433 protein-coding genes and 1 tRNA gene (1 of these 434 only partly in view) are annotated in these 453,318 nt (G+C 72.9%); 233 read left to right on the top strand and 201 right to left on the bottom strand.

Annotated elements, in window-relative coordinates:
- Position 1, bottom strand: a 1-nt sliver of a protein-coding gene (locus QWY29_RS07270; protein ID WP_300960067.1) for a DUF6049 family protein. Its footprint begins 2,231 nt before the window's first position; a 1-nt sliver of its 2,232-nt coding sequence is all that appears in the window; the start codon is cut by the window's left edge — 1 of its three bases falls inside, at position 1; its stop codon lies beyond the left edge, outside the window.
- A gap of 44 nt (positions 2–45) precedes the next feature.
- Here QWY29_RS07270 and QWY29_RS07265 point away from each other — a divergent pair, with 44 nt between their 5' ends.
- The gene (locus tag QWY29_RS07265) at positions 46–1,491 is read left to right on the top strand and encodes a CCA tRNA nucleotidyltransferase (protein ID WP_300960066.1); all 1,446 of its coding nucleotides are present in this window, start codon (positions 46–48) and stop codon (positions 1,489–1,491) included.
- Positions 1,492–1,526: 35 nt separating this feature from the next.
- Positions 1,527–2,012, top strand: a complete 486-nt coding sequence (locus QWY29_RS07260) for an SRPBCC family protein (RefSeq protein WP_300960064.1) — start codon at positions 1,527–1,529, stop codon at positions 2,010–2,012.
- A gap of 233 nt (positions 2,013–2,245) precedes the next feature.
- On the opposite strand, the gene QWY29_RS07255 is transcribed toward QWY29_RS07260, so the two are convergent.
- Both QWY29_RS07255 and QWY29_RS07250 read right to left on the bottom strand, forming a co-directional pair.
- Complete coding sequence (locus QWY29_RS07255) at positions 2,246–3,331, bottom strand: inositol-3-phosphate synthase (RefSeq protein ID WP_300960063.1); 1,086 nt, start codon at positions 3,329–3,331, stop codon at positions 2,246–2,248.
- Between the two features lie 50 nt (positions 3,332–3,381).
- The gene (locus tag QWY29_RS07250) at positions 3,382–3,978 is read right to left on the bottom strand and encodes a PadR family transcriptional regulator (protein WP_300960061.1); all 597 of its coding nucleotides are present in this window, start codon (positions 3,976–3,978) and stop codon (positions 3,382–3,384) included.
- 184 nt (positions 3,979–4,162) lie between these two features.
- Here QWY29_RS07250 and QWY29_RS07245 point away from each other — a divergent pair, with 184 nt between their 5' ends.
- Positions 4,163–6,466: a transglycosylase domain-containing protein gene (locus tag QWY29_RS07245; protein WP_300960060.1), complete on the top strand. Its 2,304-nt coding sequence runs from the start codon at positions 4,163–4,165 to the stop codon at positions 6,464–6,466.
- 7 nt (positions 6,467–6,473) lie between these two features.
- The gene (locus QWY29_RS07240; protein WP_300960058.1) at positions 6,474–7,886 is read left to right on the top strand and encodes a glycosyltransferase family 87 protein; all 1,413 of its coding nucleotides are present in this window, start codon (positions 6,474–6,476) and stop codon (positions 7,884–7,886) included.
- 16 nt (positions 7,887–7,902) lie between these two features.
- Here QWY29_RS07240 and QWY29_RS07235 read toward each other — a convergent pair whose 3' ends face one another.
- From QWY29_RS07235 to QWY29_RS07225, 3 genes are read right to left on the bottom strand one after another with little or no spacing between them, the layout of a single operon-like run.
- Entirely contained in the window at positions 7,903–8,958 is a 1,056-nt protein-coding gene (locus tag QWY29_RS07235; protein ID WP_300960057.1) for an alanine racemase, read from the bottom strand.
- On the bottom strand, positions 8,958–10,088 hold the full coding sequence (locus QWY29_RS07230) for a lipid II:glycine glycyltransferase FemX (RefSeq protein ID WP_300960391.1): 1,131 nt from the start codon (positions 10,086–10,088) through the stop codon (positions 8,958–8,960). The genes QWY29_RS07235 and QWY29_RS07230 overlap by 1 nt, the downstream gene beginning before the upstream one ends.
- Positions 10,089–10,111: 23 nt before the next feature.
- Positions 10,112–10,924 (bottom strand): deoxyribonuclease IV, encoded by an 813-nt coding sequence (locus tag QWY29_RS07225; protein WP_300960056.1) that lies wholly within the window; start codon positions 10,922–10,924, stop codon positions 10,112–10,114.
- A 207-nt stretch (positions 10,925–11,131) separates the two neighbouring features.
- Between QWY29_RS07225 and rpsF the strand changes: the two genes are divergently transcribed.
- The 4 genes from rpsF (at position 11,132) to rplI (ending at position 12,999) form a co-directional block, all read left to right on the top strand.
- The gene (gene rpsF / locus QWY29_RS07220; RefSeq protein WP_166189603.1) at positions 11,132–11,422 is read left to right on the top strand and encodes a 30S ribosomal protein S6; all 291 of its coding nucleotides are present in this window, start codon (positions 11,132–11,134) and stop codon (positions 11,420–11,422) included.
- Positions 11,423–11,553: 131 nt separating this feature from the next.
- The gene (locus tag QWY29_RS07215; protein ID WP_300960053.1) at positions 11,554–12,168 is read left to right on the top strand and encodes a single-stranded DNA-binding protein; all 615 of its coding nucleotides are present in this window, start codon (positions 11,554–11,556) and stop codon (positions 12,166–12,168) included.
- 133 nt (positions 12,169–12,301) lie between these two features.
- Positions 12,302–12,538: a 30S ribosomal protein S18 gene (gene rpsR / locus QWY29_RS07210; protein ID WP_154612378.1), complete on the top strand. Its 237-nt coding sequence runs from the start codon at positions 12,302–12,304 to the stop codon at positions 12,536–12,538.
- A gap of 14 nt (positions 12,539–12,552) precedes the next feature.
- Positions 12,553–12,999, top strand: coding sequence for a 50S ribosomal protein L9 (rplI, locus tag QWY29_RS07205; protein ID WP_300960051.1), 447 nt, complete (start codon positions 12,553–12,555; stop codon positions 12,997–12,999).
- Between the two features lie 162 nt (positions 13,000–13,161).
- Here rplI and QWY29_RS07200 read toward each other — a convergent pair whose 3' ends face one another.
- Genes QWY29_RS07200 through QWY29_RS07190 form a run of 3 tightly spaced genes read right to left on the bottom strand, consistent with a single transcriptional unit; the run spans position 13,162 to position 16,370 of the window.
- Positions 13,162–14,394, bottom strand: a complete 1,233-nt coding sequence (locus QWY29_RS07200) for a hypothetical protein (protein WP_300960049.1) — start codon at positions 14,392–14,394, stop codon at positions 13,162–13,164.
- Positions 14,395–14,442: 48 nt separating this feature from the next.
- Positions 14,443–15,015, bottom strand: coding sequence for a hypothetical protein (locus QWY29_RS07195; RefSeq protein WP_300960047.1), 573 nt, complete (start codon positions 15,013–15,015; stop codon positions 14,443–14,445).
- The gene (locus QWY29_RS07190; protein WP_300960045.1) at positions 15,012–16,370 is read right to left on the bottom strand and encodes an MATE family efflux transporter; all 1,359 of its coding nucleotides are present in this window, start codon (positions 16,368–16,370) and stop codon (positions 15,012–15,014) included. The genes QWY29_RS07195 and QWY29_RS07190 overlap by 4 nt, the downstream gene beginning before the upstream one ends.
- Before the next feature lie 484 nt (positions 16,371–16,854).
- Between QWY29_RS07190 and dnaB the strand changes: the two genes are divergently transcribed.
- From dnaB to QWY29_RS07165, 5 genes are all read left to right on the top strand, one after another.
- A complete protein-coding gene (gene dnaB / locus QWY29_RS07185) occupies positions 16,855–18,273 on the top strand; it encodes a replicative DNA helicase (protein WP_300960043.1) in 1,419 nt (472 codons plus the stop codon).
- A gap of 430 nt (positions 18,274–18,703) precedes the next feature.
- The gene (locus QWY29_RS07180; RefSeq protein WP_300960042.1) at positions 18,704–18,952 is read left to right on the top strand and encodes a DUF2188 domain-containing protein; all 249 of its coding nucleotides are present in this window, start codon (positions 18,704–18,706) and stop codon (positions 18,950–18,952) included.
- A 7-nt stretch (positions 18,953–18,959) separates the two neighbouring features.
- The gene (locus tag QWY29_RS07175) at positions 18,960–19,418 is read left to right on the top strand and encodes a DUF1883 domain-containing protein (protein WP_300960040.1); all 459 of its coding nucleotides are present in this window, start codon (positions 18,960–18,962) and stop codon (positions 19,416–19,418) included.
- A complete protein-coding gene (locus QWY29_RS07170) occupies positions 19,419–19,733 on the top strand; it encodes a toll/interleukin-1 receptor domain-containing protein (RefSeq protein WP_300960039.1) in 315 nt (104 codons plus the stop codon).
- 623 nt (positions 19,734–20,356) lie between these two features.
- Positions 20,357–20,593, top strand: coding sequence for a hypothetical protein (locus QWY29_RS07165; RefSeq protein ID WP_300960037.1), 237 nt, complete (start codon positions 20,357–20,359; stop codon positions 20,591–20,593).
- Positions 20,594–20,741: 148 nt separating this feature from the next.
- Here QWY29_RS07165 and QWY29_RS07160 read toward each other — a convergent pair whose 3' ends face one another.
- On the bottom strand, positions 20,742–21,506 hold the full coding sequence (locus tag QWY29_RS07160) for a hypothetical protein (RefSeq protein ID WP_300960035.1): 765 nt from the start codon (positions 21,504–21,506) through the stop codon (positions 20,742–20,744).
- 250 nt (positions 21,507–21,756) lie between these two features.
- On the opposite strand from QWY29_RS07160, the gene QWY29_RS07155 reads away from it, so the two are divergent.
- The gene (locus tag QWY29_RS07155) at positions 21,757–22,344 is read left to right on the top strand and encodes a hypothetical protein (RefSeq protein WP_300960033.1); all 588 of its coding nucleotides are present in this window, start codon (positions 21,757–21,759) and stop codon (positions 22,342–22,344) included.
- Positions 22,345–22,413: 69 nt separating this feature from the next.
- Here QWY29_RS07155 and QWY29_RS07150 read toward each other — a convergent pair whose 3' ends face one another.
- The 7 genes from QWY29_RS07150 to QWY29_RS07120 form a co-directional block, all read right to left on the bottom strand.
- The gene (locus QWY29_RS07150; RefSeq protein WP_300960031.1) at positions 22,414–23,196 is read right to left on the bottom strand and encodes a helix-turn-helix domain-containing protein; all 783 of its coding nucleotides are present in this window, start codon (positions 23,194–23,196) and stop codon (positions 22,414–22,416) included.
- 179 nt (positions 23,197–23,375) lie between these two features.
- A complete protein-coding gene (locus tag QWY29_RS07145) occupies positions 23,376–24,593 on the bottom strand; it encodes a hypothetical protein (protein WP_300960029.1) in 1,218 nt (405 codons plus the stop codon).
- A 1-nt stretch (position 24,594) separates the two neighbouring features.
- A complete protein-coding gene (locus tag QWY29_RS07140; protein WP_300960027.1) occupies positions 24,595–25,476 on the bottom strand; it encodes an AAA family ATPase in 882 nt (293 codons plus the stop codon).
- 218 nt (positions 25,477–25,694) lie between these two features.
- Positions 25,695–27,530, bottom strand: a complete 1,836-nt coding sequence (locus QWY29_RS07135) for a hypothetical protein (protein WP_300960025.1) — start codon at positions 27,528–27,530, stop codon at positions 25,695–25,697.
- Positions 27,527–28,510, bottom strand: a complete 984-nt coding sequence (locus tag QWY29_RS07130; protein ID WP_300960024.1) for a hypothetical protein — start codon at positions 28,508–28,510, stop codon at positions 27,527–27,529. The genes QWY29_RS07135 and QWY29_RS07130 overlap by 4 nt, the downstream gene beginning before the upstream one ends.
- Positions 28,510–28,797, bottom strand: a complete 288-nt coding sequence (locus QWY29_RS07125; protein WP_300960022.1) for a hypothetical protein — start codon at positions 28,795–28,797, stop codon at positions 28,510–28,512. The genes QWY29_RS07130 and QWY29_RS07125 overlap by 1 nt, the downstream gene beginning before the upstream one ends.
- 389 nt (positions 28,798–29,186) lie before the next feature.
- Positions 29,187–29,903 (bottom strand): hypothetical protein, encoded by a 717-nt coding sequence (locus QWY29_RS07120; protein ID WP_300960020.1) that lies wholly within the window; start codon positions 29,901–29,903, stop codon positions 29,187–29,189.
- 613 nt (positions 29,904–30,516) lie between these two features.
- Here QWY29_RS07120 and QWY29_RS07115 point away from each other — a divergent pair.
- Entirely contained in the window at positions 30,517–31,287 is a 771-nt protein-coding gene (locus QWY29_RS07115) for a helix-turn-helix transcriptional regulator (RefSeq protein WP_300960018.1), read from the top strand.
- An 86-nt stretch (positions 31,288–31,373) separates the two neighbouring features.
- On the opposite strand, the gene QWY29_RS07110 is transcribed toward QWY29_RS07115, so the two are convergent.
- Together QWY29_RS07110 and QWY29_RS07105 are read right to left on the bottom strand one after the other, a co-directional pair.
- Positions 31,374–31,514 carry a hypothetical protein gene (locus QWY29_RS07110; protein ID WP_300960016.1) on the bottom strand — a complete coding sequence of 47 codons (141 nt, stop codon included), beginning with the start codon at positions 31,512–31,514 and terminating at the stop codon, positions 31,374–31,376.
- Positions 31,515–31,751: 237 nt separating this feature from the next.
- Positions 31,752–32,777: a glycosyltransferase family 2 protein gene (locus tag QWY29_RS07105; RefSeq protein ID WP_300960014.1), complete on the bottom strand. Its 1,026-nt coding sequence runs from the start codon at positions 32,775–32,777 to the stop codon at positions 31,752–31,754.
- 587 nt (positions 32,778–33,364) lie between these two features.
- On the opposite strand from QWY29_RS07105, the gene QWY29_RS07100 reads away from it, so the two are divergent.
- The 4 genes from QWY29_RS07100 to QWY29_RS07085 all read left to right on the top strand — a co-directional run bounded on the left by QWY29_RS07100 (position 33,365) and on the right by QWY29_RS07085 (position 35,712).
- On the top strand, positions 33,365–34,027 hold the full coding sequence (locus QWY29_RS07100; protein ID WP_300960012.1) for a DUF2975 domain-containing protein: 663 nt from the start codon (positions 33,365–33,367) through the stop codon (positions 34,025–34,027).
- Between the two features lie 35 nt (positions 34,028–34,062).
- Positions 34,063–34,254, top strand: coding sequence for a helix-turn-helix domain-containing protein (locus tag QWY29_RS07095; RefSeq protein WP_439117397.1), 192 nt, complete (start codon positions 34,063–34,065; stop codon positions 34,252–34,254).
- Between the two features lie 214 nt (positions 34,255–34,468).
- Entirely contained in the window at positions 34,469–34,906 is a 438-nt protein-coding gene (locus tag QWY29_RS07090; protein WP_300960008.1) for a hypothetical protein, read from the top strand.
- 239 nt (positions 34,907–35,145) lie between these two features.
- The gene (locus QWY29_RS07085) at positions 35,146–35,712 is read left to right on the top strand and encodes a TlpA disulfide reductase family protein (protein ID WP_300960006.1); all 567 of its coding nucleotides are present in this window, start codon (positions 35,146–35,148) and stop codon (positions 35,710–35,712) included.
- Between the two features lie 550 nt (positions 35,713–36,262).
- On the opposite strand, the gene QWY29_RS07080 is transcribed toward QWY29_RS07085, so the two are convergent.
- Positions 36,263–36,574, bottom strand: coding sequence for a hypothetical protein (locus QWY29_RS07080; protein WP_300960004.1), 312 nt, complete (start codon positions 36,572–36,574; stop codon positions 36,263–36,265).
- Positions 36,575–36,742: 168 nt separating this feature from the next.
- Here QWY29_RS07080 and QWY29_RS07075 point away from each other — a divergent pair, with 168 nt between their 5' ends.
- From QWY29_RS07075 to QWY29_RS07065, 3 genes are all read left to right on the top strand, one after another.
- The gene (locus QWY29_RS07075) at positions 36,743–37,240 is read left to right on the top strand and encodes a hypothetical protein (RefSeq protein WP_300960002.1); all 498 of its coding nucleotides are present in this window, start codon (positions 36,743–36,745) and stop codon (positions 37,238–37,240) included.
- Positions 37,241–37,392: 152 nt separating this feature from the next.
- Positions 37,393–37,923: a hypothetical protein gene (locus QWY29_RS07070; protein ID WP_300960000.1), complete on the top strand. Its 531-nt coding sequence runs from the start codon at positions 37,393–37,395 to the stop codon at positions 37,921–37,923.
- 322 nt (positions 37,924–38,245) lie between these two features.
- Positions 38,246–38,521 carry a hypothetical protein gene (locus QWY29_RS07065; RefSeq protein ID WP_300959998.1) on the top strand — a complete coding sequence of 92 codons (276 nt, stop codon included), beginning with the start codon at positions 38,246–38,248 and terminating at the stop codon, positions 38,519–38,521.
- Positions 38,522–38,859: 338 nt separating this feature from the next.
- Here QWY29_RS07065 and QWY29_RS07060 read toward each other — a convergent pair whose 3' ends face one another.
- Positions 38,860–39,411, bottom strand: coding sequence for a hypothetical protein (locus tag QWY29_RS07060; RefSeq protein WP_300959996.1), 552 nt, complete (start codon positions 39,409–39,411; stop codon positions 38,860–38,862).
- Positions 39,412–39,666: 255 nt separating this feature from the next.
- On the opposite strand from QWY29_RS07060, the gene QWY29_RS07055 reads away from it, so the two are divergent.
- Both QWY29_RS07055 and QWY29_RS07050 read left to right on the top strand, forming a co-directional pair.
- Positions 39,667–40,488, top strand: a complete 822-nt coding sequence (locus QWY29_RS07055; RefSeq protein ID WP_300959994.1) for a hypothetical protein — start codon at positions 39,667–39,669, stop codon at positions 40,486–40,488.
- A 1,035-nt stretch (positions 40,489–41,523) separates the two neighbouring features.
- The gene (locus tag QWY29_RS07050) at positions 41,524–42,015 is read left to right on the top strand and encodes a hypothetical protein (RefSeq protein ID WP_300959992.1); all 492 of its coding nucleotides are present in this window, start codon (positions 41,524–41,526) and stop codon (positions 42,013–42,015) included.
- A gap of 230 nt (positions 42,016–42,245) precedes the next feature.
- On the opposite strand, the gene QWY29_RS07045 is transcribed toward QWY29_RS07050, so the two are convergent.
- From QWY29_RS07045 to QWY29_RS07035, 3 genes are all read right to left on the bottom strand, one after another.
- A complete protein-coding gene (locus tag QWY29_RS07045; protein ID WP_300959991.1) occupies positions 42,246–43,433 on the bottom strand; it encodes a hypothetical protein in 1,188 nt (395 codons plus the stop codon).
- A gap of 1,986 nt (positions 43,434–45,419) precedes the next feature.
- Positions 45,420–46,139: a signal peptidase I gene (lepB, locus tag QWY29_RS07040; RefSeq protein WP_300959990.1), complete on the bottom strand. Its 720-nt coding sequence runs from the start codon at positions 46,137–46,139 to the stop codon at positions 45,420–45,422.
- 469 nt (positions 46,140–46,608) lie between these two features.
- Positions 46,609–47,178 (bottom strand): GNAT family N-acetyltransferase, encoded by a 570-nt coding sequence (locus QWY29_RS07035; protein WP_300959989.1) that lies wholly within the window; start codon positions 47,176–47,178, stop codon positions 46,609–46,611.
- Between the two features lie 751 nt (positions 47,179–47,929).
- Here QWY29_RS07035 and QWY29_RS07030 point away from each other — a divergent pair.
- Both QWY29_RS07030 and QWY29_RS07025 read left to right on the top strand, forming a co-directional pair.
- Positions 47,930–48,241: a hypothetical protein gene (locus QWY29_RS07030; protein ID WP_300959988.1), complete on the top strand. Its 312-nt coding sequence runs from the start codon at positions 47,930–47,932 to the stop codon at positions 48,239–48,241.
- Between the two features lie 245 nt (positions 48,242–48,486).
- Positions 48,487–48,999: a hypothetical protein gene (locus QWY29_RS07025; protein ID WP_300959987.1), complete on the top strand. Its 513-nt coding sequence runs from the start codon at positions 48,487–48,489 to the stop codon at positions 48,997–48,999.
- 232 nt (positions 49,000–49,231) lie between these two features.
- Here QWY29_RS07025 and QWY29_RS07020 read toward each other — a convergent pair whose 3' ends face one another.
- The 3 genes from QWY29_RS07020 to QWY29_RS07010 form a co-directional block, all read right to left on the bottom strand.
- Positions 49,232–49,834 carry a hypothetical protein gene (locus tag QWY29_RS07020; protein ID WP_300959986.1) on the bottom strand — a complete coding sequence of 201 codons (603 nt, stop codon included), beginning with the start codon at positions 49,832–49,834 and terminating at the stop codon, positions 49,232–49,234.
- Between the two features lie 274 nt (positions 49,835–50,108).
- On the bottom strand, positions 50,109–50,474 hold the full coding sequence (locus QWY29_RS07015; RefSeq protein WP_300959985.1) for a hypothetical protein: 366 nt from the start codon (positions 50,472–50,474) through the stop codon (positions 50,109–50,111).
- A gap of 781 nt (positions 50,475–51,255) precedes the next feature.
- Positions 51,256–51,642: a hypothetical protein gene (locus QWY29_RS07010; RefSeq protein WP_300959984.1), complete on the bottom strand. Its 387-nt coding sequence runs from the start codon at positions 51,640–51,642 to the stop codon at positions 51,256–51,258.
- A gap of 257 nt (positions 51,643–51,899) precedes the next feature.
- On the opposite strand from QWY29_RS07010, the gene QWY29_RS07005 reads away from it, so the two are divergent.
- Complete coding sequence (locus QWY29_RS07005; protein ID WP_300959983.1) at positions 51,900–52,217, top strand: DNA gyrase subunit A; 318 nt, start codon at positions 51,900–51,902, stop codon at positions 52,215–52,217.
- Between the two features lie 232 nt (positions 52,218–52,449).
- Here the strand turns inward: QWY29_RS07005 and QWY29_RS07000 are convergent, their stop codons facing one another.
- The 3 genes from QWY29_RS07000 to QWY29_RS06990 all read right to left on the bottom strand — a co-directional run bounded on the left by QWY29_RS07000 (position 52,450) and on the right by QWY29_RS06990 (position 54,624).
- Positions 52,450–52,722, bottom strand: coding sequence for a hypothetical protein (locus QWY29_RS07000; RefSeq protein WP_300959982.1), 273 nt, complete (start codon positions 52,720–52,722; stop codon positions 52,450–52,452).
- Between the two features lie 626 nt (positions 52,723–53,348).
- Positions 53,349–53,801: a hypothetical protein gene (locus tag QWY29_RS06995; RefSeq protein WP_300959981.1), complete on the bottom strand. Its 453-nt coding sequence runs from the start codon at positions 53,799–53,801 to the stop codon at positions 53,349–53,351.
- A 271-nt stretch (positions 53,802–54,072) separates the two neighbouring features.
- On the bottom strand, positions 54,073–54,624 hold the full coding sequence (locus tag QWY29_RS06990) for a hypothetical protein (protein WP_300959980.1): 552 nt from the start codon (positions 54,622–54,624) through the stop codon (positions 54,073–54,075).
- A gap of 437 nt (positions 54,625–55,061) precedes the next feature.
- Here QWY29_RS06990 and QWY29_RS06985 point away from each other — a divergent pair, with 437 nt between their 5' ends.
- Positions 55,062–55,403, top strand: a complete 342-nt coding sequence (locus QWY29_RS06985) for a hypothetical protein (protein ID WP_300959979.1) — start codon at positions 55,062–55,064, stop codon at positions 55,401–55,403.
- 77 nt (positions 55,404–55,480) lie between these two features.
- On the opposite strand, the gene QWY29_RS06980 is transcribed toward QWY29_RS06985, so the two are convergent.
- On the bottom strand, positions 55,481–55,822 hold the full coding sequence (locus QWY29_RS06980; RefSeq protein WP_300959978.1) for a hypothetical protein: 342 nt from the start codon (positions 55,820–55,822) through the stop codon (positions 55,481–55,483).
- Between the two features lie 157 nt (positions 55,823–55,979).
- Positions 55,980–56,363, bottom strand: a complete 384-nt coding sequence (locus QWY29_RS06975) for a DUF6578 domain-containing protein (protein WP_300959977.1) — start codon at positions 56,361–56,363, stop codon at positions 55,980–55,982.
- 131 nt (positions 56,364–56,494) lie between these two features.
- Between QWY29_RS06975 and QWY29_RS06970 the strand changes: the two genes are divergently transcribed.
- The 3 genes from QWY29_RS06970 (at position 56,495) to QWY29_RS06960 (ending at position 58,474) form a co-directional block, all read left to right on the top strand.
- The gene (locus QWY29_RS06970; protein ID WP_300959976.1) at positions 56,495–56,857 is read left to right on the top strand and encodes a hypothetical protein; all 363 of its coding nucleotides are present in this window, start codon (positions 56,495–56,497) and stop codon (positions 56,855–56,857) included.
- Positions 56,858–57,568: 711 nt separating this feature from the next.
- Positions 57,569–57,859, top strand: a complete 291-nt coding sequence (locus QWY29_RS06965; protein ID WP_300959975.1) for a hypothetical protein — start codon at positions 57,569–57,571, stop codon at positions 57,857–57,859.
- 273 nt (positions 57,860–58,132) lie between these two features.
- A complete protein-coding gene (locus tag QWY29_RS06960) occupies positions 58,133–58,474 on the top strand; it encodes a hypothetical protein (RefSeq protein WP_300959974.1) in 342 nt (113 codons plus the stop codon).
- Between the two features lie 369 nt (positions 58,475–58,843).
- Here the strand turns inward: QWY29_RS06960 and QWY29_RS06955 are convergent, their stop codons facing one another.
- The 4 genes from QWY29_RS06955 to QWY29_RS06940 all read right to left on the bottom strand — a co-directional run bounded on the left by QWY29_RS06955 (position 58,844) and on the right by QWY29_RS06940 (position 61,877).
- Positions 58,844–59,407 carry a hypothetical protein gene (locus QWY29_RS06955; protein WP_300959973.1) on the bottom strand — a complete coding sequence of 188 codons (564 nt, stop codon included), beginning with the start codon at positions 59,405–59,407 and terminating at the stop codon, positions 58,844–58,846.
- Between the two features lie 102 nt (positions 59,408–59,509).
- Positions 59,510–59,743 (bottom strand): hypothetical protein, encoded by a 234-nt coding sequence (locus QWY29_RS06950; protein WP_300959972.1) that lies wholly within the window; start codon positions 59,741–59,743, stop codon positions 59,510–59,512.
- 779 nt (positions 59,744–60,522) lie between these two features.
- Positions 60,523–60,879: a histone-like nucleoid-structuring protein Lsr2 gene (locus tag QWY29_RS06945; protein WP_300959971.1), complete on the bottom strand. Its 357-nt coding sequence runs from the start codon at positions 60,877–60,879 to the stop codon at positions 60,523–60,525.
- A gap of 155 nt (positions 60,880–61,034) precedes the next feature.
- Complete coding sequence (locus QWY29_RS06940; RefSeq protein WP_300959970.1) at positions 61,035–61,877, bottom strand: TolB-like translocation protein; 843 nt, start codon at positions 61,875–61,877, stop codon at positions 61,035–61,037.
- 543 nt (positions 61,878–62,420) lie between these two features.
- Between QWY29_RS06940 and QWY29_RS06935 the strand changes: the two genes are divergently transcribed.
- Complete coding sequence (locus QWY29_RS06935) at positions 62,421–63,098, top strand: DUF6226 family protein (RefSeq protein WP_300959969.1); 678 nt, start codon at positions 62,421–62,423, stop codon at positions 63,096–63,098.
- A gap of 97 nt (positions 63,099–63,195) precedes the next feature.
- Here QWY29_RS06935 and QWY29_RS06930 read toward each other — a convergent pair whose 3' ends face one another.
- Positions 63,196–63,588, bottom strand: coding sequence for a hypothetical protein (locus QWY29_RS06930; protein WP_300959968.1), 393 nt, complete (start codon positions 63,586–63,588; stop codon positions 63,196–63,198).
- Positions 63,589–63,712: 124 nt separating this feature from the next.
- Here QWY29_RS06930 and QWY29_RS06925 point away from each other — a divergent pair, with 124 nt between their 5' ends.
- From QWY29_RS06925 to QWY29_RS06860, 14 genes are all read left to right on the top strand, one after another.
- Positions 63,713–64,270, top strand: coding sequence for a hypothetical protein (locus tag QWY29_RS06925; RefSeq protein ID WP_300959967.1), 558 nt, complete (start codon positions 63,713–63,715; stop codon positions 64,268–64,270).
- Positions 64,271–64,564: 294 nt separating this feature from the next.
- On the top strand, positions 64,565–65,152 hold the full coding sequence (locus QWY29_RS06920) for a hypothetical protein (protein ID WP_300959966.1): 588 nt from the start codon (positions 64,565–64,567) through the stop codon (positions 65,150–65,152).
- Between the two features lie 334 nt (positions 65,153–65,486).
- Positions 65,487–65,909 carry a hypothetical protein gene (locus QWY29_RS06915; protein ID WP_300959965.1) on the top strand — a complete coding sequence of 141 codons (423 nt, stop codon included), beginning with the start codon at positions 65,487–65,489 and terminating at the stop codon, positions 65,907–65,909.
- Between the two features lie 132 nt (positions 65,910–66,041).
- Positions 66,042–66,359, top strand: a complete 318-nt coding sequence (locus QWY29_RS06910) for a hypothetical protein (protein ID WP_300959964.1) — start codon at positions 66,042–66,044, stop codon at positions 66,357–66,359.
- Between the two features lie 100 nt (positions 66,360–66,459).
- Positions 66,460–67,677: an AlbA family DNA-binding domain-containing protein gene (locus QWY29_RS06905; protein WP_300959963.1), complete on the top strand. Its 1,218-nt coding sequence runs from the start codon at positions 66,460–66,462 to the stop codon at positions 67,675–67,677.
- A gap of 107 nt (positions 67,678–67,784) precedes the next feature.
- The gene (locus tag QWY29_RS06900) at positions 67,785–68,075 is read left to right on the top strand and encodes an AbrB/MazE/SpoVT family DNA-binding domain-containing protein (protein ID WP_300959962.1); all 291 of its coding nucleotides are present in this window, start codon (positions 67,785–67,787) and stop codon (positions 68,073–68,075) included.
- 58 nt (positions 68,076–68,133) lie between these two features.
- Positions 68,134–68,760: a hypothetical protein gene (locus QWY29_RS06895; RefSeq protein ID WP_300959961.1), complete on the top strand. Its 627-nt coding sequence runs from the start codon at positions 68,134–68,136 to the stop codon at positions 68,758–68,760.
- A gap of 184 nt (positions 68,761–68,944) precedes the next feature.
- Entirely contained in the window at positions 68,945–70,705 is a 1,761-nt protein-coding gene (locus tag QWY29_RS06890; protein WP_300959960.1) for an SIR2 family protein, read from the top strand.
- A gap of 47 nt (positions 70,706–70,752) precedes the next feature.
- The gene (locus QWY29_RS06885) at positions 70,753–71,394 is read left to right on the top strand and encodes a DUF7255 family protein (RefSeq protein WP_300959959.1); all 642 of its coding nucleotides are present in this window, start codon (positions 70,753–70,755) and stop codon (positions 71,392–71,394) included.
- Positions 71,395–71,754: 360 nt separating this feature from the next.
- Positions 71,755–73,272 carry a DUF3375 family protein gene (locus tag QWY29_RS06880; RefSeq protein ID WP_300959958.1) on the top strand — a complete coding sequence of 506 codons (1,518 nt, stop codon included), beginning with the start codon at positions 71,755–71,757 and terminating at the stop codon, positions 73,270–73,272.
- Complete coding sequence (locus tag QWY29_RS06875) at positions 73,265–74,086, top strand: DUF4194 domain-containing protein (RefSeq protein ID WP_300959957.1); 822 nt, start codon at positions 73,265–73,267, stop codon at positions 74,084–74,086. The genes QWY29_RS06880 and QWY29_RS06875 overlap by 8 nt, the downstream gene beginning before the upstream one ends.
- A complete protein-coding gene (locus QWY29_RS06870) occupies positions 74,083–77,502 on the top strand; it encodes an ATP-binding protein (protein ID WP_300959956.1) in 3,420 nt (1,139 codons plus the stop codon). Before QWY29_RS06875 ends, QWY29_RS06870 begins: the two co-directional genes overlap by 4 nt.
- On the top strand, positions 77,499–78,677 hold the full coding sequence (locus tag QWY29_RS06865) for a DUF3322 and DUF2220 domain-containing protein (RefSeq protein WP_300959955.1): 1,179 nt from the start codon (positions 77,499–77,501) through the stop codon (positions 78,675–78,677). The genes QWY29_RS06870 and QWY29_RS06865 overlap by 4 nt, the downstream gene beginning before the upstream one ends.
- 778 nt (positions 78,678–79,455) lie before the next feature.
- The gene (locus QWY29_RS06860) at positions 79,456–79,995 is read left to right on the top strand and encodes a P-loop NTPase family protein (RefSeq protein WP_300959954.1); all 540 of its coding nucleotides are present in this window, start codon (positions 79,456–79,458) and stop codon (positions 79,993–79,995) included.
- 42 nt (positions 79,996–80,037) lie between these two features.
- Here QWY29_RS06860 and QWY29_RS06855 read toward each other — a convergent pair whose 3' ends face one another.
- Positions 80,038–80,496 carry a pyridoxamine 5'-phosphate oxidase family protein gene (locus tag QWY29_RS06855; RefSeq protein ID WP_300959953.1) on the bottom strand — a complete coding sequence of 153 codons (459 nt, stop codon included), beginning with the start codon at positions 80,494–80,496 and terminating at the stop codon, positions 80,038–80,040.
- 129 nt (positions 80,497–80,625) lie between these two features.
- Here QWY29_RS06855 and QWY29_RS06850 point away from each other — a divergent pair, with 129 nt between their 5' ends.
- Complete coding sequence (locus QWY29_RS06850) at positions 80,626–81,384, top strand: hypothetical protein (protein WP_300959952.1); 759 nt, start codon at positions 80,626–80,628, stop codon at positions 81,382–81,384.
- Positions 81,385–81,403: 19 nt separating this feature from the next.
- Here QWY29_RS06850 and QWY29_RS06845 read toward each other — a convergent pair whose 3' ends face one another.
- Positions 81,404–81,607, bottom strand: a complete 204-nt coding sequence (locus QWY29_RS06845; RefSeq protein WP_300959951.1) for a hypothetical protein — start codon at positions 81,605–81,607, stop codon at positions 81,404–81,406.
- 75 nt (positions 81,608–81,682) lie between these two features.
- Here QWY29_RS06845 and QWY29_RS06840 point away from each other — a divergent pair, with 75 nt between their 5' ends.
- The 3 genes from QWY29_RS06840 to QWY29_RS06830 all read left to right on the top strand — a co-directional run bounded on the left by QWY29_RS06840 (position 81,683) and on the right by QWY29_RS06830 (position 83,974).
- On the top strand, positions 81,683–82,264 hold the full coding sequence (locus tag QWY29_RS06840; protein ID WP_300959950.1) for a TetR/AcrR family transcriptional regulator: 582 nt from the start codon (positions 81,683–81,685) through the stop codon (positions 82,262–82,264).
- 40 nt (positions 82,265–82,304) lie between these two features.
- Positions 82,305–82,754 (top strand): hypothetical protein, encoded by a 450-nt coding sequence (locus QWY29_RS06835; RefSeq protein ID WP_300959949.1) that lies wholly within the window; start codon positions 82,305–82,307, stop codon positions 82,752–82,754.
- Between the two features lie 95 nt (positions 82,755–82,849).
- Positions 82,850–83,974 (top strand): alpha/beta hydrolase, encoded by a 1,125-nt coding sequence (locus tag QWY29_RS06830; RefSeq protein ID WP_300959948.1) that lies wholly within the window; start codon positions 82,850–82,852, stop codon positions 83,972–83,974.
- 53 nt (positions 83,975–84,027) lie between these two features.
- Here QWY29_RS06830 and QWY29_RS06825 read toward each other — a convergent pair whose 3' ends face one another.
- Both QWY29_RS06825 and QWY29_RS06820 read right to left on the bottom strand, forming a co-directional pair.
- The gene (locus QWY29_RS06825) at positions 84,028–84,426 is read right to left on the bottom strand and encodes a DoxX family protein (protein ID WP_300959947.1); all 399 of its coding nucleotides are present in this window, start codon (positions 84,424–84,426) and stop codon (positions 84,028–84,030) included.
- A 42-nt stretch (positions 84,427–84,468) separates the two neighbouring features.
- A complete protein-coding gene (locus QWY29_RS06820) occupies positions 84,469–86,760 on the bottom strand; it encodes a DUF6351 family protein (protein WP_300959946.1) in 2,292 nt (763 codons plus the stop codon).
- A 49-nt stretch (positions 86,761–86,809) separates the two neighbouring features.
- Between QWY29_RS06820 and QWY29_RS06815 the strand changes: the two genes are divergently transcribed.
- Positions 86,810–88,135: a lactate 2-monooxygenase gene (locus QWY29_RS06815; protein WP_300959945.1), complete on the top strand. Its 1,326-nt coding sequence runs from the start codon at positions 86,810–86,812 to the stop codon at positions 88,133–88,135.
- Positions 88,136–88,214: 79 nt separating this feature from the next.
- Here QWY29_RS06815 and QWY29_RS06810 read toward each other — a convergent pair whose 3' ends face one another.
- The 3 genes from QWY29_RS06810 to QWY29_RS06800 are packed head-to-tail and all read right to left on the bottom strand — an operon-like array spanning position 88,215 to position 91,430.
- Positions 88,215–89,180 carry an SDR family oxidoreductase gene (locus QWY29_RS06810; protein ID WP_300959944.1) on the bottom strand — a complete coding sequence of 322 codons (966 nt, stop codon included), beginning with the start codon at positions 89,178–89,180 and terminating at the stop codon, positions 88,215–88,217.
- On the bottom strand, positions 89,177–90,100 hold the full coding sequence (locus QWY29_RS06805; RefSeq protein WP_300959942.1) for a bile acid:sodium symporter family protein: 924 nt from the start codon (positions 90,098–90,100) through the stop codon (positions 89,177–89,179). Before QWY29_RS06805 ends, QWY29_RS06810 begins: the two co-directional genes overlap by 4 nt.
- Positions 90,093–91,430 carry a flavin-containing monooxygenase gene (locus QWY29_RS06800; protein ID WP_300960390.1) on the bottom strand — a complete coding sequence of 446 codons (1,338 nt, stop codon included), beginning with the start codon at positions 91,428–91,430 and terminating at the stop codon, positions 90,093–90,095. Before QWY29_RS06800 ends, QWY29_RS06805 begins: the two co-directional genes overlap by 8 nt.
- Before the next feature lie 73 nt (positions 91,431–91,503).
- On the opposite strand from QWY29_RS06800, the gene QWY29_RS06795 reads away from it, so the two are divergent.
- Positions 91,504–93,240, top strand: a complete 1,737-nt coding sequence (locus tag QWY29_RS06795; protein ID WP_300959941.1) for a DUF429 domain-containing protein — start codon at positions 91,504–91,506, stop codon at positions 93,238–93,240.
- A 137-nt stretch (positions 93,241–93,377) separates the two neighbouring features.
- Here the strand turns inward: QWY29_RS06795 and QWY29_RS06790 are convergent, their stop codons facing one another.
- Both QWY29_RS06790 and QWY29_RS06785 read right to left on the bottom strand, forming a co-directional pair.
- Entirely contained in the window at positions 93,378–94,364 is a 987-nt protein-coding gene (locus QWY29_RS06790; RefSeq protein ID WP_300959940.1) for a TIGR03557 family F420-dependent LLM class oxidoreductase, read from the bottom strand.
- Positions 94,365–94,403: 39 nt separating this feature from the next.
- On the bottom strand, positions 94,404–95,075 hold the full coding sequence (locus tag QWY29_RS06785; protein ID WP_300959939.1) for a hypothetical protein: 672 nt from the start codon (positions 95,073–95,075) through the stop codon (positions 94,404–94,406).
- Positions 95,076–95,116: 41 nt separating this feature from the next.
- Between QWY29_RS06785 and QWY29_RS06780 the strand changes: the two genes are divergently transcribed.
- Positions 95,117–95,620: a mycothiol transferase gene (locus tag QWY29_RS06780; RefSeq protein ID WP_300959938.1), complete on the top strand. Its 504-nt coding sequence runs from the start codon at positions 95,117–95,119 to the stop codon at positions 95,618–95,620.
- On the opposite strand, the gene QWY29_RS06775 is transcribed toward QWY29_RS06780, so the two are convergent.
- Positions 95,598–96,905 (bottom strand): MFS transporter, encoded by a 1,308-nt coding sequence (locus tag QWY29_RS06775; RefSeq protein ID WP_300959937.1) that lies wholly within the window; start codon positions 96,903–96,905, stop codon positions 95,598–95,600. The genes QWY29_RS06780 and QWY29_RS06775 overlap by 23 nt on opposite strands.
- Positions 96,906–96,971: 66 nt before the next feature.
- Here QWY29_RS06775 and QWY29_RS06770 point away from each other — a divergent pair, with 66 nt between their 5' ends.
- On the top strand, positions 96,972–97,478 hold the full coding sequence (locus QWY29_RS06770; protein WP_300959936.1) for a DUF427 domain-containing protein: 507 nt from the start codon (positions 96,972–96,974) through the stop codon (positions 97,476–97,478).
- A gap of 30 nt (positions 97,479–97,508) precedes the next feature.
- Here QWY29_RS06770 and QWY29_RS06765 read toward each other — a convergent pair whose 3' ends face one another.
- Positions 97,509–98,579: a glycoside hydrolase family 6 protein gene (locus QWY29_RS06765; RefSeq protein ID WP_300959935.1), complete on the bottom strand. Its 1,071-nt coding sequence runs from the start codon at positions 98,577–98,579 to the stop codon at positions 97,509–97,511.
- A 98-nt stretch (positions 98,580–98,677) separates the two neighbouring features.
- On the opposite strand from QWY29_RS06765, the gene QWY29_RS06760 reads away from it, so the two are divergent.
- Positions 98,678–100,621 carry a M3 family metallopeptidase gene (locus tag QWY29_RS06760; protein WP_300959934.1) on the top strand — a complete coding sequence of 648 codons (1,944 nt, stop codon included), beginning with the start codon at positions 98,678–98,680 and terminating at the stop codon, positions 100,619–100,621.
- 351 nt (positions 100,622–100,972) lie between these two features.
- On the opposite strand, the gene QWY29_RS06755 is transcribed toward QWY29_RS06760, so the two are convergent.
- Genes QWY29_RS06755 through QWY29_RS06740 form a run of 4 tightly spaced genes read right to left on the bottom strand, consistent with a single transcriptional unit; the run spans position 100,973 to position 104,525 of the window.
- Entirely contained in the window at positions 100,973–101,602 is a 630-nt protein-coding gene (locus QWY29_RS06755; RefSeq protein ID WP_300959933.1) for a response regulator transcription factor, read from the bottom strand.
- Entirely contained in the window at positions 101,599–102,735 is a 1,137-nt protein-coding gene (locus QWY29_RS06750; RefSeq protein ID WP_300959932.1) for a sensor histidine kinase, read from the bottom strand. Before QWY29_RS06750 ends, QWY29_RS06755 begins: the two co-directional genes overlap by 4 nt.
- Positions 102,736–102,774: 39 nt before the next feature.
- Positions 102,775–103,554, bottom strand: a complete 780-nt coding sequence (locus tag QWY29_RS06745; protein ID WP_300959931.1) for an ABC transporter permease — start codon at positions 103,552–103,554, stop codon at positions 102,775–102,777.
- The gene (locus tag QWY29_RS06740) at positions 103,551–104,525 is read right to left on the bottom strand and encodes an ABC transporter ATP-binding protein (protein ID WP_300959930.1); all 975 of its coding nucleotides are present in this window, start codon (positions 104,523–104,525) and stop codon (positions 103,551–103,553) included. Before QWY29_RS06740 ends, QWY29_RS06745 begins: the two co-directional genes overlap by 4 nt.
- 161 nt (positions 104,526–104,686) lie before the next feature.
- On the opposite strand from QWY29_RS06740, the gene QWY29_RS06735 reads away from it, so the two are divergent.
- Both QWY29_RS06735 and QWY29_RS06730 read left to right on the top strand, forming a co-directional pair.
- Positions 104,687–105,364, top strand: a complete 678-nt coding sequence (locus tag QWY29_RS06735; RefSeq protein WP_300959929.1) for a PadR family transcriptional regulator — start codon at positions 104,687–104,689, stop codon at positions 105,362–105,364.
- Positions 105,365–105,422: 58 nt separating this feature from the next.
- Positions 105,423–106,637, top strand: a complete 1,215-nt coding sequence (locus tag QWY29_RS06730) for an acyl-CoA dehydrogenase family protein (protein ID WP_300959928.1) — start codon at positions 105,423–105,425, stop codon at positions 106,635–106,637.
- Between the two features lie 7 nt (positions 106,638–106,644).
- On the opposite strand, the gene QWY29_RS06725 is transcribed toward QWY29_RS06730, so the two are convergent.
- The 3 genes from QWY29_RS06725 to QWY29_RS06715 form a co-directional block, all read right to left on the bottom strand.
- Positions 106,645–107,388 (bottom strand): hypothetical protein, encoded by a 744-nt coding sequence (locus QWY29_RS06725; protein ID WP_300959927.1) that lies wholly within the window; start codon positions 107,386–107,388, stop codon positions 106,645–106,647.
- Positions 107,385–108,200, bottom strand: coding sequence for a sensor domain-containing protein (locus QWY29_RS06720; RefSeq protein ID WP_300959926.1), 816 nt, complete (start codon positions 108,198–108,200; stop codon positions 107,385–107,387). The genes QWY29_RS06725 and QWY29_RS06720 overlap by 4 nt, the downstream gene beginning before the upstream one ends.
- 73 nt (positions 108,201–108,273) lie before the next feature.
- Positions 108,274–108,516, bottom strand: a complete 243-nt coding sequence (locus QWY29_RS06715; RefSeq protein ID WP_300959925.1) for a hypothetical protein — start codon at positions 108,514–108,516, stop codon at positions 108,274–108,276.
- A gap of 254 nt (positions 108,517–108,770) precedes the next feature.
- Between QWY29_RS06715 and QWY29_RS06710 the strand changes: the two genes are divergently transcribed.
- Positions 108,771–110,411 carry an ECF transporter S component gene (locus QWY29_RS06710; RefSeq protein ID WP_300959924.1) on the top strand — a complete coding sequence of 547 codons (1,641 nt, stop codon included), beginning with the start codon at positions 108,771–108,773 and terminating at the stop codon, positions 110,409–110,411.
- A gap of 137 nt (positions 110,412–110,548) precedes the next feature.
- Here the strand turns inward: QWY29_RS06710 and QWY29_RS06705 are convergent, their stop codons facing one another.
- The 3 genes from QWY29_RS06705 to QWY29_RS06695 all read right to left on the bottom strand — a co-directional run bounded on the left by QWY29_RS06705 (position 110,549) and on the right by QWY29_RS06695 (position 113,180).
- On the bottom strand, positions 110,549–111,505 hold the full coding sequence (locus tag QWY29_RS06705; RefSeq protein WP_300959923.1) for an LLM class flavin-dependent oxidoreductase: 957 nt from the start codon (positions 111,503–111,505) through the stop codon (positions 110,549–110,551).
- Positions 111,506–111,507: 2 nt separating this feature from the next.
- A complete protein-coding gene (locus QWY29_RS06700; protein ID WP_300959921.1) occupies positions 111,508–112,452 on the bottom strand; it encodes a GNAT family N-acetyltransferase in 945 nt (314 codons plus the stop codon).
- Between the two features lie 110 nt (positions 112,453–112,562).
- On the bottom strand, positions 112,563–113,180 hold the full coding sequence (locus QWY29_RS06695) for a YceI family protein (protein WP_300959920.1): 618 nt from the start codon (positions 113,178–113,180) through the stop codon (positions 112,563–112,565).
- A 220-nt stretch (positions 113,181–113,400) separates the two neighbouring features.
- Between QWY29_RS06695 and QWY29_RS06690 the strand changes: the two genes are divergently transcribed.
- Entirely contained in the window at positions 113,401–115,122 is a 1,722-nt protein-coding gene (locus QWY29_RS06690) for a DEAD/DEAH box helicase (protein WP_300959919.1), read from the top strand.
- A 145-nt stretch (positions 115,123–115,267) separates the two neighbouring features.
- Here QWY29_RS06690 and QWY29_RS06685 read toward each other — a convergent pair whose 3' ends face one another.
- On the bottom strand, positions 115,268–116,179 hold the full coding sequence (locus QWY29_RS06685) for an NAD(P)/FAD-dependent oxidoreductase (RefSeq protein ID WP_300959918.1): 912 nt from the start codon (positions 116,177–116,179) through the stop codon (positions 115,268–115,270).
- 28 nt (positions 116,180–116,207) lie between these two features.
- Between QWY29_RS06685 and QWY29_RS06680 the strand changes: the two genes are divergently transcribed.
- The 4 genes from QWY29_RS06680 (at position 116,208) to QWY29_RS06665 (ending at position 121,222) form a co-directional block, all read left to right on the top strand.
- Positions 116,208–116,660: a MerR family transcriptional regulator gene (locus QWY29_RS06680; RefSeq protein WP_300959917.1), complete on the top strand. Its 453-nt coding sequence runs from the start codon at positions 116,208–116,210 to the stop codon at positions 116,658–116,660.
- Positions 116,661–116,708: 48 nt separating this feature from the next.
- Positions 116,709–117,536 carry an SGNH/GDSL hydrolase family protein gene (locus QWY29_RS06675; protein WP_300959916.1) on the top strand — a complete coding sequence of 276 codons (828 nt, stop codon included), beginning with the start codon at positions 116,709–116,711 and terminating at the stop codon, positions 117,534–117,536.
- Between the two features lie 48 nt (positions 117,537–117,584).
- Positions 117,585–119,510 (top strand): penicillin-binding transpeptidase domain-containing protein, encoded by a 1,926-nt coding sequence (locus QWY29_RS06670; RefSeq protein ID WP_300959915.1) that lies wholly within the window; start codon positions 117,585–117,587, stop codon positions 119,508–119,510.
- 245 nt (positions 119,511–119,755) lie between these two features.
- Positions 119,756–121,222 (top strand): NAD-dependent succinate-semialdehyde dehydrogenase, encoded by a 1,467-nt coding sequence (locus QWY29_RS06665; RefSeq protein WP_300959914.1) that lies wholly within the window; start codon positions 119,756–119,758, stop codon positions 121,220–121,222.
- Between the two features lie 79 nt (positions 121,223–121,301).
- Here QWY29_RS06665 and QWY29_RS06660 read toward each other — a convergent pair whose 3' ends face one another.
- Positions 121,302–122,252: a hypothetical protein gene (locus QWY29_RS06660; protein WP_300959913.1), complete on the bottom strand. Its 951-nt coding sequence runs from the start codon at positions 122,250–122,252 to the stop codon at positions 121,302–121,304.
- A 100-nt stretch (positions 122,253–122,352) separates the two neighbouring features.
- Here QWY29_RS06660 and QWY29_RS06655 point away from each other — a divergent pair, with 100 nt between their 5' ends.
- From QWY29_RS06655 to QWY29_RS06640, 4 genes are all read left to right on the top strand, one after another.
- Positions 122,353–123,360 carry a DUF2332 domain-containing protein gene (locus tag QWY29_RS06655; protein ID WP_300959912.1) on the top strand — a complete coding sequence of 336 codons (1,008 nt, stop codon included), beginning with the start codon at positions 122,353–122,355 and terminating at the stop codon, positions 123,358–123,360.
- Between the two features lie 56 nt (positions 123,361–123,416).
- Positions 123,417–123,806, top strand: coding sequence for a hypothetical protein (locus QWY29_RS06650; RefSeq protein WP_300959911.1), 390 nt, complete (start codon positions 123,417–123,419; stop codon positions 123,804–123,806).
- 71 nt (positions 123,807–123,877) lie between these two features.
- Entirely contained in the window at positions 123,878–124,336 is a 459-nt protein-coding gene (locus tag QWY29_RS06645) for a DUF350 domain-containing protein (protein WP_300959910.1), read from the top strand.
- Positions 124,336–125,616: a glutathionylspermidine synthase family protein gene (locus QWY29_RS06640; protein ID WP_300959909.1), complete on the top strand. Its 1,281-nt coding sequence runs from the start codon at positions 124,336–124,338 to the stop codon at positions 125,614–125,616. Before QWY29_RS06645 ends, QWY29_RS06640 begins: the two co-directional genes overlap by 1 nt.
- On the opposite strand, the gene QWY29_RS06635 is transcribed toward QWY29_RS06640, so the two are convergent.
- Genes QWY29_RS06635 through QWY29_RS06615 form a run of 5 tightly spaced genes read right to left on the bottom strand, consistent with a single transcriptional unit; the run spans position 125,613 to position 130,580 of the window.
- Positions 125,613–126,698 (bottom strand): LuxR family transcriptional regulator, encoded by a 1,086-nt coding sequence (locus tag QWY29_RS06635; RefSeq protein WP_300959908.1) that lies wholly within the window; start codon positions 126,696–126,698, stop codon positions 125,613–125,615. The two genes, QWY29_RS06640 and QWY29_RS06635, sit on opposite strands and share 4 nt — an antisense overlap.
- A gap of 10 nt (positions 126,699–126,708) precedes the next feature.
- Complete coding sequence (locus tag QWY29_RS06630; protein ID WP_300959907.1) at positions 126,709–127,344, bottom strand: TIGR03086 family metal-binding protein; 636 nt, start codon at positions 127,342–127,344, stop codon at positions 126,709–126,711.
- Positions 127,341–128,363, bottom strand: coding sequence for a sigma-70 family RNA polymerase sigma factor (locus QWY29_RS06625; RefSeq protein ID WP_300959906.1), 1,023 nt, complete (start codon positions 128,361–128,363; stop codon positions 127,341–127,343). Before QWY29_RS06625 ends, QWY29_RS06630 begins: the two co-directional genes overlap by 4 nt.
- 34 nt (positions 128,364–128,397) lie before the next feature.
- Complete coding sequence (locus QWY29_RS06620; RefSeq protein ID WP_300959905.1) at positions 128,398–129,996, bottom strand: glycerol-3-phosphate dehydrogenase/oxidase; 1,599 nt, start codon at positions 129,994–129,996, stop codon at positions 128,398–128,400.
- Positions 129,993–130,580 carry a TetR/AcrR family transcriptional regulator gene (locus QWY29_RS06615; protein WP_300959904.1) on the bottom strand — a complete coding sequence of 196 codons (588 nt, stop codon included), beginning with the start codon at positions 130,578–130,580 and terminating at the stop codon, positions 129,993–129,995. The genes QWY29_RS06620 and QWY29_RS06615 overlap by 4 nt, the downstream gene beginning before the upstream one ends.
- A 17-nt stretch (positions 130,581–130,597) precedes the next feature.
- Between QWY29_RS06615 and QWY29_RS06610 the strand changes: the two genes are divergently transcribed.
- Positions 130,598–132,217 carry an FAD-binding oxidoreductase gene (locus QWY29_RS06610; RefSeq protein WP_300959903.1) on the top strand — a complete coding sequence of 540 codons (1,620 nt, stop codon included), beginning with the start codon at positions 130,598–130,600 and terminating at the stop codon, positions 132,215–132,217.
- The gene (locus tag QWY29_RS06605) at positions 132,214–133,137 is read left to right on the top strand and encodes a diacylglycerol/lipid kinase family protein (protein WP_300959902.1); all 924 of its coding nucleotides are present in this window, start codon (positions 132,214–132,216) and stop codon (positions 133,135–133,137) included. The genes QWY29_RS06610 and QWY29_RS06605 overlap by 4 nt, the downstream gene beginning before the upstream one ends.
- A 115-nt stretch (positions 133,138–133,252) precedes the next feature.
- Here the strand turns inward: QWY29_RS06605 and QWY29_RS06600 are convergent, their stop codons facing one another.
- Entirely contained in the window at positions 133,253–133,936 is a 684-nt protein-coding gene (locus QWY29_RS06600) for a pirin family protein (protein WP_300959901.1), read from the bottom strand.
- Positions 133,937–133,952: 16 nt separating this feature from the next.
- Here QWY29_RS06600 and QWY29_RS06595 point away from each other — a divergent pair, with 16 nt between their 5' ends.
- A complete protein-coding gene (locus QWY29_RS06595; protein ID WP_300959900.1) occupies positions 133,953–135,344 on the top strand; it encodes a GH1 family beta-glucosidase in 1,392 nt (463 codons plus the stop codon).
- Positions 135,345–135,372: 28 nt separating this feature from the next.
- On the opposite strand, the gene QWY29_RS06590 is transcribed toward QWY29_RS06595, so the two are convergent.
- From QWY29_RS06590 to QWY29_RS06580, 3 genes are read right to left on the bottom strand one after another with little or no spacing between them, the layout of a single operon-like run.
- Positions 135,373–136,098: a sulfotransferase gene (locus QWY29_RS06590; protein WP_300959899.1), complete on the bottom strand. Its 726-nt coding sequence runs from the start codon at positions 136,096–136,098 to the stop codon at positions 135,373–135,375.
- A complete protein-coding gene (locus QWY29_RS06585; protein WP_300959898.1) occupies positions 136,095–136,838 on the bottom strand; it encodes a class I SAM-dependent methyltransferase in 744 nt (247 codons plus the stop codon). Before QWY29_RS06585 ends, QWY29_RS06590 begins: the two co-directional genes overlap by 4 nt.
- Complete coding sequence (locus QWY29_RS06580) at positions 136,835–138,706, bottom strand: glycosyltransferase family protein (RefSeq protein ID WP_300959897.1); 1,872 nt, start codon at positions 138,704–138,706, stop codon at positions 136,835–136,837. Before QWY29_RS06580 ends, QWY29_RS06585 begins: the two co-directional genes overlap by 4 nt.
- Before the next feature lie 21 nt (positions 138,707–138,727).
- On the opposite strand from QWY29_RS06580, the gene QWY29_RS06575 reads away from it, so the two are divergent.
- The 5 genes from QWY29_RS06575 to QWY29_RS06555 all read left to right on the top strand — a co-directional run bounded on the left by QWY29_RS06575 (position 138,728) and on the right by QWY29_RS06555 (position 145,690).
- Positions 138,728–140,257, top strand: a complete 1,530-nt coding sequence (locus QWY29_RS06575; protein WP_300959896.1) for an amino acid adenylation domain-containing protein — start codon at positions 138,728–138,730, stop codon at positions 140,255–140,257.
- Positions 140,254–141,837, top strand: coding sequence for a glycosyltransferase family 2 protein (locus QWY29_RS06570; RefSeq protein ID WP_300959895.1), 1,584 nt, complete (start codon positions 140,254–140,256; stop codon positions 141,835–141,837). Before QWY29_RS06575 ends, QWY29_RS06570 begins: the two co-directional genes overlap by 4 nt.
- Before the next feature lie 415 nt (positions 141,838–142,252).
- Positions 142,253–143,341, top strand: a complete 1,089-nt coding sequence (locus QWY29_RS06565) for a sulfotransferase family protein (RefSeq protein WP_300959894.1) — start codon at positions 142,253–142,255, stop codon at positions 143,339–143,341.
- Positions 143,338–144,273, top strand: coding sequence for a glycosyltransferase family protein (locus QWY29_RS06560; RefSeq protein ID WP_300959893.1), 936 nt, complete (start codon positions 143,338–143,340; stop codon positions 144,271–144,273). The genes QWY29_RS06565 and QWY29_RS06560 overlap by 4 nt, the downstream gene beginning before the upstream one ends.
- The gene (locus QWY29_RS06555) at positions 144,266–145,690 is read left to right on the top strand and encodes a glycosyltransferase family 2 protein (RefSeq protein ID WP_300959892.1); all 1,425 of its coding nucleotides are present in this window, start codon (positions 144,266–144,268) and stop codon (positions 145,688–145,690) included. Before QWY29_RS06560 ends, QWY29_RS06555 begins: the two co-directional genes overlap by 8 nt.
- On the opposite strand, the gene QWY29_RS06550 is transcribed toward QWY29_RS06555, so the two are convergent.
- Positions 145,661–146,806, bottom strand: a complete 1,146-nt coding sequence (locus QWY29_RS06550; RefSeq protein ID WP_300959891.1) for an aminotransferase class I/II-fold pyridoxal phosphate-dependent enzyme — start codon at positions 146,804–146,806, stop codon at positions 145,661–145,663. The genes QWY29_RS06555 and QWY29_RS06550 overlap by 30 nt on opposite strands.
- A 45-nt stretch (positions 146,807–146,851) precedes the next feature.
- Here QWY29_RS06550 and QWY29_RS06545 point away from each other — a divergent pair, with 45 nt between their 5' ends.
- From QWY29_RS06545 to QWY29_RS06505, 9 genes are all read left to right on the top strand, one after another.
- A complete protein-coding gene (locus tag QWY29_RS06545) occupies positions 146,852–147,763 on the top strand; it encodes an ABC transporter substrate-binding protein (RefSeq protein ID WP_300959890.1) in 912 nt (303 codons plus the stop codon).
- A complete protein-coding gene (locus QWY29_RS06540) occupies positions 147,756–148,646 on the top strand; it encodes an amino acid ABC transporter permease (RefSeq protein WP_300959889.1) in 891 nt (296 codons plus the stop codon). The genes QWY29_RS06545 and QWY29_RS06540 overlap by 8 nt, the downstream gene beginning before the upstream one ends.
- Complete coding sequence (locus QWY29_RS06535) at positions 148,643–149,401, top strand: amino acid ABC transporter ATP-binding protein (protein WP_300959888.1); 759 nt, start codon at positions 148,643–148,645, stop codon at positions 149,399–149,401. The genes QWY29_RS06540 and QWY29_RS06535 overlap by 4 nt, the downstream gene beginning before the upstream one ends.
- Before the next feature lie 475 nt (positions 149,402–149,876).
- Positions 149,877–151,040, top strand: a complete 1,164-nt coding sequence (locus QWY29_RS06530) for a CaiB/BaiF CoA transferase family protein (RefSeq protein WP_300959887.1) — start codon at positions 149,877–149,879, stop codon at positions 151,038–151,040.
- On the top strand, positions 150,983–151,786 hold the full coding sequence (locus tag QWY29_RS06525) for a glutamine amidotransferase (RefSeq protein ID WP_300959886.1): 804 nt from the start codon (positions 150,983–150,985) through the stop codon (positions 151,784–151,786). The genes QWY29_RS06530 and QWY29_RS06525 overlap by 58 nt, the downstream gene beginning before the upstream one ends.
- Positions 151,787–151,876: 90 nt before the next feature.
- Positions 151,877–153,373, top strand: a complete 1,497-nt coding sequence (locus QWY29_RS06520) for a flavin-containing monooxygenase (protein ID WP_336621829.1) — start codon at positions 151,877–151,879, stop codon at positions 153,371–153,373.
- An 83-nt stretch (positions 153,374–153,456) separates the two neighbouring features.
- Entirely contained in the window at positions 153,457–153,651 is a 195-nt protein-coding gene (locus QWY29_RS06515) for a CsbD family protein (RefSeq protein ID WP_300959885.1), read from the top strand.
- Positions 153,652–153,871: 220 nt separating this feature from the next.
- Positions 153,872–155,407, top strand: a complete 1,536-nt coding sequence (locus QWY29_RS06510) for a DEAD/DEAH box helicase (RefSeq protein WP_300959884.1) — start codon at positions 153,872–153,874, stop codon at positions 155,405–155,407.
- A 53-nt stretch (positions 155,408–155,460) separates the two neighbouring features.
- The gene (locus QWY29_RS06505; protein ID WP_300959883.1) at positions 155,461–156,156 is read left to right on the top strand and encodes a CPBP family intramembrane glutamic endopeptidase; all 696 of its coding nucleotides are present in this window, start codon (positions 155,461–155,463) and stop codon (positions 156,154–156,156) included.
- 145 nt (positions 156,157–156,301) lie between these two features.
- Here QWY29_RS06505 and QWY29_RS06500 read toward each other — a convergent pair whose 3' ends face one another.
- Both QWY29_RS06500 and QWY29_RS06495 read right to left on the bottom strand, forming a co-directional pair.
- Positions 156,302–157,195: an NAD(P)H-binding protein gene (locus tag QWY29_RS06500; RefSeq protein ID WP_300959882.1), complete on the bottom strand. Its 894-nt coding sequence runs from the start codon at positions 157,193–157,195 to the stop codon at positions 156,302–156,304.
- 23 nt (positions 157,196–157,218) lie between these two features.
- Positions 157,219–157,962, bottom strand: a complete 744-nt coding sequence (locus QWY29_RS06495; RefSeq protein WP_300960388.1) for a MerR family transcriptional regulator — start codon at positions 157,960–157,962, stop codon at positions 157,219–157,221.
- A 121-nt stretch (positions 157,963–158,083) separates the two neighbouring features.
- On the opposite strand from QWY29_RS06495, the gene QWY29_RS06490 reads away from it, so the two are divergent.
- From QWY29_RS06490 to QWY29_RS06475, 4 genes are all read left to right on the top strand, one after another.
- Positions 158,084–159,295, top strand: coding sequence for an acetyl-CoA C-acetyltransferase (locus QWY29_RS06490; protein ID WP_300959880.1), 1,212 nt, complete (start codon positions 158,084–158,086; stop codon positions 159,293–159,295).
- A 52-nt stretch (positions 159,296–159,347) separates the two neighbouring features.
- Positions 159,348–161,549, top strand: coding sequence for a 3-hydroxyacyl-CoA dehydrogenase NAD-binding domain-containing protein (locus QWY29_RS06485; protein WP_300959879.1), 2,202 nt, complete (start codon positions 159,348–159,350; stop codon positions 161,547–161,549).
- A gap of 212 nt (positions 161,550–161,761) precedes the next feature.
- Positions 161,762–162,493: an ABC transporter ATP-binding protein gene (locus tag QWY29_RS06480; RefSeq protein ID WP_300959878.1), complete on the top strand. Its 732-nt coding sequence runs from the start codon at positions 161,762–161,764 to the stop codon at positions 162,491–162,493.
- Positions 162,468–164,012: a hypothetical protein gene (locus QWY29_RS06475; RefSeq protein WP_300959877.1), complete on the top strand. Its 1,545-nt coding sequence runs from the start codon at positions 162,468–162,470 to the stop codon at positions 164,010–164,012. The genes QWY29_RS06480 and QWY29_RS06475 overlap by 26 nt, the downstream gene beginning before the upstream one ends.
- Positions 164,013–164,016: 4 nt before the next feature.
- Here QWY29_RS06475 and QWY29_RS06470 read toward each other — a convergent pair whose 3' ends face one another.
- Positions 164,017–164,580, bottom strand: a complete 564-nt coding sequence (locus QWY29_RS06470) for a hypothetical protein (protein WP_300959876.1) — start codon at positions 164,578–164,580, stop codon at positions 164,017–164,019.
- 40 nt (positions 164,581–164,620) lie between these two features.
- On the opposite strand from QWY29_RS06470, the gene QWY29_RS06465 reads away from it, so the two are divergent.
- The 4 genes from QWY29_RS06465 to QWY29_RS06450 are packed head-to-tail and all read left to right on the top strand — an operon-like array spanning position 164,621 to position 168,415.
- On the top strand, positions 164,621–165,880 hold the full coding sequence (locus tag QWY29_RS06465; RefSeq protein ID WP_300959875.1) for an acyl-CoA dehydrogenase family protein: 1,260 nt from the start codon (positions 164,621–164,623) through the stop codon (positions 165,878–165,880).
- Complete coding sequence (locus tag QWY29_RS06460; protein WP_300959874.1) at positions 165,877–166,653, top strand: SDR family NAD(P)-dependent oxidoreductase; 777 nt, start codon at positions 165,877–165,879, stop codon at positions 166,651–166,653. The genes QWY29_RS06465 and QWY29_RS06460 overlap by 4 nt, the downstream gene beginning before the upstream one ends.
- Complete coding sequence (locus QWY29_RS06455; RefSeq protein WP_300959873.1) at positions 166,650–167,747, top strand: phosphotransferase family protein; 1,098 nt, start codon at positions 166,650–166,652, stop codon at positions 167,745–167,747. The genes QWY29_RS06460 and QWY29_RS06455 overlap by 4 nt, the downstream gene beginning before the upstream one ends.
- The gene (locus QWY29_RS06450) at positions 167,747–168,415 is read left to right on the top strand and encodes a histidine phosphatase family protein (protein WP_300959872.1); all 669 of its coding nucleotides are present in this window, start codon (positions 167,747–167,749) and stop codon (positions 168,413–168,415) included. Before QWY29_RS06455 ends, QWY29_RS06450 begins: the two co-directional genes overlap by 1 nt.
- A gap of 137 nt (positions 168,416–168,552) precedes the next feature.
- Here QWY29_RS06450 and QWY29_RS06445 read toward each other — a convergent pair whose 3' ends face one another.
- Positions 168,553–169,311, bottom strand: coding sequence for an SDR family oxidoreductase (locus QWY29_RS06445; protein ID WP_300959871.1), 759 nt, complete (start codon positions 169,309–169,311; stop codon positions 168,553–168,555).
- Between the two features lie 80 nt (positions 169,312–169,391).
- On the opposite strand from QWY29_RS06445, the gene QWY29_RS06440 reads away from it, so the two are divergent.
- The 11 genes from QWY29_RS06440 (at position 169,392) to QWY29_RS06390 (ending at position 181,992) form a co-directional block, all read left to right on the top strand.
- Positions 169,392–170,054 carry a TetR/AcrR family transcriptional regulator gene (locus QWY29_RS06440; protein ID WP_336621828.1) on the top strand — a complete coding sequence of 221 codons (663 nt, stop codon included), beginning with the start codon at positions 169,392–169,394 and terminating at the stop codon, positions 170,052–170,054.
- Positions 170,051–170,857, top strand: coding sequence for a TIGR03084 family metal-binding protein (locus QWY29_RS06435; protein WP_300959870.1), 807 nt, complete (start codon positions 170,051–170,053; stop codon positions 170,855–170,857). Before QWY29_RS06440 ends, QWY29_RS06435 begins: the two co-directional genes overlap by 4 nt.
- Entirely contained in the window at positions 170,850–172,619 is a 1,770-nt protein-coding gene (locus tag QWY29_RS06430) for an acyclic terpene utilization AtuA family protein (RefSeq protein WP_300959869.1), read from the top strand. Before QWY29_RS06435 ends, QWY29_RS06430 begins: the two co-directional genes overlap by 8 nt.
- Positions 172,616–173,782 carry an acyl-CoA dehydrogenase family protein gene (locus QWY29_RS06425; RefSeq protein ID WP_300959868.1) on the top strand — a complete coding sequence of 389 codons (1,167 nt, stop codon included), beginning with the start codon at positions 172,616–172,618 and terminating at the stop codon, positions 173,780–173,782. Before QWY29_RS06430 ends, QWY29_RS06425 begins: the two co-directional genes overlap by 4 nt.
- Positions 173,783–173,838: 56 nt before the next feature.
- The gene (locus tag QWY29_RS06420; protein WP_300960386.1) at positions 173,839–175,494 is read left to right on the top strand and encodes an acyl-CoA carboxylase subunit beta; all 1,656 of its coding nucleotides are present in this window, start codon (positions 173,839–173,841) and stop codon (positions 175,492–175,494) included.
- A gap of 88 nt (positions 175,495–175,582) precedes the next feature.
- Positions 175,583–177,526 carry an acetyl/propionyl/methylcrotonyl-CoA carboxylase subunit alpha gene (locus QWY29_RS06415; protein WP_300959867.1) on the top strand — a complete coding sequence of 648 codons (1,944 nt, stop codon included), beginning with the start codon at positions 175,583–175,585 and terminating at the stop codon, positions 177,524–177,526.
- The gene (locus QWY29_RS06410) at positions 177,523–178,698 is read left to right on the top strand and encodes an acyl-CoA dehydrogenase family protein (protein ID WP_439117395.1); all 1,176 of its coding nucleotides are present in this window, start codon (positions 177,523–177,525) and stop codon (positions 178,696–178,698) included. Before QWY29_RS06415 ends, QWY29_RS06410 begins: the two co-directional genes overlap by 4 nt.
- A 122-nt stretch (positions 178,699–178,820) precedes the next feature.
- Positions 178,821–179,411: a hypothetical protein gene (locus QWY29_RS06405; RefSeq protein ID WP_300959866.1), complete on the top strand. Its 591-nt coding sequence runs from the start codon at positions 178,821–178,823 to the stop codon at positions 179,409–179,411.
- The gene (locus QWY29_RS06400) at positions 179,408–179,716 is read left to right on the top strand and encodes a hypothetical protein (RefSeq protein ID WP_300959865.1); all 309 of its coding nucleotides are present in this window, start codon (positions 179,408–179,410) and stop codon (positions 179,714–179,716) included. The genes QWY29_RS06405 and QWY29_RS06400 overlap by 4 nt, the downstream gene beginning before the upstream one ends.
- Positions 179,713–181,485 carry an alpha/beta hydrolase gene (locus tag QWY29_RS06395; protein WP_300959864.1) on the top strand — a complete coding sequence of 591 codons (1,773 nt, stop codon included), beginning with the start codon at positions 179,713–179,715 and terminating at the stop codon, positions 181,483–181,485. The genes QWY29_RS06400 and QWY29_RS06395 overlap by 4 nt, the downstream gene beginning before the upstream one ends.
- A 3-nt stretch (positions 181,486–181,488) precedes the next feature.
- Entirely contained in the window at positions 181,489–181,992 is a 504-nt protein-coding gene (locus tag QWY29_RS06390; RefSeq protein WP_300959863.1) for a lipoprotein LppJ family protein, read from the top strand.
- A gap of 582 nt (positions 181,993–182,574) precedes the next feature.
- Here QWY29_RS06390 and QWY29_RS06385 read toward each other — a convergent pair.
- Positions 182,575–183,767, bottom strand: a protein-coding gene (locus tag QWY29_RS06385; RefSeq protein ID WP_300959862.1) for an IS3 family transposase whose coding sequence is annotated in 2 segments (ribosomal slippage) — positions 182,575–183,480 and positions 183,483–183,767 — 1,191 coding nt in all. Because the reading frame shifts where the segments join, the coding sequence is not laid out codon by codon here.
- Between the two features lie 479 nt (positions 183,768–184,246).
- Between QWY29_RS06385 and QWY29_RS06380 the strand changes: the two genes are divergently transcribed.
- Genes QWY29_RS06380 through QWY29_RS06360 form a run of 5 tightly spaced genes read left to right on the top strand, consistent with a single transcriptional unit; the run spans position 184,247 to position 187,649 of the window.
- Entirely contained in the window at positions 184,247–184,543 is a 297-nt protein-coding gene (locus QWY29_RS06380; protein WP_439117394.1) for an ArsR/SmtB family transcription factor, read from the top strand.
- A complete protein-coding gene (locus QWY29_RS06375) occupies positions 184,543–185,337 on the top strand; it encodes a cation diffusion facilitator family transporter (protein ID WP_300959861.1) in 795 nt (264 codons plus the stop codon). The genes QWY29_RS06380 and QWY29_RS06375 overlap by 1 nt, the downstream gene beginning before the upstream one ends.
- Positions 185,337–186,029: a cation diffusion facilitator family transporter gene (locus QWY29_RS06370; RefSeq protein ID WP_300959860.1), complete on the top strand. Its 693-nt coding sequence runs from the start codon at positions 185,337–185,339 to the stop codon at positions 186,027–186,029. The genes QWY29_RS06375 and QWY29_RS06370 overlap by 1 nt, the downstream gene beginning before the upstream one ends.
- Positions 186,022–186,738, top strand: a complete 717-nt coding sequence (locus QWY29_RS06365) for a methyltransferase family protein (protein ID WP_300959859.1) — start codon at positions 186,022–186,024, stop codon at positions 186,736–186,738. The genes QWY29_RS06370 and QWY29_RS06365 overlap by 8 nt, the downstream gene beginning before the upstream one ends.
- Positions 186,738–187,649 carry a cation diffusion facilitator family transporter gene (locus QWY29_RS06360; protein WP_300959858.1) on the top strand — a complete coding sequence of 304 codons (912 nt, stop codon included), beginning with the start codon at positions 186,738–186,740 and terminating at the stop codon, positions 187,647–187,649. The genes QWY29_RS06365 and QWY29_RS06360 overlap by 1 nt, the downstream gene beginning before the upstream one ends.
- 88 nt (positions 187,650–187,737) lie before the next feature.
- Here the strand turns inward: QWY29_RS06360 and QWY29_RS06355 are convergent, their stop codons facing one another.
- Positions 187,738–188,301, bottom strand: coding sequence for a DinB family protein (locus tag QWY29_RS06355; protein WP_300959857.1), 564 nt, complete (start codon positions 188,299–188,301; stop codon positions 187,738–187,740).
- A 60-nt stretch (positions 188,302–188,361) separates the two neighbouring features.
- Between QWY29_RS06355 and QWY29_RS06350 the strand changes: the two genes are divergently transcribed.
- Complete coding sequence (locus QWY29_RS06350) at positions 188,362–188,673, top strand: DsbA family protein (protein WP_300959856.1); 312 nt, start codon at positions 188,362–188,364, stop codon at positions 188,671–188,673.
- Between the two features lie 200 nt (positions 188,674–188,873).
- Here the strand turns inward: QWY29_RS06350 and QWY29_RS06345 are convergent, their stop codons facing one another.
- From QWY29_RS06345 to QWY29_RS06285, 13 genes are all read right to left on the bottom strand, one after another.
- On the bottom strand, positions 188,874–189,206 hold the full coding sequence (locus QWY29_RS06345; RefSeq protein ID WP_300959855.1) for a YnfA family protein: 333 nt from the start codon (positions 189,204–189,206) through the stop codon (positions 188,874–188,876).
- Positions 189,207–189,538: 332 nt separating this feature from the next.
- The gene (locus QWY29_RS06340) at positions 189,539–190,021 is read right to left on the bottom strand and encodes a MerR family transcriptional regulator (protein WP_300959854.1); all 483 of its coding nucleotides are present in this window, start codon (positions 190,019–190,021) and stop codon (positions 189,539–189,541) included.
- A gap of 216 nt (positions 190,022–190,237) precedes the next feature.
- A complete protein-coding gene (locus tag QWY29_RS06335) occupies positions 190,238–191,083 on the bottom strand; it encodes a F510_1955 family glycosylhydrolase (protein WP_300959853.1) in 846 nt (281 codons plus the stop codon).
- Between the two features lie 159 nt (positions 191,084–191,242).
- Positions 191,243–191,890, bottom strand: coding sequence for a DUF305 domain-containing protein (locus QWY29_RS06330; protein WP_300959852.1), 648 nt, complete (start codon positions 191,888–191,890; stop codon positions 191,243–191,245).
- A 134-nt stretch (positions 191,891–192,024) separates the two neighbouring features.
- The gene (locus QWY29_RS06325) at positions 192,025–192,537 is read right to left on the bottom strand and encodes a hypothetical protein (protein WP_300959851.1); all 513 of its coding nucleotides are present in this window, start codon (positions 192,535–192,537) and stop codon (positions 192,025–192,027) included.
- 26 nt (positions 192,538–192,563) lie between these two features.
- Positions 192,564–194,954 carry a heavy metal translocating P-type ATPase gene (locus QWY29_RS06320; protein WP_300959850.1) on the bottom strand — a complete coding sequence of 797 codons (2,391 nt, stop codon included), beginning with the start codon at positions 194,952–194,954 and terminating at the stop codon, positions 192,564–192,566.
- Positions 194,955–194,956: 2 nt separating this feature from the next.
- Entirely contained in the window at positions 194,957–195,925 is a 969-nt protein-coding gene (locus QWY29_RS06315; RefSeq protein ID WP_300959849.1) for an ATP-binding cassette domain-containing protein, read from the bottom strand.
- Complete coding sequence (locus QWY29_RS06310; RefSeq protein WP_300959848.1) at positions 195,922–197,064, bottom strand: ABC transporter permease; 1,143 nt, start codon at positions 197,062–197,064, stop codon at positions 195,922–195,924. Before QWY29_RS06310 ends, QWY29_RS06315 begins: the two co-directional genes overlap by 4 nt.
- Positions 197,061–198,188 (bottom strand): ABC transporter permease, encoded by a 1,128-nt coding sequence (locus QWY29_RS06305; protein ID WP_300959847.1) that lies wholly within the window; start codon positions 198,186–198,188, stop codon positions 197,061–197,063. Before QWY29_RS06305 ends, QWY29_RS06310 begins: the two co-directional genes overlap by 4 nt.
- 43 nt (positions 198,189–198,231) lie before the next feature.
- Positions 198,232–198,561, bottom strand: a complete 330-nt coding sequence (locus tag QWY29_RS06300) for a hypothetical protein (protein ID WP_300959846.1) — start codon at positions 198,559–198,561, stop codon at positions 198,232–198,234.
- Positions 198,558–198,803, bottom strand: coding sequence for a YgaP family membrane protein (locus QWY29_RS06295; protein ID WP_300959845.1), 246 nt, complete (start codon positions 198,801–198,803; stop codon positions 198,558–198,560). Before QWY29_RS06295 ends, QWY29_RS06300 begins: the two co-directional genes overlap by 4 nt.
- A gap of 154 nt (positions 198,804–198,957) precedes the next feature.
- Positions 198,958–199,386: a hypothetical protein gene (locus tag QWY29_RS06290; RefSeq protein WP_300959844.1), complete on the bottom strand. Its 429-nt coding sequence runs from the start codon at positions 199,384–199,386 to the stop codon at positions 198,958–198,960.
- A gap of 29 nt (positions 199,387–199,415) precedes the next feature.
- Positions 199,416–199,661 (bottom strand): SHOCT domain-containing protein, encoded by a 246-nt coding sequence (locus tag QWY29_RS06285; protein WP_300959843.1) that lies wholly within the window; start codon positions 199,659–199,661, stop codon positions 199,416–199,418.
- 150 nt (positions 199,662–199,811) lie between these two features.
- On the opposite strand from QWY29_RS06285, the gene QWY29_RS06280 reads away from it, so the two are divergent.
- The 3 genes from QWY29_RS06280 (at position 199,812) to QWY29_RS06270 (ending at position 202,216) form a co-directional block, all read left to right on the top strand.
- Complete coding sequence (locus tag QWY29_RS06280; RefSeq protein ID WP_439117393.1) at positions 199,812–200,603, top strand: response regulator; 792 nt, start codon at positions 199,812–199,814, stop codon at positions 200,601–200,603.
- A 116-nt stretch (positions 200,604–200,719) separates the two neighbouring features.
- Positions 200,720–201,730 (top strand): sensor histidine kinase, encoded by a 1,011-nt coding sequence (locus tag QWY29_RS06275; protein ID WP_300959842.1) that lies wholly within the window; start codon positions 200,720–200,722, stop codon positions 201,728–201,730.
- Positions 201,731–201,916: 186 nt separating this feature from the next.
- The gene (locus QWY29_RS06270; RefSeq protein WP_300959841.1) at positions 201,917–202,216 is read left to right on the top strand and encodes a metal-sensitive transcriptional regulator; all 300 of its coding nucleotides are present in this window, start codon (positions 201,917–201,919) and stop codon (positions 202,214–202,216) included.
- A gap of 81 nt (positions 202,217–202,297) precedes the next feature.
- On the opposite strand, the gene QWY29_RS06265 is transcribed toward QWY29_RS06270, so the two are convergent.
- From QWY29_RS06265 to QWY29_RS06245, 5 genes are all read right to left on the bottom strand, one after another.
- A complete protein-coding gene (locus QWY29_RS06265) occupies positions 202,298–202,987 on the bottom strand; it encodes a DUF305 domain-containing protein (RefSeq protein ID WP_300959840.1) in 690 nt (229 codons plus the stop codon).
- 106 nt (positions 202,988–203,093) lie between these two features.
- Positions 203,094–203,501, bottom strand: coding sequence for a four-helix bundle copper-binding protein (locus QWY29_RS06260; protein WP_300959839.1), 408 nt, complete (start codon positions 203,499–203,501; stop codon positions 203,094–203,096).
- Between the two features lie 95 nt (positions 203,502–203,596).
- Positions 203,597–204,067 (bottom strand): hypothetical protein, encoded by a 471-nt coding sequence (locus tag QWY29_RS06255; protein WP_300959838.1) that lies wholly within the window; start codon positions 204,065–204,067, stop codon positions 203,597–203,599.
- A gap of 230 nt (positions 204,068–204,297) precedes the next feature.
- Positions 204,298–205,470 (bottom strand): acyl-CoA dehydrogenase family protein, encoded by a 1,173-nt coding sequence (locus QWY29_RS06250; RefSeq protein WP_300959837.1) that lies wholly within the window; start codon positions 205,468–205,470, stop codon positions 204,298–204,300.
- A 66-nt stretch (positions 205,471–205,536) separates the two neighbouring features.
- Positions 205,537–206,391 carry a 3-hydroxybutyryl-CoA dehydrogenase gene (locus tag QWY29_RS06245; RefSeq protein ID WP_300959836.1) on the bottom strand — a complete coding sequence of 285 codons (855 nt, stop codon included), beginning with the start codon at positions 206,389–206,391 and terminating at the stop codon, positions 205,537–205,539.
- Between the two features lie 129 nt (positions 206,392–206,520).
- Between QWY29_RS06245 and QWY29_RS06240 the strand changes: the two genes are divergently transcribed.
- A complete protein-coding gene (locus QWY29_RS06240) occupies positions 206,521–207,198 on the top strand; it encodes a TetR/AcrR family transcriptional regulator (protein ID WP_300959835.1) in 678 nt (225 codons plus the stop codon).
- Positions 207,199–207,237: 39 nt separating this feature from the next.
- Here QWY29_RS06240 and QWY29_RS06235 read toward each other — a convergent pair whose 3' ends face one another.
- Positions 207,238–208,257 (bottom strand): LLM class flavin-dependent oxidoreductase, encoded by a 1,020-nt coding sequence (locus QWY29_RS06235; protein ID WP_300959834.1) that lies wholly within the window; start codon positions 208,255–208,257, stop codon positions 207,238–207,240.
- 14 nt (positions 208,258–208,271) lie between these two features.
- The gene (locus QWY29_RS06230; RefSeq protein WP_300959833.1) at positions 208,272–208,589 is read right to left on the bottom strand and encodes a hypothetical protein; all 318 of its coding nucleotides are present in this window, start codon (positions 208,587–208,589) and stop codon (positions 208,272–208,274) included.
- A 342-nt stretch (positions 208,590–208,931) separates the two neighbouring features.
- Here QWY29_RS06230 and QWY29_RS06225 point away from each other — a divergent pair, with 342 nt between their 5' ends.
- The 3 genes from QWY29_RS06225 to QWY29_RS06215 all read left to right on the top strand — a co-directional run bounded on the left by QWY29_RS06225 (position 208,932) and on the right by QWY29_RS06215 (position 211,547).
- Entirely contained in the window at positions 208,932–210,095 is a 1,164-nt protein-coding gene (locus tag QWY29_RS06225; protein WP_300959832.1) for an SGNH/GDSL hydrolase family protein, read from the top strand.
- 10 nt (positions 210,096–210,105) lie between these two features.
- Positions 210,106–210,903: an inositol monophosphatase family protein gene (locus tag QWY29_RS06220; protein ID WP_300959831.1), complete on the top strand. Its 798-nt coding sequence runs from the start codon at positions 210,106–210,108 to the stop codon at positions 210,901–210,903.
- Between the two features lie 83 nt (positions 210,904–210,986).
- Positions 210,987–211,547, top strand: coding sequence for a hypothetical protein (locus tag QWY29_RS06215; protein ID WP_300959830.1), 561 nt, complete (start codon positions 210,987–210,989; stop codon positions 211,545–211,547).
- Between the two features lie 5 nt (positions 211,548–211,552).
- Here QWY29_RS06215 and QWY29_RS06210 read toward each other — a convergent pair whose 3' ends face one another.
- From QWY29_RS06210 to QWY29_RS06190, 5 genes are all read right to left on the bottom strand, one after another.
- Entirely contained in the window at positions 211,553–213,016 is a 1,464-nt protein-coding gene (locus tag QWY29_RS06210) for an MDR family MFS transporter (protein ID WP_300959829.1), read from the bottom strand.
- A gap of 62 nt (positions 213,017–213,078) precedes the next feature.
- Positions 213,079–213,855, bottom strand: coding sequence for a tyrosine-protein phosphatase (locus QWY29_RS06205; RefSeq protein WP_300959828.1), 777 nt, complete (start codon positions 213,853–213,855; stop codon positions 213,079–213,081).
- Between the two features lie 25 nt (positions 213,856–213,880).
- The gene (locus tag QWY29_RS06200) at positions 213,881–214,717 is read right to left on the bottom strand and encodes an anti-sigma factor (protein ID WP_300959827.1); all 837 of its coding nucleotides are present in this window, start codon (positions 214,715–214,717) and stop codon (positions 213,881–213,883) included.
- A gap of 1 nt (position 214,718) precedes the next feature.
- Positions 214,719–215,318 (bottom strand): ECF RNA polymerase sigma factor SigK, encoded by a 600-nt coding sequence (gene sigK, locus QWY29_RS06195; RefSeq protein ID WP_300959826.1) that lies wholly within the window; start codon positions 215,316–215,318, stop codon positions 214,719–214,721.
- 43 nt (positions 215,319–215,361) lie between these two features.
- Positions 215,362–216,021 carry a fasciclin domain-containing protein gene (locus tag QWY29_RS06190; protein ID WP_300959825.1) on the bottom strand — a complete coding sequence of 220 codons (660 nt, stop codon included), beginning with the start codon at positions 216,019–216,021 and terminating at the stop codon, positions 215,362–215,364.
- A gap of 468 nt (positions 216,022–216,489) precedes the next feature.
- Between QWY29_RS06190 and QWY29_RS06185 the strand changes: the two genes are divergently transcribed.
- On the top strand, positions 216,490–218,034 hold the full coding sequence (locus QWY29_RS06185) for a molybdopterin-dependent oxidoreductase (RefSeq protein WP_300959824.1): 1,545 nt from the start codon (positions 216,490–216,492) through the stop codon (positions 218,032–218,034).
- A gap of 197 nt (positions 218,035–218,231) precedes the next feature.
- On the opposite strand, the gene QWY29_RS06180 is transcribed toward QWY29_RS06185, so the two are convergent.
- On the bottom strand, positions 218,232–219,395 hold the full coding sequence (locus QWY29_RS06180) for an HNH endonuclease signature motif containing protein (RefSeq protein ID WP_300959823.1): 1,164 nt from the start codon (positions 219,393–219,395) through the stop codon (positions 218,232–218,234).
- Between the two features lie 473 nt (positions 219,396–219,868).
- Here QWY29_RS06180 and QWY29_RS06175 point away from each other — a divergent pair, with 473 nt between their 5' ends.
- Entirely contained in the window at positions 219,869–220,618 is a 750-nt protein-coding gene (locus QWY29_RS06175; protein ID WP_300959822.1) for an enoyl-CoA hydratase family protein, read from the top strand.
- A gap of 228 nt (positions 220,619–220,846) precedes the next feature.
- On the opposite strand, the gene QWY29_RS06170 is transcribed toward QWY29_RS06175, so the two are convergent.
- Positions 220,847–221,842 carry a hypothetical protein gene (locus tag QWY29_RS06170; RefSeq protein ID WP_300959821.1) on the bottom strand — a complete coding sequence of 332 codons (996 nt, stop codon included), beginning with the start codon at positions 221,840–221,842 and terminating at the stop codon, positions 220,847–220,849.
- A 113-nt stretch (positions 221,843–221,955) separates the two neighbouring features.
- Here QWY29_RS06170 and QWY29_RS06165 point away from each other — a divergent pair, with 113 nt between their 5' ends.
- From QWY29_RS06165 to zwf, 5 genes are all read left to right on the top strand, one after another.
- Positions 221,956–224,181, top strand: a complete 2,226-nt coding sequence (locus tag QWY29_RS06165; RefSeq protein ID WP_300959820.1) for a HelD family protein — start codon at positions 221,956–221,958, stop codon at positions 224,179–224,181.
- 396 nt (positions 224,182–224,577) lie between these two features.
- Positions 224,578–226,509: an anthranilate synthase family protein gene (locus tag QWY29_RS06160; protein WP_300959819.1), complete on the top strand. Its 1,932-nt coding sequence runs from the start codon at positions 224,578–224,580 to the stop codon at positions 226,507–226,509.
- 10 nt (positions 226,510–226,519) lie between these two features.
- The gene (locus tag QWY29_RS06155) at positions 226,520–227,089 is read left to right on the top strand and encodes an anthranilate synthase component II (RefSeq protein ID WP_300959818.1); all 570 of its coding nucleotides are present in this window, start codon (positions 226,520–226,522) and stop codon (positions 227,087–227,089) included.
- On the top strand, positions 227,086–228,387 hold the full coding sequence (locus QWY29_RS06150; protein WP_300959817.1) for an anthranilate synthase component I family protein: 1,302 nt from the start codon (positions 227,086–227,088) through the stop codon (positions 228,385–228,387). The genes QWY29_RS06155 and QWY29_RS06150 overlap by 4 nt, the downstream gene beginning before the upstream one ends.
- Before the next feature lie 6 nt (positions 228,388–228,393).
- On the top strand, positions 228,394–229,863 hold the full coding sequence (gene zwf / locus QWY29_RS06145; RefSeq protein ID WP_300959816.1) for a glucose-6-phosphate dehydrogenase: 1,470 nt from the start codon (positions 228,394–228,396) through the stop codon (positions 229,861–229,863).
- 19 nt (positions 229,864–229,882) lie between these two features.
- On the opposite strand, the gene QWY29_RS06140 is transcribed toward zwf, so the two are convergent.
- The 4 genes from QWY29_RS06140 to QWY29_RS06125 are packed head-to-tail and all read right to left on the bottom strand — an operon-like array spanning position 229,883 to position 233,485.
- The gene (locus QWY29_RS06140; protein WP_300959815.1) at positions 229,883–230,731 is read right to left on the bottom strand and encodes an acyl-CoA thioesterase domain-containing protein; all 849 of its coding nucleotides are present in this window, start codon (positions 230,729–230,731) and stop codon (positions 229,883–229,885) included.
- A gap of 20 nt (positions 230,732–230,751) precedes the next feature.
- The gene (locus QWY29_RS06135; protein WP_300959814.1) at positions 230,752–231,309 is read right to left on the bottom strand and encodes a DUF3558 domain-containing protein; all 558 of its coding nucleotides are present in this window, start codon (positions 231,307–231,309) and stop codon (positions 230,752–230,754) included.
- The gene (locus QWY29_RS06130) at positions 231,306–232,790 is read right to left on the bottom strand and encodes a HAMP domain-containing sensor histidine kinase (protein WP_300959813.1); all 1,485 of its coding nucleotides are present in this window, start codon (positions 232,788–232,790) and stop codon (positions 231,306–231,308) included. Before QWY29_RS06130 ends, QWY29_RS06135 begins: the two co-directional genes overlap by 4 nt.
- Positions 232,787–233,485, bottom strand: a complete 699-nt coding sequence (locus tag QWY29_RS06125) for a response regulator transcription factor (RefSeq protein WP_300959812.1) — start codon at positions 233,483–233,485, stop codon at positions 232,787–232,789. Before QWY29_RS06125 ends, QWY29_RS06130 begins: the two co-directional genes overlap by 4 nt.
- A gap of 109 nt (positions 233,486–233,594) precedes the next feature.
- On the opposite strand from QWY29_RS06125, the gene QWY29_RS06120 reads away from it, so the two are divergent.
- Positions 233,595–235,970, top strand: a complete 2,376-nt coding sequence (locus QWY29_RS06120; protein ID WP_300959811.1) for a PQQ-dependent sugar dehydrogenase — start codon at positions 233,595–233,597, stop codon at positions 235,968–235,970.
- A 17-nt stretch (positions 235,971–235,987) separates the two neighbouring features.
- Here the strand turns inward: QWY29_RS06120 and QWY29_RS06115 are convergent, their stop codons facing one another.
- Genes QWY29_RS06115 through QWY29_RS06100 form a run of 4 tightly spaced genes read right to left on the bottom strand, consistent with a single transcriptional unit; the run spans position 235,988 to position 238,449 of the window.
- Positions 235,988–236,860, bottom strand: a complete 873-nt coding sequence (locus QWY29_RS06115) for a fructosamine kinase family protein (RefSeq protein ID WP_300959810.1) — start codon at positions 236,858–236,860, stop codon at positions 235,988–235,990.
- Between the two features lies 1 nt (position 236,861).
- Entirely contained in the window at positions 236,862–237,365 is a 504-nt protein-coding gene (locus tag QWY29_RS06110) for a low molecular weight protein-tyrosine-phosphatase (protein WP_300959809.1), read from the bottom strand.
- Entirely contained in the window at positions 237,362–237,754 is a 393-nt protein-coding gene (locus QWY29_RS06105) for a phage holin family protein (protein WP_300959808.1), read from the bottom strand. Before QWY29_RS06105 ends, QWY29_RS06110 begins: the two co-directional genes overlap by 4 nt.
- Before the next feature lie 5 nt (positions 237,755–237,759).
- Positions 237,760–238,449: a GntR family transcriptional regulator gene (locus tag QWY29_RS06100; RefSeq protein ID WP_300959807.1), complete on the bottom strand. Its 690-nt coding sequence runs from the start codon at positions 238,447–238,449 to the stop codon at positions 237,760–237,762.
- A 126-nt stretch (positions 238,450–238,575) separates the two neighbouring features.
- Between QWY29_RS06100 and QWY29_RS06095 the strand changes: the two genes are divergently transcribed.
- Complete coding sequence (locus tag QWY29_RS06095; RefSeq protein ID WP_300959806.1) at positions 238,576–239,472, top strand: dimethylarginine dimethylaminohydrolase family protein; 897 nt, start codon at positions 238,576–238,578, stop codon at positions 239,470–239,472.
- A gap of 615 nt (positions 239,473–240,087) precedes the next feature.
- Positions 240,088–241,251 carry an HNH endonuclease signature motif containing protein gene (locus tag QWY29_RS06090; protein ID WP_300959805.1) on the top strand — a complete coding sequence of 388 codons (1,164 nt, stop codon included), beginning with the start codon at positions 240,088–240,090 and terminating at the stop codon, positions 241,249–241,251.
- 214 nt (positions 241,252–241,465) lie between these two features.
- Here the strand turns inward: QWY29_RS06090 and QWY29_RS06085 are convergent, their stop codons facing one another.
- Positions 241,466–241,588, bottom strand: coding sequence for a hypothetical protein (locus QWY29_RS06085; RefSeq protein ID WP_300959804.1), 123 nt, complete (start codon positions 241,586–241,588; stop codon positions 241,466–241,468).
- A 94-nt stretch (positions 241,589–241,682) separates the two neighbouring features.
- Between QWY29_RS06085 and QWY29_RS06080 the strand changes: the two genes are divergently transcribed.
- The 3 genes from QWY29_RS06080 (at position 241,683) to QWY29_RS06070 (ending at position 245,127) form a co-directional block, all read left to right on the top strand.
- Positions 241,683–242,240 carry a VanZ family protein gene (locus tag QWY29_RS06080; RefSeq protein ID WP_300959803.1) on the top strand — a complete coding sequence of 186 codons (558 nt, stop codon included), beginning with the start codon at positions 241,683–241,685 and terminating at the stop codon, positions 242,238–242,240.
- Positions 242,241–242,250: 10 nt separating this feature from the next.
- On the top strand, positions 242,251–243,321 hold the full coding sequence (hisC, locus tag QWY29_RS06075) for a histidinol-phosphate transaminase (protein ID WP_300959802.1): 1,071 nt from the start codon (positions 242,251–242,253) through the stop codon (positions 243,319–243,321).
- Between the two features lie 120 nt (positions 243,322–243,441).
- Positions 243,442–245,127 (top strand): ribonuclease J, encoded by a 1,686-nt coding sequence (locus tag QWY29_RS06070; RefSeq protein ID WP_300959801.1) that lies wholly within the window; start codon positions 243,442–243,444, stop codon positions 245,125–245,127.
- Between the two features lie 2 nt (positions 245,128–245,129).
- On the opposite strand, the gene QWY29_RS06065 is transcribed toward QWY29_RS06070, so the two are convergent.
- A complete protein-coding gene (locus tag QWY29_RS06065) occupies positions 245,130–246,053 on the bottom strand; it encodes a M15 family metallopeptidase (protein ID WP_300959800.1) in 924 nt (307 codons plus the stop codon).
- 51 nt (positions 246,054–246,104) lie between these two features.
- On the opposite strand from QWY29_RS06065, the gene QWY29_RS06060 reads away from it, so the two are divergent.
- The 3 genes from QWY29_RS06060 to QWY29_RS06050 all read left to right on the top strand — a co-directional run bounded on the left by QWY29_RS06060 (position 246,105) and on the right by QWY29_RS06050 (position 248,662).
- A complete protein-coding gene (locus QWY29_RS06060; protein WP_300959799.1) occupies positions 246,105–247,109 on the top strand; it encodes a glutathione S-transferase family protein in 1,005 nt (334 codons plus the stop codon).
- A gap of 37 nt (positions 247,110–247,146) precedes the next feature.
- Entirely contained in the window at positions 247,147–248,073 is a 927-nt protein-coding gene (locus tag QWY29_RS06055; RefSeq protein WP_300959798.1) for a cation diffusion facilitator family transporter, read from the top strand.
- 73 nt (positions 248,074–248,146) lie between these two features.
- Positions 248,147–248,662: a DUF1360 domain-containing protein gene (locus QWY29_RS06050; RefSeq protein ID WP_300959797.1), complete on the top strand. Its 516-nt coding sequence runs from the start codon at positions 248,147–248,149 to the stop codon at positions 248,660–248,662.
- Positions 248,663–248,671: 9 nt separating this feature from the next.
- Here the strand turns inward: QWY29_RS06050 and QWY29_RS06045 are convergent, their stop codons facing one another.
- Positions 248,672–249,151 carry an SRPBCC family protein gene (locus tag QWY29_RS06045; protein ID WP_300959796.1) on the bottom strand — a complete coding sequence of 160 codons (480 nt, stop codon included), beginning with the start codon at positions 249,149–249,151 and terminating at the stop codon, positions 248,672–248,674.
- Positions 249,152–249,381: 230 nt separating this feature from the next.
- Between QWY29_RS06045 and pdhA the strand changes: the two genes are divergently transcribed.
- Genes pdhA through QWY29_RS06030 form a run of 3 tightly spaced genes read left to right on the top strand, consistent with a single transcriptional unit; the run spans position 249,382 to position 253,032 of the window.
- The gene (pdhA, locus tag QWY29_RS06040) at positions 249,382–250,509 is read left to right on the top strand and encodes a pyruvate dehydrogenase (acetyl-transferring) E1 component subunit alpha (RefSeq protein WP_439117410.1); all 1,128 of its coding nucleotides are present in this window, start codon (positions 249,382–249,384) and stop codon (positions 250,507–250,509) included.
- Between the two features lies 1 nt (position 250,510).
- Entirely contained in the window at positions 250,511–251,530 is a 1,020-nt protein-coding gene (locus QWY29_RS06035; protein ID WP_300959795.1) for an alpha-ketoacid dehydrogenase subunit beta, read from the top strand.
- 11 nt (positions 251,531–251,541) lie between these two features.
- The gene (locus QWY29_RS06030) at positions 251,542–253,032 is read left to right on the top strand and encodes a dihydrolipoamide acetyltransferase family protein (RefSeq protein ID WP_300959794.1); all 1,491 of its coding nucleotides are present in this window, start codon (positions 251,542–251,544) and stop codon (positions 253,030–253,032) included.
- 61 nt (positions 253,033–253,093) lie between these two features.
- Here QWY29_RS06030 and QWY29_RS06025 read toward each other — a convergent pair whose 3' ends face one another.
- Positions 253,094–254,377, bottom strand: a complete 1,284-nt coding sequence (locus tag QWY29_RS06025; RefSeq protein ID WP_300959793.1) for an ArgE/DapE family deacylase — start codon at positions 254,375–254,377, stop codon at positions 253,094–253,096.
- A 108-nt stretch (positions 254,378–254,485) separates the two neighbouring features.
- On the opposite strand from QWY29_RS06025, the gene QWY29_RS06020 reads away from it, so the two are divergent.
- Positions 254,486–255,814: a serine/threonine-protein kinase gene (locus QWY29_RS06020; RefSeq protein ID WP_300959792.1), complete on the top strand. Its 1,329-nt coding sequence runs from the start codon at positions 254,486–254,488 to the stop codon at positions 255,812–255,814.
- Between the two features lie 52 nt (positions 255,815–255,866).
- On the opposite strand, the gene QWY29_RS06015 is transcribed toward QWY29_RS06020, so the two are convergent.
- The 5 genes from QWY29_RS06015 to QWY29_RS05995 form a co-directional block, all read right to left on the bottom strand.
- Positions 255,867–257,360 (bottom strand): carboxyl transferase domain-containing protein, encoded by a 1,494-nt coding sequence (locus tag QWY29_RS06015; RefSeq protein ID WP_300959791.1) that lies wholly within the window; start codon positions 257,358–257,360, stop codon positions 255,867–255,869.
- Positions 257,361–257,553: 193 nt separating this feature from the next.
- Positions 257,554–258,813: an HNH endonuclease signature motif containing protein gene (locus QWY29_RS06010; protein ID WP_300959790.1), complete on the bottom strand. Its 1,260-nt coding sequence runs from the start codon at positions 258,811–258,813 to the stop codon at positions 257,554–257,556.
- Positions 258,814–259,124: 311 nt separating this feature from the next.
- Positions 259,125–260,129, bottom strand: coding sequence for an NAD-dependent epimerase/dehydratase family protein (locus QWY29_RS06005; RefSeq protein WP_300959789.1), 1,005 nt, complete (start codon positions 260,127–260,129; stop codon positions 259,125–259,127).
- A 129-nt stretch (positions 260,130–260,258) separates the two neighbouring features.
- Positions 260,259–261,746 carry a M1 family metallopeptidase gene (locus QWY29_RS06000; RefSeq protein WP_300959788.1) on the bottom strand — a complete coding sequence of 496 codons (1,488 nt, stop codon included), beginning with the start codon at positions 261,744–261,746 and terminating at the stop codon, positions 260,259–260,261.
- Complete coding sequence (locus QWY29_RS05995) at positions 261,743–262,333, bottom strand: RNA polymerase sigma factor (RefSeq protein ID WP_300959787.1); 591 nt, start codon at positions 262,331–262,333, stop codon at positions 261,743–261,745. Before QWY29_RS05995 ends, QWY29_RS06000 begins: the two co-directional genes overlap by 4 nt.
- Positions 262,334–262,373: 40 nt before the next feature.
- Between QWY29_RS05995 and QWY29_RS05990 the strand changes: the two genes are divergently transcribed.
- Positions 262,374–263,867, top strand: coding sequence for a serine/threonine-protein kinase (locus QWY29_RS05990; protein ID WP_300959786.1), 1,494 nt, complete (start codon positions 262,374–262,376; stop codon positions 263,865–263,867).
- A 6-nt stretch (positions 263,868–263,873) separates the two neighbouring features.
- Here the strand turns inward: QWY29_RS05990 and QWY29_RS05985 are convergent, their stop codons facing one another.
- On the bottom strand, positions 263,874–264,524 hold the full coding sequence (locus tag QWY29_RS05985) for a hypothetical protein (RefSeq protein WP_300959785.1): 651 nt from the start codon (positions 264,522–264,524) through the stop codon (positions 263,874–263,876).
- A gap of 47 nt (positions 264,525–264,571) precedes the next feature.
- On the opposite strand from QWY29_RS05985, the gene QWY29_RS05980 reads away from it, so the two are divergent.
- On the top strand, positions 264,572–266,098 hold the full coding sequence (locus QWY29_RS05980) for an amidohydrolase (protein ID WP_300959784.1): 1,527 nt from the start codon (positions 264,572–264,574) through the stop codon (positions 266,096–266,098).
- A gap of 402 nt (positions 266,099–266,500) precedes the next feature.
- Here QWY29_RS05980 and QWY29_RS05975 read toward each other — a convergent pair whose 3' ends face one another.
- The 4 genes from QWY29_RS05975 to QWY29_RS05960 form a co-directional block, all read right to left on the bottom strand.
- Positions 266,501–267,514 carry an SGNH/GDSL hydrolase family protein gene (locus QWY29_RS05975; RefSeq protein WP_300959783.1) on the bottom strand — a complete coding sequence of 338 codons (1,014 nt, stop codon included), beginning with the start codon at positions 267,512–267,514 and terminating at the stop codon, positions 266,501–266,503.
- On the bottom strand, positions 267,511–268,392 hold the full coding sequence (locus tag QWY29_RS05970; protein ID WP_300959782.1) for an SGNH/GDSL hydrolase family protein: 882 nt from the start codon (positions 268,390–268,392) through the stop codon (positions 267,511–267,513). The genes QWY29_RS05975 and QWY29_RS05970 overlap by 4 nt, the downstream gene beginning before the upstream one ends.
- Positions 268,393–268,460: 68 nt before the next feature.
- Complete coding sequence (locus tag QWY29_RS05965) at positions 268,461–269,099, bottom strand: fasciclin domain-containing protein (protein WP_300959781.1); 639 nt, start codon at positions 269,097–269,099, stop codon at positions 268,461–268,463.
- Positions 269,100–269,179: 80 nt separating this feature from the next.
- On the bottom strand, positions 269,180–270,376 hold the full coding sequence (locus QWY29_RS05960) for a PucR family transcriptional regulator (protein WP_300959780.1): 1,197 nt from the start codon (positions 270,374–270,376) through the stop codon (positions 269,180–269,182).
- 106 nt (positions 270,377–270,482) lie between these two features.
- Between QWY29_RS05960 and QWY29_RS05955 the strand changes: the two genes are divergently transcribed.
- Together QWY29_RS05955 and QWY29_RS05950 are read left to right on the top strand one after the other, a co-directional pair.
- On the top strand, positions 270,483–271,613 hold the full coding sequence (locus QWY29_RS05955; protein WP_300959779.1) for a ferredoxin reductase: 1,131 nt from the start codon (positions 270,483–270,485) through the stop codon (positions 271,611–271,613).
- A 62-nt stretch (positions 271,614–271,675) separates the two neighbouring features.
- Complete coding sequence (locus tag QWY29_RS05950) at positions 271,676–272,923, top strand: fatty acid desaturase family protein (protein ID WP_300959778.1); 1,248 nt, start codon at positions 271,676–271,678, stop codon at positions 272,921–272,923.
- Here QWY29_RS05950 and QWY29_RS05945 read toward each other — a convergent pair.
- Together QWY29_RS05945 and QWY29_RS05940 are read right to left on the bottom strand one after the other, a co-directional pair.
- Positions 272,893–274,155 (bottom strand): MFS transporter, encoded by a 1,263-nt coding sequence (locus QWY29_RS05945; RefSeq protein WP_300959777.1) that lies wholly within the window; start codon positions 274,153–274,155, stop codon positions 272,893–272,895. The genes QWY29_RS05950 and QWY29_RS05945 overlap by 31 nt on opposite strands.
- Before the next feature lie 236 nt (positions 274,156–274,391).
- Positions 274,392–275,681: an endo-1,4-beta-xylanase gene (locus QWY29_RS05940; protein ID WP_300959776.1), complete on the bottom strand. Its 1,290-nt coding sequence runs from the start codon at positions 275,679–275,681 to the stop codon at positions 274,392–274,394.
- 117 nt (positions 275,682–275,798) lie between these two features.
- Between QWY29_RS05940 and QWY29_RS05935 the strand changes: the two genes are divergently transcribed.
- The 9 genes from QWY29_RS05935 to QWY29_RS05895 all read left to right on the top strand — a co-directional run bounded on the left by QWY29_RS05935 (position 275,799) and on the right by QWY29_RS05895 (position 284,857).
- Entirely contained in the window at positions 275,799–277,100 is a 1,302-nt protein-coding gene (locus tag QWY29_RS05935; protein ID WP_300959775.1) for an ABC transporter substrate-binding protein, read from the top strand.
- A 7-nt stretch (positions 277,101–277,107) separates the two neighbouring features.
- Positions 277,108–278,106 (top strand): carbohydrate ABC transporter permease, encoded by a 999-nt coding sequence (locus QWY29_RS05930; RefSeq protein WP_300959774.1) that lies wholly within the window; start codon positions 277,108–277,110, stop codon positions 278,104–278,106.
- A gap of 22 nt (positions 278,107–278,128) precedes the next feature.
- Positions 278,129–279,034, top strand: coding sequence for a carbohydrate ABC transporter permease (locus tag QWY29_RS05925; RefSeq protein WP_300959773.1), 906 nt, complete (start codon positions 278,129–278,131; stop codon positions 279,032–279,034).
- An 11-nt stretch (positions 279,035–279,045) separates the two neighbouring features.
- The gene (locus QWY29_RS05920; protein WP_300959772.1) at positions 279,046–280,104 is read left to right on the top strand and encodes a LacI family DNA-binding transcriptional regulator; all 1,059 of its coding nucleotides are present in this window, start codon (positions 279,046–279,048) and stop codon (positions 280,102–280,104) included.
- 13 nt (positions 280,105–280,117) lie between these two features.
- Positions 280,118–282,415, top strand: coding sequence for a glycoside hydrolase family 3 N-terminal domain-containing protein (locus tag QWY29_RS05915; RefSeq protein ID WP_300959771.1), 2,298 nt, complete (start codon positions 280,118–280,120; stop codon positions 282,413–282,415).
- Between the two features lie 19 nt (positions 282,416–282,434).
- Positions 282,435–283,424, top strand: a complete 990-nt coding sequence (locus QWY29_RS05910; RefSeq protein ID WP_300959770.1) for an acetylxylan esterase — start codon at positions 282,435–282,437, stop codon at positions 283,422–283,424.
- A gap of 10 nt (positions 283,425–283,434) precedes the next feature.
- A complete protein-coding gene (locus QWY29_RS05905; RefSeq protein ID WP_300959769.1) occupies positions 283,435–283,836 on the top strand; it encodes a hypothetical protein in 402 nt (133 codons plus the stop codon).
- 68 nt (positions 283,837–283,904) lie between these two features.
- A complete protein-coding gene (locus QWY29_RS05900; protein WP_300959768.1) occupies positions 283,905–284,555 on the top strand; it encodes an AzlC family ABC transporter permease in 651 nt (216 codons plus the stop codon).
- Positions 284,552–284,857: an AzlD domain-containing protein gene (locus QWY29_RS05895; RefSeq protein WP_300959767.1), complete on the top strand. Its 306-nt coding sequence runs from the start codon at positions 284,552–284,554 to the stop codon at positions 284,855–284,857. Before QWY29_RS05900 ends, QWY29_RS05895 begins: the two co-directional genes overlap by 4 nt.
- A 5-nt stretch (positions 284,858–284,862) precedes the next feature.
- On the opposite strand, the gene QWY29_RS05890 is transcribed toward QWY29_RS05895, so the two are convergent.
- From QWY29_RS05890 to QWY29_RS05875, 4 genes are all read right to left on the bottom strand, one after another.
- The gene (locus QWY29_RS05890) at positions 284,863–285,294 is read right to left on the bottom strand and encodes a protein-tyrosine phosphatase family protein (protein WP_300959766.1); all 432 of its coding nucleotides are present in this window, start codon (positions 285,292–285,294) and stop codon (positions 284,863–284,865) included.
- 41 nt (positions 285,295–285,335) lie between these two features.
- On the bottom strand, positions 285,336–286,019 hold the full coding sequence (locus QWY29_RS05885; RefSeq protein ID WP_300959765.1) for an endonuclease/exonuclease/phosphatase family protein: 684 nt from the start codon (positions 286,017–286,019) through the stop codon (positions 285,336–285,338).
- 34 nt (positions 286,020–286,053) lie between these two features.
- Positions 286,054–287,403, bottom strand: coding sequence for an HNH endonuclease signature motif containing protein (locus tag QWY29_RS05880; RefSeq protein WP_300959764.1), 1,350 nt, complete (start codon positions 287,401–287,403; stop codon positions 286,054–286,056).
- A gap of 425 nt (positions 287,404–287,828) precedes the next feature.
- A complete protein-coding gene (locus QWY29_RS05875) occupies positions 287,829–288,173 on the bottom strand; it encodes an ArsR/SmtB family transcription factor (RefSeq protein ID WP_300959763.1) in 345 nt (114 codons plus the stop codon).
- 89 nt (positions 288,174–288,262) lie between these two features.
- Here QWY29_RS05875 and arsM point away from each other — a divergent pair, with 89 nt between their 5' ends.
- Genes arsM through QWY29_RS05860 form a run of 3 tightly spaced genes read left to right on the top strand, consistent with a single transcriptional unit; the run spans position 288,263 to position 290,669 of the window.
- A complete protein-coding gene (arsM, locus tag QWY29_RS05870) occupies positions 288,263–289,087 on the top strand; it encodes an arsenite methyltransferase (protein ID WP_300959762.1) in 825 nt (274 codons plus the stop codon).
- On the top strand, positions 289,084–290,196 hold the full coding sequence (arsB, locus tag QWY29_RS05865) for an ACR3 family arsenite efflux transporter (protein ID WP_300959761.1): 1,113 nt from the start codon (positions 289,084–289,086) through the stop codon (positions 290,194–290,196). The genes arsM and arsB overlap by 4 nt, the downstream gene beginning before the upstream one ends.
- On the top strand, positions 290,193–290,669 hold the full coding sequence (locus tag QWY29_RS05860; RefSeq protein WP_300959760.1) for an arsenate-mycothiol transferase ArsC: 477 nt from the start codon (positions 290,193–290,195) through the stop codon (positions 290,667–290,669). The genes arsB and QWY29_RS05860 overlap by 4 nt, the downstream gene beginning before the upstream one ends.
- A 27-nt stretch (positions 290,670–290,696) precedes the next feature.
- Here the strand turns inward: QWY29_RS05860 and QWY29_RS05855 are convergent, their stop codons facing one another.
- Both QWY29_RS05855 and pgm read right to left on the bottom strand, forming a co-directional pair.
- The gene (locus QWY29_RS05855) at positions 290,697–291,116 is read right to left on the bottom strand and encodes a VOC family protein (RefSeq protein WP_300959759.1); all 420 of its coding nucleotides are present in this window, start codon (positions 291,114–291,116) and stop codon (positions 290,697–290,699) included.
- Between the two features lie 59 nt (positions 291,117–291,175).
- Positions 291,176–292,816, bottom strand: coding sequence for a phosphoglucomutase (alpha-D-glucose-1,6-bisphosphate-dependent) (pgm, locus tag QWY29_RS05850; RefSeq protein WP_300959758.1), 1,641 nt, complete (start codon positions 292,814–292,816; stop codon positions 291,176–291,178).
- Positions 292,817–292,986: 170 nt separating this feature from the next.
- On the opposite strand from pgm, the gene QWY29_RS05845 reads away from it, so the two are divergent.
- Both QWY29_RS05845 and QWY29_RS05840 read left to right on the top strand, forming a co-directional pair.
- Positions 292,987–293,781: a crotonase/enoyl-CoA hydratase family protein gene (locus tag QWY29_RS05845; RefSeq protein ID WP_300959757.1), complete on the top strand. Its 795-nt coding sequence runs from the start codon at positions 292,987–292,989 to the stop codon at positions 293,779–293,781.
- Positions 293,782–293,812: 31 nt separating this feature from the next.
- The gene (locus QWY29_RS05840) at positions 293,813–295,453 is read left to right on the top strand and encodes a hypothetical protein (RefSeq protein WP_300959756.1); all 1,641 of its coding nucleotides are present in this window, start codon (positions 293,813–293,815) and stop codon (positions 295,451–295,453) included.
- On the opposite strand, the gene QWY29_RS05835 is transcribed toward QWY29_RS05840, so the two are convergent.
- The 4 genes from QWY29_RS05835 to QWY29_RS05820 form a co-directional block, all read right to left on the bottom strand.
- Positions 295,450–296,142 (bottom strand): hypothetical protein, encoded by a 693-nt coding sequence (locus QWY29_RS05835; protein WP_300959755.1) that lies wholly within the window; start codon positions 296,140–296,142, stop codon positions 295,450–295,452. The two genes, QWY29_RS05840 and QWY29_RS05835, sit on opposite strands and share 4 nt — an antisense overlap.
- A 68-nt stretch (positions 296,143–296,210) precedes the next feature.
- Positions 296,211–297,146 carry an oxidoreductase gene (locus tag QWY29_RS05830; protein WP_300959754.1) on the bottom strand — a complete coding sequence of 312 codons (936 nt, stop codon included), beginning with the start codon at positions 297,144–297,146 and terminating at the stop codon, positions 296,211–296,213.
- Entirely contained in the window at positions 297,143–297,967 is an 825-nt protein-coding gene (locus QWY29_RS05825; protein ID WP_300959753.1) for a maleylpyruvate isomerase family mycothiol-dependent enzyme, read from the bottom strand. The genes QWY29_RS05830 and QWY29_RS05825 overlap by 4 nt, the downstream gene beginning before the upstream one ends.
- Positions 297,968–298,017: 50 nt before the next feature.
- Complete coding sequence (locus QWY29_RS05820) at positions 298,018–299,805, bottom strand: GAF domain-containing SpoIIE family protein phosphatase (RefSeq protein ID WP_300959752.1); 1,788 nt, start codon at positions 299,803–299,805, stop codon at positions 298,018–298,020.
- A 63-nt stretch (positions 299,806–299,868) separates the two neighbouring features.
- Here QWY29_RS05820 and QWY29_RS05815 point away from each other — a divergent pair, with 63 nt between their 5' ends.
- Positions 299,869–301,626 (top strand): thioredoxin-like domain-containing protein, encoded by a 1,758-nt coding sequence (locus QWY29_RS05815; RefSeq protein WP_300959751.1) that lies wholly within the window; start codon positions 299,869–299,871, stop codon positions 301,624–301,626.
- A gap of 194 nt (positions 301,627–301,820) precedes the next feature.
- On the opposite strand, the gene QWY29_RS05810 is transcribed toward QWY29_RS05815, so the two are convergent.
- Entirely contained in the window at positions 301,821–302,423 is a 603-nt protein-coding gene (locus QWY29_RS05810) for a LysE/ArgO family amino acid transporter (protein ID WP_300959750.1), read from the bottom strand.
- 94 nt (positions 302,424–302,517) lie between these two features.
- Here QWY29_RS05810 and QWY29_RS05805 point away from each other — a divergent pair, with 94 nt between their 5' ends.
- Entirely contained in the window at positions 302,518–303,393 is an 876-nt protein-coding gene (locus QWY29_RS05805; RefSeq protein WP_300959749.1) for a LysR family transcriptional regulator ArgP, read from the top strand.
- Between the two features lie 103 nt (positions 303,394–303,496).
- Here QWY29_RS05805 and QWY29_RS05800 read toward each other — a convergent pair whose 3' ends face one another.
- Entirely contained in the window at positions 303,497–305,368 is a 1,872-nt protein-coding gene (locus tag QWY29_RS05800) for an acyl-CoA dehydrogenase (RefSeq protein ID WP_300959748.1), read from the bottom strand.
- 261 nt (positions 305,369–305,629) lie between these two features.
- Between QWY29_RS05800 and QWY29_RS05795 the strand changes: the two genes are divergently transcribed.
- The 3 genes from QWY29_RS05795 to QWY29_RS05785 all read left to right on the top strand — a co-directional run bounded on the left by QWY29_RS05795 (position 305,630) and on the right by QWY29_RS05785 (position 307,571).
- Positions 305,630–306,538 (top strand): sulfite exporter TauE/SafE family protein, encoded by a 909-nt coding sequence (locus tag QWY29_RS05795; protein WP_300959747.1) that lies wholly within the window; start codon positions 305,630–305,632, stop codon positions 306,536–306,538.
- 92 nt (positions 306,539–306,630) lie between these two features.
- Positions 306,631–307,089, top strand: coding sequence for an RrF2 family transcriptional regulator (locus tag QWY29_RS05790; protein ID WP_300959746.1), 459 nt, complete (start codon positions 306,631–306,633; stop codon positions 307,087–307,089).
- Between the two features lie 32 nt (positions 307,090–307,121).
- Entirely contained in the window at positions 307,122–307,571 is a 450-nt protein-coding gene (locus QWY29_RS05785; protein ID WP_300959745.1) for a nuclear transport factor 2 family protein, read from the top strand.
- Between the two features lie 19 nt (positions 307,572–307,590).
- Here QWY29_RS05785 and QWY29_RS05780 read toward each other — a convergent pair whose 3' ends face one another.
- From QWY29_RS05780 to QWY29_RS05770, 3 genes are all read right to left on the bottom strand, one after another.
- On the bottom strand, positions 307,591–308,253 hold the full coding sequence (locus tag QWY29_RS05780) for a DUF2461 domain-containing protein (protein ID WP_300959744.1): 663 nt from the start codon (positions 308,251–308,253) through the stop codon (positions 307,591–307,593).
- Positions 308,253–308,328: transfer RNA gene (locus QWY29_RS05775), tRNA-Gly, on the bottom strand. Before QWY29_RS05775 ends, QWY29_RS05780 begins: the two co-directional genes overlap by 1 nt.
- Positions 308,329–308,365: 37 nt before the next feature.
- Complete coding sequence (locus QWY29_RS05770) at positions 308,366–309,163, bottom strand: SGNH/GDSL hydrolase family protein (protein WP_300959743.1); 798 nt, start codon at positions 309,161–309,163, stop codon at positions 308,366–308,368.
- A gap of 68 nt (positions 309,164–309,231) precedes the next feature.
- Between QWY29_RS05770 and dcd the strand changes: the two genes are divergently transcribed.
- Positions 309,232–309,807 carry a dCTP deaminase gene (gene dcd / locus QWY29_RS05765; RefSeq protein WP_300959742.1) on the top strand — a complete coding sequence of 192 codons (576 nt, stop codon included), beginning with the start codon at positions 309,232–309,234 and terminating at the stop codon, positions 309,805–309,807.
- A 67-nt stretch (positions 309,808–309,874) separates the two neighbouring features.
- Positions 309,875–310,843, top strand: a complete 969-nt coding sequence (locus QWY29_RS05760) for a siderophore-interacting protein (RefSeq protein ID WP_300959741.1) — start codon at positions 309,875–309,877, stop codon at positions 310,841–310,843.
- A gap of 57 nt (positions 310,844–310,900) precedes the next feature.
- On the opposite strand, the gene QWY29_RS05755 is transcribed toward QWY29_RS05760, so the two are convergent.
- The 3 genes from QWY29_RS05755 to QWY29_RS05745 form a co-directional block, all read right to left on the bottom strand.
- Complete coding sequence (locus QWY29_RS05755) at positions 310,901–311,053, bottom strand: hypothetical protein (RefSeq protein ID WP_300959740.1); 153 nt, start codon at positions 311,051–311,053, stop codon at positions 310,901–310,903.
- 52 nt (positions 311,054–311,105) lie between these two features.
- Positions 311,106–311,945: a DUF4097 family beta strand repeat-containing protein gene (locus QWY29_RS05750; protein ID WP_300959739.1), complete on the bottom strand. Its 840-nt coding sequence runs from the start codon at positions 311,943–311,945 to the stop codon at positions 311,106–311,108.
- An 83-nt stretch (positions 311,946–312,028) separates the two neighbouring features.
- Complete coding sequence (locus tag QWY29_RS05745; RefSeq protein ID WP_300959738.1) at positions 312,029–312,577, bottom strand: toxin-antitoxin system HicB family antitoxin; 549 nt, start codon at positions 312,575–312,577, stop codon at positions 312,029–312,031.
- Positions 312,578–312,738: 161 nt separating this feature from the next.
- Here QWY29_RS05745 and QWY29_RS05740 point away from each other — a divergent pair, with 161 nt between their 5' ends.
- A complete protein-coding gene (locus QWY29_RS05740; protein WP_300959737.1) occupies positions 312,739–314,487 on the top strand; it encodes a sodium:solute symporter family protein in 1,749 nt (582 codons plus the stop codon).
- A 26-nt stretch (positions 314,488–314,513) separates the two neighbouring features.
- A complete protein-coding gene (locus QWY29_RS05735) occupies positions 314,514–314,795 on the top strand; it encodes a hypothetical protein (protein ID WP_300959736.1) in 282 nt (93 codons plus the stop codon).
- Between the two features lie 27 nt (positions 314,796–314,822).
- Here the strand turns inward: QWY29_RS05735 and QWY29_RS05730 are convergent, their stop codons facing one another.
- From QWY29_RS05730 to QWY29_RS05695, 8 genes are all read right to left on the bottom strand, one after another.
- Positions 314,823–316,340, bottom strand: coding sequence for an MFS transporter (locus tag QWY29_RS05730; RefSeq protein ID WP_300959735.1), 1,518 nt, complete (start codon positions 316,338–316,340; stop codon positions 314,823–314,825).
- Between the two features lie 212 nt (positions 316,341–316,552).
- Positions 316,553–320,299, bottom strand: coding sequence for a heterodisulfide reductase-related iron-sulfur binding cluster (locus QWY29_RS05725; protein ID WP_300959734.1), 3,747 nt, complete (start codon positions 320,297–320,299; stop codon positions 316,553–316,555).
- Between the two features lie 162 nt (positions 320,300–320,461).
- Positions 320,462–323,029, bottom strand: coding sequence for a hypothetical protein (locus QWY29_RS05720; protein ID WP_300959733.1), 2,568 nt, complete (start codon positions 323,027–323,029; stop codon positions 320,462–320,464).
- Positions 323,030–323,077: 48 nt separating this feature from the next.
- Positions 323,078–324,022 (bottom strand): DMT family transporter, encoded by a 945-nt coding sequence (locus QWY29_RS05715; protein ID WP_300959732.1) that lies wholly within the window; start codon positions 324,020–324,022, stop codon positions 323,078–323,080.
- 7 nt (positions 324,023–324,029) lie between these two features.
- The gene (locus QWY29_RS05710; protein WP_300959731.1) at positions 324,030–324,821 is read right to left on the bottom strand and encodes an IclR family transcriptional regulator; all 792 of its coding nucleotides are present in this window, start codon (positions 324,819–324,821) and stop codon (positions 324,030–324,032) included.
- Positions 324,822–324,871: 50 nt separating this feature from the next.
- Positions 324,872–325,339: a hypothetical protein gene (locus tag QWY29_RS05705; protein ID WP_300959730.1), complete on the bottom strand. Its 468-nt coding sequence runs from the start codon at positions 325,337–325,339 to the stop codon at positions 324,872–324,874.
- A 73-nt stretch (positions 325,340–325,412) separates the two neighbouring features.
- Entirely contained in the window at positions 325,413–326,624 is a 1,212-nt protein-coding gene (locus tag QWY29_RS05700; RefSeq protein WP_300959729.1) for an MFS transporter, read from the bottom strand.
- Positions 326,625–326,787: 163 nt separating this feature from the next.
- Positions 326,788–328,038: a choice-of-anchor P family protein gene (locus QWY29_RS05695; RefSeq protein ID WP_300959728.1), complete on the bottom strand. Its 1,251-nt coding sequence runs from the start codon at positions 328,036–328,038 to the stop codon at positions 326,788–326,790.
- A 290-nt stretch (positions 328,039–328,328) separates the two neighbouring features.
- Here QWY29_RS05695 and hutH point away from each other — a divergent pair, with 290 nt between their 5' ends.
- The gene (gene hutH / locus QWY29_RS05690; RefSeq protein ID WP_439117409.1) at positions 328,329–329,879 is read left to right on the top strand and encodes a histidine ammonia-lyase; all 1,551 of its coding nucleotides are present in this window, start codon (positions 328,329–328,331) and stop codon (positions 329,877–329,879) included.
- Positions 329,876–331,588 (top strand): urocanate hydratase, encoded by a 1,713-nt coding sequence (gene hutU, locus QWY29_RS05685; RefSeq protein ID WP_300959726.1) that lies wholly within the window; start codon positions 329,876–329,878, stop codon positions 331,586–331,588. Before hutH ends, hutU begins: the two co-directional genes overlap by 4 nt.
- A 21-nt stretch (positions 331,589–331,609) precedes the next feature.
- On the opposite strand, the gene QWY29_RS05680 is transcribed toward hutU, so the two are convergent.
- The 3 genes from QWY29_RS05680 to QWY29_RS05670 all read right to left on the bottom strand — a co-directional run bounded on the left by QWY29_RS05680 (position 331,610) and on the right by QWY29_RS05670 (position 334,384).
- Complete coding sequence (locus tag QWY29_RS05680; protein WP_300959725.1) at positions 331,610–332,875, bottom strand: vanadium-dependent haloperoxidase; 1,266 nt, start codon at positions 332,873–332,875, stop codon at positions 331,610–331,612.
- A 68-nt stretch (positions 332,876–332,943) separates the two neighbouring features.
- Positions 332,944–333,645, bottom strand: coding sequence for a helix-turn-helix transcriptional regulator (locus tag QWY29_RS05675; RefSeq protein ID WP_300959724.1), 702 nt, complete (start codon positions 333,643–333,645; stop codon positions 332,944–332,946).
- 64 nt (positions 333,646–333,709) lie between these two features.
- Positions 333,710–334,384, bottom strand: coding sequence for a winged helix-turn-helix transcriptional regulator (locus QWY29_RS05670; RefSeq protein WP_300959723.1), 675 nt, complete (start codon positions 334,382–334,384; stop codon positions 333,710–333,712).
- 71 nt (positions 334,385–334,455) lie between these two features.
- On the opposite strand from QWY29_RS05670, the gene QWY29_RS05665 reads away from it, so the two are divergent.
- The 3 genes from QWY29_RS05665 to QWY29_RS05655 are packed head-to-tail and all read left to right on the top strand — an operon-like array spanning position 334,456 to position 337,780.
- A complete protein-coding gene (locus tag QWY29_RS05665) occupies positions 334,456–335,631 on the top strand; it encodes an acyl-CoA dehydrogenase family protein (protein WP_300959722.1) in 1,176 nt (391 codons plus the stop codon).
- Between the two features lie 30 nt (positions 335,632–335,661).
- Positions 335,662–337,479: a 4-alpha-glucanotransferase gene (malQ, locus tag QWY29_RS05660; protein WP_300959721.1), complete on the top strand. Its 1,818-nt coding sequence runs from the start codon at positions 335,662–335,664 to the stop codon at positions 337,477–337,479.
- Positions 337,469–337,780: a peptide methionine sulfoxide reductase gene (locus tag QWY29_RS05655; RefSeq protein ID WP_300959720.1), complete on the top strand. Its 312-nt coding sequence runs from the start codon at positions 337,469–337,471 to the stop codon at positions 337,778–337,780. The genes malQ and QWY29_RS05655 overlap by 11 nt, the downstream gene beginning before the upstream one ends.
- A gap of 112 nt (positions 337,781–337,892) precedes the next feature.
- Here the strand turns inward: QWY29_RS05655 and QWY29_RS05650 are convergent, their stop codons facing one another.
- From QWY29_RS05650 to QWY29_RS05615, 8 genes are all read right to left on the bottom strand, one after another.
- The gene (locus QWY29_RS05650) at positions 337,893–338,762 is read right to left on the bottom strand and encodes an HpcH/HpaI aldolase/citrate lyase family protein (RefSeq protein WP_300959719.1); all 870 of its coding nucleotides are present in this window, start codon (positions 338,760–338,762) and stop codon (positions 337,893–337,895) included.
- Between the two features lie 2 nt (positions 338,763–338,764).
- Positions 338,765–339,868 carry an HpcH/HpaI aldolase/citrate lyase family protein gene (locus QWY29_RS05645; protein WP_300959718.1) on the bottom strand — a complete coding sequence of 368 codons (1,104 nt, stop codon included), beginning with the start codon at positions 339,866–339,868 and terminating at the stop codon, positions 338,765–338,767.
- Between the two features lie 58 nt (positions 339,869–339,926).
- Positions 339,927–341,162: an MFS transporter gene (locus QWY29_RS05640; protein ID WP_300959717.1), complete on the bottom strand. Its 1,236-nt coding sequence runs from the start codon at positions 341,160–341,162 to the stop codon at positions 339,927–339,929.
- Between the two features lie 19 nt (positions 341,163–341,181).
- Positions 341,182–341,763, bottom strand: coding sequence for a DnaJ family domain-containing protein (locus tag QWY29_RS05635; protein WP_300959716.1), 582 nt, complete (start codon positions 341,761–341,763; stop codon positions 341,182–341,184).
- Positions 341,764–341,815: 52 nt separating this feature from the next.
- A complete protein-coding gene (locus QWY29_RS05630; protein WP_300959715.1) occupies positions 341,816–342,124 on the bottom strand; it encodes a hypothetical protein in 309 nt (102 codons plus the stop codon).
- A gap of 80 nt (positions 342,125–342,204) precedes the next feature.
- Complete coding sequence (locus tag QWY29_RS05625; protein WP_300959714.1) at positions 342,205–343,689, bottom strand: MFS transporter; 1,485 nt, start codon at positions 343,687–343,689, stop codon at positions 342,205–342,207.
- A gap of 10 nt (positions 343,690–343,699) precedes the next feature.
- A complete protein-coding gene (locus QWY29_RS05620) occupies positions 343,700–345,052 on the bottom strand; it encodes a M20/M25/M40 family metallo-hydrolase (RefSeq protein WP_300959713.1) in 1,353 nt (450 codons plus the stop codon).
- Between the two features lie 103 nt (positions 345,053–345,155).
- Positions 345,156–345,782: a nitroreductase family protein gene (locus QWY29_RS05615; RefSeq protein ID WP_300959712.1), complete on the bottom strand. Its 627-nt coding sequence runs from the start codon at positions 345,780–345,782 to the stop codon at positions 345,156–345,158.
- Positions 345,783–345,804: 22 nt separating this feature from the next.
- Between QWY29_RS05615 and QWY29_RS05610 the strand changes: the two genes are divergently transcribed.
- From QWY29_RS05610 to QWY29_RS05570, 9 genes are all read left to right on the top strand, one after another.
- Positions 345,805–346,995: an allantoate amidohydrolase gene (locus QWY29_RS05610; protein ID WP_300959711.1), complete on the top strand. Its 1,191-nt coding sequence runs from the start codon at positions 345,805–345,807 to the stop codon at positions 346,993–346,995.
- The gene (locus tag QWY29_RS05605) at positions 346,992–348,314 is read left to right on the top strand and encodes a formimidoylglutamate deiminase (protein WP_300959710.1); all 1,323 of its coding nucleotides are present in this window, start codon (positions 346,992–346,994) and stop codon (positions 348,312–348,314) included. The genes QWY29_RS05610 and QWY29_RS05605 overlap by 4 nt, the downstream gene beginning before the upstream one ends.
- A 5-nt stretch (positions 348,315–348,319) precedes the next feature.
- Positions 348,320–349,516, top strand: a complete 1,197-nt coding sequence (gene hutI / locus QWY29_RS05600; RefSeq protein ID WP_300960381.1) for an imidazolonepropionase — start codon at positions 348,320–348,322, stop codon at positions 349,514–349,516.
- A gap of 236 nt (positions 349,517–349,752) precedes the next feature.
- Positions 349,753–350,025 carry a hypothetical protein gene (locus tag QWY29_RS05595; protein ID WP_300959709.1) on the top strand — a complete coding sequence of 91 codons (273 nt, stop codon included), beginning with the start codon at positions 349,753–349,755 and terminating at the stop codon, positions 350,023–350,025.
- Positions 350,026–350,027: 2 nt separating this feature from the next.
- Positions 350,028–351,197 carry a cupin domain-containing protein gene (locus QWY29_RS05590; RefSeq protein ID WP_300959708.1) on the top strand — a complete coding sequence of 390 codons (1,170 nt, stop codon included), beginning with the start codon at positions 350,028–350,030 and terminating at the stop codon, positions 351,195–351,197.
- Positions 351,194–352,147: a ferredoxin family protein gene (locus QWY29_RS05585; RefSeq protein WP_300959707.1), complete on the top strand. Its 954-nt coding sequence runs from the start codon at positions 351,194–351,196 to the stop codon at positions 352,145–352,147. Before QWY29_RS05590 ends, QWY29_RS05585 begins: the two co-directional genes overlap by 4 nt.
- Entirely contained in the window at positions 352,144–353,193 is a 1,050-nt protein-coding gene (locus QWY29_RS05580; RefSeq protein WP_300959706.1) for a glycosyltransferase family protein, read from the top strand. Before QWY29_RS05585 ends, QWY29_RS05580 begins: the two co-directional genes overlap by 4 nt.
- Complete coding sequence (locus tag QWY29_RS05575) at positions 353,190–354,506, top strand: glycosyltransferase (protein ID WP_300959705.1); 1,317 nt, start codon at positions 353,190–353,192, stop codon at positions 354,504–354,506. The genes QWY29_RS05580 and QWY29_RS05575 overlap by 4 nt, the downstream gene beginning before the upstream one ends.
- Before the next feature lie 50 nt (positions 354,507–354,556).
- The gene (locus QWY29_RS05570; RefSeq protein ID WP_300959704.1) at positions 354,557–356,113 is read left to right on the top strand and encodes a PucR family transcriptional regulator; all 1,557 of its coding nucleotides are present in this window, start codon (positions 354,557–354,559) and stop codon (positions 356,111–356,113) included.
- A 10-nt stretch (positions 356,114–356,123) separates the two neighbouring features.
- Here the strand turns inward: QWY29_RS05570 and QWY29_RS05565 are convergent, their stop codons facing one another.
- Positions 356,124–357,458 carry an NAD(P)/FAD-dependent oxidoreductase gene (locus QWY29_RS05565; protein WP_336621827.1) on the bottom strand — a complete coding sequence of 445 codons (1,335 nt, stop codon included), beginning with the start codon at positions 357,456–357,458 and terminating at the stop codon, positions 356,124–356,126.
- A gap of 85 nt (positions 357,459–357,543) precedes the next feature.
- On the opposite strand from QWY29_RS05565, the gene QWY29_RS05560 reads away from it, so the two are divergent.
- The 4 genes from QWY29_RS05560 to QWY29_RS05545 all read left to right on the top strand — a co-directional run bounded on the left by QWY29_RS05560 (position 357,544) and on the right by QWY29_RS05545 (position 361,891).
- On the top strand, positions 357,544–358,926 hold the full coding sequence (locus QWY29_RS05560; protein WP_300959702.1) for a flavin-containing monooxygenase: 1,383 nt from the start codon (positions 357,544–357,546) through the stop codon (positions 358,924–358,926).
- Complete coding sequence (locus tag QWY29_RS05555; protein WP_300959701.1) at positions 358,923–359,540, top strand: TetR/AcrR family transcriptional regulator; 618 nt, start codon at positions 358,923–358,925, stop codon at positions 359,538–359,540. Before QWY29_RS05560 ends, QWY29_RS05555 begins: the two co-directional genes overlap by 4 nt.
- Positions 359,537–360,475: an alpha/beta hydrolase gene (locus tag QWY29_RS05550; RefSeq protein ID WP_300959700.1), complete on the top strand. Its 939-nt coding sequence runs from the start codon at positions 359,537–359,539 to the stop codon at positions 360,473–360,475. Before QWY29_RS05555 ends, QWY29_RS05550 begins: the two co-directional genes overlap by 4 nt.
- A gap of 105 nt (positions 360,476–360,580) precedes the next feature.
- Complete coding sequence (locus QWY29_RS05545) at positions 360,581–361,891, top strand: MFS transporter (RefSeq protein ID WP_300959699.1); 1,311 nt, start codon at positions 360,581–360,583, stop codon at positions 361,889–361,891.
- A gap of 8 nt (positions 361,892–361,899) precedes the next feature.
- On the opposite strand, the gene QWY29_RS05540 is transcribed toward QWY29_RS05545, so the two are convergent.
- From QWY29_RS05540 to QWY29_RS05520, 5 genes are all read right to left on the bottom strand, one after another.
- Complete coding sequence (locus QWY29_RS05540) at positions 361,900–362,352, bottom strand: hypothetical protein (protein WP_300959698.1); 453 nt, start codon at positions 362,350–362,352, stop codon at positions 361,900–361,902.
- Positions 362,353–362,477: 125 nt separating this feature from the next.
- Positions 362,478–363,668: a sulfotransferase family protein gene (locus tag QWY29_RS05535; protein WP_300959697.1), complete on the bottom strand. Its 1,191-nt coding sequence runs from the start codon at positions 363,666–363,668 to the stop codon at positions 362,478–362,480.
- Positions 363,665–364,513: an SDR family oxidoreductase gene (locus QWY29_RS05530; protein ID WP_300959696.1), complete on the bottom strand. Its 849-nt coding sequence runs from the start codon at positions 364,511–364,513 to the stop codon at positions 363,665–363,667. The genes QWY29_RS05535 and QWY29_RS05530 overlap by 4 nt, the downstream gene beginning before the upstream one ends.
- Before the next feature lie 2 nt (positions 364,514–364,515).
- Positions 364,516–365,709, bottom strand: a complete 1,194-nt coding sequence (locus QWY29_RS05525; RefSeq protein ID WP_300959695.1) for a hypothetical protein — start codon at positions 365,707–365,709, stop codon at positions 364,516–364,518.
- Positions 365,706–366,605 carry a TIGR03619 family F420-dependent LLM class oxidoreductase gene (locus QWY29_RS05520; RefSeq protein WP_300959694.1) on the bottom strand — a complete coding sequence of 300 codons (900 nt, stop codon included), beginning with the start codon at positions 366,603–366,605 and terminating at the stop codon, positions 365,706–365,708. The genes QWY29_RS05525 and QWY29_RS05520 overlap by 4 nt, the downstream gene beginning before the upstream one ends.
- Positions 366,606–366,651: 46 nt before the next feature.
- On the opposite strand from QWY29_RS05520, the gene QWY29_RS05515 reads away from it, so the two are divergent.
- The 3 genes from QWY29_RS05515 to QWY29_RS05505 all read left to right on the top strand — a co-directional run bounded on the left by QWY29_RS05515 (position 366,652) and on the right by QWY29_RS05505 (position 368,424).
- A complete protein-coding gene (locus tag QWY29_RS05515) occupies positions 366,652–367,074 on the top strand; it encodes a nuclear transport factor 2 family protein (RefSeq protein ID WP_300959693.1) in 423 nt (140 codons plus the stop codon).
- 23 nt (positions 367,075–367,097) lie between these two features.
- Positions 367,098–367,583, top strand: a complete 486-nt coding sequence (locus tag QWY29_RS05510; protein ID WP_300959692.1) for a nitroreductase family deazaflavin-dependent oxidoreductase — start codon at positions 367,098–367,100, stop codon at positions 367,581–367,583.
- Positions 367,584–367,836: 253 nt separating this feature from the next.
- Positions 367,837–368,424 carry a hypothetical protein gene (locus tag QWY29_RS05505; RefSeq protein ID WP_300959691.1) on the top strand — a complete coding sequence of 196 codons (588 nt, stop codon included), beginning with the start codon at positions 367,837–367,839 and terminating at the stop codon, positions 368,422–368,424.
- On the opposite strand, the gene QWY29_RS05500 is transcribed toward QWY29_RS05505, so the two are convergent.
- The gene (locus tag QWY29_RS05500; protein WP_300959690.1) at positions 368,411–369,382 is read right to left on the bottom strand and encodes an EamA family transporter; all 972 of its coding nucleotides are present in this window, start codon (positions 369,380–369,382) and stop codon (positions 368,411–368,413) included. The genes QWY29_RS05505 and QWY29_RS05500 overlap by 14 nt on opposite strands.
- Positions 369,383–369,422: 40 nt before the next feature.
- Between QWY29_RS05500 and QWY29_RS05495 the strand changes: the two genes are divergently transcribed.
- Both QWY29_RS05495 and QWY29_RS05490 read left to right on the top strand, forming a co-directional pair.
- Positions 369,423–369,923 carry a MarR family winged helix-turn-helix transcriptional regulator gene (locus QWY29_RS05495; RefSeq protein WP_300959689.1) on the top strand — a complete coding sequence of 167 codons (501 nt, stop codon included), beginning with the start codon at positions 369,423–369,425 and terminating at the stop codon, positions 369,921–369,923.
- Positions 369,924–369,933: 10 nt separating this feature from the next.
- The gene (locus QWY29_RS05490) at positions 369,934–370,470 is read left to right on the top strand and encodes a universal stress protein (protein WP_300959688.1); all 537 of its coding nucleotides are present in this window, start codon (positions 369,934–369,936) and stop codon (positions 370,468–370,470) included.
- Positions 370,471–370,509: 39 nt separating this feature from the next.
- Here the strand turns inward: QWY29_RS05490 and QWY29_RS05485 are convergent, their stop codons facing one another.
- On the bottom strand, positions 370,510–371,355 hold the full coding sequence (locus tag QWY29_RS05485; protein WP_300959687.1) for an aldo/keto reductase: 846 nt from the start codon (positions 371,353–371,355) through the stop codon (positions 370,510–370,512).
- Between the two features lie 64 nt (positions 371,356–371,419).
- Between QWY29_RS05485 and QWY29_RS05480 the strand changes: the two genes are divergently transcribed.
- Positions 371,420–371,875, top strand: coding sequence for an NUDIX hydrolase (locus QWY29_RS05480; protein ID WP_300959686.1), 456 nt, complete (start codon positions 371,420–371,422; stop codon positions 371,873–371,875).
- Positions 371,876–371,973: 98 nt separating this feature from the next.
- Positions 371,974–373,344, top strand: coding sequence for a CapA family protein (locus tag QWY29_RS05475; protein ID WP_300959685.1), 1,371 nt, complete (start codon positions 371,974–371,976; stop codon positions 373,342–373,344).
- On the opposite strand, the gene QWY29_RS05470 is transcribed toward QWY29_RS05475, so the two are convergent.
- Positions 373,328–374,332, bottom strand: a complete 1,005-nt coding sequence (locus tag QWY29_RS05470; protein ID WP_300959684.1) for a M28 family metallopeptidase — start codon at positions 374,330–374,332, stop codon at positions 373,328–373,330. The two genes, QWY29_RS05475 and QWY29_RS05470, sit on opposite strands and share 17 nt — an antisense overlap.
- A 255-nt stretch (positions 374,333–374,587) precedes the next feature.
- On the opposite strand from QWY29_RS05470, the gene dnaK reads away from it, so the two are divergent.
- Genes dnaK through QWY29_RS05450 form a run of 4 tightly spaced genes read left to right on the top strand, consistent with a single transcriptional unit; the run spans position 374,588 to position 378,799 of the window.
- A complete protein-coding gene (gene dnaK, locus QWY29_RS05465) occupies positions 374,588–376,444 on the top strand; it encodes a molecular chaperone DnaK (protein WP_300959683.1) in 1,857 nt (618 codons plus the stop codon).
- A complete protein-coding gene (locus QWY29_RS05460) occupies positions 376,441–377,124 on the top strand; it encodes a nucleotide exchange factor GrpE (protein WP_300959682.1) in 684 nt (227 codons plus the stop codon). Before dnaK ends, QWY29_RS05460 begins: the two co-directional genes overlap by 4 nt.
- A gap of 50 nt (positions 377,125–377,174) precedes the next feature.
- Entirely contained in the window at positions 377,175–378,356 is a 1,182-nt protein-coding gene (gene dnaJ, locus QWY29_RS05455) for a molecular chaperone DnaJ (protein WP_300959681.1), read from the top strand.
- Between the two features lie 11 nt (positions 378,357–378,367).
- Positions 378,368–378,799 carry a heat shock protein transcriptional repressor HspR gene (locus tag QWY29_RS05450; RefSeq protein WP_300959680.1) on the top strand — a complete coding sequence of 144 codons (432 nt, stop codon included), beginning with the start codon at positions 378,368–378,370 and terminating at the stop codon, positions 378,797–378,799.
- Positions 378,800–378,893: 94 nt separating this feature from the next.
- Here the strand turns inward: QWY29_RS05450 and QWY29_RS05445 are convergent, their stop codons facing one another.
- Genes QWY29_RS05445 through QWY29_RS05435 form a run of 3 tightly spaced genes read right to left on the bottom strand, consistent with a single transcriptional unit; the run spans position 378,894 to position 381,786 of the window.
- Positions 378,894–380,408, bottom strand: coding sequence for an ATP-binding response regulator (locus QWY29_RS05445; RefSeq protein ID WP_300959679.1), 1,515 nt, complete (start codon positions 380,406–380,408; stop codon positions 378,894–378,896).
- Entirely contained in the window at positions 380,405–381,022 is a 618-nt protein-coding gene (locus QWY29_RS05440) for a hypothetical protein (RefSeq protein WP_300959678.1), read from the bottom strand. The genes QWY29_RS05445 and QWY29_RS05440 overlap by 4 nt, the downstream gene beginning before the upstream one ends.
- Complete coding sequence (locus QWY29_RS05435; protein WP_300959677.1) at positions 381,019–381,786, bottom strand: hypothetical protein; 768 nt, start codon at positions 381,784–381,786, stop codon at positions 381,019–381,021. Before QWY29_RS05435 ends, QWY29_RS05440 begins: the two co-directional genes overlap by 4 nt.
- 263 nt (positions 381,787–382,049) lie before the next feature.
- Between QWY29_RS05435 and clpB the strand changes: the two genes are divergently transcribed.
- From clpB to QWY29_RS05420, 3 genes are read left to right on the top strand one after another with little or no spacing between them, the layout of a single operon-like run.
- Complete coding sequence (gene clpB / locus QWY29_RS05430; protein WP_300959676.1) at positions 382,050–384,638, top strand: ATP-dependent chaperone ClpB; 2,589 nt, start codon at positions 382,050–382,052, stop codon at positions 384,636–384,638.
- An 18-nt stretch (positions 384,639–384,656) separates the two neighbouring features.
- Positions 384,657–385,781: a hypothetical protein gene (locus QWY29_RS05425; protein WP_300959675.1), complete on the top strand. Its 1,125-nt coding sequence runs from the start codon at positions 384,657–384,659 to the stop codon at positions 385,779–385,781.
- Between the two features lie 48 nt (positions 385,782–385,829).
- The gene (locus tag QWY29_RS05420; RefSeq protein ID WP_300959674.1) at positions 385,830–386,513 is read left to right on the top strand and encodes a hypothetical protein; all 684 of its coding nucleotides are present in this window, start codon (positions 385,830–385,832) and stop codon (positions 386,511–386,513) included.
- A gap of 68 nt (positions 386,514–386,581) precedes the next feature.
- On the opposite strand, the gene QWY29_RS05415 is transcribed toward QWY29_RS05420, so the two are convergent.
- The gene (locus QWY29_RS05415) at positions 386,582–387,760 is read right to left on the bottom strand and encodes a pyridoxal phosphate-dependent aminotransferase (RefSeq protein WP_300959673.1); all 1,179 of its coding nucleotides are present in this window, start codon (positions 387,758–387,760) and stop codon (positions 386,582–386,584) included.
- 66 nt (positions 387,761–387,826) lie between these two features.
- Here QWY29_RS05415 and pyrE point away from each other — a divergent pair, with 66 nt between their 5' ends.
- The gene (gene pyrE, locus QWY29_RS05410) at positions 387,827–388,372 is read left to right on the top strand and encodes an orotate phosphoribosyltransferase (protein ID WP_300959672.1); all 546 of its coding nucleotides are present in this window, start codon (positions 387,827–387,829) and stop codon (positions 388,370–388,372) included.
- Complete coding sequence (locus tag QWY29_RS05405) at positions 388,369–389,079, top strand: DedA family protein (protein WP_300959671.1); 711 nt, start codon at positions 388,369–388,371, stop codon at positions 389,077–389,079. Before pyrE ends, QWY29_RS05405 begins: the two co-directional genes overlap by 4 nt.
- 28 nt (positions 389,080–389,107) lie before the next feature.
- On the opposite strand, the gene QWY29_RS05400 is transcribed toward QWY29_RS05405, so the two are convergent.
- Complete coding sequence (locus QWY29_RS05400) at positions 389,108–389,869, bottom strand: DedA family protein (RefSeq protein ID WP_300959670.1); 762 nt, start codon at positions 389,867–389,869, stop codon at positions 389,108–389,110.
- A gap of 92 nt (positions 389,870–389,961) precedes the next feature.
- Between QWY29_RS05400 and QWY29_RS05395 the strand changes: the two genes are divergently transcribed.
- Positions 389,962–390,609, top strand: a complete 648-nt coding sequence (locus QWY29_RS05395) for a TrmH family RNA methyltransferase (protein ID WP_300960380.1) — start codon at positions 389,962–389,964, stop codon at positions 390,607–390,609.
- Positions 390,610–390,642: 33 nt separating this feature from the next.
- Entirely contained in the window at positions 390,643–391,224 is a 582-nt protein-coding gene (locus tag QWY29_RS05390) for a dienelactone hydrolase family protein (RefSeq protein ID WP_300959669.1), read from the top strand.
- Positions 391,225–391,228: 4 nt separating this feature from the next.
- Here the strand turns inward: QWY29_RS05390 and QWY29_RS05385 are convergent, their stop codons facing one another.
- Positions 391,229–393,031: a M14 family zinc carboxypeptidase gene (locus QWY29_RS05385; RefSeq protein WP_300959668.1), complete on the bottom strand. Its 1,803-nt coding sequence runs from the start codon at positions 393,029–393,031 to the stop codon at positions 391,229–391,231.
- Positions 393,032–393,130: 99 nt separating this feature from the next.
- On the bottom strand, positions 393,131–393,628 hold the full coding sequence (locus tag QWY29_RS05380; protein WP_300959667.1) for a DUF2867 domain-containing protein: 498 nt from the start codon (positions 393,626–393,628) through the stop codon (positions 393,131–393,133).
- 106 nt (positions 393,629–393,734) lie between these two features.
- Here QWY29_RS05380 and fbaA point away from each other — a divergent pair, with 106 nt between their 5' ends.
- Complete coding sequence (fbaA, locus tag QWY29_RS05375; RefSeq protein ID WP_300959666.1) at positions 393,735–394,766, top strand: class II fructose-bisphosphate aldolase; 1,032 nt, start codon at positions 393,735–393,737, stop codon at positions 394,764–394,766.
- 85 nt (positions 394,767–394,851) lie between these two features.
- Here the strand turns inward: fbaA and QWY29_RS05370 are convergent, their stop codons facing one another.
- Complete coding sequence (locus QWY29_RS05370; RefSeq protein ID WP_300959665.1) at positions 394,852–396,366, bottom strand: DHA2 family efflux MFS transporter permease subunit; 1,515 nt, start codon at positions 396,364–396,366, stop codon at positions 394,852–394,854.
- Positions 396,367–396,403: 37 nt separating this feature from the next.
- Between QWY29_RS05370 and QWY29_RS05365 the strand changes: the two genes are divergently transcribed.
- Positions 396,404–396,832: a DUF3151 domain-containing protein gene (locus QWY29_RS05365; protein ID WP_300959664.1), complete on the top strand. Its 429-nt coding sequence runs from the start codon at positions 396,404–396,406 to the stop codon at positions 396,830–396,832.
- Here QWY29_RS05365 and QWY29_RS05360 read toward each other — a convergent pair.
- Positions 396,805–397,728, bottom strand: a complete 924-nt coding sequence (locus tag QWY29_RS05360) for a LysR substrate-binding domain-containing protein (RefSeq protein WP_300959663.1) — start codon at positions 397,726–397,728, stop codon at positions 396,805–396,807. The genes QWY29_RS05365 and QWY29_RS05360 overlap by 28 nt on opposite strands.
- A 101-nt stretch (positions 397,729–397,829) precedes the next feature.
- On the opposite strand from QWY29_RS05360, the gene QWY29_RS05355 reads away from it, so the two are divergent.
- The gene (locus QWY29_RS05355) at positions 397,830–398,837 is read left to right on the top strand and encodes a YeiH family protein (protein ID WP_300959662.1); all 1,008 of its coding nucleotides are present in this window, start codon (positions 397,830–397,832) and stop codon (positions 398,835–398,837) included.
- Positions 398,838–399,027: 190 nt separating this feature from the next.
- Here QWY29_RS05355 and lysS read toward each other — a convergent pair whose 3' ends face one another.
- Positions 399,028–400,797, bottom strand: coding sequence for a lysine--tRNA ligase (gene lysS / locus QWY29_RS05350; RefSeq protein ID WP_300959661.1), 1,770 nt, complete (start codon positions 400,795–400,797; stop codon positions 399,028–399,030).
- 285 nt (positions 400,798–401,082) lie between these two features.
- On the opposite strand from lysS, the gene QWY29_RS05345 reads away from it, so the two are divergent.
- Positions 401,083–402,084 carry a helix-turn-helix transcriptional regulator gene (locus tag QWY29_RS05345; protein WP_300959660.1) on the top strand — a complete coding sequence of 334 codons (1,002 nt, stop codon included), beginning with the start codon at positions 401,083–401,085 and terminating at the stop codon, positions 402,082–402,084.
- Positions 402,085–402,142: 58 nt separating this feature from the next.
- Here the strand turns inward: QWY29_RS05345 and QWY29_RS05340 are convergent, their stop codons facing one another.
- Positions 402,143–403,054: a diacylglycerol/lipid kinase family protein gene (locus QWY29_RS05340; protein WP_300959659.1), complete on the bottom strand. Its 912-nt coding sequence runs from the start codon at positions 403,052–403,054 to the stop codon at positions 402,143–402,145.
- Positions 403,055–403,179: 125 nt separating this feature from the next.
- Here QWY29_RS05340 and QWY29_RS05335 point away from each other — a divergent pair, with 125 nt between their 5' ends.
- From QWY29_RS05335 to purB, 3 genes are all read left to right on the top strand, one after another.
- Positions 403,180–404,463 (top strand): adenylosuccinate synthase, encoded by a 1,284-nt coding sequence (locus QWY29_RS05335; RefSeq protein WP_300959658.1) that lies wholly within the window; start codon positions 403,180–403,182, stop codon positions 404,461–404,463.
- On the top strand, positions 404,460–405,755 hold the full coding sequence (purD, locus tag QWY29_RS05330; protein WP_300959657.1) for a phosphoribosylamine--glycine ligase: 1,296 nt from the start codon (positions 404,460–404,462) through the stop codon (positions 405,753–405,755). Before QWY29_RS05335 ends, purD begins: the two co-directional genes overlap by 4 nt.
- 151 nt (positions 405,756–405,906) lie before the next feature.
- Positions 405,907–407,337: an adenylosuccinate lyase gene (gene purB / locus QWY29_RS05325; protein WP_300959656.1), complete on the top strand. Its 1,431-nt coding sequence runs from the start codon at positions 405,907–405,909 to the stop codon at positions 407,335–407,337.
- A 102-nt stretch (positions 407,338–407,439) separates the two neighbouring features.
- On the opposite strand, the gene QWY29_RS05320 is transcribed toward purB, so the two are convergent.
- Positions 407,440–407,871 (bottom strand): Hsp20/alpha crystallin family protein, encoded by a 432-nt coding sequence (locus QWY29_RS05320; protein ID WP_300959655.1) that lies wholly within the window; start codon positions 407,869–407,871, stop codon positions 407,440–407,442.
- A gap of 112 nt (positions 407,872–407,983) precedes the next feature.
- Between QWY29_RS05320 and QWY29_RS05315 the strand changes: the two genes are divergently transcribed.
- Both QWY29_RS05315 and QWY29_RS05310 read left to right on the top strand, forming a co-directional pair.
- Positions 407,984–408,310 (top strand): MerR family transcriptional regulator, encoded by a 327-nt coding sequence (locus tag QWY29_RS05315; RefSeq protein ID WP_300959654.1) that lies wholly within the window; start codon positions 407,984–407,986, stop codon positions 408,308–408,310.
- A 7-nt stretch (positions 408,311–408,317) separates the two neighbouring features.
- Positions 408,318–408,779: a thioredoxin family protein gene (locus QWY29_RS05310; RefSeq protein WP_300959653.1), complete on the top strand. Its 462-nt coding sequence runs from the start codon at positions 408,318–408,320 to the stop codon at positions 408,777–408,779.
- Between the two features lie 18 nt (positions 408,780–408,797).
- On the opposite strand, the gene QWY29_RS05305 is transcribed toward QWY29_RS05310, so the two are convergent.
- A complete protein-coding gene (locus tag QWY29_RS05305) occupies positions 408,798–409,400 on the bottom strand; it encodes a carboxymuconolactone decarboxylase family protein (RefSeq protein ID WP_300959652.1) in 603 nt (200 codons plus the stop codon).
- Positions 409,401–409,413: 13 nt separating this feature from the next.
- Complete coding sequence (locus tag QWY29_RS05300; RefSeq protein ID WP_300959651.1) at positions 409,414–410,865, bottom strand: MFS transporter; 1,452 nt, start codon at positions 410,863–410,865, stop codon at positions 409,414–409,416.
- Between the two features lie 89 nt (positions 410,866–410,954).
- Between QWY29_RS05300 and QWY29_RS05295 the strand changes: the two genes are divergently transcribed.
- Positions 410,955–411,551 carry an antibiotic biosynthesis monooxygenase gene (locus tag QWY29_RS05295; protein ID WP_300959650.1) on the top strand — a complete coding sequence of 199 codons (597 nt, stop codon included), beginning with the start codon at positions 410,955–410,957 and terminating at the stop codon, positions 411,549–411,551.
- A gap of 68 nt (positions 411,552–411,619) precedes the next feature.
- On the opposite strand, the gene QWY29_RS05290 is transcribed toward QWY29_RS05295, so the two are convergent.
- Positions 411,620–412,234: a hypothetical protein gene (locus QWY29_RS05290; protein WP_300959649.1), complete on the bottom strand. Its 615-nt coding sequence runs from the start codon at positions 412,232–412,234 to the stop codon at positions 411,620–411,622.
- Positions 412,235–412,267: 33 nt separating this feature from the next.
- Between QWY29_RS05290 and QWY29_RS05285 the strand changes: the two genes are divergently transcribed.
- The 4 genes from QWY29_RS05285 (at position 412,268) to QWY29_RS05270 (ending at position 415,434) form a co-directional block, all read left to right on the top strand.
- Positions 412,268–413,167 carry a phosphoribosylaminoimidazolesuccinocarboxamide synthase gene (locus QWY29_RS05285; protein WP_300959648.1) on the top strand — a complete coding sequence of 300 codons (900 nt, stop codon included), beginning with the start codon at positions 412,268–412,270 and terminating at the stop codon, positions 413,165–413,167.
- Positions 413,168–413,174: 7 nt separating this feature from the next.
- On the top strand, positions 413,175–413,606 hold the full coding sequence (locus QWY29_RS05280) for an SRPBCC family protein (protein WP_300959647.1): 432 nt from the start codon (positions 413,175–413,177) through the stop codon (positions 413,604–413,606).
- A gap of 45 nt (positions 413,607–413,651) precedes the next feature.
- Entirely contained in the window at positions 413,652–415,217 is a 1,566-nt protein-coding gene (locus QWY29_RS05275) for a long-chain-fatty-acid--CoA ligase (protein ID WP_300959646.1), read from the top strand.
- Positions 415,218–415,284: 67 nt separating this feature from the next.
- On the top strand, positions 415,285–415,434 hold the full coding sequence (locus QWY29_RS05270; protein WP_300959645.1) for a hypothetical protein: 150 nt from the start codon (positions 415,285–415,287) through the stop codon (positions 415,432–415,434).
- A 141-nt stretch (positions 415,435–415,575) separates the two neighbouring features.
- Here the strand turns inward: QWY29_RS05270 and QWY29_RS05265 are convergent, their stop codons facing one another.
- Entirely contained in the window at positions 415,576–416,097 is a 522-nt protein-coding gene (locus QWY29_RS05265) for a YflT domain-containing protein (protein WP_300959644.1), read from the bottom strand.
- A gap of 36 nt (positions 416,098–416,133) precedes the next feature.
- Between QWY29_RS05265 and purS the strand changes: the two genes are divergently transcribed.
- The 3 genes from purS to QWY29_RS05250 are packed head-to-tail and all read left to right on the top strand — an operon-like array spanning position 416,134 to position 417,508.
- Positions 416,134–416,385 (top strand): phosphoribosylformylglycinamidine synthase subunit PurS, encoded by a 252-nt coding sequence (gene purS, locus QWY29_RS05260; RefSeq protein WP_300959643.1) that lies wholly within the window; start codon positions 416,134–416,136, stop codon positions 416,383–416,385.
- Positions 416,382–417,056, top strand: coding sequence for a phosphoribosylformylglycinamidine synthase subunit PurQ (gene purQ, locus QWY29_RS05255; RefSeq protein WP_300959642.1), 675 nt, complete (start codon positions 416,382–416,384; stop codon positions 417,054–417,056). The genes purS and purQ overlap by 4 nt, the downstream gene beginning before the upstream one ends.
- Positions 417,053–417,508, top strand: coding sequence for a DUF3817 domain-containing protein (locus QWY29_RS05250; RefSeq protein WP_300959641.1), 456 nt, complete (start codon positions 417,053–417,055; stop codon positions 417,506–417,508). Before purQ ends, QWY29_RS05250 begins: the two co-directional genes overlap by 4 nt.
- Positions 417,509–417,694: 186 nt before the next feature.
- On the opposite strand, the gene QWY29_RS05245 is transcribed toward QWY29_RS05250, so the two are convergent.
- A complete protein-coding gene (locus tag QWY29_RS05245) occupies positions 417,695–419,098 on the bottom strand; it encodes a glycoside hydrolase domain-containing protein (protein WP_300959640.1) in 1,404 nt (467 codons plus the stop codon).
- Positions 419,099–419,259: 161 nt separating this feature from the next.
- Between QWY29_RS05245 and purL the strand changes: the two genes are divergently transcribed.
- The 3 genes from purL to QWY29_RS05230 all read left to right on the top strand — a co-directional run bounded on the left by purL (position 419,260) and on the right by QWY29_RS05230 (position 422,853).
- Positions 419,260–421,548 (top strand): phosphoribosylformylglycinamidine synthase subunit PurL, encoded by a 2,289-nt coding sequence (gene purL / locus QWY29_RS05240; RefSeq protein ID WP_300959639.1) that lies wholly within the window; start codon positions 419,260–419,262, stop codon positions 421,546–421,548.
- On the top strand, positions 421,541–421,966 hold the full coding sequence (arfB, locus tag QWY29_RS05235; protein WP_300959638.1) for an alternative ribosome rescue aminoacyl-tRNA hydrolase ArfB: 426 nt from the start codon (positions 421,541–421,543) through the stop codon (positions 421,964–421,966). Before purL ends, arfB begins: the two co-directional genes overlap by 8 nt.
- A 122-nt stretch (positions 421,967–422,088) precedes the next feature.
- Positions 422,089–422,853, top strand: coding sequence for an alpha/beta hydrolase family protein (locus QWY29_RS05230; RefSeq protein ID WP_300959637.1), 765 nt, complete (start codon positions 422,089–422,091; stop codon positions 422,851–422,853).
- Positions 422,854–422,878: 25 nt separating this feature from the next.
- On the opposite strand, the gene QWY29_RS05225 is transcribed toward QWY29_RS05230, so the two are convergent.
- Together QWY29_RS05225 and QWY29_RS05220 are read right to left on the bottom strand one after the other, a co-directional pair.
- Complete coding sequence (locus QWY29_RS05225; RefSeq protein ID WP_300959636.1) at positions 422,879–424,504, bottom strand: M20/M25/M40 family metallo-hydrolase; 1,626 nt, start codon at positions 424,502–424,504, stop codon at positions 422,879–422,881.
- Positions 424,505–425,147: 643 nt separating this feature from the next.
- A complete protein-coding gene (locus tag QWY29_RS05220; RefSeq protein ID WP_300959635.1) occupies positions 425,148–426,302 on the bottom strand; it encodes a DUF222 domain-containing protein in 1,155 nt (384 codons plus the stop codon).
- Between the two features lie 448 nt (positions 426,303–426,750).
- On the opposite strand from QWY29_RS05220, the gene QWY29_RS05215 reads away from it, so the two are divergent.
- Positions 426,751–427,173: an SDR family NAD(P)-dependent oxidoreductase gene (locus QWY29_RS05215; RefSeq protein ID WP_300959634.1), complete on the top strand. Its 423-nt coding sequence runs from the start codon at positions 426,751–426,753 to the stop codon at positions 427,171–427,173.
- Here the strand turns inward: QWY29_RS05215 and QWY29_RS05210 are convergent, their stop codons facing one another.
- Entirely contained in the window at positions 427,174–428,010 is an 837-nt protein-coding gene (locus tag QWY29_RS05210; RefSeq protein WP_300959633.1) for a DNA-formamidopyrimidine glycosylase family protein, read from the bottom strand.
- Positions 428,011–428,059: 49 nt separating this feature from the next.
- On the bottom strand, positions 428,060–429,376 hold the full coding sequence (locus QWY29_RS05205; protein WP_300959632.1) for an MFS transporter: 1,317 nt from the start codon (positions 429,374–429,376) through the stop codon (positions 428,060–428,062).
- Positions 429,377–429,444: 68 nt separating this feature from the next.
- Here QWY29_RS05205 and QWY29_RS05200 point away from each other — a divergent pair, with 68 nt between their 5' ends.
- The 6 genes from QWY29_RS05200 (at position 429,445) to QWY29_RS05175 (ending at position 436,071) form a co-directional block, all read left to right on the top strand.
- On the top strand, positions 429,445–430,068 hold the full coding sequence (locus tag QWY29_RS05200; protein ID WP_300959631.1) for a winged helix-turn-helix domain-containing protein: 624 nt from the start codon (positions 429,445–429,447) through the stop codon (positions 430,066–430,068).
- Entirely contained in the window at positions 430,068–430,415 is a 348-nt protein-coding gene (locus QWY29_RS05195; protein WP_300959630.1) for a sterol carrier family protein, read from the top strand. The genes QWY29_RS05200 and QWY29_RS05195 overlap by 1 nt, the downstream gene beginning before the upstream one ends.
- A gap of 15 nt (positions 430,416–430,430) precedes the next feature.
- Entirely contained in the window at positions 430,431–431,792 is a 1,362-nt protein-coding gene (locus tag QWY29_RS05190) for a dipeptidase (RefSeq protein WP_300959629.1), read from the top strand.
- Positions 431,789–433,018, top strand: a complete 1,230-nt coding sequence (locus tag QWY29_RS05185) for a PucR family transcriptional regulator (protein ID WP_300959628.1) — start codon at positions 431,789–431,791, stop codon at positions 433,016–433,018. The genes QWY29_RS05190 and QWY29_RS05185 overlap by 4 nt, the downstream gene beginning before the upstream one ends.
- 208 nt (positions 433,019–433,226) lie before the next feature.
- Entirely contained in the window at positions 433,227–435,572 is a 2,346-nt protein-coding gene (locus QWY29_RS05180; RefSeq protein WP_300959627.1) for a molybdopterin cofactor-binding domain-containing protein, read from the top strand.
- A gap of 10 nt (positions 435,573–435,582) precedes the next feature.
- Complete coding sequence (locus tag QWY29_RS05175) at positions 435,583–436,071, top strand: (2Fe-2S)-binding protein (protein ID WP_300959626.1); 489 nt, start codon at positions 435,583–435,585, stop codon at positions 436,069–436,071.
- 12 nt (positions 436,072–436,083) lie between these two features.
- Here the strand turns inward: QWY29_RS05175 and QWY29_RS05170 are convergent, their stop codons facing one another.
- Both QWY29_RS05170 and QWY29_RS05165 read right to left on the bottom strand, forming a co-directional pair.
- On the bottom strand, positions 436,084–437,043 hold the full coding sequence (locus tag QWY29_RS05170; protein ID WP_300959625.1) for an alpha/beta hydrolase family protein: 960 nt from the start codon (positions 437,041–437,043) through the stop codon (positions 436,084–436,086).
- The gene (locus QWY29_RS05165) at positions 437,040–438,818 is read right to left on the bottom strand and encodes a sensor histidine kinase (protein WP_300959624.1); all 1,779 of its coding nucleotides are present in this window, start codon (positions 438,816–438,818) and stop codon (positions 437,040–437,042) included. Before QWY29_RS05165 ends, QWY29_RS05170 begins: the two co-directional genes overlap by 4 nt.
- Positions 438,819–439,000: 182 nt before the next feature.
- On the opposite strand from QWY29_RS05165, the gene purF reads away from it, so the two are divergent.
- The 3 genes from purF (at position 439,001) to QWY29_RS05150 (ending at position 442,439) form a co-directional block, all read left to right on the top strand.
- Positions 439,001–440,554 (top strand): amidophosphoribosyltransferase, encoded by a 1,554-nt coding sequence (gene purF / locus QWY29_RS05160; protein ID WP_300959623.1) that lies wholly within the window; start codon positions 439,001–439,003, stop codon positions 440,552–440,554.
- Positions 440,555–440,565: 11 nt separating this feature from the next.
- Positions 440,566–441,651 (top strand): phosphoribosylformylglycinamidine cyclo-ligase, encoded by a 1,086-nt coding sequence (gene purM / locus QWY29_RS05155; RefSeq protein WP_300959622.1) that lies wholly within the window; start codon positions 440,566–440,568, stop codon positions 441,649–441,651.
- Positions 441,652–442,250: 599 nt separating this feature from the next.
- Positions 442,251–442,439 (top strand): DUF3073 domain-containing protein, encoded by a 189-nt coding sequence (locus QWY29_RS05150; RefSeq protein ID WP_300959621.1) that lies wholly within the window; start codon positions 442,251–442,253, stop codon positions 442,437–442,439.
- 80 nt (positions 442,440–442,519) lie between these two features.
- Here the strand turns inward: QWY29_RS05150 and QWY29_RS05145 are convergent, their stop codons facing one another.
- Both QWY29_RS05145 and QWY29_RS05140 read right to left on the bottom strand, forming a co-directional pair.
- Positions 442,520–443,641 carry a Glu/Leu/Phe/Val dehydrogenase dimerization domain-containing protein gene (locus QWY29_RS05145; RefSeq protein WP_300959620.1) on the bottom strand — a complete coding sequence of 374 codons (1,122 nt, stop codon included), beginning with the start codon at positions 443,639–443,641 and terminating at the stop codon, positions 442,520–442,522.
- Between the two features lie 92 nt (positions 443,642–443,733).
- A complete protein-coding gene (locus QWY29_RS05140; protein ID WP_300959619.1) occupies positions 443,734–444,705 on the bottom strand; it encodes a serine/threonine-protein kinase in 972 nt (323 codons plus the stop codon).
- A 20-nt stretch (positions 444,706–444,725) separates the two neighbouring features.
- On the opposite strand from QWY29_RS05140, the gene QWY29_RS05135 reads away from it, so the two are divergent.
- The gene (locus tag QWY29_RS05135; protein WP_300959618.1) at positions 444,726–445,295 is read left to right on the top strand and encodes an RNA polymerase sigma factor; all 570 of its coding nucleotides are present in this window, start codon (positions 444,726–444,728) and stop codon (positions 445,293–445,295) included.
- A gap of 7 nt (positions 445,296–445,302) precedes the next feature.
- Here QWY29_RS05135 and QWY29_RS05130 read toward each other — a convergent pair whose 3' ends face one another.
- From QWY29_RS05130 to QWY29_RS05120, 3 genes are all read right to left on the bottom strand, one after another.
- A complete protein-coding gene (locus QWY29_RS05130; RefSeq protein WP_300959617.1) occupies positions 445,303–446,571 on the bottom strand; it encodes a hypothetical protein in 1,269 nt (422 codons plus the stop codon).
- Positions 446,571–449,765: a response regulator gene (locus QWY29_RS05125; protein ID WP_300959616.1), complete on the bottom strand. Its 3,195-nt coding sequence runs from the start codon at positions 449,763–449,765 to the stop codon at positions 446,571–446,573. The genes QWY29_RS05130 and QWY29_RS05125 overlap by 1 nt, the downstream gene beginning before the upstream one ends.
- A 130-nt stretch (positions 449,766–449,895) precedes the next feature.
- On the bottom strand, positions 449,896–450,108 hold the full coding sequence (locus QWY29_RS05120; protein WP_300959615.1) for a hypothetical protein: 213 nt from the start codon (positions 450,106–450,108) through the stop codon (positions 449,896–449,898).
- A gap of 142 nt (positions 450,109–450,250) precedes the next feature.
- Here QWY29_RS05120 and QWY29_RS05115 point away from each other — a divergent pair, with 142 nt between their 5' ends.
- The 3 genes from QWY29_RS05115 to QWY29_RS05105 all read left to right on the top strand — a co-directional run bounded on the left by QWY29_RS05115 (position 450,251) and on the right by QWY29_RS05105 (position 453,007).
- Positions 450,251–452,149: a PAS domain S-box protein gene (locus tag QWY29_RS05115; protein ID WP_300959614.1), complete on the top strand. Its 1,899-nt coding sequence runs from the start codon at positions 450,251–450,253 to the stop codon at positions 452,147–452,149.
- Positions 452,150–452,207: 58 nt separating this feature from the next.
- Positions 452,208–452,603: a hypothetical protein gene (locus tag QWY29_RS05110; RefSeq protein WP_300959613.1), complete on the top strand. Its 396-nt coding sequence runs from the start codon at positions 452,208–452,210 to the stop codon at positions 452,601–452,603.
- 77 nt (positions 452,604–452,680) lie between these two features.
- Entirely contained in the window at positions 452,681–453,007 is a 327-nt protein-coding gene (locus tag QWY29_RS05105; protein WP_300959612.1) for an STAS domain-containing protein, read from the top strand.
- Positions 453,008–453,318 lie beyond the last annotated feature (311 nt).

Below are 453,318 nucleotides of genomic sequence, written 5' to 3'. Positions count from 1 at the left end.
TGCGGACGACACTATCCGTCCTTTTCGCACCTAGAATCGTCCCCCGTGCCCGACGCTCCCCTTCCTCCCCTGCAGCTCACCGACGTCCAGCGCTCGGTGACCGAGGAGCTGGACCGGATCGCGCCGGTGATCGACGAGCTGGGTCGCCGCTTCGCCGACGCGGGCCACGAGCTGTCGCTGGTGGGCGGGCCCGTCCGCGACGCGATGCTCGGCCGCCACCACAACGACCTCGACTTCACCACCTCCGCCCGGCCCGAGCAGACCGAGCGGCTGCTCAAGGGCTGGGCCGACGCGATCTGGGACATGGGCCGCGCCTTCGGCACCATCGGCTGCCGCCGCGGCGAGTGGCAGGTCGAGATCACGACGTACCGCTCCGAGGCCTACGACCCCGACTCCCGCAAGCCCGACGTCGACTTCGGCGACTCCCTCGACGGCGACCTGGGCCGGCGCGACTTCACGGTCAACGCGATGGCGGTGCGGCTGCCGGGCCGCCAGGTCGAGGACCCGTACGGCGGCGTGGTCGACCTCGCCCACCGCGTGCTGCGCACCCCGGGCCGGCCCGAGGACTCCTTCTCCGACGACCCGCTGCGGATGATGCGGGCCGCCCGGTTCGCCGCCCAGCTCGGCTTCACCGTCGACGACGGTGTCCGCGAGGCGATGACCGCGATGGCCGAACGGATCTCGATCATCTCCGCCGAGCGGGTCCGCGATGAGCTGGTCAAGCTGGTGTGCGCGCCGTACCCCCGCCTCGGGCTGACGCTGCTGGTCGACACCGGCCTCGCCGCGCTGGTGCTGCCCGAGCTGCCGGCGCTGCAGCTCGAGCGCGACGAGCACCACCGCCACAAGGACGTCTACGAGCACACCCTCACCGTCCTCGAGCAGGCGATCGACCTCGAGCACCGGCTCGGTGGCGCGCCCGACTTCGTCTCGCGGTTCGCCGCGCTCATGCACGACGTGGGCAAGCCGCGCACGCGCCGGTTCGTCGACGACGGGACCGTCACCTTCCACCACCACGACGTGGTCGGCGCCAAGATCACCCGCAAGCGGATGCAGGCGCTGCGCTTCTCCAACGACGAGGTCGACGCCGTGACCAAGCTCGTCGAGCTGCACCTGCGCTTCCACGGCTACGGCTCGGGGGAGTGGACCGACTCCGCCGTGCGCCGCTACGTCCGCGACGCCGGCAGCCAGCTCGAGCGGCTGCACATCCTCACCCGCGCCGACTGCACCACCCGCAACCAGCGCAAGGCGACCCGGCTGGCGCGCACCTACGACGAGCTCGAGGAGCGGATCGCCCGGCTCTCGGAGCAGGAGGAGCTCGACTCCCTGCGCCCCGACCTCGACGGCAACCAGATCATGGAGATCCTCGGCATCGGGCCCGGGCGCGAGGTGGGCCAGGCCTACCGCCACCTGCTCGAGCTGCGGATGGACCACGGCCCGCTCGGCGAGGAGCGCGCCCGCGAGGAGCTGCTCGCCTGGTGGGCCGCGCGCTAGCACCTCCACCGGTCGGCGCCACTAGTCTGCGGCGCATGGCCAGCGCTGTGACCGCCCAGGACCTCGAGGCGACCGTCGAGGTCGCCGCCCCGCCCGCGACGGTGTGGTCCCTCGTCGCCGACCCGACCCGGGCGCGGGAGTGGAGCCCGCAGGTGCTGCGGACCTTCGTCCGCGGCCGCCCCGTCCAGCAGGGCACGACGTTCCTCAACCTCAACCACCGCGGCCCGCTCGTGTGGCCGACCACGGCGAAGGTGACGTCGTTCGACCCGCACGTGCGCTTCGCCTTCCGCGTCAACGAGAACCGCACCACCTGGTCCTTCACCCTCGCCCCCACCCCCGACGGCGGCACCCGGCTCACCAACCGCCGCGAGACCTCCGAGGGCATCTCCGGCGTCTCGCTGGTGATGACCCGCGTCGCCCTCGGCGGCGTCGACACCTTCACCGACGAGCTCCGCGCCGGCATGGCCGAGACCCTCGACAAGATCAAGGCCTCCGCCGAGGCCCTCGCCGCCGCCCGCTGACGCCTGTCGGTCGGCTCAGCCGGCCGGGCCCGAGCGCTCGGCCGGTCATGTAACGCGACGTTCGCTGCTCTGTAGGCACGCTGCAGCGTGCCTACAGAGTGGGTAGCTGCGCGTTACAGCTGACGCCGGCCGCCAGGACGGACGGCCCGAGGAACGCCGACGGCCCGCCCGGGTGGACCGGGCGGGCCGTGGGGTGGAGCGGTGGAGCGGAGCCGGGGCTCAGCGGGAGGAGGTCACTCCTCGCCGGCGATGAAGGCCTCGACGCGGCGGCGACCCTCGTCGTCGGGCAGCTGCACCGGCGGGGACTTCATGAGGTACGACGACGCCGAGATGATCGGGCCGCCGAGGCCGCGGTCCTTGGCGATCTTCGCGGCGCGGATCGCGTCGATGATGATGCCGGCGGAGTTGGGCGAGTCCCAGACCTCGAGCTTGTACTCCAGGTTGAGCGGCACGTCGCCGAAGGCACGACCCTCGAGGCGGACGTAGGCCCACTTGCGGTCGTCGAGCCACGCGACGTAGTCCGAGGGACCGATGTGCACGTTCTTGTCGTGGACCTTGCCCTTGAGCGAACCGGTGAGGTTCGAGGTCACGGCCTGGGTCTTGGAGACCTTCTTGGACTCCAGGCGCTCGCGCTCGAGCATGTTCTTGAAGTCCATGTTGCCGCCGACGTTGAGCTGGTAGGTGCGGTCCAGCGTCACGCCGCGGTCCTCGAACAGCTTCGCCATCACGCGGTGGGTGATGGTGGCGCCGACCTGCGACTTGATGTCGTCGCCGACGATCGGGACGCCGGCGTCCTCGAACTTCTTGGCCCACTCGGGGTCGGAGGCGATGAAGACGGGAAGGGCGTTGACGAAGGCCACGCCGGCGTCGATCGCGCACTGGGCGTAGAACTTGTCGGCCTCCTCGGAGCCCACCGGGAGGTAGGACACCATGACGTCGACCTGGCGGTCCTTGAGGGTCTGGACGACGTCGACCGGGTCGGCGGCGGACTCCTCGATGGTCTCGCGGTAGTACTTGCCGAGGCCGTCGAGGGTCGGGCCGCGCTGGACCTCGACACCGATGGTCGGCACGTCGCAGATCTTGATCGTGTTGTTCTCCGAGGCGTTGATGGCCTCGGACAGGTCCTTGCCGACCTTCTTGTCGTCGACGTCGAACGCCGCGACGAACTCGACGTCCTTGACGTGGTAGTCGCCGAAGGCGACGTGCATCAGGCCCGGCACGGAGCCCGTGGGGTCCGCGTCCTTGTAGTACTCGACACCCTGCACGAGGGAGGTGGCGCAGTTGCCCACCCCCACGATTGCCACTCGAACCGAACCCATCGGGTCTTCCTTCCTTGACGCTTGATCGAGGTCTGTGTGCGCTGCGCTTGCTAGGTCTGCTGTGGTGCGGTGCTGCTGTCGGAGGGCGGGGGCATCGGCTGCCCCGCGCTCAGCCCGCGCTCGGCGTTGATGAGGTCCGAGAGCCACCGGACCTCCCGCTCGACGGACTCCACCCCGTGGCGCTGGAGCTCGGCCGCGTAGCGGTCGACCTCCTTCTCGGTCATCGACAGCTCGCGCTGCACCCGGTCGAGCCGCTCCTGGAGGCGGATGCGGCGGCCCTCGAGCACGCGCAGCCGGATCTCCATGTCGGTGCGACCGAAGAACGCGAACCGGATGTCGAAGTTGTCGTCCTCCCACGCGGCCGGGCCGACCTCGGACATGAGGCGCTCGAACTCGTGGGTGCCGGCCTCGGTGACCTGGTAGACGATCCGGGGCCGACGGGTGGCGATGGCCGGGGTGCTGGTGGACTCCTCGATGAGGTTGCCCCGCAGCATCTTCTTCAGCGTCGGGTAGAGCGAGCCGTAGGAGAGCACGCGCCCCCACCCGAGCATGAGGTTCAGCCGCTTGCGCAGCTCGTAGCCGTGCATGGGTCCCTCGTGCAGCAGTCCGAGGACCGCGAGCTCGATGGTCTCCCCACGTCGTGACACGCGACCTATCGTAGCGATATATCCACCGGTTGCGAACATCCGACCTATCGGCGACGTACGACGGGCCCGGTTCCGGCCGGATGCGTACCCTGTCCTGCGGCGCGGGCCCCGTCCGGCACGGCCCGCCCGGTCCGGTGCGAGGTCAGCGTCGGGCCGTCGTGCAGCCGACAGGAGAAGCACCAGCGTGAGTGAAGGCAAGCGTCGGGCCGCCGGCCCGGCGGTCAAGAAGGCCCCCAAGCCGCCGCGCACCCGCAAGCAGAAGGTGTGGCGGGTCGCCCGGTGGTTCCTCGCGCTCGGCCTCGTCGGCGCGCTGCTGGCGGGCGCGGCGTTCCTGGTGCTCTACCAGACGATCGACATCCCGGACCCGAACGAGGACTTCGAGACCCAGACGACGTTCGTCTACTTCGACGACGGCAAGACCGAGCTGGGCCGCTTCGCGACGCAGAACCGGGTCTCCATCGACCTCGACCAGATGCCGCAGTCGCTCAAGGACGCGGTCGTCGCGGCGGAGAACGAGACGTTCTGGACCGACAGCGGCATCGACCCCAAGGGCATCGTGCGCGCGGCGTTCAACAACGCCCAGGGCGGCAACCGCCAGGGCGCGTCGACGATCACCCAGCAGTACGTCAAGATCCTGTACCTCTCCCAGGAGCGCAGCTACCAGCGCAAGATCAAGGAAGCGATCCTGTCGCTGAAGGTCCAGCGCCAGCAGAGCAAGTCGCGCATCCTCGAGGGCTACCTCAACACCATCTACTTCGGTCGCGGTGCGTACGGCGTCGAGGCGGCCTCCCGCGCGTTCTTCGACCGCCCGGCCAAGAACCTCGACCTGCGGCAGAGCGCCGTGCTCGCCAGCGTGCTGAACAACCCCACGCGGTTCGACCCGGCCAACGGCAAGGACGCCCGCGAGGCGCTGCTGGGCCGCTTCCAGTACACGCTGAACCAGATGGCCGACCTGGAGATGATCACCGCCGAGCAGGCCGAGAAGGCCAAGAAGCGGCTGCCGAAGTTCCCGAAGATCGAGGCCGGCAGCACCTACGGCGACCAGAAGGGCCACATGCTCACGATGGTCCGCAAGGAGCTGACCGAGCTCGGCTTCGACCAGGAGGAGATCGAGGGCGGTGGGCTGCGGGTCACCACGACCTTCACCCCGAAGGCGATGGCCGCGGCCAAGCAGGCCGTCGTCGAGGAGCGGCCCGAGGGCTTCAAGGACAAGGAGCTCCACGTCGGCGTCGCCAGCGTCGAGCCCGGCACCGGCGCGGTGCGCGGCTTCTACGGCGGACAGGACTACCTGCAGTCGCAGATCAACTGGGCGGTCTCCGGCGGCCAGGCCGGCTCGACGCTGAAGGCGTTCGCGCTGGCGGCGGCGATCAAGGAGGGCTTCTCGCTCAAGGACACCTTCGACGGCAACTCGCCCTTCGAGCTCCCCGGCGGCATCGAGGTCACCAACCAGGGCGACGCCAGCTACGGCTCGGCGATCAACATGATCACCGCGACCCAGAAGTCCGCGAACTCCGCGTTCGTCGACATGACGATGGCGATGGAGGACGGCCCGGAGAAGGTCGTGAAGATGATGGACGCCATGGGCGTCCCGTCCGGCGACGCCGACGAGGACGGCCCCGGCTTCCCGAGCGTCTCCCCGGGCCTCGAGCCGGTCGCCACCGTCGCGCTCGGCAGCGCGACGGTCAGCCCCATCAACATGGCCAGCGGCTACGCGACGATCGCCAACGAGGGCGTCTACGCCGAGCCGTTCATCATCGAGAAGGTCGTGGACCGCGGCGGCGAGACCCGCTACTCCCACGCCGACGAGGCTCCCGAGCCCCGGCGCGTGCTCGACGCCGACATCGCCGCGGACGTCTCCTACGCCCTGCAGCAGAACGTCACCGGCGGCTCCGGCAGCGCCGCGCTGGAGCTCGGCCGCCCGTCGGCGGGCAAGACCGGCACCGCCACCAACGGCCGCGACGAGGTCTCCTCGGCCTGGTACGCCGGCTTCACCCCGCAGATGGCGACCGCGGTGATGTACGTCCGCGGCAAGGGCAACGAGCAGCTGCTCGGCTGGCTGCCGGAGTACTTCGGCGGCTCCTACCCCGCCCGCACGTGGACCAACGCGATGCAGACGCTGATGGACGGCCTGCCGGTCGAGGAGTTCCCCGAGCCGGCGTACGTCGACGGCGACGCGCCCACCGACGGCCACGCGCCGTACGTCCCGCCGCCGTCGCCCACGCGCAAGCCGCCGCCGAGCCAGCAGCCGAGCAACGAGATCGAGTCCGAGACCCCGACGCCGACCCAGGAGCCGACGCCGACGCAGGAGCCGACGCCGACGCAGGAGCCGTCGCCGAGCTGCGACATCCTCGGCTGCGGCCCCACGGAGACGCCGCCCCCGAGCTCGCCGCCGCCGTCGCCGGACCCGACCGCCTCGGCGACGCCGGGTGCCGGGCCCTCCCGGGCCGCCGGGCCGTCGCGGTCGGCCGCGGGACGCGGCCGGGACTGACCGGCCCGTGGCGCACGTCCACCCGACCCACGAGGACCCCGTCGCCCGCGCCCTGAGCGAGGGCGTCGGCGGCCCGATGGGTCGACGCGGCGCCGGGCACCGCTGGTGGACGCCGCTGCGGGTGGTGCTGCTGGTGACGGCGGTCTGCTTCGCGCTCGGCATGGTGCAGAAGCAGAGCTGCTACGACGACACCTGGAGCGACGGGCAGCAGCGCTACTCCCACATGTGCTACTCCGACCTGCCCTACCTCTACACCGGGCGCGGCATGGTCGAGCGGGCCTGGCCCTACACCGACGACGATCAGGTCCGTGACCGCTACGAGGTCATGGAGTACCCCGTCGGCATCTCCTACTGGGCCTGGGGCACCGCCTGGGTCGCGCAGGCCGCCGACCACCTCGGGCTGCCCGACCTCGCCGAGCGCGCCGCGCAGCCGGCGGAGTCGCTCTTCGGCCGGCCCGAGGTGCAGTCGGAGATCCGGTGGTACGTCGTCGTCAACGCCGTCGGGCTCGGCGCCGTCGCCCTGCTGACCGTGTGGTTCCTGTCGCGCACGCACCGGCGCCGCCCCTGGGACGCGATGGCGTACGCCGCCTCGCCGGCGCTGGCGCTGACCGCGCTCGTCAACTGGGACCTGCTCGCGGTGGGGCTCGTCGCCGCCGCGACCTGGGCGTGGTCGCGGGACCGGCCGGTGCTGACCGGCGTGCTCATCGGGCTGGGCACCGCCACGAAGCTCTACCCGCTGTTCCTGCTCGGGGGAGTGCTCGTCATCTGCCTGCGCGACAAGCGGCTGCGCGACCTCGTGGCCGTCGCCGCGGCCGCGGCCGCTGCCTGGGTGGTGGCCGACCTGCCGGCGTACCTCTCGGGGCCGGAGCAGTGGCGGGTCTTCTGGTCGTTCAACTCCGAGCGCGGCGCCGACCTCGGGTCGCTCTGGCTGGTCGCGCAGCAGGCCGGCGACGCGGCGATCAGCGCGCACACGATCAACGTCGCCTCCTGGCTGTTCTTCGGCGCCTGGTGCCTGGCCGTGCTGGTGCTGGGGCTGCGCGCCCCGGAGACGCCACGACTGGCGCAGCTGGGGTTCCTCGTGGTGGCCGGCTTCCTGCTGGTCAACAAGGTCTACTCGCCGCAGTACGTCTTGTGGCTGCTGCCGCTCGCCGTGCTCGCCCGGCCCCGCTGGCGCGACCAGCTGGTCTGGCAGGCTGGCGAGGTCCTCTACTTCGCGGCCGTGTGGTGGTACCTCGGGGAGTACCTCGCGCCCGCCGGCGGCGGCGACGCGGGGTTCTACTGGCTCGCGATCGCCCTGCGGGTGGCCTGCGAGCTCTACCTGGTCGCCATCGTCGTCCGCGACGTCCTGAGCCCCCGGCACGACCCGGTCCGCGACGGCGCTTACGTCGCCCCGCCCCCGCGCCTGGCTCGCACGGGCTGACCCCGGGGAGGACTGACTACTCGACGAGCACGCGGTCGAACGCGGTGGCGGTGAACCGCACGCGCACGTCGACCTCGTCGCCGACGTCGGGCACGTCCGAGCCCGAGGGCAGGAAGAGCATCGAGGCCTGCATGTGCGGGGGCTCGGCGAAGAGCCGCTGCTTGCCGTCGATCGAGAACGGCGAGCGGACGAAGCCGACCGCGTCGAGGCCGCCGCGGGCCAGCGTGGCCGCGCGGGCCTTGAGGCCGGAGTCGCCGGTGGGGGCCTCGAGGCCGATCCCGTGGGCGGTGCCGCCGCTGACGACGAGCAGGTGTCCGGACTTCGGCGCGGTGCGCCCGCGGTAGCCGAAGGAGTCGCCGCGCTCGACGGCGTGCACGTCGAGGACGGTCGCGGTCACCCGCAGCGCGCCGCGGTCGCCGAGCCACAGGCCGGTCCCCGTGCGGGGGCGGATGTCGTAGTCGGCGTACGACGCCCCCAGCGTGGCGAGCTCGGCGTCGGTGAGGTGGCTGACCCAGATCGTGCGGGTGTCGAGCTCGGCGGCGACCACGTCGTTGAGCAGCCGCTCGACCTCGCCGAGGTGGGAGCCCTGGGCGAGCGGGAGGTGGAGGGCGACGCCCTCGAGCCGGGCGCGGGGGTGGTCGGCGACGCTGCGCGCGGCGGCCCACAGCTCGCGGGCGGTGTGGCCGTGGCGCTGCATGCTGGTCATCCGCTCCAGCACGAGCCGGGCGTCGGGCTGCCGGGCGAGCAGGTCGTCGACGTCCTGCGGGCGGCTGACCGTGTGGACGACGCGGTCGGCGAGGGCGGGGTCGAGCTCGAGCGCGGCGCCGAACGGCCGCCAGGGGGTGAGCACGAGCAGGCTGCCGTCGAAGCGGCTCGCGACGTGCGGCAGCTCGTCGTAGGTCCCGACGGCGATGGTGTCGACGCCCAGCCACTGGCTCTTGCGGGCGAGCCGGCCGAGGGTGAACCCGTAGCCGTTGCCCTTGCAGACCGGCACCACGCCGGGGTGGGCGTCGGCGAAGGAGCGCAGGTGGGTGCGCCACCGCTCGCCGTCGACGTGCAGGACCAGGCTCATCAGCCGCGTCGCTTCATGTAGAGCTCGAAGGCCTTGTAGAGCGGCTTGACGAGCGGGAGGTCCCACTCGCCGACCAGCTCGACGGCCTCGCCACCCGTGCCGACCTTGAACTGGATGAGCCCGACGTGCGGGTCGTCGGGGTCGAGGGTCTCGGTGATGCCGCGCAGGTCGTAGACGTCGGCGCCGGCGGCGATCGCGGCGCGCATCATCGCCCACTGCACGGCGTTGGAGCCGCGGACGTCGCGCTTCTCGGTCGACGAGGCGCCGTAGGAGTACCACGCGTGGGCGCCGACGCGGATCGCGATCGTGGCCGCCACCAGGTCGCCCTCGTGCCGCGCGAGGTGCAGCGTGATCCGGTCGGGCTCCTCGGCGGCGAGGGCCTCGACCATGGTGCGGAAGTACGACAGCGGCCGCGGGGTGAACCGGTCGCGCTCGGCCGTGTGCACGTAGAGGTCGTGGAAGGCCCGCAGCTGCTCGAGGATCCCCTCCGCGGAGCTGGTGGAGGTCACCTCGACGCCGGCCTTGGCGGCCTTCTTGATGTTGCGGCGCCACTGCTGGTTCATCCCGGCGAGGACGTCGTCCTCCGAGCGGCCGGCCAGCGGCACCTGGAAGACGTGCTGCGGCTGCCCGGCGGCGAACCCGCCGGCGACCGCCTGCGAGCGCCAGCCCAGCTCGCGCAGCTGCGTGACCACGCGGGCGCCGGTGCCGTCGCGCTCGGTCGGCGCGAGCTCGCCCAGGCGGCGTACGCCGTCGGCGGCGATGCCCTCCTTGATCGTGGCCGCGTCCCAGCGGCGCGTCACGACCGGCGGACCGATCCGCACGCCGAACGCGCCGTGGCCCTTGACGTGCGCCGCGAGCGGCCGCAGCCAGGCCCCGAGGTCCTCGTCGGTCCAGTCGACGACCGGGCCCTCGGGCAGGTAGGCGAGGTAGCGGCGCACCTTGGGCAGCTGGCGGTAGAGCACCAGGGCCGCGCCGACCGGCTCGGTCCCGCCGTCCTCGAACCAGCCGATCGACTGGCGCCGCCACTCGGACTTCACCTTGCCCCACGCGGGGGTCTGCAGGAACGACGTGGATCGCTGCGCCCGCACGAAGGCGAGGTGCTCGGTCTCGGAGATCTCGCGGACGGTCAGCACGGTGGCGAGGCTACTTGCCCTCAGACCCGCTCGCGCAGCCAGGCGAAGTCGGCCCGGTGCCGCTCGGCGTCCCCGGGGGTCTCGCAGACCACGGGCGCCCCGGCGTCGCGGACCACGCCGGCGAGCAGGTCGGGGTCGATCGTGCCGGCGCCGAAGTTGGTGTGCCGGTCGGCGCCGGAGTCGAAGGCGTCGCGGCTGTCGTTGCAGTGCACCAGGTCGATCCGGCCGGTGATGCGGCGTACGTCGTCGACGACCGTCTCCAGCGCGTTGCCGCCGGCGTGGGCGTGGCAGGTGTCGAGGCAGAACCCCACCTGGTCGAAGCCCTCGGCGGTGGAGATCGCGTCCCACACCCGGCCGATCCGGTCGAGGTAGCGGGCCATCGCGTTGTCGCCGCCGGCGGTGTTCTCGATCAGCAGCGGCACCTTGATGTCGGTCGCCTCGACGGCCTTGCGCCAGTTGTCGAACCCCTTCTCGGGGTCGTCGTCCTTGTTGACGTGGCCGCCGTGGACGATCAGCCCCTTTGCCCCGACCTCGGCCGCGGCGTCCATGTGCTGCTGGAGCAGCTTGCGGCTGGGGATCCGGATGCGGTTGTTGGTCGTGGCGACGTTGATGACGTAGGGCGCGTGGACGTAGAGGTCGACGCCGGCCGCCTCGGCGGCCTCCTTGAGGGCGGCCGCACCGCCGGCGTACCGCACCTGGGGGCCCTTGTAGTCCTGCGGGTCGCCGAGGAAGAACTGCACGAGCGGCGCCTGGCGGGCCTGCGCCTCCGCGACGGGATCGGTCTGGTCGACGTGGGCGCCGATCGGGAGGTCTGCGGGGGTGTCCTGGGCCATGACGACCACCCTACGAGTGGCCACCGACGCTTGATTTCGGGGCGGTCCGCGCGCGCTGGTACCTTGTCCTGTCCTCGCGTGACCACCCACCGACGGGTCCGGGAGCCGGGGACACCCGCTGTGCCGCTCCGGCAGCCCGGCGGGACGCAAGCCCTCCTGCCACGGAGAGACCGTGGCCGCCGAAGTCCACAGGAGGTGGAGACCGCTTTGCGTGCTTATGAAGTCATGGTCATCCTCGACCCCAGCCTCGACGAGCGCACTGTGCAGCCCTCGCTCGACCGCTACCTCAACGTCATCCGCAACGACGGCGGCTCGGTCGAGTCCGTCGACGTGTGGGGACGTCGTCGCCTCGCCTACGAGGTGAAGAAGAACGCCGAGGGCATCTACGCGGTGATCTCGATCAACGCCGAGCCGGCGACGGTCAAGGAGTTCGACCGTCAGCTCACGCTCAACGAGTCCATCCTGCGCACCAAGGTCATCCGCCCCGACGCTCGCTGAGCCCTCCCGGACCTGTTCCGGGTAGCCAGCCGCGTCGTCCCTGTGGACGACCACTTCCCGCTGTCGGCGGCAGCCGTCACGATGAGCGGGACGCACACGACTCTGACCAGCACGAAGCCAAGGAGACCCTCATGGCAGGCGAGACCGTCATCACGGTGGTCGGCAACCTCGTCGACGACCCGGAGCTGCGCTTCACCCCCTCGGGTGCGGCCGTGGCGAACTTCCGGATCGCGTCGACGCCGCGCACCTTCGACCGGCAGACCAACGAGTGGAAGGACGGCGACGCGCTGTTCCTCTCCTGCTCGGTCTGGCGGCAGGCCGCGGAGAACGTCGCCGAGTCCCTGCAGCGCGGCATGCGTGTCGTCGTGCAGGGCCGCCTGAAGTCCCGCCAGTACGAGACCCGTGAGGGCGAGAAGCGGACCGTCTTCGAGATCGAGGTCGAAGAGGTCGGTCCGTCGCTGAAGTACGCCACGGCCAAGGTCACCCGCGCGCAGCGCTCCGGTGGCGGCGGCGGTGGCGGGTTCTCCGGCGGCGGCGGTGGTGGCGGCGGTGCCGCCTCCTCCGGCGGTGACGACCCGTGGGCCACCCCCGCTCCCCAGCAGGGTGGCGGCGGCTACGGCGGCGGCGCACCCCAGGGTGGCGGCCAGGGCGGCGGTTACGGAGGCGGCGCACCCTCGGGTGGCGGCGCTCCCGCGAACGACCCCTGGGGCGCTCCGGGCGTGGGCTCCGACGAGCCCCCGTTCTGACCCGCACCCGCTCCGGGCCCTCGGCCCACCGGCTGGTCCCAGCACCACCCATCCACGCACATCCCTCAACCATTCCGCCCCTGCCCGCCCCCGTGGCGGCGCCGGGTCGGGCTTCTAGGAAGGAAGCACCACAATGGCCAAGGCAGTGATGCGCAAGCCCAAGAAGAAGGTTTGCCAGTTCTGCAAGGAGAAGGCGACCGGTGTCGACTACAAGGACACCACGCTCCTCCGCAAGTTCATCTCGGACCGCGGCAAGATCCGCGCCCGTCGGGTGACCGGCAACTGCGTCCAGCACCAGCGCGACGTGGCCACGGCCGTCAAGAACGCCCGTGAGGTCGCCCTGCTGCCCTACACCTCGACCGGTCGCTGAGAGGAGCGGGAACGATGAAGCTCATCCTGACCCAGGAGGTCACCGGCCTCGGTGGCCCCGGTGACGTCGTCGAGGTGAAGGACGGCTACGGCCGCAACTACCTCGTCCCCCGCGGTGTCGCGATCCGTTGGACGCGCGGCGCCGAGAAGACCGTCGAGTCGATCAAGGCTGCCCGCGCCACCCGCGCGGTCCGCGACCTCGGCCACGCCGAGGAGATCAAGACCAAGCTCGAGGCGAACAGCGTGGCCGTCAAGGTCCGCGCCGGTGCCGGCGGCCGCCTGTTCGGCGCCGTCACCACCGCCGAGATCGCCGAGGCCCTCACGGCCACCTCGGGAGAGCAGGTCGACAAGCGCACGATCGCGATCAAGAACCCGATCCGCGGACTCGGCAACCACGAGGTCTCGGTCCGGCTGCACGACGAGGTGTCCGCCACGGTGGCCCTCAACGTCATCCCGGCCTGACCCCCCGCTGCCGCTCGCGGCGGCACCGCAGCACCCAGCAGCACAACGCCAGGGCCGCCCCTCCTCCGGGAGGGGCGGCCCTGGCGTCGTTCGTGGCCGTGTTCGTGGCCGTGTTCCTGGCCGTGTTCCTGGCGCGTGGTGCCAGGAACACGGCCAGCGGGGTCAGTGGGCGAGGACGGCGTCGATCCGGACCGAGTCGCCGCGGCCGATCTTCTTCGCGCGCACCTGGATCCGGCCGCTGACGAGCGGGTCGAACTGGTCGCGGACCTGGTAGACGTGGAACCGCTCGTAGCGGGGGCCCTTGAGGTTGACCGTGCGCCAGATGCTCTGGCCGATCTTGACCTGGACCTTGCCGAGCTTCGGGCCGCGCGGGGCGATGAGCCGCAGCTCGCGCACGTTCGAGCCGGGGGCGGTGACCACGGCGCCGACCTTGGTGGTCTGCAGGAAGTCGCCGCCGAAGTAGCCGCCCTGGCGCACGACCTTCCAGCCCTTCTTCTTGCCGGCCGTCAGGTTGCGGGGGACCGAGAACCTCACGACGGCCGGGGTCGGGTCGACGTTGCCGGCGGCGTCGCGGGCGACGGCCTCGAAGCGCTGGTCGCCGGGCGGCAGCTGCGTGAGGTCGGTGGTGCCGGTCGTGCAGGGGACCGGCCTGCCGCTCAGCGTGCAGTCGAAGTCGACCGGGCTGCGGTCCTGGCTGCCGCCGGCTCCGAGCACGACCTGGACGGTGCGGTCGGTGACCATCGGCCACTCGGGGTTCTCCTCGTCGGCGAGCCCGTTGATCCGGGCGGAGCCGTTCGGGGCGATCGTGTCCACGCGGACCTGCACGGTGACCGGGGCGGAGACGTCCTCGAGGTCGGTCTCGGCCGTCCGGCAGCCGAGGCCGCAGAACGAGGTCGGGTTGCGCCCGGCGTCACCGGCGTCGATCGCGCGGACGCGGAAGGTGTACGGCAGCGCGTCGGTCTCGTCGAGCTCGGGGTAGGACTTCGTCCACAGCTTGGTCACCGGGTCCTGGGTGCCGCACGAGGTCCACGCCGAGGGGGCGCTGCTGGTGGCGTAGAACTGGCACTGGAAGCCCAGCGGGTCCGGGTCGGCGTCGGTGAAGCGGCCGGTGAAGGCGAAGGTGACCTGCTTGCTGCTCACCCAGCCCTGGGTGGTGCGCAGCGTGGGCGTGACCACGACGTTCGGGTCCATGACCGGCGGCACCTCGTCGTCGCAGGTCGAGCCGAGCAGCCCGGGGAGCGTCTGGCCGGTGACGGCCTCGCTCAGGCACCCGGGCTCGGCGGCCGCGGGGGCGGCAGCAGGGCCGGCGACGGTCAGGGCCGACACGACCAGTGCGGCGGCGGGCAGGGCGACGAGTCCTCGCAGACGTCGGGCGCTGGACATGATCTCGGGCATGGGGGCTCCCTCTCTCTCCGGCAGGTCAACGGCCGGCGCGGCCAGAGGCTATGGTCCAGACCGGTCGGCCGCAGCGCTTCGGCCGGATCGGTCGGGCGGCGGCTCGTCGGTCGCCCAGGCCCGGCCCGACAGGGTGAACAGCTGCCAGACCACCAGCACGAGGGTGGCGACCGCGAGCACCGCGGCCGGCGTCGCGAGGCTCTCGACGCCGGCGCCGAGCACGAGCACCGGCAGGGCGGCCACCACGACGACGAGGGTGACCGCGAGCCGGAGCCGACGGGCGCCGGCGAGGTCGCCCGCGCCGGTGGCGCGGATGGCGAGCACGTGGCACAGCAGCCCCATGCAGACCAGCTGCGGCAGGGTCAGCGCCCACGCGACCGAGGCGTCGACGTCCTCCAGCGCCTCCGCGACCGACGGCACCCACAGCGGCACCGCGACGACGCCGGCCAGCGCGGCGAGCGCCACCAGCACGGGTCGGCGCGCGGTGCCGGTCGGCAGCCGCAGGAGCCCCACCAGCACGAGCACCCAGCCGAGCGGGTCCGGCAACGCGTCGTACTCCCCGAAGGAGGCGGTCAGCCCGACGACGAGCAGCCCCATCGCGACGGACTGCAGCGGCTTCACGGGGTCAGGCTACGGACGCCGGTCACCAGCCAGGCGTCGCCCCGCGCGCGGCGGACCAGGACCGCCAGCCGGGCTCCCATGAAGACCGCGCCGAAGACCGCCCAGACGGCGACCAGCCCGCCGTCGAGGAGGGCGACCGCGAGGACCGCGGGAGCGTGCAGGGCGAGGACGAGCAGGCCGGCGCGGGCGAGGTAGGCGCCGTCCCCGGCACCGATGAGCACCCCGTCGAGCACGAAGACGACGCCGGCGACCGGTTGGGCGACGGCGGCGACGACGAGCACCGGGAGCAGCAGGTCCAGCACGTCGCCGTCGGAGGTGAACAGGTGGCCGAGCACGGGGCTCGCGGCCGCGAGCAGCACCCCGGTCACGACCCCGCTGACGACCCCCCACCGCAGCATCCGGTCGGTCACCGCCCGGGTCGCCGCGACGTCGCCCGCGCCGAGGTGCCGGCCGGTGATCGCCTGCGCCGCGATGGCGATGGCGTCGAGCACGAAGGCGAGGAAGGTCCACAGGGTCATCGCGAGCTGGTGGGTGGCGAGGTCGACCTCCTGGTCGCGGCCCGTGGCGCCGATGGTGACGGCGTACGTCGTCACGAGCAGCGCCGCGCGCAGGGTCAGCGTGCGCACGACGAGGGGGACGCCGGCGCGACCCGCTGCCCGGACACCGCGCCAGTCCGGGGTCAGCGTCGCGCCCGTCCGGCGCGCCCCGCGCACGACGACCCACAGCAGGGCCGCGGCGCTGGCGACCTGCGCGAGCACCGAGCCGATCGCGGAGCCGGCGAGACCGAGGCCGTCCCAGCCGGCGACGCCGTGGACGAGGGTGACGTTGAGGACGATGTTGAGCGCGTTGCCGGCGACGGCGACGACCAGCGGGGTCCGCGTGTCCTGCAGCCCGCGCAGCACACCCGTGGTGGCGAGCATGACCAGGAGCGGGGTGGTGCCGAGGAACGCGATGCGCAGGTACGTCGTCGCGTGCTCGGCCACCGCGGGGCTGGGCCCGAACGCCGCGACCAACGGCTCGGTGAGCAGCACGCCGAGGACCGTCACGAGCGCGCCGATGACGACGGCCAGCCACACCCCGTCGATCCCCTGGGTCAGCGCGCCGCGGGTGTCACCGGCCCCGATGCGCCGGGCCACGGACGCGGTCGTGCCGTAGGCGAGGAAGACGCACAGCCCGATCGCCGTCTGGAGGACCACGCCCGCGACGCCGAGCCCGGCGAGCTCGGGGGTGCCGAGGTGGCCGACCACGGCTGCGTCCGAGAGCAGGAAGAGAGGCTCGGCGACCAGCGCGAGGAAGGCGGGGACGGCGAGGCGGAGGATCTCGCGGTCCTGGGCCGCGTCCTCGGGTCGACGCACCCGGACAGCGTAGTCCGGGTAAGAGGCACCCGCCGCCGGTGGCCCGTACGCGACTAGTCCGGGCCGGGCCGGTGGATAACTAGGGCTGACCTGTGGATACCACGGATGGCCGGTGCTTTGTCGACAAACCAAGCAGGAAGCATGGGATGGCCGGTGGGTGAACGGAATTCGTTCGCCACTGATTTCGGTCCACACCCCTATTGAGACATCGTCGCAGGTCAGAGCGGTGATGACGCTCGTGGGACCGGCTGTGTCCACAGGTCGCTCCCCATGCTGTGCACAGCGCATCGCGTGTCGTCCACGGGTTGACCCCGGTTATCCCCAGGACCTGTGGACAAGGTGGTGTCGCCCGGCCCCTCCCGGCACGTACGGTCCGGAGGTCGCGGACGCTGTCGGTGGTCCTCCCTAACGTGCGAGGAGCCGGCCGGCCCGACGGGGCGCCGGCACCGCAGGACCGGTCACGAGCGCATCAGGAGGGGCACGAGTGAGCATCGCCGAGTCGGACACGCGGGACGTCCCCGAGCCGCCGTTCGAGGAGTGGGGCGACGGCCCGGCGCCGTACGCACCCGGCGAGCGACCCTCCCGGCCGAACGACCGCACGCCGCCGCAGGACATGGCGGCCGAGCAGTCGGTCCTCGGCGCGATGCTGATCTCCAAGGACGCCATCGCCGACGTCTCCGAGGTGCTGCGCGGGGTCGACTTCTACCGGCCCTCGCACGAGACGATCCACGAGGCGATCATCGACCTCTTCGGTCGCGGCGAGCCGGTGGACATGGTCACCGTGGCGGCCGAGCTGCAGCGGCGCGGCGAGCTCCAGCGGATCGGCGGCGCGCCGTACCTCCACACCCTCTCGGCGAACGTCCCGATCGCGGCCAACGCCGCCTACTACGCCGAGATCGTCCGCGAGAAGGCGATCCTGCGCCGCCTGGTCGACGCGGGGACCAAGATCGTGCAGATCGGCTACGCCGGCGAGGGCCACGTCGACGACGTGGTCGACCGGGCGCAGGCCGAGATCTACCAGATCACCGACCGCCGATCGAGCGAGGACTACGCGCCGCTCTCGGACATCATGGACGGCGTCCTCGACGAGATCGAGGCGATCGGCAACCGCGAGGCGGGGCTGTACGGCGTGCCGACCGGCTTCGCCGACCTCGACGACCTCACCAACGGTCTGCACTCGGGCCAGATGATCATCGTCGCCGCGCGTCCCGCGATGGGCAAGTCGACCCTGGCGCTCGACTTCTGCCGCGCGGCCTCGATCCACAACAACCTCACCAGCGTGTTCTTCAGCCTGGAGATGACGCGCTCGGAGATCACGATGCGCCTGCTCTCCGCCGAGGCCAAGGTGCCGCTGAACCACATCCGCAACGGCCAGATGAACGACGAGGACTGGGCCAAGCTGGCCCGCAAGATGGGCGAGGTCTCCTCCGCCCCGATCTTCATCGACGACAGCCCGAACATGACGATGATGGAGATCCGCGCCAAGGCCCGCCGGCTCAAGCAGCGCCACGACCTGAAGCTGATGGTCATCGACTACCTCCAGCTGATGACGTCGGGACGCAAGGTCGAGTCGCGGCAGCTCGAGGTCTCGGAGTTCTCCCGCCAGATCAAGCTGCTCGCCAAGGAGCTGGAGATCCCGATCATCGCGCTGTCCCAGCTCAACCGTGGTCCCGAGCAGCGCGGCGACAAGCGCCCGATGATGAGCGACCTGCGTGAGTCCGGCTCGATCGAGCAGGACGCCGACATGGTCGTGCTCCTGCACCGCGACGACGTCTACGAGAAGGAGTCGACCCGCCCCGGCGAGGCCGACCTGATCGTCGCCAAGCACCGCAACGGCCCGACCCGCGACATCACCGTCGCCTTCCAGGGCCACTACTCGCGCTTCGTCGACATGGCCCACTGATGTAACGCGCCAACTTAATGTCACCGGGCGCGACACTTCGGTGTCAGTAGATCGCGACAGTCCAGTGTCACTACGCGACGTTTGATTGTCACTACCCCCTGTGGATAAACGCCAACTGGCGTCACTAGTGACAACCGGTGTCGTCTATCCACAGGGCTTCGGGCGCCAGATTGGTCCACATGTTGTGGTTTGCGAGTGTGTTCGGCGCGACGTGCGTCGGTGGGGTGTGGGATCATGAACGTACGTTCGAGAGAACGACGAAACTGAATAGCAAAGGACGGCTTCGCGCCAACGAAGCCGCCCTTCGTCCGAGGTCTTTGACCGTCGGCAAGCCATGTGGGAACAGGCTGTCGTCGAGCATACGGAGTTCATCTGCCCCCTAACAAGATGGGGGCGCTCCGCCTCGGGTGGCTGTTCGTGGAGACTCACCATGAGCAACAACCGCAATCGGCGGCATGTCGTGCCGAACCCGGATGGTGGCTGGGATGTGAAGGCGCCGGGCGCTCGGCGTCCCAGCGCTCACGCATCCACGCAGCGGGATGCGCAGAGGCGGGCGAGTGAGATCGTGCGCCGCGCCGGTGGTGGCGAGGTCGTCACGCACCGTCCGAACGGGCAGATCCGTGACTCAGACACGATCGCGCCGGGCAATGATCCGTTCCCGCCGCGCGACTCGAAGTGAGGCGGAGTTGAACCATCTCTACTTCGACCTCAAGCATCAGAAGAAGGGCGCGGTCGCGATCGTGTCCCTGGACAAGCAGGCGAACGTCCGCCTCATGACCGTGTCGGACTACCGTCAGTTCAAGGCTGGCCGGTCAAGTCGCGCTTACGGCGGGCGTGCCACGCGCTCGCCCGCACGGATCCCAATCCCGAGGGACGGCCACTGGGTGGTTGTGGTGGACCTTGGCGGCGGGCGGGGTCAGGTTCGAGCCGGTGTCAACGTGCAGGCGCCGCCCCCGCGCATGATGGCGCCGGTGCCTGAGAGCGACCCACTGCGTGAGGTGCAAGTTCGCGAACCCCGAGAGCCGGATGGCGATGCTTTCGGTGGCCAGACGTGGGACGTGTTTCTCTCTCACGCCAGCGAGGACAAGGACGAGGTGGCGCTGCCGCTACGTGACGCCCTTGCTGCGCGAGGTGTTCGTGTCTGATTGGACAAGACTGAGTTGAGGGTGGGGGACAGTCTGCGTCGCAGGATTGACCAGGGCATCCGCGCGAGCCGGTTCGGCATCGTTGTGCTCTCGAAGCGATTCTTCGAGAAGGGCTGGACCAACCACGAGTTGGATGGGTTGGTGACGCGAACTGTGGCAGGCGAGCAGTCGCTTCTGCCGAATTGGCATGACCTGACCGGCGATGACGTTCGGGCGTACAGCCCGTCTCTGGCGGACAAGTTCGCGCTCGACACGGGGCGGGTCTCTATCGAAGAGATGGCTGACCAGATCGCTGCGCTCGTGGTGGCAGCCTGAGGCACAGCGCTTAGTCGGCGCGTCGGAGGGCCCTTGGAACTGAACGGTTCAGTTCCGAGAGCCCTTCAAGGGGACGGTTGGCTCTGACCGAGCCGAGCGACGAGGCGGTCATCGGGCGCGCCCGTTTCGTTCAGGGAGCGATGCCGCGCAGACCCGCGAAGAGGTCGCGCGTCTTGCACACCGACCGCCGGTGACGGGTGTCGGTCGTGGCCGGAACAGAGCCGGAACGAGGCCGGTTCGGGTGGTCGTACGTACATACATGTGGCTGTACGTTTGTCACGGCTGACGGGAGTGTCTCGTGGTCGGGGCCGCTCTGGAAGGGCGGGAGTGCGGACATGGCTGGTGCGAGTGAGGACCGCTCGGGGCGCGGCACGCCCGGGCGCGGTGTCGTTGGGCCGCGGGAGGGCAACGAGGACCCCGGCCGGGCGGGCAGCGACGATTCCGGTAGAGGAGAAGTCCGCCGTGGGGAGCCGGACGAGCCGGGCGCGGAACTCGCGCGGCTCGTTTCGCCGGTGTGGTCAGCGGAGCGGGTGCGTACTTCGTTGGGGGATGTGTCGGCCGCGGAGTTGAGCAGGCTGCGCCGCTCCGGGGGAGTGCTCGCCGTGGAGACGGCGGATGGGTCGGTGCTGTACCCGCTGGCGCAGTTTGTGAAGCGTGACGGCGTAGTCGTCGTCCGCGATGGGGTCTTGCGGATGCTGGAAGCGCTGCGCGAGCAGGACTCGTGGACGGTTGCGGTTCTGCTGCATACCCCGGCCGCTGAGTTGGACGGGCTCACTCCGTTGCAGTGGATGCGTGAGGGTCGTCCTGTCGAAGTGTTAGCCGAGTACGCGAAGGTGCTGCGCCGCGAACTGTCCCGCTGAGCCCGGCTGCTCGCATCGCGAGGGCGCCGGGGGCCCGAGCCGTGTGGTGGGCGGCTTGGACCCCCGGACGGGTGCTGGGCGCGGCATGGCGGTCGCCTTGGTCTGGAGTCGAGCCGGGGTTGTTCGAGACACGGATGCGCAGTGGCCCTTACCTGTTCGTGGGGACGGCGTAGTCGGCTCGGTCCGCGGGGTTGACGAGGTCGAGCCAACTGTCGTCGAGGTAGTCCCAGGTTCCGTCCCAGGCGTAGGAGCGGGCGAGGTGGGACCCGACAGGCGGGATGAGACGGACCTGCGTGAGGCACTCGCCATGGGGTCCGAGGGCTTGTGCGCTGCCGTAGAGCGCGTCGTCGGCGGCGATGGAGAGGGTGTCCTCGTCACACCAGGGCGACATGAAGACGAGCAGGTCGCACACGTAGTCGCCTGTCGGAGTTTCCCAGACGGCGTATCCGGTGCCGTCCTCACCGAAAATGCCGCGTCGTCGAACCCAACCGTCGTTCACCGGCAGCAGCAGGTAGAGGGTGATCATGGTTCGCATGACGCCCCAGAACGATTCAGCGTGGGGGCTGCTTTCGTGGCCTGCGCTGAGGGCTGACAGCACCTCGTCGCGTGCCTCGGAGTCGAGCGGCTGCAGATGGGATGCGAACCGCGCGATGGCGTCGCGCGCGCAGAACAGGGCGTAAACGGCACCTTCGGTGTCGTTGCTGATGTCAGCCGAGACCTCGGCGTAGAAGGCGGCGCACTCGGCCGCGATGTCCATGGTCTCGGCGAGCGCGGGGGAGGTCGACATGGCGTCGGTGAGGGTCTCGCGTGCGTGGACGGTGAGTGCGGGTGCCGCGGCCAGGCGGTCGCCTCCGGGGGTCGAGTTCGCGTAGTTGGTGCGGTTCGCGATGTTGATGTCGGTGGGGGTGCGCATCGGATTCTCCTTCGAGGGGGTCGGTGTGGCGTGGAGAAGCAGATCGCAATTCGTCGTCCGTAGCGGGCGAGCCGTGACAAGCCACGACACTCGCGCAGCATTCATGAGACGATCTGGTGCCGCTTGCGGGACAAATCTGCAGGTGAGAGCACATTTTCTGCCTGACCTGTTCGCAACCGTCCGGGCCCGAACAGCCGTGACATGGCTGCTCGGGCCCGGACGGTTCGTGTCGTCCAGACAAGGACCCGTGATGAATTTCGATGCCGAGTACGAACTGACGCAGACCGGCATTCCGCTCGGCTATCGGTATGAGGCGGCGTCCGCGGTGCCTGTGGACGTGCGTCCGGTGGTGGCGCCCAAACCCATCTCGGAATTCCCGAAGGGGCCGTCCGGTCAGGCAGGTCCTGGCGCACGGGTGGGCCGCGACCAGAGGACGTATTGGTGTCTGTCGTGTGAGACGGCGGTGCCGACGGCGACGCGCACCTGGTGCAAGCGGTGCAGCAACAAGCGCGACGCGGACGCCCGTCGAGTGAGCCGCGCCGCCGAGGAAGGGCGTCCGAGCGAGGTGTCGTTCCCTTTGGAGGTGCTGACGGAACTGGTGCGCTACACCGAAGCCGTCATTGACACCATCGGTGTAGCGACCATGGAGTTCGACCGTGTTCACATGTCTGGTGGCGCCATCGACGACCTGATGCTCGCCACGAAGGACCTTGCCGGATACCTGTCGCGCGAGATTCGACCCGCGGTGCAGAATGCGAAGTTTGGCACGGTCACCGCCGAGCAGGTCCGAGTCCAGCAGGGTCAGCCCGGGCGGGTTCAGCGTCCCCGACAGCCCTAACAGGGCCCGCCCAGTTGAAGTCCACGGACGGTCCGCGTGCTGGCTCAGTACGGACGAAGATGGGCGCTGCTAGAGGAACGCTTCGCGTGCCTCGGGCGTGTAGGCGGGGTCGCGAGCGTCGGTGAAGATGCCGAGATTGACCAGGCCGCCGAGCGTGCGGAGTCGTTGCCGGGCGCTGTTGCTGACGGTCACCTCGCCGCCGGTGAAGACCTGGTGCGCAGCCTTGTAGTGGGCGTGGGAGAGCCCGCGCTCGTAGGTTCGGCGGGTCGCGAGCGCCCGGCGTGCGTCCAGGTGGTCGGCGGTGGGGGTGACGAACAGTTCGCCATGGCTAGTGGTCATGGCGAGCCCGGCGTATCGGAGTCGCTGGTCGGCTTCCTTCGCGGCGTCGTAGGTGCGGGTGAGCGTCCACCCGAACGCTTGGGCAAGTTCGGAGACCTGAACTGGGGTGACGCGTCCGTTGTCGTAGACGCACGCCACGAGTTGGGCAGCGTCGCTTTCGACCGACGCTCTGTCCTCGACCGGTGACCCGTCCCTGTCCGACGACCCAGACTCGGATGCTGCCGCACTCTGAACGGGGTCAGCCGGGTTCTGCGGGTGGTGCGGCGTGACTGCCACCGGGGGCACGTGGGGAAGAGGCGCGGGTGGGGCGAACATGGTCTGCACAGGGATACCGAGCAGCGCGGCCATGTTCACGATGGTGCTCAGCCTCAGGTCGCCAGGCTCGACGGTCCCGCGCAAGAAGGCCTCCACGACGTTGTTGGACAGGTCGAGCAGGCCCGCGAACTCGTTGACGCGGTAGCCGCGCTGTCGGAACAGATAGGCGATGTGTTCGGTGTTGAACGGGCCCGGCACCCGTTGCGCGGACGGTCGAAGTCGGTTGGTTGGCGCCTCGGTGTCGGCTGGCTCGCGGGGTGCGGGCTCGGCCGCCGCCCCCGCGGCCGTCAAACGTGGCGGCGTGTGCTGCGGTGCGGACCGGGCGGGGGACGGGTCAGCGGGTCGAGCCCGCTTCCGGCGCGGTGTGGGGGTAGTTGTCACGTAAGGGTCCTGAGGTCGAGACCGAACCGCCAGAGCGGTCGTTCGGTGTGGGCGAGGTGTTGTCCGCGGAGGAAACGGGCGTCGATGGGGATGCCGAGGTGGCGGCGCGCATCGATGAGGTGTTCGAGGTGGGTGCGGGTTCCGACGTGGTTGAGGAACGAGTCGGCACCGGTTGCGCCTTGTGCTTGTCGCGCGTACAGGTGAGCGGCGAGCAGCGGCCGGGCCAGGTCGGGGATGGGTTGAGAACCGATGGTGCCGGTCGCCAGGAACCTTGCAGCGTCGGCGACGCTGACCTCGTTGAGGTCCTCGGGTGGCACGTCGAGGAGGTAGAGAGCGACGCCTGCGACGCGTTGGGTGGAGACGTAGCCGTGAAGTGCGCGCCAGTGTGCTGCGGTGGGGTTGGGGGAGCGGACCGAGCACAGGGTGCCAAGGGCTTTGTCCTGGTGGGCACCCAGCAGCCATCCCCTGGTGAGGAGGGCGGCCTGGGTGGCGCGCAGCGCGACCATGAGCGGGGCTGTGGTGGTGGCGTGTCTGGTGACCCGTGCGAGCAGGGATACGACCGTGTCCAACTCCAGGTCCGAGTCATCACCCGGGTCGAGGTTGAGTGCGGCGGTGTACGCGGCGCGGTAGTCGGCGTCGATGGCGGCGAAGCGGGCCGGTTCGTTCAGGACGCGGGCTTGGTGGCGGAACAGTAGGAAGTCGCAGATGGGCAGGTGGTCCATCGTGTAGTCGGGTTCCTCGACCGGGGCCGGTCCGGGCACGACCGGCAGCCGGTCGAGCAGGACGTCCCAGTCGAGGTGTTCCGGGCGCATTCCGGCGGCCCGGACGGCGTCCCGGGTGCGTTCGTACTCACCGGGCTCGGCTACGAAGGTGACCTGCCCGACCGTGGCGGCGTACTCGAAGACCGCCGCCATCGTCGCGGGATAGAGCACGGACCCGTTGAACACGACCAGGTCGCGGGCGTTGTAGGCAGCGAACCAGTGCTGAATCTGGGCCCGGAACTGTGAGGTCTGTGTGGTGTAGGACCCGACGGTGCGCAGATTCTTGCCGAGGGCGTGGAAGAACGGGATGGTGACGGTCTTGCGGGTCCGCTTACCTCGGACCTTCTCGGCGGCGCCGATGAGCAGAGCGAACGTGCCGTGGTCGGGAGAGAATCGGCCTCGCAGCAACGCGGGAGCGTTCCCGGACGGTGACTGGGTGATGAGCACTCGCATCTCAGAGCACCCCCAGTGCCCGGCGCAGGTGACGGACGTCCTCGCCGGTCAGCCGGGTGGGCCTGGCTGGGTCGGTCGAGGGCAGATAGTCGATGTGCTTGGCGAACTGGAACCAGGCGCGGATGTTGCCGCCGGTGATGTCGGTGTTGATCTTGGTCAGCGACCGCTCGGAGGTGGCCGCGAGGCGGGGGTGCAGGTCACCGGCCAGGATGGCGAGGTCGTCGGGGTGCTGGATGTGGTCGAACATCACCCAGCGAGCGATGCGGGTGCGGACCTCGTCGGCTCCGGCCAGGGTCTGCCGGACGTCGCAGCCCACGAGCAGCATGGGGAAGGCCTGCTCGTAGATGCAGGCCCGGTCCCAGACGTGCCGGTACTGCTGCATGCCGAGGAGGCCGACGTGGTGGACCTCGTCGATGACCACACCCAGGTCACCCTCGGCGAGGCGGCGGACCACGGCGTCGGTGGCCTCTCGTTCGTTGAGCGGGCCGGTCCACCCGAAGATGGACTCGTACAGCGCGAGCATGGCGCCCTTCGGTGTCGCGCGCTGCGGCGGAACGCAGTAACGCCACTTCACAGCAGGCGCTCCGGCTGCCTCATCGGCCACGGCTCGGGCGACGGCCTGGGTAACAGCGGTGGTCTTGCCGGTTCCGGGTGCGCCGGTGAAGCAGGCGATGTCACGGAAGTCCATGGTCATCCGCACAGCGGTGGTGGCTTGGGTGATGGTGAGCAGCGGGGCGACGTGGTCGGGCAAGGGAGGGAACTGCCCGATGCTGTCCGGGACCGGTACGGGCACCGGTCGGCCCGGCGACGGGACGGCAGCGGCAGTGGTGCCGGTGGTGGTGCCGGTGGTCATGCCACTGGTGGTGTCGGTGGTGATGGTCATGAGGTGGTGCCTTTCGGTTGAGGTGATGCGGGTATGTCGCGACGCGGGCGCGTCGGGACGCCGTGCCGTCGTCGAGGGCACGGAGATAGAGGGGGCGGGGGCAGCACCGCCCAGCGGTGTGCGCGGGGCGGTGCTGCCATGCGGCGCCCTCTTGTGGGCGCCGAGATGGTGGGGCTGAGCGGATGTGGCCTGGTCCTGGGGCTGGCGTCAGGTGGTGCTCACGCTGGGCGCCTTGTCCAGGTGGCCGCCGCGATGGCGTCCTTGCGTTCCTGCTCCTTCAACTGTTCAGCACGGGTTGGGGGCTTGGCGGCCCCCGCGGCGGCGGCGCTCTTCGTCCTAGCGGTGCGGGACTTGCGGATAGCGATCCCGGCCGCTGCTGCCGCCTCTACTGGTCCGGCGCCACCCTCGTACTCGCCGCCGTCCGCAGGCGTAGATCCATCCGAACTGTCACCGGAACCGCGCGTCTCGTCAGTTCGGTCGTTGTCTGGCTGGTCGTAGGCGTCGTACTGCTCCTTGCCCGGTTCGGCCGCCGCGAGCGCCTCGGCTCTACGTGCGGCGACGGCGGCGACGTTGGCGACCGCGATGTTCTCGATGGTCGCTTCCATCACCTTGATGGCTTCGCGGCGCCGTTGAGCGGTCTGCCCTGCTTGAGCGACGGTCTGCAGTTCGTCCCAGACCGCGTCGCCGAGGTACTCGTTGTGCCTGTTGTAGACCGAGAGGTACTCGGCTCGACCGTGCAGGAACCGCAGGGTGACCTTTTGTCCTTCGGCGGCCATGCCGAGCCGGGCGCGCTTCTTGATGACGTCGGGGTCTTCGTCGGCTCCGCCAGCGACCGACTGCGGGTGCAGGTTGTAGAACTTCTTGTCATACGCAATGCGCTGTCGGCGCAGGACGCGTGTGTCTGTCTGTCGCATCGCGGCACGGATGCTCGCCGAGTCGGCTAACACCACGGCGTCCGGGTGCAACGAGACCTCTTGCTCCCAGCACGCCTCCGGCGTCATCCCGTGCGCGGAGTGCACCCTTTCCACGTTGTGCTCACGCACGGCCTTGAGGACTTCGACCTGAAGTTCTTCGAACGTCAGCAGCCCGTCACGCGAGGGCGGTTCACTGGCCTTGCGCTTGTCGTTGCGCTTCCACTCGTTCCAGTCGAACCCCGGCAGGTGCTTGAGACGGCCCTTGAACTGGTGCCAGCGCTCAATCTTGCCGTTCTGTTCGGGCGTGTACGGCGCGCTGTGCACCCGGTTCACGCCGTACTCGACGAGCCCCTTGCTCGTCGCTTCGGCGGTGAAATTGCTGCCCCGGTCCGTGCGCAGCCGCTTCGGCTTTCCGCCAACGAACACCCCATTGGTCGTGTAGTGACCTTGAACGGCATTCGCGATGTTCTCGACCGCGTCTTCGGTGTTGATGATGAAGGGCAAAATCAGCGTCGAGAGGATGTAGCGGCTGCGTCCATCCATGACGCCCTGCAGTTGAGCCTTTCCGATGGAGCCGTTGGGGAGGACGCACCAGAGGGGGAGTTGGGTGTCGTCGGTTGACCACTCATCGTTCACGCCGAGGTCCGGCATGCGCGAGGTCGGTAGGAGTCCGCGTGCGGCTTCTGCGCCCTTCGTCCGATACACGACGTCCCAGGTCGGCATGGTGCGAGCGACCGCACGCTGCATGGTCCGGGTGCTGACCGGCGCGTTGCCTTGCTTGTTCAACTGGAACCGGACCTCGGCGATGCTGCCGTGCTGGAGGAGGAGTTCCTCGAACGTTTTCCCGGCCCGCTTCTTGAAGTCCTCCGAGGTGGGGGTCCAACGGCCGCGTTCCCCCGTCGGCACCTTCCCCGCGGCCACCCAGCGCCAGATGGTGCGAGGCGCGCAGTCCAAGACACGGGCCGCGTCCCGGACATCGCGCGCAGAGATGCTGCCCTGCTCGGCCTTGCGCTTCACCAGTGTCTGCAGCACCGCTTCCTTGACCTCTGGCCGCAGCGTCGGCTTCGGTCCGTGCTCGTGGACGCGCGTCGCGACCGACCCAGTCTCGACCTGACCTCGTTCCCGCCACACCCCGCTCATGCGCCGCCCCCAGGACGAGCGAGAACCGTCGAACCGTCCTCGCAGCGCGCAGGTTCGGCCGGAGTCGGGCGCAGTCGCGCGACCGACAAGTCAGGCGCGATGAGCCGAGCCTGATCGGGCGCGTTCAACAGGACCAGCCGCGTTCCCTGGAACGCGGCGCCGAAGTCCTCCACTCCGGCGGTGCTGTAGCGGCGTGCTTGGGCTAGCCACGCGGGCTGGACCTGACGACCGTTGGTCACCCGGCTGGTCTTGACTTCGTCGAAGAGGACCTCGCGGCTCGCCACGTGCTCCCACACCAGGTCCACCCGTCCCCCAGCGACCCGCCACTCAGTACCAGCCAGGAACCAGTTGCGGTCGGGGAGGAAGTGGTTGAAGTAAGCCATCGCTAGACCGACTGCCTCAGTAGCCAGCACCCGTCGGGCGTTGGGGTTGGCGTCGATGAGGTCGTAGGCGATGGCGTACAGCCCGCCGATGAGGACATCGGCGCTGGCCCCGCCCTGCGCGGTGCGCGCGTGGGACTGAACCAGGATGTGCGTCAACCTGCCGAGGTCACTGGTCCCGCGTCCGGTGAAGCGGGGCTGACCCACGGCCAGGCCGGGGAACAGGTAGCCGAGTCCCGAGCGGTCCGGTGCCTGACTGCGAGCCCTGGCTCGACGCCGGGGTGCGGCAGCGGCGGCCGTGGTGGCGCGGGCGACGGCGAGACGATTCATGGCGAGGAGGAACGGGGTGTCACCCCCCTCCTCACCGGCGCCGACGTCGCGGGCGCCGTCGGTGTCGCAGTCGACGTCGCGGTTGGTGTTGCCGTCGGTGTCGTCTGCGGCGTCCGGGCCGTGGCCCCGGGCGACGTGCGTGGCGACGTAGAGGACCGCGTTCTCGCCGGGGGCAGCGGCGTTCATGCCGGTGCCTACTGCGACGTCGACGCTGGCGGTGTCGTTTGCGGTGTCCTTGGCAGCGGTCGGGAGGGGCTTGATGTGCGTCATCAGGCGGCCACCCCAGCCACCGAGGGCGCGGTGACCGCGTCGCCGAACGCATCGCCGAACGCATCGCCGAACGCATCGACGATGGCGCCGACCACCGCGTCGTAGGCAGCCTCAGTGACCTGGGCGAGCACGTCGTTCATGACGGCGTCCAACACCGACATGACGACCTCGTCGAGCAGCCCGTCGACGGTAGAGTTCACCTCGTCAACGGCAGTGCCGAGTGAATCGATGTGGTGCTGGGTTGCCTGCTTGACCGCAGGCAGAAACGTTGCGACAGTTGAGTACATCTCAATCCTTTTCGCTGGGGATAGGGATGTCCGGTAGAAGGCCGGACATGGCAAGACCGTTGGTCTTGTGCAGGGGTGGTTCGTCTGGCAGGACGAACCACCCCTTCGGTCGTTCTCAGGGGTAACTCATCGACCTCCCGGCGTGCGTTGTGTGAGCGATGCGCTGGCCGGGAACTAGGGCCCGGGGAAGTGCGACGAGAAATCGCATACTTCTTGACAAGGAAGCGGTGTCACGGTATTTCCGGACTCCGTGCCATATCGCTATCGCGTGTGACAGGCCGCGTCAAGGGGTCATTCGAGCCATGTCAATCAGAGACGCAGGCGTATACTTCTTGTCACTGAGTTCAGGCGCGTCGCACACACAAACGGTTAAGTGAATACCCCATGTGTCATTCCGACGCGCTGCAAGTGGATTCGCGCCACTGCGTTCGATTCCTGTCCGCTGCCCTTTCATAAGGGACGGACGGACCGCCGTCGCCGGGAAACCACCGCGACGTATCTGGACCATCGAGCACGAGGAGCCTCACTCCGGCGAAGTTGCGTCGCGTTCGCGACAAGTGAGCGACCAGGGCTGCGGCCTCTGACTCGACGTCGCGCCGCCGAACGCACCCGTCGACCGCCAGAGATTCCGGCAAGACGTCCAGCAGATCGAAGACCTCGCCCCCGTCCCGGTCAATCCATCTCGGCATCGCACGCGACGGGTCGCTGAGGTCGAGAAGGGTCACCTGCGGGATAAGCGTCGCTGTCGTCGGTCTCAGACCCGCAAGCGCCTCCAGGCCGAGCGCGAGACGCTCCAACAGCGGGATGCTGCTCTGCAACAGTCGCTCACCGGGGTCGTCGCCGGATGACCTGAGACGAACCGGGTCGTCGGGGTCGGGTGTCGGGCTTTCAACCGGCGAAGCCCACTGGCAGGCGACCTCAGCCAAGGCGTAGGCCTCCTGCCAATCTGCCCGGTAAAGCCACGGTGCGAGGAGCGCCGCTCCCACCCGGACACATCCGAGGTACAGGCAGTCGCCGCACCGATGGTGGCAGGACCGATGGACCGGGGGTCCGGGCCTCGCGCTCGCAGCCTCCAGCAGCGTCGCCGAGAAGATGCGGGCGACCATCCGGGCGACGGCGTACCCCGTCGTCGCCCCACCCGCGGACGGCTCCACACTGTCGAGCGCAGCGAAGGCGCGCACAGCAGGGAACGGCAGGTCTCGGTCAGCGCGGAACGTCTCCGGCGCCCGTTCCGCGAATCCACCGCCAGGTCGCTGCGCCCCGGCGATGGAGCCGGTCCAGGCCCCCGCGAGGTCACAGACACGGACGCCCGCGGCCACGTGAGACGAGACAGCAGGAACCGGCAGGGCGGCCATGCCGGACCAGACCGGCTGAACAGGACGAACGAGAACGGGACGGGCGGACGAGCGAGGGAAGGTCGAGGTGTCCATGGGGGTGCGCTCCTAGCGGACGGCGGGTTGCTGACGAGGAGGAGATTCCCGTCCAGCCCTGACACGTCGCTGCACCTGCAACGCCCTTTCCGTCGTACAACATCGCCAAGGAGCGCGCGGCGCGCACCACGACCGTCCGGCGCAGCAGCCCGACCATCGCGCAATCCGGGCGCGAACAACGACAACAAAGGCGGTGTAGTTTGTTCCCCGATACGGACAAACCGTCCAACTCTGGACGGTTCCGTGCCCCCCCCGCACCGTCCGCTCTCGCCTGAAAGAGGACCTCCGGATGACGTCACAGGACGCTTTCGCCGCCATCCCGCACGGCCTCGTGCTGGACCTCGACGAGGTACCGGAACAGGCGCGGCCCACCGAGCCGAAGTGGCGCCTCGACTGGTGCACCCACCACGGCTACCGGCCTCGACGCAACTCGACCTCGGTTGCCCGCGTCGTGTGGTGGTGCCGGTGTTGCGACATCCGGCTGAAGCACTCCCGTAGTGCGTTCTGCGACGAGCATCGCGACGACTACAACAAGCAACGTCGGCGTATCCGTGACGAGGCCGACCTACCTATCAGGATTGCTCGAACGGACGCCGCGCACATCGCTGACCTCGTCCATCACACGCGCCACTTCTTCGACCTCTTGCGGTCCTACGGCGCGCAGCGTCAGGCCGTCGACTCCAATGGCCCCAAGACGCGCAACGCGGCGGAGGCCAAGAAGGAGGCGTCGAGGCAACATGAAGAGGCGCTCCGCGCTCTGTTCATCGCACTTGACCACGTGCTGTCGCCAGCAGGTCAGTCGACGCCGCTCCCGCTCGACCACACCCGTGAGACCGAATCGGACAGGCGCGAGCGCGAAGCGGCCGCAACCGCACTAGGCAAGCGCGTCCGCAAGGCGCGCGCACGTCGAGACCTGACACAGCAGCAGGTGGCCGCGCGCATCGGGGTTGACCGTTTCACCTATTACCACTTCGAGAACGGCACTGGGGGCCTGGACTCGTCCCGGCTACCCGCCCTGGCCCAAGCGCTCGATGTCCAAGTGGGCGACCTGTTCCCGTGACGTCGAGCGTCCACTCAGCAGCCCGACACGGCCGCAGCCGCAGAGGGCAGGTCCGCCGGGGTTGAGCAACCTGTGACGGCTCGCGGTTAGTCGCGGGCGTACCGTTCCAGCGCCTCGCGAATAACGTCCGACAGGTTCTCCTGACGCTCCTCGGCCTTCGCCATCGCACGCTCGTAGAGCGGCTGGGGAACGCGGTAGGTCTTTTGCACCATCGGGGGCTTCGCCACACCGCCATGTTGACATGACGTATGCGCAGACGTCCCGGTGGCTGGTGGCCGTCCGGGCGAGCCGGAATGCGGCACGCTTCCAACGGGCCTTGTCTGCCCGTCGAAGGGCTCGGCGCCAGCCTCGAACTGCCTGTCGACGACGCACGTCCCGCGTCCCGCGACCCCCGGGCGGGTGGTCCCGGTTCAGTGCAAGGGCGCGTGGTCCGCTAGCACACGATTTGCCAGTCTTCCGCCGCCCTAGACCGAATGGACCGCGCGCTCTAGCGCGCGTTGAGCGGCATCGACCGGTGATCGAGGGCCGAATGCGTTCTTGGGCTCGACGGCGAGCCGGTCCAGTAGGGCCATCATGTCGGCGTGAGCCCCCGGCGGGAACGGCACCGGTCGATGCGACCCGTTTGAGGGGTCGACCTCCACCAGTAGACCGAGACCGCGCAACGTCGCGAAGTCGTCCAGGCTTGTGCGTTCATACACGCGCATGAGGTACGAGGCGACCATCTCGTCGGACAGGCCTTTGCTCAGCAGCGCTTGTACGGCAAGTGCTGTGCCCGCGCGCGCCGACCTGAACTTCACCGGTGACTGAGCCGAAGCAGAGGCCTTCCATTTCCGGACGAACTCTTCGCCGGAGAAGGACTCGTAGTGCAACACATTGAGGGTTTCGTCGGTGAACGCTGGCAACGGCTGTCGCTGCGCATCCAAGCCGCTGTGAATTCCTACCCACACGTCGAGCCGTGGACGCACGCCTGCCTTGCCTCGCGTGTGTCCACGGAAGAATGCCATATTGGACGGTTCTTCGAGAACTCCAAGCGTCGTCAGCAACGCCAGGTCATTCCGAGGAAGTAGAGGCTTGAACCACGTCGGGTCGTCAAGCCACTGCCTCTGGCTGACTGCCTCCATCGGCGCCAAGCGGGCCGACAGGACACCCGCGGGTGTTGTGGCCAAGACGGAACGGTCCACCTGGACGACCTCGTCACTGTCGATGTGGAAAATCCACTCAGCCCACGAGAACGCGCTGAGCAGAGCCTTGACGAAATTGGCGTTGAGTCGTTGGCGGACGTTGAGCCCCGGGGGGCGCCTGCCCGCCCACCAGGTTTCGTCACCTCGGAGGCACGTCACGTGCGGGTGGTCGTTCAAGAACGTCTCCACCTGGTCATCCGGCGCGTCCAGCACGATGAACATGTGGTCAACGCCGTTAGCGAGATTGCCCTGCACGAACCGCTCCACGTTCGGCAACGAATCCCTCACCGTGCTGACCGTGCAGAGCATCCCACCAAGATACGTTCTGGCTCCCGCGACCGTGCGGCGCCTTCGGGCTGCGCCGCGCGTCGCCAGCGCCGAATGATGCGCAACCGCTCCGACCGAGGGTGGCCAGCGCATGAGGGCGCACCCGACACGGAGCACCACCGCAGCATCCACACTCGGCCCAATGTGCGTTGAAGGCGAGGTGAGCGCGAGGTGCAGCGCGCGGCGAGCGCCCGACTCAGATCGAGGCAGTGAGAGACCTCCTTGCCGCTACAGGGTCGCGCAGCGTGGGCTACCGGCTGAGGGCCTCTTGCGATCGTCCCCGGTTGGCTGGCGGCCTCGATGGGTCGGTGGCGCTGGTGCGGTCCTCACCGCCTGGCGCATCGGTTCGCGCTGGCTCGCCGGGAAGCGGCAGGACGACCCTGGATGGGACCGCCTAACGGCTGACACGCATCGGCGGTAGCGCAACTCCGGCTGAGCCCAGCCGTGCGCCGCACACGGCCCGATTGCGCTCATCGCGCTGCCACCCTGCGACCCGAGTTTGGCGCTCCTCCTTTGAGGGTTTAATGTCTGTCGTTAACAACGACAATCGTTAAAGGGAGAGTCCGCTCGTGCCGTCGCCCCAGCGCAGATCTGACCCGTTCGGTCCGATCGAGACCGCCGTGTCCCTGCTGCTTTCGCTGTTCGTGCTCGCAATGGTGGCCTTCGGTGCCCTTGGTGTCATCGGATACCTCCACGACGGCAGCACCGGTGTCTCGGTGGCCACCATCGGGGATCCGGAAGCATGTGCGCTGGTCAGTAATGAATCGGTCCCGTCGGCGACAGACGTGCCGCAGCGGGGCATCCGTCGCGGGGTCGGCTCAGTGATCGCCGAGCGGGTCGAAATCTGTATCGCGGAGCCAACGGCGTTCCAGAAGGCCGCGTCGGCGCTAGCGCCGGTCGGTGACATGGTCCTCGGGGTCGGCGCGCTCTTCCTGCTGCGCCGCGCGATCAGAACCGGACGCCGCTCCGGGCCGTTCACGATGGACTTCGCGCGACGTGTGCGGCAGTTGGGGTGGTTCTTGCTGGTGATGGCCGCGGTATGGCCTTTCGTCGCCGCCGCCGGGCGCGGGGTGGTGCTGGAAGCGGTGGTGCCGCGGCGCACCTGGACCTACGCGCTTTGGGAGCCGGGGATCTCGGTGACGCTGATCGTCGTCGCGCTCGGTGTGCTGACCACCGCGCGGCTCCTCCAGCGTGCTGTCGCGCTACAGCAGGAAGCCGACGACACCGTATGAGTGAGTCCCCAGGCTCAGAGCCGCACCGCGTCGTCGTGCACCTGGACGCCCTCCTCGCCGAACGTGCCATGACCCTGACCGAACTAGCCGACCGGGTAGGCGTCTCCATCGTCAACCTCTCCAAGTTGAAGAACGGACACGTCCGCGCCATCCGGTTCAGCACCCTCACCGCCATCTGCGATGCCCTGGACTGTCAACCGGGCGACCTCTTGACCGTCACCCACTGACCCGTCCGCCCGTAGCGTTGGCAACGCCGCACGAACCGCGCAGCGCCGAGGTCCCCGCTCGGCCGTCGCTCCGGACTGACGTGCCCCTGAACGTGCCGCTGGACGCCGTAGCGCGGGTGAGTGTCGGTTGGAAACACGTCGCCGGACCCGCAAGGCTCTCGCAGGCCGCCCCGCGGGGTGGCGCTCCGAGGTGGTCGCGAGCGACGATGGGACCATGACCGCTGGCGCCGAGGACGGGGAGGCCACGGCCGCCATGCTGGCCGCTCTCGACGCGAAGTGGGACAGCATCGAACGCGACTACGGCGTCTACAACGAGCACGAGATGACGGCGCTGCTCGGCGGCGTGTCTGCGGACCGAGTCCGCCAAAGCCGAGGCCTGCTCGCCTACGAACGCAACGGGCGCCGCCTTTACCCCGCCTGGCACGTCAAGGAGGGCCAGGTGGTGGACATGAGGCCGATCACCGCACCCCTCCGCACCGCCGGGTGGAACGACGAAGACATCATCATGCGGCTTATCTCGGCCAACGCCCACACGGAGGGCCAGACCCCGCCCGCCGCCCTACTCGTCGGGAGCACCGAGACCACCGGGCGAACCCGAGTCCCCGACAGCCTCCTCGCGCTCATCACCAACGCGGCACAACCGGCCTGGTAGGGCCGGAGCGCGTCGAAGAGTACGGACAGCGTCAGGCCGTTCACGGCCTCGGCATAACGACTTGTCCGGTTCCCACCGAATTGAACTGCTACGCATGATCGGCAGATCGGACCAGGCGCCTGGCTGCGAAGGGTGCCATGTGTTGTCCCGAACCTCAGGGTGCGGAAATAGATTCGGCAGCCCATGCGGTCGGTTCGAGGCAGCGAATGAGTCCGGATTCGAAGAGGTAAGTTGAACTCATGCCGGTCCGACGCTCGATGACGCTCGGTCTAGCCGCCATGGGACTTGTAGCGGCCTGCGCCGCCCCCGAGGGGACGAACCAGGCCGGTTTCATCAGCGGGGACGGCATCGTTCAGGTTCTGCAAAGCGGCGAGCGTCAGCGCCCACAGCCGCTCGATGGCGACACGCTGGACGGCGGCCAACTGTCGCTGGACGACTACAGAGGAGAACCGCTAGTCATCAACGTGTGGGCGCACTGGTGCGGGCCGTGCAGGAGCGAGGCCCCAGACCTTGCCGGAGCCGCCCGCGTCCTGGCAGAAGACGACGTCAGCATGATCGGCATCAACACTCGCGAGACCGACTCCGCGGGCGCACGCGCATTCGTCCGAGAATTCGACATCCCATACCCGAGTCTGGTCGATGAAGACGGGACGGCACTTCTCGCGTTCACTGATTCTCTACCGCCGAATGCGATTCCCAGTACGCTGATTCTGGACGCCGACGGTCGAGTCGCGGGCCGAGTGCTTGGCGAGGTGTCCGAGGCGACCTTGCTCGCACTCGTAGAGGAAATAGGAAGCGAACCCTAGTTTCATCACAGTGGTGACAGCGAATCCGAAGATCAACAGCAGCGACCGCGCAAACAGGAAATTTTGTCGACCGTGTTCGATGTTTGACGGGGGGTTCTAACTTTCAATCGACGGAATCCTCTACGGAATGGAATTTCCGCGAGGGGCCTACTGGCGCCGCCGACGCGGACCGGACGGCCCGTGTGTAGAGGGGCACGTGGCCGTCCGCCCGGCCCGGTAGCGCGGGAACCGACCCCTGTCACGCCCCATCCGGCCGTCGCTATGACCGTCGGCTGGTCCGAACGAGCCGGGACTCAGACCGTGGCGCTCGGTGCATGGACCTTCGGGACGACGGCATGAGCGTTTTGATGGGCACGTCCGAGCAGCGAACAGTTTGTTTACATAGTCCAGTCCCTGGGGCCTCTCTGCGGCTCTGACGGCGGCACCTGGTGACACGAAGACCGGGTCCCCCGGCTGGACTGTGCTCCGTGGCGGACGTAGTCCGCGCACTCTGGCCGAACGGCGCTGAACGCGGCATAGCCGGAAGTGCCGTCGAACGCCCTGGAGGAGGTCAGCGCATGAATAGAGCGACGTAGGCGACGAGGGCGCACCAGGCCACTACGAGGCCGGATGCTGCGCCGACCACGACCCCGAGGCCCGCATGCCGAGTCCGTCTCAACAGACAAATACCGACCCCAACCACCGCCAGCAATGCGCCGACCTTCATCACGGCCCCGCCTAGTGGCTGCAACTCCGCATAAAGGGGCACGAGGACGCCGCACGCCGTGAGGACGAGCAGAGCCGAGGCGACCACCCCTGCGCCGAACAGGGCCGACGGGCCAGCGCTCGTTTGCTGCGCACTCAGCGCGTTGAGGTCGGTCACGAGGCGCATCGTTTCACCTGCCTCGGCGGGGCGCCACCCTCCGCGCTCGCACGGCGACGCGGCTGTGCGTTCCAACCAACGCTTTCGGCCCGGAGTGCGCTGATCGCGGCGTGAGCGGATGGCCCGTATCTGGACCTGTGCACTTCGAGGCGTGGTGGACTACGACGCGTGGACTCCGACACCAGCGCGACTATCGGCGCGATCACGGGAGTAAGCGCGCTCATCATCAGTCTGCTGGCACTCGTACGCGCTGGCCTGGCGAGTCGGCGCGCGGCGCTCGTCGTCAGGTGGCTTGACTCGACGTTGCAGGTGTCGAACCTAGGTCCAGCCCGTGCCCGCCATGTGACGGTGTCGCTCCGGCCGGAGGGCCTAACCCGTCCGCGGGAGCCGATGACCATTGCAGCGCTCGGCAACGGCTACACGCATCGACTTGGGCACACCAGCCTCATGGGCGAGACCAGCGAACTCTGGATCGATCTGACGTGGAAGGACGACCGCTTGCGTCGGCAGACCGACGCAGTGCTCGTATCGCAGGAGCGCACACCTATTCCGATAGGTCCAGCGATCCCCGACAGGCAGGTAGACACGATCGCCGCTCGGCTTGGAGAAGGGATGGGCAAGGCGCTCAACCAGGTTGCGTCCAACGCTGTTCGGCATCGCCGATAACTGGCACCAGGGCATCGGCACATTGAGCCTTCTGAAGGCTCAGCGGCATGACCGGTTGCGCTGCCCGCAAGGCGACGTTTGCGATGCAGGACCCACTCGCCTCAGGTGGCCGAGTCAGTTTCAACCCTGAGTGGTTGGCTAGTGTTCTGAACGTGGAGCACTTCCTGCTGCAAGACCTCGTCGTGGTACGCAATGACGACGACATGGCGCAGTTCGACGACGAGCGGCCTCCGGAACTCCTTCTGGGCGGCGTCATAGCGAAGGCGATGGCGCAGTTCCGAGTCGGCGATAAACGTTGCCTGATTGGAGTTGCCGACCTCGCTGCTGTGCACCCGATCGGTCCCCAGGCCGGGCCTGGCAACGACCTGCGAGGACGCGTCCCTATTCGGGTGACGCTTGGCGAGACCTCATTCGACCTCTGGCAGTTGCCGGAATGGCATGTGTCCAGCCGAACCGTTCTTCACCTTCTACTGGTCGCCGAAGGCGAGATGACAAACAAGCGGGAGTCCCATCGCCTCCTGTTGGGCGCGCTCCAGGTCGAGCAGGGAGGAGACCAAGTCCTTCCCGTCTCGATGGGGACTTTCGGCGGCGACCGTCTGATCCAGTGCGCAGCCGAGTTCCCCGGCGACATGATGGGATTGAAGGTGACCATCGATCAAGCGGCGCTCGGGCCTCACAGGTGATGGGCGTTTCCGCGCCGGGCATAGGTCATGGGTGCGACGACGCGCCGGTCGAACGCATCCCACTCAAGGCGGGCGCAACCGACGCTGTCGACGTCCTTGCCTGTCGTATCTGGGGCGTGCGCTGATCGGCAGATCGGCGTTCGTCCCGGGATTGGGGCAATCCTGATTTGGTCGCGGCTTGGCGCAGCAGGCGTTGCTGGTTCGCTGGCGCCTCACTAAATGCCGTTTGCAGGTCCCGTCGTCGACGGCACTCGTTGGTCGGCGGGTCGATATCAACCTAAACGCCTGCGCGCCGAGGTCCGCGGATGCGAGCGTTGTACGTATGGAGGAGCAGCACCGCCCAGCCCCGGCGCCGCAGTACAGCCCTGACGGGCGGTGGTGGTGGGACGGCCGCCAGTGGGTCCCCGTGCCGCCAAGCACCCCATCGACTACTCCGCCCGGCAAGCAACCCCTAACGGCGAAGCAACTCATCGGGATCATCGTCGGGATCGCGATTGCCGTGTTCGCGGGTGTCACGATCTATCAGGATGGGCAGCGGCAGGACCGAGTCGGCGACGACCTGGACCGCATCCTGTGTGAGGACTACGACTCCTGCTGAGGCGGGCCGTCCAGCCCTGCGCGGCACGAAGGTGCAGCCGCGCGTGGGGAAATAACCGAGGCCCTGGCCTTTCAGAGAGCCCGGTCCAGGTCGTTGCTCATCGGCAGATCCGCGCACTTGGCCCGGATGGCGCTGATTGCAGACGTGCACGCGAGCCGTTCCGGATAGGTTGACCCCCGGCCATCCCAGCAGGTAAGAGGCAGAGACGGGTTCCACCGGAGGGTGGGAGAAGTGCTGGGAAGTAGACCCCGCCTGTCCGCCGGAGCACCCAACCCTGCGCCGCGGAGCCGCAGTTCCGCACGCTTCGGCCGGTAAGCGCTGGCCGTTGGGGATGCGCGCTAGTACTCGTCGCTGAGCATCGGCGCTGAGGGGTCTACCAGGTGCGCACCCGCGCAGCCGCTTTCTAGTAGTGAATCCGCGACAGCACGGTCGCAGGCGATGTACAGGGCGTCGGAGTCGACTGGACGGGCCTGAACCCAACGGCGGCTCTCGGGCCACCAGAGGGTTTCGTCGCCGGACGTGACCGAGCGGACCCACTCGGTGTCGGCGAACTGCTCGCGGAAGAGGACCAAGGCGAAACCGTCGGGAATGCTGACTGTGGGCTCCGAAGCCCAAGCCCGCATCTGCGGCCAGCCCACCCACATCGCCCAGTAGCAGCGCTCGTCGTCACCGGTGTAATGGGCCAGAGTTGCTCGTACGCCCTCGACTGGCTCAGGACCCCCGCCATTGCCGTCGAGCGGCACCTCGACGTACGCGTCGTAGCCAAGAGGAACGACGCTGCTTACTGCGGGCGGCGGCCCACCGTCGAAGAGCCGCTCGGTGAGCCAGCGCGCGGCGGTGAGGTCAGCAGTCGGTACCACCTTGAACGGCAACAGGCGACCGGGCGACATGGCTCGATGCTACGAGTGCTAGACGCAAACCCGAACAGCGCACTTGGCCCGGAGTGACCTGATTGCGCAGATTCGGCCGCTCGGCCCAGAGCGCGCTTCGGCGCGGCTTGGTCGACGCATCGCTCACGCGGTTGAAACCGAGAAGTGGGCCTCGTCGGGGACCGCCTGCAACCTGAGGCGGCCCCTGTGCGTAGGGAAGGTAGCCCGCACTCTCCGATGTGCGGACCGGCCTGTTGCCTATGTGGGAGACGGTGTGTGAAGGATGTCGAGGGTTTCATGCGCGACCTGAGCGACGGGACGCTAACGAAGGCGCCGCTTTGTCCTGAAGTCGTTCGGCGACGTGGTGATCGCATGCGGCGGCGGCGCAGCATCGCAGGCGCCATGGCCGTCGTGGCGGTGACAGCCGCGAGCGTGGGAACGCCCTACGCGATCGTCAGCAGCCAATCGGACGCGGACCTCCCGACGGTTTCGTCCGCGCCGCCCGGCCCCGACCAGAGGTCCACTCGTTGGAAGGATGAGATTCCGGCGTCATTTCCCCTCACCGACGGCATGCCTGTGACCAACGGGCACGACGGTTCACCCGTTCGCGTCGTGCGGGGCTACGAGGCGCAGGTGCCCGGCCCGTGCGGTCAGGAGCCTTGGGATCCGGATGTCCCGGTCGAAGCAGTCGACATCGCGTCCGCCGTCTACACCGGCGAGACTGAGGGCGGCGAGCAGCGAACGTTGGCGCTCTATGCCTCTGACGACGATGCCCGCCGAGTCGTTCAAACGACCCGTGTTGACGTTTCCGCCTGCTTTGGATCGACGGGCGCCATCCAGGCAACCGAACTGCCCGGGAACCGCGCTGCCGAGGGATCCATTCGCTACTTGAACCGGTGGCGCGACGGGGACGGTTTCACCGGCGAGGGTCACCTGAACGAGGTGTCCCGTGCCGGGAACGCGGTTCTCTTCACGAGTGTCTACATCGCTGGCGCAGGTGGGCCCGAAGTGGTTGAGGCAGAACTCTTGCGACAGCAGTACGCGACACAAGGACCGATCGCTGCGTTGTGTGCCTTCGCGGAGGAACCCTGCGCCTGACGGCTACCTCCGGCGGGGTCCCGCCTGACCGGCGGACCGGACGACCCACTCCTACGGCCGTCGATGAGCGCCCACGTCGCGGATCAGAACGCGCTGATCGCCGCAGATTCGGGCGTTTGCGGCGGACGAAGACACAAGCCCGGACTAGGCGCTGTCCTAGTTGACACGCCGCTCGGCGCGCGGGGCGGGGCTCAACTTGGCGCGATGTAGCCGTCCGTCAGCCGAGGTCGTCAAACCCGCAGGCGACGCGCAACGGTAGTACTGCTCGCGGTCCGTCCTCGATTGCTTCCTTGCCGGTCGGGCAGCAGGCCGCAACCGCCTCGTGTGCCGGTCCGTACCTCATCAACGCGGAGCGTCTGGTGCTCCAGGGCAAGACGGTCGAAGTCGACGGCGCAGCGTTCGTGAACGGGTGCCACGACACGGGCTCGTGTTCCGGCGCGCTCGGTTGTAACCGGTGCGACTACGGCCCGGGACCCACGTTCATAGAAGACAGCGACCTGTCCCTGCAGCAGAACGGCGGGTCATCCTGGGCTCACTCGGCTCGGGGGTTACGCCGAACGCGGCTCGCCGGAGCAGGGTCGCTAAGAGTACTTCCGCTCGTACACGACGGCAGCAGGACCTGCGAGGAGCGACCCCGACAATCCCGCTACCGCGATCCAAGCGCTCGCGACCATCGCGGTGTCCGTTGAAGCCGTGGCTGCGCCCAGCGCCTCGGCTTCGTCGTAGCCAGTGCCCCACCACCAGACAAGGCCCATCGAGCCAACAAGCATCAGCACTGCGAAGCCGATGAAGGCTAGCCAGAGCAGCACCCGAGTACGCCGCCTGCGCTCCGAAGCCACGGCTCAAGGTACCGGCGTTGACGCCGGACCTGGTCACCGCGCACGGCGTTGTATGTGCTCAAACGGCCCGGAAGGTGTTGATTGACGCCATGTCAAGCGACACCGTTGTAGTCAGTGCTCCGAGCCTGCAAAGCAGGTATCTCAACTGGAACTGCCCGGCGCGCTGTCACGTCTGAAGGCCGTGCACCCTCACCGCTTGCCTGCCGCCCTCATCGGTCTCGTCCTCGCCTCTTCCAGCATCGGCTGCTCATCGGCGATGAACGAAGACAACGCGCCCCGCCCGCGGCAGGAGCGCGCCTCAAGAACCGTCGCGACTCCTACGTTGGACCCCTGGCTTACGGGACGGATGGCGACGGATCGACAGGCCTACGTCCCTGGTGATCAGGTGGTGGTGCGGTGGTACAGCAGGGAGAGGCGTGGAATCGCCTACTCCCTTGATGGTTGGACGGGCACAGAATGGAAGACCGAGTACTACGTGATCGCCGTATCGCAGGGGTATGCGCCAGCCGCCAGGCCGACGTGGTGGGACGCGAACGAGAGGCGCGGTTGGGTCGACATCGGGGTCAGCGGATCAGGTTCCGACGTCGCGGTCGTTCCCGACGTAGCGGACCCCGGGACATATCGACTCTGTACCGCGAACGCCGCCAGGAAGAGTTGCGTCCTTCTCTCGGTCGGGGAGATCAATTGATGGGAGAGCGGCAGACCTCGCCTGCTCCCGAGTTTGATCAGCACATCTGCAAAATCTGGCCAGTGCGCCGAGCGCGGCTCGCCGTACCGCGGCTCCCTCAATGAGCCACCCCACCCATAGCGCCACCGCGACTAAACGCGCTTGCGACTATGACGGTGTCCGTTGCGGCGCTATCCCCGACCCAAAAGAACTCGTGCGATAGCGAAGGAGCGAGGACCCCCAATGGCGCATCACGACGTCTCGCAATTGAGCCGTCGTTCCGCGCGACAAGTGTCGACGTCTGCTCCGCCGTCGGCTGAGTCTCGACCAGGCCCTCCGTACAGGGCGTCGGTCCCGCGATATCCGACAAGGGTGTCATCGCCAGCGCCACCGGCAAGGGTGCTGCTCTCGGTAAACTCTGGGCAGGCGAAGCGGGTGGCGTCGGGACTGGCTTTGTTGGTGACGGCGAGACGGTCGTCGCCTCCGGCGCCGTCGATTTGAACGGTGCAGCCGAGCGCGGTGATGTTGTTGCGACCGTCCGTTCCGACCAGCACGGCTGAATCCGACCAGATGTCGAGTGACTCGAAATCGAGCATCGGGAAAGCGAAGTTCGAGTCGCTCAGGGTCGGTGCGTAAGCGAATACGCCTGCCGACAAATCCGCTTCGACCGCCGCGGCCTTAGCAAACTCGAAAGTATCGCGCCCAGCGCCGCCAACGAGCCGCGCGAACCCGCTCGACGAGGTCGACGGGTTCGTCTCCTCGACGACGTCGTCGCCGCCGCCCATGGTCGCGCGCCTGTTCGGTCCGTCTAGACGCAGCGCTTCCTTCCGCTCCGAGCCGCGGAAGGTCAGAGAGTCGGCAGACGGGGCCGCGAGGGCGAAGCGGGTGAACCCTCGCCAAGACGCCAACGTCGCGCTATCCACGCGGAGTCGACCTGAACGGTTGTCCCACACGACACGTCCGGCGGCTCCGGATGATGCCAGCAGGGAGTTGTAACCGGAGCCGCCGTCTACCCAGGTGCCCCGAGCAAGGCGGGACAACTGCGCGACGTCGCGACCGGCACCCAAGCGGATCCGTTCGCTGGCGGGCGCTGGGGTGGTCGGCGTCGACACCAGATCGTCACCTGCGCCCGTGCTGATCCTGTCGGACGCCCCGTCAGGGCTGTCCCCGCCGAGCACGGTGTCTGCGTAGCGGCTCCCAATCACCCGGTCGGCGCCGCGACCGGGGTAGATGATCGCGCCGTTGCTGGCGGCGCTGGCATCTACAACGTCCTTCCCGTCCCCTGCCCGGACGGTAGCCAAGTTGCGCCTGTCTGGCCTACCGGTCACGCATATGACGTCGTTGCCGCCCCCGGCATCGATCTGAGGAACGCCGTTGCTCACGATGACATCCCGTCGAGCGGTCCCGCGCAAAACCGTTCGCTGCTTCGGATCGCCCACGATCGTTGCGTCCAACCCGCGACACGCCACCGCCCCGCGGGTGGCCTCTGGAGCGCCCGCCAAGGCGGTAGCAGCGGACGACGCAACCGGTGTCAGAATCAACGGCGCGGCTGCGAGCAGTCCGGCAAGGCTAACGGCGGATGACTTCATAAGCGGCTCCCAAGCGACAGGTTTGAAGAACGACCGTACCCCGTTGACAAATGCGTTGGGCCCGCGCGTCGGTAGACGGGGATAGTCCATGAACGACGCATCCAGTCGTACCTCTGAGAACTCAACTCGCGAAGCCGAGAGCCGAAACTGGCCGATTTGCGCGCGACGTATACGGCGACGGTTCCACGGTTTGACCGCCCCGAGGGTCCCGGCAGCGGTGAAATTTCGCTCGACGCACGCTGACGGCGCCACAACCCGGCGTGACCACGTCAAGCGAGTTGAGTAGCCGTACTCAATCGCGGCGACGGCCCTCTCTCCATAATTGAGACGTGGATGCACAAGACAACAAAAGCGTGCGGCTCGAACAATTGCTAACCAAGAAAGCGCCGCCCCGCTCGCGATCACTCGGAGAGTGGGTGGTCGCATTCTTCGCGTTGGTCGCAGTATTGGTGGTCGCAGCGTGCAGTGCGCTTTGGGTGGTGGACCTTGTCCGCGACGCGTACTGCGAGTACCTCCTAACCTGTGGGCGCGTCGGGTCATGACGCCGCCTCGCGGCAGAAGGAACCCGCGCCCACCGGTTCGCGGTCTGCGCTTTCTGGCCGGAAAGCGGCGATATTCGCTTCCCTGTCAAGGCGTCTCGACGAAGAGGAGGTGGCCAGGCCGTGTGAGTCCCGAAGGGTCCGATGAGTTGGCTTCGGCAACTTCGCCGCGACAGTTCGGACGGCGATGCTGCTCGCCTTCGCGCCTCAGGACGTAGGCGGCTTGGCGTCGGCAGGACCGCGCAGTCGGCCCAGTAAGCGCCGCAGAGCCGACGAGCGGCTCCTGCTCGCTAGTCGTTGCCCGTGCGTAAGACGCCCCTTAAGGCCGCGACGACATCGCCCAGCGCTCCGGGGGTACGGGTCGATGGCGGTACCCGGCGGTCGTCGCGAGCACCTCCACCCTCAAACCTGTGACTTCGGTCTGCCGGGTCCACCCTCGAACCCTGTCCGTGCTGAAGGTGGCCGCGACGCCATCCATAACGAATGCTCCCCGCGATTGGGGAGTCGCTTCGGGGAGCAATCGTCGTTTTGCGAGGGGCGCAGTCTCCATTCGAGTATCGCTGCCCGCCTCCGTGAGACTCTCGCAATATCGTGCGGGATTGCGAGTCGGGTCGGGGTACGTCGAGTATTGGGCGTGATCTGCGGTGAGATCACAGACCAGCACACGCACGCGGGTATCGGCGGTGTCGCGATCGACCCGAGGAGTGATGCGTCGAATGTCGACGGTGCCGGACCCCGCGGACCGACTCACTGTGAGCACCGGAAAGTAGAGCGGCTCGCCAACGGTGACCTCTACGGGACCCCACGTCTCCTGAACGTCGCCGAAGACGTCGGGTTGCTCATCCGTGGCGTACACGAACCCCGCTACCAGGGCGAGACCGGTGAAGAGGACTATTGCGAGCAACCGCCGATCACTTCGATCTGAAGGTACCGCTGAGGGTCCCGACCTCATACCTGTCCGCGCACTACCTCGCCGAGGCGCGCCACGGCGAGCCCATGTACGCCGCGGCCCCACGCCGCTCGGAGACCGCGGACGGCCCGTAGCCGTCGACGCCTTCGCAAGCCGCTGTTGGCCGGTTTTCAAGGTGCGCATGTCGCCTCCTTCCCGCAACGGTGCTCGACCCTCGTGAGGACGGGATGAGAACCCGGTGAGGGAGCACCGATCGCCGCCGAGGCGGTAACGGGCGATCTCAAAGACGAATCCTCGCGAGCCGTCCGGATGGCTGAGCAGCCATCTCGCGACCCGCTGAGGTCGTCGGTCGACCGGCGACATCAGGGCCCCCCGGACGGTCGGCTGTTATTGCGCCGGAACCTCAGCGAAAGTGTCAGGTCGAGTCACCCAGTCGAACCGGCTACTGGGCCAGAGGAGCACGAACACCTTGCCGACGATGTTGGCGACTGGCACGTACGGATTCTCGGTGCAGTCGGTGACAGTCGGGGTGCACATATGCGCGCTGGAGTCAGCCGAACGTTCCCGGTTGTCGCCCATGACAAAGACGTGTCCCTCAGGCACGGGGCCAGCGGCCCATTCGCAAGTTCGGACCTGAGGGCCGCGACACACGACCGTGTCTGCGTCATTGACGTAGTCATTCTCGTTGATCGGTTGACCGTTCACCGAGATCCGTCCGGATTCGTCGCAGCACACGATCGTGTCTCCGGCGATGCCCACTACTCGCTTCACGAGGTGTCCACCGGTCGGGTAGAGGCCAATCTTGCCCAAGATCTGGCCGACAGCCCCCGGCTCGTCGTTGTCTCCGGGGCCGAGCCACGACCCTGGGTCTTCGAAAACGACGACGTCGCCGCGCTTCGGTTCACCGCCAAACCAGTAGGAAGTCTTCTGCACGAGGATCCGGTCGTTCTCGACTAAACCCGGCTCCATCGATTCCGATGGGATGTAGAACGCTTGAACAAAGAAGGTCTTGAGCACTAACGCGAGGGTCAAGGCGACGCAGGCCAGGACCACCGTTTCGAGCAACACGGACGTCCGCCGTCGCTCGCGAGCGCCACAAGCACCCATGGGAGGTCGTTCTCCGGACGACCCGGCCTGGTCTTTACCTTCTCGCACCCGGTGATCCTAGGCTCGGCCACTGAAGAATCACTGGACGTAGGCGCTCGTTACTGGCTCGGGACTCGATGTAGTGCGCACCACAAGGGTGCCTTCGAGTTGAGCAGTGTCCACCGTCCCTATTTGATGCGTGCGCGGTCTAAGCGACGGTCGCTGCCCGACACCGAAGCCGGAAGGTTCGCGGGGTCCGGGCAGGCCAGCGTTGCTGGCCGGAGTGCGCGGATCGCGGCAGATCCGGTCACTCTGGCCGGAGTGCGCCGGTCTCGGCGTGAGCGCATGTATAGGCGTGCACTGCTGTGGCGACAGTTGCTCTCAAATGTGCACGTCGCCGCGATCGGGCGTAGGGACTGCCTCCGAGCGGATCGAGCGTTCGATGCCGTGTATGCCGCTCGCGAATAGGCTCGGATCAACCGCGCCAGGCTCACGTGACTGTTTCGCCAACGCGCTGCAGGGCGTAGCGGGCGATGTCGCGGCTTGTCCCTTGGATGACGTCCATGTCGGGGACGATGTCTTCGAGCACCGCTCCGGCCCGTTCCACGACGGCGCACGACGCGATGTTCGTTGGCTCGACGAGCAATTCCAGCCTGGTAAGGCCAGCCACGCCGAAGGCCCAGTCGGAGATGAGGGCAACTCCACGCTGGGCGACCTTCCGTCTGCGTGCCCAGGCCGCGACCCAATAGCCAAGTTCGGCCACCCCGCGCACTCGGTCGATCTCCTTGAGGCCGAACGCCCCGAGCAGATGTCCGGCGTTCGCGTCAACGGCGGCGAAGGGCGCACCTTCGCCACTGGTCCACTGCTGCTTCGAGAACTCGTCGACAAAGCCTTCGGCGTGCTCCGGCAGGTAAGGCACCGGCACCGGGAGCCAGTGCTGGATGTCCGCGTCTTGGCAGGCCTTGAGAACGCCGGGGGCGTCAGTTCGCTTCCAGGGGCGCAGGGTGATGACGCCGTCTGTGAGGGTTGGCGGAATGCGGGGCGAGTCAGGTAGGGGCACGGTCCACTCTGTCCATCAGCGGGTGAGTCATTGCGGATCCTATTGAGGATGGTGGACAGGACCGACTCGTCGAACCGGCGAGTGCGCGAATCAAACTTGAGGCGGCATCCGCCCGTCGGCAAATCCGCGCACTTGGCCCGGATTGCGTTGAGTACGGGTGCTCATGCCAGTCGGCCCGCACCGGCACAACAATCGCAGCCATGCATCCCTCTCGACGTTGGGGAAACGCCGCTGACGACCGCGCTGCTACTCCGGGTCATCGCCGATGGTTGCGCGTCGCCATGGTCAGTCTGCTAGCAACTTGTGCCTTCGGAGCCGTAGTTGTTGGGGTCGGCTTATGGGGCTTTCTGCAGCCAGAGCATCCGCGTTGGGGTGGTTGGGGCCTCGTTCTGGGGCCGTATGTCATGGCCCTCGGCGGTGCATGGGCCGCAGCGCACGGGCTCCTCTTGGCGTGGACCGCAAAGTCGTACGCAGCCCCGGATGCGTCGTCCCTACAGCAGCCACCGTCTCGGGCGCTGGCGGTCGTGACTGCTTCGGCCGGACTGGCGACCTTCACTTGGTTCTTGCGCACCGTCTCTTGGCCGCCGCAGGAACCGCTGGTGGCAGTGGTGCTCGCGGTCCCGCTTGTGTCCTCGGCAGTCACGGCGGGTTGCGGGGTCGTGGGCGCCTACCTCGGGTGGGCTCGTCCGCGCTAACGGCCCGAAAAGCGGCGCGCTCGGTCCGGCGGGGCTTTGTCCGGGATAGTTGCTGGATGAGCGACGATGGCACCGCGCCGAGCGAGTTCTCTTACGGACCGTTGCGTCCGGAGGACGATTGCGAGGACGAGTCTGTGACGTACGTCGAGTTACGACGCCACGAGTACGCCGGGCCGTTCTGGAGCCAGGAAGGCGGGCTGTTCGAGGACTACGACGACTGGGCGCCGTGGGGGATGACCCGCGAGACGTTCGATGCCTGCATTCGGTGGAACGAAGTTGGGGGAACCGACGAACAAAAGGTGGCTCTGCTGGCGCGCCTGCGCGCTGAACTGCCTCCGAGAATCGAGGTCGAGTCGTTCGAGCACTAAGAAGCGACCGCCCACTTGGCCCTGGATCGCGTTCATATCCAGTCGGAACTGCACATCGCGACGGTTGCAGGTGGCGCTACGTGGCGTCACCGAGGAGTGCAGGACATGAACCTGGCCGTGCGCCCTGACGCGATACTGGCCGGGTGATCATCTCGGGACTCGCTACCGACAACGTTCCCTCACGCATCCCTGGACCGGGCGATCGTGCCCCGTCATCGCAGACGCCCCTTCGTCGCCGTCTACTCGTGGTGGCCATCGTGCTGGTCATTCTGACGGGCGTCGGGGCACTGATCTACCGCTCGTCGGAGCCGACCGCGTTCGATTCCTTCGGCAACGGGATGGCGATGCGGCTGCCCGAGGACGGCTCACGGACGCTGCTGGTTGATGTCGGATACGCGTCCTCGACCGAGACAGTCACGTTGCGAAGCGCCCGGGCCGCGGTCGTCCAGAACACTGCCAACGCCGACATCGAGTTCTTCGTATGCGGGATCCGTCAGCGGGTTGGAGCAAGTTTCGATCCTGTGGAGCAGGTGTGTTCGGGTACCACGGCGATCGGGGGACATCGCTTCGTCATCGGCTCGGAGAAGGAGACGGTGATGATGGCGGTAACGCCGCGACGCGCTGGACAGGTGGTGTTGCGCGGAGCGATCATCGAGTACGCGCGCGGCGCCCGACACCTCTGGCAGACCGGGGAAGAACGGATCGGGCCTGTAGTCAGGATCGAGACGAAACAGGCGCGACCGGCTGACTCCAGGTAGTTAACCCGAGGAGCGATGAACTCGCAGGCGCACTCGGACCGGACTGCGCTGATCGCGGCAGATCCGGATGGTTACGCCGCTCACGGCTACAGCGCTCCGTCCCCGCGAACGCGCGTCCTGGTGTGTCGACCGTGTTGTCATGGGTTGGTGCGTCCACCGGCTGGCCGGGTGACCCGAGCCGTGGTGCGAGGCGGCTCGGGCTCTTGCGCCCGAAGCGGTCGCGAGCAGCGCCCTAGCCCAACGGCACCGAAAGGACTACCGCTGGGCCGGATAGGACCTGCAGTTCCACTCGGAGTTCGGTGGCGTCGCCAGGTGGTCGAGGGCGGAACGACTGGCTCGCATCCCACTCCGTTCCGGTGCCACCGCACTGACCCATGCGGATCTCGTAAGTGGTGCCCAAGTCGTCGCTGACGGACATCTGCACGCGCAGCAGTCTTTCGGCAGGTTCGGTGGGCGGGTCGCCGCGAGTGCCCTTCGGGGTGCTAGCCCACTGCTCGAACGCGTCCTGGTGGTCGCGAGTGAGCCGGTCGCGTTCCGCGCTGGGTGCTGCCGTCAGGCGGATGTGGACGAAGTTGTCAACGGTGACACCCGTGCACGTCGCCATGATCCCGTCGACGGGTCCGATAGGCACCGGCCCCTGCGGTTTCCAGCGGAGCCGAGGCACCCGCTCGACGCTCAGCAGGAATGCGTGGTCGTCGTCGCCGTGGTCGATCGCGTAGACGCCCTCGTCCAACCGGGAGAGCCGGTGGAGGCCGCCGTCGGGTCGACGGGTCGCCGTCTGGGGCGACCGGCGTTCGAGGAGTTCGGTGACGACCGCGTCGACGTCCTCGGGCATGCCGGAACGATACCGATGGACTCGACGTTCGGCTGCGGTCCGGTCTTCGGCCCGCTGGCTGACTTGTCCGCTTCGTCGTCGATGGAGGACACGTCGTCGTGTGGGTCATGGGTGGTCCGTAGCGTTCCTACGGACGGCGCACTCATCTCGGGAGATCGGCTCACTCTGGCCGGAGTGCGCCAAGCCCGCGTTCAGGAGCGTTGCCGCCGTTGCAGCATCCGCACACGTGCCCGGAGTGTCGCCGATGCCGACGCTTCCCGCCCCGTGACACCTGTCAAGTCATCTCGGCGGCGGTAAGGTCGATGACCTCACTGGCGACTACCGCTCCTTCGTCTCGGTACTCAATCCGCCCCTCAGTCACGTCGCTTCCGAAGAGTCGCAAGGTGTAGGTCTGCTCGTCGGCGTCGCCACCGCACCCCCTCCCGCGTACTTCGAGTTCCCCGTCCACGCCAGCGACGTCTATTAGTTCCTGGAACTCGTCGCGCATCGTGACTCCCCGCGCACGGTCGCCCAGCACGGGATTCTGGCCTGATGTGACGAAGGTGAGGTGCCAGTGTCCGTTGGCATGGCCCACAGGGAGACGTTCGACGATGCGGCCACTGGGCATCTCGACACGGAACTGGCCACCGGGTGTGAGCATGGTCGAGAACGTACACACGCAGGTCATCGCTCACCCCGTTCTGGCCGCGGGCGCTGACGCCGCTGCGTTGACCTACGCGGTTCCACGCTGCGCGTTCCGCCTAGAGGCAGAGGCGGTGGAGTCGGCGACTTCACTCATTCGGGCCGGAGTGCCCTGATCGCGGCAGATCCGGATGCTTCTGCGGGCGGCGTTGGTGCGACAGACTGCCGCTATGAGCGGTCCTGGGACGTTGGTTGATGCCGAGCAGCCTGGGGTCGCGGGGCAGTCGAGTAGGCGCCGCTTGCTCGTTGTGGTGGCCATGGTCCTGGTTGTTGGAGCCGTAGCGATCTGGGGCGCGCGCGCGATGACCGGCCCCAGCGAAGTGCCGAAGTCTTGGGTCGACGGCGTAGCACGGGTTGGGGCGGACCAGTTCTCTATCGAGTACGACGGGTTCACCTACGGATCGAGCCTGCATGTCATGAGTTGGATCGACTCCTCCGGTTCCTGGCACGACCAGGGCATTCCGTCATGCCTTCGGACGGAGCCGGGGGCGTCGGTTCCTGTGCGGTTTCAGGCCCGCGAGGTGACTGTTGATCAGTTGACGTGGCGACCGATCGTGTCGATTGACTGCCGGTAGGCGGCGGCCCGCACACGCATCGGCAGATCCGCTCAGTCGGCCCCGAGTCGACCGAAGCCCCCGTTCGCCTGCGAGACCAACAGGCCCAACTGAACGCACCGCACTGTGCAGTGCAAGCGGCCCGGATCGGGCCAAGTCGGCCGCCTCACCGTGGCGTGGGCCGCTTCAGCAGGCCTCGATGATTTCGTCGAGGAGGGTGCCCCAAGCCTCGACCCCACCCTCCGAGACGACGCTCCAGTCGAGATCGGCGAACCTCTCGTCCTCGCCGTTCCCGGCTGACATCGAAGCACCGAGCAGGGACCGTATCGCCATCATCTCGTTGTACGCCGGATCCTCGTTGATGGTGCCCCAGTCGTCCTCGCTCTGGTGGCCCGCTCGGACCTTCTCGGCCAATGCGCAGGCATAGGAAGTCTGCCCACCCTCCGAGACGTCAGGACCTGATGTCAGGCTGCCCACCACATAGCCAGCGATCGCGCCGATGAGCAGCAGCAGGACCGGGAGGATCCCCTTCTTGGGCTCTGAGTCGATCACATCCGGCTTCTCGTCCGGCAACGGCTCCGGCTCCTGTCTGAAGTCGTACGGTCTGGTGACGTTAGCGGATCCACGACTATCTCATCGGCGGACGGCTGACTTGGCGTACCGTGCACCGTCGCGCTGCCGGGAAGAGTCCGCTATTCGGCGGGGCCGCGCTGTAAGCCCGGAGTGCGCTGGCCTGCGTGTTGACGAGTGCTCCGCGTCTGAGTCTGGACAGGCGCACGGCGTGTGCGACGGGCGCCCGACAGGCCCTCTCGTCGTGGCAAGGTGCTTCCATGACCTTCGGACGCTCCGTGAACGACGTCCGTAACGACCTGCGAAACGCGCAGGATTACATCCGGGTCATCGAGGCCATCCTCGTCGCGGCGAATGACGCACACGGAGTTCTTGATGTTGTGCTGCTGGCGTCGGGTCAGCCTGCCGCCAGGCGCGCCCTTGAGGAGCGGTACGGCCTTACGGAAATGCAGGCGACTGCGGTGCTGGACATGCAGGTCGGGCGCCTGAATGCCCTCGACGTCGCGGAGTTCGAGCGGCACCGCCAAGAACTCGTCGAACGTGTGGCAACTCTGACCGCAGAACTGGCCGCTCGATGACTTCGCGAGGTCCGCGAACTCGCTCACTTCTGGCCGAAATGCACTGAAGAAGTCAGGTCAGCCGACGTGAACCGCCGTTACGATGCCGCCATCGTCGTAACGCAGGTTCAGACGGGCCTGCTGGTACTGGGCCGTCATCGCGGCTTGTGCTTCGTGCGCTCGAACGGTCCACCCGGCGTTGTTGGCAACCCTCGCCGCTTCCTGTACGTCGAGGCCTACGAGTTCTTGAGCGTCAACGGCCGTCGGCACATTGGCGCGACCGGAGATGGGGTTCGCTGGTCCAGGAAGCGCCTCGGATAGCGACCACGACGATTGACACTTCCGTGCCGTCTGTAAGCCTGACTGGGTGGGATGCGAAGTAGGTGCGCGCCGCGGTGGTAGACCGATGGTCGGCGGTGACCTCGATGGTGTCGGCACCATCCGGTCCGATGCCGTAGATGGGGAACGGCAGCGCGGCGCGGGCGAAGTGGACGACTGCGTCCTCGACATCATCGAACGTCGTCATGCTTCATCATGACGCGTTTCCTAGCCGTCCGGTTGACGCTACTCACCCCGGGCGCATGCGCCGTGTGCCCAACGGGCTGGTCAGGCGCTTACGACTGGCCTCGACGTCGCGGTCGGCGCACTCTGGCCGGAGTGCGCGCCTGCGCCCATCTCTCGATGTATACGGCCTTATCTTTCCTGCATTATCCTCCACGCCACCGCGTTCTGCGCGTCGCGCTTCGTCACGACCGCTTCTCATCGTTGCTGCGGCTGTGCTCGCGTCGGTCACTGGATTCGCTAGAGGTGCCGCGACATGGTCCCCGTCGAACAGCAAGTGGCAGTTCGGCGTTGCTCACGTTCGGCCGGACCGAAAGGTCACCATCGAAGGCTCGGACGGCAGTTACGCAGTGTCTGGCACAGTCGCCTACTGGCTCGACTCACGCGGACGTCGCCACCTGCAAAACCTGGCCCAGTTGCTTCGAGGTCCCCGTTGGGACGACAGGTGAAGTCATGTTCGCCATGTCAGAGGTTGAGGTCGAGGGGGAGTCAGTCACGACGGTTGCAGCCGTCGACTGCATGGGCCCGTAGACTTTGATGTCGCAAACTGCCGCCGCTTGCGGCCTGGTATGAGGGTGTCTGCGACCGTCGTCAGCGAGTGTGAACGGGTCCGTCCGCTGCGTGTAGCCAGACGCTCGCACCGGCGGCAACACCCCCGGTCACCAAGGCCGCCGCTACTGCTACCTCGACGGCTACTACTAGCGGGGTGGTAGCGAACGACAGATTCTCGGCGAGCGTTGCGGTCAGTGCCACGGCTGCCACGCCACCCGCCCCGAGACCCACCCCTACCCAGAACTGCGCGACGTGAATGTCGCGACGCGCGTTCCACCGCAGGTTCACTGCAAGTAGGGTTGCCAACAGAACCAAGGTTGCTCCGGCTGCGTACCAGAACAGGGCATCAATCGCCTCAGAGCCGGGCGATGTGGCCCACTGCCTCGGGAAGACGTAGGCGAAGAGCACGAACGTCCACAGGACAGCCGCGGCAAGTGCGCCAATCATCGCTGTCACGACGACCGCTCGAAGAGATGGCGCCTTCTCGTCCATGCAGCGAGGGTAACGACAAGCCCTCCGCCTCAACAGGTGCGTCGGCTCACTCGGTCCGGACGGCGCTGATTGCAGACGTGCACGCGAGCCGTTCCGAGTAGGTTGACCCCCCGGCCATCCCGGCAGGTAAGAGGCAGAGACGGGTTCCACCGGAGGGTGGGAGAAGTGCTGGGAAGTAGACCCCGCCTGTCCGCCGGAGCACCCAACCCTGCGCCCGCGGAGCCGCAGTTCCGCGCTCCTTGGCCGAATTGCGCTGTGCTGGAAGTGCGCGTCAGTACTCGTCGCTGAGCATCGGCGCTGCGGGGTCTACAAGGTGCGCACCCGCGCAGCCGCTCTCTAGTAGCGAATCGGCGACAGCACGGTCGCAGGCGATGTACAGGGCGTCGGAGTCGACTGGGCGGGCCTGTACCCAACGGCGGCTCTCGGGCCACCAGAGGGTTTCGTCGCCGGACGTGACCGAGCGGACCCGCTCGGTGTCGGCGAACTGCTCGCGGAAGAGGACCAAGGCGAAACCGTCGGGGATGCTGACCGTGGGCTCCGAGGCCCAAACCTGCATCTGCGGCCAGCCCACCCACATTGCCCAGTAACAGCGCTCGGCGTTGTCGGTGTGCTGGGCCAGGGCTGCTCGCACCAACTCGACTGGCTCAGGACTGCCGTCGTTGCCGTCGAGCGGCACCTCCACGTACGCGTCGTAGCCAGCGGGAACCACGCTGCTTACTGCGGGCGGCGGCGCACCGGTGAAGAGCCGCTCGGTGAGCCAGCGCGCCGGGGTGAGGTCAGAAGTCGGCGCAACCTTGAACGGCAGGAGGCGACGTGGCGGCACGGGCCCATGCTACGAGCGCGGAACGTTTGCCCGTTCACCCACTAGGCCCGAAGCGGGGGGACCGGGAGTGCTCAGTCGTCGCTACTAGCCTCATTTAAGAGTTCCACCCGACGAACTTCGCCCAGGGGAATGTTCCGGAGTACGTCGGCGACAGGGTCAAGGCCGTTCATCTCAGGAGGGCCGCTCGCGATGACCAGGGCACCGTCCCGTACGCCAGCGATGTGCGCATCCGGATAGAACTCCTTCGGACCGCTGACGGGCATCACTAGGACGCAGAGACCAGTAGCCATGGGCCCATCTTCCAGTCTGGCGCTTCGCCGCGCATGCCGAGCCCGCCGGAGCGGCGCTCTCGCGAACTTTTCTGGCCGGAACGCGTTGGAGCGCCGGGGCCCGCCCGCCGCAGTGTCACGGGACTGCTCGATGACACCCTTACGCCCGTGCGTTCGCGTCCTGGCTTCACTCAGCCCTTTCTTGCCCTGGCGATTCTGCTCGCGGCCGTCGCTGTGTGGTTCGCCGTTGCCAACCCCTCGATCAACGGCACCTTGCGCGGCGATGCGTACTCGTACAGCGGCTGCTCAGCGCCCTACGACACTGTCCTGAACGACGACGACAACGTGCCCGGCGGCGAGCCGCGTGTGAACGGCGCTGACATCGCGGCTCGTTGCATAGCGGCGGGAGAGGACCGATTCGCTATAGCCGTCGCGGCGGGAGTTGTGTCGGTGCTGGTCCTGCTCGGCAGTTTCGTCGCGGCGTTGCTGCCGCGACGCAGGGAGGTCTGACAGCCAGTGGCCTTGGGCGTCCGTTGGGACGCGCCGTGTCCCGCTCACTCGGCCCGTGATGCGCGTCTCGGGTCTCGTCACATCACCGCGACGAATGCCCTCATCACCCCGTAGGCAGCGACCGGGAGCAGGGCTACCAGGCCGATCAGCCAACCGGTGCGTATGCGGCCCCAGTACAGGGTCAACACGGCGAGAGCGACAAACCCGGCGAGCGCGAACAGCAGAACATGCGGGTGCAGGGGCGGTTCACCACAGCACAGCAGTTCGGCTCCGGTTGACAGCGGAGTGAGCGTGTCGCTGTCGGTGGTGCAATGCTCGACGTCGAAGAAGAACGCAAGCACAACCGTCGCGAGCATCACCCACACGGCGGTCATAACAACGGCCAGTGGCGACCGAACCCGCTTGCTTGTGCTGCTCATGCATTCATCGTAAAAAGTGGCCTCTGCTGGCCGGCAGGCTGGCAGCGCAGGCTGATTCTTCCTCCGCCCATCTGGCCCGGTGTGCGGTGAACGTGGCAGGACCGCGCGCGCTGACGGGCACACTAGGCGGCAGGTGTGGATTGCCCGCGCCAGTCGTCTAGCGCTCTGCCGATTGTCGAGTGTTCGTCAATGTCACGAGGTAGCCAGAGACGTGGAGCCCGTCCTTTTCTGACTCCCAGCCGTCCACTTCGGCACTGGAAAAGGTCTCGACCGAACCTGAAATGACCTGTCCCTGGGCGAGGCGACACCTGTATACCTCGATACGCGAAACGATGCCGGTGTAGTCGACCGTGTCTTCTGGTCGCGGAGCGTGCCAATCGACGCCCACCGAAATCTGAGCGGCAGTGTCGGCTCCTACATGCTCGGTGAGCGCTTCCTCGTTGAACTGCGAGCCGACTGGCCACGTGACGCTCTGTCCCACAACGAACGGCAACATCTCGGCTTGCACCTGCCAAGCCTCGACCCAGACCAGCGCGTCCACGTCGGCATCGTGCCAGTAATGGGTGCGAACGTCCGCTTCTGACATGAGCGGGCGTTGGGAGCCGCGTTTTCTGGCCGGAGTGCGGCTTCGCCGATGCCGACCGTCCGACCGTTCCGGGTGACAATCGCCGCGTGACCCAGTCAATGACCGCCACGCGCAAGCAAGGGACGACGGCTTCTGCCTGGTGGCTCCTGCCCGTCGTCGCACTGTTCGTGGGCGGCGGCATCGGTGACAGCCATAGAATGGTCGGACACACTGCCCTGCTCGTGCTCGGGCTGGGAACGACCGCGGGCGTGCTCTGGCAGTTGCTGAATCGCCGGGACCTGACGAACCGGCTCACATTCCTCGCATGCTGCGTCGTCGTCGGCGCAGCCTTCCTCGCGCTCGCACCGTCGGGCTACTTGCTCGCCAACTCGGGTCCGGGCCACGTCCTAGCAGGGATGTTGGCAGGCCTAGTCCTCACGGAGCAGTGGTTGCGTCGGCGCAAGCAGTAGTAGCCGCACCGGCGGCGCCTCCGTCGGCACACTCGGCCCGGGGGCGCTGAACGCGCCGTAGCCGGAGTGGCGTCGGACGCCGTGAAATCGGTCAGCGCATGAACAGAGCGACGTAGGCAATGAAGGCGCACCAGGCGGCTGTGAGGCCGCATGCTGCGCCGACCACGACCCCGAAGCCCGCATGCCGCGTTCGTGTTAACAGACACATCCCGGCCCCAACCACCGCTAGCAGTGAGCCGACCTTCACAACGGCTTCGACTAGGGGCTGCAACTCGGCATTACAGAGGCACGAGGACGCCGCACGCCATCAAGACGAGCAGAGCCGAAGTGACCACCCCGACGCCGAATCGGGCCGACGGGCCAGCGCTCGTCCGCTGGCTCACCGAGGCGAAGTTGGTCACGAGACACATCGTCCCACCTGCCTCAGACGCAAGGCAGCCCCCTGGCGCCCGCACGACATCGTGGCTCGCGTTCGCTTTGGCACTTTCGGCCCGGAGTGCGCCGATAGCGGCAGAAACGGACGTGTTGGTGCAACCATGAGCCATGCTCATACGTCCCAGCACGGTGAAGCACTGGCGACTGTCCGCTGCGCCTGTGCTGCTCCTCGCCCTTGTCGCTGCCTGCGGGGACGATCAGAGCGCCGACGCGTACTCCAGTTCCGACGGGAACGGTCCAGTCGTCGCACACCCTGCTGAAGGAGACGGTTCCGGCATGGCCGCGCTCATCGACGGCCCACTGAATATGTCCAGCGGGTGCCTGCTGGTGGACGAGTTCCCAGTTGTCTGGCCCTACGGCACCACGTGGGATGCGAAGGACCAAGCAGTTCACTTGTCCGACGGCCGAGTAGTCGCCTTGGGTGATCGAGTCAGCGGCGGCGGCGGTTATCTGTACTTTTCCGACCTTGGAACCGCGTTGGCCGACCCGCTGACGGACTGCCCGATGAATAAGTACGAGGAAGTCGCGACGTTCAACGCCGGAGAACAGGTCACCATCAGCAAGTGATCCATGTGCTTGGCGACCGGTCCGGTGGGTCGAACGACTAGTCGTTCACGCACGCCCGCCAATCGGCAGATCCGCTCGGGCCGGAGTGGGGTGGGGCGGAGCGGCGTTCCGCTTGTCCTGCTTTCCCGGCACAGGTTGGTCGAGAGGCGGCGATCACGCGACCTCATGCTGCAGCCGACAGTTGTCCCGGAGACAGTCAATGTGCGGCCCGCAGCCGGTGACCACTTCCGCGAAACGCCACCGCGGGCACGACACTTGTTTACCGTGAATGGCGTGAGCCACTTTTCGCCAGAGACGACCGCCCAAGCCGAGGACCGTCGAACCGGCTACCTGGCCTGGGGAATCATCTTGCTGTTTGTCGGTGGCATGATCATGGGTGCCGCTTGGCCGACCACTGAACCCGGAATTTGTTTCGATTCGTCCGGTTACTGCCCGCCTGAGACCAGCGGAGGCGGCCCCGGTTTCGTTGTCGGCATCTTGTTGGCCGCCATCGGTCAGGTCCTCGCGGCGATCGGATTGATCGCCACGGGCGTTAAGTACGGCGTCCAGTCGGCGCACTTCAGGCCAGCGGCCCGAGCCCCTCGGGCCGCGAAGCGCTTCTTCTTGAAGCGCTGACGAGAAGGATCCGCTCACCGCCCGCGGCAGGCTGGGCGTCATGTAAGCGCTCGGGGAGCGCGGTCCGGCTTGGCGGCTCCGCTTCGATGGGCGGGTACCTGCCGTACTTCTACCCGTACGCGATCGCGACCCGACGACGTGACGGGTCCGCTCGTCAATGGTCGTCGGTCGTCGCTGCGCGAGAGGCCGCGGGAGATGAGCGCTTCGGAGTCCTCATCGCGTCGACGGACGGCATCCCCGTTGCCTGTCGCAGGACCGTGCTAATCAGCGCCTGCGAATGAGGGTGCTGCACCGCCGTCGCAGCGTCTGTCGGCGAGCGGGCGAATCGACAGTGGAGCGCTCGCGGTGGCACCGAAAGTCGGGCCGCGGTCAGAACGGTCGCACAGCGTAGTCGTCGCCAAGAACTGCCCCGACGCGGGCCGCGAGCGCAGCGCCTAGGTCCTGCCAGGCCCATATCTCGGCGTCGTTGTCGCCCGTGGCGTACGCGTACTTGGGGGCGTCGGCCCGCCAAGCGAGCACCTCGAACGCGAGTGGCTCCGGGAGCGCTTCTGCCGCGAAGTCGTGATCGAGCAGCGCAACGCGCAGAGGCGGAGCCGATCGCGGCGCGGGTACCTCGATCCCCGCACGGACCTCCTCGGTCAGCCTGCGGAGCAGGTCCTGTTGTCGGGCGAAGATCGCGTCCGCGTCGGCGTTCGGGGCCAGCGCCGCGTCGTTCCACGCCGTCACGTCGTCGTGGAGCGACCGAGAGATCCCAAGATCGTGGTGAACGTCCTCGTAGTCCGGGCCGAGCGCGCCGTCGGTCGACCAGTACGGGCCCCCGTACTCGTCTGCGCGCAGGTAGACGTCTCGGACCGGCGGGTTCTCAAAGTCGTCAGGCATGCCCTTCGGGGCGTACGCGAACCAACCCCCACCCTGAACCGGCTGATCGTCCATGTCTTCAATGTGCGGTCGGTCGCTGTAGCCGAACGCCCGGCTCGGCAAGTTGGGTGCGGAAGGCTTGCAGGCGCCGGTAGAAGAGCAGTTGCTGTTTCCCGGTCAGTGGCGACCCGACGCCAGCCAACGGGCGTTGCGACGGAGCCGATACTTGGTGACTTCCCACAGGGCGGCAGCGGCGAGGGCGCCCAGGACGAAGAACGGTGACGATCCGCGCCACACCCAGCCCAGCGCAGCCACGAGGAGCAGAACCGCGTAGGCGACGAGGGCCCTCGGCCCGGCTGACGCGTACCGCTGTTCGACGCGCACTCGTTCCGTAGCCGGGTCGAGGGTCACCGCTTGAGGATGCCACGGCTGCTGGCCCGGGTTGAAAGACGGACCCTCACGGCCCGCAGGGTGCGCGTCCCTCGTCCTAATGGGGCCGGTAGGTGACGAGCCCGGCCCCGATGCACGAGTCCGGGACCGTGGGTGACTGTGGATCCTTGAGATCCCGAGCCAGTCCGTAGCCCCCGGCTCCCTCGACGAAATCCCCAACGGTCACCGGACCCAACCCGGGCACCTCGATAACTGGCCCATCCTGATCTACGACTCGCGTGCCCGAGGGCCACACGGCGACGTCACCGCCAATAGCGAGACAGCCATCGACGATCCCGACCCTGCCGCTGACGAGAGCGTCGTCTCCACCGTCAGCAGCGGCCGCTACCAGCACGGCAGCAGTCGGGGTCTTGAGAACCTTCGGTGCGTCATCACCGCAGCCCTGGAGCATCGCGCCGATCAACAGGGCAGCAGCGACGAACCCTGGCCTCGACGCGGCAGACACGTTCACAGAGCAGAGACGGGCCTCGACCCGTCGCAGTCCCACAAACCGATTGCGGCGCTGGCCAGAACGCCCTCGGCAAGGCCTAGGCTCGCCGCCGCAAGACCCGGAAACGCCGAACCCTCCCAGGTGCTGAATGGATGCCGCGGGCCGTTCGGACCGCGCACTACGCCCGAGTCGTCGGGCACCTACCCGGTTTGTCGGCATGGCATCTAATCCGATCGTCCGCTAGGCAGCACCGAGAGTGGCAACAACCTGCCATCGGCACGCCCGGATCGAGGTGCGGACCCCAGTGGCGCTACCGGGCGGCGTCGAACGCTTCCTGCACGTCCTTTGGCACTCGCCCCCGGTCAGGGACCTCGTAGCCGTTGCTTCGCGCCCACTCGCGCACCTCGCGCGCCGTCGAACCGCCGCTCTTGGACCCCGCGCTGCCCGAGCGACGACCGCGACCTGCGCCCCCGCGAGACCCAGCAACCTTCCGAGCCGCCGCAACGTAATTCTCTACTGCGGCGCGGAGCGCGGCCGCGTTCTCGGAGGTCAGGTCGATCTCGTATGAGGTCCCGTCGAGCGCGAACGCGACCGTTTCGCCTTCGCCGTCCTCAATCGGGGTGCCATCGAGATCGTCTTCCAGTTGCATCACCACGCGCTGAGCCATACGCATATACAACCAGCCCACTCGAACACGAGCCATCAAAGGGCGATGCACCCCTCAGCCTCCGGCCCTGCGCGATGCACCTGCGTTGGTCAGGGTCTCAAGAAGAACCAACGGCAGGACCGGCGGCGTCCGGTGATTCGGAAACCGAACTCGGTCTAGTTCCAGGAGTGCCCCGCACCCCCATAGTTCGCGAACTTGAGCGTTCGGGCTGCGCTGGGGCGTCGGCCGACTGACCACGTGATGAGTTGCGAGGCTCGGTTGCTATAGACGTAGTGTCGCGAGGCAAGGAATCGGCGGCCGTTGTAGTTCGGCATCACCGACCGGTACGTGGCCGAGCGCGGAGTCCCAAGTTCGGTGAGGATCCGACGGGCGTTGCTGCCGTCAGGAGCGGCGGTCCAGAACGACCGCTCCCCGTCCTTGCTGAACCGCTCCATCACGATGACGGTGCCGTCACCTGATATCCGAAGCGAACGGACGCGACGCAGAACAAGAGTCGACTCCGGGTCGTGACTCTCCGCCGCCGCGCGTCCGCGCAAGCGCGACGCTGGTGCAGTGTCATCCGTGGTGACGCTAACGGTGCCGGGCCGGACCGCTACTGAGCGCAGGTCAGGCCCGTCGGAGTACAGGATGCCGTCCTCGGTCCACGCTAAAGCGTCGTTCTCCGCGCCGATACCGGACTCAGGGTCATAGGGAAGTGTCGTGAGCCGGGTAAGCCCGGTGCCGTCCAGCCCGACGATCCAAACGGCGATGTCGAGTTCGTCGTCGATCATCCGGTACCCCTCGAAGGCGAGGCGTTGTCCGTCCGGTGACCAGCCGATGGCGCCGACGGAGTGAAACTGCGTGTGCGTGCGCAGCGGCTCCAGGGGCTTCTGGTTGCCGAGCACGTCCGCGACAACAAGCAGCGGGAACCTTCTCCAACAGCAGGGAGTGAACGCCACCAGGTCACCATGGCGGCTCTGCGTCAGGTCCAGCGTGAAACCCACCTTCAGGTTATACACGGCGCGACGGTCCGTGCCATCGGGCCGAGCCGACCGCAGGTGAATCCCTCGCGGGCGGTCCAGGTTCCACACCACCCGGCGCACGTGGTCCGCGGAGGGGCGTTCCGGTGCCGCGACCGGCGCGCCCGTCGACGCCTCGGGTGAGGCTCCGGTCGACGATGCCGTTTCCGCGCGTGCCGCACCCGCGACGGCTGACATGGCGCTCGCAGTCGGTGCCGGACCGGCCGCGGTGGCGTTTGTGGCAGTGGCAGTGGCAGTGGCAGTGGCGGTGGCGAGGGCGAGGGCGAGGACTGTCGTCGCGGCGATACGCCGCACCGGGCGGCGCGGAGCGGTGGGGGATAGTGACACCGCAGAAGGGTAGGCATCCCGCGTGCGACGCCTAGACGGCGTTGCGCATTCGTGACGCAACCGGCCCTGCCCCGCGCGCCCGCCGATGCGCGGCGTGAGTCGAGGCCGACCGAATCCTGGAGTGGCTTTGCTGGTGCCCGCACGGCCCCCGTATGGGGCGGCGGTCGACGGTCACTCATGAGGGAAACTCAGCGGATGCACGACTTCGAGCCACCGGACGACCCCGCCTGGTTCGCCGCCGTCGTCCAAGAGGTCGACCACGAGTTCGCCGTCACGGGACGTGACACGCCCGGGTGGCCTGACCCGCACGGCGAACGCGAACCTTCCGACGAGGAGTACTCGCGGTGCCTCGACCCAGGCAAGTACCGGATCCTGTCCGCTCGCGTCGACGCATGGGCACGCGTGCTGACCTCACGTGGGGTCACCTACGACGACACCGAGCGGACAGCCGCCTGGCATGACGCGATCCGCTCACCCGCCGAGATGGCAAACGGTCGGCGTTTCTCCTCTACGCAGCCGAGTGGTGCGGCGCTGCTGACTGCGACGACGGTCGTGGGCGGTGAACCGTACGGTCTCGATCTTGCGATCTCGCACGAGTCGCTCGCAGCCACATTCGTCGACACGGTTCCGGACTGCGGGTGCGACGCCTGCGATAGCGGTTCTGCTGACCTCTTGTACGTGCTCGACGGCTGGTTCCTCACCGTCGCCAGGGGAGGGGTCCTACGGGTGTGGTCAGACTCCGCGTCACTCACCAGGACCCGCGACGGCTGGGAAGGGTCAGGTATCGGCGCGGCACAACTCGAACGGTGGCTCGACGAAACCGTTCCCACTCCCGCGAACGTGGGACGCGTCATCGCCCAACCTTGGTTTTAGCGCGACCCCAGGACCCATTACGGGCTCAGCCCGCCCGGTGGGCAAGCCGGTTAGCGGACTTACCCGCAGTGGCGGTCGTGCGTCCGGCGCCAGTCCCTCAGTCCTTGTCCTGCCAGTCAGCGAACCGGCTGACCACCTCGCCGTCCTTCCCCAGGACGACCCACTCGCCGCCGACAACACCGGATGGGCGCGCCCAGTCCGCGACAGGTTCCGGGGTACGGCGGGGCACTAGGCAGTACTGGTCCATCACGAGGCAGTTGCAGTCCACAGGCATCGTCGCCAGCAGACGTTGCGTCTCTGCCACCACTCCGTCGATGTATCCCCAGCCGGTGAACAGTTCCTCTAGGTCCTCGTCGTTCATGACGATCTCAACGATGCGACCGCCGGTCATGGTGACGACAATCCGGTCGTCGCTCACAGCGACCGCAGACTCAGCCCACGCGCCGAGCCGACGAACCACCTCGGCCCGCTCATCGCCGAAAACCTCCACTCAGTCATCATCTGCTGGACCGGTGGACGAGCGCGCGCGGGATACCCGAACCAACGCATCCGATCGACGAGGGCAGGGCCCAGGACTCCCGACGCACGAGAAGCCGGACGCCTAACCTGACCAGGTGCACAACAGCGAAACCCACCAGGCCCCGGCGAACCACCCGCGACGACGCGTCCTCCTGACCCTCGCCACGGCCTCGGCGGCACTTGCCGCGACCTGCCTGACCCAGGTGCCCGCGTACGCCGACACCGTCACCTTCGCCGACCCACGCCGCGACGCCGTCGCCCGCTACGACCTCACCAACGTCTCGATCGCCAACGGCGAGGACCGCATCGTGGTCCGCGCACGCGTCCGCGACCTCAGCGGCAAAGGCACCCAGGTCTTCGGCTTCTCCCTCCAGCCCACCGACCTCGACGTCACCTACATGGCCTACTCCGTCCGCAAGGCCTCCGGAAAGACCCGCAACCGGCTGACCGGCTACGACTCCAGCGGCGCCATCGAGACCGACTGTGCAGTCACCGCGACCTGGAGGCCACACAAGAACACCATCCGCGTCGCCGTCCCCCGCACCTGCATCCCCGACGGCGCGATCCGCACCAACCTTTACATAGGCGCCGGAAACGGCACCGCCGGTGACCCCGCCGACTGGACCAAGAACGTCACCGTCAAGCAGGACTAGCGACTAGCACCCTCCGGCGTGTATCCGACTACCTCGTGGACCCGTACACCGACCACAACGTGCCCGACGTGACCGCGACTGCCAGGAGGCTGTCGTGAACCCTGTGACCCCGCCGACGCGAGTCAGCCAGCGTGACGCGTTCGCGCCCGCCGCGCATCGGCCACACCTACGCTGCCAGCGACGGCATCCCAAGTCTGGGAGAACCGCAGGAGTGACACCGCCGACGACGACAGGCCCAACCAGTCGCCGGTCCGTGCCCTCGCCCGAGGTCCTCAGCAGCGCCCTCGAAACACGATGGAACCGCCCCCAAGCGCCGTCGCCAGTCACCGCCGCCGATCTCCGGATGTCACTTCCGAACACATCGCTGAACGAATCGTCGCCGAGTTCGTGCGGGACGCGTCAGCCATCGGAGCAGCCGGAGGTGCCATCGCCGCCGCCGTCCCCGGCAGCGTGGCCAGACTGACCGGCGGAACCGTCACCGAAACCAGCGCCCACCTCGAACGCGCGTTCTACCGGACCCGGGCGCCGCACAGACCTACGGGCACGAACACGAACCCGTCGCAGTCCGCCGCCATGCGGTTCTTCACGTTCTTGGAGCCTCGATGCAGCAGGACGCCGGACCGTACTGTCGAGGGTGGAGGTGTCATGGCAACCGACGATGCGGCAAACCAGACGGCGAAGGGCGAGCCATCGACGCCGCGCTTGCCCTCGTCTCTCGTCGAGGTCCTACTACTAGGTGAACTGTTCGCGGCGAAGCAGCCAGCGCCGATGGTTGACCTCTCCGCGACCTGGGCAATCGCACGACGTCGGTGGCGGGACCGGAACGGTGACAGCGACGTCGGTCCGTCCTCCATCGACACCGACGCCAGCGGCGAGCCCTAACTCACGCCCCGATGGTTCGCCGCGTCACCGTTGCCGCGCCCGCTGCCAACGTGGACACCTAGGGAGACGACATCCGAGCAGGGCCCCCTGGCCGACCTAGCCGAAGCCCTCATCACCATTCAGCAGCACACCACGATCCAGGTCCGCATGCCCGAGACCGACACCATGCTCATCTCCGAGGCACTCGAACTCATCCGCACGGGGCGTCTCCTGCAAGGACCCGTCATCCGTGACGCAAGCCCCCGACAGATGACCTTCGACGAGCCCCCCGAGTTCCCCAACAGGGCCTTCCAGATCTACGGGCAGACGAATGGGCGTTCCGGGACTGGCGGGAGTGGCTGGACGCTCCGGGCGACTTCGACGACGCGAACGCGACCAGTCGCTGTGCGAACAGGTGGTGAAGGCAGCGGTGGCGTACCGGGACACCGGCATGCCCATCGACGAAGCGTTCCCCTGGAACATCAGGTGGGTGTCCGCCAAGTGTGCCGTCTACAACCGGCAGCGCGGCTGGAACCCCGACGCCTACTCCACCCTCGTCGCCCTCTGCGCGGCCCAGATGCGGCGCTGGCCCGACCACAGCCGACCGGACGAGGACGCCTGGGTCGAATCATCCATCCCAGCCTGGCGCACCATCCGATACCTCAAAGCCGGGCTCACCCTTGCCGAGTCAATCGAACAGGAGGAACGCCGAGCCGCAGGCGATGACGTCGACGGTGCCATCGACACGCTCATTGGGCTCCGTCAACCGGACGCATGACGTCTGCAATCGGTCCTGGCCGGGCGCCCGCGAGACGTCGACCGCGCTCAGCAGGCAGTGAGTCGACCGAAACGCGCGCGCCCGCCCTCAAGCGTCTCTACCCTCTGACCAGAGCAACCACGAAGGAGTGTCATGGCCTACGAGCCGCCGGAAGGATGGGTGGAGGTCACCCGGAATGTGTCCACCGGCGAGGTCTACAGCCAACGCCTCCACTCCGACCGATCCTGCGCCGAGCGTGCCGTGCAAGCACGGCTTGAGAAGGCCCGCCAGAAGAACTCGCCTGTCGAGTCCTACCCCTCGGACAAGATGACCTACGGACAGGCTCGACGGCTCCGCAAGTTCAGCGTCTGCAAGTGCGCTGGCGGTTGCCCCGGCGCGTACCCGGTCGACGAGCAGCGGCCCTTCCGCGAGGTCCTCCAAGGCCCACCCGGCTCCGGCCGCCGCCGCTGACCTACCGACTCGCGCCACTCGGCTCGGCCCTGCGTGTGTCGTGACATCACCACGTGCGCTTCCCGTGAAGTACCAACCTTCACCCAGATAGAAAGACAACATGGCGTTCACCCCGATTCACCGCACCTTGGGCCTTGGGCCGTCGGCGATCGACTTCGGCCTCATCGAGAAAGCGATCGCTCAGGGCGTCGAAGAAACCGACGACCTGGACTGGAAGCAGGCCCTGCCGGTGCAGGCTCGACACGAGGAGTTCGCCAAGGACGTAGCAGCGATGGCGAACTCGGGCGGAGGGACCATCGTCTATGGCGTCGCTGAGCGGGGCCAGGGCTCCTCCGCCGCAGCCAAGGCAGTCAGCGTCGCCACGTGGGGTGACAGCGAGGAACGCCGCCTACGGCAGGTCGCCTACAACATGATCCAGCCGCCGGTCTACGGCATCACTTTCACCCCAGTGACGTCTGAGACCGGCGACATCGTGGTCTTCCTGTCGGTCTCGCCAAGTCCCGACAGCCCCCACCTCGTCTGGGCCAACAACCGGTTCAACGCGCCACGCCGGTACGGAGCCCAGACCGTCACGATGAGCGAACGCGAGATCGAGAGGGCTTACCGGGCGCGGTTCGAGCAGGCTACGGAGAGCGACAAGGCCCTCGGCGAGCACGGCCGCCGTGCCCTCGCCGGTGTCGACCAGGCGGCGGCAGCATGGTTCACCGTGACGGCTATTCCGGTCGAGCCCCGGCCCGCCTATCTCGGGTCGGTCGAGAAGCAAACGGTCACAGACATCCTGCTGGCCTCCATGCAGAACAACCCCTTCCGGTCCATCGACCTGCAAGTCCCTCACGTCAACGTCAACCCTCGCCGCCGCTACCGCATGTGGCGCTCAGCCGAACAAGAGCAGCGCACACTGGCCGAAGTGCATGATGACGGCTCCCTGGTCTACGCAAGGTCACTCCGAACAGCACGAGACCAGCCAAGGGGACACCTGCACCCCATGGACATCCAAGGCACGTTCGCCTACGGCATCTGGCTGTTGCGGTGTGTCGCCAAGAGCCTCGGCATCGCCTCCCGATACCGGATCCGCGTTGACTTCCACACCCAGATGCCAGAAGACATCTACTTCCTGGCTGTCGACGAGCAGTACAACGGCTTCCAAGACCCCGACGTCACAGGCCCCATGCGGGGATTCGTGCCAGTAGACGCCGTGCTCGACCCGGTGGCCGACCTTGCGGTGGTGCTTGACGGCCTTCGCGCCCTCGTCGGCGACGTCATCAACCAAGGCGGCAACGAGCGTGTCGGCACGACCTACATTCGAGAGAGCCTCTAACGGACCGCGTTCAAGTAAGCAGCCGTGATCGCCGATAGAGCGCTTGAGGATGTTGTCAGTACGTAGTAGATTCGTACTGACGAAAACGTTCGAAGGAAGGTGGGACGATGGACCAGAGCCTCGGCTTCATGACCAGCGCTCCGTCGGTGCGCGTTCAACGAAACGGGAACAGTCGCGTCCTGCCTATCCCGGCTGACTTGGCGCGGCGGGCACATGCCGACCTTCGAGACATCTACGACGTTGAACTGGTCGGCGAAGACATCATCTACCGCCGTCACGGTGCGCACCAGGTGTCCACCCAGGGCACCGGTGGAGGCCGAATCGGCATGATTCCCACCTCTGCCGTCACCCCGGCCCCGCAGCGTTCCTCCGTGCCGCCTTTGGACTGGGACTTCTGACCCGGTGACTGCATTGGCTGAGTGGCCGCCCAGCGCGGACACCTTCTATCTGCACGCCGTGACCGCCCACCGGCCGCTATTTCAAGGCGACGTCTTCCGCGATGTGCCGTTCACGAAGGCACGGTCGGCGGGCAACCCGGACCGCGACCCCAATGTCGTCATCGAACGTCGAATGGTGGCCCTTCTCGGATACCCCTGCGACATCTACAACGACGGCAGGCTGGTCAAGGTCCAGACCGTCGCCCCCGTCGTTGACGCGACCAAGATGGGGATTCCGCCCGACTGGGACGGGGCGTTCACCCTTGCCCCACTACCTGACCTCCTCGGCGACGGAAACACCTATGCCGTCGACTTGCGCACCGCTGCCAACATCGACGCCTCCTACCTCACAACCGACCGCCGAGTTCGCGCGCTCTCCGAAGACGGCTGGGCGCTCTTCAGGCAGCGCACGATCCTGTGCGACACGCGCGCCATGATCGAGTTGGCCCCTCTTCGCGACTTCGGCTCCCCGCTCTGGGCCGAGATCGAACTCTGGCAGGAATGGAACGAAGCGGGGCAAGACCCCGCAGCCTTCCAGCCCTGGCTCGATACCCACGACCCCCACTTTGGCGGCTTCACCCGACGCTCCGCGCTCGAACGGCGGCTCTCCGGCCAAGTCCGCAACCTCATGCGGCTCGCCCTTTAGGGCGCGAAACGCTGCGGCGCACTCATCGACTGGGCCTACGGCGGTGACGACGTCAGGTCGAAGGGGTGTCGAGTGCCGACGCCCAGTGAGCCCGCGTAGTCGAAGGCTTGTCGGTACCGCCTGTCATTCTGGACCCCCGCCGGAAAGGAAGCCCATGCCGTTGTCTGCACTCTCACCGTCGGTCATGCTCGCAACCTCGATGCACGCTCAGCCGGGTGTCTACGGCGTCCTTCTCGGCTCCGGCGTCTCGACAGGCGCTGGGGTTCCTACCGGGTGGGGTGTCGTCAAAGAACTCGTCCGCCGGGCCGCGACGGCGGCCACTCCGGAGGACCCTGAGGCGCTGCGTCTCGCGCAGGATGACCCGGAGGCTTGGTGGGACAAGCACGGCGATGGCGAACTGGGCTACGCCTCACTGCTCGAATCGCTCGCCCCGCTCCCTGCGGCCCGCCAAGGACTCCTTGCCGACTTCTTCGAACCGACCGACGAGGAGCGTGAAGAAGGGATCAAGGTTCCGAGCAAGGCACACCACGCCGTGGCTCAACTGGTGAAGCGCGGTCTTGTTCGCGTCATCCTGACCACCAACTTCGACCGGCTCATGGAGCAGGCGCTCGAAGCCGCAGGAGTCTCACCGCAGGTCATTGCCCGACCAGAAGCCGTCAACGGGATGGCACCCCTGGTGCACGCCGACGCGACGGTCGTGAAACTGCACGGCGACTACAAGGACCTCGGCACCCGCAACACCCCAGAAGAACTCAGTGACTACCCAGCCGAGTGGACAACTCTTCTGCGGCAGGTCTTCGACGAGTACGGCCTCCTCATCAGCGGCTGGTCAGCCGACTGGGACACCGCGCTCGTCGCCGCCCTCGACGCCACGCCCAACCGTCGCTACCCGCTCTACTGGGACAGCCGAAGTAGCAAGGGCGACACTGCACAACGCATCCTCGCCAACCGTCGGGGCCTGGTGATCCAGTCGGCCGGGGCTGACGAACTGTTCGGCGACCTGCTCGGCAGCATCGAAGCGCTCGATCGGCTCTCCCAGCCACCGCTGACCACCGCCATGGCGGTCGCCCGCCTAAAGCGCTACCTGCCCGACCCTGTGCGACGGATCGACCTCCACGACCTCATCATGGATACCGCCAACGACCTCGCCGCAAGCATCGCTGAACAGCCAGTCACCGAAACCAGCCTTGACGGCGAGAAGATCCAACGCATCTACGAGCGCTACCTCAAAGCAGCGACCCCACTAACCCACCTACTCGTGACAGGTGTCTGGCACGACGACGGGACTAACGACCGGCTGTGGGTAGACGCCCTGCAACGCCTGATTGACGCCGGTACCGCCCCGATCTCGTCGGCGACCACCGGGCTCGATAGCGCCCGGCTCTGGCCCGCCCTGTTCGCAGCGACCGCCATGGGCGTCGCCGCCGTGCGCCGTGACCGCGAACGGCTCATCATCCGGCTCGGTACCGAGCCTGCCGGACGGACCAGCATGGGAACCGGTGAGCCGATGAACGCCTCGCAACTGCTCCACCCCAACCGGCTTCTGGCGGACGACTGGGTGAATGCCATGCCGCGATGGAACGGAGGTCGGTGGCTCTACCCCGCAAGCCACGTCCTCAAGGCAGACATCCGTCGCTTCTTCGAAGACCTCATCCCACTGGACGCCGATTACAGGACTGCAATCCACGGCTACGAGTACCGCCTCGGCCTCATCCAGGAGCAGCGCCAAGACGGACGCGGATACCGCGCGTTGAGTGGTGAGTACGTCGGAGAGAATCAATGGTCCTGGGATGAGCGCGACGTGCCACTGGTCGAACTCGCGTTCCGTGCCGCCGCAGACCGCAGCCGTGACTGGCCCTGGGCCGACTTCCTCGGCGGCAGCAGCCTCGACCAAGTCCTGATCGACCACCGCGAGGTGCTGAAGCACTACAAGCGCTACGGCTGATCGGCCGCCCGCTCCATTAGGCACCCACTCGCGGCTACCGTCACAACATGGTCGCCACCGGAGCCCGAGTCCGCGCCCTCGCCTCCCGCCTCGTCGACGGAGGCTGGACCCAGGTCGCACCGCCCCGTCTCCCACGGCTCGCCGACCTCCCCGACGACCAGCGCGACCGCATCAGGTGGCTGTACGACCTGCTCGACGGCCACCCGGACCACTTCGACCGCATCCGACCCGGCGGCTGGGACCTCGCCTTCGACACCCCGGACGGGCTCCTGCTGGTCGAGTTGGACGAGGAACAGCACTTCAACCGCTACCGCGCCCTCACCCTCGAAGCCACCAACGACCTCGGCCTGCGCTGGACACCGGCCTACCAGTCGTACTGCCGCGAGCACGAAGCCCGGCTCCTGCCCGGCTGGGGCAGCGGCCAACGCTGGACCAATCCCTCCGCCGCACGCTTCTTCGGCGAGCCGGATGCGCCCGGCGATTTCACCGGAGTCGGTGCACCCCGCTGGCGACAACGCGCCTTCTACGACGCCGTGAAGGACGTCCTCAGGGAGCGACGCCTCGCTCGCATCTCGGTCCACGACACCCTCGATGGCAACGGCACGGTCGAGACGTTCTTGCGGCGACCGAACTCGGCCCACACGAGCGCGCTCCAAGCCCTCGTCGCGGGGCGCGTCCACGACGCATGACACCACAGCGGCCCGAGCCCCTGACACCAGGGCTCGGGCCATCTGTAGGCCTGGACCGCCTGCACACCGCGCTCCAAGCCGGGTCCGGACCACCTGCTCACGGTGCTCCGGAGCCCGAGCCGCTAGCCACCCGGCTCGGACGTCTACGGTCCACCGGTGCACCTGCCTACCGGGCACCCGCCAACCGCGTGCGTCGACCATAGCCGCGTCCGGCCGAGGAGTCGACGGCTACGTCGCACCGCTCAGGTTGAGCATCCCTGGACCGGACTTTTCAGTCGTAACACATCTGTCGGACCTGCCATCTAGTCTCCGAAGCCAAGGGCCACCCGAGGGCGGTCAACGGGGTGTGCGGGAGGTGTCGTGAGCAACGTCGTCGCGGAGCATGGTCGCGCCTGCGACGTGCTCGCGCGCGCCGCGCTCCGGATGCTCGACGGCAAGTGGGCGGCGTTCCGCATCGCCGTGTTCCGGTCCTCCTTCTCCCGCGAACGCCGCTCGGTCGCAGCGGACCTGCTGCACCAGCAGGTCGACACCTACATGGCCGAGTTGGTTCGCGACGGCAAGGACGTGCCACCTTCGACCAACGGGCGGGGACTGTGCAACCAGTGGGTCGATGACGAATGGCTGTTCCGCGACAGCACCGAGGACGGCACCGTCTTCTACTCGCTCACCTCCGGGGCGCTCGAAGCGCTCGACTGGGTTCAGGAGATGGCACGCGACCGGGTCCTGGTCTCAGAGTCACGCCTCCAGACCATCCTGAACGAGGTGCGCCGCTGGGCGCTTGAAGCCTCACCGGACGCGTCGTCGCGCATCGAGCGGCTCAACGCTGAGATTCGGGAGCGCGAGGCCGAACGCGACCGGCTCGCAGCAGGAGGCGAGGTCGCGACCGCCTCGGTCGACAAGATGCTCGGCGCGTACACGAACCTGCTGGACCTGATCAGCCAGTTGCCCTCGGACTTCAAGCGCGTCGAGGAAGCGATGCTCGACTTGCATCGCAAGTTCCTCACCGACTTCCGCAACGACGACCGCCCAGGCCTGGGCCAGATGCTCGACGACTTCCTCGCCCGCTACGACCGGCTCGTCATGGACACCCCTGAGGGCCGTGCGTTCGACTCAGCGTTCGTGCTGCTCTCCGACGAGGTGCTGTTGTCGGAGTTGCAGGACAACCTGCGCGTCATCCTCGAACACCCTGCCGCCGAGGTGCTCGACAACACCGACGTGCGAGAGATTCGGGGAGCGGAGCCAGCGCTGCGGCAGGGCACCGCCGACGTCCTCGCACAGTTGCGACGCGTCAACGAGACATTCGGCGAACAGATCGTCAACCGCAACGTCCTTGAAGAACGCGAACTCGACCGCGTCCTGCGCGGCATCGAACGCGAACTCGCCGACTGGATGGAGCACACCGGCCCACGTACGACGGTTCCGCTCGGACTGCTCCCGCCGACGTTAAAGGTCGGCCACCTGCGGGAACGCACCTGGGACCTTTCGACAGTGGCCCCGCCACCGCCGTTGTCGCGAGAGCCGCAAGAGCCGGTGACACCACCGACAGCCGAGGAACTGCGCGCCATGGGTGGACCAGCGCTCGACGACCTCCGGGCCGCCGTCGTTGATGCGTTCCTCCTGGGCGACATGGACACGGTCGGCGAACTGTTCAACACGTTGCCGGACGAGTTGCGCCGCCCGGTCGAGATCCTCGGACTCCTGCACGTGGTGTCTCGCACCGGTGCATTCGACCCGTTCGCCGAGGCGGAGGTCTTCGAGGCCATCCGACCAAACGGGGAGCGCCGCAACTTCCTCGTACCCGCTGCGACCTTGACGCCCGACCAGGCCGCCGCCCTGGACGACGACACCCGCACCCTTGAAGGGACAGACGATGAGTGAGACGTCCTTCGGCGCACGCGACCCCGACGGCGGAGCCGACAACTTCGCGGACGGGCTCGGCGACGACTTCGCGGCCGACCTTGACGACACCGACGACTTCACCGACACCCCTAAACCTGAGTCCACGCTGGCGCTGTTCGAGGGCGACCGAGGGGGACTCTCGCTGGCGCAGCGCAAGGCCCTCGTCGTGTTGATGAAGAACCGTTTCGTGTCGGCTGCCCAGCGCCCCAATGAGTGGCGGGTTATCCGCGAAGACCCCGAGGCGATCCAGGCGCGGCTGCACGACATGTTCCTCGACCTGCACATCGACTACCGCTACGAGGTCGCGTTCAAGAGGCAGGCCGCGTCGGAGACCGGCGGCCGGGAGTTCCCGACCCTGCTGCACGACACCGCCTACAACCGTGAGGAAACGATCCTGCTCGTGTTCCTGCGGCACCGATTCCAGAGCGAGCAGAACGCTGGGCACGACGTCGTCACGGTCGAGGAGGACGACCTCATCGCGCAGGTGGCGTCGTTCCGGCCCGCCAGCGACAAGGACCTCCACGGCGGCAAGAGGGCTGCGACCAACGCGGTGAAGAACCTCATCAAGGCCGACGTGCTGATGGAGACCAACGACCCCGGACGTCTGCGCATCTCGCCCGTCATCGCAGTCTTGCTGCCGCTGCCGAAACTGCACGAACTGTGGGAATGGCTGATCAACGAGAACAGCGACACCCCCGTGAGCGTCGATGCGCCCCTCGACGACGCCGGACCCGACACGGAAGACGAAGCGGCGGATGACCTGGTGCCGCGCGAAGAAGAGGCGAACGCATGAGCGCCCACACTGGCGACGAGCCGCTCCTGTATCTGGCGGGGGCAACCGATGGCACCACACAGTGGCGGGTCGAATCCCTTCAACTCCTCAACTGGGGAGGGTTCGACAACCACCACACCGTCACCTTCGCACCCACCATCACGCTCCTGTCGGGAGCCTCCGGCACCGGCAAGTCCACCCTCCTGGACGCCTACATCGCCGTCATGATGGACTCCGGCACCGCGTTCAACGGTGCGTCGAACGACGCCACCATCGGACGTGTCCGAGGAGCCGACCAGCGCAGCCTCGTGTCCTACCTGCGCGGCAAGATGGACACCGCCCGCGACATCACCGGTGAACTGACCGACCAGGTGCTGCGCGGCGGCGACGGCGACACGTGGGGTGCCCTCGCGGTCACCTTCATCGACGACCACCAACATCGGTACACCGTCGCCCGCCTGTTCTACGTACCACGCACAGCGGTCAAGGACAGCGACCTCACCCGCAAGATGTGCACCATCGACGGCACCGTGAACCTGCTCGACATGGAACCGTTCGTGCCCGACAAGTTCGACAAGCGACAGGTCGAGGGTCGGTTCCCCAACCTCCAGATGCACGACTCGTACGGCCAGTTCTCCCAGGCGTTCTTCACCCGTCTCGGGATCGGCGCGCACGGTGACGGCACCAAGGCGTTGAAGTTGCTCGCCAACATCCAAGGCGGGCAGCGGGTCTCCACCGTCGACGACCTGTACAAGCGGCTCGTCCTCGAAAAGCCCGTCACCTACGAACGTGCCGACGAAGCCGTCGAGAGTTTCGTCGGCTACGAGACCACCTACAAGGAGATGGAGACCGACCAGAAGAAGGTCGACATCCTCCAAGACATCCCCGCCTGGCACCAGGCCCGCGAGGCAGCGCTAGAGAACGAGCGCCTCATCGACACGTTCGGCGTCACCCAGACCGGCGACACCCCGCTGCTCATCTGGGAACTCACCATGACCGACGACCTGCTCGGGGTCGCCGCCGACAACAACCACACCGCACGCGGCCTCGCAGAAGCCGAGAAGACCGCCGCCCAAGAACACCTCAACAAGGTCGAAGTCCAGTTCCGGTCCGTCGCCGAAGACCTCTCCAACAACGAATCCCACGCCCTCATCCGGCGATACGACGACGACATCAACCGCCTCGGCACCGACCTCGCCGACGCCGAACGAGCACGCGACACATTCACCCGGCAGACCAGCCGCCTCAACCTCACCCTCGACACCGAGGACGACTTCACCGCCGCCCAAACTGCGTCCCGCACCTGGCTGTCAGGGTTCGACGAGCGGGAGAAGGAAGCCACCGAGACCAAGAACAGCCTCCTGCGCGAACAGTTCGCCCCCCTGGAGGAAAAGAAGAACCTCGGGGAAGAACGCCGCGACCTCGCCGGTGGCCGTCAAGGACGTATGGACCCCGCCCTCCACCGGGCGCGGCTGGAAATCGCCGACGCCGCAGGCATCGACCCCAGTGAACTGCCGTTCGTCGGAGAACTGCTCGACGTCCCCGCCGAGCACCAGCAGTGGCGCCAAGCGATCGAGACCACCCTGTTCGGCATCTCCCGCGTCATGCTCGTCAACGCCGACGACCTCGACCACCTCTCCGCCAGCATCGACGGCGAACGGATCTCCCACCGCATCAACTTCCAAGGCGTCGACCTCAAACCGTTCACCGACCGCCGCACCGACCCCCGCTACGTGTCCGGGAAGGTCACCTACAAGAACAGTCCCTACACCGCCTGGGTCCAAGACCGCATCACCGCACCCAACACCGACGCCCTCTGCGTCGACACCCCCGCCGACCTGTCCGGTGACGGACGCCGCGTCACCATCAACGGGCAGACCCGACGGGGCCGAGAAGGTGCGCACGGTGAACTGAAAGCACCGTTCGTCATCGGGTTCTCCAGCAAGGAACGCATCGAAGAAATCGACGCCCGCCTCGCCGAGATCGAGCAGGAACTCCTCGCGCTCACGCCCAGGTTGAAGGCCGCCGACGACGCCTACCGGGCCTTGTACGAAGACAAGAAGGCCCACGAGACCGTCGTCGACACCCTGTGGCGCGACATCGACACCGCAGGCATCAACGGTGAACTGGCTGACCTGCGCGCCAAGCGCCAACAGGTCCTCGACGCCGACGACACGCTGAAGGAACTGCAAACCACCCACGACCGGCTCGAACAGGAAGTCAAGGACGCCGGAGGCCGCCTCCACGAAGCCACCCGGAAGTTGAAGGAACTCAAGGAGGAAGCCGAAGCCATCGGCGACCGCCGCGACGCCACCTACACCCGCCTCCGGGCCATCGAAACCGCCCAGCAGGTGTTCCTCACCGACGAACAGGCCGCCTACCTGACCCGCGAATACGCCGAGGTTGCGACTGTCGGAGACCTCGACGGCATCCGTGAAGGCGTCAAGCGGCTCAAGAGCCGCCTGCTCAAACAAGGCGAAGAAGCCCGAGGCCGCGTCACCGAACTGACCGGACGGCTCGAAGGAGCGTTCAACCGGTACCTCAAGGAATGGCCCGACGCCGCCAACAACCTCTCACCTTCGGTCGAGAACTACCCCTCGTTCCGCCGCATCCTCGACACCCTCATCGAAACCGGCCTCCACGACCGCCGCAAGGACTGGCAGCGCAGGCTCACCGAATGGTCCAGCAAGCACCTCGTGCTCCTCGCCGGTGCCTACAGCCTCGCCATCAGCGACATCCACGCCCGACTCGACCCCGTCAACACCATCCTCAAGACACTCCCGTTCGGAGCCCACCAGTACCGGCTCCGCATCGACCTACGCGAACTGCAACGCGACGACATCGTCAGGTTCAAGAAGGAACTCGGCCTCCTCGCCCGCGCCAAGGTGTCCGAACTCAGCGAAGAACGACTCGAAGGCTGGTTCAAGCGACTCAGCCGCTTCATGGGCCTCATCCGCAAGGAGAACAACCGAGGCACCAAGGACCGGGACTACTTCCTCGACGTCACCAAACACATCGAAATCTCCGCCGTCGCCTACGACGACGCAGGAATCGACCGCGTCACCTACACCTCCCTCGGCGGAAAGTCCGGCGGCGAATCCCAGGAACTCGTCGCATTCATCGTCGGCGCAGCCCTCCGGTTCCAGTTGGGCGACGAAGAGAACACCCGCCCCCGGTTCGCCCCAGTGTTCCTCGACGAAGGATTCGTCAAAGCCGACAGCGAGTTCGCCGGACGTTCCGTCGACGCCTGGAAGGGCCTCGGGTTCCAACTCATCATCGGAGCCCCCTACGGCCAGTTCACCGCCCTCGAACCACACGCCGACCTCGTGCTGTGGATGGCAAAAGACCAAGCCACCAGCAAGTCCGCCGTCGCCGTCATCCCGCCCACCGAACGCAAAGCCATCGCCCGGCTCCGCGACCGCGAGGCCACAGCGTGACACCCCACAACCTCCTGCGCTCCGTCGAGAACCGACTCAAAGCACGCTGGATAGCCGACCTCACCAGCACCGAACCAACCGACTCCTGGCCGCACAAGTTCCCCACCGGACTCGGCTCCGTCCCCCAAGACGACCTGCAAACCCGGTGGGCCGACACACACCAACCCGCCGTCCACGCATGGCGCGACTGGGCAGCAGACCACGGCCTACGCGTCATCGACAAACCCCGCCGAGTCTGGACCACCCTCGACCTTCCCACCCACATCGAAGTGGAAAGCATCGACCAAGCCGCCCAACTCGCAGCAGGGGAGTGGCCCAACCGACTCAACCGCGCCCGCCAACGACTCCACATCCTCCGCGAACGGTTCCCAACCAGCGACACCGCCGCCGTCATCCGCGTCACCGACGGCTACACCGACCTCGACTTCGACCTCCTGCTCACCGTCGCCGACTGGTACCTCGAAGACCCCCAGCGAGCCGCCAGCGGCATCACACCGCGCCAAGTCCCGCTCCCCGGTGTCCACGCCAAATGGCTCCAAACCCGCACCGCCGGAGTGCAAGCCCTCACCGGACTCACCGACCTAGCCCTCCTGCAACGCCACCCCGCGCGCATCCACTTCACCTACCTCGACCCCACCTACCGAGCCACCGGCGCACGGATCCACGACTCAGCAACCGTCGGCGACCACTTCACACCCGCCTACCTCCCCGAGGTAGTCGTCATCTCCGAGAACAAAGACACCGCCATCCACTTCCCCGAACTGCCCGGCGGGATCTCCGTCGAAGGCGTTGGCAAAGGCGGCAAGACACCCGCAGCCTTCCCCTGGCTCCGACACGCACCCACGCTCATCTACTGGGGCGACATCGACCCAGACGGTTACGAGATCCTCGACGGCTACCGCCACGACTTCGACCGCGACATCGAGTCCATCCTCATGGACCCCGCCATCTACGACACCTACGAACGCTTCGGAACCAACCACGACCCCAAGGGCAGCCCCCTCACCCCCGGAGAACCCAAGCCCACTCCAAGGCTCCGCCCCGACGAGCGCGCGGTCTACCACCGCCTGCTCGACCCCGCGCACACCGGCCACCGGCGCATCGAGCAAGAGCGCATCCCGCTCGACGCTGCCCGCGAAGCCGTCGAGCAACTCCGCCGGGCAACCGCTCGCTGACCGCGCGACGTCCCTGTGGATGAACGACACGCGGGTGTCAGTAGTGACACCGAAGTGTCGCGCAGTGACATCGGCCTGTCGCGCCACAACTGACGCAGGCGGCTTTGCCGACAAGGGTCGAATCTGAAAATTGCGGCCTCGAGTCTGAAACTCTTCAGTTCGCCGTCCGCGGCCCGGCACTTTCGGGCCGAAGTGCGCCGACCGCTTCGGCTGGACCCGGTGGTTCGTCGACCGACTACCAGAAGTCCGTCGGGCGGAGAGTTTGCGCAGGTCGGCGGGTCCCCGGTCGGCACTTCGGGTAGTCCGTCGACGACAGCGGCCCGCGCTCACGGTCGATCAGGGACGTGCAGACCTGTCCGACGTGGTCGTGGACCGACGGACGGAAGTTGGCGCGTCGGCTACGTCTTCCCGGTCGCTGTCGACGTCGACGCGCTTCTGCCCGTCCGTCGACGGTAGATCGGCTCACTCGGCCCGGAGTGAGCCGAGCTGCCGCGCTGCAGTTCGGTGCGTCAAGGCGTTGCAGAGTCGCGTGCTGCACGCCTGACCTCGTTGCAGGTTCGTCGGTTGTCGGCAGCGCTTTGCCAACCACAGTCGAGCCTGGGTCGCGGCCCCGAATCTGCACGTGTCGGAGGCAGTCAGGGATTCGGCTATGCCCGGCCGGAGAGCGCGGTCGGTCGTCACGGTCGTGTGCCTCAGAACGCGCCGCGGCGCGCCGTTGAGCACACGACCCCTGCGCGCGGTGCCGACGGGCTGTCGCGTCATGGTCGAGGATGGCGACATGCGACGCTGCCGGCTGCACGTGGTGGGGGCGAGCGGGTCGGGCACGACGACGCTCGGGCGGGCGCTGGCGGACGCCTGGTCGGTGCCGCACGCGGACGCCGACGACTACTTCTGGGTGCCGTCCGACCCGCCGTACGTCGAGAAGCGCCCGGAGGCGGAGCGGGTACGCCTGATGCGCAGCGTGTTCGCTCCACGCGAGGCGTGGGTGCTGTCGGGCTCGGCGATGGGCTGGGGCGACGACGTCGTGGCCGGTTGCGACGCTGTCGTGTTCCTGACGCTCGACGCCGAGGAGCGGCTCCGGCGCCTGCAGCAGCGCGAGGCAGCCCGGTCGGCCGGCAGGGACGTCGACGCAGAGGCCTGGGGTGCGTTCCTCGACTGGGCTCGCGGCTACGACGATCCCGGCTTCACCGGACGTAGCCGGGTCGCCCACGAGGCGTGGCTCGACGGCCTGGACCAGCCCGTCCTGCGGCTCGACAGCGCTGCGTCCCCGGGCGCCCTGCGGGACGCGGTGCTCGCCTGGGAACCGTCGACGCCCTGAGTGGCGTACCCGGACGGATCGTGCCGGGGAAGGAGCCCGGGGTCAGACGAGCCAGCGGCCGTCGGTCATCAGGGTGCGGCCGGCCATCTCGTCGACCTCGCGCCAGGCCTGGACGCGGACCGGGCGGAGGACGAGGAAGGCGTAGCCGGTCGAGCCGCGGGGGTCCCAGTCGGCCTGGGTGGCGTACGCCGTGCCGAGCGCGCCGCCGTCGTCGGCAGTCTCGTCGGCGGGCACGACCCGGTCGAGCTCCGCGTCGATCATGACCACGTCACGGGTGGGCCCGACGCCGAGCCGGGCGCGGCCGGTGGCGACGACGTTGCGGGCGGTCACCGAGGTCGAGTCCACCGCGACGACCGCTCGGTCGGAGGTCCAGCACAACGACAGCGGGACCAGGTGGGCGGCACCGGCGGGGGAGGCGCTGGCGACCCAGGTGTCGACCGCGGGGCTGGTCAGACGGGCGAGGGCGTCGCGCTTGCGGGTCTGTGGGTCGCGGGGGCTCACCGGGCCAGGCTAGGCCTGAGGACGCCGTCGTGAGACCTGGATCACGTGACCGTCGGGACCGGTGGGGTTTGCGGGAGCGGGCCTGGGCCAGCCTGGAGGAGGTACCGACCCCCGCACCCGAAGGAAGTCATGCGCCGTACCCCCACCCGTCCCTCCGCTCGTACCTCGGCCCGCGTCGCCGTCGCCGGCCTCGCCACATTCGCCCTGCTGGGCCTCTCCGCCTGCGGCGGCGACGACGCCGACTCCGAGGCGGCCGAGGACACCAGCTCCGAGACCGCCGCGCCCGTCGAGAGCGAGACGCCGGCCGACGAGCCCACCGAGGAGGAGTCCGAGAGCGCAGGGGGTGCCACCTCGGGCGACCAGCCGGAGTGGGCCAACCCCGTCACGACCCCGGGCGAGAAGATCGCCACCATCGAGGCGGGCGACGTGAGCGTCGACGTCTTCCAGGTCGGCACGACCAAGGCCACCAAGACCGGGCAGTTCGTGGACCCGGAGAAGAACAAGCCGATCATCGCCGAGGGCGACGAGATCGTCTTCCTCAACTACGTCGCCACCAACAACGGCGACGACCTCGACCTGGGCTCGAGCCTGGTCTCGGTCGAGTCGCGCTACGACGACTGGCCCTACATGCAGGGCATGGACTCGGTCGTCGACGACGCGCTGTTCGAGCAGATGGAGGTCAACGACGGGGCGCTCGCGGCCGGCGCCTACCGCGACCCGTCGGTCTACACGCTCGCCTCGGGCCAGCAGATCTCCTGGGGCGAGAACTTCCGCTACCAGAAGGGCTCCCCGATCACCTTCGAGGTGACGATCACGCCGGTCGACGCCGAGGGCGAGCTGCTCCACGACGACCGGATCGAGGGCGAGGGCACCGGCACGACCAGCTGACCCCCGCCGGCGCGTGGCCTCAGGCCGCGCGCCGGGTGCTCTCGTGCTGCCGGCCCGGGTCGGCGTCCGCCTGCGTGCGGTCGCCGGCGCCGGGCCGCTGCGCGTCCCGGGAGTCCCGGCCGACGGGGATGATCCCGGAGGCGATGAGGGTCCCAACGGTCAGCACGACGACGGTCATGACCGCCATCGCGACCAGCCAGACCAGGTAGGCGTTCTCGGACATCTGGTGCTCCTTCCACGAGGTGTCCTGATAACGATACGCGATGCGTAGCGTATTATCGAACGCTACGATGCGGCCATGGGTGAACCGGGCGCGGGGCGAGGTCGTCCGCGGCAGGCAGGGACCGACGAGCGGGTCGCCGCAGCAGCACTCGCGCTGCTGCGCAGCGGCGGCCCCGCGGCCGTGACGATGGAGGCCGTGGCAGCGGCCTCGGGCGTGGCCAAGACGACGATCTACCGCCGGCACGCGAACCGCGCCGCGCTGCTGGACGCGGTGCTCCGGGGCGCGATCGGCGTGCCCGACCTCCCGCCCGACGGCTCCGCACGGGACAAGCTGCGGTTCTCCCTCGAGCAGGCCTGGCGCCAGATGTCGGACATCCTCGGCCCCGGCGGGCTCGCCGCGATCGTCGCCGATGCCGACCCCGCGTTCACCGAGCTCTTCCGCGACGCCCTCCGCCCGTACGACGACGCGCTGGCCGCCCGGCTGCGCGACGACGCCCGGGCGGGGCGGGTGCGGGCCGACGTGGACGCCGAGGGGGTGGTCAGCCTCCTGCTGGGTGCCTGGCTCGGCGAGCTGGTCCGCCGCGGCCGGGTCGACGGCGCGTGGCTGGACCGGAGCCTGGACCTGCTCTGGCCGGTGCTCGACCCCGAACGCGCCTGACGACCGGCGCGGAGGGTCGCCGCGCACTACCCTGCGGGCCATGCGACGCGCCGCCACCCTGCCCGCCCTGCTGTCCGCCGGGTTGTTCGCCCTCACGCTGACGGCGTGCTCCGGCGACGACGAGCCCGACGCGACGGGGGGACCGTCCGGGACGACCTCCAGCAGCAGCCCGAGCAGCAGCGCAAGCAGTGCCCCGTCCTCGCCGTCGGCGCGGCCCACCGACATCGAGGAGCTCGTCGCGAGCCTGCCGTCGTGCACCGAGGTCTGGGTCGCCGACCAGCCGTTGCCCACGGACTACGCCGGCTGCAAGGTGCCGGGCGGCGGGATCGACCTCGGGGCGGTGCTCGAGTGCGTCGACGGCGCCGGCCTGGCGGCGTACCGCGACCGCTTCTGGGCCCGCCTCGGCGAGCCGGTCGAGGACTCCGGGGGCGGCGGCACCCAGCAGGACCCGGAGTACGCCACGGCCGTCGGGCTCTGCCAGGGCGAGTGACCGCGGCCCCCGGCGACGACACGGGCCGGCGCTGTCCCGAAGGTCACATACCGACAGTCTGTTGCGTACCTGTCTGTTGAACTACGTTCAACAGCATGCGCCAGCGCCTGCTCACCACCGTCGTCGGCCTCGCCGGGCTCGCCCTCACGAGCGCCGTGCTGGCCGGGCCGGCGGACGCCGCCGACCGCACCGGCCCGGCGACCACAACGGCGACCACGGCAGCAGCCAAGGCGACCACGGCGCCGGCCCGGAAGGTCGCCCACCGCCGGGTGGCGTTCGAGGTCAGCAACACCAACGAGACGTCCGCGCTGTGCCTGGCCGACAACCGCCCGCACGTCCTGCAGGGACGGCTGGTCGGGCCCCGGTCGACGCTGAGCGGCTCGCCCGGTCGCCTGCGGGTCAACGTGCTCGTGCACGACGCCGGCACCGGTGCGTGGTTCTGGAACCTCCGGCAGGTGCCGGGCGTCGACTACGCCACCCAGCTCGCGCGGCGCGGCGAGACCTCGCTGGTCGTCGACCGCCTCGGCTACGACAGCAGCCCGCTGGCCAACGGCAACGCCACCTGCCTGGGCGCCCAGGCCACGATGCTGCACCAGGTCGTCCAGCACCTCTACTCCGGCAACTACCGGTTCACCGACCGGCGGGGCGAGGACGACCAGCCCCCGCACGCCACCCACGTCGTCCTCCACGGGCACGGGACCGGCGCGACCGTCGCGCAGCTCGAGGCGGCGGAGTTCGACGACGTCGCCGGGCTGGTGCTGATGTCGGCGCCGACGGTGACGCCGACCGGCGAGGCGCTGCGCGTGGTGACCGACCAGCTCGGTCGCTGCCTGGGCGGCAGCTACTCGGCGTACGGCGCGACGCCGGCGGAGTTCCGCTCGCTGCTCTTCGCCAGCGCCACGGAGCGGGTACGCCGCCTGGCGACCGCCCGCCGCAACCCGACCCCGTGCGGCGACGTGTCGAGCGTGCTGGCCGCGGTCGGCCTGGCCACCCTCACGTCCGGACGCGTCGAGGCGCCGGTGCTGGTGCTGTCCGGCGGGCGCGACGCCCGGGTCCGGCGGCTGGGCCAGGCGGGCGCGGAGAAGATGTTCGGCAGCAGCGCCCGGGTCTCGGCACGGACCTTCGCCGGGGCCGGGAGCGCGCTGCCGCTCGAGGCCGGCGCGGCGGGTGTGCGGGGGACCGTGCTGCGGTTCCTCGCGGGCGTGCGACCGACCCTCTGAGCCGGTCGGCCGGCCCCCGGCCCGAGGCCCGGCCGTAGCGTCGGGGGCCGGCCTCAGTCCCGGCCGCGCCGCCGGAGGTGACCGCCGCCGTAGAGCGCCCAGAGCACCAGCAGCGGCTGGAAGAACAGCCGGCCGAACCGCTTGGCGTCGGTGTCGAGCCCGAAGGCGTCGGTGCCCTCGACGTACTGCGCGATGTTGCCGGGGAAGATCACGACGTAGAACGCGGCGAGCAGCGCCCCGACGAGCCGGCGGTGCCGGGGCAGGGCCACGAAGGCCGCGCCGAGGCCGATCTCGACGACGCCGGAGCCGAGCACGGTCAGGTCCTCGTCGACGGGGAACCAGTCGGGCACCTGGGCCTGGAACTCCTCGCGCTGCGCGGTCAGGTGCAGCACCCCGGCCCCCACCATGATCGAGCCGAGGGCGACACGGGCGACGGTGCGGGGGAGCGTCATGCGGCGAGCGTAGCGATCGCCCGGGGGCGCGCCGCCGGGTCGCTACTGGCGCAGCAGCGGGGCGAACGCCGGGGCCGACCAGCCCGCGCCGGAGTGGCGCGGGGGAGCCGGCAGCTCGCGACCGCCGTACGCCGCGCCGCCGCGCGCGCCGTCGTACCGCAGCCACGTGCGGGCCGGCCCCTGCCCGCGGCCGCGCCGGGTCCAGTCGCAGACGCCGTCGGGGAAGGCGCGCTGCAGGCGGGTCCATTGCGCGTCCGTGAACGGCACGAGCAGGAAGTCGTAGTCGGCACGGCGCAACGGCCGCAGCCGGCAGGCGAGGTTGTCGTTGGTGCTGGGGCCGCCGGCCTCCTGCCGCGGCGTGGAGAGCCGGGTCTGCAGCACGTCGAGCTCGCGGGTCGTGCAGACCGGGTCGAGCCCGGTGAGCAGGCACCGGTCGGTGACGTCGGCGGGTCGGCCGGCGACGACCTTCCGCGCGAGCGGTCGGGCGGAGCGGTCGCGCTCGACCCGCGCCAGCCAGCGGTCCATCGCGAGCAGCGCCTCGGTGGCCCAGGTCAGGTCGCCGACGAGCGGCACCGCGCCGAACCACATGACCCGGTTGTCGGTGTGGCCCTGGTCGGCGAGCAGCCGCTCCTCGGTCCACCAGGCGTGGCTGTAGTCGTGGGCGATCCCGGGGTCCGGGCCGCCGTGGTTGATCATCGCGACCTCGTCGAGGTGGTTGGCCTCGTTGACCAGGCCGGTGCGGTAGGCGCGGCGGATCGAAGCAGGGTCGCCGGTGGTGCGGGCGTCGCGGCGGACGGAGTCGACGTCGAGCCCCCCGACGGCGGCGTTGAGGTCGACGAACTGGGCGGGGGTGATGGCCCCGGCGCGCAGCGCCTTCAGCCCGTACTGCACGCCGGCGTTGGCGAACGGGATGCCGGCGAACCCGCGGCCGACCTGCTTCTCCTGCGCGCTCCAGGCCCCGCGGGGACGAGGGCCGAGGAGGTTGACCATCAGGTCGAGCACCGAGCAGCGGACCCCGCCGGGGTTGCGCTCGGAGTCGTAGCGGGTGCTCGGGTCGCCGGCGACGGGGTCGCGGGTGCCGGGGCAGGGGTCCTCGGGGTTCAGCGCGGACTTGAAGAGGCCCTCGTCGGCGACGACCGCGTTGAGGTGGGTGAGGTGTCCCTCCACCTGGGCCACCTGCGTCGGCAGCCACAGGACGCCGGGCGCCCAGCGGGTCGGGTCCTCGAAGTACTTCCGCATCAGGTGGTAGTCGGCGAACTGCGCACCGGCGGTCAGCACGTCGGGGTAGGAGCAGGTGGTGACCAGGCCCTGGTAGATCCCGGGGTAGGCGTTGGCGACGGTGTGCTGGGAGATCGAGCCGCCGGAGCAGCCGGTGCCGATCGTGTAGCGGATCTCGCCGTAGCGCTCGACGAGCCGCTCCTTGGCCATCATCAGCGACTCGGCGTTCACGGCGACGTTGCAGTGGTGGCCGGTGTTGGCGAGCGCGGTCGACATGACCGCGAAGCCGCGGCCGAGCGCGGTGACGTAGGACTGCTCGATGCCCGGCAGTGCGGGGATGGTGCCGGCGTAGTCGTCGAGCGGCGGGTCCGCCGGGGTGTACGACGCGCCGCAGCCGCCGCCGCCCGTCACGAGCACCTTGCGGTTCCACTGGCGCTGCGGCGCCCACGCCTGCCACGGCTTCCCGGGCCGGAAGAGCGTGAGGATCGTGTAGCGGTCGCGGTCCTGGTATCCGTCCTCGCGGCGGACGACGAACGGCACGCGCACGCCCTGGTCGGTCGTCGTGGTGGCGACGTCGGCCGGCGGGTCGGCCGGGTCGTAGGGCTGCAGGCCGGCGAGCAGCGGGTTCGCCGACTTGTAGAGGTAGGTGTAGCGGGCCGGCTCCTCGCAGCGGCTGTTCCGCGCGGACTCCTGGCACTGGTAGTGCCGCTGCCGCGGACCGGTGAAGACCGGGCCGCCCGCCGGGTGGTTGGTGACGACGGTCGAGCCGGCGCGCCCGGGCGCCGTCGCCCGGATGGTCGTGCGCCCGACCCGCAGGCCGGTGACCAGGCCGACGTACCGCCCGTCGCGGCGCACCGCGAACCGCCGGGTCACGTCGCGGCTGCCGGCCCGCACGCGGACGTCCCGGGCCCGCACGCCGCGCGGCAGGCGGACCGCGACCAGCACGTCGCCACCGGAGACCAGGTCGGCCCGGTTGGAGAGGACCTCGACCACGAGCGGGCGGGGGCCGGCGGCCGCGGCGGCTCCGACGCCCGGGTGCGGCGCGAGGGCCAGCAGCGGGAGCACCAGGGCGAGGACGGTGGAGGCGAGGACGAGCGCGAGCAGGCGGGACCGCATGCGACGTCCAACGAGGTGCGGTGAGCGACGTCACGGCAGACTGGTCCTCGTGACGAGCGAGACGGTGCAGCAGGTGGGCCGGATGGCGGAGCGGGCCGTGGAGGCCGCGACGAGCGTGGGGCGCGAGGTGCAGGCGCGGATCTACCGCGAGGGCGTCTTCGGCCGCCGCCCGGCGGTGCCGGTCGAGCCGGCCGCCCTGGAGGCGGCGGCGCAGCGGCGGATGAGCCCGCAGGCGTGGTCGTACGTCGCCGGCGGTGCCGGCCAGCAGCGGACCGTGCGCGCCAACACCGAGGCGTTCGACCGGCACCGGATCGTGCCGCGGATGCTGGTCGACGTCGAGCAGCGCAGCCAGTCCGTGGAGCTGTTCGGCCGCCGGCTGCCCTCGCCGTACCTCCTCGCCCCGATCGGCGTGCTGGAGATGGCCCACCGCGAGGCCGAGCACGCGGTCGCACGCGCGGCCCGGTCGCTCGGCGTGCCGATGGTGCTCTCGACCCAGGCGTCGGTGCCGATGGAGGAGGTCGCCAGCGACCTCGGCGACTCACCGCGCTGGTACCAGCTCTACTGGTCCAAGGACGACGGTGTCGTTGACTCGTTCGTGCGCCGCGCGGAGGCGATCGGCAGCGACGCGCTGGTCGTCACCCTCGACACCCACGTCCTGGGCTGGCGCACCCGCGACCTGGACCTCGCCTACCTGCCGTTCGCGCGGGCCGAGGGGATCGCGCAGTACGTCAGCGACCCGCACTTCCGCTCGCTCGCCGAGCACCGCGCCGCGAACCCGCCGGCCGTCGCCGGCCCGCAGCCGCGGCCCACCCCCGCCGCGGTGCGGGCGCTGCTCTCGATGACGCGGCACTACCCCGGCCGCTTCCGCGACAACCTGCGCTCGCCGGTGCCGCGGGCGGCGGTCGAGACCTTCCTCGACGTCTTCTCCCGGTCGTCGCTGACCTGGGACGACCTGGCCTACCTGCGCGACCGGACCTCGCTGCCGATCGTGCTCAAGGGCATCCAGGACCCGCGCGACGCCCAGCTCGCGCTCGAGCACGGCGTCGACGGGATCGTCGTCTCCAACCACGGTGGCCGCCAGGTCGACGGCGCCATCGCCTCCCTCGACGCGCTGCCGGCGGTGGTCGACACCGTCGGCGGGCGGGTGCCGGTGCTCTTCGACAGCGGCGTCCGCAGCGGGGCGGACGCCTTCAAGGCGCTCGCGCTTGGTGCGCAGGCCGTGCTCGTCGGCCGGCCCTGGGTCTACGGCCTCGCGCTCGCCGGCGAGGACGGCGTCCGCGCGGTCATGGAGCACCTGATGGCCGAGCTCGACCTGACCATGGCCCTCAGCGGGGTCACCGACCTCGCCGGCATCACCCGCGACCTGCTCGCCTGAGGCGGCCCACCCCCGGCCTCGTGATGCTGGGCGTGCGCCCGGGCGCACTCCTGGCATCACGAGGCCGCAGTGGGAGGCTTCAGATCCCCCGTGCGGCGCGCCAGGACGCGAACGCCTCGCGGGTGGTGCGCGAGGGGGTGTGGCCGAGGACGGTCTTGAGGCGGGTGTTGTCGAGCACCGGGCGGTGCTTGAGGAAGATCGTCTGCTCGGGGCCGTACGCCGTGAGCCCGAGGCGGCGCCCGACCCACAGGCCGGCCTGGAGCAGCTTCTCGGGGATCGCCAGGGTCGGCTTGCCCAGCTCGGCGGCGATCTCGTCGACGGTCATCGCGCCGTCGCCGGCGACGTTGAAGATGCCGGTCACCTCGCCGGTCACCGCGCGCTGGATGATCGCGACGACGTCGGTGTCCCAGATGAAGACGAACGGCGAGTCCGACCCGCGCACCTTGAGCAGCCGCGTGGACTCGAAGAGCGCGGTGATCTGGTTGTCGACCGTCTCGCCGAGGATCGTGCCGATGCGCAGCACGACCTGCTCCAGCTCGGGGTGGGTGCGGCGGAGCTCGGCGAGCATCTCCTCGACCAGCCGCTTGTGGTGGGAGTAGGCGAAGACCTCGTTGCCGCGGACCGGGTCGTCCTCGGTCAACCAGGCGGGGTTGTCGGGGTGGTAGCCGTAGGCGGCGCCGCTGGACGAGACGACCACGCGGCGCACGCCCGAGGCCAGGCACGCGTCGAGGACGTGCCGGGTCCCGTCGACGTCGACGCGGCGCTCGAGCTCGCGGGAGGAGTCCTTGCCGGGGGTGACGATCGAGGCGAGGTGGACCACGACCTCCACCGATCGGCCGGCGAAGGCCGCGCGGACCGCTGCGGCGTCGGTGACGTCGCAGACGACGTGCTCGACGCCCGGCACGGGCTCCTGGGGCTCGCGCAGGTCGGCGCTGACGACCCGGTGGCCGCCGGCGGCGAGCCCGCGGACCACCGAGGAGCCGAGGAACCCGTTGCCGCCGGTGACCAGGACGGTCCGGGTGGTCGGGGGGTGCTGCTCGGTCATGCGGGTGCTCCCACCTTCTGCTCGCGCGGGGCCCGACGGCCCCACCAGGCGGCGACGGCCAGCCCGGCGATGATGTCCCAGATGCCCCACCAGGCGGCGACGAGCGCCATCCCGCCGAGGCCGTCGAAGTAGGTGAAGACCAGCAGCAGGCCGAGCCCCGCGTTGCGGATGCCGACCTCGAAGGTCATCGCCCGGGTGCTGCGGTCGGGCAGGCGGGTCGCCCTGGCGATGCCGTAGCCGATGAGCAGCGCGACCGCGTCGTGGAGGAGGACGGCGACCACGACGATGCCGATGTAGTCGACGAAGACGCCCCAGTTGTTGCTGACGCCGATGACGATGACGGCGCCGAGGGCGAGGAACGCCAGCGGTCCGATGATCTTGCCCGCGCGGGCGGCGACGGTCGGCCACAGCCGGGCGATGGTGATGCCGGCGACGAACGGCAGGCCGATGACGAAGCCGATCTCGCTGAGCATGTCGACCGCGGACAGCTCGATGTCCTGCAGCACGTCCTGGCCGGTCGGGTGCAGCGAGCCCCACAGCGCGACGTTGAGCGGCATGAGGAAGATCGCCAGCAGGTTGCCGACGGTCGTCATCGACACCGACAGCGCGACGTCGCCCTTCGCCCGGTGGGTGAGGATGTTGGAGACGTTCCCCGGCGGGCAGCAGGCCACCAGGATCATGCCGAGCGCCACCGAGCCGCGCACCTGCAGGACGAGGGTCAGCAGGAAGGTCAGCGCCGGCAGCACCAGGAACTGCGCGAGCACGCCGATCGCGATGGTGCCGGGGCGGCGTACCGCGACCTTGAAGTCCTCGAGCCTGGTGTCGAGGGCGATGCCGAAGAGGATCGCGCCGATGACGATCTTCAGCGTCGTCAGCGAGCCCTCCTCGAAGGCGATCCGGACGGTGTCGACGTCAGCCACGGCCGGCTCCGGTGCTCGTGCCGGCCAGGAGGCGGGCGGTGTGCTCCCGGACGGCGGTCCGGTAGGCGTCCTTGTTGACGTAGTACGACATCCGCTCGAGGCCGAGGTACCGGTAGCCGCCGGTCAGGTCCGGCGCCGGCCCCTGCACGCGCCGGTCGAGCTCGGCGGCCGCCTCGGGGTCGTCCGCGCGGGCGCGGAGGTAGGAGGCGACCAGCTCGGCCTGCTCGTAGCGGCCCTGCCAGCCCAACCCCGACGCCTCGACCATGCCGAGCACGAACAGGTCGCGCTGGGCGGGGCTGAAGATGTTGAGGTAGAGGTCCGGCGACCAGCGGGTCCAGGCCAGGTGCTCGCGGTCGAGGAAGGGGTAGTGCAGGCGGTAGCCGGTCGCCAGCACCACGAGGTCGTACGCCGCCCGCGACCCGTCGGCGAAGACGACGTCGCTGCCGTCGAACCGGTCGACGTCGGGCTTGACGCTCAGGTCGCCGTGGCCGAGGTGGTGCAGGACCAGCGAGTTCACGATCGGGTGGGACTCGTAGATCTTGTGGTCGGGCGCCGGGAAGCCGAACCGGGTCGGGTCGCCGGTGAACATCCGCAGCACCCGCGAGTCGACCGCCTGCTTGATCTTCGGCGGCAGCGGCTTGCGCTGGTTGAGGGTGTCCGAGGGCTTGCCGAAGAGGTACTTCGGCACGAACCAGTAACCGCGCCGCACGCTCATGTCGACCGACGCCGCGTGGTGGACGGCGTCGACGGCGATGTCGCAGCCGGAGTTGCCGGCGCCGACGATCAGCACCCGCTTGCCGGCGAACACCTCGGCCCGCTTGTAGGCGCTGGTGTGCATCACCTCGCCGTCGAAGGAGCCGCGGAAGGTCGGGACGTTGGGCTCGCTGAGCGTGCCGTTGGCGACGACGAGGCCGGCGTGGTGCTCGGTCGAGGTCGTGCCGTCGGGGCCGGTGCTGGTGACCAGCCACCCGCCGCGCGGGTCGTCGGCAGGGACGGGCTCGGCGCGGGTGACCTCGGTGCTGAAGCGGTAGTGATCGCGCAGCCCGAAGTGGGTGGCGAAGTCGCCGAAGTAGCGCTTGAGCTCGCGGTGGCTCGGGTAGTCCGCGACGTCGTCGGCCATCGGGAACTCGGCGAACTGGGTCGTGGACCTCGACGAGATCAGGTGCGCGGACTCGTAGACGGTGCTGCGCGGGGCGTCGATGTCCCACAGGCCGCCGACGTCGTGGCTCAGCTCGTAGCCGGTGAACGGCAGGCCGAGGCGCTGCAGGTTGCGCGCGGCCGCGAGGCCCGACGGGCCGGCGCCGACGACGGCGTACGTGCTGGTGCTGATGGTGGTCCCCTCCCCTGGGACCGACCGTCGCGGTGACCGGTCGGTAAGTAGAGCGGCACTCTAGTGTTTGACGGTGCGCCATGCTGGGCCGGTGCACCACATCGGCATCGACCTCGCCTGGGGCGAGCGCCAGCCCACCGGCCTGGCCGTGCTCGACGAGGACGGCGCGCTCGTGCACGTCTCCGCGGTGCGCACCGACGAGGAGATCGTCGAGCGGCTCGCGGCGTACGTCGAGGGGCCGTGCCTGGTCGCCGTCGACGCGCCCCTGGTCGTGCGCAACGAGACCGGGTCGCGCCCGGCGGAGAAGGCGCTGACCAAGGACTTCCGCCGGTTCGAGGCCGGCTGCCACCCCTCGAACCTGTCCAAGCCGGAGTTCCGCGACGGCCCCCGGGGCGCGCGGGTGTGCAAGCGGCTCGGCCTCGACATGGACCCCCGCTCCGGGCGCGCGCGGCGGGCGATCGAGGTCTACCCCCACCCGGCCACGATCGTGCTGTTCGGGCTCCAGAAGACCCTGAAGTACAAGGACAAGCGCGGCCGCGACGTCGACCTGCTGCGCAGCGAGCTGCTGACGCTGATGACCCACGTCGAGTCGGTCGTGCGCACCGACACCGGTGGCGACGGCGGCGCCTGGGCCGCGCTGTGCCGCGCCGTCGAGGCCGCGACCCGCAAGAGCCAGCTGCGGGTCGCCGAGGACCAGGTCGACGCGGTCGTGTGCGCCTACGTCGCGCGCTTCTCCGACCTGCACCCCGACCGCACCACGGTCTACGGGGACCTCGCCGAGGGCTACATCGTCACCCCGTCGCTGCCCGACGAGAGCACCGCGATCCGCTCGGCGATCCAGGCGTACGCCGCGCAGCACGCCGAGCTGTCGGCCGCCGGCGAGCAGGCGGTCGCCCTGGTCACCTCGATCCTCGACGAGGCCGGCATCAACTACCTGACCGTCACCGGGCGCACCAAGTCGGTCGTGTCGTTCGCCGAGAAGGCCGGCCGGGTGCGCGACGGCCAGCCGATGTACCCGGCGCCGCTCACCGACATCACCGACCAGCTCGGCGTCCGGGTCATCACCTACGTCCAGGACGACGTCGAGGCGGTCGCCGGCCTCCTCGCCGACCAGGTCGTCGTCCACGACGACCGCGACATGGGCCAGCAGACCGCCAGCGAGGGGCGGTGGGGGTACGCCTCGCGCCACCTGCTGGTCGCGCTCGACGCCGCGCGCGAGTCCCAGGCGGCGTACGCCGGTCTGCGCGGGCGCGTCGCCCAGGTGCAGGTGCGCACGGTGGTGCAGCACGCGTGGGCGGAGTTCGAGCACGACATCCGCTACAAGGGGTCGGTGCCCGAGGAGCACGCGCCGGAGTTCGACCGCCGGTTCACCCTCGCCGCCGGGCTGCTGGAGCTCGCCGACCGCGAGTTCTCCGCCATCCGCGAGCGGCTCCGCCCCGAGCCCGCGGCCCAGCTCCCGGCGGTCGAGGACGACGACCCGCGCCTGGACCCGCGCGAGCTGGCGGCGTTCCTCGCCGGGCAGTACGCCGACGCCGGCTGGTCGCGCACCGACCACTACGCCTGGATCTCCGGGCTCCTCCTGGAGCTCGGCATCACCTCGCTCGACGAGCTCGGCGACGTCCTGCGGCCCACCCTCGCGATCGGCCTCAACGAACGGATGGACTACCGCTACCCGCCCGGCGCGGTCCGCCGCCTCGACGACGCCCTCCTCGCGGTCTTCGGCGAGCAGTACGTCGAGCTGCACGGCAACGCCCACCGCTCGCCGCTCCTGCGCCAGCGCCTCGACAAGCTCCGCGCCCCCGCTGGTTGAGCCGCGAAGGCGTGCAGCGCCTGAGCGTGTCGAAATCCCTGCACCCGCGCAGGGCGGCGACCACCGCCAGGCCGCAGGCATCGCACCGGGTTTCGAGACAGGCGCTGCGCGCCTTCCTCAACCAGCGGTGGGGGCGGTCACGGGGCGGCGGCGCGGAGCTTGTCGAGCAGCGGGACGGCGGCGTCGGTGAGGAACTGCTCCTGCAGGGCGTCGCCGACCTGGACCAGCGCGATGTCGGTGAAGCCGGCCTCCCAGAAGGCCGAGACGGACTCGACGATCTTGTCGAGGTCGGGGCCGCAGGGGATGGCGTCGGCGACGTCCTCGGGCCGGACGAACTGGGTGGCGCCGGAGAAGCCGGCCGGGGTGGGCAGGTCGGAGTTGACCTTCCAGCCGCCGGCGAACCAGCGGAACTGCTCGTGGGCCAGTGCCACGGCCGCCTCCTCGTCGGGCCCCCAGCAGATCGGGATCTGCCCGACCGCCTTCGCGCCCGAGCCGATCTTCGGTGCGCCGTCGACGGCGTTCCAGCCCTCGATGAGGTCGGCGCGGGGCTCGGTGGCGATGAGGTGGTCGGCCAGCGGCGCGAGCTGCTGCATGCCGCGCTCACCGGCGACGGCGACGCCGATGTCGACACCCTGCTCGGGGACGTCCCAGACCCGGGCGGACTCGACGTCGAAGTGCGCGCCGCGGTAGTCGACGAGCTCGCCAGTGTGCAGCGCGCGGATGATCTCGACCGCCTCGACGAGCATCTCCTGGCGCTGCCCGATGGCGGGCCAGCCGGCGCCGACGACGTGCTCGTTGAGGTTCTCGCCGCTGCCCAGGCCGAGGGTGAAGCGGCCCTCGGCGAGGATCTGCAGGGTCGCGGCCTTCTGCGCGACGACGGCGGGGTGGTAGCGCAGCGTCGGGCAGGTCACGTACGTCATCAGGTCCACCCGCTCCGTGGCGTGGGCGACCGCGCCGAGGGTGGTCCAGGCGTACGGCGCGTGCCCCTGCTCGGTCAGCCACGGCGAGTAGTGGTCGCTGGAGACCTCGAAGTCGAAGCCGGCGGTCTCGGCCGCGACGGCGTACGTCACCAGCTCCCGCGGGCCGCTCTGCTCGGTCATGAGGGTGTAGCCGAAGCGCGTCATGGAGCAGCGGTACCCACGCCGTTGCCGCCGACTCCGGCGTCAGTCGTCCTGCTGGTCCTCGACCTTCTTCTTGATCCGGCCCATGCCGGGGAGGTTCATCACCAGCTCGGACAGCTCCCGGGTCACCTCGAGCATGTCGTGCATGTCCGGCGCGACGGTGTCGAGCCGCTGGAGCAGCGGCATGACGTCCTCGCGCAGGGCGGTCTCGAGGGCCGGGAGCCTGTCGACCATCCCGACGACCGCGTCGACCTCCTCCGGCGTCGTGGACTCGCCGAGGCGCACGAGCACCGGCTCGAGGGCCTGCAGCGTCGGCTCGAGCCGCTCGGCGAGGTCGAGCATCCGCCCCACCGCGCCCTCCTCCACCCGGCGCAGCAGCACGTCGGCGCGCTCCCGCACGTCGTCGAGGCCGCCCATCGCCTCCTCGCCCTTGTCGGCGATCCGCGACGCCTGATCCACGACGCCGTCGGCGCGCGTGGAGGTCGCGTCCACGCCCTCGATCACCTCGTCGGCGCGCACCCGCGTCCCGTCGACGTCGTCCAGCAGCCCCTCGACGTGCAGCAGCAGCGCCTGCACCTGGCCGACGATCCCGCCGGCCTGGGCGAGCAGCGCCTCGGCGCCGGTGAGCAGGTTCGCCGCGCGGGGCGCCACGGCGAGCGCCTGGTCGACCAGCTGGCGCAGGTCGCTCGGGCCGGGGACGGAGGGGAGCCTCATGCGGGGCCGGTACCCCCAGGCGCGACGTACCGTCGGTAGGCATGACTCCCGCAGAGCTGCTGAAGGAATCGTTCGAGCGCGTCGTCGAGAGCGGTACGGCGGTCGTGGACGGCCTCTCCGAGGACCAGCTGGCCGCCCGGCCGGCGGACGGGGCGAACCCGGTCGCATGGCTGGTCTGGCACCTCGCCCGCGTCCAGGACGACCACGTCGCCGAGGTCGCGGGCCTGGAGCAGGTGTGGACGGCCCAGGGGTTCGTGGACCGCTTCGCGCTGCCGTTCGACCGCGACGCGACCGGCTACGGCCAGTCCGAGGAGGAGGTCGGCCAGGTGCGCGCGTCGGCGGACCTGCTGACGGCGTACCTCCGCGCGGTGCACGAGCAGACCGCCGCCTACCTCGGCACCCTCGGCGCGGACGACCTCGACCGGGTCGTCGACGACAGCTGGGACCCGCCGGTGACGCTCGGCGCCCGGTTGGTGAGCGTCGTCAACGACGACACCCAGCACGTCGGCCAGGCGTCGTACGTCAGGGGGTTGCTGGGCGCGTGACGCGGTAGCGGACGAACGTCGGCACCGCGAGCGCCGCGACGACCGTCCCGACCACGACCAGCACGCCACCGCCGGCGGCCGCGGCAGCCGTGCCGACCGCGGCCGCCGCGGCGCCGTGCGCGACGTCGGCCACCCGCGGGCCGCCGGCGACGACCACGATGAACACGCCCTGCAGGCGACCGCGGACCGCGTCGGTCGCCGCGGCCTGCAGCATCGAGGTGCGGAACGCCGCCGAGGCCATGTCCGCCGCGCCGCCGACCACCAGCATCAGCAGCGCGACCACGAGCATCGGCTCGCGCCACTGGCCGGCCAGGCCCACGGCGACGCCGAAGCCGGCCATCGCGACGCCCCAGACGACGATGCACCAGATGACCGCGAGCCCCTGCCGCTCGATGCGGGAGACCCAGCCGCTCAGCACGCCGCCGACCACCGCGCCGGCCGGGATGGCCGCGAAGAGCGCCGCGAACACCAGCCCGCCCTCGTCCGGGCCGCCGAAGTCCAGGTGCGCGATCTCGGGGAAGAGCGCCCGCGGCATGCCGAAGACCATCGCGATGATGTCGACGACGAACGACATCAGCAGCACGGGGTGGCCGCGCAGGTAGGCCAGCCCCTCCACCACCGACCGCAGGCCCGGCGTGCCGGCGATCGCGCCCAGCACCGGCAGCGGCGGCAGCCGCACGACCGCGCCCAGCGTGGCCAGCAGCGTGAAGGTGTCGATGAGGTAGAGCCACTCGAAGCCCAGCACCGGGATCAGCGCGCCGGCCACCAGCGGGCCGGCGATGGCGCCGGCCTGGAAGACGGTCATGTTCAGCGAGTTGGCCGCCGGCAGCAGGTGCGGCTCGAGCAGCCGCGGCAGCAGCGCGCTGCGCGTGGGCTGGTTGACCGCGAAGAACGCCTGCTGCACCGCGAACAGGCTCAGCAGCAGCCACACGTCGATCCCGCCGACGGCCGCCTGCGCCCAGAACAGCGCGCTGGTCACGATCAGGCCGAGCGTCGTGCAGACCAGGATCGTGCGGCGGTCGAAGACGTCGGCCAGCGCGCCGCCGTACAACCCGAAGACCACGAGCGGGACGAGGCCGAAGAGGCCGGTCAGCCCGACGTACGCCGACGAGCCGGTCTCGGCGTAGATCTGCGCCGGCACCGCCACCACGGTCAGCTGCGCGCCGATGACGGTGATGATGTTGGCGACCCACAGCCGCCGGAAGTGCTCGTTGCGCAGCGGCCTCGTGTCGGCCAGCAACCCCCGGAACCGCCCGCGCGCTGCCCCTCCACCTGCTCCGGCCACGGGGCGGAAACCTACGCCCGGCCCGGTGACGGGCTGCGTGCAGGGCCGCGGGCTAGCGTCGAAGACGTGCGACGACCACAGCGCGAGCAGCCGGGGCCTGGGCAGGAGTCGGTGTGGGACTACCCCCGGCCGCCGCGGCTGGAGACGACCACCGCCCGGCTCGAGGTGGTGCTCGGTGGCGTGACGGTCGCCTCGACCACCCGCGGGTGGCGGGTGCTGGAGACGAGCCACCCGCCGACGTACTACCTGCCGCGGGCGGCGTTCGTCGACGGCGCGCTCCGGCCGACCGAGGGCTCGAGCGCGTGCGAGTGGAAGGGGTGGGCGGCGTACTTCGACCTGGTCGGCGGGGCCGACGGTGCGGTCGTGGCCGAGCGCGCGGCCTGGACCTACCCCGACCCGACGCCGGCGTTCCGCGACCTCGCCGACGCGGTGGCGGTGATGCCGTCCGCGGTCGACGCGTGCTTCGTCGACGGCGAGCGGGTGGTGCCGCAGCCGGGGTCGTTCTACGGCGGCTGGATCACCTCGGCCGTGGTCGGGCCGTTCAAGGGCGAGCCGGGCACCTGGGGCTGGTAGTCCCGGCGGCCCGCCGAGCTGGCAGCCGGGTCAGCAGCCGGGGCGCTCGGCCAGCCCGAGGAGCCGGTCGGCGAGCAGGTCGCACCACACGCCGGAGGCCGGGCCGCCGTTGAGGGGGCCGTCGGACTCGCCGGGGTGCTTGACCCACAGCGTGCCGTCGAGGCCGCCGTCGAAGACCAGCTTGGGGGCCTTGCCGACCCGCGCCCAGGTGGGGTTGATGACGTCGCCGGCGACCGGGTTGCGCGCGCCGTTGCGGGAGGTGTCGACGACCTGCTTGACGCCGGTGACGCCGAGCTTCTTGAGCTCCTTGCGCAGCAGCGTGCCGTAGGCCTTCTCGTCGGCCAGGGCGCGGAAGTTCGACACGTTGGTCGCGATGCCGCGCCCGAAGCCGACCCCGGCCCGCTTCAGCAGCGCCGCGCGACCGTCGTACGGCGTCCACCCGCTGTGGCCCGCGTCGAGGTAGACCCACGCGCCGGCCGCCGCGAGCCGCTTGACCGCGAACCGCAGCAGCGCCAGCCGGTCGGCGACGTCGTCGCAGCCGGGGTCGCCGATGAAGGGGATCGCGTCGGGCTCGACGATCACCAGCGGCTTGCTGGACCCGATGCCGGCGGCGACCTGCTTGACCCAGCCCTGGTACGTCGGGCCGTCGGCCGCGCCGCCCGCGGAGTACTGGTCGCAGTCGCGGTCGGGGATCGAGTAGACGACGAGCACGGGGGTCTTGCGCGCGGCGACCGCGAGGTCGGTGTACTGCTGCACGACGCCGCGGACCGAGGGCGTCCCGTAGTACTCGATGCCGAGCCACAGCGCCTGGGCCTTCTTCGCGATCGGCGCGTGCCGGACCTCGCCCTGGGTGAAGGCCGGCATCCGCTGGTCGACGAAGAGGCCGCGGGTCTTGCGGGGGTCCTTCGCCTTCTTGGTCAGGGTCCGGTCCGCTGCTGGGTCCGCTGCCGGGACCGTGGTCCGTGCGGTCGAGGTGGTCGCCGCGGCTGCGGTGCCGACCGGGGCGACGGTCCCGGTCCCGGTCGCGGCGAGGCCACCGAGCGCGAGCGCGGCGGTCGCGACGAGGGACGCGACGCGGGCGCGCGGGGACCGGGGGAGCACCCCCCGAGCGTACGCCGCGGCGCCCCCTCGCATCGGCGAACGGACGTGACCGTCGGCACCCGCCCCTGCAGTCGGCACCCGCCCCTACAGTCGGGCGCGTGACCTCCTCGCCGCAGCCCGCCCCGCTGGCGCCCCTCGACCTGCCCGACGCACCGGCCGCCGCCGCGTGGCTCCGCGCCCGCACCGACGACGGCCTGGCGCGGGCCCGGACGCTGGTCGAGCAGCTGCGCTCGGCCCCGCCGGCCGACGCGCTCGCCACGCTCGAGCAGTGGGACCAGGTCACCCTCACGCTCTCGAACGTCGCTGCCGCCGGGTCGCTCCTCGGCAACGTCCACCCCGACGAGGCGGTGCGCGACGAGGGCGACCGCGCCGAGCGGGAGGTCGACAAGCTCGCCACCGAGCTCTCCCAGGACCGCGCGCTGCACGACCTGCTCGCCGCGCTGGACCCGTCGGGCCTCGACCAGCAGGCGACGCGGCTGCTCGAGCGCTCGCTGCGCGACTTCCGCCGCGCCGGCGTCGACCGCGACGAGGGCACCCGGGCGCGGATCGCCGAGCTCAACGACCGGCTGACCGAGCTCGACCAGACCTTCTCCCGCACGATCCGCGACGACGTGCGCTCCATCCGGGTGGCGCCCGAGCGGCTGGCCGGGATGCCGCAGGACTGGCTCGACGCCCACCCCGCCGCCGGCGACGACGGCCTGGTCACCGTCACCACCGACTACCCCGACGTCGTACCGGTCCGCACGTTCTGCCACGACGCCGACGTGCGGCGCGACATCGCCGTGGCGTTCCTCCAGCGCGGGTGGCCGCACAACGACGAGGTGCTGCGCGAGCTGTTCGCGCTGCGCCACGAGCGCGCGCAGCTGGTCGGCCACGCCGACTGGCCGTCGTACGACGCCGAGGTCAAGATGATCGGTTCCGGCCCGGCCATCCCGGCCTTCATCGGCCGCATCGCCGAGGCCGCCCGCGAGCCCGCCGAGCGTGACCTGGCCGTGGTGCTGGCCCGCCTGCAGCAGGACCGCCCCGACGCCGACGCGCTCACCGCCGTCGACTCCTCCTACTACGAGGAGCTGGTGCGCAAGGAGCAGCTCGACGTCGACGCGCAGCTGGTGCGGACCTACTTCGAGTTCCCGAAGGTGCGCCAGGGCCTGCTCGACGTGACCGGCCGGCTCTTCGGGCTGCACTACGAGCCGGTCCCCGACGCGCCGGTCTGGGCGCCCGACGTGACGGCGTACGACGTCACCTCGACCGTCGACGGCTCTCCTGTCGGCCGCATCTACCTCGACCTGCACCCCCGCGAGGGCAAGTACGGCCACGCCGCGCAGTTCACCCTCGTCGACGGCGTCGCGGGCAAGCAGCTGCCCGAGGGCGTGCTGGTCTGCAACTTCTCCCGCGGGCTGATGGAGCACGACCACGTCGTCACGCTGTTCCACGAGTTCGGCCACCTGGTGCACCACGTGCTCGGCGGGCACGGCCGGTGGGCCCGGTTCGCCGGCGTCGCCACCGAGTGGGACTTCGTCGAGGCGCCCAGCCAGATGCTCGAGGAGTGGGCCTGGGACGCCGACATCCTGCGGTCCTTCGCGACCGACGCCGCCGGCGAGCCGATCCCGGCCGACCTCGTCGAGCGGATGCGCCGGGCCGACGACTTCGGCAAGGGCCTGGCCGCGCGGGTGCAGATGTTCTACGCCGCGATGTCCTACTGCTTCCACGCCGAGCGGCCCGACGACCTGACCGCGCGGATGGTCGAGCTGCAGGAGCGCTACTCCCCGCTGCGGTGGATCGACGACACCCACATGTTCGCCAGCTTCGGCCACCTCGGGGGCTACTCCTCGGCGTACTACACCTACATGTGGTCGCTGGTCATTGCCAAGGACCTCTTCAGCGCCTTCGACCCCGCCGACCTCTTCGACCCCGAGGTCGCCGGTCGCTACCGCGACCGCGTGCTCGCCCCCGGTGGCGCCAAGGACGCCGCCGACCTGGTCGAGGACTTCCTCGGCCGGCCCTACACCTTCGACGCGTACGCCGCCTGGCTCGCCCGCTGACCCGCCCACCCTCCGCTGGTCGAGGAAGTTGCGCTGGCAACTGTCTCGAGACCCCGTGAGCCGGGAGGCGGCCTGTCGGCGCACGGTCCGCCGCTGGGGCCGGGGCCTGCGGCTCCCGCCGGGCGGGCAGGCCCGGTCAACCAGGGCCTCCGCTCGTTCCTCGCTCCGGCCCCGCCAGGCCCATCCACGACCGGGCCTGCCCGCCCGTCGTGTGCCTCCGGCGCCGGCTCGGGGCGGCGCGCCCGCCGCGCACGTCCGTCGACGGGCTACCAGAAGTGCCCCAATCGAAGCATTACCCCAGGTCGCGGGGCGCCGTGACCGACTTCGGGTAGTCGGTCGACGACGGACGGGTCAGATCCAGCCCATCCGCCGGGCGACCGCGCAGGCGTCGTGGCGGTTGGCGGCGCCGAGCTTGGTGACCGCGCTGGAGAGGTAGTTGCGGACGGTGCCGGGGGAGAGGGAGGCGCGGGCGGCGATCTCGTCGACGGGTGCGCCGTCGGCGGCGAGCTCGAGGACGTCGGACTCGCGGGGGGTGAGCGGGCTGTCGCCGGCGGCGATGGCCTCGGTGGCCAGGTCGGGGTCGACGTAGCGCCCACCGGCGTGGACGGTGCGGACGACCTGGGCGAGGGTCGCGGCGGAGGTGGTCTTCGGCAGGAAGCCGCGGACCCCGGCGGCCAGGGCGCGCTTGAGGTGGCCGGGGCGGCCGTGGCTGGTGACGATGACGGTGGCGCAGCCGGGCAGGGTGCGGGTCAGCTCCTCGGCGACGGCGATGCCGTCGAGGCCGGGCATCTGGAGGTCGAGGACGGCGACGTCGACCCGGGCGTGGAGGGCGACGGCGACGGCCTCCGTGCCGGTGGCGGCCTGGCCGACGACGGTGAGGTCGTCCTCGAGGTCGAGCATCTGGGCGAGGGCCTCGCGGATGAGGTTCTCGTCGTCGGCGAGCAGCACCCGGATCGGGTCGGGGTCGGCGGGGGTGGTCACGGCAGCACCATCCGGACGGTGAAGGTGTCGGCGTCGCGGGAGGTCTCCAGGCCGGCGCCGAGGCTGGCGAGCCGGGCGCGGACGCCGGCGAGACCGGTGCCGCCGCTGCCGTCGCCACCGGTCTCGAGCAGGGCGCCGTCGTTGCGGACGGTGAGCGAGCCGTCGGCGTACGACAGCTCCACCCGGGTCGCCCGCGAGTGCCGCAGCACGTTGGTGACGGCCTCGCGGACCACCCAGGCGGCGGGCTCGTGCCAGTCGGCGGGCAGGTCGTCGACGGCGGAGGTGGCCTCGATGCCGGCGGAGCGCAGCAGCGAGACGGCGCCGTGCAGCTCCTGGTCGAGGTCGACGGCGCGGTAGCCGCGGGCGAGCTCGCGCGCCTCGCGCAGCCCGTCGTGGGCCAGCGAGCGGACCTCGAGCATCCGGTCGGCGGCCCGGTCGTCACCGCGGGCGGCCAGCGTCGCCGCGAGCTCGGCCTGCACCGCGATCGTGGACAGCCGGCGACCGAGCACGTCGTGCACGTCGCGGGAGAAGCGCAGCCGCTCCTCGGCCACCGCCAGCGCCGCCTCGGCGTCGCGCCCGCGGTCGAGCTCCACGACGATGTCGAGCAGCCACAGGGAGAGCCGGGCGGTGACCATGAAGAACGCCCCGGCGAGCAGTCCGTACGCCGCCGGGCCGGCCTCGCGGGCCGGCAGCCAGGAGGCCAGGCCCACCGCGACGACCGTGGCCGCGGCGACGCGCTGGTCGCAGTAGCCGCCGAGCCCCCAGGCCAGCGAGAACGCGACGACCAGGCCGGCGGCCGCGGGCAGCTCGCCGGGCAGCGCGGCCGCGGCGGGGACCGCCACGAGGGCGAGGCCGGCGAGGGTGAGCGTGCTGCGCCGGGGGATCGGGCCGGGGTGCGGGTAGAGCCGGATCGCGTCCCGCAGCGCCCAGGCGGAGGTGACCGTGAGCGCGACCCCGCCGACGAGGAGGGCGACGTAGGCGACCGGGTGCTCCGGTGCGACCGCGGCGGCACTGAACAGCACGAGACCGTTCATCGCCGCGGCGATGGCGTAGAGCGACTGGCGCGTGTAGAGGTCGACCCGCTCGACCTGGTCGCGCCCGCTCCACGAGCCGCGCCACCACCGTCCCGCCACGGGCTCGACCCTAGCCGCGGACACGAGCACCGCCACCCGTCACGACCGGGGCTCCCACCGCATCGAGCGGCGGGCGAGGTAGACCGCGAGCAGGGCCCAGGCGACGAGGACGAGCAGGGGCTGGCCGGCGGCGGCCCAGGTGTCGGCGAAGTCGAGGGTGCGCTCGACGTCGCCGGTGTCGAAGCCGAACCAGGTGACCCGCACCAGGTCGGTCATCGCCGCGCCGGGCGTCAGGTCGGTGAAGCGGCGCACCTCGTCGGGGAAGCCGATCGCCACCTGGCCCAGCACCGCCAGCAGGATCACCGGCATCGACGTGATCTGGGCGGCCTCGGCGTTCTTGGTCCAGGCCGCGGTCCACAGCGCGAAGGCCGCGAAGAGCAGCAGCGTCACGACGACGGTGACGGCGTAGAGCAGCGGGTTCAGCGGAGCGTCCTGCCCGAGGACCATCGCCACCGGCACCGCGACGATCGCGGTGCCGAGCGCGATCACGAAGCCCGGCAGCGCGAGCGAGGTGATGATCTCGGCGTCGGTCGCCTCCCCCGTCCGCAGTCGCTTGAGCACCAGCTCGTCGCGGCGGGTGACCAGCTGGGAGAGCAGGTTGTAGAAGACGGGGAAGAGCGCCGCCATCATCAGCGCGGTCACGATCGCGGCCGCGCCGGCGCCGCCGGACCCCTCGGAGCCGGAGTCGCCGACCAGCAGCAGGAGCAGCGGCAGCAGCGGCAGGACGACGGCGTAGACGAGCGTCAGCCGGTTGCGCACCACGAGGGTGGCGTTGGCCCGGGCGAGCCCGACGGTGCGGGGGAGCGAGAGCGTGGTCATCGGTCGGCTCCTTCCAGAGCGCGGTCGTCGGAGTGGGCGCCCGAGGCGATGGCCAGGAAGACCGACTCGAGCGTCGCGCTGCGGGCGTCCAGCCCCTCGAGCCGTACGCCGCCCTCGGCAGCGGCCGCGAGCAGGGCCGTCAGCGTGACCTGGAGGTCGGTCGACTCGACCGTGGTCGAGCCGTGCTCGGTGGTGACCCGCACGGCCGCGGGCAGCGCGGCCGGGTCGGGCAGGCCGGGCAGTTCGGCGGGCGTGCCCTCGAAGCGGATCGTGGCCGGCAGGTCCGCGCCGAGCTCGGCCGGCGTGCCCTCGCGGACGATGCGGCCGGCGTGCATGATCGCCACCCGGTCGGCCAGGGTCTCGGCCTCCTCCAGGTGGTGGGTGGTCAGCAGCACCGAGCAGCCGCGGCCGCGCAGCCGCGCGACGAGGTCCCACACGCGCCGCCGGCTCTCGGGGTCCAGGCCGGTGGTCGGCTCGTCGAGGAGCACCACCTCCGGCTCGCCGAGCAGCGTGCAGGCCAGGTCGAGGCGGCGCAGCTCGCCCCCGGAGAGGCTGCGCACGCGCACGTCGACGCGGTCGGCCAGGTCGAGGTCGGCCAGCGCGTCGGCGACCGGGCGGGGCACGGTCATCGTCGCCGCCCACATCGCCAGGGTCTCCCCGACGGTCAGGTCGGCGGGGAAGCCGCTGGTCTGCAGCAGCACGCCGGTGCGGCGGCGTACCTCCGCGCGGTCGGCGACCGGGTCCAGACCCAGTACCCGGACCTCGCCCGCGGTGGGGGGCGCGAGCCCCTCGACCACCTCGAGCGCGGAGGTCTTGCCCGCGCCGTTGGTGCCGAGGAGGGCGACGACCGTGCCGGGCTCGACGACCAGGTCGATCCCGCGGACGGCCTCGAAGGCGGTCGTGCCGCTGCCGTAGCTGCGGCGCAGGTCGCGGACCTCGATGTGGGGGCCGGGGGGTGCGTGCGTGGTCATGGCTCCACCCTCCCGCCGGCCGTGGTGGTCGGCCAGTGCGGGGGCTCACCGGTCGGGGATGACGTTTGTCAGGTCGCCGCGCTTGTCCGGTGCCAGCACTCGGCGTACGCTTGCGATATATCGCGAAGTTGTCGCGATACCACCAACGTTCGGAGACATCCATGAAGCACCACTCCCACCCCCACCGCGGCGGTCCCTGGGGACCGCCCTGGGCCGACCAGGGCGGCGCCGGCCGCCACGGGCACGGCGGCGGTCGCCGCAGCGGCCCGCCCCCGTGGTTCGCCGGGCTCTTCGGCGCCCCCGACGGGCGCGAGGGCCGCCGTGGTCCGCGCGTGCGCCGCGGCGACGTGCGCGCCGCGATCCTCGACGTCCTCGCCCAGGCGCCGGACGCCGAGCCGCTCAACGGCTACCAGGTCATCGGCGCCATCACCGACCGCAGCCAGGGCGCCTGGCGCCCGAGCCCGGGCTCGGTCTACCCGACCATCCAGCAGCTCGAGGACGAGGGGCTCGTCGAGACCGACGCCGCCCGCGGCCGCCGGGCGCTGCGGCTCACCGAGGAGGGCCGGGCGTACGTCGCCGGGCACCCCGACGAGCTCGCCGCCGTCTGGACCCCCTTCGAGGCCGCCCGCGAGGACTCCCGCGGCGGCGTCGACCTGCGACCCGAGATCGGCCAGGTGATGAGCGCCGTGTGGCAGATCGTCACCTCCGGCACCGACGGGCAGCGCCGCGCGGCCGTCGACGTCCTCGTCGACACCCGCCGCCGGCTCTACGGGATCCTCGCCGACGGCGACCCGGCCGAGCCGGACGCCGCCGACGACGAGCCGCCCGCGGACGCATGAACGAGCGCCTGCGCGTCGGCGCGCGCGAGCGGCGACGGGCGTGGTTACCCTCCGGTACGTGACGACGCCCTCCTTCGACCTCGGCCCCGACCACCTCGAGCTGCAGAGCTGGGTCCGCTCCTTCGCCGCCGACGTCATCCGGCCGGCGGCCGCGGAGTGGGACGAGCGCGAGGAGTTCCCCTGGCCGGTGCTGGAGGAGGCCGCGAAGATCGGCCTCTACTCCCTGGACTTCTTCGCCACCCAGAGCTTCGACGAGACCGGGCTCGGCATCCCGGTGACCATGGAGGAGCTGTTCTGGGGCGACGCCGGCATCGGCCTCGCGATCGTCGGCACCGCGCTCGCGGCCGCCGGCGTCAGCGCCAACGGCACGCCCGAGCAGGTCGGCGAGTGGGTGCCGCAGATGTTCGGCGAGCCCGGTGACCTGCGGCTCGGTGCGTTCTGCTCCTCCGAGCCCGATGCCGGCAGCGACGTGGGCGCCATGCGCACCCGCGCGACGTACGACGAGGCGACCGACGAGTGGGTCATCAACGGCACCAAGACCTGGGCCACCAACGGCGGGCTGGCCGACGTCCACGTGGTGACCGCCGTCGTCGACCCCGACCTGCGCGCCCGCGGGCAGGCGTCGTTCGTCGTCCCGCCCGGCACCAAGGGGCTCACCCAGGGCCAGAAGTTCCACAAGCACGGCATCCGCGCCTCGCACACCGCCGAGGTCGTCCTCGACCAGGTGCGCGTGCCCGGCCGCTGCCTGCTCGGCGGCAAGGAGAAGCTCGACGCCCGCCTGGCCCGGGCCCGCGAGGGCACGCGCGCCGGTGGCAACGCCAGCATGGCGACCTTCGAGCGCACCCGCCCCGCGGTGGGCGCGCAGGCCGTCGGCATCGCGCGGGCGGCCTACGAGGTGGCGCTGGACTACGCGAGGACGCGTGAGCAGTTCGGCCGGCCGATCATCGAGAACCAGGCGATCGCCTTCGCGCTGGCCGACATGCGCACCTCGATCGACGCCGCTCGGCTGCTGGTCTGGCGCGCCGCGTGGATGGCCAGCCAGGGCAAGTCGTTCGACGCGGCCGAGGGCTCGATGTCCAAGCTCGTCGCCGGCGAGACCGCGGTGAAGGTGACCGGGCAGGCGATGCAGGTGCTCGGCGGCAACGGCTTCACCCGGGAGTACCCGGTCGAGCGGATGGCGCGCGACGCGAAGATCTACACGATCTTCGAGGGCACCTCGGAGATCCAGCGGCTCGTCATCGCGCGCGCGATCTCGGGCGCTCAGATCCGCTGACCGGGGGTCAGCGGGCGTAGAAGGTCCGGGTGCGCCCGGGGCCGTCGGCCGGCACGACCACCACGGAGTAGCGGGTCACCCGCCGGCCGTTGTGGTCGGTGACCCGGAACCAGCGGTGCTCCCCCTCCGCGATCCTCGCGGTCCGGATGCGCTGCCGGCCCGTGCCGTCGTGGCGGGAGAGCAGCACGCGGACGGTGCCGCCCCCGCTGAGGTTGTCGACGCGGATTCGGTCGTCGCCGTTGCGGGCGTCCTTGGTCCGGATGAGGATCGGCTCCGGCGGCGAGCAACGGCGCGCGGCGTCGTCGGCGGTCCGACCCGGGTACCCGCCGCCGCAGCTGTCGAGGACGTAGCCCTGGGCCACCACCGGGCCGGCGGTGCCGAGGAACGTCCCCGCGGTGGCGGTGACGGTCGCGGAGACCGAGAACTCGCCGTACGCCGTCACGAGCACGTCGAACCTCGCCACCCCGGCGTCGTCGGTGGTGGTGGTCGTCGTCGCCGGCCCGGCCGGCGCCGGGCCGGTGCGGGTGACCTCGACGACCAGGCCGGGGACCGGCTCGCCGCCGCGCGTCGCGGTGAGCGTCGCCGGCGTCGGGGCCCCCAGCTCGGCGTGCGGCACGGCGAGCACCAGCGCGAGGTCCGTGTCGTCCGCCTCGTCGGGCGCGGTCGGCTCGGCGGTGGCCGAGGTGGCGGGCGCGGCGAGCGCGAGGGCGAGCAGCGCGCACAGGGCGACGAGCAGCCGACGGAGCATCACGCGGCGTCCCCGCTGCCGCCCGCGCCGGTGTCGGCGACGACGGGCTCCTCGTCGGGCTCGTCGCCGGCCAGCACAGCGAGCAGCCGGCCGACCGCGGCCTCGGTGTAGGGCGTCAGCTCGCCGGTGGTCTCGCCGAGGTCGAAGCGGCTGAGGAAGACGACGTGGTTGTCGATCCGTGCGGCGGAGAGGCGGATCGTCACCGGCAGCTCGAAGCCCTCGGCGGTGGCCGAGCCGACCGCACTGATGTTGAGCTGCTCGTCGACCTCGTCGGAGACGGTCGCGTCGTCGGAGTCCACCTCCAGCGCGAACGACGGGCCGTCGTCCTCGGTGACGTCGATCCGGTCGCAGTCCTCCAGCGCGGCGCGGAGCCGGTCGAAGCGCTCGGTCACGTCGTCGGTCGTCGCGAACGACGACACGCCGCTGGAGACCGACGGCGTGCCGAGCTCGTTGGTGGCCTCGTAGGACGCCTCCGCCTTGGCCTCCGCCTGGTCCAGGTCCTCGTCGACCGCGGCCAGGCAGCCCAGCCCGGCGGAGTCCTCGTCGTCCTCGTCGTCGGCGCCGTCGTCGGGCTCCGGCTCGAACCCGAGGCCGAGGTTGTCCGGGGACAGCACGGCCCGGTCGACCTGCGCCTGGTCGAGCACGACGACGTCCTCGCCGACGCCGGCCGAGCCGCCGAGGCCACCGGGGCCCTCGGCGCCGGAGTCGTCGTCGGAGCCGCAGCCGGCGAGGGCCGCGACGAGGAGCACCCCCGCTGCGAGCGGCGCGAGCCGGGCGGTCCGGCGGGAGGTGCGGGTGCGGGCGGGCGTGGGCATGAGGACCTCGGAGCTGGGGGGCGGCGGGACGGTCGGGAGGGGGACCGTACCGCGGGCCGGCGACCCGGTCGGGTCAGGCCGAGGCGTCGAACCTCAGGCCGAGTGCGTCGACGACCGCCTCCACGGTGAGCCCGCTCGCCTCGAGGTAGCGGTCGAGGTCGGCCTGGGTGACCTCGGTGCCCCCCGAGGAGCACCAACGCTGGAGCAGGTCGCCGCCGACGGCCAGCCGCGCCTCGGTCTCGGAGCAGCCGATGCGGCGGTAGGACTCCAGCAGGCGGTGGTCGGCCTCGGGCAGCCAGGCGAGCGGGTCGGACATGCGGCGGTCCTCCTCGGTGCGGGTGCGGCCAGCCGCCGGACGGACGGTGGCAGAGGTGCGGGACCGCCGAGCTTCCCCCTGGCTCGGAGGTCCGCGGCACCAGTGTCAGGCCGGTCCGACCGGGGGACCGGGGGGTCGGGCGTCCCGGGCCCGACCCCGGACGTTCCCGAACAGGCCGCGCGGGCGGCGTACGGCTCCTAGGCTGGGCGTCCGCACGCACCGCGCGGGGAGACTCGATGGGGAGAGGACGCACCGTGCACCTCGACGACGCGCGCCCCGCCCGGGCCGAGCAGACCGGGGGCGCCGAACCGGCAGCCACGAACCGGTGGGACCGGTTCGCCGAGGGGCTGCAGCTGCTCCGACGGGCGGCGGGGGAGCCGTCGTTCGCCGAGATCGCCCGGCGGGTCGCCGAGCAGCGGGTCGCCGACGGCCTCGACGAGCACGCGGCGCGGGTGGCCCGGACGACGGTGTACGACGCGTTCCGCACGGGCCGCGCCCGGGTCAACGTCCCGCTGGTGCGCGAGATCGTCCGCGCGCTCGACGCCGACCCCGCGCTGGTCGACGACTGGCTGCGCCACCCGCCACCCGCCACCACTGCCACGTCGGTCGACCCCGGACCGGCGACGACCGAGCCAGCGCCCGCCGGGGCCGGTCGACGACGGTGGACCCACGTCCTCCTGCTGCTCCTGGCCTGCGTCACGGTCAACCTGGCCGGTCGCGAGCTGGTCGAGCTGCTCGAGCTCCCGGCCCACCTGGACATGGTCGGCACGGCGCTCGCCGCGTTCGCGCTCGGTCCGTGGCACGGCGCGCTGGTCGGGCTGTCGACCAACCTGGTCGGGACGGTGCCGAGCGGCACGGAGTCGCTGCCGTTCGCTGCCGTCAACGTCCTGGGCGCGCTGCTGTGGGGCTACGGCGTGCGGCGGTGGCGGATGGGGCGGTCCCTGCCGCGGTTCCTCGCGCTCAACGTGGTCGTCGCGGTCGCCTGCAGCCTCGTCGCCGTGCCGATCCTCCTCCTGGCCCTCGGCGGCGCCACGGGCCACGGGCAGGAGACGATCCGCCAGACGCTGGAGGACTACGGCGCGCAGCTGGTCGTCGCCGTCGGCGCCTCCAACCTGCTGGTCTCCCTCGGCGACAAGCTGATCAGCGGGTTCGTCGCGCTGGTGGCGGTCTCCGGCCTGCCCGCGTCGCTGCGGTCCGGCGCCGAGCTGCCGTTCGCCGTCCTGCCCGGCAACGGCCCTGCCACGGGCTCCGGTTCCGGCCACGGCTCCGGCTCCGGCCACTCGCCGGGGGGGCGGCGGGTGAGGCAGCGCTTCCGCGGCCGGATCGCCGGGGTCGGCACGACGAGCGGCGTGCGGGTCGTGGTCGGGCACTGGCACGACACCCCGCTCGGTGCGTTCGCCGACGCGATGGTCGAGACGGCCGCCGGCCACCGGGTGCTGCTCGCTCCCCACGACGGGGCCGCGGAGTTCATCGCCGCGACCTACACCTTTGACGAGGTGCGGATCGAGCCGTTCGCGGTGACCGAGCCGGACGGAAGGTGGGCCGTGCGGTCGGACTCCCTGGTGCTCGACCTCGCCGTGGGCCGCCGCACCGGGCTCGGCCGGCTGCTGCGCGTCGTGCCGGACCGGGTCGCCACGGCGCCGGCCTTCTGCACGCTCACCGACCCCGTCGCGCGGCTGGTGCTGCGCGGCGTGCGCACCCGCGGGTCGGCCGCCGGCACCCGGCGCGAGTGGTACGGCGCGACCGACCACGTGGCCGTGACGGCTGCGGCCGGCACCTTCGACGGCGTACCCCTCGGCCGGCTCGCCCGCGTCGAGCCGCCACCGCGCTTCGGGTTCTCCTCGACCCCGCCGCGCCCGTCGGTCACCAGCGTCGTCACCACCGTCGAGCTCTGACCCCGGCGCCCGCCACCCGTCGCCACTCCGCGGCCATCCCTCCCGCTCTGCGGCCGATGCATCGGCAGGGAAGCGTGAGGATCCCAAGTTAACGTGGGATGCGCCTACCCACCGGGGGTACCCACGACGACCGGCCGCTACGCCCGGACGGCAGGCAGGACGGTCTCGGTGACGAGGCGGAGCGAGGCCCAGGAGGGGTCGGCGGGGAGGCCGCCGCAGGCGGGGTGGTTGGTGACGAGGCGGACGTCACGGGAGCGGATGCGGTCGACGAGCTCGTCGGCGGTGCAGACGAGGTAGACGCCGGCGGCCTTCATCTCCTCGACGGTGGTGGAGGGGTCGAGGACGTGGGAGGCGGCGTCGCCGTGCCAGGCCTGGTACGCCGTGGCGTCGGCCAGCAGGTGGTGGCCCCACCGCTCCCAGAACTCCTCGGGCCGCTCGGCGCAGAAGACGTTCGCGGGGCCGGCCGGCGCGGTCAGCACGAGGCCGGGCTCGCGACCGAGTGCGCGGCAGGCGGCGACGTACTCCTCCTTCAGCGCCGGGTCGGAGTGCTGCGGCTGGAAGGACAGGCCGAGCCGGGCGGCGCGGCGGGCGGCCGCGGGCGTCCCGCCGCCGTAGAGCAGGAAGGGGTGCGGGTCGCTGAACGGCCGCGGCGTGACCCGGCCGGTGGACCATGCGTCGAGCATCGTGGTGATCGCGGCCTCGAGGTCGCGGCCGCGGGTGCCCCAGGGGCGGTCGAAGAGGGCGTACTCCACCTCGCGGTAGCCCAGACCCAGCGTGAACGACACCCGCCCGGCCGCGAGGTGGTCGAGCACGGCGATGTCCTCGGCGAGGCGCAGCGGGTCGTGCAGGTTGGGCAGCAGCGCGGCGACGGTGATCGGCACCCGCGTCGTCACCGCGGCCATCGCAGAGGCGACGAGCAGCGGCGAGGGGAGGTAGCCGTCCTCGGCGGCGTGGTGCTCGGACAGCATGATCGCGTCGTGGCCGTGCGCGTCGACGTACGCCGCCTGCTGCAGCGACCGCGCGTAGACCTCCTGCCGGGTCGCGGCGTCGCCGCCGGGCACGCGGAAGTCGTAGCGGGTCACGAAGGAGGCCATGGCTACAGGGTGGTGCTCCGGTGGATCCACGTCGAGCACACGACCATCCCGACCTTCTCGTAGAGGCCGCGGGCACCCGCCCGGGTGTCGGTGGAGAGGTAGCAGCGGGCCGCGCCGTGCTCCCGCGCCTGGCCGAACGCGTCGACGAGCATCGCCGGCGCCAGCCCGCGGCCGCGGTGGTCGGGGCGGACGGCGATCCGGGCGACGTACGCCGCGTCGCCGGCGAGGTAGACGTGCGTCGCGCCGACGACCTCCTCGCCCGAGCCGGAGCCGGTGGCGTGCACGAGCAGCCGCAGGTTCCACGGCTCGGCGCCGGGCCGGTCCCACACGCGCGCGCCGAAGTCGGCCAGTGACATCCGCTCGCGCTCCGACCACTCGAGGAAGGCGTCCTCGACCAGCGTCCACGCTGCCTCGCGGTCGGCCTCGGTGGCGTCGCGCAGCGCGTAGCCCTCCGGCAGCGCCCGCGCCCGGACCTCCGCCCCCTCGGGCAGCTCGAGGTCCCACGCGGTCCAGCGCACCTCGTAGCCGAGGTCGGCCAGCAGCCGGTCGGCCGCGCTCCCCTCCGGCACCTGGGTGCCGACGCGGGTCGACCCGGCGGCGCGCGCCCGGGCCTGCACCCACCGGGCCAGGGCGGTGCCGATGCCGCGCCCCTGGTGGTCGGGGTGGACGGCGGTGTAGGCGACGTCGGGGGCGGAGAGGTCGGCGTACGCCACGAGCCGGTCGCCGTCGAGGACGCCGACGGTGCTGGCGGCGACGTCATACGACGGGCGCTGCCAGTCCGCGACCACGTCCTCCAACGTCAGCTCGGCCTCGCCGAGGTCGACGACCTCCTCGGCGGCGATGACCGCGTGCACGGCGGCCGCGTCGTCCATGGTCAGCGGGCGGGCGGTGAGGCCGGCCGGCAGGCCGGGCAGCGCCGGGTGGTCGCTCTCGTCGGGGGCGCTCATGCGGAGGATGAGACCACGGGGACGACGGACGGGGCCGCCCTTTTTCTCGAGGGTCTCTCGAGGGCGGCCCCGTCCGGGGTGCTGCGGGGCGTCCGGGTGGACGCCGGGGGTCAGGCGTTCTTGATCGCCGAGACGTCGAACTCGAGCTTGATCTTCTCCGAGACGAGGACGCCACCGGTCTCGAGCGCGGCGTTCCAGGTCAGGCCCCAGTCCTTGCGGTTGATGGCGGTGCTGCCCTCGAAGCCGACGCGGAGGTTGCCGAACGGGTCCTGCGCGGAGCCGGTCTCGTCGAAGGCGATGGTGACCGGGCGGCTGGTGCCCTTGATGGTGAGGTCGCCGGTGATCGCCCAGGTGTCGGCGTCGACCTTCTCGACCGCGGTGGAGCGGAAGGTGATGGTGGGGTTGACCTCGGCGTCGAAGAAGTCGGCGGAGACGAGGTGGCCGTCGCGGTCGGCGGAACCGGTGTCGATGCTGGCGGTGGTGATGGTCAGCGAGACCGACGAGGCGGCGGGGTTCGCGGCGTCGATGTGGGCGGTGCCCTCGAACTCCTTGAACGCGCCGCGGACGGTGGTGACCATCGCGTGGCGGGCGCTGAAGCCGATGCGGCTGTGCGAGGCGTCGATGGTGTAGTCGCCGGAGATGTCGTCGACGGCGGTGGTGGCGGCGTCGAAGACGGCCTCCGGGGCGGTGTCGACGACGGTGTCGGACTTGCGGCTGAAGATGCTCATGCGGGGCTCCTGAGGTGGTGGTGGTGACCTCGGGTGACGCCGAGGTTCGTTCAAAGTTCAACCACTAGAACGGACCGCGGTCCGTTTCCATTCCCGGTTCTGTGGTGTGGTCTGGACCACGTCCGGAGGGACGCGCGACCGGGTGCTCCGGGACGCGGTGACCCAGCGCACCGCGCCGGGGAAGAGCGCGCAGGTGCGCGGAACCTCTACGGTGGGGAGGGTGAGCACCACCGACGACGCCCCTGCCCCCACGACCACCTTCGCGGACCTGGGCCTCGACGACGCCGTGCTGCGAGCGCTGAAGGACGTCGGCTACGAGACCCCGTCGCCCATCCAGGCCGCCACGATCCCGCCCCTGCTCGCGGGTCGCGACGTCGTCGGCCTGGCGCAGACCGGCACCGGCAAGACCGCCGCGTTCGCGCTGCCGATCCTCAGCAAGCTCGACCTGAAGCAGAAGACGCCCCAGGCGCTCGTGCTCGCCCCCACCCGTGAGCTCGCGCTCCAGGTGTGCGAGGCGTTCGAGCGGTACGCCGCCCACCGCAAGGGCGTGCACGTCCTGCCGGTCTACGGCGGCCAGGCGTACGGCGTACAGCTCTCCGCCCTGCGCCGCGGCGTCCACGTGGTCGTCGGCACCCCCGGCCGGATCATGGACCACCTCGACAAGGGCACCCTCGACCTCTCCGAGCTGCGGTTCCTCGTGCTCGACGAGGCTGACGAGATGCTCAACATGGGCTTCGCCGAGGACGTCGAGACGATCCTCGCCAGCACGCCCGAGGACAAGAACGTCGCGCTCTTCTCCGCCACGATGCCCGCGCAGATCCGCCGGCTCTCCAAGAGCTACCTGCGCGACCCGCAGGAGATCACCGTCAAGGCCAGCTCCACGACGGCCGCGAACATCACCCAGCGCTACCTGCTGGTCAGCTACCCGCAGAAGGTCGACGCGCTCACGCGCATCCTCGAGGTCGAGAACTTCGAGGGGATGATCGTCTTCGTCCGCACCAAGCACGAGACCGAGACGCTCGCCGAGAAGCTGCGCGCCCGCGGGTTCTCCGCGGCCGCCATCAACGGCGACGTGGCGCAGGCCGTCCGCGAGCGGACCGTCAACCAGCTGAAGTCCGGCAAGCTGGACATCCTCGTCGCCACCGACGTCGCCGCCCGCGGCCTCGACGTCGAGCGGATCAGCCACGTCGTCAACTACGACATCCCCACCGACACCGAGTCCTACGTCCACCGCATCGGCCGCACCGGCCGCGCGGGCCGCACCGGCGACGCGATCTCGTTCGTCACCCCGCGCGAGCGCTACCTGCTCAAGCACATCGAGAAGGCCACCAAGCAGCCGCTCACCCAGATGCCGCTGCCGAACGTCGACGACGTCAACGCCACGCGCCTCTCGCGCTTCGACGACGCGATCACCGCGGCGCTCGGCCAGACCGACCGGATCGAGAAGTTCCGCGACATCATCGGGCACTACGTCAAGGAGTACGACGTGCCCGAGGTCGACGTGGCCGCCGCGCTCGCCGTCGTGGCCCAGGGCGACACCCCGCTGCTGCTCGACCCCGCCGCCGAGAAGCGCCCGCAGCGCCTCGACGACCGCCCGGACCGGGGCGGCGACCGCGGCGACCGGCCCGAGCGCGGCGAGCGCCGCCCGCGCGGGCGCACCGACGTGCCGATGGCGACGTACCGCATCAACGTGGGCAAGCGGCACAAGGTCGAGCCCCGCCAGATCGTCGGCGCCATCGCCAACGAGGGCGGCCTCCAGCGTGGCGACTTCGGGCACATCCAGATCCGCCCGGACTTCTCCCTCGTCGAGCTGCCGGCCGACCTGTCCCCGTCGGTGATGAAGAAGCTCGAGGACACCCGGATCTCCGGCAAGCTCATCGAGCTCCAGCCGGACAACGGCCCGTCCCGCGCCCCCGCCCGCAAGCCGCGCCACAAGGACTGACCGCTCCTCCTCCGCTCTCGGCCGCCCGGGCTGGTTCTCCACAGGTCGGCGTCCGCGGTCGGCGTAGTCCGTGACGTTCCGCAGGTGATCCCGCTCGATCCGCCTGCCGACCGTCACGGACTACCCCGCCACCGGGCCGACCCGGTCACAGGAGCGCGGCGACCATCGAGGCGGCGGCGACCTGCCCGGCGGCCGCGGAGACGAGCACGGAGGCCACCGGCATGGGCAGGGCGGCGACGTGCGCCATGTCGCCGGCGGCGTGGACGCGCGGCAGGCTGGTGCGGCCCATGACGTCGACCTCGACCCCGCCCGAGGGGAGCAGTGCGAGGCCGAGCTGCTCGGCGAACGGCGCGGCCTGGGTGCTGACCGGCACCACGAAGACGCCCGCGTAGTCCTCGGTCGAGCCGTCGGCGAAGGTGACGGTCGCGCCGCCCGCGCTGCGGCAGAAGCCGGCGACCGGTTCGGGGCGCACGTCGACACCGGCCGGCAGGTCCGCCTCGAGCGGCGCGCCGTCGGCGAGCACGGTCAGCCGCGACGCCACGGGAGCCATGATCCGGGTCAGGTGGCCGGCCGCGGGCCCGCCGCCGAGGACGGCGACCGGCCGACCGGCGTACTCGTGGCCGTGGCAGAACGGGCAGTGCGCGGCCTCCCGCCCCCACAGGTCGGCCAGCCCGGGCTTGTCCGGCAGCGCGTCGCGCAGCCCGGTGGCGAGCACCAGCCCGCGGGCGGTGACGGAGGTGCCGTCGGCGAGGTCGGCGGCGTACGCCGCCCCGTCGGCGCGCGTGCGGGTGGCGGCGACGGCGCGCACCTCGACGGTGGGGTACGCCGCCAGCTCGGCGTGGACGGCCGCCCGCAGGTCGGCGGGCGGGGTGCCGTCGTGGCTGAGGAAGTTGTGCATCGCGTCGACCGTGGCGTTGCGGTAGCTGCCGCTGTCGAGCAGCAGCACCGAGCGGTGCACGCGGCCGAGGGTGAGGGCGGCCTGGAGGCCGGCGGGGCCGCCGCCGATGACGACGACGTCGTGGGTGGCGGGGGCCGAGGTCCGGGATGAGTTGTCCATGGCAGCGAGTCTGTGAGTTCATGTGGACATGAAGTCAAGCGAGCGCGTGCAGCCCTTCTCCGTCGGCGACCTCGCGGGCCGTTTCGGCCTCGCCACGCACGTGCTGCGGCACTGGGAGGACGTCGGCCTGCTCACCCCTGCGCGGGACGCCGCGGGCCGGCGTCGCTACGGCCAGGACGAGGTCGTGCGCGTCGCGGTCATCATCCGCAGCAAGGCCGCCGGGATGAGCCTCGAGCAGGTCGCGGTGATGCTCGACGCGGACGCCGCCGACCGCCACACCGTGCTCCAGGCCCACCTCGACGACCTCGACCGCCGGATGCAGGAGATGGAGCGCTCCCGCGAGATGACCGAGCACGCGCTGCGATGCGGGGCCCACGACATCGCGACCTGCCCGCGGTTCAAGGCGGCGGTCACCGACCTGGTCGAGGGGAAGATCGATGCCTTTCCCACTGGTCAGCAGATCCACGCGATGCTTGGGTGATCCCGGTCACACGTCTCGGGTGACCATCCATCCCTCTCGGAGGTCACCGTGGACCACTCCCGTCGGCGCGCGCGTCCCCGCGCAGCCGTCACCGCGCTCGTCACCAGTCTCGCCAGCGCCCTCGTGGGCGCGCTGCTCGTCCTCGCGCCGGCGCCCGCCGTCGCCGCGCCGCCGTCGTACGTCGCGCTCGGCGACTCCTACGCCTCGGGCACCGGCACCCGCGCCTACCTGGCGGACGGCTCGTCGTGCCAGCGCTCGTCCCACGCCTACCCCAGCCTGCTCGCCGCCCAGCGCGGCTGGGCGCTCACCTTCGCCGCCTGCTCGGGCGCGCGGATCCCGGAGGTCACCGGGCAGCTGGCCGCGCTGAGCAGCACCACCCGCTACGTCACGGTCACCGTCGGCGGCAACGACGCCGGCTTCACCAGCGTGATCACCGCCTGCGCGCTGCCGGCCTGGGCCAGCAACTGCGACGGCCGCATCACCACCGCGCAGTCCTACATCAACGCGACCCTGCCGGGCGCGCTCACGACGCTCTACTCCTCGATCCGCAGCAAGGCGCCGAACGCCCGGGTGGTCGTCGTCGGCTACCCCCGGCTGTTCATGGGCGAGGACTGCAACGCCGGCACCTGGTTCAGCCCCGCCGAGCAGACCCGCCTCAACCAGACCGCGGACCTGCTCAACGCCAGGCTCGCCGCTGCGGCGGCGGCGCGCGGGTTCACCTTCGCCAACCCGACGTCGCGGTTCGCCGGGCACGCCGTCTGCGACAGCCCGGAGTGGATCAACGGCCTCTCCAGCCCGATCGCGGAGAGCTTCCACCCCAACCGGCTCGGCCACGCCAACGGGCTGCTCCCGCTCGTCTCGCCGCTGCTGCCCTGACGCGCCGCTGCCCGCCCGGTGTCGGCCGGGACTGGTAGAAGGGTCCGCATGCGACCTCTCGGGCACCTCGCGGTCGCGGCCGTCCTCCTCGTGGGGGCGGCCGCGGCCGGGTGCAGCGCGGACGACGACGGCCCCGGACCCGTCCAGGCAGCGGAGGCCCTCGCCGGCGCGCTGGCCGCCGGCGACCTGACCACGGCGGACTTCGCCCCGGCCGACGGGCGGGAGGAGCCCCAGGCGGGGTACGACGACGTGGTCGCCGGCCTCGGCGTCGGCGACGACCTGCGCCCCGCGGTCGAGGTCGGCGAGGTGCGCGAGGCGGAGGACGGAGCCGCGACCGCCACGCTCACCTGGGCCTGGCCGCTCCTCGACGGCGCGGAGCCGTGGACCTACGAGACCGAGGCGTCCCTCGTCGAGGAACCGACGGGCGAGGACGGCACCGCCTGGCAGGTCGCCTGGGAGCGGGCGCTCGTCGAGCCCAGCCTCGCCGAGGACGAGGTGCTCGACCGCACCACGCTCGCGGCCGCCCGCGGCGAGATCACCGGCGCCCGCGGCGAGGCGCTCGTGACCTCCCGCCCGGTCGTCGTGATGGGCGTCGACCGGGCCCGCACCGACAAGCGGTCGGCGGTGGCCGACGCCCGGGCGCTGGCCCGGCTGGTCGACATCGACGTGGCGGCGTACGTCCCGCGTGTGCGGGCGGCGGGGGAGCAGGCCTTCGTGGAGGCGATCACCTACCGCCACGACGAGGTGCCCTCGCCGGTCGCGCAGGGCATCGGCGCGCTGGACAGCGTCATCGGCATCCCCGAGGAGCGGTCGCTCGCGCCGAGCCGGGAGTTCGCGGCGCCGATCCTCGGCACGGTCGGCGACGTCACCGCCGAGATGGTCGCCGAGGACCCGTCGCTGCAGGCCGGCGACCGGGCCGGGCTGTCGGGGCTGCAGGCCCGTTACGAGGAGCAGCTGCGCGGCGCCGCCGGCGTGGTCGTCGACGCCCTCGGCCCCGGAGGGGAGCAGCGCGAGGTCTTCCGGCTCGACGCGGCCGCCGGCGACCCGCTCGCGCTGACCCTCGACGCGCGGCTGCAGCAGGCCGCCGAGCAGGCGCTCGCCCGGGTCGGGCCGCCCAGCGCGCTCGTCGCCGTGCGGCCCAGCGACGGCGCCCTGCTCGCCGTGGCCAACGGGCCGGGCAACGACGGCTACAACCTCGCCACCTACGGCCGGCTCGCGCCGGGCTCGACCTTCAAGGCGGTCACCAGCCTGGCGCTGCTGCGCGCCGGCCTCGAGCCGAGCAGCCTGGTGCCGTGCACGGCGACGCTGGACGTCGACGGCAAGCGGTTCACCAACTACTCCGACTACCCCGCCTCCGCGCTCGGCCGGGTGCCGCTGCGCACCGCGGTCGCGCAGAGCTGCAACACCGCCTTCATCTCCCAGCGCGGCCGGCTCGAGCGCACCGGCGGCGACGACGCGCTCGCCGGGGCGGCCGCGTCCCTCGGCCTCGGGGTCGACCACGACCTCGGCTTCCCGGCGTACTTCGGCAGCGTCGAGCCGCCCACCTCCGAGACCGGTGCCGCGGCCGACCTGATCGGCCAGGGCGCGGTGCTGGCGTCGCCGATGGCGGTCGCGTCGGTGCTGGCGAGCATCCAGCGCGGCGAGACGGTCGTGCCGCGGCTGCTCGAGGACGTCGAGGTCGCGGTGCCCGAGGGGGTCCAGCCGCTGCGGGGGCCGGAGGTCGCCGCGCTGCGGACCATGCTCCGCGCGGTGGTGACCGAGGGGAGCGGGTCCGCGCTCGCCGACGTACCGGGGCCGCCGGTGATCGCCAAGACCGGCACCGCGGAGTTCGACGACGACGGCCGGGTGGACACCCACGCCTGGATGGCCGCGGCCCAGGGCGACCTCGCGGTCGCCGTCTTCGTCGAGCGCGGGGCGTCCGGCTCGCGCACGGCCGGTCCGCTGCTGGAGGCGTTCCTCCGGGCGGCGCGCTGAGGACGGTCCGCCGGCTCGGCCGCGACGTGGGGGGCAGCGAGACCGGGCCGGCGGACCGACGGCCCGGCCGCGACGTGGGGACGACGCGGCCGGACAAGGGAGAACCCCTCGCCGCATGGGGTCGGCAAGGGGTTCAGTGCCGCCTTCTAGGTGCTCCCTCCGAAGTCGACATGCACCAGCATTCCACGCACCTCGGGACGTGTCTGCGATTTCGTGGAGAAGGTCGAGGTGACAGGCTTCACGTCATGACCGGACCAGACCGCCTGCCCCTCCTCGACGACCACCACCGCGACCTGTTCGTGGGCGGCCGATGGCGACCGGCCGAGGCCGGCGCGCGCTTCGAGGTGCTCGACCCCGCCGACGGATCGGTGCTCACCGACGTCGCCGACGCCTCCGTCGCGGACGCGACCGCCGCCCTCGACGCCGCCGTCGCCGCCCAGGCCGACTGGGCCCGGACCGCGCCCCGCGAGCGGGGCGAGATCCTGCGTCGCGCCTTCGAGCTGGTGGCGGCCCGCGCCGACGACTTCGCGCTGCTGATGAGCCTGGAGATGGGCAAGCCGGTGGCGGAGGCCAAGGGCGAGGTGACCTACGGCAACGAGTTCTTCCGCTGGTTCTCCGAGGAGGCCGTACGCATCCACGGGCGCTACATGCCCAACCCTGCCGGCGGCAGCCGGCTGCTGACCTTGAAGAAGCCGGTCGGCCCGTGCCTGTTCGTCACGCCGTGGAACTTCCCGCTCGCCATGGGCACCCGCAAGATCGGCCCGGCCATCGCCGCCGGCTGCACGATGGTGGTCAAGCCCGCCGCGCAGACCCCGCTGACGATGCTCGCGCTGGCCGCGGTGCTCGCCGAGGCCGGCCTGCCCGAGGGCGTGCTCAACGTGGTGCCGTCGACCCACGCCGCCGAGATCAGCGAGTCGCTCCAGGCTGACGACCGCCTGCGCAAGGTCTCCTTCACCGGCTCGACCGCCGTGGGCCGGGTGATGGTCCGCCAGTCCGCCGAGCGGCTCCAGCGGGTCAGCATGGAGCTCGGCGGCAACGCGCCGTTCCTCGTCTTCGCCGACGCCGACCTCGACGCGGCCGTCGACGGCGCGATGGTCGCCAAGATGCGCAACATGGGCGAGGCGTGCACGGCCGCCAACCGGTTCCTCGTCCACGCCGACGTGGCCGAGGAGTTCGGCCGGCGGCTCGGGGAGCGGATGGGCGGACTGCGCCTGGGCCGCGGCCAGGACGAGGGCACCGACGTCGGCCCGCTCATCGACGAGAAGGCCGTGGCCTCGGTCAGCGGGCTGGTCTCCGACGCGGTCTCCGACGGGGCGCGGGTCGTCGTCGGCGGCGAGCCGCACGAGGGGCCGGGCTACTTCTACCCGCCGACCGTGCTGCTCGACGTGCCCCAGCACTCCGCGATCAACGCCGAGGAGATCTTCGGGCCGGTCGCCCCGATCACCACCTTCGAGACCGAGGAGGAGGCGGTCGCCCAGGCCAACGACACCGAGTACGGCCTGGCCTCCTACGTCTACACCCGCGACCTGGCCCGCACGATCCGGCTGGCGGAGTCCCTGGAGTTCGGCATGGTCGGCGTCAACACCGGCCTGATCTCCAACCCCGCGGCGCCGTTCGGCGGCGTCAAGGCCAGCGGCTTCGGCCGCGAGGGCGGGTTCGAGGGCATCGAGGAGTACCTCGAGACGACGTACGTCGCGCTGCCCGCCGGCTGAGGGAGACCCACCCCCGGCCTCGTGCTGCCCAGCGTGCGCCAGGACGCACGCTCAGCAGCACGAGGCGGGGTCGGGACCGTCAGGGGAGAGCGGCGAACCAACGGTCCCAGCCGCGGGCGAGCGGGTCGCGTCCCGGGACCGGCGGGTGGTCGCTGGTCCACCAGGCGAAGACGTCGGTGGCGGGCCCGGCCTGGCGCAGCCGGACCGACACCAACAGGTCGCGGGCGGGCAGCAGGGCGGCGCGGGCGGCCAGCGCGACCGGCCGCACCAGCGCCGCGGCCCGCCCGGGCTCCAGCTCGGCGGGCGGCACCGGCCCGCCGGGCAGGGCGACCGCGAGGTCCAGCAGCACGTGGTCGTCGCGCACCGACAGCGTCCACCGCTCGGCCGGCGCCGGCAGGGAGGGCGAGGTCAGCGACCGCTGCGCCCGGCGGACCACCTCGACGTCCATCGGGCCGACCTTGCGGTCCACGACGACCGTGCCGGGGCCGGCCGCGAACCGCCAGGTGGTGGTGCGGTCGCCGTACGCCGTCCGCGCCGCCTCCTGCGCGTCGTGCACCAGCCCGCCGACGGCGTTCACGGTGACCGTCGTCCCGGAGGTCTCGACCCGCCAGGTCACTGCACCCAGTACGGCGTCGGCCACCCGGCGCTGGTCGCCCAGCACCGCGCGGACCCCGGAGCGCAGCGTCTCGTCGGCGATCAGCAGGTCGCCGCGGTCGGCCGCGTCGCGCAGCTCGAGGAGGTAGGTCCGCCACCCCTGCGCCGCGGCGGCCCGCGCGACGCCGCGCACGACGGCGGTGGCGCGGGACGGGCCGGTGCCGGGCTCGAGCACGACGGCGACGGTGGGGGCGCGGTCGCCCGAGGGCCGGCTCACCTCGACCTCGGCCACGGGTCCGAGCCGGCTCACCGCGGCGCGGACCGCCTGGGCCTCGTCGACCGCCGGCTGCGCGCACCCGGCCAGCGTGGCGGCGCACAGGCCCACGCCGAGCGCCAGGACGGCAGCAGCCGTCGGCCGTCCCCCCCAGGTCGCCATCCCCCCATGGTGGGGGCCGCCCGCCGGGCCGTCCCGGCTTCGCGGCAGCCCTGACCATTCCTTGAGGAACGGCGACGCCGGCCGGTGCCAGGATGCAGGCATGGAGCCGTACGCCGAGCCGCGCGCCATGTACCGCCGCTTCGCCGACGAGGCGGCGGAGTCCCCGTGCTTCCGCGACTGGGCGCTCGCGATCGCCGACGACCCCGAGGTGCTCGCCTGGCTCGCGACCCTGCCCGCCGGCAAGGCCCAGCCCAACCTGGTCCTGGCCGCGGCCCGGTGGCACGGCGTCCCCGCCCCCGGCCCCTACGGCGCGCTCCGCGAGGCCCTGCTCGGCCCCGCCTCAGACGAGATCCGGGCCACCGTGCTCGAGCGGCGCACCCAGACCAACGAGGTACGCCGCCTGGCGACCCTCGTCCCGGCGCTGGCCGCCCTCGGGGCCGACCGGCCGGTGGCGCTCGTGGAGGTCGGCGCCAGCGCGGGCCTGTGCCTCTACCCCGACCGCTGGGGCTACCGGTGGACCGACCCGGCCGGCCACGTGGTCGGCGAGGCGCCGCTGGCCGGTGCCGGCGAGCTGACCTGCACGGTGGAGGTCCACCCCGGCGCGGCCGGCCCGCCGGCGTACCCCTCCACCCCGCCGGCCGTCGCCTGGCGCGCCGGCCTGGACCTGCACCCCCTCGACGTGACCGACCCCGACACCACCGGCTGGCTGGAGACGCTGGTCTGGCCCGGGCAGGACGACCGCCGCGCGCTGCTGGCCCGGGCGGTGGAGGTGGCCCGGGCGGACCCGCCCGACCTGCGGCAGGGCGACCTGCTGACCGACGTGCCGGCGCTGGTGGCCGAGGCGTCCGCGCACGGCCCGGTGGTGGTCTTCCACAGCGCGGTCGTCGCCTACCTGACCGCGCCGGACCGCGAGCGCTTCGCCGACCTGATGACCGGACTGGTCGCCGACGGCGCCTGCCACTGGATCAGCAACGAGGGGCCCGACGTGCTGCCGAGGGTCACGGCGACCGGTCCGCAGCCGCCGGCCACGCCGACGTTCGTGCTCGGGGTCGACGGCCGGGCGGTCGCCTGGACCCACGGGCACGGCCGGTCGATGACGTGGTTGTGACCGGGCTGGGAGACTGGGTCCCGGCCCCGCCCCGCACCACCCGTCTCGGAGGACAGATGAGCCAGACCCGCCGCCGGATGCGCTCGACGAGCGTCGCGATCGGCGTGACCGCGGTGGTGGCCGCCGGCCTCACCGGCTGCGCCTCCTCCTCGGCCGACTACGCCGCGGTGTGCGTCGACCCGGAGACCGAGGAGCGCGTCGACGACGACCAGTGCGACACCGACAGCGACTACACCGGCGTCGGCACCGGCTTCTTCTGGTACTACCTCGCCGCCAGCTCGCGCGTCCCCTCGCTCGGCGCCCCCGTCTCGGGCGGCACCTGGAACGGATCCGCGCTGTCGGGCCGGGTCCAGCGCGGCGGCCTGCCCGCCGTCGGCGGCCAGACGGTCAAGACGACCACCAAGACCGGTGGCTTCGGCGGCAGCAACCGCGGCTTCTCCGGCTGAGGCCGCCCCGGACCTCCCTGATCGCGCACGCACCCCGCACCCCCGCACGCCCGCACCCCCGAAGGAACCCCATGTCGGACCTGCTCAGCTCCCTCGGCCACGCCGTCGTCTACGCCGTCCTCGCGGGCGCGCTGCTCGTGGCGGCCTACTACGTGCTCGACCTGGTCACCCCCGGCCACCTCGGCAACGCGCTGCGCGGGGTCGACGAGCGCGGGGACGAGTCGGTGCACGCGGCGAGCAAGTCCGCAGCCGTGGTCACCTCGGCCTGGCTGGTCTCCAACGCCGGCGTGCTCTTCACCGCGATCTGGATGAACGGCGCCACCGACCTCGGCGAGGCGCTCGGCTGGACGCTGGCCTTCGGCGCGCTCGGCATCGTGCTCAACGCGGTGATGTTCTTCGTGGTCGAGGCGATCACCCCCGGCGACCTGCGCCGGATCGTCACCTCGCCCGGGCCGGCGCGCCCGCTGGCGTACGTCGCCGCGTCCAGCGCCCTGAGCGTCGGCCTCATCGTCTGCGCGAGCATCGCCTGATGTGGCGCCACCGGGCGCGCCCGCGCCCCGACTGGGAGCGCCTCGTCACCGAGCAGGGGCTGGTCTACCCCACGACGGACAAGCCGGACGGCACGACGGTGCCGTACTGGAACGAGGCCGCCTGGTACGAGCTGACCATGGACGAGGTCGAGATGCTCGAGGCCGCGACCGAGGAGCTGTGGGCGATGTGCGTCGATGCGGCCGGGCACATGGCCGCGACGATGACCGACGAGCGACTCGGCCTGCCGCCCGGCACGCTCGGCCTGGTGCGGGAGTCGATCGCCCGCGAGGACCCCGCGATCTACGCCCGCTTCGACCTGGCCTACGGCGCCGACGGCTCGGTGAAGATGCTCGAGGTCAACGGCGACACCGCCACCGGGCTCGTCGAGACCGGCGTCGCGCAGTGGCGGTGGGTCGAGGACGTGATGACCGACGTCGACCAGTGGAACAGCGTCCACGACCGCCTCGTCAACGCCTGGCGCCGGCTGCTCAACTACGGCGCGCTCGGCGACGGGCGGGTGCACTTCCTCTTCGACCTCGGCGAGGAGGGCTCCTACGACGGCGGCGAGATGGAGATGACCGTCGCCTACCTCATGGACTGCGCCGTCCAGGCCGGCATCGACGCCTACGCCCAGCCGATCGCGCAGGTCGGCTGGAACCCCGACGCCCGGGAGTTCCGCGACGCCCACGACCGGCCGATCCGCACCGCGTTCAAGCTCTACCCCTGGGAGCAGATGCTCGGCGAGGAGTTCGGCCGCTTGGTCGTCGACGGCGCCGAGCGGCAGCCGGTGCGCTGGTTCGAGCCGGCGTGGAAGGTGCTGCTGTCGACCAAGGCGATCCTGCCGGTGCTGTGGGAGCGCAACCCCGGCCACCGGCTGCTGCTCCCGGCGTGGTTCGACGAGCCGCGCGACCTCGAGGAGTGGGTGGCCAAGCCGCTCCACGGACGCGAGGGCGACAACATCCGCATCCACCTCGCCGACGGCTACGAGACCCGGATGCCCGGCGTGTACGGCGACGAGGGCTGGGTCTACCAGGGCTACACCCAGCTGCCGGTCTACGAGGGCAACCACGTGGTGCTCGGCTCCTGGATCGTCGACGGCCAGGCCGCCGGGATGATCGTCCGCGAGTCCGACGGCCCCGTCACCGACTACTTCAGCCGGGTCGTCCCGCACGCCATCAGCGACGCGCTCTCCCCCGACGACGCCCAGGTGCAGGCCTGGATCCTCGACCGCGTCCCGGCCGACGCCCCGCGGCTGCCGCCTGCCGGTGGGGCCCGCTAGGCGCCGAGCGCGCCGGCGAGCCGGGTGCGGGAGGTGATCCCGAGCTTGCGGTAGACGTGGGAGAGGTGCCACTCGACGGCCTTGACGGTGACGAGGAGCTGCTCGGCGATCTGGCGGTTGGTGAGGCCGTCGGCGGCGAGCCCGGCCACGCGCCGCTCGGAGGCGGTCAGGGCGGCGAGCGCCTCGGACTGCACGCGACGGGGCCGCTCGCCGAGCTGGTCGAGCAGGCGGCGCACCCGTCCCTGCAGCGGCCACAGCTCCTGGCGGCCGGCGTACTCCTCCGCGCCCCGGAGCAGGCCCACCGCCTCGCGCGCGGCGTCGCGGCCGGGGGTGAGGATCAGCAGGCCGGCGAGGTCGGTGTCGAGCTGGGCGGCGAGCCGCTCGGCGCGCACCCCGTCGCGGGCGGCGTCGGCGAGGGTGGTGCGGGCGGCGCGCAGCAGCTCGGTGCGGCGGGCGCCGGAGTCGGCGGTGGCCAGGGCCCGCAGGGCGCCCGCGACGGCGTACGGCGACCCGGAGGCCTCCGCGACGACGAGGTGCTCGCGCGCGAGGTCGGCGCCCTCGCGGAACCGGCCCGCGCGCACCGACGCCAGCGCGGCGCCCGACCGCCACGGCACCTCCAGCACGTGCGCGGGCACCGGCAGCACCCGGGCGAGCGCGTCACCGGCGGCGGCGAACCGCTCCAGCGCCGGCTCCACGTCGCCCAGCGCGGCCGACACCTCGGCGCGGGCGTAGTGGGCGACGGCGGCGACGTCGTCGGGGCCGGCGGTGTACGCCGCCAGCCGGTCGCTCAGCGTCACCGCGTCGCCCAGGTCGCCGCGCGCGAGCCGGCACTCGATCGTCGCCGCGGCCGCTCGCACGCCCTCGCGGTCGTCGAGCCCCTGGCCGCGGAGCCGGGTCAGCGCGGAGAGCGCCTCGACGACCCGGCCGGCCCGGACCAGCGCGAGGACCTGGTCGACCGGCCCGTGACCCGTGTCGGGCACGGCCGCAGGCACGGTGACGGGCACGGTGACGGGCACCGCCGCGGCCGCTGCCTCGGGGATGGCGTCGACGAGGTCGACGAGGGGGTCGGCGGGCGGGAGCACGGCCGCCACCCTAGGAAGCGCGGCCTCCGCGCGTGCCGGGTTCGCGGGACATGGCCACCGGTGGTCCAGCCAGGTGCAGCCCGGCGTCGCGGCCGAGGAACGCCAGCAGCTGCACGTCGTACGCCGCGTCGTCGGCCGCGGGCCGGACCGGCCCGAAGCGCACCCCGCGGTCCGCGGGGTCGACGACCACCCCGGCGACGGCGAGCAGCCCGCGCGCCAGGTCGTCGGGCACGGGGCGACCGCGACCGGTCGCGCGGCCGACGTCCCACGCGTGGACGGTGATCTCGACCGCGGCGGCCGCGACCAGCACCGGTCCGGCGAGGTCGGCGTCGCCGACGGCCACCGGCCCGGCCCGGCTGGCGCCGGCGGCGCGGGTCCAGGCGGCGAGCAGCGCGCAGGCCTTCTCGCGCAGCGCGTCGACCCGGGTGCGGGCGGGCGGCGCGGGCTCGACCTCGACCACCCCGCTCGCGGCCTCGGTGAACGCGTCGAGCGCGTCCTCCATGTGCGCCAGCAGCGCGCCCAGCGTCCAGGCGGTGCACGGGGTGGCGCGGTCGAGGTCGGCGTCGGTCACGTCCGCGAGGGCGCCGCGGGCGTAGGCCAGCGAGCGGTCGAGCAGCTCGACGGCGCCGTCGAGCGCCCGGGTCACGGGACCGGCTGGGCGGGCGGCTGGGCGTTCGGCTGGGGCCGGTGGTCGGCCGGCAGCCGGTCGGGCAGCCCGAAGGTCGCGAAGAGCCGGGCGTCGAAGAACGCCGTCACGTGGCGCACCCGGTCGCCGTCGAGCTCGATGACCTGCAGCTGGAACGGGGTGAAGGCGCCGTCGGGGCCGCGCATGTAGAGGCCGTAGGCGGGCTGGCCGTTGGCCCAGGTGGCGAGCATCGGCATGTCGTGGGCGCCGCCGGGGCACTCGTTGCCGATCAGCCAGCCGATGGCGGTCGCGCCCTTGAACCAGCTGGTGAACGGCGGCATGTCCCAGGTCGCCTCCGCGGTCAGCATCGAGACGATCGCGTCGACGTCCTTGCGCCAGAAGGCCTCGACGTACCGCTCCAGCAGCTGCTGCTGGGCCTCGGTCAGGTCCGGCTCGACGGTGTCCTCGGTGAGCCCGCGACCCTTCATCTGGGCGTGCGCGCGCTGGAGGGCGGAGTTGACCGCGGCGACGGTGGTGTCGAGGGCCTCCGCGACCTCCGCGGCCGACCAGCGCAGCACGTCGCGCAGGATCAGCACGGCCCGCTGCTTGGCCGGCAGGTGCTGGAGCGCGGCGACGAAGGCCAGGCGGATCGAGTCGCGCTCGGCGACGACGACGGCGGCGTCGGGGACCGGCTCGAGCCAGGCGATCTCGTGGTCGGTCTCGAGCGCCTCGCCGGCCATCTGGTCCGGCGTGCCGAGCCCGGCGGGCAGCGGCCGGCGGGGCCGGCCCTCGAGGTTGGTCAGGCACACGTTGGTGGCGATCCGGTAGAGCCAGGTGCGCACCGAGCTGCGGCCCTGGAAGTCCGCGGACGCCTTCCAGGCGCGCAGGAAGGTCTCCTGCACGAGGTCCTCGGCCTCGTGCACCGAGCCACTCATCCGGTAGCAGTGCGCCAGCAGCTCGCGCTGGTAGCGCTCGGTGAGCGTGGGAAAGTCGCTCAGCTCGGGGTCGGTCGTGCCGGCCGTCGCGGTCGTCGTGGTCATGCGCGGTGCCTCCACCTTCGTCAGTCTGCTCCGCTCACCGACCGGCGTCGAGGGCCAAACTCATCGCTCGCCGCGCAGCGGGCTCCGCGAGGGCGCGGTCGGCGGGCACGAGACCGACCCGGGTGCGCCTGTCCAGCAGGTCGTCGACGTCCGCCGCGCCCTCGTGGGTCACCCCGAAGACGAGCTCGGCCAGCGTGACCGGCACGCCCTCGGCGACCGGGGCGAGCAGCTCGGCCTCGTCCAGGCCGGTGACCTCGACGGCGTTCGCGAGCACCAGCGCGGCGTCGGTGCCGTAGCGGCGCACCAGCCGCTCGGGCTGCTCCAGCGCGGCCAGCACCGTGCGGGGGGCCGCGCCGAGCAGGGGCAGCGCGCGGGTGCGGCACGGGCCGGCGCCGAGCCCGGCGGTGGACGGGAGGGCGAGGGCGGCGTCGACGGCGTCCTGCGCCATCCGGCGGTACGTCGTCAGCTTGCCGCCCACCACGGTGACCATGGCGTCGCGGCCGACCAGCACGGCGTGCTTGCGCGACAGGTCGGCGGTCGAGCCGCCGCCCGGCCCGTCCGGTCCGTCCGGTCCGCCGGACTCCAGCAGCGGGCGGAGGCCGGCGAAGGCGCCGACCACGTCGGAGCGGTGCAGCTGGCGCGCGAAGCACGCGGACACCACGTCGAGGAGGAAGCCGATCTCGGGCTCGGTCGGCTCCGGCACGTCGGGGACCGGGCCGGTGACGGGCTCGTCGGTGAGGCCGACGTACACCGTGCCGTCCGGCTGCGGCAGCACCAGCACGAACCGGTTGGTCTCGCCCGGCACCGGCGCGAAGACCGACACCTGCAGGCCGGGCAGGGTCTCCCCACGCAGCACCAGGTGGGTGCCGCGGCTGGGGCGCAGCGTCACGTCGTCGGCGAGGTCGCCGGCCCAGACGCCGGCGGCGTTGACGACGGCGCGGGCGCGGACGGTCGTGGTCGCGCCGGTCAGCTCGTCGCGGAGCAGCACGTCGGTCCGCGCGGGGCCGTCGCCGGGCGCGGCGGAGGTCGAGAGGACGCGGGCGCGGGTACGGACCGACGCGCCGTACGCCGCGGCGGTGCGCGCCACGGTCGTCACCAGGCGGGCGTCGTCCTCGAGCCGGCCGTCCCAGCTCAGCATGCCGCCGCGCAGGCCGGCCGGTCGCAGCGCCGGTGCGAGCGCGAGCGTCTCGGTGGCCGAGAGGCGGCGCGGCCGGGGGAGCGTCTCGGCATCGGTGCGGGCGCCGCGGCGCAGGGCGTCGCCGGCGCGCAGCCCGACCGCGGTGATCGTCGCCTGGGTGCGGGTGACGCTGCTGGTCAGCGGCACCACCATCGGCATCGGGCGGGTCAGGTGGGGCGCGGTGACCTCCATCAGCACCCCCCGCTCGACGGCGCTCTCGTGGGCGACGCCGACCTGGCCCTTCGCCAGGTAGCGCAGGCCGCCGTGGACCAGCTTCGAGCTCCAGCGCGACGTGCCGAAGGCGAGGTCGTGGGCGTCGACCGCGAGCACGGACAGCCCGCGCGTGACGGCGTCGAGCGCGACGCCCGCGCCGGTGATGCCGAGGCCGACGACGAGCAGGTCGACCTCGGTGGGGGCCCCGGCGAGGCCCGGGGCGATCCGCTGCTCGCCCGTCACGGCTGCAGCGTCCGGGTGAGCACGACGCGCATCTCCTGCTCGAGGGCGTCCTCGGAGACCGTGTCGTCGACCATGGTGTGCGCCGAGAGCACGAACCCGTGGGCGGAGAGCACCAGCCCGCGCGCCATCGCGGCCGGGTCGCCGGCCCGCACGTCGCCACCGGCCTGCGCGTCGCGGAGCGCCTGCTCGACCAGGTCGAGGATGAGCTGCTGCGAGCGGCCGCGGCGGTCGAGCAGGTAGGGCAGGACCAGCTCGGGGTCGAGCTCGACGATCCGGACGAAGAGCTCGTTGCTCCGCAGCACCTTCACCGTCCGCACGAGCTTGTCGACGAGCCGCTCGACGACGGACCGGTCGGGGGCGTCCTCGGCCTCGGCCGCGACGACGACCTCGGTCCACTCCCGCGTCATCAGGTCCGCGAGCAGCTGCCGCATGTCCGACCAGGTGCGGTAGATCGTCATCCGCGACACCCCGGCCCGCCGCGCGACCTCGGTGAGGGTGGTGCGCCGCCAGCCGATGTCGAGGATGCAGGCCCGGGCGGCGTCGAGGTAGGTGTCGCGAGGATCGTTGTGACGAAGTGACGTCATATGTCACAGTGTAACGCATGAGCACCGACCACCTGCCGCTCGAGCCGACCGCCGTCGCGGGCGAGATGCACCCCAGCCGCTGGGGCGACCCCGCCCGCGCGACCGCCCTCCCCGAGGCCGCGCGCGGCCTGGTGGAGGCGGTCTTCGGCCTCGACGAGCAGCCCGCGGTCGCCGACGTGGTCGTGCCGCGCTCGGTGCTGGCCCCGGCCCACCTCGACGCGCTGCGCGCCGCGGTCGGCGCCGAGCAGGTGCTGGTCGACGACGCCACGCGACGACTCCGCACCCGCGGGAAGTCCACCCCCGACCTGCTGCGCCAGCGGGCCGGCGACCTCTCCGACGCACCCGACGCCGTCGTACGGCCCGCCGACCACGCGCAGGTCGCCGCCGTGCTCGCGGTCGCCGTCGAGCACCGCCTCGCGGTCGTGCCGTTCGGTGGCGGGACGTCGGTGACCGGCGGGCTGGCCGCGCGGCGCGAGGGGTACGCCGGCCTCGTCTCCGTCGACCTGGTGCGCATGAAGCGGCTGCTCGCCGTCGACCACACCTCGATGACCGCCACCCTCGAGCCGGGCCTGCGCGGGCCGGAGGCCGAGGCGCTGCTGGCGGCCGAGGGGCTGGTGCTCGGCCACTACCCGCAGTCCTTCGAGCACGCGACGATCGGCGGGTTCGCCGCGACCCGGTCCAGCGGGCAGTCGAGCGCCGGGTACGGCCGCTTCGACGCCCTCGTCGTCGGGCTCCGCGTCGCCACCCCCCGCGGCGAGCTGCGCCTGGGCAGCGCCCCCGCGAGCGCCGCCGGCCCGGACCTCCGCCAGCTGCTGCTCGGCTCCGAAGGCGCCTTCGGCGTGATCACCGAGGTCACCGTGCGGGTCCGGCGGCTGCCCGCCGAGAAGGTCTACGAGGGCTGGCGGTGGCCGTCCTTCACCGACGGCGCCGCCGCGATGCGCACGCTCGCCCAGGCCGGCCTGCTGCCGACCGTGCTGCGGCTCTCCGACGAGCACGAGACCGCGATCAACCTCGCCCGGCCGGACGCCATCGGCGCCGACGGCGGCGAGTCCGGCTCCGCGAGCGGCTGCCTGATGGTCGTCGGCCACGAGGGTGAGCCGGACCTGGTGGCCGCCCGGCGGACCGCGGTCGCCTCGGTGCTGACCGGCCTCGGCGGCACCCCGCTGGGGGAGGAGCCCGGCCGTGCCTGGGCCCACGGCCGCTTCGACGCGCCGTACCTCCGCGACTCGATGCTCGACGCCGGCGTGCTCGTCGAGACCCTGGAGACGGCGACGTTCTGGTCGCGGGTGCCGACGCTGTACGACGCCGTGCGCACCGCCCTCGTCGACGCGCTGGGCGAGCCGTGCCTGGTGCTGTGCCACATCAGCCACGTCTACGAGACCGGCTGCTCGCTCTACTTCACCGTGGCGGCCGCCGGCGGCTCGCGCTCCCTGGAGCGCTGGCAGGTCGCGAAGACCGCCGCGAGCGACGCGATCACCCGCACCGGGGCGACGATCACCCACCACCACGCGGTCGGCACCGACCACCGGCCGTGGCTGCCGACCGAGGTCGGCGAGCTCGGGGTGTCGGTGCTGCGGGCGGTCAAGGCCGACCTCGACCCGACCGGGATCCTCAACCCGGGGGTGCTGGTCCCGTGACCGGGCTCCGCGGCTTCACGTTCCTCGTCAACCCCGCCTCCGGCGGGGGCGCGGCCCCCGAGGCGGTCGTGCCGGTGACGCGGCTGCTGCGCGAGGCCGGGGCGACCGTCGACGTGACGTACTCCCCGGGTCCGCGCGCCATGCCCGGCCTGGTGGCCGCGGCCGTCGAGCGCGGCGACGTCGTCGTCTCCGTCGGTGGCGACGGGATGCTGTCGTCGCTGGCCGGCGAGGTGTCGGCGGCCGGTGGCACGCTGGCGGTGCTGCCGGCCGGGCGGGGCAACGACTTCGCCCGGATGCTCGGGCTGCCCGAGTCGCCCGAGGCGCTCGCCACCCTGCTCCTGTCGGGGTCGACCTGCCGGGTCGACCTGCTGTGCGCGTCGTTCCCCGGCGAGCGGCCGCGCGAGGTGGCCGGCTCGGTCTACTGCGGCGTCGACGCCCGCGCCGCCGAGCTCGTCGACGGCGCGCACCGGCTGCCGCGCAGCCTGCAGTACCCCTACGCCGCCGTGCGCGCCCTGCTCACCTACGCCCCCGCCCGCTTCCGGCTCTCCGTCGACGGCGACGAGCGCGAGCTCGAGGCCGCCACAGTCGTCGTCGCCAACTCGGCCTTCTACGGCAAGGGCATGCAGATCGCCCCCACGGCCTCGGTCACCGACGGCGTGCTCGACGTCGTCGTCATCGAGGCCGCCACGAAGGCCGCGCTCGTCCGCTCGCTGCCGAAGGTCTACGACGGCGGGCACGTCGACCTCCCCGAGGTCACCGTGCTCTCCGGCCGCCGGGTCGAGCTGCGGGCCGACCCGTCCCGCCCGGGCGCCGGTGTGCCGGTCGGTGGCGACGGCGAGCCGCTCGGCGTGCTGCCGCCGCTCTCCGGCGACCCGCTCGTCGTCGAGGTGCGTCCCGGCGCCGTCTCGGTCGTCTGCTGAGGTCGGCTGGGAGCCGACATCTCAGGGGAGTCCTGCACATATCGGGGTAGATCTGCCCCGATATGTGCAGGGGTCACCGGTTAACCGGTGACCCCGACACCCCGGCCGCGACCGCTCAGCCCGCGAACGTCCAGACGAGCAGCTCGGTGGGCACGGCGGCGGTGACCTGGTGGGCGGGCTCGTCGGTGAAGAGGAAGGCGTCGCCGGCGGTGAGCGGCTCGGCGAGCGAGCTGCGGGTGAGCGCGCCGGTGACGACGTAGGCGTGCAGCCGGTCGGCGGCGGGCAGGGTCAACGTCTCGAGGGCGTCGAGCCGGGCGAGGGACAGCACGGCGCCGGGCTGGGGGGAGACCAGCTCGACCAGCCCGCCGCCGGGAGTGGCCGCGGCGGGCGCCGGCGTGACGGCGTACGTCGGCTCGGCGTCGGCGCGGTCGGGGTCGGCGGCCAGCCACACCTGCACGAAGCGGGCCCGGCCGTCGGGGGTCGCGTGCTCGGCGTGCTCGACGCCGGAGCCGGAGGCGAGGACCGCGACCTCGCCGGGGGAGACGACGGCCTCGTGGCCGGAGGAGTCGCGGTGGGAGAGCCGGCCGCTGACCACCCAGGTGACGATGTCGAGCCCGGAGTGGCGGTGGGTGTCGAAGCCCTTGCCGGAGCCGAGGTGGTGGTCGTCGTGGCAGACCATCGGCCCGAAGCGCAGCCGCTCGGGGTCGTAGTGCGCGCCGAACGAGAACGCGTGGTGCGTCACCATCCCCGGCGCGCGGGTCACGAAACGGGCAGAACCCCGGCGGATCTCGGTCGTCACGTCCATGATTGTGCCCGTGCCCGCCGCCTCGCCCGACCCGTCCCCCGCAGACGGGGGCGGCCTGCCCCAGCTGCCGCCGGGGTTCCGGTTCGGCACCAGCACCGCGGCGTACCAGGTCGAGGGCGCCGCCCGCGAGGACGGCCGCGGCCCGTCGATCTGGGACACCTTCACCCACACCCCCGGCCGGATCAACGACGGCTCGACGGGTGACGTGGCCTGCGACCACTACCACCGGTTCTCCGAGGACGTCGCGCTGATGAAGGACCTCGGCGTCGACGGCTACCGCCTGTCGCTGTCGTGGTCGCGGATCCAGCCCACGGGGTCCGGCCCGGTCAACGCCAAGGGCGTCGACTTCTACGACCGGCTCCTCGACGAGCTGCTGGCCGCCGGCGTGCAGCCGATGGCCACGCTCTACCACTGGGACCTGCCGCAGGCGCTCGAGGACGACGGCGGCTGGCTCAACCGGGCGACCATCGACCGCTTCGCGGAGTACGCCGCGATCTGCGGCGAGCGGTTCGGCGACCGGGTGGAGCACTGGGTGCCCGTCAACGAGCCGAACGTCGTGATGATGATGGGCTACGGCATCGGCGTGCACGCGCCGGGCAAGGCGCTGATGTTCGACGCGCTGCCGGTCGCCCACCACCTGCTGCTCGCCCACGGCCGCGCCGCGATCGCGCTGCGCGACTCGGTGCCGGCCGGGACCACCGCGAGCGTCGGCTGCGCCAACAACCACGCCCCGATGTGGCCGGCCTCCGAGGACGCGGCCGACATCGGTGCGACCAAGCTCTTCGACGCGATGTGGAACGGGCTCTTCATCGAGCCGATGCTGCTCGGCCGCTACCCGGTCGACCTGGCCCCGCTGCTCGAGGACGTCGTGCTCGACGGCGACCTCGCGACCATCCGCCAGCCGCTCGACTTCTACGGCGTCAACTACTACAACCCGTGGAAGATCGCGGCCGCCGGCGAGGACGCCGAGCTGCCGTTCGAGTTCCGCGAGCTCCTGGGCTACCCCACGACCGACTTCGGGTGGCCGGTCGTGCCCGACGCGCTGCGCGAGTGGCTGATCATGTTCCGCGCCCGCTTCCGCGCGGCCCTCCCGCCGATCTACATCACCGAGAACGGCGCGGCCTACAACGCCGGCCCGGACGCCGACGGCGTCGTCGACGACCAGGCCCGGATCGACTACCTCGACGGCCACCTGCGCGCGGTCGCGACCGCCGTGCAGCGCGGCGTCGACGTCCGCGGCTACTACTGCTGGTCGCTGCTGGACAACTTCGAGTGGTCCGAGGGCTACCAGCAGCGCTTCGGGCTCGTGCACGTCGACTACGAGAGCCAGCGGCGGACGCCGAAGCGGTCCTACCAGTGGTACGCCGACGTGATCGCCGCGCAGACCCGCTCGCTGGGCTGACCCGGCCGGTCCAGCCGGCCCCGCCCGCTCAGACCGAGTGCCGCACCGCCATCGTGGCGCGGACGGAGTCCTCGTCCCAGGGCTCGCCGAGCCAGTCGTACATCCCGCGCAGCACGGCCGGGTCGGCGACGTACTCGTCGTAGTGCACGCGGTACGCCGCGTCCCGGAGGTCCGCGGCCAGCGCGAGGATGCGCTCCTCGATCCGGGCGAGCTCGGCGGCCTTCTCGACCGGGTCGCCCTGGGCCCACCACTTGCTCTGCAGCACGTCGGCGTGCTCGCGGGTGTTGACGAGGAACCGTGCGCCGGGGAAGACCTTCCGCAGCCACGAGACGTACTCCTCCAGGTCGTCGTGGTACCAGCGGATCTCCTTGAACCCCGCGACCCGGGTGTCCTCCTCCGGGCGCAGCACCGTGTCGACGGCGAGCCGCCGGATGCCGCTGATCGAGCGCTGCGCGGGGAAGTCGGCGATGCCGTAGAAGGGGTGGGTCGGCTGCCGCAGCCGCTCCTTCTTCTCCGGGTCCGAGCCGCGCCGCGACTCGGTGACCATCGTGCGGTGGAAGGCGAAGAGGTGGTGCAGGGCGTCGCGGTTCTCGCCGCGGACGAGGTAGCCCGGGATCGCGTTGAGCAGCCCGGAGACGAGCGTGGAGCCGGAGCGGCCGTAGGTGACGACGAAGAGGTAGGCGAGGTCCGGGTTCTCCCGCCGGCGGTGCTTGCGCAGCCGCGCGCGGAGCTCCTCGACCTCGGCCTGGGTCACGGCTGCTCGTCCCGGCTGTCCCGGCTGTCCCGGCGGGAGAGGACGTACATCGACTGCCCGTCGGTCTCCCGGCCGTGCACGAACTCCTCCACGGCCAGGCCCGCGTCCCACACCAGCCCCTCGAAGTAGCGGCGGTCGAAGCGCACGCAGTGCAGCGCGCCCTTCCAGTCCAGCTTGAGGTAGTCGGTCGGGTTCTCGACGCAGTCGGGCACGTCCTCCTCGACGAAGGCCGTCATCAGAGCGCGGCCCTCCGGCGCGAGGATCCGCGCGATCGTGCGGGCGTAGCCGGCGACGTCGTCGGCGAGCATGTGGGAGAAGACCGAGTAGGAGTAGAGGACGTCGACGCTGCCGGGCTCGGCCGGGATGTCGTACGTCGCCTGGCCGTCGGGGTTGTAGCGCGCGTTGTGCTGGTCGACGAGCGTGAAGCGCGTGTGCTCGTCCGACAGGTGGTCCTTCGCCCAGTTCAGCAGCTCGGGCTGCACGTCGACGCCGTGGTAGTCGGCCACGTGGCCGAGCAGGTGCTTGACGCCGATCGCGAGCCGGCCGGCGCCACACCCCCAGTCGAGCAGCCGCTTGCGGCGGCCCAGCCCCGCGCGCTGCCGGAGCAGCTTGACGTCGCGCACGCCGGCCGCGACGAAGTCGGCGTCGCGCTTGAAGTGCGCCCCGCCCATCCGCAGCCGGTAGGGCGGCAGCGGCACGATGCTGAGGTCGAGCTCCGGGGCGGCGGGGGCGTCGGTCACGGCCGGGAGTCTACGAGCGCGAGCGCCCGGGCCAGGAGGGTCGCCGCGCGGGCGTCGAAGGAGTGCTCGGCGACGACCCGCTCGGCGGTACGTCGCCGGGCGGCCGCGTCGGGCCAGTGCTCGTCGGGGTCGCCGGTGGTCAGCGCGCGGAACTCCTCGTCGGTGCGCCACACCCGCACCGCGCCGGCCGCGTCGCCGAGCACGTCCGCTAGCCCGGCCACGTCGTCGGAGAGCAACCGCCCGCCGGTGGCCAGCACGTCGAGCACCCGGTTGGAGACGAACCCCTCGGCCCGCATGTCCGCCCAGTGGTCGTTGAGCACGATCCCGGCGCTCGCGTAGAGCGCGGGGAGCTCCTCGTTGGCCACGTGGTCGGCGAGGACCGGCACGTCGTCGGGCCAGCCCTGGCCGATGACGGTGAGGTCGAGGCTGGTGCGCTGCGCCGCCGCCACGCTCGCCCGCAGCTCGCCGCGGGAGTTGCCGACGAAGAGGGCGCGCGGTCCCTCGGCCGGGCGCCACCCGGTCAGGTCGGGGCGGAAGCGGGTCGCGTCGGTGCACTGCGGCAGCACGTCGGTGCCGTGCCGGGCGGCCCAGGTGGCGGAGGCGGCGTACGCCGCGTCGTACTGCGCCAGCTCGTCGGGCGTGACCAGGTCGGGGTGGCTGATCACCCAGAGGAGGTTGGCGGTGTGCGCGGGCGGCTCGACCCGCTCGAGGCCGCGGAGGACGAGGGTGACGTCGTCGAGGTCACGGGTACGCCGCGTGCGGGTCTCGGGGTGGTCGATCGCCACCCACTGCCCCTGCCGCTCCAGGGCGGCGGCCAGCGAGCGCGCAAAGTGCCAGTCGCCCCACCGCTGCCCGCGTGGTGCGGCCGGAGCTGCAATGTCGATCGACCAGCGCAGGGCGCGCTGACCGTCGGCCAGCCCCTCGCGGATCCTCAGCGGCCGGCCGGGCGCCGCGAACCCGGCGGCGCGCCACCAGGCCTCGTCGGCCGTCTCCGGCAGGTCCTCGGTGATGACCAGGCGCGAGGTGGTGACGAGCCTGGTCGTGCTCGTGGTCGTAGCTGGGGTCGTGCCGGTGCGGTCGCGGGTGGCGCGGACCGGCGGGTCGGCGGCGTCCGGGAGCGGCAGGTGCGCGGCGCGCTCGACGTCGGCGACCGGGTGGCCCACGAGCACCGGCCCGGCGACGGTGAAGTCGGGGCGCAGCAGGAGCGGGGCGGCCGCGCCCACGCTGTCCGCGTCGAGCGCCGTGACCAGGTCCCCGACCCAGGGCCAGCGCGGCGGGCGGACCTCCGGGCGCACCTGGACCACGACCGGCGCCGGCTCGGGGTCGGCGACCACCCGCACGGTCGGCAGGCCGGCCACGACCGTCCCGAGGATGCGCGTCGTGGCCGGGTCGGCAGTGACCAGCTGCGTCGACACGTCCGGCGTGCGGGCGAGGTGGCGCGCCCACTGGACCGCGCGGGCGAGGTGGTCGACGGCGACCACCACGCTGACCGAGGCGGACGTGTCGCGCTCCTGCGGCGGGACCAGGAGCTCGGCGGGGTCGTGGGCGCGCAGCCAGTCCTCCAGCGGACCGGTGGCGTCGAGGTCGACGAGCGGGTGCGGGGCGCGCTGCCGCTCGGCCGGGTCGGCCAGCCAGAAGCTCAGCGGGTCGGGCGCGTGCTTCGCCCACCGGCCGCGCGGGTAGAGCCACGCCGGCTCGAAGAGCGGGTGCGGGGTCGCGCCCTCGGGGCGGTGCCGCACCCAGTGCTCGGCCGCCTCGGCCCGCGAGGCGAACGCCCGGTCGGCCTGCGCGGCGTACCACCCGACGTCGAGGAGCGGGCTCGCCGCGACGAGGGCGATCGCCTCGGTCTCGGAGGTCCGCGGCGGCACGGCCGTACCCTACTCAGCACCATGCCTGCCCCCGCCGAGCCCGCCGTCGCGCTGCCCGCGGACCTCCGGACCCCGGCGCTGGTGCTGACCGACGACCCGGCCGTGGCGGCGCCCGGGCCCGGTGTGACCGTCGCGGCGGTCGGCGCGGTGCCGGCACGCGAGGGCGGCTGGGCGTCGGTCACGCTCGTGCTCGCCGACGAGACCGCGCTGCGCCGGGTGGCCTCGGCGCTGCCGCCGCTCGGCCGGGCGCGGTCGGTCGCCGTCGTGCTGAGGTCGGCGGTGGCGCCGGTGCCGCTCGTGCCGCGGCCGGAGTGGCCCGCGCTGCGTGAGCTCGACGTGCGGCTGGCCGACGGCGGCGCGGTCACCCGCGTCGAGCTGGCCAAGGGCGCTCCGGTCGGCGAGGTGCTGGTCGCGCTGGCGCGTGGCGCCGGGTCGCGCGCCGTCCCCGGCCACGGCGGGCTGGTCGCCGAGCCGGGCCTCGACCTCGGGCTGCCGGCCGTCGCGGACGTGGTCACCGACGACGTCCCGGCCTCGTTGGTGGCCACCCTCCCCGCCGAGCCGTCCACGATCCTCACCGTCGAGCCGGTGCTCCCGGCGCTCGGCGTCGACACCGAGGTCGGCCCGCTCGACGAGGCGGTGCTCCACCCGCGCGGCTCGGCCGTGCCGGCCACCCGCCCGGCGGTCGACCTCGATCACGCGCGGCAGCCGACCGCGGCCGTCGTCGCCTCGCTCCGCGACGTCGAGGCGGTGCGCGTCACCTGGCCCGCGCCCGAGCGGCTCGTCGCCGGGCTCGCCCTCGCCGGTGTTCCGGTCGTGTCGACCGGGCCCGTCCCTGCGGGAGCCCGGGAGCGGCTCGGCGACGCCCTCGCCGACCTGCTCGACCCGGCCGCCGCCCCGCTCGACCGCGACGTCCGCTCGGTGCTGCTCAGCCGTGCCGCGCAGGACGCCCACGCGACGGCCGCCTGGCGCGAACGGGTCGGCGCCCGCGCCGGCCTGCGCGTCGCCACCGAGCCGACCGTCAGCGTCGTGCTGACCTGCGACGGCGCCCGGCTCGACCACGCCCGCGCCCAGGTCGCCGGTCAGGTCGGCGTCTCCGTCGAGGTCGTCGAGCCGGGCGCCACCCCCGCCGGCGACGTCGTGCTGAGGACCGCCGCCGACGGCTGGTGGGGGCCGGAGGTGCTGCGCGACCTGCTGCGCGCCCGGCGCTGGTCGGGCGCCGAGGTGGTCGAGATGCCCGCCGAGGTGGTCCACGCCGAGACGATCGGCGCGACGGTGCGCCGCCGCGTCGCGACCCAGGCGTACGTCGCCGGGCCGGAGCCGTCGCCGCCGGCCGCCGGCCTGGTGCTGGTCGGCCGCCCGCTCGCCGGCCTGGGGGCCGGGGAGCTGCGGGCGGCCGGCGCGACGACGTACCGCACCCACGGGCTCGCCCACGTCGCCCGCCTCCGCGATCCCGCCCGCGTGGGGGACCTGCTGCGCCGCGAGCACGTGGTCGCCCAGTGGCGCGGCCTGCACCGCGGACCGCTCGTGCTCGACCAGGAGGAGGGACCGTGAGGGGTCAGCCGCGGGTGCGCCGCAACGACTGGAGCGCGATCGTGGTGCCGGAGGTCGGCGCGTGGGAGCCGACGCTGTCGGTGAGCGTGGTCGTGCCGGCGTACCGCGCCGAGCGGCTGCTGCCGACCGTCCTCGCCGGCCTGGCCGCCCAGACCTACCCCGCCCACCTGCTCGAGGTGGTCGTCGCCAACGACGGCCCGGACGACCTGGTGCTGCCCGAGGTCCGGCCCGAGCGGACCCGGATCGTGCGCGTCGACTCCGGCTGGGGCCGCGCCAACGCCTGCCACACCGGCGCGCTCGCCTCCGACGGCGACGTCCTGCACTGGCTCGACGCCGACATGCTGGTCGAGCGGGAGCACGTCGAGGCGCAGCTGCGCTGGCACCACGCGGTCGACCACGCGGTGGTGCTCGGGCACAAGTGGTTCGTCGACCCGGCGCCGGTGCTCGAGGCCGGGCCGCAGGCGGTGCGGGCCGCGGTCGCCGACGGGGTGGTGGCGGCGTCCTTCGACGGGCTCCCCCGCGAGCCGCACGACTGGGTCGAGCAGGTCTACGACCGCACCGACGACCTGCGCGCCGCCGGTCCGCGGGCGCTGCGCACGCACGTGGGGGCGACGGCGTCGCTGCGACGCTCGTTGTACGACGCCGCCGGCGGCATGGACACCTCCCTCGTCCTCGGCGAGGACATCGACCTCGGCCACCGCCTCGCCGAGGCGGGCGCCGTCTTCGTCCCCGACCGCGGCGCGCGCAGCTGGCACCTCGGCCCCTCGCACGTGATGAACCAGCGCGAGGACGTCAACGCCCACAACGACCCCTACCTCGCCGACCGCGTCCCCGACCTGCGCCCGAAGCGGCGGCCCGGCCGGCTCTACTCGGTGCCCTACCTCGAGGTCGTCCTCGACGTCCGCGGCCAGGCCCACGACGAGGTCGGCACGGTCGTCGACGCGGTGCTCGCCTCGACGCTCGCCGACCTCTCGGTGGTGCTGCTCGGCGACTGGGACGTCCTCACCGACGACCGCCGCTCGCCCCTGGCCGACCCGCTGCTCGACACCCGGCTGGTGCACGCGTCGTACGTCGGCGACCCCCGCGTCCGCTTCCTCGGCGCGCTGCCGGACGAGCGCTGCCCGGCGATGTTCCGCCTCACGCTCCCGGGCGCCGGGTGGGCCCCGCGCCGGCCCGCCCTCGCCGCCCTGCTCCTGCACCTCGAGCGCACCCACCACGGCCTGCGCCAGGTCCACTGCCCGGACGGCTCCGTGCTGCGGATCGAGCGGACCGCCGCCGTCTCCCGCGCCCGCCTCGTCGCCGAGCCGGGCGAGGACCTCGACGACGTCGTCGACCAGCTCTTCGGCTCCTGGTGGCTGGAGGCGGAGGACGCCGGCTTCCAACCCGTCGCGTCGGTGCGCCGCGCGCGGCTCCCCGGCACCGCCGGCCCCGCCCTCGACCCCGCCGAGGCCTGGCCCGACGACCAGCCCCCGCCGAAGCTCCGCAAGCAGCCCGAGCCGGAGCAGCCGGAGCAGGCGGTGCAGCCGGAACCGCCCGCCCCGTCGCTCCTCGCCCGCGCCAAGCGCCGCCTCACCCGCTGACCCCTCGCCCAGCCCCGTCCGGCTGGTTGCTGACTCCTCGCCCAGCCCCGTCCGGCTGGTTGCTGACTCCTCGCCCAGCCCCGTCCGGCTGGTTGCTGACTCCTCGCGCGCCCCGTCCGGCTGGTTGAGGAGCGCGCGCTCGCGCGCGTCTCGAAACCTGCCGGAGGTCCTCGGCGGGGTTTCGAGACGGGCCTGGCGGCCCTCCTCAACCAGCCGAGGGGCGGGTTTCGAGACGGGCCTGGCGGCCCTCCTCAACCAGCCGGGGGTGGGTTTCGAGACGGGCCTGGGGGCCCTCCTCAACCAGCCGGGGGTGGGTTTCGAGACGGGCCTGGGGGCCCTCCTCGACCAGCCGGGTCGGCGAGTGGTCGGCGGCGGGTGGGAGGCGGAGGCTGGCGCATCTTCTAGTCTGAGAGCCATGTCGACGCCGTCAGTCCCGCCGGTCCCGCAGACCCCGCCGGCGAAGCGGCGGGTGGTGTTCGTGGTCGGCTCCGGCCGGAGCGGGACGAGCACGATGTCCGGCACGCTCCAGACGCTCGGGATGCACGTGCCGCAGCCGGAGGTGCAGGCCGACGAGACCAACCCGAAGGGGTTCGGCGAGCCGCAGTGGGTGGTCGACTTCCACCACGAGCTCCTGCAGCGGTGCAACGTGGCGGTCTCCGACGCGCGGCCGGCGGCGTGGTTCGAGGCCGGCAAGCTCGCGACGTTCGAGCCGCTGCGCGGGCGGCTGCACGCGTGGCTGGAGCAGCAGTTCGTCGAGGGCGGCCCGGAGGTCGTGGTCAAGGACCCGCGGCTGGCGTGGTTCATGGGCCTGTGGCGCAGCGCGGCGCTGCGGTGCGACGCGACCCCGGCGTACGTCACCATGCTCCGCCCCCCGACCGAGGTGGTCGGCAGCAAGCAGAAGTACTACGCGGGCGGGCGCACCTCCAGCACCGCCGGCGAGATCAGCCGCGCCGCGGCCTGGGTCAACATGATGCTCCACACCGAGCGGTCGACGCGGGGGAGCGCGCGAGCGTTCGTGCGCTACCACGACATGCTCACCGACTGGACGATCCCGGTCTTCGGCCTCGGCCAGCTCTTCGACCTCGACGCGGTGAAGTCGGCCTCGGCCAACGACATCCGCAAGGTCCACCAGTTCATCGACCCCACCCTGCGCCGCGTGCAGCTGACCTGGGACGACGTGCGCGTGCCGGCCCGGCTGCGTGAGGTCGCCGAGGAGTCCTGGCAGCAGCTGGACCGGCTCGCCGACCCCGACGGCGACGTCCCGGAGGTGCACGACCGCCTCGACGAGCTGCGCACGGCCTACGCCGAGCTCTACGAGGAGGCCGAGGCGCTCAGCGAGTCCACCGCCCTGGCCGCCAAGCGCGAGGGTCAGGCGCAGAAGCCGCAGCCCGACCAGCTCGCGGTCGGCCGCCGCGGCGCCGACCGCATCCCCCACGGCGTCCGCGCGATGGTGCCGGCCAGCGCCCGCCGCGGCCTGCGCAAGGCGCTCGGCAAGTCCCGATGAGCTCCGCCGACCATCGCAGGCCCGACATCGCCTGCCTCGAGGGCGACGCGGCGTACGACGTCCGCTGGGCCTGGCAGGACGGCGTGCTCGACCCGGGGCTGACCTGCGTGTTCCGCGTGCGCAACGAGGCCCGCAACCTCCCGTGGGTCCTCCCGCCGATGCTGCGGGCGGTCCAGCGGGTGGTGCTCGTCGACAACCTCTCCGACGACGGCACGGCCGAGGTGGCCCAGCGGGTCGCCGACGAGTGTGGCGCGGGCGACCGGATCGAGGTGACGAGCTACCCGTTCCAGGTCAGCCGGGCCGGCACCGAGCACCTCGCGACGCCGCCGCACTCGGTCCACTCGCTGACGCACTTCTACAACTGGTCCTTCTCCCACGTGCGCACCAGCTACTCGATGAAGTGGGACGGCGACATGGTGCTCACGCCCGAGGGCGAGGCGCTGCTGGCCGACCTGTCCTGGCAGCTGCACGGCTCGGGCGCGGTCGTCGCGGTCCCGCGGCACCCGCTCAGCATCGAGAGCGAGTCGGTGGCCTGGATCGATCTGGGCTTCCGGTTCCTGGAGCCGTGGGTCTACCCGATGGGCCCGCAGTTCACGTTCGTGAAGGCCTTCGAGTGGGAGGTGCGGGAGTTCCCGGAGACCTCCGAGCGGATCGTCGCGCCCGAGGGCCTGTGCGTGGAGCTGAAGTGGCTCGACCAGGACGAGTTCGCCCACTGGACCAGCACCGAGGACTTCGACTCCTCCCGCGCCCCCCGCAAGCGCCGCGAGTGGGAGGTCTACTCCGCGCTGCGGGAGGGCCGCGGCGAGGAGGTCCCGGGCCTGCACCGGATCGAGGCGCCCCCGGGCGTCCACGTCGTCGACCACGTCACGCACACCTGGCTGCCGCAGGCGCAGCGGCCGCTGGTCAAGCGCCGCGGCCGGCTGGATGTCTGACCCCGGGCTCCGGCCCGGCGGCCACGACCGGGTCACCCTGCACCTCGCCGACCGCGCCGCGCTGAGGGCGTACGCCGCGTCGGCCCCCGCCGGCGTCCTCGCCAGGACGGTCGAGGTGCTGCTCGACGCCGACCCCGGCCCGCTCGGCTTCGTGCCGCGGCCGGAGTGGCCGGCGCTGCGTCGCTACCGCGCCCACGTCCGGCCCGCCGACCAGGGCGGCGGCTGGCGGGTCGTCGTGCGCCTCGCGGGCCACGTCGAGGTGGCCGAGGTCCTCGCCGAGCTGGCCCGGCACGCGGTGCAGCCGGTCGCCGAGGTCGTCGAGCGCCGGGAGGGCCTGACCCTGGACGACCGCGTGCTCAACGCGGAGGGCTTCCGCTGGGCGGACGGGCCGGTCGTCGACGTGGACGCCACCGCGCCGACTGCGCGGCTCGTCGAGGACCTCCGCGACCACGCCGCCGCCCGGGTCACCAGCGACACCGACCCGGCCGTGGTCGCCGGCCTCGCGATGGCCGGCGTGCCGCTCGTCGGCGAGGCCCCCCTCGGCCTGGACGAGACCCTGCGGCTCCAGGTCGCGGCGTACGTCCACCTCGCCGACCCCCGCGCCCGCGAGCAGCACTCGGTGCTGCTGCGCCGGGCCGCCCTCGACGCCCACGGCCCGGTCCGCCGCCAGCCGTCGGTGAGCGTCGTGCTCGCGACCAAGCGGCCCGACATGGTCGACCACGCTTTGCGCCAGGTGGCCAAGCAGCGCGGGGTCGACCGGCTCGAGCTGGTCCTCGCGCCGCACGGCTTCACCCCCGACGAGACGGGCGTGCGGCACCGCGCCGGCGTGCCGACCACCGTCCTGCCGCAGCCCCCCGAGGCCGCCTTCGGCGACGTGCTGACCGCCGCCTCCCGGGCGGCGTCGGGCGAGCTGGTGCTGAAGATGGACGACGACGACTGGTACGGCCCCGACTTCGTCGCCGACCTGCTCCGCGCCCGCGGCTGGAGCGGCGCCGACGTCGTCGGGACCCCCGCCGAGCAGCACTACCTCGCCCCGCTCGCCACCACCGTCACCCGCGGTCACCGCACCGAGGCGTGGACCCGCTTCGTCGCCGGCGGCACGATCCTGGTCGGCCGCGACCTGCTGCGCGAGGTCGGCTGGTGGCGGCAGGTGCGGCGGTACGTCGACGCCCAGCTGCTCGCCGCCGTCCACGCCGCGGGCGGCACCGTCTACCGCACCCACGGCCTCGGCTACCTGCTGCGCCGCAACGCCTCCGGCCACACCTGGGAGGTCGACCTCGAGGAGCTGCTCGACCCCGCGCGCGTCCAGCAGCGCTGGGACGGCTTCCACCCCAGCCGGCTGCTCGAGTGCGCGCCCGAGGAGCTACCGGGCGAGCTACCGGGCCAACTATCCGGCGAGTCCCCGCGCCAGCCGTAGGACGACCTCGCGCAGCCGCTCGGGCGACGTCGCGACGTTGAGCCGCACGTGGCCGGCCAGCCCCGGGTGGTAGTCGTGGCCCGGCGCCACCCGCACCCGCCCGCGCTCCAGCGCGACCGCGGCCGGGTCGTCGTGGCCGTAGGCGCGCAGGTCCAGCCAGGCGAGGTACGTCGCCTCCAGCGGCCGCATCCGCGCCTCCGGCAGGTGCTCGGCCAGCAGCTCGGCCAGCAGGGTCCGCTGGCCGTCGAGCCGCTCGAGGAGCGCGTCGAGCCAGGCGTCGCCCTGCTCGTACGCCGCCACCGCGGCCACCTCGCCGAGCGGCGACCACGAGTCGTTGCGCGCCAGCGGGACGTCGGCCAGCCGCGCCGCCGTCGCCTCGTCGTCGGTGACCACCTGGGCGCACCGCAGCCCGGCGGTGTTGAACGCCTTCGACGCCGCGACCACCGCGACCGCGTGCTCGGCGGCGCCCTCCAGGGCGAGGTAGGGGACGTGCTCGGCCCCCGGCAGCGCCAGCGGCGCGTGGATCTCGTCGCTCACGACCCGCCCGCCGTGCCGGGCCACCACGTCGCGCACGCCCTCGAGCTCGGCGCGCGTGTAGACCTGCCCGCACGGATTGTGCGGCTGGGTCAGCAGCAGCGTCGACGCCCCGTCGGCGAACATCCGGTCCAGCCGGTCCAGGTCGATCGTCACCCGCTCGGCGTCCGGCTCCACCGGGAGGTCCCACCGCTCCCGGCCGCAGACCTCCGGCAGCCCCAGCTGGGGGGCGTACGCCGGCAGCGGCAGCACCACCGCGCCCGGCCCGCTCAGCACGTCGATCGCGAGCCGCACGCCCGCGGTCACGTCGACGGTCGGCACCACCTGGGTGGGGTCCACCCGCCAGCCGAAGCGCCGCGCCGCGAACCCGGCGTACGCCCGGCCCAGCGCGCCGCCGCCCGGCTCGAACGATGGATAGCCGGTCACCCCCGCCGCCACCGCCTCGGCCACCGCGTCGGCGACGACCGGCGCGAGCGCGTAGTCCATCTCGGCGACCCAGGCCGGCAGGACGTCGTCGGGCACCTGGCCCCACTTGTGGACGAGTGCTCGGCGGGCCTCGGTGTCGCTCAGGTCACGGATCACGAGATCATTGAACAGGGGCCCACCGGCAGTCCCTACGATGCCGCCATGCGCTCGCGTCGTACGGCCCTGCTCGCCCCGGTCCTGCTCACCGCCCTCGCCACCGCCTTCTCCGCGTGCGCGCCCGTCGAGGACGACGAGCCGGCCACCGCGACCGACGGGGCCTCGGCCAGCGCCGGCACCGAGGACGACGCCGCGTCCGACCCGGCGGCGTGCGCGGCCGACGCCCCGCTGGTCCAGGACGGCACGCTGACGATCGGCACCGACTCACCGGCGTACGAGCCGTGGTTCGTCGACAACGACCCCACCAACGGCGAGGGCTACGAGTCGGCGGTGGCGTACGCCGTCGCCGAGGAGCTCGGCTTCACCGAGGACCGGGTCTCGTGGGTGACCGTCCCGTTCAACTCCTCCTACGCGCCGGGCAAGAAGAAGTTCGACCTCGACATCAACCAGGTCTCGATCACCCCGGCCCGCGAGCGCGTCGTGGACTTCTCCGAGGGCTACTACCAGGCCGCGCAGGCCGTCATCACCCTCGAGGACTCCCCGCTGTCGGGCATCAGCACGCTCGAGGAGCTCGCCGGCCACAAGCTCGGTGCGCAGACCGGCACGACCTCGCTGACCGCGATCCGCGAGATCGTCCAGCCGGCCGAGGACCCGCTGGTCTTCGAGGACACCAACGCCGCCAAGCAGGCGCTCAAGAACGGCCAGGTCGAGGCGATCCTCGCCGACCTGCCCACCGCGTTCTACATCTCCGCCGTCGAGATCGAGGGCAGCACGATCATCGGCCAGTTCCAGCCCGAGACCGGCGAGCAGGAGGAGTTCGGGATGCTCTTCGAGAAGGGCAACCCGCTGCGCGACTGCGTCGACGCCGCGCTCGCCAGCCTCCGCGAGGACGGCACCCTCGCCGACATCGAGCAGCAGTGGCTCTCCGACACCGTGAGCGTGCCGACGCTTGACTGACACCTCCTCCGCGGGCGCCTCGGGCGCCTCGACGGGCGCGGCCTGGACGCCGAGCCTGCGCGAGCTCGAGCGGCGCGCGGTCCGACGCCGGCAGCGGCGGCGCTCGCTGCTCGTCGCCAGCGGGCTCGTCGCGCTCGTGCTGCTCGCGCTGGGCGTGGCGGTCACCTCCTCGCCGGGCTGGCCGAACGTCAAGGAGCTGTTCTTCTCCTGGGAGCACGCCAGGGAGGCCTTCCCCGACGTGCTCGCGGGCTTCTGGCTCAACGTCAAGCTGTTCCTGGTCTGCGAGGTCGTCATCCTCGTACTCGGGCTGCTGGTGGCACTGGCCCGCGTCGCCCGCTCGCCGTGGCTGGCCCCCGTCCGCGTGCTCGCGGTCGTCTACACCGACCTGCTGCGCGGCATCCCCACCCTGCTGCTCGTCCTGATGCTCGGGTTCGGCATGCCCGCGCTCGGCCTGCAGGGCGTGCCGATCAGCGGCACCTTCTGGGCCGGCGTCGCGCTCGTGCTCTCCTACAGCGCCTACGTCGCCGAGGTCTTCCGCGCCGGCATCGACTCCGTCCACCCCTCGCAGGTCGCCTCCGCCCAGGCCCTCGGTCTCAGCCGGCCGCAGGCGCTGCGCTTCGTCGTCGTGCCGCAGGCCGTCCGCCGGGTCGTCCCGCCGCTGCTCAACGACTTCGTCTCCCTGCAGAAGGACACCGCGCTGGTCTCCGCCGTCGCCGTCTTCGACGCGGTCTTCGCCGCGCGCGACTCCGCGGCGTACAACTTCAACTACACGCCGTACGTCGTCGTCGCCTGCTTCTTCGTCGTCCTCACCGTGCCGCTGGCCCGGCTGACCGACTGGCTGCAGCGGCGCTGGCTGGCGCGGGAGAGGGCGGGGCAGCTGTGAGCGCGATCCCCTCGACGGCCCTGCTGCAGGTCCGCGGCCTGCGCAAGACGTACGGCGATCGCGTCGTCCTCGACTCCGTCGACCTCGACGTCCACGCCCACGACGTCGTCTGCCTCATCGGGTCCTCGGGCTCGGGCAAGTCCACCCTGCTGCGCTGCCTGGACCTGCTCGAGGACGTCGACGACGGCACCATCACCCTCGACGGGCACGAGATCAGCGACCCGCTCGTCGACCCCCGCGAGGTCCGCAAGCGCGTCGGGATGGTGTTCCAGGCCTACAACCTCTTCCCGCACCTCTCGGTCCTCGACAACTGCACGCTCGCCCCGCGCCGGGTGCACGGCCTGTCGAAGGCCGAGGCCGAGACGCGCGCGCTGGAGCTGCTCGACCAGTTCGGCCTCGCCGAGCACGCCCGCAAGCACCCCGACCGGCTCTCCGGCGGCCAGCAGCAGCGGGTCGCCCTCGTCCGCGCGCTCTGCACCCGCCCCGAGCTGCTGCTCCTCGACGAGATCACCGCCGCGCTCGACCCCGAGCTGGTCGGCGAGGTGCTGACCATCGTCCGCGACCTGGCCGTCGCCGGCACGACGATGGTGCTTGCCACCCACGAGATGGCCTTCGCCCGCGAGGTCGCCACCAAGGTCTGCTTCCTCCACCAGGGCCGGATCCTCGAGCAGGGCCCGCCCGACCAGCTCTTCACCGACCCCCGTGAGGACCGCACCCGCCAGTTCCTCGCCCGCGTCCTCCCCTCGGCTGGTTGACCCCGGCTGGTTGAGGAAGGCGCGCAGCGCCTGTCTTGGAACCGAGCGTCGACGAGACCCCGTGAGCCGAGAGGCTGCCTGTCGGCTCACGGTCCCGCCTGCGGCGGGCTGGTTGTTGGCTCCCGCGTCGCTCTGCGGCCGGGCCGCGGGTGCGGGTACGCCGGGTGTGGGGGTCGGGGCCTGCGGCTGCGGGGCGCCTCCGGCTCACTTCCTCGCCGTGTCGGCCTTCCCCCGCTTCGCTCCTCCAGGCCGCCACGCCTCCGATTTACGTTCGCCCTCCGGCGCCCCGCCGCCTCCGGCCCCGACCCGCGCGGCGTACCCGTCCTCGGGTTCGGCCTCCGGCGCGGCGGCGGCCCGGGGGATGTCGTCGAGGGCTGGTGAGGGTGGTCGCTGCCGCGGAGGGCGCCTCCCTGCTCGACCAGCGGGGACGAGACGCCCCTCGCGACCGTGACAGTAGTTCTGTCATGATCCGCGCATGAGCGAGAGCATCGAGCTGGGGCAGGGGACCGGACCGCTGCGCGGGGTCAAGGTCGTGGAGATCGCGGGGATCGGGCCGGGCCCGCACGCGTGCATGCTCCTGGCCGACCTGGGCGCGGACGTGATCCGGGTGGAGCGGCCGGGCGGGCAGATGCTCGCGGGCGGCGCGCACAACCTGCTCAACCGCGGCCGGCCGAGCGTGGCGCTCGACCTCAAGCAGCCCGAGGCCCGCGAGACGGTGCTGAAGCTGGTCGAGCAGGCCGACGTGCTGGTCGAGGGCATGCGGCCCGGTGTGATGGAGCGGCTCGGGCTGGGTCCCGACGACTGCGCGGCGGTCAACGAGCGGCTGGTCTACGGCCGGATGACCGGGTGGGGCCAGGACGGCCCGTTGGCCCAGGCCGCCGGCCACGACATGAACTACATCGCGATCACCGGCACCCTCTTCGGCCTCGGCCAGGACAAGGCGAAGCCGCACTTCCCGAGCAACCTGGTCGGCGACTTCGGCGGCGGGTCGACGTACCTCGTCATCGGCATCCTCGCCGCGCTGCTCGAGGCCAAGGTCAGTGGCCGGGGCCAGACCGTCGATGCGGCGATCGTCGACGGCACGGCCAGCCTCAACGCGATGACCGCGGCGTTCCTCGCGGGCGGGCAGTTCAAGGAGGAGCGCGCGGTCAACCTGCTCGACGGCGGCGCGCCGTTCTACGACGTCTACGAGACCTCCGACGGCCGGCACATGTCGGTCGGCTCGCTCGAGCCGCAGTTCTTCGCGACGCTCGTCGAGCTGCTCGGGGTGGCGGACCGCTGCCCGGGCCAGTTCGAGATGGAGCGGTGGGACGAGATGCGCTCGCTCTTCACCGAGACGTTCAAGGGCCGGACGCAGGCGGAGTGGGTCGAGGTGTTCGAGGGCACCGATGCCTGCGTGGCCGGCATCATCCCGATCAGCGAGGCGGCGGAGCACCCGCACATGAAGGCGCGTGGCGTCTTCGTGACCAAGGACGACCTGCTCCAGCCCACGCCGGCGCCCCGCTTCAGCCGCACCGGGGCGACCCTGTCGACCCCGCCGTCCCGCGAGGCCGGGGAGCACACCCGCGCCGCGCTGACCGCGTGGGGCGTCGCGGACGTCGACGGGCTGCTCGAGCGCGGAGTGGCGGTCCAGGTCTGAGCAAGCCGTTCCTCTTCCTCGGGACCCGCGCCGAGGACGCCGCCGCCGACGGGGAGTACGACGCCGTCCTCCTCGCCGGCGGACTCGACGAGCCCGACGTACGCCGCGTGCGGCTCGAGCAGCAGCCGCTGGCCGAGGCCCTGGGCGGCCCGGTCGACCTCGACGACTGGTCCGGGATCGTGCTGGGCGGCGGTCCGTTCAACGTCAGCGACCCGCCCGAGGCGAAGTCCGACGTGCAGCGGCGGGTCGAGGCCGAGCTGGGGGACCTGTGCCGCCGGGTGGTCGCCGCGGACCACCCGTTCCTCGGCTGCTGCTACGGCATCGGCACCCTCGGCGTGCTGCCCGGCGGGGTGGTCGACCGCACCTACGGCGAGCCGATCGGTGCGGTCGAGATCGGCCTGACCGACGAGGGCCGCACCGACCCGCTCACCGGCGTGCTGCCCGAGCGGTTCGCGGCGTACCTCGGCCACAAGGAGGCCGTCGCCCGCCTGCCTGACGGCGCGGTGCTGCTCGCGTCGTCGGCGACCTGCCCAGTGCAGGCGTTCCGCATCGGCCGCAACGTCTACGCCACCCAGTTCCACCCCGAGCTCGACGTCGACGGGCTGTGCCTGCGCATCGAGGTCTACGAGCACCACGGCTACTTCGAGCCGGGCGGCGCCGAGACGCTCAAGGCGCTGGCGCGGGCGGCGAGCGTCACCGAGCCGGCGCGGCTGGTGGCGCGGTTCGTCGAGCTGCACCAGCGGTAGCCGGCTAACCCCGGGGCGGAGCGGCCGTCGGCGCGACGGTGAGCGCCGTCACGCTCGACGTACTGTTGAACATCTGTCAATAATGGGTGCGTGAGCGAGCAGACCACTGAGCAGGCCACTGAGCAGACCCCCGAGCGCGACCGCCAGCAGCCCGTGGAGCACGTCGACGTCCTGGTGATCGGCGCCGGCCTGTCCGGCATTGGCGCGGCCTGCCGGCTGCGCGAGGAACACCCCGGCCGCAGCCTGGCGATCCTCGAGATGCGCGAGGTCTCCGGTGGCACGTGGGACCTGTTCCGCTACCCCGGCATCCGCTCGGACTCCGACATGTTCACCTTCGGCTACCGCTGGCGGCCCTGGCCCGGCGACACCGCGCTCGCCGACGGGCAGCTGATCCTCGACTACATCCGCACCGTCGCCGAGGAGCGCGGCGTGGACCGCCTCGTCCGCTACCAGCACAAGGTCACCGGCGCCTCCTGGGACTCCGACACCGCGCGCTGGACCGTGCGGATCAGCACGCCCGAGGGCGAGACGACGCTGAGCACGGGGCTGCTGTGGAGCTGCGCGGGCTACTACGACTACGAGGCGGGCCACTCGCCGGTCTTCCCCGGCCAGGACGACTTCGCCGGGCGGCTCGTCCACCCGCAGCACTGGCCCGAGGACCTCGACGTCGCCGGCAAGAAGGTCGTCGTCATCGGCAGCGGCGCCACCGCGGTCACCCTCGTCCCGGCGCTCGCCGGCGACGCGGAGCACGTGACGATGCTCCAGCGCTCGCCCACCTACATCCTGTCCCGGCCCGGCCGCGACCCGTGGGCCAAGGCCCTCTCCCGGCTGCCGGCCAAGGTCAGCTACCCGCTCGTGCGGTGGAAGAACATCCTGCTCGCGATCGGCACCTACAAGCTGGCCAAGGCCAAGCCCGAGGTGGTCAAGGGCGTCGTGCGCACCGGCGTACGCCGCCAGCTGCCCGAGCACGTCGACGTGGACACCCACTTCAAGCCGTCGTACGACCCGTGGGACCAGCGGCTCTGCTTCGTCCCGGACGGCGACCTGTTCAAGGTGCTGCGCAGCGGCGACGCCTCGATCGTGACCGCGGCGATCGACACCTTCACCCCGACCGGCATCCGGCTCTCCGACGGCACCGAGCTCGAGGCGGACGTCGTGGTCAGCGCGACCGGGCTGCGGCTGCAGGCCTTCGGCGGCATCCCGCTCGAGGTCGACGGCAAGCCGGTGGAGCTGTCGGACACGATGTCCTACAAGGCGCTCATGCTCAGCGGCATCCCGAACTTCGTCTACACGATCGGCTACACCAACGCGTCCTGGACGCTCAAGGCCGACCTGGTCGCCGACTACGTCTGCCGGATGCTCGGCCACCTCGACACGACCGGGAAGCGCTCCTTCGTCGCCGACCGGGACCCGTCGGTGGACGAGCGGCCGTTCCTCGACTTCTCCTCCGGCTACGTCCAGCGTGCGCTCGACGGGCTGCCGCGCCAGGGCGACCGTGCGCCGTGGAAGCTGGACCAGAACTACCTCACCGACGTGCGCACCATCCGCCGCGACGCCATCGACGACGGGGTGCTGACCTTCCGCTGAGAAGCTCCTGAGCGCCGTTTCCCAGGCCCTCCGGGCGGTCACCTGAGGGGCGTACCCGACCGCACGACCACAGGAGGTCAGACATGGGACTGGGCGACAAGTTGAGCAACAAGGCCGAGGAGCTCGGCGGCAAGGGCAAGGAGACCGCCGGCGACGCGACCGGCGACGACCAGCTCAAGGCGGAGGGCAAGGCCGACCAGAGCTCGGCCAACCTCAAGAACGCCGGCGAGAAGGTCAAGGACGCCGCCAAGGACGTCAAGGACGGCCTCACCAAGTAGCACCCAGCACCGCATTCCCGCCCGGGTGGGAGAGCGATGTCACCCCGCGTCGATGGGGTGTTGAGCGGGTCGCATCCCTACAGTGGGGGATGCGGCCCGTTCCAGTCCCGCCCCGGAGCCGCATCTCCAAGCGTTCGAGCGCTGCCTCGCACCACAGCCAGCAGCTCCGCGCCGACCTCATGGCGAGACGACCGCCACGAGACGGATCTGTCACCCCTTCATGCCTTCTGCACCTGCTTTCACCACCCTCGGCGTTCCCGCCGCCCTCTCCGCCGTCCTCGCGGACCGCGGCATCACCGAGCCCACGCCGATCCAGGCCAAGACGCTGCCGGACTCCCTCGCGGGTCGCGACGTCCTCGGCCGCGGCCGCACCGGCTCCGGCAAGACCTACGCCTTCCTCCTCCCGCTCGTCGCCCGCCTGTCGGCTTCCGGCCGCCCCGCGACGGCCCGCAAGCCCCGCGCCCTCGTGCTGGCCCCGACCCGCGAGCTGGTCGGCCAGATCGAGGAGGCGCTCAAGCCGCTGGCCGACGCGTTCGGCCTGACCACGATGACCGTCTTCGGCGGCGTCGGCCAGAATCCCCAGGTCCGCGGCCTCAAGGCCGGCGTCGACATCCTGCTGGCCTGCCCCGGCCGCCTCGAGGACCTCATCGGCCAGGGTCACTGCGACCTCGGCGCCGTCGAGGTCACCGTGCTCGACGAGGCCGACCACATGGCCGACCTCGGCTTCCTCCCGGCCGTGCGCCGCCTGCTGGACGCCACCCCCTCGCGCGGCCAGCGCCTGCTCTTCTCGGCCACCCTCGACAAGGCCATCGACGTGCTGGTCAAGCGGTTCCTGCACGAGCCGGTCGTCCACCAGGCCGACTCCGCCCAGTCGCCGGTCAGCGCGATGGACCACCACGTCCTCCACCTGGCCCGCGAGCACCGCGTGCCGGTGCTGGTCGACCTGGCCAGCGCGCCCGGCCGCACCGTGGTCTTCACCCGCACCAAGCACGGCGCCAAGGCGCTGACCCGCCAGCTGAACAAGTCCGGCGTGCCCACGGTCGAGCTCCACGGCAACCTCAGCCAGAACGCCCGCACCCGCAACATGGAGGCGTTCCACTCCGGCAAGGCCAGCACGCTAGTCGCGACCGACATCGCCGCCCGCGGCATCCACGTCGACGACGTGGCCCTCGTCGTGCACGCCGACCCGCCGGCCGAGCACAAGGCCTACCTGCACCGCTCGGGCCGCACCGCCCGCGCCGGTGCCGCCGGCACCGTCGTCACGCTGATGACCGACGAGCAGGTCCGCGACGTGCGTGACCTGACTCGCGCGGCCGGCATCAAGCCCACGGTCACCCGGCTCGCCGCCCTGGACCACCCGGTCCTCGCCGAGCTCGCCCCCGGTGAGCGCCAGGTCGTCGCCGGCGGCCTCGTCGTCGAGGCCCCCGCCTCCTCCGGCAACGGTGGCGGCGGCGGCCGCGGCAACGGTGGTGGCGGCAACGGTGGCGGCGGTCGACGCTCCTCCCGCGGCGGCCGCGGCCGCTCGGCCGGCCAGGGCTCCGGCCAGGCCGGCTCGACCTCCGGCGGCTCCGGCTCGGGTGCCGCACGCTCGGGTGGCTCCCGCCCGGCCGGCGCCAAGGCCGGAGCGCCCCGCACGGGTGCCCCGAAGTCGGGTGGCGGCCAGGGCGGTCGCGGGCGGCGTACCGGCTCCTCCGCCGGGTCGACCTCCGGTGGCAGCCGCCACAGCGCGTCGTCGTTCAGCTCCGGCCGCCGCTGACCTCCCAGCGCGAGGCTCGGACCGGGCAACCGGCCGTCCGTAAGGTCGGTGTCGTGAGCCCTGTCCGAGCCTGGCTGCAGCGAGCGCTGTGGGACGTCGTCCCGCGCGACCACCGCCAGACCCCCGCCGCCCTCCGGCGCCGGCAGCTGGTGACGATCGCGTTCGTGGTGCTCGGCGCGGTGGTGCTCGGGTTCTCCCTGCGCATCGACCCCGGCAGCGGTTGGTTCTACGTCTCGACCGCCGCGCTCGCCGGCGTGTGGACCGTCGGTGCCTTCGCCTCCGGCCCGCTCCACCTCGGCCGGATCGCGTGGCGCGACGGGCTGACCCGGCCGGTGGTCACGCCGGTCCTGCTCGGCGCCGCGATCGTGGCGGTCTTCGTGCTCGGCGGGCTGGTGATCCGCGAGATCCCCTACCTGCAGGGGCAGGTCAGCTCGGTCCTCGACTACGCCGACCAGGGCTCGCTGCCGCTGCTCGTCGTGATCACCGCGGTCAACGGCATCGCCGAGGAGCTGTTCTTCCGGGGCGCGGCGTACGCCGCCATCCCCCGCCGCCCGGTCCTGTGGACGACGCTGGCGTACGTCGTCGCCACCGCCGCCACCGGCAACGTGATGCTCGCCTTCGCCGCGATCCTCCTCGGCGTGGTCGTCGGCCTCGAGCGGCGCGCCTCCGGCGGCATCCTCGCCCCGATCCTCACCCACTGCACCTGGTCGCTCTCGATGCTGCTGGTGCTCCCCCCGGTCATCGGCTGAGCTGCCGCGCGGCCGACTGCGGCTGGGCGGGAGGTTCATCGGCCAGCCGCTGGAGCTCCCGGTGGGCCGATGAAGTTTCAGCGTCCCACCGACAGCTTCATCGGCCAGCCGATGAAACTGCGAGCCGGCCAGCCGGGGACCGGGGTCAGCCGACCTGGCGGTCCTCGGCGAGGGCGGCCTCGACGGCCTCGCCGTAGGTGAGCGGCTCGCCGGGGACGAGGTCGCGGATGGCGGGGTCGGTGACGACGACCTCGTTGCCCATCGACTCGATCAGGTTGGCGGCGGTGGTGGCGTCGACGCCGGTGACGAGCTTGATCCAGTACTGCGAGAGGAACGGCGTGCCGAGCGGCACGTGGATGATCGGGAGCCGGCGCCCGTGCATGACCGCCCCGGCCTGGGCGAGCATCTCGGCGTACGTGAGCTGGTCGGCGCCGCCGATCTCGAAGACCCGGTCGTGCGCCTCGGTCAGTCCCACGACGCCGGCGAGGTAGCGAACGACGTCGGCGATCGCGATCGGCTGGGTGCGGGTGGAGGCCCAGCGGGGGACGACCATGGCGGGCAGGTTCTTGACCAGCTTGCGGGTCATCTCCCACGAGATGCCGCCGGATCCGACGACGATCGCGGCGCGCAGCACGGTGACCGGCACGCCGGACTCGCCGAGCAGCCGCTCGACCTCGCGGCGCGAGCGCAGGTGGGCGGAGAGCTCCTCGTGCTCCGAGCCGAGCCCGCCGAGGTAGACGATCTGCTGCACCCCGGACGCACCGGCGGCGGCGCCGAAGGCCCGCGCGGCGGCGGCGTCCTTGCGCTCGAAGTCGTCGTCGTCGAGGGAGTGCACGAGGTAGACCGCCACGTCCACGCCGTCGAGGGCGTCGGCGAGCGTGCCGGGGTCGTGCACGTCGCCGTACACGGCCTTGCCCTCGCCGCCGTAGGTGTCGGGGTGGCGGGTCATCGCCTTGACCGTGTGCCCGCGCTCGAGCAGCTCGGGGACCAGGCGGGCGCCGACGAAGCCGGTCGCGCCCGTGACGAGGACGGTGCTCATGCGACCACAGTAGGGACGCCGCCCTAGGACTCCCGGTCCCCGCGCCCGGTGCGGGCGGCGATCCGCGCCCGGCGGTCCTCGTCCATGGCGGCCTCGTACGCCGCCACCAGGCTGGCGATCGACAGAGGCTTGAGCCGCTCGACGACCTGCTGGATCCGCTCGGGCGGCGCGCCGGCCTCCTTGTACGCCGGCCACACCATGGTCCGGAACAGCTCGTTGAGCTCCTGCGCGATCTGGCGCCCGTGCGCGGCGTACACCTGACCGGCCGCCACCGCCGCCTCCGTCGGGAAGCCGAGGTCGACCAGGCCGAGACCGACCTGCAGCTGCGAGGCGGCCACCTCGAAGCGGCCCCGCCGCGGCCGCCGCACGATCCCGAGCGCCTCGAGCGTGGCGAGCTCCTCGTCGCCGAGCTCGCGCCCGGCCCGCCGCTCGAGCTCGGCCCGCGACATCTCGACCGGGACGTCGGCCTGCCACGGCGCGAGCATCGCCCGGTGCAGCGCGATGTCCTCGGGGGCGGCGTCGTCGGGGATGCCGCCGAGGTACCTCTCGATCGCCGCCAGCGTGAACCCGTGGCCCTGCAGCTCGCGGACCAGCTCCAGCCGCGCGACGTGGTCGGGCGTGTAGTAGCCGCTGCGCCCGCGCCGGATCGGCGGGGGCACCAGCCCCTTGGTCGTGTAGAAGCGCACGTTGCGCACGCTCATGCCGACGCGGTTGGTCAGCTCCTCGAGCGTCAGCAGCTCGCGAGCCGCCTCCCGGCGCTCCTCCATCTGCGTCACGTGCGCTCCTCTCGTGAGCCAGACCACAAGGGACCCGCTCTTGACCGTGACACCAATGGTGTCACAATCGGGGGACCACCATCACAGACGCACCACTGACGCTAGGACGGTCATGGCAGAAGCATTCGTGTACGACCACATTCGTACGCCGCGTGGCAAGGGCAAGGCGGCCGGCTCGCTGCACGAGGTCAAGCCCGTCGACCTCGTGGTCGGCCTGCTGGACGAGATCAAGGTCCGCAACCCCTCCCTCGACGTCGAGCGCGTCGACGACGTCGTCCTCGGCGTGGTCTCGCCGATCGGCGACCAGGGCGGCGACATCGCCAAGACCGCGGCGCTCGCCGCGGGCTACCCCGACACCGTCGCGGGCGTCCAGCTCAACCGCTTCTGCGCCTCGGGCCTCGAGGCCGTCAACCAGGCCGCGTCCCGCGTCCGCGGCGGCTTCGAGGACCTGATCCTCGCCGGCGGCGTGGAGTCGATGAGCCGCGTGCCGATGGGCTCCGACGGCGGCGCCTGGGCGTCCGACCCGGCCACCGCCTTCCGCGCCGGCTTCGTGCCGCAGGGCATCGGTGCCGACCTGATCGCGACCATCGAGGGCTTCAGCCGCGAGGACGTCGACGCCTACGCCGCGCAGTCCAACCACCGCGCCGCGAAGGCGTGGGCCAACGACTACTTCGGTGGTTCGGTGGTGCCGGTCCGTGACATCAACGGCCTGACCGTGCTGGACCGCGACGAGCTGATCCGCCCCGACACGAGCGTCGAGAGCCTGTCGGGCCTCAAGCCGTCGTTCGCGCAGATCGGTGCCGACGCGGGCTTCGACGACGTGGCGCTGGAGAAGTACCACTGGGTCGAGAAGATCGACCACGTCCACCACGCCGGCAACTCCTCGGGCATCGTCGACGGTGCCGCGATCATGGCGATCGGCAGCGAGGAGGTCGGCAACCAGCTCGGCCTCACCCCGCGCGCCCGCATCCTCGCGACCGCCGTCTCCGGCGCGGACCCGACGATCATGCTGACCGGCCCGGCCCCGGCCGCCCGCAAGGCGCTGGCCAAGGCCGGCCTCGAGGTCGGCGACATCGACCTGTTCGAGATCAACGAGGCCTTCGCCGCCGTGGCGATGCGCTTCATGAAGGACATGGGCATCACCGACGAGATCACCAACGTCAACGGTGGCGCGATCGCGATGGGCCATCCGCTGGGTGCGACCGGCGCGATGATCCTCGGCACGCTGGTGGACGAGCTCAAGCGCCGCGACCTGCGCCGCGGCCTCGCCACGCTCTGCGTCGGCGGCGGCATGGGCATCGCCACCATCGTCGAAGTGGTCTGACTGTCCGCTGCTCCTCCAGCCACCGATCTCACCTGAACGAACAGGACCCCGAATGACCACGAGCACCACCGAGCAGCCGACCACCGTGCGCTACGAGCGCGACGCGGACGGGATCGTCACCCTCACCCTCGACGACCCGAACCAGTCGGCCAACACGATGAACGACCTCTACATCTCCTCGATGAAGGCCGCCGTCGAGCGGCTGTACGCCGAGGAGGCCGACGTGACCGGCGTCGTCGTCGCCAGCGCGAAGAAGACCTTCTTCGCCGGCGGCGACCTGAAGAAGATGGTCACCGCGACCCCCGACGACGCCGCGGACGTCTTCACGATGGCCGAGGGCGTCAAGGCCGCCCTGCGCAAGCTCGAGCTGTTCCCGAAGCCCGTCGTGGCCGCGATCAACGGCGCCGCCCTCGGCGGTGGCCTCGAGATCTGCCTGGCCACCAACCACCGCATCGCCGTCGACGACTCCTCGGTCGTCGTGGGCCTGCCCGAGGTCAGCCTCGGCCTGCTCCCCGGCGGTGGCGGCGTGACCCGCATCGTGCGGATGTTCGGCCTGCAGGAGGGCCTGATGGGCTTCCTGCTCGAGGGCAAGCAGTTCAAGGCCGCCCAGGCCAAGGAGAAGGGCCTGGTCGACGAGCTGGTCGCCACCCGCGAGGAGCTCGTCCCCGCCGCGAAGGCGTGGATCAAGGCCAACCCCGAGGCCAGCAAGAACCCGTGGGACGCCCCCGGCTACAAGATGCCCGGCGGCACCCCGAAGTCCCCGGCGCTGGCCGGCTTCCTCCCGGCGTTCCCGGCCCTGCTGCGCAAGCAGACCAAGGGTGCGCTCTACCCCGCCGCCCGCGCGATCCTGTCCGCGGCCGTCGAGGGCGCCCAGGTCGACTTCGACACCGCCTCGCGGATCGAGTCGCGCTACCTGACCAACCTCGTGGTCAACCAGGGCTCGAAGAACATGATCCAGGCGTTCTTCACCGACCTGCAGGCCATCAAGTCCGGCTCGCTCCGCCCGCAGGGCATCGAGCCGTGGAAGGCCACCAAGGTCGGCGTCCTCGGCGCCGGGATGATGGGCGCGGGCATCGCCTACGTGTGCGCCCGCGCCGGCATGGAGGTCGTCCTCAAGGACGTCTCGACCGAGAACGCCGCGAAGGGCAAGGCGTACTCCGAGAAGATCAACGCCAAGGCCGTCTCCCGCGGCAAGCTCACCGAGGAGAAGTCCGCCGAGATGCTCGGCCGGATCCTCCCCACCGGTGACGCCGCGGACCTGGCCGGCTGCGACCTGGTCATCGAGGCCGTCTTCGAGGACCCCTCGCTCAAGGCGAAGGTGTTCGCCGAGGTGGCGCCGTACGTCAACGCCGACGCGCTGCTGTGCTCCAACACCTCGACGCTGCCGATCACCGAGCTCGCCGAGGGCGTGGACCGGCCGAAGGACTTCATCGGCCTGCACTTCTTCAGCCCCGTCGACAAGATGCCGCTGGTCGAGATCATCAAGGGCGCGGACAGCTCCGACGTCGCGCTGGCCAAGGCCTACGACGTGGTGCAGCAGATCAAGAAGACCCCGATCGTCGTCAACGACAGCCGCGGCTTCTACACCTCGCGCGTCATCGGCTTCATGGTCAACGAGGGCATGGCGATGCTCGCCGAGGGCGTCCAGCCCTGGACCATCGAGCGGGCCACCACCCAGGCCGGCTACCCGGCCCCGGTGCTGCAGCTCTCCGACGAGCTCAACCTCGAGCTGATGGCCAAGATCGCCAAGGCCACCCGCGAGGCCGCCGAGCGCGACGGGCTCGACTTGGCCGAGCACCCGGGCACCGCGGTCGTCGACCGGATGATCGAGGCCGGTCGCCCGGGCCGCCTGCGCGGCAAGGGCTTCTACGAGTACGACGAGTCCGGCAAGCGCCAGACCATCTGGACCGGTCTCTCCGACCTGTTCCCGGTCGCCGCCGAGCAGCCCTCGATCCAGGACTGCAAGGACCGGATGCTCTTCGCCGAGGCGCTCGAGACCGCGAAGTGCTTCGAGGAGGGTGTCATCACCTCGGCGGCCGCCGCGAACATCGGCTCGATCATGGGCATCGGCTTCCCGCCCATGACCGGTGGTGCCGCGCAGTTCATGACCGGCTACCAGGGCGCCGACGGCGAGATCGGCCTCGCGGCCTTCGTCAAGCGCGCCGACGAGCTGGCCGAGACGTACGGCGACCGGTTCCGCCCCACGCAGTACCTGCGTGACCTCGCCGCCTCGGGTGGGTCCTTCCCCGCCTGATCCGGCTTCGCACGACCCGGGTGCAGGGGTCACCGGTTAACCGGTGACCCCTGCACATATCGGGGCAGATCTGCCCCGATATGTGCAGGACTTCCCTGAGATGTCGGGGCGCAGGGCCGACCACGGGGCCGACCACGGGGCCGACCACGGGTGCGAACCCGGGGCCTCGCCGTTCCCCGGCGGACCGCGGGCAGGCGGGTGACAATGGGGCGGTGACCCTTCCCCCCGACGGCCACCCGGTGCAGGTGCGCGACCTCCACGTGCGCTTCGGCGAGGTGGAGGCCGTGACCGGCGTCGACCTGGTCGCGGAGGCCGGCCACGCGACCGCGCTGCTCGGTCGCAACGGCGCCGGGAAGTCCACGACCATGCGGGTGCTGGCCGGCGTCGTGCCGCCCACCTCCGGCGAGGTCGTCGTCGCCGGCCACGACGTGCGCCGCGACCCGATCGCGGTGAAGCGGGCCGTCGGCTACTGCCCCGACGTCGGCGGGCTCGTGCCGCGCGCGACGCCGTGGGAGCACCTCCAGCTCTCCGCCCGGCTGCGGCGGATGCACCGCACCGAGCCCGGCTGGGACCAGCGCGCACGCGACCTGCTCGAGCGCTTCGAGCTCGGCGACGTCGCCCACCGGGTGACCGCCGGCTTCTCCCACGGCATGGGCCGGCGGCTGTCGGTCGTGCTCGCGGTGCTGCACGAGCCCGAGGTGCTGCTGCTCGACGAACCCTTCGACGGCGTGGACCCCATCGGCGTCGAGGCCACGATGGCTGCCATCGACGACGCCCGCGCCCGCGGCGCCTGCGTGCTCGTCTCCACCCACCTGCGCGAGCTCGCGGTCGAGGCGTGCAGCACGGTCACCGTGCTCCGCGGCGGCGCCCGGGTCGCCACCGCCTCCGCCACCGAGATGAGCGGCGAGGAGGGGGCGCGTGCCTACCGCGGCCTCCTGGACTGACCGGCCCGGCCGCAGCCTCGCCGAGGCACGACGCGCGGTGGTCGACGTCGGCCACCTGGTCCGGTTCCGGGCAGGGACCGTACGGCGGCGCGGGTCGGCGGGCTGGTTCGCGCTCGGCTTCGTCGCACTGACCTCGGCGGTGGCCGTCGTGCCGGCGTACACCCCTGGCGCCGGCGACGACGGACGCGCCTTCGACCTGCTCCTGCTGCTGCCGACCGCGCTCGCGGGCTTCTTCGGGCTGGCCGTCGTCTCGGCGGTCGCCTCCGGCGGTGGCCGCGAGCTGCTCGACCGCGACCCGGGGGCGGTGCTGCCGGTCAGCCCCACCACCGACCACCTCGGCGCGCTGCTGCTCGCGCCGCTCAACATCGCCTGGCTGCTGCAGGCGTGGCTGCTGCTCGGCACGACCGCCTACGCGCTCGGGCCGTCGGGCCTGGCCGCCGCCCAGGTCGTGGTCCTGCTGTGGCTGGCCGTGGCGACGGCGGTCGCGCAGGTGGTGGCCTGGACGTTCGAGGGCGTCCGGCGCGGCAACCACGGCATCGCCGGCGTCCGCCTGGTCACGCTCACCCTGCTCGGCCTGGCGCTGGGGCTGCAGATGGCCGACGCGCTGGTCACCGTGCTCGACCGCCTCCCCACCCGCCGGATCGTGCTCGGCATGCTCGACGGCGTCTCCGGCACCTGGGCGCTGACCGTGGCCACGCTGCTGGTCGTGCTCGTGCTCGCGGTCGCCCTCGGCGCCGTCCCCGCCCACATCGCCGCGCGGCGTACCCCTCGTGACGAGCAGCGCGTCGAGTCCGGGCGGTACGCCGCCCGCCGGCTGCCCCGCTCGGACCTGGCCGCCCTGGTGCGGACCGACCGCGGGTCGGTGTGGCGCGCGGTGCCGATGCGCCGCGGCATCGCCGTGCTGGCGATCGGCCCCGGCGCGGTGGCCCTGCTGGGCGACCTGCCCTGGTCGACGATGACCGTGCTCCCCGGGCTGGTCGCGTCCGGTGGCGCGCTGCTCTTCGGCGTCAACGCCTGGTGCCTCGACGCCCGTGGTGGGCTGTGGCGCGAGAGCCTGCCGGTGGCGCCGGGGACGGTGTTCACGGCCCGGGCGTGGGTGCTGGCGGAGTTCCTCGTGGCCGCGTCGACCCTCACGGTGCTGCTCGCGGCCGTGCGGGCCGGGGTGCCGTCGAGCGCCGAGCTGACCGCGCTGGTCTGCACCGTGCTCGTGGTGACCGTGCAGGTCGTGGGCGCCGGCATGCGGTGGTCGGACCAGCGGCCCTACGCCGTCGACCTGCGCTCGGCCCGCGCGACGCCCGCGCCGCCGCTGACGATGGTCGGCTACTCCACCCGCCTCGCGGTCTCCACCACACTCACCGGCCTGGTCTTCTCCGGCCTGGCGCGCGTGCCCGCGTGGGAGGTGTCGGTGCTGGTCGCGGTGCCGTTCGTGTGCTGGTCGCTCGCCCGGCTCGTGCGGACGCGCGCGCTCTGGGTCGACCCGGCCGCCCGGGCGCGGGTCGTCATGGCCGTCGCCGGGTGAGCCCTCAGCCGGGGTTCGCCTCGGTCGAGCAGTCGGCCTGGGCGCGGGTCAGCGCGGCGACGTCGGGGGAGTCCCAGCTGCCGGTGAGCATACCGACGACGGCCGAGCGGACGGCGTCGTCGTCGAGGTCCTCGCGCAGGCACGCGGCGTACTGCTCCCAGTCGACCTTGCCCTTGGTGAAGGCGACCTGGGCGCGGGCGGACTCGTCGATGAAGTCCATGCAGGCGAACATCGCGTCCGCCCAGACCTCCGCCAGGTCCGGCTCGAGCTGCGGGGACGTGGGGGCGACGGCGCCGTCGACGAGCACGCCGGCCGACTCGAGGTCGCGGAGGTTGACCCGGTCGAGCAGGGCGTCGGCGAAGCACTCGCCGTTGCGGGTGTCGCGCTCCGCGGGGTGGTCGCCGGCGTACAGCGCCGCCAGCCCGTCCCGCACCTCGGGGTCCACGGCGGCCGCGGAGCCGGACGAGCCGGAGGACCCCGACGAGCCCGACGAGGACGGGTCCGACGAGCCGCTGCAGGCGGCGAGGGGCAGGACCAGCAGGGCGACGGGGATGACTGTGCGCAGCACCCCGTGAGTCTCCCACCCCCTGCTGGCTAGGGTGCGCGGCATGGACTTCTCCCCGTCCCCTCGGGCCGCCGACCTCACCGAGCGCGTCCGCGCGTTCCTGGCCGAGGAGGTCGAGCCGGTCGAGCCGCAGTACCACGCCGACCTCGCCGAGGCCCGCCGCACCGGCGACCCGTGGCGGCAGCCGCTGGCCCTCCTCGACGAGCTCAAGGCCAAGGCCCGCGAGCGCGGCCTGTGGAACCTCTTCCTGCCCAAGGAGCACGCCGGGGAGTACGCCGCGCGGTTCGGCGCCGACGGCGGCGAGGGGCTGACCAACGTCGACTACGCGCCGATCGCGGAGCTGACCGGTCGCTCGGCGATCGCGCCGCTGGTGCTCAACTGCAACGCGCCCGACACCGGCAACATGGAGGTGCTGCTCCGCTACGGCAGCGAGCAGCAGAGGAAGGACTGGCTCGAGCCGCTGCTCGATGGCCGGATCCGTTCGGCCTTCACGATGACCGAGCCGGGCGTCGCGTCCTCCGACGCCACCAACATGGAGGCCACGGCGGTCGTCGACGGCGACGAGGTCGTCATCAACGGCCGCAAGTGGTGGTCGACCGGCGTCGGGCACCCCGACTGCAAGATCTTCGTCTTCATGGGGCTCACCGACCCCGAGGCCGACCGGCACCGCCGGCACTCGATGGTGCTCGTGCCCCGCGACACCCCCGGCGTGCGGATCGAGCGGCTGCTCGACACGATGGGGATGCAGGACGAGCCGCTCGGCCACGGCGAGGTGTCCTTCACCGACGTCCGGGTGCCGGTCTCGAACATCATCAGCGGGCCCGGCGAGGCGTTCGCGATCGCCCAGGGCCGCCTCGGCCCCGGCCGCGTCCACCACTGCATGCGGCTGATCGGCCTCGCGGAGGCCGCGCTGGAGCTGGCGTGCACGCGCGGCCTGGAGCGCACCGCGTTCGGCAAGCCGATCATCAACCTCGGCGGCAACAGGGAGCGGATCGCCGACGCGCGCATCGCCATCGACTCCGCCCGCCTGCTCGTGCTCAACACCGCCTGGAAGCTCGACGTCGGCGGCCCGATCAACGCGCTGTCCGAGGTCTCCCAGATCAAGGTGGCCGTGCCCAACATGGCCCAGCAGGTCATCGACATGGCCATGCAGATCCATGGCGGCGGCGGCCTGTCCAGCGACTTCCCCCTCGCCGGCGCCTGGACCGCGGCCCGCGCCCTGCGCCTGGCCGACGGCCCCGACGAGGTGCACCGCGGCGTCGTCGCCCGCCTCGAGCTCGGCAAGCACGGAGCCAAGCGATGACCGGCGCGCGCGTCCTCGTCACCGGCGCCTCCTCCGGCCTGGGCAAGGCGCTCACCGAGGCGTTCCGCGCCCGCGGGGACGAGGTCCTGGCGACCGACCTGGCCGAGGGGGCCGACCTCCGCCTCGACATCACCTCCGACGAGGACTGGGCCGCCGCGGTCGAGCACGTCGAGCGCACCTGGGGCGGCCTCGACGTGCTGGTCAACAACGCCGGCGTCGCGGGCGGCGGACGGCTCGACGTCGCGACCCTCGACGAGTGGCAGTGGATCACCGAGATCAACCTGTTCGGCGCGGTCCGCGGCACGCGGGCGTTCGTGCCGATGCTCAAGCGGCAGGGGTCCGGGCGGATCGTCAACGTCGCCTCGCTGGCCGGCCTGGTGCACCCGGGCGGGATGGCGTCGTACAACGCCGTCAAGGCGGCCGTCGTCGCCCTCACCGAGACCACCGGCCACGAGCTGGCGTCGTACGGCGTGAGCGCCCACGTGGTCTGCCCGTCGTACTTCCGCACCAACCTGATGAGCTCGCTGCGCGGCAGCGACACCACCCTCGGCGCGGTGATGAGCAAGCTCGTCGACGAGTCCCCGACGAGCGCCGAGGAGGTCGCCGCGGCGGTCCTCGACGGGCTCGAGCGCGGCGACGAGGTGATCCTGCCCGACCAGGCCGCCCGCGACGCCTACGCGCTGAAGGTCGGTGACCGGGCGACGTACAACGCCGTCATGCGCGCGCAGGCGGCCAAGCTCGACCGCATGGGACGGACGGGGGGCCAGGCGTGAGCGCGACCGACAGCGGCAACCCGGCGCGGCCGGTGCGCGAGGAGGACGCCTTCGACGCGGCGGCCGTCAGCGCGTGGCTCGACGGCATCGGCGCGGGGGTGGGTCCGATCGAGGAGGTCCGCCAGTTCAGCGGCGGCGCGTCGAACCTCACCTACCTGCTCGTCGCCGGCGACCGCGAGCTGATCCTGCGCCGCCCGCCGGCCGGCAGGAAGGCCGCCGGCGCCCACGACATGGGTCGCGAGCACCGCATCCAGTCGGCGCTCGCGCCGGTCTTCCCCCACGTCGCAGCGATGGTCGGCCACTGCACCGACGAGTCCGTGATCGGCTCGGAGTTCTACGTCATGGAGAAGGTGCCCGGGCTGATCCTGCGCTCGGAGTTCCCCCGCGAGGTCAGCGCCGCGGAGGCCGACGCGCTGTGCGAGCGGGCGCTCGACGTGCTCGTCGCGCTGCACTCGGTGGACGTGGCCGCGGTCCCCGAGCTGGCGGCGCTCGGCCGCGGCGAGGGGTACGTCGGCCGGCAGGTGCGCGGGTGGGTCGGGCGGATGGCGGACGCACGCACCGACGACACCGGCGACTGGTCCGACGTCGTGACGTGGATCGAGGAGCACCAGCCCGCGGACGTGGCGCAGGTGCTCATCCACAACGACTTCCGGTTCGACAACCTGGTGCTCGACGACGACCGCGGGCAGCTGGAGGTGCGCGCCGTCCTCGACTGGGAGATGGCGACCGTGGGCGACCCGCTCATGGACCTGTCCTCGACGCTGGCCTACTGGGTCGAGGCGGACGACGACGAGCTGTTCCAGCTGTTCCGCCGCCAGCCCACCAACGCGCCGGGCATGTGGACGCGCGACCAGCTCGTCGAGCGGTACTGCGCCCGCACCGGGCACCAGGTCACCCCTGAGCAGCGGCTGTTCTACGAGGTCTTCGGGCTCTTCCGGCTCGCGGTCATCGCCCAGCAGATCTGGTACCGCTACGTCCACCAGCAGACCACCAACGAGTCGCACGCGGTGCTCGGCCAGGTCGTGGCCTACCTCGAGGCGCGCTGCCGCCGGCTCATCGCCGAGCACGGTGCTGATGAGGGCGGGGCCGCCTGATGGGCGTCCTGGTGCTGGTCCGGCACGGGCAGGCGTCCTTCGGCGCCGACGACTACGACGTGCTCTCCGAGACCGGTCACGAGCAGGCCCGGCTGCTGGGCGAGCACCTCGCCGGGCACGGCCTGAAGCCGGACGTCGTGCTCCGCGGCGACATGCGGCGGCACCGCGAGACCGCCGAGGGGATGCTCGCCGGCGCCGGCTGGTCGACCGCCGTCGAGGTCGACGCCGGGTGGGACGAGTTCGACCACCTCGGCGTGGTCGCGGCCCACCCCGACCTCGCCACCTCGACCCACGACCGGCGGGCGTTCCAGCAGGCCTTCGAGCAGGCGACCGCGCGCTGGTCCGCCGGCGGCGACGACGCGGCGTACCCCGAGCCGTGGTCGGGCTTCGTCGGCCGCGTCCGCGACGCGCTCGGCCGGGCCTGCGCCCAGGCCGGCCCGGGCGGCACCGTCGTCGTGGTCAGCTCCGGCGGGCCGATCGCGGTGGCCGCCGCGGCGCTGGTCGACCCCGACGGCGACGACGCCACGACCGCCCGGCTGTGGGGCCGGTTCAACACGGTCGTCGTGAACTCCTCCTACTCCCGCGTCGTCGTCGGCTCTACCGGCGCCCGGCTGCTCACGTTCAACGAGCACGCCCACCTCGAGGGGGACACCCTCACCTACCGCTGACCGCCGAGGTGGAGGAAAGGCCGCGAAGCGGGAACATCCCAAGTCAACTTGGGATCCTCACGCTTCACGGCCATCGCATTGGCCGCGAAGCGCCAGGAAAGGCCGTGGAGTGGCGGTCCCGGGCGGTCCACCGGCGCTCACATGAGCTTCTTGAGCACCCCGAGCGGCGCGTGCTTCATCACGACCGAGAGCGGGGCCCAGGGCAGGCGGGGGACGCAGGCGGAGTCGACCTGCTTCTCGATCGCCTCGACCATCGCGCGGACGCCGACGTCGGTGGGCACCATCATCTTGGTCTTCTGCGCGACCTTCTCGTTCATCTCCGAGGCGATGTAGCCGGGGTAGAGCACGGTCACCTTCACGGTCCGGCCGAGCGGCTTGCCGTGGAGCTCGTTGCGGATGCCCTCGGCGAGGTAGGCGGCGCCGATCTTCGTGGCGGCGTACGTCGTCATCGTCTTCGGCATGCCGCGCATGGCCGACATCGAGGACACCATGACGAGGTGGCCGGCCTGCTGCTCGCGGAAGGCCTCCATCGCGGCCTCGGTCTGGGTGAGCGCGCCGACGAAGTTGGTCATCGCGGTCTCCCGGTTGGCCGCGTGGCCACCTGTGCCGAGCGGGGCGCCCTTGCCGAGGCCGGCGTTGACGACGACCCGGTCGAGCGAGCCGAGGTCGCGGCGGAACGCGCGGAAGGTCTCGAGGACGGCGTCCTCGTCGAGCACGTCGAGGGTGCGGACCTCGACCCGGCGCTCGGGGTGCGCGGCGAGGATCTCCGCGCGGAGCTCGGCCAGCCGCTCCTCGCGGCGCGCGCAGAGGGCCAGGTCGTGGCCCCGCGCCGCGAGCTGGCGGGCCATCTCCGCGCCCAGGCCGCTGGACGCGCCGGTGATGAGAGTCGTCGTCATGCGCGCAGTCTGCCCGACCGGTCGGCACAAACAAACAGTCAGGCTTGACTGTTTGTGCTCACCGGGGTCATGCTGGCGTCGTGAGCACCCCGACCGGCGCGACGCGCGTCCGCCAGGAGGACCGGACCCGCGCGATGCGGGCCCGGCTGCTCGAGGCAACCGTGGAGTGCCTGGTCGAGCGCGGCTTCAGCGGCACGTCCACCACGCTGGTCAGCGAGCGGGCCGGCGTCAGCCGCGGCGCGCAGCTGCACCACTTCCCGACCAAGAACGCACTGGTCGTCGCGGCGGTCGAGCACCTCTCCGACGTACGCCGCGACGAGCTCGCCGCGGCCGCCGCGGCGCTGCCGACGGGCCGGCGCCGCACCCGCGCGGTGCTGCACATGCTCGGCGACCACTTCGCCTCGCCGCTCTTCGTCGCCGCGCTCGAGCTGTGGGTCGCCGCCCGCACCGACGAGGCGCTGATGGAGGCGGTCGCGCCGCTGGAGCAGCGGATCGGCCGCGAGACGCACCGGATGACCGTCGAGCTGCTCGGTGCGGACGAGTCGCAGCCGGGCGTGCGCGAGCTGGTGCAGGCGACGCTCGACCTCGTGCGCGGCCTGGGCCTCGCCGACACGATCACCGACGACGCCCGACGACGCCGGCGCATCCTCGACCAGTGGGCCGACACGCTCGACGCGGCGATCGCCGCCGGAGCCGGCCCGGAGACGACCGGGGCGCACGCCCCCGGGAAGGACGACCGATGACCCTGCTCAAGGACCTGCTCGCGGACCTGCGGGCCGAGGGCGACCAGCTGTCCGCCGTCGTGTCGGGGCTCGACGCGGACGGCTGGGCCACGCCCACCCCCGCGCCGGGCTGGAGCGTCGCGACCCAGGTGGCGCACCTGGTGTGGACCGACGAGGTGGCCGTGCACTCCGCGCAGTCGGCCTCCGGTGACGCCGCGGCCGCCGCCGCCTGGGAGGAGCTGGTCCACGGGGCAGCGGCCGACCCCGAGGGCTTCGTCGACACCGGGGCCCACGAGATCGCCGCCCTGGCGCCGCAGGCCCTGCTGGCCCGGTGGGGCACCGCGCGCGTGGCGCTCAGCCGCGCGCTGCGCGAGGTCCCGGCCGGCACCCGGATGCCGTGGTTCGGCCCGCCGATGTCGCCCTCCTCGATGGTGACCGCGCGGTTCATGGAGACCTGGGCGCACTCGCTCGACGTCCACGAGGCGCTCGGCCGCGAGCTGCCGGTCACCGACCGGATCAAGCACGTGGTCTTCCTCGGCGTCCGCACCCGCGACTTCTCCTTCGCCACGCGCGGCCTGCCGGTGCCGGCCGAGGAGCTCCGCGTGCAGGTGACCGCCCCGAGCGGCGAGACCTGGGCCTTCGGCCCGGTGGACGCCCCCCAGTCGGTCACCGGCTCCGCCCTCGACCTCGCCCGCCTCGTCACGCAGCGGGTGCACCGCGGCGACACCGACCTGGTGGCCGTCGGGCCCGACGCCGACCGGTGGCTGGACGTGGCCCAGTGCTTCGCCGGGCCTCCGGGCGAGGGGCGGGCCCGCCGTGGCTGAGGTCCTGCGGATCGGCAACTGCTCCGGCTTCTACGGCGACCGGTTGGCCGCGATGCGCGAGATGCTCGAGGGCGGCTCCGACGGCGGACCCGGGCTCGACGTGCTCACCGGCGACTACCTGGCCGAGCTGACCATGCTCATCCTCGGCAAGGACGCGATGAGGGACGCGAGCCTCGGCTACGCGCGCACCTTCGTCCGCCAGCTCGAGGACTGCCTCGGCCTCGCGCTCGAGCGCGGCACCCGCATCGTCAGCAACGCCGGCGGGCTCAACCCTGCCGGCCTGGCCGCCAAGGTCCTCGAGGTCGCCCGTGGCCTCGGGCTCGACGTCGCCGTCGCCCACGTCGAGGGCGACGACCTGCGCCCCCGCGCCGACGAGCTGGGCCTGACCGGTGCACTCACCGCCAACGCCTACCTCGGCGGCTTCGGCATCGCCGCCGCGTTGACCGGCGGCGCCGACGTCGTCGTCACCGGCCGGGTCACCGACGCCAGCCTCGTCGTCGGTCCGGCGGTGGCCCACCACGGCTGGACGCCGGAGTCGTACGACGAGCTGGCCGGCGCCGTCGTCGCCGGCCACGTGCTCGAGTGCGGCACCCAGGCCACCGGCGGCAACTTCTCCGGCTTCCGCGAGCTGATCTCGAGCGGCCGGATGGACCCCACCAAGTCGCTCGGCTTCCCGCTCGCCGAGATCGCGGCCGACGGCTCGAGCGTCATCACCAAGCACGCCGGCACCGGTGGCGCGGTCACCGTCGACACCGTCACCGCGCAGCTCGTCTACGAGATCCAGTCGACCCGCTATCTCGGCCCCGACGTCACCACCCTGCTCGACACCGTCCGGCTCGAGGACCTCGGCGAGGACCGGGTCGCGATCACCGGCGCCCGCGGCGAGGCCCCGCCGGAGCGGCTCAAGGTCTGCGTCAACGAGCTCGGCGGCTTCCGCAACACCGCGGAGTTCGTGCTCACCGGCCTCGACATCGACGCCAAGGCCGACTGGCTGCGCGAGCAGCTCGCCCCCGCGCTCACCGCGGAGTCGGTCACCTGGACCCGTACCGCCCTGCCCCCGGCCGATGCCGACACCGAGGAGGGCGCGTCCGCCCTGCTGCGGGTCACCGTCATGGACCCCGACGCCGGCCCCGCCGGCAAGGCGTTCACCGGCCCCGCGGTCGAGCTCGCGCTGGCGTCGTACCCCGGCTTCATCATGACCGGCCCGCCCGCCGCCCCCACGCCGTACGGCGTCTACCGCGCGGCGTACGTCGACCGCTCGGCCGTGGCCCACACGGTCGTCCACGCCGACGGCCGGCGCGAGGTCGTGGCCGACCCGCCGACGGCGATCGCGGTCGCGGCCGAGGAGGCCGACGACAGCGGCCGGCGGCCCTCGCCGTACCCGGCGCCGCTGGACTCCCTGACCCGCCGGGCCCCGCTCGGCACCTTCGTCCACGCCCGCTCGGGCGACAAGGGCGGCGACGCCAACCTCGGGCTCTGGGTGGCCCGCACGGGCGACGCCGAGCTGGACGAGGCCCGCACCACCTGGCTCTCGAAGCTCATCACGCCCCGCAAGGTGCGCGAGCTGGTGCCCGAGGCCGCCGACCTGCCGCCGGACGCGGTCCAGGTCTACCTGCTGCCGAACCTCGGCGCGGTGAACGTCGTCATCAAGGGCCTGCTCGGGCGGGGGGTCGCCGCGTCGACCCGCTTCGACCCGCAGGCCAAGGGGCTCGGCGAGTGGGTCCGCTCGCGCGTCGTGCACGTCCAGGAAGGACTCTTGTGAGCCAGAACGCCACCATCGACCAGGGTGACCAGACCGACCACCGACAGGCGCTGACCGAGCTGGGTGCGGAGTTCACCCGGCGCGAGGTCGCGCCACACCTCGCCGACTGGGAGGCCGCGCGCGAGATCCCGCGCGAGCTGCACGTCAGCGCGGCCAAGCAGGGTCTGCTCGGCATCAGCTTCCCCGAGGAGCAGGGCGGCGAGGGCGGCGACCTGCTCGACACCATCGCGCTCCAGGAGGGCATGCTCTCCGCCGGCGCGTCCAGCGGCCTGCTCTCGGCGCTGTTCACCCACGGCATCGCGCTGCCGCACACCTCCGCGCACGGCTCGGCGGACCTCGTCGACCGCTACGTCCGCCCGACGCTGGCCGGCGAGACGATCGGCTCGCTCGGCATCACCGAGCCCGGCGGCGGCTCGGACGTCGGCAACCTGCGCACCACCGCGGTGCGGGACGGCGACCACTACGTCGTCAACGGCTCCAAGACCTTCATCACCAGCGCCACCCGCGCCGACTTCGTGACCACCGCGGTCCGCACCGGCGGCCCCGGCGCCGGCGGCGTCAGCCTGCTCGTCGTCGACACCGACACACCCGGCTTCAGCGTGACCCGCAAGCTGGAGAAGATGGGCTGGCACTGCTCGGACACCGCGGAGCTGTCGTACGTCGACGTGCGGGTGCCGGTCGGCAACCTCGTCGGCGAGGAGAACGCCGGCTTCTGGTACATCGCCGAGCAGTTCGTCGTCGAGCGGATGGCCATCGCCGTCCACGCCTACGGCATCGCGGCCCGCTCGCTGGCGCTGGCCAAGGAGTACTGCCAGCAGCGCGAGACCTTCGGCGAGCCGCTCATCAAGCGCCAGGTCGTGCGGCACAAGCTCGTCGAGATGCACCGCCAGGTCGAGGTCGCCCGCGCCTACACCCACGAGGTGGCCCGCCGCCACGTGGCCGGCGAGTCCGTCATCGCCGAGGCCTGCCTGGCCAAGCAGACCGCGTGCGAGACCGCGACCTTCGTCTGCCACGAGGCCGTCCAGCTCTTCGGCGGCGCCGGCTACATGAACGGCACCGAGGTCGAGATGCACTACCGCGACGCCCGCCTCCTGCCCATCGGCGGCGGCGCGACGGAGGTGCTGACCGACCTCGCCGCCAAGCTGCTCGGCTACACGAAGTGACCGAGGCCGAGGCCGAGACCGGGACCGGGGTGGTGGGTGTGGGCAACCGCGCGGCGATGCTCGCGAAGATCGCCGAGCTCGACGCCGAGCAGGCCAAGGCGGTCGCCGGCGGCGGCGAGCGGTACGTCGAGCGCCACCACGCGCGCGGCAAGCTCACCCCGCGCGAGCGGATCGAGCTGCTCGTCGACGAGGGGTCGGCGTTCCTCGAGCTCTCGCCGCTGGCGGGCTGGGGCTCGGACTTCACTGTCGGCGCCAGCGTGGTCACCGGCATCGGGGTCGTCGAGGGCGTCGAGTGCCTCGTCATCGCCCACGACCCGACGGTCAAGGGCGGAGCGTCGAACCCCTGGACGCTGAAGAAGATCTTCCGCGCCAACCAGGTCGCCGAGGAGAACGGTCTGCCCACGATCTCCCTCGTCGAGTCCGGCGGCGCGGACCTGCCGACCCAGAAGGAGATCTTCATCCCGGGCGGTCGGCTCTTCCGCGACCTCACCCGCGCCAGCGCCCGCAAGGAGCCGACGATCGCGCTGGTCTTCGGCAACTCCACCGCCGGCGGCGCCTACGTGCCGGGCATGTCGGACTACACCGTGATGGTCCGCGAGCAGGCCAAGGTCTTCCTCGGCGGCCCGCCGCTGGTGAAGATGGCCACCGGCGAGGAGTCCGACGACGAGTCGCTGGGCGGCGCCGAGATGCACGCCCGCACCTCCGGCCTGGCCGACTACCTCGCCGAGGACGAGCGCGACGCCATCCGCATCGGGCGGCGCATCGTCGCCCGGCTCAACTGGCGCAAGGCGTCCGCGCCGGCGGGTTTCGCGACAGGCGCTGCGCGCCTTCCTCAACCAGCCGGAAAAGCTGGCTCCCGGCTGGTTGAGGAGGTTCCGCTAGGAACCGTCTCGAAACCCGCCGGCGGGGCCGGGTACGTCGAGCCGGACGCCGACCCCGACGGCCTGCTGGACCTGGTCCCCGCCGACCTCAAGGAGCCCTTCGACCCGCGCGAGGTCATCGCCCGGGTCGTCGACGGCGTGAGCGCGACCAACGGCGTGGCCTTCGACGAGTTCAAGCCGCTCTACGGCACCTCGCTGGTCACCGGCTGGGCGCGGATCCACGGCCGCCCGGTCGGCATCCTGGCCAACGCCCAGGGCGTGCTGTTCTCCGAGGAGGCGCAGAAGGCGACGCAGTTCGTCCAGCTCGCCAACCAGACCGACACGCCGCTGCTCTTCCTGCACAACACGACCGGCTACATGGTCGGCCAGGAGTACGAGCAGGGCGGGATCATCAAGCACGGCGCGATGATGATCAACGCGATCTCCAACTCCACCGTGCCGCACCTGACGGTGGTGATGGGCGCGTCGTACGGCGCCGGCAACTACGGCATGAACGGCCGCGCCTTCGACCCCCGCTTCCTCTTCACCTGGCCGTCGGCGAAGTCCGCGGTCATGGGACCCGCCCAGCTCGCCGGCGTGATGAGCATCGTCGCCCGGGCCGCCGCCGAGGCGAAGGGCAAGGACTACGACGAGGCCGGCGACGCCGCGATGCGGGAGTTCGTCGAGGCCTCCATCGAGGAGCAGAGCCTGCCGTTCTTCCTGTCCGGGATGGTCTACGACGACGGGGTCATCGACCCCCGCGACACCCGCACCGTGCTCGGCATCTGCCTGTCCGTCATCGAGAACAAGCCGATCGTCGGCACCGACCGATTCGGGGTGTTCCGCCCATGACCTCTCACCCCACGACGTTCTTCGCTCCCCCGCTTCGCTCCTCCGCGAACAACGCCGCGGGGACCCCGAGGCCTCGGAGGACCCAGCCATGATCAAGAAGCTGCTCGTCGCCAACCGGGCCGAGATCGCGAGCCGGGTCTTCCGGACCTGCCGCGACCTCGGCATCGGGACCGTCGCGGTCCACTCCGACCCCGACGCCGACCTGCCCTACGTCCGCGAGGCCGACCTCGCGGTGCGTCTCCCCGGGGCCACCCCGGCCGAGACCTACCTGCGGGTCGACCTGCTCCTCGACGCCGCCCGCCGGGCCGGCGCGGACGCGGTCCACCCCGGCTACGGCTTCCTGTCGGAGAACGCCGACTTCGCCCGCGCCGTCATCGACGCCGGCCTGGTCTGGGTCGGCCCGAGCCCGGAGTCGATCGAGGCGATGGGCTCCAAGATCGGCGCCAAGGCGATCATGCGCGAGGCCGGCGTCCCCGTCCTCGAGGCGCCCGACCAGCCCACCGAGGCCGACCTGCCGCTGCTGGTCAAGGCCTCCGCGGGCGGCGGCGGCCGCGGCATGCGCGTGGTCCGCACGCTCGCCGACCTGGAGACCGAGGTCGCCCGGGCGGCGGAGGAGGCGGCGTCGGCGTTCGGCGACGGCACCGTCTTCGTCGAGCCGTACGTCGAGCGCGGCCGCCACGTCGAGGTCCAGCTGGTCGACGCGGTGGTCTTCGGCGACCGCGACTGCTCGGTCCAGCGCCGCCACCAGAAGGTCGTCGAGGAGTCGCCCGCCCCCGGTCTCTCCGACGAGGTCCGCGCCGCCATGCACGAGGCGGCCCGCAGGGCCGCCGAGGCGATCGACTACCGCGGCGCCGGCACGGTGGAGTTCCTCTACGACCCGGCCACCGAGCGGTTCTGGTTCCTGGAGATGAACACCCGCCTCCAGGTCGAGCACCCCGTCACCGAGCTGGTGCACGGGGTCGACCTGGTCGCGCTGCAGCTGCGCTCGGCGGAGCGCGACTCCCGGCTGGTTGAGGAAGGCGCGCTGGCGCCTGTCTCGAAACCCGCCGTGACAGCAGCGGAGGGCCACGCGATCGAGGTCCGCCTCTACGCCGAGGACCCGGCGGCGGACTACCAGCCGCAGAGCGGCGTGCTGACGACCTTCGAGGTGCCGGCCGCCCCGGGCATCCGCGTCGACGCGGGCTTCGAGTCCGGCTCGGAGGTCTCCACCCACTACGACGCGATGCTCGCCAAGGTCGTCGCCCACGCGCCGACCCGTGAGGAGGCCGCGCGTCGGCTCGCCGGGGTGCTCTCCCGCGCCCGCATCCACGGCCTGGTCACCAACCGCGACCTCCTGGTCGAGGTGCTCCGCTCGCCGGCGTTCCTCGCCGGGGACGTCAGCACCGCCCTCCTGGTTGATCGAACGTTCGACCAACGATCCGACGCGGCCCCGGACCCCGGCGCGCACGTCGCCGCAGCCCTGGCGTTGGCCGAGCGGGCCGGTGCCGCGCGCACCGTCCAGCGCGGCATCCCGGTCGCCTGGCGCAACGTGGTCAGCCAGCCGCAGCGCACCGAGCTGGCCGACCGCGCCGGCGAGGTCACCACGGTCGAGTGGCTGGGCACGCGCGACGGGTACGTCGTCGACGGGATCGCCGTCGTCGCCGCGACCCCCGACCGCGTGGTGCTCGAGCGCGACGGCGTGCGCACGGCGTACGACGTCGTGGTCGGCGGACCGCTCGGCGCCGAGGCCGTCGACGTCGACTCGCCGCGCGGCCACGTGCGGCTCACCCGGGTGCCGCGGTTCGTCGACCCCGCCGACCAGGTCGCGAGCGGCAGCCTGCTCGCGCCGATGCCCGGCACCGTCGTCCGCGTCGCGGTCGAGCAGGGCCAGCCGGTCGAGGCCGGTCAGCCGGTCCTCGTCCTGGAGGCCATGAAGATGCAGCACACCGTGGCGGCGCCGACCGCCGGCACGGTCACCGAGCTCCCGGTCACCACCGGGCAGCAGGTCGCAGCCGGCGAGGTGCTCGCCGTCGTCGAGGAGGAGCAGTCATGACCGAGACCCTGCACGCGTTCGCCGAGCCCGAGGAGCGCCAGGAGCTGCGCAAGGCGGTCTTCGCGCTGGCCTCGAAGTACGGCCACGAGTACGTCGCCGAGAAGGCCCGCACTGGCGGCAAGACCACCGAGCTGTGGCAGGACATGGGCGCCCACGGCTTCCTCGGCGTCAACATCGCCGAGGAGCACGGTGGCGGGGGCGGCGGCATGGGCGACCTCTCGGCGGTGCTCGAGGAGGCCGCGGCCGCCGGCGCGCCGATGCTGATGATGGTCGTCTCGCAGGCGATCTGCGGCTCGGTCATCGGCCGGTTCGGCACCGAGGAGCAGAAGGCTCGGTGGCTGCCGGCCATCGCGTCGGGGGAGTACACGATGGCGTTCGCCATCACCGAGGCCGACGCCGGCTCGAACTCCCACAACATCACCACCACCGCCACGAGGGACGGCGACGGCTGGGTGCTCAAGGGCCAGAAGACCTGGATCTCCGGCGTCGACGAGGCCCAGGGCATCCTCGTGGTCAGCCGCGCCGCGGACGCCAGGACGGGCAAGCTCAAGCCCTGCCTGTTCGTCGTCCCGACCGACGCGCCGGGGCTGGAGAAGCAGCCGCTGGAGATGACCTTCGACGCCCCCGAGAAGCAGTGGACGCTGTTCTTCGACGACGTCCGGCTCCCCGCCGACGCGCTCGTCGGCGACGAGGACGCCGGCCTGCTGCAGCTCTTCGCCGGGCTCAACCCCGAGCGGATCATGGGCGCGGCGTACTCCAACGGCATGTCGCGCTTCGCGCTCGCCAAGGCCGTCGAGTACGCCAAGACCCGCAAGGTCTGGAAGGACCAGCCCATCGGCGCCCACCAGGGCATCGCCCACCCGCTGGCGAAGGTCAAGATCGAGCTCGAGCAGTCCCGCCTGCTGCAGCAGAAGGCCGCCGCGCTCTACGACGCCGGCGACGACATGGGTGCGGGGGAGTACGCCAACATGGCCAAGTACGCCGCCGGCGAGGTCGCCTGCAACGCCACCGACATCGCCGTCCACACCCACGGCGGCTCCGGCCTGACCCGCGAGCTTGGCCTGGCCAACATGCTGGTCGCCGCCCGCCTCGGCCGGATCGCCCCCGTCAGCCGGGAGATGATCCTCAACTTCGTCGCCATGCACTCCCTGGGCCTGCCCAAGTCCTACTGAGACACCCAGCGCCCCGGCTGGTTGAGGAAGGCGCCCTGGCGCCTGTCTCGAAACCTGCCGGGGGCGAGGGCGGTGTGGGCGAGGGCGGTGTGGGCGGGTGCCCGGCGGGGTATGCCCGGACCATGGTCAGCGCGAGCACCCCACCCTTCGTCACCGGCGCGGAGGCGGCCGAGCAGGTCGGGGCCGACCCGTTCTGGTCCGTCGTCCGCCGCCGGCACCCCGACCTCGACGTGGTGGTCCTGCCGGCCGGCGACGCCGTCGGACCGGACCCGGCCGAGGTCGAGGCGCTCGCGGAGCTGACGGCCGAGGAGCGGGTCGAGGAGGCCCACCGGTCCGAGGACGAGACGGTCGCGCGCTGGACCGACCTGGTCGGCGCCGAGCCGTCCGAGGTGGTCACGCGGTGGTCCTCCGGCCGCGCGGCCGGGACGGCCCGCGTCGAGACCACGGTGCGGCTCGACGACGCCGACCCGACCGCCTCGGTCGCCGCCGTCGCGCGCGCCGTCGAGACGCTGACGGCCGAGGGCTGGCACGTCCTCGCCCCCGCCGACGGGCTGCCCCGCGTGCTCGCCGGCCGCGGCACGGGCCTGGTGCGCGAGGAGCTCCAGCTGGTGCTGGCCCCGGCCGTGGGCCGCCTGGTGCTGCGCTCGCGGTCCGCCGACGTCCGCCCCGCCGCGCCCGCCGATGACGAGCAGCCCGAGGACGGGCAGGCATGAGCACCTTCGGCGCGGAGTACTCCGAGCTCTCCCTCGGCAGCACCAACTGGCAGGCGCTCGCGGAGCTGATGACCTCGACCTCGCGGGAGCTCGACCGCCAGTCCGTCGCCGCGCTCGCGCCGGGCGTGCAGTCCGCGGCGCAGGCCTTCCTCACCGCGTGGTCGGGGTACGCCGCCGAGAGCTCCACCCTCGCCACCGGCTTCGCCGACGCGCTCGACGCCCGGGTCACCGACTACAGCGGCACCGACCAGGGCGCCGACGAGCGGTTCACCGACCTCGACGGACGGCTGGGGCCGGCCCGATGACCGTCACGATCGACGTCCCGCCCTCCCAGCCGGCCCAGGTGGTCAAGCCCGAGGGCGACCCGGCAGGGGCCGACACGCTGGCCGAGGGGCTCTACACCGCGTCCGGCCGCTACGAGGAGTTCTCCGACGAGACCGCCCGCATCCAGTGGATCGGGGGCTGGTTCGGCGACGCCGCCGACGCCTACCGCGAGGCGACCGCGGAGGCCGGCGGCGAGCACGCCGCGATGGCGGCCACGGTGCAGCGCGTGGGGCGGGCGGTGACGGCGTACGCCGACACCCTCCGCGACCTCCTGCGCACCTACGAGGAGCAGGTCGACCGCAAGGAGGCCCTCGACGGGCGACGGACGACGCTCATCGCCGACATCAACGCCACCACCGAGGCGACGCCCGAGGTGGTCGCGGCGCTGCGGGAGCGGGCGACCGAGCTGCGGACCGACTACGCCGAGCTGGTCACCGACCACGACGACCTCCAGCGCCGGGTGCGCGAGGCCGAGACGCTGCTGCGGCAGGCCTTCGAGGCCGGCACCTCGCTCGACGAGGCGCTCGCGGACGACGGCGGCATCCCGCAGTCCGCCCAGGACGCGATGGCCCGGCCCGGCGCGCCCGGCTCCGGGGCGACCCCGGAGCAGGTGCGCGAGTGGTGGGAGGGGCTGAGCGAGGCCGAGCGCGAGGCGGTCGTCACGGCGTACCCCGAGCGCGTCGGCGCCGCCGACGGCCTGCCCGCCTCCGTCCGCGACGACGCCAACCGGGTCGTGCTCGACGACGACCTGGCCACGCTGGGGTCGAAGTCGGAGGACGGCACGATCTCCGAGACCGAGGAGCGGGTGCTGGCCAACGCCGAGCAGGCGCGGCAGGCGCTGGAGGACGCCGACACCTTCGAGGACCCGATCACCGGCGAGCGGCCCGGAGGGCTGCTGCACCTCTACGACCCCGGCGCGTTCGACGGCGACGGCCGGGTCGCGATCGGGGTCGGTGACCTCGACACGGCCGACGACGTCGCGGTCTTCACCCCCGGCATCACCACCACGATGGGCGACACCACGGGCTACACCGGCCAGATGATCAACCTCTACGAGGCGACCCGCTACAACGGCGACGGCTCGAGCGTGGCGACGCTGTTCTGGCTCGGGTACGACGCGCCCGACGCGTTCTACGACCCCGCCACGGCCACCGAGGGCCGGGCCGAGGACGGCGGGCGTCGGCTCGCGGACATGGTGGACGGCCTGCGGGCCTCCCGCTCCGACGACCCTGCGCACCTGACCGCGATCGGGCACAGCTACGGCTCGACCACGACGTCGTACGCCGCCGGCGACTTCGACCTCGCGGCCGACGACGTCGTGCTGATCGGCAGCCCGGGCGCCGGACCGGCCGACCACGCGAGCGACTTCAGCGTCGGCGAGGACAACGTCTACGTCGGCCGCGACAGCCGCGACATCGTGGCGGTGCTCGGCGACGAGGGCTGGGTCGGCAAGGGCCCGATCGGCCTGGGGACCGACCCGTCCTCCGACGACTTCGGCGCGACCCGGTTCGAGGCCGAGGACGTCGACCGGGCCGCCATCCGCAACTGGGGCGACGGCCACGGCTCCTACCTGCAGCACGACAGCGAGTCGCTCTACAACATCGGGCTCGTGGTCGACGGGCACGGGGACCAGGTGAACGTCGCTGAGCACAGCTACGACCCCTGGTACGACTTCGCCCGCGACCCCGAGTGGGACCGCGACCCGACCAGCGGCGTCGAGGGCGAGTCCCGCACGAGGGACCGGGGCTGAGGCGTGCGCGCGAGACTGGTGGCCCTGACCCTGGCTGTGCTGATGGGAGCGACGATGACCGGCTGCGGCGAGCCGAAGGTGAGCCCCGAGGAGGGCGCCGAGGCCACGGAGGCCGCCCGCGCGGAGGTCGAGGACGCGCTGCGCTCGCTCGCCGACGTCGCCTCCGGCGTCGGCCTCGACCTGCGCCCGCTCAGCGGTCGCTGGTCGGTCTGCAGCGCCGAGCCCCCGTCGCTGGAGTACACCGCCGGCGGGTCGGCGAAGCCCGACAGCACCACCGCCGAGGCGATCGCCGCGCTCACCGAGGCCCTCGAGGCCGACGGCTGGGCGGTCGAGAACGCCGGCACGACGCCCCGCCCGTACGCCGTCCTCGTCCGCGACGACCTGCGCGCCAGCCTGGGCGAGTCACGCCGCCACCCCGGCGAGGTGGACGCCGGGGTCGGCAGCCCGTGCGTGGACACCACCAACGAGCAGGACGACCTGCTCGGCGAGACCTTCGAGATCGACTGACCCCGCGCCCGCGCCCGCTGGTTGAGCCGTGAGGCGCCCCGGCGCCGAACGTGTCGAAACCCGGTGACGGGCGCAGGGCCGCAACCACGGTCACTGGGTTTCGAGACAGGCGCTAGCGCGCCTTCCTCAACCAGCGGTGCGGCGCTGGCGCGCCTTCCTCAACCAGCGGTGCGGCGCTGGCGCGCCTTCCCCAACCAGCGGTGCGGCGCTGGCGCGCCTTCCTCGACCAGCGGCCAGGGCCAGCCGGGGTCGGCGGTCGCCTCAGAGGGTCGACGGCACGCCGGCGAGGAGCTGGCGGGCCATGACGATGCGCTGGACCTGGTTGGTGCCCTCGTAGATCTGGGTGGTCTTGGAAACCACTGACACACAAGTGCCCCTACCTGCACAAACATCTGATTGACGACACACAGGCGTCACACACCCTGTGCCGCCGTGTGCCACATCACACCGATCCATGCCGTGCGCGACTGCCGAAGATCCGTCAACACGGACCGGTCTCCGGCATGGATACGACGAACGGCTACGCGCCGACCGAGAAGATGCTCGACCCGGGACTGCTGCACGGACGGGTGACAGTTTCGGTTAGGCGACCTGGGTCGCGGCTGGGTTCATGATCAGTTCGTATTCGACCGGGGTCAACCGTCCGAGTGAGGCCTGCCGACGGCGTCGGTGGTAGGTCTTCTCGATCCAGGTCACGATGGCGATTCGCAGCTCTTCGTGCGTCGCCCACGCTCGTCGGTTGAGGACGTTCTTCTGCAGCAGCGCGAAGAACGACTCCATTGCTGCGTTGTCGCCTGCGGCCCCGACTCGGCCCATGGATCCGACCATCGAGTGGCGGTTGATCGCGTGGACAAACTTCCTGCTTCGAAACTGGGACCCGCGATCGGTGTGCACCACACAGCCGGCCACATCGCCACGGCGAGCAGCGGCGTTGTTCAGCGCTGCCACCGCCAGCGACGACTTCATCCGTGAGTCGATGGAGTAGCCGACGATTCGGTTGGAGTAGGCGTCCTTGATCGCGCAGACGTAGAGCTTGCCTTCGCCGGTCCAGTGTTCGGTGATGTTGCTGAGCCAGAGCTCGTTCGGGCGGTCGGACTTGAACTCGTGCCGGGTCACGCCGCGTCTGTCGGTGATGGCGCACAGGTTGTCGTGGACCGGGGGTCCTGGCTTCTTGCCGTTGCCGCCGCGCTTCTTGCCGTGTGAGGACCACCAGCCCAGGTCCGAGCAGATCCTCCAGGCCGTTCGCTCGGCCATCGGCTCGCCGGCTTCGAGGGCTTCGTCGACCAGAAACCGGTAGCCGAACTCTGGGTCGTCGCGGTGAGCGTCGAACAGCGCGTTGGACCGGTAAGCCGCCCTCAGCTCGGCATCGGTGATCGGGGTGGCGAGCCAGCGGTAGTAGGGCTGGCGGGCGATCTTGAGCACCCGGCACGTCACCGCGATGGGGATCCCATCGGCGGCCAGCTCGCGGACGAGCGGGTACATCATTTTCCCGGCAGGTTGGCCTGCGAGAGATAGGCGGCTGCACGGCGCAGGACCTCGTTCTCCTGCTCGAGCAATTTGATCCTCTTGTTGGCTTCGCGCAGCGCATCGGACTCAGTCGCTGGGGTCGCCCGACCTGATGGTCGTGACGAGTTCCGTTCGTCGATCGCGAGCCAGCGCTTCAGGCACGACGGCGAGATCCCGAAGTCCTTCGCGACTTGGGCCATCGAGGCATCGGAGTCCTTGTAGACCCGGATCACGTCCTCGCGGAACTCCTTGGGGAACGCCTTCGGCATGGTGCACATCCTTCCAGCGCCGACACACGTCGACGCAGATCAGATGTCACCTATCCGTGCAGCAGTCCCCGACGACGACGATCAGGGCTATCCAGCCGCTTCGGCGCATCTGACGTCGGGGTTGGGGCGAGTCAGACATGCTCACCACCTCCACCTTTCATCGTGCCCGTCTTCGCTGGTCGGCGGACGAGGCAGAGGTCCTGCCGTCGTGGGGGCATCTGTCACTCGTTCCGGGCGCACAGAGACACCGGAGAGGTACGGACGCAGCCTTGCGGGCTCCGTACCGCCTGTCGGACGCGGCCGACGCCTCCGGGACAGCTCCGGGGGCTTGCTCGTCGGACGCCGCCACCGCGCGGACGCGTCGTGAGTGCTAACATCGCCGAACCATGATGCCAACGACCGATGCTGCTACCGCTTCTGCGCCTCCCGACTCGCTCGAGCGCGCGGGCCTGGAAGCGGCCGGCTGTCTGTTCCACGGCTTGAGCGACCCGAACCGGCTCATCATCCTTCGCCACCTCGCCCTCGGCGAGCACCGCGTCGTCGACCTGATGGCGCACCTCGGGCTCGCGCAGTCGACCGTGTCCAAGCACCTCGCCTGCCTCAAGGACTGCGGCCTCGTCGACTCTCGTCCCCAGGGCCGCGCGTCGCTGTTCTCCCTGACCCACCCCGAGGCCGTGCTCGAGCTGCTCGTCGCCGCGGAACGGCTTCTCGGCCTGACTGGCGACGCCGTGACCCTGTGCCCGAACTTCGGCACCGCCACCCGCAAGGACGCCTGATGACCGCCCACGTGCACACCCCCGCCGCACTCACCGCCAACGACAAGGCGCGTCTCGGTCGTCGCGCCCAGCTCCTCGCCGGCGCGTCCGTGGCCTACAACCTCATCGAGGCGGTCATTGCGATCACGGCCGGCATCATCGCGGGGTCAGTCGCCCTGGTGGGGTTCGGCCTCGACTCGGTCGTCGAGGTCTCGTCCGGGCTCATCATCTTGTGGCAGTTCCGCCACCGGCTCCCCGAGTCCCGCGAACAGCAGGCGCTGCGCTTGATGGCGCTGTCGTTCTTCGCGCTCGCCGCCTACGTCACCTTCGAGTCGGTTCGCGCCCTTCTCGGCGACCATGACCCGGACACCTCGACGGTCGGCATCGCGCTGGCCGCGGCGTCGCTGGTCATCATGCCGTTCCTGTCCTGGGCGCAGCGCCGCACCGGGAAGGCGCTCGGCTCGAACGCGGTGGTCGCCGACTCGACGCAGACGCTGCTGTGCACGTACCTGTCCGCGGTCCTGCTGGTCGGGCTGGTCCTCAACGCGACCCTCGGCTGGTCGTGGGCCGACCCCATCGCCGGCCTCATCATCGCGGGCGTCGCCGTCAAGGAAGGCCGCGAAGCGTGGCGCGGGGAGAACTGCGGCTGCGGACCCGTCGGCCTTGGCGCAGACGCTGAGGACGCCGGCGACGGATGCTGCGCAGGCGGCACGTGCACCGACGGCTGCTGCACACCAGCCGACCAGGACGCTGAGCAGGACGCTCAGCGTGCCGTCTCGGCGCCCGAGGTGTTCGAGATCGGCAGGCGGCCCTGATGTCTCGACCCACGCACCACCTTCCCGACTCCCCGTCACTAACCGTCGCCGAGACCGAACGCCTGACTCGCCGCGGGCTGCGGCTGGCGCAGTTCACCGTCGCCTACAACGTCGTCGAGGGTGCTGTGGCCATCACCGTCGGCCTGATGGCCGGGCTCGTCTCCTTGGTCGGGTTCGGGCTGGACTCCGGCATCGAGTCGGCTGCCTCCGTGTTGGTCGGGCTTCGCTTGGCCGCCCGGCTACGGCACGGCGAAGCCGACGAGGCCAAGGAGCGACGAACCCTCAAGGCCGTCGCCGTCACGTTCTTCGTGCTGGCCGCATACGTCGTCTTCGAGGGCGTCCGGTCCCTACTCGAAGACGAGCCGCCGGAGAACTCGATGGTCGGCATCGTCCTGCTCGCCGCGTCGGTGGTGGTGATGCCGCTGCTCGCGCGTGCCAAGCGCCGCGTCGGCGAACAGCTAGGCGGAGACCCGCTCATCCTCGCCGACGCCGCCGAGACCCGCATCTGCGTCCTGCTGAGCATCTCCACGCTGGTCGGGCTGGGCCTGTACGCCCTCACCGGCGCCGCGTGGCTCGACCCCGTCGCCGGGTTCGTCATCGCCGCGTTCGCCGTCCACGAGGGCCGCGAAGCGTGGGGGGGCGAACTCGTCGAGGACGACGACGATGACGAACAGGATGAGGACGATGACTGAGCTGGGCAACGACGCGGTCGCCGTGGCCGCCCTGACCATCTACGCGGTCTACCTGGGCGTCGGGTTCGGACTACGCACCTGGGTGCAGTGGCGCCGTACCGGCGACACCGGCTGGCGAGGCATCTCCGGCCGGTTCGGGTCTCCCGAGTGGTGGGCAGGAGTCCTGTTCACCGTCGCGCTCGTAGCCGGCGTCCTCGGCCCCATAGCCGCCCTGCTCGGACTCGACCCGGTCGCAGCCCTCGACGCAGCACCTGTCCAGCTGCTCGGCGTCGCGGCGGCTGTCGCGGGCATCGCGGCAACGTTCGCCACCCAGCTCGCGATGGGCACCAGCTGGCGCATCGGCGTCGACGAGAGCGAACGCACCGACCTCGTCACCACCGGCCCTTTTGCGCTGGGGCGCAACCCCATCTTCACCGCCATGGCCACCACCGGCCTCGGCCTCGCGCTCATGGTGCCCAACCTGGTGGCGCTGCTCGGCTTCATCCTGCTGCTCGTCGCGCTGCAGCTGCAGGTCCGAGTCGTCGAAGAGCCCTACCTCGTACGCACCCACGGCCAGTCCTACGCCGCGTACGCGGCCACCGTCGGCCGGTTCGTCCCCGGCCTGGGACGCCTGACGCCCGAACCCTCCAACCACCCCGCCACCAACCCCGCCACCAACCCTGCCGACGGCTCGACCGACCGGCCCGCAACCACCGAGAGAGTCGCCTGATGGGCGCCGGACACAGCCACGGACCCGCAGCCGGGCACGCCGGTGGACGGCACCGCTGGCGTCTCGCCGTCTCCTTCGGCCTCATCGCCGTGTTCTTCGTGGTCGAGCTCACCTACGGCCTGATCTCCGGGTCCTTGGCGCTGGTCTCGGATGCCGGCCACATGGCCGCCGACGTCGTCGCCCTCGGCGCAGCGCTCGTCGCCACCCGCATCGCCACTCGCCGCGACACCACCGGGCGCCGCACCTACGGCTCGTACCGCGCCGAGGTGTTCGCCTCCGGCCTGGCCGTCCTGCTCATGCTGGGTGTGGCCGTGTACGTCGTCATCGAGGCGTTCGGCCGCATCGGCGAGGAGGTCACGGTCGAGACCGGTCCCATGCTCGTCGTCGGTGCGCTCGGCCTGGTCATCAACGTCATCGCGATGGTCCTGCTGCGCGGCGGCGCCGCCGAAAGCCTCAACGTCAAGGGCGCCTACCTCGAGGTCGTCGCCGACACCGCCGGGTCCGTCGGCGTCATCGCCGCCGGGCTCCTCGTCGCCGCCACCGACAACTCGTACTGGGACACGCTGGTGGCGCTCGCCATTGGCACGTTCGTTGCCGTCCGGGCGGTCATGCTCGGTCGCGAGGTCCTCGCCGTCCTCGGCCAGCACGTCCCCGCTGGCATGGAGATGGACGACATCACCGCCGACCTCGAGGCCATCGACGGCGTCGACGACGTCCACGACCTGCACGTGTGGACCCTGACCTCCGGCATGCACGTCGCCACCGCCCACCTCGTCGCCCGCGACACCACCACCGCCGCAGGTGTGCTCACCGAAGCACGACGGGTGCTGCGCACCGACCACGGCATCGAGCACGCCACCTTGCAGGTCGAAGCCTCCGCCGACCGCGGCTGCCACGAGCTCGACTGGTAGCAACGCCGTCAGGACCCCTCTGTCAACCTCGGTCCAGGAACGTACGACTCGCGCCCGGCCCTCACCCGACGGTGAGTGCCGCACGGGGCTACTCGAGGGTGAGCTGGGCCCGGTGGAAGTCGTAGTGCCGGGTCGGGTAGCGATACACCTGCTCGAGCGTCATCGCGTCGCCGAAGAACGGGTCCCAGCCGACTGGGAAGTGCATCCGGAGCCTCAGCGCGTCGTCGGACTCCGCATCCAGGCGGCGATGGAGCCGGTCGATGGTGTGGTCGAGCTGCCGCGTCAGCCGGGAGCCGTGGAAGACGAGTGCGCCACCCACGGAGCCGACGTAGTTGAAGTAGTGGAACGGTCGAGTGCCGGCGTTCAACGCGGCGGCGAAGGCGCGGCTGAACGGCTCGGGAAGTCGTCCGAACAGACGGACCAGGGGCAGGAGGCGGCGCACGAGCAGGTAGCCGAACGCCATGTGCCACAGCATCTGACCGTTGGTCCACCGTGTCCCGTTCGTGCGGCGGCGAAGATCGACAGCGGTGGCCTGGGACACGAGGTGGTGCAGGTCAGCTCGCGCTCGCTCCAGTTCGGCATGAATTCTCTGCCGGTCCGGCGGCTGCCCCTGTGTGGCCACGACCCAGTCTCCCGCGCGATGGCTGCTCACGGAACCGCTGACCGTGACGGGAGGGCAGTGACTCCGCGAGCGGTCGGGCATGCTGGTGGCATGGACGTGGAGCTGCTGGTGGTGACGGAGTGCCCGCACGAAGCCTCTGCCTACGACCTGACCGTGGCTGCGCTCGCCGAGCTCGACGCCTCAGCGTCGGTGTCCGTGACCGTCATCGAGTCCGATGAGCAGGCTCAGGCGCGCGGGCTCACGGGCTCACCGACGTTCCTCATCAACGGCCGGGACCCGTTCGCACAAGCGGGCGCACCCGTGGGGCTGGCGTGCCGGATGTACCAGACTGCGTCCGGTCTGGCCGGCGTGCCAGGACTCGCCGAGCTGCGTGAGGCACTGCGCCGCTCTATGCACGCCTGAGCGCGGCTCACGCCCTCGACGCTGGGTCGCGCTTGAGGCGCAGTGCCACCCACAGCCCGCATCGACGGCAGATGTAGGCGCCGCCGTTCAGAGCGTGCAAGGCGGCCCGCGGCTTGCTTCGCCCGCAACACGAGCAGCTCAGCTGCGTCGGCTCCATACCTGCATGCTCGCACTCCCGGCTGTGGGCTCGCGACGAGCGCTCAGCCCGTCCGCGGGGCGTACATGATGACCGCCACCCCGACCAGACAAACCAGTGCGCCTGCCACGTCGTACCGGTCAGGACGGAAGCCGTCGAGGGCCACACCCCACAACAGCGAGCCGACCACGAACACGCCACCGTACGCGGCCAGGATGCGCCCGAAGTTCGCGTCCGGCTGGAGCGTGGCCACGAAGCCGTACAGACCCAGCGCGACGACGCCGGCACCGACCCACAACCAGCCCCGGTGCTCCCGTACGCCTTGCCACACCAGCCACGCCCCACCGATCTCCGCGACGGCGGCCAACGCGAACAAGAACAGCGACTTGACGAGCATGGACGTGAGTCTCCCAGTCGGTCCCATCGCGACGAGGAGCCCGTCCCCGCCGCGGTGAACCGGTGTCACCGGCCCGTGTCGCGCCCAGCTCAAGCTCGACAGGGCCAGCACCTTCCGGGAAGGCGCAGGCGACCGGCCGCGACCGGGAGCGACGCACCAGGACCCCTGCGATTCTGGCCACACCGACCACGACAGCGGACACGACGCCCGCGAACGCCAGGGTCGCGGCCGTGGCGGCGAACCCGGCGACGCCCAGGAACCCCACGACGGGGGCCGCGCAGCACACCGCGCACGCCGCAGCGGCCCGCCCACCAGGTGCCGGTCCTTGAACGTCATCGTGAGCCATCCTCGGCAGTGGCGGCCGCGCTGGCCGGGTGGATGGTGATGGCAGTGAAGGGGATGGGGCAGCAATCGGCGGAGGCCCAGGCCACCAGGTCGTCGCACCCGGCGTCGATGGCAGCAGACAGGTTGTCGCGGATGGTCTTCAAGTCGGCGATGCGGTCCTCGACCTCGATGAGCTTCTCGCGTGCCCGCTGCTGAAGCCCCGCATCCACACGCTTGCCGTGCCGGTGCCGGCCAAGCTCGAGCAGGTCGGCCACCTCGTCCAGTGTGAACCCGCGTTGCTGTGCGGCCTTGATGACGCGCAGCACCGTGACCGCCTCGGCGGGGTAGAGCCGGTGCCCTCCGGGGCTGCGGTCCGGTTCGGCCAGAAGACCCCTACGTTCGTAGTACCGCAAGGTCTCGATGTTCACCTCCGCGGCAGCAGCCACCGGCCCCCGCCGAAAGCCCGCCACTGCGCCAGCATCGCTCGTCATGACGTGGTGCCGAGCGTCGCTCCGGCGCGTTGGACCAGCCCGTCGAAGCCCTCGACGTACGCCGTCGGCACCAACACATCGACCGCCACGTGCCCGTCCACTTGGTCACTGGACACGCCGCGAGGATGCGGGGAGCGTGCGCGAGCGGCCGACGACCGCCTCCTGGGCCGGCGCCGAGGCGTGAGTCGCGCCGTTCGGGCCGGCGCATCCGGGGCATCAGTGGACCTGGAGGAGAACCTCCCAGGTCTGGCCCTCGTCGGTGGACTCGTACACGCCGCTCTCGGTGGCTGCGTGCCACCTGCCCGCTACGGCGTCAAGTGCTTCGGCGGGTCCGTCGAGCTGGCCGGCCTTCTGCCACTGCCTGGCGTCGGTGCTGGTCATGACCGTGCCGTCGGCGCCGATGCCTACCAGCGGTCCGTCGGGCTGCCAGTCGATGGCCGTGAGCGTCGGCGCCCCGGCTACTGGGCGGGGCTCCTGCCCGTCGGTGGAGCGGAGCAGCGCCCCGCGGTCGGTGGTGGCGTAGACGGTGTCCGGGACGGCGGGGTCGGCGGCGAGATCGTAGAGCGGCTGCGTGCTGAGGGTGGTCCAGTTCTTGCGGTCGGTGGTTGCGAGGAGCGACCCGCTGACGGAGTCGTAGGCGTAGATGCGGTCGCCTGCCGGCTCGATGGCGTGCAGGTCCGCGTCGCCGAGCAGCGACACCGTCTCCCACGTCTCGGCGCCGTCGGTGGACTCGATCAGCCCCAAGCTGGCCGGGAGCCGTTCACGCAGGTCGGGATGGCCGGAGCCGAGGAAGTGACCGGGCCCGACGACGGCGAAGCCCATGGTGTCCTGCCACCGGTCGGCGACCCGTTCGGGCGTCCCGTCCTCGCCGACGCGGAAGACGCCGAAGTGGGAGGCCACGTACAAGGTGCCGTCGCCTGGGTCGACGCCGAGGCCGTGCACGTGGCCCAGCGCCGTGTCCTCGGCCGCGTTCGGGGCCCCCGGCGGGGCCGGGCTGTCGCCGGTGCCGCAGCCGGTCAGGACGAGAGCGGCCGCTCCGACGGTGAGGACGGTTGCGGTCATGCGGCGTTGCAGGCGGTGGAACATGACACTCCGGGTGGGGGCTTGTGGGTCTGGGTGGGTGGATGGTCGACGCGGCTCGGCAACAACCCCGGTGGTGCAGGGCGGTCACCCGGCGTGGGGCGACCGCCCCGCCGCGGAGGAGCGCGGATGGTCGGTGGGTCAGGAGCCGAGCAGCGACTTCATCTTCTCGATCTCGGCCGTCTGCGTGTCCACCACGTCACCGGCCAGGTCGACGGCCGGCTTGTACTGACCGTTCTCCTGCTGCTCCTGGGCCATCTCGACGGCACCCTCGTGGTGCTCGACCATCATCTCGAGCCACATGTCCTGGAACCCGGCGTCGGAGGCATTCTCGAGCTCGTCGAAGTCCTCGCCCGACATCATGCCGGGCATGTCGGAGGCCAGGCCGTCCATGGAGTCACCCATCCCACCCATGTCGTGCCCGGCGTTGGAGTGGTCGCGCATCGTCGCGGGGATCTCCTCGTCCCAGTCCTGGAGCCAGTCGCTCATGGTCTCGATCTCGGGGCCCTGGGCCTCCCGGATGTCGTCGGCGAGTTGCTGCACCTCGGGGTCGAGGGTGCGGTCGACGGTCAGGTCCACCATCGAGAGGGCCTGGGCGTGGTGCTGGATCATGTCGGTCGCGAACGCGACGTCGGCGTCGTTGTGGTCGGTCTCGGACACCTGCGCGGACGTGTTGCCGGGCGCCTCGTCGTTGCCGCACGCGGTGAGCGTGAGTGCCAGGCCGAGGGTCAGGCTTCCGAGCAGCAGGGTGGGGCGGCGTACGAGCGAGGCGGGTCGGGGGTAGCGCATGAGGTGGTTCTCCTGTTCAGGGTCATCAGGGTCAGGCAGGTCGGGTGCGCACCGCTGAGGCAGCACTTGATCCAGGCGCGCGACAAGGTGCAGGCGCAGCAGGGACCGTGCTGGGTCGGCGGGCTACGTGCCTGTCAGCACCTGATGACGGAGAACTGCCACACGGGCGGTGGGCCGGTGCCGCGCACCCACTGCAGGACCCGGGCGCGTACGGCGGCGGGTGCGAACGACGCCGGCAGCAGCGGCCGCCGTACGGACACGACGAGCAGGACGAGCAGGGTGAGCGCTGCGCCGGCGAGCATGACGACGCACAACATGGCCATGGCCGCCATGTCGTGTCCCGAACTCGAGCCCCGGTCAGCCTCTGTGCGCACGGCTGTGGTCCCCGTGGCGGGTTCCGCGGCGTGGGCGTGGGCGCCATGGGAGGTACTGGCCACCATCTCCGCGGCGTGGGCAGGCGCCGTCATGCCGGTGACAGCCACTGGCGCGACGGTGGTGCCGTGACTGGCGAGGGCGTGCATGCCGAGGATGCCGACAACGAGGGCCACGACGAGCGCTGCCAGCGCAGTGGGGCCGCTGACGCGCGAGGTCACCGGCAACCGCGGCGGTCTGCGGGTGCCGACGACGGTCGTGGGCGCTGGGCTCATCGGGTTCGATGGTACTGACGGCGAGGTCAGCCGAGCCGCTGGGTGCGGAGTCGCAGCGCGTTGATGATGACGCTGACCGACGACAGGGCCATGGCGGCCGCGGCGATGACCGGGGACAGCAGCCACCCGAACACCGGGTACAGCACGCCCGCGGCGACCGGGACACCCAGCGAGTTGTACAGAAATGCGAAGCCGAGCCCGACGCGGAGGTTCTGCATGACGGCGTGGGAGAGCTGCCGGGCATGCGCGATGCCGTTGAGGTCGCCGCGCAACAGCGTCACGGCAGCGGACTCCATGGCGACGTCGGTGCCGGTGCCCATCGCCAGACCGACGTCGGCGGCGGCGAGCGCGGGGGCGTCGTTGACGCCGTCGCCGGCGAAACCGACGACGCGTCCCTCGGCGCGCAGCTTGTTGACGACGTCGGCCTTGTGGTCGGGCAGCACCTCGGCCTCGACCCGGTCGATGCCGAGGTCGGCCGCGACGGCGTCGGCGGTGACCTGGTTGTCGCCGGTGAGCATGATGACCTCGATGCCCTCCTTGCGCAGAGCTGCGAGGGCGGCCGGGGTGGTCTTCTTGACCTGGTCGGCGATGCCGATGACACCAGCCGGGGTGCCGTCGACGGCCACGAGGACCGCGGTCGCCCCGGTGCGGCGCATCCGGTCCGCGTACTCGGACAGGCTGGCCGGGTCGACGTCCTGGCTGGAGAGGAACCCGGCGGTGCCGATGAGCACCCGCCTGCCGTCGACGGTGCCGAGGACGCCCTTGCCGACGGGTGCGTCGAAGTCAGCGACCTCCGGCAGACGGCTGCTGACCTGGTCACCCGCCTCGGCCAGGTCGGTCTGGGCCTTGTCGACGATGGCGCGAGCGAGCGGGTGCTCGGAAGCATTTTCGACCGCGGCCGCGAGGCGCAGCAGCTCCGTCTCGGTGTGCCTGGTGTACCCGTCGGCCAGCTCGACGGCGGTCACGGCCGGCTTGCCCTCGGTGAGGGTGCCGGTCTTGTCGACGACGACGGTGTCGACCTTCTCCATCCGCTCGAGCGCCTCGGCGTTCTTGATGAGGACACCCATCTGCGCGCCGCGCCCCACCCCGACCATGATCGACATCGGTGTGGCCAGGCCGAGAGCACACGGGCACGCGATGATGAGCACGCTCACCGCGACCACTAGGGCGTGCGCCAGCTGCGGGTCGGGCCCGACGAGGGCCCAGACGACGAACGCGAGAACGGCGACGCCGATGACGGTCGGCACGAACACCGCCGAGACCCGGTCGACGGTGCGCTGGATGGGGGCTCGGGAGCGTTGCGCCTCGGCGACCATGTTGACGATGCGGGACAGCATCGTGTCGCGGCCCACCGCGGTGGCACGGACCAGCAGCGCTCCGGTCTGGTTGAGGGTGCCGCCGATGGCGTTGTCGCCGGCGTGCTTCGTCACGGGCATCGACTCGCCGGTGACCAGGGACTCGTCGACGGCGGAGTTCCCGTCCTCGACGAGACCGTCGACGGGAACCTTCTCGCCGGGGCGCACGCGCAGGAGGTCGCCGAGCTGGACCTGGTCGAGGGTGACCTCTTCGTCGGTGCCGTCGTCGCGGATGCGGCGGGCGGTCTTCGGGGAGAGGTCGAGGAGCGCCTTGATGGCACCCGAGGTCGCCTCGCGGGCGCGGAGCTCGAGGACCTGGCCGAGCAGTACGAGGGTGGTGATGACGGCGGCTGCCTCGAAGTACACGTCGACGGCGCCGTCGGTGCGGAAGGCGTCGGGGAAGATGCCGGGCGCGACGGTGGCGACGACGCTGAACAGCCAGGCGACGCCAGTGCCCATCGCGATGAGCGTGAACATGTTCAGGTTCCGGGTTCGCACCGATGCCCAGCCGCGGACGAAGAACGGCCAGCCGGCCCACAGCACCACCGGGGTGGCGAGGGCGAGCTGAATCCACGTCGACGCGGTCGCGGAGACGTTGTCGTGCAGCCACGGGACGAGGTCTCGGCCCATGCCGAGGATGAGGACCGGGATGGACAGGGCCACGCCGATCCAGAACCGACGGGTCATGTCGCGCAGCTCCTCGGAGGGCCCCGCGTCAGCGGTGACCATCACGGGTTCGAGGGCCATGCCGCAGATCGGGCAGGTGCCCGGCCCGTCCTGCCGGATCTCGGGGTGCATCGGGCACGTGTACTCGACCACCTCGGCACCGGATGCGGCCGGAGCCGGCTGGCTGGGTGCGCTGCCGGGGGCGCTGCTGGAGGCGTGGATGAACGCCTCCGGGTCCGCGAGGAACCGGGACCGGCAGTGCTCGGAGCAGAAGTGGTGGGTGACGCCTTCGTGCTCGACGACGTGCTCGGTCGTGGCGGGGTCGACGTCCATGCCGCACACGGGGTCCTTGACCGCACCGCTCTGAGCGGTGACGTGGTGCTGGTGGCTGCTCATGACTAGATGATACCCCCTGGGGGTATGTTCGCAACCCCCGGTCCGACGACGGCTGGGCGAGGTGGGGCGAAGTGGTCGGGGTCGTCGGCGTACTCGCGTCGGCACCCGTCGGAGCAGAACCACACGGTGCGTCCGAGCCGTTCGAGGCTGGGCCCGGTCGGCTCGACGGCCATCCCGCAGACGGGGTCGATGACCATGGCGGCGACCTCGCGGAACGCGCCGTCCTCCATCCACAGGACGCGGTCGGCGACTTCGCGCAGGCGTTCGTCGTGGCTGACGATGACGACCGAGCGGTGGTCCTCGTCGGCGAGGGTGCGCAGCAGCCGTGCGAGGTCGCGGCCGCGGGACGCGTCGAGGTTCGCAGTGGGTTCGTCGGCGAGCAGGACGGGCGGGTCGTTGGCCAGCGCGCGGGCCAGGGCGACGCGCTGCTGCTCGCCTCCTGACATCTGTGAGGGTCGGGCGGTGGCGCGGTGGGTGAGCCCGACTCGTTCGAGCAGCTCGGCGGCGCGGGCGTGGGCGGGCGCCCCGGTGAGGCCGGCGATGTTGGCGGCGACGGCGATGTTCTCGGTGGCGGTGAGCGCGTCGAGCAGGGCGTAGTCCTGGAAGATGAACCCGAAGGAGTGGGCGCGCAGAGCGGGCAGGGCTCGTTCGGCAGCGGTGGCGATGTCGATGCGCACGCTGGCCCGGTCGGTGACCAGTATCGAGCCGGTGGTGGGTCGCAGCAGTGCGCCCAGCATCAGCAGCAGCGTCGTCTTGCCGGACCCGCTGGGCCCCATCACGAGCAGGACCTCGCCGGCGCGGACGTCGAGGTCCACGGCGTCGACCGCGCGGACCTCGGTGGCCCCGGAGCCGTACGTCTTGGTGAGCCCCCGCACCCGCAGAGGCGCGATGTTCGCCGCCTCGGTGCCGGACGTCGCCGCTGGGCGGGTGGCGTCGGTCGGCGCGGGGCGATGAGTGCGGGCGGTGTTCATCGGGTCTCCCTGAACGCGATGGCGGCATCGACCGAGGCGATCCGGCGCAGCGGCCACACGGCGGCGGCCAGGCCGACGAGGAGGGCCAGGGCGGTGGTGCGAGCGGCCGCGGAAACGGTCACGACGATCTGGACGGTGGGAGCGGCGAGCGGGATGAGCCAGGCCAGGACGAGCGCTGCAGCGACGGCGACCCCCACGGCCAGGGTGATGGTCCACAAGACCTGCACGACCACGGCGCCGACGAGTCGGCGGGTGGTTGAGCCCAGCGCCTTGAGGACGGCGAAGTCCCGCATCCTCGACAACGTGGCCCCCATGAGGCCGAGCGCGATGACGGCCAACGCGATGAGCAGCCCGATAATCGACATGAGGCGAATCAGGTCGGCGCTCATGTCGGTCACGACGCGCGCCTCTGAGGCCGCGAACTCCTCGCGAGTCTGCACGGTCGCCTCCGGCAGCGCCGTCCGCAGCCCCGCGGCGACGGCCGCCGGGTCGCGGTCGTCGTCAGCGCGGACCAGGACGTGGGACGTCTGGTCGGAATGGATGCGCTCGAACTCGGCCCTGTCCACGAAGGTCGTGGTGTTGGTGATGCTGGTGCCGCCGGCGGAGAGCCCGACCACCCGCAGGGCGGTGCCCATCACGGTGACGCGACTGCCCAGGCTGACTCCCAGCTGCTCGGCCGCCTCCTCGTCGAGGACCGCCTCACCGGGGCCGGGCGTGCGGCCGTCGACGAGGCGGGCGCCTCCGCGGCCGGTGTCGGTGTCGTAGCCGATGAGGTAGGTGAGCTGTCGTCCCTGGGGTCCGGCGATGGAGCCGGACGCGAACCCGATCGGGGCGGCCCAGGCGACGCCGGGCACGGCCGCGGCCGCTGAGACGGTCTCAGGCGGGAGGGCGGATGCGCTCATGTGCATGGTGCGCACCCCCGCCTGGGAGATGAAGATGTCGGCCGGCGACGTACGGATGTAGCGGATGACCTGTTCGACCGCTCCGGCGAAGATGCCACCGAGGACCAGGACCAGCAGCAGCGACGTGGCGACACCGAGGACGGTGAGAGTGGCCCGGCGCCGTTCGACGAACAGCAGCCGGCGTCCCACCGGCACGCTGGCCGCCGGTGCGGAGGCCCGGGGCAGGTGGATGGTCATGGCTGGCTCCGGAACGCGGAGGCGGCATCCATGCGGGCGAGGCGGTGTGCGGGGAGCCAGGCGGCGAGCAGGCTCATCGCCGCGGCCGCGAGAGCGGCTTGGGTGAGCGTTGCGGGGGTGAGCTCGACGGGGAACGCGGGACGCCACCAGGCCAGGACGGTGCGGGCGAGCAGGAACAGGGCCACGGCAGCGAGGGCACCGAGGCCGGTCAGGGTGACGGTCTGGGTCACCGCGATGCGTCGGATCCGCGCGGGGGTCGCGCCGAGCGCCTTGAGGACGCCGAGGTCTCGTTGCTGCTCGACAACACGCGTGTAGGCGACCAAAGCCACGATGAGGGTGCCGGCGATGAACGCGACGCTGACCATCAGCCGGACCGGGGACCCGTAGATCTTGGTGGCCTGCGTCAGTGAGGCGTCGTGCAACTGGGCGGGGGTGCGCACGGTGTAGCCGGCCTGGCCCAGCGCCTGCGCGGTGGCGGCCGGGTCTGAGGTCGTGACGAGGACGGACCCGGTCGTGTCCGGGCTGCGCAGCATCTGGTTCATCGCGTCCGTGGTGGTGAAGACCAGGGGCGTCATGAACAGCGCCGTGTCGTCGGTGAGTCCGACGACGCGCATCGGATGTCCGAGCATGGGCAGCCGGGAGCCGAGGTCCAGGTCGTGCTGGTCAGCGAAGAGCGCATCCACGGCGACCTCGTCCACTGTTCGGGGCGCCGTCCCGCGGGTGAACGACCACGGGCCGCCGAGCGTGCTGGACGGGTCGCTGGCGACGGCCGCGACGGCTGCTTTGCCGTGGGGCAGCTCGAGGATGAGGTACAGGGTGCGCAGCGAGGCGGCCTGATCGACTCCGGTGACGCCGGCGACCGCCTCGACGGTGGGTCCGGGCAGGACCCCGGGGTCGGCGAACAGGTTGGCGGTGTCGGGCGGTACGACGACCAGGTCGGCGCCGAGGTGGTCGTCGTAGGTCGTGACCCGGTCCTGCACACCGGCCCAGAGCCCGGAGAGCAGCAGCATCAGCATCAGCGCCATCCCGATGCCGACCGCGCCGGCGGCGGTGCGCACCGGCCGGGCGGCGAGCAGCCTCCGGGTGACCGGCACCGAACCGCTGCTGCGGGTGCGGGTGCTCATCTCAGCTCACGTCCTCGCCCTGCGACTGAAGTGGCCGTCGCGGCTACTTGTGGTCGTGGCCGCCGGGCATGGCGAGCATCATCACGGCCATCATGGCAGTGCACAGCAGGGCGCCGACGATCGCGCCGGAACCTGCGACGCCCGTCGCGACGAGCGCAACGGCGAGCAGGATCATGGGGATGCAGCAGACGAGCATCATCAGCCCGTGCCCGCCGTGCGCGCTGTGGCCGGCATGGGGTTCTTGTGCCGGCAGCTGAGCGTCCCGGCCGGGCTCGGAGGCCTTCTGGTTGGCGGATGCTGGGTCCGGGGCTTCGTACGGCCACGGCTGTGGGTCATGGTGAGGGTGGTGGTCCATCCAGCGGGGCGTTGTCATGACGTCCGTCCTTTCAGCGATGCGGGCACGTGGCCCAGGCGTGCGTACAGCGGGCAGTGTCCGAGCGCGCCGGTGATGACCAGGTCGAGCCCGGCAACCACCAGCAGCAGCTCGAGGGTGACGGCCAGGACCGAGCCGGCTCCGGCCAGCAGCAGCAGGCCCGCCACGGCTGCCACGGCGCCCAGGACGATGCGGGCCGCCCGCTCGGCGGGGGTGATGTTGATGCTCCAACGGGTGCTCATGACGTCCTCCCACGTTTCTCTGAGCCGTGTTCTCCAGCTCCCTTCCAGCCTGCGACGGGGGGATGAAGGTGACCGTGCGGGTGGTGTGAAGGTTCACTGAAGAACGCCTCGGCCCGCCCGCGGACCGGGACGTGTGGGCGAGTCGGTGTCGAGATCATTGGTGGTGGTCGCCGTGTTCGTCGGGGTCAGGTGTCTGCACCGGGACCGGGCCGGGGTCGGGCTCGTCGCCGCTGATGGCAGGGCCGATGACGAACGCGGAGAGGGAGAACATGAGCGCGAAGACACCGAGTGCCAGCGCCGGCGCCTTCCAGGTGCCGAAGCGTCGGTGTAGCCGACGCAGGAGCGGAAGGGAGAACACGATGCCGAGCACGGCGAACAACACGTTGCCGGTCGCGCCGCTCACCAGCACCGCGCCGCCCAGCAGCCCGATGTGATGGAGCACGTGGGGCAACAGCCCCATCACGGCCCCGATGGCGGCAGCCACGGCGTTCCAGGCGCTGGACAACACCCGGCGGATGCGGGGCCGCGGCCGGTGCTCGAAGGTCGATGTGGGGTCGGGCCCCGCGCGGTCGTCGGTCTTCATCGTTTGCAGGCTCTCCGGCGTTCGACCGGTCAACGCACCGACGTACGCAGGACCGCGGCCCGGGCGTGGTACTCGTCCTCGTCGATCTCCCCGCGCGCGAACCGCTGGTCGAGAATGTCCATCGGGTCCTGGTGCGAGGCCGGCTGCCGTCCCTGCGTGGCTCCTCGGAACAACGCGACAACTGCCAGGACGACCAGCGCCCAGAACGCGACCATCGCGAGGGCCATCACCAGCCACCCGCCCCACCCGGTGCCGTCGTGGTACCAATCCATCATCGTCCTCAGCTCCTCGGCTCGTTCCTGACTCCCACCGTGCACCGGAGACCATCGCGCCCCGGTCGCGATCGTGTGAAGGTTCGCTGAAGATGCGTCCGCCACGTCCGCTACCCCCCACCCCGCGGACGCCGGGCTGCCACGATGGGCGGTATGGCAGGCCACGGTGGTGAGGGCGGCGCCGCCCCTGCTGCGCCCGCCGCCAGCCGGCGGCCGCCGTCGGGGCTCCGGGCGATGGTCGTCGAGGACGAGCAGAAGCTCGCCGAGCTGCTGGGCAGCTACCTCGAGCACGACGGGTTCGAGGTCTCAGTCGTCCACGACGGCCTGCACGCGGTCGCAACCGCCCGCGGAGTGGACCCGGACGTGGTCGTCCTCGACCTGGGCCTGCCCGGCCTTGACGGAGTCGAGGTCTGCCGGCAGCTCCGGACGTTCTCGGACGCCTACGTCGTGATGCTCACCGCCCGCAGCGACGAGGTGGACACCCTCATCGGCCTGTCGGTCGGCGCCGACGACTACATGACCAAGCCGTTCAGTCCGCGCGAGCTGATGGCTCGCGTCCAGACGATGTTCCGCCGGCCCCGAGCCACTGGGAAGCCGTCCGCCGGGCCCGCCGGACCCAATGCCGTGAACGCGCTGGAAGGGGCGCGACGGTTCGGGACGCTGACGTTGGACCCGGTCGGTCGCGACGTGTGGCTGGACGGCGAGACGGTGGCGTTGACGCGCACCGAGTTCGACCTGCTCGCCACCTTGTCCGAACACCCCCGGATGGCGTTCAGCCGCCGTCAGCTCATCGAGGCCGTCTGGGGGCCGTCGTGGGTGGGTGACGAGCACCTGGTCGACGTGCATGTCGGGCACCTGCGCCGCAAGCTCGGCGACGACCCGGTCGAGGGCCGGTTCGTGCGCACGGTTCGCGGTGTCGGCTACCGGATGGGCGCAGGGCAATGACCGTCGCTCCGGCGAGCGGACCGTCCCGGCCGCGCCGCTCGAGGGCTCGGTTTGCGGCCCGGCTGCTGGTTGCGCAGGCGCTCGTCCTGGTGGCCGGTGCGCTCACCACGTGGCTGGTGGCCTCCCTGGTCGGACCCACGATCTTCGCCAACCACCTCGAGCAGGCCGGGGACGACCACACGGTCGAGGAGACCGGCCACCTGGAGGAGGCGTTCGCGGCGGCGCTGGTGGTGTCCATCGGGTTGGCGCTGGTGGCCTCGGTGCTCGCTGCACTGGCCGTGTCGTGGTACTTCAGCCGTCGGGTGCAGCGCTCCATCGACGCCGTCGCCGCCGCCGCGTCGCAGATCGCGACCGGAACCTACGGCGCCCGGGTCGCCGACCCGGGCCTGGGTGAGGAGTTCACGACGCTGGCGCTCAGCTACAACCGCCTCGCGGAGAGGCTGGCGGCCACCGAGCAGACCAGACGACGGATGTTGGCCGACCTGGCACACGAGATGCGCACCCCGCTGGCCACCATCGACGCGCACCTCGAGGCCGTCGAGGACGGCATCCGGCCGCTCGACGAGAACACGTTGGCTGTGGTCCGCGGATCCACCGGCCGGCTCGGACGACTCGCCGAGGACATGACCGCCCTGTCCCGCGCCGAGGAAGCCACGCACGTCAGCCCAGCCCCGGTGGACGCCGCTGCGCTGGCACGCACGGCCGCCGAAGCCGCCCGTGACCGGTTCACCGCCAAGGGTGTGCGCCTGGTTGCCGACCTGGACGAAGCGGGCCAGGTGAGCGTGGACGCCGACCGCCTCGGCCAGGTGCTCGGCAACCTGCTCGACAACGCGCTGCGCCACACCCCCGCGAGCGGGACGGTCACGTTGACGTGCCGTCGCGTCGAGGAGTGGGTCGAGTACCGGATCGCCGACACGGGCGAAGGCGTCGAGACCGAACACCTGGCGCACCTGTTCGACCGTTTCTACCGCGCCGACACCGGCCGGGACCGGCGCCAGGGGGGTTCCGGCATCGGCCTGGCCATCGCGAAGGCACTCGTCGAGGCGCACGGCGGCGGCATCTCCGCCACCAGCGCCGGAAAAGGACAGGGCGCTACGTTCACCGTTCGTCTTCCCGCCGGCGTCTAGCCGGGCGCCCCACGGCCCGCCCCGCAGTCTTCAACGGATCTTCACAGTTCCTCGCCTGTTCCGATGGGTGACGTGTCGCACGGTGGAGGTGCGAGGTCGCTGCGGTCGCGGCGCCCACCGCGACGGCCATCAGGAATGGGGTGCGGGCCACGGCCCGGCAGTCCATCTACGGCGAGGAAGTAGGCGATGAACGCGATGAACGCCGAGCCACGGTGCATCACCGACAAGCGGGCCGTGCTCATCCGGTTGCACAAGATCGAGGGGCAGGTGCGTGGCCTGGAGCGCATGGTCGGCTCCGACGCGTCCTGCATCGACGTCCTCACCCAAGTGGCTGCTGCGACCCGGGCGTTGCAGAGCGTCGCGTTGACTCTGCTCGACGAGCACATGCGCCGCTGCGTCGCGCACGCGACCGTGAACCCTTGTGACGAGGCTCAGCCAGGGGTGGATGAGGCGATGAGCGCCATCACCAGGCTCGTCCGTTCGTGACAGACATGCGTCCGCGCCGGGTGGTGGAGGCCTGACCGAAGAGTTGTGGACCCCGGTCAGGCCTCCAGACGCCGAGAGAGATCAGCGGGCCACGTTGCCGACCAACGGGAGAGCGAGAAGCGCACGCAGAAGTGTCTGCGCGGCGCGCCAAGCGTCCCGCTGCCCCATGGCCGCGCCCTCGAAGTCCGGGACCGGTCGCTGCTCGGCATCCTCCCGAGTGGTCGCCGGGCCGTTCTCCTCGATGTCCTGGACCAGCCAGTCCATCTCCTTGATCTCCTTGCGCTGCGCGGCGGTGATGCCGTCGGCCAGCTCGCGCACCCGGACGTCCTCGATGCCCGCCCTCTCGCTGGTCAGGATGGCGATCGAGTGGTGCGGGATCATCGCCTTCATGTAGCTCTCGTCCTCGACGAGCGCCTGCGAGCGGGACAGGTAGAGCGCCGTGCCGCCGAGAAGGAGCGCTCCCACGACGATGGCGACGTTCACCGTGCGGTTGCGGTACATCATCCCCCACATGAACGCCAGCATGATGAGCGCCATCGCTGCGCCCATGAGCAGCGCCATGTAGAGGCGCTCCTCGCTGAAACGGACATGGTCGGCACTGAACGCGTTCGTGTACGTGAGGGCGAACATGACGGTGGTCGACGTCGCGATCATCAGGCCGAACCTGAGGTACATCTTCGCCTCGTGTCGTCCACCGTGGTCACCGCCGTGTCCGCCGCTGTCGTTTTGGTCGTGCTGGTCGTGCTGGTCGTTCTGCTTGTACTGAGGCATGGGTGGGTCAGTCCTTCGAGTTCTGTGTGCCGTGCAGGGCGAGCTCGCCCGGCGGTGGCCGGACCCTCGTGGGAGTCCGGCCACTGCCGTGCGGCGAGGTCGGTCCTCAGCCGATGGCGGCCAGCAGGCGGTTGCAGGCGTCCTCACAGCGGCGGCAGGCCTCGGCGCAGATGCGGCAGTGCTCGTGCATCTCGGCGTGCTGCTCGCACTCCTCGGCGCAGGACTTGCACGCCTGCGCGCACGCCTGGAGGACCGCCCGGGTGATGTTCGCGTCGTAGCCGGTGTGGCGTGACAGCACCCGGCCGGTGGTCTCGCAGATGTCGGCGCAGTCGGCGTTCGTGCGGATGCACTTGGTCAGCTCGGCGACCATCTCCTCGCTGAGGCACGCATCGGCGCACGCGGTGCACGTCTGGGCGCACTCCACGCATGCGGCCACGCACTGTGCCAGGAGCTCGCGGTCGGCGTTGATCTCGGCGGGGTAGGCCTTCATCATCTCGGTGATCGTGCTGGACATTGTCTTCTCTCCGTCTCTCGTTGGTGTGGACCTGCTGTACGGGTGTGCGTAGTCGCGTCACGGCCAAGCCGTGGCGCAAGCGAACGCACCAGCCCTCAGGTCCGGATCACCGGAGAGAAGCGAGGCGGATCTCGGGGCGGAGGGCCCCTGAGCACGCGCGCGAGCCACGAGGCGGGAAACGTCAGCCGCGGTGACAGTGCTGCAGTCGCGTGTGTTGACCCGCGCCACCATCCGCGGCGATGCAGAAGCACCGCAGCGGCGCACAAGATCGCCAAGCAGGCGCCGAGCAGGTGAAGCGTGTGAGCGGCAGTGCCGCGGTCGTCGCTGCTGTGGTCGGGCCGAACGGTCAGAACCTCACCAGCGGCCAGCCGGGGGTCCGTCGGCACGGTCAGGCTGTCGGCTCCAGGGGCGGTGCCGGACGTCGGGGACGCAGAGACCGACATGCCGACATGGCGCGCGAACACGTCATCGCCGGAGGCTCCCATCAGGACGACGAGCGAGGCCATCACGCAGGCAACCAGCCACCCATGGGCTGGCTTCACGAGCAACGTCTCGTGCGTGCGCATCAGCCACACCGTACCCAGTCGCCGTCCTCACATGCCGGTCCGCCGGAACGGCGACCGGCCTGCGTTCTCGCCCGTCGTCGAGCAGGAGGGACGTGTCACACAAGCGACACACAGACCGTGCGGACGGGTGCATCTCGGTGCTGCGAAATGCCGAACTCGGCCATTGTCACGTCGCGCCTGTCTGGCACCATGGTCGCAGGAATCGCCGCTCTGGACAGCAAACATGCAGGTCAAAGTCGCGACTGGACCCCCGCAAGGAGCTGACGTGCCATCACGATCCGCTGGACCTGGTTGGTGCCCTCGTAGATCTGGGTGATCTTGGCGTCGCGCATCATCCGCTCGAGCGGGTAGTCGCGGGTGTAGCCGTAGCCGCCGAGCACCTGCACCGCGTTGGTGGTGACCTCCATGGCGACGTCGGAGGCGAAGCACTTCGCGGCCGCGCCGAAGAAGGTGAGGTCGCTGTCGCCACGCTCGGAGCGGCCGGCGGCGGCGTACGTCATCTGGCGCGCGGCCTCCACCTTCATGCCCATGTCGGCGAGCATGAACTGCAGGCCCTGGAAGTCCGAGATCGGCTTGCCGAACTGCTGGCGCTCCTGGGCGTAGGCCAGCGCGTGGTCCAGCGCGCCCTGGGCGACGCCGACGGCCTGCGCAGCGATGGTGACGCGGGTGTGGTCGAGGGTCTTCATCGCGGTCGCGAAGCCGGTGCCCTCGGCGCCGATCATCCGGTCGGCGGGGATGCGGACCTTGTCGAGGTAGACCTCGCGGGTGGGGGAGCCCTTGATGCCGAGCTTCTTCTCCGGGGCGCCGAAGGAGACGCCCGGGTCGGACTTCTCCACGACGAAGGCGGAGATGCCCTTGGAGCGCTTGTCGGCGTCGGTGACGGCGAGGACGGTGTAGTACTCCGAGACGCCGGCGTTGGTGATCCACCGCTTCACGCCGTCGAGGACCCACTCGTCGCCCTCGCGCACCGCGCGGGTGCGCATCGAGACGGCGTCGGAGCCGGCCTCGGGCTCGGAGAGGCAGTAGGAGAAGCCGCCCTCGCCGCGGGCCAGCGCGCCGAGGTACTGCTTCTTCAGCTCCTCCGACCCCGCGATCTGCACCGGCAGCGAGCCGAGCTTGTTGACCGCGGGGATCAGCGAGGCCGAGACGTCGGCGCGCGCGACCTCCTCGATCACGATCACGGTGGCGAGCGCGTCGGCCCCGGCGCCGCCGTACTCCTCGGGCACGTGCGGGGCGTGGAAGTCCGCGGCCAGCAGCGCGTCGGCCGCCTCCTGGGGGAAGCGGGCCTGCTCGTCGACCTCGGAGGCGTACGGCGCCACCTTGGCGTCGCAGATCGCGCGGACGGCCTCGCGGACCGCGCGGTGCTCCTCGGACAGGTCGTACAGGGGGAAGTCGTTGCTCATGTGCGGGGTGTCTCCGGTGGGTGTGGCTGGGCGGGTCTGGCTGGGTGGGTCTGGCCGGGTGGTGGATCAGTACGTGTAGAAGCCGCGGCCGCTCTTCCGACCGAGCAGGCCGGCGTCGACCATCCGCTGGAGCAGCGGCGGGGCGGCGTACAGCGGCTCCTTGAACTCCTCGTAGAGCGACTCGGCGACGGCCTTGGTGGTGTCGAGGCCGATCAGGTCGGCGAGCGCGAGCGGGCCCTGCGGGTGGGCGGCGCCGAGCACGAGGCCCTGGTCGATGTCCTCGGCGGAGGCGAAGCCGGACTCGTACATCCGGATCGCGGAGAGGATGAAGGGGATCAGCAGCGCGTTGACGACGAAACCGGCGCGGTCCTGGCAGTCGATCGCCTGCTTGCCGAGGCGGTCCTGGACGAAGGCGCGGCTGCGCTCGGTGGTCTCGTCGGCGGTCAGCAGGCTCGGGACGAGCTCGACCAGCTTGAGGACCGGGACCGGGTTGAAGAAGTGGATGCCGAGCACGTTCTCGGGGCGCTGGGTGACGACGCCGAGCTTCATGATCGGGATCGAGGAGGTGTTGGACGCCAGGATCGCCTCGTCGTCGGTCAGCGTCTTGTCGAGGGTGCGGAAGAGCTCGACCTTGGCCGTCTCGTCCTCCACGATCGCCTCGACGACGAGCTGGCGGTCGGCGAGCGCGCCGAGGTCGGTGGCCGGGGTGATCCGGGCCAGCACCTCGTCGGCTGTCCCCTCGGTGCCGGTCAGCTTGCCCTTGGCCTCGGCCCGGCGCAGCGATGCCTCGAGCCGCGAGCGGCCACGGTCGACCGCGGCCTGGTCGGCGTCGACCACGACGACGTCGAGGCCGGCGCGTGCGCTGACCTCCGCGATGCCGGCTCCCATGAGCCCGAACCCGACGACTCCCACGCGTTCCACGATGTGCGACCTCCCTCGTCCGGCGGCCCCTGTGGCACCGGATGCCGCTACTACGGTACTGCGTACCATCTAGGCTGCGGGCGGCAGGTCGGCACGAGCCGGCGTCGGAGGCGGGAGCAGGGGGACCAGGTGGCGGAGCGCAGCGCACGCGAGCGCATCGTGGAGGCGGCGTTCGACCTGTTCGCCGAGCGCGGGTACGACGCCACGACGGTCGAGGACATCGCCGCGCGGGCGGGGGTCGGGCGCACGACGTTCTTCCGCCAGTTCCGCTCCAAGGAGCACGTGGTCTTCCCCGACCACGAGCAGCTGCTGACCGCGATCGGGGCCCGGCTGGCGACGGCCACGCCGCGTACCGCCATCGTCGGCGTCTCCGAGGCGGCCGGGCTGGTGCTCCAGCACTACCTCGACGAGGGCGAGCGGGCGCGCCGGCGCTACCGGCTGACGCGGAGCGTGCCGGCGCTGCAGGAGCGCGAGCGGTCGGGGATCCGGCAGTACGAGCAGACCTTCACCCGCCACATCCACGGCTGGCTCGGCGGCGAGCCCGAGAGCCTGCTGCGCGCCGAGCTGATCGCCAACGCCGTCGTCACCGCCCACAACCACGTGCTGCGCGCGTGGCTGCGTGGGCAGCTGGCCACCGCGACCGAGGCGCGCCGCGCCTTCCGGGCGGCGATGGCCGAGGTCGAGTCGCACGTCGACGTGCCCGGCCGCGAGGGCGCCCCGGCCGAGGCGCTCCCCGCGGTGCTCGTGCTCCGCGACGCGAGCGACCTCGACCGGCTGCTCCCGCAGATCCGCGACCTGCTGGCCTGATCGCTGCTCGGCGGGCGGGCCAGGCGACGTGCGCCGGGGTCAGCGCCAGCCGAGCGCGGGGGCGACGTGCTGGACCACGGTCTCGAGCACGTGCGCGTTGTAGTCGACGCCCAGCTGGTTGGGGACCGTGAGCAGCAGGGTGTCGGCCGCGGCGACCGCCTCGTCCTCGGCGAGCTCGCGGACGACCTGATCCGGCTCGCCGGCGTAGGTCTTGCCGAACCGCGCGCGACCGCCGTCGATCATCCCGACCTGGTCCTGGCTGCGGGACTCGTGGCCGAAGTAGGCGCGGTCCATGTCGTTGACGATCGGGAAGATGCTGCGGCTGACCGAGACGCGCGGCTCGCGGGTGTGCCCGGCCTCGGTCCACGCGGCGCGGAACCGCTCGATCTGCTCGGCCTGGAGCCGGTGGAAGGGCACGCCGGTGTCCTCGGTGAGCAGCGTGGAGCTCATCAGGTTCATCCCCTGCTTCGCGGTCCACTCGGCGGTGGCGCGGGAGCCGGCGCCCCACCAGATGCGGTCGCGCAGGCCGGCGGAGTGCGGCTCGAGGCGCAGCAGGCCAGGCGGGTTGGGGAACATCGGCCGCGGGTGGGGCTCGGCGAAGCCCTCCCCCTCGAGCACCTGGAGCAGCACCTCGGTGTGGCGCCGCGCCATGTCGGCGTGGTCCATGCCCTCCGGCGGCTCGTAGCCGAAGTAGCGGAAGCCGTCGACGACCTGCTCCGGTGACCCGCGGCTGATGCCGAGCTGGAGCCTGCCGCCCGAGATGAGGTCGGCGGCGCCGGCGTCCTCGGCCATGTAGAGCGGGTTCTCGGAGCGCATGTCGATCACGCCGGTGCCGATCTCGATCCGGCTGGTGCGCGCGCCGACGGCGGCGAGCAGCGGGAACGGTGCGGCGAGCTGGCGGGCGAAGTGGTGCACCCGGAAGTAGGCCCCGTCGACGCCGAGCTCCTCGGCGGCCACCGCGAGGTCGATCGACTGCAGCAGCGCGTCGGAGGCCGACCGCGTCTGCGACTGCGGCGAGGGCGTCCAGTGGCCGAAGGACAGGAACCCGATGTTCTTCATGCCTGGTTGAACATTCACTCGTCGGTGGTTGTTCCGCCCTCGCGGCGCTCGTGCAGCCGCTGCTGGGCCTCGGCCAGGAACGCCAGGCACGGCGCGTCCTCGCCGGGGTGCTTCTCGACCAGGTGGAAGGTCCAGCGGTCCATCGCGGCGAGGTAGCCGTTGTCCGCACCGGGGCGGTACGCCGACCACGGCTTGCCGCCGCGCGCGGTGCAGGCGGAGCAGCTGATCTTGTAGACCAGCTGCTCGTCGGCGCCGACCTCGACGGCGACGCGGGCCAGCGGACCGGCCTGGGCGGCGGCGCGACGGCCGCGGGCGGATCGGCTGGCGGTCATGCGCGGAGCGTACGCGGCGGGGACCCGACCGGCGCTCGGTGGCGGGGCGGTCCCCGGCAGGGGAGCCCGGGGACGCCCCGCTCCGCACGACGGTGACGCGCACGAGCCGTTCCACCCGACGAACCAGCCGCTGCGCGGGTCCGGGTCGGACGGCACGTGCGCGCTCCGCCGTGCCGGTCACCGTCGCCGGCCGCTGCGCCGGGTGGGTGACCGGGAGCCACGCTAGGCGGCCGGACGGCCGGAACACGACCAAACGGCAGGTACTAGGACCATCGGGCACGCGCGGCTGGCACCCCGGCGTACCGTGACCGCGCCCCGCTCCGTCCGTCGAAAGCCACCTCCATGACGCGCCCCACCACCGCTGCGGCCACCGCCGCGGCCGGCCTCGCCCTGCTCGCCGGCACCCTCGTCGCCTCCCCGGCCACCGCCTCCGCGGCCACTGCGCCGCCGCGGGCCGACGCGGTCGAGTACGTCGCCCTCGGCGACTCCTACGCCTCGGCCGCCGGCGTCCAGCCGGTCGACCCCGCGGCGCCGGTGGAGTGCCAGCGGTCCACGCGCAACTACGCCCGCGTCATCGCCGCCCGCACCGGCGCGACCCTGGTCGACGTCACCTGCGGCGGCGCGCAGACCCGCGACCTCCGCACCGCCCAGCACCCGGCCGTCGCGCCCCAGCTCGACGCGCTCGCGGCCACGACCGAGCTGGTGACGGTGACGATCGGCGGCAACGACAACAACGTCTTCGGCGGCGCGATCCGCGACTGCAGCCTGGCGGGCTTCTCCACCGGCGGCACCGGCAGCCCGTGCGCGGACCAGCACGGGTCGGCCTACGAGGACACCGTCCGCGACGAGACCTACCCCGCGCTCGTCCAGGCCTTCACCGACATCCGCGAGCGCGCCCCGCAGGCGACGGTCGCGGCGCTCGCCTACCCGTGGATCCTCCCGGCGACCGGGGCCTGCTTCGGCGCGATGCCGGTCGCCGAGGGCGACGTGCCCTACCTGCGCAGCCTGCAGGCCACGCTCAACGACGCGGTCCGGCGCGCGGCCGAGGCCACCGGTGCGACGTACGTCGACATGGCGCCGGCGTCCGAGGGCCACGACGCCTGCCAGCCCGCCGGCACCCGCTGGATCGAGCCGGTCTTCGGCGGCACCAACCCCGTGGTCGTGCACCCCAACGCCTTCGGCGAGCAGCGGATGGCCGAGGTCGCGCTCCGCACGCTCGGCCTCGCCACGCAGCCCGACGAGACGCGCGGCGACAAGGTGCTGCGCCGCTTCGACGGCCTCGCGGCCCACCAGCAGCTCCCGGCCGCCCGTGCGAGGACGCTGCGCACGCAGGTCCGGGCGATCGTGCGGTACGCCGGCCTGGGGCTCGACTCCGACGCCCGCACGCGCCTGGCGCTGCTCCGCGAGCGCGCCACCACGCTGAAGAGGGCCGGCAAGGTCTCGGCCCAGCAGGCGCGGGCGCTCAAGCGGTTCACCCGCCGCGCCGCGACCCTGCTCGACCTGTGACGGCCTCGTCGTGACGACCGGGATGGACACCGACGCGGTGCTGGCGATGCTCCAGGAGGTCGCGGCCGAGGTCATCAACCCGCGCTTCCGGAGCCTCGCCGAGGGCGACGTGACCTCCAAGGCGCACCCCGGCGACCTGGTGACCGTCGCCGACCGCGAGGCCGAGGTGCTGATCACGCGGCGGCTGCGGGCGGCCTACCCCGACGCGCTCGTGCTCGGCGAGGAGGCGACGGCCGCGGACCCGTCGGTCCTCGACTGCTACCGCGGCGCCGACCACGCGTTCACCGTGGATCCGGTCGACGGCACCCGCAACTTCGTCAAGGGGTCGCCCGACCACGCGGTGATGGTGGCCGAGCTGCGCGGCGGGGAGGTCGTGCGCAGCTGGATCTGGCAGCCGCAGCACGAGGCGGCGTACGTCGCGGAGCGGGGCGGCGGCGCGTGGCGCAACGACGTGCGGGTGCACCGGCCGCCGGTCGGTGACGGCCTGCTCGGCGTCACCTCGCGGCGCGGCTGGATCGGGCGCGCGCTCGGCACCCTGCGCACGCTGGAGCTCTCGTGGCGCTGCTGCGGCGTGGACTACCCCGCGGTCGTCGACGGGCGCGCGGACTACGCGCTCTACAAGAAGACCAAGCCGTGGGACCACGCGCCGGGCTCGCTGCTCGTCACCGAGGCGGGCGGCCACGTCGGGACGTTCCGGGGCGAGCCGTACCGGCCGCAGGGCCCGCCGCCGTCCGGACTGGTCGTCGCGGCCGACCGGGCGACGTACGACGTCGTGCGCGGTCTGGTCCCGGCCCTTCCCGGACGGTGAGGACCGGCGCATCCTGGGAGGCAACCCTGCGGGCGCTTCCTGCGTCTCCCAGGTGACAGTCCCCCCACCTGAGGAGTCCCCTGATGCACCTGTCCTTCCCCACCTCCGCGCTGGCGGCGACCGCCGCAGCGGCGCTCGTGCTCTCCGTGCCGGGCGCGGCCTCCGCCGCGACGGCCACCGTGACCGACAAGGCCGGCGACATCGGCCCCGGCGTAGACCTGCTCTCGGTCAAGGTCGTCAACGGCAAGCAGAACGTGCGCGTCGTGACCACCCACCGCAACCTCGTCCCCAGCTACCGGTCGCAGGCCGGCGGCAAGGTCTTCCTCGACACCGACCCCGACGATCCAGGCCCCGAGTACGCGCTCGTGGGCGGCTACTTCGACGGCACCGACTACATCCTGCTCGAGGTCGACGGGTGGAACACCAACAAGGACGGCATCGAGCCGGTCGACTGCTCCTACCGCAGCCGGCTCGACTACGAGGCCGAGATGGTGCGCTCGCGCTTCTCCCAGGACTGCTTCGACGACGACGGCACCGACGTGCGGGTCGAGGTGAAGGTGAGCGGGGCGAAGAAGGGCGGCGGCATGGCGGTCGACTGGCTCGGTACGCCGCGCACCTTCAGCGCCCCGGTCGCCCAGGGCTGACCCGGTCAGGCGGCGGCGGGCGCCTCGACGGGTGCGCCCGCCGGGACGGCCGGCCGCCGCACCAGCAGCGCGACGACGACGGCGACGGCGGAGATGACCCCGCCGTACAGCAGCGCGGCGTGCACGCCCTCGGCGGTGGCGTCGACCGCCGACGCCCCGGCCGACGCCTCGCTCACCGCCCGCTTGGTCATCACGGTCACGAAGAGCGCGGTGCCGGCGGCGCCGGCGACCTGCTGGAGCGTGGAGACCGTCGCGCTGCCGTGGGAGTAGAGGTGCGCGGGCAGCGAGCCGAGCGCCGAGGTCAGCAGCGGGGTGAACATCAGCGCCAGGCCGATGCTCAGCACGACGTGGATGGCCACGACCGTGCCGCGGCTGCTGGCGGTGTCGAGCATCGACATCGACCACAGGGCGACCGAGCTGATCGCCGCGCCCGGGACCACCAGCGGCCGCGGGCCGACCCGGTCGAAGGCCCGCCCGACGAACGGCGCCAGCAGGCCCATGACCAGGCCGCCGGGCAGCAGCACGAGGCCGGTCTGCAGGGTGCTGAGCCCCAGCACGTCCTGGAGGTAGATCGGCAGCAGGATCAGCGTGCCGAAGAGCGCCATCATGCTCACCGCGACCAGCAGCGAGGCGACGGTGAAGGTGCGGACCGCGAAGGTGCGCAGGTCCAGCAGGGCGCGCTCGCGCAGCGAGAGCTGACGGGCGACGAAGGCGACGAGGGCCACGCCGCCGACCACCAGCGGCAGCCACGGCGGGAGCGGGGTGTCGCCAGCAGCGGCCTCGCCGATGCTGCTCAGGCCGTAGATGAGGCCGCCGAAGGCGAACGCCGACAGCACCACCGACAGCACGTCCACCGGGACCTGCTGCGGCTCGGTGACGTTGCGGACCCAGGCGGTGCCGAGCGCGAGGGAGAGCGCGGCGATCGGCAGCACGAGCCAGAACATCCAGCGCCAGTCGAGCTGGTCGAGCACGATGCCGGAGATCGTCGGGCCCACAGCGGGGGCCACCGAGATGACGATCGAGATCGTGCCCATCATCCGGCCGCGCCGCTCGGGCGGGACGATCGTGAGGATCGTGGTGATGAGCAGCGGCATCATCAGCGCGGTGCCGACCGCCTGCACGACCCGGGCGCCCACCAGCACCGCGAAGGTCGGGGCGAGTGCCGCGAGCAGGGTGCCGGCGGTGAAGGAGATCATCGCCGCCATGAACACCCGCCGCAGCGGGAAGCGGGTCAGCAGGAACCCCGTGATCGGGATGACCACCGCCATCGTCAGCAGGAACGCCGTGGTCAGCCACTGGGCCGTCGCCGCCGGCACGTCGAACTCACGCATCAGCTCCGGCAGCGCCACGCCCATGATCGTCTCGTTGAGGATCACGACGAACGCCGAGCCGACCAGCAGCGCGATGAGGCGGCCGGGGCGCTCGACGACGGGGGCGGTCGGGATGGGCGGTGCAGCAGTGGTGGTCACGACGGGTCCGAACGCCGCGCGTCGGCTGGTTGTTCCCGTCAACCAGGTGAGGTGCGGGGCCGTCAGTCGCGCAGGCGGGCGATCAGGGCGTCGAGGTCCGCGGGGGAGACGCCGAGGCCGTCGACGACGTAGGTGCGCAGATCGCCGTACGCCGCCGCGACGGCGTCCCACGCGGTGCGGAGGTAGGCCTCGTCGGCGACCATGACCGCCTCGTAGACCGCGACCTTCTCGGGGCCGAGGTGCTCGGCGATCAGCGCGAGGTACTTCTCGCGGGTGGCTGTGGAGAAGGTGTTGGTCAGCAGGTAGTCCTCGAGGACCACGTCGTCGGGGACACCGGCCAGGGCGAGGACGACCGCGGCCGTCCAGCCGGTGCGGTCCTTGCCGGCGGTGCAGTGGAACAGCTGCGGCCCGTCGGTGGTGGCCATCGCGGTGAGCAGCGCGCCGAAGGCGGCGCGGGCACCGGGGTGGTCGACGAACCCGCGGTAGACGTCGAGCATCGCGGCCAGCGACTCCTCGCCGGTCTGCAACGCGGCGACCCGGTCCATCGGGATGCCGCCGACGGGCAGGTGCCGCCACGTCGCGCCGGGGACCGGCACGTCCGGGTGGGCCTCCACCTCGTGGTCACCACGCAGGTCGTAGACCGCGGTGATGCCGAGGTCGCGCAGGGTGTGGGCGTCGGCGTCGGTCAGCTGCAGCTCGTTGGAGCGGAACAGCACGCCGCGGCGTACCCGTCCCCCGTCCGTCGTCGGGTGGCCGTCGCCCGCGACGTCGCGGAAGTTGTCGGCCGACGCGAGCCGGACGAGCTCCTCGCCGACCTGCCCCTGCTGGCTCTCGCTCACGCGCGCAGCATGTCAGGCGTCCGGGTCACGCGTCGGTGAACTCCACGACCAGGACCGGGTCCCGCGAGGGGATGACCGACCCGCCGGCCGGCTCGACGGTGATGCCGAAGCCGTTCGCGGTCGCGGGGTCGCCCTGCAGCGGGATGACGTTGTCGGGCCCCTCGGGCATCAGCCCGGCGGAGACCATCGTGTCATCGTGCTGCAGCCAGGCCTGGTAGACCTTGCCCTCCGGCGCCGGACCCATGTCGTGGGTGACCACGACCGCCTCGTTGAGCGAGGTCGAGCGGTAGAGGATCGCCTCGGCCCCGTCGGGGAACTCGTGGCGGAACGTCTGCACGTCCGAGGCCTGCTTGATGCGGTCGACCGCGGAGAGGCGCGGGGCCTCGCTCGTGTCGTCGGCCCACGGCTGCTGGGCCACCACCGTGCCGCCGACGCCGACCGCCACCACGGCGGCGGCTGCGACGAGCAGGGTGCGGAGGCGGCGCGGCCGGGAGGCCGGCGTACGTCGTGCGGGGCCGGCGGCGGGGTCCAGCGGCGTGGCGCCCGGGACGTCGCCGTCGTCGTCGCCGTCGAGGTCCTCCGCGTCGGCGGTCAGGTCGGAGGAGACCGTGAGCGTTTGCGGGAGCACGACGGGGGGCAACGGGCGCACGGTGGCGATCTCGGCCAGCACCCGGTCGCGGAGCGCAGCGCTCGGCGTCACCTCGGTGAGCTCGGCCAGCAGCGCGGAGGTCTCGCGCAGCCCGTCGACCTCCTCGCGGCAGATCTCGCAGCCGGCCAGGTGTCGCTCGAACTGGGCTCGCTCGATGTCGTCCAGTGCGTCGACGGCGTAGGCGCCGGACAGTGCGTGGATGTCGTCGCTCATGTCAGCTCCCTACTCCCATCGTGTCTCGTAGTCGGATCAGCCCGTCGCGGATCCGGGTCTTGGCGGTGCCCACCGGTAGTCCCAGCATGGTGGCGACCTCGGTGTGGGTGTACCCCCCGAAGTAGGCGAGCTCGAGGGCTTCGCGCTGCACGGGGGTCAGGCTGTCCAGGGCGGTGCGCACGCGGCGCGCCTCGAGCGAGGCGTGGGCGGCCTCGGCCGTGGCGTCGTGCGGGACCGGCTGGTTCTGGTCGTGGTAGTTGCGGTCACGACGGGTGCTGGCCTCGGCCGAGCGGACCCGGTCGACCGCCTTGCGGTGCGTGATCGTCAGCAGCCACGAGAGCGCGCTGCCGCGATCGGGGTCGTAGCGGCTGGCGGTGCGCCAGATCTCCAGGAACGCCTCCTGCGCGACCTCCTCGGCCTGGGCCGGGTCGCGGACGACCCGGACGGCGAGGCCGACGACGCGCGAGCAGGTGGCGTCGTAGAGCTGCGCGAAGGCGTGCTGGTCCCCGCGACCCGCGGCCCGCAGCAGGCCGGCGAGGTCGGGTCCGACGGACGCCCCCGCAGCGGGGGCGTCCGTCGGGACGGGCCTCAGGTGTTCCACCCGATGATCCTGTCAGTGATCCGGTTGCGGTGCTGGTCGGCGATCAGGCCGGGGGCATGAGGACCTGGTCGATGACGTACACCGTCGCGTTGGCGGTCGGGATGTTGCCGCACAGCACGTTGGCGCCGTCGACGGTCATGCCCTCGGTGTCGCCGTCGACGTTGACCATGTCGCCGTTCAGGGTCTCCTGCTCGCCCACGACGGCGTCGGGGTCGAGCTGGCCGGCGACGACGTGGTGCGACAGGATCGCGCCGAGCGTCTTCTGGTCCTTCAGCACGGCCTGGAGCTTCTTCTCCGGGATCGCGCCGAACGCGTCGTTGGTGGGCGCGAAGACGGTGAGCGCCTCGGCGGAGTTCAGGGTGTCGCCGAGGCCGTCGACGGCGCCGACGGCGGTCACGAGGGTCTCGAGGAGCGGGTTGTTCGAGGCGGCGGTCGCGACCGGGTCCTGGACCATGCCGTCGAACGAGCCGGGGCCGTCGGTCGGCACGGCGGAGCACGCGTCGCCGAAGGTCTGCGCCTGGGCGCCGGCGGCGGCCTCGGTGGTCTCCTCCTCGGCGGGGGCGCTGCTCTCGGCGCTGCTCGAGGAGCTGGTGTCCGAAGCGCTGTCGCTGCTGTCGTCCTCGCTGCTGCAGGCCGCCAGGCCGAGGGAGAGGGAGATCGCGGCAGCCGCGACACCGGTGCGGCGCAGGGTCTGGAGCTTCATGGTGGAGCCTTCCTGAAGAGCTTGTGCGCACCGTCTCGGTGCGTTGACGGTGGTTGTTCGGCCCCGTCGGCCCGGCGGATTGGTCCGACGTCGCACCGATCGTGTGACGCAGGCGACGCCGTACCTCCACGTTGGTTCAAGGAACGCCGTCCGGGCCGCCGATCGGCCGGGAGCGCGGCCGCCCGCCGGTAGCGTCGGCACCACCGCGTGGGCCTACCACCTCGTCGTTGACGACGGGCCCCGCGAGCCCGGCCCCGCACGTCCGCGGGGTCGGTAGGAGATGACTTCGCCTGCGCCGCAGGCACACGGCTGGGGGGCCGCCACCGATGTCCTCGTCCCGGAGAGCGCTGCTCGCGTTCCTCGCCTTCCTCGTCCTCGCGCTCACCGTCACGGGGGTCTCGATGCTCGTGCCGGCCCTGGCGGCGGCCACCGCAGTCCGGTGAAGGGGTCCGCTCCGAACCACCACCTGTGAACCGACTCCTCGCCGCCCTGACCGGCGTCCTCGCCACCCTCGCCGGGGTCGCCGCCGGGCACCTGGTCGCCTCGCTCCTCGAGCCGGCGACCTCGCCCGTCCTCGCGGTGGGGTCCCAGGTCATCGACCTCACGCCCACCCCCGTGAAGGAGTGGGCGATCAGCCAGTTCGGCGACCGCGACAAGCCGATCCTCGTGGGCTCCGTGCTCGTCGGCGTCGTCCTGCTCTCCGCGCTGGCCGGCCTGCTCGCCCGCAAGCGCTTCGCGTACGGCGCCGCCCTCCTCGTCCTGCTCGTCGCCGTCCCGGCCACGGTCGCCGTCACCCGGCCTGGCGCCGGTGCGTCCGCGGTGGTACCGAGCCTCGTCGCGCTCGTCGTCGGCGTGGCCGCACTGTGGTGGCTGGCCCGCTCGGCGGCCCGCTCCGCGTCCGGCTCGGACGCTGCGCGTGCTGGCCGTGCTGCCCATGGCGCTGACGGCTCCGGTCCGTCGCGCCGCGGGCTCCTCGTGGCGCTCGGCGTCGTGGCCGGCGCCGCGGCCGTCATGGGCGGCGCGGGTCGGTGGATCGCGTCGTACCGCTCCCGGGCCGTCGACATCGACCTCCCCGCCGCCGCCGAGCCGCTGCCGCCGCTGCCGAAGGGGCTGGAGGAGCGCTTCTCCGGGATCACGCCGCTGCGGGTCCCGAACGACGAGTTCTACCGCGTCGACACCCGCCTTGACGTGCCGATCGTCGACCACGAGAGCTGGACACTGACGATCGACGGGGACGTCGATCAGGAGGTCACCTTCACCTTCGACGACATCCTCGCGATGGACCTGGTCGAGAAGGACATCACGCTGACCTGCGTCTCCAACAGCGTCGGCGGCAAGTACGTCGGCGGCGCCCGCTGGCTCGGCGTCCCCCTCAACGAGCTGCTGGACCGGGCCGGCGTCGGCTCCCGCGCCGACCAGATCCTCTCCACCGACGTCGACGGCATGAAGATCTCCACCCCGCTCGCCCTCGCCACCGACGGCCGCGACGCGCTGCTGGCCGTGGGCATGAACGGCGAGCCGCTGCCGCGCGAGCACGGCTTCCCCGCCCGGATGGTCATCCCCGGCCTCTACGGCTTCATCAGCGCCACGAAGTGGGTCACCCGGATGACGCTGACGACCTACGACGAGCAGCAGGCCTACTGGACCGACCGCGAGTGGGCCACCGACGCCCCCATCAAGCCCTCCAGCCGCATCGACACCCCCCGCGCCCTCGCCCAGCTCGACGCCGGTGAGAACGTCATCGGCGGTGTCGCCTGGGCCCAGGGCAACGGCGGCGTCGGCCGCGTCCAGGTCCGCATCGACGGTGGCCCCTGGGAGGACACCGAGCTCGGTGCGGACGTCAACAACGACTACTGGCGCCAGTGGTTCCTGCGCTGGGACGCCACTCCCGGCCAGCACCGCATCGCCTCGCGCGTCATCGACGGCGACGGCGACCCCCAGACCGCCGTCCGCGCCAACCCCTTCCCCGAGGGCTCCAGCGGCATCCAGGAACTCATCGTCACCGTCTCCTGATCGGCGCCCGCTGGTCGAGCAGCGACCGCCAGCCGGTGGGTTGAGGAGGCGCGCCAGCGCCGACTCGAGACCGAGCGTCGACGAGACCTGCTGAGATGCGCAGGGCCCTGTGGTGGTCGCCGCCCTGCGCGGGTGCGGGGGTTTCGTCACGCTCAGGCGCAGCACGCCTTCGCTGCTCAACCAGCGGGCCGGCCGGCCTATGTCCGCATGTGGAACGAGACACCGCCGTCGGGGTGGTGGGTGGTCTTGAAGCGTGGGTCGTGGATGCGGGCGTGGTGCCTGGGGCACAGCAACCGGGCGTTCTTCATGTCTGTCTTGCCGCCGTGGAGCCAGCTCTGGTCGTGGTGGGCGTGGCAGAGGTGGGCCGGCCAGTCGCAGCCGACGGCGGTGCAGGTCTTCTGCGTGGTCGCGAGCCCGCGGCGCTGAGCGCCGGAGAAGAGTCGGGCGGTGCGGCCGAGGTCGAGGAGCTCTGACTTCCTGCCGAGAACGGCGGGGAGGAGGCCCGCTTCGCAGGCCATCCGCCGGGCGAGCGAGGCGGAGATCGGTTCGCCGGACTCCAACGTGGCCCGGCCGGTCTCGCTCGTGAGGTCGGTGTAGTCGATGAGGACGACGACGGATGCGTTGAGGCCGCCGAGCTGGGGGAGCTTGTCGGCGGGGAGGCGTTCGAGCAGCTCGCAGAACGCGTCGCCCATCCGCTCCGGCGAGGGCCGACGCTCCGCGACCTCGGACTGGTCGTCCTGTCTCCTCGCGGCCTGATGCTTGGGGGCGGCGAATGCGAGCAGCATCTTCTTCAGCATCTCTCCGTGCAGCGTGGGGATGGAGAACTTCCCGCGGTAGCTACCCCGCCCATCGGGCGCCATGGTCAGCCAGGCCTTGGCGCGCGCTTCGCGCTCTTCTCGTTCGAGGGCGCGAGCATCACGCTCCTCGCCGATCTCAGGTGCAACCACGGTCAGGACGTGCTTGGCGAGGATCGCGAGCGACTTCGGATCACGGTCGAGCGCCTCGTTCAACAGGTGCTTCTCTGCGCGCTCCGGGATGGTCGGGTCGGCCAGGTCGTCGGGGAACTTGTCGACGCAGTCGGTGATGACTCGGGCGTGGTCGACGCTGATCGCACCCTCCGTCAGTGCCGCGGCGGTGGGGGCGTGGCGGTCGAGGGCTTCCGCGAGCCGCATGCGGCGCTTGGCGGCGGGACGGCCTTGGCGGGTCTCGTGTCCCCACCAGGACGCGGTGTCAGTTGCGCCGACCTTGTCGCCGACCGCGCGGCGGTCCGCCTCGGCGGCGAGGCGGAGCTCGAGGGCCTCGACGCGTGCGCGGAGGCGGGTGGCTTCGACCAGCGCCTCGGAGACCTCGGTGTCCGACATCGACCACAACCGTGCGTCGGCTGTCGCAGAGACCCTCTTGTGGGACTTCGCGACCGCACGGCACACCGGGTGCGCACTGTGTCGGGAGTCCTTGGCCATGGGTCTACTCAAGCAGCGACCGCCGACAGTCACGGGGCTGTTTCCCCAGGTCAGACCACTATTCGGACACCGATCTGGGAACTTTCCCGGCGGGTTTCGAGACGGGCCTGGCGGCCCTCCTCAACCAGCCGGGGGCCGGTTGAGACAGGCGCGGCGCGCCTTCCTCAACCAGCCGATAGCCGGCGGCGGCGCGTGACCCACGGCGTACCTCGTCCTCATAGCTGCCCCCACCGCAACCACCCACGGCCCGCAGGCCGAAGTCGGCTGGCAGGGGGTTTCGAGACAGGCGCTGCGCGCCTTCCTCAACCAGCCGAGGACGCCCGGCAGCGCTCACTGCTCGACCTGCGGGGATCGGGGTCGGGCAGGATGGCGGCATGGCTGACGAGCTGGTCCACTACGGGGTCGCCGACGAGGTCGCGACGATCACCCTCGACTCCCCGCACAACCGCAATGCGCTCTCCTCCCAGCTGGTGCGGGAGCTGGGGGAGTGCCTGGAGCGGGCCGAGGCGGACGCGGCGGCGAAGGTGGTGCTGCTGCGGGCGGAGGGGACCGTGTTCTGCTCCGGGGCGGACCTCTCGGAGGCGTCGACCGGCAGCCCCGAGTCGGCCCCGCTGGGGATCGTGCGGCTGCAGCGGCTGGTGGTCGGGTCGAGCAAGCCGGTGGTGCTGCGCCTGCAGGGGGCGGTGCGGGCCGGCGGGATCGGCCTGGTCGCGGCGGCGGACGTGGTGGTGGCCGACGAGGGGGCAACGTTCGCGCTGACCGAGGTCAAGCTCGGCCTGGCGCCGGCGGTCATCTCGCTGACGGTGCTGCCACGGCTGACGTCGCGCGCGGCGGCGTACACGTTCCTGACCGGTGAGACGTTCACCGGTGCGGAGGCCGAGCGGATGGGCCTGGTGACGCGGGCGGTGCCGACCGACGACCTCGACGCGGAGGTCGCGCGGGTCTGCGCGTCGCTGGCCACCGGCGCGGCGCAGGGGCTGCGCGAGACCAAGGCGCTGCTGGCGCACGACCTGCTCGAGCGGATCGACCGGCTCGGTGACGACGTGGCAGCGCAGAGCGCGCGCCTCTTCGGCTCCGACGAGGCCCGCGAGGCGATGCGGGCGTTCCTGTCGCGGAAGAAGTAGGGCCCGCACCAGGGCCCCGAAATGACGAGACCCGTCCGGCGGTCCCCCTTGAGGCGCCGAACGGGTGTCGTCGTCGAGGACTCGCGGCGCCCCCCGGCACCGTGCGCGAGCCATCCCCCCGGTGGCTCGAGCTGTTCCTCATCTGGCAGGTCGCCCTGCCGATGAAACTGAAACTACCCGGGCGCCATCCACACGACGTCCACGGCAAGGTCAGCGTTCGGTAACAGATCAGGACCCGGCGCCGACCGCGAGCCCGGCCAGCGCCGTCGCGAGCGCCGGCGACACGCCGATCCGCTGGTCGTTCAGGCGCGCGGCGGCGCAGGCGGCGGCGTCCAGCCCGACCTCGTACGTCGACGCGTCGCGGCCCACCAGCACCGCGACGTACGCCGGGGCGCCGGGGTCGGGCGTGCACGACGGGGGCGTCGGGTCGAAGGCGCCGAGCGCGAGCACCCGCACCCGCTCGGCCTCGCTGGGCCGCAGGGCGGTGGCGACTGGGGCCAGGCCCGGGGCGTCGTAGCGGCACACGACGGCAGTGGCCACCCCGGTGCCGGTCAGGCCGGTGGTGGGGTCGCGGGTGACGGCCTCCGGGAAGGCCGGCGCGGCCGCGGGGCAGGACGGCTCGGAGCCCACCTCGGAGTCCGGGCCAGAGTCCTCGCCGGAGCCGGCGTCCAGCGCGAGCGCGGTCATCAGGTCGCGGTAGACCCGGCCGCCGGCGACGACCCGGGTGGCGGGGGCGGGGCGGGTGTAGGCGGGGCACTCGGAGGTCTCGCCGAAGACCTCGGCGACGGTGCCGTCGTCGAAGCCGACCTGCACGGCGAACTTGGTCGCCGACGGGGTCGGCCGGCACGGCCCGGCCCGGCCGTCGGTGCGCTGCCAGGCCCGCACGAGCGACGCGGCACCCTCCGCCAGCACGGCGTCGGGGACGAGCGCGGAGCCGATCCGGCGCGGGTAGGAGGCGCCGACCACGCAGAACCGCACCCACGCCGCCTCGCCGAGCAGGAAGTCGGTGTGGTCGATCCCGCCGTCGGCGCGGGAGCGGCACTCGGTCGAGACCTCGACGACCTCCGGCGCGGCCAGCCGCGTCTCCGGGCGGGACGCGTCCACCCAGCGCGGGGCGAGCGGGACGACGACGGCGGCGGCCACGACGACCGCGACGGCCCCGGCGACGCGCGCGCGGCGCCCCCAGGGCGCGCCCCGCCACCCGGGGCTCAGCGTCGACTCCACGGCATGGTGCGCAGGATCCCACAGGCGACGGTTAGGCTTGAGGACTTGCCGTTCCGGGCGCGACGACCGGGCGGCGCAGCCCGCGGGGACGTCGCACGAGTGGAGATCCAGCGTTGTCCGGAGCATCGAATGACCAGCACGACCAGCACGACGACCAGCAGCTCGCGGACCGGGAGGTCGCGGGCGAGCAGGCGTTCGTCGACCGCGTCTACCGCCAGCTGAGGGACTCGGCCGCCGCGGCGCGCCAGCTCGCCGAGGAGGGCCACCAGCGCGGCCGGCTCGGCCACGAGGGCGGCCTGGTGGAGCGCGACGCGATGGTCTTCCAGGCCGCGAAGCGGATCGCGCAGCTCGACGCCGCCCACGAGGGCCTGGTCTTCGGCCGCCTCGACATGCGGCCCGAGCTCGACCCCGCCCCGCGGTACGTCGGCCGGATCGGCCTGCGCGACGAGCACCGCGACTCGCTGCTGATCGACTGGCGCGCGCCCGCGGCCGCGGTGTTCTACCAGGCCACGGCCGCCGAGCCGCACGCCGTGATCCGCCGGCGGGTGCTGCGCTGCACCGGCCCGCAGGTCGTCGGCGTCGAGGACGAGCTGCTCGACGCCGAGGCGCTCGAGGAGTCCGGCGCGGACCTGCCGATCGTCGGCGAGGGCGCGCTGATGGCGCAGCTCTCCCGCGCCCGTGACCGCTCGATGCACTCGATCGTCGCCACCATCCAGGCCGAGCAGGACAAGGCGATCCGCGCGCCCGGCAAGGGCGTCGTCACCATCTCCGGCGGCCCCGGCACCGGCAAGACGGTCGTGGCGCTGCACCGCGCGGCGTACCTGCTCTACACCGACCGCCGCCGCTACGAGACCGGCGGCGTGCTCGTCGTCGGCCCCAGCGGCGTCTTCATGCGCTACATCGAGCGGGTGCTGCCCAGCCTCGGCGAGACTGCGGTCGCACTTCGCTCGCTCGGCGAGGTCGTCGACGGCGTCCGCGCGACCCGCCACGACGAGCCGGCGGTCGCCGACGTCAAGGGCGCGGGCCGGATGGCCGAGCTGCTGCGTCGTACGGCGCGGCAGCAGGCCCCGGGCAGCCCGACCGAGTTCCGGATCTTCTGGCGCGACGACACGATCGTGCTCGACCGAGGCCTGCTCGGCCGCCTGCGCCGCCAGCTGATGTCGCAGGGCCGCCGCAACAAGCAGCTGCCCCGGGTCGCCCCGACGCTGCTCGACGCGATGTGGCGCCAGGTGCGCGGTGAGCGCGGTCGCGACCGCGGCCGTGAGTCGTTCGACGAGGACATGCTTGCCGACCAGCGGTTCGTGGACTTCGCGGTGGCCTGGTGGCCGCCGCTGGACGCGCCGACGGTGCTCGGCTGGCTGCGCGACCCCGAGTTCCTCGCCCGGGTCGGCGAGGGCGTGGTCACCGCCGAGGAGCAGCGGCTGCTGCTCAAGTCGTGGGCCGGCGCCACCGACCTCTCGGTCGCCGACGTCGCGCTGCTCGACGAGCTGCGCTACGCCCTCGGCGACGTGCCCGCCAAGGCCGACGACGAGCGCGACGACCCGCTCTCGGCCATCGAGGGCTCGGTCGACCTGCAGGAGCTCACCACCGCCGCCGACCGGGAGTACGCCCCCTCCGGCCGCGCCTGGGCGCCCCCGCAGCACCGCATCGAGGACGACCCCTTCGCCCACGTGCTCATCGACGAGGCGCAGGACCTCACGCCCATGCAGTGGCGGATGGTCGGCCGCCGCGGCCGCACCGCCTCCTGGACGATCGTGGGCGACCCCGCGCAGTCGTCGTGGCCGGTGCGCGAGGAGGCCGAGGCCGCCCGCGCCGAGGCGCTCGACGGCAAGCGGATCCACGCCTTCCACCTCTCGACGAACTACCGCAACTCCTCCGAGATCTACGCGTACGCCGAGGTGTACGCCCGCCGCGTCGGCCTCGACGCCGACCTCCCCACCGCGGTCCGCTCCACCGGCGTCGAGCCGGTGGAGGTCACCGGGGTCACCGACCTCGAGGCCGCCACCCGCGAGGCCGTCGTCGACATCGCCGGCAAGGTCGGCGGCACCGTCGGCATCGTGGTGCCGGTCGCCCGCCGGTCGGAGGTCAACTCCTGGCTCGCGTCGTGGCCCGAGCTCGCCGACGACGCCCCCGGGGCCCGCGCGGCGGTCGACTCCTCGGTCACCCCGTCCGGCGAGGACCGCGTCGTCGTGCTCACCGGCCTCGACACCAAGGGCCTGGAGTTCGACGGGATCGTCGTCGTCCGGCCCCAGGAGATCGAGGACGAGTCGCTCACCGGCCGCGCCACGCTCTACGTCGTGCTCACCCGCGCGACCCAGCTGCTGACGACCATCAGCTGAGTCCGCTCTTCCGGCGGGTTTCGAGACGGGCCTGGCGGCCCTCCTCAACCAGCCGGGAGGCTCGACCAGCGGGGGGCGCCACCGCTGGTCGAGGAAGGCGCGCTGGCGCCTGTCTCGAAACCCGGTGAGGGACCCGCGGCCCTGCACCGCTCACCGGGTTTCGACACGGTCACGCCATGGCGGCCCTGACGGCTCGACCAGCGGGGGGGCCACCGCTGGTTGAGGAAGGCGCGCTGGCGCCTGTCTCGAAACCCGGTGAGGGACCTGCGGCCCTGCGCCGCTCACCGGGTTTCGACACGGTCAGGCCATGGCGGCCCTGACGGCTCGACCAGCGGTGCCGGGGGCGGCGGTGGAACTGGGAGGAAGCGACGGCGGGCGACAACTAGAGTTCGCGCCATGACGAGCACGCCGAACGCCCGGGACGCCATCGCCGCGCTCCAGGGGCACGAGGCGTGGGCGATCATCCGCCGGTCCACGCGGGCGGGGGACCGCGACAGCGTCGGCCTCGTGGGCGGCAAGCGGTCGGTGGTCGAGTCGCTGCTCGACGTACCCCTCGAGGAGGGGCCGCCGCGGGCCGGGCACATCGCCGACCGGCTGCTCGCGGTGCCGTTCCGCCAGGTCGCCGAGCGCGGGTTCGAGGCCCACGACGACGGCACCCCGCTGGTGGTGGTCGACGTCGAGACCGAGCTGGAGCTCTCCGTCGCCGAGGTCGTCGAGGCGATCGACGACGTCGAGGTGACCTTCGCCGACCGCGGCGGCTTCGAGACCGACGACGAGGAGTACGGCAAGCTCGTCGACGCGATCATCCGCGACGAGATCGGCCAGGGCGAGGGCGCCAACCTCGTCGTCGGCCGGCACTACCGGGCGAAGGTCGACGACTGGGGCGCCGACAAGGCGCTGGCCGTCTTCCGCCGGCTGCTGGAGCGCGAGCGCGGGGCGTACTGGACGTTCCTGTTCTTCACCGGCGACCGCTACCTGGTCGGCGCCAGCCCGGAGCGGCACGTGTCGATCCACGGCGGCGACGTGCGGATGAACCCGATCAGCGGCACCTTCCGCATCCCCCGCGACCCGCACGCCGACGTCAAGGGCGACCTGCTGGAGTTCCTGCGCGACGAGAAGGAGATCTACGAGCTCTTCATGGTCGTCGACGAGGAGCTGAAGATGATGTGCGACATCTGCAACCAGGGTGGCCAGGTGCTCGGGCCGTTCCTCAAGCCGATGAGCCGCCTCGTCCACACCGAGTACCTCCTCGCCGGCCGCACCGACCGCGATCCCCGCGAGGTGCTCCGCGACACGATGTACGCCGCGACCGTCACCGGCAGCCCGGTGGAGAACGCCTGCCGGCTGATCAAGCAGTACGAGACCGAGGGCCGCGGCTACTACGGCGCCGCCCTGGCCGTGCTGGGCCGCGACGCCGAGGGCGGCCCGGTCGTCGACAGCCCGATCGTCATCCGCACCGCCGACGTCGACCTCGAGGGCAACCTCAAGGTGACCGCCGGTGCCACGCTCGTGCGCGACTCGGACGCGGCGTACGAGGTCGCCGAGACCCACGCCAAGGCCGGCGGCATCCTCAGTGCCTTCGGCCTCGTCGCGCCCGCGCCGACCCCGGACGTCAACGTCGCCGAGCTGGTCAGCGACGAGGACGTCCTGCTCGCGCTCAACGCCCGCAACCGCCGGCTGTCGTCGTTCTGGCTGACCGACCAGGGCGGCTCCGCGCCCGACCCGCGGCTGGCCGGCCGCAGCGCGGTGATCCTCGACGGCGAGGACGACTTCGTGAACATGCTGCGCCACGTCCTCGGCGTGCTCGGCATGACCAGCGAGGTCGTGCGCCACGAGGAGTACGCCGCCGGCTGCCTCGACGGCTACGACCTGGTCATCGTGGGGCCCGGCCCGGGCGACCCGCGCGACGACGACGACCCGAAGATGGCCAACCTGCGTGCCGCCGTCGCGGAGCTGATGGACCAGCAGCGGCCGTTCCTCGCGGTCTGCCTCGGCCACCAGGCGCTCTGCCACCGGCTCGGCATCCCGCTGACCTACAAGGACATCGTCTTCCAGGGCACCCAGTCGCCGGTGCCGCTGGAGGGCCGCACCGAGCGGGTCGGCTTCTACAACACCTTCGTCGGCCGGGTCGACGACGGCACGGCCCTGCCCGACGGGGTCCGCGTCGACACCGACCCCGACACCGGCGACGTGCACCACCTGGTCGGCCCGCACTACCGCGGCATCCAGTTCCACGCCGAGTCGATCCTCACCGAGCGCGGCTACGACCTGCTGCACGACTTCGTCGTCTCGCTCCTCCTCGACGGTCCCGGCTCCGGGGACGCCTGAGGCCGCGACCGTGGCCGCGGACGTCGTGGTGGTCGACCATCACGACTCCTACACCTGGAACCTCGTCCACCTCGTCGCGCAGGTCACCGGTGCCCTCCCGACGGTCCTGCAGCACGACGAGGTGGGCGCCGCCGAGGTGCTCGCCCACGACCACGTCGTGCTCTCGCCCGGTCCCGGTCGCCCGGACGACCCCGCGGACTTCGCCGTCGGGCGCGAGGTGCTGCTCGCCGCGTCCCGGCCGGTGCTGGGCGTGTGCCTGGGCATGCAGGGGCTCGTGGCGGCGTACGGCGGCCGCGTCGAGCGGGTCGCCCCCGCCCACGGGACGGTCTCCCGGGTGACCCACGACGGGCGCGGCGTGCTCGCCGGGCTGCCGCAGGGGTTCGCCGCGGTGCGCTACCACTCGCTCGCCGCGACGCTCGTGCCCGACTGCCTGGAGGTGACCGCGCGCTCCGAGGACGGCGTGGTCATGGGCGTGCGGCACCGGTCGCTGCCGCTGGAGGGCGTGCAGTTCCACCCCGAGTCGGTGCTCTCCGAGCACGGCCTGCGGATCGTCGCGTCGTTCCTGGGGGTGCGGTCGTGAGCGAGCCGGTCGAGGAGGCGTTCGCCGCGATGGCCGCGGCCCACCCGCGCTGCTTCTGGCTCGACGGCGGCGGCGCGCGCGACTGGTCGGGGCGCCGGTCGCTGCTGGGCTGGCTGGACGAGGACGACGTCTCGCTCTCGTACGCCGCCGCCACCCGCACCGTCACCCGGCACGCCGGCGGCCGCTCGGAGGTGGTGGCCGTCGGGGACGGCGACGTCTTCGCGGTGCTCGAGGCGGAGCTGACCGCGGGTGGGCCGGACGACCAGTGGTTCGGCTACCTCGGCTACGCCTGCCGGCCCGACCTGCCGGCCCGCCCCGCGCGCGACCTGCCCGACGCGGTCTGGATGCGCCCCTCGCACGTGCGGGTCTTCACCCACCACGACCCGGGACGTCATGCGGAGCGAGCACCCGCTGCCACGCGACGCATGACGTCCGCGGGCACGGTGCCGGTGCCGGAGGAGTACGCCGCGGCGTACGCCCGCGTGCAGGAGGCGCTGCACGCGGGGGACTCCTACGAGGTCAACCTGACCCACCGGCAGCGGACGACGAGCGACCTCGACCCGGTGGCGGCGTACCTGCGCCTGCGCGCGCTCAACCCCGCGCCCTACGCCGGCTTCCTCCAGCACGACGTGCCGGGCGCCCGCGCGTGGCTGCTCTCCAGCAGCCCGGAGCGCTACGCGACCGTGGCCCGCACGGACGACGGCGGGCGGAGCATCGAGACCAAGCCGATCAAGGGCACCACGCCCCGCGGGGCGACGCCCGAGGAGGACGCGGCGGCGGCGGAGCGGCTGCGCACCGAGCAGCGCTACCGCGCGGAGAACCTCATGGTCGTCGACCTGCTCCGCAACGACCTGGCGACGGTCTGCGAGCCCGGCTCGGTCGAGGTGCCGGTGCTGATGGACGTGGAGTCCTACGCGAGCGTCCACCAGCTCGTCTCGACCGTCCGCGGCCGGCTGCGCCCCGAGGTCGGCACCGTCGCGGCGCTGCGCTCGCTCTTCCCGGCCGGCTCGATGACCGGGGCGCCGAAGCGGCGGACGATGGAGGTGGTCGACGCGGTGGAGGCGACCCCGCGAGGCGTGTACGCCGGCGCGTTCGGCTGGCTGGCGGCCGACGGGCGCGCGGACCTCGGCGTCGTCATCCGCAGCCTGGTGACGACCGGTGACGGGACCTGGGAGCTGGGTACCGGCGGGGGCGTCACGGTCCACTCCGACGCAGCCTCCGAGCACGCCGAGGCACGATGGAAGGCGGAGCGGCTGCTCGCCGTCTTCGCGGCACCTGTTCGCGACACCAGGAGGTAACCCCGCGTGAGCACTCTGGAGAGCCCGGCCAAGCCGCACGTCATCGTGCTGTTCGGCGCCACCGGCGACCTGTCCCGCCGCAAGCTGCTGCCGGGCCTGCTGCACCTGTTCGAGGCGGGCCTGCTGGACGACACCCGGATCGTCGGCACCTCGCTGGAGGACGTCGACCGCACGCACTTCGAGACGTTCGCGCGCGAGGCCTGCGAGGAGTTCGGCGACGGGACGATCGACGACGAGCGCTGGGCGCCGTTCGGCAACCTGCTCAGCTACCTCCCGCAGTCCGCGGGACCGCAGGCGCTCGCCGACGAGGTGGAGCGCGCCGAGGACACGCTGCCCGGCCCCGTCGAGCGCAAGCGCCGGCTGCACTACCTCAGCGTGCCGCCGAAGGCCGCCCTCGACGTCGTCCACCAGCTCGACAAGGCCGGCCTGGTCGAGCGGTCGCGGATCGTGATGGAGAAGCCGTTCGGCACCGACCTGGCCTCGGCGGTCAACCTCAACGCCGAGCTGCACGAGGTCTTCGACGAGCAGCAGATCTTCCGCATCGACCACTTCCTGGGCAAGGAGGCCGCGCAGAACATCCTGGCCTTCCGCTTCGCCAACGGTCTCTTCGAGCCCATCTGGAATCGCAACTTCATCGACCACGTGCAGATCGACGTCCCCGAGACGCTCGGGCTGGAGGGGCGCACGAAGTTCTACGAGGCCACCGGCGCCTACCGCGACATGGTCGTCACCCACCTGATGCAGGTGCTGGCGTTCATGGCGATGGAGCCGCCGACGTCGCTGGAGCCGGGCCCGATCGGCGACGAGAAGAACAAGGTGTTCCGCTCGATGAAGCCGATCGACCCCCACGACGTGGTGCGCGGGCAGTACGACGGCTACCGCGGCAAGGAGGAGGTCGCCGACGACTCCGACACCGAGACCTTCATCGCGCTCAAGGTGGAGATCGACAACTGGCGGTGGGCCGGCGTCCCGATCTACCTGCGGACCGGCAAGAAGATGGCCGAGAGCGCGCGGATCATCTCGATCGCGTTCAAGGAGCCGCCGCTGTCGATGTTCCCGGCCGGATCGCAGGCGGGGATGCAGGGGCCGGACCACCTGACCTTCGACCTCGCCGACCAGTCACGGATGTCGCTGTCGTTCTACGGCAAGCGGCCCGGGCCCGGCATGAAGCTGGAGAAGCTGTCGATGCAGTTCGCCACGCACGAGACGTCGTCGTCGACGGCCGTGCTGGCGGCGTACGAACGGCTCATCCACGACGCCATGCGCGGCGACCACACGCTGTTCACCACCGCCGAGGGCATCGAGACGCTCTGGGAGAAGTCCACCGCCCTGCTGGATACCCCGCCGCCGGTGCGGACCTACCAGCCCGGCACCTGGGGGCCCAACGCGATCCACCAGCTCGTCGCCCCGAACGCGTGGCGGCTGCCCTTCGAGCGGGCCTGGCGGATGCCCTCGTCGGACGGCGCCAACGCCTGATCGGGCGGCGTCGGGTGCCTCAGGCGCCCGACGTCGTGCGCCGGCCGTCGTCCTCCCACTGCTCCTTGCCGAGGTCGACGGTGCGGCGGGCGTTGGCCAGCGAGGTGACCACGATGGTGCCGAGCGCGCCCTCGCGGTCGAAGACCGACGCGGTCCCCACGGCGATGCCGTCCTGCTCGAGCCGGTCGACGGCCTGCAGGCCGACCTCGGTGCCGGCGGGGCGGCGCACCAGCGTGAGCGTGATGTCGGTGTTGATGTGCTCGACGCCGTTGGTGCCCCAGTTGGTGACCAGGCTGGCGCCGTCGGCGATGGCTGCGACCGCCTGGAACGGGGTGGCCGCCTCGCCCGCGACGACGGGGACGGCGCTGTTCCACGAGGTCTTGCGCGAGGCGTTCTGGTGCTCGCGGAAGTCCTGGGACCAGCCGGCGTCGCTGTGCAGGAAGGGCACGTGCGGCTCGGTGGTCGGCGGGGCGACCTCGAGCGGCGGGGGCGACGGGGAGGTGCCGGGCGACCACACCTCGCCCTCGGTGTCGGCGGTGGGCTTGAGGAAGAGGCAGCTCGCACGGGAGACGGGTACGCCGTCCTGCAGCGCGGTCACGTCGAGCAGCGCGAGCCGCGGGCTCGCCCGCACCACGTCGGTGGTGAACGTCAGCGGCTGGCGGGTGGCCGGCCGGAAGAGGTCGACGGTGTAGCGGGCCGGCCGCAGCTCGGTGCGCCCCTCCTGCTCCAGCCGCTGCTCGAGCGCGCGGGCCATCGCGCCGCTGACGGCGACGCCGTGCAGGTGGTCCTTGCCCCAGCTGCTGACCGCGAGGTCGGTGGCGACGAGGCTCGCGCCGTCGTCGTCGGACGTGAAGAACGCCAGCTCCATGGCCGCATCCTGGCAGGCGGTCAGCCCCCGGCGCGCGCCGGTGCCCGCTCGGAGAGCAGCCGCAGCAGGCCCTCGGTCGCGCGGACCACGCGGTCGCGCTCGCCGGGGTCGAGCACGATCGCGTTGACCGACTCGATGAGCCCGCCGGTCTGCACGAAGCCGCTGACGACGACCGCGTCGTCGGTGACCTGGACGACCGTGCGGGCCGCGTCGGCGGTGGGCACGTCGACGTCGTGCACCCGCCCGGCGATGTCGTCGCCGATGGTCTCCCAGGCGTCGGCGAACGACCCGTCGAACCACAGGTAGTTGACGTCGAGCGTCGCCCCGCCCTCCTCGACCGGCAGGTAGGTGCAGCGCATCGCGCCCGGCTCGCCGTCCTCCTCGGTCACCTCCGCCCCGAGCAGCGCGCCGACCTCCTCGGGCCCGACGTCGTCGCAGGGGTTCCACGCGGCGACCGCCGGTGAGGTCTCGCCGTGCGGCGAGTCCCCGGACGTGCTCCCGTCGGGGTCGTCGCCGGAGCAGCCGGCGAGGGCGCCCGGCAGCAGCAGGAGGGGTACGACGAGCAGCGCGCGCCTCACGGGCGGCCTCCGGTGGTCGGGGGTGCGGGTGGCGGGGTGGCGGGCCTGGCCGTGGGTCCGGCGGCCGGGGGAGGCGAGGTGGGTCGCGGGCCGAGAGGGCCGGCCGGGCCGGCAGCGGCGGCGGCGGCCCCGACCGGCAGGGCGAGCACGAGGCGCGCACCGCCGGCGGGGGACTCCTCGACGTCGACGCGGCCGGCGTGCCGCTCGGCGACCTGGCGGACGATCGAGAGGCCGAGGCCGGAGCCGGGCATGCCGCGCGACTCGTCGGCGCGCCAGAACCGGTCGAAGACGCGGTCGCGGTCCTCGCCGGCGATGCCGGGCCCCTCGTCGTCGACGGTCAGCGTGCCGTCGGCCAGCCGGACGGTGACGGTGCCGCCGGCGGGGCTCCACTTGGCGGCGTTGTCGAGCAGGTTGGTCACCGCCCGCTCCAGCGCGGCCGCGTCGCCCACGAGCTCGGCCGGCTCCAGGTCGACGTCGAAGACCAGGCCGGCCGCGCGGCGGCGTACGCGGGCGAGGGCCTGGTCGACCACGTCGGCGAGGTCGACGGGCGCGACGAGGTGGGCGGCCGGCTCGTGGCGGGAGAGCTCCATGAGGTCGCCGATGAGGGTGGTGAGCTCCTCGATCTGGGCGCGGACGTCGTCGAGCAGCTCGGTGCGCGCGCCGGCGGGCAGCGCCTCGGCGCCCGGGGAGTCGACCTGGGTGAGCAGCTCGATGTTGGTACGCAGGGAGGTCAGCGGGGTGCGCAGCTCGTGGCCGGCGTCGGCGACGAGCTGGCGCTGCCGGTCGCGGGACGCGGCGAGCGCGCGGAGCATCTCGTTGAACGCCGCGGCGAGGCGCCCGACCTCGTCGTCGCCGTGGACCTCGATGGGGGTGAGGTCCTCGGTGCGGGCGATCGCCTCGACCTCGACGGTCAGCCGGCGCACCGGGCGCAGGCCGTTGCGGGCAACGGCCCAGCCCGAGACCCCGGCGGCCGCGACCCCGAGCAGCCCGACGAGCAGCAGCACGACGCCGAGCCGGGCGAGCACCTGCTTCTGCGGCTCCAGCGACTGCGCGACGACCAGCGCCTCGCCGGGCGTCGCGGCAGGCACGCTCGCGACCCGGTAGTCGGTGCCACCGGCGGCGATGGTGCGGATGTTGTAGGCCCGCTTCCCCTGCGCGACCGCGAACTCCGGCTCCCCGATGTAGAGCCGCGGGCCCTGGTCGGGGGTCAGCACCTTGCCGTCGGGGTAGACGAACGCGACCCGGATGTCGCCGGCGCCCAGCGCCCAGGACGGGATCTTCAGGTCGGTGCTGAGCTGGGAGAGCGCCGAGGTGCGGGTCGCCTGCTGGGCGCGGTCGAGCAGCGAGTTGTCCAGCGTCGACTGCATCTGCACCCGCACGGTCATGAACGCACCGGCGGCCACGAACGCGACGGCCAGCCCGACGGCGATGGTGGTGAGGAGGGTGACCCGGCCGGCGAGCGAGCGCAGCAGGCGGCTCATGCTTCCTTCAGCACGTAGCCCACGCCGCGGACGGTGTGGAGCAGCCGCGGCTCGCCCTCGGCCTCGGTCTTGCGGCGCAGGTAGCCGACGTAGACCTCGAGGGAGTTCGCGGTCGTCGGGAAGTCGTAGCCCCAGACCTCCTCGAGGATGAACGAACGTTCGAGCACGCGCCGCGGCCGCCGCAGGAACATCTCCAGCAGCGTGAACTCCGTGCGGGTCAGCTCGATCAGCCGCTCGCCACGGCGGACCTCGCGGGTCGCCACGTCCATCGACAGGTCGGAGAACGACAGCACCTCGTCCGGTGCGTCGTCGGCCGGCACCACCCGGCGCAGCAGCGCGCGCAGCCGCGCGAGCAGCTCGGCCAGCGCGAACGGCTTGGTCAGGTAGTCGTCCGCGCCCGCGTCCAAGCCCTCGACCCGGTCGCCGACGGCGTCGCGCGCGGTCAGCACGAGCACAGGCACGTCGTTGCCGGCCGCCCGCAGCGCCCGGGTCGCCTCGATCCCGTCGAGCCGCGGCATCATCACGTCCATCACGACGACGTCCGGCGCGACCCGGCCGATCGCGGCCAGCGCCTCCGCGCCGTCGGTGGCCACGTGCACGTCGTACCCGTTGAACTCCAGCGAGCGCCGCAGCGACTCCCGGACCGCCTTGTCGTCGTCGACGACGAGGGCGCGGGGCTTGGCGGACGCTGGCACGACGACATGGTGCCAGCCCGTCCTGAGTCGCCGCTGAGAAGGAGCCCCGCCGAAACCGGGCATCCGGGGCGGGGCGCACCTAGGCTGCGCAGCAACCTGGGGGGTCACCTTGCTGCACCGCGCGCTCGTCCTGCTGCTCACCGCCTGCACCCTGGCGCTGGTGGGGACGGCGTCGACCGCCGCGCCCGACCGGCCGACCGGTGCCGCCGCCACCCAGCAGGTCACGCGGCAGGTCCCGGGGGAGGCACCGGCACGGCTGGCCCGTCACCACGACGGGCCGCGGCTGCCCGACCGCTTCCAGGAGGAGGTGGTGCTCGACGGGCTCGACGAGCCCACGGCGGTGGACTTCGGGCCCGCGGGCGAGATCTTCGTGGCCGAGAAGAGCGGCGTCGTGCGGGTATGGGAGTCCCCGGAGGCCGCGCCGGTCGAGGTGGTCGACCTCAGCGACGACGTCAACAACCTCTACGACCGCGGCCTGCTCGGCCTGGCCGTCGACCCCGGCTTCCCGCAGCGGCCCTACCTCTACGTGCTCCACGCCTACGACCACATCCTCGGCAGCGGCCTGCCGGCGCCGCACTGGGGCGTGCCGGGCGTGGGGTACGACGAGTGCCCGGACCCCGAGGTCGGCGGGCCCGGCGCGGAGGACATGGGCTGCCTGGCCAGCGGACGCCTCTCGCGGCTGACCCTGGAGCGGGTCGACGGCGGCTGGCGGTCGGTCGAGCAGGAGCCGATGCTCGAGGACTGGTGCATGCAGTACCCCTCGCACGGCACCGGCTCGCTGCACGTCGGCCCCGACGGCCACCTGTGGGCCAGCGGCGGTGAGGGCGCGCACTACCTCGAGGTCGACCGCGGGCAGCTGGGCGCGCCGTACTGGCCCGACGGCAACGCCTGCGGCGACCCGGTCCGCGAGGGCGGGTCGCTGCGCGCGCAGGACATCCGCACCGGCGGCGACCAGACCGGCCTGTCCGGCTCGATCATCCGCATCGACCTCGACACCGCCGAGGGCGTGCCCGGCAACCCGTACGCCGACCGCGAGAGCCCCAACGACCGGCGGATCGTGGCCTACGGCATGCGCAACCCCTTCCGCTTCACCTTCCGCCCCGGCACCGGCCGCACCGACCCCGAGGTGTACGTCGGCGACGTCGGCCAGGGCGGCTGGGAGGAGGTCGACCGGCTGCGGCCGGGCGGCCGGGCGGCGGAGAACTTCGGCTGGCCCTGCTACGAGGGGCCCGACCGCAACGCCGGCTTCGACCCGCTCGACCTGCCGCTGTGCGAGTCGCTCTACCGGGCCGGCAGCGCGGCGAAGCCGTTCTACGCCTACCCGCGCACCGGCAACCTGGCCGGCGAGTCCTGCCCGACGGGCTCGGCGTCGATCTCCGGGCTGCAGTTCGGGGCGAGCCGCAGCTACCCGGCGGCGTACCGCGGGGCGTTGTTCTTCTCCGACTACTCCCGCCAGTGCGTGTGGGTGATGGGCAAGAAGCAGGACGGCTCGCCCGACCCGCGCAAGGTCCGGCCGTTCCTCGAGGGCGCCGACAGCCCCGTCGACCTGCTCACCGGCCCCGACGGCGACCTCTGGTACGTCAGTCTCGGCGTCGACGCGCAGGGCTACCCGGCGGCGGGCGCGGGCTCGCTGCGCCGGATCCGGTACGTCGCCGGCAACCGCGCCCCGGTCGCCCGGGTCGAGGCGCTCGGCCCGACCTGGGGCGCGGCGCCGCTGCAGGTCGGCCTGGACGCCTCGGGCTCGACCGACGCCGAGGACGACGTGCTGGTGCAGCGGTGGGACCTCGACGGTGACGGCGCGTTCGACGACGCCGAGGGACCGACGGCCACCGCCACGGCCGCGGGCAGCGACGACGTGGTCGTGCGCGTGCGGGTGACCGACGGCAACGGCGGCGAGGACGTCGCGGCGCTGACGCTGCACCCGGGTGACGCGGGGCCGCCCACGATCACCGTCGCCTCGCCGAGCCGCGACCTGCGCTGGTCGGTCGGCGAGCGGATCGACCTCGCCGCGACCGCGACCGACCCCGACGGCACCGAGCCGACCGTGACGTGGTCGGTGGCCCTGGCGCACTGCCCCAACGACACCTGCCACTCCCACCCGCTGCAGACGGCGGTCGACGGCGACACCGAGGTGCGGGGGCCCGACCACGAGCACCCGTCGTACCTCCTCGTCTCCGCGACCGCCACCGACGGGCGCGGGCTGAGCACGACCGAGCAGTTCCGGCTCGACCCGCGCACGGTGCGGGTGACGTTCCGGTCCAGGCCCGGGCGGCTGCCGCTCTCGATCGCCGGCACGCGTCGTGCGGGCGGCTGGACCGGCACCTTCATCGTCGGCTCACGGATCACCGTCACCGCGCCCAAGAAGCAGCGGCGGCAGGGCGCCACCTACCGGTTCGCGCGGTGGTCCAGCGGCGGGGGGCGCACCCACACCTACGTCGCCCCGCCGGGCCGGACCACGCTGACGGCGGTCTACCGGAAGCGCTAGCTCACAGGTAGCGCTGGCTACAGGTAGCGCTGGGCGGCCGCGGCGGCGCGGGCGCCGTACCCGCCGCCGTAGAGGCAGGCGTGCACCAGCAGCGGGAAGAGCTGGTGCAGCGCGAGCCGGTCGGCCCAGCCCTCGACGAGCGGGCTGGCCTCGCCGTACGCCTCGAGCACCTTGGGCAGGTGCGGCAGGCCGAAGAGCGAGAGCATCGCCAGGTCGGCCTCGCGGTGCCCGCCGTGCGCGGCGGGGTCGACGAGGTGGACGCGGTCCAGGCCCCAGACGACGTTGCCGTTCCACAGGTCGCCGTGCAGCCGGGCCGGGCCCTCCTCGGGGACGATCGAGGGCAGCCGGCCGACGACGGACTCGACGGTGGCCGCCTGCTCCGGGGTCACCGCGCCGCGGTCGCGGGCCAGCTTGAGGTAGGGCAGCACGCGGCGGACCGCGAAGAACTCCGCCCACGTCGGCGCCGCGCGGTTGGGCAGCGGCAGCCGCGCGATGTAGCCGTCGCGGTGCTCGCCGTCCGGCCCCGCGCCGTACGCCGTCGCGCCGGCGGCGTGGGTGGCGGCCAGCGCCCGGCCCAGCTCGGCGGCGGCCTCCGCGGTCTGCTTGCCCGGCTCGACCCAGCGCACCACGAGGCACTCGGCGTCGACGGCCAGCACCTCCGGGACGGCGGCCCCGCCCTCGGCGGCCGCGAGCCACCGCAGGCCGCGGGCCTCGGTCTCGAAGAAGTCGGCCGGCGCGTGCGGCATCGTCTTCATCAGCGCCGTGGTGCCGTTGCTCAGCCGCAGCTTGGTCGCGGTGGCGGTGTCGCCGCCGGCGACGGGCGCCGTGGCCACCACCGCGGCGCCGAGGAGCTCCTCGGCGCGGCGGGCGACCAGCGGCTGACGGGCCATGTCAGGGGCGCCCCAGCAGGCGCTGGAGGGCCGCGGTGATCGCGGCGGAGGTCCGCTCCACCATCTCCAGCACCTCCTCGAATCCGTCGTCGCCACCGTAGTACGGGTCCGGTACCTCGCCGCCGGTGCCGACAGGATCGAGCTCGCGGAGGAGCATCACCCGGTCGCCCGCGCCGCCGACGTCGGCCAGGTTGGCGCTGTCCATCACCAGCACCAGGTCGTGCTCGTCGAGCCACGACGGCGCGAACTGCTGCGCGCGGTGCCGCGTCGCGTCGTACCCCGCCGCCGTCAGCGTGGCCGCGGACCGCGGGTCCATCGGCTTGCCGACGTGCCAGCCGCCGGTGCCGGAGCTGACGACGCGGACCAGGCCGCTGAGCCCGGCCTCGTCGACGCGCTCGGAGAGCACCACGTCGGCCATCGGGGATCGGCAGATGTTGCCCAGGCAGACCAGGGCGATCGAGTAGCGGCCCGGGGTGCGCGGGGCCGGCAGCACGGGGGCGGTCACCGGCGCTCGTCGGGCGAGAGTCGGTCGACGACCCAGGTCATCACGGTGATCACGACCGCGCCGAGCACCGCCGCCCAGAAGCCGTCGACGCGGAACCCGAGGTCGAGCTGCTCGGCCAGCCAGCCGGTCAGCGCGAGCATCGCGGCATTGATGACCAGCAGGAACAGGCCCAGCGTGACGATGATGAACGGGATCGACAGCAGCGTCAGCACCGGCTTCACCACCGAGGTCACGACACCGAGGATCAGCGCCACGACCAGCAGCGGCGCCCACTTGTGCTCCAGCTCGGCGGTGCCGCTCGACGGGCCGGTGAACCGCACGCCGTCGACGAGCCAGGCCGCCGTCGCGAGGGCGACCGCGTTGGTCAGGAGCCAGGAGAGGAACCGCACGCGGCTCAGTCTCCCAGGCGGCCCTCCTCGAGCCCCAGGGCCTCGATGATCGAGTCCTCGGCGTCGGCCAGGTGCCGGTCGAGGAACGCCGAGGCTGCCGGGATGTCGCCGGCCTCCAGCAGGTCGAGCAGCGCCTGGTGGGAGTCGGCCTGGTCGTGGGCGTTGCGGCGGATCCGGTCGACCTGGGCCAGCGCCAGCTTGAGCTCGGTGACCAGCTGCTCGGCCATGTGCACCAGCCGGGGCGAGCCGGTGAGGCCGACGAGGGAGACGTGGAAGGCGAGGTGCCGCTCGTTGAGCGACTGGTACGACGCGTGGTCGGCCACCGCGCTCGTGTAGGCCACCAGCGTCGTGCGCACGCGGTCCCGCAGCGCCTCCTCGGCCTCGGCCCAGCGGCGTACCCCGGCGCCCTCGAGGACCGCCCGGGCCCGGCACACGTCGCGCACCGAGTCGGGGTCGGGGCTGGTCACGCTGACGCCGCGGTGCGGCTCGCGGGTGGCCAGGCCCTCGGCGACCAGGAGCGTCAGCGCCTCGCGGACCGTCGGCCGGCTCACGCCGAGGGAGGCGGCCAGGGCGACCTCGCGCAGCGCCGTGCCGCTCTCCAGCTCGCCTTCGAAGACGGCGCGGCGCAGCTCCTGCGCGACGCGGTCGACGGTCGTGGACACGTCGAGGCTGAGGGTGCCGAACGGCTCGGACATGGGCCCATCCTCCCGCACGCGCGCCGACTTGTGCCGAGGCCTCGTCGTGCCCCACACTCCGGCTTGTCAGATTGTCTGACAATCCGGTGAGTCGGGGCCTTATAGGGAGAAGTGGGGGTGCGCTCGATGGAGCAGCTGCAGTGGGGTCGTCGGTACGTCGCGGTGGAGCCGTCGCACTTCCGCATCGACTACGCGATCAACCCGTTCATGGACCCCGCGGTCCAGCCCGACCCCGCCCTGGCGATGACGCAGTGGCGGGCGATGGTCGAGGTGCTCGAGGGGCTCGGCGCCGACGTCGACGTGCTCCCGCAGCGCCCGGACGCGCCGGACATGGTCTACGCGATGAACCTCGGCCTCGGCCTGGTGCGCCCCGACGGCTCCCGCCACGTCGTGATGTCGCACATGCGCTACGCCCAGCGCCGGATGGAGACGCTGACGGCCGAGCCGTGGTTCGCGGCGACGGGGGCCACGACGTCGTACGTCGGTCGCGACGGCGTCGGCGCGCACCTCGAGGCGGGCGACGCGTTCCCCTTCCGCGGGGACCTGGTCGTCGGCTTCGGCCCGCGCACCGAGGAGCTCGCGCTCAAGCACCTCGCCACCGACCTCGGCGTGCGGGTGCGCGGGCTGCGGATCACCCACCCGGGGATGTACCACCTCGACCTGGCCTTCTGCCCGCTCGACGACCGCCGCGCGCTCGTCTGCCCCGCCGCCCTCGACGACGCCTCCGCTGCCGCGCTGCTCGACCTCGTGCCCGAGCCGCTCGTGCTCACCGAGGAGGAGGCGCTCACGACGTTCTGCGCCAACTCCGTCGTCGTCGGCCGCACCGTCGTCATGCCGGCCTGCCCGCCGCGCGTGCGCGCGCAGCTGGAGGAGTGGGGCTTCGAGGTCGTGCTCGTCGACGTCTCCGAGTTCCACAAGGGCGGCGGCTCGGTCCGCTGCCTCACCAACCCCGTCGACCTCACCCTCGGCCGCGACCTCGCCACCGTCGCGGGCGGCGAGGTCCTCCTCCCATCGGCTGGTTGAGGAAGGCGCGCAGCGCCTGTCTCGAAACCCCCGGCAGCCGACCTTCGGCCTCGGGGCCGTGGGTGGTCGCGGTAGGGCAGCTATGAGGACCCGGTACGCCGTGGGTCACGCGCCGGCGCCGGCTATCGGCTGGGCTGCCGGCTGCTGTCTCCGGCTGGTTGAGGAGGGCCGCCAGGCCCGTCTCGAAACCTCGGCAGCTGCCCCGCAGGTTGAGCCGCAACCCGCTGGTCGAGCAGCGAGCCCTGGCGAGCGTCGACGAGACCCCTGCACCCGACCTTCGGCCTGCGGGCCGTGGGTGGTTGCGGTGGGAGCAGCTATGAGGACGAGGTACGCCGCGGCTCGCGCGCCGCCGCCGGCTATCGGCTGGGCTGCCGGCTGCTGTCTCCGGCTGGTTGAGGAGGGCCGCCAGGCCCGTCTCGAAACCCGCCGAAAACTCGCCGAAGTTGCTGTCCGAATGGTGGTCTGACCTGCGGAAACAGGCCCGTGACTGTCGGTGGTCGCTGCTTGAGTAGACCCATGGCCCAGGACTCTCGACGCAGTGCGCACCCGGTGTGCCGTGCGGTCGCGAAGTCTCGGAAGAAGGCTCGGACGGCGTGCAGCTCTCAGCTGTGGCAGATGTCCGACACCGAGGTCGCAGCCACTCTCCTGGAGGCGACGCGGCTGCGTGCGCAGGTCGAGGCGCTGGAGCTCAAGCTCGCCGCCGAGGCGGACCGTCGTGCGGTGGGCGACAAGGTCGGGGCGACCGACACCGCGTCCTGGTGGTCCCACGAGACCCGCCAGGACCGTCCCGCCGCCAAGCGGCGTATGCGGCTGGCCGAGTCCTTGGACCGCCACGCACCCACGTCCGCCGCACTGATGGAGGGTGCGATCAGCGTCGACCACGCCCAAGTCATCACCGACTGCGTCGATCGGCTACCCGACGACCTCGAAGATCCGACGATCCCGGAGCGCGCCGAGAAGCATCTGCTGAACGAAGCGCTGGACCGCGACCCCAAGTCGCTGGCCATCCTGGCCAAGCACGTCCTGACCGTCGTCGCACCCGAGATCGGCGAGGAGCGCGACGCCCGCGCGCTGGAACGCGAGGAGCGCGAAGCACGCGCGAACGCCTGGCTGACCATGGCACTGGACGGCAAGGGCTCGGTACGCGGCAAGTTCTCCATCCCGACACTCCATGGCGAGATGCTCAAGAAGATGCTGCTCGCCTTCGCAGCACCGAAGCACCAGGCCGCCATCAAAGGCGACGAGCCCGACGACGTAGTGGAGCGGCGGCCGTCTCCAGAGCGGATGGGTGACGCGTTCTGCGAGCTCCTCGAGCGGCTTCCTGCCGACAAGCTCCCCCAGCTCGGCGGCCTCAACGCCAGCATCGTCGTCCTCATCGACTACTCCGACCTCCAGAGCGACATCGGTCGCGCGACCCTGGAGTCCGGCGAACCGATCTCGGTCTCGATGGCGCGGCGCATGGCGTGCGAAGCGGGCCTCCTCCCCGCCGTCCTCGGCAGGAAGTCAGAGCTCCTCGACCTCGGTCGCACCGCGCGCCTGTTCTCCGGCGCCCAGCGCCGCGGGCTCGCCATCACGCAGAAGACCTGCACGGCCACCGAGTGCGACTGGCCGGCGCATCTGTGCCACGCCCACCACGACGACAGCTGGCTCCGCGGGGGTAGGACCGACATGAAGAACGCTCGCCTGCTCTGTCCCCGGCATCACGCCCGCATCCACGACCCCCGCTTCGAGACCACCCACCATCCCGACGGCGGCGTCTCGTTCCACATGCGGACATAGACCGCAAAGCCGCTGGTTGAGCAGCGAAGGCGTGCTGCGCCTGCGCGTCGAACCCCCGCACCCCCGCAGGGCGGCAACCACCCGCCGGCCGGACGAGGGTTGTAGCGCCCTGCGCACCTCACCGGGTCTCGTCGACGCTCGGTTTCGAGACGGCGCTGGCGCGCCTCCTCAACCCACCGGCTGGCGCTCGCTGCTCGACCACCGGTCCGGCGGGTCAGCGGCAGGCGGGAGCGGCGCAGGTGGTGGTGGTCAGCTCCGGCTGCGGCGTGTGGCCGACGGCGAGGACGGCGAGGCTCGTGAGGAGCAGGCCGAGGCCGAGGTTGCGGGCGAGGAGCACGGGTCGACCGTAGGTCCGGCGGAGGGCCGGTCGGGGCGGATCGGAGCAGGATCGTCCGTTCGGGGGAGCGCACCCACCCGATAGCGTCCGGGGCGTGTTCCCGGTCGGCGGCGTGGGCGTGATGCTCCTGGGCATCGTCCTGTCCGGGGGCGTGTGCCTGCTGCTGCACCTGGCGCTGCGGGGCCGCCTGGGGCCGTTCACGTCCGGTTCGGTCGCGCTTTTCCTGTGGTCGCTGACGGTCATCGGCTTCATCACGCTCATCCCGGCCAACGGCGCGCCGGGGATCGTCCCGGCCGAGGGGCGGATGGACACCTGCTCGTGGGACATCGGCGGGCCGGCGCCGGACGGGTTCTGGATCTTCTCCGGCGGCCAGCGGCTGCTGAACACCGTCGTCTTCATCCCCTCCGGCGCCCTGCTGGTCCTCGCGACCGCCCGCCGCGCACGCGGGGCGCTGGTGGCGGCCCCGCTCGGGCTGGCGTTCCTGGCGGCGTGCTCGGTCGCCATCGAGGTCACCCAGCTCGTCCTCGCCCGCCTCGACCGCGCCTGCGACGTCACCGACGTCGTCGACAACGTGCTGGGCGCGGCCATCGGCGTCGGGATCGGCTTCCTGCTGGCGCTGCTGCTGCGGCCCTGGCGCGGGGGGTCGGCCTAACCTGACCCGCGTGACCAGCCCGCAGCCCCGCCCCAACGTCGCCGACATCCCGCCGTACGTCGCCGGCAAGCCGCCCACGGTGCGGCCGGGGATGGTCTCCTACAAGCTCTCCAGCAACGAGAACCCCTACCCGCCGCTCCCCGGCGTGGTCGAGGCCGTGCAGCAGGCGGTCGGCCAGATGAACCGCTACCCCGACATGGGCTCCTCGGCGCTCTACGCGAAGCTGGCCGAGACCTTCGACGTGCCGGCCGACCACCTCTCGGTGGCGACGGGGTCGGTCGGGCTGATCTACCAGCTGGTGCAGGCCTTCTGCGACCCCGGCGACGAGGTCGTCTTCGCCTGGCGCTCCTTCGAGGCCTACCCGATCGCGGTGACCGCGGCCGGGGCGACCAGCGTGCGGGTGCCGGTGCTGCCCGACGGGCGCCACGACCTCGACGCGATGGCCGCCGCCGTCACCGACCGGACCAAGGTCGTGCTGGTCTGCACGCCCAACAACCCGACCGGCCCGGCCGTGACCCAGGCCGAGCTCGACGCGTTCCTCGCGAAGGTCCCGAGCCACGTGCTGGTCGTGGTCGACGAGGCCTACGTGGAGTTCGTGCGCTCGACCGACCCGGTCGACGGCGTCGCGACGTACCGCCGCCACGACAACGTCGTCCTCACCCGCACCTTCTCCAAGGCCTACGGCCTCGCCGGCTTCCGGGTGGGGTACGCCGTGGCGCCCGCGCCGATCGCGGCGGCGCTGCGGGCGGTGTCCCTGCCGTTCGGGGTCTCGACGGTGGCGCAGGTGGCCGCGATCGCCTCGCTGGAGCGTCGCGACGAGCTGCTCGAGCGGGTCGAGGCGCTGGTGGCCGAGCGGACCCGGGTGGTCGACGGCCTGCGCGAGCGCGGGTGGGACGTGCCGGAGGCGCAGGGCAACTTCGTGTGGTTCGAGCTGGGCGAGCGCACGGCCGACTTCGCCCTCGCGGCCGACGAGCTGGGCATCGTCGTGCGGCCCTTCGCGGGCGAGGGGGCGCGGGTCTCGATCGGCGAGCCGGAGGCCAACGACCGGCTGCTGCAGCTCGCAGAGACGTTCCCCCGCTGAGCGGCCGGACGGGCCCGCGACACACCGCGCCGCCGCTCCTCGCGGAGAAGGCTGACAAGATGGGTCCGAGAGGCGCCGGGTCCGCCGGCGTGCGACACGCCACCTGATCGGATCCACCCCGTGAGCCACCCGCACCCCGAGCTGCAGAAGCCGCCCCGTCTCCCGAAGAACGGCCTCCGCGTCGTCGGCCTCGGTGGCCTCGGCGAGATCGGTCGCAACATGACCGTCTTCGAGCACCACGGCAAGCTGCTGATCGTCGACTGCGGCGTGCTCTTCCCCGAGGAGCACCAGCCCGGCATCGACGTCATCCTCCCGGACTTCAGCTGGATCCGGGATCGGCTCGACTCGGTCGTCGGCCTGGTGCTGACGCACGGTCACGAGGACCACATCGGTGGTGTGCCGTACCTCCTGCGCGAGCGCGCGGACATCCCCGTCATCGGGTCGCGGCTGACCCTGGCGCTGATCCGGGAGAAGCTCAAGGAGCACCGGATCGTGCCGAAGCTGCACGAGGTGGCCGAGGGCGATCGGAAGCCCTACGGCCCGTTCGACCTGGAGTTCCTCGCGGTCAACCACTCGATCCCCGACGGGCTCGCGGTCGGCATCCGGACCAGCGCCGGCACGGTGCTGCACACCGGTGACTTCAAGATGGACCAGTTCCCGCTGGACCGCCGGATCACCGACCTGCGCGGCTTCGCGCGGCTGGGCGAGGAGGGCGTCGACCTCTTCCTCACCGACTCCACCAACGCCGAGGTCCCGGGCTTCACGATGTCCGAGCGCGACCTCGCGCCGGCGATCGAGCAGGTCTTCCGCACCGCGCCGCGCCGCATCATCGTCTCGAGCTTCGCCAGCCACGTGCACCGCATCCAGCAGGTGCTCGACACCTCCCACGCGCACGGCCGCAAGGTCGCGTTCGTCGGCCGCTCGATGGTCCGCAACATGGGCGTGGCCCAGGAGCTGGGCTACCTCAAGGTCCCCAAGGGCCTGATCGTGCCGCTGGACCAGCTCGAGAAGCTGCCGGCCCACAAGGCGACGCTGGTGTGCACCGGCTCCCAGGGCGAGCCGATGGCGGCGCTGGCCCGGATGGCCAACCGCGACCACAAGATCCGCGTCGGCGAGGGCGACACCATCCTCATGGCCAGCTCCGCGGTCCCCGGCAACGAGAACGCCATCTCCGGCCTGATCAACAACCTCAGCCGCTGGGGCGCGCAGGTCGTGCACAAGGGCAACGCCAAGGTGCACGTCTCCGGCCACGCCAGCGCCGGCGAGCTCGTCTACTGCTACAACATCGTCAAGCCGCGCAACGTCATGCCGGTCCACGGCGAGTGGCGCCACCTCAAGGCCAACGCCCAGCTCGCGATCGACACCGGCGTCCCCGAGGACCACGTGGTCATCGCCGAGGACGGCGTCGTCGTCGACCTCGTCGAGGGGCACGCCAAGGTCGTCGGCAAGGTCCGGGCCGGCAACGTGTACGTCGACGCGCAGACCGTCGGCGGAGCCACCGAGGCCACCCTCAAGGACCGCCGCACGCTGGCCGAGGAGGGTGTCGTCACCGTCCTCGCGATCGTCGACGCCGAGACGGGCAAGCTGGCCGACCCGCCGGACTTCCTGGTCCGCGGCTTCGTGCACGAGCCGAACGCCTTCGACCCGGCCGTCCAGGTCATCGAGAAGACGCTGGCCCGCGCCGCGGCCGAGGGGATCGGCGACGCGCAGCAGCTCGAGCAGATGCTCAGCCGGGAGATCGGCCGATGGGCGCACCGCGCGTTCCGCCGCAGCCCGCTGATCATCCCGCTCGTCATCGACGCCTGAGGTCAGCCGCCGGTCGCGCTGAAGTGCTGGAAGTCCTTCAGCGACCGGTAGTCACCGCCCCAGGCCCACCCGATCCGCGCGAAGGCGCGGACGACGAGGCCGTCGGCGGTGATCATCCCGGGCCGCACGTCGTCGCGGTCGAGGTAGGACGGGGCCAGCTCCGGCAGCACCGTCCGGCCGCCGGCCAGCTCGCGGACGTAGGGGTTCTGGAACGGGTTGACGTCGATCGCCAGGCCGTAGGCGTGCTGGGAGTACGACGTGCCGCCGGTGACCGCTCGGCACACGAACGCGCCGGTGCCGTTGCCGTCGCCGGTCGGCGGCGCGTCGAGGGCGGCCCGGGGCGTGATCGTCATCTGCTCCAGCGGGAAGCCGGCGTCCCAGAGGTCGGCGAACACCCGGGCCAGGTCGTCCGCGGCCGAACGCGCCACGAGCAGCTCGCCGGTGTGCCGGCCACCCTCGAACCCGCGGAACGTCACCCGCAGCCACGCCAGGTCCTCGGCCGCCACGGGGCAGCCCGGCTCCCAGGTCGAGCGGGCCAGCACGTCGGCCGGGGGCGGGCTGACGACCTTCGAGGCGTACCCGTCGCCGGGCAGTCCGCGGACCGTGTCCGGCAGCGTGAACCGGCGCTGCCGCAGCTCCCTCGGGGTGGCCCGCGGCGCGGCGTACCCCGTCGTCGTCTTGGGCAGGACCCGCGTCCCCAGCCACGGCGGCGGGACGGTGCCCGGCTCGGGACTGGGACTGGGTTCCTGGCTGGGCTCGGGCGCGGGGGACGGGCTGGCCGTGGCACTGGCGGTCGCGGTGGTGGTCGGGGTCGCGGGGACCGGCCCGTCGGCCTCGCCGGTCGACCCGCCGCAGCCGGCGACGGTCGCGACCACGACGCCCGCGAGGACGGTCGCGGCGCAGGCGGGCAGGCGGGGGCGGGGCACGGAGGAACGCTACGCCGGGCGGTTGTTGAGGCTTCACCTACGCTGGGAGGCATGGCCTCCGACGACAAGCCCACGTACACCGAGAAGGGCAAGGCCTTCGACCGGGACATGTCCTACATCCCGGACCGGATCACGAAGGTCGTCGACGGCGCGCCCCGCCGACCCGAGCACGGCCCGGTCGAGGGCGACCTGTGGCCGGTCGAGCCCGGCCGCTACCGGCTCGTCGCGGCCCCGGCGTGCCCGTGGGCGAACCGCTCGATCATCGTCCGCCGGCTGCTCGGCCTCGAGGACGTCATCTCCCTGGGCCTGCCGGGCCCCACGCACGACAAGCGCAGCTGGACCTTCGACCGCGACCCGGGCGGCAAGGACCCGGTGCTCGGCATCGAGCGGCTGCAGGATGCCTACCTGGCCCGCTTCCCCGACTACAGCAAGGGCATCACCGTGCCCGCGGTGGTGGAGGTCGAGAGCGGTCAGGTCGTCACCAACGACTTCCCGTGGATCACCCACGACCTCTCCTTCGAGTGGCGCGACCACCACCGCCCCGGTGCGCCCGACCTCTGGCCGGACGACGTCCGCGAGGAGATGGAGACCGTGATGAAGCGGATCTTCACCGAGGTCAACAACGGCGTCTACCGCTGCGGCTTTGCCGGCTCGCAGGAGGCCTACGAGGACGCCTACGACCGGCTGTGGACCGCGATGGACTGGCTCGAGGAGCGCCTCACCGACCGCCGCTTCCTCATGGGCGACACCGTCACCGAGGCCGACGTGCGGCTGTTCACGACGCTGGCGCGCTTCGACGCGGTCTACCACGGCCACTTCAAGTGCAACCGCAACAAGCTCACCGAGATGCCGGTGCTGTGGGCCTACGCCCGCGACCTGTTCCAGATGCCCGGCTTCGGCGAGACGATCGACTTCGAGCAGATCAAGGCGCACTACTACGTCGTGCACACCGACATCAACCCCACCGGCGTCGTGCCGAAGGGTCCCGACCCGGACGTGTGGCTGACCCCGCACGGCCGCGAGGCGCTCGGCGGGGAGCCGATCCGGCCCTGGTGAGCAGACCGGTCGGGGCACGACCGGGCAGGATGGCCCCGTGGGACACGGGCACGACCACTCGCACGCAGCCGGCCGCGCGGAGGACCGCGGTCGGCTGAGGATCGTCCTCGCGATCACCGCGACCGTCCTCGTCGTCGAGCTGGTCGGTGCGTGGCTGACCGGGTCGCTCGCGCTGCTGGCCGACGCCGGCCACATGGCCACCGACGCGGCCGCCGTCGTGCTGGCGCTCGGGGCGTCGTACGTCGCGGCCCGCGGCGGCGGTCCGCGCTCGACGTTCGGGCTGCACCGGGCCGAGATCCTGGCCGCCCTGCTCAACGCGCTGGTGCTGCTCGGGGTCTGCGCCTACCTCGCCTACGCCGGCGTCGCCCGGCTGCTCGACCCCGGGGAGACCCACCTCGAGGCCGGGCCGATGGTCGTCTTCGCCGCGGTCGGCCTGGTCGCGAACCTCGTCGCCGTGCTCGTCCTGCGCGGCTCGACCAGCGGCTCGCTCAACATGCGTGGCGCGACCAACGAGGTGCTGGCCGACACCGTGGGCTCGGTGCTCGCGCTGCTGGCCGGCCTCGTGGCCTGGACGACCGGGTTCGACCGCGCCGACCCGATCGCCTCGCTGCTGATCGCGGTGCTCATCGCCCCGCGGTCGTGGGTGCTCCTGCGCGACAGCGTCGTCGTCCTGCTCGAGATCGCGCCGGCGGGCCTCGACCTCGACGACGTGCGCCACCACCTCGGCCACGTGCCCGGCGTCGTCGACGTCCACGACCTGCACGCCTGGACGATCACCAGCGGCATCCCGAGCCTGTCGGCCCACGTCACCGTCACCGACGACGCGCTCGCCGACCGCGGCGTCGGCGCCGTGCTCGACGACCTGTGCGCGTGCATGAGCGAGCACTTCGACGTCCGCCACGCGACGTTCCAGGTCGAGCCGGTTTCCCACGGCGCGCACGAGGACCTCGGCGAGGTGCACTGACCGGTGGTCGGCGCGGGGAGGCTCACCCCGTCGGGGGCGTCTGGGACGCGGCGGTGAGGGTCAACGGACTCCCATGACCTCCACCCACGCGCACGCGCACCCGGTCGGCCGGCTCGTCGACGGCTACGACCCCGACGGCGACGTCGCGCTCGGCGGGTACGCCGGCAGCCTGACGACGTACGGCCTGGTCCTCGCCGGCATCGCCGCCGCCGGGTCGGCCTCCGGCCACCAGCTCGTCGAGCGCTACGACCTCGCCGACATCGCGCTGGGCGGGCTCGCGGTGCACAAGTTCACCCGGCTGCTCTCGAAGTCGTCGGTGGCGGCGCCGGTGCGCGCGCCGTTCACGCAGTTCGAGGGGGCCGCGGGCTCGGGCGAGCACGTCGAGAGTGCTCGGGAGGACGGCGGCGTGCGCAGCACGATCGGCAAGCTGATCACCTGCCCGTTCTGCCTGGGCGTCTGGATCGGCACCGCCTACATCGCCGCGCTGAACGTCGCCCCGCGCCCGGCCCGCACCTGGGCCGCGCTCTTCGCCGTCACCGCCGTCTCCGACTCGATGCAGCACGTGTACGCGCGGCTGCGCGGCGACTGACGGCACGCGTCAGCCGGCGTCTGCCTCCGCGGCGGCCTTGAGCTTGGGCAGGGTGCCCTCGATGCCGCGCCGGTTCTTCTCCGGCACGCCGAGGCGGCGGAGGAGGGCCTGCCCGAGGCCGGGGTAGTAGGTGGCGTCCCAGGTCTCGGTGACCCGGGTGCCGGGGGTGCCGGCGAGGTCGACGGGCTCGAGCTCGTAGCGCCAGCGGTGCAGGCCGAGGTGCTTCCAGGCGATGAGCCGGCCCTCCTCGAACTCCACCACCTTGTTGCGGATCCGGTAGGGCGCGCCCATCTTCATGCTCATCCCGAAGGTGGCGCCGAGGCTGAGCCGCTCCGGCCCGGAGACGGTGCCGCGGACCGTGCCCGACCCGTCGATGCGCGGGTGCTGGTGCGGGTCGACGAGGATCGCGAAGACCGCCTCGGGCGGGGCGGCGACCAGCTCGGTCGCACTCACGCGCATGTCGGTGCCGGCGTCGGTGGAGTCGCTCATGGCCCGAACGTAGCGGGGCGGCACGAGCGGGCTCCCCGGGTTGGCGCGGGGGCGGCGGCCCCCGGTACCTTCTGTCCCACCACGCATGTGGTCCCGGTCACAAGGCGCACCACCCCCGCGTCGAGCGTCCGGGCACTCGCCACCCGGCGACCGGTGACCCCGGAGGCCGGTGACCTCGAAGGAGCGCGCCCGTGAGCCACACGTCCGGATTCGGCCCCGACCTGGCGGAGGTGTTCGGTCCCTCCCAGCAGGACGGCGGACCCGAGCTCGTCCAGCTGCTGACGCCCGAGGGCGAGCGCGTCCACCATCTTCCCCCCGAGTTCGCACAGTTCGACCTCGACTTCTCCGCCGAGCAGCTCCGCGGCTTCTACCGCGACATGGTGCTGACCCGGCGCATCGACACCGAGGCCACCGCGCTTCAGCGCCACGGCGAGCTCGGCATCTGGGCCCAGCTGCTCGGCCAGGAGGCCGCGCAGATCGGCGCCGGCCGCGCGCTGCGCCCCCAGGACCACGTCTTCCCGACCTACCGCGAGCACGGCGTCGCCTGGTGCCGCGGGCTCGACCCGCTGCGGCTGCTCGGGCTCTTCCGCGGGGTCGACCAGGGCTCGTGGGACCCCGAGGAGTTCCACTTCGGCCTCTACACGATCGTCATCGGCGCCCAGACGCTCCACGCGACCGGCTACGCGATGGGCATGCAGCGCGACGGCGTCGTCGGCACCGGCGACCCCGACCGGGACGCGGCGGTCGTCGCGCACTTCGGCGACGGCGCCAGCAGCCAGGGCGACGTCAACGAGGCGTTCATCTTCGCGGCGTCGTACAACGCGCCCGTCGTCTTCTTCTGCCAGAACAACCAGTGGGCCATCTCCGAGCCCATCGAGCGCCAGACGCGGATCCCGCTCTACCAGCGCGCGCTCGGGTTCGGCTTCCCCGGCGTGCGGGTCGACGGCAACGACGTGCTGGCGACGTACGCCGTGACGCAGGCCGCGCTGCAGCGTGCGCGGGAGGGCCAGGGCCCGACGCTGGTGGAGGCCTACACCTACCGGATGGGCGCCCACACCACGACCGACGACCCGACCCGCTACCGGCTCTCCGACGACGTCGAGCACTGGAAGCTCAAGGACCCGATCGCGCGGCTGGAGGTCTACCTCAAGCGCAACGGCCTGGCCGAGGGGTCGTTCTTCGCCGACATCGCCGACGAGGCCGACCAGCTCGGCGCGACGCTGCGCGAGGGCTGCAAGGCGATGCCCGACCCGCGTCCGCTGAGCATGTTCGACCACGTCTACGCGGAGATGACCGACGAGCTCGCCGCCCAGCGCGACGGCTTCGCGGCGTACCTCTCCCAGTTCGAGGAGGCCTGAGATGAGCGCCCAGCCCACGAGCCAGTCCGGCACCCAGTCGAGCACCCAGAAGGTCACCCTCGCCAAGGCCCTCAACATGGGCCTGCGCGCCTCGATGGAGCACGACGACAAGGTCCTCGTCATGGGCGAGGACGTCGGCAAGCTCGGTGGCGTCTTCCGGATCACCGACGGCCTGCAGAAGGACTTCGGCGAGGACCGCGTCATCGACTCCCCGCTGGCGGAGTCCGGCATCGTCGGCACCGCCGTCGGCCTCGCGCTGCGCGGCTACCGGCCGGTGGTGGAGATCCAGTTCGACGGGTTCGTCTACCCCGCCTACGACCAGATCGTGTGCCAGGTCGCGAAGATGCACTTCCGCAGCCAGGGTCGCTCCAGGATGCCGATGGTCATCCGCATCCCGTTCGGCGGCGGCATCGGCGCGGTCGAGCACCACAGCGAGTCGCCCGAGGCCCAGTTCGCGCACACGCCGGGTCTCAAGGTGGTGGCCTGCTCGAACCCCGTCGACGGCTACTGGATGCTCCAGCAGGCCATCGCGTGCGACGACCCGGTCGTCTTCCTCGAGCCCAAGCGGCAGTACCACGCCGACAAGGCCGACCTGGACGTCGACGCCACCCCTGCGCCGTTGTTCAGCTCCCGCGTCGTGCGCCGCGGCACCGACGTCACCGTGCTGGCCTACGGGCCGACGGTGAAGACCGCGCTCAAGGCCGCCGAGGCCGCCTCCAACGAGGGCCGCTCGCTCGAGGTCATCGACCTGCGCACGCTGTCCCCGCTGGACATGGCGCCGGTCTACGAGTCGGTGCGGCGCACCGGCCGCGCGGTCGTCTGCCACGAGGCGCACGTCAACCTCGGCATGGGCGCGGAGCTCGCGGCCCGGATCACCGAGGAGTGCTTCTACTCCCTCGAGGCGCCGGTGCTGCGGGTGGGCGGGTTCGACACGCCGTACCCGCCCTCGCGCATCGAGGAGGACTTCCTGCCCGACCTCGACCGCGTCCTCGACGCCGTCGACCGCTCGCTCGCCGTCTGAGGAGGACACCCATGCCCGAGTACCTCCTGCCCGACGTCGGCGAGGGCCTGACCGAGGCCGAGATCGTCTCCTGGAAGGTCAAGGTCGGCGACGTCATCGACATCAACGACGTGGTCGTCGAGATCGAGACCGCCAAGTCCCTGGTCGAGCTGCCCTCGCCGTACGCCGGCACCGTCACCGGCCTGCTCGTCCCCGAGGGCGAGACCGTCCCGGTCGGCACGCCGATCATCGCGATCGCCTCCGCGGACGAGGCGGCGGCCGCGGCGCCGGCTCCCGCCAGCGGCCCCGGCTCCGGCCCGGGCGACATGGTCATCGACCTCTCCAACCCCGCGGCCAGCGGCAGCGGCGAGGGCGAGAGCCTGGTCGGCCGGATGAAGGCCGAGCGCGGCCCGATGCGCCGCCCCCGCAAGGGCTCCGCGTCGCCGTCGACCGAGTCGGCCGCCGCCACCCAGATGCAGGTCCAGGGCGCCTTCGCGCCCGGCGGTGCGCAGTCGGAGCCGGTGATCGAGGCCGACGAGCCCGCCGTGCCCGCGACGCCCGCTCCGCCGCTCCCGGCCGAGCCCGCACCGGCGCCGGTCGACGAGCGGGTGCTCGCCAAGCCGCCCGTCCGCAAGCTCGCCAAGGAGATGGGGATCGACCTGGCCTCCTGCACCGCCTCCGGGCCCTACGGCACGGTCACCCGCGACGACGTCGTCGCCCAGCAGCGGCTGGTCGAGGAAGGGGCGCCGGCGCAGGAGCGGCTGGTTGAGGAAGGCGCCCTGGCGCCTGTCTCGAAACCCGCCGCGCGACCCACCGGCGACCGCGAGACCCGCGAACCCATCAAGGGCGTGCGCAAGATGATGGGCGCGGCGATGGTGGAGTCGGCGTTCACGATCCCGCACGTGACCGAGTGGGTCACCGTCGACGTCAGCCGCACGACCGAGCTGGTCGAGCGGCTCAAGGACCACCGGGAGCTGCGCGACGTCAAGGTCTCCCCGCTGCTGGTCATCGCCCGTGCGGTCCTGCTCGCGATGCGGCGCACGCCGGAGATCAACTCGCTGTGGGACGAGGCCGCCGGTGAGGTGGTCATCAAGCACTACGTCAACCTCGGCATCGCCGCGGCCACCCCGCGCGGGCTGGTCGTGCCGAACGTGAAGGACGCCCAGGACCTCACCCTCCGGGAGCTGGGCGAGGCCCTCGGTGCGCTGACGGCGACCGCCCGCGAGGGCCGGACCCAGCCGGCGGAGATGAGCGGCGGGACGTTCACGATCACCAACGTCGGCGTCTTCGGCGTCGACGCGGGCACGCCGATCATCAACCCCGGCGAGTCGGCGATCCTCTGCGTCGGCGCGATCTCCAAGCGGCCCTGGGTCGACGAGGCCACCGGAGAGATCGTGGTGCGCGACGTGACGACGCTGGCGCTGTCCTTCGACCACCGCCACATCGACGGGGAGAAGGGCTCGCGGTTCCTGGCCGACGTCGCTTCGATCCTGCGCGACCCGGCCTCGGCGCTGCTGTTCTGACGGCTCGTGCTGCCCACCGTGCGCCCTGGCGCACGCTGGGCAGCACGAGACCGGTCGGGGGTCAGGCGCAGGCGCGGAGCAGGGCCAGCACGAGCGTCTCGGTGACGGCGGTCAGCTCGCGCACCGGCACCGCCTCGTGCGGGCTGTGCGCGAGCCGGACGTCGCCGGGGCCGTAGTGCAGCGTGGGCGTGCCGGCGGCGGCGTAGAGCCGCAGGTCCGAGCCGTACGGCGCGCCCCGCTCGCGCGGCCGCGGCCCGCCGGTGACGTCCACGTGGGCCGCGGCGACCAGGTCGTGCAGGGCGCCGGCGTCGCCGGCGTACTGTCCGCTCCCGAACTGGCCGCCGGTCCACGCCACCGTCGGCCGGTGCGCGCGAAGCCACGGGTCGCGGGCGGCGGCCGCGTCGACCGCCTCCTCCAGCGCCAGCCGGGCATCGGCGGCGTCCTCGCCGAGCGCGACACCGAGGCGCCCCTCGGCGACGAGCAGGTCGGGCACCGTGCTGGCCCAGTCGCCGGCGCGCAGCGTGCCGACCGAGATGGGGTAGGCGACCGGGTACTCCGCCATCAGCGGGTGCACGTCGGCGTTGCGGCGGCGCTCGAGGTCCGCGAGCGCGGCGTGCAGCGGGAGGTAGGCGTCGATCGCGCTGTGCCCGACGTACGCCGTGCTGCCGTGCGTCGCCGCGCCCGGCACCCGCAGCTCGAAGGTCAGCGCGCCGGCGTTGGCGGTGGTGATCGTGCCGCTGGTCGGCTCGGTGATGATGCAGGAGCGGCCGCGGTGGCCGCGGGCGAGCGTGCCGAACGCGCCGAGCCCGCCGTCCTCCTCGCCCACGACGAGGTGCAGCGCGTAGGGCCGGGCGAGCTCGATGCCGGCGGCGCGGATCGCGCGGACCGCGGCGAGGTTGGCGACGACGCCGGCCTTCATGTCGCAGGCGCCGCGGCCGTGCAGGTCGCCGGCCGCATCGACGTACGGCCGGAACGGCGCGGTGCGCCACTGAGCCGGATCGCCCTCGGGCACCACGTCGACGTGGCCCTGCAGCACCAGCTCGACCTCCGAGCCGCCCGCGACCGGACCACTGCCGGCGACCAGGCCCCAGGCCTCGGCGCGGGGCACCTCCATGCCGGGGAAGTCGGGGTCGGCGGTGAGCGCGGGCAGGTCCAGCTGCCACAGGTCGACGTCGAGGTCGAGCTCGCGCAGCTGCTTGGCGAGGAGGTGCTGGACGTCGCACTCCGCGTCCGATCCGACGACGCTCGGGACCGCGACCAGGTCGAGCAGGTCGCGGGCCAGCTCGCGCTCGTCGACGAACGCGAGAGCACGCAGCTCGAGGTCGGAGAGGTCGCGGTGGGTCATGGAGGAACGGTAGGAACGCCGGCCCTCGTCGCGCGCGGGATTTACCCGTTCGTCACCGTTGGCGCGGCCACCCGACTAGACGGGGCCGCGGGCGGGTAAGCGGAGACGGTGACGGACCAGGCTGAGGACGGCGGTTACCCCGAGCTGGGCGAGCGGTTCGGGCCCTACAGCGTCGGCGCGCGGATCGGTGCCGGCGGCATGGGTTGGGTCTTCGAGGCGCTCGACACGCGCCTGCACCGACAGGTCGCGCTCAAGATCATCACGCCGCGGCTGGCGCAGGACGAGGACTTCCGTGCCCGGTTCGTGCGCGAGGCGCAGGCGCAGGCCTCGCTCGACTCCCCGCACGTCGTGCACGTCTACGACCACGGCGAGGTCGACGGCCGGCTCTACCTCGTCACCCAGCACGTGCCCGACGGCGACCTGGCCGGCCAGCTGCGCGCCCGCGGGGTGCCGCCGCGCGAGGCCGCCGTCGACATCGCGGCGCAGGTCGCGGCCGGGCTGGCCGACGTGCACGCCGCGGGGTTCGTCCACCGCGACGTCAAGCCCGCCAACGTCCTGCTGCGCCGCCGCGACGGCGGGGTGACGGCGTACCTCGGCGACTTCGGCATCGTCCGGCCCACCGACGGCGCCCACGCGCTGACCGCCGCCGGGGCCACCGCGCCCGGCACGCCGGACTACATGGCACCCGAGCTGCACGACGGGGCGCAGGCCGACCCGCGCACCGACGTCTACTCGCTCGGCTGCCTGCTGTGGACCACGCTCACCGGCGAGGCGCCGTACTCCGGCTCCTCCGAGTGGGCCCTGGTCACCGCCCACCGCGAGCAGCCCGTGCCGCAGCTCCCCGGCGAGGGGGCCCTGGTCGAGGGGATCAACCGGGTGCTGGCGCGGGCGATGGCCAAGGACCCGGCGGAGCGGTACGCCGACGCGACGCCGCTGCGCGACGACCTGCGCGACCTGCTGCGGCTGCCGGCGGAGGGGCACGTCGTCCCGGTCGAGGCGGTCGACCCGCCCCCCGCGGACCCGCTGCCCGCACCGCCGCACGCGCGCCGGCGGCTGGCCGCCCTCGTGGCGGTGCTCGCCGCGCTCGCCGTCGCGGCCGTCGTGGTGTGGGCGCTGACCTGGGGCGACGACGACCCGGCGGCCGAGCCCGCTAGCGGGGGGACGGGGAGCGGGGCGGTCGCCGAGCTCGACCGGGGGACGGCCGTGGCCAGCGTCGCCGCGGCGTTCGCGGAGCAGGGGATCGACGACCGCGACCTCGCGACCTGCATGGCCGAGCACTGGGTCGACGGGACCGGGCTGGAGCAGATGCGGGCCGAGGGGTTCCTCGACGAGGAGTCGTCGTTCGTGGACCTGCCGTCCACGGAGATGCCCGAGGAGATGCGCGCCGCCTTCGGCGCCGCACTCGCCTCGTGCAGCGGCGGGGTCGTCGAGGACTGAGCCGTCCCTGCGGCTGTGTCCCTGCGGCTTCCGGCCGCTCAGACGCCTGGGGTCAGACGTAGCGGGCGGCGCGCGCCTCGGGGCTGCCCGGGCCGGACTCGAGCAGGGCGACCAGCTCGTGCTCCAGCACCGCGCCGATCCGGCGGCAGAACGCCTCGGCCTCGTCCGCGGCGTCCGGCTGCTCGGCGACGATCCGGTCGACGATGCCGAGCCGGTGCAGGTCGAGGGCCCGCACCTGCTGCTTGCGGGCCATCTCCGGGGCGTGGTCGAGGTCGCGGTGCACGATCGCGCTCGCGCCCTCCGGCGGCAGCGGGGAGAGCCAGGCGTGCTGGGCGGCCACCACGCGGTCGGCCGGCAGGAGCGCCAGCGCGCCGCCGCCGTTGCCCTCGCCGAGCATCAGGCACAGGGTCGGGGCGTCCAGGGTCACCAGGTCGGCGAGCGAGCGGGCGATCTCGCCGGCGAGGCCGCCGTTCTCGGCGTCGGCCGACAGGGCCGCCCCGCGGGTGTCGATGACGGTCACCAGCGGCAGGCCGAGCTCGGAGGCGAGCCGCATGCCGCGGCGGGCCTCACGCAGCGCGCCCGGACCCATCGGCTGCTCGGCGGTCTGGCCGCGGCGGTCCTGGCCGAGGAACACGCACGGCGCCTCGCCGAACCGGACCAACCCGATGAACAGCCCCGGGTCCTGCTCGCCCTGGCCGGTGCCGTTGAGGGGCACGACGTCGCTGGCGGCGTACCGCAGCAGCCGGCGCACGCCCGGGCGATCCGGCCGCCGCGAACGGGTGACCGCGTCCCACGTCTCGACGTCCGGCGCGGTGCCCGGCTCGTCGTAGGTGTCGCCGGCCGCGAGCTCGACCGAGGGCGTGATGCCGCGGCGCGGGGAGAGGATGACGGTCAGGGCGCGGTCGAGGATCTCCGCGATGTCCTCGGGGGCGACGACGGCGTCGATGATGCCGCGGGAGTAGAGGTTCTCGGCGGTCTGCACGCCCTCGGGGAACGTCTTGCCGTAGAGCGCCTCGTAGACCCGCGGGCCGAGGAACCCGAGCAGCGCGCCCGGCTCGCCGACGGTGACGTGGCCCAGCGAGCCCCACGACGCCATGACGCCGCCGGTGGTGGGGTGGCGCAGGTAGACGAGGTACGGCAGCGCGGCCGCCTTGTGGGCCGCGATCGCCTGGCTGATCCGCACCATCTGCACGAACGCCGGCGTGCCCTCCTGCATCCGCGTGCCGCCGCTGACCGGCGCCGCGAGCAGCGGCAGGCCCTCCGCGGTCGCGCGCTCGATGCCGGCGACGATCCGGTCCGCGCTGGCCCGGCCGATCGACCCGGCCAGGAACGCGAACTCCCCGACGATGACGCCCACGCGGCGCCCGCGCATCAGCCCCTCGCCGGTCAGCACCGACTCGTCGACGCCGCTCTTCTCCTCGGCGCGCGCGAGGTCAGCGGCGTACTCCTCGGAGACACCGGCCCGCTCCGGCCGGGAGTCCCACGAGACCCACGAGCCCTCGTCGAGCACCAGGTCGATCAGCGTCGCAGCATCGGGTCGGCCCATGCTGCGAACCTAACCGCCCCCGCCGCCGGTTCCGCCAGCGAGCCTTGACGAAGGTTCCTCCGCCCCGAGGCAATACCCGCCGAACCCGCCCCCGCCGGTCGGGCAGCGAGCGCCAGCGAGCGTCGACGAGACCCGGTGAGGTGGGCAGGGCCTTGGGTGGTTGATCGAACGTTCGATCAAGAACGCGGATGGCCTATGTCCGCATGTGGAACGAGACGGCGCCGTCGTGGTGGGTGGTCTCGAAGCGTGGGTCGTGGATCCGGGCGTGGTGCCGGGGGCAGAGCAACCGGGCGTCCTTCATGTCGGTCCTACCGCCGCGGAGCCAGCTGTGGTCGTGGTGGGCGTGGCAGAGGTGGGCCGGCCAGTCGCACCCGGTGGCCGTGCAGGTCGTCTGCGTGATGGCCAGGCCTCGGCGCTGAGCACCGGAGAACAACCGGGCAGACCGCCCGAGGTCGAGGAGCTCTGACTTCCTGCCGAGGACGGCGGGGAGGAGGCCCGCTTCGCAGGCCATGCGCCGGGCGAGCGAGGCGGAGATCGGTTCTCCGGACTCCAGGGTGGCGCGACCGATCTCGCTCGTCAGGTCGGTGAAGTCGATGAGGACGACGACGGAGGCGTTGAGGCTGCCGAGCTGGGGGAGCTTGTCGGCGGGCAATCGTTCGAGGAGCTCGCAGAACGCGTCACCCATCCGCTCTGGAGACGGCCGCCGCTCCACTACGTCTTCGGGCTCGTCGCCTTTGACGGCGGCCTGGTGCTTCGGCGCTGCGAAGGCGAGCAGCATCTTCTTGAGCATCTCGCCATGGAGTGTCGGGATGGAGAACTTGCCGCGTACCGAGCCCTTGCCGTCCAGTGCCATGGTCAGCCAGGCGTTCGCGCGTGCTTCGCGTTCCTCGCGCTCGAGGGCGCGGGCGTCGCGTTCCTCGCCGATCTCGGGTGCGACGACGGTGAGGACGTGCTTGGCGAGGATGGCGAGCGACTTGGGGTCGCGGTCGAGGGCCTCGTTGAGCAGGTGCTTCTCTGCGCGCTCGGGGATGGTCGGGTCGGCCAGGTCGACGGGGAGCTTGTCGACGCACTCGGTGATGACCCTGGCGTGGTCGACGCTGATCGCACCCTCCGCCAACGCAGCGGACGTAGGGGTGTGGCGGTCCAGGGAGTCGGCCAGCCGCATGCGGCGCTTCGCCGCGGGTCGGTCCTGGCGGGTCTCGTGGGACCACCAGGACGCGGTGTCGGTGGCGCCGACCTTGTCGCCGACCGCTCGGCGGTCGGCCTCGGCCGCGAGCTTGAGCTCCAGTGCCTCGACCTGAGCGCGGAGCCGGGTGGCCTCCAACAAGGCGGTCGAGACCTCGGTGTCGGACATCCGCCACAGCTGCGAGCCGCATGCCGAGCGAGCCTTCTTGCGAGACTTCGCGACCGCGCGGCACACCGAGTGCGCGGTGGGTCCGGAGTCCTTGGCCATGGGTCTACTCAAGCAGCGACCACCGACAGTGACGGTACTGTTTCCCCAGGTCAAACCACTATTCGGACAAAAATCTTGGAAGTTTCCCGGCGGGTTTCGAGACAGGCGCTGAGCGCCTTCCTCAACCAGCCGGAGGCCGGGAAGTGGCCGCAACCCACGGCGTACCTCGCCCTCATAGCTGCTTCCACCGCGACCACCCACGGTCCGCAGACCGAAAGTCAGGTGCAGGGGTCTCGTCGACGCTCGCCAGGGCTCGCTGCTCGACCAGCGGGGTGGCCAGGGGGCGCTGCTCGACCAGCGGGGGAAGACGGTCAGCCGGGGGAGAGGGCGGCGAGGATCTCGGCCTCTTCGGCGAGGGTGAGGCCGGTGACGGGGGCGTCGGGGGTGCCGCGGAGCCAGGCGAGGGTGTCGCGGGCGGTGTCCGCGACCGGGCGGAGGGTGAGGCCGGCGGCGAGGGACGGGGCGACGTCGTGGGCGAGCATGCCGTCGTACGCCGGACGGGGCAGCCACAGCGGCACCGACCGGTCGCCGGCCCACGGTTGCACGCCCCGGGCCTCGAGGTCGGCGGCGGGCACCCACCGCAGCAGGGCGTCGCCTCCGCCGGCGCCGAGCGCGACGGCGGCGAGCAGGTCGCGGATGGCGGTGGGTTCGCCGACGCCGTCGAGGTCGCCGGTGGTGCGCTGCTCGGCGAGGGTGACCACCCAGGTGGCGAGGTCGCGCACGTCGACGACCTGCACGACGTCCTCCGGGTCGCCGGGGGCCAGCACGGTCGGGTGCGAGGCCACGGCCGCGAACCGTGCGGGCCAGTAGGTGAACCGCCCCGTCGGGCCGCCCGGACCCACGATCAGGCCCGGCCGGACGACCGCCGCCGAGGTCGCGCCGTCGCGGACGATCGCCTCGCAGGCGACCCTCATCGGCCCGTAGGCCTCCGGGTCGACGGCCAGGTCGGTGTCGTCGTGGACGGGTGCGCGCAGCGGCAGCGTGCCGGGTCGGCCGCCGGGCGTGGACTCGTCGGCGTACACGTTGATCGTCGAGACGAACACCCAGTGCGCGTCCGGCACCGCGGCCACCGCGGCCCGCACCCACGAGGGCTGGCGGGCGACGTCGACCACGGCGTCGTACGCCGCCCCGCCGAGCGCGGCCGCGACCTCATCGGGGTCGGCCGCGGCCCGATCGAGCGGGACGTGCGTGGCGCCGGCGGCGACCGAGCCGGACGTGCCGCGACACGCGCAGACCACCTCGTGCCCCCGGGCGAGCGCCTCCTCGGCGACCGCGCGCGAGAGGAAGACCGAGCCGCCGAGCACCAGGATCCGCATGGCGCCACGGTGCCGCTGCGACCGGCCGAGCGGAAGCACCGTTCGCCGACGGCGGAACACCGCACGGGCACGCGACGGCGAAGGACGGGCCAGGGGACCAGCCGGGGGTCAGGACCGGGTCAGGACGGGTCAGGACCGGGGAGGCGAGGTCTCGCCCATCAACCACGCGTCGAAGAGCGCGGACAGCTCCAGGCCGGTGCGGTCCTCGACCCAGGCGAGGTGCTCCTCGCGGTCGGCGTGGGCGTCCTCCTGCGACGCCGGCCACCCGCGGACCATCTCCCAGAACGCGGAGTCGTCGGACTCGGCCGCGACGCGCTCCCGGACCTCGTGCCACATGAGCATCGGCCCGTAGTAGATGTTCGACTGCCCGAACGCGCGCGGGTCGTAGGCGCCGGGCGGCCCCGCCTCGGCGCGCGCGACGGCCTCGCGGTCGGCGTACCGGTCGAGCAGGACGTCGAGCGAGGGACCCTCGTGCTCGGCCTGCCAGAGGACCTGGAGGTACATCGCCATGCCCTCGTTCATCCACACGTCGCGCCAGTCCTCGGGCGTGACCTGGTTGCCGTACCAGTGGTGCGCGAGCTCGTGCACCACCACCGCCGGCGACAGCGCGTAGTCGGTCATCCCCAGCGTGATCATCGTCTGGGTCTCCATGCCGCTGGTCGAGTCGACGAGCACGGCCCCGGCGGTGTCGTAGGGGTAGGGCCCCAGCCGCTCCTCCAGCCAGCTCAGCTCGCGCGCCATCGTCCCGGCGCCCCCGCCCAGCTCGGGGCGGTCGCGCGGCACCCACCAGGTCACCGGCACGCCAGTGGCCGAGGTGGCGTGGACGTCGGTGTAGTCGCCGGTCGCGAGCGTCATGAGGTACGCCGCCGCCGGCTCGGCCAGCCGCCACTGCGTCACCGTTCGCCCGTCACGCTCCTCGCGGGAGACCAGCGCGCCGTTGGACACCCCCGTCCAGGGGCTCGGCACGCTGACGGTCACGTCGTAGAACGCCTTGTCGGAAGGGTGGTCGTTGACGGCGTACCAGGTGTGGGCGCCGTAGGGCTCCTGCATCGTCCAGGTCCAGCCGGCGTCGGTGGTGTTCCAGCCGAGGCCGTCCAGGTCGCGGCGGGTCGTCGGCGCAGGGACGGGCCGCGGGGTGCCGCGGTAGGCGACGACCACCTCGTAGCGGCGGTCCTCGACGACCCGCTGCCGCACGACGAGGTCCGAGCCGCGGTGGCGGTGGCGGACGGCGCGGCCGTCGACGCGCACCGAGCGCACCTCGAGCGCGGGCGAGAGGTCGAGCTGCAGGGTGTCGTCGTCGGCGGTGGCGCGCAGGGTCAGCCGCTCCCGCCCGTCGAGCACGCGCTCGTCGGGGTCCCACGAGAGCGCGAGGTCGTAGTGGAGCGCGTCGACGCCCGGGTCGCCCGTCGCCGGGTAGACCGAGTCCTCCCGCGGCTCGTCGACCGCGCGCTCCAGGGCGGCGTCGTCGGGCGGTCCGGGGACGGCGGGCGCCTCCGCCGACGTGCCCGGGCCGGAGGCCGGGCCGGCGGGACCGCCGGGGTCGGAGGAGCCGGTGCAGCCGGACAGGGGCACCAGCGCGAGCGCGCCGAGGAGCAGGGGGAGCGCGGGGCGCCTCACCCGTCACCGCGCAGCATCGGCCGCACCAGCTTGCGGCCGTGGTGGATCTGCGCCTTGACGGTGCCGGTGGGCAGGCCGAGCAGCCCCGCGATGTCGTCGTACGCCATGCCGTAGACGTCGCGCAGCAGCAGCGGCTCCACCATCTGCGGGTGCTCGCGCTCGAGGGTCTCCATCGCCTCGAGCAGGTCCAGGCGGGTGCCGGCGATGACCGAGGTGGTGCGCGGGTCGGGCCGCTCGGCGGGCAGCACGTCGCTGGCGACGGCCTGGTTCTTCATCCGGCGGTACGTCGAGCGCGCGCTGTTGACCGCCACGACGTGCATCCACGTGGTGAACCGGCCGCGGCCGCCCCACGAGCCGATCTTGCCGGCGACGTTCAGCAGCGCCTCCTGGCAGGCGTCCTCGGCGTCGGCGAGGTGGGGCAGCACGCCCCGGCAGACGTTGAGCGTCCGCGGGCGGACCGCGGCGAGCAGGTCCTCCAACGCGTCGCGGTCGCCGGCCTGTGCGCGGCGAGCGAGCTCGTCGATCTCGTCAGGTGTGGGCGCCGGTGCGCCGTCCATGCCGCTGCTGCTGCCCGAGCTGGTGGCCATGTCAGGTTTCCTCCCCTGTCGGGTGCAACATAATGCCGGGGTGTCCCACCCCGCCCGTCTCGGCCGCTACGCCGTGCGCCGACGCCTCGGGTCCGGTGGCTTCGCGACGGTCTGGCTGGCCTACGACGAGCAGCTCGACAGCCCGGTCGCGATCAAGGTCCTGGCTGACAACTGGACCGAGGACTCCCACGTCTTGCGGCGCTTCGTGGAGGAGGGCCGCTACCTGCGGCGGGTGGAGTCGCCCCACGTCGTGCCGGTCTACGACGCCGGCGAGCTCGACGACGGCCGCCCCTACCTCGTCATGGCGTACGCCGACCAGGGGACGCTCGCGGACCGGCTCGCCGCCGACGGCTCGGGCGAGACCCCCGGGCTGAGCGTGCCGCAGGCGGTCGAGGTGCTCCGCCAGGTCGGCGCCGGGCTGGCCGCGCTGCACGCCCGCGACGTGCTGCACCGCGACGTGAAGCCCGCGAACGTGCTCTTCCGCACCGTCGACGGCACCGTGCGCACGATGCTCGGCGACCTCGGGCTCGGCAAGGCGCTCGACGTCTCCTCGCGGCTGACGATGGTCGCGGGCACACCGACGTTCGTCTCACCGGAGCAGGCGCAGGCCGAGCCGCTGGACGCGCGCGCTGACCAGTACTCCCTCGGCGCGCTGGCCTACCTGCTGCTCGCCGGCCGCGCGCCCTACACCCACACCACGCTGGGCGCGGCGGCCGCGCCGGCCCCGCCGCCGCCGTTGTCGACGCCGGAGCGGCCGTTCCCCGACGCCACCGACGCCGTCGTGCGCCGGGCCCTGGCGGTCGACCGTGAGGAGCGGTTCCCCGACGTCACGTCGTTCGTCGAGGCCCTCGAGGCCACGCTCGACTGCGTGGCCATCGCGCCGGCGCCGTGGCTGCCGATCGACCCCGAGCTGACCCAGCCCGGGGCCCCACCGCCCCCGCGACCGGCCGCGGAGCCGCTGCCCGAGCCGGCCCTCCCGCCCGCGCCGGTCGCGCCTGCCGGGTCGTCCCGCGGCCGCTGGACCCTCGCCGCCGCGCTGACCGCCGGTGCGCTCGTGGCCGGCGGGGTGGGCGGCTACGTGTGGCAGGCCGACCGCGGCGAGGACGTCCGGCTCACCGACGACCAGGGCAGCCTCAGCGTCCGCGTGCCGCACGGGTGGGAGCGTGCGGTCGCGACCGACGGGTGGCTGCCGCCGACCAGCGACGCGTCGTACCCCGCCCTCTCGGTCGGCACCCGCGCCGACTGGAACGAGCCGGCGACCTCCGCCGAGGGCGTCTTCCTGGGCCTCTTCCCCGGCACCGAGCTGCCGACGACGCTGCCGCAGCACCCCGAGTGCGACACGGCGCAGGAGCCGGTCACCGAGACCTCCGGCGACCCCTCGAGGACCGTCGTCCACACCGGCTGCCCCGACGGCGTCACCGTCGAGCGGGTCGTGCAGGTGGCCGACAACCGGCTGCTGTGGGTGCAGGTGCGCAGCGACGACCGGGCCACCGCCAACCGGGTGCTCGACAGCGTCGAGACCCACGGCATCTGAGGGGTCCTAGGCGACGGCCGCGCGCTGCTCGATCCGGGCGGCCAGGTCGGCGAGCCCCAGCGCGTCGCGCTCACGCCCGATGACCGCCACGACGGCGTACGCCGTGCTGCCGTTGAACGACAGGAACCGCTCGACCGCCACCCGGCGGTGCCGGGCCGAGACGTAGGTGACCGTGAAGCCGCGGTCGTCGCGCTCCTCGACCGCCAGCTGCTCCACGTCGGAGGCGCCCTCGAGCGCGTCGAGCCGGTCCTGCACCGCCGACTCCAGCGTCTGGAAGCCGGTGATGAGCCGGACGCGGAGGAAGTAGCCGTTCTCCACGAAGTCCGGCGGCCGCCACTTGTACTCACCCGGCAGCGAGTTGCTCCGCGTCCACCCCACCGGCACCGGCAGCCGCAGCCCGAACGGCTTGATCCCGACCTCCACCGGCCGCAGCGGCAGCCCGGCGCTCAGCGACGGCGAGCCGGGGTCGGGCTCGATCTCCGGCGGCGGGTCGACGGGGTACGACGGCGAGACGGCCGGCACCGGCGCGGCCGCCGGCATCGTGGCGGGCTCCTCGCGCAGCACCGTCGCGAGCAGCGCGCCGCCGGCGACGCCCACGACCGCCGCAAGAGCCGTCACGACACCGAGGACCACGGCCCCCGGTCGTCGCGCACTCATGGCGCCCGAGGGTAGACGGGTTCGGGGCCGCGGCTACGTTCTGCCCCATGCCCAGCCTGCTCATCCGCGGCGCCCGCCTGGTGTCGCTGCGCCCCGAGGACGGTCCTGCCGCCGGACCCGCCGCCGGCGCCGACCCGGTGGACGTGCTCGTCGAGGACGGCCGCGTGACCGCCGTGGACCGGTCGCTGCCCCGCCCCGCCGGCGTCGAGGAGGTCGACGCGGCCGGCCGGTGGCTCGCCCCCGGCCTCTGGGACCAGCACGTGCACATGGCCCAGTGGACGCTCGCCTCGCAGCGGCTCGACCTCGGCGGTGCCCGCACCCCGGAGGACGTCACCCGCGCCGTCGCCGAGCGCGTCGCCGAGCAGCCCGACCTGCCCGTCATCGGCTGGGGCCACCGCTCCGGCGGTTGGGACCGCGAGGTCACCGTCTCCGAGCTCGACGCCGTCTCCGGCCACACGCCCGTCGTCCTCATCAGCGGCGACGGCCACCACGCCTGGCTCAACACCACCGCGCTGCTCCACCTCGCGATGCCGGTGCGCGACTCGGTGGTCCGCGAGACCGAGTGGTTCGCGGTCTACCCGCGCCTGGTCACCCTCGTCGGCAACGACGGCACCTCGCCGGAGGCCTACCGCCGCTCGCTCGAGGCCGCCGCCGCCCTCGGCGTGGTCGGCATCGTCGACTACGAGTTCGGCCGCGGTCCGCTCGAGTGGGTCGAGCGGTGGAACGACGGCGCCGACCTGCTGCGCGTGCGCGCCGCGTCGTACGTCGAGACGCTCGACGAGGTCCTCGCCGCCGGCCTGCGCACCGGCGACCCGCTGCCCGGCGGCGGCCCGCGCCTGACCATGGGCTCGCTGAAGATCATCAGCGACGGCTCGCTCAACACCCGCACGGCCTGGTGCTGCGAGCCGTACGGCGACGCCCACCGCCTCGAGTACCCCGCCGGCCAGCCCAACCTCTCCGGAGACGAGCTCCGCGAGCACCTCGCCCGCGCCCACGCCGCCGGCCTCGAGGTCGCCACCCACGCGATCGGCGACGCCGCCGTGGCCGAGGCGCTGGCGTCGTACGCCGCCACGGGTGCGCGCGGCTCCATCGAGCACGCGCAGATGGTCGGCCGCGACGACGTGCGGCGCATGGCCGACCTCGGCATCCGGGCCAGCGTGCAGCCCGCCCACCTGCTCGACGACCGCGACATCACCGAGCGGATCTGGGGCGAGCGGTCCGCGCGCTGCTTCGCGTTCCGCTGGATGCTCGACGACGGCGTGGAGCTCGCGCTCGGCTCGGACGCCCCGGTCTCGCCGCTCGACCCGTGGCTCGCCATCGCCGCCGCCGTCCACCGCAGCGCCGACGACCGCGACCCGTGGCACGGAGAGCAGGGGATCACCGCCCAGGAGGCCCTCGCCGCCTCCGTCGACGGCCAGCCCACCGTCGGCGTCGGCTCCCGCGGGGACCTCGTCCTCCTCGACGCCGACCCGCTCGCCGACCACCTCACCTCCGCCGACGCCGGCGCGGCCCTCCGCGACATGTCCGTCGCCCTCACCGTCGTCGACGGGTCGGTGGTCCACCAGGACCTCTGAGAGCCCCCCGCCACCGCTGGTCGAGCAGCGAGCGCCAGCGAGCGTCGACGAGACCCCGTGAGCCGAGAGGCTGCCTGTCGGCTCACGGTTCCGCCTGCGGCGGGCGGGTTGTGGGCTCCCGCGTCGCTCTGCGGCCGGTCCGCGGGTGTGCGGGTACGCCGGGTGTGGGGTCGGGGCCTGCGGCTCCCGCCGGACGGGCAGGCCCGGTCTACCAGGCCTGCGCTCGTGCCTCGCTCCGGCCCGCCAGACCCAACCACGACCGGGCCTGCCCGCCCGTCGTCCGCCTCCGGCCCCGATCCGCGCGGCGTACCGGGTCCGCGGCCGGCCTCCGGCGCGGCGGCGGCCCGGGGGACGTCGTCGAGGGCTGACGAGGGTGGTTGCGGCCCTGCGTCTCGCGCGGGGTCAGTCGGCGAGCTTCTCGAGGACGAGGCCGGCGACGGCCTCCTGCTCGACCTTGAGGGGGTGGTAGGCGAGGGCGGTGGCGGCGCTGGTGACGCGGCCGTTGACCCAGGGGTCGTCGGAGCAGACGTCGTGGCCGTCGCTGGCGGCGTAGAGGTCGACGTACGGCACGTCGACGGCGGCCGCGGCCCGCTCCTGCACCTGGGCGAGGAGGCGGGCCATCCGGGCGGCGAAGGGGTAGTCGCCGGCCGCCAGCGGCAGCAGGTCGGGGCAGGTGCCGTCGGCGGGCACGATCTCGGGGTAGCCGACGACGACCACCTCGGCCTCGGGTGCGCGCTGGCGCACGCCCTCGACGACCGCCTCGAGCCGGTCGCCGACGGTGCGGATGTTGCGCTCGAGCTCGGCGACGCCGCCGCGGCCGAGCGCGGTGCGGCACGGCGCGCCGTCGCGGTCCTGGGTCGCGGCCTTGACGCAGGTGCCGGTGAGCGTGCTGTAGATGCCGAAGTCGTTGCCGCCGATGCCGATGGTGACCAGGCTGGTGTCGGGCTGGAGGGCCTCGAGCTGGGGCGGGACGGCGCCCCCGCCGAGCACGCGCTGGCTGCCGACGAGGGCGGCGGTGTCGGCGCCGGTGCAGCTGACGTCGGTGAGCTCGGCGCCGAGGGCCTCGGCCACCTGGGCCGGGTAGTTCTGCGCCGAGCGGAGGCACTGCTGGTCGCCGGTCGGCCCGGCGAGCGGGGCGGCGGTGAAGGAGTCGCCGATCGCGACGTACGTCGGGTAGCGGCCCGCCTCGGGCGTGGCCAGGTCGCTGGGGCCGTCGCTGCGCGGGATGCTCGACGACGGGGCGACCGGGCTCGCGTCGGGCTCGGCCGCGGCGTCCTCGTCGGAGCTGCACCCGGTCAGTGCGGCGGCGGCCAGCACGCCCGTGAGCAGGGCGGCGGGCAGGCCGGAGGACAGGCCGGAGGACAGGGCGGTCAGGGTCCGCGGACGTCGGGTCCGGCGGGGCAGGGCAAGGGTCACAGCATCTCCAGCAGCGCGTCGGCCACCGCGCGCTCGTAGGAGGCGAAGGGGTGGAACTCGAGCGCTGCGTCCTCGTCGGTGTCCTGCCCGTTGATCCACGGATCGGCGGAGCAGATGTCGTGTCCCCGGCTCAGTGCCCGCACGTCGAGGAAGTCCACGCCCGCGGCGGCGGCTGCGTCCTTCATCACGCGGTCCAGGCGGCGCAGCAGGTCGTGCACGAGGGGGAAGTCCCCGAGCGCGATGGGCAGGCGGTCCTGGCAGCGGGGGGTGCCGCGGGCCGGGAAGATCTGGCCGTAGCCGACGCTGACGACGCGGGCGTCGGGGGCGCGCTCGGCGATGGCGGCGTACGCCGCGTCGAGGCGCTCGCGCGTGCGCCTGATGACGTCCTCGGGTGCCTTGCCGTCGCCGAGCCCGTCGGCCCGCTCGGTGCAGGGCGCTCCGGTCGGGTCGTCGGCGGCGAGGGCGATGCAGCCGTAGACCATCGTCGCGAAGAGCGACTCGTCGTTGCCGCCGATGCTGAGGGTCACCAGGTCGGTGTCCTCGCGCAGCGCGTCCAGCTGCGGCGGCACGGCGCCGCCGCGGACGTCCTGGGAACCGGTGAGGTCGGCGGTGGTGGCGCCGGAGCAGGAGACGTCGTTCAGCTGCACCCGGCGGTCGCCGGCGTCGAGCTCGCGCGCCACCATCGAGGGGTAGTTGCCCGTCGAGCGGAGGCAGCCGCTGCTCTCGTCGGTGGCAGGGACGTACGGCGCCGCGGTGAACGAGTCGCCCAGCGCGACGTACCGCAGCGGGTCCTCCTCGTCGCTGCCCGAGCAGGCGGCGACCGTGGTGGTCAGCGCCACCGCGAGGCTCGCAGCGGCGAGGCGCAGGGCGGGACGCATGGGCACAACCTACGGGCGGGACGGAGCAACGCGTCCGTCCCGCCCGTGGCGGTCGTGAAGGTGTCGGCTCAGAGGTCGACGGGGCGCAGCACGCGGTCGATGGCGTGGCCGACCTGCTTGTTGCCCTTGTTGATGTCGAGCACGACGACGCGCGGGTTGCGGTCGTCCTTGTCGGCGTCGAGGAGGGTGACCTTGCCCTTGATGACGTGGACCTTGATGCTGCCGCCCTGGGCGGTCTGCACCTTCTTGCCCTCGGCCGCGAGGACCTTGGGGGAGGTCAGCGTCTTGCCGGCGACGACGTGGTAGAGCAGCACGGTCTCGATGGTGTCGACGCCGAGCTTGGCGACCTGCTTGAGGGTCTTGGCCTCGGTCTTGGGGGCGAAGCCCTTGAGGTCCTTGACCAGCAGGCGGAAGGCCTGGTCGGTGGGGATGAAGGCGGTGGCGCGCTGGTCGCCCTGGGTGAGCAGGCCGACGGGGCTGTCGGGCTTGGCGCCGAGGACGGCGAGGACGGCGGCCTCGGTGAGGTCGAAGTCCTTCCAGTTCTTGTCGAGCTTGGTGCCGTCGGCGCCGAGGACGGCGGCGAGGCTCTTGTCGCCGGCCTTGGCGGCGGGCGCGGCGGGGGCTGCGTTGGCGGGCGTGACGGCCCCGGCGACGACGGTCGAGGCGGCCAGGGCGGCGACGGCGGCGGTGGCGATGCGGTGCTTCATGGGTCTCCCTCTCGAGTGGTGTGTGCTCGGTGCGGGAGGGATTCGCCGCGGCGACGGGTCCGGATTGGATGAATCTTTGATCAGTCTTCGGGCACCTGGTCGGGTTCGACGACACCGAGCGCGAGCGTGAGGCCGAGGACCGTGCGCGGGTCCTCGAGCCGGTCGCCGTACAGCTCGCGCAGCTGGCCGAGGCGGTAGCGCACGGTCTGCGGGTGGACGAAGAGGTCGGCGGCGACGTCCTCGCGCCGCCCCTGGTGCAGCAGCCAGGACCGCAGCGTCTCGGTGAGCTTCTCGGCCGCCGCGGGCCGGAGGTCGGCCATCGGCGCCAGCGCCTGCGCGCGCAGGTCGGCGAGCGCGTCGGGGTCGGCGGTCAGCACGAGGGTCGGCAGGTGCGCCTCGGTGTCGTCGCGCAGGCCCAGGGCGTGCGCCCGCCGGGCCCGCACGTACGACGCCCGCACCTCCAGCCACGGCCGCGACGGGCCGACCACGGCTCCCCGGCCCCGCAGCGTGCGCAGCAGCGCCCCGCGCGAGCGGCCGTGCGCGTCGGGCACCAGCAGCACGCCGACGTCCTCCGGGCCGCCGGCCTCGCCCGCCTCGAGCGTCGCGGGCGGGACCATCCCCAGCACCGGCCGCACCTGGGAGCGCGGCACCAGCACCGCGGTCAGCGTCGTGGGCGGCGGCCAGTCGGCGCGCTCGGCGGCCTCGACCACGGCGTCCTCCGGGGAGCCGTCGAGCAGCGCCCGCGCCACCCGCTCCAGCAGCCGCGTGCGGACCCGGCCGGTCGTGGCCAGCTCGTCCTCGTGCCCGGCGACGCTCGCGGCGGAGAGCTCGTCGATGTAGGCGAAGACCAGCTCGGCGAAGGCGGCCAGGGTCTCCCCGTCGAGGCCGGCGTCGACCGCGCGGGTCGACATCTCGCGCCACGAGACCCGCGCGCCGATGCGGTACGCCGCGAGCAGGGCGTCGGTGGTGCGGCCGCTGCGGGCCTCGCCGCGGCCGAGCTGGTAGGCGCCCTCCATCGCGGGCGCGGGCGTCCGCAGGTCGACCCCGCGGCGTCCCGAGGCGAGGGTGAGGAACCCGCCGAGCGCCAGCTGCACCGCGTTGCGGATCGTCTCGCCCATCGACCCGTCGAAGGCCGCGACGTAGCTGGGGACCTCCTCCACGATGGCCTGCACGACCCGTTCGGCCACGACGGGCAGGTCCTCGCGCATCGCGGCGACGGCCTCGGCGGGCAGGCGCAGGGCCGGCGCGGGCAGCTCGCGGGGGGTGCGACGGACCATGGACGACCTCCTGGAGGACGTGGGTTGTTCTCTGCGAACAAGGAACGACGCCCGGTTCACGTCGCTCGGACAGGACTTTACCCCGCAGATGTAGGACAGTAGGTACATGACCACCGCTGCCGCGCCGTTCGTCCCCGGCCGTGGCCGCACGCTCCGGAGCGCGCTGCGTCGCGTCGCCGAGTCCGCGGTCACGCCGCTCGAGCTCGACGACGTCCTCGACGTCTTCCACCCGCTGCGCGCGGGTGCGGAGCTGCGGGGCCGGATCGTGCAGGTCCTGCCCGAGACCCCCGAGTCCGCCACCATCGTCCTCAAGCCCGGCCGGGCCTGGGCCGGCCACGTGCCGGGCCAGTACGTCCGCGTCGGGGTCGACGTCGAGGGCGTGCGCCTGTGGCGCACCTACTCCCTGACCCACGGCCCCCGCCCCGACGGCTGCATCAGCATCACCGTCAAGGCGATCCCCGACGGCGTGGTCAGCAACCACCTCGTCCACCGCGCCCGCGCGGGCCAGATGCTCCAGCTGGCGCAGGCCGAGGGCGAGTTCGTGCTGCCCCAGCCGGTGCCCGGCAAGCTGCTGCTCGTCACGGGCGGCTCCGGCATCACGCCGGTCATCGGCATGCTGCGCAACCTGCACTCCAAGGCCGTGGCGCCGACCACCGACATCGTGCTCGTGCACGTCAACGCCTCGGAGTCCGCCGCGATCTTTCGCGCCGAGCTCCGCGCGCTGCACGCGGCGGGCCGGATCCGGCTGGTCGAGCGCTTCGACGACACCCACGGCGTCCTCGACGTCGCCCTGCTCGCCGAGCTGGTCCCCGACCTCGACGAGCGCCTCACCTACGCCTGCGGCCCGGCCGGCCTGCTCGACGCGCTCGAGCAGCACCACGCCGACCGCGGTCTCGACCTCACGACCGAGCGGTTCCGCCCGGTCCTCGTCGCGCCGGCCGACGGCGAGGCCGGCGGCACCGTCACCCTGACCGGGCCCACCGGCGGCGGCACCACGATCGAGGCCGACGGCACCACCCCGATCCTCGACGCCGCCGAGCAGGCCGGCGTCCTGATGCCCAGCGGCTGCCGGATGGGCATCTGCATGGGCTGCGTCCTGCCGATGCGCGCCGGCGCCGTGCGCGACTTGCGCAACGGTGCGCTGACCGTCGCCGTCCCCGGCGAGACCGGCCCGCAGGGCGTCCCGATCCAGACCTGCATCAGCGCCGCCGCCGGCGCCTGCTCCATCGACCACTAAGCGTCTGCTCCAGCAAGCACTGAGCGTCCCGCTCCATCGCACCCTGACCGAAGGAGATCCGCATGACGACGATCACCCGCAAGCCCGAGAACCCCATCGCGCACCTGAGCCCCGAGGACATCGAGGAGATCGGCGCGGAGCTCGACGCGATCCGCCAGGAGGTCCTCGACAGCCGCGGCGAGCGCGACGCGGCGTACATCCGTCGGATGGTGACCATCCAGCGCCGCCTCGAGCTGGCCTCGCGCGCCACGCTGCTGGCGAGCGTCTTCCCGCCGGCGTGGGTCGCGGGCACGGTCGGCCTCTCGGTCGCGAAGATCCTCGAGAACATGGAGATCGGCCACAACGTCATGCACGGCCAGTGGGACTGGATGCGTGACCCGAAGATCCACTCGACCACCTGGGAGTGGGACAACGCCTCCACGGCCGAGGGCTGGAAGCACTCGCACAACGAGGTCCACCACACCTACACGAACATCGTGGGCAAGGACAACGACCTCGGCTACGGCATCATGCGCGTCGACGAGGACCAGCGCTGGCACCCGATGTACCTCGGCCAGCCGCTGTGGAACTTCATCAACGCCTGCTTCTTCGAGTACGGCATCGCCGCCTACGACCTCGAGCTCGGCAAGAACCTGTCGATGCCGAAGGAGAAGCGCAGCGAGACGTTCAAGCGCAACGCCAAGAACACCCTGCGCAAGATCCGCAAGCAGGCCACCAAGGACTACGTCGTCAACCCGGCGCTCGCGCTGCCGACCGGCGCGTTCCTGCCGACGCTGGCCGCCAACTTCACCGCCAACCTGGTGCGCAACCTGTGGTCGCACTCGGTGATCATGTGCGGCCACTTCCCCGAGGGCGTCGAGACCTTCGAGAAGAAGTCGATCCCCGAGAACGAGACCCGCGGCGAGTGGTACGTGCGCCAGATGCTCGGCTCGGCGAACATCTCCGGCTCCAAGCTGATGCACCTGATGACCGGCAACCTGTCGCACCAGATCGAGCACCACCTGTTCCCGGACCTGCCCTCGAACCGGTACGCCGAGGTGGCGCCGCGGGTGAAGGCGCTGTTCGCGAAGCACGGCCTGAACTACCACGAGGCGCCGCTGCCGCAGCAGGTCGCCAGCGCCTGGCACAAGGTCGTCCGGCTCTCGCTGCCCAACGGCTGGCTCGAGACCACCACGCCGGCCAACGCCCCGCAGCAGCTCGCGCTGCTGTGGACGATGGCCACCGGCGACCGCCGCACCCGTCGGGCCGCGCAGGCCCGCCTCGAGCAGCTCGCCCGTCGTCAGCGCACCGAGGTCGCCGCCGCGGCCTGATCGCGCTCCCGCTCGGCCACCAGGGCCGTCTGCACCGCTCGGTGCAGGCGGCCCTGCTGCGTCGTCATCAAGGTGACGGCGAGGACGGTCGCGCCGACGGTGACGCCGAAGGCGGCGGTCGCGCCGCTGCCGTCGGCGAGCCGGCCGGCGATGCTCGAGCCGAGCGCGTAGCCCAGGCCCGTCGCGCTCGCGAGCGTCGTCATCGCCGCGCCCACCCGGGCGGCCGGCACGACGCGCTCGGCGAGGGAGAAGACGCCGATCATGTACGGCGCGACCGCGAAGCCGAGCAGCAGCACCGTGGCGGTCGCGGTGACCAGCGAGTCGACGAGCAGCAGCGGCAGCGACAGCACCAGCAGCGCGCAGGCCGCCGCGAGCGAGCGGCGCTCGTGGCCGATCCGCTCGGGGACGTACGCCGTCGCGATGCCCGCCACCGCGCTGCCGACGCCGAGCGTGGCGTGGACGAGGCCGGCCGCGCCGGGCTTGCCGGCGTCGTTGGCGATCACGGTCGCGCCGGTCTGGGTCGCGCCGAAGAGCATGCCGATCGAGACCTGCGCCAGCGCGAGGACCACGAAGACCGCGGTCACCAGCGCGCCGGTGGGCAGCGCCGGCCCGCCGTCGCGGCGGGTGAGTCGCGCGGACGGGTCGAGGGCGAACGCGGTGCCGAAGACGGCGAGCAGCACCGCGGCGAGCACGAGCGCGCCACCGGGGGAGACCAGCGCGACCGCACCGCCCACGAGCGCGGGGCCGATCGCGAACGACGCCTCGTCGGCCGCGCCCTCGTAGGAGAACGCCGCGTCGACCAGCCGCCGCTGGTCCGTGCCCGTGCCGCGGGTCAGCGGCCGCCAGCGCACGCGCGCCAGCGGCCCGACCTGCGGGAGCACGAGGCCGGTGAGGGCCGCGGCGCCGACCACGAGCGCGGCGGGTGCGTCGGCGTGCACGACCGCGACCAGCGAGGCCAGGCCGGCCGCGCCGAGCAGCGACTGCACGAGGACGACGGGCCGCTGGCCGGTGCGGTCGGCGACCGACCCCGCGACCGGGGCGCCGAGGGCGTTGGCGACGGCGAGCGCGCCGGCGCTGAGACCGCCCAGTCCGTAGCTGTCGGTCGCGGTGGAGACGAGCAGGAGCGTGCCGAGCTGGCTCATCGCGAGCGGCAGGCGGCCGAGGAACGCCACGACGACGTACGTCGGTCCGGCGATCGTGAGGAGTCGGCGATACGAGGCGAGCGGGGTCATGCGGAGGGCCTTCCGGGTACGGCTGGACGACGCGCGCCGTACCCGCCTCCAAGAACGCGCCGAACCCTCTGCGTCCGCCATTCTAGGACCTCGCGGGCACCGGGCCCGGAATCGGCGGAGCGGGAGGCGGGGGGCAACGATGGCGGTCGATCCCACGGGTGCGGTGCTGCAGGCCACGGTGCCGCTGGCGCCCTGACCCCTGCTCCGACCAGCCCGGAGCGTCATCCAGGCACGACTCAGGCGAGCACCACCTCGACCTCCGAGGTGCCGGCCGGCAGGTCGAGGACGACCTCCGGGGCCCCGGCGCCGGGCAGCGACACGACGTACTCCCCGGCCCAGCCGGAGACGTCGACCCGCCCGGCGGCGTCGGTGCGCAGTGTCGTGGGGACGAGCCACCACTCGTCGCGGACGAGCGAGCGCAGGGCGTCGTACGCCGGCTTCGGGGTGCCGTCGGCGCGTACCAGGCCGGCGGGTGCGCCGAGCCACGCCCCGCGGTCGGTGATGCCCCAGTAGGTCACCGACGCGACCGCCGGGTGCGCCAGCAGCGTCCGGTAGTGCGCCACGACCTCCTCGGCCTGCCGCTCCTCGCCCTCGGGCGTGGAGGGCCAGGAGTCGACCTGGTGGTCGTTGAGGTCCTCGACCTCCGGCGGCATCAGGTCGCCCGACAGCAGCGTGGTCTCGGTCAGGTGCAGCGGCAGGCCGTGCCGCGCGAACCGCTCGAGCACCTCCTGGGTGCGCTCGACGCCCCACCAGCCCTGGTGCATGTGGCTCTGCAGCCCGAGCGCGTCGACACGTACGCCGGCCGCGAGCACCTCCTCGACGAGCCGGTCGTAGGCCGGGGACATGTCGAAGTCGTTGAGCACGTACGCCGCCGTCGGGTCGCCCGCGCGGGCCTCGTCGACCGCCATCCGCACGGTCTCGACGCGGCCGAGCCGGCGGCACAACCGGGTGATCGCGTTCTCGTGCTCCTCGTTGGCGAAGACCGGCATGATCACGGCCTCGTTGATCGCGTCCCACGTGCCGACGAGGCCGGCGAAGTCGACGGTCTCGCGGCGCACCCGGGCCCGGACGGTCGCCTCGAGCTCGTCGTCGGGGAGCCCGCGCAGCCACTCCGGGGCGAGCGTGTGCCACACCAGCGGGTGGCCCTTGACGTCGACGCCGCGGTCGCGGAACCACCGGGCCGCGGCGAGCAGTCGTGCGGCGTCGGTGCGGCCCGGCTCGGGCTCGAACCCGGCCCAGTAGAACGGCAGCGTGGCGGTGTCGAAGACGCCGAGCCACAGGTCGGCCAGGTCGGCGGCGGCGTCGGGGCCGGCGCCACCGAAGACGTCGTCGCCCCCGCCCGGTCCGGTGCTCGGCAGCCCGGCCTCCGCAGCCGCCAGCGGCACGAGGTCGAAGCCGATGCAGCCGAACGCGACCGCGTGCCGGCGCTGCTCGACGACCACGTCGGCGTGGGCCAGGGGGGTGCCGTCGGCACGGCGCAGCGACACCGTCGCGGTGCCGCGCCGGTGCTCGAAGGAGTCGGTCATGCGGTGCGACCCTAGCGATGGAAAACGTTATCGACAACGATTGACAAGCCGGTCGGGCCGGTGTCAGGGTCCTGTGACCCACATCACCGAGAGGTGGGGCGGACAAGAGGGGTTTCGATGGCGAAGAGGACACGGAGCGCGGCGCTGGCCGTGCTGTGCGTGGGCGTGCTGACAGCCGCCGGCGCGTGCGGAGGCGGCGACGACTCGTCGTCCGGCGGAGACGCCAACACCATCACCTGGTGGCACAACTCGAACAACGAGCCCGGCAAGGGCTACTACGAGCAGGTCGCAAAGGACTTCGAGGCGGACAACCCGGGCGTCGACGTCAAGGTCACCGCCATGGCGCACCAGGACATGGTCGACAAGCTCGCCGCCGGCTTCCAGAGCGGTGACGTCCCGGACGTCTACATGGAGCGCGGCGGCGGCGAGCTCGCCGACCACGTCGAGGCCGGGCTGACCCGCGACCTCACCGAGGACGCCTCCGAGGAGATCGCGAAGATCGCCGAGGGCTCGCTCGCCGGCTGGCAGGTCGACGGCAAGACCTACGCGATCCCGTACTCCGTCGGCGTCGACGGTTTTTGGTACAACAAGGACTACTTCGAGCAGGCCGGCATCGAGAAGACGCCGGAGACCATGTCCGAGCTCGTCGACGTCATCGACCAGCTCAAGGACGTCGGCGCCGACTGGGCCCCGATCTCCGTGGGCGCCGGCGACAAGTGGCCGGCCGCGCACTACTGGTACTTCAGCGCCGTGCGCGCCTGCTCCAAGGACGTCCTCGACGCCTCGATGGAGAGCATGGACTTCTCCGACCCCTGCTTCCTCCGGGCCGGCGAGACCGTCGAGCAGGTCATCGAGACCGAGCCGTTCAACCCCGGCTTCCTCACCACCCCCGGTCAGGAGGGCGCGAGCTCCGCGTCCGGCCTGCTCGCGACCGGCAAGGTGGCCATGGAGCTCCAGGGCCACTGGGAGCCCGGCGTCATGCAGGGCCTGACCGACGACGGCAAGGGCCTGGGCGAGCGGACCGGCTGGTTCCCGTTCCCGCAGGTCGAGGGCGGCGGGGGCGACCCGGCCGGCCAGCTCGGCGGCGGTGACGCCTGGGCGGTCGCCGAGACCGCGCCCGACGTGGCCGTGGACTTCGTGAAGTACCTCTTCTCCGACGAGGTCCAGCAGGGCTTCGCCGAGAACGACATGGGTCTGCCGACCAACCCGGCCGCTATCGACTCGCTGTCCGACCCGGCGCTGGCCGACCTCGTGCAGGTGCGTGACGAGGCGGCGTACGTCGCGCTGTTCTTCGACACCCTCTTCGGCCCGTCCGTCGGTGGTGCGATGAACGACGCGATCGCGCTGCAGTTCGCCGGACAGGCCTCGGCCCAGGACGTCGTGGACGCCACCCAGCAGGCCGCCGACCAGGAGAAGTGAGCAGCACGTGACCTCGACCGGTGCCGCCGTCGCGGCCACCCCGGCAGCAGCGCCCACCGGAGGGGCCTCCGAGGACGACGGCGCCCGGCACCCCTCGGTGCCGGGCGCCCCTCCGGGCAGCTCGCGGTGGCGGCAACGGCTCGAGATCGCGCTGTTCGTGACCCCGGCGCTGACCCTGATGGCGATGTTCGTCGTCTGGCCGGTCGTCTCCGCGGTCCGGATGTCGTTCTTCCGCTGGAAGGGCTTCGGCCCGATGGACGACTTCGTCGGCCTGCGCAACTACGAGCAGGTGCTCACCGACACCGTCTTCCGCGACGCGGTCGTCCACAACCTGACGATCGTCGGGCTCTCGATCGCGGTGCAGCTGCCGCTCGGCCTGCTCCTCGCGGTGCTGCTCAACCGCCGCATCCGCGGCCGCGGGCTGCTGCGGACGATCGTGTTCGTGCCCTACGTGCTCGCCGAGGTGATCGCCGGCGTCGTGTGGTTCCAGCTCCTCCAGCCGCGCAGCGGCCTCATCGAGGAGATCCTCACGACCGTCGGCATCACCCCGCCCGACCAGGGCTTCCTCGGCACGCCGGACCTCGCCCTGTGGACGGTCTTCGTCGTGCTCACCTGGAAGTACCTCGGCCTGGCCGTGCTGCTCTTCCTCGCCGGCCTCCAGGGCGTGCCGGACGAGCTCTACGAGGCCGCGCAGCTCGACGGCGCCAGCTGGTGGCAGACCCAGCGCAGCGTCGCGCTCCCGCTGCTCGGCCCCACCATCCGCACCTGGGCGTTCCTGTCGATGATCGGCTCGCTGCAGCTCTTCGACATGGTGTGGATCCTCACCGGCGGCGGCCCCGCCAACGCCACGACCACGATGGCGACCTACCTGGTCAGCCAGGGCACCCAGCGCGGCAACTACGGCATCGCCGGCGCCGCCTCGGTCGTGCTCTTCGTGGTGGCGTTCGTGATGGCGCTGCTCTACCAGGTGCTGGTGCTGCGCCGGGACACGGCGGACCAGCGATGACCGCGCCGACGGAAGGCCAGCGATGACCACCCTGCAGGAGATGCGTCCGGTGTCCGACGCCGACGACCCTCGTACGCCCCGTGGCCGCGCGCCCCGGCAGCGCGGCTCGTCCTTCGGCGGCGGCGGGCCGCTCGTCTACGGCCTCGCGCTCGCCGTCGTGGCGCTCACGCTCGGCCCGGTCGTCTACGGCGCGCTCGGCGGCTTCCGCAGCAACGAGCAGCTGATCCGCGACCCCGCCGGCCTGCCCGACCCATGGGTGACCGGCAACTACGAGCGGGTCGTGACCAACCCCGACTTCTGGGGCTACGCGCTCAACTCGACCGTCATCGCCGTCATCACCACCGCGATCGCGGTGATCGCCGGCGTGATGGCCGCCTACCCGCTGGCGCGCTACCAGTTCCGGCTGCGCGAGCCGCTGTTCATGGTCTTCGTGCTCGGCCTGCTCTTCCCGGTGGCCGTGGCGATCATCCCGCTCTTCATCCTCATCACCCGCGACCTCGGCCTCGGCAACACCTGGTGGGGCGTGGCGCTCCCGCAGGCGGCGTTCGCGCTGCCGACGACCGTGGTGATCCTGCGCCCGTTCCTCATGGCGCTGCCCCGCGAGCTGGAGGAGGCGGCGTTCATCGACGGCGCCTCGCGCATCGGCGTCTTCCGCCACATCGCGCTGCCGCTGGTCGCGCCCGGACTGGTGACGGTGGGCGTGCTCGCGTTCGTCGCCTCGTGGAACGCCTACCTGCTGCCGCTCCTGCTCCTGCAGGACGACATGCGTACGCTGCCCCTGGGTGTGGCCGACTACTCGACCCAGTACTCCGCGGACACCGCCGGCGTCCTGGCGTTCACCACGATCGCCATGATCCCCGCGCTGGTGCTCTTCCTCGCGATGCAGCGCCGGATCGTCAGTGGCCTGCAGGGCGCGGTGAAGGGATGAGGGGCTCCGAGGTGGACCTGGACCAGCAGGCCGGCGCGACCGGTCTCCCCGCGCCCGGCGGCGGCCGGGTCACGATGCAGCAGGTCGCCGCGGAGGCCGGGGTCTCGGTCTCGACGGTCTCCAAGGTGCTCAACGGCCGGTACGGCGTGTCCCCGGCGACCTCCGAGCACGTCATGGGCGTCATCACGCGCCTGGGCTACGAGGCGAGCCTGGTCGCGCGGAGCCTGCGCAACCGGCGCACCAACGTCATCGGCGTGCTCGTGGCCGACTTCGAGCCGTTCAGCACCGAGGTGCTCAAGGGCGCGGCCGACGCGATCCGCGGCTCGGGCTTCGAGCTGGTCGCCTACTCCGCCGGCGGCCGCGTCGACGAGCACGTCGGCTGGGAGCGGCGCTACCTCTCCCGGGTGATGGGCACGCTCGTCGACGGCGCGGTGCTGGTGACCCCGACCGTGACCGACGTGCAGTACGACGGCCCCGTGGTCGCGGTCGACCCGCACACCGGCCGCTCCAGCCTGCCGACCGTCGCCGGCGACAACCTGCAGGGCGCCCGGCTCGGCGTGGACCACCTGCTCGGGCTGGGCCACACCCGGATCGGCATGGTCACCGGTCGACCCGACCTGGTCTCGGCGCAGCTGCGTGAGCGCGGCTACCGCGAGGCGCACGCCGCCGCCGGGCTGGTCGTCGACGAGGACCTGCTGGCGCTCGGCGCGTTCGAGGCCGAGCAGGCCCGGGTCGCCGCGCACCACCTGCTCTCGCTGCCCGACCCGCCGACCGCGGTCTTCGCCGCCAACGACCGCTCCGCCCTCGCGGTGCTCGAGGTCGCGGCCGAGCGCGGCCTCGAGGTCCCCGGCGACCTGTCGGTCATCGGCTTCGACAACGTGCCGGAGTCGGCGCTCTCCGACCCGCCGCTGACCACCGTCGAGCAGCCGATCCGCCGGATGGGCCACGACGCCGTCGCGCTGCTGCTCTCGCTGCTCGACGGCGACGAGGCCGCCGCCACGCAGCTCACCCTCCCCACCACGCTGGTCACCCGCCGCTCCACCGCGGCGCCGTCGACCTCCCGAGACTGAACGGAGCGGTCCCGTGACCGACCCCTGGCAGGACACCTCCCTCACCACCGACGCCCGCGTGGCGGACCTGGTGGGCCGGATGACGCTGGCCGAGAAGGTCGCCCAGCTCTCCGGCATCTGGGGGGTCGACCCCGACGTCGGCGACATGGCGCCGATGCTGCGCGAAGCGCTCGCCGCCGGGCAGCAGTTCGAGGACCTCGTCCGCGACGGGCTCGGCCAGCTGACCCGTCCCTTCGGTACCGACCCGGTCGAGCCGGCCGCCGGCCTGGCCTCGCTGGCCGAGCGCCAGCGCCAGGTGGTCGCCGCCAACCGGTTCGGCATCCCCGCGCAGGTCCACGAGGAGTGCCTGACCGGCCTCGCCGCGTGGCAAGCGACGATCTTCCCCAACCCGCTGTGCTGGGCCGCGACCTTCGACCCGGCGCTCGTGCAGCGAATGGGCGCGCAGATCGGCACCACCATGCGCGGCCTCGGCGTCCACCAGGGCCTCGCGCCCGTGCTCGACGTGGTCCGCGACCTGCGGTGGGGCCGGGTCGAGGAGACGATGGGCGAGGACCCCTACCTCGTCGGCGCCATCGGCAGCGCCTACGTGCGCGGCCTGGAGAGCACCGGCGTGGTCTCCACGCTCAAGCACTTCGCCGGCTACTCCGCCTCCCGCGCCGCGCGCAACCTCGCCCCGGTCGGCCTCGGCCCCCGCGAGCTCGCCGACGTGATCCTGCCGCCGTTCGAGATTGCGCTGCGGGCCGGTGCCCGGTCGGTCATGAACTCCTACACCGACACCGACGGCGTCCCCGCCGCCGCCGACCGCGCGCTGCTCACCACGCTGCTGCGCGAGACCTACGGCTTCGACGGCACCGTCGTCGCCGACTACTTCTCCATCGCGTTCCTCGAGTCGCTGCACCACGTCGCCGAGGGCATCGACGAGGCCGCCCGGCTGGCGCTCGACGCCGGCATCGACGTCGAGCTGCCCTCGACCAACGCGTACGGCGAGCCGTTGCTCGCCGCCGTCGGCGCCGGGCTGGTCGACGAGAAGCTCGTCGACCGTGCGCTCGAGCGCGTGCTGCGCCAGAAGTGCGAGCTCGGCCTGCTCGACCCGGGCTGGCAGCCGGTCGAGCCCAGCCCCGACGGCGTGGACCTCGACCCCGCCGAGTCCCGCGAGCTCGCCCTCGAGGTCGCCCGCCGCTCGGTCGTGCTGCTGGCCAACGAGGGCGACGCCCTCCCGCTGGCCCCCGGCACCCGGCTGGCCGTCGTCGGCCCCCGCGCCGACACCCCCGAGGCGATGCTCGGCTGCTACTCCTTCCCGATGCACGTCCTCGTGCACCACCCCGGCACCGAGCCCGGCCTGGAGATCCGCACCGTCCGCGAGGCGCTCGCCGAGACCTTCGACGTCACCTCCGCGCTCGGCTGCCCCGTCCTCGGCGGCTCCGACGCCGACATCACCGAGGCCGTCGCGGTCGCCACCGACGCCGACGTCTGCGTCGTCGTGCTCGGCGACCGGGCGGGCCTCTTCGGCAACGGCACCTCCGGCGAGGGCTGCGACGTCGCCGACCTGACCCTGCCCGGCCGGCAGGAGGAGCTGCTCGAGGCGCTGCTCGCCACCGGCACCCCGGTCGTCGCGGTGCTCCTCGTCGGTCGCCCCTACGACCTCACCCGCCAGGTCGACCGGTTGGCCGCGCTGGTGTGCGGCTTCTTCCCGGGCGAGGAGGGCGCGACCGCGATCGCCGACGTGCTCGCCGGCCGGGTCGCCCCGTCCGGCCGGCTCCCGGTCTCCTTCCCCGGCGCCGGCTCGACCCAGCCGTCGACGTACCTCTCCTCGGCGCTGGGTCAGGCCAGCGAGGTCAGCGTCGTCGACCCGACGCCGCTGTTCGCCTTCGGGCACGGGCTCTCGTGGGCGGCGGCGACCTGGGGGGCCGCCGCCGCCCCGACCGGCCCCGAGTGGGCCACCGACGGCACCTGCGAGCTGGTCGTCCCGCTCGTCAACGAGGCCGGCACCGACGTCTCGGAGGTCGTGCAGGTCTACCTGCACGACCGGGCCGCGTCGGTGGTCCGGCCGGTGCAGCAGCTCGTCGCCGCGGCGCGGGTGGACCTCGCGGCGGGCGAGCGGGCCGAGGTGCGGTTCGCGCTGCACGCCGACCTGACGTCGTTCACCGGGCGCGACCTGGTGCGGCTCGTCGAGCCCGGCGCCGTCGAGCTGCGGGTCGGTGCGTCCAGCGCCGACATCCGCTCGGTCGTCGAGCTGCGGCTGACCGGCTCGGTGCGCGAGGTCGGCCACGACCGGGTGCTCGAGCCGACGGTCACCGTCGCCCGCGGCTGACCGGCGCGACGGGGACGCCGTGGAGACCGACTGGCCGCTCGGGCAGCTGCAGGCCTACCGGCCGGTGCTGCCCGAGCCGCCGGGGCTCGACGACTTCTGGGCGGAGACGCTCGCGCCGCAGCTCGCCCGCGGTCCCCACGCGGCGTACACCTCGGTCGACACGGGCCTGCTCGCCGTCGAGACCTCCGCGGTGGAGCTGGCCGGGCACGACGACGTCCCCGTCCACGCCTGGCTGCACCTGCCGCCGGCCGCGCTGCGCGGCGACGGCCCGCTGCCGGGGGTGGTGCAGTACCAGGGCTACAACGGCGGCCGCGGCCTCCCGCACGAGCACGTGCTGTGGGCGCTGGCGGGCTGCGCCCACCTCGTCGTCGACACCCGCGGTCAGGGCAGCGGCTGGTCCGTCGGCGCGACGGGCGACCCGACCGGGTCCGGCGCCGCGCAGCCGGGCTTCCTGACGAACGGGATCGAGGACCCGCGCGGCTACTACTACCGCCGGGCGTACGCCGACGCCGTCGCCGCCCTCGACGTGCTGCGCGCCCACCCGCTCGTCGACGCCTCCCGCGTCGCGGTGGTCGGGGCGAGCCAGGGCGGCGCGCTGGCGACCGCCGTGGCCGCCCTCGCGCCGGACCGCGTGGCGGCCGCGATGGTCGACGTGCCGTTCCTCGTCGACGTGCGGCGGGCGGTGGCGGTCGCGCAGACCGACCCCTACCTCGAGCTGGTCCGCTACCTCGCCGCGCACCGCGACCGGGTCGACCGGGCGTTCGCCACGCTGTCCCACGTCGACGGCGCCGTGCTCGCCCGCCGCGCGACCGCGCCCGCGTTGTTCTCCGTCGCCCTGCGCGACCGCACCTGCCCGCCCTCGACGGTGTTCGCGGCGTACCACGCCTGGGCCGGCCCAGCCGAGATCGAGGTCTACCCGTTCAACGACCACGAGGGCGGGGGTGCGCACCACGCCGTGCGGCAGGTGGCGTGGCTGCGGTCGGTGCTGGGGGACAGACTGGCCCCGTGAGGCAGATCAAGTGAGGTTCACCGAGCACGAGCTGACCGCAGCCCTGACCGGCGCGGCCAAGACCGTCTTCGCCGCGCAGGACAAGGACGTACGACGCGGCCGGCGCGACGTCGACGAGGCCTGGCAGGCGCTGACCACGGTGCAGCGCTTCCACGTCCTCGACGCGCTCGGCGACCAGGTGCTCCCCGTGCTCGTCGCGCTGCCCGACGTCGAGGTCGAGCCGGGCACCCGCCCCACCTACACCGACGAGCAGGTCACCCGGGTCGTGGAGGAGAAGCTCGGCGGCGGCGTGGCCGGCCGGGTCCGCCGCGCGCTCGTCGTCAAGGGCCGCGTCGCGCTCGTCCAGGCCGCCCTCGCCGCCCTGCCGCCCCGTCAGGACCCCGACGCGCTCATCGTCCCCGACCACCTCTGATCCCGCTCCTGGTCCCGCTCCTGCTCGAGCCGGCCGGTCCGGCCGGTGCCGGCCCATAGGTTGGGCCGGTGGACGCATCGTTCCGGCGGGGCCTGCGGGCGGGCGTGCCCTTCTCGCTCGTCGGGTTCCTGCTCTCGATGTCGTTCGGCGTGCTGGCGGTGCAGGCCGGGTTCAGCGCGCTCCAGGCGATCGTGATGTCGGCGGTGGTCCACGCCGGCTCGGCGCAGTTCGCCGCGACGGCGATCCTGGGCGCCGGTGGCGGCCTGGTGCCGAGCGTGCTGGCCGGCAGCCTGATGAACGCCCGGTTCCTCGCCATGGGCATCGCGGTGGCCCCGTCGCTCCGCGGCGGCCCGGGCCGGCGCGCCCTCCAGGGGCAGACCGTGGTGGACCCGTCGTGGGCGCTGGCCAACCAGGGGGACGGCTCGTTCGACCGGCAGCTGATGATGGGCGCGACCGTGCCGCAGTACGCCGGCTGGGTCTCCGGCACCGTCGCCGGGGCGTTCCTCGGGGACGTCGCGGGCGACCCCGACCGGTTCGGCCTCGACGTGGTGTTTCCCGTCTTCTTCCTGGCCCTGCTGGCCGCGGAGCTGCGCGATCCCCGCTCGCGCGGGGTGGCGCTCGCCGGCGCGCTGATCGCGCTCGCCCTGGTGCCGTTCACCCCGCCCGGGGTGCCGGTCCTCGCTGCCGGGACCGCCGCGCTCGTGGGTCTGGCGCGATGACCGCCTGGCTGATGATCGGCGCCCTCGCGGTGACGACGGCGCTCATCAAGGCGTTCGGCCCCGTGCTGGTGGGCGGCCGGGAGCTGCCACCGACCGCGGTCAAGGTGATCGCCCTGCTGCCGCCGGTGCTGCTGGCCGCCCTCGTGGTCACCTCGACCCTCAGCGAGGGCCAGCGGCTGCACGTCGACGCGAGCGCCGCCGGGGTCGCCGTCGCGGGCGTGATGATCTGGCGCCGCCTGCCGCTGCTGGTCGTGGTCCTCACCGCCGTGGTCGTGACCGCCGGGGTCCGTGCCCTGACCTGACCTGGTCAGCCCGGGAACCGGGCGACGTAGCGCCGTTGCCAGGGCGTCTCCACCGCTCGGCGGTCGTAGCCCCGGCGCACGAACCCGACGGCGTCGTGCGCCGGCACCCCGTCGAGCACGCCGAGGCATGCCAGGGCGGTGCCGGTCCGGCCTCGGCCGCCGCGGCAGGCGACCTCGACGCGCTCGTCCGCCGAGCGGCGCCACGCCTCGAGGAGCGCTTGGCCCGCCGCGTCAGGATCGCTCGGCGTCCGGAAGTCGCGCCAGCGGATCCATGCGAACGGCCACGGAATCCCGGTGGGTGGCTGCTCAGACAGGTACAGCCCGAAGTCCGGCCGCTCGGCAGGAGCAACCGGCGCCGCCAGCGAGCGGCCGCGCACCGCACGCCCGCTCGGCAGCACCAGGACTCCCGGGCTCGCCGGGTCCCACTCCGCTGCCACGGCACGACGGTAGTCCGGCCGGACGTGCGTGCTCACGTCCCTCACCCCCCGCCGAGGGTGCTGCTCCCGTCCTCCGTCGTGCCGGGTGCGTGAGCCTCGACGACGTAGGCGTCGTGGTCTGACAGCCGGGCGCCCGCGGCGACGGCTCGGTGGCGTTCCGCGCCGACGACGGTCCACGACGTCGGGACGGCGACATGGTCGATGCTGAGCAGGTCTTCGATCTGGTGGGGCAGGGTGGCTGTGGGCACATGCAGGCCCAGACGCTCGATGGCGGCGAGGAGGGACCGTCGCCCCGCGACGGAACCGGTCCACTCACGGCCGGACAACGCGTGGTTCCAGTCGCCGCCCCAGATGGAGGGGGCGCTGGCCTCGACCGCCGCGACCGCGGCGGTGGTCCGCTCGGCGCTCGTGGCGCCGACCCAGGGATCCCGGGTGCCGCAGGAGCGCCAGGGGAGGATGGAGGAGCAGACAGCCATCCCACCCAGGTCGACCATGGCGGAGGCTCCGTGAGGGTTCGGCCGGGGCGTCATCGGAAGCCGGGACGCGACAGCCGCCCAGCGACGCCTGGCCGCCATCAAGCCCGCACCGAGGTGGATGTCGTGCCCCGGCAGGTCCAGGCGCTCGGACACCTCCGTGAGCAGCAGGACGTCGCAGTCCATCGCATCCATCAAGGCGCGGTGCCGCGCGTCCCAACGTCCGGCGAGGTTCCAGGTTCCGATGCGCACCGGGCCAATCTCGCGGGTCGAGCCCCGCGCTCGCTCAGGAAGGCGCGATCTCGATGGTCCCGGTGGGTCCGCGCAGGTACTGCCGACCGTGGGGATCGGTCCAGAGGTGGGTGCCGGGGTCGGTGACGGGGTCGAGCGGTCGGTACCGCCATCGGGCGTGGGTCTTCAGTCGGTGGTGGCGCCGGCACAGCGGGGCGAGGTTGTGGGTGCAGGTCGGGCCGCCGTCGCCGTGGGAGTGGATGTGGTCGCAGTCGCAGGCTGCGGCGGGCCGGGTGCACCAGGGGAAGACGCACTGCGGCTCGCGGAGGGCGACCTGGTTGCGGAGGCGGTCCGGGACCTCGTACTGCTCGGCGTGCACGTGGTCGGCGAGGTCGATGACCGGCTGGACGACCAGGTGGGTGTCGTCGCGTCCGCACCAGGAGCGGATGACCTGCTCCAGCTCGGGGCGGCCGGTGGTCTGGTTGCGGCCGACGGGGTCGAGGCCCCAGAGACCGGCGTCCGTGAGGTGGAGGTACAGCACCGTGCGGCTGCTCGGTCGCGCCGGTCGGCCACCCCGCAACATCTCGTCGGCGGCCGCGGGGTCGGCGAGGACGCCGACCGCCATCGACCGGCGCACGTCGAGGGACTGACCGTGGCCGGCGCGACCCTCCTCGCCGAGGACCGCGGCGAGCCGGCTGATGGTGCGGTCGACGTCGTGGAGGTCCTTCCAGTCTCCCCGCACGACGAGCTCGGCGATCCCCGTGTGGTTGAGGGTCCGCTCGTCGAGGCGGACGAAACGCTTGTCGAGTGCGGCGAGCTGCTTGAGCTCCCGCTCCTCGGCGTACAGCCGGAGCATCGCCTCGTCGACCACGCGGTCCAGCCGGACCACGCCGATCGAGCCGGCGACGGGCGCCACGTGCTGGTCGACGTGGGTGGCCACGTCGTCCGGGCGGCCGAGCACGGCCTGGGCGATGCGACGGGCCCGCCAGGCGGTGACGTCGCCGGCCAGCGTGCGTGCCCAGGTCCTTGGCAGGCGGTGGCGCAGGGTGAGGGCGTCGCGGATCAGCGCCTGCCCGGCGTCGGTGGTCATGGCGTTTGCGGCGGCGAACGCCGCTGGTGCGTCCCAGCGGACCTGGGGAATCCCGGCGAGCTCGTCGCCGGGGACGTCGGCGTCGGGGTCGTCGGGGTCGCCGGTCCCGGAGGCCTCGGGTGAGCCAGGGACGCCCCACGCCTCCTGGCCGGGCCGGACGGGGTGCGCGTGGGCCCACTCCACGGCGAGCCGCAGCAGCTCCACCTCGGCGGCGTCCGCCGTCCTCCTCGCCATGCGCACCCGGTCCAGCAGCGCACCGGGCGTGACGGCCTCGTCAGCCAGGTCGGCCGCCGGGGCGAGGATGGGGGCGAACATGTGTCCATGATATACGAACACATGTTCGATGACAACGACCTGTGACGGGCCTGCGGAGCACCGGCCTGTGGAGCGCTGTCGCCCCGACCCAACGCCGACCGGAGCCGGCTCGAACGCCCCGCCGTCGCCCGACATGACGGTTGCGCCAGCAGTCCCTGTCAGTCTGCGTGCGGACGTCCGCGCCAGGAACGTGGCCTCACCAGGAGTCATCCCCGTCGGCGAGGTCCTCCTCTTGAAGTCACGTGTCGACCATGCGTGCAAGCAGGTCTTCGTCGTCACCGACGGCGATCACTTCACCGTCACCGACTTCGACGACGAGACCCTCACCGAGCTCACCCGCGCAGCCCTCAGCGCCACCCAGGTCGGCAATGGTCGACCCCGCGGCCCCCGCCCCGAGCGGCCTGTGGAGCGTGGCGACCGTGGAGCTAGGGCTCGAGTGCGCCGCTGAGGGCGGCGAGCGTCTCGTCGACGACGCGGTAGAACGCCCAGCGCCCGCGCTGCTCGCGCACGACCAGTCCGGCGTCGACCAGCTGCTTCATGTGGTGCGAGACCGTCGGCTGGGCGAGCCCGACCGGCTCGGTCAGGTCGCAGATGCACGCCTCGCGCTCGGGCTGCGCGGCGATCAGCGAGAGGAGGCGGACCCGGGTCGGGTCGCCGAGTGCCTTGAACATCCGTGCGAGCCGCCCGGCCTCGTCGGCGTCGAGCACGCCGCCGGTGACGGTCGAGCAGCACGCGGTCGCGTCGGCGACCGGGAGGGTGGGGGTCGGCATGGGCCCAGCCTGGCACACCCATTGACATTCGTCGATAGATCGACCAGGCTCGATCCATCGACAGACCCCGATGGATCGAGAGCGACGCGATGACCAGCACGAGTGACACCCGCACCCCGGACCAGGACCCCGAGCAGCTGCGCGAGCAGGTCCGCAGCCGCTACGCCGAGGCGGCCGGCGCCGTGCGGCGCGGCTCCACCAACCTCGAGCTGAACGACGCGCTCCAGGTGGTCGGCGACGGGTCCCCGTCGTGCTGTGGCGGCGACGTGGTGGTCGACGAATCCTTCGGCGCGGTGCTCTACGGCGACGACGACCAGCAGGACCTGCCCGCCGAGGCAGTCGCGGCCAGCCTCGGCTGCGGCAACCCCACCGCCGTCGCGGACCTGCGCGCGGGCGAGCGGGTCCTCGACCTGGGCTCCGGCGGCGGCATCGACGTGCTGCTCTCGGCCCGCCGCGTCGGACCGACCGGCTTCGTCCACGGCGTCGACATGACCGACGAGATGCTCGACCTGGCCCGCGCCAACGCGGCGAAGGCCGGCGCCACCAACGTCGAGTTCCTCCGGGGCACCATCGAGGACGTCCCGCTCCCGGACGCCTCCGTCGACGTCGTCATCTCCAACTGCGTCATCAACCTGTCGGTCGACAAGCCGCGCGTCATCGCCGAGATGCACCGCGTCCTCGTCCCGGGTGGCCGGATCGGCATCTCGGACGTCGTGGCGGAGGACCACCTCACCCCCGCCGACCGCGCCGAGCGCGGGTCGTACGTCGGCTGCATCGCGGGTGCGCTCTCCCGGACCGAGTACGTCGACGCGCTCACCGCCGCGGGGTTCGCCGACGTCGCCGTCGAGTTCACCCACGAGGCCGTCCCCGGCATGCACGGCGCGATCGTGCGCGCGACCAAGCCGATCGCATGACCGACGCCCCCTCCACCGCCCGCGGTGCCGAGCAGGCCGCCCCGGGCACGGCCACGGGCGCGGTGCGGCTCCCGACGCTCGACCGCTACCTCCCGGTGTGGATCGGCCTGGCGATGGCGGCAGGCCTGCTCGCCGGCCGCTGGGTGCCCGGCATCGCCGACGCCCTGGACGCCGTCACGGTCGGCTCGATCTCGCTGCCGATCGCCCTCGGCCTGCTGGTGATGATGTACCCGGTGCTGGCGAAAGTCCGGTACGACGAGGTCGGCCGCGTCGCCCGCGACCGCCGGCTGATGGTGCTCTCGCTGGTCCTCAACTGGGTCCTCGGCCCGGCGCTGATGTTCGCCCTGGCCTGGCTGCTCCTCCCCGACCTCCCGGAGTACCGCACCGGGCTGATCATCGTCGGGCTCGCCCGCTGCATCGCCATGGTGATCATCTGGAACGACCTCGCGTGCGGCGACCGCGAGGCCGCCGCGGTGCTGGTGGCGGTCAACTCCGTCTTCCAGGTGCTCGCCTTCGCCGTCCTCGGCTGGTTCTACCTCGACCTGCTGCCCGGCTGGCTCGGGCTGACCACCACCGGGCTCGACGTCTCCCCGTGGGAGATCGCCGGCAGCGTCGTGGTCTTCCTCGGGGTCCCGCTCGTCGCTGGCTACCTCACCCGCCGCGTCGGCGAGGCTCGCCGCGGCCGCGACTGGTACGAGCAGCGGCTCCTGCCCCGGCTCGGCCCGTGGGCCCTCTACGGCCTGCTCTTCACCATCGTCGTCCTCTTCGCCCTCCAGGGGGAGACGATCACGAGCAAGCCGCTCGACGTCGCCCGGATCGCGGTGCCGCTCGTCCTCTACTTCGCGCTGATGTGGGCCGGCTCGCTGCTGCTGGCGCGCCGGGTCGGCCTCGGGTACGCGCGCTCCACTACCGTCGCCTTCACCGCCGCCGGCAACAACTTCGAGCTCGCCATCGCCGTGGCCATCGCGGTCTTCGGCGTCACCAGCGGCCAGGCCCTGGCCGGCGTCGTCGGACCGCTCATCGAGGTGCCCGTCCTCGTCGGCCTCGTCTACGTCAGCCTCTGGGCGCGCCGGTTCTTCCCCGACACCCGAGCAGGAGCCACCTCGTGACCGGTCCGACCGCGACCCCGCCCACGCCCCCGCCCACGCCCCCGCCCACGCCCCGGGTCGTCTTCGCCTGCGTCCGCAACGGCGGGCGGTCGGTGGTGGCCCGGGTGCTGACCGAGCACTACGCCCGAGGCCGGGTCGTCGCGCACTCCGGCGGCACGCAACCGGGCGAGCACGTCCACCCCGAGGTCGCCGACGAGCTGGCGCGACTCGGCCTCGACACCACGCACGAGCAGCCGCAGCGTCTCACCACCGAGATGGTCGCGGCCAGCGACCTCGCCATCACCCTGGGGTGCGGCGAGGAGTGCCCCTACGTCCCCGGGGTGGTCTATCGCGACTGGCCCGTCGCCGACCCCGGCGGTCAGGACCCGGCCACGGTGCGCCGGATCGTCGCCGAGCTGGACGACCGGGTCCGCGACCTGCTCCGCGAGCTCGTGCCGGACCACGACCTGCCGCCCAGCGTCTGCGCCGGCTGACGGCGGCGTACGCGGACGGACGGACGGTCACGGCGACGGCGGGTGCTCACCGAGGCAGAAGAGGTTGCCCTCGGGGTCCGCGAGCGTCGTCCAGCGGACCCACGGCACCTCCTCCAGCACGTCCCACTTCCACTCCGCACCGGCTGCGACGAGCCGCTCGACCTCGGCCTCGCGGCTGCCCCACGGCACAGTCAGGTCGAGGTGGAGCCGGTTGCCCGACTCGTCCGAGCGCTGCATGAACATCATCCCGAAGCCGCCCGGGGCGGGCTGCAGGATCACCAGGCCCGGCATGGGCGAGGTGGGGGTGACGCCGAGGACCGTGGACCAGAAGGCCCCCAGCCGCTCGGGGTCGTCGGCGGCGACGTTGACGGCGCCGAGGCTGATTGCTGCCGGGGTCGCGGCTGCGGTGGGCCAGGAGTCGGGTGAGGAGTCGGGTGAGGTCGTCATGAGGGCACGCTAGGACCGACCGCCGACGGTCGACAGGGGGGAGCAGTCTTCCCGGCCGGTCAGCCCAGCGCGGCGGCGACGACCGCCTGTGCCTCCTCCTGGACCCGGGCGAGGTGGTCGGGGCCGCGGAAGGACTCGGCGTACACCTTGTAGACGTCCTCGGTGCCGGACGGGCGGGCGGCGAACCAGGCTGACTCCGTGGTCACCTTGAGCCCGCCGATCGCGGCGCCGTTGCCGGGCGCCTCGGTGAGGGTGGCGGTGATTGGCTCGCCGGCGAGCTCGGTGGCGGTGACGTCGGCGGCGGACAGCTTTGCGAGCGCGGCCTTCTGCTCGCGGGTGGCGGGCGCGTCGATGCGGGCGTACGCCGGCTCGCCGTGCGCCGCGACGAGGTCGCCGTAGTGCTCGGAGGGCGAGCGGCCGGTGCGCGCGACGATCTCGGAGGCGAGCAGCGCGAGAATGATGCCGTCCTTGTCGGTCGTCCACACCCGGCCGTCGCGACGCAGGAACGACGCCCCCGCCGACTCCTCGCCGCCGAAGCCGAACGAGCCGTCGACGAGCCCGGGCACGAACCACTTGAAGCCGACCGGCACCTCCACCATCGGCCGGCCGAGCGAGGCCGCGACCCGGTCGATCATCGAGGACGAGACGAGCGTCTTGCCGATCCGGGCGCCCTCGGGCCAGTCGGGGCGCGCGCCGCCGAAGAGGTGGCCGATGGCGACGGCGAGGAAGTGGTTGGGGTTCATCAGCCCGGCGTCGGGCGTGACGATGCCGTGCCGGTCGGCGTCGGCGTCGTTGCCGGTCGCGACGTCGTAGTCCGCGCGGCGGTCGATGAGCGAGGCCATCGCGTGCGGGGAGGAGCAGTCCATCCGGATCTTGCCGTCCCAGTCCAGCGTCATGAAGCGCCAGGTGGGGTCGACGAGCGGGTTGACGACGGTGAGGTCGAGGCCGTGGCGGTCGGCGATCTCGCCCCAGTACGCCACGGACGCGCCGCCGAGCGGGTCGGCGCCGATCCGCACCCCGGCCGCGCGGATCGCCTCGATGTCGACAACCGCGGGCAGGTCGTCGACGTAGGTGCCCAGGAAGTCGTAGGAGCCGGCCGCGGCCCGCGCCCGGGTGAACGGCACCCGGCGCACCTCGGCCAGACCACCGGCGATGAGCGCGTTGGCGCGGGCGGCGATCGCGGAGGTGGCGTCGCTGTCGGCGGGCCCGCCGTGGGGCGGGTTGTACTTGAACCCGCCGTCGGTGGGCGGGTTGTGCGAGGGCGTCACCACGATGCCGTCGGCCAGGCCGGAGCCGGTGGTGCGGCCGCCGTTGGCGCGCAGGATCGCGTGCGAGACCGCGGGCGTGGGGGTGTAGCCGTCGCGGGAGTCGACCAGCACCGTGACGTCGTTGGCGACGAGCACCTCGAGCGCCGAGGCCCAGGCCGGCTCGGACAGCGCGTGGGTGTCGCGGCCGAGGAACAGCGGTCCGTCGTACCCCTGCTCGCGCCGGTGGTCGCAGATCGCCTGCGTCGTGGCGAGGATGTGGGTCTCGTTGAACGACGTCGACAGCGACGTGCCGCGGTGGCCGCTGGTGCCGAAGGCGACCTGCTGGGTCACGTCGTCGGGGTCGGGGACGTCGGTGAAGTACGCCGTGACGAGGTGTGCCACGTCGACGAGGTCCCGGGGGTCCGCGGGCTGTCCCGCGCGCTGGTCGGCCACGTCGTCATCATTGCCCACGACGCCCCGAAATGAGTCACGGCCGCTGGCGGTTCCCCGCACGTGGGGGGACGACGAGGAGCACCAGCGGCCGGACAGGGACGAATGTACCCGGCGGCCGGCTGGCTGGCCACATCCGGGTCCCGGCGGGTCGGCTCCTAGGATCGGGCGTCATGACCGTGACGTGCACCGTGGCGGACGGCATCGCCCAGGTGCGGTTGGCCCGCCCCGACAAGCTCAACGCGCTGACGCTGCCGATCCTGGCCGAGCTGGCCGCGACCGGCCACCGGCTCCGCAAGGACCGCAGCGTGCGGGCGGTGGTGCTCGCGGGCGAGGGCGACGCGTTCTGCGCCGGCCTCGACTTCGCCCACGTGCTGCGCCGGCCGGCGGCGATCGTGCCGGCGTTCCTGCCGGTGCCGTGGCGCGGGACCAACACCTTTCAGGAGGCGTGCTGGGCCTGGCGGCGGCTGCCCGTGCCGGTCGTGGCCGCGGTGCACGGTCACTGCCTGGGCGGCGGCCTGCAGATCGCGCTTGCCGCGGACTTCCGGGTCGCGGCGCCGGACTCGCGCTGGTCGGTGCTGGAGGGCAAGTGGGGGATCATCCCCGACATGACCGGCATCCGGTCGCTGACCGAGCTGGTCGGCCCGGACACCGCCAAGCTGCTGACGATGACCGCCGACGTGGTCACCGGCAAGGAGGCGCACGACCTCGGGCTGGTCACCGAGCTCGCCCCCGACCCGGTCGAGGCCGCGACCGCGCTCGCCCGCCGGCTCGCCACCCGCTCGCCGGACCAGCTGGCCGCCGCCAAGCGGCTCGTCGAGGGCGCGACCAGCCGCAGCGCCCGGCGCACCTTCGCGCTGGAGCGGCTCGAGCAGGCCCAGCTGCTGTTCCTGCGCAACACCGCGGCGGCCCGCACGGCGGCGTTCAAGGGGGCCACCGCGGCCTTCGGCCCGCGCGTCCGGCGCTGACCCGCGCCGCGCGCCCCTAGGCTCGGCGACCGTGAAGGCCCTGGCCGTGCGCTCCCCGCTGAGCTACCCGCGCACCCTGGTGCTCCTTGCGCTCGCGCTGCTCACCTGGGCGCTCGGCCCGCTCGTCGTGCTGCTCGCGCTGCTGTCGCTCGCCGTGCCCCGCGTCCGGCGCTGGTGGCGCCCCACCTGGCGGGTGGCGGCCGGCTGGGTCGTCGCCGTGCTGGCCGTCGTCGGCGTGGTGGTGGTCGTACCCGACGGCCGGTTGCCGATCCCGCCGGGCGCCGGGGCGCTGGTGACGCCGGGTTACACCGGCCGCCCGTTCGCGGCGCAGCCGATCGGGCTCGACGTCCCGCAGCACCCGTTCCTCGCCCCCAACGGCCTCAGCTCCATGCACCACGACGCCTGGGCCACCGACGCCACCGTCCACCCCGGCCCGCTCGGGGAGTCCCCACGCGTCGAGACCGCATGGTTCGGCCTCGAGGAGTGCGCCACCCTCGCCTTCGACCGTCACGAGCGGCTCGTCGCGCTCTGCGGCGACCTGCAGGGGCCGCGGATGCACGTGCTCGACCCGGACTCGATGCGCCCGCTGGTCAGCAAGCGGCTGCCCGACCGCCCCGACGTCGAGGGCAAGCAGCCGTGGGAGAACCTCTGCGCCGGCGCCTACTTCTACCTCGACGCCGAGGACCGCGCCGTCGTCGCGACCACCGACCGCCGCGTGCTGGTCGTCGCCACCTCCGACGCCGACGGCGACGCGGACCTCACGACCGACGCGACCTACGACCTCGGCGAGCAGGTGCCCGCCGACGACTGCCTGATCGCCGTGCTGCCCGACTGGCAGGGCCGGATCTGGTTCGTCACCCAGGACGGCCGCACCGGCTTCGTCGCGCCCGGCTCCGGCGACGTGGCTGTGCTCGACCTCGAGGAGGAGGTCGCCAACTCCTTCGCCACCGACACCGACGGAGGGGTGTACGTCGTCACGACGGCCGCCCTCTACCGCCTCGAGGTGTCCCCGGCCGGCCAGCCGCGGGTGCGGTGGCGCACGCCGTACGACCGCGGCTCCCGGCTCAAGACCGGCCAGGTCTCCCAGGGCAGCGGCACCACCCCGACGATCCTGCCCGGCGGGGTCGTCGCGATCACCGACAACGCCTTCCCGCGGATGCACGTGCAGATGTACGGCACCCGCCGCGGCCGCCTGATCTGCCAGGAGGCCGTCTTCGGCGACGACGCCAGCGCCACCGACAACTCCCTCGTCTCCGTCGGCACCGGCGTGGTCGTCGAGAACAACGCCGGCTACTCCGGCCCGTGGCGCACGATGCTCGGCCGCTCCACGCCCGGCGGCTTCGCCCGGGTCGACCTGGTGACCGACGAGGACGGCGAGCGCACCTGCGAGACCGTGTGGACCTCCGAGGTCTCCGCGCCCACCTCGGTCGCGAAGCTGTCGCTGGCCACCGGGCTGCTCTACGCCTACGAGAAGCGGTCCAGCCGCTGGGGCGCGAACGCGTGGTACCTCGTCGCGATCGACGCCCGCACCGGCCGCACGGCCTACCGCGTCCGCACCGGGATCGGCTCGCTCTTCAACAACCACTACTCGGCGGTCACGCTGGCCCCCGACGGATCGGCGTACGCCGCCACGCTGGCCGGCATGGTCCGCGTCCGCGACCGCGAGGACTAGTCGCGCGGCTCCTCGTCGCGCTCGCCGGCCCCGTCGTGCTCGGCCCGGGCCTGCTCGTCGCGCTTGCGGCGGCGGCGCACCTCGCCACGGGCGAGGAGGAACGCGAGGGCGACCGGCCAGACGTACCCGAGCACGTCGAGCACCCGCTCCACCCACGCCGGCAGGTCCGGCAGGGAGGGCAGGTCGGGCCAGGGGATGCTCGGCAGGTCGGGCCACGGGATGCGCGGGAGGTCCGGGAACGGGATCGACGGCAGGTCCGGCCAGGGGATCTCGACGTCGGGGAACAGCCGCGCCAGCAGCCCGAGCAGGAGCGGCACCGCGATGACCGCGATCGCGATGCCGGCCTGCCGGGCGGCGTACCGGTTGGGGTGGGCGAGCAGCCGCTGCTCGTGCTGCGCGGCGGGCGAGCCCTCCTCGGGCACCAGGTCGGTGCCGCCGACGCCGGTGATCGCGCCGACGAGGTCGTCGTGGACGGTGGCGCGCCGGGGGTTGCCGAGCGCGCTGAACTTCAGCTTGACCGCGCCGAGGTCGGGGTGGTCGTCGCCGGAGTCGAGCTCGGGGGAGTCCTCGAGGGAGCGCTTCTCGACGACCAGCGCGCCGTCGACGTACCACCGCAGCGTCCGCCGGGCCGATCCCTCGGCCTCCACCCGGTGGTGGCGGCCGTCGATCGTGCGCTCCCAGACCTGCATGCCACCGACGCTAGGTGCGGCGCGCCCCCGGCACATCGGCCGGGGGTCGGTGGTCCTGCGACCTTCGTCTAGGGGTAGCTGACCCCGGTCACGTCCTCGCTGAGCTCCCACAGCCGCCGCTGGGCGACCTCGTCGTGGGAGAGGCGGTTGCTGGAGACGACGCGCGGCGCGCCGGACATCTCCTGCAGCCCGCCCGGGCCGCAGTAGGTCGCGCCGGGCAGGTCGGCGGTCGCGGCCATGATCGTCGGCTGCGCGCCGGCCGCGGCCGACTGGGAGACCCCGCGGATCGCGGCGTCGAGGATCGAGGCGATGCCGCCGGAGGAGCGGCCGTACTGCCCGTTGGCCGCCAGATGGGTGCCCGCGAAGCCGGGGTGCGCGGCGAGCGCCCGCACCGGCAGCTCGGCGCGGCGCATCCGGCGGTCGAGCTCGTAGGTGAACAGCAGGTTGGCGAGCTTGGTCTGCCCGTAGGCCGGCCACCGCGAGTAGCGCCCGTGCTGCACCCGCGGGTCGCCGAGCGGCGCGCTGCGGGCGAACCGGTGGAACTGCGAGCTCACCGCGACGACCCGCCCGTCCGCGCTCGCAACCAGCTGCGGCAGCAGCAGGCCGGTCAATAGGAACGGGCCGAAGTGGTTGGTAGCCATCTGCAGCTCGAGGCCGTCGGCGGTGCGGGAGTACGGCGTGCCCATCACGCCCGCGTTGTTGACCAGCACGTGGATCGGCCCGAGCCCGGCCGCCTCGGCCGCGCCCCGTCGCACCGAGGAGAGGTCGGCGAGGTCGATGACGAGCTTCTCGAGCGAGGCGTGCGGGACCTCCTCGCGGATCGTGCGCTCGGTGTCGTCGAGCTTGGCCTGGGTGCGGCCGGCCAGCACGACGCGCGCGCCGCGGCGGGCCAGCTCGAGCGAGGTGTGGTGGCCCAGGCCGCCGACGCTGGTGCCGGTGACCAGCACGGTGCGGCCGGCCTGGTCCGGTACGTCGGCGAGGGTCCAGGCGTCGGTGGCGGTCACGGGGTGGTTGCCATCTGGGTCAGGACCTGCTGCGCGAGCGCCTCGTCGCCCTCGACCGCCACCCGCTCCGCCGCATCGGGCCGGCGGCCGCCGGCGAGCACGACGAACGTCTCGCGGTCCATCCGCAGGGTCGCGGTGGGGGCGTCGTGGGCGGCGGGCGGGGCGTCGAGCCGCTCGCCGCGGCCCTGCTCGTTGACGACGAACGCCGCCGGGGCGCTGCCCTCGACCTCCACCACCAGCGTGGTGCCCGCGGGCGCGCCGACCCGCTTGGCCAGCACGAAGCCCATGCTCTCCAGCAGGTAGTCGGCCGTGTGCTGCGCCGCCGGGCCGTCCAGCCCGCCGGGGCGGCCGACCGCGCGGCGTACGTCCTGCTCGTGCATCCACACGTCCAGCGGACGGTTGCGCAGCAACGTCTCCCAGCTCCACGGCACGCCGCCGAAGATCCGCTCCGGCTTCGCGCTGCCGTCGGTGGGCGGGTCGGCCAGCAGAGCGGTGTGCCGGGCTGTGGCCGCCTCGCGGATCTCGACGATCAGCTCGTCGGGGGAGGCGGTACGCCGGTTGGCCGGGCCGATCTCGGTGTAGAGCCCCATCATCGACGTCACGTGCGGCGGCTCGCCGACCTCGGCGTGCTCCTCGACCCCGGTCGCCAGCACCTTCTCCAGGTGGGCGACGTGCGCCACCACCGCGCGGACGTCCCAGCCCGCGAGGTCGGTCGGCGTGGACCACTCCTCCTCGGGCAGCCCCTCCAGCAGCGCCGTGAGGTCGTTCACCGCCTGCCACCAGACCTCGACGTACCCCGCCAGCCGCTCCTGATCGCTCACGCGTCGGAGCCTACTGACCGGTCGACGCCGCCCCCGGGTGTGTCCGGGCCTCAGCACGCGTCGCCGAAGCGGACGGCGAGGACGGCGACGTCGTCGGAGGCGGTGGCGGCGTCGAGGTCGGTGAGGACGTGGTCGAGGAAGGTGGCGACGGGCTCGGCGACGTGGCGGCCGGCGGCGTCGGCGAGGCGGGCGAGGCCGACGAGGAGGTCCTCGCCGCGACGCTCGACGAGGCCGTCGGTGTAGAGCAGCAGGGTCGACCCGGGGGCGACGTGGGCGCGGTGGTCGCCGCGGGGAGCGGCGGGCCAGACGCCGAGCATCAGGTCGGGTGTGCTCTCCAGCCAGCGGGTGGAGCCGTCGGGCTCGACGACCAGCGGCGGCGGGTGCCCGGCGTTGGTCCAGCGCACGACGTGGCGGTCGTCGGCGTCCCGCTCGAGCCGCGCGTAGACGAGGGTGGCCATCGCGTCGACGTCGAGGTCGCGGACGGCGCGGTCGAGGCGGGCGACGTTGAGCGACGGGGCGTCGTCGACGGCCCAGGCGATCGCGCGGAGCATGGTGCGCAGCTGCCCCATGACGGCCGCGGCGGCGATGTCGTGGCCGACGACGTCGCCGATCATCAGCGCGGTGACCCCGTCGGGCATGACGACCGCGTCGTACCAGTCGCCGCCCACCTGGTGCCGCTCCGCCGACGGCCGGTAGCGGGCCGCGAGCTGGAGGTGGTCGGGCTGCGGCAGCCGGGGCAGCATCGCGCTCTGCAGGGTCACGAGCGCCTCGTTGCGCTCCTGGTGGAGCCGGCCGCGGACGACGGCCTGGGCGGCGTACGCCGCCATCGCGCGGTACGTCGCCAGGTCGCCGTCGCTGAACGTGCGCGCCTCGGCCCACACCAGCGCCAGCGTGCCGATCTGGCGGCCGCGGACGACCAGCGGCAGGAACATCCGCGCCTCGCCGACCTGGGCGTCGGTGGACAGGTGCGGCCAGCGGGCGTTCTGCTCCGCGACCGTCCCGAACCACAGCGGCGCGCCGTCCTGCAGTGCCAGCCCGACCGGGTTGGTGTCGTCGACGGCCAGCGCGGCGTGGCGGACCGCGGAGGTCCACGGCGAGCCGGCCGGGTCGGGCTCGACGTAGCGCAGCACCGCGGGCGGGGCGCCGTCGCCGTTCCAGGGGCCGGCCGCCGGGAGGTCGGCGCTCGCCGGCCGGCGGTCGTGGTGCAGCCACAGCCCCGCGCGCAGGCAGTCGACCTGCTCCAGCGAGACCCGCTCGACGGCGGCCGCGACCTCGCCGAGGGTCTGGGTGCGGGAGAGCTGCTCGCTCAGCGCCAGCAGCACGCGGCTGCGGCGGGCCAGCTCCTCGGCGTTGCGCTGCCCGGCGACGGCCTCCTCGCGGAGCCGGCGCTGGGCGATCTCGGTGGAGCAGGCGGCGGCCAGGTCGGCGAGGCTGTCGAGCTCGTCCTGCTGCCACGGGTGCGGCCGGTCGTCGATCGCGCACAGCGACCCGACGACCGCGCCGGTGTGGTCGGTCAGCGGCCACCCGGCGTACGCCACCACCCCGAGGTCGGGGATCGCGAGGTTGTCGCGCACCCGGTCGTCGAGCCGCGCGTCGGCGACGACCAGCGGGGCGCGGTCGGCGACGACGTACTGGCAGAAGGAGTGGGACAGCGGCGTCTCGCGCGTGGACTGGTAGGGCGCCGGCAGCCCGACCGCGCCGGGGAAGACCTGCCGGTCGCTCTCCACCAGGGAGACCAGCGCGACGGGCACCCGCAGGGCGCGCCGGACCATCCGCGCGTAGCGGTCGAAGGAGGTGTCCACCTCCGCGGCGCTGGCGGTCGTGCTGCTCGCGGTCATGCGTCCCCTCCCACGGTGCACCCGGCTCGGACGAGCCTACGGACGGTGGGTGAGGATGGACGCATGCGCGTGCGTGCTCCCGAGCTGGTCGGTCGCGGCTGGCTCAACACCGACGGCCCGGTCCGCCTCGCCGACCTCCGTGGCCGCTTCGTCCTGCTGGACTTCTGGACCTTCTGCTGCATCAACTGCCTGCACGTCCTCGACGAGCTCAAGCCGGTCGAGGAGAAGCACGCCGACGAGCTGGTGGTCATCGGCGTGCACTCCCCGAAGTTCGCCCACGAGGCCGACCCGGACGCCCTGCGCGCCGCGGTCGAGCGCTACTCGGTCACCCACCCCGTGCTCGACGACCCCGAGCTGGTGACCTGGCAGGCCTACACCGCCCGCGCGTGGCCGACACTCGTGCTGGTCGACCCCGAGGGCTACGTGGTGGGGCAGTACGCCGGCGAGGGCCACGCCCACGCGATCGACGCGCTCCTGACCCAGCTGGTCGAGGAGCACCGCGCGAAGGGCACCCTCCAGCCCGGCGACTCGCCGTACGTCCCGCCCGTCGTCGAGCCCACCGACCTGCGCTTCCCCGCCTCCGCCGTGCCGCTGCCCGACGGGCGGGTGCTCGTCGCGGACGCCGGCCACGACGAGGTCGTCGAGCTGTCCGCGGACGGCGAGGTGCTGCGCCGGGTCGGGGGCTTCCGCGAGCCCAACGGCCTGTGCCTGCTGCCCGCAGACGTGGCGGCCGAGGTGGGGTACGACGTCGTGGTCGCCGACACCGTCGGCCACCGGCTCCACGGACTGGCGCTCGCCGACGGCTCGACCCGCGTGCTCGCCGGCGACGGCCAGCAGCTGATGCCCGGCGACGGCAGCGACCGGCTCTCCAGCCCGTGGGACGTCGCCTGGTGGCGCGACCGGGTCTGGGTGGCCATGGCGGGCATCCACCAGCTGTGGACCTTCGACCCGCGCACCGGCACCGCCGAGGTCGCCGCCGGCACCGCCAACGAGGGCCTGCTCGACGGGCCCGCCCCCGAGGCGTGGCTCGCGCAGACCTCGCGGCTCGCCCCCGACGGCGACCGGCTGTGGCTCGCCGACAGCGAGACCTCGTCGGTCCGCTGGGTCGACGCCTCCGGGCCCGCGCTCGAGGTCCGCACGGCGGTCGGGACCGGCCTGTTCGACTTCGGCTTCCGCGACGGCCCCGCCGACCAGGCGCTGCTCCAGCACCCGCTCGGCGTGACCGTGCTGCCCGACGGCTCGGTCGCGGTCTGCGACACCTACAACGGAGCGGTCCGCCGCATCGCGGTCACCGATGGGTCGCCCGGCGAGGTCACGACGCTCGCCACCGGGCTCGCCGAGCCGTCCGCGGCGTACGTCGACGGGGCCGACATGGTCGTCGTCGAGTCCGGCGCCCACCGGCTCACCCGCGTGCCGCTCGGCGGCGCCGGCACCGGCACCGAGGGCTTCGCCCACACCACCCAGCGGCCGGTCACCGAGGTGCCCGCGACCCTCGAGCTGGTCGTGTCGTTCACGCCGCCGCCCGGCCAGAAGGTCGACGACCGGTTCGGCCCGCCCTCGCAGCTGATGGTCGAGGCCACCCCGCCGCAGCTGGTCCGCGAGGGTGCCGGCCGCGGCACCGACCTGACCCGCACGATCGTGCTGGACCCCCACGTCGGCGACGGCGTGCTCCACGTGGCGGCCCGCGCCGCCTCGTGCGACGCCGCCGGCGGCGAGGGGGCGGCCTGCCACCTGCACCAGCAGGACTGGGGCGTCCCCGTCCGGGTCGTTGCCGACGCCGACGGCCGGCTCGTCCTGCCGCTGGGCGGCGTCGAGGGCTGAGCCGGCCGGCCGGGTGTCGGGGTCACCGGTTAACCGGTGACTCCTGCACATCTCGGGGCGAATCTGCCCCGATATGTGCAGGACTGCCCTGGTGGGTGGGGCGGATGGGGCAGGAGGGACCCTCGCCGGCACGGCCTGACCGCCCGATCGCCCGCCCGACCGCCCGACCGCCCGCTCGACCACCCGGCCGGAGATCAGCCGCCGGTCGCCAGCCGGACGGCGATGAGCAGCATGACGACGCCGATCAGCACGTCGAGCACCTGCCAGGCGCGGGAGCTGGCGAGGAACCGGGCGAGCAGGCGGGCGCCGTAGCCCAGCCCGCTGAACCACAGCACGCTCGCCAGGCACGCCCCGACCGCGAACCACCAGCGCCCGCCGGACCCGTGCGTCGCCGCCACCGAGCCGAGCAGCAGCACGGTGTCGAGGTAGACGTGGGGGTTGAGCCAGGTCAGGGCGAGCGCCCGCAGCGCGGCGGACCGGCGCGAGAGCCGCGCGCCGCCGGTGGCGGCCAGGGCGTCGGGGCGTCGGGCGCGGAGCAGCGAGGAGACGCCGTACCAGGTCAGGAACGCCACGCCCAGCCACCGCACCACGTCGATGGCGGTCGGCGCCTGCTCGACGATCGCGCCGATCCCGGCGACGCCGGCAAGGATCAGGACCAGGTCGGAGATCGCGCAGATCGCGACCACCAGCCCGACGTGGTCGCGAGCCAGGCCCTGGCGCAGCACGTAGGCGTTCTGCGCGCCGATCGCAATGATGAGCGCGAGGCCGGTCGCGGTGCCGGTCAGGAGGTGGTCCACGACCCGAACGCTACGGTCGGGACCGCCTGCAGACCAGCGAAGGAAACTGCATGACCTGAAGCCACGCTTAAGGCGACGCGCCTACCCTCGGACCATGCACCTCGACCCCGCCTGGCTCGCGGCGCTGACCGCCATCGCCGACCACGGCACGTTCGACGCCGCGGCCCGCCACCTGCACCTCACCCCGAGCGCCGTCAGCCAGCGGATCCGGGCGCTCGAGTCGGAGGTCGGCCAGGTCGTCGTACGACGCACGGTGCCGGCCGAGCCCACCGGTGCCGGCGAGGCGCTGCTCCGGCTCGCGCGGCAGACGACGCTGCTGCACCAGGAGGCGCTGCGCGAGCTGGGCGGCGACGAGGGCGGGGTCGCCCGCCTGCCGGTGGCGGTCAACGCCGACTCCCTGGCCACCTGGTTCCACGACGTCCTCGGTGCGGTCGCCGACCGCGGCGACGCCGCCCTCCAGCTGCACGTGCTCGACCAGGCGTGGTCGGCCGACCTGCTGCGCGCCGGCACCGTGCTCGCCGCGGTCACCAGCGACCCGCTGGCGGTCCAGGGGTGCTCGGTCGAGCCCCTCGGCACCCTGAGGTACGCCGCGGCAGCGGCGCCGTCGCTGGCCGAGCGGCACCGCCGGGGTCGTGGCGTCGACTGGGCGGCGATGCCGGTGGTGGTCTTCGACGACAAGGACGCGCTGCAGCACGAGCTGCTCAGAGGCCGCGGCCTCGGGCTGCCGCCGGTGGTGCACCGGGTGCCGACGTCGGCCGACTTCCTCGAGGCGGTCCGCCTCGGGCTGGGGTGGGGTGCCCTCCCGGAGCCGCAGCTGCTGCCCGACCTCGAGGCGGGCCGGCTGGTGCGGCTCGACGCGCGCCGGCACCTCGACGTACCCCTGCACTGGCAGCGGTGGCGGCTCCGCTCGGCCCTGCTCGACACGCTCTCCGACGACGTCCGCCGGGCCGCCCGCCGCGTCCTGCGATAGCGGCCTCGAGCACGCCCAAGCGCGACCCGAGCACGCCCGGACACGACACCGCCCCCGGTCCCACGAAGGGGCCGGGGGCGGCGTGCGTGCCGTCAGGCGTGGATCAGAACGCGGACTCGTCGAGGTCCATGAGCGAGAGGTCGGTCGCCTCGGCGATCGCCCGCTCGGCGCTCACGCGCGGCAGGTTGGTGGCGGCGAAGAACTGCGCCGCCGCGACCTTGCCCTCGTAGAACGCCTGGTCCTTGCCAGCGTCGCCGCCGAGCTTCTCCAGCGCGACCTCGGCCTGGCGCAGCAGCAGCCAGGCGCAGACCACGTCACCGAGCGCCATGAGCAGGCGCGTGGTGTTGAGGCCGACCTTGTAGATGTTGCGCAGCTCGTCCTGCGCCGACATCAGGTCGTTGATGAGGTGGCCGACCATCGCGTTGGCGTCGTCGAGCGCGGTCGCGAGCAGCTGGCGCTCGTTCTTCAGGCGCCCGTTGCCGGCCTCGCTGTCGATGAACTTCTGGATCTCGCCCGCGATGTGGCCCAGGGCGCGGCCCTGGTCCTTGACGATCTTGCGGAAGAAGAAGTCCTGGCCCTGGATCGCCGTGGTGCCCTCGTAGAGGGTGTCGATCTTGGCGTCGCGGACGTACTGCTCGATCGGGTACTCCTGCAGGAAGCCGGAGCCGCCGAAGGTCTGCAGCGACTCGGTGCCCAGCAGCACCCACGAGCGCTCCGAGCCGTAGCCCTTGACGATCGGGAGCAGCAGGTCGTTGACGGCCTCGGCGAGCTTGGTCTCGTCGCTGTCCATCTGGCCGGTGTGCTGCGCGAGCTGCACCTTGTCCTGCCAGCTGGCGGTGTAGAGCACCAGCGAGCGCATCGCCTCGGCGAAGGACTTCTGCACCATCAGCGAGCGGCGCACGTCGGGGTGGTGGGTGATCGTGACGCGCGGGGCGGTCTTGTCCGAGGCCTGCGACAGGTCGGCGCCCTGGACGCGGGACTTGGCGTAGTCCAGCGCGTTGAGGTAGCCGGTCGACAGGGTCGCGATCGCCTTGGTGCCGACGAGCATGCGGGCGTTCTCGATGACCTGGAACATCTGCGCGATGCCGTCGTGGACCTCACCGAGCAGCCAGCCACGGGCCGGCTCGCCGCCACCGACGGAGGTGTCACCGAAGGTGACCTCGCAGGTGTTGGAGACCTTGATGCCCATCTTGTGCTCGACGTTGGTGACGTAGACGCCGTTGCGCTCGCCGGTCAGCTCGCCGGTCTCGACGTCGAAGTGGTGCTTGGGGACGAGGAAGAGCGACAGGCCCTTGGTGCCCGGGCCGCCCGCACCCTCGACGCCCACGGGGCGCGCGAGCGTGAGGTGCATGATGTTCTCGCTCATGTCGTGCTCACCGGACGTGATGAAGCGCTTGACGCCCTCGATGTTCCAGGTGCCGTCCTCGTTGGGGGTGGCCTTGGTGCGGCCGGCGCCGACGTCGGAGCCCGCGTCGGGCTCGGTCAGCACCATCGTGGCGCCCCACTGGCGCTCGATCATGTGCGAGGCGATCTTCTTGTCGCGGTCGTTGCCGTTGCGGTGGACGATGTCGGCGAACGACGGGCCGGCGGCGTACATCCACACCGGGGCGTTGGCGCCGAGCACCATCTCGCCGATCGCCCACACGAGGCTCGAGGGGGCCGGCGTGCCGCCGAGCTCCTCGCTGATCTGCAGGCGCCAGTACTCGGAGTCCATCCAGGCCTGGTAGCTCTTCTGGAACGACTCCGGCACGGGGGCGGTGTGCGTGGCCGGGTCGAAGACCGGCGGGTTGCGGTCGCTGTCCTCGAAGGAGGCCGCCAGGTCCTCGCGGGCGAGCCGGTCGACCTCGGCGAGGATCGCGCGGGCCGTCTCGGAGTCCACCTCGGCGAACGGGCCGGTGCCGAGGACCTCGTCGCGGCCCAGGACCTCGAAGAGGTTGAACTCGATGTCGCGGAGGTTGCTCTTGTAGTGGCTCACTGCTCCACCTTCGTCTCGTGAGATGTGTCCGGGGCTGGCCAGGGGATGGACGTACCGGTGGGTACTACTGGTCAGTAACTTCCATGGTAGGCCCGGTCCCCGGGGCGTGCAAGCGAACGACGCAGGCCGGCCGGGGTGGTGCGCACCACGCCGTGCTGGTTGATTAAGTCGACTGAAACACGCGAATAACGTGTTACGGTCTGCGAAGTCCATGTCCGCTCGGTGGTGGTGCAACCACCGAGAGACCACCAGGGGTTCCCCATGCGCAAGCTCATCGTCCTCGGGGTCGTCGGCCTCCTCGCCCAGCTGATCGACGGCTCGTTGGGGATGGCGTACGGCGTCACGTCGTCCACGCTCCTCCTCGCGGCAGGGGTCGCCCCGGCTGCGGCGTCGGCCGCGGTCCACTTCTCCGAGATCGGGACCTCGCTGGTCTCCGGCTTCTCCCACCACAAGCTCGGCAACGTCGACTGGCGGACCGTCTCGATCCTGGCCGTGCCGGGCTTCGTCGGCGCCTTCGCCGGCGCGACGTTCCTCTCCAACCTCGACGGCGACTCCGCCAAGCCGTGGGTCGCCGGCATCCTGCTCGGCCTCGGCATCTACGTCATCTGGCGCTTCCTGGTGCTCGGCGGCCGCCGCCCCACCTTCAAGTCGCGCCCCTCGGCCGGCATGCTCGCGCCGATGGGCCTGGTCGGCGGCGCGCTCGACGCGGTCGGCGGCGGCGGCTGGGGCCCGGTCGGCACCACCACGCTGCTCTCCTCGGGCCGCCTCGAGCCCCGCAAGGTCGTCGGCTCGATCGACACCTCGGAGTTCGTCGTCGCCGTCGGTGGCTCGCTCGGCTTCATCCTCGCCCTCGGCTCGCAGGGCATCGAGTGGGCGTACGCCGGCGCGCTGCTCGCCGGTGGCGTCGTCGCCGCCCCGATCGCCGCCTGGCTGGTCCGCAAGCTCGCCGCCCGCGTGCTGGGCGTCGCCGCGGGCGGCCTCATCGTGCTGACCAACTCCAAGACGATCGCCGAGTCGCTCGGCGCCTCCGGCACCACCGTCGGCCTGATCGCCGCCGTGCTCTTCGTCGCCTGGGTGACCGGCATCGCGTGGGCGGTCAAGCAGGAGCGCCTGGCCCGGGCGCTCGAGGCGCAGCGGGGCGACGAGCCGGAGCTCGCGCCGGTCGGCTGAGGCCCGCCCGTCGGCGTTCCTGTGGACGCCCGCGCGGGGGCCGGCTGGGAGGAGTCGAGTGTCTGGATCGACTTCTCTGCCACACTGGCCCCATGCGCGTCTCCGCCAAGTCCGACTACGCCCTGCGTGCGCTGATCGAGATGGCCTCCCGCGCGGACGGCAAGGCGGTGAGCGCGGAGGAGCTGGGTCGCCTGCAGGAGATCCCGCACGGCTTCCTCCAGGCGATCCTCGCCGACCTCCGCCGCGCCGGCGTCGTCATCTCCCAGCGCGGCCAGTCCGGAGGGTGGCGGATGGGGCGCCCGGCCACCGACGTGTCGGTCGCCGACGTCATCCGGGCCGTCGACGGGCCGCTCGTGTCGGTCTACGGCCTGCGCCCGGAGGCCGTCACCTACAACGAGTCGGCCGAGGTGCTCCAGCACGTCTGGATCGCCGCCCGCCGCTCGCTGCGCGACGTCTTCGAGCAGACCTCGATCCAGGCGCTCGCCGACGGCAAGCTGCCCAAGGCGGTCACCTCGCGCACCGCCGACGAGGACGCCTGGCAGCCGCACTAGAACGTGTTCTCGTTCCGCCCTACGATGCCCGGATGATCACCTCCGACGCCATCGTCTGGAACGCCCCGAACGACCCGCACCCCGCCCGCGCCGCCTCGCAGCGCTCCTACTCCGCCGTCGCCAAGGGCGACCTCGCGGAGTGGCTGACGGTCTACGCCGAGGACGCCGTGCTCGAGGACCCGGTCGGGCCGTCGATGTTCGACCCCGAGGGTCGGGGCCACCACGGCCACGCCGGCATCTCGGCGTTCTGGGAGAAGGCGATCGCGCCGATCGACCGCTTCGAGTTCACCATCGAGCAGTCGATGGCCAACGGCAGCACCTGCGCCAACGTCGGCCGCATCCGCACGTCGTTCGCCGACGGCAGCCACACCACCACCGAGCTGGTGATGGTCTACGTCGTGCACCAGGACGGGCGGGTCGCCTCGATGAAGGCCTACTGGGAGCCCGAGCGGACGATGGCGAGCTTCACCGCGGCGTCCTGAGCCGCCGCGGCCCGGCCGCTCAGACGGTGGTGTGGCGGGCGACCCACTCCACGAGCGGCCGCAGGGCGCGCCAGTCCTCGCGCACCACGTCGAGCAGCTCGGAGGTGTGGATGACCGGCTCGAAGCCGATGACGTGCCCGAGGCTCAGCGAGCGGTGGCGCAGCAGGTCGATGCGCGGGTGGTCGACGTCGTACCCCCGCGGGGAGGTCTTCAGGCGGTCACCGCCGCGCTCCCACCCGGCCGCCTCCAGCTCACCGACCATCGCCTCGAGCTCGGCGCCGAGCTGGTCGTGGTCGACGGCGCCGCGGTACGCCGCCAGCCGCCCCGCGCTCGCCTCGTAGAACCCGCCGCCGGTCCGCACGCCGCGCGGTGACACCTCGACGTACCAGCCGGTCGACTCCGCGGCTCGGACGAACGCGCCCTGGTGGGTCTTGAACGGCGTCTTGTCCTTGGCGAACCGCACGTCGCGGTGCGGGCGGAACACCTTGGCGGCACCGAACTCCGGCTCGAGCGCCGCGCACAGCGCCTCGACCGGCGCGCGGACCTGCGTGAGGTAGGTGTCCTTGTGCTTCTCCCAGAACGACCGGGTGTTGTCCACCTCGAGGTCGTCGTAGAAGTCGAGCGCCGCGACGGGGATGCCCGCGAACGGGCCCTGCGCCGGTGACGTGGAGGACGGTGACATGGAGCGGATGACGAGACTCGAACTCGCGACATCGACCTTGGGAAGGTCGCGCTCTACCAACTGAGCTACATCCGCATGCCGGGTGCGACCCGACGGCGTGGAGTCTAGGGGATCACTCGCCGCCGGGTGAGACCACCCGGCCGATGGTGGGGAACTTCGGCTCGACGGTGTCGCCGGAGGACCGGCCGGTGAGGCGGCGGTGGATCCAGGGGGCCAGGTAGCCGCGGGTCCAGGCCGCGTCGGCCCGGAGCCGCTCGCGGCGGCTGAGCGTCGGCAGGTCGGGCAGTGGCAGCGGCTGCAGGTCGTGCGCGACGCCGAGCGCGTCGAGGACCATCATCGCGGTGAGCTGGTGGCCGGCCGGGCCGAGGTGCATCCGGTCGACGTCCCACAGGCGGGGGTCGTTGGCGGTCACGCCGTGGGGGAGCCGCTGCGCGACGCGCCAGGAGTCGGCGATCGTCGCGCCGTGGCGGTCGGCGATGGCCCGGACGTGCTCGTTGTAGAGCGCGAACCGGCCGCGGATGGGGGCGTAGATGCCCCCGCTGCCGGGGTCGAACGCGGTGAACAGCACGACGCGGGCGCCGGAGGAGGCGAGCTTGCCGACGGCGACGTCGTACTCCTCCGCGAGCGCGTCGAGGTCGACCGTGGGCCGCACGATGTCGTTGGCGCCGGCGTAGACCGTGACCAGGTCGGGCTGGAGGGCGAGCGCCGGCTCGACCTGCTCGGCGATGATCGCGGTCAGCTTGCGGCCGCGGATGGCGAGGTTGGCGTAGCCGAAGTCCGGGTCGCGGGTGGCGAGCACCTCCGCGACGCGGTCGGCCCAGCCGCGCAGGCCGTTGGGGCGGGTGGGGTCGGGGTCGCCGACCCCTTCGGTGAAGGAGTCGCCGAGCGCGACGTACCGCGAGAACGCCATGCCACCATTCTCCGCCCGGGCCGTCCCGAGGAGCGGGCGGGGGCCGCAGCGGCCGGTAGGTTGGCGCCGTGCTGCTCTCAGACCGCGACATCCGTGCCGAGCTCGACGCCGGTCGGGTCGCGCTCGACCCCTGGGACCCCGCGATGCTCCAGCCGTCGTCGGTCGACGTGCGGCTCGACCGGTTCTTCCGGGTCTTCGAGAACCACCGCTACCCCCACATCGACCCGGCGGCCGACCAGTCGGACCTGACCCGGATGGTGGAGCCGGACGGCGACGAGCCGTTCATCCTGCACCCGGGGGAGTTCGTGCTGGGGTCGACGTACGAGGTCGTCACGCTGCCCGACGACATCGCGGCACGCGTCGAGGGCAAGTCGAGCCTCGGGCGGCTCGGGCTGCTGACCCACGCCACCGCCGGCTTCGTGGACCCGGGCTTCTCCGGGCACGTGACGCTGGAGCTGGCGAACGTCGCGACGCTGCCGATCAAGCTCTACCCGGGGATGAAGATCGGGCAGTTCTGCTTCTTCCGGCTGACCTCGCCGTCGGAGCATCCCTACGGCTCGGAGAAGTACGGCTCGCGCTACCAGGGCCAGCGGGGGCCGACCCCGTCGCGGTCCTTCCAGTCCTTCCACCGCACCTCGATCTGATCTCGCGCGCGGCGGGCCGCGTGTAAGGTGAGCCTTACCTCAGGCTTCTCCTCACGATCGGACCCCGATGACCGCGCTCAGCTCGCCCGCCCTCCCCTTGCTCCTGGAGGAGGTCGAGGTCGTGTCCGTCCAGCGGCTCTCGCCGAGCTTCGTGCGGGTCGAGCTCGGGTCGCCGGCGCTCGCGGAGTTCGGGGTCGACCAGCCGCTCTACGACCAGCGGATCAAGCTGATCTTCCCGCCCGCCGGTGGTGCGCTGGCGTCCTTCGTCGGGGCCGACGAGGGCTGGATGCAGGCGTGGTACGCCCGTCCGGCCGAGGAGCGCGGCCACATGCGCACCTACACGGTGCGCGACGTGCGGGGCGAGGGCGCCGACACCCGGATCGTCGTCGACATGGTGCTGCACGAGGCCGACGGCCACGCCGGCCCGGGCTCGTCGTGGGCCGCGCGCGCGACGGTCGGTGACCGGATCGCCCTGATGTGCCCGCGCCGCGGGATGCCCTTCGGCGGCATCGAGTTCGTCCCCGGGTCGGCCAGCCGCGTGGTCATCGTCGGCGACGAGACCGCGGTCCCAGCGGCCTGCGCCACGCTCGCGCTGCTGCCGAACGACGCGCAGGGCGCGGCGTTCCTCGAGGTGCCGCTCGCCGCCGACGTGCAGACCGTCCAGCACCCGGTGGGTGTCTCGGTCACCTGGCTGCCGCGCGACGGCGCCGAGCTCGGCTCGCTGCTCGGCCCCGCGGTGCTCGAGCACCTCGGCGCACCGGTCGCGGTCGCGGAGGTCGCCGACGACGAGGTCGACCCCGACCTCTGGGAGACCCCGATGTACTCCTCCTCCGGCGAGATCGACGGCCCGGTCGAGGCGGCTCCCGTGACGGCGCCCGCGTCCGGGACGGGCACCGACGGCGTCTACGCCTGGATCGCCGGCGAGTCCAAGGTGGTCACCAGCCTGCGCCGGGCGCTGGTCAACGAGCTGGGCATGGACCGCCGCCAGGTGTCGTTCATGGGCTACTGGCGCCGCGGCGTCGCGATGAAGTCCTGACCGGTCACCCTGGGACGGCCGGCGCCGCGGTTGGGCGTCACGGCCAGGCGTCCAATGTCAGGTGTCGAGCCGGTCGGCGAAGCGGCGCAGCCCCTCGGCCAGCTGGTGGCGGCGCCACGGGCGTCCGCGCGGCTCGGTGACCCGGGCCGTCCGCTCGATGGTGCGGTGCCGCAGCTCGGCCGGGACGAGGTAGTGGTGGTCTCCGTTCACGGTGTCCTCCTGGGTTCGTGGGTGTGCGTACGTGCGGGCAGGTGCTGGTGGGTCAGGCCGGGGTCAGCACGACGTCGCCGCTGACGGTCCGGGCGCGGACCTCGACGTGGTCCTGGCCGTCCTCGGGCGCGCCGGTGCTCGGTACCTCCGAGCGCACCGAGCCGGTGACGGAGGAGACGTCGGCCCACACCGGCGTACCGCTGCGGACGCCGACGTGGACGTCCCCGGAGGCGCCCTTGGCGGTCATCCGGCCGCGCAGCGCGGAGCCGATCCGCAGGTCGCCGCTGCCGGTGGCGAGCGAGACGTCGGTGCGGGCCTCGGTGACGACGAGGTCGCCGGAGCCGGTCTTCACCGCGACGGGTCCGTCGTTGCTGTCGACCGCGACCGAGCCGGAGCCGGTCGAGACCGCGAGGGCGGCGCCGGCGTGCCCGACGCGGACGTCGCCCGAGCCGCTCTTGACCCGGAGCTCCTCGTCGGCCCGTCCGACCTCGATCCGGCCCGAGCCGGTCTCGACGGTCGCCGGGCCACCGAGCTCCGCGACGCGTACGTCGCCGGAGCCGGTGCGCAGCTGGGCGCGGCCGACCCGGCCGGTGAGCGTGACGTCCGCGCTGCCGGTGCGCACGACGACGCGGCTGCCGGCGGGGACCTCGACCTCGACGACGAGCGCCCGGTCGCCGGGGAGGAAGCCGGCCCGGCGGCGCGGGCCGACGACCGAGACCTGCTCGGTGCCGAGCTCGACGTGCACGGCGTCGGCGTCCGCCCCGGTGATCCGCAGGGAAGTCTCGCCGGTGGCGGTGGCGGCGACCCGCACCGCGCCCTCGGTGACCTCCACGAAGAGGTCGACGGGGCCGGGTGCGGGATGGCGGTGCTCGGTGGTGCGGGGTGCGTCCACGGGGTGCTCCTCGAGGGTGTGGTCGACCGCGGGGCCGGCCGGTCGCCGGTCCCGAGGTCGGGCAGTGGGATGGGTCGGGGCGGCTACAGCCAGCCGTTGAGGCGTCGGTTGCCGCGGCGGCCGAGCGGGTCGCCGCCGCCGAGGAAGGGGATGCTGGAGAGGTCGATGTCGACGCTGATCGCGCCCTCGCGGGTGGCGCCGCGCACGACGCCGACCAGCCAGGTGTTGAGCGACTGCCCGGACCGGGCGGCGAGCTCCTCGGCCCGGGCCTTGACCGACTCGGGCAGCCGGAGCGTGATCCGGGCGACCGCGTCGTCCTCCGGCTCGCCCTCGCCGTCGGGGCCGGGCGGCGCCGGGGGAGCAGGAGGTGCGGGCGCGGCCGGCGGCACCGGGACGGCGTCGACGACGAAGTCGAGCTCACGCCCGCTCAGGCGCACGTCCACGCCACCGGCCGGCATCTCCGCGGTGATCTCCGCTGCCGCCTGCGAGACGGCCTCCATCATCGCCAGCCGCGCGGCCGGGTCGAGGGCGAAGGCCAGCCGCTCGGCGGCCTGGCGCGCCTCCGGGCCGGCCGGCTCGGCGGCGGCGAGCAGGTCGCGACGCAGCGACTCGACGTACGGCGTGATGTCCATGTGCACCACGATGACGTCATCGTGACGTCACGTCAAGGGGTGGTGATGTCACGACCGGTGCGGTTTGCCGTCGCTACCTTCCGGGCAACGGCCCAGACGGCCGTCACTCTCGGTGAGCGGGCGACGGCCGTTCCCCGCACCGCCGTCACGAAAGGCCGTCCATGGCCAGCTGGGCACCGACCGTCCTCGCGAGCGACACCCTCATCGACGCGAGAGCCGTCGACTACCTCATCGTCGGCCTCTACTTCGCCGTCGTCCTCGGCATCGGCGTGATGGCCCGCCGCCAGGTCTCCGACTCCGTCGACTTCTTCCTCTCCGGCCGGTCGCTGCCCGCGTGGGTGACCGGCCTGGCGTTCATCGCGGCCAACCTGGGCGCGGTCGAGATCATGGGCATGTCGGCCTCGGGCGCGGAGTTCGGCCTGCCGACGGTGCACTACTTCTGGGTCGGCGCGATCCCGGCGATGCTGTTCCTCGGCGTCGTGATGATGCCGTTCTACTACGGCTCGAAGGTGCGGTCGGTCCCGGAGTTCATGTACCGCCGGTTCGGCACCGGCGCGCACCTGGTCAACTCGTTCTCCTTCGCGATCGCCCAGCTGCTCATCGCCGGCATCAACCTCTACCTGCTCGGGACGATCATCCAGGCGCTGCTCGGCTGGCCGCTGCTCGTCGCGCTGCTGGTGGCCGCCGTCGTGGTGCTCTCCTACATCACCCTCGGTGGCCTGAGCGCCGCGATCTACAACGAGGTTCTTCAGTTCTTCGTCATCGTGGCCGCGCTGCTGCCGCTGACGCTGATCGGCCTCGACCGGGTCGGCGGCTGGGGCGGGCTGAAGGACAAGATCACCGAGGCTGCGGCCGACAACCCCGAGACCGCGACCGCCGCGCAGCAGCTCAACTCCTGGCCCGGCAACGCGCTCTCCGGCTTCGACTCCGACCTGCTCTCGGTGGTCGGCATCGTCTTCGGCCTCGGCTTCGTGCTGTCCTTCGGCTACTGGACCACGAACTTCGTCGAGGTCCAGCGCGCGATGGCCACCGACTCGATCTCCTCGGCGCGCAAGACGCCGATCATCGGCGCCTTCCCGAAGATGTTCGTCCCGTTCATCACGATCCTGCCCGGCATGATCGCCGCGGTCCTCGTCTCCGAGATCGCCGACACCAAGGCCGGCGAGGCGGTCGAGGGCGGGACGGGCGGCACGGTCACCTACAACGACTCGCTGCTCTACCTGATGCGCGACCTGCTGCCCAACGGCCTGCTCGGCGTCGCGATCGCCGGCCTGCTGGCGGCGTTCATGGCCGGCATGGCGGCCAACATCTCCGCGTTCAACACCGTCTTCAGCTACGACCTGTGGCAGCGGTACGTCGTCAAGGAGCGCGACGACGACTACTACCTGAAGATCGGCCGGCTGGCCACGGTCGGCGCGACCGTGATCGCGGTCGGCACGGCGTACCTCGCCACGAACTTCTCGAACATCATGGACTACCTCCAGACGCTGTTCGGGTTCTTCAACGCCCCGCTCTTCGCGACCTTCATCCTCGGCATGTTCTGGAAGCGGATGACCGCCACGGCCGGCTGGGTCGGTCTGGTCTCCGGCACGCTCAGCGCCGTCGCGGTCGCGTTCCTCAGCGAGGACGCCTTCGGCTCGCTGAGCACCGGCGTCATCCCCGTCGGCGGCCAGGGCGCGGCGTTCCTCGCGGCCGGTGCGGCTTTCGTGGTCGACATCGTGCTCAGCGTCGTCGTGTCGCTGGTGACCAAGCCGAAGCCGGTCGAGGAGCTCAAGGGCCTGGTCTACTCCGAGACCCCGCGCGAGGACCTCGTGGACGCCGACGAGGCCACCTACCCGTGGTACCGCCGTACCCTCCCGCTGGCCGGCGTCGCGCTCGCGATGGTCGTCGTCCTCAACGTGCTGTTCTGACCCCCGCCCTCACCCGAGGAGTTCCCGTGCCCACTGCCCCCGTCCGAGCCCCGCAGCGTCGCCACCGCGCGGGCGTGCTCGACATCCGCAACATCATCGGCGGCCTGCTCGCCACCTACGGCGTGATCCTCACGCTGGTGGGCCTGCTCGGCGACGCCGAGACCGAGAAGACCGGCGGCACCAACGCCAACCTGTGGGCGGGCCTCGCGATGCTCGTCGTGGGGCTGGCCTTCATCGCGTGGGCCGCGCTGCGGCCGACGTACGTCCCCGACGGTGCGGCGGACCACTCCGAGGACGCCGCCGGCTGAGGCCGCGCCCCGCGGACCGACCGCGGATCAGTGCTGCTGCTGGGTGATGTCGAGGCCGCGGGGGGCGGTCAGCCACACGACGACCGCCACGGCGACCATGACGAGCCCGGCGACGAGCGAGGTGTCGACGAGGGCGTCGGTGAACGCGGCGGCCGCCTGGTCGGCGAGCGCGGGCGCGGGCGCGCCGACGGTGGCCGCGACGTCGACCGCGCCGCCGAGGGAGTCCTCCGCAGCCCGGGCCGCCTCCGCGGGCAGGCCGGCGGCGACGAGCGGGCCGGTCGCCAGGTGGTCGCGGTAGACGACCGAGGCGACGCTGCCGAGCACGGCGACGCCGAGCACGCTGCCGAGGTCGTACGCCGTCTCCTCGATCGCCGCCGCGCTGCCCGCCTTGTCGGGCGGCGTCCCGGCCATGATCATCGCCGAGCCGATCGCCAGCGAGCCGGCACCCGCGCCCACCAACGCCATCGCGACCGCGACCGTCGGGTAGCCGAGGTCGCCGGGCAGCACCGGCAGCAGCAGCGCGCCGACGCCGGCGATCCCGAGGCCGCAGGCCAGCACGGCCCGGGCCCCGACCAGCGTCGCGAGCGGCGAGGCCAGCAGGGAGGCGACCAGGCCGCCGCCGGCCAGCGGCAGCAGCCGCACCCCGGCCTCGAGCGGTGAGTGGCCCTCCACAAGCTGGAGCCACTGCGCGAGCAGCAGCAGGATCGCCGCCATCGCGAACATCGCCATCAGCGCCGCGACGACCCCGGCGGTGAACGGCCGCCGGCCGAACAGCCGCACGTCGAGCAGCGGCTCGGCGCGGTCCAGGCAGCGGCGCACGAACGTCGCCAGCAGGAGCAGGGCGCCCACCAGCGCGGCCCAGCCGAGCGCGTCGGCGAACGTCTCCTCATCGGCGAAGCGCTTGACCGCCCACACCAGCCCGACCATGCCGACGATCGACAGGCCGACCGACGGCAGGTCCCACGGTGCGGCGCTCGCGGCCCGGGCCTCGGGCAGGATCAGGGCGCCGGCGACGACGGCGGCGACCATGAGCGGGACGTTGACGAGGAACGCCGCGTGCCAGCTGAAGTGCTCCAGCAGCAGCCCGCCCGCGATGGGGCCGATCGCTGCGCCGAGCGCGGAGACCGCTGCCCAGACCCCCAGTGCGGTCGCCCGCTCGGCCGGGTCGGTGAAGACCGAGCGCAGCAGCGACAGCGTGGTCGGCATGATCATCGCGCCGCCGGCGCCGAGCAGCGACCGGGTCGCGACGACCTGCCACGGGGAGTCGGCGAGCACCACGACCGCCGAGGCCGCGCCGAAGACGACGAACCCGAGCAGCAGCAGCCGCTTGCGGCCCCAGCGGTCCGCGAGCGCGCTCATCGGGATCAGCAGGCCGGCCAGCACGAGCGAGTAGCTGTCGACGATCCACAGCTGCTCGGTCGCCGACGGGCGCAGGTCGGCGGCGAGCTCCGGCAGCGCGACGTTGAGGACCGTCAGGTCCATCGTCACGACGAGCAGGCTCGCGGACAGGACGGCGAGCGAGGCCCAGCGGCGGGCGGGGGTCACCTCGACGGTCGGGCCGACCTCGGTGTGCGTGGGCGTGCTGATCGCTGTCCCTCCCCGGACTCGTCGGCGGCGCCGAACCTACCGGGCCCGGGTCGCGGACCAGCCGCGGGTACGACGACGGGGTCGTGTGCCTGCGGACGCGGTACGCCGCGTCGTGGGGCACACGACCCCGTCGGTCGTGCTGGTGCCGGTCCGGTGGGCCGGCGGGTGGGTCAGAGGTCGAAGAGCGAGCCGCCCTCGGAGATCTCCACGTCGGTCCGCGGCTGGTTCGCCGCGCCGCTCGAGGTCGGCTTCGGCTTCTCCTCCGCGGGCTCCTCGTCAGTCGGCTCCGCAGCCGGCTCCTCGGTCTCGACCTCCGCCTCGGTCTCGGCCTCGGCCTGCTCCGCGGCGGGCGCCTCGTCCTCGGTCCGGGACTCCTCCTCGACGTCGGCCTCGACCTCGGCGGGTGCCTCGGCCGCAGCCTCGGGCTCCGGGGCGGGGTCGTCGCTCGCGATCGCCGTGGCTGCCGCGCTGACCTCCTCGCCGGTCGGGGCGTCGGCCGGGGTGGCCGGCTCGGCCGTGGTCCCGGTCTCGCCCTGGTCCGCTGCCGGCGCCTCGGTGCTGGACGCGGCGGGCGCCCGCTCCGGACGCTTCTCCGGCTGGGCGACGGCCTCGGGTGCGGCGATGTCGAAGAGCGACCCGCCCTCCGGGATCGAGGTCGACGGTGCGGCAGCGGCCTTCGGGGACTCCGCCGCCGGCGTGGCGGTCTCGGTCTCGACGACCTCCTCGGCGGTGGTGTCCGCCGACTCCGGAGCCGGCGAGGACTCGACGACCTCGTCCTCCTCCGACGCGGCCTCTGCCTCCGGCTGCACCTCGGGCTCGGGCTCGGCCGCGGCCTCGGGCGCCGCCGTCGGCTCCGGGGCCGCGGGGGCCTCGATGTCGAAGAGCGAGCCGCCGCCGGAGAGGTCGGTCTCGTTCATCGTCGGGGCCGGCTCGGCCTGCTTCGCCGCGGGCTGCTCGGCCTTCGGCTCCTCGGCCTGGGGCTCCTCGGGCTCGGCGGCCTTCGGCTGCTCGGCCTTCGGCTCCTCCGCCTTCGGAGCGGCCGGGGCCGGCTCCTCGGCGGCGATGTCGAACAGCGACCCGCCGGAGCCCAGGTCGGTCTCCTGCGCGGCCGGTGCGGCCTCGGACTTCGCGGCCGGCTCGGCCGGAGCCTCGGGCTCCGCCTTCGCCGCAGGCTCGGCCTGGGCGGCCGGCTCGTCGCCGCCACCGAGGTCGAACAGCGACCCGCCGGAGCCGAGGTCGGAGTCCGCCTTCGCCTCCGTCTTCGCCTCGGCCTTCGGGGCGGCCTCGGGCTCGGCCGCCTCCTCTGCTGCGGGCGCGGCCTTGGCGGCCGGCTCGTCGGCACCGGCGTCGTCGCCGCCGAGGTCGAAGAGCGAGGACCCGCCACCCGAGCCGGAGCCCGCGTCGCCCGAGCCGGATCCCGAACCCGAGCCGGCCTTCGCAGCCGCGTCGGCCTCCTCGGCGGGCGAGGAGTCGGTCGAGGCGGAGGCGGCCTGGTCGCCGGAGGCGGCGTCAGGGGCGTCGGTGTCGAAGAGCGACGACCCGCCCGAGGCCTTGGCCAGCGGGCCGGCGTCGGCGGTGTCGGTCACGACGTCGTCGGAGGCCTGGGTGTCGTCACCCTGCTCCGGCTCGGCCTTGACGTCCTCCGACGGGGCGGCCTTGGCCGACGGCGCGGCGCCGCCCGGCTTGATCTTCGTGGCGACCTCGCCCTTGACCGAGGCGAGCAGCATCTGCGCGACGTCCAGGACCTCGACCTCCTCGCGGGCCTCGCCCTTGGACTGCTGGGCGGTGAGGCCGTCGGAGAGCATCACGCGGCAGAACGGGCAGCCGACCGCGATCTGGTCGGCGCCGGTGCCGACGGCCTCCTTGGTGCGGTTGAGGTTGATCCGCTCGCCGGTGTTCTCCTCCATCCACATGCGCGCGCCACCGGCGCCGCAGCAGAAGGACTTCTCGGAGTTGCGCTCCATCTCGACGTACTCCGCGCCCGGCAGGACCTGGAGCAGCTCCCGCGGCGGGGAGTAGACGCCGTTGTGGCGGCCGATGTAGCAGGGGTCGTGGTAGGTGATCGAGCGCTTGTGCGCGCCCTCGCCGGTGTTGACCGGCGTCAGCTTGCCCTCGCGGACCAGGCGGTTCAGCAGCTGGGTGTGGTGGACCACCTCCAGCTCGATGCCGAACTCCTTGTACTCGTTCTTGAGCGTGTTGAAGCAGTGGGCGCAGGTGGTGACGGCCTTCTTGACCTTGTACTCCTGGAACGTCTCCACGTTCTGCTGGGCCAGGCCCTGGAAGACGAACTCGTTGCCGGCGCGGCGGGCCGGGTCGCCCGAGCAGGTCTCGCCGTTGCCCAGGACGCCGAAGGAGACGCCGGCCATGTCGAGCAGCTCGGCGACGGCGCGGGTGGTCTTCTTCTGGCGGTCCTCGTAGGCGCCGGCGCAGCCGACCCAGAACAGCCAGTCGACCTCCTCGAGGGACTCGATGTCCTCGCCGACGACCTTGACGTCGAAGTCCAGGCCCTTGGCCCAGTCCATGCGCGCGTTCGGCGACATGTTCCAGGGGTTGCCCTTGTTCTCCAGGCCCTTGAAGAGGCCGTTGAGCTCGGCGGGGAAGTTCGACTCGACGAGCACCTGGTAGCGGCGCATGTCGATGATGTGGTCGACGTGCTCGATGTCGACGGGGCACTGCTGGACGCACGCGCCGCAGCTGGTGCAGTTCCACAGCACCTCGGAGTCGATGACCGCGGCGCCGCTGTCGGGCATGTAGAACCAGTCGTCGCCGGTGTCGCCGACCAGCGGGCGCTCGGCCTCGCGGGCGAGCATCTCGTCCTTCTCCAGCAGCGCGGTCGCGGCGTCGCTGCCCTCGCCGCCGGCCTGGGAGTACGGCGCCTTGGCGTAGGTGTGGTCGCGGAGCGCGGTGATCAGCAGCTTGGGCGACAGCGGCTTCTCGGTGTTCCAGGCGGGGCACTGCGACTGGCAGCGGCCGCACTCGGTGCACGTGGTGAAGTCGAGGATGTTCTTCCAGCTGAAGTCCTCGATCGAGCCGACGCCGAGCGAGGCGTCCTCGTCGAGGTCGTCGATGTCGTCGAGGCTGACCCGCTCGCCGTTGTTGGTGAGCGGCTTGACGGCGCCCAGCGCGGTGCGGCCGGTGGGCTCGCGCTTGAACCAGATGTTGGGCCAGGCGGTGAACCGGTGCCAGGCGACACCCATCGTCAGGTTGCTGGCGATCACCATCAGCCAGGCCATCGCGAGCAGGATCTTGATCATCGCGATGACCACGATGATGGTCTCGAGCGTGCTCTCGGAGCCGGCACCGGTCGGGAAGATCGCGTCGCCGACGACCGAGCTCAGCGGGAAGTGGAAGCGGTCGAAGTCCTCGGGGTGGTCGCTGTCGATCTTGCCGAGGTTGTACTCCGCGCCGCGGATGAAGAGGATCGCGGAGCCCTCGAGGAGCGCCATCGCCTCGACGAAGTAGGCCTGCCAGAAGTTCGAGCCGTAGAAGCGGCTCTTGCGACCCTTGCGCCGGGGGTGGTTGACCTGGCGGTAGATGATCAGCGCCACGATGCCGACGGTGCTCAGCAGGCCGAGGCCCTCGCTGACCCACTCGTAGAGGAAGAAGTGGCCGATGAACGGAAGTGCGAAGTCGGGCTCGAACAGTTGGAAGTAGCCCGTCGCGACCGCGCCGCTGAGCACGATGAACCCGGCGTACACGAACCAGTGCATCGCGCCGACGAAGGTCCACTGGAGCATCCGGGTGTGGCCCAGGCTCTCCTTGACCATGGTCCACGTGCGGCGGCCCGGCTGCTCGGACCGGTTCATCGCGGGACCACCGATCCGCAGCGTGCGGACCATGCTCCGGACGGCGATCGCGGTCATCGCCACCGCCACGGCGGTGACGGCGAGTGACACGACGATGGCGAAGATCTGCATGCTGCTCCTCGTAGTGGTGCCCGCCCGCTGGCGCGGACGCGTCCGCGAGCCTAGGTGCCCCGCTCGGGGACGTCACCGCCCCCGAGCCGTGACATGCATCCTACCTATCGGTAACTTCCGTCCGGCCCCACCGGCCGGCGGGGACGGGCGTCCGTCACCCCGTCAGAGGCGGCGCACGCCGGTCACGGTGCCCTTCCGGGAGAAGTCCACCCGCACCACGACCTTCGACGTGCCGGGGGCCTTGGCGCAGAAGCGGTACGTCGTGCCGAGCCGCTGGTAGGGCTGGCCGACCTTGCGGATGACGGCCGTCGTGGTCATGCCCGGGCGGACCAGCCGCTTGACCGCCGACAGCTGCTTGCGCAGCCCGGGGTTGCGGCACGAGTCCGGCCGCGCGCCGTACGCCCGCTCCCATGTCTGCAGGTAGGCCTCGGCACCGCGCGCCATGTCGTCGACGATGTCCGCGCCGTCCTTGCCGGCGACCTTGCGCAGGTCCTCGACCCAGTCGGGGTAGAGGCCGTACTGCGCGACACCGTCGACGTTGATGTCGAAGACCCGCTTGCCGGCGCGCTGCTTCTTCACCGTCACCCCGCCCAGGCCGCGGAAGGGGTAGGTCACCTTGTTCTTCACGTTCGCCCCGCGCGGCGCGCCCTGGGCGCCGAGCCCGTTGATGTCGGCGCCGAAGCCCAGGCCCCAGTAGTAGCGCCGGTCGGCCCAGCCGACGTGGCGGCGCCACTTCTCGACGAAGCCGGTCGAGTCGCCGGCGTACGGCGCGATGAAGCCGCCCGCCTGGTAGATCCGCGGGTAGGTGTCCGGCGTCGACCAGGAGTGGCTCGACATGACGCCCGGGTAGCCCATCTCCTCGATCTGGTCCATCGCCTGGCGACGGGCCTTGACGCTCATGTGGTCGGGGTCGAAGAGGATCTTCTTCTTCGCCAGCGTCCGGATGGTGTGCTCGCCGAGGGTGCTCAGGCCGCGGTTGTTGCAGTGGTCCGGCGGCGGGTAGAGCGGCAGCGGCACGGTCGGCAGGCCCAGCGAGGCGATCGCGCCGAAGAGCGCGTCCTGCACGCCGGCGGTGATGTCGGGGAGCGCGAGCTGGTTGTTGTCGTGCGACTCGCCGTCGGCCGGCTCGCAGTGCCGCATGTCCCAGAACGTGCCGGTCTCGAGGAAGTTCGCGACGTTGACGACCGGGCCGATGGCCCCGGCGTCGCCGGCCACGCCGGACAGCGCGTTGTCGAACTTGTTGACCAGCTCCATCTGGCGCACGCCCATCCGGTGCACCTCGGCGATCTGGCGGTCGATGTCGGCGGCGTTGCAGGCCGGGATGCCGAGCTTCATCGTGCAGCCGAACGGCACCGAGGTCTCGATGCCCATGACCACCGCCATCTTGCCGGCGTTGATCACCTTCCGCGCCTGCCACGGGTTCTTCACGATCCGGTAGAAGCCCTTGCCGGGGCCGCCGAACTGCGCGTCGACGTAGTCCTGCAGGCGGTACATCTGCTTGGCCTGCAGCCGAACGGAGTCCATGTCGTCGCAGGAGTTCCGCTTGAGCGGGTAGAGCTGGCAGAGCTGGTTGTTCTCCACCAGCAGGTTGACGAACAGCCGCTGCCCGCCGCGCCAGGCGCGCTCCAGCCAGCGGTAGTAGGTGCCCTCGTGGGTCAGCGAGTTGGGCGCCGGCCAGTCCTGGAAGGTCGGCCAGCCGACCGGGTCGTGGTTGGGCGTGCCGCTCAGCACGGACTCCAGCACGCCGCCGTACCCGCCGGTGACGGTGTGGTCGGGGCAGTCGACGAGGGCGTACGGCGCGCCGTACTCGTGCCACGGGCGCCCGCAGTGCGCCTGCCCGCCGAGGAACTCGAAGGCCATGCCATGGGTGTGCGCGTCGACGTACCCGCGCACCTCCTGGAACGGTGTCACGCCGGCGTGCGGCCCGCCCGCGACGTCGATCTGCGACTCCGGGTAGGCGCTGCAGCCGCTGGTGCGGGTGAGCGCGAAGCTCGACGCCGAGCCGATCCGGAGCGGGCCGGAGCCGTTGGTGAAGGTGAACCGGCTGCCCTTCTTCCGCGCCGTCCAGACCGTGGCCGCGGACGGGCGGGCCGCGCGCCCGCCGCCGGCGGCGACGAAGGTGCGGTCCTTGGCGTAGAGCAGGTAGGTGCCGAGGTCGGTCGGCTTGAAGTACGTCGGGCGGCCGGCCAACGAGTAGCAGCCGTTGGCCATCGCGTAGCGGTCCTGCGGGGTGCGGCGACGCGGCGGCATGACCGCCGCGCGGCGCAGCCTCGGGTCCGGCAGGGCCCGCTCGGACTCGACGTACGCCGCCGCGCGCCGGGCGCCCGGGTCGGCGGCCGCGCGGGACGGTGACGTGCGGCCGGTCCGGCGCGGTGGCGACCGACCAGCCGTGGAGCAGCGCGGCGCTGGTGTGGGAGACGACGCCGGTGGCGCGGTGGGCGGCGGCGCGGGCCTCGCGTCAGCGGCGCTGGTCGGGTCGGCGGTGTCGGCGCCGGTCTCGACCGCGCGGGAGATGGCGTTCTTCGACTCGTCCATCGCGACCTTCGCCGCGGTCGCCTGCGAGAGCTGCTGCTCCAGCGACCCCCCGCGCAGGCCGGCGGCCCCGGGCAGGATGAACGCGGCGGCGACGAGGCCGGCGGCGGTCAGCCCGGCGACGGCGAGCCTCCCGGTGCTGGCCCGGCGCGGACGGCCCGCGGCGGCTCGGTCGGACGGCGTGCCGAGGACGGGCATGCGGCTCCCCTGGTGGGTCGGCCCTCACGGGGCGCTGGGACGTGGAACCTAGTCAGGTTCTGTTGCCGGGGTCAACGGTCCACCGGCCTCGGGGCTACGGCGGCCCAGGCCGGCGACCGCGGCGAGCACCAGCAACGTCCCGGCCACGCCGCCCGGCCCGATCCGCTCGCCGAGGAACGCGGCGGCGACGACCGCCGCCGTGACCGGCTCGAGCAGCGTCGCGACCACGGCCGCGCTGCCGTCGGCTGTCCGCAGCCCGGCGTAGAGCAGGCCGTAGGCGAGCGCCATCGTCAGCACGCCGAGGTAGAGCAGCGTGCCCACCACGACGGGGTCGGTGGTCACCACGACGTCGCCGCGCAGGGCGTCGGCCACCAGGAACGGTGCCAGCGCCAGCGACCCGACCGTGGTCGTGGCGGTGGTCAGCGTGAGCGGACCGGTCGCCCGGGCGAGCGGCTCGCCCAGGGCCGTGGCCGCGGCGTACGCCGATCCCGACGCCACGGCCAGCACCACCCCGAGCACCGGTTGCGGCCCGGTCGACCCGCCGTGGCCGGCGAAGACGCTGACCAGCGCCAGCCCGGTGAGGGCCGCGACCAGGACGAGCAGTCGGTCCACGCCCGGCCGGCGGCGGTCGCGGACCGCCTCGGCCGCCGTGAGCAGCACGGGCGCCAGGCCGAGGCTCACCACCGTCGCCACCGTGACCCCCACCGAGACGACCGCCCCGAAGTAGAGCGCCTGGTAGGCCGCCGTCCCGCAGCCCACCGCCACCACCCGGCCCGGCCGCTCCCGGAGCAGGCGGGCCAGCGCGCCGCCGGAGCGCAGCGTCACCACGGCCGCCACCAGCACCACCGCCGCGATGCCCATCCGCCAGGCGCTGATCGTGCCGACCGACATCGGCACGTGGTCGCGAATGACCTGCACGCCGAGGCCGCCCGTGCCCCACAGGACGCCGGCCAGCGCCACCTGCAGCAGGCCGACCCGGGGATCGGGCCTCACGCGGGCCTCATGCGGTGCCGCCGAGGCGCCGGGTGAGCAGGGCCGCCGTGCGGCGTACCTCCTCGGCGAGCGCGGCCTGGTCCACGGCGCTGCTGTCGCTGCGGCTGCCGGGGTCGTCCGGGTCCTCGGGGCTCTCGTAGGTGACCGCGACGCCGGCCATCGGGTGGCCGTTGTGGTCGACGACGGCGGCGGCGACGCTGGCGAGCCCGGGGGTGACCTCGCCGTCCTCGGTCGCCCAGCCGCGCTGCCGGGTCTCGACGAGCAGCACGCGCAGGGCGCTGAGCGTGCGGGGGCCGCGGCCGTGGCGGTCGACGAACGCGTCCGCCGACGGGTGCAGCGCCCGCACCTGCGCGGCCGGGAGCCGGGACAGCAGGGCCCGGCCGCTAGCGGTCAGCGCTGCGGGCAGGCGGACGCCGACGTCGGTGACGAGCGGCGGGCGGCCCGGCGCGCGCTCCTCGAGCACGTAGAGGACGTCACGGCCGTGCAGCACCGCGAGGTGGGCGCTGTGGCCGACGCGGTCGACGAGCGCGGCGAGCGGGCGGCGGGCGATCCGCTGGAGCGGCTCCTGCCGGGAGTAGCCGCTGCCCACCTCGAACGCCGCGACGCCGAGCCCGTAGCGGTGCTCCTCGGCGAGGTGCACGACGAAGCCCTCGGCGATCATCGCGTTGAGCAGGTGGTACGCCGTCGAGCGCGGCAGCTCGCAGGCGCGGACGATGCGGTCCAGCGGCACCGGGTCGGGCTGGCTCGCGAGGAACCGGAGCACCCGCAGCGCACGCGTCGCCGCCGGCACCTGACCCATGGCCGGAGCCTAGGGCCGGTGCCGGCGGCGGACCGGCAGGTTCCCGCAGGTCAGACGTCGCGGCGGTGCGTGCCGGTGCTCGGGTCGGTCGGCGTGGTCGGGTCGAGCGGGTGCGCGCCGGTCTGCTGCGTGCCGGTCGCGGGGCCCGCGTGGGTCGGCGACTGCGGGGTGTAGTCGGAGGAGCGGTGGTCCACGTCGGGGTCGAGGCGGTCGGCCTGTCGCAGGACGTCCTCCTGGCGGGCCTGCTCGTGGGCCAGCCCGGTGTGGGCGTGCTGGGCGTCGAGCTCGGCCTTCTCGGCCTGGGCGCGGGCCAGCTCGGCGCGGGCCTCGGCCTCGCGTGCCTCGATCTCGGCCTGAGAGAGGCCCGAGGAGTGGGTGACGGCCTGCTCGCGCAGCTGCTGGGCCTCCAGCCGGTGCTGCTGCTCGCGCTGCTTCTTCCTGCGCATCGCCGCCAGGAGGGCGGCCACGAGCAGGGCCACCAGCACGACGGCGACGACGATCCAGATCCAGGTGTCCATGCGGGGTCGGTACCCCGCTGTGGCGCCGGTCATCGGTCCGGTGCAACCGGTGTGTCGGGCAGGCCGGCAGGGATCAGGTCAGCTCGCGCTCGTCACGGACCGGCACGAGCGGTGCGGCGAGGAGCGGGAAGAGCGCGGCGAGGCCGAACGCGGCGGCGTACCCCCAGGTGGCGACCATGGCGCCGGCGACGGGCGGGACGGCGGAGGCGGCGAGGTACTGCGCGGTGTTCTGCGTGCCGAGGGCCCGCCCGCTCCACGAGGGCCCGGAACGCTCGGCGACGGCGGTGAAGGCGAGGCCGTTGTCGGCGACGGTGACGACCGTGGCGAGGACGACGAGGGGCACGGCGACGGCGGAGTCCAGGCCGGCGGCGACGCCCAGCACGCCCATCGACACGCCCGCGCCGACGGCGACCCAGCGCAGCGGCCGGAGGCGTGCGCCGACGACGTCGGAGAGCCACCCGGCGGCGATCCGGCCGAGCGCGCCCGCGACCTGGGCACCGGCGACGAGGCCGCCGGCCGCGGCTGCGGGCCAGTCGCGGTCCTGGACCAGCCAGGCGAAGGCGAAGGTCCACACGAGGAACTGGGGGACGACGAGCAGCACCGAGACGCCGTGGATGCGGGCGAGGTAGGAGTCGGCGCGGTAGGGGTTCGGGGTCCGGTCGGTGCCGGGCGCGGGCCGCGGCGGGTCGACGACCACGGCGGCGACGAGGAGGGCGGCCAGCGCGGCGGCGGCCGTGGGCACCCACAGGGCGGCGGCGATCCCGTGCCGCTCGGCGACGACCGCGATCGACACCGCCGCGATCCCGACGCCGGCGGGCTGGGCCATCTGCCGCACGCCCATCGCCAGCCCGCGGCGCTCGGGCGGGAACCACCCGACCACCACGCGCCCGCTCGCCGAGCCGGTGCTCGCGGCGGCCGCGCCGGCCAGCAGGAGGGTCAGCGCGAGCAGCATCGTGCTGCCGACGAAGGTCGCGGCCGCGCCCACCACAGCGGTGGCGCCGAGGCCGACGAGCAGCACGAACCGCTCGCCGCGGCGGTCGACCACCAGCCCCCACAGCACGAGCGTGAGCATCACGCCGACGGTCGGCGCGGCCGCGACCACGCCCGCCTGGGCCAGGCTGAGCCCCTCGCGGTCGTGCAGCGCGGGGATGAGGAACGCCGGCCCGTGGATCATCACGGCCGCCGCGCCCTGCGCGAGCGTGCTCGCAGCGAGCATCGCCCAGCGCCGCGCCGTACCGACCGTCAGCTCGTCCGCTGCGCCGCCTGCCGTCCGTCCTGCCACCACGCCGCCCAGTCAACGCCCGGCGGGCCCGGTGGGCGGCCGCGGTCCCGGATCGTGGCCTGTGACAAATCAGCCAGCGGGACGACGACGGGGTCGTGTGCCTCCGGACGCGTGGTGCGGCGTCCTCGGGCACACGACCCCGTCGTGCGGTGTCGCGAGGTGCGGGCTACTTCTTGCCGCCCGCGGGGCGGATCTCCATGCGGGCGTTGCCGAGGTTCACCGTGGCACCGGTGCCGTCGAGCAGCGTGAGCCGCAGGGCGGTCACCTTGACGCCGAGCCTGGTCTTCTCGACGATGCCGGCCTCGAGGCGCAGCAGGCCGGGAATCTCCAGCGCCTGGCCGATCGGCGGGATCGCCTGCGCCTCGCCGTTGACGACGATCTCGCCGATCGTCGTGCCGTTGGCGTTGCGCTTGATCCGGCCGTCACGGAAGCGGGTGACGTTGGCGCGGGCCTTGATCGCGTTGATCTCGAGCGGGCCGAGCTTGATGCCGGCGACGGTCGACTCGGTCCAGCCGGTGGCCTTGTTGGCGTTCTGCTTGCCCATCTGGCGGTTGCGGACCGCGCCGACGACGATCTGGCCGGCGAGGTCGACACCGGCGACCGACTTCTCGCGGACCTTGCCGCCGGTGCCCTGGCACGGCATGTAGGACAGCGGGAGCGGGCCCGACTTGATGTTCTCGTCGAGCGCGTCGATCTGGGTGCCGTGCGCCTGGCCGCGGAACCGGCCGGACTTCACGCCGCGGTTCATCTTCGCCGCGGAGTGGGCGATGCGGACGACGGTGTCGGAGGGGTGGAGCACGACCTTGATGGCGTTGCCGGCGGCGTACGCGCCGTCCTTGTTGGCGTAGCCGTTCTGGTCACCGAGGTAGACGGTCGCCAGGCCCGGGATGGTGATCGGGATGTTCGGCGTGGGGACCGGGAAGGTCTGCCCGTCGGCCCGGAGGCCGAGCAGCGAGGTCTCCACCTTCTTGTGGAAGCCGTCCTTGTCGTGCCACACGGTCGCCTTCGAGCTGACGCCGCGGAGGACGAGCGGGCCGAGCTTGACCCGGGCCACGTCGTGCTGCGAGACGACGCTCGTGCGGCCCTTCTTCTTGTTCGTGTAGGTGTTGACGCGGGTACGGACGCCGTCGACCTGGCCGAGCCCCGGGAGGGTCACGGCGGCGACGTCGTTCTTGCGCGAGAGGCCGGCCTTGTTGGTGCAGCCGATGGTCTGGTACGCCGTCGTGCCCGACTGGACGGGCACCGCACCGCCCTGGATGCGGGTGCCGTAGCCGGTCGCCTTCATGGCGAACTCGGTCTTCACCTTGGCTGCCGGGGCGCGGTCGGCCACCGCTGCCTGGGTGGTCGTGGGGACGGAGAGGATCGCCGAGGCGACCACGAGCGCGGTCGCGGCTCCGACGGGAAGGATCCGACGCATGAGTGGAACTCCTGACTTGGTGGACCGCACCCCCCGTGCGCCCCACAGCGTGCTGCTGGCCTGTGCTCCCTCCCCCTGATCATGCCTGGTGAAACACCTCGAGGCGAGCGGCGGCCGCTGGTGTGGACCACCGCGGACGGTTGCGGCGCGGCCGGGGGCTGATTCCTTTGCCGAACGTCCGGTCGCCGGTGCGTGCGTGACGCCCGAAGTCTCGGATCCCAGACGGAGGTGGGTGGTGGGACGTGGCCCGCGTCACGGACCGGGCCGACGATGGCGACATGTCCAGACCGCTGACCGCTCCGCCCACCCCCGTTGGTGTCGGCGTCGGGCCGCTCGGGCCCGCCGACGTCGTCCGCGTCGCCCGCGACGGCGCCCCGGTGCGGATCACCGCCGAGGCGGTCGAGGCGATGCAGCGCTCCCGCGACGTGGTCGAGTCGCTCGCGGCCGGCCCGGTGCCGGCGTACGGCGTGTCCACCGGGTTCGGCGCGCTGGCGACCCGCCACATCCCCGCCGACCAGCGCGCCCGGCTGCAGCGCTCGCTCGTCCGCTCGCACGCGGCCGGGTCCGGCCCGGAGGTCGAGCGGGAGGTGACCCGCGCGCTGATGCTGCTGCGCCTCTCCACGCTGACGTCGGGGCGCACCGGCGTGCGCCCCGCGACCGCGCAGCTGCTGGCCGACCTGCTGACCCACGGCATCACGCCGGTCGTCCACGAGCACGGCTCGCTCGGCTGCTCGGGCGACCTCGCGCCGCTGTCCCACTGCGCGCTCGCGCTGATGGGGGAGGGCCAGGTCCGCGACGCCGAGGACCGGCTGCGGCCGGCCGCCGAGGCGCTGGCCGCCGCCGGGCTGGCGCCGGTCGAGCTGGCCGCCAAGGAGGGGCTGGCCCTCATCAACGGCACCGACGGGATGCTCGGGATGCTCGTGCTGGCCGTCGAGGACCTGCGGCTGCTGCTGCGCACGGTCGACGTGGCCGCCGCGATGTCGGTCGAGGCGCTGCTCGGCACCGACCGCGTCTTCGCCGCCGAGCTGCAGGCGCTGCGCCCGCACCCGGGCCAGGCCGCGTCGGCGCGCAACCTGGTCGCGCTGCTGGCCGGCTCCGGCGTCGTCGCCTCGCACCGCGGCGACGACTGCAACCGCGTGCAGGACGCCTACTCACTGCGCTGCGCCCCGCAGGTGCACGGCGCGGCCCGCGACACCCTCGACCATGCGGCGCTCGTCGCCTCCCGCGAGCTGGCCGCGACCGTGGACAACCCGGTCGTGCTCGAGGACCGCACCGAGAGCAACGGCAACTTCCACGGGGCACCGGTCGGCTACGTGCTGGACTTCCTCGCGATCGCCGCGGCCGACGTCGCCTCGATCAGCGAGCGGCGCACCGACCGGTTCCTCGACGCCTCCCGCAGCCACGGGCTGCCGCCGTTCCTGGCCCACGACCCCGGGGTCGACAGCGGCCACATGATCGCGCAGTACACCCAGGCAGCGATCGTCTCCGAGCTCAAGCGGCTCGCGGTGCCGGCGTCGGTCGACTCGATCCCGAGCTCGGCGATGCAGGAGGACCACGTCTCGATGGGCTGGTCGGCCGCCCGCAAGCTGCGCCGCGCCGTCGACGGGCTGACCCGGGTGGTCGCCGTCGAGGTGCTGACCGGCGCCCGGGCGCTGGACCTGCGCGCGCCGCTGACCCCCTCGCCCGCCACCGCGGCGGTCGTGCGGCTGCTCCGCGACGCGGAGATCGAGGGACCTGGACCGGACCGCCACCTGGCGCCGGAGATCGAGACGGCCGTCGGCCTCGTGCGCTCCGGCGCCGTCGTCGCCGCCGTCCAGGACGTGATCGGAGAGCTGGCATGAGCGACCGCACCGACAACCGCACGGGGATCCGTGCCGACATCCGCGCCGCGCGGGGCACCGACCTGACCGCCCGGTCGTGGCAGACCGAGGCGCCGCTGCGGATGCTGATGAACAACCTCGACCCCGACGTGGCCGAGAACCCTGCGGACCTCGTGGTCTACGGCGGCACCGGCAAGGCGGCGCGGTCGTGGGCGGCGTACGACGCGTTGTGCTCCTCGCTGGCCGACCTGGCCGACGACGAGACGCTCCTGGTGCAGTCGGGCAAGCCGGTCGGCGTCATGCGCACCCACACCTGGGCGCCGCGGGTGCTCATCGCCAACTCCAACCTGGTCGGGGACTGGGCGAGCTGGGAGGAGTTCCGGCGGCTGGAGGACCTCGGGCTGACGATGTACGGCCAGATGACCGCGGGCTCGTGGATCTACATCGGCACCCAGGGCATCCTCCAGGGCACCTTCGAGACCTTCGCCGCGGTCGCCGAGAAGCTCGCGACCGGCGCCGTCACCGGCCGGGGCGGCTCGCTCGCCGGGACGATCACCGTCACCGCCGGCCTCGGCGGCATGGGCGGTGCCCAGCCGCTCGCGGTCACGATGAACGAGGGCGTCGCGATCTGCATCGAGTGCGACCCCGCCCGCATCGAGCGCCGCATCGAGCACCGCTACCTCGACGTCCGCGCCGACTCCCTCGAGCACGCCCTGGAGCTCGCCGTCGCCGCCCGGGACGAGCGCCGGCCGCTCTCGATCGGCGTGCTCGGCAACGCCGCCGAGCTGCTGCCGCGCCTGGTCGACCTCGACGCCCCGGTCGACGTGGTGACCGACCAGACCTCCGCCCACGACCCGCTGATGTACCTCCCGGTCGGCACCGCCTTCGAGGACTGGGAGCGCGAGCGGTCCGCCGACCCCGCGGGCTTCACCGAGCGGGCGCGCGCCTCGATGGCCGCCCACGTGCGGGCGATGGTCGCGCTGCAGGACCGCGGCGCGGAGGTCTTCGACTACGGCAACTCCATCCGCGACGAGGCGCGCAAGGGCGGCTACGACCGCGCGTTCGACTTCCCCGGCTTCGTGCCGGCGTACATCCGGCCGCTCTTCTGCGAGGGCAAGGGCCCCTTCCGCTGGGCCGCGCTGTCCGGCGACCCCGCCGACATCGCGGCCACCGACCGCGCCGTGCTCGAGCTCTTCCCCGACGACGAGAAGCTGCGGCGCTGGATCACCCTGGCCCAGGAGCGGGTGCACTTCCAGGGGCTGCCGGCGCGCATCTGCTGGCTGGGGTACGGCGAGCGGCACCGTGCCGGGCTGCGCTTCAACGAGATGGTCGCCAGCGGCGAGCTCAAGGCGCCGGTCGTCATCGGCCGCGACCACCTCGACTGCGGGTCGGTCGCCTCGCCCTACCGCGAGACCGAGGCGATGCTCGACGGCTCGGACGCCATCGCGGACTGGGCGCTGCTCAACGCGCTGGTCAACACCGCGTCGGGGGCGACGTGGGTCTCGATCCACCACGGCGGCGGGGTCGGCATCGGCCGCTCGATCCACGCCGGCCAGGTGTGCGTCGCCGACGGCACGCCGCTCGCCGCGGAGAAGATCGAGCGGGTGCTCACCAACGACCCGGGCATGGGGGTCGTCCGGCACGTCGACGCCGGCTACGACAGGGCCGACGAGGTCGCGCGCGAGCGCGGCGTGCGGGTGCCGGTGCCGTTCCGGTCCCGGGAGGGCTGACCACCCGGGACCGGCCCGGGGTCAGCGGCGGTGGTGCGCGCCGAGCGCGTGCAGGGCGTTCCGCGCGGCCTGGTGCCCGATGGAGTAGGCGTCCTCCATGGCGTCGCGGAAGTGCAGGCCACCCCAGATGCGGGCGTTGAAGGCGTCGTGCTCGATCGCGCTGAGCGTCGGGTAGGTCCTGCTCAGCGTCGGGGTGCGCAGCGTCAGCGACGTCTCCTCGCCGAGGACGCGCCGGATGACCTCCGTCGCGGGCGAGGTCACGCAGCCGTGGCCGCTGACGTAGTCGCTGTAGGGCGGGGTCGGCAGCAGCGGGGTCCAGGCCGGGTCGGGGACGGTCGCCGGGTTGCCGTCGCTCGCGGCGCCCCGGATCGCCTCGACCGGGCGCCAGAAGCCGACGTCGCGCTTGAGCCGCCAGCAGGTGATGATCGCGTCGGTCATCGCGCCGTGCATGGCAGCGAAGAGGCCGGTCGTCCGGCGCAGGGACATCGGCTCCGCGGCCAGGTGCTCGACGAGCGCTTCGCCGACCATCGTCGCGGCGTTGGCGGTGAAGAACCCGACCGTCTCGGTCTGCCGGGCGGTACGGTCGGCGCCGGTCGCGCCGCCGGTCCGCATCACCTCGAGGTAGTCCATCGCGTAGGCCCAGCTGCGGAGGCCGTCGGGGCCGTCGACCCGGATCGGTCGGTCCGAGAGCAGCGGGTCCACCGAGCCGAGCCAGGGGGCGAGCATGGTGGTGCCGGGGGCCGGCTGCCACACGCCCGGGCCGGCGGGCACGTCGTACACGACCGTTGCGTCGCCGCGGCCGTCGTCCGCGCGCTCGCTCACCATCCGGCGCGCGGCGTCGGCGCCGACGTGCATCCCGCCCGTGCGGTCCGACCCCGGTGGGACGGACGCCAAGCTGGTGGCCAGAGCGGCGTCCAGGGCGGCGCGGCTGGCCGGGAAGTACGCCGCCAGCACGCCGTGCGCGGCCACCGCCACGGCCGCGGGGCCCGAGGCGTCGCGGTGGTCGGCCCAGCGGGCGGCCCGGTGCATCGCGACCGAGGTGAACCCGAGGTAGGGGATGCCGACCGGGATCGGTGTCGCGGCCTCGGTGTAGACGGTCCGCATCGCGACCCGCTCCCAGTCGAGGACGACCGTCCCGGGCCCGGCGGCGGACGCGGTCGCCGTGGACGCGGGCGCGGCCGGACCGGCCGTCGGGGCGGCGCCGGCCAGTGGCGTCGCCGCGGCCGGGAGGAGGAGGGCGGCGGCCGCGAGCAGCAGCGCGGTGCGGGGACGGGGTCGGGTGCGCATGGCGGGCCTCCGGGGTCGGGATCGGACCGCTCCACCGTCCCGCCGGCACCCGGCGACCGCTATTCGCGTCAGCGCGAAGGTCCGCCGCCGGCGCGCACGAGCCGCTCGCGCAGGTCCAGGTCGGGCCCGTCGCGCAGCTGCACCGCGGCGACCGCGGCCTGCCGGTTGGGGACCGCGAGCTTGCGGTAGACGTGCTCGAGGTGCTTGCGCACCGTGCTGGTCGAGACCGAGAGCCGCCGGGCGATCTCGTCGTTGGTCCGCCCGGCGGCGACGTGCATCAGCACCCGGCGCTCCTGCGCGGTCAGGCAGTCCGGCACGCCGCGGACCGGGCGCTCGCGGACCAGCCGCTGGAGCACGGGGCTGACCAGGGCCAGCATCGCGACGTCGTGGTCGCGGAACGCGCGGGTGCAGCGCGCGAGCCACAGCACCGTGACCCGGTCGGGCGCGTTCGGCACCGCCAGGCGCAGGGAGTCGACCCGGCCGCGGCCCTCGCGGCCCTGGCCGCGGCTGATCCGGCACGAGCGGTCCGTCGAGGTGACGGCGCCGCGCAGGTCCCGCACGTCGCCGAACGTCCCGGGCGGCAGGTCCACGGCCTCCAGGACGACGCCCCCGCCGGTGCACAGGGCCGCGGCGACCTCGTCGCACGGGACCAGGCGGGCGACGAGGGCGAGCACGCGGCGGTCGGGGAGCGCGACGCCGGGGACCGGCTCGCTGGCGGCGAGGGCGGTCAGCGCCGCCTGCTCGGGGGCGTGCAGCAGGAGGTCGGGCACCGCTCGCGCCTCCTCACCGCAGGACCTGTCGACGCTAGTCCCGTCGACGGGGTCGCCGCATGGCTCAAACAGGGGACGTGCGGGTCCGGCGCACCATGGGCGCGACCGGCGAGAAGAGCAGCGCCTCGGGCAGGACGAGCAGCACGTCCCGCCGGCCGGTCAGGGCGACCAGGCCCTCGCGGACCGCCGAGCGCAGCTCGAAGCGCCCCTCCCAGACCTGGTAGAGCGTCGACAACGACGAGTCCAGCCAGATGTCGACGTCGTGCCCGGGGTCGGTGAAGCACAGCGAGACGTCCTCGGGCGAGATGACGAACCAGAACCGTCGGCGGCGTCCCTCGCTCAGCCGCACGTGCAGCACCACCCGCCGGCCACCGAACGGCGCCGGGTCGATGCCGCTGCGGATCCACCACATCAGCACGGTCGGGTCGAGCTCGTCGGTGCGGGGCTCGCCGAAGGCCCACCGGGCGCCCCACTCGGCCAGGCCGAAGATGACCGGGTGCAGGTCGCGGCACGCCGGGGTGGGGACGTAGCCCTCGGGCGAGCGGGTGACCAGCCCGTGCCGCTCGAGCAGGTCGAGCCGCTTGGACAGGATCGCCCGCGACATCCCGGGCAGGCCGCGGGAGAGCTCGTTGAAGTGCGTGGCCCCCAGCAGCAGGTCCCGGACGATGAGCAGCGTCCACCGGTCGCCGAGGATCTCGAGCGAGCGGGTGATCGGGCAGTACTGCCCGTACCGGGTCATCACCCCATCGTGCGCCTCCCGGTTCACTTTGTGAACTGGTCGGGCCCCTCGGACCGGAGGACGGTCGAGGAATGACCCAGACACTTGCCACCCCGACCACCCCGACCACGCCCCCCGAGGCGACCAGCACCTCGCCCGTCACCGACGAGCAGGTGGTCGCCCTGGCCGCCGAGGTCGGCGCCGCCGCCGCCGACCACGACGCCCGCCACGACCGCGACGCGACGTTCGTGACCGAGGCGTACGACGCCGCGCACGCCAACGGCTACCTGCGCCTGGCCGTGCCGGCCGACCTCGGCGGCGGCGGCGCGACCATCCGCCAGGTGGCGCTGGGGCAGGAGGAGCTCGGCCGCTGGTCGGGCGCCGCGGCGCTGGCCTCGACCATGCACCACTACCTGACCTTCGTGCAGCGCTGGCGCCGGTTCCGCGGGGCGGCAGGCGCCGACGACGTGCTGCGGGCCGTGGCCGGCGGGCTGGTCATGGCGACCAGCGGCGGCTCGGACTGGGTGAGCCCCACGACGGTCGCCACGCCGGTCGAGGGCGGCTACCGGCTCGACGGGCGCAAGACGTTCTGCAGCCAGGCGCCGGTCGCCGGTGTCATCTCCACCAGCGCGGTGGTCGGCGAGCCCGGCCCGGGGGCGGAGGTCATCCACGCCGGCGTACCCCTCTCGGCCGAGGGCGTGTCGATCGTGGAGACCTGGGACACCCTCGGCATGCGGGGCACCGCCAGCCACGACCTCGTGCTCGACGGCGTCTTCCTGCCGGCCGCGAAGGTGCTGGGGACCCGGCCGTACGGCGTGCTCGCCGGCCCGTTGCTCGTGGCCGCGATCCACTTCGCGCCGCTCGCCGGCGCGGCGTACCTCGGCGTCGGCCGGGGCGCCTGCGACGAGGCCGCCCGGCTGCTCCGCACGCGCCCCGACCCGGCCGCCGGGGCGGTCCGCGCGGTCGGCGAGATGCGGGCGCGGCTGCAGGTGGCGCACTGGGCGCTGCTCGGTGCGCTGGCGGAGACCGGGGACGACCTGCCCGCCGACGCGGCGACGCTCGCGACCCTCATGACGGCGAAGCGCGACGCGGTCCTCGCCGCCCGCGCGGTCGTGGACCAGGCGATGGAGGTCGCGGGCGGGGCTGCGTTCTTCAAGCGGTCCCCGCTCGAGCGGGCCTACCGCGACGCCCGCGGCGGCCCGTTCCACCCGCTGACCCCGGAGGCCACCCTCGACCTGCTCGGCCGGCGGGCGCTCGCCGACGGGTGAGCCCGGCCGGCACGGGGCACCGTGACGCCCGTGAGCGCGAGCACCGACCGATGGGGCATCCAGCAGGACTGGATCGACGCCGACGACGCCCCGCAGCGGGCCAGCGACGCGACCGTCGCCCGGCTGCGGGAGGTCATCGGCGAACCGCCCGCCGACCTCGAGGACCGGGCGCCGGTCGTGACCCGGCCCGGCCGCTCGACGGGGCTGCGGTCGACGGTCTCGTGCGAGGACGGCTCGACCCGCGAGCTCGACGACGTCGTGCCGGACGACTTCCCGCTGGGCTACCACCGGCTCGCCGACGGCCGCCGGCTGGTCGTCTCGCCGGGCCGGTGCCACGTGCCCCAGGAGCAGTCGTGGGGCTGGACGGTGCAGCTGTACGCCGCGCGGTCGCGCCGCAGCTGGGGCATCGGCGACCTGCGTGACCTGCGGACCCTCCGCGAGTGGACCGAGCGGCTCGGCGGCGGGTTCCTGCTGGTCAACCCCCTGCACGCGGTCGCGCCGAACCTGCCGCAGGAGACCAGCCCCTACCTGCCGGCCACCCGCCGCTTCCGCAACCCCGTCTACCTCGCCGTCGAGGACGTCCCCGGCGTCGAGCCGGCCGACCTCGAGCGCCACGACGCGGAGCTCGCGACCCTGCGGTCGGCCGAGCTGGTCGAGCGCGACGGTGCGTGGGCGCTGAAGCGGTCGGTGCTGCGGGCGGTCTTCGACCGGTCGACCCCCGACCCGGCCTTCGTCGCGTGGCGGGAGGCCGCCGGGCAGGCCGTCGAGGGGTGGGCCACCTGGTGCGCGCTGGCCGAGGAGCACGGCCCCGACCGGCTCGCCTGGCCCGAGGCGGTCCGGCGCGAGGACGCGGGCGGGGTGGCGGCGTACGTCCGCGAGCACGGCGACGACATCTCCTTCCACGTCTGGCTGCAGTGGCTGCTGGACGTGCAGCTGCGCGCCGCGACCGGGTCGAGCACGGTGCTGCAGGACCTGCCGATCGGCGTCTCCGGCAGCGGCGCGGACGCGTGGGCGTGGGACGACGTGCTGGCCCCCGGCGTCGCCGTCGGCGCGCCGCCGGACATGCTCAACTCCGTCGGGCAGGACTGGGGCTCGCCGCCGCTGGTGCCGTGGCGGCTGCGGGCGGCCGACTACGAGCCGTTCGTCGAGTCGATCCGCGGCACGATCGCCGGCGCCGGTGGGCTGCGCATCGACCACGTGATGGGGCTCTTCCGGCTGTGGTGGATCCCCGACGGCGCCGGGCCGCAGGAGGGCGCCTACGTGCGCTACCCGGCCGACGACCTGCTCGACATCGTCGCGCTCGAGTCGCACCGCGCCGGCGCGGTCGTCGTCGGCGAGGACCTCGGCACCGTCGAGCCCGGGGTGCGCGAGGCGCTGGCCGAGCGCGGGATCCTGTCCTACAAGGTGCTGTGGTTCGAGGACGAGCCGGCCACCGACTGGCCGGCCGGCGCCCTGGCCGCCGTCACGACCCACGACCTGCCCACTGTCGCGGGGCTCTGGACCGGCTCGGACGCCGAGGACCAGCTCGCCTCGACCGACATGGCCGAGTCCGACGTGCGCTCCGGCCGCGAGGACCTGCTGGCCCGGCTGCGCCGCGACGGGCTCGCCGAGGACGCACCCGTCGAGGACGCCGTCGCCGAGGCCTACCGCCAGCTCGGGACCGCCCCCTCCCTGCTGCTGTCCGCCGCCCTCGAGGACGCCGTCGCCGAGGAGCGCCGCCCGAACGTCCCGGGCACCACCGAGCGCGACAACTGGCGGCTGCCCCTCGGCGTACCCCTCGACGAGCTGACCGCCGACCCCGGCCACCCCGGCGTCGTGCGCCTGGTGGAGGCGCTGCGTGGCGGCTGACCCTTCTTCTTGGCCTTCTCGTGGCCCGGCTCCTGGCCCGGGTGCTGGCTCGGGTGTCGACCTGGTCGCGCTGCTCGAGCGGCTGCCGGAGGGCTGGTCGGAGGTGACCTACGCCGGCCGCCGCTGGGGCGTCACCCGGGTGGTCCGGGTCGGCGGTCGCCAGCAGAGCGTGTACGCCGAGGACCTCGCCGGCACCGACGTCGTCAGCGCGAACCTCTACCTCACCACCACCGGCCCCACCCTCAGGCCCTGCGAGATGCCCGCCGACGTGGTGCTGGAGTTCCTCGTGGGGTGGGTGTGACGGATGTGGCATGCAGGCGTACCACCTATTGGTGGTACGCAGGACGTTCTGGGGTGATGCATCGGCCCAGAACGTCAGGCATCCCACCTATTGGTGGTACGCCTGCACCCCCTCAGCCCAGCGCCCGGATCGCCTCGTGGATCGAGAGCGTCCGGCGGGCGGAGTCGACGTGGAGGTTCTCCACCATCCGGCCGTTGTAGGTGACGACGCCGGAGCCGGCGCCGTCCTCCCAGGCCTGGATCAGCCCGCGGGCGTCCTCGACGGCCTGCTCGGAGGGGGCGAAGGCGGCGTTGGCGCCCTCGACCTGGCCGGGGTGGATGAGGGTCTTGCCGTCGAAGCCCATCTCGCGGCCCTGGCGGCACTCGGCGAGGAAGCCGTCGGTGTCCTTGACGTCGTTGTAGACGCCGTCGAGCACGGCGATGCCGGCGGCCCGGGCGGCGAGCAGCGCGGTGTGCAGCGACGGGAGGATCGGGGCGCGGCCGGGGACGTGCTCGGCGTACAGCTCCTTGACCAGGTCGTTGGTGCCGATGACGAACGCGGTCAGCCGCTCGCTGGCGCGGGCGATGGCGAGGGCGTCGAGGATCGCGACCGGGGTCTCGATCATCGCCCAGAGCGTGGTGTGGTCGGGGGCGCCGGCCCTCTCGAGGGCCGCGACGAGCTGGTGGACCTCGTCGGCGGAGCCGACCTTGGGCACGACGACCGCGTCGGGGCCGGCCTGGGCGATGGCCGCGATGTCGGCGTCGTGCCACTGGGTGCCGATGCCGTTGGCACGGATGGTGACGGTACGACGGCCGTAGTCGCCGCTGGCGGCCGCGGCGCAGGCGGACTCGCGCGCCGCGTCCTTGGCATCGGGGGCGACGGCGTCCTCGAGGTCGAGGATCAGTGCGTCGCACGCGATCGACTTGGCCTTCTCCAGCGCCCGCTCGTTGGAGCTGGGCATGTAGAGGACGCTGCGCAGCGGGGTGAAGGTGGGCTCGCTCATGCTCAGGCCTCCTGCTCGTCGGAGTCGGCGCCGATGGCGTCGTACTGCTTCTTCAGCTCCGGGTCGACCGCCGCCAGCTGCTCGGCGAGCTCGACCATCACCAGGCACTGCTTGAGCGAGGCGTCGTCCTCCATCTTCCCGTCGAGCATCACCGCCCCGGTGCCGTCGCCCATGGCGGCGACGACGCGGCGGGCGTGGGCGACGTCCTCGACGCTGGGGCTGAAGACCTTGTTGGCGATCGCGATCTGCTTGGGGTGCAGGCTCCACGTCCCGACGCAGCCCAGGAGGAACGCGTTGCGGAACTGGTCCTCGCACGCGGTCGTGTCGGAGATGTCGCCGAACGGGCCGTAGTAGGCGTAGATCCCGTGCATGGCGCACGCGTCGACCATGCGGGCGATCGTGTAGTGCCACAGGTCCTGCTGGTACGTCGCCCGGCTGGCCTCGAGGTTGGCCACGCCGCCGACGCGCGGCGGGTCCTCGCGGACGAGGTAGCCGGGGTGGCCGCCACCGACGCGGGTGGTCTTCATCCGGCGGTCCGCGGCCAGGTCGGCCGGGCCGAGGGAGAGGCCCTGCATGCGCGGGCTGGCGCCGCAGATCTCCTCGACGTTGGCCACGCCGCGGGCGGTCTCGAGGATCGCGTGGACGAGGATCGGCTTGTCGAGCCCGGCCTTGGCCTCGAGCTGGGCGAGCAGCCGGTCGACGTAGTGGATGTCCTCGGCGCCCTGCACCTTCGGCACCATGATCACGTCGAGCTTGTCGCCGATCGCCGGCACGAGCGTGGTGAGGTCGTCGAGCACCCACGGGCTGTCGAGGGCGTTGATCCGGGTCCACAGCTGGGTGGGCCCGAAGTCGGTGCCCTGCGCGATCTCGACGAGGCCGTTGCGGGCGGCCTCCTTGTTGTCGGCCTTGACGGCGTCCTCGAGGTTGCCGAGCAGCACGTCGACCGTGCCGACCATGTCGGGGATCTTGGCGGCCATCTTGGGGTTGCTCGGGTCGAAGAAGTGGATCGCCCGGCTCGGGCGGGCCGGGATCTCCCGCAGCGGCGCGGGCGCGCCGAGGGCGAGAGGCCGGAAGAAGTCCTTGGGGCTGCGGCTCGCTGCGGTCATGGGGCGGAAGTTAGCAGCGGGCGGTTACCGCTCGGTATGACGCACCCGACAGTGTGGGTCAGCCGGGGACGGGCTCGGGCTCGGCCGCGGGCGCGCCGCGCTCGAGACGTCGTACGTCGCGCGAGAGCAGCGACCCGAGCGCGGAGGCGACCATGATCACCGCGACCACGACCAGCCAGGTGTCGAACCCCGCGACGGCGGCGACCGGGCCGGTCAGCGCGAGGCCGACCGGCCGCGCCACGAACGAGCCGACGAGGTCGAAGGAGTAGACCCGCGCGAGCTTGTCGGTCGGGACGTTCTCCTGGATGGCGAGGTTCCAGAAGACGTCGAAGACCTGCAGGCCGAACCCGTGGAGGAACGCCCCGAGCAGCACGACCTCGAGCCGGTCGGAGAGCGCCATCGCCAGCGGGAACGCCGCGGTCAGGCTCAGGAGCGGGACGCCGACCATCATCGTGCGGCGAGGGCGCCACCACAGGCAGACCAGTCCGCCGACGACGAAGCCGGCCATCAGGGTGCCGAGCGCGACGCCCCAGGCGGTCCGGCCGAAGTCGTCGCCGACCACGATCGGGCCGAGCACGCTCTGCGCCCCGCCGTAGAAGAGGTGGTAGAGCAGCGCCTGGCTGATGAGCAGCCACAGCCAGGAGTGGCGCACGACCTCGCGCCATCCGTCGCCGAGGTCGGTGAGCATCGAGCCCGAGGTGCCGCTGCGGCCGCCCTCGACGCGGAGCCGGCCGTAGCAGAGCGCGGCCACCGCGAAGGTGAGCGCGTCGAGGCCGATCGCCCAGCCGGCGCCGACCGCGGTGACGAGCACGCCGCCGAGCGTGTAGCCGACCATCGCCGCGGAGGTCTGCACGAGCGGGCGGAGGGCGACGGCGGAGGCGAGGTCCTCCGGCGGCACGGTCAGCCGGGTCATCGCCTGGGAGGAGGGCTGGCTGAGCGCGGCGAGGCAGCCGTTGAGCACGCCGACGACGCCGATGAACGGGATCGTCGCCCAGCCCTGCAGCAGCGCGACGGCGAGCACCACCTGGGTGAGCGAGCACGCGGCGGCCGAGCCCTCCATGAGCAGGCGGCGCGAGACCCGGTCGCCCAGCACGCCGCCGAGCAGGGCGGTCACCACCTCGGCCAGCGCGAACGCCGCGACCACCAGCCCCAGGTCGGTCGCCGAGCCGCCGAGGTCGAGCACGGCGAAGGCGAGCGCCACCGGCGTGACGGCGTTGCCCAGCCCGCTGGTCGCGGTGCCGGTCACCAGCAGCCGGAAGTCGCGGTGGCGCAGGGCTGCGGTTCCGGCGGGCACCCGCGGAGGCTAGTGCTCGCTAGCGGCGGCGCTGCCACCAGCGTCGGCGCGGCTCCGGGCGGGAGGCGGCGAGGGCCGCGCGCTGCGCCTCGAGGCGGGCGGCGCGGCGCTCGCGCCACGCGGTGACGGTGGCGTCGACGTCGCGGGGCATGGTCACCAGCGGCGGGCCGGGGGAGAGGGAGTAGCGGGCCTTGATGACCCGCGCGTTGAAGTCCTCGACCTCGCGGCGCACGTCGCCCTCGAACGCGATCGTGTCGAGGTGGTCGTCGAGGCCGGCGTCCTCCTTGCGCAGCGCGACGCTGGGCGGGAGGACGGTGATCTGCTCGCGCTCGACCAGCCGCTTGATCCACCAGTCGGGGTCGTGCTCGCGGCCGAGGTCCTTGATCGGCTTCCCGGCGCCGGGCAGGTCGTCGAACTCGCCCTTGGCCATCGCCACCCGGACCTGCTGGTCGACCCAGGAGGCCTGGTGGGCGATCCGGGCGTGGGCGGCGGAGTGGCCGCTGCGCTTGCGGCGCTCGGCCTCGTCCTCGGTGCGCGAGCGCTCGGTGGGGCGGGCGTTCTCGGGGCGCTGATCCGGACGCTGCTCGGGACGGTCGCTCATCGGGTGATTCCTCCGCCGCCGAGTCTAGGAGCGGCGGGGTAGCGCGGCCGGGTCAGAAGGGGAGGAACATCGAGACCATCGCGAACGCCACGGCGCCGAGCACGCCGGCCGCGACGCCGGCCAGCGCCATCGCCGGGACCGGCTTGTGGCGCAGGAGCAGCGCGAGACCGGTGAGCAGCAGGGCGACCAGCATCGGCACGCCGAGCAGGAACGCGAAGAGCACGCCGATGCCCGCCGTCGAGCTCTCCGAGTCCCACGCGTCCGCGGCCCACACCCAGGCGAGGGTCAGGCCGGCGACCGACAGCAGCAGGTCGGCGGTGGTGAGGGTGCGGAGGACGAGGGCGCGGGTCGCGGTGGTCATGCCTCCAGCCTGGCGACGTACGCCGCCGGGCGCATGAGCCCCGGGGCTCAGGTCGGCCGGGTGCTCGCGCCCGGCCGCCCTCAGACCCAGGTCGTCTGCTCCTCGACCGGCGAGCCGGTGGCGGCGCGTGCGGGCATCCGCAGCAGCACGAGCGCGGCGAGCAGCGCGGCGACGGCGCAGATCGACCACACGGTGAGGTAGCCGCTCAGCGGGGCCTGCCCCTCGTCGGGCCCCTCGAGGGAGCCGGTCGCGGCCAGCGCGATCGCGAAGACCGACGAGGCGAGCGCGCCGCCGACGGTCTTGGTCGCGTTGGTCATGCCGGTGGCGAAGCCGGTGCGCTCCGACGGGGCGGCCGCGGCGGCGGTGGCCGGCAGGGCCGCGACGAGGGCGCCGGAGCCGAGGCCGATGACGGCCATGTTGGTCAGGGCCTGGGCGGTGGTGTCGTGCAGCGGCAGCCACAGCGCGTAGCCGAGGGCGACGAGCAGCGCCGAGCAGACCAGCGCGTTGCGGGCCCCGAGCAGCCGCGAGGTGAGCGGGAGCGTGAACGCGCCGATCGCCATGAAGACCACGTAGACGCCGATGAGGGTGGAGACGAACGACGCGCTGGCGCCGAGGCCGTAGCCGGCGACGTCGGGGTCGGTGCGGGCGAAGGTCGACAGCGGGATCTGCGCGCCCAGCACCGACATGCCGAAGAGGAACGCGGTGAGCTGCACCGGCCACTGCCCGGCGCTGCGCAGGAGCCGCACGTCGACGATCGGGTCGGGTCGCGCGTCCTCGTGGCGCACGAACGGCACGAGGGTCGCGACGCCGGCGAGCACCAGCGCCCAGGCCAGCACGCTGCCGGGGCCCTCGAGCCGGACGACGACCAGGCCGGCCATCACCAAGCCGAGCGCGGCGCTGACGAGCGCGAGCCCGCCCCAGTCGAAGCGGGACCAGTCGACGCCGTCGGGCGACTCGCCGGGGACGTCCTCGACGCCGAACCAGATGAGCACCAGGCACAGCGTGACCGCGACGGCCGGGAGGGCGAGGAGCACGGTCATCGAGGTCGACTCGACGAGCGCGCCGGAGGTCAGCGCGCCGATGATGACGGCGAGCTCGAGCGCGCCGACCAGGACGGCGGCGGCCCGGCGGGTCAGCAGCGACTGGCGGCCGGTGCCGGCGGTGCGGCGGTGGATGATCGCGACCTCGAGCGGCAGCCACACGACGTACGCACCCTGCAGCGCCCACCCGACGAGGAACGTCGTGAAGCCCGGCGCGAGGGCCAGGACCCAGGAGCCGATCGCGGTGACGGCGGTGGAGAGCAGCAGCACCTTCTTGTGGCCGACCAGGTCGCCCAGGCGCGCCAGCGGCGGCACGACGAGCGCGGAGACGATCAGCTGCGCCGCCTCGAACCAGTTGACGTCGGCGTCCTGGATCCCCAGGTGGTCGGCGATGTCGGTGAAGATCGGCGTGTAGTAACCCTGCAGGATGCCGCTGGCGAGCTCGACGCAGACGAGGAAGCCGACGATCGCGGCGAGGCCGCGGACCTTCGGGTCCGAGGTGAGCGGGGCGCGGGTGCCGGTCATGGCTGGCCTCTCATGCGGGGAGCCTCTCGATCAGGCGGCGGTACCACCGCACGCCGTCCAGGAACGCGTCGACGCCCAGGTGCTCGTCGTAGGAGTGGATCGACTCGCGCTGGGCCTTGGTCATGCGGAACGGCGCGAACCGGTAGACCCGGTCGCAGATGCGGGTGAAGAACCGCGAGTCGGTGGCGGCCATCATCACGTACGGCGCCGGGACGGCGTCGGGGAACAGCTCGGCGATCGTGGTCTCGACGAGCCCGAACGCCTCGTCGCGCGGGGAGACCGGGCTCGGCTCGTTCTGCTCCACGACGTCGATGTGGACCTGGTCGTCGGCGACGACCTTGCGCACGTGCTCCAGCACGCCCGCGACCGTGTCGCCGACCATGATCCGGATGTTGACGCCGGCCTTCGCGGTCGCGGCGACGACGTTCAGCGCCGGGCTGCCCGACAGCGTGGTCACGGCGAACGTCGTGCGGGTCATCGCGGCCGGCTCGGGCCCGGCCGCGACGAGCGCGCGGGTCAGCACCGGCCCGAGGCGACCGGCGTTGGCCATCAGGGCGCGCAGCGGAAGCGGGGCGTGCGGGGCCATCCGGCGGAAGAGCTCGATGGTCGGCTCGGGGGTGCTCGCCGGCATCGGGGAGCGGTCGATGCGGGTGATCGCGCGGGCGATCCGGGCCGTCGGCCCCATCCGTGCCGGCGTCGAGGCGTGGCCGCCGCGGCCCTCGACGCGCAGCTCGAGGGAGGTGACGCCCTTCTCGGTCACGCCGACCACCCCGACCGGCGCGGCCACGCCGGGGAACGCCTCGCTCGCCACCGCGCCGCCCTCGTCGAGGACGAACCACGGCCGCACGTCGCGGCGCGCCAGCTCCTCCACGGCGAGCGTGGCGGCCTCGCCGGAGACCTCCTCGTTGCAGCCGAAGGAGAGCCAGACGTCCTGCGCCGGGACGAAGCCGTCCTCGAGCAGGGTCTCGACCGCCTCGCAGATCGCGGCGACGCAGCCCTTGTCGTCGAGCGTGCCGCGGCCCCAGATGCTGCCGTCGACGACGTCGCCGGAGAAGGGCGGGTGCTGCCAGGTGCCCTCGACCGGCACGACGTCGAGGTGGGCCATCAGCACGACCGGCCGCTCGCTGCTGCGGCCCGGCCAGCGCAGCAGCAGGGCGTGGGTCGGGATCCGGGTGAGCTCGAGCCGCTCGTGCAGCAGCGGGAACTGGCGCTCCAGCTCGACCAGCAGCCGGTCGAACGCGTCGGTGTCGACCAGCGACCAGTCGCGGTGACTGACCGTCGGGATCCGCACGAGTGCCTGCAGCTTCCCGACGGCGCGGCTGTGGTCACGTGTGCCCTCGCGGGCGCCCTCCCCTGGCGTCACCGGCGCGACGCTACCGCCCGCGAGCGGTCTCGGATGCGAGATCGCCGCACCGGGTCGACGCTTGCCCGGGCGGAGCGCGGCCGGTGGGATGGGGCGCGTGCCCCTATCGCTGCTGGTCGCGCCCCCACCGGCCCCGGTGGACGACCTCGTCGACCGGCTTACGTGGCCGGCGGCTGGGCGAGCCCTGCGCGCCGGTGTCCGGCACGCGGTGGCCGACGGTGATCGCGCCGACCGGGTCGAACTCCGGGGGGATGTCGAAGGCCTCCTTCAGCCGCGGGTAGGCCTCCGGGGGCACGCCGAAGAAGCAGGCGCCGAGGCCCTCGTCGACGGCCGTCTGCAGGACCAGCAGGCTGGCCATCGCGGCGTCCATGTGCCAGAACGGCACCGGCCAGCGGGCCTCCTCCTGGTCGGTCCAGCCCTTGTCCGGCTCGGCGTAGCGGCCGAGGTAGGCGGCCTTGCTGCTGCACGGCACCACGATCACCGGCGCGGTCATCATCCCGGCCAGCCACGCGTCCGGGTCGGCGATCGCCGCCGGGCCGGCGGTCGACTCCCAGTAGCGACGGACGTCCTCGGGGGCCTCCAGCACGAGGAAGCCCCAGCCCTGGCTGAAGCCGGCGCTCGGGGCGCGCGTGGCGTTGTCGACCAGGCGGGTGACGACCGCGGGGTCGACCGGCCGGTCGTCGTACCTGCGGACCATGCGGCGGCGACGGACGACGTCCTGGAACTCCATGCCCGGAAGTATGGGCCGAGCGATGGCTGAGCGGGTCGACGACCTCGAGCGGATGTGGGCCGACCTGGCGCCGGTGGGCCGGTCGGCTTGCACCGGCGGCTACCTGCGGCAGCCGTGGACGAGCGCCGAGCTGGAGCTGCGCGCGTGGTTCGGCGAGCAGGCGGCCGCGCGGGGGCTGGCGGTCGAGACCGACGCGGTCGGCAACACCGTCGCGTGGTGGGAGGCGGGGACCGGCCCGGGCGTGCTGACCGGCTCCCACCTGGACTCGGTCGTCGAGGGCGGGGCGTACGACGGCCCGCTCGGCGTGGTCTCCGCGCTCGCGGCCGTCGACCGGTTGCGCGAGCGCGGCGTCGAGCCGGCCCGGCCGCTGGGCGTCGGGGTCTTCGTCGAGGAGGAGGGCTCGCGGTTCGGGCTGGCCTGCCTGGGGTCGCGGCTCGCGACCGGGTCGGCCGCCTGGGCCGACGTCGAGGGGCTCACCGACCGCGACGGCATACGGCTGGGCGACGTGGTCGAGGGCGGTTCCTCCTCGCTGCTCGCGGGCGTCGGGAGCTTCGTCGAGCTCCACGTCGAGCAGGGCCGGGCGCTGGTCGACCTCGACGCGGCGGTCGGGGTCGCGAGCGGGATCTGGCCGCACGGGCGGTGGCGCTTCGACTTCACCGGCACCGCCGACCACGCCGGCACCACGCGGATGGAGGACCGCGCCGACCCGATGCTGACGTTCTCCGTGACGGCGCTGGCGGCCGACAAGCAGGCACGGCTGGCCGCTCCGCACGCGCGGGCCACCTTCGGCCGGGTCGAGGTCGCCCCCAACGGCACCAACGCGATCCCCTCGCGGGTCACCGCCTGGCTCGACGCGCGGTGCTCCTCGGACGACGCGTTGGACGCGCTCGTGGCGGCGGTGACCGACCACGCCGTGGCCCGGGCGGAGCGGGACGGGACCGCGGTCACGGTGAAGGCCGAGTCCGTCTCGGGGGCCGTGTCGTTCGAGCCGTCGGTGGTCGCGGGGGTCGCCGGGCCGCGGCGGTGGCCGGTGCTGCCGACCCAGGCCGGCCACGACGCCGGCGTGCTGTCGGCGGCCGGCATCCCCAGCGCGATGGTCTTCGTCCGCAACCCCACCGGCGTCTCGCACTCCCCGGCCGAGCACGCCGAGGTGGCCGACTGCCTCGCCGGGGTCGAGGCGCTGGCCGACGTGCTCGAGGAGGCGCTGCGGTGAGCGACCGGCTGCTGCTCGAGCGGGCCTGGGTGGACGGGGCGGTCCGCGACGACGTGCTCGTCGAGGTCGCGGGCGGGCGGTTCACCACGGTCGCGGCCGGTGTCGCTGATGCTGCTGGCGCCGCCGGCGCCGAGCGGGTACCCGGGCTCGCGCTGCCCGGGCTCGCCAACTGCCACAGCCACGCCTTCCACCGGGCGCTGCGCGGTCGCACGCAGCGGGGGAGCGGGACGTTCTGGACCTGGCGCGAGCAGATGTACGCCGTCGCCGGCCGGCTCACGCCCGAGACCTACCACCGGCTCGCCCGCGCGGTCTTCCGCGAGATGGTCGCCGCCGGCATCACGACCGTCGGGGAGTTCCACTACCTGCACCACCGGCCCGGCGGCACGCCGTACGACGACCCGAACGCCGTCGGGCTCGCGCTCGCCGACGCCGCCAGCGAGGTCGGCATCCGGCTGGTGCTGCTCGACGCGTGCTACCTCAGCTCGGGGTTCGGTGCGCCGCCCACCGCCGTGCAGCGGCGCTACTCCGACGGGTCCGCGGCCGGGTGGAGCGACAGGACCGCACAATGGCGCAGCTGTGTCGCCGCCGGCCGGCTCCGGGTCGGCGCGGCGGTCCACTCGGTGCGGGCGGTGCCGCGCGGGGAGCTCGGCGCGTTCCGGGGCCGGGCGCCGCTGCACGTGCACCTCTCCGAGCAGCCGGCCGAGAACGACGAGTGCCGGGCGGCGTACGGCGTCACCCCCACGCGGCTGCTCCACGACGCCGGCCTGCTGGGGCCGGGCACGACCGTCGTGCACGCCACCCACCTGACCGACGAGGACGTCGCGCTGCTGGGGGACAGCGGCACGACCGCCTGCTTCTGCCCGACCACCGAGCGCGACCTCGGCGACGGCATCGGGCCCGGCCGGCGGCTGCTCGAGGCCGGCGCCCGGCTGAGCCTGGGGTCGGACAGCCACGCGGTCGTCGACCTGTTCGAGGAGATGCGGGCGCTCGAGCTCGACGAGCGGCTCGCGACCCGCACCCGTGGTCACTGGACCGCCGCCGAGCTGCTCGCCGCCGCCACCCGGCACGACAGCCTGGGCGTCGACGACGCCGGCGCGATCGCGGTCGGGCAGCGGGCGGACCTGGTGGTGCTCGACACCGCGTCGGTCCGCACCGCGGGCACCGGTGCCGACGAGCACACGGCCGTCTTCGCGGCGAGCGCCGCCGACGTCGTGCGGACGATGGTCGACGGCCGGTTCGTGTGGGACCGGGACGAGGACGGTGCGGCGCAGGCCCTCGGGAACGAGCTCGCCGCCGCGATCGAGGAGGTGTGGCGGTGACCGGCGTGAGCACCCTGCTGACCGGCATCGGCGAGCTGGTCACCAACGACCCCGAGCGGACGGGGGACGGGCCCGACGGGCGGATCGGCGTCGTCGAGCGGGCGGCGGTCGTGGTGGAGGGCTCGCGGGTCGCCTGGATCGGGCCGGCCGCCGACGCGCCGGCCGCGGACGCGGTCGTCGACGCGGGCGGCCGGGCGGTGCTGCCCGGGTTCGTCGACAGCCACAGCCACCTGGTCTTCGCCGGCGACCGGGCGGGCGAGTTCGCGGCGCGCATGGCCGGGACGGCGTACGCCGCCGGCGGTATCCGCACCACCGTCGCCGCCACCCGCGCCGCCACCGACGAGCAGCTGCTCTCCGGCGCGCGGCGGCTGGTCGACGAGATGCTGCGGCAGGGCACGACCACCGTCGAGGTGAAGAGCGGCTACGGCCTGACCGTCCGCGACGAGGCGCGCAGCCTCGCCATCGCCCGCACGCTGACCGAGGAGACGACCTACCTGGGCGCCCACGTCGTGCCCGAGGGCACCACGCCCGAGCAGTACGTCGCGCTGGTGACCGGGCCGATGCTCGACGCCGCCGTCGAGCACGCGCGCTGGGTCGACGCGTTCTGCGAGCGGGGTGCCTTCGACGTCGACCAGGCGCGGACCGTGCTCCTCGCCGGCATGGAGCGCGGCCTGCGCGGCCGGCTCCACGCCAACCAGCTCGGCCCCGGCCCCGGCGTGCGGCTGGCCTGCGAGCTCGGCCTCGCCGCCGTCGACCACTGCACCTACCTCGAGGACGCCGACGTCGACGCGCTGCGCGACAGCGGCACGGTGGCGACGCTGCTGCCCGGCGTGGAGTTCTCGACCCGCCAGCCCTACCCGGACGCGCGGCGGCTGCTCGACGCCGGCGTGACCGTCGCGCTGGCCAGCGACTGCAACCCGGGGTCGTCCTTCACCTCCTCGATGCCGTTCTGCGTCGCGCTCGCCGTGCGGGAGATGGGGATGACGCCGGCCGAGGCCGTGTGGGCGGCCACCGCCGGCGGTGCCCGGGCGCTCGACCGCGACGACGTCGGCGTGCTCGCCGTCGGCCGCCGGGCTGACCTCGTCCTCCTCGACGCCCCCTCGCACGTGCACCTCGCCTACCGCCCCGGCGTCCCTCTCGTCGCCGGCGTCTGGCAGCGGGGCCGGCCCGTCCTCGGCGCCACCACCCTCCCCGCCGGCTGAGCGCACCCGCGCTCCTCGCTGGTCGAGCAGGGAGCCCTGGCGAGCGTTCAGTAGGCCCGGTGACCGTCCCCAGCGCCCTGCGCCCCTCACCGGGTTTCGACACGCTCGGCGCCGGGGCGCCTCACGGCTCAACCAGCGGGAGGGCGGTCTCGACCGGCGGCGTGGCGTCGTGTGTCGGATCACGCCCGTGGGTATCGGCCAGAGGTCCGGACCCGACCCCAGCCCTGGAGGCAGCGATGACCAGCACCCCCGACGAGCCCCTCTCCGACGACGACATGACCACGGTCCCGGCCGGCGACCCGTCCCAGGGCATCGGCGACTCCGACGGCACGGACTCCGACGGCACCGACGGTGACGCCACGGACGGCGACGCCACCGACACCACGGACGGCGACGGGAGCGACTCGGACGGCTCGGACTCGGACGGCACGGACAGCGACGCCACGGACGGTGACGCCACCGACACGACGGACGGCGACGGCAGCGACTCCGACGGCACCGACGCCTGACCGTGACCCACCCAGCCACCAGCGCCGGCACGGGCGCCGGGCCGAGCCCGGCGCTCGACCTGCTCAGCGGTGACGCCCGGACCTTCGTCGAGAAGGTCTGGGCGTCGCGCGTGCACCTGCACCGCACCGCCCCGGCGGACCTGGTCGGCCTGCTCTCGCTCGACGACGCCGACCACCTGCTGACCTCGACAGCGATCCGCACCCCGTCGGTGCGGCTGGCGCAGAGCGGTGCGGTGCTGCCGGAGTCGCGCTACACCCGCTCGGCGACCCTCGCCGGCAAGCAGCTGACCGGCCTGGTGGACGGCCGCAAGGCACTGGCGGCGTTCGCCGACGGCGCGACCGTCGTCCTCCAGGGCCTCCACCGCTACCACCCGCCGCTGACCCGGCTCGTGGCACAGCTCGAGCTCGAGCTCGGCCACCCGTGCCAGGCCAACGCCTACCTGACGCCGCCCGGCTCCCAGGGCTTCGCGGTCCACTCCGACAGCCACGACGTCTTCGTCTTCCAGACCGCCGGCACCAAGCAGTGGGAGGTCCACGGCCAGGACGGGCCGGAGGAGGTCCTCCTCGAGCCGGGGCTGTCGATGTACCTCCCGACCGGCACCCCCCACGCCGCCCGCGCGCAGGACACGGTCTCGCTCCACGTCACCATCGGCATCAACCAGCTCACCTGGCGCGGCCTGGTCGAGCGGGCGGTGCAGCCGCTGCTCGCCGAGGTCGCCGACGAGCACCTGCCGGCCGGCTACCTCGACGACCGCGACCCGCTCGCCGCCGGCCTCGCCGACCGGCTCGAGGCGCTGGCGGCCCGGGTCCGCGAGGTCGACACGGGCGCGGCGGTGGAGGCGGAGGTACGCCGCTTCCTCACCACCCGCCCGCCGCGCCTGCCCGGGGGCCTGCACGACGTGCTCCGCGTCGACGCGATCGACGACGAGACCCCGTTGCGCCGCCGCGCCGGCCACCCGTGCGTCCTGGTCGGTGGCGCCGACGGGCGGCTGGACGTCCTGCTCGGCGACCGCGTGCTCGACGTCCCCGCCCGGCTGGCCCCGGCCCTGGAGGAGGTCCGCACCCGAGGCGAGCTGCGCCCCGTCGACCTCGCCGACCACCTCGACCCGCAGTCGAGGCTGGTGCTGTGCCGTCGTCTCGTGCGGGAGGGGCTGCTCGAGGTCCTCGGGTGAGCGCCCCGACCCCCGCCCCCGCGGCGCCGTTCCGCTGCAGCGTCGCCAGCGCCGAGCGCGACGAGGCCCCGGCCGGCACCGCGTCGACCGTGCGGGCGTTCCTGCTCGTCGAGCACGCCGGACCGTGGGGGGTCGACGCCCTGCGCGACGCCCGCCTGCCCGACGGCCTCGGCCCGCGGATCGCCGCGGTCGCGGCCCGGGCGCGGGTGCGTCCGCTGCTGGTCCGCCGGCCCGGCCGCAGCCGGCGCGCCGACGCGACGGACACCGCCGGCGGCGTACGCGTCTTCGCCGCCGCCTGCCTCCCCGGGGGCACCCGCCTGGAGTCGGCGACGCTCGCCGACCCGCACGAGGTGCTCGACCTCGACCTGGCCGCGCTGCGCGCCGGCGGGTCCGCCGGGCTCGACCCGCACGACGGCACCGTCCTCGCCGTGTGCACCCACGGCCGCCACGACGCCTGCTGCGCCGAGCTCGGCCGGCCGGTGGCGAGCGCGCTCGCGGCCGCGCACCCCGAGGAGACCTGGGAGGTCTCGCACATCGGCGGCGACCGGTACGCCGGCAACCTGCTCGTCCTGCCCGACGGCCTGTACTACGGCCGGCTCGACCCCGACGCCGCCCTCGCGGTCGCCGCGGACCACGCCCGCGGCCACCTCGAGCTCGACCACCTGCGCGGCCGCACGGCGTACCCCATGGCGGTCCAGACCGCCGAGGTCGCGCTGCGGCGCCACCTCGGCGAGACCGCCCGCGACACCGTGCGCTGGACCGGCCGATCCGTCGAGGGCCCGGCGACGAACCTGGTCACGACAGCCGTCTTCGACGTCGCCGGCCGCACCTGGTCGGTCCGGGTGCGCACCGTGCAGGGGCCGCCGGCCCGCCTCACCTGCCGCGCGACGCGGGACAACCCCACGCCGCGGCACGAGGTCGAGGCGGTGACCCCGGAGGACGCCGGATGACCAGCTCGCGGACCGACCTGCCGGTGCAGGTGGTGGCCGGCCCGCGGCGCCACGGCGTCGTGGAGTACGCCGCCCAGCTCGCCTCCGTGCTCGGCGCGCCGTCGCTGGTCGGCGGCCCGGAGGTCCTGGACGGGCCGGCGCCGGACGCCCCGACCCACCTGCACTTCACCGAGCGGCTCCTCGGCGCGACCGCGGAGGAGTCGGTGCGGCGCGTCGTGGACTGGTGCCGCCGGACGCCGACGACGGTGACGCTGCACGACGTGCCGCAGCCGTGGGCGTCGGAGGACCGGGTGCGCGCCTACGCCGAGGTGGTGCGGGCGGCAGCGGGCTGGGCGGTGAGCAGCCACCACGAGGCGGCCCTGCTGCGCCGGGCCCTGTCCCGCGTCGACGTCGACCTGCCGCCCGGCGCGGTCGTGCACCTGCCCGTCGTGCCGGTCGTCCCGCGCCCCGAGCCCGCGCCGGCGGAGGAGGGGACCGCCACCCTCGCGGCCCTCGGCTTCGTCTACCCCGACAAGGGCCACCGCGAGCTGCTCCAGGCCGCGACCGAGCTCCGCGCGCGGGGCCGCGAGGTCGACGTCGTGTGCCTGGGCTCGGCCGTCGACGGCCACGCCGACCTGCTCGACGAGCTGCACCGCCGGGCCGAGGCGGGCGGGCTGCGCCTCACCGTCACCGGCTGGCTGCCCGACGACGAGCTGACCGCGGCGATGGCGCGGGTGACCGTGCCGGTCAGCGGGCACCGCCACCTCTCGGCGTCCGCCTCGGTCAACCGGTGGGTCGCCGTCGGCCGCCGTCCGCTGCTGCTCGACGGGCCCTACGCCCGCGAGGTCGACGCGCTGCGGCCGGGCGCGCACGTGCTGCACGACGACGCCGGCCTCGTCCCCGCGCTCGAGCGCGCCCTCGACGACCCGGCCTCCACCCGGCTGCCCGACGGCGAGGTGCCCGGGCCCGACCTGCCCGCCGCCGCCCGTCAGTACGCCGCGTGGTGGACCTCGGTCCACCGCACCGTCGCCGACCCGGTGCAGCCGGTGCTCGTCCCGTTCCCGTGAGCCCGGCGCAGCCGTCCGCCGGCAGCACGGTCCCGGGCAACCGCTGGGACCTCGCGCCCCGGCGGTCCGGCCCGCCCCCGACGGTGACGGTCGTGGTGACCCACTACGAGCAGCCGCGCGAGCTCGCCCGCACCCTGCACGCAATCGCCCGGCAGACCCACCCGGCCGACCGGCTCGAGGTCGTCGTGGCCGACGACGGGTCGGCGGTCGCGCCGGCCGTCCCCGCCGGCGTGCGGCTCGTCCGGCAGGCCGACCGCGGGTTCCGCGCCGCGGCCGCCCGCAACCTCGGCGCGGCGGCGGGCACCGGCGAGGTGCTGGCCTTCCTCGACGCCGACACCACCCCCGAGCCCGGCTACGTCGCGGCAGTAAGCCGGCTGCCCCACCTGCTGCCCGAGGCGCTCGTCGTGGGCCGCCGCCGCCACGCGGACCTGTCCGCGGTGCCCCTCGACGCGCCGGTCGAGGAGGCCGGGCCGGCCCACGAGCTGCCGTCGCCGGCGTGGCTGGCCGACGGCCACGCCCGCACCCGGGACCTCCTCGACGCCGACGACACCTCCTACCGCTACGTGCTGTCGGCGGTGGCCGCCTGCAGCCGGTGGCTGCACGAGACGATCGGCGGCTTCGACCCGACCTTCACCACCTACGGCGGCGAGGACTGGGAGTGGGCGGCCCGCGCCTGGCGGCACGGCGCGCTGCTGGCCCACGAGCCGGCGGCCGTCGCCTGGCACGACGGGCCCGACTTCGCCGGCCGGTCCACCGCCGCCGACCGCGAGCGGGCGCTGGCCGAGACCCTCGCGATCGCCCGGCGGGTGGCCGCGCCCGGGGCGGCCCCGCGCGGGCTGCTGCTCGGCCCGGCCGACCCGGTCGTCACCGTCGCGGACGACCTCGACCCCACCGGCCTGCTCGTCGCGCTGGACAGCCTGCTCGCCGCGCTGCCGGCCGCCCGGGTCCACGTCGACGGCGCGACCGCCGACCTGCTCGCCGGCGACCCGCGCGTGCGCGCCGACCCGGTCGAGCCGGTGGCGACCGACGCCGCGTGGCACCTCCACCTGCACGCCCCGGCCCGCGGGCCGGTCGACGCCTGGCGGGGGCTCGTCGACCGGCTCGCCGGGCCGGACGCCCCGGCCCGGCTGCTGCTCACCGGCCCCGCGGGCGACCCGCTGGTCACGGCGCGCGCGCTCCGCGGCGTACGACGCCAGGAGCGGTGGGGACGCACCGACCTGTTCCCCGACCTCACCGAGCCTGCCGCTGGAACGGGGCTGGCGCCGGTGCCGCCCACCACCTCGCTCGAGGCGCACCTCGGCGGGTGGGGCTGAAGACACTGCACCCGCCCCGGGCTCCCCGGCCCGACTGGCACAGTGACCCCGTGACCACCGCCGCCGGGCTGGCCCGGGCCGTCGCCGCCGGCCTCGTCGAGGTCGTCGCGGCCGGTGAGGAGCGCCCGGTCCTGGCGCTCGAGCTGGCCGAGCCCGGCACCCCGCTCGTGGCCGGCGACCTGGTGCTCGGGATCGGGGTCCGCGACGTCGCGGAGGCGGTCACCCTGGCCGGGTCCGGCCCGACCGCGGCCGGCCTGCTGCTGCGCCGCCCGCTCGCCCACGCGCCGGAGGTGGCCGCGGCCTGCGCCGCCCACGGCCTGGCGCTGCTCGCGCTCGCCGACGGCGCCGCCTGGTCCCCGGTCGCCGGGCTGCTGCGCACCGCGCTGGAGCAGGCGGCCGCGACCGGCCCCGGCGACGGGCGCACCGACGACGTCTACGGCGACCTCTTCGAGATGGCCGACACGATCAGCGAGGTCGTCGCCGCGCCGGTCACGATCGAGGACGCGACCTCCCGGGTCCTCGCCTACTCCCGCGGCCAGCACGACGTCGACGAGGCGCGCACCGCCACGATCGTCGGCCGCCAGGTGCCGCGCGCGGTGCGCGAGCACTTCCGGGCCCTCGGCGTGTTCCGGAGGCTGGCGCGCTCCGACGACCCGTTCTTCGTCCCGGCCGGCCAGGACGACGTCAAGCCGCGGTACGTCGTGCCCGTGCGCGCCGGCGGGGAGTGGCTGGGGTCGGTGTGGGCGGTCGTGGACGCCCCCGTCGGCGAGGTCCAGGAGCGCGAGCTGCGGGCGGCCGCGCGCCTCATCGCGCTGCACCTGCTGCGGCTGCGCGCGCAGAGCGAGCTGCACCGCCAGGTCCAGCTCGACCGGGTCCGGCAGCTGCTGCAGGGACCCGGCGCCGGGCCGGGCGTGGCGGGAGTGGTGTCGGGCGTCGGGGGAGCCCCCGACGGCATCGCCCCCGGGCCGTGGCGCGTGGTCGCGCTGTCGGGTCCGGCCGGCCTGCTCGACGCGAGCGCCCGCTGTGAGCTGTGGACCGCCACGGCGCTGCGGCACGGCTGGCGCCGCCCGGTGCTGGCCGACCTCGACGGCGTCGTCCACGCGGTCGTCGGCGAGGGGACCGGCCCCGGCACCTGGTCGTGGCTGTCGGACGTCGTCGCCCGCGAGCACCGGGCCGATCCCTCGGTCGGCGCCGCTGCCGGGGCCACGGTGACCGACCTCGCCGGGCTGGCCCGCTCGCGCGCCCAGGCCGCGGAGCTCGCCGCGCTGCCCACGCGGGACCGGCCGCTGGCCACCGCCGAGGGGTCGTGGGCGGCGCTGGTGCTGGCCCGTGCGGTCGGCGGCCTCGGACCTCCGGTGGAGTCCCCGCTGCTCGCGCTGGTCGAGCACGAGCGGGTCCACGGCGGCCACCTGGTCGACACCCTCGAGGCGGTCATCGACTACTGGGGCGAGCCGCAGCGGGCCGCCCGGTCGCTCGACGTGCACCCCAACACCGTGCGCTACCGGCTCGCCCGGATCGCCGAGACCTGCCCCGTCGACCTCGACGACCCCGCGCAGCGGCTCGCCGCCCGGCTCGTCATCGCCCAGGTGCGGGCGACCGCGACCTGAGCGACGGCGATCAGCGCAGCGGGTCGACCGCCCGCAGCGCGTCCGGCACGCGACCGGTCACCACCTGCTCGGCCAGCAGCTTGCCGGTGACCGGGCCGAGGGTGATGCCCCACATGCCGTGCCCACCGGCGACGTAGACGCCCGGCGCCCGCGTCGCACCGACCAGCGGCAGCCCGTCGGCGGTGCAGGGCCGGGCGCCGACCCACTCGTCCTCGCGCTGGTCGAGGTGCGCACCGCGCAGCAGGCGGCCGGACTCGTCGACGAGCGCCTGGATCCGGCGGGCGTCCATCGGCGCGTCGACCGCGCGGAACTCCATCATCCCCGCGATGCGCAGGCGGTCGCCGACGGGCGTGCACGCGACGCGCTGCTGCGGGAAGTAGACCGGCCCGCGCGGCAGGTCGTCGACCTTGACGGTGAACGAGTAGCCCCGGCCGGCCTGGACCAGCCGCCGCACGCCGAAGGGGCGCGCCAGCGCACCGAGCCGGGCGCCGGTGGCGATCACCACGGCGTCGTACCGCTCGCCGCCGACGCGCACCCCGCCCGCCCCGGGCGCCACGTCGGTGACCTCGGCCTCGGGACGGATGGTGCCGCCGCGGGCGACGACGGAGTCGGCGACGGAACGGACGTACGCCGCCGGGTCGATGAACCGCTCGCCGTGGATGCGGATGGCGGTGCCGATCTCCTCCGACAGGGCCGGCTCCTCGGCCCGGGCGCTCGCGCCGTCGACGACCTCGAACCGCACCTCCTGGCCGCAGGCCCGGATGTGCTCGAACTCCTCCAGCAGCGCCCGGCTGTCGGCCTCGGTGCGGAAGGCGGCGGTGAACGGCTCGGCCGCGGCGGTGCGTGCCGCGACACCGCCGGCCTCCATCTCGTCGAAGGCGGCGAGCGCGCCGTTGTTCAGCGGGATCAGCGCGCGCATCGCGGCCTGCCAGCGCGCGGGCGTGCAGTTGCGGGCGAAGCGAGCGAGGAAGCGCAGCAGCCGCAGGTCGGCCGTCGGCGGCACGTAGACGGGGGAGGAGGGGCTCAGCACCGCGCGCACGCCGTACCGCAGCACCGACGGCTCCGGCAGCGGCACCGCCATGCTCGGCGTCAGCCAGCCGGCGTTGCCCCAGCTCGAGCCGGCGGCGACGTCGTCGCGGTCCAGCACCGTCACCTCGACGCCCGCGGACTGCAGGTGCCAGGCCGTCGAGAGGCCGACCATGCCCGCGCCCAGCACGGCGACGCGCTCGGGACGGGGGCGGGCGGAGGAACCGGTCGTGGAGGTCATGCCGCCATCGTGGGCCGGGTCCGCGTGCTGGTCGTCGGCCCCGGAGGACAGGGAGGGCCGCCGGTGTTGTGCTCCCACCACAACGGGCCGCCCGAGGAGGGCCCGTGACCTGGTTCACACGAATCCGTTGACGCGTGTCAACAGCGGCCCCTAGTTTCACGACATGCGCGCACCCACCACCGCCGTGATCGGCGCCGGCATCAGCGGCCTGACCGCGACCAAGATGCTCCACGACTACGGCGTGCCCTGCACGACCTTCGAGAGCTCCGACCGCGTCGGCGGCAACTGGGCCTTCGGCAACCCCAACGGGCACAGCAGCGCTTACCGCTCGCTGCACATCGACACCTCGAAGTACCAGCTGTCCTTCAAGGACTTCCCGATGCCGGACCACTTCCCGGACTTCCCGCACCACACCGACATCAAGGACTACCTCGACGCCTACACCGACGCGTTCGGGCTGCGCGAGCACATCGAGTTCCAGAACGGCGTCGTGCACGCCGAGCGGCTCCCCGGCGGCGGGTGGGAGCTGGAGACCCAGCGGGGCGAGGCGCGCCGCTTCGACCTGCTCGTCGTCGCCAACGGCCACCACTGGGACCCGCGCACCGCCGACTTCCCCGGGGAGTTCACCGGCGAGTCGATCCACTCCCACCACTACGTCGACCCGTGGCAGCCGCTGCACCTGATGGACAAGCGGATCCTCGTCGTCGGCCTCGGCAACAGCGCCGCCGACATCACCGTCGAGCTCTCCCAGCGGGTGCTGCGCAACCAGGTCACCCTCTCCACCCGCAGCAGCGCCTGGATCGTGCCGAAGCTGATGTACGGCAAGGCCGCCGACATGAGCTACCGGACCTACCCGCAGCTGCCGCTGTCCTGGCAGCGCAAGGTCGCCCAGTGGGGGCAGCGGTTCACCGGCTCGGACCCGACCAACTACGGCCTCCCGGCGCCCAACCACAAGTTCTTCGAGGCGCACCCGACGCAGTCCACCGAGCTGCCGCTGCGGCTGAAGTCGGGCGACGTCACCGCGAAGGGCAACGTCGCCCGGCTCGACGGGAGCACCGTCCACTTCGATGACGGCACCGCGAGCGAGTTCGACGTGATCGTCTACGCGACCGGCTACAACCTGACGTTCCCGTTCTTCGACCCGTCCTTCATCTCGGCCCCCGAGAACCGGATCGACCTCTACAAGCGGATCTTCAAGCCCGGCCTCGACGACCTGCTCTTCGCCGGGTTCGCCCAAGCGACGCCGACGCTCTTCCCGTTCGTGGAGAGCCAGGCGCGACTCATCGCGGCGTACGCCGTCGGGCAGTACGTCCCGCCCCCGGTCGCCGAGATGCACGAGGTGATCCGCGCGGACGACGAGCTCTACATGGGCCACATGCTCGACCGCCCCCGGCACACCCACCAGCTCGACTACTTCGTCTACGAGCACCAGATGCGCACCAAGGAGCTGCCCGCCGGCCAGGAGCGGGTACGCCGCGTGGGGGCCCCGCCGCTCGCCGGCCGCGCGGCCGCGGCCGCCCCGGTCGCGGAGCCGGTGCTCCCGTGAGCCCGGCCGCCACCCGGGGCGACCAGCGCCGCGCCGCGCTGCTCGAGGCGCTCGACCACCACCTGCGCGACGCGGGGCCCGACGCCCGGCTCGACGACATCAACGTCGCCGACCTGTCGCGGCGGGCCGGGGTCACCCGGTCGGCGTTCTACTTCTACTTCGACAACAAGGCCGACGCCGTCGCCGCGCTGATGGACGAGATGGAGGACGACGCCTGGGACGCCGCCGGCCTCTCCGGCGACGACGGGGCGATGCGCGACCGGATCGGCAGCGCGGTCCGCAGCGTCGTCGAGGGCTGGCAGCGGCGCACCCACGTCCACCGCGCGATGCTCGAGGCCCGGGCCACCAGCGCGTCCGTGCGCGAGCGCTGGGAGCAGCGGATCGCGTCGTTCGTCGACGTCGTCACCGCGCTCGTGGAGTCCGAGCGCGCCACCGGCAACGCGCCGCCCGGACCGCCGGCCCGGGCGCTGGCCACCGCGCTGCTCGACCTCAACGACCGCACCCTCGAGCGCCTCGTCCGCGCGGAGCGCCCCGACGAGCAGACCGAGGCCCACATCGAGGCGGTCGTCCACCTGTGGACCACCGCGATCTACGGAGGGACCACCGCCCCATGACCACCCAGCAGACCACCGACCAGGCCACGGACCGGACGGCCGCCGTCACCCGCGCCGACGTCGCCTTCCCCTCCGGGGGCGTCGAGCTCTCCGGCTGGCACTTCCGCGCCGCGACCGAGGAGCTGGCGGGCCCGGCCGGCCGACCCGTGGTCGTGATGGCCCACGGCCTGGCCGGCACCAAGGACTCCGGCCTCGAGCCCTTCGCCCGCGGCCTGGCCGCCGCCGGGCTCGACGTGCTCGCCTTCGACTACCGCGGCTTCGGCACCTCGGGCGGGTCGCCCCGCCAGACGGTCTCCATGGCCGGCCAGCTCGAGGACTACCGCGCCGCCCTGGCCGCCGCGAAGCGCCTCGACGGCGTCGACCCCGACCGGCTGGTGCTGTGGGGGGTCTCGCTCGCGGGCGGCCACGTGCTGGCGGCCGGGGCGTCCCGCGACGACGTCGCCGCCGTCGTCGCCCTCACCCCGCTGGTCGACGGGCTGGCCGCGGGCCGGCTGGCGGCGAAGCACCACAAGCCCTCGTCGATGCTGCGCTCGACCGTCGAGGGGGTCCGCAGCCGGGTCGGCGCGCCGCGCACGATGCCGGTCGTCGCGCGCCCCGGCGAGCTCGGGGCGCTGACGCTCGAGGGCTGCTACGAGGACTACCTCGCCATCGCCGGCCCGAGCTGGCGCAACGAGATCGACGCGGCCGTCGGCCTCGAGCTCGGCGGCCACCGGCCGGTCAAGCACGCGGCCGACCTGCGCTGCCCGCTGCTCGTGCAGATCGCCGACCACGACCGGAGCGCGCCGCCGCACGCCGCGCTCAAGGCGGCCGGCGCCGGCCGCGGCGAGGTGCGGCACTACCCGTGCGACCACTTCGACGTCTACGCCGGCAAGGACTGGTTCGACGCCGTGCTCGCCCACCAGGTGCACTTCCTGCGCCGCCACCTCGCTCCCTGACCCGGCGGCCCGGCCGGCGACCCGACCGGGCGCCCGCCGGGGCGCGGGAAACCGGTTTCGCTTCCGCGGTCGCGGGGTGCGACCATCCCACCTCGTGATCGACGCATGACCACCCCGACCCGGGCCGAACGCCTGCGCTCCGCCCTGCGCGGGCTGCGGATGGACACCAGCCCGTTGCGGGACTCCCGCGACTTCCGGCTGCTGTTCTGGGCCGGGACGGTCTTCTACCTCGGCGGGATGGTCACCTACGTCGCGGTGCCCTACCAGGTCTACACGCTGACCGGGTCGAACTTCGCGGTCGGCGCGATCGGCCTGGTCGAGCTGGCCCCGCTGGTGGTCTTCGGCCTCTACGGCGGAGCGCTCGCCGACCACGTCGACCGCCGCAAGCTGCTCATCGGCACCGGCATCGCCCAGGCGTTCTTCACCGCCGTCCTCGCCGCCAACGCCTTCCGCGACGAGCCCGACGTGTGGGTCGTCTTCGTGGTGGCGGCGTTCCTGGTCTCCTCCTCCGCGATCCAGCGGCCCTCCCGCGAGGCGCTGCTGCCGCGGACGGTCCGCCACGACCAGATCATGGCCGCCAACGCGCTGGGCAGCTTCGGCATCCAGTTCGGCGTGCTCCTCGGTCCCGCGATCGGCGGCCTGCTCATCGCCTACGTCGGGCTGGGCTGGTGCTTCGTCCTCGACGTCGCCGGCCTCGCGGTCGCGACGCTGCTCTACGTCGCGATGCGGCCCTACCCGCACCGTGCCGACACCACCCCGCCGAGCCTGGCCGGGATCGCCCAGGGCATCCGCTACGCCGCCGGCCGTCGCGACCTGCTCGGCACCTACCTCGTCGACATCGCCGCGATGCTGCTCGCGCTGCCGGTGGTGCTCTTCCCGGCGCTGGTCGAGGAGGTCTTCGAGAACCCCGAGCTGCTCGGCATGCTCTACATCGCCCAGACCCTCGGCGCGATGGTCGCCACCGCCACGAGCGGGTGGACCAGCCGCGTCCACCACCACGGCCGGGCCATCGTCATCGCCGCGGCGGCGTACGGCGCGTGCGTGGCCGTCGCCGGCGTGATGCCGTCGTTCTGGCTGGTGCTGGTCTTCCTCGGGCTGTCCGGGACCGCCGACATGATCTCCGGCATCTTCCGCGCGACGGTCTGGAGCCAGACGATCCCCGAGGCCATGCGCGGCCGACTGGCCGGCATCGAGATGCTGTCCTACTCCCTCGGCCCGCTCGGCGGCCAGGTCCGGGCCGGCGTCACCGCCGACCTGTGGTCGGTGCGCGGCGCGATCACCAGCGGCGGCGTCGCCTGCGTCGCGGGCGTCGCCCTGACCGCCACCGCCCTGCGCGACTTCTGGTCCTACGACGACCGCACCGACGAGCACGCCGTCGCCGAGCGCGCCGTCCGCACCGCCGCCGGCGAGGCCTGAGCAGCCGCTCACACGACGGTCATCAGCGCGCCGGGCTCGACGCTGGCGGCGGCGTCCTCGAGCACCTCGCACAGGTCGGCGTAGTCCTCCAGCGCGACGGTGCCGCTGAGGGTCAGCCCGCAGCGGCCGACCAGCCAGGACCACTGCTCGGTGAGCAGGTCGGCGACGACGCCGCGGTGCGCGAAGCGCTGGTAGAGCACGTCACGGCCCTCCAGGTCGAGCAGCTCGGTGTCCTCCAGCGCGAACCGGTCGAGGAGCCGACGCAGGTCGACGACCGCGGCGGCCCGCCACGCGTCGAGGTCGTCGGCCCAGTCGGCGGGCACCTCGGTCCGGCGCAGCACGAGCTCCGGCGGGACGCCGGACCACGACGGCGTGCCGCGCGCGGCGACGAGCACGTCGGGCGCAGGGTCGGGGTGGTGGTGCCAGCCGGGCGGGAGGGTCAGCAGCGGGGTCGTCGTCATGGCGGCCACGCTGCCCGCCGCCGCCCTCCCGGCGGGCGCCCCGAGGGCCGGGCTGTGCAGGGCCGCGCGCGGGGGTCCACCTGTGGACGACAGGTGGGCGCGAGGGTGGGGGGAAGTGGACCGGCCTACCGGTCGAACGCCGCCCGCACGTCGGCCTCGGTGAGCCCGTAGTCCTCGATGGAGTAGCGGTGCGACGGCTTGGCGGCGCCCTGCTTGGACTCCCGGTCGATCTCCTCCATGGCCGCCTGCGCGTCGGGCGTCCAGTCCAGCCCGAACTGCTCGTAGACCGAGCGCGCGGTGCCGAGCGGGTCGGCGAGCAGGTCGGAGAACGCGACGTCGGCGAACTGCGCCCGGTCGTAGCGCGGGCGCGCGTCGTGGAAGGCGTGGAAGGCGCGTGACCAGAGGTCGAGCTGGGTGCGGCCGATCGTCTCGCCGACGTACGTCGTGGAGTGCCCGGCCGTGGTCTCGGCCGACAGCGAGGACGACGAGGCGATGCACACGACCGGGTCGCGGTGGGTGTAGACGACCAGCGCGTCCGGGTAGACCGCCATCAGCGCGTCGAGCGCGGTCATGTGCGAGGGGTTCTTGAGCACCCACCGCTTGTCGGGGTCGTTGAGCCCGACGAGCTGGAGGTTCTGCCGGTGCCGGGCGTAGGCGTCGGTCCAGTCCTGCGCGGCGAGCCAGGCGGAGTAGCGCGGGACGTGGGCGAGCGACTCGTAGGAGTTGGACTTGCCGGTCTGGCGCAGCAGCCGCCAGCACTCCTCGACGGTCGTGGCGTCCATGTAGTGGATCCCCATGAACTCCGGGCTCTCCACGTGGTGGGCGGAGAACGCCTGCTGCATGGCGCCGAAGATGGGGTCGTCGTCCCAGGTCTCGCGCGGGGGGCGCGGCTGGGGGTACTGCGTCAGCCACATCTCCAGCCCCTGCGCCGCCGGGTCGGCGTGCAGCAGCCGGTGCAGCGCGGTGGTGCCGGTGCGCGGCAGGCCCATGACGAAGACCGGTCGCTCGATCGGCACGTCGGCGTGCTCGGGGCGGGCGGTGAACTGCGCCTGGGTCAGCAGCCGGCCGACCAGCGCGCTCTTGACCTCCGAGCGCTGGAAGTAGTTGCCGCGCGGGGTCAGCCCGGCCTCGGCCGAGGCGAGGTCGTCGACGAGGACCCGCAGGCCCTCCTCGTGCTCGGTGCCGCCGAGGTCCTCCAGGCCGGTCGTGCGGCGCGCGGCGGCGACGATGTCGTCGTACGACCCGACGTCGGCGCGCTCGCGGGTCATCACGTTGAGACCCTCGGTGCCCGTGCCCGTGCCCGTGTCGGCGCTCATCGGTGGAACTCCCCGCAGTCGACGTTGAGCACCTGGCCGGTCACCGCCGAGCACAGGTCGGTGGCCAGCACGAGCGCGGCGCGGGCGACCTCCGCCGGGCTCGCGAGCCGCTTGAGGTCGGTCGGCGCGGCCTTCTCGGCGTACACCTCGTCGTGGGTGCGGCCGGACTCCGAGGCGATCCAGTCGAAGTAGCCCTTGTTGACGTCCTCGTAGATGTAGGACGGCGCGACGCTGTTGAGCCGGATGCCGCGCGGGCCGAGCTCGGTGGCCAGCGAGGACGACAGGTGCTCGAGCGCGCCCTTGGAGAGCTTGTAGCCGGCGAACTCCTCCTGGGACTGGTAGAGCACGCAGGAGTTGACCATCAGCACCGACCCGCGCGTCGCGGCCAGCGCGTCGGCGAAGAGCGCGGTCAGCCGCAGCGGCGCGAAGACGTTGGTCTCGTTGGCGGCGCGCAGCCCGTCGAGGTCGAGGGTGGTCAGCGGGTCCATCGGCGGGATGCCGAAGGCGTTGTTGATCAGGCAGTCGACCCGGCCGAACTCCTCCAGCGACCGCTCGACGAGCGCGACGCGGGAGGCCTCGTCAGTGATGTCGGTGGGTACGACGAGTGCTCGCCGCCCCAGGCCGCGCACGGTCTCGGCCATCTTCTCCAGGCGCCGCTCGGTGCGGCTGACGAGCACCAGGTCGGCGCCCATCCGGGCGGCCTCCTCCCCGAAGGCGCGGCCCAGGCCGGGGCCGACGCCGGAGAGCACCAGCACCTTGCCCTCCAGCAGCGGCAACGGACGGTAGCGGGCCTCGACCTCGGCGTCGGTCTCGAGGTGGGCGGCGGCGGTCTGCGGGGTCGGCATGGTCAGCTCAGCATCCTTCGGGCGACGGAGCGCTGCCGGGCGGCGATCCGCGCGGCGTACTCCTCGGGGGTGACGGGGGAGTGGTGGGGCAGGTGGTCGCGGACGGCGTCGAACGGGACCACCTCGACGGTCGGGCCGTCCTCGGGGCCGAGGTCGCGCTCGAGCCTCTGCCAGCGCAGCATCATCGAGCCGGTGCGGTGGCCGGTGGTCTCCAGCCAGTTGGCGATGCCCGGGTCGCGCTCGGAGACGACGAACCGCATCATCCCGTCGGGGTCGGTGACCGCCTGGGCCTTGGTGAGCGAGGTCTGGTGGGTCTCGTAGTCGGTCGAGACGTACCAGTCCGAGCCGATCTGCACCGCCTGGTAGGCGCAGTCGGTGCACTCGGGCACGGTGATCACCATCGCCTCGTCCTCGGCCAGCTCGTAGTGGCCGATCGCGGAGCGCTGCGAGGCGAGCCCGCCGGGGGTGGACTGCGGCGGGGTGAGGGTGTTGACCGGCTGCTGGTACTGGAAGAAGTGCGGGAAGGCGAACCAGGTCTGGATCGAGCTGGTCAGCGAGCGCGCGGCCACCTCGTACTTCTTCGCGAGCGTCGCCTCCGAGAGCGGCTTGGCGGGCGTGCCCATCGTGTCGGGCCGCTCGATCCACAGCACCCCGCGCTCCTCGGTGTCCCAGTCGTTGAAGACCTCGCGGACGATGAGCGTCTTGGCACCGGGCTCGGCGGTGTAGGTGAACTCGAAGGTGCCGTCGTCGGCGATGTCGAGCTCGCGGTCGTCGAAGGCGAGCATCGAGGTCGCGGCGGACGTCGCGGTGTACGCCCCGCCCATCACCTGGAACGACAGGTCGGCGCTCGTCCCGCGGCGGCCGCGGACGACGTACTCCACGCCCTCGCGCAGGTAGGCGTTGAAGTAGAGCGCGTCGGGGTTGTCCAGGCCCTGCCGGGAGAACTGGTGGGTCGGGTTGACGAACAGCGGCCGCTCGAGGTCGTAGTCGAACGCGGTCTGCATCGCCATCCGGATCCGGCCCGCGAGGTAGTCGTAGCCCTCGAGCAGGTCCTGCTCGGTGCGGATGAACGGCGCGGCCGCGATCAGCTCCTCTGCCTCCGCGATCGCGTCCTGCAGCGGCTTGGTCAGGCCCAGCACGCGGCCGGCGCCCTGCTGCTGAACGACGTCCTGCCCGGCGTCCTGCCCGGCGCTCACGGGTTCACCTTCGCGATGACGTCCTCGGCGTACCGCTCGAGCGCGGCGACCTTCTTCTCCAGCGGCTCGGTGTCCGGGCCGACGATGTAGGGGATCCGGAAGCCGACGATGCAGTCGGTGACGCCCTTGTCCTCCAGCCGCTTGATGCCGTCGGGGGTGTAGGCGTCGTAGGAGATGACGTGGACCTCGAAGTCGTCGCGGGTGTCGCCCTCCTCGGCGCGGATCTCGGCCAGCCGGGTGAGCATCCGGTCGAGCTCCTCGCCGTCGCCGCCGGCGTGCATCCACCCGTCGCCCTTGCGCACCGCGCGGCGCAGCGCCGCGTCGGCGTGCCCGCCCACGAGCAGCGGCAGCCTCGTGGTCGGCGCCGGGGTCTGCTTGAGCGAGGCGACCTCGTAGAACTCCCCGGAGTAGGAGAAGTAGCCCTGCCGGCCGTCCTCGTCCGCCGGCGACGTGAGCCCGCGGACGATGTCCATGCACTCGTCCATCCGCTTGCCGCGCCGCGCCCAGGGCACGCCCATCGCGACGAAGTCCTCGGGCCACGGCGAGATGCCGACGCCGAGGCCGAGCCGGTTGCCGGACAGGTACGCCAGCGACGAGGCCTGCTTGGCGACCAGCACCGGCGGGCGCACCGGCAGCTTCAGCACGAACGGCGTCAGCCGCAGCGTGGTGGTGGCCGCGAAGAGGTGCGCGCAGAGCACCATCGTCTCGATGAACTCCTTGCCGTCGAGGAACTCGCGGTCGCCGGTGTCGGTGTAGGGGTACGTCGAGTCCGACTCCTCGGGGTAGATGAGGCTGTCGGCGACGGTCATGCTCGTGTAGCCGGCCGCCTCGGCCGCCCGGGCCAGCGGGGCGTAGTAGTCCACCCGGGTCATGGCCTCGGCGTAGGTGAATCGCATGGCCGCACACTAGAACGTGTTCCAGTTCTGTGCCAGGGTTCGTGCCGTGGACCTGGCTGAGCTCAGCGACCGCACGGAGATCGCTGCCGTGCTGACCCGCTACACCCGCGCGATCGACACCGGCGACTTCGACCGGCTCGACACCGTCTTCACCCCCGACGCGGCCATCGACTACACCGAGTCCGGCGGGATCGCCGACGCCTACGGTGCGGTCAAGCCGTGGCTGGCCGAGGTGCTGCCGGCGTTCTTCCCGAAGCGGATGCACACGCTCGGCCAGGTCGACGTCGAGCTCGTCGGCGACGAGGCCGTCGTGGCGGCGTACTTCCACAACCCGATGCCGATGGTGGCCGAGGACGGCACCGAGAAGGTCGTGGAGTTCGGCGGGATCTACCACCACCGGATGGTCCGCACGGCCGACGGCTGGCGCAGCCGCGAGCTGCGCGAGGAGATCGTCTGGAAGCGGACCTGACCCTGGCAGCTAGGGTCCGCCCCATGGCTCTGCCCGACGAGAAGCCGCCGGGGCTCGACTCCCCGCTGGTCCCCAAGGTCCTCAAGCGCGTCGCCCAGGTGCAGGTGGCGGCGTTCCGCGCCACCAACGGCCGGATCGGCTCGAAGTGGCGCATCGGCGCCGGCTGGAAGAAGCCGGTCCCCACGCTGCTGCTCGACCACGTGGGCCGCAAGAGCGGCAACCGGTTCACCACGCCGCTGCTCTACCTCGAGGACGGTCGCGACCTGGTCGTCGTCGCCTCGCAGGGCGGCCTCCCGAAGCACCCCCAGTGGTACCGCAACCTGCTCGCCTCCCCCGAGACCCAGGTCGCGGTCAAGGGCGAGCGCTCGCGCGCCGTGCGCGCCCGCGTCGCCGGTCCGGAGGAGCGGGCGGCGCTGTGGCCGCGGCTGGTCGAGCTGTACGCCGACTTCGACCGCTACCAGCGCTGGACCGACCGGGAGATCCCCGTCGTGGTGCTCGAGCCCCGCTGACCCCCCGTGCGGCTGGTCGAGGAGGCTGCGCAGCAACCGCTCGGCCGGTTGAGGAGGCCGCGCAGCAACCGCCCGGCTGGTTGAGGAGGTTGCGCAGCAACCGCCCGGCTGGTTGAGGAGGTTGCGCAGCAACCGCCCGGCTGGTTGAGGAGGTTGCGCAGCAACCGTCTCGAAACCCGCCGCAGCCCGAGCCCGCGTCGTCCTCGCGCCCGTCCCGGTTGGCTGAACCGCGCCCGACCCCGACAATGGGCACGTGCCCCCCGAGCAGCTGGACTCCGAGCGCCCCGAGCGTGCCGACCGCCCCGTGCTGACCGGCCTCGTCGCGCTGGTGGGCGTCGGGCTCGTGGTCGGCCTGGTGCTCGGCGGCGTGGCGCTCGGCGCGGTGAGCGTGCTGGGCCTCGGCGGCGACGACAGCGCCTCGGGGACCTCGTCGAGCCGGCCGTCGTTCTACCTGCCCAAGCCCGAGCCGACCGACGAGCCCAGCGGCCCGCTGATCACCCTGGCCCCCGACGGCTCGTCGAGCAGCGGCTCGTCCGAGCCGACGGACGAGGAGACGTCCGAGGCGCCGGAGGACGAGATCTCGCTGTCGTCCGGGCAGACCAGCGTCTCGCCGATGCAGCAGATCGACCTGACCGGCGTCTACACCGGCGGGGAGGGCGCGATCCTGCAGGTGCAGCGGTTCGCCGACGGGCAGTGGGTGGACTTCCCGGTGACGGCCTCGGTCAGCAACGAGACCTTCTCGACCTACATCCAGACCGGCCAGCTGGGCGAGAACCGCTTCCGCATGGTCGACACCAGCACCGGCCTGGAGTCCAACGAGGTCACCGTCACGATCGGCTGACCGCCGGCGAGCACGTCGGCGAGCAGGCTGCTGCCCGGGCCTGTGTCCGGGTCGCCTGCACGGCCCGCGCCGCGCGGGCCGGGGCGGTGCGGCGCGCGCGGCGGCGCGAGGACGTGAGCTGCTGCCCACCGAGGACCCCGCCGAGCACGAGCGCGACGCCGATCGCCTGCGGCAGCCCGAAGACCTCGCCCGCGACGACCGCGCCCAGGGCGGTGCCGACGACGGGGTTGAGCAGGCCGATGAGCGCGACCGCGCCGGCCGGCATGCGGGTCAGGCCGCGGAACCAGCAGACGTAGGCGACGACCGTCCCGGCACCGCCGAGCCAGAGGTAGCCGGCCGCGGCGGGGGCGTCGATCGCGGGCGGGGCGCCCTCGACGAGCAGCGCCACGGGCACGAGCAGCAGCCCGCCCGCGACGAGCTGCCAGGAGACCAGCGTCAGCATGTCGACCGGTGCGCGCCAGCGCTTGACCAGCACGAAGCCGGTGGCCGCGACGACCACCGACGCCGCGCCCGCGACCAGGCCGAGCACGTCGACGCCGCCCGGCGAGCCGAGCACCAGCAGGGCCACGCCGGCCAGGCCGACGACGGCCGCCACGACGCCCCGCCCGGAGGCGCGCTCGCCCAGCGCGGCGTACGCCAGCGCCATCACGGCCAGCGGGAGCGTCGCCTGGAGGGTGGCGGCCAGGCCGCCCGGCAGGCGGTAGGCGGCGAGGAAGAGCAGGGGGAAGAAGAGCCCGATGTTGCACAGGCCCAGCACGCCGGCACGCCACCACCAGTCGCCGCGGGGGAGCCGGCGCGTCCAGGCGAGGAGCAGCAGGCCGGCCGGGAGGGCGCGGACGACGGCACTGAAGAGCGGGCGGTCGGGCGGCAGCAGCTCCTCGGTCGTGAGGTACGTCGTGCCCCAGGCGACCGGTGCGACGGCCGTGAGGGCGAGGGTGCGCCAGGAGATACTTTCCACGGAAGACAATATATCTTCCGCGTGAGATATCGTCCAGTCCGTGAGCGAACCGGACTTCGTCGGCCACGTCATCGAGCAGTGGAGCGCCGAGCGACCCGACCTCGACGTCAGCCCCGTCGGCGTGATCGCCCGGCTGCACCGGTTGGCCGCGCGACTGACCGAGGAGCTGGTGGCGGAGTACGCCGAGCACGGCCTCGGCGAGGGCGAGTTCGACGTCCTCGCGACGCTGCGGCGCGCGGGTGCGCCGTACGAGCTGACGCCCGGTGCGCTCGCCACCTCGACGATGGTCAGCTCCGGCGCGATCACCAAGCGGGTCGACCGCTGCGTGCAGCAGGGGTGGGCGACGCGGCGCGTCGACGAGCGCGACGGACGCGGGCGGGTCGTCGCGCTGACCGAGGCGGGGCGGGCCCTGGTCGACCGCGCGTTCACCGCCCACATCGCCAACGAGCACCGCCTGCTGGGCGGGCTGACCGCGCGGCAGCGCGACGAGCTCGCCGCCCTGCTGGAGCAGTGGGGCCGAGCGCTGGACGGCGCCGACTAAGGTCAGGGGCATGAGCGAGAGCGCGCAGATCCCCGGCACCGGTCCCCGCATCATCGTCGGCAACGACGGCTCGCAGCCCGCGCTCCACGCGCTGGAGTGGGCGCTCGACCACGCCCGCGCCGTCGGCGGGTCGGTGACCCTGCTGCGCGCCTGGACGATGTCGACCGCGCCGCGGCCCTCGACCCAGACGTTCGGCTACGTCCCGCCGCGCGCGGACTTCGAGCAGGCCGTGCTCGAGGACCTCCGTGCCGACGTCGCCGGTGCCGTCGCCTCGCACGGCCAGGGCGTCGACCTGCGCTACGAGGCCTACTGCGGCCCCGCCGGCAACGCGCTCATCGAGGCCTCCCACGACGCCGACCTCGTCGTGGTCTCCTCCCGCGGCCGCGGCGGCTTCCGCGGGCTGGCGCTCGGCTCGACGTCCGACCAGCTCGTGCGGCACGCCGCCTGCCCGGTCGTCGTCGTGCGCGGCGCGCGGACCAACGAGACCGAGCGCACCCGCACCCTCGACGCCGCGGTGCCCACCGCGGACGAGCAGCCCTCGGAGTGAGGGCCGCCCCTCTGCGGCGGGCCGGTCACGCGGTCGTGCTCAGGAGGGGATGTAGTCGAACGTGTCGGGGTCCGGGCCGGTGCGACCCGCCGCGCCCTTGTCGAGCGCGCTGATCTGCGCGACCTCGTCGACGCTGAGCGAGAAGTCGAAGATGTCGAAGTTCTCGCGGATCCGCTGCTCGGTCACCGACTTGGGGAAGACGATGTCGCCGCGCTCGACGTGCCAGCGCAGGGTGACCTGCGCCGGGGTCTTGCCGTGGGCCTCGGCGATCCGGCCGATCACCGCGTCGTCGAGCACCGCGCCCTGGGCGATCGGCGACCACGCCTCGACCTCGACGCCGTGGCGGATCGAGGCCGCGCGGGCGTCCTCGTTGCCGAAGTAGGGGTGGACCTCGATCTGGTTGACCGCCGGCACGACGCCGGTCTCCTCGACGATGCGGTCGAGGTGGGCGGGCTGGAAGTTCGAGACGCCGACCGCGCGGGCCCGGCCCTGCTCGACGAGCTCCGCGAGGGTGCGCCAGGTCGAGACGTAGTCGCCGTCGTACTGCGTCGGCAGCGGCCAGTGGATGAGGAACAGGTCGATCACGTCGACCCCGAGCTTGCCCAGCGTCTCGTCGAAGGCGCGGCGCGCGTCGTCGGGACGGTGGAAGCCGTTGTTGAGCTTGCTGGTGATCCACAGCTCGTCGCGCGCGATGCCGGAGGACGTGATCGCCTCACCGACGCCGGCCTCGTTCTGGTACATCTGCGCGGTGTCGATGTGCCGGTAGCCCACCTCGAGGGCCGTCGTCACCGCTGCCGCCGTGTCCTCCGGCGGGACCTGGTAGGTGCCGAAGCCCAGCTGCGGGATGGTCGTCTGGTTGTTCAGGGTGATCGTCGGAACAGTCATGGGTGCTCCAAGGACACCGGGCGCCGAATCCTTCCCGACAGGCGCAGGACGCGACAATGGTCACGTGAACGTCTCGGAACCGGTCCCCTACACCGCCTACGACACCCGCCTCGCGTCGTACGCCGTCATCACCGACGACCAGGACCGGATCCTGCTGGCGCTGTGGAACGAGGCCGCCGACGGTCCCCGCTGGACGCTCCCCGGCGGCGGCGTCGAGCTCGACGAGACCGTCGAGGCCGGCGCGGTGCGGGAGGTGCGGGAGGAGACCGGGTACGACGTCCGCCTCGACCGGCTCCTCACCGTCGACACCTACGTCATCCCCGCCTCGCGGCGCCACCTCGACACCGACCGCCCGATGAAGGCCGTCCGCGTCCTCTTCGCCGCCACCGTCGTCGGTGGCGAGCTGACCGCCGAGGTCGACGGCACCACCGACGAGGCCCGCTGGATCCCGCTCGCCGAGGCCGCCCGCCTGCCCCACGTCTCGCTCGTCGACGTCGCGCTGCGCCTGCTCGCGCGCTGAGCTCCCGCTCCTGCCGGCTCCTGGAGCCGTCCGGCTCGCGCGTCGGGTGTCCGGGCGTCGACGGCCCGCGGGCGGCTCGCCGCGGCTAGCGTGGCCGGATGAGGCCCGGGAGAGCGCTGGTGTCGGCCGGGGTGCTGGCCGCGGTGCTGCTGGCGGGGTGCACCGACGGGGCGTCCGAGCCGGTGCCGGCGGCCGAGCCCGGGGGCCAGCCGACCACGAGCGCCGGCCCCGAGGACGAGCAGCCCGAGCCCGAGCCCGAGCGCGAGCCCGAGCCGGAGCTGGTCGTGGTGGGCCACGCGAGCGAGCCGCCCCTGCGGCTGTCGAGCAGTACGTCGGCGCGGCTGGTGGGCGGCGAGGTGACCCGCTGGCGGGGTCGGCGGGTCGTGGCGACCGGCCCGGTCGAGCGGCGGCTGCGGGCGGTCGAGCGCGACCCGGGCACGGTGGCGGTCGTCCCGGTGGGTGCCGTGCGGCCGACCGTCGTCGTGGCCCGGGTGGACGGCCGCGACCCGGTGCGCGACGACCCGCGGGCGGTGGACCTGACCGTGGTGGGCGACGTGATGCTCGTGCGCGGTGTGCCCGACCCGTGGCGCGCGCTGGCCCCGACGGCCGCGCGGCTGCGCGGCGCCGACGTCACGGTCGGCAACCTGGAGAGCACGCTCAGCCTCGACGGGGCGCCCACGCAGGGCGGTGACTCCTTCGGGGCCACGCCGGTGCTGCTGGGTCCGCTGCGGCGGGCCGGGTTCGACGCTCTCTCGCTGGCCAACAACCATGCCGGCGACTTCGGGGAGCGGGCGCTGCTCGACACGGTCCGCACGCTGCGGGCGAGCCCGATCGGGGTGTTCGGCGCCGGGCCGGACCGCGCGGCGGCCGGCCGGGCGGCGTACGTCGAGCGGAGCGGGGTGCGCTTCGCGTTCGTCGGGTTCAACGCGATCGGCGAGACGCCGCGGGCGACGCCGTCGAGCCCGGGCGCGCTGAGCGTGCGGATGCCGCCGCGGACGGGGCCGCGGCTGGTCGAGGCCGACCTGCGCCACGTCGAGCGGACGATCGCCCGCGCCGGCGAGCGGGCCGACGTGGTCGTGGCGCTGCCGCACTGGGGCACGCAGTACACCCACCGCCCCGAACCGGTCCAGCGCACCGTCGCCCGCCGCCTGGTCGCGGCCGGCGCCGACCTCGTGGTCGGCGGCCACCCGCACTGGGTGCAGGGCGTGGACGTCGTCGACGGCGTCCCGGTGGCGCACTCGCTGGGCAACTTCGTCTTCGACATGGAATTCATGGAGCAGACGCTCGAGGGCGTGGTGCTCGAGGCGACGTTCTGGGGCTCGGAGCTCAAGGCCGTGCGGCTGGTGCCCTACGCGATGGACCCGACCACCTTCGCGCCGCGCTTCGTCCGCGGCGAGCGCGTGGCGGGGATCCTCGCCGATGTCTGGTCGACGAGCACGGGGCCGTACGCCGTCAGCGGAGCCAGCTGACCACGGTGCGCGCCGTCCGGCGCAGCTGGTCGCGGGAGACGACGGCAGGCACGTCGTTGGCGGAGTGGTACGCCGCGTAGGGGGTGCTCCCCAGCCGCGCCCCGGGCAGGCCGGCCCGCACGAACGACCAGTGGTCGCTCGACCGCTGCTCGGTGTCCACCACCGTCGGCACGCCGGCCCGCTCGGCCGCCGCGAGCAGCTGCCGCTGGACCGGGTCCCCCTCGCCGGCGCTCCCCACCGGCAGCACCGACCCGACGCCGACCCGGTCGAGGGAGACCATGCCGTTCAGGCTGCCCCGCTCGGCGGTCGACAGCCCGGCGACGTACGCCCGTGACCCGTAGTGGTGCTCGTCGTCGCTCGGGCCCCGCGGCTCCTCGGACCCGAAGGCCACGAGCACGACCGGCATCCGCGTCCGCCGCTCGGCCAGCGCCTCGGCCACCGCGAGCAGCACGCCGACGCCCGAGGCGTTGTCCTCCGCGCCCGGTGCCTGCGGGACGGTGTCGAGATGGGCGCCGACCAGCAGCCAGGGCCGCCCCGACCGCACGTCGCCGCGGGTCGCCACCACGTTGGTCGACCGGCCCGCCCGCACCGGCACGCCCCACGAGACGCCCGCCGGCGTGCGGAACGCCTGCCGCTCGACCGTCCAGCCCAGCTCCTCGAACCGGCCCTGCACCCACCCCGCCGCCCGCCGGTACGCCGCCGACGTCCCCGGCCGCGGACCGACCCGCCCCGCGAGGTGCTCGACCGCGGCGACCGCCGTCGCCACGCGCACGTCGTCGGGGGAGACCCGCCGCGCCGGCTCGGTCGTCGCCGTCGCCGTCGGTGACGCGGTCGGTGTCGGTGCCGAGGTGGGTGTGGACGCGGGCGAGGGCGGCGCGGACGAGGTCGGCAGCGCGGGCGAGCCGGAAGAGTCGCCCCTGGGGGCGTCGCTGCAGGCGCCCAGCAGGCACAGGGCGAGCCCGACCGAGACGATCGCGGACCGGCGCATGCGTCGATCGTGCCCTACCGGCGCCGGGCCGGAGCCGAGTCGGGCCGAGCCGAGCCGCGAGAGAAAGCAGCCGGCCAGGAACAACCAGCGCCCACCCTCCGTTGAGCCCAGTGAGCAAAGTTGAGTTGGACGGACTCAAGTCGTCTGCCAGACTCTGACCAGAGACTTCCGGTGCCTCGAGCGCCGGTCCCCAGCACCACCCGAAGACATCCAGACAGACACCAGTTCCACCCGAGCAAGCGGAGGTTGCATCCCATGGCACGTGCGGTCGGCATCGACCTCGGCACGACGAACAGCGTCGTGTCGGTCCTGGAGGGCGGCGAGCCCACCGTCATCGCGAACGCGGAAGGCGCCCGGACCACCCCGTCGGTCGTGGCGTTCGCCAAGTCCGGCGAGGTCCTCGTCGGTGAGGTCGCCAAGCGGCAGGCCGTCACCAACGTCGACCGCACCATCCGGTCGGTCAAGCGCCACATGGGCACCGACTGGAAGCAGAAGATCGACGACAAGGACTTCACCCCGCAGCAGATCAGCGCGTTCGTGCTGCAGAAGCTGAAGCGGGACGCGGAGGCCTACCTCGGCGAGCCGGTGACCGACGCGGTCATCACCGTGCCGGCGTACTTCTCCGACGCCCAGCGCCAGGCCACCAAGGAGGCCGGCGAGATCGCGGGCCTCAACGTGCAGCGCATCGTCAACGAGCCCACTGCTGCGGCGCTGGCCTACGGCCTCGACAAGGGCGACGACCAGCTGATCCTGGTCTTCGACCTCGGTGGCGGCACGTTCGACGTCTCGCTGCTGGAGATCGGCGAGGGCGTCGTCGAGGTCAAGGCGACCTCGGGCGACAACCTGCTCGGCGGTGACGACTGGGACTCCCGCGTCGTGGAGTGGATGGTCACCAAGTTCAAGAACGCCAACGGTGTGGACCTTGCCGCCGACAAGATTGCCAAGCAGCGCCTGCAGGAGGCCGCGGAGAAGGCGAAGATCGAGCTGTCGTCGTCCTCCGAGACCACGATCCACCTGCCCTACATCACCCACGGCGAGTCCGGCCCGCTGCACTTCGAGGAGCGGCTGACCCGCAGCGAGTTCCAGAAGCTGACCGCGGACCTGCTCGAGCGCACCAAGTCCCCCTTCCAGCAGGTGCTGAAGGACGGCGGCGTCAAGGTCAGCGAGATCGACCACGTGGTCCTCGTCGGCGGCTCGACCCGCATGCCGGCCGTGACCGACGTCGTCAAGGAGCTGCTCGGCGGCAAGGAGCCCAACAAGGGCGTCAACCCCGACGAGGTCGTGGCGCTCGGCGCCGCGCTCCAGGCCGGTGTCCTCAAGGGCGAGGTCAAGGACGTCCTGCTGCTCGACGTCACCCCGCTGAGCCTCGGCATCGAGACCAAGGGCGGCGTGATGACCACGCTGATCGAGCGCAACACCACGATCCCGACCAAGCGCTCGGAGATCTTCACGACCGCTGACGACAACCAGCCCTCGGTGGAGATCAAGGTCGCCCAGGGCGAGCGTCAGATGTGGTCGCAGAACCAGCCGCTCGGCAACTTCGAGCTCACTGGCCTCCCGCCGGCTCCGCGCGGCGTGCCGAAGATCGAGGTCACCTTCGACATCGACGCCAACGGCATCGTCCACGTCACCGCGAAGGACCAGGCGTCGGGCAAGGAGCAGTCGATGACGATCTCCGGCGGCTCCGCGCTGAGCAAGGACGACATCGACCGGATGGTCCGCGAGGCCGAGCAGTACGCCGAGGAGGACGCGAAGCGCCGCGCCGCGGTCGACGCCCGCAACCAGGCCGACCAGCTCGTCTACACGACCGAGAAGTTCCTCGCCGACAACGGCGAGAAGATCCCGGACGAGGTCAAGACCGAGGTCCAGGCCGACGTCGACGCGCTGAAGGCCACGCTGGAGAACGCCGAGGCCTCCGCCGAGGAGATCCAGGCCGGCGTGACCAAGCTCGGTGAGTCCAGCCAGAAGATGGGTGCGGCGATGTACGCCGCGGCCGAGGCCGACGCCAGCGCCGCCGGTGGCAGCGCGGGCGCGACCGGCGAGGCCGACGACGACATCGTCGACGCCGAGGTGGTCGACGAGACCGACGCCGGCGAGGGCGAGTCCAAGTGACGCCCGCCCCCGACGGCCAGGCCGACGAGCCCATCCAGCCCGAGGACGTCCGGCCCGAGGACGTCGCGCCGATGACCGACGACCCGGTCGACCCGGTCACCGGCGACGCGGCCGGCCACGTGGACGAGGCGGGGGTCGCCGAGACCCCCGCCGCGCCCGGGCCGGACCTGTCCCCGGAGGACATCGAGGGCCGGCCCCAGGAGCAGGGCGACCCGGACCCCGCCCAGGACGAGCTGACCCTCGCCCGGATGGAGCTCGCGGAGCGGACGGCCGACCTGCAGCGCCTGCAGGCCGAGTTCGTCAACTACAAGCGCCGCGTCGAGCGGGACCGCGAGCTGCTGCGGGAGAACGCGACGTACGCCGCGCTCACCCCGATCATCGAGGTGCTCGACACCATCGACCGGGCCCGCGAGTCGGCGCAGAAGTCCGGGCAGGACCTCGACGACGGCTTCCGGGCCGTCGCCGACCAGCTCGAGCGGACCGTCGAGAAGCTGGGGCTGGCCAAGTTCGGCACCCCCGGCGACGCGTTCGACCCGAGCCTGCACGAGGCGCTCAGCCACCTCGGCGAGGACCCGGAGGTCGAGGTGACCACGTGCAAGGTGGTCGCCAAGGCCGGCTACCGGATCGGCGACCGGGTGGTCCGCGCGGCCCAGGTGCTGGTCGCGGACCCGCCGCAGTGAGCAACGGTCGGTAGCAAGATCAGCAGACAGAGAACGGGAGGGAGGTGCGCGTGAGCACCGACGACGGATTCCGGGCCGACTGGGCCCAGAAGGACTTCTACGCCGAGCTCGGCCTGAAGAAGGACGCGAGCGCCGACGAGATCAAGAAGGCCTACCGCAGGCTCGCGCGCGCCAACCACCCCGACTCCAACCCCGGAGACACCGCCAAGCACGAGAAGTTCAAGGCGGTGGCCGAGGCGTACGACGTCGTCGGTGACCCCGAGAAGCGCAAGAAGTACGACGAGATGCGCTCGCTCTTCGGCTCCGGCGGCGGCTTCCGCGGCGGGGGCGGCTTCGGCGGTGGTGGCGCGGGCGGCGTCAACCTCGAGGACCTGCTGCGCGACCGCGCCGGCGGTGGTGGCGGGTTCGGCGACATGTTCGGCGACATCTTCGGCGGCGGCTTCGGCGGCCGCCGCACCCAGCAGACCCGGCGCCCCGCCAAGGGCGCCGACGTCGAGACCACGGTCACCATCGGCTTCACCGACGCGATCGAGGGCGTGACCGTCCCGCTGCGGCTCTCCTCCGACGCGCCGTGCCCCGACTGCTCCGGCACCGGAGGCAAGCCCGGCACCAAGCCGAAGGTCTGTCCCGAGTGCGAGGGCGCCGGGTACGTCGTCGCGTCGGCCGGCGGCGCGTTCGCGATCAACGAGACCTGCCCCCGCTGCGGCGGCCGGCAGCTGGTCTACGACGAGGCGTGCCCGACCTGCCACGGCAGCGGCCGTGGCACCTCGGCCCGCACGATCCAGGCGCGCATCCCGGCCGGCGTCAAGGACGGCCAGCGGATCCGCCTGCGCGGCAAGGGCGCGGCCGGCGAGAGCGGCGGCCCGGCCGGGGACCTCTACGTCACCGTGAAGGTCTCCCCGCACCGCATCTTCGGCCGCAAGGACGCCAACCTCACCCTCGACGTGCCGGTCTCCTTCGACGAGGCCGCGCTCGGGGCCGAGGTCAAGATCCCGACCCTGACCGGTGCGCCGGTCACCCTGCGGCTGCCGGCCGGCACGCCCAACGGCCGCACGTTCCGCGTGCGCGGCAAGGGGGCGCCCAAGGCCGACGGCACGTACGGCGACCTCCTGGCCACCGTCGAGGTGCAGGTCCCCGCCGTGCTCGACGCGGCGGCGCGCGAGGCCGTCGAGGCCTACCGTGAGGCGATGGCCGGCAGGCCCCTGCGGGCCGGGCTGTTCGAGAGCGCCTGAGGGGAGTCGTCGTGGCCGACCGGTTCTTCGCACCGCTGGACCCCGACTCCGCGGTGTACGTCATCAGCGTGGCGGCCGAGCTCACCGGCCTGCACCCGCAGACGCTGCGCACCTACGAGCGGCTCGGGCTGATCACGCCCGGCCGCACCGGCGGCGGCGGCCGGCGCTACTCCTCGCGCGACATCGAGCGGCTGCGCGAGATCGCGGCGCTCACCTCGGCCGGCATCGGCATCGAGGGGGTCCGCCGGATCATGGACCTGCAGAACCAGGTGCTCGCGCTCCAGTCGCGCAACGAGGAGCTGCGCGCCGAGCTCGACGCCACCCGCGACGCGCTCCGGCAGGCGCTGACCCCGCGGCGTACGGACGTCGTGGCCAACAAGCTGCCGGTGCTTCGCTCGCCCGACCCGACCGCCGCGGTCGTGGTCTGGCGCCGCGGCCGCTAGGACCACGGGCTCCCGCCCGCCTCGTGCTGCTGGGCGTGCGCTGGGGCGCACGCGTGGCAGCACGAGGCGGGGGCCGGGAGGGTCTGGGCGCGGCTCAGCAGGCCCGCAGGCTGAGGGTGAAGACCGAGCCGCCGTAGGGGCCGGGGGTGTACGTCGCCCGGCCGCTCTGCGCCTCGGCCAGCGTGCGCACGACGTAGAGGCCGAGCCCCGTGCCGGTCGCGACGGTGCCGTGCGCCCGGGTGAACTCGCGGAAGAGCGACCCGCGGAACTCCTCGGGCACGCCCTCGCCGGAGTCGATGACGTCGATGGAGACCAGCTCGCCCTCGGAGCGCACGTGGACGGTGTACGGCGCGGCGCCGTACTTGTGCGCGTTGCTCAGCAGGTTGGTGAGCATCTGCTCGAACCGCACCGGGTCGGCGCGCACCGGCCGCTCGTCGTCCACGCGGAGGGTGACGTCGTAGCGGTCGGCGACCACCGACTCCACCACCGATCGCGGGTCGACGGTCTGCAGGTCGATGCGCAGCGTGCCGCGCTGGATCTGCGCGGCGGTCAGCAGATCGGCGGTGATGCTGTCGAGCATCCGCGCCTGCCGGGCGACCGAGCTCATCAGCCGGTCGCGCTGCTCGGCGTCGAGGTCGGCGCCGGACCAGCCGATCGTCTCGGCGATGCCGCAGATGACCGCGACCGGGCCGCGGATCTCGTGGGCGGTCGTGGCGATCGCGCGGCGCAGCAGCCCCACGTCGTCGGAGGCGGAGTCGAGGTAGACCAGCACCGACCAGCCGGTGCGGCGCAGCGTCGCGCGGACGGCGCCGCCGGGCAGCACGACCTCGAAGGACGCGTCGTTGTCGAGCCGGTGGAAGGCGACCAGGCCGGCCAGCTGCGGCGCGGCCAGCGACAGGGGGGTGCCGGGGGCGCAGCGCTCCACGACCAGCCGCTGGGCGACGGTGTTGGCGTACACCACCCGGAAGAGCGGCTCGTCGGCCAGCTCGAGGACGCCGTACGGCGCCATGCCCAGCGCCTCCCAGGACGAGACGTGCGCGCCGACCGGCGGCTGCGCGGGCTCGCTGGTGTCGGGCGCGTGCACGGTCGGCCGCGGCGCGGGCTCGTCCTCGACGGTCAGCGTGTCGCCGCCCGGCTCGTCAGCGGTCATCTCGTCGGGCTCCTCGGAGGCGGTGCTCGGCGGTGCGGGGACCACCGAGAGGGAACGGGGCGCGCGCACCAGGCCTCCGGCCGCGACGTCGCGGACGTAGTCGAGGATGGAGGTGAGCGAGGCGCCCTTCTGCACGTAGCCGTCCGCGCCCGCGGCCATGGCCCGCGCGGACATCTGGGTGGCGCCGAAGCCCGAGAGCACCACGATCTTGGCCTGGGGCGCGAGGCGCCGGATCGAGGGCAGCGCCTCGAGTCCGTCCATGACCGGCATGGACAGGTCGAGCAGGACGACGTCGGGGCGCTGCTCGCGCACGGCCTCGATGCCGGCGCGGCCGTCACCGGCCTCGGCGACGACGTCGAACCCGCCGCGGACGAGCGCGAGCCGCAGCAGCTCGCGCAGGTCGGCGGTGTCGTCGACGATCACCACGCGGCGGGGCTCGATCTTGGGGGCGGCGGTCATGGGGTGGGCCTCTCCGGAGCAGGGGCGGGGGTGGAGGCGACGGGACCGAGGTTCGCGGGCGCGCTGCGGGTCATGTCGACGTCGAAGTGCTCGCTGCCCAGCAGGTCGGTGATGATCCGGCTGGCGGAGTCGATCGAGGTGTTGAGCGCGGCGTGCGCCTTGGCGGGGTCGTCGAGGTCGAGCGCCATCTTGGCCACGACCATCCCCTGCAGGACGGTGTCGTTGAGCTCGAGCGCCTGCTGCTCGCGGCGGCGGAGGTCCTCGAAGAGCTGGGCGCCCTGCATGAGCGAGGAGTAGGTGCGGCGCAGCGACCAGTACCAGACGCCGACGAGCGCGCCGACGATGTCGGAGATCGCCAGCGGCCAGCCCCAGGCGGTCCGCATCGCGTAGCCCGCCGCGGCGTCGATGCCGAAGGTCGGCATCAGCATGTGCACCGAGTGCGCGCCGTGGTGGACCGCGCACGAGAGGAAGATCGCGGCGGTCGCGGCCCCCAGCGGGTTGGACCGCAGCTGGTGGCTGCGCCACAGCGGCACGATGATCGCCACGCTGATGAGCAGGTAGGCCACCATGATCACGGTGTTGCAGACGAGGCCGACGACCCAGGAGTCGATCATGCGGGGACTCCGCTCGTGGAGGTGAGGAGCAGCAGCAGCGCCGAGCAGACCAGCGCTGCGCGGGCGACCGGCCGCCACCCGCGCCACGGCGCGGGCCGGGTCGTCGCGGTGCCCGAGGCGAGCAGCACGGCGCAGGTCGCGACCAGGGCGACCTCCCAGCCGGCGGCCAGGACGTCCCACACCCCGAAGGGCTCCGGCGCGAGCTGCGGCAGCACCGGGAGGCGGGTGGCGAGCCAGGCCGCCACGAGGCCGGCGTTGCCGACCAGCCCGGCGAGGACCAGCGGTGCCGACGGGGCCTGGAGCAGCTGGGCGGCCCAGGCCAGCTGGGCAAGCGCGCAGAGCACGAAGAGCGAGCCGAGCAGCGGCTGCCCGGACAGGTGCGCCGCGCCCACGGCCGCGTGCACCCCGGCGGCCGCCAGCGAGGCGGTCAGCGCCAGCGGCGCGGTCAGCGCGGCGGCGTACGACGGCGGGGTGGCGTCCGAACTGCCGGGGACGACGTCGAGGGGGAAGAACGGCGTCGCGGTCGGCGCGCCGCTCGGCGCGCGGGCCAGCAGCCGGGCCCGCACCTCGTGCACCCGTCGCTCGTGCTCGTCACGCGGACGGCGCGGCGCCGGGTCGACGTAGCGGGCGAGACGCGGGGCGAACCTGTCGAGCACGGCGGGCAGCACCAGCGCCACCATCCCGGCGGTCCCGCCGAGGACGATGGTCCAGTGCACGCCGTGCGCGAGCAGGCTCGCCCCACCCGCGGCCACGAAGGCCGTCATAGTTCCTCCCCCGTCCCGGCCAGGCCGGGACTTCCCGCGCCGCAATCTAGGGCGGGGCCCCCGCGGCGGTCGCGCCTTCGGGGGCAAATGACCCGGGCGGACTAGGCAGCCGCCCGTTCGGCCAGGCACGCCCGGCCGACCACCCCGGCACCCACCCCCACCTGCGGAAAGAAGTCGAAGTTGAGTGGAACAGACTCAACTTCTCGCGCGTTGCACCCAGCGACGACCACACTGGTCCCACCCGCACGATCAGGAGAACCCGCATGAGCCAGTTCGGTGCCGAGAAGTTCACGACCCGCAGCCGCGAGGCCATCGAGGCCGCGCAGCTCTCCGCCACCACCGCCGGCCACACCGCGACCGAGCCGATCCACCTCCTCGTGGCGCTGCTGCTCCAGGAGGGCGGCACGGCCGCCACGCTGGTCACCAAGGCCGGCGTCGACGCCGCGGCGCTCGTCCGCACCGCGGCCGCCGAGCGCGACCGGCTCCCGTCCGCCTCCGGCGCGACGGTCCAGCAGCCGGCCGCCTCGCCCGCGCTGACCCGCGTGCTCGCCGGCGCGCTCGACCTCGCCTCGTCGATGAAGGACGAGTACGTCGCCACCGAGCACCTGCTGATCTCGCTGGCCACCGTCGAGAGCAGCGCCCGCACGCTGCTGACGGGCGCCGGCCTGGGCGCCGACGGGTTGCGCGAGTCGCTGACGGCCGTCCGCGGCAACCGGCGGGTGACCAGCCAGGACGCGGAGTCGGCGTACGAGGCGCTCGAGAAGTACTCCGTCGACCTCACCCGCGCGGCCGAGGAGGGTCGGCTCGACCCGGTCATCGGCCGCGACGCCGAGATCCGCCGCGTGGTGCAGGTGCTCTCGCGGCGCACCAAGAACAATCCCGTCCTCATCGGCGAGCCCGGCGTCGGCAAGACCGCCGTCGTCGAGGGGCTCGCCCAGCGCGTGGTCGCCGGCGACGTCCCCGACTCCCTCAAGGGCCGCCGGGTGCTGAGCCTGGACCTGGCCGCGATGGTGGCCGGCGCGAAGTACCGCGGCGAGTTCGAGGAGCGGCTCAAGGCCGTGCTCGAGGAGGTCAAGGACGCCGGCGGCCAGGTCATCACCTTCATCGACGAGCTGCACACCGTCGTCGGCGCGGGCGCCGGCGGCGACTCCGCGATGGACGCCGGCAACATGCTCAAGCCGATGCTGGCCCGCGGCGAGCTGCACATGATCGGCGCGACGACGCTCGACGAGTACCGCGAGCGGATCGAGAAGGACCCCGCCCTCGAGCGCCGCTTCCAGCAGGTCTTCGTCGGCGAGCCCAGCGTCGAGGACACCGTGCAGATCCTGCGCGGCATCCAGGAGAAGTACGAGGCCCACCACGGCGTGCGGATCACCGACGCCGCCCTGGTGGCGGCCGCGACCCTCAGCGACCGCTACATCCCCGGCCGGCAGCTGCCGGACAAGGCGATCGACCTCATCGACGAGGCCGCCAGCCGGCTGCGGATGGAGATCGAGTCCTCCCCCGAGGAGATCGACCAGCTCCGCCGCGCCGTCGAGCGGCTGAAGATGGAGGAGTTCGCGCTGGCCAAGGAGACCGACGCGGCCTCCGCCGATCGGCTCGAGCGGCTGCGCGCCGACCTCGCCGACTCCGAGGAGGAGCTGCGCGCGCTCGAGGCCCGCTGGGACGCCGAGAAGCAGTCGCTCGAGGGCGAGGGCGAGCTGCGCCGCCAGCTCGACCAGCTGCGGATCGAGGCCGAGCGGCTCCAGCGCGAGGGCGACCTCGGCAAGGCCAGCGAGATCCTCTACGGCCGCATCCCCGCGCTCGAGCAGCAGATCGAGGCCGCCGCGTCGGCGTCCACCTCGACGCTCGAGCCGCTGGTCGGCGAGGAGGTCGGCGCCGAGCAGGTCGCCGACGTCGTCGAGGCCTGGACCGGCATCCCCACCGGCCGGATGCTCGAGGGCGAGACCGCCAAGCTGCTGCGGATGGAGGAGGTCATCGGCGAGCGGCTCATCGGCCAGCGCGAGGCCGTGACCGCGGTGAGCGACGCCGTGCGCCGCTCGCGGGCGGGCATCTCCGACCCCAACCGGCCCGCCGGGTCGTTCCTCTTCCTCGGCCCCACCGGCACCGGCAAGACCGAGCTGGCCAAGGCCCTCGCCGACTTCCTCTTCGACGACGACCGGGCGATCGTCCGCATCGACATGAGCGAGTACTCCGAGAAGCACGCCGTCTCGCGCCTGGTCGGTGCGCCTCCCGGCTACGTCGGCTACGACGAGGGCGGCCAGCTCACCGAGGCGGTGCGCCGCCGGCCCTACTCGGTCGTGCTGCTCGACGAGGTCGAGAAGGCCCACCCCGAGGTCTTCGACATCCTGCTCCAGGTGCTCGACGACGGCCGGCTCACCGACGGCCAGGGCCGCACCGTCGACTTCCGCAACACCCTGCTGGTGCTCACCAGCAACCTCGGCTCGACCTACCTCGTCGACCCCACGCTGGACCCGGAGAAGAAGCGCGAGTCGGTGATGGCGGTGGTCCGGTCGTCGTTCAAGCCGGAGTTCCTCAACCGGCTCGACGAGATCGTCACCTTCGACGCGCTGTCGCTGGCCGACCTGACCCACATCGTCGACCTCCAGCTCGCGCTGCTCGAGCAGCGGCTCGCGGTGCGGCGGATCGCCATCGAGGTCAGCCCGGCCGCGAAGTCCTGGCTGGCCGAGAAGGGCTGGGACCCGGCGTACGGCGCCCGGCCGCTGCGCCGGCTCATCCAGTCGGCCATCGGCGACCCGCTGGCGCGGATGCTCATCGGCGGCGAGGTCACCGACGGCGGCTTGGTCTCGGTCGACCTCGGCGGCGAGGGCCTGGAGCTGCGCGCGGCCTGACCTGGGAGACTGGCGCGCATGAGCACCAAGCCCGTCCGTCCCCGCCAGGCCACGCTGTCGGCCTGGATGATCATGGGCGGCTCGCTGTTCGTCGTGCTCTCGGCCTTCGAGCGGGTCGCGGGGCTCACCAGCCTCGACACCCGCGAGTCGGTCGAGGACTTCCTCGCCGTGCCGCCCGGCGACGGGCTGGGGCTCGGCACCACCGAGGTGCTCGACCTGCTGCGGGTGCTGACGATGGTCGCCGCGGCGTGTGCGGCCGCGAGCGCGGTGCTGGGCTACTACGTGCTCCAGCGCTCCCGCGGCGCCCGACTCACGCTGTCGGTGCTGGCGCTGCCGCTCTTCCTGTGCGGGATGGCCGCCGGTGGGTTCGTCTCGTCGATCGTCGCCGCCGCCGTGGTCGTGCTGTGGATGCAGCCGACCCGGTCGTGGTTCGACGGCACCGAGCCGCCCACCCGGCCCGAGCCGGCCCGTCCGGCCGCGCGGCAGGAGCGCGGGTCCGACCGGTCGGACCGGCCCGAGGGCGGGCTGGCGGACCGACCGGTGGCGCCGCCCGCCGACCCCGGGGCCGGTTCGTCGCAGCCGCGCGCCTGGCAGGGGTTCGGGACGGCCGCCGGCGGCGGGCAGCCCGGGTCGTCCGCTCCCGCGGCGCAGTCCGCGCCGGCGGGTCGGCACGCGGCGTACCCCTCGGCGCCGGGGGCGGCGCGGGGCGCTGACCCCCGCCCCTCGGGCCTGGTGTGGGCCTGTGCGCTGACCTGGGCCGGCACCGGCCTGGCCGCGGTCGGCATGGGCATGGTCGTGCTGGTGGTGCTCGCCGCGCCGGACTTCGTGCTCGACCAGCTGCGCGACAACCCGCAGATCGGCGACCGCGACCTCTCGGCCTCGACCCTGCGCGAGGCGGTCGTGGCCGCCGGCGTCGTCGTCGTGCTGTGGTCGGTGCTGGCGGCCGTGGCCGCCGGCTTCCTGTGGCGCGGCGCCCGCTGGGCCCGGCTCGCCCTGGTCGTGTGCGCGGCCGCGGCCTCCGTGCTGTGCCTGGTCAGCGTGGTCAGCGGCAACCTGGTCGTCCTCGTGCCGCTCGCGATCTGCGTCGCGACGATGGTGCTGCTGGCCCGCCCGGACGTGCGGGCCTTCGTCGACCGCCGCTGACCCGGGTCGCGGCGGTCGGCCCCGGCACGGGTCTGGGAGAGTGGTCGCATGAGCGACTCTCCCTACGGACCTCCTCCGCCGAGCGAGAACCCCTACGGCCAGCAGCCGACCAACCCCTACGGCCAGCAGCCGACCAACCCGTACGGCGCCCCGCCGGCCGGTCCCGGCGGCGCTGGTGGCCCCGGCGGCCCTGGTGGCTATGGCAGCCCCGGCGGCTACGGGACCGCGGCGCCCGTCGACCCCGACAAGCGCCCGGGCACCGTCACCGCGGCGGCCGTCATCACGCTGGTCTGCGCCGGCCTCTCGGCCCTGCTCTTCGGCCTCGCGACAGCCGCGCTGGTCGTGGCGCGCGAGTCGTTCTCCGACGAGCTGCGCAAGGCGATCGAGGACGACCCGGCCTTCGACAGCACCGACATGCCGACCGGCGACGAGCTCGCCACGATCTTCCTGGTGATCATGGCGGTGCTGTTCATCTGGAGCGTGGTGGCCTGCGTGCTCGCGGTGCTGGCCATGCGCCGCTCCAACGTCGCCCGCATCCTGCTCGTCGTCAGCGCGGCCATCAGCGCGCTGCTCAGCCTCGTCGGCATCCTCTCGATCGTCTCCGCGGTCCCGCTCATCGCGTCGGTCGCCACGATCGTCCTGCTCTTCGCCGGCGGCGCGGGGGACTGGTTCGCCCGCCGCGGCCAGCAGCCCGGTCAGCTCCCGCCGGGCACCAGCCAGCCCTGGGGCTGACGCTCGCCGTCCGGCGCGGCGGGTCTCGAGACGGTCGCTGCGCGACCTCCTCGACCAGCCGGGGTGGCTCAGGCCATCAGGTCGGCCTCGCGCAGCCGCGCGAGGCCGGCCTCGATCACTGACTCCTCCTTGCAGAAGGCCCACCGCACCAGGTGCCGCCCCGCCTCCACGTCGTCGTGGAAGGCCACCGCCGGGATCGCCACGACGCCGGCCCGCTCGGGCAGGGCCAGGCAGAACTCCCGCCCGTCGGCCCAGCCGTACGCCGCCACGTCGGCGATCGCGAAGTAGGTGCCCTCCGGCACCCGCACGTCCATCCCCACCTCGGCCAGCCCCGTGCAGAGCAGGTCGCGCCGGCGGCGCAGGTCGCGGGCCAGCTCGCGCGGCCACTCCGGCTCCTCGTCGAGCGCCCGGGCCACGGCCGGCTGCAGCGGCGCGCCCGAGGTGAAGGTCAGCCACTGCTTGGCGCCCAGCAGCGCCTCCACGAGCGGCCGCGGGCCGGTGGCCCAGCCGACCTTCCAGCCGGTGAACGACCACGACTTCCCGACGCTGGAGAGCGTCAGCGTCCGCTCGCGCATGCCCGGCAGGGTCGCCAGCGGGACGTGCTCGTGGCCGTAGGTGAGGTGCTCGTAGACCTCGTCGGTCACCACGACGAGGTCGTGCTCGACCGCCACCTCGGCGACCACGGCGAGCTCCTCGCGGGTCAGCACACTGCCGGTGGGGTTGTGCGGGGAGTTCAGCAGGACCAGCTTCGTCCGCGGGCCGACCGCCGCGCGGAGCTCGTCGGGGTCGAGGCGGAAGTCCGGCGCGCGGAGCGTCACCGGGCGGCGTACCCCTCCGGCCATCTGGATCATCGCGAGGTAGGAGTCGTAGTAGGGCTCGAGCACGACCACCTCGTCGCCGGGGTCGACCAGGCCGAGCAGCGCCGCGGCGATCCCCTCGGTCGCGCCGGTCGTGACGACGACCTCGGAGTCGGGGTCGAGCTCGAGGCCGTAGTGCCGCTGCTGGTGCCGGGCGACGGCCTGGCGCAGCGCGGGGACGCCGGGCCCCGGGGCGTACTGGTTGTGCCCGCTGCGCAGCGCCGCGGCCGCCGCTTCGATGACCGAGGCGGGGCCGTCGACGTCGGGGAAGCCCTGGCCGAGGTTGACCGAGCCGGTGCGCGTCGCGAGCGCGGACATCTCGGTGAAGATCGTCGGCGGGATGCCGCCCAGGCGGGCGGCGGTGGGGGCGGACGTCCGGGGAGTCGGCACCTCGCCAGGGTACGCAGCGCGGGTACGTCGCCGGCCGGGCTGGTGCCGTGCGTGACAATGAGGCACGTGACCACCACCGACGACTCGCTCGCCGCCGACATCGACGCCTGCTGCCGCCTGACGGGGACGTTCACGCTCCGGTCGGGCCAGGTGGCGCCGGAGTACTTCGACAAGTACCTCTTCGAGGCCGACCCGATCCTGCTCCAGCGGGTCGCGCGGGAGATGGTCCAGCTGCTGCCGCACGACACCGAGCTGGTCGGCGGCCTCGAGCTCGGCGGGGTGCCGCTCGCGACGTCGGTGAGCGGGATGACCGGGACGCCGGCGCTGTTCGTGCGCAAGAAGGCCAAGGAGTACGGCACCTGCAAGCTCGCCGAGGGTCCGGCCGTGTCCGGCCGGCGGGTCACCCTCGTCGAGGACGTCATCACCACCGGCGGTGCGGTGCGCGACGCCACGCTGGCGCTCCGCGAGGCCGGCGCGGTCGTGGAGGTCGTGGTCTGCGCGATCGACCGCAGCCCCGAGGACCAGCAGCCGCTCGCCGACCTCGGCCTGGAGGTCCGCGCCGTGCTGACCAAGGCCGACCTCGACGCCGCGCGCGCCGCTGCCACCGCATGATCCTCAGCTCCGCCGTCAGCTCCGTCAGCTCGGTCGTCGGCTCGGTCGTCACCGCGGCCGCGGGCGCGTCCTCCGACTCCGACGAGCTCGGCGGCGTCGCCGGCTGGGCCGTCGACCTGATGGAGAAGCTCGGCGCCCCCGGCGCGGGGCTCGCGATCGCGCTGGAGAACCTCTTCCCGCCGCTGCCCAGCGAGGTGATCCTGCCGCTGGCCGGCTTCACCGCCAGCCGGGGCAGCTTCACCCTCGCCGAGGCGATCGGCTGGACCACCGCCGGCTCCGTCGTCGGTGCGGTGCTGCTCTACGTGCTCGGCGTGCTCATCGGCCGCGACCGGGTCTACTGGGTCTGGGAGCGGCTGCCGCTGGTCAAGACCGAGGACCTGGAGAAGACCGAGGCGTGGTTCGGCCGGCACGGTCGCAAGGCGGTCTTCTTCGGCCGGATGATCCCGATCTTCCGCAGCCTCATCTCGGTGCCGGCGGGCCTGGAACGGATGCCGTTCGGCCAGTTCCTGCTGCTGACCTTCCTCGGCTCGGCCATCTGGAACACCACCTTCGTGCTCGCCGGCTACTGGCTCGGCGAGCAGTGGCACCGCGTCGAGGAGTACGTCGGCGTCTTCCAGTGGGTCGTCATCGCCGTCGTCGCCCTCGGCGTGTGCTGGTGGCTCGTCGTCCGCGTCCGCGCCATCCGTCACGACCGGCGTACCGCCTGACGCTGCCGCCCCCCGGCTGGCGGGTCCCTCAGGCGCCGGAGCGCGGCGGGACGGAGGCGCCGGTGATGTCGCGGTCGGGCCGGCCGTCGTGGTCGTTGTCGTCGGCCAGCGGGGAGTCGGTGCGGCGGTGGCGCCACCACTCGTAGGCGATCGGGACGGCCGTGAAGGCGAGGATCACCAGGAAGATCAGGTCGATGTTGGACTCCAGCCACGGCACGGTGTGGCCGAGGAAGTAGCCCAGGCAGGTCACGCTGACGACCCACGAGACGCCGCCGACGGCGCTCCAGGTGTAGAAGCGGCGGCGCGGCATGCCGGTGATGCCGGCGACGACGGTGATGTAGGTGCGCACGAACGCCACGAACCGGCCGATGACCAGCGCCTTGTTGCCGTGGCGGTCGAAGAAGGCCTCGGTCTGGTCGAAGTACTTCTGCTTGAGCACCCGCCCGTCCCGTTCGCGCAGGCCCGGGCCGATGCGCCGGCCGATCTCGTAGCCGGTCACGTTGCCCAGCCACGCCGCCGCCGTCATCAGCACGAGCGCGATGCCGAGCTCGGCGAGCCGGGTGCCGGGGAAGAGGTCGATCTGGCCGGTTGCGATGAAGATCCCGAGCGCGAAGAGCAGGCTGTCGCCGGGCAGGAACGGGAAGAAGAGCCCGCACTCGACGAAGACGATGAGCAGGCTGATCCAGAACAGCTCCGCGCCGAACTGCGAGAGGAGCCACTGCGGGTCCAGGAAGTCGAGGCCGAGCATCATCGGCGAGGGGAGGACGAGGCCTCCCGCGAGCGCGCTCACCTCCTCAGCGTAACGGCCGGACGCGGGTGGCTGCCGGGCGGCCACCTACGCTGCGGGGCGTGGAGGAGGACCGCCGGGCGCCGTACGACCCGATGCCGCACGGACCCGCCGAGGTGGGCGTCGGTCCGTGGGAGGGGCCGTGGCCGACGGGGGAGCAGTACGACGCCGCGCTGCTCGCCGAGGGCGACCGGCGCAACGTGGTCGACCGCTACCGGTACTGGACCGTCGAGGCGATCGTGGCCGACCTCGACACCCGCCGCCACGACTTCCACGTGGCGATCGAGAACTGGCAGCACGACTTCAACATCGGCACGATCGTGCGCTCGGCGAACGCGTTCCTCGCCGCCGAGGTCCACATCGTCGGCAACCGCCGGTGGAACCGCCGCGGGGCGATGGTGACCGACCGCTACCAGCACGTGCGGCACCACCCGACGGTCACCGACCTGGGGGCCTACCTCGCCGAGCTGCCGGGCGGCCCGGTCCCGCTGCTCGGCATCGACAACCTGCCCGGCTCGCTGCACCTGGAGACCACCGACGTGCCGCGGCGGGTCTGCTTCCTCTTCGGGCAGGAGGGCCCGGGGCTCAGCGAGGCGGCGCGGGAGGCGTGCGACGGGACCTTCTCGATCGCGCAGTTCGGCTCGACCCGGTCCATCAACGCCTCCGCCGCGGCCGCGATCGCCATGCACTCCTGGGTCCGCGCCCACGCCGACCTCTCCGACGACGCGGCCTGGCGGGGGTAGCCCACTGTCGGTGGCCGGGTCCACGATGAGCGGATGGTCGAGGTCGTCCTCTTCCACCACGTGCTGGGTCTCACCGACGGGGTCCGCGCGTTCGCGGACCGGCTGCGGGCGGCCGGGCACACCGTGCACACCCCCGACCTGCTCGACGGGCACCGGTCCTCCTCGGTCGAGGAGGGGATGGCGCACGTGCGCGAGCTCGGGTTCGGGACGGTCGTCGAGCGCGGGGAGGCCGCGGTGGCCGACCTGCCCGTGGCGCTCGTGGTCGCCGGCTTCTCGATGGGGGTGCTGCCGGCGCAGCGCGTCGCGCAGACCCGGGCCGGGGTCCGCGGGGCGGTGCTGATGGAGTCGTTCGTGCCGCCGGCCGAGCTCGGTCCGCCCTGGCCCGCGGGCGTGCCGGTGCAGGTGCACGGGATGGACGCCGACCCGGTCTTCGCCGAGGAGGGCGACCTCGACGCCGCCCGGGGCTTCGCCGGGTCCGGGGTCGCCGAGGTGGAGCTGTTCACCTACCCCGGCGACGTGCACCTGTTCGCCGACGACAGCCTGCCGACGTACGACGCGGACGCGGCGGGCCTGCTCGCCGACCGCTTCCTGGTCTTCCTCGACCGGGTCGGCTAGGTCCTCACCGCCGGCAGGCGGTGCCGAGCCGGACGACCTGACCGCGGTCGACGAACACCTTCGAGCGCTGCACGACCTTGCCGCGCCGCTCGCAGGTCAGCGTGTACGCCTCGCGCCTGCCCGCGGTGGTGCGGGTGACGCCGTCGACCCGGTAGGTCCGCGGCTGCACGACCGGCCGGGTCGAGGGGTTGACCACCCAGCGGAACCGACCGCTGCGCGGCACGGTGATCGTGGAGTCGACGACGTCGTCGTACGCCGACTCCCACGTGGGCGAGCGGAACTCCTTGCGCAGCCGCAGCACGGTCCCGGCCGGCGCCGTCCCCCGCAGGACGCCGTGGTGCGCGGTGTCGACGGTGTGCTCGAGAGCGACGAGGTAGGCACCGCGGTTGCCCCGGCCGGCGTACGTCCCGGCGCCGCGGTACTGGTCGACGACGTCGGGGAACGGCGGGTGGAACTCGTCCGGGCCGATCTCGAAGGTGTAGCCGAAGCCGCCCGTGGCGTTGTAGGACCAGTCCTCGGTCGTGCCGGTGGTGTCGTAGAGCTCCCAGCCGTGGATGTTGTCGTAGCCGTTGTGGGCCGCCATCGCGGCGCCGAGCCGCTTGAGCGCCTGCTCGTCCGGGGCGTCGCCGACCGGCTTGCCGTCGGGCCCGAGCGTCTTCGGGTCGACCCCGTTCGGCCGCAGGATGAGGTTGCCGAAGGTGTGGTTGGAGATGAGCATCGTGACCTGCCGCTCGCTCACCAGGTCGCGGACGTTCTGCGTCTCGGGCTCGGAGAACGCCGCGGCGCCGCGGTAGGTCGGGTCGAGCACGCCCGCCTCGACGTTCGCCAGGTCCGGCGTGCTCGCGGCCGCGCCGGGCCCGCCCCAGAACCCGCCGTAGTTGCGGTTCAGGTCGACGCCGATGCCGAAGCCGCCGCTGCTGGTCAGCGAGGCGCGGCAGGTGCCGTCGGGGGTGTCCACGCCGTCGAGGACGCGGCAGTTCTTGCGCTTGTAGGCGTGGCCCGGGGTGGCGAGCACCGACAGCGACCCGCCGAGCGGGTCGACGTCGTTCAGCGCCCGCAGGTCGACGTACTCCCCGTCGGTGCGGGAGAGGTCGAAGCCGTCGACGTTGACGACCGGCACGACGACCACCCGCGCCTGCCGGAGCAACCGGGTGATCCGCCGGTCCTTGCCGTACGACGTCGCGAGGTCGACGGCGAACTCCATCGCGTTCTCGCCCGACGGCCACTCGCGGGCGTGGTGGACGCCGAGCAGCACGAACGTCGGTCGGCCGCTCGCGGGCCGGCGGACGTCCTCGCCGATCTCGACGCCGTGGACGGCGCGGCCGTCCAGGCTCGGTCGGTCGAGCGCGAACCGCTTGACGATCGTGCGGTGGTCGCGGGCCAGCGCGGCCATGTCGGCCTCGTAGTCGGCCAGGGTTCGGTAGGTGTCGCGGCCCGAGGGCAGCGGCGAGCCCGCGACCCGGGCGGCGTACGCCTCGTTGATCTCGGCGACCTCGATCCCGCGGCGCACGAGGTCGGCGATCCGGACGTCGAAGGTGAAGCCGCCGGCGACCAGGGCGAGCAGGTCGGCCGGGTTGTGCAGCACGACCTCGACGTAGTCGTGACCGGCGTGCTCGGTGAGGTCCAGGCCGAGCGCGGCCAGCCGGTCCTTGTGGGCGGCCGTGGGGGTGTCCACCGTGACCAGGCGCGGCGAGAACAGGGACGCGGCACTGGTCGCGGTGCCGGTGGCCGCGGGCGTCGGGCTGAGGGCGCCGAGCGCCAGGGCGAGGGCCGCGGTGGTCGCGGCGGCGAGGGCGGGGAGTCGCATGTCGGGCTCCTGGGTGCAGGTGGGTTGCCTGCAGAACGGTCCGTCACCCCCCGAGGTCACGCACCGAGGTCACGCACCGGGCGCGTCGAGCGCCTCGCCTCAGCGATCCTGGAGCACGTCGCCGACGACGCGGCGGTGGACCAGCTCGGCGACCGTCTCGCGGGCGGGCAGGTCGGCGAGGAGGTACGCCGCCCCGACGAGCCCGTCGGGGTCCAGCCGCACCTCCTGCTCCAGCCGGCAGCCGCCCGTGCCGTCGGAGGTGACCGTCGTGGTCAGCGTGACCCGGCCCGGCGAGCGGACGTCGGCGACCAGCACCAGCCGACGGGTCCCGTCGTCCCCGGGCTCGTCCGTGACCTCCCAGACGCGCCAGAAGCCGACCGTGTCCCCGCGCGCCAGCAGCGGCCGGTCCGGCACCGACCACCGTCGGCCGCCACCGCCGACCAACCGGTCGATGAGCCCGCGCACGACGAGCGGGCCGGCGTCGACGTACCACCGCGACCCCTCGAGGCCGCACGCCACCACCGCCCACGCGTGGTCGGCGGGCAGGGGGAGGGAGCTGGCGCGGCGGGTCGTCCGCAGCGAGGTGCGTCGGAGCATGCCTCGTCGGTAGCCACTAGGGTGCCCGGAGAATCCTGGCCGTCACCTGCCCGAGCCTTGCCCCACCCTTGCACCGCCACCTGCCCGACCCCTGGAGGAGCCCGCAGTGCCCATCGCGACCCCCGAGAAGTACGCCGAGATGCTCGACGCGGCCAAGCAGAACGCCTACGCGTTCCCGGCCATCAACGTGTCGTCCTCGCAGACGCTGAACGCCGCCCTCAAGGGCTTCGCCGACGCCGGCTCCGACGGCATCATCCAGGTCTCCACCGGTGGCGCGGAGTACCTCTCCGGCCCGTCGGTCAAGGACATGGTGGCCGGCTCCGTCGCCTTCGCGCAGTACGCCGCCGAGGTCGCCAAGAACTACCCGGTCAACATCGCGCTGCACACCGACCACTGCCCCAAGGACAAGCTCGACGGCTTCGTCCGCCCGCTGCTGGAGATCTCCCGCGAGCGGGTCGAGCGGGGCGAGGCGCCGCTGTTCCAGTCGCACATGTGGGACGGCTCCGCGGTGCCGCTGGAGGAGAACCTCACCATCGCCTCCGACCTGCTCGAGCGCTGCATCGCGGCCAAGATCATCCTCGAGATCGAGGTCGGCGTCGTCGGCGGCGAGGAGGACGGCGTCGCCCACGAGATCAACGACAAGCTCTACTCCACCCCGGCCGACGCGATCGCGACCGCCAAGGCGCTCGGGTACGGCGACCGCGGCTACTACATGACCGCGCTGACCTTCGGCAACGTGCACGGCGTCTACAAGCCGGGCAACGTCAAGCTCCGCCCGGAGGTGCTCAAGGAGGCCCAGGAGGCGGTCGTCTCCGAGTTCGGCCTCGAGGCCGGCGCCAAGCCGTTCCACCTCGTGTTCCACGGCGGCTCGGGCTCCTCGGCCGAGGAGATCGCCGACGCCGTCGACTACGGCGTGGTGAAGATGAACGTCGACACCGACACCCAGTACGCCTTCACGCGTCCCGTTGCCGCCCACATGTTCAACAACTACGACGGCGTCCTCAAGGTCGACGGCGAGGTCGGCAACAAGAAGGCCTACGACCCCCGCGCCTGGGGCAAGGCCGCCGAGGCCGGCATGGCCGCCCGCGTGGTCGAGGCCTGCGAGCACCTGCGCTCCGCCGGCAGGACCCTCGGCTGACGGCTCCTCCGCCTCCCGCTCGTACGACACGGCGCCGGTCCCCTCGGGGCCGGCGCCGCGTCGTTCGTCGTGCGGGGGAGCCCGGTCAGTCCGCGGCAGCCGCAGGGACGGGCGCAGCCGCGCCGCCGAAGCCCGCGTGGCGGGGCCGCTCGAAGCACAGCGCGGCGACCAGGCCCAGCACCAGCACGGCCGGCGGGAGGAGAAGCGAGGCGCCCATCGCGTCGCTGAACGACTGTGCGACGGCCGCCGGCAGCTCCGAGCCGCCGCCGGACGCGCCTGCCTCGCCACCGCCGTACGACGGCAGCCCCTCGGCCGCGAGCCGGGCGTCGATGAGCACGGCGATCGCGGCGGAGCCGAGCACGGCGCCGACCTGGCGGGTGGCGTTGTAGATGCCCGACCCGGCGCCGGCCTGGTGCAGCGGGAGGTTGCGGGTGGCGGTCGCGGAGTTGGGCGCCCACACGAAGGCGTTGCCGATGCCGAGCAGCACCATCGGCGGCACCAGCCACAGCACCGAGCCGTCGGGCTGCAGCGCGAGCGCGAGCCACACCAGCGAGACGATGATCGCGGTGAACCCGAAGCCGGTCAGCACCCGCGGGTGCACCCGGTCGGTCAGGCCGCCGACGGGGCGGGCCAGCACGATGGTCATGACCGCCATCGGCACGAGCAGCAGCGCGGCGCGGGTGGGGCTGAGGCCGCGGACGACCTGGGCCCACAGCATCAGCGGGATCGCCATCGCGGTGATCGCGAAGCCCATGGCGGTGATGGCGACGTTGGCCAGGGAGAAGTTCCGGTCGCGGAAGAGCGCGAGCGGCACCAGCGGCTCGGCCTTGTTGCGGGCCTGCCAGCCGATGAAGAGGGCGAGCACGACGATGCCGCCGACGATCATCGTCCAGACCAGCGCGCTCCACTCCAGCTGGTGGCCCTCCTGCACGCCGAAGACGAGCAGGAACATGCCGGCCCCGCTGAGCGCGACGCCGAGCCAGTCGAAGCGGTGGTTGTTGGTCTGCAGCACCGGGACGAGCCGCAGCGCGAGGACGAAGCCGACGATGCCGACCGGCACGTTGATGAAGAAGATCCACTCCCAGCCGAGCGCGTCGACGAGCACGCCGCCGAGGATCGGGCCGACCAGCGTCGCGACGCCGGCGGTCGCGCCCCACAGCGCCATCGCCTTGCCGCGGCGCTCCGCGGGGAAGATCCGGGTGATGATCGCCATCGTCTGCGGCGTGATCATCGCGGCGCCGAGGCCCTGCACCACGCGGGCGGCGACCAGGCCCTCGATCGACCCGGTCAAGCCGCACCACAGCGAGGCGAGGGTGAAGACGGCCAGGCCGGCGAGGTACATCCGCCGCGGGCCGAACCGGTCGCCGAGCCGTCCGGTGATGAGCACCGGGACGGCGTACGCCAGCAGGTAGGCGCTGGTCACCCAGACCACCGCGTTGACGTCGGCCTGCAGGTCCTCGATCAGGGCGGGCGTCGCGACGGAGACGATCGTGGAGTCCACGAGGATCATGAAGAAGCCCAGGCAGAGGGCGAACAGCGCCGGCCACGGGTCCTTCTCTGGGGCGGCGGGCGCGGCGGTCGCGGGAGCGGTCGAGGTCACGAGGGGAGTGAACACCCCGCCGTGGACAATGCTTCCCATGACCACCCCGATCGGACGCGACCTGATGGCGGGACCCCCGCCGACCCACCTCCCGGCGGACCCGGCGACCGACGCGCTGGCGGGCGGCGAGACGCCGACGGACGTCGTGCGCCGCAGCCCGGCCTCGCCGGTGGCCTGGGCCGCACTGGCCCAGGAGGCCGTGGCGGCCGACGCCGACGCGGTGACGGTCTACGCCTACGCGCGCGTCGGCTACCACCGCAGCCTGGACATGCTGCGCCGCAACGGCTGGAAGGGCCACGGCCCGGTGCCGTGGGAGCACGAGCCCAACCGCGGCTTCCTCACCTGCCTCGCGCTGCTGGCCGGGGCCGCCCGCGCGATCGGCGAGACCGACGAGTGGGAGCGTTGCCGCGACTTCCTGCGCGACTCCTCCCCGACCGCCTACACCGAGCTGCTCGGCGACGCCTGAGCGTCGGCCCGCGCCAGCCTGACCAGCGCGGCGGCCGGACCCTCCGGCCGCCGCTCGGGCGACCAGACCGCGCGCAGCGAGCGGGAGAGGTCGAGGTCGGCGACGGGTACGGCGACGAGCTGGCCGGTCGCGAGCTCCGCGGCCACGGCCAGCTCGCTCACCACCCCTGCCGCCCCGCCCTCGGCGGCCGCCGCCTTGACCGCCGCGGTGCTGGCCAGCTCCAGCCGCTGCTCGCCGAGCGCGTGACCGGCCAGGTCGAGCGCCCGCACGAGCGTCTCCCGGGTCCCCGACCCGGCCTCGCGCAGCACCAGGTCGGAGCCGACCAGCTCGGCCGCGGTGACCGGCGTGCGCCGCCGGGCCCACGCGTGGGTCGGACCGACCACGACGAGCAGCCGGTCGCGGGCGACCGTGGTGGAGGCGACGGTCCGCGGGACGGTCGGTGACTCGACGAACCCCAGCGGCACCCGCCCGGACACCACCCGCTCCAGCACGTGGTGGGAGTTGCCGACGTCGAGGCTGACGTGCAGGTCGGGGTGCTCGCGCCGGAACCGGGCCAGCCACCGCGGCGCGAGGTGCTCGGCCACCGTGAGGCTGCTCGCGACCGTCAGGTGCGCCTTGCGCTGCGCGGCCAGCGACCGGGCGCCCAGCAACACCCGCTCGACCCCGGCCAGCGCGTCGCGCGCCCAGGCCACGACCACCTCGCCCTCGGTGGTCAGCCGCGACCCGGCGGTGGTGCGCACCAGCAGCGTGAGGTCCAGCTGCCGCTCGAGCTTGGCGAGCAGCCGGCTGGCGTTCGGCTGGGCCATCCCCAGCTGTCGGGCCGCCGCACCCACCGAACCGGTCTCCGCGACCCGGACGAGCAGGTCGAGGCCGGTGAGGTCCAGCGGCGAGGTCATGCCGTCAACGTATGACCGGGCCGCTGCTCATATCAAGGACGCATGAGTCGCAGCCGGATCGACGGCTACCGTCCCGGCCCTGCCGCGGCGAGGGTGGAGGCATGCTCGCAACCGCTCGGCCGTCGACCGCGTCGCCGACGCCGGCACCTGCCCGGCTGCCCGGCCTGCTCCTCGCCGGTGCGGCTGGTGGGACGGCGCTGGCGGTGCAGTCCGCGGTGCCGGCGCTCGGTGCCACGCTGGTCGCCGTCGCGCTCGGCCTCGTCGCCGCCACGTCGGGCCGGCTCCCGGAGGCGGCGCGGCCGGGGCTGGCCACCGCCTCGCGCGACGTGCTCCGCGTGGGCGTCGCGCTGCTCGGCCTCCAGCTGGTGCTCGACGACGTGGTGGCGCTCGGCTGGCCCCTGGTCGCGGTCGTCGTCGGCGTCGTGGGGCTCGGCATCACCGGCACGCTCGCGATCGGCCGGCTCCTCGGCGTACCTCCCGAGCAGGCCCTCCTCGTCGCCTGCGGCTTCTCCATCTGCGGCGCCGCCGCGGTCGCGGCGCTCGACGGCGTGCGTCGCAGCCGCGCGGAGGACGTCGCCCGCGTGGTGGCTCTCGTCGTCGTCTGCGGCAGCGCGGCGATGCTCGCAGTCCCGCTGGTCGGCGCGGCGCTCGGGCTGCCCGCCACCTCGACCGCGGCCTGGGCCGGTGCCTCGGTCCACGAGGTCGGCCAGGTCGTCGTCGCCGGCGGGCTGCTCGGCGGGGCCGCGCTCGAGGTCGCGGTCGCGGTCAAGCTCGGTCGCGTGCTCCTGCTCGCGCCGGTGCTGGCCGTCCTCTCGGTGCGCGCCCCCGCCACCCCGGGCGTACGCCGCCCGCCGCTCGTGCCCGGGTTCGTCGTCGTCTTCGTGGGGCTCGTGGTGGTGCGGGCGACCGTGCCGCTGCCCGAGGGGCTGCTCGCCGCTGCCGGGGCGGTCCAGGCCGCGGCGCTGGCCGCCGCGATGTTCGCGCTCGGCTGCTCGCTCGACCCCGGCGCGCTCCGGCGGACCGGCCGGCCGCTGGTGCTGCTCGCGCTCGCCGCCACCGGCCTCGTCGCGCTGCTCGGGCTGCCGGCGGCGTACGTCGTCGCCGGCTGAGCGGCTCGCCCTGGCCGGTGGGTTGAGGAGGCGCGCCAGCGCCGTCTCGAAACCGAGCGTCGACGAGACCTGGTGACGTGGTTGCGGCCCTGCGTCCGTCGCCGGGTCTCGTCACCGGTCGGCCCTGGGCGGCCTCCTTGCTCGACCAGCGGTGGCGGCGGGTTTCGAGACAGGCGCCAGAGCGCCTTCCTCAACCAGCCGACGGGGTGAGCAGGTGCCGGATCCTGTCGGAGCCCAGGGCGAGGAACAGCGTGGGCAGGCGGGGGCCGCGCTCGGCGCCGACCAGGAGCTCGTAGAGCAGCCGGAAGAACGCCTTCTGGTCGGCCTTGACCTCGTCCGTCGGAGCGTCGGCGAGGGCGAGCCCGCGGGCGAGCTTGGGGACGCCGTAGACCAGGGCGGTGGTGTCGTCGACGTCGAGCTCGGCGGGCAGCCGGTCGAGCAGCTCGGTGAGCCAGCGCTGCTCGTCAGGGGAGAGGGCGGCGAGCCGCTCGGTGTCGGGCTCGTCGCGGACGGTGGTGCGGTCCTCAGCGGGCACGAACTCCGCGGTCCAGGTCATCGCCCGGTCCAGCCGGGGCTGCAGGTCGGCGACGGAGTCGTGGGCGTGGCCGCCGCGGGCGACGATGCCGCTGATCAGCTCGGCGCTGCCGGCGGTGACGTCGGCGACCGAGGACAGCAGGCGGAACGGCACGACCACGCGCGGGGTCGGCAGCGTGCCGGCCGCGGCGGTGGCCGACGCGCGCTCGAAGGCGAGCACCTGTGCGTCGCGCTTGGCGGGGTCGGCGGCCTTGCGGCCCAGGGAGTCCCACTCGTCGTACAGCCGCACGACCTCGGCGCCGAAGTCGATGTTGAAGGCCTGCTTGGGCTGGCGCCGGGCGTAGAGCCAGCGCAGGATCGGCGCCTCGAGCACCTTCAGCGCGTCGGCCGCGGTGGGGACGCCGCCGGCGGAGGACGACATCTTCTGCATGCCGGCGAACCCCACGAACGCGTAGGCGACGTAGGAGGGGGCGCGGAAGTCGAAGACGCGCTTCACCAGCTCCTTGCCGACGGTGTAGGACGACCCGGGCGTGGAGTGGTCCAGGCCCCCGGGCTCGAAGTCGACGCCCTCGACGGCCCAGCGCATCGGCCAGTCGACCTTCCAGACCAGCTTGCCCTCGTGCTGGGTCGCGACGTTGGTGACGCCGGTGAAGCCGCAGGAGGAGCAGGTGTAGGACAGGTCGGTCGTCTCGTCGTCGTAGGCGGTCACGTCGACGGTGTCGCGGCCGCACTCGCGGCAGTAGGGCTTGTAGGGGAAGCGCGCCAGCGAGCCGCCGGCGGTGGTCTCGTCCTCGTCGGCGACGGATTCGGCGAGCGCCTCGGCCTCCTGGTCGTTCTCCGCGACCGGTGCGGCCTTCTTGGTGCGGTGCTTGGCCAGCACCTCCTCGATGGTGTCGCGGTGCCGGATCGCGTGCAGGACCTGCTCGGTGTAGGCGCCGGCCCGGTAGCGCTCGGTCTGCGACACCTCCTCCATCTCCACGCCCATCTCGGCCAGCGCCGCCCGGAGGGGGGCCTTGAAGTGCTCGGCCCACGACTCGTGGCACTCCCACGGGTCGGGGACGGCCGAGAGCGGGCGGCCGATGTGCTCGGCCCAGGAGGCGGGGACCCCGGCGGGGACCTTGCGGAACCGGTCGAAGTCGTCCCAGCTGTGCAGGTGCCGCACGGGGATGCCGCGGCGCCGGATCTCCTCGGCGACGAGGTGCGGGGTGAGGAACTCGCGCAGGTTGCCCAGGTGGATCGGCCCCGACGGGCTCGCGCCGGACGCGCAGGTGATCAGGCGGTCCCCGGTGGTCCCGCGGTCCGCGGCGTCCTGGTCGTCCTGGCCGTCGACCGGGACGCCCGCGTGCCGGATCGCGTCGTCGGCGGCGCGGGTGACCCAGTCGACGGGCTCGCCGGAGCCCTTCTCGGACCGGTTGCCTCGCGCCACTGCTCGCTCCTCGCACGTCGGGTGGGCCGCCGCGCGGCCCGTGATGTGGACGAGGGGCAACGCTACCGCCGGGGGAGGAGGGCGCCGGAACCGTCCCCTGCGGCGGTCCCGACACCCTCCGGCACGTCGACCGGCCTCCACGTCCCCCGACGCGGGCCCGGTCGGCCGCCGCCTCCCCCGAGTCCGGCGGCCGTCCTGTCGTCGACGTACGCCTCCAGCATGCCTGGCCGTTCCAGGCCACCCCGCCCTTCCCGGACGTTGGCCGGAAGGTGCCACCATGGGGACGTGCCTGCGCCCCGTGACCCCGCCACCCTCCTGGAGGCCTTCGGCCTCGGTGACGACGACGACCACTTCTACGAGCGGATCCGCGCGCAGAGCGGTCGCGAGGTGGTCTCGGTGGCCGCGGCGCTCGGTCGCACGCCGCAGGAGCTGGAGCGCGACCTGGCGGCGTTCCTCGCCCACGGCATCGTGCGGGTCGAGGACGACCGGGTGTACGTCGACAGCCCGGCCGAGGCGATCGTGCGGGTGCTCAGCGAGACGGCGGCGACGGCCGCCCGGGCCCACGCCCGGCTCTCCGACCTCGCCGCCGCCGTGCCGCTGCTCGCCGGCCGGGCCGTGCGGCAGGGCGACGGCGACGCCCGCGTCCGGCCCATCGACGGCGAGATCAGCACCGGCGGCCGCGGTCACGCCGTCGACCTCACCAGCGTGCTGGTGCGGCAGAGCCCCGGGGAGGTCCGGTCGCTGCGGCCCGACCAGTTCCTCGAGGAGAGCCGCGAGGCCGCGATGACCGAGCTGCTGCGCGAGGTGGTCGCCCAGGGCCGGCGGGCGCGGGCGATCTACCCGGTCCGGGCGCTGACCGAGGCCCGCGAGGCGCTCGCCCGCCGGGCCGCGGCCGGCGAGGAGGTGCGGGTGCTGCCCGCCGTGCCCACCCGGCTCTGCGTCATCGGCACCAGCTACGCCCTCCTGCCCGAGCCGCTCGGCTTCGTCGACGAGCCGCTGACGCTGCTGCGCCAGCGCGGCCTGGTGGAGGTGACGGCCCAGTGGTTCGACGAGCTGTGGGACCGCGCCTCCCCGGTGCCCGAGATCGAGAGCAGCGACGGCCGCCCCGACCTGCGGCGCTTCCTGCTCCAGCAGCTGGCCGAGGGCGCGCAGGACGAGCAGATCGCCCGCCGGCTCGGCGTCAGCCTGCGGACGGTGCGCCGTCGGGTGGCCGACCTGCTCGGCGAGCTCGGCGCCGACACCCGGTTCCAGGCCGGAGCCGAGGCCGTGCGGCGGGGCTGGCTGTAGCCCTCAACCCCCCCCTGCCCGGCAGCCCGCCGGCGGCGTCAGCGGTCAGGGTGGACGGTCAGGGCAGGACCATGGAGTACGCCGCCGGCTCGAGGCGCCACGTGCGCCGCCGCTCCGGGCCGTAGACCTCGCCGTCGGCCGAGCAGTAGAACTGCTCGCCGTCGACGGTGACCTGCTTGGCGCGCAGGTAGAGCACGTCGTCGCGCTCGTGGTGGGTGGCGCGCAGCAGCGACGCGAGGTACCCGACTCGCTGCAGCGGCCCGACGGACCGCGCGACCATCACGTCCATCAGCCCGTCGCGGGGGTCGGCGTCGGGGGTCAGCTCGGTCCCGCCGCCGACGTTGGACCCGTTGCCGACCGCGACCATGAGCACCGGCTGGTCGTAGTCGATGACGACCTCCCCGTCGACCTCGACACGGAGCCGGACGTAGGGCGGCTTGACCGCGGCGAGCAGCGCGCCGATGGGGTAGCCGAGCCGCCCGAGGTTCACCCCGCCCACCCCGACCTTGTGCAGCCGGTCCTTCCAGCGGTCCGCGCGCCGGCTGGCCTGGGCGCCGGCGCCCGCGTGCACGCTGTTGACGACGATCTCGCCGACCTCGTCGAGGATCAGGTCCATCCGGCGGGGCTGCCCGTGCAGCACGACCTTGGCGGCCTCGACCACGTCGAGGGGGATGCCGTTGCCGCGCGCGAAGTCGTTGCCCGTGCCGAGCGGCAGCAGGCCGAGCACCGCGTCCTCGAGCTCGCGGCGGCGGTGCAGCGCCGCCACGACCGCGTGCATGCTGCCGTCGCCGCCGGCCACCACGATGCGCCGGGAGCCGGCCCGGTGCAGGACGCCGTCGAGCTCGCCCGGGTCCGACGTCGCGCACACCTCGACCGACGTGCGCTCGCGCAGGACGGCCAGCGCGCTCTCGAGCTGCTGCTCGTCGGCGGTGCCGGCGTCGCTGTTGGTGATCACGAGGAGGGGGTCCATCGCGGCGACACTAGCGCCCGCCCTGTCCCTCGTCCTTGCTAACGTGGGGTCGCAAGAGCCCCGGACAGCCCTTGCTGCACCCGGGGCTTCGTCGTGACGTGATCCATCACGTGTGAGGAGTCACCATGCCCGCGATCGTCGTGCTCGGAGCCCAGTGGGGCGACGAGGGCAAGGGCAAGGCCACCGACCAGCTGGCGACCACCGACCCGATCGACTACGTGGTGCGGACCAGCGGCGGTCACAACGCCGGCCACACCATCGTGATCGACGGCGAGAAGTACGCCACCCACCTGCTGCCGAGCGGCATCCTGACCCCCGGCGCCACCTCGGTGATCGCCAACGGCGTGGTCGTCTCGCCCGAGGCGCTCTTCCGCGAGCTCGACGGCCTGCTCGAGCGCGGGGTGGAGATCGGCGGGCTCGTGGTGAGCGCCAACGCGCACGTCATCGCGTCGTACCACTCCACGATCGACAAGGTCACCGAGCGCTTCCTCGGCAAGAACCAGATCGGCACGACCGGCCGCGGCATCGGGCCGGCGTACTCCGACAAGGTCAACCGCTACGGCGTGCGCATCGCGGACCTCTTCGACGAGAAGATCCTGCGCCAGAAGGTCGAGGCGGCGCTCGACGTCCGCAACCACCTGCTCACCAAGATCTACAACCGCCGGGCCATCGAGGTCGACGCGGTCGTCGAGGAGCTCACGGCGTACGTCGAGCGGTTGCGGCCGATGGTCGCCGACACCTCGCTGCTGCTCAACCAGGCGCTCGACCGCGGTGAGACCGTGCTCTTCGAGGGTGCCCAGGCCACGATGCTCGACGTCGACCACGGCACCTATCCGTTCGTGACGTCCTCCAACCCGGTCGCCGGTGGCGTCTGCGTCGGCGCCGGCGTCGGGCCCACCCGCATCGACCGGGTGATCGGCGTCATCAAGGCCTACACGACCCGCGTGGGCGCCGGGCCGTTCCCGACCGAGCTCTTCGATGAGGACGGCCAGCAGCTGCAGCAGCTCGGCGGCGAGATCGGCGTCTCGACCGGCCGCACCCGCCGCTGCGGCTGGTACGACTCCGTCGTCGCCCGCTACGCCTCGCGCGTCAACGGCCTCACCGACCTGTTCCTCACCAAGCTCGACATCCTCGGCGCCTGGGACCGCATCCCGGTCTGCGTGGCCTACGAGGTCGACGGCGTGCGGCACGACGAGATGCCGATGACGCAGACCGAGTTCCACCACGCGACGCCGGTCTACGAGTACTTCGACGGCTGGGGCACCGACATCTCCGGCTGCCGCACCTTCGAGGACCTCCCGGTCAACGCCCAGCGCTACGTGCAGGCGCTCGAGGAGCTCTCCGGCACCCGCATCTGGGGCGTCGGCGTCGGCCCGGGCCGCGAGCAGACGGTGGTCGTCCACCCGTGAGCGACCCGTCGACGGCACCCGCGAGCGTGCTGGTCGTCGGCACCGGCGGCCGGGAGCACGCGCTCGCCCTCGCGCTGTCCCGCGACCCCGGCGTCACCGAGGTCCACGCGGCCCCGGGCAACCCCGGCATCGGCTCCGTCGCGACCCTGCACGACGTCGACCCCGGCGACCCCGCCGCCGTCACCGCCCTGGCCACCCGGCTCGGCGTGGACCTGGTCGTGGTCGGCCCCGAGGCGCCGCTCGTCGCCGGCGTCGCCGACGCCGTGGTCGAGGCGGGCATCCCCTGCTTCGGCCCCTCGCGCGCCGCGGCTCGGCTCGAGGGCTCCAAGGCGTTCGCCAAGGAGGTCATGGCCGCTGCCGGCGTCCCGACCGCGCGGTCGTGGGTCTGCTCGACCCCCGACGAGGTCGCGGCCGCCCTCGACGCTTCCGGCGCGCCCTACGTCGTCAAGGACGACGCGCTCGCCGCCGGCAAGGGCGTCGTGGTCACCACCGACCGGGACGAGGCGCTGGCCCACGCGGCCACCTGCGACCGCGTCGTGGTCGAGGAGTTCCTCGACGGGCCGGAGGTCTCGCTCTTCGCGGTCTGCGACGGCACCACCACCCGGCCGCTCCAGCCCGCTCAGGACTTCAAGCGCATCCACGACGGCGGCCGCGGCCCCAACACCGGCGGGATGGGCTCCTACTCGCCGCTGCCGTGGGCCCCGACCGACCTCGCCGACGTCGTCGTCGCCACCGTCGTCCAGCCCACGCTCGACGAGATGGTGCGTCGCGGAGCCCCCTTCCGCGGCTGCCTGTACGTCGGTCTGGCGCTCACCGCAGCCGGTCCCCGGGTCATCGAGTTCAACGTCCGCTTCGGGGACCCCGACGTGCAGCCGGTGCTCGCGCTGCTCGACTCCCCGCTGGGCGAGCTGCTGCTGGCCGCCGCCGAGGGGCGCCTCGCCGACGTCGCCCCGCCCCGCTTCCGCGAGGGCGCGGCCGTCAGCGTCGTGCTCGCCTCCGCCGGCTACCCCGAGTCGTCCTCGACGGGTGACGTCATCACCGGCACCTCCGCCGCGGACGCCCTGCCCGGGGTCGACGTCATCCACGCCGGCACCGCGCTCACCGGGGACGCGCTCGTGACCGCCGGCGGCCGGGTCCTGGCGGTCCGCGCGACCGGGGCCGACGTCGCGGCGGCCCGCGCCGCGGCGTACGTCGCCGCCGACCACGTCGCCTTCCCCGGCATGCAGCGCCGCTCCGACATCGCCGCCGAGCCGCTCGGCGTCGTCGAGGGTGCCTCCGTCCTGGACGGCTGACGGGCGCGCCAGGGTCCAGCGGCAGCCGTGAGGTTCATCGGCTGGCCGACGAAGCTGTCGGTGGGCCGATGAAGCTTCAGCGTCCCACCGACAGTTCCAGCGGCTGGCCGATGAATCTGCCGGCCGCCCGGGCCGTGGGAGGATCCGCGGCGTGACCGTCCCGAACGTCCTGGCCACGCGGTACGCCGCTCCCGACCTCGCCGGCACCTGGTCGCCGGCGCACAAGGTGGTCCTCGAGCGGCAGCTGTGGGTCGCCGTCCTCAAGGCCCAGCGCGACCTGGGGATCGAGGTGCCCGACGGCGTGGTCGAGGCCTACGAGGCGGTCGTCGCGCAGGGTGAGGCGGCCGTGGACCTCGCCTCGATCGCGGCCCGCGAGCGGGTGACGCGCCACGACGTGAAGGCGCGGATCGAGGAGTTCTGCGCGCTCGCCGGCCACGAGCACATCCACAAGGGGATGACCTCGCGCGACCTGACCGAGAACGTCGAGCAGCTCCAGGTCCGCCAGTCCCTGCAGATCGTCCGGGACCGGGCCGTCGCGACGCTGGCCCGGCTCGGGCGCCTCGCGGCGGAGCACGAGCTGACGGTCATGGCCGGCCGCAGCCACAACGTGGCCGCGCAGGCGACGACGCTCGGCAAGCGGTTCGCGACCGTCGCCGACGAGATGCTGGTGGCGCTCGAGCGGGTCGAGGACCTGCTGGGCCGCTACCCGCTGCGCGGCATCAAGGGCCCGATGGGCACCGCGCAGGACATGCTCGACCTGCTCGACGGCGACGAGGTGCGGCTGGCCGAGCTCGAGCAGCGGGTCGCCGCGCACCTCGGCTTCGACCGGGTGCTCACCAGCGTCGGCCAGGTCTACCCGCGCTCGCTCGACTTCGACGTCGTCTCCGCGCTCGTCCAGCTCGTCGCGGGCCCTTCCAACCTCGCCACCACGATCCGGCTGATGGCCGGCAACGAGCTGGTCACCGAGGGGTTCAAGGAGGGCCAGGTCGGCTCCTCGGCGATGCCGCACAAGATGAACAGCCGCTCCTGCGAGCGGGTCAACGGCCTGGCCGTCGTCACCCGCGGCTACCTCTCGATGATCGGCGAGCTCGCCGGCGACCAGTGGAACGAGGGCGACGTCTCCGACTCCGTCGTCCGCCGGGTCGCGCTGCCCGACGCGTTCTTCGCCGTCGACGGTCTCTTCCAGACGTTCCTGACCGTGCTCGACGAGTTCGGCGCGTTCCCGGCGGTCGTCCAGCGCGAGCTCGACCGCTACCTGCCCTTCCTCGCCACCACCAAGGTCCTGATGGCCGCGGTCCGCAACGGCGTGGGCCGCGAGGCCGCCCACGAGGCGATCAAGGAGGCGGCGGTCGGCACCGCGCTGGACATGCGCCGGGGCCAGGCGGAGAACGACGTCTTCGCCCGCCTCGCCGCCGACGAGCGCCTCGGCCTCTCCGCCGAGCAGCTCGGCTCGCTCGTCGCCGAGCCGATCACCTTCACCGGCGCCGCGGTCGCGCAGGTCCAGGAGGTCGTACGCCGCGTGGCGGCCGTGACCGAGCGGCACCCCGACGCCGCGGCGTACGCGCCCGGCGCGATCCTCTAGCGGCTCCCACCCGCACGCGCGAGGGCCCGGACACCAGACGGTGCCCGGGCCCTCGTCGTACCTGCCCTCGTCGTGTCTACCTGGCCGGTCCTGCCGGCCGGCTCAACCCTCGATCGCGGCCGGCTGGGCCTCGGGCGAGGCGGAGCCGATCTCGATCTTGCGCGGCTTGGCCTTCTCGGCGACCGGGACGACCAGCCGCAGCACGCCGGCGTCGTAGGACGCCTCGATGCGGTCCAGGTCGAGGTTGTCGCCGAGGACGAGCTGGCGGCTGAAGGAGCCGCGGGTCCGCTCGGTGGCCAGCATCTGCCAGTCGCCGTTGTTGGGCGTGCGCTCGGCGCGGACGGTGAGCACGTTCCGCTCGACGTCGAGGTCGATGCTCTCGCGGGCGACGCCGGGCAGGTCGAACTCGATGACGAACCGGTCGCCCTCACGCCAGGCGTCCATCGGCATGACGGCCGGGCGGTTGGTGGTCCCCAGCAGCTGCTGGGTCAGGCGGTCGAAGTCGCGGAACGGATCGGTGGTGCGCAGCAACATGGGTGCTCCTCCTCGGTCGTGTCGTGCGGTCCGACGGTCTGCGTGAGCCCGTCGTACCTGTATCAACGGTTACAGGTTTCTTGTATTCCATCTTTCCGCCAGAATCAAGCTTGTGAGCCCCGACCGCGAGCACGAGCGAGGCGTCTTCGCCATCTCGGTGGCGGCGGAGATGGTCTCGATGCAGATCCAGAACCTCCGCGTCTACGAGCGCCGCGGCCTGCTCGACCCCAGCCGCACCGCGGGCGGGACGCGCCTCTACAGCCGCGCCGACATCGACCGGCTGCACCGCATCCGCGACCTGCTCGCCGAGGGGCTCAACCTCGCCGGCATCGGGCGGGTGCTCGCGCTGGAGGAGGAGGTACGCCGGCTGCGCGCGGCCAACGCCCGGCTGCGGGCCCGCGGCGGCGGGGCGGAACAAGCCGGCCCGCGGCAGGGTTGAGCCGACCGTGACGACCGGACTGTGGGTGCTCATCGCTGCCGTCGTGCTCGCCCTGGGCGTGGGTGCCTGGCGGGCGGTGGCCGACGGGCGGTTCTCGAGGAGGGGACGCGTGCCCGGGCAGACGGCGGCCGAGGCGCCGGGCAGTGCGACGCCTTCGACCTGGAGTGACGTCGCGGCCGCGGTGCCCGACGTGGCGCCGGGGGAGCGGGCGACCCTGCTGCAGTTCTCCACCGCCTTCTGCGCGCCGTGCCGCGCGACCCGCCGCACCCTGGCCGAGGTGGCCGAGCTGGTGCCGGGCGTGGTCCATGTCGAGGTCGACGCCGAGCACCACCTCGAGCTGGTCCGCCGGCTCGGCGTGCTGCGGACGCCCACGACGCTGGTGCTCGACGCCGAGGGGCGCGAGGTCACCCGGGCTGCCGGCGCCCCGCGCAAGGAGCAGGTGCTCGGCGCGCTCGGCGAGGTCGTCTGACGGGCATAACCCCGCGGCTCAGTCGTCGGCGGGCTCGATCGGCCGTCCCCACGTGACGGCGTCCAGCACCTCCGGCGGCGTGGACCCGCGCAGGCCGGCGTCCGGCCGGGCCCCCAGGGCGCCGTTGACGGTCGAGAAGGCGAGTCGCGCGGCGACGTACACCGTCGCGGCCACCACCTGGGCGTCGTCCAGCCCGGCGGCGCGGAGCCGGTCGACGTCGCGGCCGGTCGTGCCGCCCGGGTCGCGGACGACCGCGCGCGCCCACGCCGCGAGCGCCCGGTCGCGCTCCTCGAGGCCCTCGTCGCTGCCCGAGAGCACCGCGACCGGCACGGCGGGGTCACCGGCCTCCTCGGCCAGCCGCCCGCCCCAGGCGATCGAGCAGTAGGAGTCGCCCATCGTGCTGGCCAGCGCCGTCACGAGCACCCCGCGGTCGCGCATCGTCAGCCCGGCCGCGTCCGCGGCCGTGGTCACCAGGGCGACGTACGCCCGGTGGACGTCGGGCTGGTGGGCCCACACGCGGGTGAGGTTCATGACGAAGCCGTACGCCGAGCGGTCGGCGTCGAGCATGGCGGCTGTGGACGGGTGCGGGTCGGGGTCGCGGAGGAACGTCTCGGAGGCCATGACCCATGACACCTCATTCGTGGCGCTGCGACCAGACCGCTGCGGCGAGAGCCGCGCACAGCACCACCAGCGACGCGACGAGGGCTGCCCGCAGCGCGCCCTGGGCGCTGAACGGGCCCATCGCCACGCCGTACGTCGTCATCAGCAGTGCCGCGCCGAGCGACGACCCGATCCGTTGGCCGGTCTGCAGGGCCGCGCCCGCGGCGCCGCCCATCCGGGGCGGCACCTCGGCGAGGGTGAGCGTGAAGTTCGGCGAGATGACCCCGCCGCCGCCGACGCCGGCGAGGAACAGGCACGGCACGAGCGCCATCCAGATGTCGCCGTCGCCGTAGGTCGGGGCCAGCCAGGCCGTCAGGGCGGTGCCGGTCATCATCACCACGAGCGCGACCACGGTGAGCGAGCGGCCGTACCGCGACACCAGGCGCCCCGAGATCGGGGCGGTGATCGCGGCGCCCACCGCGAACGGGGTCACCAGCAGGCCCGCCTGCAGCGGGGTGAGGTCGAGCGCGCCCTGGAGGTGGACCGACAGCACGAGGAAGACACCGGTGAACCCGGTGAAGTAGAGCGCGCCGATCGCCATGCCGGTGCTGTAGCCGGGCAGGCTCCGCAGCAGCGAGACGTCGAGCAGGGGCGGGCGGCCCTGGCGGCGCAGCCGGGCCTCCCAGCGGACGAACGCCCAGCCGAGGACGGGCGCCCCGGCGAGCAGCACGAGGGGCAGCAGCGCGCCGCTCTCCAGGCTCACGAGCGGGAAGAGCACGCACAGCACCGCGCCGCCGAGCAGCAGCGCGCCCGGCACGTCGATACAGGTGCCGGTGTCCTCGTCCCTGCGGTCGGGGCCCGGGACGATCACCGCGATCGCGACCAGGGCGGCCAGCCCGATGGGGACGTTGACGAGGAACAGCCACCGCCAGCCCTCCTCCTCCCCGGCCAGCGCGATGATCGCGCCGCCCAGGACCGGCCCGAGGGCCGAGGAGAGCGAGACGGTGAACCCGAAGGCGCCGAACGCCCGGCCGCGCTCGGGTCCGCGGAACAGCTGCTGGATGAGGCCGGAGTTCTGCGGGGTCAGCAGGCCGGCGGTCGCGCCCTGCGCGAGGCGGGCGGCGACGACGGTCTCGATGTTGGGGGCGAAGCCGACCGCGGCGCTGGAGAGGATGAAGCCGGTCAGCCCGATCAGCATCAGCCGTCGGCGCCCGTAGGCGTCACCGAGCCGCCCGCCGGCGACGAGGGTCAGGCCGAAGGCCAGGGCGTAGCCGGACACGACCCACTGGATCGTGCCGGCCGAGGTGTCGAGGCCCTCCTGCATCGAGGGGACCGCGACGTTGACGATCGTGACGTCGAGCAGCGACATGAAGCCGACGACGAGCGTGACGCCGAGGATCTTCCAGCGGCGCGGGTCGGGGGTGTGCTCCTCCCGCGGACGCTCCTCCTCGGCCGCCGCCCGGGCGCCGGCTCCCTCGTCGCTCACCGGCACCCGTTGCCCCGACGGGGGCGGGCCCAGACAGCAGGGCGGGGCGCGGTTTGGTACGACGCGGGCCGGGCGTCGACCATGCCGCCATGAGCCAGCCCGTCACCGTCTCGATCACCCGCACGCTCGACCCCGGGCACGACGCGGAGATGCTCAGCTGGCTGCAGGCCGGCACGACGCTGGCCCAGCAGTTCCCGGGCTTCCTCGGCGCGGGCTGGGTCCGGCCGGAGGCGGGGTCGGCGACCTGGCACATGCTCTACCGGTTCGCCGACGGTGACGCGCTCCAGGCGTGGGAGCACTCCCCGCAGCGGCAGTGGTGGCGCTCCTCGGCCGCCGGTCTCGGGGTCGTGGAGTCGCGGGTCGAGCGACGGACCGGGATCGAGGGCTGGTTCGACGACCCGGCCGCCCAGGACGTCGAGGACCTCCGCGCGGTGCCGGCCGCCCCGCCCCGGTGGAAGCAGGCCTCGGTGATCTTCCTGGTCTTCTACCCGCTCAGCGTCCTGGTCAACTGGCTCGCCACCCCGGTCCTCGGCGACGTCTGGCTCCCGCTGCGCGTGCTCGTCGTGGTCCTCGTGATGACCCCGGCGATGACCTACGCCGCCCTGCCCTGGATGACCCGCCGGATGGAGTGGTGGCTCCACGGCCGCCCCGCCCCCTGGCGCCGCTCCACCACCTCCGCTGGTTGAGCAGGGAGGCGCCCCAGCGCCGACCGTGTCGAAACCCGGCGAGAGGCGCAGGGTGGTGGCGGTGCGGGTCAGGCGCGGGCGGTGCCGCCCCAGTTGGCCAGCTTGGTGGCGACGGTGTGGAGGTCCGCGCGCCAGACGTCCTCGGGGCCGGGCGGGAGGATGTCGTCCCACTCGACGGCGTAGGACCCGAGCACGCTGGTGAGCCCGGCGGTGCGGGCGTGGAACCACAGGTGGAAGTGGGAGCCGCCGTCGCCCCAGCGGTTGACGTGGACGCGGCCGATGTTGTCGAGGCTGCCGACGACCCGCACGAGGCGGTTGGTGATCCGGCCGAGCTCGGAGGCGTGGTCGTCGTCGAGGTCGCCGGCGTCGAGGTGCTCGCGGGTGTGCAGCACGAGCACGAGCGGGAGCCCGGAGGGGGCGCCGCGGTGGGTGAGCACCCACCGCTCGTCCTCCCAGACGACCCGGTCGGGGTCGAAGCCGGCGCACGAGGAGCACGGCCGGGCGGGGTCCTCGCCCTCCCGGGGCGGCTCGGGGGCGGGCCGGCGCAGCGCACGCGGCGCGACCCGGCCGTCGCGGACCTCCCAGGGGAAGACGTCCCACTCGCCCGAGGGCGGCATGGGCAGCCGCCCGTCGGCGGCGTGCTGGAGGACGCGGGCGTGGACGTCAGCAGCGGACTCAGCCATGGGCCCACTGTGCCACCGCACTAGCCTGACGGGGTGGCCGAGACCGGAGCGATCCCCGCAGCCCCGCCGATCGAGGGGGCCCAGCACCTGCACTCGGGGAAGGTGCGTGACCTCTACGAGCTGACCGAGGGTCCGTACGCCGGCGCGCTGCTCATGGTCGCCAGCGACCGCATCTCGGCGTACGACTTCATCCTCGACGCCACGATCCCCGACAAGGGCGAGATCCTCACCCGGATGTCGCTGTGGTGGTTCGACCGGCTCGAGGACATCGTCCCCCATCACGTGCTCTCCACCGACGTGCCGGCGGCGGTCCGCGGCCGGGCGGTGGTCTGCGAGAAGCTGTCGATGTTCCCGGTCGAGTGCGTGGCCCGCGGCTACCTGACCGGCTCCGGACTCAGCGACTACCGCGCGACCGGCGAGGTCTGCGGCAACCCGCTGCCCGCGGGGCTCGAGGACGGCTCCCGCCTGCCGGAGCCGATCTTCACCCCGGCCACGAAGGCCGACTTCGGCGACCACGACGAGAACGTGGACCTCGACGCCGTCGCCGCGGTCGTCGGCCCCGGCGGCGCGGCACGCCTGCGCGACCTGACGCTCGAGGTCTACGCCCGCGCCGAGTCGATCGCGCGGGAGCAGGGGATCATCCTGGCCGACACCAAGCTGGAGTTCGGCGACCGCGCGGACGGCACGACCGCCCTCGGCGACGAGGTGCTGACGCCGGACTCGTCCCGCTTCTGGCCGCTCGCGGAGTGGCAGCCCGGCCGCACCCAGCCGTCGTACGACAAGCAGGTCGTCCGCAACTGGCTGACCTCGCCGGAGTCCGGCTGGGACCGCGCCTCGGGCGAGGCGCCGCCGCCGCTGCCGCCGGAGGTCGTCGAGCGCACCCGGGCGCGGTACGTCGAGGCGTACGAGCGGCTCACCGGCGAGCGCTGGTGACGGGCGCATGAGCGGCTCGGTCCACTTCCCGGTGCCGCCGGAGGTCGTCTGCGACTACCTCGCGGACCCGGCGAACCGCGCGGAGTGGCAGTCGAGCCTGGCCCGCGTCGAGGACGTCGTCGGTGAGATGGGCGTCGGCCAGACCTGGACCGACGTGACACTGCCGGGCCTGCGGCCGCGGATGCGGACCACCGAGCTGGTCCGGCCGCAGCGCTGGTCGGAGACCGGCACCTGGCGCGGCTTCGAGGCCGACCTCACCCTCGAGCTCGCCCCCGCGCCCGGTGGCGGCTGCGTCGTCGGCGTCGTGATGGACCTGCGCGGTCGAGGCCCGCTCGGCCCGCTGGCCCGCGCGCTCGCGCTGGTCTCGCCCGCCGCGGTCCGCTCCGACCTGCGCCGGGCGGCCCGGCTCCTGGGGGAGCGGCACCGGACGGGCTCGTGACGGCTGGGTAGGTTGGCCTCCCGATCGTCGTGATGGAGGCCACCTGTGTCGTCGTACAACCTCTCGTCCCTGCTCGAGAACAGCGCCCAGCAGTACCCCGACCGCGACGCGGTGGTCCTCGGTGACACCCGCCTGACGTACGCCGCGGTCGACTCGTTCGCCAACATGGTCGCCAACCTGCTGGTCTCCCGCGGGATCGAGCCCGGCGACAAGGTGGCGCTGAGCTGCCCGAACCTGCCGTACTTCTCGGTCGTCTACTACGGCATCCTCAAGGCCGGCGCGACGGTCGTCCCGCTCAACGTGCTGCTCAAGGGCCGCGAGGTGGCCTACCACCTGCGCGACAGCGACGCGAAGGCCTACTTCTGCTTCCAGGGCACCCCCGAGCTGCCGATGGCGCAGGAGGGGTACGCCGGGTTCGGTGAGGTCGAGGGCTGCGAGCACTTCTTCGTGATCACCGCCGACCTCGGCGCGGACAGCCCGATCGAGGGCACCGAGACGATGGCGCAGGCGATGGGCGGCCAGCCCGGTGAGTTCACCTCGGTGGAGACCGACGAGGACGACACCGCGGTCATCCTCTACACCTCCGGCACGACCGGGCAGCCCAAGGGCGCCGAGCTGCGGCACCGCAACATGCGTGACAACGCGCTGCTCGGCGAGCCGCTCTTCGGCGCGGACGCCTCGAAGCCGGACACCTACCTGTGCACGCTGCCGCTCTTCCACTCCTTCGGCCAGACCGTCATCCAGAACGGTGCGTTCGCCTACGGCGGCACGGTCGTGATGCTCCCGCGCTTCGAGGCCGGGCCGGCGCTGCAGCTGATGCTGAAGGAGAAGGTGACGTTCTTCGCGGGCGTCCCGACGATGTACTGGGGCCTGCTCGGCGCGCTCGAGGACGGCGTCGACGTCTCCTCGATCGCCGCCAACCTCCGGGTCGCCGCGGCGGGCGGCTCAGCGCTGCCGGTGGAGGTGCACAAGGACTTCGAGAAGCGCTTCGGCGTGACGATCCTCGAGGGCTACGGCCTCTCGGAGACCTCCCCGGTGGCGTCGTTCTCCCCGCTCGGCCAGCCGCCGCGTGTGGGCTCGATCGGCGTGCCGGTGCCGGGCGTCGAGATGAAGCTGCTCCAGGCCGACTCGTGGGACGAGATCGACGAGCCCGGCCCCGACGCGGTCGGCGAGATCGCGATCAAGGGCCACGTGGTGATGAAGGGCTACTACGCCCGCCCCGAGGCCACCGACGAGGCGATCCAGGACGGATGGTTCCGCTCCGGTGACCTGGCCCGCAAGGACGAGGACGGCTGGTACTACATCGTCGACCGGTCCAAGGACATGATCATCCGCGGCGGCTTCAACGTGTACCCCCGCGAGATCGAGGAGGTCCTGATGACCCACGAGGCCGTCTCGCTGGCCGCGGTCATCGGGGTGCCCCACGAGAGCCACGGCGAGGAGATCAAGGCGTTCGTCATCCTCAACGACGGCGCCACGACCACCCCCGAGGAGCTGGTCGCGTGGTCCAAGCAGCAGTTCGCGGCGTACAAGTACCCGCGCATCGTCGAGGTCGTCGACACGCTGCCGATGACGGCCACCGGCAAGATCCTCAAGCGCGAGCTGTCGTGACCCGAGCCGCCCTGAGCGGGGTCGGGATCGGGACCGGGATCGGGATCGGGATCCGGGAAGGTCGGCGGTGAGGGCGCTGCTGCTGATCGTGGCCGGCTTCCTCATCGTCGCCGGCTGCCTGTGGTGGTTCGGCGGGGGATCGGGCGTGCTCGGCCCGATCCTCGCCGGCCTCGGCGTGGCGCTGGTGATCGTCGTCGTGCAGAACAGCCGGTCCTAGCCCGGCTGCCCGCCACGCGGGCCACCTGTCCGCCACATCCCGGCCACATATCGGGGGAGTCCTGCACATATCGGGGGAGATCTGCCCCGATATGTGCAGGGGTCACCGGTTAACCGGTGACCCCTGCAGCCCGCCGCCCCCTCAGGCGAAAGGGTCCGGCCGGCCACCGGGCAGCTCGGCGAGGAGCTCGCGGGCCTGGGCGGCGACCTTGTGCTCGACGAGCACCTCGTAGCGGGTGGCGACGACCTGGGTGACCGAGGAGAAGTCGCGGCGGCCGCGGGTGGCGGCGTAGCCGGCCAGCGCCCAGACGAGGCCGAACAGCGCACCGAAGAGCACCGTCGAGAGCAGGATCGCCAGCAGCCCCTCGTCGGTGAAGATGCTGAACAGCAGGCCGATGAACAGGCCGAGCCAGGCTCCGGACAGCAGCCCGCCGAGCGCGACCTTGCCGGTGGTGAGCCGGCCGGTGATCCGCTCGATCCGCTTGAGGTCGGTGCCGACGATCATGCACTGCTCGACGGGGAACTTGCGGTCGGCCAGGAAGTCGACCGCCTTCTGGGCGGCCGCGTAGTCGTCGTACACCGCCAGGGACTGCGGGAACTCCAGGCCCAGCGGGGAGCGGCCGGCGCCCGGCCCGCCCATCGGCGTACCAGTGGGAATGCTCATGTCCGGACCGGTGCCCGCCCCGCCTAGACTGGACACATGCCTCGAGTCGTGGTCGACGTCATGCCCAAGCCCGAGATCCTCGACCCCCAGGGCAAGGCGGTCCTCGGAGCGCTGCCCCGCCTCGGCTTCAGCGGGGTGAGCGACGTGCGCCAGGGCAAGCGGTTCGAGCTCGAGGTCGAGGGCGAGGTCACCGACGAGGTGGTCGCCCAGGTCGAGAAGATGGCCGGGACGCTGCTGTCCAACCCCGTCATCGAGAACTACGTCGTGCGGGTGGAGCAGGACGCATGAAGGTCGGCGTCGTCACCTTCCCGGGCTCGCTCGACGACGTCGACGCGCAGCGCGCGGTCCGGCTCGGCGGCCACGAGGCCGTCGCGCTGTGGCACGGCGACCACAACCTGCAGGGCGTGGACGCGGTCGTGCTGCCGGGTGGCTTCTCCTACGGCGACTACCTGCGCTGCGGCGCGATCTCCCGCTTCTCCCCGGTCATGACCGAGGTCGTCGAGGCGGCCGGCCGCGGCATGCCGGTGCTCGGCATCTGCAACGGCTTCCAGATCCTCTGCGAGTCCCACCTGCTGCCCGGCGCGCTGGTGCGCAACCAGCGCCAGAAGTTCCTCTGCCTCGACCAGCGCCTGCGCATCGAGCGCACCGACACCCCCTGGACCGCGGCGTACGCCGAGGGGCAGGAGGTCGTGATCGCGCTGAAGAACGGCGAGGGCTCGTTCGTCGCCGACACCGAGACGCTCGACCGGCTCGAGGGGGAGGGGCAGGTCGTCGCCCGCTACCTCGGCGAGAACCCCAACGGCTCGCTGCGCGACATCGCCGGCGTCTCCAACGAGCGCGGCAACGTCGTCGGCCTGATGCCGCACCCCGAGCACTCCGTCGAGGAGCTCTGCGGCACCGGCACCGACGGCCTCGGCTTCTTCGCCCTGGCCACGCTCGCCGCCGAGGTGTTCGCGTGATCGCGTCCCCGAACCGGCTCTTCCGCATCGTCGCCACCGCCGAGGCCATCACCTGGGCGGGGCTGCTGGCGGGCATGTTCCTCAAGTACGTCACCGACACCACCGAGCTCGGCGTCCAGGTCTTCGGCCCCATCCACGGCGCGGTCTTCATCGCCTACTGCGTGACCACCGTCGTCGTCGCCGTCGACCAGCGCTGGTCCGCCGGCCGCCTCGTCGGGGGCCTGGCCGCCTCGGTGCCGCCGTTCCTCACCCTCTGGTTCGAGCGGTACGCCGGCCGGCACGGTCTGCTCGCGGACTCCTGGCGCCTGCGCTCGGACGCCGCGGCCCGCTCCGGCCTCGAGCGGCCGGTCGGCTGGCTCGTCCGCAACCCCGCCCAGGGGCTCGTCGCCGCCCTGGTCGCCGTCGTCGCGCTCTTCGGCATCGCGATGCTCGCCGGCCCTCCGGTGGGTTGACGCGTCCCCGCCCCGCTGGTTGAGCCGGAGGCGCGCCAGCGCCGACGTGTCGAAACCCCTCCCGCTGGTTGAGCCGGAGGCGCGCCAGCGCCGACGTGTCGAAACCTGGTGAGAGACGCAGGGCCTTGCGCACGGTCACCGGGTTTCGAGACAGGCGCCAGCGCGCCTTCCTCAACCAGCGGGCGCTCAGCGGATGCCGTTGCGCAAGGCCGCCCAGGACTCGGGGTTGACGACGCCGGAGACGGTCAGGTCGACCTTCTTCTGCCAGGTGCGCAGGGCGGTGTCGGTGCGGGCGTCGAAGACACCGGTGACGACGACCTTGGCCTGCGGGCTGGCGGCGTTGAGGGCGCGCTGCACGCGGCGCACGTCGTCGCCGGCCGAGCCGCGCTTGAGCACCGGGGAGCGGCCGGCGGCGTGCAGCGACATCCAGTTGGCCTTGGTCCAGCGGTCGCGCACGGGGAAGCCGTGGGCGGTCTGCCACGCGCGGATGCCGGCGAGGAGCTTGGCGTTGAGCTTGCCGTTGACGGCGCCGGCGTACCGCCCCTTGTCCTTGAGCAGGCACTGCAGCGACTTCACCTGGCGCGGGTCGGAGGGCTTCTGCTTGCCGGTGGCGGGTCGCAGGGCGGCGTAGACGGGCCAGTTGACCCGGACCCCGCCGCACAGCGCGACCTCGCGGGCGGCGACCGAGCCGCGGCCGACGTCGAGGAAGTTGCTGTCGATGTTGATCGTGACGCCGCCCCACGTCTCGTCGTGGCCGCCGCGGTACTGCTTGACGCGGCCGCCGGGGCGCCAGCCGTCGTCGCGGATGTAGGAGGTGGAGGTGTTGGCGACGCCGTCCCAGCGCGCGATCCAGATCGTGTCGGGCAGCGTGTAGGTGCCGGGGCGGTTGACCCGGGCGTCGTCGAGCGCCTTGATGCCGGAGCCGGCGCTGGAGTAGACGCCGGAGACCCAGCCGAGCTCGTGCAGCTTCTCGGTCCACGCGCCGACGAAGGCCAGCGCGGACTCGCGGCAGTGGGTGTTGCTGTTGTCGTAGCCCTCGAGGTCGTAGAAGAGCGTGCTGCCCTGCGCGATGCCGAGCGCGGTGGCCGCGGCGACCGCCTTCTGGGCCTCGGCGAAGCCCTGCTGGCGGGCCTGGAAGTAGCGGCCGTTGCCGCCGGGCTTGGGGTTGATCTTCACGTCGTCGTCGTAGCGCGGGAACCGCGGCTGGCACGACGCCTGCGGGCCGAGGGTGATCGGCAGCAGCCGCCAGCCCTTGGTCAGCTGCTTGGTCACCCAGGCGGGGGTGAGGTTGGGCTGGTTGCGGCAGGCGCGGGAGTCGCCGGAGATGTAGATGCCGACGGCGAGGAACGGCGAGTGCTTGAGCCAGCGGTTCATCTTCCACTGCTCGGGGGTCAGGCACTGGTCGAAGCCGTAGCCGGTGAAGTCCCCGGGCGTCACGGGGTTGGTGCTCTTCTTCGCGAGCGGCGCGGACGCGGCGACGGCGGTCCCGGGCGCGGAGGACGCGGGATCGTCGGCGCCGACGGCCTGCGGGCCGAGCAGGAGGGCTCCGGCGAGCAGGGCGGACAGGACGGCAGGGGTACGGCGGCGCATCGGGTGTCACTCCAGGGCTGGGGGAAGGCGACTCACGATAACCACAGCAGTCACACCCGTCACAGGGCTTCGGCTGAACTACAGGCCTGTAGTTCGGCGCGAGCCCCGGCGGCGCGGACGGGTGGTCGGCGGCCCGGTCGGGCGCCGGTAGATTGGCCGCCGTGCTGGACACCGTGGCTGCTGCTGCCGAGGACCCCGCCCGCGACCAGCCCTGGGCCGACCTCGGGCTCAAGGCCGACGAGTACGAACGGATCCGCGAGATCCTCGGGCGCCGCCCCACCAGCTCGGAGCTGGCGATGTACTCGGTCATGTGGAGCGAGCACTGCTCCTACAAGTCCTCCAAGGTGCACCTCAAGCAGTTCTCCGAGCTGCCGCAGGAGACCCCGCTCGGCAAGACCCTCGCGGGCATCGGCGAGAACGCCGGCGTCATCGACATCGGCCAGGGCTACGCGGTGACCTTCAAGGTCGAGAGCCACAACCACCCGTCGTACGTCGAGCCCTACCAGGGCGCCGCGACCGGCGTCGGCGGCATCGTCCGCGACATCCTCGCGATGGGCGCGCGCCCGGTCGCGGTCATGGACCCGCTGCGCTTCGGCCCGCTCGACGCCGACGACACCCACCGCGTGCTGCCCGGGATCGTGGCCGGCGTCGGTGGCTACGGCAACTGCCTGGGCCTGCCCAACATCGGCGGCGAGGCCGTCTTCGACGAGACCTACCTCGGCAACCCGCTCGTCAACGCGCTGTGCGTCGGCGTGCTGCGCCACGAGGACCTCCACCTGGCCAAGGCCAGCGGCGTCGGCAACAAGGTCGTGCTCTACGGCGCCCGCACCGGCGGCGACGGCATCGGCGGCGTCTCGGTGCTCGCGAGCGAGACCTTCGACGCGGCCGAGGACGGCACCAGCGGCCCCGCCAAGCGGCCGGCCGTGCAGGTCGGCGACCCGTTCATGGAGAAGCTGCTCATCGAGTGCACGCTCGAGATCTTCGCCGCGGGCCTCGTCGCCGGCATCCAGGACCTCGGCGGCGCGGGCCTCTCCTGCGCCACCTCCGAGCTGGCGAGCGCCGGCGACGGCGGCATGCACGTCGACCTCGACCTGGTGCCGCTGCGCGACTCCACGCTCTCGCCCGAGGAGATCCTCATGAGCGAGTCGCAGGAGCGGATGATGGCGGTCGTCGAGCCCGGCGACGTCGAGGCGTTCCTCGCGATCTGCGCGAAGTGGGAGGTCGAGGCCGCGGTCATCGGCGAGGTCACCGCTGTGTCCGACAGCGACACGTCGCGGGGCGGCCGGCTGGTGGTCGACTGGCACGGGCAGACCATCGTCGACGTCCCGCCGCGCTCGGTCGCCCACGAGGGACCGACCTACTCCCGGCCCCTCGCCCGCCCCTCGTGGCAGGACGCGCTCCAGGCCGACCGCGCCGAGGACCTCCTGCGCCCCGCGACCGCCGAGGAGCTGCGCGCCACCCTGCTGCGGATGGTCGCCAGCCCCAACCTCTGCGACAAGTCGTGGATCACCGACCAGTACGACCGCTACGTCCGCGGCAACACCGTCCTGGCCCAGCCCTCCGACAGCGGCATGGTCCGCGTCGACGAGGAGACCAACCTCGGCGTCGCGGTCTCCACCGACTGCAACGGCCGCTTCGCCAAGCTCGACCCGTACGCCGGCGCGCAGCTCGCCCTCGCGGAGTCCTACCGCAACGTGGCGACCGGCGGTGCCGTCCCGCTCGCGATCTCCGACTGCCTCAACTTCGGCTCGCCCGAGGACCCGGCCGTCATGTGGCAGTTCGCCGAGGCCTGCCGCGGCCTCAAGGACGGGTGCGTCGAGCTCGGCATCCCGGTCACCGGCGGCAACGTCAGCCTCTACAACCAGACCGGCGAGACCGCCATCCTGCCGACCCCGGTCGTCGCGGTGCTGGGCGTCATCGACGACGTCACGCAGCGGACCCCGTCGGCCTGGTCGCAGTCCGGCGAGACCGTCTTCCTGCTCGGCGAGACCCGCGAGGAGCTCTCCGGCTCCGAGTGGGCCCACGTCGTCCACGGCCACCTCGGCGGCACCCCGCCGCAGGTCGACCTGGCCGCCGAGAGGGCGCTCGCGCGGCTGCTCCACGAGGGCGTCGGCCTGCTCACCAGCGCGCACGACTGCGCCGACGGCGGGCTCGCCCAGACGCTCGCCGAGGCCGCGATGCGCCACATGGTCGGCGTGACCGTGACCCTCCCGGGCGACGCGTTCGTCGGGCTGTTCGCGGAGTCGGCCGCCCGCGCGGTCGTCACCGTGCCGGCCGGCGACGCCGACCGCCTGCGCGACCTCGCCGCGCGCCACGGCGTACCCCTCACCGAGCTGGGGACCACCGGCGGCGACGCCCTCGTCGTCGACGCCCCCGGCGCCGGCTTCGAGGTCCCGCTGCTCGAGCTGCGGTCGGCGTGGATGGCCACACTGCCGGCGGCTCTTGCCTGAGGACCTCGTCGTCACGGGGACGTGGACCGTCCCCGACGCCGAGCTGTCCGAACGGTTCTCCCGGTCCTCCGGCCCCGGTGGGCAGGGCGTCAACACCGCCGACTCGCGGGTGGAGCTGTCCTACGACGTCGCCGGCTCGCCGTCGGTGCCCGAGCGGGTCCGCGACCGGGTGCTCGACCGGCTCGCCGGGCGGCTCGTCGACGGGGTGCTGACCATCGCCGCCAGCGAGCACCGCACGCAGCTGGCCAACCGCCGGGCCGCTCGGGAACGAATGGCCTCCGTGCTCCGAGACGCCTGCGCCCCACCACCGCCCACGCGGCGGCCGACCCGACCCACCCGCGGCTCCAAGGAGCGGCGGCTCGCGGCGAAGAAGCGTCGCGGGGAGACCAAGCGCGGCCGGCAGGGGCGCTTCGAGTGAGGGCCGGCCGGCGCGGGCTGCTGCTCGGCCTGGGTGCCGGCCTGGGTGCCGGTGGTCTGGGTATCGGGTCGTTGGCCGCCTGCAGCGGTGACGAGCCGTCGACCACCACGAGGAGCCAGAGCGTGACCGGAGCACCGACGCAGCAGCGCATCGAGTACGGCGAGGGGCCGTCCCGGTTCGGCGAGCTGCACCTGCCCGAGGGCGGTGCTGGCGCCGCTCGCGGGGTCGTCGTCGTCATCCACGGCGGCTTCTGGCGAGCGCAGTACGACCTCTCCCTCGGCACCCCGCTCGCCGTCGACCTCGCCGGGCGCGGGTGGGCGGCGTGGAACATCGAGTACCGCCGCGTCGGCTCTGGCCCGGGCGGTGGCGGCGGGGCGCCGGAGACCTTCGACGACGTCGCCGCCGCGATCGACGCCCTGCGCGGGACCGACCTGGACCTCTCGACGGTGGTCGCGGTCGGCCACTCGGCCGGCGGTCACCTCGCGGCCTGGGCGGCGTCCCGCACGCGCGACGAGCGGTGGGCCGGCGGGGTCGCGCTGACCGGCGTGGTCTCGCAGGCCGGTGTGCTCGACCTGCGCCGCGCGATCCGCGAGGAGGTCGGCCAGACCGCGGCGCCCGACCTGCTCGGCATCGAGGCCGACCCGGACGCCGTCGACGCGGCGTACGACCCGCAGCAGCAGCTGCCCCTCGACGTGCCGCTGTGGTGCGTCCACGGCCGTGACGACGACATCGTCCCGATCAACCAGTCCGAGGAGTACGTCGCCGCCGCGACCGCGGCCGGCGCGCGCGCCGAGCTGGTGGCCGTCGAGGGCGACCACTTCGTCGTCATCGACCCCGCCGGTCCGGCCTGGGCGGAGGTCGTCGGCATCCTCGACGGGCTGGGCTGAGCGCCCAGCCCGTCGGGACGTCGTCTCAGCGGGTGGCGGTCACCGTCGCGCCGCGGTGGCCGTGGTCGTGGGCCAGCGGGGTGGTGGCGTTGCGCTTGTCGTGACCGGTCGCCCGGCCGTTGACGGTCTTCGTGCTGAACGCGTAGGTGCCGACCAGGGACGCGATCGCCTTGGTGTTGACCCGCACGGCCTTCATGTTGACGTTGGACAGGTCGTCGCAGGCCTGGTGGTAGCACCCGTCGTACGCCGCGCCCGCCTCGCCGCCGAACAGCTTCGCCTCGGACTTGGTCTTGATGCCCTCGGCGCCGGTGAACAGGCCGCCCGCCGGGATGCCCTCGGCGATGAACGGGCCGTAGTCGCTGCGCCCGTCGAACGCGGTGGGCCGGGTGGCCAGGCCGCGGCTCCTGAAGAACTGCCGGAACGCCTTCTCGATCTGGTCGGAGCCCTTCGGCGCCTCGGCGGCGTCGTCACCGGCCGGGAAGGCGGAGTTGTCGCCGTCGTAGACGAACAGCGCGTAGTTGGGCGAGCCGACCATGTCGAAGTTCAGGTAGAGCGCGATGTCGCGCAGGGCGCGCGGGTTCTCCGCCGCGAGCTCGCCGACGTAGTGCTCGGCGCCCAGCAGACCGGACTCCTCGGCCCCCCACCAGGCGAACCGGACCTGGTTCTTGGGCGCCTTGATCTTCTTCGCCAGCTTCTCGGCGACGTGGAGCAGTGCGGCGCTGCCGGAACCGTTGTCGTTGATGCCGTTGCCCTCGACGACGCTGTCGAGGTGAGCACCGGCCATCACGACGTTGCCCTGGCGACCGCGCTGGGTCTGCGCGGTGACGTTCCAGGTGGTGCGCGTCTCGGACTCGGTGGAGGTGGCGACCCGGACGGTGTCGCCGTCGAGCTCGCTGCCAACCGCGAAGCTCGTCGTGACGGCGGGGACGGTGCCCACGGGCCCGCCCAGGGTGCCGAGGTAGGGGCCGCTGCGGTCCTCGCCGTTGCCCTGGTTCATCAGGATCACGGCCGCGGCGCCAGCGTCCTGGGCGTTGACGACCTTGACCGCGAAGTCGCAGGTGCCGCGGCGGACCAGCGCGATGTTGCCGGCGGTGAAGCCGGCGAAGTCCTCGGCCTCGCAGCCGCTCGTGGAGTTCTCGATGTCGTCCAGCGCGAGGTCGACGCCCTCGACGGTGGCCGTCACGTCACCGGATCCGGAGTACTCCAGGATGTCGAAGTCGGTGCCCTCGACGAACGTCGTCGGGTCCGGCGTCGTGCGCTCCAGCACCGGCGGTGCGGTGACCTGGAAGAAGGCGAAGTCGAACGACTGCACCTGCGGGTGGTAGCCCGCCTTGCGCAGCTGGTCGACCACGTAGTTCTTCGACGCCCGGTAGCCGGGGGTGCCCGACGCGCGGCTGCCGTGCTTGTCGCCGATGCGCTCCAGCGCCACGAGGTGCTTGCGCACACCGGGCCCGTTCACCGAGCTGACCAGCGCCTTCACCTGCTTCGCGGGGGTTGCCTTGGCTGCGGCCTGGGCTGGCGCCTGGGCGGTTGTGGGCGCGGGTGCGGCGGTGGCGGTGGTGCCGGGCAAGGTGGCGGCGACCAGGACGGCCGCGCCGGCGAGACCGGCGAGGGTGCCGGTCACGGGGCGGGGGATGCGGTTCTTGCTCACAGGGGTCTCCCGAGAGACGGGCGCGCCGGCGGCACGCGAGGCGGTCAACCTAGGCCCGCCCCGCTCGCCCCCACAAGGGTCACGCTGCGTGTCCCCGCAGGCTCCCGCTGGTCGAGGAGCGAGCCCAGGCGACCACCGCCGGTCGAGCAGCGAGCCCCGCGACCACCGCTGGTCGAGCAGCGAGCGCCAGCCGGTGGGTTGAGGAGGCGCGTCAGCGCCGTCTCGAAACCGAGCGTTGACGAGACCCGGTGAGGTGCGCAGGGCGCTGGGGCGGTCGTCCCGATGGGGGTGGTTGCCGCCCTGCGCGGGTGCGGGGGTTTCGTCACGCTCACGCGCAGCACGCCTTCGCTGCTCAACCAGCGGAGGCGCGCGCCGTGCCCACGTTGGTCGAGGAGCGAGCCCCGGCGAGCGTCGACGAGACCCGGTGAGGTGCGCAGGGCGCTGGGGCGGTCGTCCCGATGGGGGTGGTTGCCGCCCTCCGCGGGTGCGCGTGGTTCTCGTTCTTGATCGAACGTTCGATCAAGAACGCGGATGGCCTATGTCCGCATGTGGAAGGAGACGCCGCCATCAGGGTGGTGGGTGGTCTCGAAGCGCGGGTCGTGGATGCGGGCGTGGTGCCTGGGGCAGAGCAGGCGCGCGTTCTTCATGTCGGTCCTGCCGCCCCGGAGCCAGCTGTCGTCATGGTGGGCGTGGCAGAGGTGGGCCGGCCAGTCGCACCCGACAGCGGTGCAGGTCTGCTGCGTGATCGCGAGCCCGCGGCGCTGGGCGCCGGAGAAGATGCGGGCGGTGCGGCCGAGGTCGAGGAGCTCTGACTTCCTGCCGAGGACGGCGGGAGGAGACCGGCCTCGCAGGCCATCCGCCGGGCGAGGGAGGCGGAGATCGGTTCGCCGGACTCGAGGGTGGCGCGACCGATGCCACTCGTGAGGTCGGTGTAGTCGATGAGGACGACGATGCTGGCGTTGAGGCCGCAGAGCTGGGGGAGCTTGTCGGCGGGCAGGCGCTCGAGAAGCTCGCAGAACGCGTCACCCATCCGTTCCGGAGACGGCCGGCGCTCGAGCGCTTCCGTCGCCTCATCGCCCCTGGTCGCGGCCTGGTGCTTCGGTGCCGCGAGAGCGAGCAGCATCTTCTTGAGCATCTCGCCGTGCAGGGTCGGGATGGAAAACTTCCCGCGCACCGAGCCCTTGCCGTCCTGCGCCATGGTCAGCCAGGCGCTGGCGCGGGCCTCTCGTTCCTCACGCTCCAGCGCGCGGGCGTCGCGTTCCTCACCGATCTCGGGGGCGACGACAGTGAGGACGTGCTTGGCCAGGATCGCCAGCGCCTTCGGCGTGACGTCGAGCGCCTCGTTCAAGAGATGCTTCTCGGCTCGCTCCGGGATGGTCGGGTCCTCGAGGTCGTCCGGCAGCTTGTCGACGCACTCGGCGATGACCCTGGCGTGGTCGACGCTGATCGCGCCCTCCGCCAGCGCAGCGGACGTAGGGGCGTGGCGGTCCAAGGACCCGGCCAGCCGCATCCGCCGCTTGGCCGCGGGTCGGTCCTGGCGGGTCTCGTGGGACCACCAGGACGCCGTGTCGGTCGCGCCGACCTTGTCGCCCACCGCACGCCGGTCCGCCTCAGCAGCCAGGCGCAGCTCGAGGGCCTCGACGCGTGCACGGAGGCGAGTGGCTTCGAGCAACGCCTCGGACACCTCGGTGTCCGACATCGACCACAGCCGCGCGTCGGCTGTCGCGGAGACCTTCTTGTGGGACTTCGCGACCGCGCGGCACACCGGATGCGCACTGTGTCGGGAGTCCTTGGCCATGGGTCTACTCAAGCAGCGACCACCGACAGTCACGGGGGTGTTTCCCCAGGTCAGACCACCATTTGGACAACAATCTGAGCAATTCTTCGGCGGGTTTCGAGACGGGCCTGGCGGCCCTCCTCAACCAGCCGGTACACCCACCGCGAGCCGGGAAGCAGCCGCGACCCGCGGCGTACATCTCTTCATAGCTGCCTCCACCGCAACCACCCACGACCCGCAGGCCGGAGTCGGCTGCCAGGGGTCTCGTCGACGCTCGCCAGGGCTCGCTGCTCGACCAGCGAAGCACCTGCCGCGAGCCGGGAAGCAGCCGCAAGCCACGGCGTACCTCGTCCTCATAGCTGCCTCCACCGCAACCACCCACGGCCTCAAGGCCGAAGTCGGCTGCCAGAGGTCTCGTCGACGCTCGTCGGGCTCACTGCTCGACCAGGGGGCGGCCTAGCCTGGGCGGGTGCTGCTGCGCTGGAAGCTGGGGGTGGTCGTGGGCGGCGGGAGCGGCGCCGGCCACGAGGTGTGCCTGAGGTTGGCGCGGTCCGGGTGCGGGGTGCTGGTGGTCGACCCGGACCCCGTCGCGGCGGAGGCGACGGCGACGCAGGTCCGGCGCAGCCGGGTGTCGGCCTGGATGCTGCAGGCGGACCCGGCGACCGTGGAGCACGACGAGGAGCTGGTGGCGGGGCGGGCGCGTGACCTCGGCGGCGCGGACCTCCTCGTGACGACCGGGATGAGCGCGCGGTCGTCGCTCGCGATGGGGCGGCTGCTGCTCGACGACCCGGTGGTCCTGCCGGGCCCGCGCGACCTCGACGCGTCGCGCACCGCGGCGGTCGTGCTCGGCCTGCTGCGCGATGCGGCGCCCGACCCCGTCGTGCTGCTGTAGCTACCGACCGCCGACCGACGTCGGCACGCGCGTCTCCGGGCCGGGCCCGGGCTGGCAGTGGGGGCACCACCAGGTGCGCCGGTGGGCGGGGTCGTTCGGCAGCTCGGCCACGACCTGCACCTCGGTGCCGCAGCGCAGGCACGTCCGTCCCGCCCGCCCGGTGACCCAGTGCGACTCGCCCTTGCGGCCGATGCCGGTCGTCACCTGGTAGGCCCCCTCGACCGTCGCGGAGTGCCGCAGTGCCCTCGCCCCGAGCGCGACCAGCCGCTCGACGTCGACGTCACCGATCGGGGTCCAGGGGCTGCGGCCGACGAGGTACGCGAGCTCGTTGGCCCACAGGTTCCCCCACCCCGCCACCTTGCGCTGGTCGAGCAGCGCCGACACGAGCGGGACGTCGGGCTCGGCGCGCAGGCGACGTACGGCCTCCTCGGCGTCCCAGTCCTCCCGCAGCGGGTCCGGTCCGAGGTGGCCGACCAGCTCGTGCTCGCGCGCGGTCTCGACGAGCTCGACCTCGTGCAGCTTGATGCCGTACGCCGTGTGGCCGGCGTCGGTGGCCAGCACGATCCGCACGTCCGGCATGAGCCGGCGGGGCAGCTGCTTGCCGGGTCCGGTGACCGACCAGGAGCCGTCCATCAGCAGGTGGGTGTGCAGGGTGGCCCCTCCGCTGAACCGGGTGAGCAGGTGCTTGCCGTGCGTCGCGTGCTCCAGCACGACCCGCCCCGACAGGTCCCGCGTGGCCAGCCGGGGCAGGCGCAGGTCGCTGCGCACGACGGTCCGCCCCCGCAGCGGCCGGTCCAGCCGCCGCGCGAGCTTGTAGACGCTGTCCCCCTCCGGCACACGCCCTGTGTACCCCGCCCGCCCACCCCCGACGCCCAGCCGGACGCCCTCAGGCGACCGCGGACGCAGCAGGCGCAGCGACGGGAGCGGGGACCTCGGGCGCGACGTACCGCTCCCAGTCCGCCGGGCGCGGCACGGCCCGCACCGACCGGGAGAAGGTCGGCAGGCACGCGACGAGGGCGGTGAGCGCGCCGAGCGCGAGGATCGCCGCGGCGCCGCCCCACGCCTCCAGCAGCAGCCCCGCGAGCAGCGGCGAGAGCGGCATCGCCGACATCGAGACGAACTGCGAGGTCGACTGGACCCGGCCGACGAGCTCGGGCGGGGTGACGGCGATCCGGTAGGACGCGATGCCCGCGTTGCCGGCCGGGTTGACCAGCATGCCGGCGCCGAGGGCGAGGGCGACGACGAGCGGCTCGTTCCACAGCGCCATCGGCACGACGAGCGGCACGAACGACCAGGCGACCACGACGGTCAGGCTCCCGGTCGCGAACCGTTCGACCAGCCACGGCGCGAGCACCGCCCCGGTGATCCCCGCGAGCCCGGCGGCCGCCTCGACCAGGCCGATGTGCACCGCGTCGGTGCCGTCGGCGACCAGCCGGAGGACGGCGACGAAGAACAGCGCGTTGACGGCCAGGTTCGTCAGCGCGCCCCAGACCATCAGCACCCGGAAGAACGGCCGCGACCACACGAACCGTGCGCCCTCGGCCATCTCCGCCAGCGGCCGCCGCCCGGCCCCCGGCCGCCCGCCGTCGGCCCGGTCCGCCCGGCCCGCCCGCGGCGCGGGGGAGAGGTCGGTGCGCAGCCGCCCGAGCAGCACCCACGAGACCGCGAACGTGACCGCGTCCACCGCGAACGGCAGCCACCGGGCCACCCCGAGCAGCAGGCCGCCCAGCGGGGCGCTGACCAGCGCGGCGACGTGCAGGCGCGCCTGGTTCTGGCTGAGCGCGGTCGGCAGCTCCTCCCGGGTGACGACCAGGGGGAGGGCGGCGATCTCGGCCGGCATGAACATCCCGGCCCCGACCCCGGTGAGCAGCGCGACCACGAGCAGGTGCGGGACCGTCAGCGACCCGAGCAGCCCGGCCACGGCGAGCGAGGCGTAGAGCAGCACCCCCGCCCCGCTGGCCGTGCGCATGATCCGGCGCCGGTCCACCCGGTCCGCGAGCACCCCGGCGGGCAGCAGCGCGCCGGCCAGCCCGAGCAGGTGGAGCGCCTCGGCGGCGGCCGCGACCAGCGCCGACCCGGTCAGCAGGTAGGCGAGCAGTGGGAAGACGAACATCGACATCCGGCTGCCGACCTCCGAGACGGTCTGCCCAATCCAGAGCGCGCGGAAGTCGTGGTTGCGGGCGAGCGAGCGGTACGACGGCATGTCCGCAACATAAGGTGCGCAATAACTGTTGCGCAATAGTGCGTGCGGGTTGGTCGTAGGATGAGGGCATGGCGACGTACGACGACCCGCGGATCCTTCGCGCGGTCGCCCACCCGACCCGCAACCGGATCCTGTCCGAGCTCTCCGCCGCCGGCTCGCTCCGCGCGGCCGACATCGCGCGGCTGCTGGACGTCCCGGCCAACCAGGCCAGCTTCCACCTGCGCCAGCTCGCGAAGTACGGCCTCGTCGAGGAGGCGCCCGACGAGGCCCGCGACCGGCGCGACCGGGTCTGGCGGCTCGCCGACGAGGAGGGCATCAGCTTCCGCACCGGCGAGATGCTCGACCGGCCGGGCGGGAGGGCGGCGTACGCCGTCTTCCAGCGCAGCGCCGTCGCCTGGGGCCACCACCTCGTCGACCGCGCGCTCGCCCCCGGAGGTGACCGCGCCAAGAGCGTCTCCGAGCACGCCGTGCGGCTGACGGTCGAGGAGTCCTTCGAGCTGATGCTCGAGATCAACGACGTGGTCGAGCAGTGGCGGCGCCGCACCCAGGGCCCGGGCGCGTCCGGGGTGGCCGACGACGGCCGGCGGACCTACTCGGTCTACCAGCTGATCCAGCCGATGCCTGACGGCCGACCCGCGGACGGGGCCGACGACGACAACAACAACGAGCACGACGACGAGGGAGACGACTGATGCCGGCCCGTCTGCGCATCGCCGAGCCCGAGCAGGTCGCCGAGGCCTTCGCGAGCGGTGACCTGCGCCTGCTGACCAAGCACTTCATGGCCGTGCTGGAGGCGCGGGTGCCGGGCCACTCGGTCGAGGTCCGCGTCCCGCCGTACGCCGCCGTGCAGGTCGTGCCCGGCGTCCGCCACACCCGCGGCACCCCGCCGGCGGTAGTGGAGATGGACGCTGCGACGTGGGTGGCGCTCGCGACCGGCGAGCTGACCTGGCACGAGGCCGAGCAGGCCGGCCGGGTCCGCGCGAGCGGGGAGCGGGCCGACCTCTCGCCGTACCTGCCGCTGCACCGGTCGGTGGGCTGACCTAGCGTGGACGGCATGACGAACCGCCCCACCACCGACGAGCTGCGCGCCAAGGTCACCGACGTCCTGCCCCGGCTCCGCCGAGACCTCGAGGACCTCGTCCGCATCGAGTCCGTGAGCGCCGACCCCGCCCGCGCGGCGGAGGTGCAGCGCAGCGCCGAGGCGGTGGCCGAGCTGTTCCGCGCCGAGGGATTCGCGACCGTCGACATCGTCAGCGCCGACGGCGGCGCGCCGGCCGTGATCGCGCACAAGCCGGGCCCGGAGGGCGCGCCGACGGTGCTGCTCTACGCCCACCACGACGTCCAGCCGGAGAACGACCACGCCGACTGGGACTCCCCGCCGTTCGAGCCGACCGAGCGCGACGGGCGCCTCTACGCCCGCGGCGCGGCCGACGACAAGGCCGGCATCGCCGCGCACCTCGGGGCGCTGCGGGTCTTCGGCGACGACCTGCCGGTGAGCGTCACGATGTTCATCGAGGGTGAGGAGGAGGTCGGCTCCGAGTCGTTGCCGGCGCTGCTGCGCGAGCACCAGGAGCGGCTGCGCTCCGACGTCATCGTCATCGCCGACTCCGGCAACTGGGACATCGGCGAGCCGGCCCTGACCACGAGCCTGCGCGGCCTGGTCCGCGCCGACGTCGAGGTCCGCACGCTCACCCACGCCGTCCACTCCGGCATGTGGGGCGGCCTCGTCCCCGACTCGCTCATCGCGCTCTCCCGGGTCATCGCCAGCCTCCACGACGACGAGGGCAACGTCGCGATCGCGGGGCTGCACAGCGGTCCGGCGGCCGACGTGGAGTACCCCGAGGAGCGGCTGCGCGCCGAGTCCGGTGCCCTGCCCGGCGTCCACTGGATCGGCAGCGGGTCGACCGTCGAGCGGCTGTGGACCAAGCCGGCGCTGTCGATCACCGGCCTGGACGCCCCGAAGGTCGAGGGCGCCAGCAACACGCTCGTCCCGGCCGCCCGCGCCAAGATCAGCCTGCGCATCGCGCCGGGCGACACCAGCGCCAACGCCGTCGAGCGCCTCCGCGAGCACCTCGAGGCGCACGTGCCGTGGGGCGCGGAGCTCACCATGACCGTCGTCGACACCGGCGAGGCCACCCAGATCGACGCGACCGGTCCGGCGTACGACGCCGCGCGCGAGGCGTTCACCGAGGCCTGGGACGGCACCGCGCCGGTCGACATGGGCGTCGGCGGGTCGATTCCGTTCATCGCGGAGTTCCTCGAGGCGTTCCCGCGGGCGAGCGTGCTCGTCACCGGCGTCGAGGACCCCGACACCCGCGCGCACGGCGCCAACGAGGGCCTGCACCTCGCGGAATTCGAGCGGGTCGTGCTCGCCGAGACGTTGCTCCTCGACCGCCTGGGCACCGTGCGGGGGTGAGCCCCGAGACCCGCGCCGTCCTCGCCGAGCACCGGCAGGCGCGGGTCGAGCCGCTCACCGACCGGCTGGTCGCCACGATCGAGGCGACCAACCCCGGCTACCGCACGTGGGGCGTCGTGCCCCCGGCCGACCTGTGGCGCTCCTGCCACGACAACGTCGACCGGGTGCTGGAGCTGCTCGTGGTCGGCGACGACGACGCCCGCGACCCGGCCGACGACCCGGCGTACGACGCCGCGCGGGCCACCGGCCGCCGCCGCTCCGAGCAGGGCCTGCCGCTCGACGACGTGCTGCGCTCGTTCCGGCTCGGCGGTCGGCTGATCTGGGAGGACCTCGTCGACCAGGTCGGCGAGGAGCTGCCCGGCGGCGAGGTGCGCGAGGTCGGCACCCGGCTGTGGGAGGTCGTCGACCAGACCTCGGCGCAGGTGGCCGCGGCGTACCACGCCTCCGAGCGCGCCGCCGTCCGCGCCGACGAGCAGCTGCGCGCCGAGCTGTGGGAGGGCCTGCTCAGCGGCCGCGCCGAGGACCCCCGCTTCGCCCAGGAGGCCGCGCGCATCCTGGACCTGCCCGTCGACGGCGGGCTGGTCGTGGTCACCGCCACCGGCGTCGACCCCGACCGGCTCCAGTCGCTGGTCGCGCCGCTCCGCTCCTCCTGGGTACGCCGCACGGGTGGCGTCGTCGGGCTGGTGCTGGTCGGCGGTGGTCCGACGGGCGGCCCCGGGCGCGTCGTCGCGGCGCTCGGGTCCACGGGCGGCCCGGTCGGCGCGTCGACCGTGGTGACCGGCCTCGCCGCGGTCGGCACCGGCTTCCGGCAGGCGTCGGTGGCGCTCCGCACGCTCGGGACCGGAGGTGCCGGTGGTGCCGGTGGCGATGCCGGAGCAGAGGCCGGTGGCCGGGCGGCCGGCGTCGCCTCGTTCGACGACCGCCTGCCCGAGGCCCTGCTGCTCACCGCCCCCGAGGTCGCGGGCCGGCTGGTCGCGGTGTGGCTCGGCCCGCTCCTCGCGCTGCCGGCCGCCGAGTCCGACGCGCTGCTCGGCACGCTCGAGGCCTGGGTCGCCGCCGGCGGCTCGGCCACCACCACCGCCGCCCGCGTGCACTGCCACCGCAACACCGTGCTCAACCGGCTCCGCCGCGTCAGCACCCTCCTCGGCCGCGACCTCGTCGACGCCGTGCCCCCGGTCGAGCTCGCCCTCGCGCTCCGCGCCCACCGCGCCGGCCTGCCCGACTGACCGCCCGACTGACCGCCCGGTGGACCCCGGCGGACCCCAGGAGAACCCCGGGAGCGCACGACCCTGCCTGTGCATCCTGCACAGACCCATCCGTCCGATCGTGGGCGACGAAGGCATGGTGTGCCGACCGTCACCATGGGACGGTTGGACAGTTCGGGGCCACCTGTCAATCGGGGACGTGGCGCCGGGCCGATCTCGGAGGTGACGGATGACCGCGCTGGAGCACGACCCGCAGGCGAACCGTGAGGTACCGGAGGCCGGTCTCGGCCGGCGGGGGTTCCTCGGCTGGGTGATGGCAGGGACCACGCTGGTGGTCGCCGCCGACCTCGGGCTGAGCCGCACCGCCGCGAGCGCGATCCCGTCGCTGCCGCAGGTGCCGGAGGTCTACGACCTCGAGGACCTCCAGACCGACGCGGCGCTGCCGACGGCGAACCTGATCACGGTCACCATCAACACCGACGGCACCGCGTCGTTCGCGCTGCCGCGCATGGAGGTCGGCCAGGGCATCGTCACCTCGACCGCGATGATCCTCGCCGAGGAGCTCGACCTCCCGGTGGAGAAGGTCAAGGTGACCCTCGCGCCGGCCCGCCCCGAGCTGCTCTTCAACCAGCTCACCGGCGGCTCCAACACGACGTTCTCGACCTACACCCCGATCCGCGTCGCCGCCGCGGTCGCGCGCCGCAAGCTGCTCGACGCGGCCGCCATCCAGCTCGGCACGACCGTCGACCGGCTGACCACGACCGGCGGCATCGTCAGCGACGCGCTCGGCAACACCGTGGCGTACGGCGACCTCGCCACGTCCGCGGCCAGCCAGGTCGTCGAGGCCGTCGAGGTGCTGCTGAAGTCCAAGGCCGAGCACCAGGTCATCGGCAAGCCCCGCAACCGCACCGACGCCCGCGACGCGGTGACCGGCCGGAAGAAGTTCACCACCGACCTCGACGTGCCCGGCGCGCTGCCGACGATGGTCTGCCGCCCGCCGGAGCACCAGGGCTCGCCGAAGCGCATCCGCAACAAGACGCAGGTGCTGAGGCTGCCCGGCGTCACCCACGTCGCGATGGTGGACACCGGCGTCGCGGTCCGGGCCAAGACCTTCGGGCAGTGCATCGACGCGGTCCGCGCCCTCGAGGTCGACTGGAACCGCGGCACCGTCAGCGGCGAGTCCGACCAGACGATCCTGGCCAAGCTCAAGGCCCAGGAGCTGCCGATGGTCGTGCCGCAGGTGCCGGTGCTGGCCCAGCAGGTCGACACCCGCTTCGAGTTCATGTTCCGCTCCAGCGCCGCGCTCGAGCCGTACGCCGCCATCGCCGACGTCCGCAAGGACCGCGCCGAGGTGTGGGCCGGCCTGAAGGCGCCGATCGTCGCGCAGGGCAACATCGCCGCGGCGACCGGCCTGCGCCCGGACCAGGTCAAGGTCAACGTCGTCACCGGCGGCGGCTCGTTCGGCCACAAGCTCTTCGGCGACCACGCGATCGAGGCCGCCAAGGTCTCGAAGGCGATGGGCGTGCCGGTCAAGCTGATGTGGCACCGCGTCGACGAGCCGCGCCAGGGCCGCCTGCACCCGATGGCGACCTCCCGGGTGCGCGCCACGATGCTCGCCGGCCAGGTGCTCAGCTTCGAGCAGCGCCACACCAGCGTCACCACCGACTTCAGCCACGGGCTCGGCGAGATGATCACCTCGCTGGCCGACGAGCTGCCGACCGGCCTGGGCGGCCTCGGGTTCGCGGAGACGATCTTCACCCTCACCCAGGAGCTGCCCTACAACTTCGGCGTGGTGACCCAGCTGCTCAACGAGCCGCTGGAGTTCGAGGACAAGTTCTCGACCGGGTCGATGCGCAACATCTACTCCCCGGACACCTGCGTGGCCGCCGAGCTGACCATCGACCTGATGGCGAAGAAGGCCGGCAAGGACCCGATGCAGTTCCGCCTGGACCACGTGAAGAACAAGCGGGTCCGCGCGGTGCTGGAGAAGGTGAAGAAGGAGGGGAGCTGGGGCCGCGCGATGCCGAAGGGCATGGCCCAGGGCGTCGCGCTGCACAAGGAGTACAAGGGCGCGACCGCCGTGCTGGTCGAGATCGACTGCCGGCCGGAGACGGTGCAGCGCGACCTCGGCAAGGAGACCTACACCGGCCCCCGCGTCACCAAGGCGGTCATCGCCGTCGACTGCGGCCTGGTCATCAACCCCCGCGGTGTCGAGGCCCAGATGCAGGGCGGCTTCATGGACGGCCTGGCGATGACGCTGAGCGCGAGCAGCCACCTGCGCGACGGCCGCTTCCTCGAGGGCAGCTGGGACAACTACTTCTACACGCGCCAGTGGAACGTCCCGCCCGAGGGCGTCGAGGTCCACATCCTCGAGTCCGACTCCGACACCCCCGGCGGCATCGGCGAGGCCTCGGTCGGCTCCTCGGCCGCCGCGGTGGCCTGCGCCTACGCCCGCGCCACCGGCACGCTGCCGACCCGGTTCCCGATCAACCACGGCCAGGTGCGCTTCAAGCCCAAGTCGTTCGTCCCCTCCATGCCCGCCTCGCCGACCAACGGCCTGAAGAAGACGTACTAGGAGCCCTGCCGTGCCCAAGCAGACCTTCATCCTCAATGGCAAGCCCGTCACCGTCGACGTCAAGGACGACGTCCGCGTGCTCTGGGTCCTGCGCGACCTCCTCGGCGTCACCGGCCCGAAGTACGGCTGCGGCATCAACGTCTGCAAGGCGTGCACCAGCCACATCAACGGCAAGGCCTTCAACCCCTGCTCGGTCAAGGTCGGTGACCTGAAGAGGACCGACAAGGTCACCACCATCGAGGGCCTGCCCGCGACCGTCGGCGCGAAGGGCGACGACCTCCACCCGATGCAGGAGGCCTGGCTCGAGCTCGACGTCGCCCAGTGCGGCTACTGCCAGCCCGGCCAGATCATGGCCGCGGTCGCGCTGGTGAAGAAGGTGCGCCGCGAGGGCCGCGACATCACCGAGGCCGACCTGGACCGCATCCGCAACGTCTGCCGCTGCGGCACCTACGTGCGGATCCGCGAGGCCATCGAGAAGGGCGCCCGCGCGATGCGCTGAGCCTCGGAGGACTCAGGACTCCCAGGGCTCCGCGGGCTCGACGGGGTCCACCGGCTCGGTCGGCGCCACCAGCGGCGGCACCGGCAGGTGCCGGTGCAGGAACCCCACCAGGTCCTCGGACGGCACGGCGCCGATCAGCTCGTCGCCGTGCCGCAGCCCGGGCAGGATCGTGGTCTCGACCTGTGGGTTCCGCCCACGTCGCACGAGAGCCTCGAACCGGCGCACCAGTGCCGGCGTCGCGATGTGGTCCAGCGAGCCCGCCCACACCCGGATCGGCATGCCGCGGTAGAGCGAGCGCCGGTCGCGAGCGATGACGGTCGGGCTCGAGCGGGGGCCGTGCACGGCGTTGGAGTAGCGGCCGCCGAACGCCCGGTCCACCGGCACCCCGCGTCTGCGCAGCGCCGCGAGGTTCAGCGCCGGCTGCAGCGCGACGACGCACGCCACGTCGCGGCGGTGCGTGCCGGCGTACGACAGCACGGCGGCGCCGCCCATCGAGGAGCCGATCAGCGCGACCGGCCCCGGCGCACCACCGGCGCGGCGGTGCGCCCGGATGACCGTGTCGAGGTGGCGGTGGTTGCACTCGTTGCCCCACAGGAAGCCCCCGAAGTCGGAGACCACCACCCGGTAGCCGCCCATCGCCGCCGCGAGGAGGTGCGCGCGGATCGGGGCGGTGCTGCGGCGCAGCAGGACCGCCTCGGTGTCGCGGCCCAGGCCGTGGTGGTAGATCGCGAGCGGCAGCGGCCCGCTCCGCGCCGCGACCGGCTCGATCGTCGCGACCAGCCCCTGGCCGGACAGGCGCAGCTCGACGGTCACGTCGGGGTGGTCGACGAGGGGCACCGGCAGCGTCGACGCGGCCGCCACCCGCCGGACCACAGGACCCGAGACCGCACCCGACACCGGGCTCGCGGCGGCGTACGCCGTGGTGAGGAGACCGCCGACGACGAGCGCTCGGCGGGTGGTCGCGCGGGTCACGAGACCGGGTCGGCGGCGGGGAGCCGCACCCGGAAGGTGCTGCCGCGGCCCAGCTCGGAGTCCAGCTCGATCCGGCCGCCGTGGCGCTCGACGATCCGGGCGACGATGGCCAGCCCCAGGCCGGTGCCCGGCTGCGCGACCGCGACGGGGTTGGTGGAGCGGAAGAACTCGGTGAACAGCCGCTCCTGGTCCGCGGCGCTGATGCCGAACCCCTCGTCGCGGCACTCGACGACGACCTCGTCGCCGGCGCGGGAGAGCGCGACGGTCACGGCGCGGCCGGGCTCGGTGTACTTCACCGCGTTGCTGACCAGGTTCGACAGCACCCGGTCGAGCTCGTCGGGGTCGCCCAGTGCCAGCACGGGGTACGCCGGCGCCTCGACGTGGACGGTCAGGTCGCGCTTGCGGGCGGCCAGGCTGGTGAGGTCGACGACGTCGCCGGCGACGGCGCGCAGGTCGACGGGTCGCGGGATGACGGGGTTGCTGGGGTCGCCGACCTTGGAGAGCAGCAGCAGGTCGTCGATGACGCGGACCATCCGTCGGGCGCCGCGGTCCATCGCGGAGAGCGCCTGCTGGACCCCGCGGTCGACCTCCTCGGCCTCGAGCATCTCCAGGTAGCCGACGATCGAGGTCAGCGGGTTCTTCAGCTCGTGGGCGACGGTGGCGATCAGCTGGCCCTTGTACTGGTCGAGCGCCTGCAGCTCCTTGACCAGCCGGTGCTCGCGCTCGAAGGCGCGGACGTTGAGGATGGCGGTGCCGAGGTCGCGGCCGACGTCGAGGGCGGCGGTCGCCTCGGTGGCGGTCCACGGCGCGCCGCCGTGGGCGCGGGTGAGCACGAGGTTGCCGAGCACCTCGGGGCCCACCCCGATCGGGACGAAGAGGATCGACCCGATGTCGAGGGTGTCGAGGAAGTCGACGATCTGCTCGCGCTCGCCGTCGCTGAGCCGGTCGCGCAGCCGGCCGCGCGCCACGACGATCGTCTCCTGGGCGGCCCACGCCTCGCGTGCCGAGCGGTCCGCGATCGCGATGATGCCCGTCGGCAGCTGGACCCGCGTGCCGTCGGTGGCGTGGATGGTGCCGCTGCCGAGCCCGCCCTCGTCGAAGGTCTGGATCCACATGCCGAGCGCGCGGAAGCCCTCGACGAGCGCCTCGCTGGACTCCTCGAGGATCCGGCCCAGCGACCGCTGCCGGGACGCGCGGCGCACCACCTGGCGCGCGGTCTCGGCCAGGCGCACCTGCTCCTCGAGCTCCTCGCGCTCGAGCGCGCGCAGCACCGCCCGCGACGCCTGCGCGGCGTACCGCTCCAGCAGTCGGCGCCGCTCCGGTCCGGGACGGAGGCCGTCGTCGGGCAGGTCGATGGAGACCAGCCCGCGCATCGCGCCGTCGCCGTCGAGCAGCGGGGCGCTGAGCATGTCGAGGGGGTGCCAGGCGTCCGGCCCCTCCAGCGGGTCGAGGTCGGGGACCCAGCCCCAGGTCTCCACGTCGGACTGGAGCCGCTCGTGGGGGACGAACTTCAGCAGCCCCCAGTCGTCGGCGACCTCGAGCTCGTTGGTGACCAGGTGCAGCGGCGTGCGCCGGCCGACGAGCTGCTCGCGCGCCTGCGGGCTGCCGGCGACGGCGACCATCTCCAGGTGGTCGTCGCGCACCAGCCCGATGGCGGCGACGCCGAAGCCGACGATCGCGGTGATCCCCTCGGCGATCAGCTGCAGCGACTCCTGGGCCTCCGACGAGATCCCCGGCGGCCGCGGACGGGCCGGTGCGGTCGGGCGCGAGGACATCGTGCTCCCAAGGAGGGTGGTGAGAGGGTGGAGATGCGGGGGTGGCTCCACGATACGCAGCGGTCGCGATGCCTGTCCGCGGAACCGGTATGGACCGGTCGAGGAATCCCGGACGCCGCCCCGTCGTCCCGTCGGCCGTCGTGAATCGGGGCTGACCGGCGGCCGCCGCTACGATCGGGGGCGTGCCCTACCTCAGCAGCAGTGGCAGCTCGCGCCGGGGCGGTGACGGCCGGCTCACCACCGCGCTGGACCCGCAGGAGGCCGGACCGCAGGACGCCTGCGGGGTCTTCGGGGTCTGGGCGCCGGGGGAGGACGTCGCCAAGCTGACGTACTTCGGTCTCTACGCCCTCCAGCACCGCGGCCAGGAGTCCGCCGGCATCGCGGTCAGCAACGGTCGCCAGATCCTGGTCTACAAGGACATGGGGCTGGTCTCCCAGGTCTTCGACGAGACCACGCTGGACTCCCTCAAGGGCCACGTGGCGATCGGCCACTCGCGCTACTCCACGACCGGGGCCAGCACGTGGGAGAACGCCCAGCCGACGTTCCGCCCCACCGCCGACGGCTCGGTCGCGCTCGGCCACAACGGCAACCTGATCAACACCCACGAGCTGCGCGGCATGGTCGCCGCGCTGCCCGGGCCCGACGACGAGCTGGACCTGCACACCCGCCCCGCCGGTGAGGTCACCAACGACACGAGCCTGGTCACCGCGCTGCTGGCCCACCACCCCGACAGCACGCTCGAGGAGCGCGCGCTCGAGGTGCTGCCGAGCCTGCGCGGCGCGTTCTGCTTCGTGTGGATGAACGAGAACACGCTGTACGCCGCCCGCGACCCCCAGGGCATCCGCCCGCTCGTGCTGGGCCGGCTCGACCGCGGGTGGGTCGTGGCCTCCGAGGACGCCGCGCTCGCGACGATCGGCGCCAGCGTCGTCCGCGAGGTCGAGCCCGGCGAGATGCTCGTCATCGACGACCAGGGCCTGCGCTCGCACAGGTTCGCCGAGCCCGAGCGCAAGGGCTGCGTCTTCGAGTACGTCTACCTCGCCCGCCCCGACGCCACCATCAGCGGCCGCAACGTCCACGAGGCGCGCGTCGAGATGGGTCGCCGGCTGGCCCGCGAGTTCCCCGTCGAGGCCGACCTGGTCATGCCGGTGCCCGAGTCCGGCACGCCCGCGGCGTCCGGCTACGCCCAGGAGAGCGGCATCCCGTTCGGCCAGGGTTTCGTGAAGAACGCCTACGTCGGTCGCACCTTCATCCAGCCCAGCCAGACCCTGCGCCAGCTCGGCATCCGGCTCAAGCTCAACGCGCTCGAGCACATGATCCGCGGCAAGAAGATCGTCGTCGTCGACGACTCGATCGTCCGCGGCAACACCCAGCGCGCCCAGGTGCGGATGCTCCGCGAGGCCGGTGCGCTCGAGGTGCACGTGCGCATCTCCAGCCCGCCGGTGAAGTGGCCGTGCTTCTACGGCATCGACTTCGCGACCCGAGCCGAGCTGATCGCCAACGGCCTCGACGTCGACGAGATCGCCGCCAGCGTCGGCGCCGACAGCCTCGGCTACATCTCGCTCGAGGGCATGGTCGAGGCCACCGGCCAGCCGTCGGAGTCGCTGTGCCAGGCCTGCTTCACGGGCGAGTACCCCGTCGAGCTGCCCGACGAGTCGCTGCTCGGCAAGCACCTGCTCGAGGCGACGTTGAAGTCCCCCACCATGGGCCGGGCCCTGCCCGTGCTCAACAACCCGTGAAGGACCAGCCGGTGACCGACGGCCAGAACGCCTACGCCCGCGCGGGCGTCGACATCGAGGCGGCCGACACCGCCATCGAGCTGATGAAGGGGTACGTCGCCCGGGCCAGCCGGCCCGAGGTGATCGGCGGGCTCGGCGGTTTCGCCGGCCTCTTCGACGCCTCCGCCCTGCTGCGCTACACCCGCCCGCTGCTGGCCACCTCCACCGACGGCGTCGGCACCAAGGTGGCCATCGCGCAGGCGATGGACGTCCACGACACGATCGGCTTCGACCTGGTCGGCATGGTCGTCGACGACCTCGTCGTGTGCGGCGCCGAGCCGCTCTTCATGACCGACTACATCGCCACCGGCCGGGTCGTCCCCGAGCGGATCGCGGCGATCGTCAAGGGCATCGCCGAGGCCTGCCAGGTCGCCGGCTGCGCCCTCGTCGGCGGCGAGACCGCCGAGCACCCGGGCCTCCTCGGCCCGGACGAGTACGACGTCGCCGGCGCCACCACCGGCGTCGTCGAGGCCGACCGGCTGCTCGGCCCCGGCCGCGTCCGGCCCGGCGACGTGGTGCTCGCGATGGCGGCCAGCGGCCTGCACTCCAACGGCTACTCGCTCGTCCGCCACGTCCTTCTCGGCTCCCGCGACGACGGCGGCGCCGGCTGGTCGCTGGACCGCAACGTCCCCGAGCTGGGCCGGTCGCTGGGCGAGGAGCTGCTCACCCCGACCCGGATCTACGCCAAGGCCTGCCTGGAGCTCGCCGACCGCACCGGCGTGCACGCGATGTCGCACGTCACCGGCGGCGGCCTGGCCGCCAACCTCGAGCGGGTCATGCCGGTCGAGCTCACCGCGACCATCGACCGCGGCACCTGGACCCCGCAGCCGGTCTTCGACCTGGTCCGCAGGGTCGGCGACGTCTCCCAGGCCGACCTCGAGGCCACCCTCAACTGCGGCGTCGGCATGGTCGCCCTGCTGCCGGCCGACGACGTCGACGAGGCGGTCCGCGTGCTCGGCGAGCACGACGTCCGCGCCTGGGTCGCCGGCGAGGTCCGCGCGGCCGACGGCGCCCCCGGCGGCTCGGTCCGGCTCACCGGGCAGCACCCCGGCTGGTAGCGGCTGCTCGACTCCCCGTGCTCTCGGCTGGTCGAGGACGTCGCCCTGGCAACTGTCTCGAGACCGAGCGACGCCCGCGGGTACGCCAGCGGTAGTACTCCGGGTCGGAGGTGTGCAGCCGGCGCGACCAGTCGAAGGAGATGCCGTAGCGGCGACCCCGACCTGCGCACGCCGTGGTGGGGGTCGGGGCCTGCGGCTCCCGCCGGACGGGCAGGCCCGGTCTACCAGGCCTGCGCTCGTGCCTCGCTCCGGCCCGCCAGACCCAACCACGACCGGGCCTGCCCGCCCGTCGTCCGCCTCCGGCCCCGACCCGCGCGGCGTACCCGGGTGGTCAGCCGTCGACGGACGACCAGAAGTGCCGTCAACGACCGGTTCGCCCAGGTCAGCCGGTCTCAGCGACCACTTCGGGTAGTCGGTCGACGCGGACATCGACCCGGGAGGGCTGTCGCGCGCGGAGCCGTCGGGCGGCCGGGCCGCGCCAGTTCGACCCCGGACGTGCGGGAACAACCATCGAACAGGTAGCGTTGGCGGCACGGAGAATTTCTGAGGACAGCCCGGGTGCCACTGTGCCCCGGCCAAGTTGCGAGGGGGCTGACCCTATGGGGCGCGGCCGAGCGAAGGCTAAGCAGACGAAGGTCGCCCGCGACCTGAAGTACCGCACTCACGAGACGGACTTCGGGAAGTTGGCCCAAGAGCTGCACGGCGGGGAGACCGACCACCAGGAGTCCGAGGTCGATCCGGAGATCCTCGAGAAGTGGGCTGACGTCGTGGAGCCGCGGCGCGACTGACGTGTGACCCGGCCGCCGGCCCCGCCTGAGCGGGGTCGGCGACCGGGTCGGTGCTTGTCGGGCGCAGGATCGGCCCGGGGTCAGCGACCCAGCCAGATCCCCCGCAGCCGTCCGACGTCGCGCAGGCGACGCTCGGCGAGGCGGTCGGCTGCCGCGGCGGGCGAGACGCCCTCGGCGGTGGCGGTCCGCAGGACGGTCAGCGTGGTGTCGTGGATGCCCGCGGCACGCTGCTGTGCGCGCTCGAAGGAGAACCCCTCGAGCTCGTCGGCGACCTGCACCAGGCCGCCGGCGTTGACGCAGTAGTCGGGCGCGTACACGATCCCGCGGTCGAGGAGCAGCTTGTCGACCCCGGCGTGGGCGAGCTGGTTGTTGGCGGCGCCGCACACGATGCGGGCCTGCAGCACCTCGACGACGTCGTCGGTCAGTGCGTGCCCGAGCGCGCACGGCGCGTAGACGTCGAGCGGCTCGGCGACCAGCGCGGCGGTCGACCCGACCGCGCGCACCGAGCCGGCCGAGCTGCCCGCGTGCTCGGCGAGCACCCGCTCGACGGCGGGGGCGTGCACGTCGGTGACCACGACGTCCGCGCCGTCCTCGACCAGGTGGCGGACCAGGTGCCGGCCGACCTTGCCGACGCCCGCGACGCCGACCGTCCGGCCGGCCAGCGACGGGCCGCCCCAGGTGTGTTCGGCGGCCGCGCGCATGCCCTGGAAGACGCCGTACGCCGTCAGCACCGAGCTGTCGCCCGCGCCGCCGTGGGCGACGGTGCGGCCGGTGACGTGGCTGCTCTCCCGGGCGACGAGGTCCATGTCGGCGCTGTAGGTGCCGACGTCGCAGGCGGTGTAGTAGCGCCCGCCGAGCGACTCCACGAACCGGCCGTAGGCCCGCAGCAGCGCCTCGCTCTTGTCGGTGGCGGGGTCGCCGATGATGACCGCCTTGCCGCCACCGAGGTCGAGCCCCGCGAGCGCCGCCTTGTAGGTCATGCCGCGCGAGAGCTCGAGCACGTCGCGGACGGCGTCGGCGGTGGAGGCGTAGGGGTGGAAGCGGGTGCCGCCGAGCGCGGGGCCGAGGGCGGTCGAGTGGATCGCGATGATCGCGCGGAGGCCGGAGGCGGGGTCGTGGCAGAAGACGACCTGCTCGTGGTCGGTGCCGTGGTCGAGGACGTCGACGGCCGAAGGGTGCTCGGGGCGGTGGGTCGCGGACATGGGTGTGCCTGCTCTCTGTGCGGCCGCGGGGGTGGTGCGGCGGGTGGGCGACCCGCAGGGGTGGCGTGGGTCACACCCAGCCTAGGACCGCCTCAGCCGAGCGCGCGCACCAGGGCGTACGCCGCGGCGAAGGCTCCGAGCAGCACCAGCACCGCGAGCAGCGCCGTGACCACGGGCGAGCCCGGCGAGCGCTCGGCCGCGACCGGCTCGGGCTCGGCCGCGGGAGGTCGACGGGCGGGCAGGGCGACGGTCGCGCCGCCACCGAGCGCGTGGCGCAGCCCGGTGACGAACGACCCGACGTCGTCGGGCCGCCGGTCCGGGTCGGGGTCGAGCGCGCCGAGCAGCACGTCGTCGACGGCCGGCGGCAGGTCGGCCAGGGTCGACGGCGCGACGGGCAGGCCGGCGACGGCCAGCGAGCTCACCGAGCCGGTGCGGGCCAGCTCGCCGGTGAGCAGCTGGTAGGCCACCGCGGCCAGGGCGTGCACGTCCGCGCGCCGGTCGACGCCGGTGCCCAGCGCCTGCTCGGGAGCCATGTACGCCGGAGTCCCCACGACCTGGGTCAACCCGCTCGCGTGCAGCATCGCCTTCGCGACGCCGAGGTCGGCGACGAGCAGCCGCTCGCCGGTGCTGGCGCCGCTGCGCAGCAGCAGGTTCTGCGGCTTGACGTCGCGGTGCACCACGCCGAGGTCGTGCAGCACCGCGATCCCGTCGGCGGCCTGCGCGACCAGGTCGAGCACCCGGCCGGGCGGCAGCGGCCGCCCCGGCTCGAGCAGCGTGGCGAGCGAGCCGAGGTCGGCGTACGTCATCACGAAGTACGGCGTGCCGTCCGCCTCGCCGATGTCGTGGACCCGCACGACGTGGTCGCTGTCGGCGCGGCGCAGGATGCGCGCCTCCTCGAGGAACCGTTCGCGGACGTCGAGCCGCTGCGCCCAGTTCTCCGCCAGCGCCTTGACCGCGACGTCGGAGTCGAGCTCGGCGTCGTGGTAGAGCCAGACCGTCGCGAAGCCGCCGACCCCGAGCCGGTCGACGCGCCGGAGGCGACCGAGGCGCTCGGGGAGGGGCATGCGCCGTATCGTCCCAGACCGTGGAGGAGTCCCGCCCCGCTGAACCCAGCCCCGACGAGCTGGACGACCTGGCCCTGCGCGCGGCCGGCGGCGACCGGGAGGCGCTGGAGGACCTGCTCGCCGCGGTGCAGCCGCGGGTGCGGCGGCTGTGCGGCCGGATGCTGCTCTTCCCCGAGGACGCCGAGGAGGCGGCGCAGGACGCGCTGCTGCTGGTGGCGACGCGGATCGGGTCGTTCGCCGGGCGCAGCCGGTTCACCACCTGGCTGCACGTGGTGGCCTCCAACAGCGCGCGCTCGACCTACCGCAGCCTGAAGCGCCGGGCCGCCGAGCGGCCGACCGACGAGCTGCCGGCGACCGCGGACCCGCGCACCACGAGCGTCATCGCGGGCAGCCGGCTCGACCTGCTGGAGGCGTTGGAGGTGCTCGCCGCCGACCGGCCGGAGCTGGTCGAGCCGCTCGTGCTGCGCGACGTGCAGCAGCTCGACTACGCGGAGATCGCCCGGGTGCTGGACATCCCGCTCGGCACCGTGAAGTCGCGCATCCACAGCGCCCGGGCGGCGGTCCGCCCGCTGCTGCGCGTCACCGACTGACGCGACCTCAGGTGCTGCGCATGAGCACCACGTCGCCGTGGGTGCCGTAGCCGGCCAGTGGCCCGCCGGCGCGCGTGCCGTCGAAGGTGACCGCCAGCCACCCGCCGCCCTCGTCCTCCCCGAGCGGCACGAGGGTCGGCCAGGGGATGTTGGAGGGGTACGGCGCGTCGACCCGGCCGGTGCGCCGCACGGCGAGGTCGTGGACCGGCCAGCACCGCTCGTGCTTGTCGCTGGCCAGCAGCCGCCACTCCCCGTCGAGGTGGAGCAGGGTCGGCCCCTCGCACTCGCGCGGCGAGGTGTCGGCGCCGAGCAGCCGCAGCCGGTCGAGGTCCGGACCGCCGGCGAGCGCGGGGTGGAACTCGAAGTAGCGCCGCGCGTTGACGAAGCCGACCAGCCAGCCCTCGCCGGCGCGCACGAGGTGGGGGTCCCACACCGCGGCCGAGCGCAGCCCGTCGGTGGGCAGCGGCAGCTCGCGCGTGTCGAGCACGTGCCGCCCGCGCAACAGGTCGGCACCGCTGCGCGCCAGCGTGACCCGGGTCCGGCGGCGTCGGTCGAAGTCGCCCCAGGTGCTGGTCGCGACCAGCCACTGCTCGCCGTCGCGCACCAGGTGGGTGGCGTGGTCGCCGAACGCCCCGGGCCGGTCGGGCCGGCGGAAGAACAGGTCGGCCGTGTGCTCGAGCGCGAGGGTCGCCGGGCCCAGCGACCACACCGACGTGTGGGCGGTGTCGAAGAAGCCCGGCCCGGCGGACGTCGCGGTCAGGTGCACCTTCCCGTCCGGTCGGTACGCCGCCCCGTCGGCCGTCGTCACCACCCGGAGGTCGCGCAGGCCGAGCTGGCCGAAGCCGCCCAGCACCCCACCGTCGGCGACCAGCGTGGCCAGCCACGCCTCGTCGCGGGTGTCGGCCCGAGGGGCCTGCCGGTCCCCGAGGTCGACCCGGCAGCGGGCGACCCAGCGGCCGTCCTCGCGGGTGAGCAGCGTGACGTGGGTGCCGGTCAGCGCCAGCGCCAACCGGTCGACGGGTGCGGTGGCCCGGCCGTGCCGCCGCGACCGGTGCCGCGTGGTCCGGCGCCCGGTGGTGACCTCCAGCCGCGCGTGGTCGGCGTACGACCCGGTCACGCGGAGCCCGGCTCCCTCCAGCAGGAGCTCCGTGCCCGGGGCGCCCTCCACCGCGACGTACGGGGCGAGCGGTCCGGTCCCGTCGGGCAACGGCCGGACCACGTCGACCGGCCGGCGCCGGCCGACCACCTCGAGCCGGGGCAGCCCGGAGGCCGCCACTACCGCTCGACCGCGTCGCGCAGCGCGGCCACGGCCGCCGCGACCTCGCGGTCGAGGTCGGCGAGCAGCCCCTCCATGCCGGCGGTGGTGCCGGCCTCGGCGTGGTCCTCCATCCGCTGGGTCACCTCGGCGACGCGGGAGAGCCCCAGGTTGAGCGCGCTGCCCTTGACCAGGTGGCTGGAGGTGAAGGTGCGGTTGGCGTCGCCGGCCCGGACGGCGTCGCGGATCGCCGTGACCTGCTCGTCGATGCGGCCCATGAACGAGGTGGCGGTGCGCACGAAGAAGCTGATGCCGTCCTTGCGCAGCTCGTCGAGCATCCGCACCCGGGCAGGGTCGAGCACCGGCCCGGTCGGCCGCGACCGGCCGGCGCCGTCCGGACCGCCGTCGGCACCGCCGGAGCCGTCGGTCGCCGCGGTGGCCTGCGGGCCGGTCCACCGGCGCAGCACCGCGTCCAGGTCGCCCGGGTCGACCGGCTTGGTGAGGAAGTCGTCCATCCCGGCAGCCAGGCAGCGCTCGCGCTCGCCCTCCAGCGCCGAGGCGGTCATCGCGATGATCGGCACGCGCCGGCCCTCGGCCTCGGCACGCCGGTGGGCGCGGGTGGCCTCGAAGCCGTCCATGCGCGGCATCCGGCAGTCCATCAGGACCGCGGCGTACCCGTGCTCCCCGCGCAGCCGCTCGACCGCCTCCAGCCCGTCGGAGGCGACGTCCACCGCGTAGCCGCGGCTCTCCAGGATGCCGGTCGCGACCAGCTGGTTGACCGGGTTGTCCTCGACCACGAGCACCCGCAGGCCGAGCGTGGACGGGCCGGACGCCTGCGACGGCCGGTCGACCGGCCCCCCGGCCGCGCCCAGCAGCGTGAGCAGGGTGTCATGCAGGTCGTCGTCGCGCACCGGCTTGGCCAGGACCGCCTCGAACCCGTCGGCCCGCGCCTCGGGCACGCCGACGGCCTGGTCGGGGCTGAGCAGCAGCAGGTGGGGCCGCGCGATCGTCGGGTCGGTCCGGACGCGACTCGCCAGCGCGAGACCGTCCTGGTCGGGCATGAGCAGGTCGACGACGGCGACGTCGTAGCGCCGTCCCTCACGGGTGGCGGCCCGCAGCGCCAGCATCGCCTCGCTCGCCGACGGCACCGCGGTCGCGTCCACGTCCCACGACCGCAGCTGCGCGACCAGGACCGCGCGGCTGGTCGCGTTGTCGTCGACGACCAGCACCCGCCGGCCGGCCAGCGGCGCGTCGTCGGCGGCCCCTGGCGCTGTCGCAGGACCCGTCGGCCCGCCCGCCCCGTGCGCGAGCCGGGCGGTGAAGGAGAACGTGCTGCCCCGGCCCGGCGCGCTGTCGACGGTGATCTCCCCGCCGAGCGCCTGCACGAGCTGCTGGCTGATCGCGAGCCCCAGCCCGGTGCCGCCGTGCCGGCGGGTGGTCGAGGGGTCGGCCTGGGTGAAGGCCTCGAAGAGCCGGGCGCGTCCCGTGGGGTCGATCCCGACGCCGGTGTCGCGCACGGAGACCCGCAGCACGACGTCGGCCGGGGTCCGCGCGACCACCGACGCCTCGACGACGACCTCGCCGCGGTCGGTGAACTTCACCGCGTTGGAGGCCAGGTTGGACACCACCTGGCCCAGCCGCACGGCGTCGCCGCGCAGCACGCGCGGCACGTCCGGGGCGCACGCCACGACCAGCTCGAGCCCCTTCTCGTGGGCCGGCCGGCTGCACACGCCAGCGGTCTGGTGCAGCACCGAGCGGACGTCGAAGTCCGCGATCTCGAGCTCCAGCTTGCCGGCCTCGATCTTCGAGAGGTCGAGGATGTCGTTGATGATCGCCATCAGGGTCTGCCCGGCGTCGCGCAGCCCGTCGACCAGGCGCTGCTGCTGGTCGTCGAGCGGGGTGCGTCCGAGCAGGTCGGTCAGGCCGATCACGCCGTTCATCGGCGTGCGGATCTCGTGGCTCATCGTGGCCAGGAACTCCGACTTCAGCCGCGAGGCCTCCATCGCCGCGTCGCGCGCCTCGGCGAGCTCGGCGGCGTGCTGCTCGCGCTCGGCGACCAGGCCGAGCTGGATGGCGACCTGCCGCAGCAGGGCGTGCGACGTCTCGTCCGGTGGCACCTCGTCGGCGAGCAGCGTGATGACGCCGACGACGCCGTGGCCGTCGGCGACCACCGGCAGCGCGACCGTGCTGTGGGTCGTCGGGTCGCCCGGCGCGGGCGCCACCTCGATCGCGCCCGACCGGCGGGCCCGCTCCACCAGGGGGAGGTCGGCGGCCGCTCCGCCCATGAGCGGCACGAGCCGACCGTCCTGCACCACGTGCGCCGCGACCGCCTCCCACCCGCTGGCGTTGTCCGGCAGTGCCCGGGCGGCGATGTCGATCGCCTCGCCGAGGGTGGACGCCTGGTTGGCGGCGAAGGCCATCTCCTGCAGCAGCCGCAGCCGGCGGGTCGCCTCGGCGGCCTCCAGGCCGGCCTGCTTGAGCGCGTGGATGTCCTGCCCGGTGCCGCTGACGACCCGGTGGCCCGAGGGCGAGGTCCGCGCGCGACCCAGCCCCCGCATCCAGCGCAGCTCGCCGTCGGGGCGCCGCACGCGGACCTCGAACGCGAACGACTCCTCGCCCTCGAGCACCGCGGCCAGGGCGGTCGCCACCTCCTCGCGGTCGTCGGGGTGGACCAGGCCGAGGAACGCGGTCAGGGTCGGGCTCCAGCTCGCCGGGTCCTGCCCGACGATGCGGTACATCTGGTCCGACCACTCCGCGACCGGGGCCTGCGGGTCCCAGGTCCAGCTGCCGACCCGGGCGATCTGCTGGGCGTCGGCGAGGGACCGCTCGCGCGCCCGCAGCTGCTCCAGCAGCCCGCGCCGCCCGGCGTACGGCGTGACCCGCACCAGCCAGCTCCACCGCTCGCCCAGCTCGGCGGGCAGCGGCACGGACGACACCAGGGCGGGCGTCTCGGCGCCGTCGGCCCGGGCCAGGTGGACCTCGACGTTGTCGCGGGCGACGCCGTCGGTGAAGGCCGGCTCGTCGGGGGGCAGGACGACGAAGAGGTCGCGCACCGGGGTGCCCAGCAGCGCGGCGACGGGCCGGCCGACCGCGTCGGCGACGGCGTCGTTGGCGAAGGTGATCGTGCCGACCGTGTCGACGAAGCACAGGCCGTCGCTGGTCGTCTCGGCCACGAACCGGAACAGGTGCTCCGGTGGCCGCTCCGCCTCGCTCACGAGTCCCCACCTCCGCGCACCATCATGGTCCCCGCCACCGACGCCCGCGCCCGGACCACCCGAACCCGCCGCCGTCCGCCGCGTTGCTCGCCGCGTCGCCGGCCCGGTCCTCGAGCGCGACCGGTCGGGCTCACTCCGACGGCTGCGGGACCTCCGGCACGCTGCACTCGACCTCCGGGTTGACCCCGACGTAGTTCAGCGGCCCGGCCACGATGGTCAGCGCGGTGTCGCCGAACGTGCTGCAGCTGACCTCCTGGTCCTCGCCGAAGTAGCCGCGCTGCCAGGCCGCCGCCGCTCCGACCACGAGCCACACGACGACCAGCAGTCCGATGAGTCCACGCATGGTCCGCTCCTCCACTGTCGGGATCCGTCCGGTACCCGCTCGGCCCCCCGATGTGCGCCGGGGATGTGCGCCGGGATGGTGCTGCCCGGGGAGGTGAGCGCGACCTGGGGCGCCCGGTCCCGGGTGCAGTAGGTTCCCGCGCATGCCCGACAGCCCGACCATCGTCGTCGTCGACGACGCGCCGGAGGTCCGTCTCCTGGTGAAGACCCAGCTGCGCCTGTCCGGGCGGCTCGAGGTCGTGGGCGAGGGCGCGGACGGGTACGCCGCGGTCGAGCTCGCCCGCGCCCACCGGCCGGCGCTGATGCTCCTCGACGTCTCGATGCCAGGCCGCGACGGCCTGGCGGCCCTGCCGCTGGTGCTCGACGCGTCCCCGACGACGCGGGTGGTGATGTTCAGCGGCTTCGACCAGGCCGGCCTGGCCGACCACACCCGCCGGCTCGGTGCGTCGGCGTTCGTCCAGAAGTCCGTGCCGATCGAGCAGCTCGTCGACCAGCTGGTCGCGATCAGCGCGCCCCCCGGCGGGCAGCCCGACGACGCGATCGGCGGCCACCCCGTCGAGCCCGCGACCGAGCAGGTCGACCGGTCCCACGGGCACCCGGAGCTCGACCCGGTCCTGGCCGAGCACCTCGAGCGGTTCCGCGAGATCTTCGACGACGCGGCGATCGGGATGGCGACGATGACGCTCGACGGGCGGGTCGTGCGGGTCAACCGCCACCTGGCCGGCCTGCTGGGGGACGACGCCGATGCCCTGATCGGCACGTCGTACGCCGACCTGGCCGCCGATCCCGCGCCCGTGGCCGACGCCCTCCAGTCGCTGCGTGACGGCGGCAGCGCGGTCCGGCTCGAGCACGGCCTGGCCGACGAGCACGGCCGGCGGTTCGCCGCGACCCTCTCGGCGGTGCTGGACGCCCAGGACCGGCCGCTCTACTTCCTCCTCCAGGCCCAGGACGTCACCGAGCAGCGGGCCGCCGAGGCCGAGCTGCACGAGACCGAGCAGCGGTTCCGGCTGCTCGTCGAGGCCGTGCAGGACTACGCGATCTTCATGCTCGACCCGGAGGGGCGGGTCGCGAGCTGGAACGCCGGCGCGCAGCGGCTCAAGGGCTACACCGCCGACGACATCGTCGGTCGCAGCTTCCGCGTCTTCTACCCGCCGGACAAGCAGGCCGAGCGGCACCCCGAGCACGAGCTCGCGATCGCCCGTCGCGAGGGCCGCTACGAGGAGGAGGGCTGGCGCGTCCGCAAGGACGGCACCCGCTTCTGGGCCCACGTCCTCATCACCGCCGTCCACGACGCCGACGGCGTGCTCGTCGGCTTCGCCAAGGTCACCCGGGACTCGACCGAGCGGCGCCGCATCCTCGAGCTCCAGCAGCAGGCCAACGAGCGGCTGCGCCGGTCGGCGGCGGAGCAGGCGGAGTTCCTCGCCGTGACGGCCCACGAGCTGCGCTCCCCGGTGGGGGTCCTGGCCGCGACCGCGGAGACCCTCGCCCAGCACCACGAGCGGCTGACCGTGCGCGAGCGCGAGGACCTCGCCGAGGGCATGCGGCGCACCGCCGACCAGCTGCGCCGCCTGCTCGACGACCTGCTCACCGCCTCGCGCGCCGACGCCCGCAGCCTCGGCCTCCACCCGGAGCCGCTGCGGCTCGAGGAGCAGCTGCGCGCCGTCGTCTCCGCCGCCCGCGGGGGCCACCCCGGCGCCGAGGTCCTGCTCGACGTGGAGGAGGGCCTGGTCGTCCAGGCCGACCCGGGTCGCCTGGCGCAGATGGTCGACAACCTGGTCGGCAACGCGCTCACCCACGGCCGGTCGCCGGTGGTGGTCTCCGCGCGGGCGGACGGCGACTCCGCCGTCATCGCCGTCCGTGACTCGGGCCCCGGGGTCCCCGCCGAGGTCCGCGACCGGCTCTTCGAGCGGTTCGCCACCACCGGCGGCACCGGGCTCGGTCTCTACATCGTGCGCGCGCTGGCCGAGGCGCACGGCGGCCAGGCGTCGTACCAGGTCGAGGACCAGAGCTTCGTGCTCCGGCTGCCGCGCGAGCGGGCCTGACCCGCCACACCTCGCGGGGTGGGTGACGCGGACCGCGTGGCCCGGTTAGCGTCCCGGCATGAGGCGCCCCCACGAGAACGTGGCGACCGTGCTGGTCGACCCGGCCGTGCTGCCCGAGCTCGAGCTGGACCTGATGACACTGGACCTGTGGGTCTGGCCGCTCGCGACGGCGCCGACCAGCCCCGACGGCCCGCGGCTCGCCTTCCAGGTGCGCCGCCGGCTCGTGGAGGCCCGCCGGGGTGCGTGGGACTGCGCCCGCGAGTGGACGCCGGTCTGGGTGAGCTTCGGGACGAGCTGGTACGACGGCGACGAGCCGCTCCCGTGGGCGGCCCACTCCGCGCTGTGGACGGCGCTCGGCCGGCACGCCGACCACGTCCGCCATACCGTCCGCCTGGGCGGCGTCCCGCGCCTCCCGGTCCGGCACGAGCTCGGCGCCGAGCGCGACTCCGCCTGACGCCCTCCCGGACGGCGGCCCCGGCGTACCCCGGACGGTGGGTGCGCCGAGGCCCGGGGATCCCTAGGCTGCGGCTCGTGGACGGACGGAGCCTGACCTTCACCGAGCGTGGCGACGTGCTCGAGGTGGTGGGCAGCGTCGACGAGGACATCATCCACGTCCTGCAGGAGCGGCTCGCCGATTTCGTCGCCGCGCACCGGGGCGAGGTGGTCTGGGTCGACGTGGACCAGGTCGACTTCCTGCCCAGTGCCGGCATCGGCGCCCTCGTCGCCGCCCAGGGCGCGGCCCTGCGCGCCGGCGGGCTGCTGACGCTCGTGGCCGCGCCGGGCACGCTGCCGGCCCGCGTCTTCGGCCTGATGGGCATCGAGCACGACGCCTCCATGGCGCCGCAGGACGGCCGCTGACGGCTTGCTGCAGGCCCGCCGAGGGCCTCTCCGGAGCCGGGTGGCAGCCCGATTTGGTGCTTCGGCGGAAGGTCCTCTAATGTTTTCTCTGTCGCCGGGTGCGGCGGGGAGCAAGGCCGGTCTGGTCGGGCTTCCGGCCCCGAGTCGATGATCAGCCTTCAGGGCAGCGAGAGATCGTGGTGGCCTTGTCGTGCGTGTGATCCTTGAGAACTCAACAGTGTGTCATAGTCGACGAATTAGTTTGTTATGCCCCGTCGACTGCTTTCAATCGCTTTCGGGTGGTTGGGGTGGTTGATGGTTTCTTTGACAAT

Origin of the sequence: Nocardioides abyssi, assembly GCF_030412915.1 — a bacterium.
GTDB lineage: Bacteria > Actinomycetota > Actinomycetes > Propionibacteriales > Nocardioidaceae > Nocardioides > Nocardioides abyssi.
The sequence above is the reverse complement of the archived record's forward strand: the minus strand, read 5'-3'. Positions and strand labels throughout refer to the sequence as shown.

What these genes read in the sequence shown, in the direction of transcription:
- QWY29_RS06560 (WP_300959893.1), top strand. Translation starts at nt 143,338, where the DNA reads ATGAGCTCCGCCGACCATCGCAGGCCCGACATCGCCTGCCTCGAGGGC.
- QWY29_RS06695 (WP_300959920.1), bottom strand. Translation starts at nt 113,180, where the DNA reads ATGAGCATCTTCAGCCGCAAGTCCGACACCGTCGTCGACACCGCCCCG.
- QWY29_RS06060 (WP_300959799.1), top strand. Translation starts at nt 246,105, where the DNA reads ATGGCCTCCGACGACAAGCCCACGTACACCGAGAAGGGCAAGGCCTTC.
- QWY29_RS05420 (WP_300959674.1), top strand. Translation starts at nt 385,830, where the DNA reads ATGAGCGACTCTCCCTACGGACCTCCTCCGCCGAGCGAGAACCCCTAC.
- QWY29_RS05145 (WP_300959620.1), bottom strand. Translation starts at nt 443,641, where the DNA reads ATGTCCGCGACCCACCGCCCCGAGCACCCTTCGGCCGTCGACGTCCTC.
- QWY29_RS05540 (WP_300959698.1), bottom strand. Translation starts at nt 362,352, where the DNA reads ATGACGACGACCCCGCTGCTGACCCTCCCGCCCGGCTGGCACCACCAC.
- QWY29_RS05805 (WP_300959749.1), top strand. Translation starts at nt 302,518, where the DNA reads ATGCACCTCGACCCCGCCTGGCTCGCGGCGCTGACCGCCATCGCCGAC.
- QWY29_RS06095 (WP_300959806.1), top strand. Translation starts at nt 238,576, where the DNA reads ATGGAGCAGCTGCAGTGGGGTCGTCGGTACGTCGCGGTGGAGCCGTCG.
- QWY29_RS07200 (WP_300960049.1), bottom strand. Translation starts at nt 14,394, where the DNA reads ATGCCCGAGATCATGTCCAGCGCCCGACGTCTGCGAGGACTCGTCGCC.
- QWY29_RS06575 (WP_300959896.1), top strand. Translation starts at nt 138,728, where the DNA reads ATGCCTGCCCCCGCCGAGCCCGCCGTCGCGCTGCCCGCGGACCTCCGG.
- QWY29_RS05110 (WP_300959613.1), top strand. Translation starts at nt 452,208, where the DNA reads ATGAGGCGCCCCCACGAGAACGTGGCGACCGTGCTGGTCGACCCGGCC.
- QWY29_RS06780 (WP_300959938.1), top strand. Translation starts at nt 95,117, where the DNA reads ATGACTCCCGCAGAGCTGCTGAAGGAATCGTTCGAGCGCGTCGTCGAG.
- QWY29_RS07155 (WP_300960033.1), top strand. Translation starts at nt 21,757, where the DNA reads ATGAATTTCGATGCCGAGTACGAACTGACGCAGACCGGCATTCCGCTC.
- purS (WP_300959643.1), top strand. Translation starts at nt 416,134, where the DNA reads ATGCCTCGAGTCGTGGTCGACGTCATGCCCAAGCCCGAGATCCTCGAC.
- QWY29_RS06435 (WP_300959870.1), top strand. Translation starts at nt 170,051, where the DNA reads ATGACCCTGCTCAAGGACCTGCTCGCGGACCTGCGGGCCGAGGGCGAC.
- QWY29_RS05290 (WP_300959649.1), bottom strand. Translation starts at nt 412,234, where the DNA reads ATGGCTGAGTCCGCTGCTGACGTCCACGCCCGCGTCCTCCAGCACGCC.
- QWY29_RS06180 (WP_300959823.1), bottom strand. Translation starts at nt 219,395, where the DNA reads ATGTCGGACACCGAGGTCTCCGAGGCGCTGGTCGAAGCCACCCGCCTC.
- QWY29_RS06395 (WP_300959864.1), top strand. Translation starts at nt 179,713, where the DNA reads ATGACCGTCACGATCGACGTCCCGCCCTCCCAGCCGGCCCAGGTGGTC.
- QWY29_RS07140 (WP_300960027.1), bottom strand. Translation starts at nt 25,476, where the DNA reads ATGACCATCACCACCGACACCACCAGTGGCATGACCACCGGCACCACC.
- QWY29_RS05625 (WP_300959714.1), bottom strand. Translation starts at nt 343,689, where the DNA reads ATGACCGGCACCCGCGCCCCGCTCACCTCGGACCCGAAGGTCCGCGGC.
- QWY29_RS05395 (WP_300960380.1), top strand. Translation starts at nt 389,962, where the DNA reads ATGCCGCACGGACCCGCCGAGGTGGGCGTCGGTCCGTGGGAGGGGCCG.
- QWY29_RS06670 (WP_300959915.1), top strand. Translation starts at nt 117,585, where the DNA reads ATGCGACCTCTCGGGCACCTCGCGGTCGCGGCCGTCCTCCTCGTGGGG.
- QWY29_RS06130 (WP_300959813.1), bottom strand. Translation starts at nt 232,790, where the DNA reads ATGAGCCGCCTGCTGCGCTCGCTCGCCGGCCGGGTCACCCTCCTCACC.
- QWY29_RS06140 (WP_300959815.1), bottom strand. Translation starts at nt 230,731, where the DNA reads ATGGAGCTGGCGTTCTTCACGTCCGACGACGACGGCGCGAGCCTCGTC.
- QWY29_RS06485 (WP_300959879.1), top strand. Translation starts at nt 159,348, where the DNA reads ATGACCACGAGCACCACCGAGCAGCCGACCACCGTGCGCTACGAGCGC.
- QWY29_RS05710 (WP_300959731.1), bottom strand. Translation starts at nt 324,821, where the DNA reads ATGGGTCAGGTGCCGGCGGCGACGCGTGCGCTGCGGGTGCTCCGGTTC.
- QWY29_RS06005 (WP_300959789.1), bottom strand. Translation starts at nt 260,129, where the DNA reads ATGCGGATCCTGGTGCTCGGCGGCTCGGTCTTCCTCTCGCGCGCGGTC.
- QWY29_RS05560 (WP_300959702.1), top strand. Translation starts at nt 357,544, where the DNA reads ATGCGCGCACCCACCACCGCCGTGATCGGCGCCGGCATCAGCGGCCTG.
- QWY29_RS05635 (WP_300959716.1), bottom strand. Translation starts at nt 341,763, where the DNA reads ATGAGCGACCGTCCCGAGCAGCGTCCGGATCAGCGCCCCGAGAACGCC.
- QWY29_RS05530 (WP_300959696.1), bottom strand. Translation starts at nt 364,513, where the DNA reads ATGCCGACCCCGCAGACCGCCGCCGCCCACCTCGAGACCGACGCCGAG.
- QWY29_RS05200 (WP_300959631.1), top strand. Translation starts at nt 429,445, where the DNA reads ATGGCGACGTACGACGACCCGCGGATCCTTCGCGCGGTCGCCCACCCG.
- QWY29_RS05365 (WP_300959664.1), top strand. Translation starts at nt 396,404, where the DNA reads ATGACCACCCCGATCGGACGCGACCTGATGGCGGGACCCCCGCCGACC.
- QWY29_RS06980 (WP_300959978.1), bottom strand. Translation starts at nt 55,822, where the DNA reads ATGAGCAGCACAAGCAAGCGGGTTCGGTCGCCACTGGCCGTTGTTATG.
- QWY29_RS05445 (WP_300959679.1), bottom strand. Translation starts at nt 380,408, where the DNA reads ATGACCGCCGCCCCCAAGATCGAGCCCCGCCGCGTGGTGATCGTCGAC.
- QWY29_RS07235 (WP_300960057.1), bottom strand. Translation starts at nt 8,958, where the DNA reads ATGAGCCTGGTCCTGCACGTCGACGGCGAGCGGTGGCGCACCCACCTG.
- QWY29_RS06450 (WP_300959872.1), top strand. Translation starts at nt 167,747, where the DNA reads ATGGGCGTCCTGGTGCTGGTCCGGCACGGGCAGGCGTCCTTCGGCGCC.
- QWY29_RS06305 (WP_300959847.1), bottom strand. Translation starts at nt 198,188, where the DNA reads ATGAGCACCCGCACCCGCAGCAGCGGTTCGGTGCCGGTCACCCGGAGG.
- QWY29_RS06965 (WP_300959975.1), top strand. Translation starts at nt 57,569, where the DNA reads ATGGCCGCGCTCATCGACGGCCCACTGAATATGTCCAGCGGGTGCCTG.
- QWY29_RS05925 (WP_300959773.1), top strand. Translation starts at nt 278,129, where the DNA reads ATGACCACCCTGCAGGAGATGCGTCCGGTGTCCGACGCCGACGACCCT.
- QWY29_RS06715 (WP_300959925.1), bottom strand. Translation starts at nt 108,516, where the DNA reads ATGTCCGACCCGCTCGCCTGGCTGCCCGAGGCCGACCACCGCCTGCTG.
- QWY29_RS07180 (WP_300960042.1), top strand. Translation starts at nt 18,704, where the DNA reads ATGAGCAACAACCGCAATCGGCGGCATGTCGTGCCGAACCCGGATGGT.
- QWY29_RS06645 (WP_300959910.1), top strand. Translation starts at nt 123,878, where the DNA reads ATGTCGGACCTGCTCAGCTCCCTCGGCCACGCCGTCGTCTACGCCGTC.
- QWY29_RS06400 (WP_300959865.1), top strand. Translation starts at nt 179,408, where the DNA reads ATGAGCACCTTCGGCGCGGAGTACTCCGAGCTCTCCCTCGGCAGCACC.
- QWY29_RS06410 (WP_439117395.1), top strand. Translation starts at nt 177,523, where the DNA reads ATGACCGAGACCCTGCACGCGTTCGCCGAGCCCGAGGAGCGCCAGGAG.
- QWY29_RS06030 (WP_300959794.1), top strand. Translation starts at nt 251,542, where the DNA reads ATGCCCGAGTACCTCCTGCCCGACGTCGGCGAGGGCCTGACCGAGGCC.
- QWY29_RS05720 (WP_300959733.1), bottom strand. Translation starts at nt 323,029, where the DNA reads ATGCCCGTCCTCGGCACGCCGTCCGACCGAGCCGCCGCGGGCCGTCCG.
- QWY29_RS06415 (WP_300959867.1), top strand. Translation starts at nt 175,583, where the DNA reads ATGATCAAGAAGCTGCTCGTCGCCAACCGGGCCGAGATCGCGAGCCGG.
- QWY29_RS06360 (WP_300959858.1), top strand. Translation starts at nt 186,738, where the DNA reads ATGGGCGCCGGACACAGCCACGGACCCGCAGCCGGGCACGCCGGTGGA.
- QWY29_RS05895 (WP_300959767.1), top strand. Translation starts at nt 284,552, where the DNA reads ATGACCGCCTGGCTGATGATCGGCGCCCTCGCGGTGACGACGGCGCTC.
- QWY29_RS05770 (WP_300959743.1), bottom strand. Translation starts at nt 309,163, where the DNA reads ATGGCGTTCTCGCGGTACGTCGCGCTCGGCGACTCCTTCACCGAAGGG.
- QWY29_RS06660 (WP_300959913.1), bottom strand. Translation starts at nt 122,252, where the DNA reads ATGGCGACCTGGGGGGGACGGCCGACGGCTGCTGCCGTCCTGGCGCTC.
- QWY29_RS05520 (WP_300959694.1), bottom strand. Translation starts at nt 366,605, where the DNA reads ATGCGATTCACCTACGCCGAGGCCATGACCCGGGTGGACTACTACGCC.
- QWY29_RS07085 (WP_300960006.1), top strand. Translation starts at nt 35,146, where the DNA reads ATGCCGGTCCGACGCTCGATGACGCTCGGTCTAGCCGCCATGGGACTT.
- QWY29_RS05650 (WP_300959719.1), bottom strand. Translation starts at nt 338,762, where the DNA reads ATGAGCGAGCCCACCTTCACCCCGCTGCGCAGCGTCCTCTACATGCCC.
- QWY29_RS05305 (WP_300959652.1), bottom strand. Translation starts at nt 409,400, where the DNA reads ATGGCCTCCGAGACGTTCCTCCGCGACCCCGACCCGCACCCGTCCACA.
- QWY29_RS05665 (WP_300959722.1), top strand. Translation starts at nt 334,456, where the DNA reads ATGACCCAGACACTTGCCACCCCGACCACCCCGACCACGCCCCCCGAG.
- QWY29_RS06745 (WP_300959931.1), bottom strand. Translation starts at nt 103,554, where the DNA reads ATGACCACGCTCTCGCTCCCCCGCACCGTCGGGCTCGCCCGGGCCAAC.
- hutU (WP_300959726.1), top strand. Translation starts at nt 329,876, where the DNA reads ATGAGCGACCGCACCGACAACCGCACGGGGATCCGTGCCGACATCCGC.
- QWY29_RS06740 (WP_300959930.1), bottom strand. Translation starts at nt 104,525, where the DNA reads ATGACCACGCACGCACCCCCCGGCCCCCACATCGAGGTCCGCGACCTG.
- QWY29_RS06720 (WP_300959926.1), bottom strand. Translation starts at nt 108,200, where the DNA reads ATGCCCACGCCCGCCCGCACCCGCACCTCCCGCCGGACCGCCCGGCTC.
- QWY29_RS07125 (WP_300960022.1), bottom strand. Translation starts at nt 28,797, where the DNA reads ATGTACTCAACTGTCGCAACGTTTCTGCCTGCGGTCAAGCAGGCAACC.
- QWY29_RS05150 (WP_300959621.1), top strand. Translation starts at nt 442,251, where the DNA reads ATGGGGCGCGGCCGAGCGAAGGCTAAGCAGACGAAGGTCGCCCGCGAC.
- QWY29_RS05980 (WP_300959784.1), top strand. Translation starts at nt 264,572, where the DNA reads ATGCCCAGCCTGCTCATCCGCGGCGCCCGCCTGGTGTCGCTGCGCCCC.
- QWY29_RS06530 (WP_300959887.1), top strand. Translation starts at nt 149,877, where the DNA reads ATGAGCGAGAGCATCGAGCTGGGGCAGGGGACCGGACCGCTGCGCGGG.
- QWY29_RS05935 (WP_300959775.1), top strand. Translation starts at nt 275,799, where the DNA reads ATGGCGAAGAGGACACGGAGCGCGGCGCTGGCCGTGCTGTGCGTGGGC.
- QWY29_RS06860 (WP_300959954.1), top strand. Translation starts at nt 79,456, where the DNA reads ATGCGACGCTGCCGGCTGCACGTGGTGGGGGCGAGCGGGTCGGGCACG.
- QWY29_RS05140 (WP_300959619.1), bottom strand. Translation starts at nt 444,705, where the DNA reads ATGCCCCTCCCCGAGCGCCTCGGTCGCCTCCGGCGCGTCGACCGGCTC.
- QWY29_RS05205 (WP_300959632.1), bottom strand. Translation starts at nt 429,376, where the DNA reads ATGCCGTCGTACCGCTCGCTCGCCCGCAACCACGACTTCCGCGCGCTC.
- QWY29_RS05320 (WP_300959655.1), bottom strand. Translation starts at nt 407,871, where the DNA reads ATGTTGCTGCGCACCACCGATCCGTTCCGCGACTTCGACCGCCTGACC.
- QWY29_RS06920 (WP_300959966.1), top strand. Translation starts at nt 64,565, where the DNA reads ATGGAACCGCCCCCAAGCGCCGTCGCCAGTCACCGCCGCCGATCTCCG.
- QWY29_RS07225 (WP_300960056.1), bottom strand. Translation starts at nt 10,924, where the DNA reads ATGGCCCAGGACACCCCCGCAGACCTCCCGATCGGCGCCCACGTCGAC.
- dnaK (WP_300959683.1), top strand. Translation starts at nt 374,588, where the DNA reads ATGGCACGTGCGGTCGGCATCGACCTCGGCACGACGAACAGCGTCGTG.
- QWY29_RS05485 (WP_300959687.1), bottom strand. Translation starts at nt 371,355, where the DNA reads ATGACTGTTCCGACGATCACCCTGAACAACCAGACGACCATCCCGCAG.
- QWY29_RS06335 (WP_300959853.1), bottom strand. Translation starts at nt 191,083, where the DNA reads ATGACCGCAACCGTCCTCACCGTCGGAGCGGCCGCTCTCGTCCTGACC.
- QWY29_RS07020 (WP_300959986.1), bottom strand. Translation starts at nt 49,834, where the DNA reads ATGCCCGAGGACGTCGACGCGGTCGTCACCGAACTCCTCGAACGCCGG.
- QWY29_RS05940 (WP_300959776.1), bottom strand. Translation starts at nt 275,681, where the DNA reads ATGACCGACTCCTTCGAGCACCGGCGCGGCACCGCGACGGTGTCGCTG.
- QWY29_RS07105 (WP_300960014.1), bottom strand. Translation starts at nt 32,777, where the DNA reads ATGCTCTGCACGGTCAGCACGGTGAGGGATTCGTTGCCGAACGTGGAG.
- QWY29_RS05165 (WP_300959624.1), bottom strand. Translation starts at nt 438,818, where the DNA reads ATGTCCTCGCGCCCGACCGCACCGGCCCGTCCGCGGCCGCCGGGGATC.
- QWY29_RS06510 (WP_300959884.1), top strand. Translation starts at nt 153,872, where the DNA reads ATGCCTTCTGCACCTGCTTTCACCACCCTCGGCGTTCCCGCCGCCCTC.
- QWY29_RS05475 (WP_300959685.1), top strand. Translation starts at nt 371,974, where the DNA reads ATGAGGCCCGGGAGAGCGCTGGTGTCGGCCGGGGTGCTGGCCGCGGTG.
- QWY29_RS05390 (WP_300959669.1), top strand. Translation starts at nt 390,643, where the DNA reads ATGGTCGAGGTCGTCCTCTTCCACCACGTGCTGGGTCTCACCGACGGG.
- QWY29_RS05725 (WP_300959734.1), bottom strand. Translation starts at nt 320,299, where the DNA reads ATGCAGATCTTCGCCATCGTCGTGTCACTCGCCGTCACCGCCGTGGCG.
- QWY29_RS05535 (WP_300959697.1), bottom strand. Translation starts at nt 363,668, where the DNA reads ATGAGCGCCGACACGGGCACGGGCACGGGCACCGAGGGTCTCAACGTG.
- QWY29_RS05680 (WP_300959725.1), bottom strand. Translation starts at nt 332,875, where the DNA reads ATGCGCACCCGACCCCGTCCCCGCACCGCGCTGCTGCTCGCGGCCGCC.
- QWY29_RS07065 (WP_300959998.1), top strand. Translation starts at nt 38,246, where the DNA reads ATGGAGGAGCAGCACCGCCCAGCCCCGGCGCCGCAGTACAGCCCTGAC.
- QWY29_RS05510 (WP_300959692.1), top strand. Translation starts at nt 367,098, where the DNA reads ATGGCTCTGCCCGACGAGAAGCCGCCGGGGCTCGACTCCCCGCTGGTC.
- QWY29_RS06190 (WP_300959825.1), bottom strand. Translation starts at nt 216,021, where the DNA reads ATGAAGCTCCAGACCCTGCGCCGCACCGGTGTCGCGGCTGCCGCGATC.
- QWY29_RS05880 (WP_300959764.1), bottom strand. Translation starts at nt 287,403, where the DNA reads ATGTTCGCCCCCATCCTCGCCCCGGCGGCCGACCTGGCTGACGAGGCC.
- QWY29_RS06840 (WP_300959950.1), top strand. Translation starts at nt 81,683, where the DNA reads ATGGGTGAACCGGGCGCGGGGCGAGGTCGTCCGCGGCAGGCAGGGACC.
- purQ (WP_300959642.1), top strand. Translation starts at nt 416,382, where the DNA reads ATGAAGGTCGGCGTCGTCACCTTCCCGGGCTCGCTCGACGACGTCGAC.
- QWY29_RS07000 (WP_300959982.1), bottom strand. Translation starts at nt 52,722, where the DNA reads ATGACGACGTTCGATGATGTCGAGGACGCAGTCGTCCACTTCGCCCGC.
- QWY29_RS06945 (WP_300959971.1), bottom strand. Translation starts at nt 60,879, where the DNA reads ATGGCTCAGCGCGTGGTGATGCAACTGGAAGACGATCTCGATGGCACC.
- QWY29_RS05580 (WP_300959706.1), top strand. Translation starts at nt 352,144, where the DNA reads ATGACCAGCTCGCGGACCGACCTGCCGGTGCAGGTGGTGGCCGGCCCG.
- QWY29_RS05120 (WP_300959615.1), bottom strand. Translation starts at nt 450,108, where the DNA reads ATGCGTGGACTCATCGGACTGCTGGTCGTCGTGTGGCTCGTGGTCGGA.
- QWY29_RS05265 (WP_300959644.1), bottom strand. Translation starts at nt 416,097, where the DNA reads ATGAGCATTCCCACTGGTACGCCGATGGGCGGGCCGGGCGCCGGCCGC.
- QWY29_RS06495 (WP_300960388.1), bottom strand. Translation starts at nt 157,962, where the DNA reads ATGGAGGAGCGCCGGGAGGCGGCTCGCGAGCTGCTGACGCTCGAGGAG.
- QWY29_RS06640 (WP_300959909.1), top strand. Translation starts at nt 124,336, where the DNA reads ATGTGGCGCCACCGGGCGCGCCCGCGCCCCGACTGGGAGCGCCTCGTC.
- QWY29_RS05945 (WP_300959777.1), bottom strand. Translation starts at nt 274,155, where the DNA reads ATGACCCCGCTCGCCTCGTATCGCCGACTCCTCACGATCGCCGGACCG.
- QWY29_RS05705 (WP_300959730.1), bottom strand. Translation starts at nt 325,339, where the DNA reads ATGGACACCTGGATCTGGATCGTCGTCGCCGTCGTGCTGGTGGCCCTG.
- QWY29_RS06320 (WP_300959850.1), bottom strand. Translation starts at nt 194,954, where the DNA reads ATGAGCAGCCACCAGCACCACGTCACCGCTCAGAGCGGTGCGGTCAAG.
- QWY29_RS06405 (WP_300959866.1), top strand. Translation starts at nt 178,821, where the DNA reads ATGGTCAGCGCGAGCACCCCACCCTTCGTCACCGGCGCGGAGGCGGCC.
- QWY29_RS05435 (WP_300959677.1), bottom strand. Translation starts at nt 381,786, where the DNA reads ATGACGGCCTTCGTGGCCGCGGGTGGGGCGAGCCTGCTCGCGCACGGC.
- QWY29_RS06230 (WP_300959833.1), bottom strand. Translation starts at nt 208,589, where the DNA reads ATGACCGCCAGCCGATCCGCCCGCGGCCGTCGCGCCGCCGCCCAGGCC.
- QWY29_RS06700 (WP_300959921.1), bottom strand. Translation starts at nt 112,452, where the DNA reads ATGAGCGCCCCCGACGAGAGCGACCACCCGGCGCTGCCCGGCCTGCCG.
- QWY29_RS05950 (WP_300959778.1), top strand. Translation starts at nt 271,676, where the DNA reads ATGACGACGATCACCCGCAAGCCCGAGAACCCCATCGCGCACCTGAGC.
- QWY29_RS05955 (WP_300959779.1), top strand. Translation starts at nt 270,483, where the DNA reads ATGACCACCGCTGCCGCGCCGTTCGTCCCCGGCCGTGGCCGCACGCTC.
- QWY29_RS07120 (WP_300960020.1), bottom strand. Translation starts at nt 29,903, where the DNA reads ATGGTCGCCCGCATCTTCTCGGCGACGCTGCTGGAGGCTGCGAGCGCG.
- QWY29_RS05440 (WP_300959678.1), bottom strand. Translation starts at nt 381,022, where the DNA reads ATGATCGACTCCTGGGTCGTCGGCCTCGTCTGCAACACCGTGATCATG.
- QWY29_RS06465 (WP_300959875.1), top strand. Translation starts at nt 164,621, where the DNA reads ATGGACTTCTCCCCGTCCCCTCGGGCCGCCGACCTCACCGAGCGCGTC.
- clpB (WP_300959676.1), top strand. Translation starts at nt 382,050, where the DNA reads ATGAGCCAGTTCGGTGCCGAGAAGTTCACGACCCGCAGCCGCGAGGCC.
- QWY29_RS05295 (WP_300959650.1), top strand. Translation starts at nt 410,955, where the DNA reads ATGAGCCAGCCCGTCACCGTCTCGATCACCCGCACGCTCGACCCCGGG.
- QWY29_RS06735 (WP_300959929.1), top strand. Translation starts at nt 104,687, where the DNA reads ATGAAGCACCACTCCCACCCCCACCGCGGCGGTCCCTGGGGACCGCCC.
- QWY29_RS06050 (WP_300959797.1), top strand. Translation starts at nt 248,147, where the DNA reads ATGACCTCCACCCACGCGCACGCGCACCCGGTCGGCCGGCTCGTCGAC.
- QWY29_RS06330 (WP_300959852.1), bottom strand. Translation starts at nt 191,890, where the DNA reads ATGCGCTACCCCCGACCCGCCTCGCTCGTACGCCGCCCCACCCTGCTG.
- QWY29_RS07130 (WP_300960024.1), bottom strand. Translation starts at nt 28,510, where the DNA reads ATGACGCACATCAAGCCCCTCCCGACCGCTGCCAAGGACACCGCAAAC.
- QWY29_RS05490 (WP_300959688.1), top strand. Translation starts at nt 369,934, where the DNA reads ATGAGCGAGAGCGCGCAGATCCCCGGCACCGGTCCCCGCATCATCGTC.
- QWY29_RS06955 (WP_300959973.1), bottom strand. Translation starts at nt 59,407, where the DNA reads ATGGACGATCAGCCGGTTCAGGGTGGGGGTTGGTTCGCGTACGCCCCG.
- QWY29_RS05335 (WP_300959658.1), top strand. Translation starts at nt 403,180, where the DNA reads ATGCCCGCGATCGTCGTGCTCGGAGCCCAGTGGGGCGACGAGGGCAAG.
- QWY29_RS06315 (WP_300959849.1), bottom strand. Translation starts at nt 195,925, where the DNA reads ATGAACACCGCCCGCACTCATCGCCCCGCGCCGACCGACGCCACCCGC.
- QWY29_RS05220 (WP_300959635.1), bottom strand. Translation starts at nt 426,302, where the DNA reads ATGGCCAAGGACTCCCGACACAGTGCGCATCCGGTGTGCCGCGCGGTC.
- QWY29_RS05385 (WP_300959668.1), bottom strand. Translation starts at nt 393,031, where the DNA reads ATGCGACTCCCCGCCCTCGCCGCCGCGACCACCGCGGCCCTCGCCCTG.
- QWY29_RS06625 (WP_300959906.1), bottom strand. Translation starts at nt 128,363, where the DNA reads ATGACCACGACGACCGCGACGGCCGGCACGACCGACCCCGAGCTGAGC.
- QWY29_RS05355 (WP_300959662.1), top strand. Translation starts at nt 397,830, where the DNA reads ATGCTCGCAACCGCTCGGCCGTCGACCGCGTCGCCGACGCCGGCACCT.
- QWY29_RS06420 (WP_300960386.1), top strand. Translation starts at nt 173,839, where the DNA reads ATGCTCGCGAAGATCGCCGAGCTCGACGCCGAGCAGGCCAAGGCGGTC.
- lepB (WP_300959990.1), bottom strand. Translation starts at nt 46,139, where the DNA reads ATGGGTGCTTGTGGCGCTCGCGAGCGACGGCGGACGTCCGTGTTGCTC.
- QWY29_RS05835 (WP_300959755.1), bottom strand. Translation starts at nt 296,142, where the DNA reads ATGCAGGTCTGGGAGCGCACGATCGACGGCCGCCACCACCGGGTGGAG.
- QWY29_RS06200 (WP_300959827.1), bottom strand. Translation starts at nt 214,717, where the DNA reads ATGAGCGACGACATCCACGCACTGTCCGGCGCCTACGCCGTCGACGCA.
- QWY29_RS06810 (WP_300959944.1), bottom strand. Translation starts at nt 89,180, where the DNA reads ATGACCGAGCAGCACCCCCCGACCACCCGGACCGTCCTGGTCACCGGC.
- QWY29_RS05695 (WP_300959728.1), bottom strand. Translation starts at nt 328,038, where the DNA reads ATGCGTCGGATCCTTCCCGTCGGAGCCGCGACCGCGCTCGTGGTCGCC.
- QWY29_RS05425 (WP_300959675.1), top strand. Translation starts at nt 384,657, where the DNA reads ATGAGCACCAAGCCCGTCCGTCCCCGCCAGGCCACGCTGTCGGCCTGG.
- QWY29_RS07215 (WP_300960053.1), top strand. Translation starts at nt 11,554, where the DNA reads ATGGCAGGCGAGACCGTCATCACGGTGGTCGGCAACCTCGTCGACGAC.
- QWY29_RS05985 (WP_300959785.1), bottom strand. Translation starts at nt 264,524, where the DNA reads ATGAGTGCGCGACGACCGGGGGCCGTGGTCCTCGGTGTCGTGACGGCT.
- QWY29_RS06900 (WP_300959962.1), top strand. Translation starts at nt 67,785, where the DNA reads ATGGACCAGAGCCTCGGCTTCATGACCAGCGCTCCGTCGGTGCGCGTT.
- QWY29_RS05875 (WP_300959763.1), bottom strand. Translation starts at nt 288,173, where the DNA reads ATGCCGACCCCCACCCTCCCGGTCGCCGACGCGACCGCGTGCTGCTCG.
- QWY29_RS05740 (WP_300959737.1), top strand. Translation starts at nt 312,739, where the DNA reads ATGGCCAGCTGGGCACCGACCGTCCTCGCGAGCGACACCCTCATCGAC.
- QWY29_RS06310 (WP_300959848.1), bottom strand. Translation starts at nt 197,064, where the DNA reads ATGACCATCCACCTGCCCCGGGCCTCCGCACCGGCGGCCAGCGTGCCG.
- QWY29_RS06235 (WP_300959834.1), bottom strand. Translation starts at nt 208,257, where the DNA reads ATGAAGAACATCGGGTTCCTGTCCTTCGGCCACTGGACGCCCTCGCCG.
- QWY29_RS05115 (WP_300959614.1), top strand. Translation starts at nt 450,251, where the DNA reads ATGCCCGACAGCCCGACCATCGTCGTCGTCGACGACGCGCCGGAGGTC.
- QWY29_RS06875 (WP_300959957.1), top strand. Translation starts at nt 73,265, where the DNA reads ATGAGTGAGACGTCCTTCGGCGCACGCGACCCCGACGGCGGAGCCGAC.
- QWY29_RS06905 (WP_300959963.1), top strand. Translation starts at nt 66,460, where the DNA reads ATGGCGTTCACCCCGATTCACCGCACCTTGGGCCTTGGGCCGTCGGCG.
- QWY29_RS06115 (WP_300959810.1), bottom strand. Translation starts at nt 236,860, where the DNA reads ATGGCCCGTCAGCCGCTGGTCGCCCGCCGCGCCGAGGAGCTCCTCGGC.
- QWY29_RS05815 (WP_300959751.1), top strand. Translation starts at nt 299,869, where the DNA reads ATGCGCGTGCGTGCTCCCGAGCTGGTCGGTCGCGGCTGGCTCAACACC.
- QWY29_RS06685 (WP_300959918.1), bottom strand. Translation starts at nt 116,179, where the DNA reads ATGGACAACTCATCCCGGACCTCGGCCCCCGCCACCCACGACGTCGTC.
- QWY29_RS05820 (WP_300959752.1), bottom strand. Translation starts at nt 299,805, where the DNA reads ATGACCGCGAGCAGCACGACCGCCAGCGCCGCGGAGGTGGACACCTCC.
- QWY29_RS06995 (WP_300959981.1), bottom strand. Translation starts at nt 53,801, where the DNA reads ATGGACGAGAAGGCGCCATCTCTTCGAGCGGTCGTCGTGACAGCGATG.
- QWY29_RS05960 (WP_300959780.1), bottom strand. Translation starts at nt 270,376, where the DNA reads ATGGTCCGTCGCACCCCCCGCGAGCTGCCCGCGCCGGCCCTGCGCCTG.
- QWY29_RS05380 (WP_300959667.1), bottom strand. Translation starts at nt 393,628, where the DNA reads ATGCTCCGACGCACCTCGCTGCGGACGACCCGCCGCGCCAGCTCCCTC.
- QWY29_RS06350 (WP_300959856.1), top strand. Translation starts at nt 188,362, where the DNA reads ATGGACGTGGAGCTGCTGGTGGTGACGGAGTGCCCGCACGAAGCCTCT.
- QWY29_RS06445 (WP_300959871.1), bottom strand. Translation starts at nt 169,311, where the DNA reads ATGACGACGACTCTCATCACCGGCGCGTCCAGCGGCCTGGGCGCGGAG.
- QWY29_RS06345 (WP_300959855.1), bottom strand. Translation starts at nt 189,206, where the DNA reads ATGCTCGTCAAGTCGCTGTTCTTGTTCGCGTTGGCCGCCGTCGCGGAG.
- QWY29_RS06010 (WP_300959790.1), bottom strand. Translation starts at nt 258,813, where the DNA reads ATGGCCAAGGACTCCGGACCCACCGCGCACTCGGTGTGCCGCGCGGTC.
- QWY29_RS06215 (WP_300959830.1), top strand. Translation starts at nt 210,987, where the DNA reads ATGCACCTGTCCTTCCCCACCTCCGCGCTGGCGGCGACCGCCGCAGCG.
- QWY29_RS05470 (WP_300959684.1), bottom strand. Translation starts at nt 374,332, where the DNA reads ATGCGCCGGTCCGCGATCGTCTCGGTCGGGCTCGCCCTGTGCCTGCTG.
- QWY29_RS06300 (WP_300959846.1), bottom strand. Translation starts at nt 198,561, where the DNA reads ATGACAACGCCCCGCTGGATGGACCACCACCCTCACCATGACCCACAG.
- QWY29_RS05340 (WP_300959659.1), bottom strand. Translation starts at nt 403,054, where the DNA reads ATGGACCCCCTCCTCGTGATCACCAACAGCGACGCCGGCACCGCCGAC.
- QWY29_RS05745 (WP_300959738.1), bottom strand. Translation starts at nt 312,577, where the DNA reads ATGGACATCACGCCGTACGTCGAGTCGCTGCGTCGCGACCTGCTCGCC.
- QWY29_RS06340 (WP_300959854.1), bottom strand. Translation starts at nt 190,021, where the DNA reads ATGACGAGCGATGCTGGCGCAGTGGCGGGCTTTCGGCGGGGGCCGGTG.
- QWY29_RS05405 (WP_300959671.1), top strand. Translation starts at nt 388,369, where the DNA reads ATGATCCTCAGCTCCGCCGTCAGCTCCGTCAGCTCGGTCGTCGGCTCG.
- QWY29_RS06515 (WP_300959885.1), top strand. Translation starts at nt 153,457, where the DNA reads ATGGGACTGGGCGACAAGTTGAGCAACAAGGCCGAGGAGCTCGGCGGC.
- QWY29_RS06565 (WP_300959894.1), top strand. Translation starts at nt 142,253, where the DNA reads ATGTCGACGCCGTCAGTCCCGCCGGTCCCGCAGACCCCGCCGGCGAAG.
- QWY29_RS07145 (WP_300960029.1), bottom strand. Translation starts at nt 24,593, where the DNA reads ATGCGAGTGCTCATCACCCAGTCACCGTCCGGGAACGCTCCCGCGTTG.
- QWY29_RS06285 (WP_300959843.1), bottom strand. Translation starts at nt 199,661, where the DNA reads ATGATGGATTGGTACCACGACGGCACCGGGTGGGGCGGGTGGCTGGTG.
- QWY29_RS05615 (WP_300959712.1), bottom strand. Translation starts at nt 345,782, where the DNA reads ATGGAGTTCCAGGACGTCGTCCGTCGCCGCCGCATGGTCCGCAGGTAC.
- QWY29_RS06280 (WP_439117393.1), top strand. Translation starts at nt 199,812, where the DNA reads ATGGCAGGCCACGGTGGTGAGGGCGGCGCCGCCCCTGCTGCGCCCGCC.
- QWY29_RS06835 (WP_300959949.1), top strand. Translation starts at nt 82,305, where the DNA reads ATGCGACGCGCCGCCACCCTGCCCGCCCTGCTGTCCGCCGGGTTGTTC.
- QWY29_RS05995 (WP_300959787.1), bottom strand. Translation starts at nt 262,333, where the DNA reads ATGGCCACCAGCTCGGGCAGCAGCAGCGGCATGGACGGCGCACCGGCG.
- QWY29_RS06265 (WP_300959840.1), bottom strand. Translation starts at nt 202,987, where the DNA reads ATGCCTCAGTACAAGCAGAACGACCAGCACGACCAGCACGACCAAAAC.
- QWY29_RS06325 (WP_300959851.1), bottom strand. Translation starts at nt 192,537, where the DNA reads ATGAGCCCAGCGCCCACGACCGTCGTCGGCACCCGCAGACCGCCGCGG.
- QWY29_RS05180 (WP_300959627.1), top strand. Translation starts at nt 433,227, where the DNA reads ATGACCGCGCTGGAGCACGACCCGCAGGCGAACCGTGAGGTACCGGAG.
- QWY29_RS06785 (WP_300959939.1), bottom strand. Translation starts at nt 95,075, where the DNA reads ATGAGGCTCCCCTCCGTCCCCGGCCCGAGCGACCTGCGCCAGCTGGTC.
- QWY29_RS07005 (WP_300959983.1), top strand. Translation starts at nt 51,900, where the DNA reads ATGACCTTCGGACGCTCCGTGAACGACGTCCGTAACGACCTGCGAAAC.
- arsB (WP_300959761.1), top strand. Translation starts at nt 289,084, where the DNA reads ATGACCGACGCCCCCTCCACCGCCCGCGGTGCCGAGCAGGCCGCCCCG.
- QWY29_RS06555 (WP_300959892.1), top strand. Translation starts at nt 144,266, where the DNA reads ATGTCTGACCCCGGGCTCCGGCCCGGCGGCCACGACCGGGTCACCCTG.
- QWY29_RS06100 (WP_300959807.1), bottom strand. Translation starts at nt 238,449, where the DNA reads ATGTCCGAGCCGTTCGGCACCCTCAGCCTCGACGTGTCCACGACCGTC.
- QWY29_RS05545 (WP_300959699.1), top strand. Translation starts at nt 360,581, where the DNA reads ATGACCACCCCGACCCGGGCCGAACGCCTGCGCTCCGCCCTGCGCGGG.
- QWY29_RS06890 (WP_300959960.1), top strand. Translation starts at nt 68,945, where the DNA reads ATGCTCGCAACCTCGATGCACGCTCAGCCGGGTGTCTACGGCGTCCTT.
- QWY29_RS06935 (WP_300959969.1), top strand. Translation starts at nt 62,421, where the DNA reads ATGCACGACTTCGAGCCACCGGACGACCCCGCCTGGTTCGCCGCCGTC.
- QWY29_RS05965 (WP_300959781.1), bottom strand. Translation starts at nt 269,099, where the DNA reads ATGAAGCACCGCATCGCCACCGCCGCCGTCGCCGCCCTGGCCGCCTCG.
- QWY29_RS06225 (WP_300959832.1), top strand. Translation starts at nt 208,932, where the DNA reads ATGACGCGCCCCACCACCGCTGCGGCCACCGCCGCGGCCGGCCTCGCC.
- QWY29_RS06375 (WP_300959861.1), top strand. Translation starts at nt 184,543, where the DNA reads ATGACCGCCCACGTGCACACCCCCGCCGCACTCACCGCCAACGACAAG.
- QWY29_RS05280 (WP_300959647.1), top strand. Translation starts at nt 413,175, where the DNA reads ATGAGCGGCTCGGTCCACTTCCCGGTGCCGCCGGAGGTCGTCTGCGAC.
- QWY29_RS06825 (WP_300959947.1), bottom strand. Translation starts at nt 84,426, where the DNA reads ATGACGCTCCCCCGCACCGTCGCCCGTGTCGCCCTCGGCTCGATCATG.
- QWY29_RS05190 (WP_300959629.1), top strand. Translation starts at nt 430,431, where the DNA reads ATGACGAACCGCCCCACCACCGACGAGCTGCGCGCCAAGGTCACCGAC.
- QWY29_RS06460 (WP_300959874.1), top strand. Translation starts at nt 165,877, where the DNA reads ATGACCGGCGCGCGCGTCCTCGTCACCGGCGCCTCCTCCGGCCTGGGC.
- QWY29_RS07090 (WP_300960008.1), top strand. Translation starts at nt 34,469, where the DNA reads ATGACCGCTGGCGCCGAGGACGGGGAGGCCACGGCCGCCATGCTGGCC.
- QWY29_RS06545 (WP_300959890.1), top strand. Translation starts at nt 146,852, where the DNA reads ATGCGCTCGCGTCGTACGGCCCTGCTCGCCCCGGTCCTGCTCACCGCC.
- QWY29_RS06500 (WP_300959882.1), bottom strand. Translation starts at nt 157,195, where the DNA reads ATGAGCACCGTCCTCGTCACGGGCGCGACCGGCTTCGTCGGCGCCCGC.
- QWY29_RS07115 (WP_300960018.1), top strand. Translation starts at nt 30,517, where the DNA reads ATGACGTCACAGGACGCTTTCGCCGCCATCCCGCACGGCCTCGTGCTG.
- QWY29_RS06295 (WP_300959845.1), bottom strand. Translation starts at nt 198,803, where the DNA reads ATGAGCACCCGTTGGAGCATCAACATCACCCCCGCCGAGCGGGCGGCC.
- QWY29_RS06160 (WP_300959819.1), top strand. Translation starts at nt 224,578, where the DNA reads ATGACGAGCACGCCGAACGCCCGGGACGCCATCGCCGCGCTCCAGGGG.
- QWY29_RS06175 (WP_300959822.1), top strand. Translation starts at nt 219,869, where the DNA reads ATGGCTGACGAGCTGGTCCACTACGGGGTCGCCGACGAGGTCGCGACG.
- QWY29_RS05970 (WP_300959782.1), bottom strand. Translation starts at nt 268,392, where the DNA reads ATGCGTCCCGCCCTGCGCCTCGCCGCTGCGAGCCTCGCGGTGGCGCTG.
- rplI (WP_300960051.1), top strand. Translation starts at nt 12,553, where the DNA reads ATGAAGCTCATCCTGACCCAGGAGGTCACCGGCCTCGGTGGCCCCGGT.
- QWY29_RS05595 (WP_300959709.1), top strand. Translation starts at nt 349,753, where the DNA reads ATGACCAGCACCCCCGACGAGCCCCTCTCCGACGACGACATGACCACG.
- QWY29_RS06250 (WP_300959837.1), bottom strand. Translation starts at nt 205,470, where the DNA reads ATGAGCAACGACTTCCCCCTGTACGACCTGTCCGAGGAGCACCGCGCG.
- QWY29_RS06680 (WP_300959917.1), top strand. Translation starts at nt 116,208, where the DNA reads ATGAAGTCAAGCGAGCGCGTGCAGCCCTTCTCCGTCGGCGACCTCGCG.
- QWY29_RS05245 (WP_300959640.1), bottom strand. Translation starts at nt 419,098, where the DNA reads ATGCGCCGCCGTACCCCTGCCGTCCTGTCCGCCCTGCTCGCCGGAGCC.
- QWY29_RS06255 (WP_300959838.1), bottom strand. Translation starts at nt 204,067, where the DNA reads ATGCGCACGCACGAGACGTTGCTCGTGAAGCCAGCCCATGGGTGGCTG.
- QWY29_RS06820 (WP_300959946.1), bottom strand. Translation starts at nt 86,760, where the DNA reads ATGCGGTCCCGCCTGCTCGCGCTCGTCCTCGCCTCCACCGTCCTCGCC.
- arsM (WP_300959762.1), top strand. Translation starts at nt 288,263, where the DNA reads ATGACCAGCACGAGTGACACCCGCACCCCGGACCAGGACCCCGAGCAG.
- QWY29_RS05845 (WP_300959757.1), top strand. Translation starts at nt 292,987, where the DNA reads ATGACCGTGACGTGCACCGTGGCGGACGGCATCGCCCAGGTGCGGTTG.
- QWY29_RS06845 (WP_300959951.1), bottom strand. Translation starts at nt 81,607, where the DNA reads ATGTCCGAGAACGCCTACCTGGTCTGGCTGGTCGCGATGGCGGTCATG.
- QWY29_RS06290 (WP_300959844.1), bottom strand. Translation starts at nt 199,386, where the DNA reads ATGAAGACCGACGACCGCGCGGGGCCCGACCCCACATCGACCTTCGAG.
- QWY29_RS06365 (WP_300959859.1), top strand. Translation starts at nt 186,022, where the DNA reads ATGACTGAGCTGGGCAACGACGCGGTCGCCGTGGCCGCCCTGACCATC.
- QWY29_RS06885 (WP_300959959.1), top strand. Translation starts at nt 70,753, where the DNA reads ATGGTCGCCACCGGAGCCCGAGTCCGCGCCCTCGCCTCCCGCCTCGTC.
- QWY29_RS05195 (WP_300959630.1), top strand. Translation starts at nt 430,068, where the DNA reads ATGCCGGCCCGTCTGCGCATCGCCGAGCCCGAGCAGGTCGCCGAGGCC.
- QWY29_RS06830 (WP_300959948.1), top strand. Translation starts at nt 82,850, where the DNA reads ATGCGCCAGCGCCTGCTCACCACCGTCGTCGGCCTCGCCGGGCTCGCC.
- QWY29_RS07030 (WP_300959988.1), top strand. Translation starts at nt 47,930, where the DNA reads ATGAGCGACGATGGCACCGCGCCGAGCGAGTTCTCTTACGGACCGTTG.
- QWY29_RS07015 (WP_300959985.1), bottom strand. Translation starts at nt 50,474, where the DNA reads ATGCTCACACCCGGTGGCCAGTTCCGTGTCGAGATGCCCAGTGGCCGC.
- QWY29_RS06490 (WP_300959880.1), top strand. Translation starts at nt 158,084, where the DNA reads ATGGCAGAAGCATTCGTGTACGACCACATTCGTACGCCGCGTGGCAAG.
- QWY29_RS07135 (WP_300960025.1), bottom strand. Translation starts at nt 27,530, where the DNA reads ATGAGCGGGGTGTGGCGGGAACGAGGTCAGGTCGAGACTGGGTCGGTC.
- QWY29_RS06650 (WP_300959911.1), top strand. Translation starts at nt 123,417, where the DNA reads ATGAGCCAGACCCGCCGCCGGATGCGCTCGACGAGCGTCGCGATCGGC.
- rpsR (WP_154612378.1), top strand. Translation starts at nt 12,302, where the DNA reads ATGGCCAAGGCAGTGATGCGCAAGCCCAAGAAGAAGGTTTGCCAGTTC.
- QWY29_RS06270 (WP_300959841.1), top strand. Translation starts at nt 201,917, where the DNA reads ATGAACGCGATGAACGCCGAGCCACGGTGCATCACCGACAAGCGGGCC.
- QWY29_RS06610 (WP_300959903.1), top strand. Translation starts at nt 130,598, where the DNA reads ATGAGCACCGACCACCTGCCGCTCGAGCCGACCGCCGTCGCGGGCGAG.
- QWY29_RS07260 (WP_300960064.1), top strand. Translation starts at nt 1,527, where the DNA reads ATGGCCAGCGCTGTGACCGCCCAGGACCTCGAGGCGACCGTCGAGGTC.
- QWY29_RS05645 (WP_300959718.1), bottom strand. Translation starts at nt 339,868, where the DNA reads ATGACCGCAGCGAGCCGCAGCCCCAAGGACTTCTTCCGGCCTCTCGCC.
- QWY29_RS05760 (WP_300959741.1), top strand. Translation starts at nt 309,875, where the DNA reads ATGACCGCGCTCAGCTCGCCCGCCCTCCCCTTGCTCCTGGAGGAGGTC.
- QWY29_RS05785 (WP_300959745.1), top strand. Translation starts at nt 307,122, where the DNA reads ATGATCACCTCCGACGCCATCGTCTGGAACGCCCCGAACGACCCGCAC.
- QWY29_RS05360 (WP_300959663.1), bottom strand. Translation starts at nt 397,728, where the DNA reads ATGACCTCGCCGCTGGACCTCACCGGCCTCGACCTGCTCGTCCGGGTC.
- QWY29_RS06260 (WP_300959839.1), bottom strand. Translation starts at nt 203,501, where the DNA reads ATGTCCAGCACGATCACCGAGATGATGAAGGCCTACCCCGCCGAGATC.
- QWY29_RS05790 (WP_300959746.1), top strand. Translation starts at nt 306,631, where the DNA reads ATGCGCGTCTCCGCCAAGTCCGACTACGCCCTGCGTGCGCTGATCGAG.
- QWY29_RS06705 (WP_300959923.1), bottom strand. Translation starts at nt 111,505, where the DNA reads ATGGCCTCCTTCGTGACCCGCTACGACTTCCGCGTGCCCGGCGGCGAC.
- QWY29_RS06910 (WP_300959964.1), top strand. Translation starts at nt 66,042, where the DNA reads ATGGCCTACGAGCCGCCGGAAGGATGGGTGGAGGTCACCCGGAATGTG.
- QWY29_RS06790 (WP_300959940.1), bottom strand. Translation starts at nt 94,364, where the DNA reads ATGACGCGCTTCGGCTACACCCTCATGACCGAGCAGAGCGGCCCGCGG.
- QWY29_RS06045 (WP_300959796.1), bottom strand. Translation starts at nt 249,151, where the DNA reads ATGAGCGACTCCACCGACGCCGGCACCGACATGCGCGTGAGTGCGACC.
- QWY29_RS06035 (WP_300959795.1), top strand. Translation starts at nt 250,511, where the DNA reads ATGAGCGCCCAGCCCACGAGCCAGTCCGGCACCCAGTCGAGCACCCAG.
- QWY29_RS06090 (WP_300959805.1), top strand. Translation starts at nt 240,088, where the DNA reads ATGTCCGACACCGAGGTCGCAGCCACTCTCCTGGAGGCGACGCGGCTG.
- QWY29_RS05630 (WP_300959715.1), bottom strand. Translation starts at nt 342,124, where the DNA reads ATGACCACCGCGACCCGCGCCCTCGTCCTCCGCACCCTCACCACCGCC.
- QWY29_RS05670 (WP_300959723.1), bottom strand. Translation starts at nt 334,384, where the DNA reads ATGACCCGGTACGGGCAGTACTGCCCGATCACCCGCTCGCTCGAGATC.
- QWY29_RS06025 (WP_300959793.1), bottom strand. Translation starts at nt 254,377, where the DNA reads ATGACCCACCGCGACCTCTCCGACCTCGAGCTGCGTGCTCTCGCGTTC.
- QWY29_RS06015 (WP_300959791.1), bottom strand. Translation starts at nt 257,360, where the DNA reads ATGGGCCGACCCGATGCTGCGACGCTGATCGACCTGGTGCTCGACGAG.
- QWY29_RS05550 (WP_300959700.1), top strand. Translation starts at nt 359,537, where the DNA reads ATGACCACCCAGCAGACCACCGACCAGGCCACGGACCGGACGGCCGCC.
- QWY29_RS05795 (WP_300959747.1), top strand. Translation starts at nt 305,630, where the DNA reads ATGCGCAAGCTCATCGTCCTCGGGGTCGTCGGCCTCCTCGCCCAGCTG.
- QWY29_RS06655 (WP_300959912.1), top strand. Translation starts at nt 122,353, where the DNA reads ATGGAGCCGTACGCCGAGCCGCGCGCCATGTACCGCCGCTTCGCCGAC.
- QWY29_RS07060 (WP_300959996.1), bottom strand. Translation starts at nt 39,411, where the DNA reads ATGTCGCCCGGTCGCCTGTTGCCGTTCAAGGTGGTACCGACTGCTGAC.
- QWY29_RS05610 (WP_300959711.1), top strand. Translation starts at nt 345,805, where the DNA reads ATGGCTGAGCGGGTCGACGACCTCGAGCGGATGTGGGCCGACCTGGCG.
- QWY29_RS05855 (WP_300959759.1), bottom strand. Translation starts at nt 291,116, where the DNA reads ATGACGACCTCACCCGACTCCTCACCCGACTCCTGGCCCACCGCAGCC.
- QWY29_RS07160 (WP_300960035.1), bottom strand. Translation starts at nt 21,506, where the DNA reads ATGCGCACCCCCACCGACATCAACATCGCGAACCGCACCAACTACGCG.
- QWY29_RS06370 (WP_300959860.1), top strand. Translation starts at nt 185,337, where the DNA reads ATGTCTCGACCCACGCACCACCTTCCCGACTCCCCGTCACTAACCGTC.
- QWY29_RS07255 (WP_300960063.1), bottom strand. Translation starts at nt 3,331, where the DNA reads ATGGGTTCGGTTCGAGTGGCAATCGTGGGGGTGGGCAACTGCGCCACC.
- QWY29_RS06870 (WP_300959956.1), top strand. Translation starts at nt 74,083, where the DNA reads ATGAGCGCCCACACTGGCGACGAGCCGCTCCTGTATCTGGCGGGGGCA.
- QWY29_RS05780 (WP_300959744.1), bottom strand. Translation starts at nt 308,253, where the DNA reads ATGTCACCGTCCTCCACGTCACCGGCGCAGGGCCCGTTCGCGGGCATC.
- QWY29_RS06615 (WP_300959904.1), bottom strand. Translation starts at nt 130,580, where the DNA reads ATGACGTCACTTCGTCACAACGATCCTCGCGACACCTACCTCGACGCC.
- QWY29_RS06850 (WP_300959952.1), top strand. Translation starts at nt 80,626, where the DNA reads ATGCGCCGTACCCCCACCCGTCCCTCCGCTCGTACCTCGGCCCGCGTC.
- QWY29_RS06665 (WP_300959914.1), top strand. Translation starts at nt 119,756, where the DNA reads ATGACCGGACCAGACCGCCTGCCCCTCCTCGACGACCACCACCGCGAC.